We start from the raw sequence: 461,373 nt of genomic DNA, 5'->3' as shown, positions 1-461,373 counted from the left end.
CACCACGTGCAGGGCGGCGTCCAGGAGCGCCGGGTGCACACCGTACGACGCGGCGTTCTTCCGTTCGGACTCCGGGAGCCGGACCTCCGCGAAGAGTTCGTCGCCGCGCCGCCAGGCCGCGGTCAGGCCGCGGAACGCGGGTCCGTAGTCGATGCCAGCAGAGGCGATCCGCTCGTACGCGTCCTCGGCCGGCAGGGACTCGGCGTCGCGAGGCGGCCAGTCGGCGAGGGGTTCCGGGTCGGCGCCCGCGGGGGACAGGACGCCTTCCGCGTGCTGCACCCAGGTGCCCTCCTCGCCCTCGCTCTCGGCGCGTGCGTGGATCCGTACCGCCCGCCGGCCCGTGCCGTCCGGCGCGTCGGCCGTGACCTGTACGACGACACCGCCGGTGGCGGGCACCAGCAGCGGCGCCTGCAACGTGAGGTCCTCGACCGCCGCGCAGCCCACCGCGTCACCCGCGCGCACCGCCAGCTCCACGAAGGCCGCGCCCGGCAGGATCGCCACGCCGGCCACCGCGTGATCGCCCAGCCAGCCCAGCGACCGGTGCGCGAGGCGCCCCGTCAACAGAGCACCGCCGTCGGCGAGTTCGACCCGTATGTCCGTGACGGGATGCCCGGTGCCCAGCACCCCGGCGCCCACCGGCCCGGTGACCGGCTCCAGCCAGTAGCGCTCGCGCTGGAAGGCGTACGTCGGCAGGTCCACGCGGCGCGCGCCGACCCCGTCGAAGACGGCGGCGCTCCAGTCGACGGCGATGCCGTGCACCCAGGCCTCGGCCAGGGCACGCGCGGTGCGCTCGGGGCCGCCGTCGTCGCGGCGCAGGGTGCCCAGGGCGGCCACCTTCGTGTCCTGGCTGTCGGCGATGTCCGCGACGCCGCCGAGCAGCAGCGGGTGCGGGCTCATCTCCAGGAAGACGCGGTGCCCCCGGTCCAGCAGATGCCGTACCGCCGCCTCGAACTGCACGGGTTCACGGGCGTTGCGGTACCAGTAGTCGGCGGACATCCGCCCGGTGTCGAGGAGTTCGCCGGTGACCGTCGAGCACAGGGGGAAGGTGCCGGTATGGGGCATCAACTCCGCGAGTGCGTCCAGTAGTTGGTCGCGCAGTCGTTCCATCTGCGGTGCGTGTCCCGGGGCCACGGCTCCGCGCACCCGGCGCACCTGCGCGCCCTCCGCCTCGGCCACCGCGAGGAACTCCTCCAGCGCCGTGACGTCGCCGGTGACGACGACCGACTCCGGCCCGTTGATCACGCCGACGTTCAGCTCCCGTTCCCACGGCCTGAGCCGTTCGGCCACCCAGGCCTGCGACTTGGACACCCCGGCCATCGCGCCGAGGCCCACGACGTCCACGATCAACCGGCTGCGCAGCGCCACCACCCGGGCCGCGTCCTCCAACGACAGTGCGCCCGCGATGTACGCGGCGGCGATCTCGCCCTGCGAGTGGCCCACCACGGCGCTGGGCCGCACACCGGCGGCCTGCCAGGTCCGGGCCAGCGCCACCATCACGGAGAACAACACCGGCTGCACGACGTCGAGTTGTTCCAGGGATGGGGCTCCGGGAGTGCCGGCCATCGCGTCCGTCACCGACCAGCCGACCAGGTCGGCGAAGACCCGCTCGCAGTCGGCGAACGTGTCCCGGAACACCTCCGACCCACTCAGCAACTCCGAGGCCATGCCGATCCACTGAGAGCCCTGGCCGGGGAACACGAACACGGCATGGTCTCCGGTCGGGGCCCCGGTGATCACCCGCGGCGTGTCCTCGCCCGCGGCCAGGGCGTCCAGTCCGGCGAGGGCGTCGTCATGGGCCTCGGCGAGGATCACGGCACGGTGGGCGAGGACCGCCCGGTGGTTCGCGAGGGACCAGGCGAGGTCGGTCAACTCCGGTGCCGGGGAGTCCGGTTCGCGCAGATGCGCCGCCAGCCGGGCCGCCTGGCCCCGCAGCGCCTCCGGCGTGTGCGCCGACAGCAGCAGGGGCGTCACGGGCAGCGGGACGCGCGGTTCGGTGAACTCCTCCTCCGGCGGGGCCTGTTCGAGGATGACGTGGGCGTTGGTGCCGCTCGCGCCGAACGCCGAGACCCCGGCGCGGCGCGGCCGGTCCGTGTCCGGCCACACCTCGCTCCCGGTCAGCAGCCGTACCGCCCCGAGCGACCAGTCGATTCGCGTCGACGGCCGGTCCACATGCAGCGTCCGGGGCAACACCCCGTGCCGCAGCGCCATCACGGTCTTGATGACACCGGCGACACCCGCTGCGCCCTGCGCGTGACCGATGTTCGACTTGATGGAACCCAGCCACAGCGGCCGGTCCTCGGGCCGGTCCCTGCCGTAGGTCGCCATCACCGCGTGCGCCTCGATGGGATCGCCGAGCCGTGTGCCGGTGCCGTGCGCCTCGACCGCGTCCACATCGGCCGGTGCGAGGCCCGCGTTGTCCAACGCGGCCCGGATGACGCGCTGTTGGGCGGTGCCGTTCGGGGCGGTCAGTCCGTTCGAGGCGCCGTCCTGGTTGACGGCCGTACCCCGGACGACCGCGAGGACGCGGTGCCCGGCGCGCTCGGCGTCGGACAGCCGCTCCACCAGCAGCATGCCCACACCCTCGGACCACATCGTGCCGTCGGCCGCCTCCGCGAAGGACTTGCTGCGCGCGTCCGGCGCCATCAGCCCCTGCCCGGAGAAGCCCACGAACGCACCCGGTGTCGACATCACCGTCGCCGCCCCGGCGAGCGCCAGGTCGCACTCACCGGACCGCAGCGCGTGCACCGCCTGGTGCAGTGCGACCAGCGCCGACGAACACGCCGTGTCCACAGTGACCGCGGGGCCCTCGAAGCCGAAGGTGTACGAGATCCGCCCGGTGGCGATCGACCCGCCGATGCCGGTGGCGAAGTACGGCACCAGATCGTCGGGCATCCGCTCAGGGCCGAGCAGGTAGTCGTGTCCCACCAGCCCCGCGAACACCCCGGTACGGCTGCCCCGCAGAGTGCCCGGGTCGAGCCCGGCCTGCTCCATCGCCTCCCAGCCGGTCTCCAGCAGCAGCCGGTGCTGCGGGTCCATCGCCAGCGCCTCACGAGGCGAGATGCCGAAGAACGCGGGGTCGAACTCACCGGCGTCGTAGAGGAATCCGCTCTCCCTGGCCTCCGTCGAGGTACCGGGATCACCGTCGGGAGTGAACAACTCCTCAAGGTTCCAGCCCCGGTTGTCCGGGAAGCCCCCGAGGACATCGCGCTCCTCCGCCACGAGCCGCCACAGGTCCTCGGGCCCGGTCACCCCGCCCGGGAACCGGCAGCCCATGCCGATGATCGCGATCGGCTCGTCCGGCCGGTGCCGTGCCGGCCCGGCATCGGGCCGTTCCACCGCGCCGCGTCGCTCCTGGTCGAGATGGGCGGCGAGCGCCTGCGGGGAGGGGTGGTCGAAGACGGCCGACGCCGGTACGGACAGGCCGGTCGCCGCGCGCAGTTCGGCACACAGCTCGACCGCGCCGACCGAGGTCACCCCCAGTTCGGAAAAGGGCCGGGTCGCCGGTACGGCGTCCTTCGAGTCGTGCCCGAGCACGGCTGCCGCCGCCGCCCGGACCAGCTCCAGCATCTCCAACCCGCCCTGCACGAGGTCGGGTTCGGGGAGGGCCGGTTCCTCGACCGGCTCGGCGGTGCCGTCGAACGTGCGGCCCGCCGTGATCCAGTACCTGCGATGGTCGAACGCGTACGTCGGCAGCTCCGCGCGCCCGGCCCCCGTACCGTCGAAGACCCGGTCCCAGTCGACGTCCACCCCGGCGGCGTACGCCTGGCCGACACCGGACAGGACGGACCGTGCCTCGGGGCGGTCCTTGCGCAACGTCGACGCGAGCACCGCCGCCGACCGGTCGAGCAGACAGTCCGCCGCCATCGAGGTGAGCACCCCGTCGGGGCCCAACTCCAGGAAGACGCGGGCCCCTTCGGCCTCGGCCGTACGGATCGCGTCCAGGAAACGCACCGGCTCCCGCAGATGACGCACCCAGTACTCGGGGTCCGTCAGCTCGCCGGGCCCGACGAGCGATCCGGTGAGCGCGGAGACCAGCGGGATACGCGGCTCGTGGAACGTGACCCCGGCGGCGATGCGCCGGAACTCCGCCATCGCCGGCTCCATCAGGACCGAGTGGAAGGCGTGGCTGACCTGGAGTTCCTTGGTCTTGTGCCCCCGGTCGGCGAGCGTGCGCGCCACCGCGGTCGTGGCCTCCGCCGGACCGGACAGCACGACCGAGGCGGGTCCGTTGACGGCGGCCACGGCGACCTGGTCGCCCCGTTCCGCGATCAGCGGGAGGACGTCCTCCTCGGCGGCCCGCACGGAGATCATCACCCCGCCCGCCGGGAGCGCCTGCATGACCCGGCCGCGCGCGGCGACCAGCGCGCAGGCGTCGGCGAGCGACAGCACCCCGGCGACATGCGCGGCGGTCAACTCCCCGATGGAGTGCCCGATCAGCCGGTCCGGCACCAGTCCCCACGACTCGACGAGCCGGAAGAGCGCCGTCTCCACGGCGAACAACGCGGGCTGGGTGTAGGCGGTCCGGTCGAGCAGCGCCGACCCGGTCGTGTCGGGCCCAGCGAACACCACGTCCTTGAGAGGCCGTTCGAGCAGCGCGTCCATGTGCACGCACACCGCGTCGAACGCGGCGGCGAACACGGGAAACGTGCCGTGCAATTCCCGTGCCATCGCGGCCCGTTGGGCGCCCTGCCCGGTGAACAGGAAGGTCGGTGAGGGGCGTTCGAGTGCCTCGGCCCGCACCACACCGCTGCCCGGGGCACCCGTCGCGACGGCGTTCAGACCGGCGAGCAGCTCCCCACGGTCGGCCGCGACGACCACCGCGCGGTGCGGCATCCGGGCCCGCGTCGTGGCCGTGGACCAGGCCAGGTCGGCCAGTCGGGCATCCGGCCGCTCGGTGACATGCGCGGCCAACCGCGCCGCCTGACCCCGTAGAGCCGCCGCACTCCGCGCGGACAGCAGCCAGGGCAGCGAAGTAGAGGGAATGGAGAGAGCGGAGGCAGTCGCGGAAGGCGGCGTCGCGGCGGGGCTGACGGGGGTCGGGTCGGCCTCCTCCAGGACGATGTGGGCGTTGGTGCCGCTGATGCCGAAGGACGAGATCGCGGCCCGGCGCGGCCGGTGCGTCTCGGGCCACGGCTGCTCGCCGTGCAGGAGCCGGATGCCCGCGGTGGCCCAGTCGACGTGCGGGGTCGGCGGCTCGGCGTGCAGGGTCCGCGGCAGCACACCGTGCCGCAGGGCGAGCACCGACTTGATGACACCGGCGACCCCGGCGGCGGCCTGCGTGTGTCCGAGGTTGGACTTCACGGACCCCAGCCACAGCGGCCGCTCGGCGGGCCGGCCCTTGCCGTACGTCGTGAGCAGCGCGTCGACCTCGATGGGGTCACCCAGCCGCGTACCGGTCCCGTGCGCCTCCACGGCGTCCACGTCGTCCGGCGTGAGACCGGCGTCGGCGAGGGCCTGCCGGATGACACGCTGCTGGGCCGGTCCGCTCGGCGCGGTCAGGCCGTTCGAGGCGCCGTCCTGGTTGACGGCGGTGCCCCGGACGACGGCGAGGACCCGGTGGCCGTTGCGCCGGGCGTCGGAGAGCCGCTCCAGCAGGAGCATGCCGACGCCCTCGGACACGGCGGTCCCGTCGGCCCGGTCGGAGAACGTCTTGCAGCGTCCGTCCGCCGCCAGACCGCGCTGCCGGGAGAACTCCACCAGCGTCCACGGGCTGGACATGACGGTCGCGCCGCCCGCGAGCGCCAGATCGCACTCGCCGCCGCGCAGCGCCCGCACCGCCTGGTGCAGCGCCACCAGCGACGCCGAGCACGCCGTGTCCACGGTGACCGCCGGCCCCTCCAGGCCCAGCGTGAACGCGAGGCGCCCCGACAGCACGCTCTGCGTGGACCCCGTGCCGAGGTAGCCGCCGAGGTCGCCGACCCCGTCCATCATCGGCGCGATGTAGTCCTGGCCGTTGGTGCCGACGAACACACCGGTGTCGCTGCCGCGCAGCCCGGTCGGGTCGATCGCCGCGTCCTCCAGCGTCTCCCACGCCACTTCGAGGAGCAGCCGCTGCTGCGGATCCATGGCCAGGGCCTCGCGCGGAGAGATCCCGAAGAACCCGGCGTCGAAGTCACCCGCCGAGGCCAGGAACCCGCCCTCCCGCACATACGCCGTCCCGGACGCCGCCGGATCGGGGTCGTACAGCGCGTCCAGGTCCCAGCCCCGGTCGGTGGGCAGCGGGCCGATCGCGTCCGTGCCGGAGGACAGCAGCCGCCACAGATCCTCGGGCGAGGCCACGCCCCCGGGGAAGCGGCACGCCATGCCGACGAGCGCCACCGGCTCCGACCTGCGGGCCCGCAGCTCCGCCAAGTCCCTTTTGGTCTCGTCGAGTTCGCGCGCCATCCACTTGAGGGTCTCGACGACCTTGTCCCCACCGGTCGGCCCACTCTGGCCGCTGTCGCTCGTCACTGCAAACATCTCCTGAGGTGCTGAGGCTTCGGGACGGCGTTCCCCTGGAGCGCCTGGACTGCTCGGGTCTCCGGCCGGTCGGCCCGGTGCCTAGGCGCCGAACCGCTCCTGGATGAAGTCCAGGACCTCCTCCGCCGTCGTCGCGGACTCAAGCCCGGCGGAATCCGAGGCCGGTGGCGGGACGGACTCCTCCGGCCACCCGGCGAGCAGCTTCCGCAGCCGGCCCGCGACCGTCGCCGAGGTGCTCCTGTCGCCCCGGTCGAGGCGAGCCAGCGCGGCTTCGAGGCGGTCGAACTCGGCAGCCAAAGAAGGCACTTGACCGTCGGCCTCCGTGCCATCGGCCGACCCCGACGACGCGGTCGTGTCCGACGCCAGCTCCGCGCCGACGTACGAGGCGAGTGCCTCCGGTGTGGGATGGTCGAAGACCACCCCGACCGGCAGCCGCAGCCCGGTGGCCGTACCGAGCCGGTTGCGGAACTCCACCGCCGTGAGCGAGTCGATGCCCAGATCGCGAAAGAGCCGGGTGGAGGAGAGGACGTCCGGGTCCGAGTGCCCCAGCACGGCGGCAAGCTGACGGAGTACCAGATCCTGCACCAGCGCGGCCCGCTCGGCCGATGTCGCTCCGGCGACCTGCTCACGCCAGTGCGCCACGGAGTCGTCGGTGCCGCCCGTGTCGGCGGCTCCGGCGTCCGTCGCCGCCTCCAACACGCCCCGGTAGCCGTGCTGTCCGAGGAACAGCCGGGTCGGTCGTGCGCCCATCGACCCGGCGTCGAGCCGTTCGAAGTCGATGTCGGCGATCACGATGTGCCCGAGCCCGCCGTCAAGACGCACCGCCCGGTCCAGCGCGCGCACCGCCCGGTCCGAGGCCATCGATTCCATCGCGAACCGGTGCAGCCGGTTCGCGATCACCTCACCGCCCTCCAGGCCGCTGCCGCCCGCCCAGTGCCCCCAGCCGATGGACAGCGCGGGCAGGCCGAGCGCCCGGCGGCGCAGGGCGAGCGCGTCGAGGAACGCGTTGCCCGGCGCGTAGCCGCCCTGTCCGGCGTCGGCGGTGACCCCGGCGAACGAGGAGAACAGGACGAACAGGTCCAGCGGAAGGTCCCGGGTCAGCTCGTCCAGGTTCCTCGCGGCGAGCGCCTTCACCCGTAGCGCACGGTCGAGTTGGGGCACGGTCAGGGAGTCCAGGAGCGCGTCGTCGACCGCAGCCGCCGTGTGCACCACGGCCGTGAGCGGGTACTCCGCCGGGATCTCACCGAGCAGGCGCTCCAAGGCCGCGCGGTCGGCCAGGTCGCAGGCGGCGACGGTGACCTTCGTCCCCGACTCGCCTATTTCGGCGGCCAGTTCGGCGGCACCCGGCGCGTCGGGCCCACGTCGTCCGACGAGGAGGAGGTGGGGCGCGCCCAGGGTGGCCAGATGCCGGGCCACATGTCCGCCGAGCGCGCCGGTTCCGCCGGTCACGAGCACCGTGCCGCTCGGCTTCCAGTCCCCGGCGTCACCGCCGGCCTCGTCCTCGGGCGTCCTGGTGTCGGCGGGCGCCGGCACCAACCGCCTGGTGAGCGTCGCCGACGCGCGCACCGCGACCTCGTCCTCGCCCGTGACGCCGGAGAGGACCGCGACGAGCCGGGTCAACGCCCTCGGATCGAGGCTGAGTTCGCGCCCGCCTGGCAGATCGACGACCCCGCCCCACCGCTCGGGATGCTCCTGCCGGACCGTCGCGCCGAGCCCCCACACCATGGCGTGCTCGGCCGCGTCCACGGCATCGCCCGACTCCGCCGCGACCGCACCCCGGGTCAGCACCCACAGCGGTGCATCGCCCGCGACATCCGTGTCCACGAGGGCCTGCACCACGCCCAGGGTCGCCGCCAGCGCGCGCGGTACGGCCTCGTACCCGGCGTCGGCCCCCTCCATCAGTCCGGTGAGGGACAGCACCCCCACCGGGGCCGGAACCTCGTCCCCGTCACGAAGGGCGAGCAGCGCCTCGGCCACCTCACGCCGGTCGGCACCCGGCGAGAACTCCACCCGGCCGACCTCGGCGCCGTGCGCCCGCAACGCGGCCTCCACAGGGTCGGCCACAGCCTGCGCCGTCGCATCCCCGGGCACGAGCACCAGCCACCGGCCGGAGAGTTCGGGACGCCCGGGGGTCGCTACCCGCTCCCACACCACCCGGTGCCGCCAGCGGTCGAGCGCCGCGTCCTCCCGTGACCGCGTCCGCCAGTCGGCCAGCGCCGGCAGCACGTCACGGAGCGAGGCCAACTGGCCGTTCACCAGCGGTAGTTCGCTCGCCAGAGCGTCGAAGTCGCGGCTCTCGACGGCCTCCCAGAAGCGCCGCTGACCCTCGTCGGCCATGGTGCCCGCACTTTCCGCCGGACGGCTCGCCGGAGTCGCCAAGTACGCCGACTGACGCGGTGAGTCGAGCCAGTACCGCTGATGCTGGAAGGCGTAGGTGGGCAGGTCGACGAAGGCGGCCGGGGTCTCCGCGTACAAGGCGTCCCGCCACGGCAGGTCCACACCGGCGACGTACGCCGCCGCCAGCGAGGCCGCGAAGCGTCGCGCGCCGCCCTCGCCCCGGCGCAGCGTGCCGAGCACGGACGCCGACGTGCCCGCGTCCTCCACGGTCTCCTGGAGCCCGGTCAGCAGCACCGGATGCGGGCTCACCTCGATGAAGACCCGGTGCCCGCGCGTCAGCAACTCCCGTACGGCGGCGTCGAATCGCACCGGCTCCCGCATGTTGCGGTACCAGTAGTCGGCGTCCATCCCGGACCCGTCGCACGCCTCGCCGGTGACCGTCGAGACGATCGGGACCTCACCGGCTCCGGGGGAGACCGGCGCCAGTTCCGCACGAACCCGCTCCTCCACCAGCTCCACCTGCGCCGAGTGGCCGGCGGCGATCGCGCCCTTCACCCGCCGGGCCCGTACACCCGCCTCCTCGGCGTCCGCCAGGAACTCGTCCACGGCGGCGGCCTCGCCCGACACCACCACGGACGTCGGCCCGTTGACCGCGGCGACGCTGAGCCGGCCGCCCCAGCGCCGCAGCCGCTCGGCGACCCACTCCTGCGGCTGCGCGACCGACGCCATGGCGCCGAGCCCGGACAGCTCCTCCTGCATGGTGCGGCTGCGCAGGCAGATGATCCGCGCCGCGTCCGACAGGGACAGCGCGCCCGCGACGCAGGCCGCGGCCACTTCGCCCTGAGAGTGCCCCACCACGGCCGCCGGGGTGATCCCGGCCGCCTGCCAGGTGCGGGCCAACGCCACCATCACCGCGAACAGCAACGGCTGCACCACGTCGAGCCGTTCCATCGACGGCGCACCCGGCCGCTCGTGCAGCACGTCGAGCACGGACCAGTCGACGTACTCACCGAGCGCCGCGTCGCAGTCGGCCAGCGCGTCCCCGAACGCCGTCGAGGAGTCGAGGAGTTCGAGCGCCATTCCGGGCCACTGCGAGCCCTGCCCGGGGAACACCAGCACGGGATCGGCACCCGGCACACCGGCTCCCGTCGTCAGGTCCGGATGCGCTGCCCCTTCGGCCAGGGCGACGAGCGCGGCCAGTGCCTCGTCCCGGTCCTCGGCGACGACGGCCGCCCGATGCTCCAGCTCCGTCACCCGGCTCGCGGCCAATGCCCTCCCGAGAAGAGGGAGTTCGAGGTCCGGGGAGTCAATGAGCAGATCCCGCAGCCGCCCGGCCTGACCCCGCAGACCCGCACCGCTGTGCGCGGACAACGGCAGCACGACCGGTCCCGAATGCTCCGACTCGGCGGATTCCGCCACGGGTTCGGGCTGCTCCAGGATGACGTGCGCGTTCGTGCCGCTGATCCCGAAGGCGGACACGGCCGCACGACGGGGCCGGTCCACGTCCGGCCACGCGCGTGCCCGGTCCAGCAGCGCGACACCACCCGAGGCCCAGTTCACATGCGAGGAAGGGGAGTCGAGATGCAGGGTCCGCGGTAGCACCCCGTGCTCCAGCGCCTGCACCATCTTGATGACCCCGGCGATACCGGCCGCGGCCTGGGTGTGCCCGATGTTCGACTTGATGGATCCGAGCCACAACGGCCGCTCGGCAGGCCGTTCCTGACCGTACGTGGCGAGCAGGGCCTCGGCCTCGATGGGATCGCCGAGCGGCGTCCCGGTCCCGTGGCCCTCCACCGCGTCGACCTCGTCGGGCGCGAGTCCCGCGTCGGCGAGGGCCTGGCGGATCACGCGTTGCTGGGACCGCCCGTTGGGCGCGCTCAGCCCGTTCGAGGCGCCGTCCTGGTTGATCGCGGAGCCGCGGATCACGGCCAGCACCCGGTGCCCGTTGCGCCGCGCGTCGGACAACCGCTCCACCACGAGGGTGCCGATGCCCTCGGAGAACGCCGAACCGTCCGCGTCGTCCGAGTAGGAACGGCACCGCCCCGTCCGCCCGAGCACCTGCTGCCGGCTGAACTCGACGAAGCCGCCCGGCGTCGACATCACCGTCGCGCCACCCGCCAGGGCGAGATCGCACTCGCCCGAACGCAGCGCCCGCACCGCCAGATGCAGCGCCACCAGCCCCGCCGAGCACGCCGTGTCCAGCGTCAGCGTGGGCCCCTCCAGCCCGTACACATAGGCGACCCGGCCGGACAGGACACTCGCCGTGTGCCCGAGCAGCAGATGGTTGGCGACACCCTCGGGCGCCTCGGTCACCCCACCCGCGTAGTCCTGCTCACCCGCGCCGACGAACACGCCCGTACTGCTCCCGCGCAACGACGTCGGCGGGATACCGGCCCGCTCGAACGCCTCCCACGACGTCTCCAGCAGCAGTCGCTGATGCGGGTCCATCGCGAGCGCCTCACGCGGCGAGATCCCGAACAGGCCCGCGTCGAACCCCGCGATGTCGTCGAGGAAACCGCCCTCGCGGGAGTACGACGTCCCGGTCGCGGTCGGGTCCGGGTCGTACAGCGCGGCCAGGTCCCAGCCCCGGTCCTCGGGGAAGTCGGACACGGCGTCCCGCTCATCGGTGACCAGCCGCCACAGGTCCTCCGGGGCGGTCGTGCCGCCGGGATAACGGCAGGCCATCCCGATGATCGCCACCGGATCGTCCGTCGCGGGCCGCACGGCCGCCACCGGAGCGGCAGCGGACGCGGCGCCGACCAGGCGGTCGCGGACGTACCGCGCCAGATCCCGGGGCGTCGGACGGTCGAAGACCACGGTGGTCGGCAGCGCCAGTCCGGTCGCCGCGGTGAGCCGGTTGCGGACCTCGACCGCCGTCATCGAGTCCAGGCCCAGTGTCTTGAACGTCTGCCCGACGTCCAGTGCCTCTGCCGAGGCGTGCCCGAGCGCCGCCGCGACCACGTCGCGCACCAGGCCGAGCACCGTCCGTTCCTGCTCGGCCCGGGGCAACCCGCCGACCCGCCGCGCGTACGCACCGCCGGCCTCGTCCGTCACCGCGTCCGGGGCCGCGCCTCCGACCGACCGTGCCGCCTCCGGCAGCAGCTCGAACAAGGGGCCGGGCCGCACAGCCGCGAACCCCGCCAACAGGCGTTCCCAGTCCGCGTCGACGACGATCCGGCACGTCTCGTCCCGGTCCAGCACGTCCCGCAGCGCGGCGAGAGCGTCCTCCGGCGCCAACGGGACCAGCCCGCCGCGCCGCAGCGCGGCACTCAACTCGCCGTCGGCCGCCATGCCTTCGCCCGCCCACGGCCCCCAGGCGATCGACGTCCCGACCAGCCCGTCCGCACGCCGACGCAGGGCCAGCGCGTCGAGGACGGCGTTCGCGGCGGCGTAGGCACCCTGCCCAGTACCGCCCCACACCCCGGCGATCGACGAGAACAGCACGAACGCGTCGAGGCCGAGCCCCAACTCCCGGGTCAGCTCGTCCAGATGACGCGCGCCGTCGGCCTTGGCGGACAGCACCGTCGCCCAGTCCGCCGCCGACAACCCCGTGACGTGGCCCGCCTCGAACACGCCGGCCGCATGGAACACCGCACGGGGACGGTGACGCAGCAGCACCTCGGCCACAGCGCTCCGGTCGGCCGTGTCGCACGCCTCGACGGACACCCGCGCACCACGCTCACGCAGCCGATCCGCCAACTCGGCCGCTCCTGGCGCATGTTCACCCCGACGGCTCGTCAGTACGACGTGCTCGGCGCCCCCGTCCACGAGCCACCCGGCGACCCGCGCGCCGAGCGCACCGGTCCCGCCGGTGACGAGCACCGTGCCGGTGGGCCGCCACGGGCGTTCGGGCGCCAGGTCGGTGGACAGGGGTATCACGCGCCGCCCGAGCACCCGGCCGGCGCGGACCGCGACCTGGTCCTCGCGGCCGGCGCCCGGCCCGGAACCGTCCGAGGCCAGCACGGCGCACAGGGCGTCCAGATCGCCGTCGTCGTGGACACCGGGGAGATCCACCAACCCGCCCCACCGGTCCGGCAGTTCGAGGGAGATCACCTGCCCGAGACCCCATACGGCCGCCTGTCGCGGATCGAGGACCGGGTCCACCGCACCCTGGGTCACGAACCAGAGCTTCGGCCCCGTCGCAGCCGCCCGCGCCACCTCGACGGCGAACAGCCCAGGGTCCTCCGCGAGCGCGACGGGCGCCGCGATCCCGGCCAACTCAGTGCAGTCTGCGCCGAGTTCGCCTATGGCGACGTCCGCTCCGGCCCGTTCCAACGCGGCGGCCAGCGCGGTCACCCGCGCGTCGGCGCGGTCCGCGTCGGAGGGCACGGCGACGAGCCAGCGCCCGTCGAGCCGGGCCGTGGCGCCACCAACCGCCACGGGCACCCAGCCCACCTGACGATCGGACCGCCCCCGGCGTGCCGTCCGCTCGGGCGCCTGGAGCCAGAAGCGGCTGTGCTGGAAGGGGTAGGTGGGCAGGCCGACCGTGCGGGCACCGGTTCCCGCGAAGGCGGGCGTCCAGCCGACGTGCAGGCCCGACAGGTGGAGAGCCGCCATGGCCTCGGTGAACGTCGCCGCTTCCGGCCGGTCGCGGCGCAAGGCCGAGACGATCACCGGCTGCGCGTCGTCCGGGAGACTGTCGCGGACCGCGGCGGTGAGGGTGCCGGCCGGGCCGAGTTCGAGGTAGGCGGTCGCGGCCTCGGCGTGCAGGGTGGTGACGCCGTCGGCGAACCGGACGGCCTCGCGCACATGGCGCACCCAGTACGCCGGGGAGCACAGGTCCGCCGGGTCGGCCACGGCGCCGGTTACGTTGGAGACCACCGGCAGGGTCGGCGGGTGGAAGGGGACACCCGCCAGGACCTCGGCGAAGGCCTCCAGCATCGTGTCCATGTGCGCGGAGTGGAAGGCGTGGCTGACCCGCAGCCGCCGCACGCGCCGCCCGTCCGCCTCGTACCGCAGCGTCACCTCCTCGACGGCGTCCCGGTCGCCCGAGATCACCACGGAGGACGGTCCGTTGACCGCGGCGACGCCGAGCCGGTCGCCGTACGGGGCGAGCACGGACCGGAGTTCGTCGGGGGTGACCGCGAGAGCGGCCATGGCACCGTCCGCCTCGACGGCCTGCATCAGTGTGCCGCGCGCGGCCACGAGGGCGCAGGCGTCGGGCAGCGTCCACACTCCGGCGACGTGCGCCGCCGCGAACTCGCCGATGGAGTGGCCGATCAGCAGGCCGGGCGTCACGCCCCAGTGCTCCACGAGCCGGTACAGGGCGACCTCGATCGCGAACAGGGCGGCCTGCGCGTACCCGGTCCGGTTGAGCAGTTCGGCCGACTCGCCGAACACGACGTCCTGGAGCGGAAGGTGGAGGTGCGGTGCGAAGCGGTCGCAGATCTCGTCGAAGGCCGCCGCGAACACGGGCTGCGTGGCGTGCAGCGCGCGGCCCATGCCGAGCCGCTGGCTGCCCTGCCCGCTGAAGACGACGGCCAGCCGCCCGCCCGGCTCCGCCCGCCCGGTCAGCACCCCGGCCGCCGCCCGTCCCTCGGCCAACGCCCGCAGCCGGGCGACCGCCTCCGCGCGCCCCTCGGCGACCACGGCCGCCCGCCTGGGCAGTTGGGCCCGGCCGTCGGCCAACGACCGGCCGACATCAACCAACCGCACCTCGGAATCGGCCGAGTCGTCCAGGGTGTCCGCGATCCGAGCCGCCTGGGCACGCAGCGCGTCCTCGCCTGCGGCCGACAACAGCACGGGCACGACCGCCGGTTCGGGCCCGCGCTCGATCGGCTCGTCCCCGCTCGGGGCCTGCTCCAGGATGACGTGGGCGTTGGTCCCGCTGATCCCGAAGGACGACACAGCGGCCCGCCGCACTCGCTCCGGGGACGGCCACTCGCGAGCCCGATCCAGCAGCTCCACCCCGCCGGAGACCCAGTCCACGTGGGACGAGGGCGTCGCGGAGTGAAGGCTGCGCGGCAGCACCCCCGCACGCATCGCCATGATCATCTTGATGAGGCCCGCGACACCGGCGGCAGCCTGCGTGTGCCCGATGTTCGACTTGACGGACCCGAGCCACAACGGCCGCTCCACGGACCGCTGTTGACCGTACGTGGCGAGCAGGGCCTGCGCCTCGATGGGATCCCCCAGCGCGGTCCCGGTCCCGTGCCCTTCCACGGCGTCGACGTCGTCCGGCGTGAGCCCCGCGTCGGCGAGCGCCTGGCGGATCACGCGCTGCTGGGCCTGGCCGCTGGGCGCGGTGAGTCCGTTCGAGGCGCCGTCCTGGTTGACGGCGGTGCCCCGGACCACGGCGAGCACCTGGTGCCCGTTGCGCCGCGCGTCCGACAGCCGCTCCACCAGCAGCATGCCCACACCCTCGGACCAGCCGGTGCCGTCGGCCCCCTCGGCGAACGACTTGCAACGGCCGTCGACCGCCAGCCCGCCCTGCCGCGAGAACTCCACGAACGTGTCCGGCGCCACCATCACCGTCACCCCGCCCGCCAGAGCGAGATCGGACTCGCCCCGGCGCAGCGACTGCGCGGCGAGGTGCAGCGCCACCAGCGAGGACGAGCACGCGGTGTCGACCGTGAGCGCGGGCCCCTCCAGCCCCAGCGCGTAGGCGATCCGCCCCGAGGCCACACTGCCCGCGCCACCCGTCAGCAGATACCCCTCGACGCCCTCCGGTACCTGCGCGAGCCCCGTGCCGTAGTCGTGGTACATCAGCCCGGCGAACACCCCGGTCCGGGAACCGTGCACCGCCTCGGCCGGGATTCCGGCGTTCTCCAGCGCCTCCCACGACACTTCGAGGAGCAGCCGCTGCTGCGGGTCCATGGCGAGTGCCTCGCGCGGCGAGATCCCGAACAGCGTCGGATCGAAGCCGGCCGCGTCCGCCAGGAAGCCGCCGCTGCGGGTGGCGCTGGTTCCGCCCGCGCCGGTGCCGGACGCGAACAACGCGTCCAGATCCCAGCCCCGGTCGGTCGGGAACCCGCCGATCGCCTCACGCTCGTCCAGCACCAACTGCCAAAGATCCAGCGGCCCTTCGACCCCACCGGGATACCGGCAGGCCATGCCGATCACGGCGATGGGCTCGTCCACCGGGGCCCGCTCCACCACGACCGGCTCGGGCGCGGACAGCGCACCCGTCAGCCGCTCGTGCAGCAACCGGGCCAGCGCCTGCGGGGTGGGGTGGTCGAAGACGACGGTGGACGGCAGCGTGAGCCCGGTGACCGAGGCCAGCCGGTTCCGCACCTCCACCGCCATCAGGGAGTCCACGCCCAACTCCCGGAACTCGGCGGCGACATCGAGCCTCGCGCCCTGCGTGTGCCCGAGCACCAGCGCGGTCTCGTCCCGGACCACGCCGACCAGCAACCGCTCCCGCTCGTCCCGGGACAACCCGGCGAGCCGCTCCTCGAACACCGACGGCGAACCACCGCCCGGCTCCACGGCCCGCGCGGCCGACCTGCGTCCGACACGCGGCGCGAGCGGCGACAACAGCGGCGGCACCGGTCGCCCGGCGCGCGTCAGCGCTCCGACGTCGACACGGGCCGGCACCAGCGCCGAGACCTCCGCCGGCGCGGCCAGAGCGGCGTCCAGCAACGCCAGTCCCTCCTGCGCGGACAACGGCAACAACCCGTTGCGCCGCATCCGCGCGAGATCCCGACCGCCCAACTCTCCCGTCATCCCCGTCGGTTGGTCCCACAGCCCCCACGCGAGCGACAGCGCGGGCAGCCCGAGACCGGTGCGGACGGCGGCCAGCGCGTCGAGACAGGCGTTCGCCGCCGCGTAGTTGGCCTGCCCCGGGTTCCCGAGCACCCCGGCGACCGAGGAGAACATCACGAACGCCGACAGGTCGAGCGACGCGGTCAACTCATGCAGATACAGGGCGGCTTCGGCTTTCGGCCGCAACACCGCCGCCACGGCCCGCTCGGTCAGCCCCTCGACCGTGCCGTCCTCCAGCACCCCGGCCGCGTGCACGACGGCACCCAGCGGATGCCCCGAAGCCTGCACATCGGCGATGACTCCGGCCAACGCCTCACGATCACCGACATCACAGGCCCGTACGTCGACGACGGCGCCCTCGGCGGCCAACTCCGCGACGAGGTCGGCCACGTGGGCCGATCCCGGCCCCGACCGGCTGAGCAACAGGACGTGCCGAACTCCGTGCGAGACGACGAGATGACGGGCCACGAGGGTGCCCAGGGCCCCGGTGCCACCGGTGATCAACACCGTACGATCCGGGTCGAAGCCGTCGGACGCGCCGCTCTCCTGGCGGTACCTGTCGAGCCGCGGCACGAACAACACGCCCTCTCGCACGGCGAGTTGCGGCTCACCGGCCGCCAGCAGGAGCCCCGGCGACAGGCCTGCCGCCGCCGACTCCGCGCCGTCCGGCACATCGACCAGGACGAACCTGCCGGGATGCTCGCTCTGCGCCGAACGCACCAACCCCCACACCGCCGCGTCCGCCGGTGCGGTCACCCGGTCCTCCGGCCGCGCCGAGACGGCCCCGGACGTGCGCACCACAAGGACGCAGTTCCGCAGCGCGGGCTCGGCCACGAAGCGCCGCACGACGTCGAGGGCGCGCAGCGTCACGTCCCTTGGCTGATGGAGGTCGGCCGAGGTGGCGTCGAAGAGTACGGCGGACGGCTCGTCGGCGGGCACGGCCGCGAGAACGGCGTCGATCTCCACGGCCTGGGAGATGACGGCCGTCCAGTGGTCCGGGTGGGCGGCGGTGCCCTGCGTTCCGCTCGCGGGCGTCAACTGCTCCCAGCGGAGTGTGAGAAGGGCATCGCGGTGCGCGTCGAGCGAGGCCGCGCGCAGCTGCTCGGGGGCGATGGGCAGCAGGGCGAGCGAGTCGACGGAGACGATCGGTGCGCCGGTGGCGTCCGTCGCCGTCAGCGTCACGGCGTCCGCGCCCGTACGACGCAGCCGGACCCGCAGCGTGCTCGCGCCGGCCGCGTGCATACGCACGCCGGACCAGGCGAACGGCAGGCGTATGCCGGGAGTCGCGGGGAGCAGGCCCGTCGCCGCGACGGCGTGCAGGGCGGCATCGAGCAGTGCCGGGTGCAGGACGAACGCACCGGCCCCCTCGACGAGTTCACCGGGAAGGTCGGCCTCGGCGAGGACCTCATCGCCGTCACGCCAGAGGGCTCGTACGCCCTGGAAGGCGGGCCCGTAGTCGTAGCCCTGGGCTGCCAGTTCGTCGTAGAGACCGGCCATGGGGGTCTGTTGCGCGCCGGTGGGCGGCCACTCGGCCAACTCCGCCTCGTATGAGCCCGGTTGTCCGTCACGGGTGGTGAGGACGCCCTCGGCGTGCAAGGTCCATGCCGTGTCGGGCGTGGCGTGTGAGTGGATGGTGAGCCTGCGGCGGCCCGTGTCGCCCGGTTCCTCCACCGTCACCTGGACGGTCACGGGTCCGGAGAGCGCGAGAGGAGCCCGAAGGGTGAGGTCTTCCACCGTGTCGCACCCGACCTCGTCACCGGCGCGTACCGCCATCTCGACGAAGGCCGTACCCGGCAGCAGGACCGTGCCCGCGACGGCGTGATCCGTCACCCACTCCGGCGTGGAGCGGTCCAGGCCGCCGGTCAGGACGACACCGCCGTCCGCCAGCCCGACGGACGTGCTCAGCAAGGGGTGTTCACGAACCTCGACGCCCGGCCGCGCCGCGGCGTCCGACGCGGAACGGTCCAGCCAGTAGCGCTGGTGCTGGAAGGGATAGGTGGGGAGAGGGATGTGGCTTTGCGGGGCGGGGAGTTGGGTGGTCCAGGTGGGGGTGGTGCCGGTGATGTGGGCCTGGGCCAGGGCGGCGGCGAACCGCGGGGGTGTGTTGCGGCGGAGCGTGTGCAGGGCGTTGACCGCGGAGTCGGTTGCTTCCGCCGTCTCTTCGATGGCCGGAGTGAGGACGGGGTGCGGGCTCGCCTCGATGGTGGTGCGGTGGCCGGTGGTGAGGAGGTGGGTGAGGGCTTGGTGGAAGCGGACCGGTTGGCGGAGGTTGAAGTACCAGTAGTCGGCGTCGAGTTCGGGGCCCTGGACCGGTTCACCGGTGACAGTGGAGACCATCGGGATGACGGCGGGCCGCGGGGTGATCCCGGTGAGCGCGGGGGTGATGTGGTCGCGGTGCGCGTCGACTTGGGGTGAGTGGGAGGCGTAGTCGACGTTGACGCGGCGGACGCGTACACCCAGGGGTTCCCATGCGGCGGTGAGTTCGTCCAGTGCTTCGGGTGTGCCGCTGACGACGGTCGTGGTGGGGGAGTTGTGGGCGGCGAGTGTGATCTGGTCGCCCGCGTGCTCCTCGACCCATTCGGCGCTCCTGCTGACGGTGGCCATGCCGCCGTGGCCGGAGAGGTGGCGCATGGCGGTGGAGCGGACCGTGACGATACGGGCCGCGTCGTCGAGGCTGAGAATGCCGGCGATGTGCGCGGCGGCTACTTCGCCCTGGGAGTGGCCGATGACGGCGGCGGGTTGCACACCGGCCGACATCCAGAGCCGGGCCAGGCTGGTCATCACCGCGAAGAGCGCGGGCTGGACCATGTCGACGCGGTCCATCCAGGAATCGTCGTCACCCGTGAGGACGGCGATGAGGGACCAGCCGGTGAGCGGGTCGAGAGCGGTGGCGCAGGCGTCGAGCGCTTCGCGGAACGCGGGGCTGCTGCCGTAGAGGCCGCCGGCCATGCCTGCCCATTGGGAGCCCTGACCGGGGAACACGAACACCGGACCGCGTCCGCTGTTCGTCACCGGTCCTGAACTGGCCATCACGTGCGGGAGGCCGGTGCCCTCGGCCAAGGCGCGAAGTCCGTCGAGCGCGCCGTCCCGGTCGTCCGCGACGACGACCGCCCGGTGCGGCAGCGACGCGCGGGTGGTCACCAAGGCGTGGGCGACATCGAGGAGCCGAAGGTCGTCCTCGGTCTCCAGCCACTCGGCCAACCGCGCACCGGTCGCCGCCAGTGCCTCCGCGCTTCCGGCCGACACGACCAGCGGGACCGTGCCGGAAGGCGGCACCAGATCCTCGTGCGCGGCGGGCTGCTCGACCTGGGCGGCCTGTTCGGCTTGTTCGGCCTGTTCAAGGATGACGTGGGCGTTCGTGCCGCTGATGCCGAACGCGGAGACGGCGGCACGGCGGACGCGGTCCGTCTCCGGCCACTCCCTTGTCTCGCCCAGGAGTTGGACCGTTCCGGAGGACCAGTCCACGTGGGAGGTCGCCTCGGTGACGTGCAGCGTGCGGGGCAGGACGCCGTGCCGCAGCGCGAGGACCGTCTTCATGACACCGGCGATGCCTGCGGCGGCCTGGGTGTGACCGATGTTGGACTTGATCGAGCCGAGCCACAATGGGTGGTCGGTCGGGCGTTGTTGGCCGTAGGTGGCGAGGAGTGCTTGTGCTTCGATGGGGTCGCCGAGGCGGGTTCCGGTGCCGTGTGCTTCGACGGTGTCGACGTCGGTGGGGGTGAGTCCGGCGTTCTGCAGGGCTTGTTGGATCAGGCGGGTTTGGCTGCGGCCGTTGGGTGCGGTGAGGCCGTTGGAGGCGCCGTCCTGGTTGATGGCGGAGCCTCGGACGACGGCGAGGACGGGGTGGCCGTGGCGGCGGGCGTCGGAGAGTCGCTCGACCAGGAGCGTTCCGACACCCTCGGACCAACCGGTGCCGTCCGCCGACTCGTCGAAGGCCTTGCAGCGGCCGTCCGGTGACAGACCACCCTGCCGGGAGAACTCCAGGAACATGCCCGGCGTCGACATCACCGTCGCGCCACCCGCCACGGCGAGGTCGCACTCGCCGTTTCGCAGCGACTGCATGGCCAGATGCAGGGCGACGAGCGAGGACGAGCAGGCGGTGTCGATCGTCAGCGCCGGTCCCTCCAGGCCGAAGACGTACGCCAGCCGCCCGGACGCCACGCTCGCCGCGTGCCCGGTGAGCAGGAACCCCTCGCTCCCCTGGGCCTGTTGCGGCGCCGTGTAGGTCGCGTAGTCCTGCTCGTTGGTCCCGACGAACACACCCGTACGGCTGCCGCGCAGCGAGCCGGGGTCGATGCCCGCCCGTTCGAAGGCCTCCCACGACGTCTCCAGCAGCAGCCGCTGATGCGGATCCATCGCGAGCGCCTCGCGGGGCGCGATGCCGAACAGCGAGGCGTCGAAACCGGCCACGTCGTCCAGGAACCCGCCCCGGCGCACATACGAGGTACCGGGGTGCGCCGGATCGGGGTCGTACAACTCCTCGACGTTCCAGCCGCGGTCCTCGGGGAAGTCCGCGATGGCGTCCCGTTCCTCGACCAGCAGACGCCACAGGTCGTCCGGCGTCCGGACGCCACCGGGGAAGCGGCACGCCATGCCGACGATCACGATCGGATCGTCGTCCTCGCTCCTCGCCCTGCCGGCGACTGCGGCGGTCTCCTCCGGGACACCGGCCAACTCGTCGCGCAGGAAGACGGCCAGCTCGGCCGGACTCGGGTGGTTGTAGGTCGAGTTGACCGGCACCCGGAGGCCGAGCAGCGCCGAGAGCCGCTTGCACAGCTCGACACCGGCGAACGAGTCGAAGCCCAGTTCCCTGAACGGCAGATGCTCCGGCACATCGGCGGCGGAGGCATGGCCCAGGACTCGGGCGCATTCGCTCCGTACGACGTCCAGGAGTGTCGACAGGTCCGGCGTCGGAGCAGCCGCCGTGTCGTGGTCGTCCTCGGGCTCCGGTGTCGCGACCGCGGGACCCGCCTGGGCGGTCACCTGCGGCCAGTAGCTCTGGCGTTGGAAGGCGTAGGTGGGGAGCGAGACCGTGCGGCCCGCGGTTGCCCAGGTGGGGGCGGTCCCCGTGGTGTACGCGTGGGCGAGGACCGTGGCGAAGTGCGTGGCGGTGTTGCGGCGGAGCGTGTGAAGTGCGTTGACGGGTGCGCCTGTTGCCTCCGCCGTCTCCTCGATGGCCGGGGTGAGGACCGGGTGCGGGCTCGCCTCGATGGTGGTGTCGTGGCCCGCTCCGATGAGGTGGGTGAGGGCTTGGTGGAAGCGGACCGGCTGACGGAGGTTGAAGTACCAGTAGTCGGCGTCGAGTTCGGGGCCCTGGACCGGCTCACCTGTGACGGTGGAGATCATGGGGCGGGTCGCCGGTTGGGGGTGGATGCCGGCGAGTTCCGTGGTGATGCGGTCGTGGTGGGCGTCGACCTGTGGTGAGTGGGAGGCGTAGTCGACGTTGACGCGGCGGACGCGGACGCCCAACGGCTCGCATGTGGCGGCGAGTTGGTCCAGTGCTTCTGGTGTGCCGCTGACGACCGTGGTGGTGGGGGAGTTGTGGGCGGCGACCGTGATCTGGTCTCCCGCGTGTTCCTCTACCCATTCGGCGCTCCTGCTGATGGTGGCCATGCCGCCGTGGCCGGAGAGGTGGCGCATGGCGGTGGAGCGGACGGTGACGATGTGTGCGGCGTCGTCGAGGCTGAGGATGCCTGCGATGTGTGCGGCGGCGATTTCGCCTTGTGAGTGGCCGATGACGGCGGTGGGTTGGATGCCGTGGGACATCCAGAGGCGGGCGAGGCTGGTCATCATGGCGAAGAGGGCGGGTTGGACCATGTCCACCCGTTGCAGCCAGGTCTCGTCGTCTCCGGTGAGGGTGTGGATGAGGGACCAGCCGGTGAGCGGGTCGAGGGCGGTCGCGCAGGCGTCGAGGGCTTCGCGGAAGGCGGGGCTGTCGGCGTAGAGACTGTGGGCCATGTGCGCCCATTGGGAGCCCTGGCCGGGGAACACGAACACCGGACCGCGTCGCGCCGGAGTGACCGGTCCGGCGCTGGTGACGACGTGCGGTGCGGAGTGACCCTCGGCCAGTGAGCGCAGCCCGTTCAGTGCGTCGGCCCGGTCCTCGGAGACCACGACCGCTCGGAACGGCAGCATTGCGCGGGTGGTGGCCAACGTGTGTGCCACGTCGCTGAGTTGGAGGTTCGGGTCCGCTTCCAGGTGGTCGGCGAGGCGTGCGCCGTAGGCGGCCAGTGCTTCGGCGCTGCCCGCCGACACGGTCAGCGGGACCACTCCGGCGGGCTGTGCTGTCGTACCGCCGTCCGCTGTGCGCGGGGCCTCGCCCAGGACGAGGTGGGCGTTCGTTCCGCCGACTCCGAACGAGGAGACGCCGGCCAGCAACGGCCGGTCGTTCCGGGGCCATTGGCCGGTCTCGGTCTGGACCCGGAGGCGCAGGCGGTCGAGCGGGATGGCGGGGTTGGGGGTCTCGAAGTTGAGGCTGGCGGGGAGTTGGCGGTGGTGGAGGGAGAGGGCGGCCTTGACGAGGCCCACGATGCCGGCCGCGCCCTCCAGGTGGCCCACGTTCGTCTTGGCCGAGCCGACCGCCAGGGGGACCGGCCTCGCGGACCCGGTGCCGAAGGCGGCGCCCAGTGCCTGGGCTTCGATCGGATCGCCGACCGGCGTTCCCGTGCCGTGCAGTTCGACGTACTGCACCTCGTCGGGGTGGACGCCCGCCGCGCCGAGCGCCGTGGTGATCACCTCGCGCTGGGCGTCCGCGTTCGGGACCGCCAGGGCCTCGCCCGCGCCGTCGTGGTTGACGGCGGAGCCGCGGATGACGCAATAGACGCGGTCGCCGTCGGCCAGTGCGCGGGAGAGGGGTTTGAGGACGACGAGGGCGCCGCCCTCGCCGCGGACGAAACCGTTCGCGCGGGAGTCGAAGGTGAAGCAGCGGGCGTCGACGGAGAGGCCGCCGAAGCGCTCTACGGCGAGGGTGCTCTCCAGGGCGAGGTTCAGGTGGACGCCGCCCGCGAGCACGAGACGCGACTCGCCCCTGCGCAGGCTGTCGACGGCCAGGTGGACTGCGACCAGGGAAGAGGACTGGCCGCAGTCCACCGTCATGCTCGGCCCCCGCAGCCCCAGCGAGTAGGAGAGCCGGTTGGCGATGACGCCTCGCTGGATGCCGGTGAACATGTGCCGGGTGATGCCTTGTGGGCCGTTCCGGCGCAGCAGGGTGGCGTAGTCGTCGGAGATCGCACCGACATAGACGCCTGCGGGGGTGCCTCCGACGGAGTCGGGGGCGATACCGGCGTCCTCCAGCGCTTCCCAGCCCAGTTCGAGGGCCAGTCGCTGCTGGGGGTCCATGGCCAGTGCCTCGCGAGGAGAGACACCGAAGAAGGCGGCGTCGAAGCCGTCGACACGGTCGAGGTAACCCCCGGGGCGTTCCGTGTCGTGCGGCGCCGGGTGCCGGTCCGCGGGAGGGGCGCCGATCGCGTCCCGGCCCTCGCGCAGCAGGTGCCAGAAGGAGGAGGGGTCCGGTGCGCCCGGCAGCCGGCAGGCCATGCCGACCACCGCGACCGGCTCGTCGCCGTCCCTGTCCGTCGTCGGGTCCGTCACCGTCACCTCTGCCATCGCGGACATCCCTCCCCTTCGCGGATTGCGTACGCCGGCCACCGCACCGCCCTGGCGTGTGCGGGTCTCGGTGCGGTCAGGCGGCGCCGTGCGGCCGTACCGGCAGCCGGTCCAGGCCGTGGGTGACGGTGCTCAGCCGCCACTTGAGCTCGGCGGGGTCGACCGCGAGGGTCAGCTCGGGGAAGCGGTCGAGGAGTTGGCCGAGGGCGATCTCGGCCTCCAGGCGGGCCAGCGGGGCGCCCATGCAGTAGTGGATGCCGTGGCCGAAGGTCATCTGGCCGCCGATCGGCCGGGTGATGTCGAGGAGTTCGGGGTTGTCGAACCGGTCCGGGTCGCGGTTCGCCGCCATCAGCGACACCATCACCACCTCGCCGACCGGGATGGTCACGTCCCCGAGCGTCACCGGCTCCACGGTGAACCGGAACGTGGCGAGGTTGACCGGCCCGTCGAAGCGCAGGAACTCCTCGACGGCCTGCGGCAGCAGGGCACGGTCGGCGCGCAGGGCGGCGAGCTGCTCGGGGTGGGTGAGCAGGGCGAGGACACCGTTGCCGATGAGGTTGACGGCGGTCTCGGTGCCGGCGGAGAACATCAGGTAGATGGTGGCGAGCAGTTCGCCCTCGCTCAGCTTGTCGTCCTCGTCGCGGGCCGCGATGAGCGCGCTCAGCAGGTCGTCGCCCGGGTTGTCACGCTTGACCTGGATCAGTTTCACCAGGTACTCGCGCATCGCCGAAGTGGCCTCCTCGTACCCTTCCGGGGCGAGGTCGGCGAGCACGACGCTGGCGTAGCGGCCGAAGGCGAGCCGTTCGGCCTCCGGTACGCCGAGGAGGGTGCAGAGGAGTTCCATCGGGACGGGGAAGGCGAGCGCCTCCAGGAGGTCGATCTCGTCGTGCTTCTCCATCTCGTCGAGCAGGCTCGACGTCAGCTCCTCCAGCATGGTGCGCATGCCCTCGACGCGGCGCGGGGTGAAGGCCTTGTTCACCAGCCTGCGCATCCGGGTGTGGTCCGGCGGGTCGCTGGCGAGCATGTGGCCGACGAGGGCCTCGTCGTACTGCTTGGGGGCCATGCCCTCCTTGGTGTGACGGGCCATCAGTTCGTTGAGTCCCTTGAAGGACTTGCTCAGCTTGGTCTCGCTCAGCGCCTGCCTGACCTCTTCGTAGCGGGTCACGATCCAGACCAGTGAGCCGTTCGGCAGCATCACCTTCACCGCGGGTCCGGCCTCGCGGAGCCGCTTCAGCACCTCGTGGGGCGTCTGGACGAAGTTGAGGTCCAGTTCCTCGGTCACCTGTGTCTCCTGCACGACTGCGCCCTCCTGGCCACTGGGTTCGCTGCTCCGGGGAGCATGGGCCCAGCCCCTTGCCACGGGCTCGCGCGACGGCTTGCGGTCCACTGGCGGGAGACCTTGCGGTCGACTTGCGTCAGCCGGACGCCTGCCGCGGCGCCGCCGCCCGCAGTCCGGCCAGCCTGCGGCGCAGCGCGCCCGCCTCGGGGTGGCGCAGCGCGTCCAGGAGGGACAGCGCGCGCTCCCAGGACTCGGCCGCCAAGTCGTCGTAGCCCTGGGCGTGTTGGGTCTGGCCGACGTGGACGAGGACGTCGGCCTCCAGACTGCGGTCGCTCAACTCCCGGTACAGGCCGAGCGCCCGCCGGTAGTGGCTCAGGGCCCGGTCGTACTCGCCGAGGTGGTGGTGGGCGTGGCCGAGGCCGTCATGGGCGGCGGCCTGACCGTTCAAGTCGCCCGCTGCGCCGGAGAGTTCGACGGCGCGGGCGCAGTGGTCGAGGGCGGCGTGGTGATCGCCCTTGAGGACCAGTGTCCGGCCGATGCCGTTGAGGGCACTGCTCTCGCCCGGGGTGTCGCCCGCGCCGCGGTACAGGGCGAGCGCCTGGCCGTAGTGGTCCAGGGCCCGGTCGTGTCGTACGGCGGTGTTGGCCTGGAAGGCGAGCACGCGGTGGGTGGCACCCTGGCCGCGGGGGTCGTCGGCCTCCGTGAACAGGCTGAGGGCGCGGAAGAGATGGGTGCGCGCCTCCACCGGCCGCCCGAGCCGGCCCTGCGCGAACCCCAGTGCGCGGTGGGCGTGTGCGGCGGCCCACAGGTCGCCCTGTGCCTCGGCGCTCAGCAGGCAGATCTTCTGCAGGGCCAGCTGTTCGTCCCAGCGGGCGCGCCGGTCCAGCTGGACTTCGAGCGTCAGCCCCAACTGGCAGACGTGGGCGTGCAGTCCACGGGTCGCGGCCTCCCCGGCGACCGGGATCAGCACGGGCAGCAGCAGCCGGTCCAGCCAGTCGGTGGCCCGCTCGGGGTCGGGGATCGGCTCCGGTGTCGTACGCGGCTGGATGCGCGGCAGCGGCCACTGTTCCGTCCGCCGTGGAGCGAGTCGGGTCGCGGCGGCGCGGGCGGTGTGCACGTAGTGGTCGAGCATCCGCCGTATCGACAGACCGCGCTGGCCGTCCCGGTCGGTGTCGCGCAGCAACTCCCGTGCGTAGGCGGCGAGCAGGTCGTGCAGGACGTACAGGTCCGGCGCCTCCTCGGTGAGCAGCTGCGCGCGGGCCAGTTCGGCGAGGAGCTCCCGGGCCAGTTCGAGCGGGGCGCCGGCCAGACTGGCGGCGGTGGTGGCTGCGATGCCGAATCCGGGGTGCAGCGCCAGCAGCCGGAACATCCGGGCCGTGTCCGGCGCCAACTGCTGGTACGACCAGGCGAAGACACTGCGGATGTCGGCGTGGCCGCTCTCGCTGAACGCGTCGAGGGTGACGGTCCGCGCCCTGAACTCGCTGGCGACACAGGGGATGTCACCGTCCGTCCGCAGCGGGCTCGGGGCACCGGCGACGACCGACGCCAGCGGCGGCCGGGCGCACGCGGCGGCGATGTCGTCGATCGAGTCGACCCGGTCGCCCGCGTCCTGTGGCCTCCCTGTCCTACGGCTGTCGAGGCGGCGGACGAGTGCCTCGCGGGCTTCGGCCGGGCTCATATCGGCCAGTTCCACCGGGCGGGCGCCTTCGAGGGTCACGAGTCCGTCGAGCCGGTCGCGACTGGTGACCAGGACCAGGGGACCGGGGGCGCCGGGCAGCAGCGGCCGTATCTGGTCGGCGTCGGCCACGTCGTCCAGCACGATGAGCAGCCGCAGGCCGGCGATCGTGCCGCGGTACAGATCGGTCCGGGCGCCCTGGTCGTCCGGGATCTCCTCGGCCGGTGTCCCGAGCGCGGCCAGGAACGTGCGCTGGGCCTCGCCCGGAGTGACCTGTACGCGGTCGGGGGCGAGGCCGCGCAGGTCGAGGTGGAGCTGCCCGTCGGGGAAGCGGGGGGCGACGCGGTGGGCCCAGTGCACGGCGAGCGCGGTCTTGCCCGCGCCCGGCTTGCCGATGATCGCCACGGGAGGCCGGGGCGAGGCGTGGTGGTGGTCATCGCCGGTGGCGTGGGTGCGGCCGGGCTCCGGCCGGAGGTGACCGGCGTCGTCCGGGACCGGTGCGTCGATCGGTAACAGTCCGTCCAGGCGCGCGAGTTCGGCCTCCCGTCCCGCGAAATCCGGCACATCGGGCGGGAGTTGGGAGGGCCGTAAAAGAGACCGGCGTGGCTCCTGAGGTCGTGTCCGGGCGGGTTCGGCAGGCTCGGCGGGTGACGGCAGGCGGGCCGTGTGCGCGTCGCGGCGCATGATGTCCCGGTGGACGGACCGGAGTTCGGGCCCGGGGGCGATGCCCAGCTGCTCGTCGAGACGGGCGCGGACCGCGTGGTAGGCCTGGAGTGCCTCGGCCTGGCGGCCGGTCGCGGCCAGGGTCCGGACCAGCTGGGCCTGGAGTATCTCGTCCAGCGGATGCTGGGCGGCGGCCGGCTGGAGTATGTCGAGGACGGACCCCGGTTCGCCGACGGCGGTGGCGATGACCGCGGCTTCCTTCACGGCCGTCAGGTACTCGCGGTCGACGGCCACGAAGTACGGGTGCTGTGCGATGTGCGGCAGGATCCCGGACGCGGTCGGCCCCCGGGAGAGGCGTAACGCGCGGGTGAGGAGCCGGACGGTGTCGCGGAGCGCGCCGGTGCCGCCCATGTTCTCGGCGGCGCCGCGGAGTTGGCGGAAACGCAGCAGATCCAGAGTGGCGGGGGAGGCGTCCAGCCGGTACCCGCCCGAGACCCGCACCAGCCGGGTGGCGGGCGTATCGTCCTCGCTCGGGCCGGCCACCGACGGTGTCTCCAGGAGTCTGCGGACGGCGGCCGCGTGACGGTAGACGACGTTGGCGGCGCTGCTCGGCGGGGTCTGCCCCCACAGGACATCGATGATCGTGCTCAGGCTCGTCGGCTGCCCCGATCTCACCAGCAACAGGGCCAGCAGGGCCTGCCGCTTGGCGGGACCCAGCTCGAGTTCCGTGTCGTCCTGCCACGCCCGCACGGGCCCCATTACGGTCAACCACACGATTCCGAGATTAGTCGATTTCGAACGCGAGTATGGTTCGGTTGCCCTTTTCGCTCAGGGCCCGGGGCGGAAGCGGGCGGGGGAAGCGTGAGGGTTGTGACAAGACGCGTGGTGGCTGAATGCACCCGCACTTGGAGCGCGTCACATTTTCGGCACAACATGTGTTCTACGATCGCGCCGCAGGACGGATTCGAGGAGTCGGCCCGTGGTCGGACCCTCGTGCCGGGAATAGGGAAAGAGGTTGCTTAGTTGGGTCCGATGTTTGTAAACCGCCAGGAAAGAACGGGTAGTCGATCGGGCAAGTCGATCCATCGAATGTTGGCCGAAAAGCCATCTTTCAAGATCCGTTCCTGTGTGTCGCCCCAGAACTCCGTTCTGTTTGCGCAGCGTCGCGCCGTGTAGTGGAACCGCTCTCCTCGACCGCATCTCCCTGTGACCAAAGGAAGCGCATGTCGGATTTGTTCAAGGGTGTGACGCTGAAGCGGACGATCGACAGGAAGACAACTCCGGACAGTCGGCCACGAGTCGACGGAACGGTCGAAACGGGCGCCCCCGCATGGGAGTTGCGGGTATTCGGATCGCTCACCGCATTGCACGCCGGGCGCTCCCTGCCGCTCGGACCGCTGCGGCACCGCGCCCTGCTGGGCCTGTTGCTGGTGAGGCTTGGCAACGTTGTCCCCGCCGGACAGCTCGTCGACGAACTGTGGTCCGGACGGCCGCCCCGCCGCCCCATCGCCACCCTCCAGACGTACGTGTCGCATCTGCGCCGCGCGCTGGCGTCCGGCGGCGAACAGGGCGGTGCCCAGGCCCGGGTACGCCACAGCTCGCCCGGCTACGTCCTGGAGATCGACCCCGAACTCGTCGACGTCCACCGGTTCGAGACCCTGGTCGACCGTGGCCGGAAGGAGCTCGCCGAACGGCGATTCCACAGCGCCCGCGACGAACTCTCCCGGGCGCTCTCCCTGTGGCGCGGCGACCCGTATCTCGAACTCACCTCGTACGGCCCCATCGCCGACGAGAACGAACGGCTGGAGCAACTCCGGCTGACCGCCGTGGAGACCAGGGCGGGTGCCTGCCTCGCCATCGGCGAGGCCGACTCCGTGGTGACCGCGCTCTACCCGGAGGTGCAGCGCAATCCGACCCGCGAGCGGTGCGTCGGACACTTGATGAGCGGCCTCTACCTGCTGGGCCGGCAGGCCGAGTCGTTACGGCTCTACGAGCAGACCCGCCGCCATCTCGCCGACGAACTCGGGGTCGACCCGGGGGCCGAACTCCAGGGCGTCCACGCCGACATACTCCACCAACGCGTCCTGCTGACCGAGCCACCGGCTTCGGGGGGCTCCTGCGTCCTGACCGACCCGGGCGCCGACTGCTCCGGTCCGGGACCCGAGGCCGCCCCGCCGTCCGCCGCCACGCCCGGCCCGGACGACGCTCCGACGGATGTTCCCGAACCGCTCTCCCACCCGCCGCGGCCCGCCGAGCGGAGCCGCGGCACGACCCGTGCGCCGGCGCCCCGGCTCCCCACGGGTGCCCGCACCGGGGGCGTCCTCGTCGGCCGGGACCGCGAACTCTCCGTGCTCGGGGACCACGTCCTCGACGCGCTCGACGGCGGCAGCCACCTCACCGCCGTGCTCGGCGAGACGGGCGTCGGCAAGACCGAGCTGGTCGAGGAACTCGCGGGCCGGCTGCACGAGTTGCTTCAGGAAGTCGTCTGGGGGCGGTGCACCTCCGGCGAGGGCGTGCCCGCGTACTGGGTGTGGGCGCAGGTCTTCCGGCAGCTCGCGGTCTCCCGCCCCGAGGTGTTCCGCAGGGCCGAGGCGCGGTTCGGGAACCTGCTCGCGCCGCTGATGCTGGACCCCGAGTCCGGGCGGCGGAGCCTGGGCGGCGAGGACCCTTCGGCACGCGTCCGCTTCCTCACCCAGGACGCCATGTGCGAGACGTTGCTCTCGCTGGCCGCCGAGGACCCCCTCGTCGTCGTACTCGAAGATCTCGACCAGGCCGACGAGTCCTCCCTGGAACTCCTCGCGCTGCTGCGCACCCGGCTGCACTGCGAACCGCTGAGCGTCGTCGTCACCGCCGACGACACCCGGGCCGCCGCCGGCCCCATGGGCGCGGGCGCGGTCGCGGAGGCGCTGGGCGACTCGCGGACCCGCAGCGTGCGGCTCGCCGGGCTGTCCCGGCGCGAGACCAGGGACCTGGTGTCCGCGCAGACCGCGGTCCAGGTGCCCGACGACGTCGTACGGCTGCTGCACGAACGCAGCCGCGGCAACCCCTACGTCCTGCACCAGTTCATCGCCGGAGTCGGCGACCCCGGCCTGCTGGGCGACCGCGCGGTGGTGGAGAACGTCCTCGCCGACATCCCGGTCGGCGTCCGGCAGGCCCTCGGCCGCCGGCTCGCGGCGCTGCCGGGCCCCGTCCTGGACGTCCTGCGCTGTTGCTCCGCACTGGGCGGAGCGTTCGAACTCGCCCTGGTGCGGGAGGTGTTGGGCGGCAGCAGTACGGACGTGGAGGCGGCCGTCGAGACCGCGACCCGCCACGGCCTGCTCCGCCGCGCGGCCCGGCCCCCCTTCCTCCTCTCCTTCCGCGACGAACTCGTCCAGGAGGTCCTCCTCGGCGAACTGAGCGGCTCCGACCGCGCACGGCTGCGCGAGAGCGTGGTCCGGGCACTGGCACGGCGTCCCGCCGCGCCGCACGGCGAGTACGAACCGGTCCGCGAACGGTCCCGGCGCACGCCCCGCCGCCACTCGACGGCCGGCGACCCGCAGGGCGCGTGCGGACCTGCTCCGGTGCCGCCGCATCCGGCCTGACGGGGTGGCGGGGATCCCGGGGAGCTGAGCGCCGCGAGGAAGCCGGCGTCCCCGGCGGCAGCCCCCCGCAAGCATGCGGCAAGGGAACCGACAAGGCCCCGGCAGGGGCGCTGCCGCATGCTCGGCGGCGATGTCCGCACGTCGTGGTCCCACGCGTGCCGCTTCCGTCAGCAGGAGGAGACCTTGGTGACCGCCGCGTCCCGGCAGTTCGACACCGCCGACATATCGTCCATCCAGTTCTGGTCGCAGCCCCCGTCGGTCTGGGACGACACTTTCCGGACCCTGCGTGACGCCCGCCCGGTCTCCTGGCACAAGGCCCCCGAGGGCAGCCTGCTCCCGACCCCGCCCGACGACGGCTTCTGGGCGGTGGTCCGGCACGCCGACATCGTGGCCGTCAGCAGCCGGCCCGATCTGTACATCTCCAGCAAGGGCGTGCAGTTCGAGGAGCTTCCCGACGACATCCTCCAGGCCACCCAGTCCATCGTCGCCCTGGACGCCCCGCGCCATCTGAAACTGCGCAGCCTGGTCTCCTCCGCGTTCAGCCCGGCCCGCATGGAGCAGATGCGCGCGTCGATGGCCGAGGAGGTGCGCCGTATCGTCGAGGACTTCGCCACCGCCGGCGAGTGCGACTTCGTGGCCAAGGTGTCGATGCCGATGGCCCGTTGGACGATGACGTACATGCTCGGTCTGGAAGCGGCCGAGATCGACCGCTTCACCGAGGCGATCAGCATCATGCTCTCCAGTCGCGACGAGGCGGAGAAACTCGGCAAGGACCGCGCCGAGTTGGTCAACGAGGTCGTCGGACTGGTCTCGGGCACGGCCGTCGAGATGGCGCAGGCCCGCCGGGCCGACCCGCAGGACGACGTGATGACCGACCTCGTGCAGGCCAGGGTCGACGGCGAGGGCCTGACCGACGCCGAGATCAGCGCCTTCTTCCTGCTGCTCATCGGCGCCGGCTTCGACACCCCCCGGCAGACCATCAGCCACGCGGGCAAGGCGCTCTCCGACTTCCCCGCCCAACGCGCCCTGCTGGCGGCCGACTTCGACAACCTCTCCGGCAAGGGCGTGGAGGAACTGCTGCGTTGGGCGACCCCCGTCCTCACCCTGCGCCGAACCGCGAGCCGCGACACCGAACTCAACGGGCAGAAGATCAGGGAGGGTGACAAGGTCGCCCTGTTCTACCCGTCGGGCAACCGCGACGAACGCGTCTTCACCAACCCCAACACCCTCGACCTCGCCCGCACCCCCAACCGGCACATCAGCTTCGGCGGCGGCGGCCCCCACCACTGCCTCGGCAACGTCCTGGCCCGCATGGAACTCCGCATGCTCCTCGACGAACTCCTGCGCCGCGTACCGAACTTCGAGATCGGCGAGCCGGTCCGGGTGACCAGCAACTTCGTCAGCGCCATCACCAGCATGCCCGCCGTGGCCGGCCCGCGCCGCTGACCGCCACCACTTCGGAAGAGGGACGCCGGATGCCAGAGCTGGGCCGCAGAAGACTGCTCGAATACGCGATCGCGGGGGTTACCGTGACAGGAACGACGGCGGCGACCGGAGCGGGCGGCACCGCGCAGGCCGCCACGCCCACGGCCGAGGACACGGCGAGTGCCCCCATCGTGGTCACCCCGCAGGACGGCCGCTACGACGACATGACCACCGGCTACAACAAACGCTGGGTCGGCCACCCCGAGAAGATCCGGGTCATCCGCAGCACCGCGGAGGCCGTCGCCGCCGTGCAGGAGGCCGTCACCGGCGGGAAACGCCTCTCGGTGCGCAGCGGCGGCGGCTGCTTCGAGGACTTCGTCTACAACCCCGAGATCGACATCGTCCTCGACCTCTCGACCCTCGACAAGGTCTCCTACGACGCGACGATGCGCGCCTTCTGCATCGAACCCGGCGCGATCCTCCTCAACGTCTACGACACCCTCTACCGCGACTGGGGCGTCACCCTCCCCGGCGGCCTGTGCTACTCCGTCGGCATGGGCGGACACGCCTGCGGCGGCGGATACGGGCTGCTGTCACGGCAGTTCGGCCTCGTCGTCGACCATCTCCTCGCCGTCGAGGTCGTGGTCGTCGACGCGGCAGGCAAGGCCAAGGCCGTCATCGCGACCGCCGACCCGGCCGACCCGCACCACGACCTGTGGTGGGCGCACACCGGCGGAGGCGGCGGCAACTTCGGTGTGGTGACCCGCTACTGGTTCCGCAGCCCGGACGCCACCGGCACCGACCCGGAGACCCTGCTGCCCGCCCCGCCGTCCCACGTGCTGCTCAACATCGTCGCCATTCCCTGGACCGCGGTCGACGAGGCCGACTTCGGCAGACTGCTGCGGAACTTCGTCGCCTGGCAGCAGGCCCACAGCGCACCCGGAGCCCCCGAGAACGCGCTGTCCAGCCTGTTCGGCCTGAACCACGTCGCCACCGGCGTCCTCACCCTCATCACCCAGGTCGACGCCACCGCCCCCAACGCGGCGCAGATCCTCGCCGACCACCTGACCGCGATCGGCGACGGCACCGCCCAGGCCGTACGGGACAGCCTGGTCGTCGCCCCCTCCAAGGTCACCTGGGGCCAGGCCACCCGCTTCATCTCGACGTCCAACTACGCGGCCCCCGCCGTCCGCGTGAAGGCCCGGTCCGCCTACCTCAAGGGCAACTTCACCACCGACCAGGCCTCCGTCATCCACCGCTATCTGACGGCCTCCGACTACAGCAACCCGGGCGCCTCCCTGATCCTCTTCCCCTACGGCGGCGAGATCAGCTCGGTCGCCTCCGACGCCACCGCGATCCCGCAGCGCGACTCGGTCGTCAAGATGCAGTACCAGGCCTGGTGGGTCGACCCGGCCACCGACGACACCCACATCGCGTGGGTGCGCGGCATGTACCGCGAGGTCTACGCCAAGACCGGGGGAGTCCCCGTACCGGACGGAACCTGGGACGGCTGCTACATCAACTACGTCGACGCCGACATGGCCGACCCCACGCAGAACACGTCGGGGGTGCCGTGGTCGACCTTCTACTACAAGGACAACTACCCCCGCCTCCAGCGCGCCAAGGCGGCCTACGACCCGCGGAACGTCTTCCGGCACGCGCTGTCCATCGAACCGCCCGACGGTGAATGAGGAACCCGACATGTCGCTGTCCGATGCCGTGCTGTCCGGGGCCTCGCCCGAAGAACTCGAACGCGCCCCGCTGCCAAGCCACTTCACCGCCGCCCACCTGCGCGTCGAGGACGAGGGACTCTTCGGCGACCGCGCGGACAAGGACGTCCGCCGCACCCTGCACGTCGGCGAGGTCCCGATGCCCGAACTGGCCCCCGACGAGGTGCTGATCGCGGTCATGGCCAGCTCGGTGAACTACAACACCGTCTGGTCCGCGAAGTTCGAACCCCTCTCCACGTTCCGCTTCCTGCGCCACTACGCCCGCCAGGGCGGCTGGGCGGCCCGCCACGACCAGCCCTTCCACGTGCTGGGATCGGACGGTTCCGGCGTCATCGTCCGCGTCGGCAGCGGCGTCCGCCGCTGGCGCGTCGGCGACCACGTGATCGTGAGCCCGGCCTACGTCGACGACCAGGAACCCGCCACCCAGTCCGACGGCATGCTCAGCGAGAACCAGCTCGCCTGGGGCTTCGAGACCAACTACGGCGGCCTCGCCCACTACTCGGTGGCGCGGGCCAGCCAACTCGTCCCCAAACCGGCCCACTTGACGTGGGAGGAGGGCGCCAGCATCCCCGTCTGCGGCGGTACCGCGTACCGGATGCTGGTCAGTGACCGCGGTGCCCGGATGAAGCAGGGCGACATCGTGCTGATCTGGGGCGCCTCCGGCGGACTCGGCGCGTACGCCGCCCAGTTGGTGAAGAACGGCGGCGGCATCGCCGTAGGAGTCGTGGGTTCGGAGTCGAAGACGGCCATCGCCCGCAGGCTCGGCTGCGACGTGGTGATCAACCGCGAGGAGATCGGGATCGGGGACGACACCGGCGACGACCCCGAACGCGCGATCAAGGCCGGCAAACGGCTCGGCGCCATCATCCGCCGCGAGGTCGGGGCCGACCCGCACATCGCGTTCGAGCACGTCGGACGCGCCACCTTCGGCATCTCCGTGTTCGTGGTCCGGCGCGGCGGCGCCGTCGTGACCTGCGGGTCCAGCACCGGGTACCACCACGAGTTCGACAACCGCTACCTGTGGATGAAGCTCAAGCGGATCATCGGCAGCCACATCGCCAACCTCCAGGAAATGGTCGAGTGCGCCCGCCTCTTCGAACGCGGACACATCGCACCCGTCGTCTCCGAGGTGCACCCGCTGTCCGAGGTCGGCGAGGCCACCCGGCGCGTCCAGCTCAACCAGCACATCGGCAAGGTCGGCGTGCTGTGCCTCGCCCCCGAGCCCGGACTCGGCGTCACCGCGCCCGAACTGCGCGCCCGGATCGGCGAGGACACGCTCAACCCGCTGCGCCCGTTCACCCCGGCCGCTGTCCGATGACGTACAGGGCGGCGAGCGGCGCGACACCCGAAGGGAACCGCACATGAATCCGGACACGGCCGGGGCGAGCACCGAGCCCTGCGGCATAGGCATCCTCGCAACCGGCTCCTATCTGCCCGAACGCGTGGTCACCAACGAGGAGATCGCCCGGATCGTCCCCCGCACCGACGCGGAGTGGATCACCCGCAGGACGAAGATCGTCTCGCGTCGCTTCGTCGCACCGGACGAGGCCGCCTCCGATCTCGCCGTCCACGCCTCCCGCGCGGCGCTCGACGCGGCGGGACTGCGCGCCGACGAGATCGACTACCTCATCGTCTCCACCACCACCGGCGACGCCCCCATCCCCGCCACCGCCTCCCTGGTGCAGCACGCCCTCGGCGCCCACCGGGCCGGCTGCTTCGACGTCAACATCGCCTGCTCCGGCTTCGTCACCGCGCTCGCCCTGGCCCGCGCCCTGATCACCCTGCGCCCCACCGCGAAGGCACTGGTCATCGGCACCGACGTGTACTCACGGTTCGTCGACTTCGACGACCGGGCCACCAGCGTCCTGTTCGGCGACGGCGCCGGAGCCGCCGTCGTCGCGGCCGTCGACGAGGCATCCGGATTCCTCGACCTCGACATGGTCGGCGGCGGCGACGCCCACGAACTGATCCGGCTGCCCGGCGGCGGAAGCCGCCGCCCCGCCTCCGCCGAGACCATCGCCGACCGCTCCCACCTGCTGCACATGCAGGGCCGCCAGGTCCGCGACTACGTTCTCGACAACGTGCCCGGCATCATCGCCGACCTGCTGGACCGCTGCGACTGCAAGGCCGCCGACATCGACCACTTCATGCCCCACCAGGCCAACGGCATGATGGTCGCCGAACTCGTCGACGCCTGCGGCCTCACCGCCGCCGCCACCCACCTCCCGCTCGACCACACCGGCAACACCGGCAGCGCCTCCGTCGCCATCGCCCTCGACGAGGCGAACCGCTCCGGCCTGCTGAGCGAGGGCGACCTCGTGCTGCTCGCCGGGTTCGGCGCCGGCATGGCGGTCGCCGCGGGCCTGCTGCGCTGGTCGGCCCCGGCCGCGGGAGCCGCCGCGTGAGCGCCCGGCGGGTCGGTGTCGTCGGCGGCGGCATCATGGGCGCCGGGATCGCCTCCGAGTGCCTGCGCGCCGGACTGGACGTCCACGTCCTGGGCTCCGGGCCGGCCTCCGCCGACCGGGCCCGCACCAGGGTGCTGCGGCTGCTCGACCGGGCCCTCGCCAAGGGGCATCTCGACGAGGAGGCGCGGGCCGACGCCGAGGCACGTGCCCGATTCGGCTGCGACACCGATGAGTTGACGGATCGTCAGTTCGTGATCGAGGCCATCTCCGAGGACCGCGAGGCGAAACTGCGGCTCTTCACCGTCCTCGCCAAGACCGTCGAGGACCCGGTGGCCGTCCTCGCCTCCACCACCTCCAGCCTCTCCATCGCCGACCTCGGCAACGCCACCAGCAGGCCCGGCGACGTCATCGGCCTGCACTTCTTCAACCCGGTGCCCGCCATGCCCCTGGTCGAGGTCATCCGCTCCCGCCACACCAGCGACCGCACCGCACACGAGGCCGAGAGCTTCGTGACGGACGTCCTCGGCAAGCAGACCGTGCGCGCGGAGGACCGCTGCGGCTTCGTCGTCAACGCCCTCCTCATCCCCTACCTCCTCTCCGCCGTCCGCATGTACGAGGCGGGCGTGGCCACCCCCGAGGACATCGACCGCGGCATGGCCCTCGGCTGCGGCCACCCCATGGGCCCCCTCGCCGTCCTCGACCTCATCGGCCTCGACACCATCGCCGACGTGGCCCGCACCATGGAACGCCGCACCGGCGACCCCCACCACGCCGTCCCGCCCCTCCTCGACCGCCTCATCGAGGAGGGCCGACTCGGCCGCAAGTCGGGCCACGGCTTCCACCGCTACGACACCCCGGCCACCCGCTGAGCCCCCACGGAGACACATGACCGAGCCCCGAAACACCCTGTGGATACGGCGGTTCCAGCCCCGGCCCACCGCCCGGGTGCGCCTCGTCTGCCTTCCCCACGCGGGCGGCTCGGCCACCTTCTTCGCGGGTCTGCCGGCGCTGCTCGACCCCGAGGTGGAGGTGCTGGCGGTCCAGTACCCCGGCCGCCAGGACCGTCGCGGCGAACCCTTCGTCGAGAGCCTGGACCATCTCGCGCGGGCCGTGGCGGACGAACTGCTGCCCTGGGCCGACCGGCCCCTCGCCCTGTTCGGCCACAGCCTCGGAGCCGTCCTCGGCTTCGAGGTCGCCCGCTCGCTGACGGCCGCGGGACACGTTCCGGCGGCCCTGTTCGTGTCGGGCCGGCGTGGCCCCTCGCGCCAACGGCGGGAGTACGCCCATGCGTTGGACGACGACGGTCTGCTGCGGGAGATCCGCACCCTCAGCGGCACCGACGACCGGGTCCTCGCCGACGAGGAACTCCTGCGGATGGTGCTGCCCGCCGTCCGCGCCGACTACCGCATCGTGGAGAACTACCGGTACACGCCCGGCCCGCCCCTCGACTGCCCGCTGACCGTGTTCACCGGCGCCGACGACCCGAAGGTCTCCGCGGACGAGGCCGAGGCCTGGCGCGAGCACACCACGGACGCCTTCGACCTGGTCACCCTCTCCGGCGGCCACTTCTTCCTGACCGCGCACCAGGAGAGACTGGCCGAGGTGATCACGAAGGGGCTGACACCGTTCCTGGCGCGCCGCTGAACTCCCGCTCGCAGCCCGTGAGGAAGTCGACGAGGGCCGCGTTCACCTCGGCGGGGCGCTCCTGCTGCGTCCAGTGACCGCAGCCGGCCAGCTCGACCGGCGCGCGCCGCAGGCTCGGCATGAGCCGCGGCAACCGGTCGATGAGGTCGCGCGTGCCGGGGAACGCGGGGACGACGTCACGGTCGCCGAAGAGGTACAGGGCGGGCCGGGTGACCACCGCGTCGGCCCACGGCGCGGTCAGCTCCCAGTTCCGGTCCAGGTTCCGGTACCAGTTCAGGGCGCCGGTGAAGCCCTTGGCGAAACTCTCGGTCAGCACGTCGAGATCGTCCTCGGTGAGCCACTCCGGCAGCACCTCGGGATCCTCCATCGCCGCGAGCCAGCCCTTCTCCGGATCCACCAGCGGCTGCCGGATCTCGCCCGAGGGAAAGGCCGAACCCGACGCGGAACAGAGGAACTTGCGGAGGGCGGTGCGGGTGTCCCTGCCGAACTCGGCGTCGGCGACACCCGGCCGGGCGAAGTAGTTCCAGTAGAACCGGCCCTGGAAGATCTCCTCCATCATGACCAGGGGCCGCTGAGCACCCCGGTGCGGCGGCGGCACGCTCAGACCGGCCACCCCGAGCACCATGTCCGGCCGCAGCAGCGCGGTGTGCCAGGCGACCGGAGCACCCCAGTCGTGCCCGACGACGTACGCCTTCTCCTCGCCCAACTCCTTTATCAGGCCCACGACATCGCCGACGAGATGAAGGATCGTGTACGCGTCCACGTCGTCCGGGTGATCGCTGCTGCCGTACCCCCGCTGGTCCGGTGCGACCACGCGGAAGCCCGCCTCGGCCAGCGGGCCCATCTGCCGGTGCCAGGAGTGCCACGACTCAGGGAAGCCGTGCAGCAGGATCACCAGGGGACCCTCGCCCTGCTCGGCGATGTGCAGCCGGATGCCGTTCACGTCCACATGTCGATGCGCAACCATGCGGACGAGGTTACGTGCCGTCCTCGTGGCGCCGTGTTGCGGGTTTCCACCGCTCAGCGGGGGTGTCGTCACGCATCGTCGTCGTCCTGCTCCTGGTAGGAGTAGCGCTGTTCCCGCCACGGATCGGCGACGGTGTGATAGCCGCGCTCCTCCCAGAAACCGCGCCGGTCCTCGGTGAGGTACTCGATCGCCCGCAGCCACTTCGCGCTCTTGTAGCCGTACAGATGCGGCACCACCAGCCGCAGCGGGAAGCCGTGTTCGGCGGTGAGGGGCTCGCCGTTGTGGTGGGTCGTCAGCAGGGTCTGCGGTGCCGTGAAGTCCGCGAGCCGAAGGTTCGTGGAGTAGCCGTACTCCGCCCAGGCCATGACATGCGTGACCTCGGGCGCGGGCGGGACCAGCTCCAGGACGGTGGTGGCCGGGATGCCGTACCACTCGTGGTCGGTGGAGGTCGGACCGGACGCGCAGTGCAGGTCGGCCACGACCGTCACATGAGGCAGCGGCGCCAGTTCGTCGAACGTCCAGACGCGCTCGGCACCGTCGGCCGTGGCCCCGTGCACGCGGAGGTTCCAGCGTTCGGGGCGGAACCGGGGCACGGGACCGTAGTGCGAGACCGGCCAGCCGTGCACATGACGCTGGCCGGGCGGTACGGGCCGGGACGCGTCGCCGGCCTCGGCCGTATCGTGTCGGTCGCTCGCCACGGGTGACGTCCCTTCTCCGCTGGTCTCCTGGTCACGGCTACCTTCCCCGAGCAGCGTAGGCGCTCACACGGACCGCGGCCGACGCCGGGTCCCGCCGCGCGCCCACGCGCCGCCCCTCACTAGGATTCCGGCTACGGCGACCCCGCCCACCAGGCGGTTTCCGGCGCCGACGCCCGGACGAGGAGGGCCGCGACGATGCGCGAACTGGCGGACACGGCACGGCGGTGGGCCGCCGAGGAGCGTGGCGGCGTCCTCGCCCGCCCCATCACCGAGCAGGGCTTCGGCCCCCGGCACCCCGCCGACGCGCTCCTCTTCGACGCGGACGGCCGCTGTCACGGCACCCTCTACCGCGGGGTGTTCGACGAGCACCTGGCCGCCGAGGCCGCCGTGCTCACCGCCGGGCACACGGCGGCCGTCCGTGAGGTGTCCGTCCACGACGACGAGGTCGAGCGGGCGGGTCTCACCTGCGGCGGACAGGCCGAGATCCTGCTCCAGCCGCTCGACACGGTCCCCGCGCACTGGTGGGACCTGCTGGCCGAGGGAGCCGACGCGGCCCTCGTCACCCGGCTGGACGAGACGCAGACGCAGGCCGTCAGCACCGTCGTGACCCCCGGCGGTCCGGACGGCACCGTCCCGCAGGGCCCGGTCCAGGCCGTGGAGCGGGCCAGGGAACTCCTCGTACGGCGCCGGGCCGGCCGTGACGCCCGCTTCACGGACGCCGGACTCGTCCTCATCGAGTCCTTCCCCGCCGTACCCCATCTGGTCATCGCCGGCGGCGGCGAACTCGCCGAACTCCTCGTCGCGCAGGCCCACGTGCTGGGCTGGCAGGCCACCGTGACGGCCACCGCCGAGGACGCGGTCGGGCTGCTGACCGAACATCCGGCCGCCGCCTGCCTGATCGTCCTGAGCCATGAACGGGAGGTCGACATCCCCGTACTGCGCACCGCGCTCACCACCGGCATCGCCTACGTCGGCGCCCTCGGGTCACGGCGCACCCAGGGGCGGCGCGCCGAGGCCCTGGCCAGGGCCGGCCTCGACGAGGAGCACATCGCGCGCGTGCACGGCCCGATCGGCCTCGACCTGGGTGCCCGTACCCCCGCCGAGACCGCGCTCGCCGTCTGCGCCGAGGTGCTCGCCGCGCTCGACGGGCGGGTGGCCCAGGTCCTGCGCGAGGGCTCCGGGCCGATCAACGCCTGACCGGGACCGCCTCGCGTCAGACGGTGGCCAGGGACACCTCGGTCGACTTGATCAGCGCGACGACCGGCGAACCCGTCCGCAGGTCCAGGTCACCGACCGCGTCCTTGGTGATCGCCGCGGTCAGCTCGCCCCCGTCCACCGTGACCTTGACGACGGCCATCGCCTCGCCGGTGGCGACATCGCTCACCGTGCCGGGCAGCTGGTTGCGGATGGACACGCCCTCGACCCGGCCGGTGGCGAGCGCGACCTCGGTGGACTTCATCATGGCGCGCACGGCCGTGCCCTCGGCGAGGCCCAGGTCCTTCACGGCCTCCAGCGTGATTGCCGCGGTGAGGTCCTGGCCGCCGTCGAGGCGCACCTTGACCGTCGCCATCACCGCGCCGGGCGTGACGGCGGTGACGGTGCCGGGAATCTGGTTGCGGATGCTCAAGCTCATGACGGAACGCCTCACAGAGAAGAGAAAAGGTGTGGATTGCCGGATTTCTGCCTCCGGTGTGTCCACAAGCTAGCCCCTCCGGCCGCGCCCGTCCTCCACCCCGTCGCATCCGCCACCCGGGAGGTCGCTCCCGCCTGGCAGATCGGAGGAGCGAGCTGTTCCGCTGGAGGGTCCGTGGAATCCCGTTGCCGGGAACGATCTAGCTGGTTAGGTTCACTCCATGGCTGATGACGAACCCACGCGGGCCGCCCGCCTGCTCGACGCCCAGGCCAAGGCCGTGCGGCTCTTCGCGGAGATCGAGGAGCGCGGGCTCGTCGCGCCCGGTGAGGGGGAGCGGGCCGTCAGCGACCGGATTCGCGACCTCGCGAACGAACTGTTCGGTACGACCCGGCACTGGCACAAGCGGATCGTGCGCTCGGGACCGAACACGCTCAAGCCGTACAAGGAGAACCCGCCGGACCGGGTGATCGGCACGGACGACATCGTGTTCGCCGACTTCGGGCCGATCTTCGAGGAGTACGAGGCCGACTTCGGCCGGACCTTCGTCCTCGGCGACGACCCCGTCAAGCAGCGGCTGCGCGACGACCTGCCCCAGGTGTTCGCGGCCGGACGGCGCTTCTTCGAGAACACCCCGGACATCACCGGTGCGACCCTGTACACCGAGGTCGCCCGCCTCGCCGAGAAGGCGGGCTGGGAGCTGGGCGGCTGGCACGCGGGACACCTGGTCGGCGAGTTCCCGCACGAGACGATCGAGGGCGCCCACGTCGAGTCGTACGTCACGCCCGACAACGACACCCCGATGCGCCGCACCGACAAGACAGGCCGCACCTGCCACTGGATCCTGGAGATCCATCTCGTCGACCGCGAACGGGAGTTCGGCGGTTTCTACGAGGAACTCCTCACCCTCTGACGGCAGTCGGACCGGCTCGCCCGGGAGCGGCCGGTCCCGCCCCCCCGGGGGGGATCACTTCACGAAGCGGTACTTCAAGTGGGTCGCGAGAGGCGTCTCCTCCACCCTGAGCGGCTCGACGCGACGCGGGTACCGGCCCGGTCCGTCGAAGAGGCGCAGACCCGCGCCGAGCAGGGCCGGAACCACGTGGAGCTGGAGTTCGTCGATGAGGCCCTCGGCGAGGTACTGGCGCACGGTGCTCGCACCGCCCGCGATGTCGACGTTCCGGTCACCGGCGACGGCCCTCGCCCGGTCCAGCGCGGCGTGGATCCCGTCGCTGACGAACGTGAAGGTGGTGCCGCCCTCCTTGACGAGTGTCGGCCTGGGGCGGTGGGTGAGGACGAAGACCGGGGTGCGGAACGGCGGGTTGTCGCCCCAGAACTCCTCGCCGGTGTCGTACATCATCCGGCCCATCACCACCGCACCGGTGGCGTCGAACCACTCGCGCATCAGCTCGGAGTCACGGTTCTCGTCCCCGCCGGCCAGGCCCTGGCGCTCCCGCCAGCTCGCGAGGCCGTGGATCCATTCGAAGAGCGGCTCGGCGCCGTCGCCGCCGGGGTTGTCGACGGTGACATCGGGGCCGGCGATGTAGCCGTCGAGGGAGATGGCCAGGTCTGCGGTCACGGTCACGAGGGTGCTCCTGGGTGAGGGAGGTGCTGCTGCTTCCACCCTCACGTCGATCGGGAGACGGCGCATTCGACACGCACTCCCGCCGTGTGCGGCCGGCACCCTCTCCGGCCGGTGCATCCCGCGACTCACACGTCCTGGTCGAGGTGTCGCCGCAGTTTCGCCGTCACCGCCGGGATCTCGCGCCGGAACGCGGCCTGGTCGAGGCCGTCGTCCGCCACCACGGCGAGCAGGGCCCGGTTCCCGACGGCCGTCACGATCACGTGGCCGGTGCTGCAGCTGGCGCTGATCTCGCGGAGGTGCCCGGTGCCGCCCTGGTCGGCGAGCCGGTTGCCCAGGGCGAGGGTCGCCGCCGCCACCGCGGCCATGGACTCGGGGTGGGTCTTGGTCGTGTCACTGGCCACGACGAGCCCGTCACTGGTGGCGAGGGTGGTCTCGGTCACTCCCATCACGTTGTCCCGCAGGGCGATGAGGAGGTCGGTCACGGGGTCGCTCATGGCGGCTTCTTCCTGTGTGCGTGCATGCGGTGGGACAACGAGGCAGGAGGGGAACGCGGTGGGGACGCGACCGGAGGCGGGCGGTTCGGGTTCAGTCGTGGGGCCGGTGCGCCGGTACGGAGTTCCGGCCGGGGAGTCGACGGGGAAGCGGCACGGGGCCGGGCGTGGCGGGCGTCGCCGCAGGGGACGCGACCCGGGGAGCCGTGCTCGGCCTGCGGTCCGGCGCGGGCGCGTCCGGTTCGACGAGACCGCGGTCCACGAGGTGGCGCAGATCGAGCATGACGGCGAAGAGACCCCGGCCGAGCGTGAAGGCGATGTCCCTCGCCGTCCGGCGTCCGTCCGTGGCGGTCAGCACCGCGCGGTGCCGCGCCGGAAGCGTGCCCGGGGTCTCCGGGAGGTGCGCGGCGGACGTCGGCCGCATCCGGGTGCGGGCGAGGGCGGCGACCGAACCGGGCTCCCCGGCGAGTGCGTTGAGACGCCGGGACACCTCGCTGAGGAGACGCTCGGGGGCGACCCCGGCGTTGCGGTAGAGCGTCGGCACGGGATCGGTCACCTCCCAGCCGTCGGGTACGGCGAAGGAGAGCGCGAAGGCGGCGTCGAAGAGCGCCGCCAGGCTGACGGTCTCCAACTCGCCCGCGCCGACCAGTCCCTGCTCCACCAGTCCGGCGGCGAGGCGTTCGTGTGTGGTGTCGGAGGCCCGGACCGCGGACCATGCCTGCTCGTCGATCCGGCCCGACCTCAGCAGCAGGCCTTCGACGCCCGGTGCCCCCGGGGTCTGCATGGCCACCACCAGACCGTCGCGCAGATGGATCGAGCCACCCGGGGTGCCGGTCACGGTCACCGTGCAGGACCGCCGTTGGGTCCGGAGCGCCGCCAGCAGGGCGGGAACGTTGCGGGAGTCGGGCAGCGGCTCCTCGGTGCTGTCCGTCATGTCAGCAACTCGTCGGCCTGGAGGCGCAGTTCGTGCAGCGCCGAGCCGAGATTGGTGCGGTCGCGGTCGACCGTCGCGCAGAACAGCAGGGGGTCGCCCTGCCGCGGGAGCTGGATGGTCACGAGATGCCGCGTCGAGGTGGTGACGACGATGCTCTCCAACTCACCCTTCGCGCCCGCCTGAATGAGGCGGGTGCGTGCCAACTCCGCTATTTCACAAGCGTCCTGACTGGTACTCACCTCTCCGAGTTCCGCATAGGAAAGGCCGGTGACGGCATCGAGTACCGCGGCTCCGCTGATACCGGGCGTGGACAGGGCGCGGCTCAGTGCAGCGTCGAGCGATGACAAAGGTCCCCCCTTCAGTCACTCTGGCGAGCAGACTACTTTGTTTGCCAACTATCGCAACTCTGACCAAAGATGGTGTTGTCTGTTAGCCGCACGGTTCGCATTGCGACCGTTTTCGTGGCGAGATGCTGAATCTTGCCGGCGCGTGAGGGAAACGAGGCACCACGTGAACATTGAGGCGACACTCAAGGAAGCGATGACTATCGACGGGGCCCTGGGGGCGTCCCTCGTCGACTACGAGAGCGGCATGACGCTGGGCGCGCTCGGCGGCGGGCCGCATCTGGACCTGGAGGTCGCGGGGGCGGGCAACACCGAGGTCGTACGGGCCAAGCAGCGCACGTTGAAGTCCATCGACATGGATGACACCGTCGAGGACATCTTGATCACTCTCGGTAAGCAGTACCACCTGATCCGGCCGCTCGCGAGCACTCGCGGCTCGCTCTTCCTGTATCTGGCACTCGACCGGGAACGCAGCAATCTGGCGTTGGCGAGGCATCACCTCAAGCGGCTTGAGGCAAGCCTGGAGGTGTAACAACGCCAGGGCATATGACAATTGAGTAGTCGTGCCAACGGACGGTCCCGGAACGCCAATTCGGCGCCGGGGCCGCCCGGTTCTCCAGTGTGTGCACACCCGGTTCTCCGGGGTGCCGCATTCGGTGTCGTGCCCCGGCTTCGGGCACATCCCGCGACCGCTCGCGCGGCATTGAAAGGCCGGCCCGTAATTGTCTAGTCCATTATCCGGGCCGTCGGGCGGGTCAGTGGAGAGTTCCGCCGCGATGGACCCACCCCGCGTCGTGCCAGTAGGTCTCCAGGTTCGCCATCGGCTCGGGCCAGGTCTCCACGTACGTGACGCCCTCCGGTCCCGCCGTCATGAGATAGGGAGTTCCGGCCCTGCTGATCCAGAACTCGCCCGGGCCGACGGTCCGGCTGCCCTCTTCCCCGTCCTTGCCCCAGGCGACATGGAACGCGCCGCCGAAGACGATGATCAGCTCGTCGAGGTTGTGGTGGTGCCGGGGGACCGCGAAGTCCGGCGCGCACCGCAGGCCGTTCAGGTTGAACGACGGGTCCACCTTCGTCGACCACCACATGTTCCCTTTGAAGGTCCGCTCCATGTCGACCGGCGCATCGGCCAGGAGACCGCCCTCGTGCCACAGATACGTGGGAGCGGACTGGTCGACCGGCAGCTCGATCCAGCCGTCGTCCGACAGCAGATTGAAGAACTCGATTCCCATGCCCCGATGGTGCGGACGGGACCGGGGCGTGTCATACGCGAATCCCGTTGGCCGGGACCGGGGTCGCGGGCGGGTGGGTCCCGATGAGCGGAACCTCGCCACGACACGGAGTCCGGCCGTGCGTACGGTCGCCGCGTGACTCTTACCTTCGGTGATCTGCTGGAAGACGCGGACTGGGTTCCGATGGGCCTGGAGCAGCAGGGCCATCCCCAGTACTTCTGGAACGACGGCGGCCTGCTGCGGGACGCGCCCGTCGACTTCGCGGCGACGTTCGACGGTGCGATGTGGGTGACCACGAAGCCGATCGACATACCGCGCTTCAACCGCAACCCCCTCCGGGTGCGGCCTGACTTCACGGTGCCCCGGCACCATCACAACGTCGACGAGATGCTTTTCGTCTTCGCCGGTGAGTACCACATCGAGCACTGCGAGTCCGGTGAGCCGCAGACCGTGCGGGTGGGCCCGGGGGACGTCTTCCTCAGCCGGGCCGGCACGCCGTACACGATGACGGCGGGACCCGAGGGTGTCACCTACATCGAGACCTGGCCCAAGCCGGTGCGGGAGCTGGAGACGTACTGGCACGACGTGGGCTGGGTCCGGCGGTAGGTCCTTCGCACGACCGTGGTCCCGGCCCCTGGGGACCGGGACCACGGACCGGACGGGTCAGTCGGTCCAGAGGAACCGGTCGGCGACCCGGTGGTGGTTGAAGATGGTCATCTCCTGCTCCTCGCTCAGCCGGTGGCCGTCGAAGCTGGGGGAGTGCATGCCCACGGTCACCTCCTTGGCGTTCAGCAGGTCCTGCGTGAAGATCTCGCCGAGGTCGGCCTCACGGAAGTCCTCGAAGAACTGGGGCTGGAAGTCCCGCTTCTTGTCGTAGTCGGCGACGGGGACCTGGTCCAGGCTGAAGATCTCGAACAGGCAGCTGTCCGGGTCGAGTCCGTCGGGGCGCGCCCGGTAGCCGAACACCGAACCCTGGTTGGGCAGCAGGATCGTGTTCGGGAACACGTTCCACGCCGTACCGGCCTCCGCCCACTGCCGGGGCGTGATCTCCGGCCAGTCGTAGCCCTCGGCGAGCGACAACTCCTTGTACAGCTGGAGGTAGTACTGACCGGCGGTCATCCCCTCCGGCACGTCCGCCGTCTTCAGCGCCTCGGCGGCCCGCCAGCTCCGCTCGTTCTCCAGGCCCCGCATGTCGTCGGCGATGTACTGCACGCTCAGCGCCACGGACAGGCGCTCGTCGGTCACGCCCCCGGTGCCCCGGTTGGCCGGGTCCTTCGCGGAGTCCTTCTTCTTCGGGCCGACACTGGAGTAGTGGGCGTGCCGCTCGTACACGGTCGTGGGCGCCCACATCCGGTTCTCGAGTTCCTTCATCGAGGCGATGTTCGTGTTCGACTTGTCGAAGCGGTAGAGCTGCGGATGCGTCCCCGCCACGTGATACGCCTCCAGGAACCCGTCCAGCGCGGTCTTCCAGTTGCACGGCAGCAGCACGCTCTTGTGCCACCGGTAGCGCATGTTCTCGAACTGGAACGGCGCGAAGATCCGCGGGATCGGGTCGAGGTAGTCGAGGAGCGGCTGCGCGTCCGGGTCCATGGTGATGAACACGAACCCGCCCCACTGCTCCGCCCGTACCCGCACCAGGCCCAGGTCGTCGTCGGAGCGCGGCACGAACTCCTCACGGTCGAGGACCAGCCTGATCGAACCGTCCAGGTTCCAACGCCAGCCGTGGAACGGGCAGATGAGCGAACCGACCCGGCCCCGGCCGCGCGCCAGCCGCGTACCGCGGTGCCGGCATGCGTTGAAGTAGGCACGGACCGAGTCCCTGGCCTCCCGCACGATCAGGATCGAATGACCCCCGATCTCGTACTCGACGAAACACCCGACACCCGGCAACTCCTCCAGACGGCAGGCCAGGAGCCATGTCCGGGTGAACACCCTGTCCAGTTCCAGCTTGAGGAACTCGGGGTCCAGATAACGGCTCTTGGGGACGAACGCACGGGACAGCCGGTACTTCTCCGGCACCTTCTCGGCGGGCACGTCGCCCTCGAACCAGGGGACTCGACGGTCCGTCCCGGGCTCAACCACTGCAGACACCGATCACCACTCCTCCACTCGACATGTGTGTACGGCTCCAGGCGGCCGGACGCCGGTGTCAGCCGGCGTCCGGACCGGCGACCTCGGTTCCGTCGGCTCTGCGCACCACATGGATGCAGTTGCCCGGGCACTCGTCGGCGGCGTCGATCACGTCCAGCCGCAGCCGCTCGTCGACCTCGGCCTGCGCGCCCTCCGGCGTCAGCAGTTCCCCGTCGGCGGCGTTCTTGACGTAGGCCAGTCCGTCGCCGCCGAACTCGAAGACGTCGGGGGCGTACTGGGTGCACAGACCGTCACCCGTGCACAGTTTCTGGTCGATCCACACCCGCACCTCATCGCTCACGAGCCTCGCCCTCCTCGTCCGCAGAAAGCCGCGCGTCATCGCGGTGGCGGTGAAAACGACTCTCCACGCGGCGACTTGGGCCGTCCACCGGCCGTCCCATCAGCCGGGACCGGAGCGGACGGCCCGGCGCGGAGCCGCCCTACACTCGCCCGGGCCGACGGCCTCGGACCCCGCGTGACATGACGGGCGGCGGCCATGGCCGCCCGCGGCGGCGCGGAAGTCCGCCGCCGGCCGTGCGCCCCCGTCCACTCTCCCCAGGAGGCCGGCCCGTGGCCGAGACCGTGACCACAGACATCCTCATCGTCGGCGCCGGCCCGATCGGGCTCTACGGCGCCTACTGCGCGGGCTTCCGCGGACTGCGGACCGTCCTGGTCGACGCGCTGCCGCAGTGCGGGGGCCAGATCACCGCGCTCTACCCGGAGAAGGAGATCCGTGACATCGCCGCCGTCCCCGGCACGCGCGGCCGTGACGTCGTCGCCGCCCTCAAGGACCAGGCCGACGCGTTCGGTCCGGCCTACCTCCTGGGCCGCCAGGCGGTGGACCTCACGCACGCGGACGACGGACGCCCCCGGGTCACCCTCTCCGACGGCACCGCGGTCGACACCGGAGCGGTCGTACTGACCGCGGGGATCGGCACGTTCACCCCGCGCACCCTCCCGGCCGGGGAGGAGTTCCTCGGCCGCGGACTGACCTACTTCGTCCCGGACCCGGCGGAGCACGCCGACCGCGACGTCCTCGTCGTCGGCGGCGGGGACAGCGCCGTCGACTGGGCCCTCGCCCTGCACCCGGTCGCCCGGTCGGTGACCCTCGTGCACCGGCGCGGCACGTTCCGGGCCCACGCGGCGAGCGTGCGCGAACTGCACGCGTGCGGCGTCGGCATCGTCACCGGCGCCCAGGTGGAGACCCTGACCGGCGACGACCTGCTCCGCCAAGCGCACGTCCGCGTCGACGGGGAGGACGAACCCAGGGTGATCGAGGTGGACGCGGTCGTGGCCGCGCTCGGCTTCGTCAGCGACCTCGGACCACTGGCCGGGTGGGGGGTCGCGCTGGAGCGGCGCACGATCGTCGTCGACACCAGGATGCGCACCACCGTCGACCGGGTCTACGCGGCAGGAGACGTCACCGCCTATCCCGGCAAGGTCCGGCTGATGTCCGTCGGCTTCGGCGAGGTCGCGACCGCCGTCAACAACGCGGCCGTCGCCCTGGACCCGGCACTGTCCCTGTTCCCCGGCCACTCGACCGAGTCCGCCTGAACGGCCGGCCGCCTCCCGAGGAGACCTTCTCCGGGAGGCGGCCGAGAAGCGGCGCAGCTACCATTCCGCGGCGGCCATGTCGACGGCGGCGAGGTAGGAGAACGCCATCGACGAACCCACCGGACCGCCCGCGCCGGGGTAGATCCGGCCGGACATCGGCGCCATCGTGTTCCCCGACGCGTACAGACCGGCGATCACCGAGCCGTCGGGCCGCAGCACGCGCGCGTGCTCGTCCGTCCTGAGACCCCCCTTGGTCCCCAGGTCGGACAGCACGATCGTGGCCGCGTAGAACGGCGGCTTGTCGATCACACCGAGACAGGGGTTGAGCCCGTCGGTGTGCGCCCCCGCCATGTGCGCGATCATCAGGTCCCACGGGTCCTCGCCGCGGCCGAAGTCCTCGTCCTTGCCGCCGCGCGCGAAGCCGTTGTACCGCTCGACGCTCTCCGTCAGCGCACCCGCGGGCAGACCGATCAGGTCCGCGAGCTCCTCAAGGGTGTCGGCCCGCTTCAGGACACCCGCGGCGAGGAACTTCTCGACGTCGAACCAGCCGGGGACCTGCGGCGCCACCGGCAGTCCGGCGAACGCCCTCCGGTTGTCGAGCTGGCGCTGGTCGAACACCCAGTGCGTGGGCAGGTGCGGCACGTCGGAGGACCGGTGCGCCCTGAGCATCTCGTGGCCGGCCCGGTCGTAGGGGAGACGTTCGTTCAGGTAACGCCGTCCGGCCGCGTTGACCCAGATGCCGCTCCAGACCGAGGTGTAGAACACCGGGCGCGTGTCGGGTACGACGAGGCCCGGTGCGAACCACGACTCGTCGAGCAGGTCGGTGGCCGCGCCGATGTCGATGCCCGCGGTGAGGGCGTCCCCGGTGTTGCCCTCGCAGCCCTGGGTCCACTCGTCGGTGACGCCGGGCTGGAAGCGTTCACGCAGCGGGCCGTTGCGTTCGTAGCCACCGGCGGCGAGCAGCACACCCCGCCCGGCACGGAAGGTCACCGGCTCGCCGCCGCTCAGGGCCTCGACCCCGACGACCGCGCCGTCCTCCACGAGCAGCCGCTCCAGCGCGGTGTCCGTGCGCACGGTCCCGTTGCCGGTCTCCATGAACGCGAGCAGCGCACGGCCGATGAGGGCCTGCCCGCCGACCATCTCCGAGGGGACCTCCACCCCCCAGCGCTCCGTCCACAGCGGCCTGCGCACCAGCGGCTCCAGATCGCCGAGCGCGGACCGGTCGAGGTTCTCCGGGAAGACCGTGCGGCCCTGGGGCAGGCTCCCCGGCCGTCCGGCGAAGTAGTCGGGCACCCCCTGCCAGAAGAACCGGCCGAAGCGCGGATTCCGCTCCAGCTCGTCGATCAGGACCGGCCCCGCCTGGAGGAAGGCCTCCCGCAACGCCGCCGGTGAGTCGTCGCCGACGATCGCGTCCAGGTAGGGACGGGCGACGTCGGGGCCGTCCTCGACCCCGGCCCGCCGCTCGGCCGCGTTGCCGGGGAGCCAGATGCCGGCGCCCGAATAGGCCGTGGTCCCGCCGACGTACTCCGTCTTCTCGATGACCAGGGTGCGCAGCCCGCGAGAGGCCGCGGCGTACGCGCCGATCAGACCCGCGCCCGAGCCGACCACGATGACGTCGTAGGAATCAGCTGTGCCTTCGCCGCTCATGAGCGTCCCTCTCGTGAAGTGTCGGACATCCCGCGCATGCTCAGTGCCGGGCCGCGTTCGACGCCGCCTCAAGGTGCGCGAACCCCCGGGCGGCCTCCTCGTCGAGCTCCATGACCTCGACGAAGTGCCCCAGCTCGGCCGTCATGTCGAGGTACCCGAAACGGATCGCACCGCTGTCCCCGTACTGCGCCCACGACCTGCCGCTCGCGGCGACGATCGCGGACGCCTCGTCGAAGTCGTCGACGCGAAAGCCCAGATGATGCAGCGTCGCCGGTTCCCCGGGCCGGACAGCGCCGCGATAGAGATCGACCGCGCCGGCGACCGGGCGGATGATCTCCAGGTTGGTCGGACCGGCGTTGACCAGGGCCACGTCGATGACCCACTCGTCGGCGGTCGCACCGTCCACCACGACGAACGGGGCGCGTGGCCCGCCCGCCCCGGAGGGCGGCGGACCGCCGCCCAGCGAGGACGTGAAGTGCTTGACGCACTCGACCGTCCCCAGGCTCGATTCCAGGAACGCGGCGGCGGTGTCGATGTCGTCCGTCACGTATCCGAGCTGCATGAAGTCGCGGAAGAGGTCACTCAACGTGCGCACTCGGCACCCCTGTTCTGGTCGGCCCGGTTCCCCGTCGGGCTCGACTGTCCCCGCACCCTCCACCGCCGTCCATCACGTGTCCCACCAGACGGAATCGGCGGGCGGACGCGTGGTCGGGGCGTGGCACGATGCGCCGATGACGACATCGAGGGCAGGGGCCGTGCCGGTGGCCGTGGACCGGGCGTCGATCGAGCACCGGCTCCTCACGATGCGCAAGTCGGTCGTCCAACTCGACTCGCTGGGACCGCTGGACAGCGCGCGGCTGGAGAGCGACCCGGGCACCGGACTGGCCCTTGAGCGCGTCCTGGCGCTGCTGCACGACCTGGCCTCCGCCATCAACCGACACGTCTGCGCGGGGGTGTTGGGCGATACGCCGCAGACACCCGCCGCGTCGTTCGGCGCGGCGGCGCGGGCCGGGCTGATCGACGGCGGACTGGCCGCCGCGCTCGCACCGGCGGACGGACCGCACCACGTCCTGGTGCAGCTGCGTCTGGACACGGAGCCCGGGGAGATCGCCGCGATCGTGTCCGCCGCGCGGTCCGGATACCGGGAGTACGTGCGGCAGGTCACCCACTGGATCACCGCGAACGCACCCGGCCGAACGGGGTGACGGTTCGCACGACGGCTGCGGTGCGCCCACGAGGACGACACCGGGAAGCCGTGGCTAGCCGACGAGTTCGCCCACGAGCGAGGCGACTTGCTCCGTCTCGATCAGGAACCCGTCGTGACCGTACGGCGACCCGATCACCCGGGGCCCGTCCGCCGACGGAATCCCGGCCGCCAACTCGGCCTGCTGGTACGGCGGGTAGAGCCGGTCCGAGTCGACCCCGGCGACCAGGGTCCGGGCCGTCACCCGGCGCAGCGCGGCGCGCGTGCCGCCCCGGTCGCGGCCGATGTCATGGCTGTTCATCGCCTCCGACAGCGTGACGTAGCTGCCCGCGTCGAATCGGCGCACCAACTTGGCGGCGTGGTGGTCGAGATAGGACGCGACCTGGTACCGGCCGCCGTCCCACGGATCCTCCGCACCCTGCGCCGCCCGGCCGAAGCGGACCGCCAACTCCGGCTCGCTGCGGTACGTGACGTGAGCCAGGCGCCGGGCCAGGCCGAGTCCCGCGTCGGGTCCCCGGCCGGTGCCGTGGTAGTCGCCTCCGTGCCAGTGCGGGTCCGAACGGACGGCGTGCAGCTGGATGTCGGCCCAGGCGATCTGCTCGGCGCTCGCCGCCGCGCTGGTGGCCAGCAGCAGGAGCGCCGCCGTCCGCTCCGGGTAGGTCACGGCCCACTCCAGCGCCCGCATCCCGCCCATGGACCCGCCGATGACCAACGCCCAGCGCTGGACGCCCAGTTCATCCGCGAGACCGGCCTCCACGGCGACCTGGTCGCGCTGGGTCAGGAACGGGAAGGCCCCGCCCCACCGCCGCCCGTCCGGGCGGAGCGAGGACGGACCGGTGGAGCCCTGGCAGCCGCCGAGCACGTTCGGCGCGACGACGAACCACCGTTCCGTGTCCAGGACCCGACCGGGTCCGACGAGCGCGTCCCACCACCCGGCGGTCGGGTGCCCCGGCCCGGCGGGACCGGCGACATGGCTGTCGCCGGTGAGGGCGTGCGACACCAGCACGGCGTTCGAGCGGTCCGGCGCGAGCCGCCCCCAGGTCTCGAACGCCAGCCGCACACCAGGCAGTTCGCCCCCCGCCTCCAGCGCGAGAGGCTTCTCCCGGGCGTGCCACCGGCGGCGCCCGGGCGGGTCCCCCTCCCGCCACGCCCCGGAGGCGGGCGGAAGGGGAACCCCCGACGGTGTCGGTACGGTGTTCAGGACGCGCCCTTGGCCGCGCGGAACCCGGCCTCCAGATCGGCCTTCAGGTCGGCGAGGTTCTCGATGCCGACCGAGAGCCGCACCAGCCCCGGCGAGGTACCGGTCGCCGCCAACTGCGCCTCGTCCAGCTGACTGTGGGTCGTGGAGGCCGGGTGGATGATGAGGCTGCGGACGTCCCCGATGTTGGCGAGATGGCTGAACAGCTCGACCGCGTCCACGAACCGCTTCCCGGCCTCGACCCCGTCCCGCAGTTCGAAGGCCAGCACCGCACCGGCACCGCGCGGAAGATACCGCCGGCCCGCCTCGTACCAGCGGTTGGACTCCAGTCCCGGGTAGTGGACGGCGGCCACCTCGTCGCGCTGCTCCAGCCACTCGGCCAGGGCCTGCGCGTTGGACGAGTGCCGTTCGATGCGCAGACTCAGCGTCTCCACGCCCTGGAGGAGCAGGAACGCCGAGTGCGGCGAGATCGCCGGGCCGAGGTCGCGCAGCAGCTGCACACGCAGCTTGACCGCGAACGCGCCCGGGCCGAGCGCCGGCCAGTACCGCAGACCGTGGTAACTGGGGTCCGGCTCAGTGAAGTCGGGGAACCGGTCCGCGTGCGCGCCGAAGTCGAAGGTGCCGCCGTCGACCACGACACCGGCGATGGTGGTGCCGTGCCCGCCGAGGAACTTCGTCGCCGAGTGGACGACGATGTCGGCGCCGTGCTCGATCGGCCGCAGCAGGTACGGCGTCGGCACGGTGTTGTCGACGATCAGCGGGACGCCCGCCTCGTGCGCGACGTCCGCGACCGCCCGTACGTCGAGGACGTTGCCGCGCGGATTGCCGAGGGTCTCGGCGAACAGGGCCTTCGTGTTCGGCCGGATCGCCGCCCGCCACGCCTCGGCGTCGTCCGGGTCGTCGACGAACGACACCTCGATGCCGAACTTCGGCAGCGTGTGCCGGAACAGGTTGTACGTCCCGCCGTACAGGGACGTACTGGAGACCAGGTGGTCGCCCGCGGACGCCACCGTCAGGATCGCCAGGGTCTCCGCGGCCTGTCCGGAGGCGAGGGCGACCGCGGCGACCCCGCCCTCGAGAGCGGCGACGCGCTGCTCGAAGACGTCCTGCGTGGGGTTGTGGATGCGGGTGTAGATGTTGCCGGGTTCGGCCAGTGCGAACAGGTCCGCGGCGTGCTGGGTGTCGCGGAAGACGAACGAACTGGTCTGGTAGATCGGCGTCGCCCGCGCGCCCGTCGTGGGGTCCGGTACGGCACCGGCGTGGATCTGCTTGGTCTCGAACGACCAGGCCGAGGTGTCGGGACCCGCGGGCTCGTCCTCGGGGGTGTGACCGGCGGCGACGGAGTCGATGGGCTGGCTCATGGTTCTCCCTTGTGCGGAGCGTGCTGGGGTGCGTGGTACGGCCGTGGAGCCGCCGCCCCGGCCGGAGGAGGGCAGGGCGGAGGACGGCGCGGCGCGGTGGTGATGGGGAAAGGAAAAGAGAGGGGAGAGAAACGGGGTTCGCCGGAGCGGAGCGTCAGCTCGCGGCGGGACACCCCGTGCTGGTGACACGCACGTAGTCGACGTGGCGGCGGGTCACGAGCACGGTCATACCGTGAGAGAACCACAGCCGGTGCCGGAGGACCAGCGTGACGTGGGCAGTTGACACATGACTGCCACAACCACGCCGGTCCCCGGTGCCGTCACCCCGTGGACGCGAGCACCGCCGTACGGCCGCCCAGCGCGTGCGAGAAGTGGTCCGTGACCTGCTCCAGCGCCGCCGCCGTGGCGGACGCCACGGTCAGCGTGCCGTCCTCGCCGACCGTGAGGTCCTTGTCGAGCGTGAACCAGCCCGGCACGATGTGCGACGGCCCCATGGAACTCAGCACCGGGCGCAGCGCGTAGTCGATCGCCAGCACATGGGCCGTACTGCCGCCGGTGGCCAGCGGCAGCACCGTCTTGCCGGTCAGCGCGTACTGCGGGAGCAGATCGAGGAGCGACTTCAAAAGGCCCGAGTACGCGGCCTTGTAGACCGGCGTACCGATCACCACCCCGTCCGCCTGCTCGAACAGGGCCGTGGCGGCGGCGATGGCCGGATGCCCGAAGTCGGCGCCCAGCAACGCCTGCGCGGGCAGGGAACGCACCTCCAGCGGGGTCACGTCATGCCCCTGGAGGCGGAGCCGGTCGTCCAGGTGACGCAGGAGGCGGGTGGTGCGTGAGGTGGGGGAGGGGCTGCCGGAGACGGACAGGATCGAGGCCATGACGGACCTTCCGTGATCGGGGTTCAGGCGGTGCGGCGAGCGGGCGGGCGGACGCTCACCAGGCGCTCGACCGGACCGTGACCAACGGCCGCAGATCGTTGCGCAGGGTCTCCAGGAACGTGACGACCTCGGCGGCCACGGAACGGTGCTGGAGGTCGTTCAGCACATCGTGATGAGCACCGTGCACCACCGAAAGCCGCGCCGCGGCACGGGACTTGGCGGCCCGTTCGAGCGCCTCGTGATCGGCCAGCGGATCGGCGTCACCGACCAGCAGCAGAGTCGGTACGGCGGTCTCGCTGTCGTAGGCGGCGCCCAGCACGGCCTCCGGCACCGCGTCGTCGAGCGAACCGCGCCGCACCTCGGGGTCCTCGGTGAGGACACCCCGGTGGGCGGGGCACGCGGTGCGGACGTCGAGTTCCTCGTCCCAGGTGCCGGCGGTCGCTGGGGCGCCGGGGGAGCGGCCGGGCAGGCCCGCGAGGACGACGGCGTCGGGCCGGACGCCGGGCGCCCGGTCGAGCAGCGCGGCCACGGCGGCAGCACCCGAGTCTGCGCCGACGAGGACGAGCGGTCGTACGACACCGTGGTCCGCGGCCGTGTCCTCGGCGGCCTCGGAGAGCCGGGCGGCGAGCGTGGGCAGGTCCTCGGTGGCGGGGTCGGAGGCGTCGAGCACGCGCACCCGGTAGGCGTCGGCGGCGAGCCGCCTGCCGAAGCGGGTGTAGGTCGAGCGGGTCTCGCCCCGGCCCGGCACGATCAGCACCGTGCCCCGGACGCGCAGGCCCTCGGGGCCGAAGTAGTCGCTGTACTGGGTCATTTCACACTCCTGCGGATACGGTCGCGGCCGTCGGCGCGGGCTGCTGGCCCGGCGCCGGTGCCATCTCGGCCGCGAGGGGGCCAAGGGCACGGACGGCCGCGTCATGGTCGGGGACTGCGGGGCCGAACCGGGTGGTCGGACCCCTGTTCGGCGTCAGGCCGCGGTGGTGACGGGAACGGACGAGGGTTCCGCCGCCGCCCCGGTGTGCCCCAACACCTGGTCGAGCACGGCGGCGGCGCCCGCGTCGGGCAGCCGGACCCCGCGCCAGACGACGTGCTGGTCGGGACGGATCAGGACGTTGGCCGCGCCGTAGACGGCCCGCGCCGCGGGGTCGGTGAGGTGGACGACCGTGAACGGCAGGGAACGCGCGGCGGCTTCGGCGGCGAAGGCCCTCTCGACGGTCCGGTCGCCGGTGAGGACGAGCAGGCCGAACGAGGTGCCGAGACGGTCGTAGAGCGTGCCGCCGCCCGGGTCGACGGGACCGTCCGGCGCGCGGTGCCCCGGCCGCGGGTCGTCCTCGTACACGTCCGCGCGCCAGGGCCGTTCGGCGTCGAGCTGACCGGGTTCGTACCGGACGACCGGCGAGGCGTCGTACCGCTCGTCGAAGGCCACCCCGTCGCTGCCGAACCGGTCCCGGCGCAGCCGCGCGCCGATCTCGGCCCGTCGGCGGACCGCGTCCTCGCCGAGGTCCGCGTCGTCGGGAATGCCGCCGGACCGGATCTCGGCGAGAGTGGCCTGCGTACGCCGCGCGCGCTCCAACGCGTGCTCGGCGACCCGCCAGTTGTGCGGGCGGCGCTCCTGGTCGTAGGAGTCCAGCAGGCTCGGCGGAGCCTGGCCGCCGAGCACCGCCGCGAGCTTCCAGCCCAGGTTGACGACATCGCCGATGCCCTCGCCCAGGTTGCCGCCGGGCGTGCGGACGTGGGCCGCGTCACCGGCGAGGAGGATCCGGCCGCGCCGGAACGTCTCCGCGATCCGGGTGGCGTGGTAGAAGGTCGTCGCGGACAGCAGCTCAAGGTCGATGTCCAGGCCGAACGCAGCTCGCCCGACGTCCAGCAACTCGCCCTCGGTGGGCTCGTGTTCGAGCGGATACGGCCCCGCGTACACCCGCCACTCCCGCGCGCTCACGGCAGCCAGGAAGCCGGAGGCGCGGGCGTTGACGACGATGTTCGTCGCGCTCGGCGCGGGCCCCACCCGATCCGCGATGTCGCCGGTACGGACGATCAGACGCAGCCGCTTCTCCGTGGCGTGCTCGCCCGTGCGGCCGATGCCGGCCAGACGGCGCGTGGTGCTGCTGCCGCCGTCGGTGCCCAGGACGTAGGCGGCACGGACGGTCCGTGAGCGGCCGGAGCCGGCCTCCACCACGTCCGCGTCGACTCCGTCCGCGTCCTCGCGCAGACCGGTCAGCTCCCAGCCGCCGGACACGCCGACACCCTGTTCCGTCAGGTGGTCGAGGAACACCCGCTGGAACACCGTCTGCGGACGGCGCAGCGCCTCGTCCGCCGAGTGCTGTCCGGTACTTCCCCTGTCGGTGAACGACGGGGCGGGCGCCGCCACCAGCTCGTGCCCGGCGAGGGAGGTGACCAGCCGGGTCCCCCGGTGCCACTCGGGCGGGTACGTCCACGCGTCCCGGACGCGCTGGAGCAGTCCCCAGCGCCGCAGATGCTCCACGACACGCGGGGTGTGACCCATCGCGCCGGCCCGCACCAGCGTCGCGGCGGAGGCGCGCTCCACTACGGCGACCTCGACGCCCCGCGAGGTCAGTTCGACGGCCGCGGCCAGGCCGACGGGTCCGGCGCCGACGACGAGGACGTCGACGGTTGCCGGGGGAGGGGTGGTGGGGAAGGGGACGGTGTGGACATCGCGGCCCCCCGTCGCCGACAGTTCGGTCATCGCGGGGCCCTCAGTCGTTCACGAGCTGGCGCTCGCGGGAGTGGCGGTTGGCGGGGATCGGCAGTCCGAGGTTGCCGCGCAGGGTGTCGGACGTGTACTCGGTGCGGAACAGGCCCCGCTTCTGCAGCAGCGGGACGACGCTGTCGACGAAGTAGTTCAGTTCCTCCTCGGTGCGGAAGGCGAGGTTGAAGCCGTCGAGGGCACGCGCCTCGAACCACTGCTGGATGGTGTCGGCCACGGTCCGCGGATCCCCGACGAACGGCGACTGCCGGAACTGGTTGACGGACTCGGCTACTTGACGCAGCGTCAGGTTCTCGGCCCTGGCCCGTGCGATGAGCTGGGCGGCACCCGTGCGCCCGCCCTTCTCGGCCAGGTGGGCCACATCGGGGAAGGGCGCGTCCAGATCGTGCACGCTGAAGTCGTACGCCCCGAAGGACCGGCCGAGCAGCGCCAGGTTGCGGTCGAAGTCGTCGTCCTCCTCGAAGATCTCCCGCTCGCGGCGGCGGGCCGCCTCGTCGGTGGCGGCGACCACGGGACCGCCGTGGATGAGGATCTTGACGTGCTCGGGGTCCCGGCCGTAGGCGGCGGTGCGCTTCTTGACGTCGGCGTAGTAGTCCCGCGCCGACTCCAGGGTGCCGCCGGGCGCGAAGATGCCCTCGGCCACCCGCGCCGCGAGATCACGGCCCTCCTCGGACACCCCGGCCTGGAAGATCACCGGCTGGCCCTGCGGGGAGCGGGAGAGGTTCAGCGGGCCCGCGACCGAGAAGTGCTCGCCCGCGTGGTCGAGTCCGTGCAGCTTAGCCGGGTCGAGGAACACGCCCCGCTCGACGTCCGCCGGGAACGCGTCGTCCTCGTAGGAGTCCCACAGTCCGCGTGCCACCTGCACGAACTCCAGGGCGCGACCGTAGCGGGTGGAGTAGTCGAGGTGCTCGTCGAGGCCGAAGTTCCGCGCGGTGCCGGTGTCGAAGCTCGTCACCACGTTCCAGCCGGCCCGCCCGCCGCTGATGTGGTCGAGCGAGGCGAAGCGGCGGGCCAGGTTGAAGGGCGAGTTGTAGGTCGAACTCGCCGTGCCGACCAGGCCGAGATGCCTGGTGTGGGTCGCCACGGCCGACAACAGGGTCAGCGGTTCGAGGCGGTTGAGGTAGTGCGCCGGGTAGGTGGAGTTGATGAACTGACTGTCGACGATGAACAGGGCGTCGAACAGGGCGTGTTCGGCCGCCTGTGCCAGCCGGATGTAGTAGTTGATGTCGATGCTGGCGTTCTTCGCGACGCGCGGGTCCTTCCACAGGCCGTGCTGGCCGGGGCCGCCCACACCGTAGGGGTGCAGGGCGAGGTGGAGCGTGCGGGACATGGCTGTTCCTGTTCTGTCGGGGGAGTTGACGAGATGTCAGGCGTGGAGGAGGTCGCGCAGGGCCTCGCGTTCGGCCCGGTCCGCCGCCGCGCCGTGCAGGGTGGGCGCCGAGCGGACGAGCAGCCGCGTGTACGGGTGCCGGGGCTGGTTGATGACGTCGGCGGTGGCGCCGGCCTCGACCAACTCGCCCTGGTACAAAACCGCGATCCGGTCGGCGACCCCGGCGACGGACCCGAGGTCGTGGGAGATGAAGACGAGGGCCACCCCGTCGGCGCGGAGTTCCTTGAGGATCTGGAGTACCTGTACGCGGTTCGCGGAGTCGAGCGCGCTGACCGGTTCGTCGAGGATGACGAGACGCGGCTCGGTCACCAACGCCCGTGCCACCGCGACACGTTGACGCTGACCGCCGGACAACTCGCCCGGCAGCCGGTCGAGCAGCTCGGGCGAGAGCCGTACCCGGTCGAGGAACGCCCGCACCCGCGCCGCCGCCTCCGGCCGTGACACGCCCTGGATCAGCAGGGGTTCGACAAGCGACGCCTCGATCGTCACGTCCGGGTCGAGACTGCGCAGCGGGTCCTGGAAGACGTACTGGATGACCCCGCGCCGCCGCAGCGCGCGCCACTGGCGATGGCCGTACGCGCCGACCTCCTCGCCGTCGATCACGATCGAGCCGCCCGAGGCGGACACCAGTCCGAGCGCGGCCCGCGCGAGCGTCGACTTGCCGGAACCGGTCTCCCCGATGATGCCGACGGTCTCGCCCGGGGCGATGCTCAGGGAGACCCGGTTCAGGGCCCGACGGCGGCGGCGACGGGAGCCGTAGTGGACCTCCAGGTCGGTGATGTCCAGGACGGGCGCGGGGAGTTGTGCGGGCCGCCCCGCCGGGTGGTGGTCAGTGGTGCTCATGCGTCCTCCTGCGCTGCGACGAGGAACCTGTCCAGGCCGTACTGCTCGTGTTCGGCGATCAGGAGGCGGGTGTACTCGTGCTTGGGGTGGTGCAACACGTCGTGTGTCGGCCCCTGTTCGACGACCTCGCCCCGCCGCATGACGAGCACCTCGTCGCAGAGCTGGGCGACGACGGCCAGGTCGTGGGAGACCAGGACGAGCGCGAGGCCGGTCTGTTCGCGCAGGTCGGCCAGGAGGTCGAGGATCTCCGCCTGGACGGTGACGTCGAGCGCGGTGGTGGCTTCGTCGGCGATGAGGATGCGCGGGCCGGCGGCTATCGCGGCGGCGATGAGGACGCGCTGGAGCATCCCGCCGGACAGCTCGTAGGTGTACTGGCCGTAGACCAGCTCGGGGTCGCGCAGGTGGACCGTGCGGAGCAGGTCGATCGCCCCCTGGCGGGCCGCGCGCCGCTTCAGCCCCTTCTTGACCCGCAGCACCTCGGCGATCTGCGCTCCCACCCGGATCGAGGGGTTGAGGTAGGACGCCGGGTCCTGGAAGACCGCGCTGATCGTGGCCCCGCGCAGGGCCGTCCACCGAGCGGAGGTGAGCCCGGAGATGTCCTGGCCGTCGATCTCGATCGAGCCGCCGGTGACCTCGAAGTGGGCGGGCAGGATACCCAGCGTGGCCCGGCAGGTGAGGGTCTTGCCGCTGCCGGACTCACCGACGATGCCGACAGTCCTGCCGGGCGTCAGCGCGAAGGAGACACCGTGGACGATCTCCCGGCCGGCGGCCTGGTCGCTGATGCGGACGTCACGGACGGAGAGAACGGGCTGCGAGGGGGCGGTCGTCGAGGGCGGAGCGGTCGAGGGGGTGGGGCGGTGTCCGGCCTCGGTGAGGACTTTCTCGGAGAGGGTTGCCATCACGCACCTCCGGCGTGGACGTTCGCGAGGTCGGAGTCGGAGTCGGGGCCGGACCGGGAGCCGTTGTCCGTCGTGGTCCCGGCGAGTCGATGGGCGCGCGCCCTGCGGTTGTTGACGAGGGCGCGGCCCGCCTCGCCGGAGACGTCGCGGATCGCGTCGGCGAGGAGGTTGCAGGCCCAGACGGTGACCATGATGAGCAGGGCGGGGACCAGCGGCGCCCACGGTTTCTGGGTGAGGTAGCCGAGGTCGGAGGCGAGCAGTCCGCCCCAGGTGGGAGCGGGCGGCTGGACGCCGATGCCCAGGAAGGTCAGCGTCGAGACGATGACGAAGCCGACGCCGATGGTCTGGGCGAGGGCGACCGCGAGCGGCGGCAGTACCTTGACCCACACGTGCCGCCGGACGATCCAGCCGATGGAGGCGCCGGAGACGAGCGCCGCCTCCACGTACGGCGAGCGGGCCACGGCCAGCGTCGCGGCGCGGGCCACCCGGTAGAACAACGGGGACACCAGCACCCCGGTGACCAGCATCGCCTGGGTGATGCCGTTGCCGAGCAACGCGACCACGGCGACGGCGAACAGCAGGAAGGGCAGGGCGACGAGGGTGTCGGTCAGCCGGAGGGTCGCCCATTCGAAGACCCGGCCGAGGTACACCGACAGGATGCCGGGGACCGCCCCGACTCCCAGGGCGGTGAGGGCGACTTCGAGCGAACCGAGCACACTGACCCGGGAACCGTCGAGCAGTCGGCTGAGCACATCGCGGCCGAGGTAGTCGGTGCCGAGCCAGTGCGCGCCCGACGCGTCGGCGAGGGTGTCGGAGCTGGTGGCCAGCGGGTCGTGGGGCGCGATGAACGGCCCGAGAACGGCGAGCAGGGCGATCACGGTCAGGATCACCAGCGCGATCCGGCCGGACGTGAGGGAGAGCACGCGGCGCACCATGGTCACACCCCCCGCTGGGACGCCGGCGTCACACGTGCCAGCACCAGGTTGACGATCAGGTTGAAGACGACGACCAGGACGATCGACACCACCAGGACCCCCTGCACGGCCGGTACGTCACCGGCCTGCGCGGAGTCGTTGGCGAACCGGCCGAACCCCTGGAGTCCGAAGATCCACTCGGTGACGACGGAGGCGCCGACGAGCGTGGGGAACTTCAGACCGAGGGTGGCGAGCGCAGGGCCGAGTCCGTTCCGCAGCACATGGCCGAGGAAGATCCGCCGCGGGCCGAGTCCTCGTACGACCGCGCCCGTCACGTAGTTCTCGCGGTAGGCCGCGACGAGGCTCGTACGGAGCTGCCGGGCCACGTCGGCGATGACGTCGAAGCTCAACGCCACGGCGGGCAGGGTGATGTGGGCCAGCCACGGCCCGACCCCCTGCGCCGGCGGGACGTAGCCGGCGGACGGGAACACGTGCAGTCCCACCGCGAACACCGCGACCAGCACGATGCCGACGACGAAGGCCGGCATCACCGAGATCACCGTGACGAAGCCCGTGATCGCGCGGTCGACCCAGGTCGTACGGCGCAGCGCGGCGAGCGTGCCGAGGCCGAAGCCCGCGACCACGCCGATGATCAGCGCGAAGAACGCCACCGACAGACTCACGCCCAGGCCGAGGCCGATGAGGGTGGAGATGTCGGCGCCGTTGGTCCAACTGGTGCCGAGCTGCCCGTGCAGGACCCCGCCGAGCCAGTCGGCGTACTGGACGAGGAAGGGCCGGTTGAGACCCCACTGCGCCTCGACTCTCGCTACCGCCTCGGGAGTCGCTTCCTCGCCCAGCTGGATCCGCGCCGGGCTGAGCCCGCTCAGTGACCGCAGCGCGAACGTCACGAACGTCGCGACCAGGAACACGGGCACGAAGATCGCGATCGACCGGGCGAGGGTGACCAGGACGCGGCCCATGGTGTGCCGCGCCCCGGTCGTGGCGACCCGGTGACGGACGTCGGGTGGTGTGGCCGGTGCCTCCGTCGTCGTCATGGTGTGCCCCCTCTCTATGGGAGTTGATGAAGCCCTGCAGGAAGGTGATGGAGCGTCAGTTCGCGCCGATGGTCACGCCGGTCCAGTCGATGTGGGCCGGGTTCTTGGGCAGGGCGGAGATGGACTTGCTCTTGGCGATGAGGTTGGGCGAGGAGTAGGTGAAGACCAGCGCCTTGCTCTGCAGACCGGCCCGGGTCGCCGCCTGGAGGACCTTCGCGTAGTCGGGCGAGTCCAGCGGGGTCTGGCGCACCTTGGCGATGGCGGCCTCGAAGCCCGAAGGCTCGTACGGCGAACTGAGGTTGAGGGGGCCGTTCGGGCCGAAGTGCGCGGTGAGGGTCTGTGCGGCGGAGTCACGGCCCGTCGTCCCGTAGAGGGAGAACGTCAGGTCCTTGGCGAAGAACGGCGTCGCCCAGTTCTTGTCGACCTTGATGGCGACGGTGATGCCGACCTTCGCCAACTGCGCCTGGACGATCTCCGCTTGGGGGTCCTCGGCCGGGATGACGAGGTTCAGCTTGATCTGGCCGGACTTGTAACCGGCTTCCGAGAGCAGCTGCTTGGCCTTCGCGGGGTCGTAGGCGTAGTCGTTCGCGGACTGCGGGTCGTAGGCCACATAGCCCTTGGGGAACGGCTGGTTGGTCGCGGACCCGTAGCCGAAGGTCAGCTTGTCCACGAACTCCTGGCGGTTGATGGCGTAGCGGACCGCGTCGACGACCTTGGCGTTGTCGAACGGCGCCTTGTTCACGTTGAGGCTGATGTTGTTGGCGTTGAAGCCGGGCTGGACGAAGACGTCGAGTCCGGCCTTCTTGGCGGCCTCGGCCTGACTGGGCGCGATGTCGGCGAAGTTGTAGACGCCGGTCTGGAGTCCGGAGACGACCGTGGCCGCGTCGGGTGCCGAGGTCAGCTCCACGTTGTCGATGTGGATGTTCTTGGCGTCCCAGTAGTCCGGGTTCTTCTTCAGGAGGACCTTGGTGCCCGGGACGAGCTGCGTGACGGTGAACGGACCCGCGCCGACCGGGCTCTGGTCCAGCTTCGTGGGTGACGCCGCGGCCTTCGGGCTGGCGATCTGGAGGACGCGCTCGCCGAGGAGCTGGGGGATCTGGTAGTCGACCTGGCTGAGGTGGAGCACCGCGTCCAGTCCGTTGGCGTCCACCGACCTGATGGAGGTGAGGTCGCCGAACAGCGCGGAGTTCTTCTGCTTCTGGGCGCGCACGATGGCGGCCTTCACGGCGGCGGCGTCCACCGTCGTACCGTCGCTGAACTTGAGGCCGGGGCGGAGATGGAAGGTGATCTGATCGCCCTTGGCGTTGTACTCCCAGCTCTTGGCCAGGTCGGGCACGGCCTTGCCGGTCGCGTCCGTACGGGTCAACGAGGCGTAGACCAGGGCGAGTTCGCGGAACTGGGCGCCACTGCCGCCGACCACCGGGTCCCAGTGGGTGGGGAAGTAGGAGGAGGCCCACTTCAGCGTGGCACCGCCACCGGCCGTCGAGGCGTCGCCGCCGCAGGCGCTGAGCGCGGGGACGAGCACGGTGGCGAGGGCGGTCCCCAGTGCGGCGGCGCGCAGCCGGCCGGGGCGGAAGGCCGCCCGGCGGCTGCTGGGCGTGAGTCGTCCGGACATCTTCGTTTCTTTCTTCGAGGGCTTCCGGCCGTGCCGGGGCAGCGGAGGGCGGCGCGCGGCGGCGGAAGCGCGGTGAGGTGTGAGGGAGGAGCGCGGGGTGCGGTGGAAGGAGGGTGAAGGCGGCTGACTGCAGGGCCTGCCGCCCCGCTGACCGGGGCGGCAGGGACGCCGATGCGGCTTCGAGGCGCACGGAGGCATGCCGGACCCAGGGCGGGAGGCGTCGGCGGAGCACGGAAGGCAACCGGGATACGGAGGCGGAGAGACGGCGGCGAAGCGCGAAGGGAGCGGCGCGGGAGGACGGGCGCCGGTCGGCGAGGCGGTGGGGCGCCGGTGCCTGCGGGAGCGCGGTCAGGCGCCTGTGGGCCGGGGGCGGCGGGTCAGCGACAGAGAGCGCTGCAGGTGCGCCGCAGGTCCACGTAGCGGCACACCACACCGGGGTGCGTCGTGAGCATGGTGCACATCCTGGGGCCCGCCGTCGGCGGCTGTCAATGGACACCAATTGGTGTCTCATTCGGCGGGACGATCCCGAGCAGGCACGCCTCGCCGGACGGCGGGACGGTCCTGACCGCTGCTCAGAGGGCTAGCGGGATCGGGCGGGTGGTGAGGAGGCGGTCGCGGGGTGCGCGGCGGCCTCGTCCGGATGGAGCCACAGGGGGCCGTTGGCGGTGTCCCTGCGGACGGCGCCGGGTGGCGGCCAGGGCGCGGCGTCCGTGAGGTGGGCGCGTTCGGGGTCGGTGAGGGTGCGGTAGCGCGTGAGGGCTGTCGCCGGGGAGAGCGGCGGGGGCGCGGGAAGCGGTGCTCGGCCCAGCTCGGTGACGGCCGCGACGTACTCCCCGTACGGACGCCAGCCGGGGACGACACGGTGTCCGGAGGCGGTGCGCACGAGCAACGTCGGGAGGGCGTAACGGAGTTGACCGTCCGGAGTCTCCTTGGCGGCACCGGGATGGGGCGAGTCGCCACCGTGCACCGACAGCACCTCGGCCACCGGGCGGCGCGCTTCGGCGTGATCGGCGCGTACCCGCGTCAGCACCTCGGGCGACGCGGCGTCGGCCGCGAGCCGCTCCGCGTCGAGACCCGGTACCCCTGACACCGCGGCCAGCGCCGACTCGGCGGTGTCCGCGGGTTCCCCGAGCACGAACACGCTCTCCCGCAGCCGCCGCAGCACCCGGTCGGCCACCTCCACGCCCTGCGCCTCGGCGGCCTTGGCGACCAGCGAGGCAGGCCACGAACTCGCGGCGACGCGGCTCAGCCGTAGTGCGCGCGGCGCGTGGGTGTGGGCGCTGATGTCCTCGACGTAGCGGGCGTACCAGGCGGTCTCCGCGGCGGGATCGGGGGCGGGGTCGTCGTCGTGGTCGAAGAGGATGCAGTAGGCGCGGCGCCAGCGGACGCGGTCGTCGCCGGAGAGCGCCGCGCGGAGGCGGCGGAAGACGGGTTCGGATCCCCAGGCCCAGGGGCAGAGGGGGTCGGTGTACTCGATGATGTCGAGGCGGCGGGAGGTGCCGGGTCTGTCGAGAGTGCCGGGTCCGTCAAGGCTGTTGGGACCGGTGTGGGCCTCGGTGGCATCGGTGATGTCGGTCGTCGGCCGGTCGGTGTCCCGGGTCATGCGGCTCCCCGGCGGGTCAGGTGCTCGCCCGGTGAACGCTCGGGTCCGGCGGCGTCCTCGGTGCCGTGCGTGTCCGCCGCGGTGGCCGGCAGCAGCGTGGCCAGGGTCGTGCCGCCGAGGACGGCGGCGGCCTCGGCCTCGATGCGACGCCACACATCGGGCAGGCCGGAGGCGGGGCCGGGGTAGTCGAGACCGGTCAGGGGCTCGCCGCGCAGGGTGATCAACTCGCCGTCCACGGCACGGGCGATGTCCAGGAGCGTGATCTCGTCGACGGCCCGGCCGAGCCAGTACCCGCCCTCGCAGCCACGCTGGCTGCGGACCAGACCGGCTCTGCGCAACTCGCCCACCACGGACTTCAGGAACCGGAACGGGATCTGCTGCGAGGAGGCGATGGCCTCGCACGTGAGCGGACGGGCAGGTTCGCGGGCGAGCTCCAGCAGAGCCCGCGTGGCGTAGTCCGCCTTCGCGGAAATATGCATGCGCACATGATGCCCGACGCGACCCCCTCGCGAGGCCTTCCCGGGGTTCCCCGCACGCGTTCCGCACATCCGCCCTTCGTATATTGCGGGAACATTGCCGCAGGTGAAGGACAATGGACACCTCTTGACATCCTTTTCGGGGCGGCTCTAGCGTCGCCCACCATGAGCGAGCCGCTGACAACCCCCGGCGAAGGTTTCCACCCCCATCTCCACGACACGGCAGGCGAGTCGGCGGCTCCCCTGCGCACCCGCCTGCACCACGTCCGCGCCGACGCCCTCGACGGCGACACCGCGCAGAGCGGTGGCATGCGCAGGTTCGCGGCGGTGTCCGGCAAGACCGTCGGTTCCGAGAAGCTCTGGATGGGCCAGACGCACGTCGCCCCTTCCACGGCCTCCTCGGACCATCACCACGGCGAGTCCGAGACCGCCATCTACGTGGTCAGCGGACACCCCGAGTTCGTCTTCCTCGACGACGCCGGCCCGCGGCCGGAGGAGATCCGTCTGCGCACGTCCCCCGGCGACTACATCTTCGTCCCGCCGTTCGTGCCGCACCGCGAGGAGAACCCGGACCCGGCGGAGGAGGCCGTGGTGGTGATCGCGCGCAGCACGCAGGAGGCGATCGTGGTGAACCTTCCGGCCCTGTACGTACTGGGGGCCGGGGAGGCCTGAGGCGTCGCGGCGGCCTTTGACGCGCCGGCGCGGATCGGGTAGGCGGCGCGAGCGGCTGAAGAGGCGCGGGCCTGAGGCGCCGCGCACTCCGCGCGCGCTCCGGTGACGCCGGGTCTCGTCGTCGTATCGCTGTGTCACGGCCTGCGTCGGACGGCAGCCGGATTCCACCTGGCGTGGAGACGCGCAGGTCGCGCCCGTACCTCGTTCGCGTTGAAACGCCCCTGTCTGGAAGGCTGAGGGGCCGCATCGGGAACAGTCGATCCGGTCGGCACGGTTGCAACGGCAGAGGGACCGGCGCCGCGACGGCGGGGAACTACGGAGATCACGAGGTCTTCCGCCCCGCCAGGATCCGGACCCCCGACCGCGGTATGCCCGCCGCGCACGTGAACCACGACGTATGTCCCGCAGGAGGACCTTTCCATGACCGACCGGCCTTTGACGCTGATGGCAGTGCACGCCCACCCCGACGACGAGGCCACCAGCACCGGAGGAGTCCTCGCGCGCTACGCGGCGGAAGGCGTCCGCACGGTTCTCGTCACCTGTACCGACGGCGCCTGCGGTGACGGACCAGGGGGTGTCAAGCCGGGCGATCCCGGCCACGATCCGGTGGCCGTCGCCACGATGCGCCGTCAGGAACTCGAAGCGAGCTGCGAGGTCCTGAAAGTCAGCGATCTGGAGATGCTCGACTACGGCGACTCCGGAATGATGGGCTGGCCGAGCAACGACGTTCCGGGAGCCTTCTGGCAGACCCCCGTGGAGGAAGGCGCGGCCCGGCTCGCGGACCTCATGCGGCACTACCGACCCGACGTGGTCGTCACCTACGACGAGAACGGTTTCTACGGCCACCCCGACCACATCCAGGCCCACCGCATCACGATGGCCGCCGTGGAGATGAGCGGGCTGACGCCGAAGGTGTACTGGACCACGATGCCCCGCTCGACGATGCGTCAGTTCGGTGAGCTGATGCGCGAGTTCAACCCGGACATGCCGGAGCCCGACCCCGCCGAGATGGCCGAGATGGCCAAGATCGGCCTGCCCGACGACGAGATCACCACCTGGGTGGACGCCACCGCGTTCAGCGGCCAGAAGTTCGACTCGCTCGCCGCGCACGCCAGTCAGGGCGACAACATCTTCTTCCTCAAGATGGGCAAGGAGAGGTTCGGTGAGTTCATGGGCACGGAGACCTTCGTACGCGTCCGGGACACCACCGACGCGGCCCTGCCCGAGAACGACCTCTTCGCCGGACTGCGTTGATCCGTACGGCAGTTGGCGCATGACCGCGCGCGCATGACAGCCCCGCGGGCACCTTGCGTGTCCGCCCGGCGCGCGGAGTCATGGATTCCCACGTGAGAGGGTGTCTGCGCCTCGGATTCGGGGGCAGACGGCGATGGGTCGGGTGCGAACGGCACCCGGCCCTTGACCGCCGCGAGGCGCCGAACCGTGGGAGCCCCGATGTCGACCGCCGTGCCGGGAAGAGCAGCAGGAGCGAGCGGGGACGAAGTCGAGGCGGTCCGGTGGGGCCGCTCGCCCGTGCTGCCCCGTGGCACCGGCAGTGCCGTGGCGCGCATCGGCGCACTGACCGTCTGCCAGGCCGCCGTGATGGTGGGCTTCGGGCTCCTGATAACCGGCCCGGCCAGGTCCATATGGCCGTTGACGGTGGAGGACCACGTCGACGAGGGGTTCGAGCGGATCCGTACGGGCACGCTGACCACCCTCTCCTTCATCGGCTCGGAGGCGGGCAACACCCTCACGGTGATCGCCATCACCCTGGTGAGCTGCGCGGCGCTGGTACTCGTGCCCCGGCTGCCCATGTGGCGGCAGGCGGTCTTCCTCGCTGTCGCCGTCTCCCTCCAGGCACTGGTGTTCCTGACCGTCACCCTGTCGGTGGACCGAACCCGCCCGCACGTGCACCGACTCGACGCCTCCCCGCCCACGTCGAGTTACACCTCCGGCCACACAGGCGCGGCCACCGCGCTCTACGCCGGACTCGCGGTGCTCGTGCTGTCCCGGGTCCGCAGGCCGTGGCGTTGGCCGCTGGCCGGACTGCTGTTCCTCGTGCCGCTGGTCGTCGGCGTCTCCCGCCTCTACCGGGGCATGCACCACCCCACGGACGTGATCGGCGGGCTGGCCAACGGCGCCCTGTCCCTGCTGATCGTCGGCCGCACCCTCCTCACCGACGCGTCCGTGGCCGCCGTTCCCGCACAGCGGACCGGGTCCGCCGAGGAGCCCGCGCCCGGCAGCACCGTCGTGATCCTCAACCCCGTGTCGACCGACGCCGGGGAGCGCGAGAAGCTCCGGCGCATCCTGGAGCAACACGGCCACCGCGCACCGGAGTTCATCGAGACCACCGCCGACGACCCCGGCACCGGCCAGGCGTCCGGCGCGGTCCGTGACGGTGCGGAACTGGTCGTCGTCTGCGGTGGCGACGGAACCGTGCGGGCGGTCGCCGACGCCCTGGCCGGCACCGGCGTACCCCTCGTCGTGGTGCCCTGCGGCACCGGCAACCTGCTGGCCCGCAACCTCGGTCTGCCGCTCACCCCCACCACCGCCCTCACCGCCGCCCTGTCCGGCACTCCGCACCGCATCGACCTCGGCCGCATCGAGGGCGACGACCTCGGCCCCACCCACTTCGCCGCGATGTCCGGGGCCGGGCTCGACGCCGCGATGCTGGAACACACCGACGACCGGGCCAAGTCCGCCGTCGGCTGGCTCGCCTACGTGCTCGCCACCGTCGGCACGCTGCGCACACCGCGCATGCGGCTGACGGTCCAGCTCGACGAGGCGCCGACCCTGCACCGTACGGCCCGCATGGTGCTCCTCGCCAACGTCGGCACGGTGCAAGGCGGTCTGACGCTCCTCCCGGCGGCCCGGCCCGACGACGGGCTGCTCGATCTGCTGATCCTGGACCCGCGCGGCCCCGGCGGCTGGATGCGGGCCCTGGGCGTCCTGATGCGCGGTCGCGGCCGGAGCCCGCGGACCGCGAACGTGGGGACGCTCCACCCGGAGGGCGCCGGCACGAAGGGCGTACCGGTGGAGTTTTTCACCTTCCGGAGGGCCGAACTCACCTTCGCCGTACCGCAGTCGCGCGAACTCGACGGGGACCCGGTGTCCCACGGCCGGCGTCTCACCGCCGAGGTCAGCGCCGGCGCGCTGACCGTGCTGCTGCCCACCCGGGAGAAGTGAATGGGTACCGCCACCAAGGTCCCCGAGACCCGCGACATGACCGGCGACGACCTCTCCGCCGACGAGGCCCTGGCATCACTGCGCCGCTACGGCCGCTGGCCGCTGCTGCGCGACGCCTTCGTCCGGTTCCGCTACGCCGACGGCTTCAGCCATTCCCGCGCGCTCGCCCTGCAGACGGTGCTCGCGGTGATCCCGTTGGCCATCGCCTTCGTCGGGCTCTCCACGGTCCTGCACACGGAGAACATCGGGAGACTCGCCGAACTGACCATCCACCGGATCGCGCAGGGGCCCAGCGCCGACGTCGTCGACGACGCACTGGCCCGAAGCCGGCACAGCGCGGGCGACGGCGACCAGATCGCCCTCTGGTTCGGCCTGGCCTTCTCGCTGGTCAACGTCACCACCGCGATGTGCCAGATCGAACGCGGCGCCAACCGCATCTACGGCAACGAACGCGACCGCCCCTTCCACCAGAAGTACCTGCGCGGGCTCGTGATGTCCCTCAGCGCCGGTATCCCGCTCGGAATCGGGTTCGTCGTGATGGTGGCAGGCGGCGACCTGGCCGCCGCCGCGGCGACGGTCTACCACCTCGACGGCGATGCCAGGACCGCCTGCGAGATCCTGCGCTGGCCCTTCGGCCTGGTCCTTGCCCTCTTCTCGGCCAGCGCGATCTTCCGCCGCTCGCCCCGCCGCCGTCAGCCCGGCTACACCTGGCTCGCCTTCGGCGCCGCCGTCTACCTCGTCCTGTGGACGGTCCTGACCTGGGTGTTGAGCCTGTACCTCGACATCAGCGGCTCCTTCGACACGATCTACGGCCCGCTCAGCGCCTTCATGTCCCTGCTGCTCTGGGCCTACCTGACCTCCATCGCCCTCTTCCTGGGCCTGTCCTTCGCCGCGCAGCTGGAAGCCGCGCGGGCGCTGCGGCCCGGCCCGATCTCAGCCGACCCGGGAGTCTGAATGGTGGTCCGTGCCACGGCCCGGCGTCTCGGTGACCTCCGCCGCCGCCGGGCGGCCGACCGGAGATTCGGCGTCCATCTCCTGGGCTCGGTCGCCGTCGCCGCGGCGGCCGCTGTCCCGTTCGGCCTGCTGCTCGTGCTGGTCGAGGGCCGCTGGCAGCCGCTGCGGAGTCTCGACGCGCGCACGGCACGGCGGTTGAACGAGACCGCCCTCGGTCATCCGGCATGGACGGACGCCCTGCGTTTCCTGTCCGACCGGGTGTGGGACCCGGTCACCCTGCGGACGATCGTCGCGCTGCTGACCGTGTGGCTGTTCTACCGCAGGGCCTGGCGACTCGCCGCCTGGTCCGCCGTGACGGCCACGGGAGGTGGCTTGATCGGGCTGCTGGTGAAGACTCTGGTGGAGCGGGCCCGGCCGTCCCTGGAGGACCCGGTCGCGCACGCCCCGGGATTCTCCTTCCCCTCGGGACACGCGATGACCGCGACCACCTCGTTCGCCATCCTGCTGCTGGTGCTGCTGCCCTTGGTGCCGCGCGCTCTGCGGGGCCTGTGCTGGGGCATCGCCGCGGTGTCCGTGCTCGGCGTCGGCTTCACCCGGATCGCCCTCGGCGTCCACTGGTTCAGCGATGTGGTGGGCGGCTGGCTCCTGGGCCTCGCCGTCGTGGCCCTCACCACCTGGGCCTTCGAGGCCTGGCGCACCGACGCGGGCCGTCGACCCGCCGCCTTGAGCGAGGGCCTGGAGCCCGAACTCACCGGCGCCCACCCCGAACCCGGCCCCTCCTCCGGGAGACGTCACGGCGGTTCCGTACGCGACTGACGTCCCGGCGGGTGAGCGGAGCGGGCGGGTCGTCGGGCCCCGGCCGCCGCCCCGCCTCCGCCGAGTGCCGGCAGATGGCCGGTTCTCGACGTGAAGCCGGGAACCGGGCCTTCGACTGTGTGCTTCCGACCCATTGTGGTTGGCCCCGCACCCCCCTACTGTTCGGGTTTGCCTGAGTCTGTTTGATGCTGTTCGCCCAGTCGGTCTGGAGGCCGCAGTGCGGGGTAGTCGGATCGGTTCAGAGGGTGCGAGACCCGGACGTTCGCGATGGTGGAGGGCGGTCCTCGCGACAGCCGCGGCCATCGCCCTGGCGGCGGGCACCATCACGCCCGCCGCGGCGGCACGGGACGTCGGCGAGCCGCAGCAGGCCGCTCCCGCCGCCGCTCCGCAGCCGCACACGGTGACTCTCGACGGCTACTCGTTCCTCGTCGACGGCAGACGCACCTACCTGTGGTCCGGCGAGTTCCACTACTTCCGGCTCCCGAGCCAGGACCTGTGGCGCGACATCTTCCAGAAGATGAAGGCCGCCGGCTTCAACTCGACCTCCCTGTACTTCGACTGGGGCTACCACTCGCCGAAGCCGGGTGTGTACGACTTCACCGGGGTCCGGGACGTCGACACACTCCTCGACATGGCCGAGGAGGCCGGCCTCTACGTCATCGCCCGACCGGCGCCGTACATCAACGCCGAGGTCGACAGCGGCGGCCTGCCGGGCTGGCTGACCACCAAGGCGGAGGACAACCGCAGCGACGACCCCCGGTTCCTGAAGTACGCGGACGAGTGGCTGACCCGGATCGACCGGATCATCGCCCGCCACCAACTGACCAACGGAACAGGGTCGGTCATCGCCTACCAGGTCGAGAACGAGTTTTACGACGGCTCGGCCGCCGCCCGCTCCTACATGCAGCACCTGGAGGACAAGGCCCGCGCCGACGGCATCACGGTCCCGCTGACCGGCAACAACAACGGCACCTTCAACTCCGGCACGGGCGCCCTGGACGTCGACGGCCCGGACTCCTACCCGCAGGGCTTCGACTGCTCGAACCCCTCGAAGTGGAACGGCGTCCCCGACATCAGCTACGACCACCCGGCCGGCAAGCCGCTGTACTCACCGGAGTTCCAGGGCGGCGCCTTCGACCCCTGGGGCGGACCCGGCTACGACAAGTGCGCCCAGCTCATCAACGACCGGTTCGCCAACGTCTTCTACAAGCAGAACATCGCCGTCGGCGCCACCGCGCAGAGCTTCTACATGACCTACGGCGGCACCAACTGGGGCTGGCTCGGCATGCCCGAGAACTACACGTCGTACGACTACGGGGCCGCCATCCGCGAGACCCGCCAGCTCGACCCGAAGTACGACGAGGACAAACTCATCGGCTACTTCACGCAGTCGGTCGCCCCGCTGACCAAAACCGAGGCGATCAGGGCCGTCCCGCCCGACGACTCCGCGGTCGTCGACACGGCCCGGATGAACCCCGACACCAGGACCCAGTTCCACGTCCTGCGGCACGGCAACTCCACGTCCACGGCCGTCGACAGGACGCACATCTCCCTGGACTTCAACGCCCAGCCGTCCGCCGACACCACCTACACCTGGGACGACCCCGACTCCGCGCTGCAGTACGCCGGTTCGTGGTCGCACGTGGCCGACACGAGCTACACCGGCGGCGACTACAAACACACCGAGTCGTTCTCGAACAAGGCCGGAGACTCGCTCACCGTCCCCTTCGACGGCACCGCGATCCGCTGGATCGGCTCGAAGACCGACAACCACGGCTACGCCGACGTCTACCTCGACGGCACCAAGGCCGCCACGGTGGACGACTCCGGCAGCGAGAGCCAGGCCGTGCTCTTCCAGAAGACCGGCCTGACACCGGGCGCCCACACGCTGAAGATCGTCGTCACCGGGAACCACTCCTCGGGATCGACCGACAACTACGTGGCCGTCGACGCCATCGACGTGCCGACGGCCGGGTCCGGCGCCGAGCCGACCTACCCGGTCGTGCCGCAGCAGCCCGGCACCGCGATCACCCTCGACGGCCGCGACTCCCATGTGATCGTGGCCAACTACCGCCTCGGACAAGCCCAGTTGCAGTACTCGACCTCCGAGATCATGACCAGCGCGACCATCGGGAACCGGGACATCGCGGTGCTCTACGGCGACCAGGGCAGCGACGGCGAGACCGTCCTGCGCTACGGCTCCGAGCCCACCGTGACCGCCGACGGCGGTACGGTCAGCACCAGTTGGGACCCGGCCACCGGAGACCTGCGGCTCGACTACGCGCACCAGGGCCTGATCCGGGTCACCGTCAGCGAAGCCGGACAGCGCCCGCTCCTGCTGCTCGTCGGCGACAAGGCCACGGCGAAGACCTTCTGGCGGCAGGACACCGCGAGCGGCCCGGTGCTCGTGCGCGGCACCCACCTGCTGCGGACGGCGACCAGCCTGCACGGCGGCCGCACCGTGGCACTCACCGGCGACAACGCCGACGACAAGAACATCGAGGTGTTCACCTCCGCCGCCCAAGTCACCTGGAACGGCAAGGCGTTGGGCGGCCAAGCCACCGGTGGGGCGAGTCGTACCGGAAAGATCGCGGTGGCCGCCCCCGTGCACCTCCCGGCGCTCACCGACTGGAAGCACGCCGAGGAGTCCTCCGAAGCGGCCCCCGGTTTCGACGACACGACCTGGCAGGTGGCCGACAAGGCGACCACCAACAGCGTCTCCGGCGTCAACTCGCTGCCGGTGCTCTACGCGGACGACTACGGCTTCCACACCGGCAACACGTGGTACCGAGGCCGATTCCGCGCCACCGGCAAGGAGACCGGTGTCCACCTGGTCTCGGACTCCGGCGGAGGCGCGCAGGCGTTCTCCGCCTGGCTGAACGGCACCTTCCTGGGCAGCTCCACCACCGGCAGCGGCGACCTCACCTTCCCGGCGGGCTCCGTGAAGTCCAGCGGCGACAACGTCCTGTCCGTGCTCACCGTCAACATGGGGCACGAGGAGGACTACAACTCCAGCAACGGCAACAAGACCGCGCGCGGCCTGACCAGCGCCTCCCTCACCGGCGCGCCGCTGACGTCCGTCACCTGGCGCCTCCAGGGCGTACGCGGCGGCGAGGACCTCCAGGACCCGGTCCGCGGCCCCCTCTCGACGGGCGGTCTCTACGGCGAACGGGCCGGCTGGTCCCTGCCGGGCTACCCGGACGGCGACTGGAACCGCGTGACGCTCCCGACCACCGACACGACACCCGGGGTCTCCTGGTACCGCACCGACGCCCGACTGGACCTGCCGCACGGCCAGGACACCTCGCTCGGCCTGACGTTCACCGACGACCCGGCCCGCAGGTACCGCGCCACGATCTTCGTGAACGGCTGGCAGGTCGGCAACTACGTCAACTACCTGGGCCCGCAGCACACGTTCCCGGTCCCGAACGGCATCCTGAACCCGAACGGCCACAACAGCATCGCGATAGCCGTATGGAACCTGGACGGCAGCACCGGCGGCCTCGGCAAGGTCTCCCTGACCGACTACGGAAGTTACGCCTCCTCCCTGCGCGTCAGGCAGAACGACAGCCCCCGCTACGACGCCCGGACCTACGCGATGCCGAAGCGCCCGGGAGCGGACGTCACCCTGGACGTGCCGGACACCGCCCAGCCGGGACAGGCCTTCACCGCGCGGGCGACCGTGCTGGTGCCGAAAGACCGGCCGTCCGCTTCGGGACTGACGGCGTCTCTCGCCGCGCCCGAGGGCTGGAGCGTGAGTTCCCCGAGCCCCGCGTCGGTCGACCGCCTGCGCCCCGGCGCCTCGGCCACCTTCACCTGGACGGTCAGGCCGCCGACCGGAACGCTGCCGTCCGCCTCCGCGCTCACCGCCACGGTGCGCTACCGGCAGAGCGGACGCCAGACCGCCGGTGATGACGAGCGCATCGTCGGCGGGATACCGCCCGCCCCACCGGCCGGCAGCAGCGAGGTGAGCGACCTGTCCTTCCTGTCGTCCACCAACGGGTGGGGCCCGGTGGAACGGGACACCAGCGTCGGCGAACAGGCGGCCGGTGACGGCCGCCCGATCACCATCGATGGCGTCGGCCACGCCAAGGGCCTGGGCACCAACTCCGTCAGCGACGTCCAGCTCTACCTCGCCGGACGGTGCTCCCGGCTGACCGCGGACGTCGGCGTCGACGACGAGACGAACGGGGCGGGCTCGGTGACGTTCTCCGTGATCGCCGACGGCAGGACCCTGATCACCACGCCGACCATCCGCGGCCGGCAGGCCGCGGTGCCGATCGACGTCGACGTCAGCGGCGCCCAGGTGATCGACCTCAGGGTCGGCGACGCGGGCGACGGCAACGGCAACGACCACGGCGACTGGGGGACGCCGACACTGACGTGCGCCTGACCGGGCCGCTGCCGGGTCGCCGGAGCGCGGCCTGCCTGGATCACCCCACCTTCCGCTGTGCGTACGGCGTGAGCTGGACCGGTCCGACCAGGCCGTACGACTGGCGCGCGGAGGTCCCGAACACCGCCGGGTTGCTGATCCGCAGCCGGTTGAACAGCGGAGTGGCCACCTCGACCTCGATGGTGTTCGTGCCCGGGCGGAGATGGCCGCCGAGGTCCACCACCGGGTTGAGCCGGTCCACCGGGTCGAGCCGTGTTCCGTTGACGGTGACCCGGCACGTGTCGCTGACGCTGCCCAGGCGGAGCAGGGCCCCCGTGTCCGAGGTCCACGTCTTCGGCAGGGTGACCGTCGACCGGTAGCGGCCGATGCCGCCCACGTCGGCGAGTTCGGGGATCTGCGACCACGGCAGCAGGGCATCGAGGACGAGGCTGTGCGGGACGACCGTGGTGGTGGTCGCGGTGCCGCCCGGCTGCCAGTCGTCGACCGAGAGCGTCCACCGGTCGAGGGGTATCGCCGCCGGCACCTCGGGGATCTTCGTGGTCACCTTCCGGCCCGTCGACAGGGTGGTCGTGCGGACACCGGCCGTGAAGGCTCGTACGGCGAGTGACCCGTCCGCGAAGAGCACGGAGTCCGCGTCGGTGGCCACCGCGTGCGGACGGCTCCCGCAGCGGTCCCCGAACAGCCCCGGGGCGCCCAGCGCGACGACGAGGGTCTCGCCCGGCTGGAGCGTCACCCGGAAGGTGAACGCGTCGCCGTCCTGGGTGTACTGGGCGAGCCGGGTGACCCGCCCGCTCCAGGGGTCCAGCAGGTAGGGGACGGCACGTGACCCCTTGCGGCGGGTCGCGCGCAGCGTGACGTCGTGGTCGATGAGGGCCACGGCGGGCTTGACGGTCTCGGCGTGCTTGCCGTTGCACAGGTAGTAGAAGTCGGCGTCGTCGGTGACCCGGTGGGCGTTCTGCAGGGTCGACGACACCGAGTAGACGGCGTCGGAGGTCACGCCGAGTTCCGCGAACGCGGCGCCGACCAGGGTCTTGTCGGTGATCCGACGCACGTTCGGAAGGGCGAGCAACTGGGCTGTCAGGGAACGGAGTTCGTCCTGCTCGCCGGCATCGGGGAGGCCCGGGGTGAGGGCCTGGTCGAAGTCGCCGAGGAGCACGGTGGGCAGGCCCGCCCGCGCGAACTTCAGCAGTCTGCGGGCGTCGGCGACGGCGAGCGTGGGGTTGGAGCCGTAGAAGAAGTCGCCTTCGAGGAACAGGGCCTTGTAGGCGGGCCCGTCGGGTGCGAGGCGTCTGCCGGAGACCTTGGCGGTGGGCAGGTCGAGCAGTGGGCCGCTCAGGAACTGGTGGGTCCAGCCGAGCGGGACGCCCGTCGAGGTCAGCCAGGACGCCCCGATGCCGGTGGCCGTGTAGCCGGTCTGCCGGAAGACGGCGATGTCCGCGCGGGCGGTGCCCGACTGGAGCACCTCGTGGACACGGCCGAGATAGCCGGTGATGTCGGGCACATGGCGCCAGGTCGGCTGCCTCGGTCCCCACGACTCCCCGTATCCCGGGGCCCCGCCGTACGGGCTGAACGCGGCGAATCCGGGCCAGCTGACCCCCGGCACGGTGGCGTAGGAGAAGCCGTGGATCACGGTCTGGTTGACGCCCGCCGCGTACGCGCCGCCCATGGTGCGCAGGAACTTGTCCCAGGTGGTGTTGTAGGCGCCGCCCGCGTACGCGCCCGCCTCGCAGGACAGGATGCGGTGACCGGCCATGTCACGGCCGCCGGCCAGACAGCGGTAGTCGTCGAGGTTCTTGAAGCCGAGCGACTCGCCCTCGGGGACGTCGAGCACGGCCGCCGACGCGATGGCGTCGGTCTGGAGACCGTAGGGCTGGGAACGCATCTTCATGCCGTGTCCGTGCGCCCAGGACGCAAGCGCCCCGAGGTGGTGCTTGTTGAACAGGCCGGAGACGGTCTCCCAGAAGTCGTGCCTGACCTCCTGGGTGAGCCGTGCCTCGAAGGCGAAGATCTGGTTGCCGTTGTCGAGGACGACGGCCGGCAGATACGGCAGCAGATCGCGTCCGGTGTGCTCGCGGAACGCCGCGGGCAGGCCCGGCGTCCACTGCAGCCCCTTGGTCTCCAGCTCGACGGAGTCCTCGAAGAAGGTGCCGCCCGCCGATCTCAGGAGTTGCCGGAGCGTCGAGTCCAGGATCGTGGAGTCCCAGTAGCGGGTGACGGCGGCGGTGCCCGCCGCACTGAAGTGGTCGACGACATACGCGGCGGGGGAGGAGTGCGGCCCCGCCTCCGGCTGCTGGCCCGAACCCCGTTGCCAGTACGACAGGATCACCCAGGTCGCCGCGTCGGGCGGCGTCCAGCTCAGATTGCCGCCCGACACCCGGTCGGTGAGGTCGGTGACGCTCTCGAAGTCGAGCCCCGTCGCCTTGCCGCTGGAGTAGGCGGTGTTGACGCGGGCGGCCTGCACGGCGAAGAGCTTCTGCCGTGTGACACCCGAGGCGGCCGCGTACACGGAGGGCGGCACCGGACCGTCGTAGGCCGCGCCGCCGGTCAACGTGGCCTTGCCGTAGGCGAGTTCCTTCACCGCGGCGTCGTCGTCGGGAGTCACACCGGGCACCGCGACGGGCCAACTCGGGCCGAGGGTGAGGTCGATGGTCAGTCCGCGACGGGCGGCCTGGCGCAGCGCGGCCGTCACACCGGCGCGCCAGGCCGGGCTGCCCCATCCGTGGCGGGCGGTGTCCAGCACGGAGGTGTCGGTGATGCTGTGGTGCACCGCCGCGATCTCGGCGCCGCCGAATCCCGCGTCGGCCATCTGGTCGACCTCCCGCGCGATCTCCACCGGGTCGACCAGCCCGTCCGGCCACCACCAACGGAACCTGGGCCGGACCGACGTGGTCGGCCGGGCGAACCAACTCGCCGTGGGCGCCGCCGCGGTGGAGCGGGTCGTCCCGGAGGATGCGGCGGCGCTGGCCGTCGGACCGAGCGCCGCGAGGACACCGGTCGTCAGCGCGGCCGCCATGACGGACCGGCGCGTCGCACCGCCATGCTGCGGGTGGGTTTCGTGCATGGTTCAGCCCCAACTTGTCACGGGTGAGCAGGAATTGAATCGTTTCATTCACTGCGAATGCGGGAACCGTAAATCGCCCTCTGGAGTGGGGTCAAGAGGAATGACAACGATTCAGGGTTGGGGAAGGTGGGGTGTGTGTCCGGTCCGGGTCCGTGAGGCGCGGCGCTGGCGAACACACTGCGGCGACTGCGGAACGCGTGTGTCCGTACCGCCACCGCCGATCTCGACGCGGCCCGCCACCCCTTCTGGAATGAGGCGGCGGGCGCTTCCGATCACCGGTGCGGCCGTCCCTCACGGACGAACGCGGATGATCGTCTTGCCCTTGCGCCGCCCGGTCGGATGGAGCGCGGCGACGGCGTCGTCGAGGGGCGAGACCGCGTCGATGTTCGTCCGCAGCCGTCCGTCCCGCACCCGCTGCACGATCTCATTCAAGTCGGCACGGTCGGCCTCGACGACGAAGTCCACCGCCAGGCCGGCGGCGGGCGGAGTCTCGACCGGGCCGACGACGGACACCAGCGTTCCTCCGGCCCTGACCAGGGCGGCGGACCGTTTCTGGATGTCGCCACCGATGACGTCGAAGACCAGGTCGACGCTGCCGACGTCTTCCAGCGTGTCGTTCTCCAGGTCGACGAACTCGTGCGCGCCGAAGCCGAGGGCCTTCTCGCGGTCGGCGGCGCGTCCGGTGCCGACGACATGGGCGCCGGCCTCGCGGGCGAGCTGGGTCACCATCGTCCCGACCGCCCCGGCCGCGCCATGGGCGAGCACGGTCCGGCCGGCCTGGAGGCGGCCGTGCCGGAACAGCCCCTGCCACGCGGTCAGACCCGAGATGGGCAGGGACGCGCCGGTCGTGAAGTCGACGTCACCGGGCAGCGGTGCGAGGTTGCGTGCTTCGATCGCCACGTACTCCGCCAGGGTGCCGTCACGGTGCCAGTCGGCGAGGCCGACCACCCGCTGCCCGACCGACAGTCCCGTCGTCCCGTAGCCGAGAGCGGTGACCACTCCGGCCAGCTCGTGGCCGGGGATCGACGGGTTCCTGTCGCGGCCCGCGCGATCGGTCCAGGTCGACGGCCACTCCATCTCGGTCGGGACGAATCCCGACGCGTGGACGCGCACGACGACATCGTTGATGGCTGCCTGCGGCTCGGGACGCTCGACCAGCGTCATCCCGGCTGTTCCCGCAGTCCGGTCTGTCACCACGATCGCTTTCATGGGAATCGCTTCCTCGATCATCTGTCTCGGGGGTGGACGACGTTCAGGGGCGGAAAAACCTGTTCGGTCAGGTAGCGCCTCGGCGGCGCTCGTTGGCCGCGGCCGACGATTCGGCCGGCGATGCGGACGGCGCCGACAGGACTGGAGCCCGCTCGTCGTGTCTTCGACCCTAGAAGCGAAGCAGCCCAGGAGCGTGGTCCATTTCCAAGGCCAGAACGTGGGCCATTCGGAGATCTCCTCCGGTCACTGGACCGAAGTCGACGTAACCGTCCCGGCCGCAGGTCTCCCGGTCCACAGAGCCGCAGGGCCGAGCGCGTGCTGCGTGGGCGAGTGAACCTCGTCGACCGTTCCGGGGCATCGGAGGAACGAGGCGATGCCCGGATCCACCGGTGGGGTACGTAGTCCGCGTTCCTGTCGGGTCGACGCGAGAACGGGATTGCGGTGGTAGTGCATGAGGACCTGGTTGCCCCTGGACGCCGTGCCACGGCTGGCCATCGCGCTGGCCCTCGGAGGCGTGGTCGGCGCGGCGGTCGGACCGCCGACGGACGCGGCACTGGGTGTGCTGGCCGGAATCGCCGCGATGGAACTGTTCTTCGTGGTGGCGGGCTGGGCGGTGCTGTGGCCGATGAACGCCTCGGCCACCCACCGCAATGCCCGACGCGAGGACTTCCGGCCCGGCACCGAGGAAGTCGCGGTGGTCCTGGTGGCTCTGTGCGGACTGGTCGCCATCGTGCTGCTCCTCCTGCACGGCGGCGAGTCCGACACCGGCCATGCCGCGACCGCCCTGTGCGGGGTCTTCACGGCCTGGGCCGCGCTGCACCTGATGTACGCCACCCGGTACGCCTACGTGTACTACGCGTCCGGTGGCGGCATCGACTTCAATGCGGACGATCCGCCGGCGTACCGGGATTTCTTCTACTTCAGCTACAACCTCGGAATGACGTACCAGGTGTCCGACACGGATGTCTCGAGTTCCACGATCCGTTCGATCGTGCTGCGGCACTCGCTGATGTCCTACGTCTTCGGTACGAGCATTCTCGCCACGGCCATCAACCTCGTGGTGGGAATCGTGAGCGGCTGACGGTACCCGGCGGCACGCGGCCGACAAAAGGCTAATATGGCCTGAAGTGTTTGTTTTGTGCTTCCGTCTTCCTGCGTCCCCGAGGAGCAGGCATGCCAAGCGAACCAGCGCCCATCAGCGATGCTGCCCGACAGGCCCTCCAGCAAGAGCTCGCCGACCTCCACACGGAACGCGGGACGGTCGCGGCGACACTGCGGGACTCCGACTCGGTGGTCGGCGACAGAGCCGACGAAGCCGACGAGTTGCAGCGTGCCGACGAGCTCAGGCGCCTCGACGACCGGATCTCGGAGGTCACCACGCGGCTGCGTGAGGCGGCTGCGGCAGGCCCGCCGTCCACCGGCGTTGTCGGTGTGGGCAGTACCGTCACCGTGCGGTTTTCCGATGGCGCGGTGGAGACGATCGACATCGGTGAGACAGCCGCGGCGAGCGACCGGACGCTGGTCACGGCCGACAGTCCCCTTGGGCGCGCCCTTCTCGGCCACGCTGCCGGGGACACGGTCAGCTACGACGCCCCCGAGGGCCGGGCGGCAGCGGCGGTGGTGTCCGTGGGCGAGCCCACCAGCTGACACCGGCGAGATCGATGAGCGGCCGGTGTCGCGAACGGCAGGCGGCGTGCCGTCGCGACGACCGGTGGTGCTCAGGGTTTCCGTCCTGTCTCAGGCGCGCCAGTGCACCTTGAACACCCACGCATGCCGCCCCGCCTTGCGTGCGGCTTCGGGGACGTCGATCACCAGCGCTCCGTTGCTGACGGTCCAGGTCAGGGGGCGGCCGTGACCGAGCATCGTCACCTTGTCGCCGCCGCGGACGGGGATCGGCGCCTCGACGGTGAGTTTCGATCCCGGCTCGGTCAGGGAGTGGATGTAGAAGGCCTCGTCCGGGCGGACGGTGAAGCGTAGGTCTTCGCCCAGTTCGGCCATCCGGGACCAGTACGTGGTGCAGTAGATCGCCTCTCCGTTGGTGCGCAGCCAGTGGCCCGTCTCGCGGAGCCGTGTCTGCATGATCTCGGGGATCGTGCCGTCGGCGCGGGGGCCGATGTCGAGAAGGAAGTTGCCGTTCTTCGACACGATGTCGACGAGGTTGTGCACGACCTCCTCCGCCGTCATGTAGCCGTCGTCGGGGGTCGCCCGGTTGTAGCCGTAGCTGAACGGGTCGAGGCCGCGGCTGGACTCCCACTTGGCGACGACGGTGTTGTCGTACGTCGTGTACTCGGGCGTGGTGAAGTCGTGGAAGCCGATCCCGGAACGGTCGTTGACGGTCACGTCGACCGGGCGGCGGCGGTTCTTGGCGTGGTTGAAGTACTCCGCCAGCACATGGAGGCTGTCGTTGGCGCCGCCGATGTCGCACCAGATGAGTTCGGGGTCGTAGCCGTGGATCAGTTCCAGCATCTGCGCTGCCTGATACTCCGTCACATAGTCCTTGCCCGCGGTGTATCCGGTGTACGGCACCGGATCGAGGGTGTACGGATTGCGCGGGGCGTGGCCCATCCACGGGTTGTCCGGGTTGAACCACTCGGGCATCGAGAAGTAGAGCCCGCGGTGGAGTTCGGGAGTGTGGCGGCGTGACGCCTCGAAGAGTTCTCTGACGAGGTCCCGCTTGGGGCCCATCTTCACGGCGTTGCGGTCGGAGACCTTGGTGTCCCACAGCGCGAAGCCCTCATGGTGCTTCGAGGTGAGCACGTGGTACTCGGCGCCCGCGTCCCGGAACAGTTCCACCCAGGCCCGCGGATCGAACTTCTCGGCGGTGAAACGCGGGATGAAGTCGTCGTACGCGAAGTCCTCGCCGTAGGTGTCCCGGTGGTAGGCGTACGTCGGGTTGTTCGGGTCCTGCATCTGATCCCAGTACCACTCGGCGTACTGCTTGCCGACCGGTGCCCAGGCGGGCACCGAGTAGACGCCCCAGTGGATGAAGATGCCGAACTTGGCCTCCTGGAACCAGTACGGAGCCTGATGGCCGTCCAAGGAGGCCTCGGTGGGCTGGTAGTCGGCGACGCCGAGGGTCAACCGGCCTGTGCGCGAAGTGACTTGGGTGCCCCGGCCGGTGACGGTCACCGAGCCGTCCTGGGCCGTGCCCGGCACGGTGCCGGCACGGTTGCGGATGCCCACCCGGACACGGGCCTGCTCGCCGGGGTCCAGGCGGCGGATCCGGGAGGCCTCGACGGTGCGTGCCCCCGCAGCTTCCACGCGTACCGTCACGTTGTCCGCGGCCAGGACGGCGACGGTCCCCGCGTTGACGACGGTGGCCTCGATGCTCTGGGCGCCGGACGCCTCCAGCAGCGAGTTCGTCGACCGGGTCTGGCGCAGGGCCAACGCGCGTCCCTGGGCGGCGGGTTGCAGGGACAGCGCGAACACATGGAGCGACGCCTTGCCGGCCTGCGCCGGGTTGGTCACCGGCAGGGTGATCGCCACGGCGTCGCGCTGTGGGTCGATCCACAGTTCGGATGTGCCGATGCCTACGGGGTGTTGGTCCTTGCTGCCGTCCGGACCGTAGCGGTAGGGCGCCGACAGGGATCCGCCCGTGGCGTACCAGTCGGACCCGCCGAGGCCGGCGGTCGTGGTCGAGTCGTCCGCGTAGTGGACGGTGGCCTTGCCGGAGGCGTTGCCGTAGCTGCCAGAGGTGAGGAAGACGGCCGACAGGTAGCGGCCCGTGGGCAGTTCGACGCGTTGGCCGAGTGCGACGACGTTGTTCTTCGCGCCGGCGCCCGAGGCCGGGAAGACGAAGGTCGTGCCGTCGACCTCGACACGGCCGGCGGGAAGTTCCTCGCCCGGAAAGGTGTAGCCCGAGCCGTCGAAGTCACCGCCGCGTGCGGAGGCGGTGTCGATGCCGTCGTTGTCGTAGAGGGAGTCGAGCAGGACGGGCACGGGGTCGGGGACGGCAGCCCACGGCCCGGTGTGCCCGGTGTGCTCGGTGAGGGGTTCGGTGGCGTGCGCGGCGGTGGTCGCGGAGAGGGGGAGGGCTGCTGCTACGGCGACTCCGGCCGCGGTGCCCAGGACCTGACGTCTCGGATACGTACCCATGAGCGGCTCCAATTCATCGGATGTCTGATGATTGAGGGGAGTTGAAGCGCTGTCAATGGTGCGATCGGAGGGGGAAATCGGGGAAATTCATGGGATGATGGAGCGGGTTGCTTGGCGGGATGAGCCCTTACTGATGGGCTGGAAGCCTCTGCTCCCGCGCTGAGGAGGTGCGAGGGGCGGCGGTTGGGCCCGTTGGGCCGCTCGGGACGCGGAGACCGGGACGACACGTGGTCCTCAGTGCTCCTCAAGACCCTCCGGCCACGGAGGAACGAGCCAACAGGAGGCGGGCGGATGTCCACCACGGATCGACCGGCGAAGTTCGCGATCGTCGGCACGGGCTGGCGATCGGAGTTCTTCCTGCGGGTCGCCGCCGAACTGCCCGGACGGTTCACCGTCACCGGTGTCCATTCGCGGTCGGCCGCGCGGCGCGAGGAGTTGGCGCACCGGTTCGGAACCGTGGCGGTGGACTCCGTGGAAGAGGCGGCCAAGCAGGGCGAGCCCGACTTCGTGATCGTCGCGGTGCCCTGGCCGGCCGCGCCGGAGATCACGCAGCAGATCGTCGAACTCGGTGTCGCCGTCCTTGAGGAGACCCCACCCGCTCCGGACCTCCCCGCGATGCGAGCGCTGTGGTCCCGGGTGGGTGCACGGGACCTGGTGCAGGTGGCGGAACACAACATGTTCATGCCCGCGCACCGAACCCGGCTGCGGATGGTCAGGGAAGGACTGGTCGGCGAGCCCACCAGCGTGCAGGTGACCTCGAACCACCTCTACCACGCGGTGTCGATCATGCGCGGACTGCTCGACGCGGGTCGCGGGCCCACGACCGTGATCGCCCACTCCGTCAGCACGTCCCTGGTCGATCCCATCGCCCTCGGGGGCGCCTTCTCCGACGACCCTGATCCTGTCCCGCGTACGGCGACACTCGCGATCCTCGACTTCGGAGGCGGCCGAACGGGCCTGTACGACTTCACCGAGAACCAGTGGTGGAACCCCCTGAGGCACAGGAGGCTCACCGTGCGGGGAACGGCGGGCGAGATCGTCGACGATCGGGTGGTCTTCCTGGAGGACCCGCGCACGGTCGTGGAGTCTGTCGTGACGCGCCGTCAGACCGGTCTGGACATGAACCTGGAGGGGTTCTTCCTGGACAGCATCGCGGTGAACGGCCGTGCCATGTACCGGAATCCGTACCGCCCCGCTCGCCTGTCCGACGAGGACATCGCGGCGGCGACCGTCGTCGAGCGGATGTCCCTGTGGGTTCGGGGCGAGGGTCCGCCTCCGTACCCGTTGGCGGACGGTCTGCAGGACCACTTGCTGGGCCTGGCGATCGAGGAGTCGGCGCGGCTCGGCCGACCGGTGGTCACCGCCACGGAGCCGTGGGCCGACGCCATGGGCCCCGACTTCGAGGCGGGAGTACCGGGGGAGTCGTGACGTCGTCGAGAGTCGTGAAGTTGGCGGACAGGCTGGGCTCATGACGGTGGATCAGCTGCGGTGCAGATGGCTGTGCGGTTGAGGCGGCACCCGCGGGCCGTGACGGTGAGGCGGTCCCGGCATTTCAACCGGCCTGCCGCGTCCTGCCGTTGGCGATACCTGCCGACCTCACGTCCGGGAGGTCTTGCCGGACTGGGGTCCGCGCGGCCTGCGAGGACAGGCAGGTCCGCATGCGAACACTTCGACGTCAAGGACGTGCACCCCGGAGTTGCCTCGGGCGATCCCCGCGGACACCACTCCGGAGCCGTGCAGCAGACTCTTGCCGCACCAGCAGCAGGCCCAGCCGTCGTACTGCGCGCGGCTCAGTTGTTCGACCGGGGGAGGCTCGGGGGCTTGCGTCATGGCTGGTCCGCGACGGGGGCCAGGTCGTGCGCCGCGCGACAGGAGGTGCAGGCGAAGCGCGCCGCACCGGCCGCGTCCCGCACGAGTCGGGCCGTGGCGCTGTACGCATGGTGCCAGGCGCACCAGGCGATGCCGATGACCGGCGGGACGGTCGGCTGTCTGCCCGGTCCCGTGGGGTGCTGCATGTCCATGGCTCCTTCGTCGCGCGTTCTGAACGAACTTCGCGCGGAAGGCCTCTCTCGGATGCAGCCGGACACTGAATTTTTTTCGTCGGCGGAGTCAGCCGGGCGTGACGCCCGTTCCACCCAAGTCCTCTGGGGCGACCTCTGGGCGGCCGTTCGGACGGGCGGTCCAGTTCAGTGCGATGCGGGCGTACTGGAAACGCTGTGACTGACCGTCCGGTGAGGGACGGGACGCGGCGGGATGGGTCGACCCGGCCAGGTGCCGGTCAGGGGGCTGGGTGGTCGACGCGCCACGGTGGTCGACGGCCGCCGTGGCTCCCGCGAAGATCACTCCTTGCGGGACGGCGGCCGTCGGCTCCTCGCTCCCACCGCGGTCTCGGTCGGCGGCCTCGGGTGTGTCCTGGTAGGGGCCGATCGGCTTCCCCACCTGTCCGAACGGGGCACCGGCCGCCAGACCACCTAAGAGGCTTGCGATCCCGAGCCCTCCTACTTCTTCTTGCGGCGGAGCAGTACGTAGACGGCCAGCAGGGCCGCGCCCGCGGCGAACAGGGGGGTGCGGTTGTTCCGCACGGGCTCAGGAGCCTTGTCCTGCCACACCTGCTCGGCCTGCGACGCCTTGGCCTTCAGCTGTCCTGCGGCCACGACTGCCTTCTCCTTGACCGCGTCGGGCACCTTGTCCTGAAGCACCTCCGACGCCTCGGAGACTTTCGCCTTGGCCTGACCCGTCAGTTCCGCGGTCTTCGCCGTCGTCTGTTCCTTGATCGTGGCGGCCTTCTCCTGCGCGCGAGCCTTGACATCCGCCTTGTCGGCCAAGGCCTGAACGGTCTCGCCCAGCTCGTGCCGGGTCTGCTCGACCTGCTCGCGCAGGTCGTCCGTGTCGGCGGCGACGGGTTCGTCGTCGTGCGGTTGCGTCATCGTTTGACACTCTCCTTGATCTCGGCCAGGTCGGCCTTCACGCTGTCGATGGTCTGCTCAGGGGCCGGAGGGGCCGCTTGGGTGACTTCCTTCTTCCCGGTCAGGGCCAGCACGGCGGCGGCCGATCCGAGAACGGCGGCCACGATCAGGGCGGCGGCCCAGACCGGCAACGGCACGGCCAGACCGGCGATCCCGGCGGCGACCAGTGCCTGTAGGGCCAGGAAGCCGACCAGGCCCGCCCCGCCGAACAGGCCGCCTCCCTTGCCGTAGCGTCGGCCCTTCTCCGTCATCTCGGCCTGCGCCAGCCGCATTTCGCCGCGTATCAGTTCCGTCAGCTGCTGCGAGGCGCGCTGCACCAGCTCACCGACCGGTTCTTCAGGGCTGCCGCGGCTCCCGCGGGTACTGCCGGGTGTGTGCCCGTCTGCCTGGTCCATGACTCGCCTTTCCTCGGGGTGAGAACCGAGTACCCCCGAATCGGCGGACATGACGTCGTGGGGCGGGGCGGGCCGTACGCGCTCGCGCAACGGCGTGCCGTATGGCGTCGATTGGGGGTCTCGCGGCATGGAGACAGCCAGTGCCGTGGGTGGCTGCCTGGGGGATCGAGGCGTGGACATGCTGACGGCTCCCGTCCTGTGAACCAGGGGGAGCCGTTCAGTCAGGTGCTGCGGTGTGAGCCGACGGTCGGTCAGGCGTGACGGTGCGAACGTCGGTTGCCGGTGACCATGCGGTAGAGGATGAGCAGGATCAGGGATCCGACGATCGCGGCGATCCAGGTGGAGAGGTCGAAGAAACCGTCGATGGAGTCGACGCCGAAAATCACCTTGCCGAGCCAGCCGCCGAGCAGACCACCGGCGATGCCGATGAGCATGGTGATGATGACGCCGCCCGGGTCCTTGCCCGGCATCAGCAGCTTGGCGATCGCTCCGGCGAGCAGGCCGATGATGATCCACGCGATGATTCCCATGGTGCGTCTCCGCTTCCGCTGTGTCGAAAAAGGCTGTGTCAGCTCTTCGTGTGCGCCGAACGGGCTCGAACAAACGTCTTCGGTCGGAATTGGCCGTTGCCGCACCGCTGAGCTCCGTCCGGAGGCGGACGCGGACGGGTCGGCCGGTGCCGGGTGCGGGGCGGAAACCTGCTGCTGACGCAGGGTGGAGGCGCCGCCGGGGAGAAGCGCCTCCACGGAGGCCGATGTTCGGGCGAGGCCAGTTGCTGACGGACGGCGGGTGCTGCCTGGACGCGGCTGCTCGCGGAGATGCGGGCGCGTCGCGTCGAACGACGCTCGCCTCGCCTGTTTCGCTCCCCACTTGACCTGAGTAGACCTGTCTGTCTACTCTCTACCCAGATCGGCTAGACAGACAGGTCTACTCAAGCAGGGAACGGAATGGTCATGACGAAACTCTCGGTCGTCCCGGCGCCCATACCGGCGCGCGCGTCGGATGCTGCGCCCGCCGACGCCCGACCCGGGTCCGGGCCCGCCGCCGTATCCGCTCGGAGCCGGCGGCTGCCACCGAACGTGGCGCTGTACGTTCTCGCCTCGATCACCATCTCGTTCCTGGCCGCCTCCAGCGCGCCGACCCCGCTCTACGCGTCCTATCAGGCCGAATGGGGCTTCGACCCGATCACCACGACCGTGGTCTTCGGCGTCTACGCGGTGGCCGTGCTGCTCGGGCTGCTCACCATGGGCAAGCTCTCCGACCATGTCGGCAGGCGGCCGGTGCTGCTGGCCGCGCTGGCGGCGCAGGCTGCCTCGATGGTGGTGTTCGCCACCGCCGACGGCGTGTCGGGGCTGATGGTCGCCCGGATCGTCCAGGGACTGTCGACCGGCGCCGCGCTCGGCGCGATCGGGGCGGGGATGATGGACATCGACCGCCCGCGCGGCACCATCACCAACGCGGTCGTCCCGGGCATCGGCACGGCGACCGGCGCGCTGGTCTCCGGCCTGGTCGTCCAGTTCCTGCCCGCCCCCACGCATCTGGTCTACCTGGGGCTGCTCGCGGTCTTCGTCCTCCAGGCCGTCGCCGTCTCGCTGATGGCGGAGACGGTGACCCGCAAGCCGGGGGCGCTGGCCAGCCTCGCGCCCGAGATCAAGCTGCCGCGCGCCGTGCGCCGCCCGATGCTGGTGGCCGCGCCGGTGCTGTTCGCCGTCTGGGCGCTGGCCGGGCTGTACGGGTCGCTCGGTCCGTCCCTCGTACGGCAGTTGACCGGTTCCAGGTCCGAAGTCCTGGGCGGGCTCAGCCTGTTCGTGCTCGCGGGGGTGGCCGCCGTCTCGGTGCTGGCCCTGCGGAGGGCGGCCACCCGGACGGTCATGTTCACCGGCATCCTCGCGCTGCTCGCCGGGGTGGCCCTCACCCTCGTCTCGATTCGAGACTCCTCGCCCACCGGTTTCTTCGTCGGCACCGCCATCGCGGGCGTCGGCTTCGGCAGCGGGTTCCAGGGCGGTATCCGCACGGTGATGCCGCTGGCCCGGCCGCACGAGAGTTCCGGGGTGCTGTCGCTGCTCTTCGTCGTCTCCTACCTGGGCATGGGGGTGCCCGCCGTGATCGCCGGGTTCCTCGTCGTCCACGCGGGCGGACTGACCGTCACCGCACAGGAGTACGGCGTCGCCGTGATCCTCCTCGCGGCGTTCGCGTTGATCGGGCTGCTGCGTGGTGGCCGTGACGGGGCGATGACCGCGCCGGGCAGGCGCGTGGACGGCAACACCTGAGGAGCGTCCCCGGCCGGGGCATAATGTAGACAGATCTGTCTGAAGGAGTGACCGTCATGCCGAGCGTCCAGAGCACCGCGAAGCCGTCGGCACGTGAGCGCCTGCTCGCCGCAGCGAACGAACTGTTCTACGCCGAGGGCGTGCAGACCGTCGGCATCGACCGGGTCATCGAGCACGCGGGCGTGGCCAAGGCGTCGCTGTACAACACCTTCGGCGGCAAGGAACAGCTCGTCCGGGCATACCTCGACACCCGGCACCAGGGCACCGCCGACCGGATCACCCGGGCCGTCGCCGAGCGCGACACGCCTCGCGACCAGATCCTGGCGGTCTTCGAGTCCCAGGGCCGACAGTTCGACCGGACCGACTTCCACGGCTGCGCCTTCATCCGCGCCGGCGCCGAGGCCAGCCCCGGCGGACTGGTCGAGGAAGCGGCGGACGCCTTCCGCACCTGGATGCGCGAACTGTTCACCGGTCTCGCCACCGAGGCCGGCGCCACCGACCCCGGCACCCTGGGCCACCAGCTCCAGATCCTCTACGACGGCGCCGGCATCTCCGCCCTGATGGATCACGACTCCACCGTGGCCGTGGCCGCCGCCACCCGCGCGGCGGCGAGCGCCCTGATCACCGCGGCGACGGGCGCGTCCGCCTGAGCGTGGTCCCCACCCGGCGTGGACCGAGGCGTACCAAAACCATCGGCGACGATGCCGGTGCCTACTCGCCGGTTCCCAGGCGGAGCGCCAGGTCGTGGGCGGTATCGCTGGTCAGGCCACTGACGATGGCGAAATGGCCGTCGGTGAGGGGTGCGGCGATGAGGGCGATCTCCCGGAGTCTGCCGTCGATGACGACGGCCAGCTCGTTGCGCGGGGCGGTGGCGGTGGCGAGGGTACGGGTGAGGTCGGCGAGGCGGGTCCGGTCGGTGGGGCCGAGGGTCAGGGCGACCTCCCAGCCGATGGCGCTGTTCCGGGCCTGCGCGGAGACGGCCCGGACGCCGGTCATGCCGCCTGCGCGGTCCACGTGGACGCAGGATGCCGGGCTGGTCGCGGTCGCGTTCACGGGGTATCCGTCGCTGCCCGGGACGCAGGCGTTGTCCGTCTTCGAGGTGATCGGCAAGAGGGAGAACCGGGTCGGCCCCTCCGCGTTCCCCGTGCCTCCCGCGGCGGGTCGCAGCGGGTGCGCGCCCAAAGTCGCCCCGTCCGCGACGGCGACCCCCACGGTGGCGATGACGGCGGCGGCGATGACACCGGCCCCGGAGCGGGCCAGCCGCTTCCGTCGCCGGGCGAGCCGCAACGCGTCGTCCGCCAGGCCCGCCAGGAAGGGATCGGCAGTGTCGCTCCCGCCCTCGTGGACATGGGCGTGCAGGGCGTCGTGCAGGGGATGTGCGGTCGGATGGTTCATGCGCCGGTGCTCCTTCCGGAGGCAGGGGAGGAGGAGGTCATGGTCGATGACCCCGTCCCGGCGAAAGCGGCACGCAGGGTGGCCAGGGCCTTGTGGGTCTGACTGCGGACGGTGCCCTGGGCGATGCCCAGGAGATCGGCGATCTCGGCGTCCGGCAGGTCCTCGAAGTAGCGCAGCACGATCACCGCGCGCTGGCGTTTGGGGAGTTGTCGCAGCGCGGTCATGATGTCGTGGCGCTGGGCCACGGTGTCGGCCCAGTCGGCGGCCTGCGCGGGCGGGTCCGGGAGCGTGTCGGTGACCTTCTCCTTGCCCCAGCTGAGCAGCCGGAAGCGGTCCATCTGGGCGTGGTAGATCACCCGGCGGACATAGGTCTCCGGTTGCTGCCTGTCGCGCAGCCGCGACCAGCGCCGGGCCGTGGACGCGAGCGCGGTCTGGAGCAGGTCGCGGGCCTGCTCCCAGTCGCCGGTCAGCAGGTAGGCCGCGTGCAGCAGCGATCTCGACCGTGCGGCCACGAACTCACGGAACTCGCGTTCATCGTCGGCGTTCAATGTGCCCTCCCTTGTCCATCCGTAAAGACGGGTGGGGGAGGGGATTCGACTGCCCTGTCTGCCTGACTTTCTCCGGCAGGGCGTCGGCCGTCAGCGGACATCCGGGGTCGCTCCACACTGTCACGTCACGCCCAACACGCCTTCGGGCAGAGCAAGTTGGGGCTGCTCGGACAGGTCTGCCACAGAACAGCTCGGCCAAGGCGAAGGCTCGCGTCCCGGATCTGGAAACCTGTGCTGTGCCTTGGGCGCGGGGACGCAGTGGCTGGTCAGGGCCTGACCGCGAACACCATGCCGATGTCGCCGGCCCGCTGTACCGAGTCCTGCTCCGCGTGGACTGTCAGGCCGTGCGCGACGAGAACCTCGCAGACCGTGTCGCGGTTCTGCTGCCAGCGCTCCACCTCGACGACCGCCTGGCGGACCAGCGGCCAATGCCGTTCCTCGATACCTCGGAGTACCTCGAGTTCGGCGCCCTCCACGTCGATCTTCAGCAGGTCGATGCGGTCGATGCCCAACTCGTCCAGCACCGAGGACAGGGGCCTGACCTTCACACGGTGCGTCTCCAGCCGTCGTAGCACCCGGAGTCTGCGGCTGATGAGGAGGGTGAGGAGAGGGGCGGGTACGCGGCGCAGTACCGGTCCGAGGCCGCCTTGGCGGATCATCTCGACCACGCTCGCGGTGACCCGGCGGCGCTCGTCCTCGATGTTTCCCTGATCCCGCGAGGACGACGAGAAGATCGTGGCGGCCGGAACGTAGCTGAAGTCGAGTTCGTCGTCACGGGATGCCAGGCCGTAGGGGAGCGCGGTCAGACGGCCGTCGAAGAACTCGCGGGCATTGCGGTCGAGTGTCGAGTGGAGTGCCGGCAGCGGCTCGAAGGCGTAGATCCGCACGTCTCCGTCGAGCCGTTCATAGACGGCGGCCGAGAACACGCCGATGTTGGCGCCCACGTCGAGTACCGTCGCGCCCGGCGCGCACTCGATGCCGTGGGCGAAGTAGCCGTCCACCTCTTCGCGGAGGAACGACGCCTCCCAACGGTTGATGGTGTGCAGTTCCATCGCACTCATGGCCATGACAAGGTGATCTATCAGGGTTGGAGCCAACAATCCAGCCCCCGCGCATCCTTCGCTTCGGCGGTGCCGGAGCGCCAGGCGCGTGCTCCTTCCGCGCGGCGGTGATGCCGGCCGCCGACCATGCCCGGTCCGCCGGATACGGAGGCCTCGTACGCTCCCGGTCCGGCGGAGCGGAGCGTCGGAACCGGTGTCCGCCCGGGCCGGCGCGACCCGGCCTGTACCCTTGATCCACTCTGCGATGCACGGTGTCAAGGCTCCGTCGACCACCGATGGGCGTGAGGAGACGGGGTGGCGGACAGGGACAGCGACGTCGGGGAGGACGGGGCCGGACACACCGCGTACGTCCCACGCACACTGACAGGAACCGCCGGAGCGACGGGCAGACGCAGTGCCCGCCGCGTCGGCGGGCGTCCGCCTCAGCCATGACGGGGAAGAGACATTGAACGAGACCGGAACGACGCGCGAGACGAGATCCCAGAGGCCCGACACGGGTCTCGGATGGGCCAGAGCCCTGGCCCGCCTCGCCCTGCTGTGCATCGCGGGAGCGGTGGCCGCGGTAGTGATCGGCACCCACCACTGGTTCATCCTGCTGCTGGGACTGGCGGGCCTCGGACTGGCCGCCGCGGGCCTGTGGTGGGCGTTGGCGCACCGCGGACTCGCCCGGTTCCTCAGTGCCCTGCTGGCGATCACCGCACCCATCGGCGTCCTCGTGCTGTACGCCGTGTCGGGACTGTGGCTGGTCGCGGTCGTCGCCCTCGCGGCGTGGACGGCTGCGCTCGGCTGCGCGAGGAGTGCCCTGCGTCGGCTGCGCAAGCCGCACGGCATGCACACCCGCACGGTGCGCGCGCCCCGCCGGGCCGTGCTCATCATGAATCCTAAGTCGGGGGGCGGGAAGGTCGGGCAGTACGGACTCGTCGAGAAGGCCGAGGCGCTGGGCGCACGGGTGATCCTCCTCGACCTGGACACGGATCCGGATCCCGTCGCGCTGGCCCGGCAGGCGGTCGCCGAGGGAGCGGACCTGCTCGGTGTCGCCGGCGGCGACGGCACCCAGGCCCTGGTGGCAGGAGTGGCCGCCGAACACGGCCTGCCGTTCATGGTCGTGACAGCGGGCACCCGCAACCACTTCGCCATGGACCTCGGCCTGGACCGGGACGATCCGGTGAACAGCCTGGAGGCGCTCTCGGACGGTGTGGAACTCCGCGTGGACCTCGGGGACATCTCCGGCAGGCCGTTCGTCAACACCGCCTCGTTCGGAACCTACGCGCACATCGTGCAGAGCCCCGACTACCGCGACGCCAAAGCGGCCACGGCGCTCGACCAGTTGCCGGACCTGCTGGCGGGTGAGGCGGGCGCCGAACTCAATGCCCGTACCGACGCGGAGCAGTTGGAGACCCCACAGGCCGTGCTGGTCAGCAACAACCCCTACGCACGGGCCGACCCGCTGACCGGCGGCCGCAGGGAACGGCTCGACACGGGCGCGCTCGGCGTGATCGCGGTCCGCGTCGGAGGCGCGGTACAGGCAGCCGAACTGGCGTTGCTGGGGGAGCGGGCCAGCGGCATCACGACCCTGACGTCCCGCAGCGTCACCGTCGAGGCCGATGAGGAGACCATCCCGGTGGCCGTCGATGGCGAGGCGCTCCTCCTGCCGCCGCCCGTGGTGTGCACGATACGGCCGGGCGCACTGCGCGTGCGCGTGCCCCGGGAACGTCCGGGGGCGCCGTACGTCGCACCGGCCGTCGACTGGTACCGCGTCGTACGCCTCGCCTTCGACCGCTCGCCGTACGGCATGGAGAGCCACGACCGAGCAGCCCCCGCACACGACAAGGACCAGGAGCAGAGCGATGATTGACCACCACCCTCGGCAGCAACGAGTACCGCAGGGCCTGTTGCGAGATCTCGCCAGCCTCGACCATGTCCTCTACGAGGCCGTCACGGTCACCAGCACACCCGCACTCGACTCGGCGCTGCGCCGGCTGTCCGCCGCGGCCGATCACTCCAAGATCTCTCTCCTGATCGCCGCCACCCTGGCGCTGCGCCCCGGCCGCTCCCGCCGCGCCGCGGTGCTCGGCGTCGCGGCGATCGGCGTCGCGTCCACCACCGCCAACCTGCTCGGCAAGCGTCTCGTACGACGGCCACGCCCGCACCGCGCCGAGGACTCGCCCTTCCCGGGCCGCCATGTCCCCATGCCCGCGTCCGCGTCCTTCCCCTCCGGCCACACGGCCTCGGCCGTCGCCTTCGCCGCGGCTGTGGGGCCCGTGTTCCCGGCCGTCACGGTCCCGCTCGGCCTGCTGGCCTGCGCCGTGGGCTACTCGCGCGTTCACACCGGGGTGCACTACCCGGGCGACGTCATCGCCGGCGCCGTCCTCGGAACGGGCGCTGCCGCCGCCGTCCTCGCGACGGCAGCCCACTGGGACGGCCCGGGCGGCCGAAGTGCCGGTGTCCGGATGTGTGGAGCCGCCACTCGGTGACGGGCCGTGGTCCGGGCGCGTGACTCTCCCTGTCCCGAGAAGGCGCCCTGGACAGTGCCCATCAATGACCCGGAGATGCGCCGGGACGGTTGTGCCGCCATCCCCGTGCACAACCGTCCCGGCGCATACCGCGATCCCGGCGGTGACGTCCTCTCAGCCGCGCAGCGTGATGGTGAGTTTCGCACCGAGAAGGCTTGTGTTGGAACCGGCCCAGAGCTCGTGCCAGGTCTGGTTGGTCTGCTGTCCGTACATCCTGAAGTACCAGAGAGGGTCGTCCTTGCTCTTGGTGTCCATGCTGTCGGAGTGCTGTTCTCGGGCGTAGTTCTCCATGGTGATGTAGTCGCTTCCGCTGACGGCGACGACACCTCCGAAGTGGTAGTCCATGAAATTGCCGCCCGTTCCCGCGGCTCGGGCCTGCCTCCGGGTGCGGTCCTGCTCCTCGTTCGGTGACGCGGTGACAACCATCGCGTCGTTCACCCTGGGCATGGCGGCATGCTCGTTGGCCTCCAACTCCGCGAGCACCTGTTCCGCCTTTCTGGGGTTCTTCCTGACCCACTCCTGGAACCTGTCACTCATCTTGAAGGTGACCGCGTTGAACTCATCGACGTCACCCGAGTCAACAGCCTTCTGGTACCGGCCGAGCCACTTCTTCTTTCCCTCCATGCGGTGGAGGAATTTCTCGACCGTGGTCCAGTACGGGGCGTCCACCGCATACTTCATGCTGCTTTTGCCCGTGACGAACTCGACCATTTCGTTGCAGCGCTGCGGAGTGCCGACTTCCAGCCCCTTGGGCTTCCGTCCGTCCTTCTCCGTGCGCATCTCCGGCTCGACCTCCCACAGGGTCTTCCCGCCACCGGAGGCTTCGAAGACCAGGGACCGGCCGGTCTTCGACAGCAGGATGTGCCCGCCGAGCCGCCCATTGGACGCGGAGATCTGGGAATCGGATGCGAAGAAACTCTTTGGTTCGACCCCTCCACCGGCGTACGGCGCGGCGAGTTCGAAGGAGTCCGACACGGCAAGGGGGACCGAACCGGCGTACACCAAGTGGGGCTTGGGCGGTGCGTCCTTGGAGCGCTCGTCGAACCAGCTTCCACTCGCGTTGGTGTCCTGGGACACGAAGAACGAGTCCGAGTCCGGCTCCTTCTTCGGGTAGTCCGTTTCTCCGGGACGGACGACTTTGTACCGCTGGACGGCTGCACCGTTCCCGTGATGATCTCCGCCGCATCCGTCCTGAGCGTCGTGCGCCGGCCGGTGCTCTCTCTCCGCTGTCCCGGCGGTGGCTCGTTGTACGGGCGGCGGACCGCTCATCACCTGATCGGCCTTCGCGTCCGCGCGACGTTCACCGTCGTCGTTCGGGTGGGAGATGCGCACCCCGGCGCCGTTGTCCTTACCCGGTACGGACCCCTGCTGCTGTTCCTCCCAATGAGCCAGTTCGTGAGCCCAGGTGTGGGAGTTCATGTCCCCTCCGTCCACGATGTGCGGACCGCTCACGAACGCCTTGGCGTCCAGCACCGCCGCCGCCTCGCGTGCCACCGAGTTGTCGTGAACGACCACCCCGCTGAAGTCGGCTCCCCCGAACCGGCCCTCCATCTCACTGCGCAGACCGCTTTCCATCGGCTTGCCAGGAGACGAGAGTGCCCGTTCGACGGCCGCCCGCTGCACCTGGGCATGGTGGGCGGTGGGATCGCTCTCCTGCCGGGCGGCGGAGCCCGAGGCGTAACGCTGAAGATGCCGTATCCAAGCCCCTGTCAGCGGTGCCGCGTTGGGCCGGACTGCGGATCTGCCCCGTGTTTGTTCCGACGCGTGGGAACGGTCGTGGTCGAAAGATTGCACGGGACCTCCTGCCAACAGCGCTGTCCGTCCACAGTTATCACCGACATGGCGTGTATGGCTTGCCCGTAGGTGCACATCTCGGGGCACGATCGCGCCTCCTCCTGGCCCCCGAGAACCGCCGCCGCTCCACTGAGTGACAGCCCAACCGCGCCGGTTTGCTCTTCCGGCCCGGGACGGCAGACTTGGTTCGCTCCACCTATCGAAAAGGACGTGGTTGATGTCCGACGAGCCGCGGCGCGAGGCGTGCGAGGCAGCGGAGACATTCCGCGGGGAACCAGAGGACGGGAATGCCCAGGCGGTCGTGAGCCGGACGATCGCGCGAACCGCACCGGAAAGCGCCATGCGCGACCAACTCGCGCATCTTCAACGCACGGCAGGGAACGCCGCCGTCGGCCGACTTCTGACGCCGCCGACCCCGAAGTAGCCCTACGGAGACGGCGGAAGCCCCTCGGCCGCGCCGAACTCCGCTTCACCCGCCTACCGCGAACTCCCGTGCGCGGATGGGTATCTGGTCCCTCGGGCGGTCTCCTGCGACCGTCCCGTCGGAGGCCGGCGGGAGGTGCGGGCAGGCGGTTTCGGTGCACGCGCGGTCCGCCTCGCCGACGCCACGTCCGGTGAGATGAGCGGCTGCCGCCGGTGAGACGTGACGTGACCGTGCTGCCAGGCCCCTCTGCCTGGCGGCCGGCACTGCCTCTTGCGCAAGGCGTTGACATGCCCCTGCCCTGTAGCTAGCTTCACGGGCAGTTCTCGCCCCTGCTTCAGGGGCCTGTTCGTGGATCCGCATCGCCAGGCGCCGTGTTCAGACGATGCGACAACGTTGTCAACCCGACTGTCGATCAAGGGAGTTCCGTGCTTCGCGTGAAGACAACGTTGTCAGTTTTCAAGTTCGGTTCCAGCACCCGCTCCACTTCCACTTTCACTTCCAGCTCCAGTTCCCGGTCCAGTTCGAGATCCAACTCCCGCTTCCGAGTAGAGGAGAAACCCCCGTGACACGACTGTCGAGACCTCCCGGAACGGCCGCGATCGGTCTGTTCGCGGCCGCGGCGCTGGCCATGGCCGGGCTGTGCGCACCCGCGTGGGCGGCCGGAAGGGCGGCGCTCGTGGCGTCGCCGGCCAGCGTGGTCAACCCGTTCATCGGTACGTCGAACCAGGCCAACGACTTCCCCGGAGCCGACGTGCCGTTCGGCATGGTGCAGTGGAGCCCCGACACGACGTCGCGGCCTCCCGGCGGCGGTTACGAGTACAACGACTCGTCCATCACTGGCTTCAGCCTCACGCACATCGCCGGGCCGGGCTGCGGAGCGGCGGGAGACATACCCGTGCTGCCGACTACCGGCACGGTCAACACCGGCGCCACGGTGGCGTTCTCGCACGCCAACGAAACGGCGTCCGCGGGCTCGTACAAGGTCGGCCTGAACAACCAGGTGACCACCGAGCTGACCACCACGGCCCGCAGCGGGATGGCGCGCTTCACCTTCCCCTCGACCAGCCAGGCCAACCTGATCTTCAAGTTGACGAGCAGTCAGAACGGCGCTTCGTCAACGCAGTTCACCAAGGTCTCGAACACCGAGGTGAGCGGGCAGGTCACCAGCGGGCGCTTCTGCGGCGCCGGGAACACGTACACCGTGTACTTCGACATGGTCTTCGACCAGCCGTTCGCCTCCCAGGGAAGCTCGGTCGCCAAGGCGTCGGCCGCCACCCCCGCGAAGCCCCGCACGGCGTCGAAGAACGCGGCCGAGCAGCCCAACAAGCCCGTGCTCCACGGAACTACGCCGACCGCCGCGGCCCCGAAGACCACCAAGAGCAGCGCCTCGCCTGAGGCCGCCGCCTCCAACGGCTACGTCACCTTCAACACCACGAGCAACCCGGTGGTGCAGGCCAAGGTCGGCGTCTCCTACGTCTCGGTGGCCAACGCGACCGCCAACCGGGCGGCCGAGAACACCGGTTGGGACTTCAACGCGACCCGCACCGCAGCCCAGGACGCCTGGAACAGCGCACTGGGCAAGATACAGATCGCGGGCGGAACGGCCGCGCAGCAGCAGACCTTCTACACCGCGCTCTACCACTCGCTCCTGCACCCGAACATCATCAGCGACACCAACGGCCAGTACTACGGCTTCGACGGCAGGACCCACACCGTGGACGCCGGCCACAAGGCCGCCTACGCCAACTACTCCGGCTGGGACATCTACCGCTCGCAGGCGCAGCTCGAAGCGCTGGTCGCACCCCAAGTCGCCTCGGACACGGCCCAGTCGATGGTCGACGACTACGCCCAGACCGGGATCTTCCCCAAGTGGTCCGAGAACAACGGCGAGTCGTACGTGATGGTCGGAGATCCGGCGGACGGCATCATCGCCGACTACTACGCCTTCGGCGCCCGGGACTTCGACGCCACGACCGCGCTCGCCGACATGGTCAAGCAGGCCAGCACGACCAACAACGACCGGCCGGGCCTCAACTACCTGAACTCACCGGGGTACATGCCGCACGACGGCAGCTACGGATGCTGCAACTTCTACGGCCCCGTGGCCACCACGCTGGAGTACAACACCGCCGACTTCGCGCTCTCCGCGATGGCCGGGGCGCTCGGCGACACCGGCAACCAGAAGACGTACGCCAATCGCGCCCAGGACTGGCGCAACGTGCTCAACCCGGCCTCCGGCTTCGTCGAGCCGCGCAACGCGAGCGGCTCCTGGACCGGCGGCTTCGACCCCACCAGCGGCACCGACATGGTCGAGGCCGACTCCTGGATCTACACCGGGATGATCCCGTTCAACATCGGCGGCCTCGCACGCGCCAAGGGCGGCAACACGGCGATGAGCCACTACCTGGACACGGTGCTCCGCAGCTACACGGGCGCCAACGGGTACGCGTGGGTCGGCAACGAACCCAGCATCGAACTCCCTTGGGAGTACGACTACATCGGGCAGCCCTACAAGACCCAGAGCACTGTACGGTCGATCCAGCAGCAGATCTGGGCGAACACCCCGGGCGGGCTGGCCGACGGCAACGACGACCTGGGCGCGATGAGCGCCTGGTACGTGTGGTCCGCGCTCGGCATGTTCCCCGAGACCCCTGGGACCGCCGATCTCGCCCTGGGATCCCCGGTGTTCACCCAGGCCGTGATCACCCTGCCGTCCGGCAAGACGCTGACGATCAACGGCAACGGAGCCGCCGACAACGCCCCCTACGTCCAGTCCGCCACATGGAACGGCTCCGCCTGGAACAACGCCTACGCCCCCACGTCCGCGATCACCGCGGGCGGCACCCTGACCTACACGCTCGGCACCAGCGCCAACACCTCGTGGGCGACGGCCGCGTCCGCCGCTCCGCCCTCCTACGCCGGTGACACCACCGCTCCGGCTTCACCCCGCATCGGCCCCATCACCTCGGGGGTGTCGTCCAACCTGTGCGTGGACGACGCGAACTCCTCCACCACGGACGGCAGCCACGTCCAGATCTGGACCTGCAACAGCACCTACGCCCAGGACTGGATCATCGCGGGCGACGGCACGGTCCGGAGCCTGGGCAAATGCCTGGACGCCGACCACAGCGGGACCACCAACGGCACCCTTGTCCAGCTCTGGACGTGCAACGGCAGCGGAGCCCAGCAGTGGACCGCGGGCACCAACGGCTCCTTGGTCAACCCCGAGTCCAAGCTGTGCCTGGACGACCCCAACTCCACGACGACGACCGGTACTCAGCTCCAGCTCTACACCTGCAACGGCTCGGCAGCCCAGAACTGGAAGCTGCCGGCCTGAACCACGGATCCGGGTCGCCCGGCAGCACCGGGCGACCCGGATCCTCGCCAGTGGTCTTTGGAGCGGTGCTGCCGGGCCGGAGCCATACAGGCGTCCGGCCCGGCAGTGTCGTAGAGCCGCTCGCGCGGCGCTGTGACGGGGCGTCTACTGCCCGGCCTTGGTGGCGAGTTCGATGAGCGCGTCGGCGGTCGGGCCGGAGGAGGCGGGGTTCTGCCCGGTGATCAGCAGGCCGTCCCGGAGGACGTACGGTGCCCAGTCGGCGCCCTTGGAGTAGTCGCCGCCGAGCCGGACGAGCTCGTCCTCGACCAGGAAGGGGACCACCTTGGTGAGTTGGACCCCCTCTTCCTCGCTGTTGGTGAATCCGGTGACCTTCTTGCCGCGCACCAGCGGAGTGCCGTCCTCGTTGACCGCGTGGCGCAGGACGCCGGGGGCGTGGCAGACCAGAGCGAGCGGCTTGCCGGTGCGCAGGGTGGTCTCGATCAGCCGGATCGAGGCGGGGTCCTCGGCCAGGTCCCACAGCGGGCCGTGGCCGCCGGGGTAGAAGACGGTGTCGAAGTCGTCGGCGGAGACGGAGTCGAGGCGGACGGTGTGGGCGAGAGCGTCCATGGCCTCGGGGTCGGCCTCGAAGCGCCGGGTCTCGTCGGTCTGGCTGGCCGGCTCGTTGCTCTTGGGGTCCAGCGGAGGCTGACCGCCCTTGGGCGAGGCGAGCACGAGGTCGAAGCCGGCGTCCTTGAACCGGTAGTAGGGGGCGGCCAGTTCCTCCAGCCAGAAGCCGGTCTTCTTGCCGGTGTCGCCGAGTTCGTCGTGCGAGGTGAGGACGATGAGGACCTTCATGAGTGCTGCTCCTTCGCGTGTTCAACCGGTCTACCGGTCAACTCGTGGAATCAGTAGACCGGTCGTCTCTTGGTGTCCGTCAGGATCTCCCCGCGTGGCCGCGGTGTGATCCGATGAGTGGTGTCAGGTGTCAGGTGTCGCGCCTGGCGGTACCTGGTGCCGGGCGTGCTGCGGGTGCGGCCCCGGAGGGCTACACGTGCAGGAGCCGGCGGGTGACGGTCATCGCGGTGTCCAGGGCGCCGATGTCCCGGTGGATCTTGGCCATGACACTGGCGCCGAGCCACATGTCGTAGAGGACCTGTGCCGTGGTGCGGGCCCCGTCGTCGACCGAGAGGGAGCCGTCCTGCACACCGGCGGCGATCGTGCGTTCCAGGCGGTCGACTATGGCGGTGGTGCCGTCCTTCAGGGCGAGCCGCATCGACTCCGACAGGTCGGCGACCTCGGCGCCGAGCTTCACGGCCAGGCACTTGCCCTGGCACTCGTCGAGGCTCTGCGTGTCGCGCCAGCTCTGCCAGTAGTTCAGCAGCCGCTGCGCGGAGGTCGCGCCCGGCTCGGCGAGGATGCGGTCCATGTCGGCCAGGTAGTCCGTGAAGTAGGACTGCATCATCGCCTCGCCGAAGGCGTCCTTGGAGCCGAAGTAGTGATAGAAGGACCCCTTGGGCACCCCGGCGGCGGACAGGACTTCGTTGATCCCTACCGCGGCGAAGCCCTTGCGGGACATGATCCGCTGAGCTGTGTCGAGGATGCTGCGGCGGGTGTCGCCCTGAGTGACTGCCATGCGGTCAGCCTAACGCTGAATAGACCGGTCGTCTAATGGGCGTCGGTGATCAATGGCCGATGGTCAGTAGTCCGTGGTCAGTGTGTCAGCGGCCGAGGAAGTCGAGGAGGATGTCGTTGACCTCGGCGGTGTGGGTGGTGAGGAGGCCGTGGGGGGCGCCTTCGATCTCGACGTACCGCGCGCTGGGCAGCGCCTTGGCGAAGCGTCGTCCGGCCGCGTCGATGGGCAGCGTGCGGTCGGCGGTCCCGTGCACGATCAGCGCCGGTACGTCGATGCGGGGGATGTCGGCGCGGAAGTCGGTGGGCCAGCTCAGGGGCGCGGCAGCCGAGGCGATGGCGCCGGCGCCGGTCGCGATGTTCCAGGCGTTGCGCACGGCTTCCTCGCTCACCCGGGTGCCGAGGTTCTCGTCGAGGTTGAAGAAGTCGTTGTAGAAGCCGGTGAAGAAGGCGTAGCGGTCCTTGGCCACCGCGTCGGAGACGCCCTGGAAGAAGGAGAGCGGGGCGGCGCCGTCCGGGTTGTCGTCCGTGATCGCGAGGAAGGGCTCCAGCGAGGACAGGAAGACGGCCTTGTCGACGCGGGCGGAACCGTAGGCGGACAGGTAGCGGGCCACCTCTCCGGTGCCCATGGAGAACCCGACGAGGACCGCGTCGCGCAGGTCGAGGGTCTCCATGAGGGTGTTCAGGTCGGAGGCGAAGGTGTCGTAGTCGTAACCGGTCGCGGGCTGGCTGGATTTGCCGAAGCCGCGCCGGTCGTAGGTGATGACGCGGTTGCCGGCGGCCAGCAGTGCCGGGATCTGTCCCTCCCAGGAGGTGCCGTCCAGCGGGTAGCCGTGAATCAGCACGACCGGTCGGCCCGTTCCCTTGTCCTCGTAGTACAGCTCGATGTCGGTGCTGTTCTCCGTGCCGACCTTGATGCGTCCCATGATGCTTGCTCCTTGGAGGAGGGGGCGGGGGTGTTGTGTGGCGTCGGTCCGTTGTGCCGTTGTGCCGTCCCGATGTCGAGGACTATACGACCGGTCTACTCGGGGCGTCAATGTGCGCCGATGTGGCCGGAAGGGACGCGGGGCCGCCTTGGGAGAAGGGGGATGGAGGGCCGCAGATCCGTCGGTCGGTGTCGTGCGCGGTTGCCCGGCGCGTGGCGGAATCCCGCGGTGGGTGGTGGCCGGGTGGCGGCAGACAGCGGAGATGCCGCAGGAACGTGACTGATCGTCAGATCGGTCGGTTCCTGCGGCATCCGGAACGAGTCACTCACTCACGGCAGGCTCAGCTGAAGACGAAGGGCCCGGGCGACTGGGCCGCGCTCGACGTACAGGTGACGGAGATGCCGAAGATGACCATCTTCAGCGAGCCCTTGAAGAAGTCCAGCGAGTCGCCGACGGCGACGGTGCCGGGAAGCGGGCCGACGGTGACCGCGCCGCCCGCGGGGATGGCCGGATTCACGGTGCCGCTGAAGACTCGGCTGGCGCCCGTGGAGTTGGCCATGGTGAGCGTCGAGCTGATGGAGTTCGCCGACAGGGCGAGCGGTGTGGTGATGGCCGTGGAGCTGAGGGTGATGGTGGCCGAAGTGCTGCTGGTCTGCGTCGCGGTCAGTGTGGCCGCGCCGCCGCCGAAGATGCCGCAGGAGGCGGTGATGCTGGCGGAGCCTGGGGTGACGGCGGCCGATGCGGTGGGCGCGAGGGCCAGCGTCGTGGCTGCGATGACGCCGGCCGCGAGTGCCGCACCTGTGGTTAATCTCTTCATGGGGATCGTGTTCCCTTCCCATTGGTGGGAGTGCCATGTGTGGGATGGCGACCCCGGGCCGGGTGGGTGCGGGCACACTGCGGGGGATCGAATCTGACGGTCCGTCGGAACTTACGCTCCCCATTGATACGGCAGAGACACGGAACGGCATAGTTGAGATCTGGCCGACTGTGTACGGGGGGTGTGCGGCGGACACGCGTACTGCTGCGGCAGCCCCTCTTGGACGCCGTGCCCTGCTCGACGGCGTGGCGCAAGCGAGCCGCCGCCGAGCGGCTCTGGGGCCGCTTGAGAGGATGGGCGCATGGCGGACTCACCTATGCGGATCAACGCGCTCATCGTCGATGCCGCGGACCCTGAGCGGCTCGCCGCGTTCTGGTCCGAACTGCTGGGAAGGCCGGTCGTGGCGCGGATGGGCCCGTACGTCTGGCTGCGGCGGGAGGACGGTCTGGGGCTGGGTTTTCAGCGGACCGATGAGCCCACGTCGGGCAAGAACCGGATGCACTTCGACATCACCTCTCCCGATCCCGCTGCCGAGCAGCAGCGGGTCGAGATGCTCGGCGGTCGCAGGCTGGAGCAGTACGCCGACGGCGGGTTCCTGGTGATGGCGGACCCGGAGGGCAATGAGTTCTGCGTCATCCCTGAGGGTCCCTTCGAACTCGACGACGAAGGGTGCGCGGACTACCTCGGCTGAGGGCGGCGGTGGCGGTCGCGCCCTTGCGGGCGACACGTCGGCTTCCGGAGCGTCGGCGAGGGTCGGTGAGGGTCCTTCACGGGACTGGTTTTTCGCTGTCCTCGTCCAGGGCCGAGGCCCACGTGTCGGACCAGCGGGCGAGCGGGCGCAATGCCTGGTGGACGCCGTGGCCCAGCTCGGTGAGCGTGTAGGTCGTGTCCGGCTGCTGGGCGACGAGGCGGGCGTCTAGAAGCTCGGTCAGCCGTTGCCGCAGGACGCTGGAGGACATGTTGTCGCAGCGCTGCTGCAACGCGCGGAACCCGACCGGCCCGTGCTGCAACTCCCAGACGATGCGCAGGTTCCAGCGACGGCCGAACAGGTCGAGCGCGGCCATGAGGGGGCGCCCGGTACTCGATCCGCGCACCGGCTTGCCCGGTCTGGGCATCGTCATCGGCTGCGCCACCCCTCTCGCCCTCCCGCTGCTTCGATTTCCGATACAGTACCGTCCCGCGTACTGATTCTCATTTCGAAGCGGCTGGGACTGGGGTGTTCCCGACGCGCTGTGCCCGCCCACTGCTCAACGGAGCTCTGTCATGCACAAGTTGGTGGTCCTGTACCCCGAACCCGCCGATCCCGAGCACTTCCGCCACTACTACGTGACCAACCACCTCCCGCTGGTCACCCGCATGCCCGGCCTGCTCGCGTGCCGCTACAGCTTCGACGTGACGGCGACGCAAGGACCGTCGCCGTACTTCGCGGTCTTCGAGGCCGAGTTCGCCGACGCCACCGCGCTGACCGCGGCACGGGCGTCGGCGCAGGGCCGTCAGGTGGCCGCCGACGCCGCCAACTACGCCACCGGCGGTGCGGTCGTCATCGACTACCCCGTGCGGGACGGACTTGGGTGAGCGCGCTGAGCGGTGGCCGGCGGCGGTCCGAACTGCGCGCTCGTGGGCGGCAGTTCGGAACACCGGGGTGTGTGGGCGTGCTCATAGCGGCGGACAGCCCGCCACGGAAGGAATCCCCCTCCCCCCCCGTAGGGAGGGGGATCGATGTCATGCCAGGGAGAATTTCTGGGCGCCGGAGCTGTTGCAGTCCCAGATCTGGAGGCGGGTGCCGTTGGCGGTGGCACCGGACGGTGAGTCGATGCATCGGCCGGTGGTCGGGTTGGACATCGAGCCGTCGGCGTTGACCACCCAGTTCTGGTAGCCGCCGCCGTTGCACGTGGCGAGCTGGAGTTTGGTGCCGGCCGCGTTCACGCCGCCCGCGATGTCCAGGCACTTGCCCAGCGTGCGCAGGGTCTGGCCGTTCCAGGTCCACTTCTGGTCGAGCGAGGTGGACTGCTGGCAGTCCCACAGCTGTACGGCCGTGCCGTCGCCGCCGGTGTCGTCACCCGCGACGTCCACGCACTTGCCGCCCGGTCCGTAGATCGGGGTGCCGATGGCGAACTTCTGGGCGTCGGCACCGTTGCAGTCCCAGATCTGGAGGCGGGTGCCGTTGGCGGTGGCACCCGACGGGGAGTCGATGCACCGGCCGCTGGTCGGATTGCGGAGCGAGCCGTCGGTCTGCCGCACCCAGTTCTGGTAGCCGCCGCTGTTGCAGGTGGCGAGCTGCAGCTTTGTCCCCGCGGCGCTGTTCCCGCCGGCGATGTCCAGGCATTTGCCGAGGGTCTGCAGGGTCTGGCCGCTCCAGGTCCAGTGCTGGTCCTTGGCCGCCGACTGGCAGTCCCACAGCTGTACGGCGGTGCCGTCACCGCCGGTGTCGTCGCCCGATACGTCGACGCACTTGCCGCCGGGGCCGGTGATCGTCTGGCCGGTCACCGAACCGCCGCCGCCTCCGGAGCCGGGCGCCTTGTTGTAGACGGCCACCGAGTCGACGACCAGTTTTCCGCCGGAGACCGTGGCCGCGTTCGGACCGCCGCCGAACGCGTCCGGGAATCCGCCGCCGATCGCCAGGTCGTAGATGATGAAGAAGGGGTGGTCGACCGCGTCGGCCCAGGTCGTCGCGTCCACCTGGTTCGCGTTGACGGTGAAGAAGTTGTTCCCGTCGAGGTAGAACCTGATCTGCTCCGGCGACACCGAGCGGTCGATCTCCGCCGCGTAGTCGTGGAAACCGGTCTGGCAGCCGGAGCAGGCGCGTTCACCCGAGCCGATGCCCGTCGACTCGTTGCACGGGCCGCCCGGGTTCACGCCGCAGTGCAGGGTGCTGAAGTCGGAGCTGCGGCCGTTGATGTCCTCCATGATGTCGATCTCGCCGGACTTCGGCCAGGTCACGCCGTCACGCAGCGGCGCACCGAGCATCCAGAACGCCGGCCAGTAACCCGCGCCGTTGGCGGTGGTGACGTTGGGCTGCTGGAGGACGGACTCGATACGTACGACGCCGCCGGCCGGCGCACCGAAGCCCGCCGACTGGGTCTCCACGCGGCCGGAGGTCCATCCGCTGCGCGCGTCGGAACCCGAGTGCAGGGCCTGGAGCACCAGGTGGCCCTGGCCGTCGTAGTAGACGTTCGAGGTACTGCTGGTCATGGTCTCGATCTCGCCGGTGCCGAAGTTGCTGCCGGGGCCGGTGTCGTACTTCCACAGGCTCTGGTCGATGCCGGTGCCGGACGCGCCGTTGAAGTCGTCGCTCCAGGTGAGCGTGAAGCCCGACGGTGTCGGGGGTACCGCGGCCTGGGCGGCCGGTGCCGTCGTGGTGAGGCTGGCCGCCACGGTCGCCACGACGACGGGAATCAGAGTCAGGGCTCTCTTCCATCCGCCGCGCCGTGATCTTGCAGAGAGCAGGTGCATCTGTCTTACCTCCGAGGAACAGACAGGATCGCGCTGGTTGGCTGTGCCGTCTCGGACTGGTGGCGTCAACGGCGGGCAGTGCGGGCGCCCTTGCGGATCTGGAGGACGACGAACGGTGCGTGGGACGGCAGTCGGGCAGCCGTCGGCAGGCAGGCCCGCGGTGGGTGACCGGGCTCTCGTCAACTCACCTGTCGATTGGTGGTGTTGAGGCGTGTGGGATTCTGTGCGGGGCAGACGTTATTGGACCAGACCAATACCGTCAAGACTGTGTACCGGGCAACGGTTCGGCGGCACGGCCCGCCGCGAGCGACGAGCGGACCGAGTGTGGCGGCCGGCCTACGACGACGCCTGCGTGGACCGTCCGGCCCGGCGGGTGAACCGTCGGAGTCCGCGGCGGGTGGGCTTGAGGGGCTTGTCCTCAGGAGCGATCGTTTCTGGTCCCGGGGGGAGGGCCGGCAGCGCCTGGCCGCGTTGCTCCAGGCCGGGTTGTTCCAGACGGTTGCGGACCGCGCGGGCCATGGCCTGATGGGCCGGCTCCAGGGGTACGCCCTCCTCGGCGAGGCGCTCCCACATGTGCAGCAACTCGGCTCCCCGGGTGGCCACTTGGCTCTCGTCCAGCAGTCGCTGCCACGCCGCGGTGGCGCGGGCCACCTCCGGCGCCGCCCGCCCGAGGTCCGTACGGCAGCGGATGCGTGCCACGGTCAGCGCGAGGACGGTGGAGAGGGTGTAGTCGCCGCGCCGGAAGGCGAGGTACGCCTCGATCGCCCGTGCTTCCAGGGCGAGTTCGTCCTCCGCGCCCCGGCGCAGGGTGAGGTGTTCGCGCAGCGCGCTGGCGAGGACGAACGCGGCGTGCAGTTCCTCGCGCTGGGCGTGCCGGATGATCCGCTCCACCCGGGCGAGTGGCGGGAAGGCCTCCTCCTCCGCGGCGGTCCGCTCGCGTCCCGGCGGCAGGTCCTCGTCCTCGGCGATCGTGCGGCTCGAACCGTCGGGGTGCACCCGCAGGCGGGCCACCTGCATCACCGTACGGTCGATGACGGTGGCCGCCACCGGGGCACCCAGGGTGCGGGCGAACATGGCGATGGCGTCCAGGATGGCCTCGTTGGGCTGCTGCACACCGCCCATCTCCAGCAGATGGCCGTTGACCACCGTCGAGCCGTCCTCGGCCACGAACGCGTCGAGCCGGACCAGCGGTGGCGCGTTGAGCACCGGCAGGTTCGCGTCGTCGCGGGGGGTCGGTGACTGGTTCATCTGCTCAGGCTCCGGGTCGGACCACGCCGAGAATGGGCATCGAGGCGGCGGGCGCCACCGTGACCGAACGTCCCGGCCTCGGTGCGTGCACGATCCGCCCCTGGCCTATGTACAGGCCCACGTGGGTGGCGTCGTTGAAGTAGATGATCAGGTCTCCGGGCCGCGCGGACGCCAGGCCGACGTGCCGCAGCCCCTGCCATTGCGCCTGCGAGGTACGGGGGATGGGATGCCCGGCCGCCGCCCACGCGGTGGAGGTGAGTCCCGAGCAGTCGTACGACGAAGGGCCGACCGCTCCCCACACGTACGGCTTGCCCATCTGCGCCATCGCGAAGTCCACGGCCCGCTCCGCCGCGCCGGTCGCCTTCGTGTCGCCGCCGGAATCCCCGCCGGTCCAGCGGGACTTGGCCTTCTGGTCCGCGGCCTTGTCCAACTGGGCGAGTCTGCGCGTCTGGTCCTGTCGCAGCCCGTTCTCGATCTGTTCGGCGCGGGCGATCCTCTGCTCGATCCTCTTCTTCGCCGTGGCCTTGGCGGCACGGCTGATGTCCAGCTCGCGCAGCTTCTTCGCGGCCGCATCGGTCTGCCTGCTCACCGTGTCGCGGGCGCTCTTCTGACTCTCGGAGACGGTGGCGAGACTCCGCAGGGCCTGGCGTGCCTGGGACGCCTCGTTCAGAGCCTGGTCCGGGTGGTCGCCCAGCAGCAACTGGATGCCCGTGGAAGCGATATCGCCGCCGCGGTACTGGGTACGAGCGGCTGCGCCGGCGAGGTCGCGCAGGTCGCGCACCCGGTCCTCGGTCCGCGCCAGGTCCGCGCGCAGCGAGGTCAGCCGCTTCTTCTGCCCGGCCGCCTTCACGTCCGCCGTGTTGTACGCCTCGGTGGCTTTCTCCGCCTCGCGGTACAGGCTGTTCAGCTCGGCACGGATGCTCTCGATCGACTTGCCGTCCTGTGGGTCGGGTGCTGCCGGCGCCGCGTAACCGGGGGTGGGCAACAGGGCTGTCGCACAGACGAGGGCGGCTAATCGGGCCCGGCCCCACAGCCGTCTGCCGCCGGTCGACACGTTCATCAAGTCACTTTCAGAGGTCGTGTGCAGGGCGGCTCGGACGGGCGACGCGATTCACATGTCGTCACATGTCGCCCGTACGGAACGTGCGGAGAAGCGTTCGATACTTGAACACACTATCGCGTGCCACTCACGCCCCAGACGCCGGTGTCTCCCCTCGGCGTGTCAACTGGCGCGTCGGCACCACCACTTGTCCCACCCGCGAGGCCTGACGGTGAACGGCCGGTCACCCGGCGCGGTGTGCCGTACCGATCCTCGGGCCGTCCACGGCGGCCGTGGCACCACGCCTCAGGTACGCGTCCGCTGTCCATCCCCGGCCGGAGACGCCGGAGCGGTCGGAGCCGCCGAGGTCTCGCCCTCCGCGACCGCCGGGGTGCCCCTGCCGCCGGGGTGGCGCAGCGAGACGAGGTATCCGATGCCCAGCGCGATGGCCATGCCGTAGAACACCCACTGATTGGCCTGGGCGAAGTCCATCCGCACGCTCGACATCGCGTCGCGCGCGGCACTCGCCGCAGCACCGCTGCCGGTGGGCCGGCGGGCGTCTCCATTGCCTGTCACCGCCTCGGCGATGCCCTTCGCGACGCCGTGCGCGGTGTCCGACGGCACCCCGCGGGAGGCGAGTGTCGACAGGATGTTCTGGGTCGTCTGGTGGGTGAGGATCGTGCCGAGGACGGCCAGGCCCACACTCGCCGCGTAGTTGCGGACGGTCTGTGTGACGCCGGTGACCTCGCCGTAGGAGGCACCGATCGCCCGGTTGACGGCGTCCGTGGAGGCGGGCGCGAGGATGAAGCCGATGCCGGCGCCCGCGAGGGCCACGTAGGGCCACTGGTCGTGCATCGACAGGTCGGTCAGCTTGTTGGCCCACAGGGCGAAACCGACGGCGCCCAGCACGGTGCCGATCCTCATCGGACCCCGGGCTCCCCGTTTGTCCAGCATGCGCCCGCCCCACTGGGAGGCGATCGCGAAGCCCGCGAAGAAGTACAGGAGGTACAACGCGGCCTGGTTGGGGGAGGCGCTCAGCGAGACCTGGGCGTAGACCGAGGCGAAGAAGAACACCGGGACGAAGGCCAGCATGGCGAAGAACAGCACCAGCACGTCCACGGTGAAGGCTCTGTCACGGAACACCGCGAGGTTGACCAGGGGGTGCCGCCTGTCCCGCTCGTAGCGGCAGAACAGGGCGAGCACCGCCAGACCGCCCGCGATGCAGGCCCAGGTCGCCGCGCTGTCCCAGCCCCAGGTCGCCGCCTGCTGGAAACCGAGCACACTCACACCCATGCCGACCGCGATGAGGACGGCGCCGACGACGTCCAGCGACTCGTCGCGTCGCTGGTTCCGGACGTGCGCCATCATCGTCAGCACGAGGGCCACGACGGCCACGGGCACGTTCACCCAGAAGATCGCCCGCCAGGTCCAGGACGTGAGCCAGCCGCCCAGCAGCGGTCCGATGGCCGTCAGTGCCCCGGACAGCCCGAAGAACAGGGCGAGGGCCCTGCCCCGCCGCTCCACCGGGAACACGGCCACGACGACGGCCAGGGCCGCCGGGAACAGTAGTGCCGCTCCCAGGCCCTGCGTCGCCCGGAAGACGATCAGCCAGGTCTGGGCGAAGTCGCCTTTGGGCACGCAGCCGCAGAGCACGGAGGAGACGACGAAGACGAGAGTGCCGATGATGACGACCCGGCGTGGCCCGAAGAGGTCCGCCAGACGACCGCCGAGGGCGAAGAACGCCGCCAGCGACAGCAGATAGGCGTTCACCACCCACTGCATGCCAGAGGCGGTCAGACCCAGTTCGTCGACGATGTCCGGAGCCGCGATGGAGACGATCGTCTGATCGATGAACGTCATCGACACCGCGAAGAGCATGGCCGCGAGGGTCAGCGTCTGGTTCGGGGTCCTGGGCGCCGGTTCAGCGGCTGCGCCCCGCGCCGCATGAGAGCCACTCACCCGTTCATTCTCGGCCGCCTCGCCGGGCATCGCATCCGCAGCACGATCACGGCCCCTGGGACAATCCGCAGGCCGAGGGCTTGGTCCGGCGTTCGCCGGCTCCCGTGGGTCACCGCGAGTCCGTGGCCTTCAGGGCCGCGGTGATGGGCTGGAGCTCGGTGATCAGCTCGTCGAGCTCGGCGGGGGACAGGGCGTCGTAGGGCGGGGTGGCGAGGTCGTCGGTGAGGGCCTCGATGCGCTGTTTCGTGGCGCGGCCGGTGTCCGTGAAGCGGCCCTCGGAGTCGATGAGTCCGCGTGCGCGCAGGCCGTCCATGACTGCCGCCAGGCGTTCCTCGGGCAGGTGATGGATGCGTCCGAACGACTCCGCGGGGTGGATTCCCTGATCCAGAGCGGAGAGTACGTGGGCCTCCGTACCGCCGATCCGCGCGCCGAGGAGCGCGGCGATGTGTCCGTCGCCGCGGTGTTCGCGCAGCATGGTCGCGGAATGCCACAGCCGGGCGACGGGGTCGCCGGGCACGTCGAGGGTGCGCATGCCCGCGTACATCATCCGGCCTTCGGTCGGGGCGCTCGTCGCGGCCTTGGTGGTCAGGTCCGCGGCGCGCGCCAGGCCGGGGGAGCCGACCAGTTCGTCGCCGAGGATGCGCCGCAGGGAGGCCGCGCTGCCCCGCTCGCGCGCGGCGACGGAGGCGGCGGGAGGGATCGTCTCCCAGGCCCTGGGGATGTGCCGTGCGACTTCACCGTCGGCGAAGTTGTAGAAGGCCGCGTGCACGACGTGGGCCGGCACCCGTCCCAGGGGTGCGGCCCGGCTGGCGAAGTAGCCGTCCCAGTAGCCGCGGTGGCCGAGTGCGGCCATCTCCTCGTTGCACTCGTCGGCGAGGAAGGTGACCAGGCAGATCGGCTCCAGGAGCTCGAACATGCGGCGGGCGACGTGGGCCGTCGGTTCCAGGTGTGTCGTGCCCATCGGGTGCTCCCTCTGTTCGGTGCGCCGACCTCTTCGGTGCATCGACTTGGACCGTGCGGCGTGCTGAAACTCATCGGTGGGCGGAGGGAGGAAGCGCGGACGGGGTGGTGCGTGACGGGCGTTCCGGCCGATGGATCGTGTCCGAGGCTTCCGTCAGGGCGATGAAGCCGCAACCACGCCCGACTGTCCGGCCGGACCACCTGCCCGCGCGCCGCGATGACCTGCTGGGTGCAACTCCGTCCCGACCGGGCGGAGATCGCGACGGCGAGCCGGACGGTCACGTTCGGGACGCGGATGGCGCCCGAGTGAACTCCTTCGACGCCTGTGGCGCCGGAGAGTTGTGGCAGGAATGCGCCGACTTCCTTGTGTCGCACGGTGGTTGGGCGGCTCGGCGACGGAGGCCCGTCACCCGGGGCAGCTGCCGGGTTTCTCGGTCGTCGATGTCCTGGCGCGTGGGCTCCGGTGCGTGGACGGCGGTCCGCGGCGTCGCCGCACTGTCCGCATCCGTCGAGGTCACGGCCTCCCGGCGGTGTTCCCGGTGCGCCTCGTCAACTCGGCCGGATCGAGCCGGTGCGGGCCCACAACCCTGCCGGGCGGGCCCGTGTCTGACCTGTCAGGAGTAAACGAGCCCTAAGCTCATAAGGGGGAAATATGAGATTCATCCGTTCCGCTCTCGCCGGTACCGCGTTGGCGGCCCTGGCGGTCGGCGCGACGGCCGTCGCGGCCGGTCCCGCCTCCGCGGCGCCGAACACCACCGCGCAGAAGGTCTGCGGGAGCGCCTACAAGACCGTCAATTCCGCGCCCGTAGGCACGCAGGGCACCGTCTACCTGACCTACAACGCGTCCAACGGCAAGAACTGCGTCGCGACCATCCGCACCAACCCTGGCGCAGCACGGGACATGGGAGCGTGGATCTACGTCTCCGACACCGACGAGTACGCCCAGGACACCGGCGTGTACACGTCGTACGCCGGACCGGCCTACGTCCAGGGCAGGGCCCACTGCGTCGACTGGGGCGGCCACATCGACAACGTGTACGTCTACGTCACGGGCTCCAACTGCGCCGCGCTGAAGGAGCACCGGGTCACCACGGTCCGCTGACCCACTGAGCGCCACCACGGTTCGGCCCGCTCCCGTCGGCCGGGGGCGGGCCGGATCACGGCGCCGCCCGGCTGCGCGGTCCGCTCAGAGCGACGACATCTCCGCCACCTCCTTGCCGTCGCCGCCGTACGCCCGGAAGACGGGGCGGTTCGAGGTGAGGCCGGTCTTCTGTTCCCGCGTGATGTCGCGAGCGGGTCCGACCGCGTAGGTGCTCACGTAGGCTGGCCGGCCGGCCAGCCGCACGATGGGGAGTTCGCTGGTGCGGCCCTTGATGGTCATGGTGATCCTGGCGGCGGGGGTCTCGCCGGTGTAGGCCAGGATGTACACCGTGCCCTCGGCCAGGGGGTGCACGCTCATGGTCATGGGCACCGCACCCGGCTGGTCGACGTCGAGATAGCCCACGCAGACAGGTTTCCCGTGCGTGGTTGTCGCGTCGCAGTACTCCCTGGGCTTGAGCAGGTACCAGACGCCGAGGCCGGCCTGGATCTTCTCGCCGGGGCGGACGATACGCACCTCCGGGCCGGGAGACGGCGACGCGTGCCGGGTGGGGGAGTGCGTGGGGCGCGGGTCCGTACTGGTGACGCTGTGCGACGCCGTCGGTCCGGAGTGCGCCGCGATCTCGATGCCCGCGGGCACCAGGAGGGCCGCGCCGAGGCTGGCCGCCGCCCACCGGCGACGGCGTCTGATGGTCCGGCTGCGGCGCATGATCCGCTCGTACGAGAACGTCGGCGGGGCGCAACTGCGCGCGGCCTCGTCGAGCGCCTGCCACAGTTCGGGCACCGGAGGCTCCGGTGAGATGTCGGTCGTCATCGTGTGGGCCTTTCCCCTTCAGCGCTGTGCCACTGTCGCGGCGTACTCGGACAGGAGCGCGCAGCCGCGCAACTTCTTCAAGGCCCGGCTCGCCTGGCTCTTGACGGTGCCGGCCGAGCAGCCGAGGACGTCCGCGGTCTCCTGCTCGCTCAGGCACTCCCAGTACCGCAGGGCGACGACGGCGCGCTGGCGGGGCGGGAGCGTGGCGAGCGCGGCGAGGAGTTCGGTGCGGGTGTCGTAGCTGTCGAGGTCACTGACGTGGTCGGCGAGTGTGTCCGGCTCGCTCAGCTGCGGGGTGAGGAGCTGCACGACCCGTCGTCTGCGCTGCCGGGTGGTGTTGTTGTTGATGAGGGCGCGGCGGATGTAGCGGTCGGGCGCGGCGAGGGCGCGCACGTGATCCCAGCGCAGGTACACCTTGGCGAGGGTGGTCTGGACGAGGTCCTCCGCCTCGTGGTGGTCGCCGTAGGTCAGCAGATAGGCGAAGCGGAGCATCCACGACCAGCGGGCGGTCGCGTAGGTCTCGAAGTCCCCCACGTCGAGGTCGTGCTCGGGCGGATTCTCCTCCCGGTCCGTCACCGTCCTGTCGGCCGCCCCTCGGTCGACTCTGTCCGCGGCCCCCGCCTCAGCGGCGGCAGGCGTACAAGGGCTGGTCATGCGCGCACCCCGGCTTCCCCGTTTCCTTCATGCCGGCCCGGCGCTCCGGTCGTTGAGCGCGGGCTTCTGTGAGTAACACCGCAGGGTGAGCGCCCGGGTTGCACGCGGTTCTCCGCTCGTGTCCTCGGCGGGACACCGGGCCGACCGACGAGCCGTTCGGCAACTCGACGGGAAACACGGCGAGTTGCCCAAGTCGGTTGCCGCGCAGGCGGGTTCGTTCACGCGACCGGCACACCTTGATCACGCGTCGCTCATAGACTTGTCCTGCCGGAGTTGCCCGGCCGTGACGCACGAGGGGCGTGGAGTTGGTGCGCTTCACCGTATTGGGCGCGGTGCGCGGTTGGCGGGAAGGCGGCGAGCTGTCGCTCGGTCCGCCTCGGCAACAGGCTTTCCTGGCACTGCTGTTGGCGCGCGGAGGGCAACCGGTGACCGTCGCGGAAGCCGCCGAGGTGCTGTGGGGGGACGATCCACCGCCGAGTGCGCCCGCGGTCCTGCGCCGTTACGCGGGTGCCCTGCGCCGGGTGCTGGAGCCCGCCGTGCCCCGGGCCGGGGCGGCGAGCCCGCTGCTGCGCGAGGCCGGTGGCTACCGGTTCCCGGCGGATGCCCGCTCCTCGGACCTGCTGCGGTTCCGTGCGACCCGCGACCGGGCCCGGGACGCCGGGCGCACGGGCGAGCCGGAGCGGGCGGTGGCGCTGTACGCGGAAGCGCTGGCCCTCTGGCAGGCGCCCGCGGCAGCGAACATCCCGTCACGGGTACGGGCCCACCGGGTGTTCGCGGACCTGGACGAGGAACGCCTCGCCGCGGCGACCGAAGCCGCCGACGTGGCACTGGGCTGCGGGTCCGTGGAGACGGTCCTGCCGGAACTGCGGCGGCTGGCACGCCACCACCCGCTGGACGAACCGTTGCACAGCCGCCTGATCCTGGCACTGTCCCTGGCCGGCGACCGGGCCGAGGCCCTGCAGACCTACCAGCGTGTCTGCGCACAGCTGAGGGACCAGCTGGGGGCCGACCCGTCACCGGCCCTGCTGGCCGCACAGCGCCAGGCCCTCGCCGGAGGAGGACCGGCGGCGGAAGCGGTGGACCCCGCCGCTCCCGACGGCCGGGCCGACGCCCTGGCACCCGTGGTCAGGCCCGCCCAACTACCGCCGCGCTACGAGTACTTCACCGGTCGCGAGACAGAGATCGGACGCCTGCTCGGGGACCTCACGGCAGGCGCCGTGGTGATCAACGCGATCGGCGGGATGGCCGGGGTGGGAAAGACGACGCTCGCCGTGCATCTGGCACACCGGGTGGCACCCCGGTTCCCGGACGGCCAGCTCTACGTCAATCTCCGCGGATTCGATCTGCGCGGGTCCGCCATGGACCCGGCCGAAGCGGTACGGGGTTTCCTGGAGGCCCTGGGCGTCGGCCCGCAGCAGATCCCGGACAGGATCGACGCCCAAGTGGCCCTCTACCGAAGGCTGTTGGCCGGCCGACGGGTGCTGGTGCTGCTCGACAACGCACGGGACGCGGAACAGGTACGCCCGCTGCTGCCGGCCGCCGCCGGCTGTCTGGTGCTGATCACCAGCCGCGACCAGCTCACCAGCCTGGTGGTCGCCGACGGCGCACGCCCGCTCACCCTCGACCTGCTGTCCCACGCCGATGCCACGGAATCGCTCGCGCGGCGGCTCGGCGCGGACCGGGTCGCCGCCGAGCCGGAGGCCGTGGAGGAGATCATCACCCTGTGCGGCAGGCTGCCGCTCGCCCTCGCTCTCACCAGCGCGCGAGCCCTCGTCAACCCGGGCTTCCCGCTGGTCGCGATAGCCGCCGAACTGCGCGAGGCGCACGGCAGCCTCGACGCCTTCAGCAACCCCGACGCCACGACCGACGTCCGCTCGGTGTTCGGCTGGTCCTACCGTGCGCTGTCCACCGACACGGGCAGGCTGTTCCGCATGCTGTCCGCGCATCCGGGACCCGACATCGGCGTCCGCGCGGCAGCCGCCCTGGCCGGCCGCCCGGTCCGGCAGACCCGCGCCTCACTGGACGAACTCACCCACGCGCACCTCCTCACCGAGCGTTCGCCCGGCCGCTACGTCTTCCACGACCTGCTGCGCGCCTACGCGAGCGAACTCTCCCTGACGGAGGAGAGCGAAGGAGAACTCGACGACGCCGTGCGACGCATGCTCGACCACTACCTTCGCACCGCGCACGACGCCCTCGACCGCCTCGAACCGACCGGGCTCTTCCCCCGGCCGGGCCCGGCGCCGGACGCGATGGCGACGCCTGCGCTCGGCGACACCGACGCGGCACTGGCCTGGTTCACCGCCGAGCACACGGCGCTGATCGGCGTCGTAGCGCTGGCCGCGGACCTCGGACACGGCACCCTCGCCTGGCGGTTGGCGCGCAGTCTGGACCCCTTCCACGAGCGGCAGGGCCACTGGCACGACTGGGCGGCCCTCCAGCGCACCGCCCTGTCCGCCGCACAGCGGCAGTCGGATCCGGCCGGACTCGGCCACGCCCACGCCGGCCTCGGGCGTGCCCACTCCCTGCTGCGCCGATACGGCTCCGCCGAGGACCATCTGGGCCGCGCCCAGGCGCAGTTCGAGGAACTGGGCGATGCCATGGGGCAGGCGTACGTCCAGAGATCGCTCGGGTGGATCATGACCCGCACCGGGCGGCACGAGGCGGCGATCCACCACACCGCACAGGCACTCGACCTCTACCGCGCCGCGGACCACCTCAAGGGACAGGCCGAGACCCTCAACGCCATCGGCTGGTACCTCGCGGTCCTGGGGGACCTCAGGGGAGCCGCCGAACACGCCGTGGAATCCCTCACGCTGTACCGGCGGATGAGCGGCGCGGATCCCCAGGGCCAGGGCCTGACCTGGGACACGCTCGCCTACGTCCATCACCGGCTCGGTCGGCTTCGACGCGCCCGCACCTGCTACGAGCGGGCGATCAGGCTGTTCCACAGGAGCGGGGACCGGTACAACGAAGCGGGGAGCCTGGACCGGATCGGCGACGTGCACGAAGCCGCCGGGGATCATGGCGCGGCGCGGGAGGCCCGGGAGCGGGCCCTGCACATCCTCACGGTCATCGATCCGCCCTGGGCCGCGGAGACACGGGCGAAGCTGCCCGGCCGGGAGCGGGAGGGCAGCCGGCGGCCGGCGCGACCGGCCCGCGCCACCGTCGCCTCCTCGGGCCGCCCGGCCCGAGCTCCCGGCGGCGGCCGTACGGCGGACGACTACCGCTCCGTCCTGCCCGCCCTGGCCGAGCGGCTCTCGGACGAAACCCACCGCCTCGTGAACGACTCCGGCACCGCGTCGAAGGCCCTCTACGAACGATTCCTCGACGCCAGGCGCCGCGCCAGGAGCCCCATCGCGGCGGTGGACTCCGCGGCCATGTTCGTCAACAGCGCCGCCGCCGCGATCCTGCGCTCCAGCGACCGGATACCGCTGTGGGAATGGGCGCGACAGGAGGCGGCGGCCCCGGCCGGCCGGACCAGCCCGCCGTTCGTCCTCGCGTCGGGGGCCAGGGCCGAGCGGTGCGAGGGAATCCGCGAGGGAGGGGTGCTCATCGGGGCTGTCGTGTGGCTCAAGGCTCCCGAACCTGCGGTGTCCGGAGGCCGGGAGTGGGACACCCTGACCCGTTCGGAGCGCAGTGTCGCCGAGCACGTGGCGCGGGGGCTCACCAACCGCGAGACGGCGGCCCTGCTGTTCGTCTCGCCGCACACCGTGGACTACTACCTGCGGCAGGTCTTCCGGAAACTGCAGATCAGATCGCGTGTCGAACTCGCCGGACTGATGGCGGCGAGCGAGCAGGACCCGAGCACTACGCGTTCACGTGGGGTGCCGGGACGGGAGACGTCCTAGCGTCGTCATCGCATTCGAATCTGCGCTCGAATGCTGCCTGCGGACAGCGAAGGAGAGTGCGCCATGACCGAACCGGGAGCTCCGGCGGAGACGGCCGAGTCCTCCTGGTTCCTCCGTGGCCGCACCCGGATCCACGACGAGGGACACGCGCCGCCACCACACATCCACGGGCACGGCCCGCGCGGGGTGCCGCACGGTTTCCTGCTCCGTTCACCGCGGTCGCGGTTCGAACTCCGCGTGGCGGGTCCCCCGCCGACCGTCCAGTCCCTTTGAGCCCCGCCGAGAGGTCATCACCATGAACACCACCCCGATCCCCGTCGTGCTGATCCACGGCCTGTGGCTGCACGCGACGTCCTGGGCCCCGTGGGCCGACCTGCTCACCGAGGCGGGGTACGCCCCTGTCGCCCCGGGCTGGCCGGGCGAGGCCGCCACCGTCGAGGAGACCCGCGCGAACCCGGACCGGCTGGCCGGCCACGGCATCGACGACGCCGTGGAGCACTACGCGGAGATCATCGCCGGTCTCGACCGCAAGCCCGTCCTCATCGGGCACTCCTTCGGCGGCATGATCGCCCAGAAGCTGCTGGGCCGGGACCTCGCGGCGGCCGCCGTGGCCATCGACGCGGCCCAGATCAAGGGCGTCCTGCCGGTGCCCCTCTCGGCGCTGCGCGCCGCGTTCCCGGCCTTCCACAACCCGGCGAACCGCAACCGGGCGGTGTCGCTGACCGAGGAGCAGTTCCGCTACGCCTTCGGCAACGCCATCCCCGAGGAGGAGTCCGCCGAACTGCACGCGCGGTGGGCCATCCCCGCCCCCGGCAAGCCACTGTTCGAAGCGGCGGCGGCCAACTTCGACCCGCACTCGCCCGCCAAGGTCGACACCCGCAACACCTCCCGCGGCCCCCTTCTGCTGATCACCGGCGGCAAGGACCACACCGTCCCCAGCTCCGTCACGCGATCCACCCTCAAGCAGTACCGGCACTCCGACGCCGTCACCGACCTCCGAGAGTTCCCCGACCGCGCGCACTCCCTGACGATCGACCACGGCTGGCGCGAGGTCGCCGAGGCGAGCCTCGCCTGGCTGGCCGACCAGTCGCTCTGACAAGTCCCGGACCGCTGGACCCACGGAAGAGAGCACGCCTGTCATGTTCAGCAGATCGCGTACCGGTCGCCTCGCTCTCCTGGCCTCGCTGATCGCCCTGGTGGCGACGACGGCCGGGGTCGCCGGAGCCGCACCCGCCGACCGGCCCGCACCGTCCACCCGGTCCGCCGGTGAACCCCGCGTCCCGGCCGGGTTCACCGAGCAGAAGGTGCGGGTCGGCGGCGTCGGGATCAACTACGTCAGAGGTGGACACGGCCCCACCCTGGTGCTGCTGCACGGCTTCCCGCAGACCTGGTACGAATGGCGCGACCTCCTGCCCGAACTGGGCAGGCACTACACGGTGATCGCACCGGACCTGCGGGGAGCCGGCAAGAGCGACGCCCCGGCCGGCGGCTACGACAAGAAGACCCTCGCGGCCGACGTGCAGGGGCTGCTGACCAGGCTCGGGCTCGCCCACGACATCCGCCTGGTCGGCCACGACATCGGGACGATGGTCGCCTATGCCTTCGCCGCGGCCCATCCCGCCGAGGTACGCAAACTGGTCCTCAGCGAGGCGCCGATCCCCGACAAGGGCCTGTACGACTTCACCTCGCTGACGCCCCAGGGGCCGGGCGCCTGGCACTTCGGCTTCTTCGACCTGAAGAACCAGCTGCCCGAGAAGCTCATCGCGGGACGCGAAGAGGTGTGGGTGGACGGTTTCACCGACTCCCTCGAAGTCAAGAAGAACGCCATCGGCCCCGTCCAAGTGCGGGAGTTCGCGAGCTACTTGCGTGACCCGGCCCATCTGAAGGCCGGCTTCGAATGGTTCCGGGCCTTCCCCACCGACATCGCGGACAACGCCGTCAACCGCAAGGTCAAGCTGACGATGCCCGTGCTCGCCATCGGCGCGAGCAACAGCCTCGGCAAGCAGGAAGCCACCCAGGTCCGCTCGTACGCGAAGCACGTCACCGGGGTGGTGATCGCGGACTCCGGCCACTGGATCTACGAAGAGCACACCGCCGAACTGATCCGACTCCTGCTCTCGTTCCTCCGCTAGAGGTCGCGCGGGCCTCGCGCCCGATCATCCCGACCGTCCCGTCTGTCCCGTCTGTCCCGTCTGTCCTTTCCAAGCCGTGAACCGTCCAGGACCTGGTCCCGGACGGTTCACACCAGAAGAGTCGAGTAGCTCATGGATCTGCGCCTCCGGGGGAGGACGGCCGTGGTCACCGGTGCGAGCAAGGGCATCGGACTGGCCGTCGTAAGGGCCCTGGTGGCCGAGGGCGTCAGCGTGACGGCCGGCGCCCGCCACATCGGCGATGAACTCGCGCACCTCGCGGACCGAGGTGAGGTCCACCCGGTCGAGGTGGACCTCTCGGTTCCGGACGGACCGGCCGTGCTGATGGACGCCGCCGCTGCCTTCGGCGGTCTGGACATCCTCGTCAACAACGTCGGTGCCGTCCGCCCCCGCACCGGGGGATTCCAGTCCGTCACCGACGTCGACTGGACGGCCACCTTCGACATCAACTTCCTGTCCGCCGTGCGGGCCACCCGCGAAGCGCTGCCGCTGATGCTCGACCGGGGCTCCGGTGCGATCGTCACCGTGGGGTCGGTGAACTCCGTGCTGTCCGACCCCCTGGTCATCGACTACAGCGCCGCCAAGGCCGCCCTGGCCAGCTTCAGCAAGTCCCTCGCCAAGGAGCTGGGACCGCGGGGCATCCGGGTCAACACCGTCAGCCCCGGCCCGGTCGCCACCGGCCTGTGGCTCGGCACCGACGGGGTCGCGGCGACCCTCGCCCACGTCAACGGAGCCGCACCGGACACCGTCGCCGCCCGGGCCGCCGCCGAGTCGGTGACAGGACGCTTCACCCGGCCGGAGGAGGTCGCCGACCTGGTCCTCCTGCTGGCCAGCGACAGGACGGCGAACGTGACTGGCGCGGACTTCGTCGTCGACGGGGGACTGATACCCACCCTGTAGGGATCGCGGAGGCCTCTGCGAGAGCGAGAGCCAGAGTCAGAGCCAGAACGCGGGCGGGGGCCGTCAGTCCTCGGCGGGCGCGCCCTCGTAGCGTTGGAGGAACTGCTCCACGAACGCCAGGACTTCCGCGTGCCGGGTGGTCAGGCCCATCGTGTTCTCCATCATGATGATCCGGCCGAGGGCGTTGGTGAGCATGAGCAGGACGGCCGGGGAGACCTCGGGCGGCAGTTCCGTGCCTGTGTCGGTGAGACGGCGGGTGAGCGCCGCCAGCTGGGCTTCGCGGTAACGGTCCGCGAAGCCGGCGAGTTCGGCGCGGATCGCCTTGCGGTGATTGGCCAGGGCGGCGAATTCGGTGGTCAGGGCATTGCCGGGGTGGCTGGCGATCCGCCACAGGGCGCGCAGCGGCTCAGGGCCGTCCAACAGGCCGACCACGCGCTCCAGTTCACGGTCGCCGCGCCGCCGCAGCATGGCGAGGAAGAGGTCGTCCAGCGTGCGGAAGTAGTACAGCACCAGCGCCGGAGCCACCTCGGCCTCGCGCGCCACCCGGCGCACGCCCACTGAGGCGTACCCCTCTTCGAGCATCAGCCGCTCGGCCACGTCGAGCAGGACGTGGCGCGTCTTGGAGTTCTCGGTGCCCGTACGGCGCGGCGCAGTCATGCCGGTCATTGTGCTTGACGGCTCCCGCGCAGCGCTGTTAAACAGTTGTTCAGCACTCCTGTTGAACAGTTGTTCAGCGCCGGTGAGGGTCGCCCGACAGGGAATGCCGCGCGCGACCAACACGGCCTGTCCACAGTTAAGTTGACGCCTCGTCCGATGACGCACCGCGAGGCCCGCTCACCCCTCGCCGGGCCGCGTCCCGCGTCCGGCCCGGGCCCTCTCCAGCGCAGCGCAGTGCACCGCCGCGAGCCACCTGTACGCGTCCCGCCGCTCGCCCTGCTCCCGCACGTCGCACCGAGCCGACCCATCCTCCAGCGAAACGAGGTAGCCACATGCCCGGACGAGTCGAAGGCAAGGTCGCCTTCATCACCGGCGCCGCCCGAGGCCAGGGGCGCAGCCACGCCGTACGGCTGGCCGAGGAGGGCGCCGACATCATCGCCGTCGACGTGTGCGGCCAACTCGACGGCGTCACCTTCCCGATGTCGACTCCCGAAGACCTGGAAGAGACGGTCGAGCAGGTCAGGAAACGCGGGCGGCGCATCCACGCCGTACAGGCCGACGTGCGCGACCACGACGCCCTCAGGTCGGCCGTGGACGACGGTGTGGCCGAGTTCGGCCGACTGGACACGGTCGTGGCCAACGCCGGCCTCGGCAGCGACGGTGCCACGCTCGACGCGATGGAGGAGAAGACCTGGCGCGACATGATCGACGTCAACCTCACCGGCGTATGGCTGTCCGCCAAGGTCTCCGTCCCGCACATCGTCGCGGGCGGACGCGGCGGATCGGTCATCCTGACCAGCTCCGTCGGCGGTCTGAAGGGCTACCCGAACATCGGCCACTACATCGCCGCCAAACACGGCGTGGTGGGCCTGATGCGCACCATGGCGGGGGAGTTGGGGGCGCACCGCATCCGCGTCAACACCCTCCACCCCACCCAGGTGAACACACCGATGGTGATGCACGAGGGCACCTACCGGATGTTCCGCCCCGACCTGGAGAACCCCACGGCCGACGACTTCGCGGCGGTCTCCCAGAGCATGCACACGCTCCCCACGCCCTGGGTCGAGGCCGTCGACATCAGCAACGCCGTCCTCTTCCTCGCCTCCGACGAGGCCCGCTTCATCACCGGCGTGACCCTGCCGATCGACGCCGGCGCCCTGCTCAAGTAGCCCGCACAGCAGAGGAGTCGAGCCCGTGACCGGCATCGAGGACATCCACTGGGACCCCTACGACCCCGCACTCGCGCGGGACCCCTACCCCCTCTACGCACGCCTTCGCGAGGAAGCCCCGCTCTACTACAACGACAAGCACGACTTCTACGCCGTCAGCCGCCACGCCGACGTCCAGCGCGGCCTGGCGGACTGGGGGACCTACTCGTCGGCCCACGGGGACATCCTGGAGATCATCCAGGCGGACATCGAACTCCCGCCCGGCACCCTCATCTTCGAGGACCCCCCGGTCCACGACATCCACCGCCGCCTGCTCGCCCGCGTCTTCACACCCCGCCGCATCGCCACCCTGGAACCACAGGTGAGGGCCTTCTGCAGGCGCGCGCTCCGACCCGTCACCGGGGCGGAGCGGTTCGACCTCGTCGAGGCGGTCGGGGCCGAGATGCCGATGCGGGTGATCGGCATGCTGCTGGGCATCCCGGAGGCCGACCAGCCCGCCATCCGCGACTACACCGACGACACCCTGGTCACCGAGGCCGGCGGAAAGATCAACCACGAGGACATCCTCAGCACGGACGCCTTCAAGGACTACATCGACTGGCGCAAGCAGCACCCCTCCGACGACCTCATGACCGAGCTGATGACCGCCGAGTTCGAGGACGAGAACGGCGTCACCCGCACCCTCACCGACGAGGAGGTCCTCACCTACTGCACGGTGGTGGCCGGAGCGGGCAACGAGACGACGGGCCGCCTCGTCGGCTGGTTCGGCGCCCTGATGGCCCGCTACCCCGAAGCACGGCGGGAGTTGGCGGCCGACCCCTCCCTCATCCCGAACGCCATCGAGGAGATCCTGCGCTTCGAGCCCACCGGACCGTTCACCGCCCGGTACGTCACGAGGGACATCGAGCTTTACGACCGCACGGTGCCGGCCGGCAGCGCCGTCCTGTTCGTCCTGGCAGCCGCCAACCGTGACCCCCGCCGGTTCGAGGACCCCGACCGCTTCGACATCCACCGGGTCACCCAGCACATGAGCTTCGGCGCCGGCGCCCACTACTGCCTGGGCGCCGCGCTGGCCCGGCTGGAAGGCACGATCGCGGCACAGGAGATGCTCAGGCTGTTCCCCGGCTGGGACGTGGACTGGGATCACGCGGAGTTGGCCCAGACCTCGACCGTGCGGGGCTGGAAGAGTCTGCCGCTCGTCATCCGAGGAGCCGTGTGATGACGGAGCGGTGGAGGGTCGGCGTCGACAGACGGGTGTGCGTACGGACCGGGTTGTGCGCGGCCTCCGCGCCCGGGGAGTTCGTGCTGGACGAGAACGGCCAGGGCCGCGCCCGCTCCGACACGCTCCCGGCCTGCGAACTCGTCCTGGAGGTCGCCGAGTCCTGCCCCGTCGAGGCGATCCACATCACGGACCTGATGAGCGGCGAGCGGGTCTTCCCACCGCCGACCGCGTAGCCGGGCGACTGCTGCCCGCCGGCCGCCGGCCGTCAGGGGCGCGAGACGCACGGCGTCCGGCACCGGCTCCCTGGACGCTTCGGGAACCGGTACCGGACTCCGCGAGGGGCTGTCCTCGGTGGCGGCCCGGGCTACCTGCCCGCGTGGTTGAACGAGAAGTAGTCGATGTTGCCGAACCCGGGCTGTCCGCCGGGCGCGACGAGGAAGACCTTGTGGTGTCCGCTGGTGGGGGTGATCGACGTGGACTGCACGGAGAGGGTGTCGAAACCGCCGGTGCCCGCGACGTGCAGCACGCCGATGCGCGGGCCGGTGACGGAGTCGAGGTGGATCTCGATGCCCTTGCCCGCGTAGGCGTCGTCCACGCCGACGAAGGCGGTGAACAGGTCCGCGTCCGAGCCGAAGTCGACGTCGTCGTAGCCGATCCAGTCGCCCCCGTCGATGCTGCCGACGACCGTGCCCGAACCGGCGGCGTGGTCGCTGACGCCACTGCTGGACGTGTAGGCCTCGCCCTCCACCTGCCGGCCCACCCGGGTCGCTCCGCCGACCCACTTCGGCGCGCCGTACTGATAGGCGCCGGCGCTCGGGCTCGGGTCCTGGTAGCCGTCCGTCGCGGGCGGGTGGACCACTCCCGCGTTGCGGGCCGGTGAGTCGGCCTGGAGCGTGAAGTCGTTCACGGCCGGGTTGGTGAACCGTGCGGAGCTGACCGGGGTGACGTTGTTCGAGTTCGTGATTCCCGCGTCGCTGCCGGTGACGCCGATGTTGTTCACGATCTCGGTGTCCGAGAAGGTGCCGCCGAAGGTGCTGGCCACGTTGGTGTCCGTGCCGGAGGTGTTGTTGTAGATCCGGTTGCCCGAGGTGCTCTGCCCGTTCGGGTTGATGAGGACGGCCCCGTAAGTGGTGCGGTTCCAGGCGACGTTGTCGTACACCGTCGCGTTGTAGGTGCTGTTGTCGAGATAGACGCCCGGAGCCGGCGCGGTGTGGGCGAACGGGGACGGGTCGTGGAACTGGTTGTGGTGGATCACCGTGGTCGCGAGGTCGACCGAGCAGCAGACGTAGACGGCGCCGCCGTCCACGACCAGGTTGTCGTAGTCCGACAGGTCGTTGTAGGCGATGGTGTGGCCCGCCGACGTGAACCCGGCGACCTTGTTGTCGATGTTGATGGAGCTGCGGCCCGAGCTCTGGACCGTGTTGTGGACGATGGAGTGGTCCGAGCCGAGGACGTTGATGCCGGCCGCGTAGCTGCCCAGTGTGTCGACGTGCAGGATCGTGGTGTTCGCCACGGTGTTGGCGCTGCCGGACACGACCACGCCGTTGCCGGTGCTGCCGTCGATCAGGCTGTCGCGGAGCACGTTCCCGTGGCCCTGGAGCAGGATGCCCGAGGTGGTCTCGCCGGCGGTCAGGACCGCGCAGCCGTCGGGCGCGGTCACCATGGCCGGGTCGGGCTGCAGCTCCGCGTCGGAGGAGATGTCGTGCGCGACGATGCCGTCCAGGACGACACCGGTGGAGGTTTCTGAGGTCCGGGCGGTGGCGCCGCGGATGCCCAGGCCCTCGACGGTGATGTGCGACCGGCCGCTGAGGTCGATGGCGACGGCGCGCTGCTTCGCCGCCACGGAGCCGGCCGAGGGCTTCGCGCCGTCGGGGGAGTACAGGTACAGCGTGTGGCTGGGCGCCTGGTAGAACCACTCGCCGGGTCGGCCGAGGAGCGCGAGTTTGCCCTTGAGTGAGTAGTTGGTGCTCTGGTTCGGGCTCAGGCCGACACAGGTGGGCAGGCCCGCCGCGGTGATGGTGCCGACCTGCGAGTCGGTGACGGTGCCCGTCTCGCTGACGAACCAGTTGTGCGCCGTCAGCTGCGCGCCCTTCCAGAAGCCGGCGGGCTGCGTGAGGGCGGTGTCGGAGAGGCTGTCGGTGGTGCCGGACTGCGCGGAGGCCAGGGTCGGCGAGCTGACGTTGTCGCCGGGGTAGGGCGACTGCGCCTCGATCTGCGCCGCGCCTTTCCAGAACACCTGGTTGCCGGTGAGACGAGGGTTGATCTTGACGTGTGCCCGGTAGACCTGGCCGCTGGCGACCGCGGTCGCGAAGTCGGAGCCGGCCATGAAGGGGTCGTCGTGTTCGAGGGAGTTCAGGTCCTTGCCGGTGACCGCCTTCCATCCGGTCACCGGATCGGCGCCGTCGACGACGACGTGCGCACCGGGGGCCGCCGCGTAGGTGATCGGTGCGCCCGCGGTTCCGCTCCGGGCGGGGGCGACGGTCTCGTGGTAGGTGCCGGATGCGATGACGCACCGGTCACCCGCGGACATCACGGCCGAGCACCGGTTGATCGTCCTGAACGGCGACCGCTCGGTGCCCGCGTGCCGGTCGGAGCCGCTGGGGGAGACGTGGAAGGTGTGCGGACGCGTGGCGGCCTGTGCGCTGGTGGCGAGGGTGCCCGAGCCGAGGGAGAGGAAGACCGCGGCGGCCGCGAGCACGGCACCGCGGGATCTGGATCGATTCGACATTGAACTCCAATCGGTTATCGATAGTCGCGAAAGTAGAGTCCGTCGTCGGATCTCGTCAATCGTTTCGTCCGGCCGACCGTCGCGACGGCTCGCCAGGGGCGCCGTGATGGAGGCGGGGGAGCGCGCCGCACGCGACCGGGCGCCGCGGACACGAAAGCGCCCCGCCGGCGAGGGCCGACGGGGCGCTGACGTGCTCCTATGTGATCAGTGGTGCGGGATCATGCCGTCGTCCCCGCGCGCATGGGCGGCGAACCTGGCCCCCGCGCGGTCCGGGTCCGCGGACTTCAGCGCCGACAGCAGCTCGGCGTGGTCCTCGGCCATGGCGTTCCAGTCACCGGTGAACAGAGGGTCGGAGACGACGCGCAGGGCGCGCAGGTTCGGCTCCATCACTCCCCAGAGCTTGGGGAGGAAGGGGTTTCCGCTGGCCTCGCACACCGTGCGGTGGAAGGTGATGTCGGCGTCACGGAAGAGCCCGACATCTCCTTGGCGTGCCGCCTGCCGCATGGCCTCCACCTGGGCTTCCAGTGCCTCGAAGGCGGTGGCCGAGGGCTGTGCTGTCACGGTGCGGGCGGCAAGTTCCTCGATCACCACACGGACGGCGCGGGCGTGGTGCGCGTCCTCCTGCGACACCACCGCGACGAAGCTGCCCCGGCGTGGGATGTGGTTCGCCAGGCCTTCGTGCACCAGGCGCCGGACCGCCTCGCGCACCGGTGCCTGGCTGACGCTGAACTGGCGGGCGATCTCGGACTCGATCAGCCGGGCTCCGGGTTCGAGGGTGCCCGAGATGATCAGGCCTCGGACCCGCGCGTACACCTGGTCGGACAGCAGGACCCGGGTCAGCGGCTCTCCGATGGCGTCTGGCATGAAGCCTCCTTGGTCGATACCACTTGGCATCTTATCGATACTCGCCTGGATGTCGTGACGAACCCTTGACATCCAGGGAAGGGGCACCGTCATATGTTCTATCGATAGCCGAGAATCGAGTTGAGGTCACCATGAGACACAGTGGATTCATCAGCGACGGAGCGGCGACGCCCTCCGTCCGCCCGGCACGACCGTCCACGCCGCGCGGGGCCAAGGCCGTCGTCGCCGCCGGGCTCGCCACGGCCGTCGTGGCACTGGCCGGTTGCTCGTCCTCCTCGACCGCGGCTTCGGGCAGCGGGGGCATGACAGGCGACATCCGCATCCTCGCCAACATCACCCCGGTGCTGACCAAGTCCTACTACCAAGGGCTGGTCGCTCCGTTCGTCAAGAGCCATCCCGGCGTCAAGGTCGTCATCGAGTCGCCCTCCGGTACGAACGTCCAGTCCACGCTGCAGCAGGAACTCGTCTCGGGATCGGCCCCGGACATCGTCGCCAGCAGCCTCGACCCCGTGGTCGCCCAGCAGATGACGACCTTCCCCGACGAGTCCTGGGTGACCTCGACACCGCTCTCGGACTCCGCCAAGGTGGACGGCAGGATCTGGCAGGTCGCCACCGGTCTGCAGAACCAGTCCCTCGTCTACTACAACGAGACCGCGTTCCAGAAGGCCGGCATCACCACGGCGCCGAGGTCCCTCGCCGAGTTCACGGCGGCCCTCGGCAAGCTGCAGCAGGCCGGATACGTCCCGCTGCAGACGGCGGGCGAGTGGGTCACGGGTGCGCAGTTCTCGATGATGGCCAACCCGGCCCTGCTCGGCGACGACCCGACGTGGTACGCCGAGCGGAACGACAAGAAGGCCACCTTCAAGAAGAGCGCCTACGACACCTACCTCAAGGCCTACGCGGGGTGGATCGCGAGCGGAGCGATCCCCAAGAACTCCCTGGGCGAGAAGTACCAGGCCTCCATCGACAACTTCCTCGCCGGCAAGTCGGGCATGTTCGTCATGGGCAACTGGCTCAACGCCAGCGTCAACTCGGCGAAGAACCTGCCGTTCAAGGTGGGCGCCTTCCCCACGCCGACGCCCGACGGCTCCCCGCCGAAGCAGATGAGCGGCCAGGCCCAGCCCTACTCGATCCTCAAGTCCTCCAAGCACCAGGCCCTCTCCCTCGCCCTGGTCAAGTACCTGGTGACGGACAAGAACGCGGTCACGACGTCGCTCAGGTCCGAGGGCAACTTCCGGGCCGGATACAGCTATCCGGGAACCGCGCTCGACGAGGCCGTGGGAAAGATCGTCGACACCGCGCCCGGCACGGTGGCCGGGACCTCAGGACCGGGAGTGAACGCCGGCTTCGGCAACGAACTGAACACGGTCGTGCAGTCGCTCTACACCGGCAAGTCCGCCGACGAGGCGGCCGCGAAGCTCGACTCCTGGTGGAACGACAATGCGGGCCAGTAGCACCACCGCCCGGCCCGCCGCCCCGACCGCGGCCGTGACCCGGCCGCCGTCGAGGACCGCCCGGTCCCGTGCCCGGCGCCGCGAGTCCGCGACCGACATCGTGATGATGGCTCCACCGGTCCTCCTGGTGGTCGGCCTGATCGTCGTACCGATCGGGATCGCGGTGTACCTCAGCTTCACCGACTGGAACGGCTTCACCACACCGCCGCACCAGGTCGGGTTCCACAACTACGTCCGCCTCACCAAGGACCCGGCCGTCCGCCACGCGGCGTTCGTGACTCTGCTCATCACCCTCGTCGGCACCGTCGTGTGCAACGTACTGGGCCTCGGGGTCGCCCTCCTCCTCAACCGCAACAGCCGGCTCAACGCGGTCCTGCGGGTGCTCGTCTTCTACCCCTACGTGGTGGGCCCGGTCATCCTGGGCTTCCTCTGGTCGTCCGTCCTCGGCACCAACGGCGCGGTCAACGCGGTCGTCGGCGCCCAGCACTCACTGCCCTTCCTGTCCGACCCGACCTGGGCCCTCGCGACGGTCACCTGCGTGATCGTGTGGTCCAGCTTCGGGGTGAACGTGGTCCTTTACCTGGCCGGTCTCCAGACCGTGCCGGACAGCATCATCGAGGCCGCGAGGATCGACGGCGCCTCCCCGTGGCAGACCTTCTGGCGCGTCAAACTCCCGATGCTCGCGCCGACCGTGACCGTGAACGTGGTCCTCGTCGTCATCGGCCTGCTGCGCGTCTACGAGCTGATCCTCGCCCTGACCGCCGGCGGCCCCGCAGGAGAGACCCAGAGCTTCGTGTACACCATCCTCACGTCGTCCTTCGACAACACCCAACTCGGCTACGGCGCCGCCCAGTCGGTCGTGCTGATGATCGTCATCATCCTCGTGACCGTCGGGATCACCGCCGCGCGGCGACGCAGCGAACAGGCGGTGGCCGCATGACCGCCCGCCGCGCGGGGCGTGCCCTGGCCGTCCTCGCTCTGGTCCTCGTCATGGTCGGCCCGCTGTACCTGATGCTGACCAACGCCTTCAAGTCGCAGCACGACATCCTCAACCGGCCCTTCGGCTGGCCCGCGGGCGGATTCTCGCTGACGTACCTGCACCACGCGCTCACGTCACCGGACTTCAACGTGGTCGCCGCGTACGGCACGACCCTGATGTTCGTCGTCGCGATCAACGCGCTCAACCTCCTCGTGGTGGGACCCGCGTCGTACGCCATCGCGCGCGGAACCGGCCGCTACCACCGGGTCGTCCTGCTGGTCCTGCTGGCCGGTCTGTTCATCCCGGGCCAGACCCTCGTCATCCCCGTGATCTACGTGCTCAAGGCGCTCGGCCTGATCGGCACGATCCCGGGCTTCCTGCTGTTCGAAACGACGCTGACCATTCCCACCACCGCCTTCCTGTTCGTCGCGTTCGTGCAGACGGTCCCCCGGGAACTGGACGAGGCCGCGCGGATCGACGGCGCGAGTCGCTACGGCACCTTCTGGCGGGTGATCTTCCCGCTCATGCGTCCCGTCGTCGCGACCGCGATGGTCCTCAACTCGGTCGGTGTGTGGACGGACTTCGTCAATCCGCAGTTCATCCTCGGCCCCCAGTCGGGGGTCTACACGGTGACGACCGGCGTGTACGCGGCCATCAGCCGCCTCTCCACGGACTACACGGTCGTGTATCCCAACATGCTGCTCGCCACCGCGCCGGTGATCGTGTTCTACGTGTTCATGCAACGGCGCATCATCGGCGGCCTGACCGCGGGCGCGCTCAAGGGATAGGGACGATGGACGAAACACAGGGTGACCCGACCCGCGTCGAGGCGACCGTCCCGATCCGGGAGACCCCGCTGTGGGCGGTGCTGGAGCGACGCCTGTTCTCCGTGCTCGACACGGCGTGGCGCGAGTTCGCGGCGACGTACTGCGGTCCCGACGGACGCCTGACCTACGGCGGACGCATGCACCACCGCGACGGCGTCGACGACTTCTACGAACCCTTCTTCAACTGGCCCGTCCTCTACCGGCTCGGCGGAGCGGACGACCTGCTCCCCGCGGTCAAGGAGCACTGGGCCGGAGTGACCGCGCAGATGACGGAGTTCGGCTTCGTCCGCGACGAGTACGAGGTCGGCTACGACTGGTTCCACCAGGGCGAGTCGCTGAACTTCTTCTACGCCATCTGCGCGGCCGACCCGGACGACAGCGACTTCCGCGAGCGGGCCCTGCGCTTCGCCCGCCTGTACACGGACCCGGCCCGCGGCAACTACGACCCCGACGCGCGGATCATCGTCGCCCCGCACACCGGATCGGGCGGGCCACGACCGGGGCTCGGGACCGAGTGGATCGAGTACAGCGCGACCCAGGCCGCGATGAAGCCGTACGGACTGCCGCTCGACGACCTTCCCGGCATCACCCGCTGGGACGACCTGTACGCGCAGGAGAACGCGCGGCGCATGGGTGACGCCATGCAGGACCGCCTCGGCCGGGGCGACACCGCCGTCAACCTCGCCGCCACCTCGCTGGTGACCAACGCCTGGCTCTACGACCACGCCCCGGAGCTCGGGGACTGGGTCGTCGAGTACGTGGGCGCGTGGCGCGAGCGCGCGGCGGCGAACGGCGGCCTGATCCCGGACAACGTCGGCCCTTCCGGCGTCGTCGGCGAACTGCACGGCGGGCACTGGTACGGCGGCCACTACGGCTGGGCCTGGCCCCACGGGCTCCACTCCGTCGAGTCCGCCGCCATGATCGCCGCCGTCAACGAGACCCTCGTGACCGGCGGCACCGCCGGCCTGGACCTCGCCCGCGCGCCGCTCGACACCGTCATCGCCCGGAGTGTCGTACGCGCCGACGCCGCCACCGCCGGAAGCATGGGCTGGGGCTGGGCGCAGAAGATGGACGTCGCCCCCGGCGTACCGGTCCGGCTGGTGCCCTACCGGCACGGCTCCGACGGCTGGTTCGACCTCCACCCGGTCCCGCTGGTCTACCCGGTCTGGCTGTGGTGGCTGACCTCGGAGGCCGGCGACAGGAAGCGACTGGAATCGCTGGAGGAGGACGCCGGCTTCGACTGGCGGGACACCAAGTGGTTCCAGGACAAGGAGGAGCAGGGACACGAGGCACCCTGGGTGTCGTTCCTGCTCGGCCGCAACCCCCGGTATCCCGAGGACGCCCTCGGGCTCGCACTGGGCCAGGTGGCACGACGGCTGGCCCTGATGCGGGAGACGCCGTACGGACCACCCGACGACGACATCCACTGGTGGCAACGGCTCAACCCGGTCGTCACCGAAGTCCTCACCCAGCTCGTCACCGGCGCCCCGCCCGCCCTCTACAACGGAGGACTCGCGCTGGCGAGGGTCACCTTCGGCGACGCGCTGCGCGGGCGCCCCGGCCTGCCGGACGACGTGGCCGCGCTGGTACGCGAGGCCGATGCCGACGGCGTGCGCCTGGAGCTGGTCAACCTCGACCCGGCCGCACGGCGCGAAGTCGTCGTCCAGGCAGGCGCGTTCGGAGAGGACCGCATCGACCGTGCGGTCTTCGACCAGCGGGCCGACGACCGTCCCGGCGACTCCCGCGGCTATCTCGTCCCCGATCCGCGGACACGGCAGGCCGAGGCGCCGGTCGGATCGTCCCGCCTGCTGATCGCGCTTCCCCCGCTGCACCGCATCTCCCTGCGGCTGGAGATCACCCGGCGCGCACAGACACCGGCCCACACCAGCTTCACCCGACCCACACCCCGGAGAGACACCTGATGGACACCGAGAACCTGACGTCGGAAGTGTGGCCGCTGCCCGTTCGCGGCGAGGCCTTCGAGCGCGCCGACGCCGATCACCTCCGCCGCATGGAAGGGATCAGCGCGGCGACGGCATGCGCGAAACTGCACTCCATGGGCGTCACGCGCACGGCCGTCCAGGGGCCCACGGCGCTGGAGACCGGAAGCCGGGTCGTCGGCTCGGCTCTCACCCTCCAGTTCATGCCGCAGCGCGAGGACGTCGCGAGCGGCCTGGGCCAGGAGTACGTCGAGCGGGACACGGCGCTCTGGGCGGTCCTGGAGACGGTTCAGCCCGGTGACGTGCTCGTCGTCCAGGCCTGGGGCAGCTCGTTCACCGGCTGCTTCGGCGACATGCTCGTGCGCTACTTCAAGCGCCGCGGCGGTGCGGGGATCGTCGTCGACGGCCGGATCCGGGACGCCGCCAGAGTCCGGCAGCTCGGCGTACCGATCTGGTGCACCGGCACCACCCCGCACTACGCGTCCCAGACCGACCTCTTCCCCTGGGCCTACGACGTACCCGTCGCGGCGGGCGGCGTGCTCTGCCTGCCCGGTGACGTGGTCGTCGCCGACGACGACGGTGCCGTGATCGTGCCGGCCGGCAAGGCGCTGGAGCTCATCCAGGACGCCGAGGACCACGAGGACTGGGAGTCGTTCAGCCGCATGCGCCTGGAACAGGGCGCCCGGCTCTCCGACTACTACCCGCTCAGCTCCAACAGCCGCGCCGAGTACGAGACATGGCGCGACAACCAGACGCGGTCCCCCGCACGGTGACCGGCCGTCGCATCCGGCCGGCGGGCGGGGGAGCCGCATGAGGTACGGCGAACTCGGCTCCTCCGGAGTGCGGGTGACGGCGCTCGGACTGGGCACCGCCCAGCTCGGCGACCTCTACGAGGCCATGTCGCAGGAGCGTGCGACAGCGATCGTGGACGCCGCCTGGCAAGCCGGCATCCGCTACTTCGACACCGCACCGCACTACGGACTCGGTCTGGCGGAGAAGCGGCTCGGCCACGCGCTGCGCTCACGGCCGCGGGCACAGTACGTGCTCAGCTCCAAAGTCGGCCGGCTGATCAGGACCGGCAACAGGGGTGAACCCGAACGGAGTTGGGACTTCACCGAGGCCGGCGTCCGCAGCAGCGTCGAGGATTCGCTCGGACGGCTGGGCCTGGACCGGCTCGACATCGCGCTCCTGCACGACCCCCAGGAACGGCTCACGGACGCGCTCGGCACCGGGCTTCCGGCGCTCGTACGACTGCGTGAGGAGGGCGTGGTCGGCGCGATCGGCGTCGGCACGGGCGACCTGACGGCACTCACCGCCTTCGCCGACCGCGCCGAGCTGGACACGATCATGATCGCTGGGAGATACACCCTCCTGGAACAGCCGGCGCTCACGAAGGTGATCCCGGCCGCCCGCGCGGCCGGCATCTCCGTGCTCAACGCCGGGGTGTTCAACTCCGGAATGCTCGCGCAGGACCGGCCCGCCCCGGACGCGCGCTACGAGTACCGGGCAGCCCCCGGCGCGCTGCTGGCGCGAGCGCGGCGACTGGCGGAGCTGGCCGCGGCGGCCGGCACGACGCTGCCGCGGGCGGCCCTCGCCTATGCGGCGCGCGACCCGCTGGTGGCGTCGGTCGTCGTCGGCGCGGACAGCGCCGGACAGATCCTCGCCAACGCGCGCATGGCACAGGACCCCCGCCCGCTGGACGGCCTGTGGCACGCACTCGTCGCCGCCGGCCTGATTCCCGCCTGAATCCCGAACCGACCGTAAAGAACAGGAGATCCATGAGACTCACGCGTCCCGGAGGACCGGAAGGCGATGACCGTCGGGCCGGCGCGACCGCCCACCGTCACGGGAGCCGTTCGTGCGACTGACCCTTGATCTCACCGACGCTCCGCACGTGCCGCTGGACCACTTCTGGAGCCGGGTCGTCGGCGCGGGGCGGGCCAACGAGGGACTGCGCGCCGACTGGCAGAGCCAGCTGACCCAGGCGCACCGGCTCGGTGGCTTCGACTACGTCCGCTTCCACGGCCTCTTCCACGGGGACATGTTCGTCTACCAGGAGACCGACGGTGAGGTGGCGCCCTCCTTCCACTACGTCGACCTGCTGTTCGACGCGATCCTCGCTGCCGGGATGCGCCCGTTCGTCGAACTCGGCTTCTGCCCTCCGGAACTCGCCCGCGAGAAGGCGACCGTCTTCTGGTGGGGCGCCAACGGGTCGCCGCCCACGGACCACGAGAAGTGGGCCGCGCTCGTACGCGCCACCGTCGAGCACTGGGTCGGGCGCTACGGGATCGACGAGGTGCGCGCGTGGTACTTCGAGGTGTGGAACGAGCCGAACCTCGGCCCCTTCTTCCGCGGTACCCGCAGCGAGTACTTCGAGCTGTACCGGGTGACGGCCGAGGCGGTGAAGTCGGTCGATCCCAGGCTGCGCGTCGGAGGCCCGGCGACGAGCAACTTCGTTCCGGACGCCCGCTTCGACGGCGAGACCGAGGACACCACGCAGCACGAGACGGTACTCACCGCCGCCGACCTGGACGCCCTCGACTGGCGGCCGGTGTGGCTGGAGGAGTTTCTGCGGTTCTGCGCCGGCCACCGGCTTCCGGTCGACTTCGTCTCGTGCCATCCGTATCCGACGGACTGGGCGCTGGACGGACACGGCAACGGCCGCAAGCTCACCCGAGGCGTCGACGCCACGCCGACCGATCTGCGTCTGGTGCGGGAGATCGTCGACGCCGGCCCCTATCCGCAGGCCGAGATCCACCTCACCGAGTGGAGTTCCAGTTCCAGTTCGCGCGACTTCACCCACGACTACCCGCAGGCCGCCGCGTTCGTGGTCCGCTCGGTGCTCACGTCCATCGGCCTGGTCGACAGCCTCGCCTACTGGACCTTCACCGACGTCTTCGAAGAAGAGGGCGCGGGCCGGGATCCCTTCCACGGCGGGTTCGGCATGCTCAACCAGAACGGCATACCCAAGCCCACCATGCACGCCTATCGCATGCTGAACGCGCTGGGCGACCGGCTCGTCCACCGCGAAGAGGGGCTCGTGGTCACCAGGCGCGGCACCGCGGTGTCCGCCCTTGCCGTCCACTATCCGCAGGAGGTCTCCCTGTCGGTCCCTGCGTCGTTCGGTACCCGGGACATCGCTGAACGCACCCTGGCGACGGGCCGGCCGAAGAGCCTGACCCTGCGCCTCGCCGGACTGACGGCCGGTGCGACCTACACCTTGGAGGTGGTCGACGACCGGCACGGCTGGGCGATGGCCGAGTGGACCAGACGAGGCGGCGACGGCAATCCGTCCAGGGCCGACATCGACGCGATCCGTGCGGAGGCCGGGCAGGGCGCGGTCACCTGGCACACCGTCTCCGACGACGGCGTCCTCGACGTCGAGGCGAGGCTCCGGCCCTGGGCGATCGCGTTGCTGAGCCAGGCAAGCTAGTGGATCGGGCTCCGGCCGGCGGAGCGCTTCATCCCGTACCAGCGCGCCGCCGTCCCGCCGTACACCTCGGACTGCTCGTGCGGGCTGAGCCGGGCCGTCAGTGATGCGGCGACAGCGACCGTCTGCTCGTAGGAGGCGGCGAGCAGGCAGACCGGCCAGTCGGAGCCGAACATCAGCCGGTCCGGGCCCAGTTGCTCCAGGAGTACGTCCGCGTACGGCGCGAGGTGGCGCGTGCGGGGTGCGGGGGAGCGGGTGACCGGGCCGGAGAGCTTGACGGTGACGTTGGCGCAGCGGCCCAGGCGGATCATGGACGCGGCCCAGGGTGCCAGGGCGTCCGGCGCGATGTCGGGATTGCCGGCGTGGTCGAGCACGAAGCGCACCTCGGGCAGCTCCTCCACGGCCCGTACCGCCATGGGCAACTGGTCGGCGCGGACCAGCAGTTCGTAGACCAACCCGGCGGCCCCGATCGCTTGCAGACCCCGGCGCACCTCGTCGCGGTGCAGCCACGTGGTATCCGTCTCCTCCTGGACCGCGTGGCGGACACCCACCAGCAGCGCGCCCCCTGGACCCTCCCGGAGCCGGTCCAGTGCCTCCCCGATTCCCGGATCGGTCACGTCCGTCCAGCCGACGACGGCCCGCACGTGCTCGTCCCGAGCAGCCAGGGCGAGCAGATCGGCGGTCTCGTCGGCCACGGCCGAGGTCTGCACCACCACTGTGGCGTCGATTCCCGCCCCGCGCAGGTGGGGGCGCAGGTCGGCCATGCCGAAACTGCGGTTCAGGGCCGGGAGGTTCCGTGTCCAGGGCTGATCGCGGACTGCCAGGTCCCACACGTGGTGGTGCGCGTCGATGCGCCAGGGCGTGGCCGGCTGCGAGTCCACCGGGTCAGTCCTTCCGGCGCAGCCGCAGTCCGGCCATGCCTCCGTCGACCGCGAGCGCGGTTCCGGTGACGGAACCGGCCGCGGGCGAGGCGAGGTAACAGATGGCCTCGGCCACCTCCTCGGGGTCGACGAGGCGTCCATGGGGCTGCCGTGCCGCCAGGGCTGCTCGTTCCTGCTCGGGGTCGTCGGCGCTCTCCAACAGCCGCTCCACCCATGGGGTGTTGACTGTTCCCGGGTTCACCGCGTTCACGCGGATGCCGTCGGCCAGGAGATCGGCTGCCATGGCCAGGGTCAGCGACAGGACGGCGCCCTTGGCCGCCGAGTACAGGGCGCGGTCGGGAAGGCCCGCGGTCGCCGCGATGGACGCCACGTTCACGATCGCCGCGCACGATGAGGCGCGCAGGCTCGGCAAAACCGAGCGGGTCGCCCGGACATGTCCCACGACGTTGACGTTCAGGACTCGGTGCCACTCCTCGTCGGAGTTGTCCTCCACACGGCCCTGGGCGCCGACTCCGGCGTTGTTGACCAGGATGTCGAGTCCACCGAAAGCCTCTACCGCCGCGCGCGTGGCCGCCGTGACCGAGGGGGTGTCACTCACATCGCCCTGGACGTGGAGGAGTTGGTCCTCGGGGGGCGGCCGCAGGTCCAGGACCGCAACGTGAGCGCCCAGGGCCGTCAGTCTGCGTGCGGTGGCCAGCCCGATGCCGGACGCCCCACCGGTGACCAGGGCTCTCATTCCGTCGAACGCACCCATGTCACACCCGCCCCGACGCGCAGCGGAGCCGGATGACGGGACAGGTTCTCGACTGCAAGGTGTCTCCTGCGCAAGAGAGGACGTCGGGACGGGAGGACGCGAACGGAACAAGGCCGGAGGCCCAGGTTTCGCACGCGGCTCTCCCAATGAAATCGATTAAGTTCTATCGATAGACGATCGAAGCGCCTGTCGTGGTCGCCCGTCAAGAGCCGGTGCCGAGAACGCGGCCATGCCGCGCGGAGTCATCCCGGGGCCGGAACAGCCCCTCCTCCCGGAGGAGGACAGCGGCGCACCGGCTCATGCAGGGACACCAAGCGGGATTGCGAGCACGCGCACGATGTGGCCGCACCCCCCGTCCCGCCAGGCTGGTCGTCCACCCGAGACCTCACCTGGAGAACCGCTTCCCGTGGCTACCTCGCTCTACCGTCTGGGCCGCACGGCCTTCCGGCGCCGCTGGCTCGTCGTGCTGTTGTGGGCGGTGATCCTCGGCGGTGCCGGGGTCGGCGCCGCCCTGGCTCCGGCCCCGTCCGACGACGGCACGTCGTTCATGCCCGGCATCGAGGCGCAGAAGGCGTTCGACCTCATCGGGGAGCGCTTCCCCGGCACGGACGCCGACGGCGCCACCGCACGCATCGTGTTCGTCGCGCCCGCCGGAGAGAAGGTGACCGCCTCCGGCAACCGGGCCGCCATCGACGCGTTCGTGACGGAGGCGTCCGGCGAGCCCGAGGTCCAGAACGCCGTGAGCCCATTCACCGCGGGCGCGGTGAGCAAGGACGGCTCCACCGCCTACGCCACCGTGAACTACGAGGTGAAGGCCGCCGACCTCACCGACACCGACAAGGCCGCCCTGGAGAAGGCCGTCGGCGAGGCGCGCGCGTCCGGCCTCACCGTGGAGGTCGGAGGCACCGCCCTCGCCGAACAGCCCGCCGCGGGCGGCAGCGCCGAGGCCATCGGCATCGGTCTCGCCGCGGTGATCCTGCTGATCACCTTCGGCTCGCTCGCCGCGGCCGGGCTGCCGCTGCTCACCGCCGTGCTCGGCGTCGGGACCAGCATGGCCGCGATCATGGCCTCGGCCGACGTCTTCGGGCTGTCCCTGACCACGGGCACGCTCGCCTCGATGCTCGGACTCGCGGTCGGCATCGACTACGCCCTCTTCGTCGTCTCCCGCTACCGGGAGGAGCGCGCGAACGGCCATGCGTCGGCCGAGGCGGCCGGACTCGCCGTCGGCACGGCAGGCTCCGCCGTGGTCTTCGCCGGGCTGACCGTCGTCATCGCACTGGCGGGCCTGACGGTGGTCGGCGTGCCCATGCTGACGAAGATGGGTCTGTGCGCGGCGGGCGCCGTGGTCGTCGCCGTGCTCGTGGCCCTCACCCTCGTCCCGGCGCTGCTGGGCATGTGGCCGGATGCGGTGCTCTCCCGCCGCACCCGCAAGAAGCCGGCGGCCCCCGCCGCGACCGGAAACGGCGGAACCCGCTGGGCGCGCTTCGTGCTGCGCCGCCCGGTGGCCGTGCTGGTCGTATCCGTCGCGGGCCTTGGCGTGCTGGCCCTGCCCGCCGCGAGCCTGGAGATGGGCATGCCGGGCGCCGAGTCCAAGCCCGTCTCGTCGACGGAACGCCGGGCCTACGACGCCCTCGCGGACGGCTTCGGCGCCGGCTTCAACGGCCCTTTGACCCTCGTCGTCGACGCCCGGGACGCGACCGACGCCAAGGCGGCCGTGACGGAGATCGCCAAGGAGATCGGCGCCACCGACGGGGTCGTGTCCGTCTCCTCCGCGCAGTTCAACAAGGCGGGCGACACCGCGCTCTTCTCGGCGGTCCCGGCCACCGGCCCGAACGACGAGCACACCAAGGACCTCGTCCGTGCCATCCGCTCGGAACGCGCCGCCCTGGAGCGCGGGACGGGGGCGACCTTCGAGGTCACCGGCAGCACCGCGATGAACATCGACGTCGCCGAGGCCCTCCAGGCCGCGCTGGTGCCCTACCTGGCCGTCATCGTCGTCCTGGCGCTGCTGCTGCTCCTGGTGGTCTTCCGGTCGGTGCTCGTACCGGTCAAGGCGGCGTTCGGGTTCCTGCTGTCGGTGCTGGCCGCCCTCGGCTCGGTGGTCGCGGTCTTCCAGTGGGGCTGGGGCGCGCAGGTGCTGGGCGTGGAGCAGGCCGGTCCGATCATGAGTCTGATGCCGATCTTCCTGGTGGGCATCGTGTTCGGCCTGGCGATGGACTACGAGGTGTTCCTGGTCGCACGGATGCGGGAGGCGTACGTCCACGGCGACCGCGCCACCGACGCCGTCGTCTCGGGGTTCCGGCACAGTGCGCGGGTGGTCGTCGCCGCTGCGGTGATCATGATCGCGGTGTTCTCCGGATTCGTCGGGTCCGGGGAGTCCATGATCAAGACGATCGGGTTCGGGCTCGCCGTGGCGGTGCTGTTCGACGCGTTCGTCGTACGGATGGCGCTGGTGCCCGCCGTGCTGGCGCTGCTGGGCGACAGGGCGTGGTGGCTGCCGGGCTGGCTGGACCGGGTGCTGCCCCGCGTCGACGTGGAGGGGGCCGGGCTCACGACACTGCCGCCTGTGACGGGTGGCGAGAGCGTGTGCCAGGAGCCGGCGCGGGTCTGACGGATCGTGGCGGGGGGAGGGTGGCGGCGCCGGGCAGCCCGGCGCCGCCACCCACACGATGTGTGAGCATGGCTGTTCCCTGACGTGTTTCGGAGCGTGATGAGTACCAGTTGGCGGCACCGGGCGGCGGCCCGTCCCAGGGCGCTCGACCTCGCGGTACTGGTCCTCCTGTTCGCCGTCACCGTCTCCGGCGTCCTGGCTACCCGCGCCCTGTCCCCCGGCCCTCTGGTCCTGTGGCCCGGCATCGTCCTGTGCGCGCTCGCCTGTGCCGCCCTGAACCGGCGGCGGCACCATCCGCTGCCCGTCCTCGCCGTCACGGCGTCGTGCACGATCGTCGTGGGCGCCCTGGGTTACCTCCTGACGCCCCTGCTGATGGGCCCGCTGCTGGTCGCGCAGTACGAGACGAGCTTGCGCACGTCCCGGCGCACCGGGTGGAACAGTGCCCTGATCGTCACCGGCTGCGTGGTCGTCGGCGGCCTGGTCTTCCCCTCCTTCCTGGACTCGGTGGCCTTCGCCGTCGTCAACCCCACCGCGTGGATCCTGCTCTGCGCGGCCCTCGGCGGCCACCGGCGGGTGCGCCGGGAGTACGCCGTGGCCCGCGCCGAACACGCCGACCGGCAGCGCGAGGAGGAGGCACGGCACCGGGTCGTCCAGGAGCGCATGCGGATCGCGCGCGAACTGCACGACGTGGTCGCCCACCACCTGACCCTGGCGGACGCCCAGGCCGGAGCCGTGAAGCACCTGGTGCGGACCCGGCCCGAGCAGGCCCAGGAGATCATCGACAAGCTCCCGGAGACGACGGCCGCCGCCCTGCGCGAACTCAAGATCACCGTCGGACTCCTGCGGCAGGACACCGACCCCGCCGACGACCTGGACCCCGCGCCGGGACTGGAGCGGCTGCCCGAACTGGTCGACTCCTGCGCTGCGGCGGGCCTCCAGGTCACCGTCACCGTCGAGGGGGAGCGGGGGTCGCTCACGCCCGTACTCGATCTGACGGCCTACCGCATCCTCCAGGAGGCGCTGACCAACGTCACCAAGCACGGCTCAGGGAGCACCGCCGACGTACGGCTCGCTTACACGCCCCAGCGGCTGAGCCTGACCGTCGCCAACGCCACCGCCGCCGGCCACACCTTCGCCCCGCCCGGTCCGGGAAGCGGGTTCGGCCTGGTCAGCATGCGTGAGCGGGCCACTTCGGTGGGCGGCACCTTCCACGCGGGCCACCGTGCCCAGGGCGGCTTCGAGGTCCTCTGCACCCTGCCGTTCGACACGCCCCTCGACAGCCCCGACGAAAGTCCCGCGCCATGACCATCCGTGTTCTGCTCGCCGACGACCAGGCGCTGCTCCGGGCCACCTTCCGCATCCTCATCGACTCGGCCGAGGACCTGACGGTGATCGCGGAGGCCGCCGACGGGCGGGAGGCCGTCGAACTCACCGAAGAGCACCGTCCCGACGTGGTCGTCATGGACATCCGGATGCCGCATCTCGACGGAGTCGCGGCCACCGCCGCGATCTGCGCCCGGCCCGAACTGACGGACACCCACGTCCTCGTGCTCACCACCTTCGAGAACGACGAGAACGTGGCCAAGGCCCTGCGCGCCGGCGCGAGCGGCTTCCTCGGCAAAGGCGTCAGCCCCGACGTCCTGCTGTCGAGCATCCGCACCGTCGCGGGCGGCGAGGCGCTCCTGTCGCCCGCCGCCACCCGGGCGCTGATCACCCGGTTCCTGGCCACCCCGGACACCGACGCCCTGCTCGCCCTCCCCGCCGCCGTCAAGACCCTGACCGATCGCGAACGCGAGGTCGTGACCCTGGCCGCGCACGGCAGGTCCAACGCCCAGATCGCCGAGTGGCTGGTCCTGAGTCCGCTCACCGTGCGCAGCCACATCCAACGCGCCATGACCAAACTGGACGCTCGCGACCGCGCCCAGCTCGTTGTGGCCGCCTACCAGAGCGGGCTGGTCACCCCCCGGCCACCGGCGCCGGGTTCGGCGGACGCCGGCTGACTCGGCCGCGCGAGGAGGCCGGCGGCTCGGCGGGGACGCGGACATCTCCTGCCGTTCGGCCCATGGCCCGCGCATCGCCGTGCCGGGTCCGTGGGCGGTGGACCACCAGGCCGAGACCGGCGAGTGCTGCGCTGCGCTGTCAGGGCTTTCCGTTCTCTCCCCGCCGGACCAGGAGGCCCGTCAGGACGATGTCGAGCGCACCGCCGAGTCGCTCCTGGAGGTCGAAGGGGGCCGGTTCCTCGCGGATCCAGCGCAGGATCGTGGAGAAGTAGCACATGGCCAGCAGCGCACCGGCCTGGCCGCAGTCGACGTCCGCCCTGATCTCTCCCCGCCGCAGGCCTTCCTCGACGATCCGTGCGAGATCGACCTCCAGCGACGGGTCCTGGAGGAGGCGGCCGTAGCGCGCCGAGGCGTCCATCAGTACGGAAGTCTCCGCGCGGGAGGCGATGTTGAGGTCCGCCATCTCCTCCAGGTAGCGCCGTAGCCGGTCGTCGACGGGAAGATTCTCCGCGTGCTGCGCGCCGAGGATCTCGCCGACGCGGGCCCGGCGCCGGGCGCCCCACTCCTCCAGGAAGCCGACCTTCTGCGCGTAGTGGTTGAAGACGGTGGCGCGGGCCACGTCGGCGGCCTCGGCGATCTGCTCCATGGTGGTCGTCTCGAACCCGTGGGCCACGAAGAGACCGACGGCCGTGTCGTAGAGGTGGTCGTGCAGTTTGCGGCGCCTGCGCTCCTGGCGTCCGACCGTCGCGCCGCCCTCGGTCGCGGCCGTCGTGTCAGGGATCTTCATGGCGCCCAGTACAGCACAACGCCTCCCGCCTCTTGACCTCCACCCGGCAGGTCTCTAGATTCCTGGCCATTGGTGGACTCTAGTCCATCAATGGATTCAAGTCTCACTGTCATAGCCGTGGGACGCGTCAAGGAGGCACGATGGCTTCCGCCACCTCTCCCACAGGCTGGACCCCGCTGCGCGACGGCTGCCACGCCTGGATCGCGGGCGCCGACGGCTGGGGCATGAGCAACGCCGGGCTGATCACCGGCCGAGGCACCTCACTGCTCGTCGACACGCTCTACGACCTGCGGCTGACCGGAGCCATGCTGGACGCGCTGACACCGCTCACCGCGACAGCGCCGATCGCCACCGTGGTCAACACCCACGGAAACGGCGACCACTGGTTCGGCAACCAGTTCGTCGCCCACGCCGAGATCATCGCGGCCCGCGGATCGCTCGCGGACATGCGGCAGGTGGGGCCGGCCGAGATGCGCGCGCTGACCGGCATGGACAACCGGACCGGCCGCTTCGCCCGCCGGATCTTCGGGCGCTTCGACTTCACAGACCTCGAACCGGTCCTGCCCACCCGGACCTTCGACGGCGAGACGGCCCTCGACATCGGCGGCACGGAGGTCCACCTCATCGATGTGGGCCCCGCGCACAGCGCCGGGGACACGCTCGTGCACGTCCCGCGGGCCGGGGTCGTCTACACCGGCGACATCGTCTTCGCCGGCGCCACCCCGGTCGTCTGGCACGGCCCCTTCGCCCGCTGGCTCGACGCCTGCGACCTGCTGCTCGACCTCGACGCCGACATCATCGTGCCCGGCCACGGACCGGTCACCACCAAACGAGCCGTCCGCGAGATCCGCGACTACCTCGCGCACGTCCATGAACAGGCCGGCCTCCGGTTCAGCGCCGGCATGCCGGTGATGGACGCCGCGCACGACATCCGACTCGGCCGCTTCGCCGACCTGGGCGAGAGCGAGCGCCTCGCCGTCAACGTCCACACCGTCTACCGGGAGCTCGACCCCTCACTGCCCCCGCTCGACGGCCCCGGCCTCTTCGGCTGCATGGCCGAACTGTCGGCCGACGCCTGACAGTTCCGCCCCCCCGACCGCCAGTCCCCGACATGCGCATGCGCCGGCCTTCAAAGGAGAAGCCATGGCCGCCACCCCTGCCTGCACCCCACCGACCGCACCGTCCCTCACCGCACCCGAAGCCCGCACCCGGCACACCGGCACGATCGTCGCCGGCTGCCTGGCCGTCTGCCTCGCCCAGATCGGGCTGGTCCTGCCCGCCGCGATCAACGGCGTCATCCAGCGCAGCCTCCAGGCGTCCGGCTCCCAACTGACCTGGATCAGCGACGCGTTCCTGGTCCCCGCAGCCGTGCTCGCCCTGACGTTCGGCGTCCTGGGCGACCTCTACGGCCGCAAGAAACTGCTGGTGGGCGCCTCACTGCTGGCCGCCGTCGGGTACCTGGTCTCCGCCACCTCCGGTTCCCCGGCCCAACTGATCACCGGTCAGGCCATCTCCGGCATCGGAGCCGCCGCGCTCTTCCCGGCCTCGCTCACGATGATCACCGCCGTCACCACCACACCGGCCACGCGTGCCAAGGGACTCGCCTCCTGGACCACGGCCCTGTCCCTGGGCGCCCTCATCGCCCCGCTCCTGTCCGGCGCCATCGTCGAACACGCCTCGTTCCAGTGGGCGTTCGGGGCGACCGGAGTGATCGCCGTGATCACCGCCGCGGCCGCCTGGCTGCTGGCGTCCGAGTCCAGCGCACCTGAGGGACGCTCACTGGACTGGCCCGGTCAGATCTGCATCGCCGTGGCCATGCTCGCTCTGCTCCACGGCATCATCCAGGGCCCCTCGGACGGCTGGGGCTCGGCACCGGTCGTGCTCTCCTTCGTCGCCTTCGTGGTGTTCATCGCTGCATTCGTGGCCGTGGAGAACCGCAGTGCCGCCCCGATGCTGCGCCTCGAACTCTTCCGCATACGGGCCTTCGCCGCGTCCGCCGCGATGGCGGTGATCGGCATGTTCGGCTTCCTCGGCGGCGCCTACGACTTGAGCATCCGGCTGGGAGTCATCCAGCACCAGAGCCCGCTGCGCGCGGCGATACCCTTCGTGATCATCCAGGGCATCACGCCGTTCATCTGGCCCCTGCTGGCCCGGCTGCTGCACCACGTCGGCCCCGGACCCATGCTCGTCACCGGCTTCGTCTCCCTGGCCACCGCCCAGTTGTGGCTGCGCGCGGTGCCGGTCCAGGAGACCGGGCTGCTTCCCCTGCTCGGGCCGCTGGTCCTCAACGGCGTCGGCTTCGGCCTGGTCGTCGCCGCGCTCACCGCCGCCGCCGTCAACGTCGTACCGCCAGGCCTGACCGGCATGGCAGGCGCCACCACCAGCCTGGTCCGCGACCTCGGCCAGACCCTCGGCCCGGCCGTCGTCGGTGCCGTCGCCCTCGGCATGGCCGCCGACCGCCTCACCGGCGACCTCGCCGGCGCCGCGCTCACCCCCAAGGAACACGGCATCGTCGGCGCGGTCCTGGACGCGGGCGGACCGCTGGCCCTGCACACCGCCGACCTGGGCCCGCTCAGTGCCAGACTCGCGCCCTACACCTCGGACGCGCTGGCCCACGGCTACGACAACGCCCTGCTGCTCACAGCCGCGGCCTGCGCGACCGCCGCCGTGATCGCGGCGGTCTTCGTCGGACTCCGACCCGGAGCCACCCACCCGGTCCGATCACAGGAGAGCGCGGAATGAAGCTCGCCACCTTCGTCCACGACGGAAAGCGACGGTCCGGCATCGTCGCCGGCGACCGGATCCACCCTTTCCCCCACCCGGTGGAACTGCACGAACTCATCGCGGAGGGAGCGGAGCCGCTGCGCGAGGCGGGAGAGCGGGCCCGCACCGGCTCGCAGCCCGTGGCACTGACCGAAGTACGGCTGCTGCCGCCTCTCCAGCCGCCGACGGTCCGGGACTTCATGACGTTCGAGAGCCATGTCGCGGGCGTGGCGCAGGGATACGGCGACACGGTGCCCGACGAGTGGTACGCCGCGCCCGCGTTCTACTTCACCAACCCGTACGCGATGATCGGCGCGCACGACGACGTACCCGTCCCACCCGGCTGCGGTCGCTTCGACTTCGAACTCGAAGTGGCCGCCGTCATCGGCAAGGAGGGCCGGGACCTCACCCCCGAGCAGGCACGCGAGCACATCGTCGGCTACACGATCCTCAACGACTGGTCCGCGCGCGACCTCCAGGGCCGGGAGATGAGGGTGAAACTCGGCCCGGCCAAAGCCAAGGACACCGCCACCACCCTCGGCCCCTGGCTGGTCACCACCGACGAACTCGAACCCCACCGCGACCAGGAAGGCTTCCTCGACCTCGCTCTGACCGTCCACGTCAACGGCGAGACGATCGGACAGGACCGACTGACCTCCATGGCCTGGACGTTCGAGGAGATGGTGGCCTACGCCTCCCGCGGCACGTGGGTCCGCCCCGGTGACGTCCTGGGCTCGGGCACCTGCGGCAACGGCGGCTGCCTGGCCGAACTCTGGGGCCGCACCGGCGTTCTGGAGCTCACGCCCCTCATCCCCGGTGACACCGTCACCATGAGCGTCGAGGGGATCGGCACCATCAGCAACACCGTCGTCGAGGGCGTCGCACCGACCCCTGTACGGAAGGCACGCCGCAGGGAAGGGAGTTCGGGCCGTGAGCGCGTGGGCACGATCGGGTCGCGACCGGGTACCGGACCGGCCCAGGCGTAGGCCGGGCCGGTGCGGCGCGGTGATTCGAGCGCGCGGACCATCTGTCGACGAGGCCTGTGGGACCGCATGAGGCGCCAGCCGCAGCGGGCACGCAGAAGGCGGCGCGTGATCCTCAACTCCGCTTCCAGCGGCGGCGGCCCGACAGATGGAAGCCGAAGTGCCGTGAGACGACTGGCCGTTGCGGGATTACACAACGCGTGTGTAAGGTCAACGTGTTGGGTTTGGATGACGCCATAGGGGTGTGGCATGCGTATGAACATCTCGGTTCCCGACAGCCTGGCGGAGCAGGTCCGGGCTCGTGACCTGCCCATTTCGGCGATCTGTCAGAAGGCCCTGCTGGACGCGGTCGAGCGGGAGCGGGCGAAGGAAGGCCTCATGGGCGACATCGCCGCCGTGGTCGAACGCCTTCGTGGCACGGTCGACGACAAGGATCGCGAGAGCCGGAAGAGCGATCGTGACATGCGCGGGGAAGGCCATGCCGACGGCATCGCCTGGGCCAAGGACTACGCCACGGCGGCCGAACTGCAGCACATGGCCTTCTACGACCCCGCACGACGAGACGGTCCTCCGCTTCGGAGCCTGTTCCCGTTCATGTCCGACAAGAAGAACGAGAAGGTCACCCACATTCCGCCCATCAGGCTGAAAGAACCGTACTGGGCGGGCTTCGTCGCCGGAGCGGGGGAGGTCTGGGCCGTGGTGGCGGATCAGCTGCGCTGAAAGGCCCGACGACCGGCAGCACAGCCGCTCCCGCGCACTTGTCCGCGTCACATGGACGCGGATGCGGAGACGACACCCGGCCGCCGGGCGACGGTGACGCTCGCGCGGTGTCGGGCCGGGACGCTTGCGGCGTCCCGGCCCACCCGGTCCTACGGTCCTGCAGCCCTACGGGTTCTACGGGTCCCGCTGGTCCTGCGTCAGGACGCGGGCAGTTCACCCCGGACGGTGCGGGTCGCCGCGACCAGGTTCTCCAGGGACGCTCGGGTCTCGGGCCAGCCGCGGGTCTTCAGGCCGCAGTCCGGGTTGACCCACAGCCGCTCCGCCGGAATGGCCTCAAGTCCCTTGCGCAGCAGGGCCGCTGCCTCGTCCGCGCTCGGCACGCGCGGGGAGTGGATGTCGTAGACACCCGGTCCCGCCTCGCGCGGATAACCGTGCTCGGCCAGCTCGCGCGCGACCTGCATGTGCGAGCGGGCCGCCTCCAGGCTGATGACGTCCGCGTCGAGGTCGTCGATGGCCTGCACGATGTCGCCGAACTCGGCGTAGCACATGTGCGTGTGGATCTGGGTGTCCGGACGGACCCCGGAGGTGGTGAGCCGGAAGGCCTCCGTGGCCCAGGCGAGGTAGGCGGGCCGGTCGGTGGCGCGTAGCGGAAGGGTTTCGCGCAGCGCGGGCTCGTCGACCTGGATGACCGAAGTGCCCGCAGCCTCAAGGTCGTTGACCTCGTCGCGCAGGGCGAGCGCGACCTGCCGCGCGGTGTCGCCGAGCGGCTGGTCGTCGCGGACGAAGGACCAGGCAAGCATGGTGACCGGCCCGGTCAGCATGCCCTTGACCGGGCGCGAGGTGAGGGACTGCGCGTACGTCGTCCAGCGCACGGTCATCGGCTCGGGCCGGGAGATGTCGCCGGCCAGGACCGGCGGTCGCACGTAACGGGTGCCGTAGGACTGGACCCAGCCGTGCTGTGTGGCCAGGTATCCGTTGAGCTGTTCGGCGAAGTACTGCACCATGTCGTTGCGTTCGGGCTCGCCGTGCACGAGGACGTCGATGCCGGTCTTCTCCTGGAAGGAGATGACCTCCCGGATCTCGGTCCTGATGCGCTCCTCGTAACCGGCGGTGTCGATGCGTCCGGTGCGCAGATCGGCGCGGGCGACGCGGAGTTCGGCCGTCTGCGGGAAGGAGCCGATGGTGGTCGTCGGCAGCAGCGGCAGTCCGAGGTGCGCGCGCTGGGCGGCGGCCCGTTCGGTGTAGGGCTGGGAGCGGTGGGCGTCGGCGTCGGTGACGGCGGCGGCCCGGGCGCGGACGACCGGGTCGTTCGTGATGGGCGAGCTGGCGCGGGAGGCGAGGTCGGCGCGGTTCGCCGAGAGTTCGCCGGTGACAGCGTCCGTGCCCTGCGCGAGCCCCTTGGCCAGAGTGACGATCTCGGCCGTCTTCTGCCGTGCGAACGCCAGCCAGCGCAGGATCTGCGGGTCGATGTCCCGTTCGGCGGCCGCGTCGAGCGGCACGTGGAGCAGCGAGCAGGACGCGGCCACGTCGACGCGGTCGGCGAGACCCAGCAGGGTGCCGAGTGTGGACAGTGACTTCTGGAGGTCGTTGATCCAGATGTTGCGGCCGTTGACGACGCCGGCGACGAGCCGCTTGCCCGGGAGTCCGCCCGCCGCGGCCAGGTCGTCCAGGTTGGCGGCAGCGGCCTCGGTGAAGTCGAGGGCGAGCCCCTCCACCGGCGCCTTGGCGAGGACGTGCAGGGCGTCACCGAGCCGGTCGAAGTAGGAGGCGACCAGGATCTGCGGCCGGTCGGTGAGGCCCCCGAGATCGCGGTAGGCGCGCATGGTGGCGTTCAGTTCGGCGGGGGAGCGGTCCTGTACGAGGGCGGGCTCGTCCAGTTGCACCCACTCCGCGCCCGCCGCGCGCAGATCGGCGAGGATCTCGGCGTACACCGGCAGCAGCCGGTCCAGGAGGGTCAGCGGCTCGAAGTCGGCCGCGACACCCGGGGCGGGCTTGGCGAGCAGGAGGTAGGTGATCGGACCGACGAGGACCGGGCGGGCGGTGAGGCCCAGGGCGAGGGCCTCCTTCAACTCCGAGACCTGCTTGGCGGAGTCGGCGGTGAAGACGGTGTCGGGGCCCAACTCGGGTACCAGGTAGTGGTAGTTCGAATCGAACCACTTCGTCATCTCCAGCGGCGCCACGTCCTGCGTGCCGCGCGCCATCGCGAAGTACCCGTCCAGCGCGTCGAGTTCGACGGCGGCGCGGTGGCGGGCGGGGATCGCGCCGACCATGACGCTGGTGTCCAGGACATGGTCGTAGTAGGAGAAGTCGCCGGTCGGCACTTCGTCGATGCCGGCGTCCGTCAGATGCAGCCAGTTGGCGCGGCGCAGTTTTGCGGCGGTGGTCCGGAGGGCGTCGGCGTCGACGCGGCCCTTCCAGTAGCCCTCGATGGCCTTCTTCAGTTCCCGGCCCTGGCCCTGGCGGGGGTAGCCGTACACGGTCGACCGTGCTGCCGCGGCTGCGGACTTCGCTGTCACGGAAATCTCCTTCGCGAGATATCTCCCTGGATCCCGGTGGCGGGACGTGAGCGCGAAGGAACGTCAGATCGGAGCGGTGTCGTGTCCGCCGCCGATGTGCACGCCGACCCGCCCACGAGGTCACCGGAATTCCGTACGCGAATGCTTCGCGTGCGGGCAGGTGGCAGGTCTTCGGACTCGCGGGCACGTCCTCCGTACGGAGGACACCTACTGGCCGTCGCTTCCCAGGCCCTGTGTGGGCCCAGTGCGTATGACGGCGGTCGTTCCCGCTCACCGCTGCGGGGCAGTCCCGGAATCTCACCGGGTTCCCTCTTGCGACGCGTCCGTCTGGATGACGGGGCGAACCAGCTGCGTGGTCAGCCTACGCGGTGGCGCGGCGAAGGGAAGAGCGGAGTCCAGCATTCGGGAGCGGAGAGCGGTCTTGCCCGGTCCGGCGCCTGACGGGACCTGATGGGAGCAGGCACACGCAGGGGTCACCTTCCCTGGCAGTGGTCCCAAGTCTCCGCGCGGTGAGCCCAGTTGACGCCCGCGTCAGACGGTCCTCGCGACCATGCCCGTCCCCTCCAGGGCGCTGATCTCGTCGGCAGGGCCGCGCTGCCGTGCCCACGCCGCGCGGGAGGTGGGACGAGGCGGCGTGGGCGTACGCGGTATGCCGAGTGTCCTGCTGTCAATGGCGGCAAGAGGATCCGGCGGGCGACGGTGATGAACGCCTGCTGCACGGCAGCGTCGTAGCGGTCGTAGCCCGTCAGTCTCTTCCCGTCGCACCGTCCCACCGTGCCCTAGCGACAGCGCTTCCGCCTCCGTGGGCAGTGGGAGCTGAAGCTCGTCGCTCGTCGCTCGTTCAGATACGGAGCGACATCGCGAACGCAGAAGGAACACTCTGACTCCACGCAAGCCTTTCGTCGATTCCTCAGCCGGTGGTGCCGTCCTCCAACTGCGCGGCGACCCTGCGGGGTTCGCGGCCGAGCAGGGTGGCCAGCAGCGGGTCGACGCCGGCGAAGCGGCCTTCGCGGGCGGCCTGGTACCTGGTGAGCATCCGCCGTGCCATCGCCTCCGGCATGCCGTCCGCGACCTTGTCCGCGATCCATTCCTCGTCGTCCAGTACGACTCGCCTGACCTCGCGGCCGCTGATCTCGGAGGCCATCGCGGCGACGTCGGCGAGGGTCACGGCCTGGCTCGCGGTGAGGGTGATCGGCCCGTCGAAACTCCGGTCACCGGCCAGGACGACCGCTGCCGCTTCGGCGGAGTCGGCACGGTCGGTCCAGGAGATCGGGCCGTCGGCCGGAGCCGCGATCTCGCCGGTCTGTCGCCAGGGGCTGAGCAGCCATAGCACGCTGTGGGCGTAGTAGCCGTTGCGCAGCGAGGTCCAGGCGACACCGGATTCGGCGAGGAGCACCTCGGTCGCGGCGTGATCGCGGGCCGGGGGGAAGGGGCTGTCGACGTCGGCACCCTGATGGCTGGTGTACAGGATGCGCCGGGCTCCCGCCGCGACGGCAGCCTCGATGCCGGCGCGGTGCAGGCCGACGTGGTCGGCGTGCGGGTCGTTGGAGGACACGAGCAGGACCTGCTCGGCGCCCTCGAAGGAGTGGCGTAGAGCGGCGGGATCCGCGTAAGACCCCTGACGCACCCGCACTCCGCGTTCGGCGAAGTGCCGTGCCTTGCCGACGTCGCGCACGCTGACGCCGATCCGCTCCGCAGGGACACGCTTGAGAAGGTGTTCGACAGTGGCGCCGTTCAGCGCGCCCGTAGCCCCAGTGACGATGATCATGATGAATTCCCTTTCACCTGTCGCACCCGTCGTACTCGGTGCGCGCGGAGTGGGCTTGCCTGCCTCAGCGGTCCTCAAGCAACAACGGCAGGAGGATGTCGTCGACGAGGTGCTCGACAAAGCGTTCGTCGCACGGCTCGCCCGCGACGACCACGCGGTGCACGATGACCGCCGGAGCGATCTCGGCGAAGAGCTCGGCGGCCCGTGGGGTCAGCCGCTCTCCGTCCCCGATCGCCTTGCGGAACGGTTCATCCGTCATCGCCGCCTCGTCCCGGCGCAGGATGCGACGCATCTCCTCGGCCAGCCGCGGGTCCCCGCGCATCCCCGCGAACAGCGCCCCGAGCAGACCGATCTCCTGCTCGGCGATCTGCCGGGCCAGCCATCCGGCAAGCGCGAGCAGGTTCTCCCGCAGGCCGACGGCGACAGGCGAGGGAGGTGTGGCGTGCGAGCGGTAGTCCACCGCCGCGGCGACCAGCTCGGCCTTGTCCCGGTAACGACGGTAGATCGTCGTCTTGGCAGCCCCCGACCGCCCCGCAACCGCCTCGATCGACAACTGCTCGTACCCGAGCTCCGTCAGCAGGGACAACGTCGCCTCCAGGATCGCCACATCCCGACGGGCATCCCGCGGCCGGCCCATACCGACCGACATGTCCGCCCCGCCGCCGCGCGGCCCGTTCGGTGTCCCGATCAAGAGCGACCGCCTCACTTTCGATACGCTACCGTTGCGTATCGAAAGTAGGTGCTGATCGCTGCCCGGGTCAACACGAAACGACGGGAGGTCAGTGCGCTTCCGCTACGAGTGCGACGGATTCCGCCGGGGCACGGCTCCTCCACCGCGTCGGATTCGGCCGTCGTAGGGAGCCTCCACTCGGCGCCCGCAGCCCGCCGCTACGGCGCGTCCACGCGTCGGGTGAAGTCGAGGACGGCCTTGGCCAGTTCGGCGGGGGCCTCCATGGCGACGTAGTGGCCGACGCCGTCGAGAGTGACCGACTCGACCTGGGTAGCCGCTGCCCTGGTCATGGTGGAGAAGGTGAAGGGGCCGCCGCCCGCACCGACCGCGAGCACGGGCACGGTCAGACCCGGCGTGTCGGCCAGGCCCTTGATCTCGGGGCCGTCGCGCAGCATCGACCGGTAGAGCCCGGTCGCTCCGCGCCATCCGTCGGCTCGCGCGTAGGAGCGGGCGAACTCGTCGACGTCGGCGGGGGTGATCGCATCCGGGACCGCTGTCAAGGACGGGAAGACGAACTGCCCGAAGAACTCGTGCTCGCGGCCGGTCAGCAGCAACTCGGGAATGCCGGGCGCGCAGAGCACGCCGATGTACCAGGTGCCGCCGTGGGTGACGTCGGCCAGCGCCTCCACACCGAATCCGGGCAGCCCCGTTTCGATCGCGGTGAGACTGAGTACGTCCTGCGGGTAGGTGGTCGCGAGCCGGAAGACGGTCGCCCCGCTGACGTCCTGTCCGGTGACGTGGACCGGTCCGACACCGAGGTGCTCGATCAGAAGGTGCAGGTCTTCGGCCGACGTGGTGCTGTCGTACTCGCCCTTTCCGTTGCCCGAGTCGCCGAAGCCGCGCAGATCGACGGCGAAGACGCGGTGGTGCTCCGCGAGCAGTGGGATGAGCTTGTGGAAGGCCCACCAGGTCTCGGGAAATCCGTGCACCAGGAGGATCGGCGATCCGGTGCTGCCCGCCGTCACGTAGTGCAGCGTCGTCGCGTTGATCTCGATCCGGTGGTGGGTGACTCCCTCAAGCGTGGCACCGGTCGGTGTGGTGCTCATCGCGCACTCCTCGAATCGACAACCTGATTGTCGAACGATAGCCAACCAGGTTGTCGATGTCCATGCTGCCGTACCCTTCTGCCATGTCCCGTTCCGGCGCCGATCTCGCGCTGCTCCTCCTGGGCGGCTTCCGTTCCCTGGCGGACGCCGCGCTCGCCGAGTTGGCCCTGCGTGGCTACGACGACGTCCGTCCCGTCCATGACTTCGCCATGCGTGCCATCGCGGCGGGTGCGGACAACGCGTCCGAGCTCGGCCGCCGCATGTCGGTCTCCAAACAGGCCGCGGCGAAGACGATCGCGGTACTCCAGGAGCGTGGATACGTCACGCGCGACACGGACCCCCTCGACGCCCGTCGGAAACGCCTCCAGGTCACCGACCTCGGAGAGGAGGTGCTGCGCCAAGGCGAAGCGATCTTCGACGAGTTGCGCGACCGCTGGGCACGGCAGATCGGCACCGCTCAGCTCGAAGGCATGGAGGCGCATCTGTCTGCGCTGGTCGGTACGGCCGGCATCCGACTGGACACGCCTGGCTGGATGGCACGCGACCTCGGTGAGCCGGCCTAGGGAGCGCCGAGGGGGGCGTCCCGGACATCGGGCTCACGGTCGGGACATCGGCCACTTTGCTTGCTGCACGCGGGCGCGAGCGCGGGATCGCCGACGTGATCGTCGCGGCGGTGGATGGGCGCGGACGCGGCGTTTCTCTCGCCCCGGGGCGTGCGTGCCTCGCCGCGCTGCTCAGAGGCGGCAGCTGATCTCCATGCCGTCCTCGACGGGGAACGTCACGCTCTGGTACCCGTTCGCGGGATCGCGCACGTAGTCGAGGTACGGCAGCAGGCTGCTCAGGTCGACGTCGTCGGCCACGACGAGCGTGCCGGGCCGCAGGTGTGGTTCGAGAAGTCGCAGTACGGGCAGACACAGCTCCTTCCAGCCGTCCAACAGGACGAAGTCCGCGGGGTCGTGGAGGTCGCGGAGGGTGTCGCGGGCGTCTCCCTCCAGGATGGTGACCAGGTCGTCCAGGCCGGTCTCGGCGAAGGTCCGCTGGGCCGCGGCGATCTTGTCCTTGCTGAGTTCCGTGGTGATGACGCGTCCGGTGCCGTTGTCCCGTACCGCCGCGGCGAGGTACAGCGTGGAGATCCCGAAGGACGTGCCGAACTCCACGACCGTGGCCGGACGGACCGCCCGGACCAGGTTGTACAGCAGTTTCCCGCCGTCGGCGGAGATCGGCATGTAGACCTCCGCCACGGCGTCGGCCCGCTCCTGGGGCGTCAGTGGCGCGAGACCGTCGGGCAGCGCCGCGCCGACGCGCGCGGCGGTCGCTTCGTCCTGCTCGGCTCGCTCGAACATCCGGCTGAGGGCCGCTTCGACGCGAGGGTCGGCAAGCGTGTGAGTGTGTGTCATGACAGCTAGGCTAGACGCAACGTTGCGTCACGTCTAGAGGGGATACCCTGACCGGACCGACGGGGAGGCGACATGGCACCTGCGACAGACTCCGCCGAGGCGAGCAGCACCTATGGATCGGGGCGGCGTCACCACGGCAACCGGCACGGACGCAGTGAAGCGGCCCGGCTGGCGATCCTGGAGGTGGCCGACGGCCTGCTCGTCGAGAAGGGTTTCGCGGGCGTCACGATGGAGGGCATCGCCGCACGGGCCGGTGTGGCCAAGCAGACCATCTACCGCTGGTGGAAGAGCAAGACCGACGTCCTGATGGACGCCTTCCTCCAGGATGCGACCGAGGACCTCACCCCTCCCGATTCCGGTGACCTCGCTCTCGACCTGCGCGACCACCTGCGCCGGCTGGCATGGTTCCTCAGCGAGTCGGAATCCGGTGCCGTCTTCAAGGCACTGATCGCCCAGGCACAGCACGATCCGGTGTTCGCCCAGGACTTCAGGTCCCGGTATCTCGACGAGCAACGCCGCCGCGACCGCCTGCCGTTGGAACGGGCCGTGGACAGGGGCCAGTTGCCCGCGGACCTCGACATGGCGGCCGAGACGGACCAGCTCGTAGGCCCTCTCTACTACCGCGTACTGGTGACGGACGAACCGGTCACCCGCGCATTCACCGACGGACTCGTCGACGCGTTCCTCCGACGACATGAGGTGACGACGCGGACGAAGCCCTGACCGGTCGGCCCGACCGGGGACTGCCGGAGTGGCGTGGCACCGTGTCATCTTCGAGCAGGCTCTGCTCCGATCGGCCACCACGACGACACCCGTCCCCGCCAGACATACGACTGACAGCGCCCGCGCGAACGGACGCTGTCAGAAAGTGATGTGACGTACCGTCAGTACACCTGACCGGCCGCCGACCTGGAGCGATCGAGGTGGTCCGCGGACGGGTCGTCGGGGCCCGTGTCCCGCACCCACAGAGGCTTGAGCCGATACGTCAGCAGGTACAGGACCGCGCCCGCGCCCGCCGCGACGAACATACTCAGGTCACCCGCTCCCGGGTACGCCTTCGAGAAGGGGCCGGTGTAGAAGCTGGACTGCCAGAACGGTACGGATGCGGCGACCCCGCCGGCCCAGGCGACCAGGCCCCAGTCCAACACCCGCCGCCGGTCGTAGAGTTCGGCGATCCGGGCGGGGTCGGACCGTCCGCCGAGGTAGAAGTCGAGCAGGAGTACGGCCGCGAACGGCGCGATGAAGTACGCGGTGAGGTTGAGGAAGACCTTGAACTTGTCCTCCGTGCCGGACTCGCCCCACAGGCTGATGCCGTAGGCCAGCAGGCAGATGACGGTGACCGCCTGGGAGCGGGTGACCGGGATCTTCAGGGTCTGGACGGAGATCGCGCCGCCATAGACGTTGAGGAAGTTCTGTGCCAGGGCGGACAGTCCTACGGCGAGCAGGGCCGGGACGGCGAACGGGCCCGCCAGTTGGTGCAGGGCGGTGATCGAGTCGGAGCTGGTCGCGCTGCCGCCGACGACCACGCCGAGGATGCCCAGCCAGGCGATGGTGACGAAGTTCCCGAGGCCGGTGTACCAGGCGGTGCGGGTGACGACGTCGGGGGTGTCGGGGAGATAGCGGGAGTAGTCGGAGGCGAAGGGCGCCCAGGCGACGAGGAAGGAGAGGAACCAGCCGCAGAAGGTGACCCAGCCGCCGGTGGAGCCGATGTATCCGGCGGCGGACGAGTCGGCGTGGAAGAAGCTGCCGCCGCGCACCACGGCGACCACGGTGATCATCAGGAACAGGGGAGTGAGGACGTACGTCAGGATCCGCTGGAGGAAGTTGATCATGTTGTAGCCGTAGATCGACACGACCAGCTCGATCGCGGTGAGCGCCAACGCGCAGAGCCAGTACGGCAGATGGGTCAGCTCCGCGAACGCCTTGCCGCCCAGGATGACGGTGACGGAGGCCCAGCCCACACCGGCGAAGACGTTGATGTAGGCGACGGGGACGAAGTTGCCGAAGAAGCCGAGCGGGCCGCGCGCCTGGATCTGCTGGGGCACCCCGAGCCGTACTCCCATGCGGGACATCACCGCCATCAGCAGCGAGCCCAGTGCCGCGCCGACGACGATCGCGGTGACGGCGGCGCCGAAGCTCATCCCGAACCAGGCCGCGCTGAAGCCGAGCAGGATGATCGGGAAGTTGAGTCCGGCGGCGAACCAGACGAAGAACTGTGAACTGGGCCTGCCGTGCCGCTCGTTGTCGGGGATGTGGTCCACGCCGAACGGCTCGACCTTGGTGACCGCGCTGCCGTAGAGGGGCGTCGGTGTTCCTTCTGTCATGTGGTGCTCCCGGGGAGGAGAAGGTTCACCACGGCAGTGGCGCCGTGTGCGAGATGTCGAAGAAGCCGCCGCCGCTGTAGACCAGCGGCGCGAGGTCGTCGTGGCGGGCGGAGACGACCCGGCCGGTGAAGACGGTGTGACTGCCCGCTTCGAGACGCTCCCCGATCTCCACCTCCAGCTGGGCGCAGGAGCCGTCGATCAGCGGGGAGCCGAAGGCGCCCGGTGTCCAGCCGACCTGGGCGAACTTGTCGTCGCCCTTCGAGGCGAAGACCTTCGCCACGTCGAGCTGGCCGGCGGACAGGATGCTGATGCCCAGGTGGCTCGCCCGGTGGAGCACGGGGTGGGTGGAGGAGCTGCGCTGGACGCAGACCAGCACCATGGGCGGGTCGAGCGAGATGCTGGAGAAGGCGTTGACCGCCAGCCCGCGGGGCGTGCCGTCGTCGTCCGTGGTCACCACCGTGACGCCGGTGATGAACTTGCGGTGCACTCCGCGCACCAGGTCGGCGTCGACCGCGGCCTGGTGGCCGGTGGTGATGATGCCGAGCGCCTCCAGCAGCTGCCGGGAGTCGAAGGTCACCCACTCCTCGGTGACCGAGGCGCCGTCGAAGCGGGCGAAGGTCGCGCCGGACACCTCGACGGGCTTTCCGGTGGGCGGCACACCGAGGAACGCGCCGGTGTGCCGTCCGGTGGTGCGCCAGCGGATCGCCACCCGGTCGCCGTCCTCGACGATGTCCTCTATCTCGGTGTGCAGATCGGGGAACGCGTCGCGCATCGCGCGGATGGACTCCTTGAACTGGTCGCGGCCCTGCGCGGCGGACGCGGGTCCGCGGCGGCGGACGTAGGCGGGGCTGAGCAGGTCGTCCAGTGCGTCCACGTGCCCCTGGTCCCAGGCGGCCCGCCATACGGAACGGAGTCGCGAGATGCGATCTGCGGGGGTGGCGGTGAGGTCAAGAGTGCGACTCATAGCGGTCCCATCAGTGGAGCTCTTGTATGGCAGAGGACGGTAGGTAGGGGGAATTGGCGTGTCAATACTTCGCGCAGAGAATCCTTGAACGTGCAGGCGGGAGCCGTATATGTAAAGGTCAATGCCTTTCCTGGGCGGTCACCTCTTGACGGGCTTCGCCGGGCGACCCTAGCCTCGCTTGTATGGCACAGCAGCAGAAGCAGGAAGGCTTGCGATGAGGTTCTTGATCTGCCGTGGCCCGGGAGCAGCGGACCGTCCCGGTGCGCGCACCCAAGTCATGGACCCTGCGCGGGAGTTCGCGATCGGAGCGGGACGGGCCGTACGGAGGTTCCCCGTATGAGCCGCCTCGTGCGGAAGGTGGTGACCGTCGTCGACGAGGTCTTCCTGGAACTCGGACGGCCGGTCGCCACTCCGGTGCGGCGGGTCGCCGCCGCCGCGGTCGTCCGCAACCCCTGGGCCGGTCGCGGTCTCGTCGGGGACCTGGGGACCGAGGTCGAGGCTGTGGCGCCGGAACTGGGCCTGCTGCTGACCGGCAGGCTGATCGAGACGCTGGGCGGCGCCGACCGGATCGAGGCCTTCGGCAAGGCTGCCGTGGTCGGCCTCGACGGGGAGATCGAGCACGGCGGGGCGCTGATCCACACCCCGTACTTCGGCAACGTCCTCAGGGAGCTGACCGAGGGCACCTCGATCATCGTCTTCAACGACGACCGCCTGTCGGCCGGTGACCCGCTGACCGTGCCCCTCTGGCACAAGACGGCCGCCGCCACCCGCTCGCACTACCAGACCGTCCAGATCCGGATCCCCGACGCGCCCCGCCCCGACGAGATCCTCGTGATCGCCGCCGCCTCGTCCGGCCCCCGCCCCAACGCCCGGATCGGGGACCGCCGTACCGACCCCGTCGTCCGTCTCGCCGACCTGGAGAACGCCCGATGAACGTCCGCAAGATCATCACCTACGTCGAGGACATCCACACCGAGGGCGGCCGTCCGGTCGACCCGCCCGCCCGCACGGCGGTCGTCCTGGCCGTGATCGAGAACCCATGGTCCGGTCAGGGCTTCGTGGACGATCTGCTGCCCGGGATCGACGAGGTCGCACCCCAGCTCGGCGAACTCCTCGCCCCGCGTGTGGTCGAAGCGCTCGGCGCCCCCGTCGAGGCGTACGGCAAGGCCGCGATCGTCGGCCTCGACGGGGAGATCGAGCACGGGTCCGCGCTCATCCACACGCTCAAGTTCGGCGACCACTTCCGCAAGGCCGCCCAGGCGAGCACCCTGCTGCCGGCCGTGGAGAAGCGGGCCGTCGCCGGAGCCGGCTTCGACATCCCGCTCAAGCACATCACCGACGCCACGATCCGCTCGCACCACCAGTCGATCGAGGCCCGGGTACCGGACGGACCGCGCGCGGACGAGATCGTGATCGGTCTCGCCGCGGCCTCGCAGGGACGCCCGCAGGCCCGCCTCGCGGCGCTGGCGACCGAGCAGTAGGCAGCGATGAACAAGCCCACCATGGTGCTCCTGCACGGCGTCGGGCTCGACCACACCATGTGGGAGCCGGTCGCCCCGCTCCTCGCCGACCGCTTCACCCTGCTCACCCCCGACCTGCCAGGACACGGCACCCGCCCCCCGGCCCCCGACGGAGTGACCCTCGCCGACCTGGCCGACGGCGTCGTCGGCGGGATTCCGGCCGGCTCGCACCTCGTCGGCTTCTCGCTGGGGGCACTCGTCGCCCAGCACCTGGCGCTGCGACGCCCGGACCTGGTGGCCACGCTGACCTCGGCCAGCTCCGTGTGCCGGCGGACGCCGACGGAACAGGCGTCCGTCCTCGCCCGGCTCCGTACGGCGGAGACCGACTTCGCGGCCAGCGCCACCGCGTCCCTGGAGCGGTGGTACGGCGGAACGGACGTCGACCCCGGCCAGGTCGCCCGCACCGAGGCCACCCTGAGGTCCAACGACGTCAGGTCCTTCCTCAACTGCTATCGCGTCTTCGCCACGGCGGACGCCTGGCTCGGCCCGCACCTCGGCGCCATCACCCGGCCCGCGCTCGCCGTCACCGGGGAACACGATCCCGGTTCCACCCCCGAGATGACCCACCGGCTCGCGTCGGCACTCCCGGACTGCCGCGCGGTGATCGTTCCCGAGGCGCGGCACATGCTGCCGGTCGAACGTCCCGAGGCGTTCGCGGACTCACTCCTCACCTTCATCGGAGAGCGCGCACATGTCTGACCTCACCCAGTTGAAGCACTTCATCGGCGGGACGTGGTCCGAACCCGCGTCGGGCGAGTACTTCGAGAGCACCAACCCGGCCACCCGCCAAGCCCTCTACCAGGCCGCGCGCGGCACCGCCGAGGACATCGAGCGGGCCGTGGCCGCCGCGCGCACGGCCTTCGAGGACCCCCGCTGGCGCGACCTCAGCCAGACCCGGCGCGGTCATCTCCTGCGCCGGCTCGGCGACCTGATCGCCGAGAACGCCGAGGACCTCGCCCGCAAGGAGACCCTGGACAACGGCAAGCTGCTGCGCGAGATGCGCGGCCAACTGGCCACACTGCCGGAGTACTACCACTACTACGCGGGGCTGGCCGACAAGATCCACGGCGACTTCATCCCCACCTCCGACCGCCAGGTACTGAACTACACCACCCGGGAACCGCTGGGCGTCGTAGGGGCGATCACCCCCTGGAACTCCCCGCTGACCCTGACCAGCAGCAAGCTGGCACCCGCCCTCTGCGCGGGCAACACGGTCGTGATCAAGCCCTCGGAACACACCTCGGCGACGGTGCTCCGGCTCGCCGAACTGGCGCTTGAGGCGGGCTTCCCGCCGGGCGCGGTGAACGTCGTCACCGGATTCGGCTCCGAGGCCGGACAGGCGCTGGTCGACCACCCCGGCCTCGCGAAGATCTCCTTCACCGGCAGCACCGCCACGGGCGCGCGCATCGCCGCGGCCACCGCGAGCCGCTTCATCGGGTCGACGCTCGAACTCGGCGGTAAATCACCCAACATCGTGTTCGAGGACGCGAACATCCCGAACGCCGCGATGGGCGTCGTCGCCGGCATCTTCGCCGCCGCGGGACAGACCTGCATCGCCGGCAGCCGGGTGTTCGCCCACCGGTCCGTATACGACGAACTCCTCGACCGGGTCGCCGAGCGCGCCCGCAGCATCCGTATCGGCGACCCGCTGGCGGAGGAGACGGAACTGGGCCCCCTCGCCTTCGCCGAACAGCGGGACAAGGTGGCGGGATACGTGGACCTCGGCCGCGGCGAGGGCGCCCGGGTGCTGACCGGCGGCCAGCCGACCGACGGCGGCCTCGGCGGCTACTTCTACGAGCCCACCATCCTCGTGGACGTCGACAACAGCATGCGCGTCGTCCGCGAGGAGATCTTCGGCCCGGTCCTCGCGATCATGCCCTTCGACAGCGAGGAGGAGGTCGTCCGGCTGGCCAACGACACCGACTACGGTCTCGCGGCCGGCGTGTGGACGACGAACCTCGCCCGCGCCCACCGGACGGCGGCGCGCCTGGAAGCCGGCACCGTCTGGGTCAACACCTACCGGGCGATGTCCCCCATGTCGCCGCGCCAGGGCTTCAAGACGAGCGGCGTCGGCGTCGAGCACGGCACTGAGGCGATCCGGGAGTACACCCGGCTCAAGAGCGTCTGGATCAACACGAGCGAGGAGCCCGTGGCCGACCCGTTCACGATGCGGAGCTGACATGCCACAGGTCTCCATCACCCTCGCCCAGGGCCGCACTCCGGAGCAGATCCGCGCCGTGCTGCGCGAGGTGCACGCCGCGGTCCTGCGGACCACCGACACCCGGCCCGAACACATCCGTGTCGTCGTCCACGAGGTGCCCCGGACCCACTGGGCCACCGGCGACATCACCCTCACCGAGATGGACGCCGCCGGAGCGCCCCGCCCCGGCACGATCCCCGACGAGCACACCGGCCGGGACGGCAGCCGTCCGCAGGCCACCGCAGCACAGGAGGAGCAGTCATGAGGTTCTCGTTGTTCGTGCACATGGAGCGCTGGGACGAGGAGGTCAGCCACCGCCAACTCTTCGAGAACCTCACCGAGTTGACCCTCATGGCCGAGGCCGGCGGGTTCTCCACGGTGTGGATCGGAGAGCACCACGGGATGGAGTACACGATCTCCCCGAGCCCGATGCCGCTGCTCGCCCACCTCGCCGCGAAGACCTCGACCATCCGGCTGGGCGCCGGAACCATCATCGCCCCGTTCTGGAACCCGATCCGCGTCGCAGGCGAGTGCGCACTGCTCGACGTCATCAGCGACGGACGCATGGAGGTCGGACTCGCCCGAGGCGCCTACCAGTTCGAGTTCGACCGGCTGGCGGACGGACTCCCGGCCGCCGACGGAGGAAAGCACCTGCGGGAACTCGTGCCCGCCGTCAGGGCGTTGTGGCAGGGCGACTACGCCCACGACGGCGAGATCTGGCGGTTCCCCACCACGACCAGCGTGCCCAAGCCGGTGCAGCGGCCCACCCCGCCCATGTGGATCGCCGCCCGGGACCCCGCCTCGCACGACTTCGCCGTGGCCCAGGGCTGCAACGTCATGGTCACCCCTCTGATGAAGGGGGACGAGGAAGTCGCCGACCTCAAGCGGAAGTTCGACACGGCGGTGGCCGCCCACCCCGAGGTGCCGCGCCCCGACCTGATGGTGCTGCGGCACACCCACGTCCACTCCCCGGACGACCCCGACGGCTGGCGCCCGGCCGCCGAGGCGATCAACCGGTTCTACCGGACCTTCGACGCCTGGTTCGGCAACAAGACCGTCCCGCGCAACGGGTTCCTGCCGCCCAGTCCCGAGGCGAAGTTCGCCGACCGGCCCGAGTTCCGGCCGGAGGCGCTACACAGCACGGCGATGATCGGCACCCCGGCCGAAGTGGTCGAGCGACTGCGCGCCTACGAGGAACTCGGCGTCGACGAGTACAGCTTCTGGATCGACAACAGCCTGTCGCACGAGGAGAAGCGCGCCTCGCTGGAGCTGTTCATCAAGGAAGTCCTCCCGGCCTTCCAGTAGCCGGGCCGGTGGACGGCCGATCCTGGGCCGGGATCGTGAGGTGGTCGCGTTCTTGCATGGCAGTGTCGGGGCGCAGGAGAGGTTGACGTGTTCTCCCGACTGCAACTAGCGTCACGTACCATGCAAGAACCCACGGGGTCGACCAAGCGCCTGCAGCAGAAGAGCATGCAGGCCCGGGTCGCCGAAGAACTCCGCCAGATGATCATCAGCGGCGAGCTGCAGCCGGGCTCCAGCCTCTCCGAGATGACGCTGTCGGAGACCTTCGGCGTCAGCCGCACACCGATCCGCGAGGCGCTCAAGCAGTTGCAGAGCGAAGGACTCGTGGAGGTGCGACCCCGGGTCGGCACCTTCGTCGCCGTGCCGTCCCGGCGCGAGATCACCGAGCTGTTCCAGATGAAGGAACTGCTGGAGGGCGCGGCGGCCCGCCTCCTGGCCCTTCGCGGTCGCGTCCCCGAGGTCGAGCGCCTGGCGGACATCCAGCGCGAGGCCGACGAGGCCGTCGAGGCGGGCGACGCGGAGCGGTACGCGCAGCTGGTCCACGACTTCCACGAACTCGTCGTCAGCGGCGCCGACAACACCAAACTCGAAGCGCACTACCGCATGCTCATGAACCAGCTGGCCTACTCCCGACTGGTCCGCAGATCCCTGGCGCAGCCCGGCCGCCTGAGCGAGTCCGACCACGAACACCACCGTGTCCTCGACCTGATCCTGGCGAAGGACGGCGACGGCGCGGAGCGCGTGATGCGCGAGCACGTACGCCGCAGCCACCAGGCGCTGATGGCGGGCCTGGACGACCCGAAGCGCCAGTAGCGGACCGTCGCGGCAGTGAGACGACGTCCTCGTTGTCTCACCGGCTTGCCTCCGTGCCCTGACGGTGCGGCCGCCGCGAAACCGGCCGGGCGAGAGTCCACCGACCCGGTCGCCGGGGCGGCCGTATTGCGGTTGCCGCAGGTCGGCGGGCTCGGATAGGAATCTCGCATGCTGAAGGGCGACAAGGTCGGGCTCAGGGCCCGGCACGAGGACGACATTCCGATCCTGCACGCCGAGCTGTACGACGACGTGACCGTTCACTCGCGGGCCAACGGCCGTCCGTGGCGGCCGGTCGCGGCCGGCTCCACGGGGTCGCACTTCGCGGTGGACGACGAGGACCAGGGCTACGCGGCCTTCTCCGTGGTGGAGCGGGACACGGGCGCGCTGATCGGCAGCGCGATGCTGTGGGGTATCGACACCCACAACCGGATCGCGCACATCGGCCTCGGACTCCTGCCCGCCTTCCGGGGCAAGGGCCACGGCACCGACGTGGTCGCGGTGCTGTGCCGCTACGGTTTCGTCGTGCGCGGTCTGCACCGCTTGCAGATCGAGACGCTGGCCGACAACGGCGCGATGCTGCGTTCGGCCGAGCGCAACGGCTTCGTCCGCGAGGGGGTGCTGCGGTCGGCGGCGTGGGTGCTGGGGGAGTTCGTCGATGAGGTGCTCCTCGGGCTCCTGGCCGAGGACTGGCAGCCGGACCGTCCGCCCGTCCGGGAATCAACGGCGGGGCCGGACGGTTGGAAGAACCGTGGGAGTGGAGGGGACAGTGTCCCCGGGCCTCACCTATAGCCTGCGGGGACGATCGTCCGGCTGAAGCCCCGCAGAGCACATCGCCGCGTAGGCGACCGCCCTCCATTCCCGCACCGCGCAGAGCGGCCCCGAGTGCTGAGAACGCCTCGGGGCCGCGGCGTGTCCGCGCTCTTCAGGTCAGCATGTCCGCCTTTCCGTGACCGGCCGACTTCCTCAACTGGCCGTCGGGACAAGGGCGTAGCGACGGCTCTTTGTCGCCGGAGGGGTTGACGGCGGTATTGGTCTAGGCCTTAATGGCTGCAGTTCGTTCACGTGGACAGAAGTGGTTCGCGAATATGAACGGGCGTGACTTCCTCTACCCCCCGCCGGCGCACCGAGTGCGCCGCGTCCTGGAGGACTCATGCGTCGAAACAGCAGCTACGCACTGGCCGTCGCCGTTGCCGCCGGAGCGGCGGTGGCAGCCGTCCTCGCACCCACGGCGTCCGCAGCGCCGACGGCGGCGAACCCCGGGCCCGGCTTCCCCGCCCGGTACTCGGCGCCGTACGCCGAGACCTGGAACTCCCCGTCCGCCCTCGCCAACGCGCGCAACGCCACCGGCCAGAAGTACTTCACCCTCGCCTTCGTCATCGCCGGCAACGGCTGCAACGCGACCTTCAACGGCGACACGTCCATCACCGACTCCGCCTGGACCGCGGCCATCAACTCCACGCGGGCGGCGGGCGGCGACGTCATCGCCTCGTTCGGCGGTGCCTCCGGCAAGGAACTGGGTCTGGCCTGCACCTCGGTGTCGTCCCTCAAGGCCCAGTACAAGAAGGTCATCGACAGCCTCAACCTCACCCGCGTCGACCTCGACATCGAGGGCTCCACCCTCGACAACACGGCGGCCAACGACCGGCGCAACAAGGCGCTGGCGCAGTTGCAGAGCGAATACGCGACCGCGGGACGCCGGCTCGACGTCCAGTACACCCTTCCGGTCAACCCGACGGGCCTGGAGCAGAACTCGATCAACCTGCTGAACAACGCCAAGAGCAACGCCCTGACGGTCAACCTGGTCAACATCATGACCATGGACTACGGCCCGGCCATGAACATGGGCAAAGCCGCGACCGACGCGGCGACCGCCCTGCACGACCAACTGGGCCGGATCTGGACGGGCAAGAGCTCCGCGCAGCTGTGGGCCATGGAGGGCAACACGCCCATGATCGGCGTGAACGACACCACGGCCGAGGTGTTCACGACCGCCAACGCCACGACGCTCGCCACCTTCGCGGCCGACAAGGGCATTCAGGAGCTGTCCTTCTGGTCGCTGGGCCGCGACAAGGCCTGCGCCACCAACGGCCAGCTCTCCGACACCTGCAGCGGCACATCGCAGAGCGCGTACCAGTTCACCCGCACGCTGCGCTGACCCACGGCGGCACCACACGCGCGGACGGCGTCCAGGACATCCGATGTCCTGGACGCCGTCCGCGTCTGCGTGCTGCCTGCGCGCGGCGGGGCGGCATGGATCCCGAAAGGGTGTGGCCCGCCCCGCTGTTCGACCCGTCGTACGACGTGCAGAAGCTCGGTGAAATATTCCGGCCATGTATTGACATGCGGACGTAACGATTCTTAGCTTGGGCGATCATTTAGATTCGTGAAGCAGGTTCACGAATATGAACGGAGGTGCTCATGGGCGTTCGCCGACGAAGTCGCCGCCTGGCTGCCGTGCTTGCCGCGGCGGGGCTGGCTTTCGGGACGGCCGCCTGTGGTTCCGGCGCGGACACGGCCGGTTCCGATGACCCGAACACCCTGGAGGTGTGGACCCGGAGCAACCCCGATCCCGCCGCCACCTACGACCGGGTCTTCGCCGCCTTCACCAAGAAGACCGGAATCAGGATCGACTATCAGCCGGTCATCAACTTCGACCAGCAGCTCCAGAGCCGGGCCTCCACCAAGGACCTCCCCGATGTGATGATCAACGACACGGCCCTGATGGGGAGTTACCAGAGCCAGGGCCTGCTCAAGGCGGTGGACCCGGACACCATCGCGGGTCACGACGAGATCAGCGCCAAGACCTGGTCCTCCACGGTCGGCCTGGACGGCAGGCACTACGGCATCCCGTACTCCCGCCAGGCCCAGACCCTCATGATCCGCAAGGACTGGCTGCGCAAGCTCGGGCTGAAGGCGCCCACCACCTGGCAGGAGATGCTGACCGTCGCCAAGGCCTTCGCCACCCGGGACCCGGACGGCGACGGCAAGAAGGACACCTACGGCATGGTCGTCCCCGGCAGCGCCACGAACGGCTACGCCGCCTGGTGGGGCGCCAGCTTCCTCTGGCAGGGCGGCGCGAAGATCATCGAGCCGGACGGCGACGGCGGCTACCGCCCCGCCATGGACTCGGCCGCCGCCGTACGCACCGTCACCTGGCTGAAGGACAACCTCTTCTGCGGCGACAACGGTGTCATCCAGCCCGGCGCGGTCAGCGCCGTCACCGGCACCGCCACCAACTTCCAGGACGGCAACGCCGGCATGTACCTCACCGGCCCGTACAACATCGCCACCTACGACGTGACGCCGGGCAAGGACACGTACGAGGTCGTACCCGCGCCCGCCGGGCCCGCCGGCTCCGACGTGCTGGCCGACGGCGAGAACATCTACTTCGGCGCCAAGACCGGCAAGACCGCGCAAGAACAGGCACTCGCCGCCTTCCTCGTCTCACCCGAAGGACAGCGCCTGGCCATGACCGGCAAGAACCAGCCGGTCGTCCGCATCCCCGTCAACACCACGCTGGACGCGGCGGAGGTCCGCGGCGACGCCCGCTGGAGCGTCGTGCAGAAGGCCTACGAGGACAGCTCCGAGCAGTTCCCCAACGCGCCCGACTTCGCCCCCATCAAACAGGACACCGCGGACGCCCTCAACGCCGTGTTCACGTACTGCGGAAGTGACGTCCGCTCCGGTCTCAAGGAGCTCAACGACACCCTCGCCGGTGACCTCAAGGACCAGGACCTGCTGAAATGACCGCCACCGTCACCACACGCCCGCGCGCCGGAGGCCTCTCCAAGAAGGCCGTGCTGCCCTGGCTGTTCCTCGCTCCCGGCCTGCTGCTGGCCCTCGTCTTCAAGTTCCTGCCCATGGGCAAGGGCATCTGGCTCAGCTTCTTCAAGGTGCGGCCCTTCCTCGGCGACAAGTGGGTCGGCCTCGACAACTACACCCGGGTCCTCACCGACCACCGCTTCCAGGACGCGGTCGGCCACACACTCCTCCTCGGCATCGGGCAGTCCCTGGGCTCCATCGTCGTCGGCTTCGCCCTCGCCCTGCTCCTCGAAGGCCAGGCCCGCTCCCTGAAGATCATGCGGACCGCCGTCTTCCTGCCCGTCGTCACCGCGACCGCCGTCGTCGGCGAACTGTGGCGGCTCATGTACTACCCGACCTCCGACGGCCTCATCAACCACGCCCTCGGATTCCTCGGCATCGGACCCGTGCAGTTCCTCGACGACCCCGGCACCGCCCTGTGGGCGACGATGGCCATGGGCATCTGGATCGCTGCCCCCTACAACATGGTCATCATCCTCGCCGGACTCGCCGGCGTGGACCGCTCCCTCTACGAGGCCGCCGCGATGGACGGAGTCTCCCTCCTCCAGCGCCTGCGCCACATCACCCTGCCCGCGATCCGCCCCGCCCTCGGCATCGTCCTCACCCTCGCCGCCATCCGCGGCCTGCGGGTCTTCACCGAGGTCTACGTCCTCACCGGCGGCGGTCCGGCCGGCTCCACCGAGGTCTGGATGACCCGCGCCTACACCCTCGGCTTCACCCGCAACGACATCGGCGGCGCCTCCGCCGCCTCCGTCGTACTGCTCTGCGTGACGTTGCTGCTCACCGTCACCGTCAACTACTTCCGCAAGAGGGGGGACGTGCGATGAGCGCACCCGCCATCGACCCCGTACGGACACCGGCGACGGCCGTCGGATCGCGCCGCACCACCGACAGACGGCGCACGACACCGGCCCGCTTCGACACCGCGCTCGGCTGGAGCGACCGGCCAGGACCCGGTCTCGCCCTGCGGATCCTGCTCTGTGTCATCGCCCTGGCCGTGTTCGCCGCGCCGTTCCTGACGATCGTCTCCGGCGCCCTCAGCACCAACCCGAGCGGCTCCTCGCTCTCCTTCCTCCCGCACCACACGACGTTGCTGAACGTCCGGGTCGCCGGAGAGCGCGGCATCTGGGACTACTTCACCAACTCCCTGGTCATCGCGGGCGGCGGACTCCTGCTCCAACTCGCCGTCTCCGTCCTCGCCGCCTACGCGCTGGCCCGCCACCGCTTCCGCGGCCAGGCCCTGATCCTGACCCTGTTCATGCTGACGATGATGCTCCCCGAGGAGGTCATCGCCATCCCGCTGTCCCTCGTCCTGGGCCATGTCCCGGTCGTCGGGCTGGACCTGAAGGGCACGGTCTGGGCCGTCATCCTCCCGCTCGGAGCCTGGGGCTTCTCGGTGATGCTGCTGACCGAGTTCATGAAGGACATCCCCACCGAGATAGAGGAGGCCGCCCGCATCGACGGGGTCGGCGAGCTGCGCATGCTGTGGCAGGTGATCCTCCCGCTGTGCAAGCCCGCCCTCGGCGTGGCCGGCGTCCTCGGCTTCATCATGATCTGGGACCAGTACCTGCTGCCCCTGATCGCCGCGAAGGACCCCACCGACTACACGGTCACCGTCGCCCTCTCCATCCTGCGCACCGACCCCGAGGTCGGTTCCGGAGTCGTCCTCGCCGGAGCGGTCGTCGCACTCCTCCCCAGCCTGATCGTCTATCTGCTGCTCCAGCGCTCACTGGTCTCCGGCATCGCCGCCGGGGCCACCAAGGGCTGACCGAACCACCCCGGACACGAGGGAGACATGAAGTTCCAAGGAGTCCTCTTCTTCCCGGTCACACCGTTCGCACCGGACGGCTCACTGGACGAGGAACTGCTCGCACGGCACATCGAGTCCGGCGTCGCGGCCGGGGCGGGCGGTGTCTTCGTCGCCTGCGGCACCGGTGAGTTCCACGCGCTGACACCCGAGGAGACCGAGCGGGCCACCCGCGTGGCCGTCACGGTCACCGCGGGCCGCGTGCCCGTCCTGGCGGCGGCCGGCGGTCCCGTCCCGGTCGCCCGCGACCAGGCCGCCCGCATCGCACGCGCCGGCGCGGACGGAATCCTCCTGCTGCCGCCCTACCTCGTCACCGCGCCCCAACAGGGCCTGCTGCGCTACGTCGAGGAGGTCGGCGCCGCCGGCCACCTCCCGCTCGTCTTCTACCAGCGCGGCACCGCCCGCCTCACCGAGGCCACCGCCGCACGCCTGGCCGCCCTGCCCCGAGTCGTCGGCCTGAAGGACGGCATCGGCGACATCGAGCTGATGCACCGCATCGTGCGCGCGGTCCGCGCCGTACCGGGCACGCACGACTTCCAGTTCTTCAACGGCCTGCCCACCGCCGAGACGACCGCCCCCGCCTACCGGGGCATCGGCGTCGGCCTCTACTCCTCCGCGGTCTTCGCCTTCGCCCCGGAGATCGCCCTCGCCTTCCACCACGCCCTGACAACCGACGACGAGCCCCTGGTCACCACCCTCCTCGACGAGTTCTACGGCCCCTTCGTCGCCCTCCGCGACGAGGTACCCGGATACGCCGTCTCGCTCGTCAAGGCCGGAGTGGCCCTCCGGGGCCTGGACGTGGGCGGGGTCCGGGCGCCGCTGTGCGACCCCACCCCCGAGCACACCGCCCGACTCGCCGAACTGATCGACCACGGAATGGAGGTACTGGGCGCATGAGCGGCAGTACGACAGGAACCCGGATCCGCGAACTCATCGTCACCCCGATCGCCTTCCGCGACCCGCCCCTCCTCAACTCCAACGGCGTCCACGAGCCGCTGGCTCTGCGCTGCGTCCTCCAACTCGTCCTGGAGGACGGCACGGTGGGGCTGGGCGAGTCCACGGGCGGGGCGGTACGGCTGGAGCGACTCGAAGTGGCGGCGAAGACCGTCGTCGGCATGGACGCCTTCGACACCACGGCCCTCACCGCCGCGATCGACGCCGCCCTGCGCCCGACCGTCGCCAGTTCCCACGAACGCGGCTGGACCACCTCGGCCGTCGAGGTGGCCTGCCTCGACGCCCAGGGCAGACTCCTCGACCGCCCGGTCAGCGACCTGCTCGGCGGGAAGGTCCGCGACACGGTGCCCTTCGCCGCGTACCTCTTCTACAAGTGGGCCGAGCATCCCGCGCTCGACGGCCGCGACGCGATTGCCGACGACTGGGGCGAGGCCCTGGACCCCGCCGGGATCGTCCGGCAGGCCCGGCTGATGCAACAGCGGTACGGCTTCCGGTCGTTCAAGCTCAAGGGCGGCGTCTTCCCGCCCGACGAGGAGATCGCCGCCATCAAGGCGCTGGCCGAGGCCTTCCCGGGACAGCCGCTGCGCCTGGACCCCAACACGGCCTGGACACCGGAGACGTCGGCCTACGTGGCCCGTCAACTCGACGGCGTCCTGGAGTACTTGGAGGACCCGACCGCCACGATCCCCGGCATGGCCGAGGTAGCGAGGACGTCACCGATGCCGCTGGCCACCAACATGTGCGTGATCGCCTGGGAACACCTCAGGCCGGCCATCCAGCAGAACGCGATCCAGGTCCTGCTCACCGACCACCACTACTGGGGCGGACTGCGCCGGACCCGTGAACTGGCCGCCGTCTGCGAGGCGTTCGGCATCCCGCTGTCCATGCACTCCAACTCCCACCTGGGCATCAGCCTCGCCGCCATGACCCATGTCGCGGCGGCCATCCCCAACCTCGACCACTCGTGCGACACGCACTATCCCTGGAACTCGGCCGACGACATCGTCGTACCGGGCGTGCTGGAGCTGAAGGACGGCGCGGTGCGGGTACCCACCGGACCGGGCCTGGGTGTGGAACTCGACCACGACGCCCTCGACCGGCTCCACCGGCTGTACGTGGACTCGGGCATGACGGGCCGTAACGACACCGCCTACATGCGACGCGTCCAGCCCGACTACGAACTCAGGCTCCCGCGCTGGTGACTTGAGGACGGCCGGGCCCGTCAGGTCCCCGGCGGAGGAGCGAGGAGGACCGGCCACTCGTCCTCGGACGTGAGCAGGTCGTCGAGGGGGACGTCGGCGGCCGCCGTGAAGACGGCGGTCGCCTCGGCCGGCCGGGGCGAGAGGTCCGGGCCGGCCGTGGTCCTGGCCGTCAGCACGATCACCGCCTCCGGGTCGACGGCCGATCGCTCGGGGAAGCCCTCCGGATCCACGCCCACCTGCCGCAGCGCGACGGGATGGACGGCGACCCGCACCACCAGGTCGCCGGCGTCGAAGGACTGCTCGGCCCAGCCGTCGGTCCGGACGAGGTACAGGGCGCCGTCGCCCTCGTAGCAGTACGCGCCGAGTTCGGCCATGGCCCGTTCGCCGGGAGTGCCGTCGGGAGCGACGACGAGGACGGCGAAGGCGGCGTCCGGGGCGTCGGGACTCAGGCCGGAGCGGATGTACAGGCGGGCGGTCATGGGGTGAACCTTCGTAAGGGGAGCGGGACTTCGGCAGCAGTACAGCATGCCGCGCGGCCGTCCGCCGCGAGGCGCCCCTGCTCCCGGCTTCGCCCCGGCTCCGCTGATGCCGACCCGGTCGCCGGCCCCGGACAGGTTTCAGCCCCCTGCCGCTGCCCGAAAGTATGAAACTCCTGATGGAACGGCGTGTCCCAGACGTCGGACCCGGCACGCTTCGATTCCCGGAGGCGGGTCGAGACCAGGGGGTCCATGTGGAACGGCGGCAGGAGCGGAGCCCGTTACGCCACCGCACGCGGTATCTGTTCGACAGGACACTGGCACGCAGCACGGGGACCCTGCTCGGCTGGCTCGCCCTGTGCTGTCTTGCGGTCGTCGTGCCCGTGAGCACGCTGCTGGTGTGGACGGACCCGGACGCACCGCATTCGCTGTCCGGCCGGCTCACCCAGGTCTGGCGCACCAGCGCGGAGACCCTGCGGCTGGGAGTGGCCACCGGCGCGCCGCTGCGGATGCTGCTGTCCGTCCTGCTCGGCCTGATCGCCCTGCTGTGCGTGTCCACGGTCGTCGGAGTCGTCACCACGGGCCTCGGCGACCGGCTCGCGGAACTGCGGCACGGTCGCTCCCGGGTCGTGGAACGCGGCCACACCGTCGTGCTCGGCTGGTCGGACCAGGTGTTCACCGTGGTCGAGGAGCTGATCGCCGCCCGCGCCGCAGGCGACCGTCAGGTGATCACCGTCCTCGCGGACCGCGACCCGGCCGCCATGGAGCGGGCGCTGACAGCCGCCCTGGGTGTCACCGACGGCGTCCGGCTGGAGTGCCGCACCGGAGTGCCGTCCGACCCCGACACACTGCGGCTGGTCAGCCTGGGCGCGGCCCGGGCGGTGGTCGTGCTGCCCGCCGAGGGTCCCGACGGCGACCTGAGGGTCGTACGCATCCTGCTGGCGCTGCGGACCGTGCTCGGCGCGGAGGGCGGCCCGCGCGTGGTGGCCGCCGTGCACGACGGCCGCCGTGTCCCGGCCGCGCGGCTCGCCGTGGGACCGCGTGGCACGGTTCTCGGGACCGACGAGTCCACCGCGCGGCTGCTCGTGCAGTGTGCCCGGCAGCCAGGGATGTCGGCGGTGCTGCGGGACCTCCTGGACTTCTCCGGAGCCGAGTTCCACATCGTCGACGTCCCGCAGGCGACCGGACTGTCCTTCGGCGAGGTGGCGCTGCGCCTGGAGACGTCCAGTGCCGTGGGGCTGCTGCGGGCAGACGGCCGACCACTGCTCACCCCGCCGCCCGGGACCCTGCTGGAGACGGGGGACCGGCTGGTGACCGTCGCCCACGACGACGGCCCGCCGCCCCTCAGCACCCACCGCGCTCCGGTCGACCCCACGGCGGTGGCCCGCACCCGACCGCTGCCCGAACACCCCTACCGGCTCCTGCTGTTGGGCTGGAACCGGCGCGCCCCGCTGATCGTCGCCACCCTGCGCCGCACCGCCCGACCGGGCTCCACGCTCGACCTCGTCACCGGCCTTGCGACACCCTGCGTCCCCCCGCGCACGGACTCCCCGCCCCTGCGGCTCACCCACCACCCCGGCGACCCCTCCGCCCCCGAGACCCTCACCGGCCTCGACCTCTCCGCGTACGACTGTGTCCTCGCCCTGGGCGCCGACCAGCAGACGGGCACGCCTCCCGAACAGGCCGACGACCGGACGCTGTTGGCCATGCTGACCCTGCGCTCCTGGCAGGAGGGGACATCCCGGGCACTCCCCGTGGTGGCCGAGCTGCACGACCACCGCAGCCGGACACTCGCCCCGCTCGGCCCTGCCGGTGACGCCGTCGTCGCCGGAGAACTCACCGCACTGCTGATGGCCCAGATCGTCCACACCCCCGAACTGGCCGCCGTGTTCGAGGAGATCTTCGCCGTACGCGGCGGAGCGCTCGCCCTGCGCCCGGCCGTCCACTACGTCCGACCCGGCCGCGAGGCGTCCTTCGCCACGGTCGTCTCCGCGGCGATGCGCGACGACGAGTACGCCATCGGCTACCGCCCGCACATCCCGCGCCCCGCCCGCTCGCACGGCACCGTCCACCTGTGCCCCGGCAAGTCCGAACGGCGCGTGTGGAACGCCGAGGACGAGATCCTGGTCCTGACACCGGGCCGCACCGAGCCCGCCCCCACCAGCCTCGCCCGACGCACGCTGCCCGCGATGCGCCCCGGACCTGGGGAGCCCGCCGAAGAGCCTGCCGAACCCCAGCGGCCGGACGCACCGCCGACCACGCCCGGAGCCGACCTCCTTCCCTGAGCCACCCGCTATTCCAGCAGCCGCAGTTCGGCGGCCTTGGAGACGGCCGCCGCGCGCGTCCGGACGTCCAGGCTGTGGAAGATCCGGCGCAGATGAGACTTCACCGTGGTCTCGCTCAGAAACAGCGCACGGGCCATCTCGCGGTTGGTGCGCCCCTCGGCGAGCTGCCTCAGGATGTGCCGCTCGCGCTCCGAGAAGGCGGGCGGGGGAGTGCGCATCTGCCGCACGACGCGGTCCGTGACGCGCTCGGACAGGGCGGTGCGTCCCTCGGCCGCGGCCGTGATCGCGTCGTACAGCACCTCTGGCCTGTCGGCCTTCAGCAGATAGCCGGTGGCGCCGGCCTTGAGGGCGCGCGCGATGTCGGCATCGGTGTCGAACATCGTGAGCACCAGCACGCGGGGCGTGTGCATGGACGGATCGGCCGCCGCCTGGTTCAGGAGCTTCCGGGTGACGGCCGTGCCGTCGGGTCCCGTGTCCAGCTGGAGGTCCATGAGGATCACATCGGGGTGGACGCGCGCGGCGACGGCGAGGGCTTCCTCCCCGCCGGCCGCTTCCCCGACGACGGTCATGTCGTCCCTGCCGGACAGCAGCGCGCGCAGCCCCGCGCGGACCACGGCGTGGTCGTCGCACAGCATGATCCGTACCTGTCGCGCGGCGGGTGTGGAGGTCATCGAGAGCCTTTCGCGCGGTGGCAGGAAGAAGAGGAAGACAACGAAGGCAACGAAGACAACGAAGACGAGGAAGACGAGGAAGACGAGGAAGACGACGAAGGCAAGGGGAAGGTCGCCGTGAGGACGGTGCCTTCCCCGGGAGTGGACTCAAGGCGCAGGGTGCCGCCCGCGCGGCGGGCGCGACCGCGCATCGCGGGCAGCCCGAAGCCGCGATCGGCGGCGGAGGTGCGTGCGCCGCGCGGCGGTGGTGTCTCCGCCGTGCCGGGATCGCAGCCCGTCCCGTCGTCGGCGATGTCCAGACACACCTCGTGGTCGAGCCGGGTGAGCGTGATGACCGCCCGGCCCGCGTTCGCGTGCTCCCGCACATTCGCCAGCGCGCCCTGGGCGATACGCAGCGCGGCGCGGGAGACGGGAGGCGGCACGGAAGCGACGGGCCCCTCTTCGTGGAACGTCACGGTGAGGCGGGGCGTCGACTCGCGCAGTGCCAGTGCGGCCAACGCCGTCGACAGGGTGTGATCGGTGAGGTCCGCGGGCGCGAGATCCCGCACGAAGCGCCGGGCCTCCACCAGCCCGCGCTCCACGATCGCGGTGGCATCCGCGATGTGCCGGCGGGCGGCGGCCGGGTCGGTCGACCAGAGCTGCTCGGCGGCCCGCAGCAACATCTGCTGACTGGCCAGGCCCTGCGCCAGCACATCATGGATCTCCGCCGACAGGCGCTGGCGTTCGGCCAGGGTCCCGGCCGCGCGCTCGCTGGCGGCGAGGGACTCACGCGTGGCCACGAGACCGGCGATCAGGACACCCTGGCGTGCGGACTGCCGCTTGAGCCGGACCAGCACAGCGGTCGCGACCGCGGCCACCGCGGGCGGGGCCAGCAGCATGTTCGGGTTCGTCGCACCGCTCCCTCCCCGCAGCTGGGACGCCACGACGAGGGCGGTCAACAGCGCTCCCACGGGGGCGGCGATCCACGTGGGCAGCCGGTGCAGACCGGCGAACAGGATCGGCATCAGGCACCAGGTGGCACTGGGCGCCCACATCAGGAGGACCACCCAGCACATGGACACCCCGGCCAGCCAGCCGAGGTGCCGACCCGTCGGGCGAGCCCCCGGCCGTGGCGCCGGCGCCCACCGGACACCGGCGACATAGACCAGACCGAGGACGGCGTACAGGGAACCGATCGTCAGCACATGTCCCTGGGACCGGTCATGGGTGAGGTAGCGGACGAAGGAGGAGGCGAGCAGCACCAGGAACGCCCCGTGCATGACGGCCGACAGCCATCTCTCGTCCTGCCGCTCGGCCACCTCGGACATCGCTGTCGCCTCACCCATGTTCGCCCCCTCGACGCCGTCGCCTACCGCAGCGGTGCGGCGAGATCAAGACCCGTACGGGTCCGACCTCGCCGTCCGTGCCGTCCGGCCGGAGCGCCCGCACCGCACCCGGCGGCGGACACCTCCCGGCCCATGCTGTCACCAGGCCCAACGGGGCCGTACGCAAGTCCCCCGAGCACCCGTGGAAGACATGCACATCACCTTCCTTCTCCACAACGCGTTCGCCGTCGGTGGAACCACCCGCACCACGTTCAACCTGGCTGCCGCTCTCGCGGAACGCCACCAGGTCCACGTGACATCCGTCTTCAGGGACCGGGCGCGCCCGCGTCTGGACCCGCCACCTGGCGTCCGGATCACCGCGCTGGTGGACCGCAGAGCCACGTCACCCGACAGCACGGACGCCCGCGGCCGCCGGGCCGGCCGCCACTTCCCGCACGGCGACAGCCGGCACCACCAGTACCACCGACTCGCCGAGGACAGACTGCGCGAGTGGTTCGCCACCTGCTCCACCGACGTCGTCATCTCCACCCGCGCCGGTCTCAACGTGATGCTGGCCCGCTTCGGCCCCACCTCCGCCCTGCGCATCGCGCAGGAGCATCTGGTCCACGACGCGCTACGGCACTCCCTGCGGCGTGCGATGAGGCGCTGGTACCCCGCCCTGGACGCCGTGGTGACGATGACACGGGCGGACGCGGCGGCCTACCGCACAGGACTCGGCCTGCGCCGCCCCGAGATCAGGGCACTGCCCAACAGCGTTCCCGTACCCGGGCACCCGGTCCCGCGGCGCACCGGCAAAGTCGTCATGGCCGCGGGACGGCTCACCCGGGTCAAGCGCTACGACCTGCTCATCGACGCCTTCACCCGCATCGGTCCCGAACGCGAGGGCTGGCAACTGCACATCTACGGCTCCGGCCCGGTACGGCTGTACCTGGAGACGGAGATCGAGCGCCGCGCCATGGGCGGGCACATCCACCTCATGGGCCAGGCGACGCCGTTGGCCCCGAAATGGGACACGGCCTCCGTCGCGGCCGTGACCTCGGCGCAGGAGTCGTTCGGCATGACGCTCGTCGAGGCGATGGCGCACGGCGTGCCGGTCGTGAGCACCGACTGCCCGCACGGCCCGCGGGAGATCATCCGGGACGGAACCGACGGCCGTCTCGTACCCCGTGACGACGTTCCGGCCCTGAGTACGGCACTGGCCCAGCTGATGGCGGACGGGGCGCTCCGCGAGGCCATGGGAAGAAACGCCCGTGAGCGAGCCGAGTCCTGTTTCACCCCCGACCCCGTCGCCAGACGCTACGAGACCCTCTTCGACGAACTGCGGCACGCCCGACCACCAGGAACTCCCCGACCCGTCACCCACCACCCTCCCCGAGTGACCCCACCCCTTCCCGTCCTGCGGGCCACCGCGGGCATCACCGTCCGGGGCCTGCGCAGGCGGCTGCGCAGGTGACAGCGCTCCGGCCGACCCGCATCACGCCCCTGTCCTGGAACGGCCGCGCGTCCCCGGCGTGTCAGGTGACCGGACGGCCGACCGCCAGCGTCAGTTCGAGGACCCGCTGCGGCGACCCGAGATCCGGGAACAGCTCCCGCAGCTGCGTCATCCGGTACCGGACCGTCTGGGGATGGACGAACAGCGCCGCCGCCACTTCGTCCCGTCGTCCCTGGTGCAGCAGCCACGCCCGCAGCGTCTCCTCCAGCCGTCGCGCGGTCGCGACGGGCAGGGTCCGCAGGGGTGCGAGGGCGCGGGCGCGCAGGTCCGCGAACGCGTCCGCGTCGGCGCTCAGCACCAGCTCGGGCAGATGGTCCTCGGTGTCGCGGATGTCAGGGGACAGGAACCGCGCGCGGACGGCCCGTGCGTATGAGGCGGACGCACGGGTCCACGGCCGGGCCGGGCCGACCACGGCGGCGCGGTCGGTCAACTGCCTCAGGAGACGCGGTCGGTCGGCATCGGGGACGAGCAACACACCGGTGGCGTCCGGCAGTTCGTCGAGGACGAGGGTGGTCGGGTCGAGCATGCGGTAGGCGGGCCGGGCCTGAGCGGCGGGCAGCAGGACCGCGGTCAGCGACACCGGGGCCTGCCACCCGGCCCGTTGGACGGAGGCCAGCAGCACGTCCGGGCTCGCGCCGGCGAGGAGATCGCGGGCCAGCTGTTCCAGGTGGCGTTCGTGAGCCCTGCCCTGGGCGGCCAGTTCGTCGGCGTGGCCCGCGGCGCTCGCGGCGGAGAGCTCGTCGATGTAGGCGAAGGTCAGCTCGGCGAACTTGGCGACCTCGGCGGCGGGCAGACCCGCAGGCACGGCACCGGCTGCCAGGCCTCGCCAGGCCACACGGGCGCCGACGCGGTACGCGCTGAGGAGGGCGTCCATCGAGCGGCCGTCGCGCACCTCGCCGCGCCCCAGTTCGTACGCCGCGTCGCCGCCGTCGCCGCCTGTGGCGTTGCCGCTCGCGAGGTCGAGGTAGTGCCCCAGGGCGGTGCGCACGGCCCGGCGGATGGTGCCGCCCATGCGGCCCGAGAGCGCGCCCGCGTACGGAGGGACCTCGTCGATGACCGCCTGGACGACCTCGTCGGCGGTGGTCTTCAGCGCGGCCCGCAGCGCGGTGACCGTCTTCTCGTCCAGGGCCAGTTCGCCGGCCCGCTGGATTGCATGACTCACGTTTTTGTTCCCTGCGAACAATTCGGTCGATCAGATTCACGTCCTGCGGTCAGGACTTTACGCCTTGAGGCGCAGCAAGCTGGAGCCATGACGAGTACAACCCTCCGAGGCAGGGCGTGGAAACTGCTGGAGATGGTCACGACGCCGCTTCTGCCGTCGGACTACCTCGACCTGGTCAGCCCGCTGCGCGCGGGCGCCGACCTGCGGGGGCGCATCGAGGCCGTGCAGCCCGAGACGGGCGACGCCGCGACCATCGTGATCAGGCCGGGGCGGGGCTGGCGCGGTCACAGAGCCGGTCAGTACGTGCGGATCGGGGTCGACGTCGACGGGGTCCGCCTGTGGCGCGCCTACTCCCTCACCTCGCCGACGGACCGCCGGGACGGCCGCGTCACCATCACCGTGAAGGCGATCCCGGACGGCAAGGTCAGCAACCACCTGGTCCGGCGGGCGAGACCCGGCACGCTGATCCATCTCGACCATCCGGCCGGTGACTTCGTGCTGCCGCGGGCCAAGCCCGCCAAGGTGCTCTACCTGACGGCCGGCAGCGGCATCACGCCCGTGATGGGCATGCTGCGCGACACGGCGTTCGACGACGTCGTCATGGTCCACTGCGCGCCACGGCCGCAGGACGTGATCTTCCGCGGCGAACTGCACGACCTCGTCACGGCCGGGAAGCTGACGCTGACCGAGGTGCACACCACCACGGACGGCCTGCTCGACATCGCCCGTCTCGGCGACCTCGTGCCCGACTGGGAAGAGCGCGAGACCTGGGCGTGCGGGCCCGCGGGCCTGCTCGACGCCGCCGAGAAGCACTGGGCCGGGCACGGCGTCCCCGAGCGCCTGCACACCGAACGCTTCCGCCCGAGCGTCGTCGTCGCCGGCGACGGCGGCGAGGTCACGTTCAGCGCGACCGGCAGGACCGTCGACGCGGACGGCGCCACGCCCTTGCTGGACGTCGGCGAGGAGGCGGGCGTGCTCATGCCCTCCGGGTGCCGTATGGGCATCTGCTTCGGCTGCGTCACGCCTCTCAAGGCGGGCGCCGTCCGCGACCTGCGTACCGGCGAGATCACCGAGGCCGAGCCGGGCGTCCTCATCCAGACCTGTGTGTCCGCCGCGGCGGGCCCCTGTGACATCGAACGGTAGGAGCACCTTGACCGCCATCGACCCCACCGCCCACCTGACCGCGGAGCAGATCGAGGAGCTCGGCCGCGAGCTGGACGCGATCCGCGACGAGGTGATCGCCAGCCGAGGTGAGAAGGACGCGGCCTACATCCGCAAGGTCATCTCGGCCCAGCGCACGCTCGAAATGGTGAGCAGGGGAGTGCTGCTGTTCTCGATCTTCCCGCCCGCGTGGCTGATCGGCACCGCCGGTCTGTCCGTGGCGAAGATCATGGACAACATGGAGATCGGCCACAACATCCTGCACGGCCAGTGGGACTGGATGCGGGACCCGAAGATCCACTCCACCACCTGGGAATGGGATCACGTCTCGCCGGCCGACCAGTGGAAGCACTCGCACAACGAGCTGCACCACACGTACACCAACGTGATCGGCAAGGACAACGACCTCGGCTACGGCATCATGCGCGTCGACGAGGACCAGAAGTGGCAGCCCTTCCACCTCGGCCAGCCGCTGTGGAACTTCCTCAACGCCTGCTTCTTCGAGTACGGCATCGCCGCCTACGACCTGGAGCTCGGCAAGAACCTGCACAAGCGCCGCCGCAAGAACCCGGAGTTCCGCGCGCGGGCCAGGGCCGTGGGCCGCAAGATCCGCAAGCAGGTGCTCAAGGACTACGTGATCCACCCGCTGCTGTCCGGCCCGTCGTTCCTCACCACGCTCGGCGCCACGTTCACCGCGAACCTGGTCCGCAACCTCTGGTCCCACTCGGTGATCATGTGCGGGCACTTCCCCGAGGGCGTGCAGGTCTTCGAGCGCCGGTCGATCAAGGGCGAGACGCGCGGCCAGTGGTACCTGCGCCAGATGATGGGCTCGGCGAACATCAGCGGCAGCAAGGCCATGCACTTCATGACCGGCAACCTGTCGCACCAGATCGAGCACCACCTGTTCCCGGACCTGCCGAGCAACCGGTACGCCGAGGTCGCGGTGAAGGTGCGGGCGCTCTTCGAGAAGTACGAGCTGGACTACGTCACCGGACCGCTCCCCAAGCAGGTGTTCTCCGCCTGGCACAAGGTCGTCCGGCTCTCCCTGCCGAACAAGAAGCCCACCGTCAGGACACCGGACCGCGAGCAGGAACTCGTAGCGGCCTGACCCCGACTCCTGTCCTACGGCGGCTCCGCGACGGCGTCCCGCTACCAGCCGCGCGCCGTCTCCCGCAGGCGGTCCCGGACGCGGACCACGTCCGGGTTGGTGTCGGCTCCGGGGCGCTGGGCCAGGAAGAGGGTGTTGAGCGGAGGTTCCGCCGGATCGTGCAGGAGTGCCAGGCGGCCGGAGTCCAGGTGCTCCTGGCACAAGGAGCGGGGCAGGACGCTGTAGCCGGCTCCCGCGGTCACCGCCGACAGCACCGCGTACAGGTTCGGCACGGTGACCGCGGGCCGGGCGGTGAGCTGCCTGCCGAGAACCGTGCGCCAGTAGCGCCGCACGATGGGCAGGTCCTCGGCGTACGTGACCAGCGGGACGTCCCGGAGTGAGCCGCACACGTCGTCCGTGCCGTGCCGGGCCCACGCCGGGGCCGCGACCAGGACGTACTCCTCGTCGGCCAGCGGCACCGACGCGAGCGCCCGGCCGCGCGGGCGCCGGGTGGCGATGACCAGGTCGTGCCGACCGGAGCGCAGCTCCTCCAGCAGCGGTTCGGTCAGTCCCTGGGTGACCCGCAGCTGGACGCCGTCGGCGACGAGCGACGCGAGCGCGGGCAGGACCCGCACGCACAGCAGCTCGGAGGGGCCGGCGAGACGGACCGGGGCGGTGTGTCCCGACAGCGGTCCACCGCCGGCCTCGACAGCCGCGAGGGCGTCCAGCGGCCCCGACACCTGCCCGGCCAGCTCGTGCGCGAGCGGCATCGGCTCGACCCCTCGGGGCAGCCGGGTGAACAGTTCACGACCGGTCTGCTGCTCCAGAGCACGGATCTGGGCGGTCACGGTCGGCTGGGAGAGCCCGAGCAGGGGGGCCGCCGCGGTGAACGAGCCGGAGCGGTAGACGGCCAGGAAAGTACGCAGCAGGTTCAGATCGGCGTGCGAGGAGAGCTGCCCGACCTCTCCCTCGGTCCCGTCCTCGACCGCCGTTCGCTTCTTCATGCACGTCAGCGTAGCCCGAGCGGGAATAGGAGATCCGATACCGGACATCGGCTCTCCTATTGGTAGTCCGATCGATGGCGTGCCTACTGTCGAGCCCACACCACCCTGTACTCGGCTCGCCCGAAAGGCACCCGCATGACCACGCAGAACGCCGTCAACTGGCCCGAGAAGTACCTGCCCGGCACCGGCGACAACTTCGTCTCGAACGAGGTGATCGTCCGGAACCTCACCGCCACCCGGATCTGGCACTACCTGACCGACACCTCGACCTGGGAGGGCTACTACGACAACGTCGCCGACATCTCCTTCCCGCAGGGCGGCGGCCCCGAGCTGAAGGACGACCTCGTCTTCAGCTTCGGGACCTTCGGCTTCCCGCCCCTGGCCGCCCGCGTCATCGAGTTCCAGGCCCCGTCCGACGACGTCCCGGGCCGGCTGTCCTGGACGGCGAAGCAGGACGGCGGACCCGCCGAGCGGCTCGACGTGCTGCACGCCTGGCTGGTCGAGGACCTCCCGGGCGACCGGGTCCGCGTCCTGACGCAGGAGACACAGATCGGGGAGCCCGCCGCCGCGCTGGCGGACGAGCGCCCCAACCCCATGCTCAACGGACACCAGGCCTGGCTGGACGGACTGGTCCGCGCCGCCGGAGGCCGCGCCGACGCCTGAGCGGGCCACCGTCAGCCGGACGGCGTGGCCCGCAGCCGCAAGGTGAGGATCTGGAACGGGCGCAGGGCCAACTCCACGTCGTCGTCGACGTGTCGATGACTCGTCGGATCGTCCAGCGGGCGTTCCAGGAGATCGGTCGCGAACACCGACGCCAGCGGGAACCCGGTGGTGAGGGTGGCGTGCGCCCGGGTACCACGCGACTCGTAGAGGCGTACGACGAGATCGCCGGAGCGGTCGTCGGTGAGCTTCACGGCCTCCACGACCACACCCTCGTGGTCGACCGTCACCAACGGGGCGACCGGCGAGGCGCCCGGGACCGTGCGCTCCGGGAGGTTGAAGTGGTAGCCCTCGCGGGTGGCGTCGGTGACGTCCGCGCCGATCACCAGGGCGTAGCCGAGTCGGTGGGTGCCCTGGTCCTGGTCCGGGTCGGGGAAGCGGGCCGCCCTGAGCAGGGAGACGCGGACCGTGGTGGTCGTGCCGCCGTCGGGACGGACATCGCGGGTGACGTCATGGCCGTAGGAGGAGTCGTTGACCACGGCCGCGCCCCAGTCCGGTTCGCCGACGTGCAGGAAGCGGTGGGCGCAGACCTCGAACTTGGCCGCGTCCCAACTGGTGTTGGTGTGTGTGGGTCGCTCGACATGGCCGAACGGGATCTCCGCCGTGGAGTGCGCGGCGCGGACGTCCAGCGGGAACGCCGCCTTGAGAAGCTTCTCCCGCTCGTGCCAGTCGACGACCGTGTCGATCACCAGACGCCGGGAGCCGGCCGGCAGGGAGAGGGTCTGCTCCACGCGCGAGTCGCCGAAGCGGCGCACCACCCGTACGGCGTTCCCGGTCGACGCCACCGACTCGGCCTCCGTGAGGTCGCGGACGGTGTTGCGGTAGAACACGTCGATGTCCCAGGCGTCCCACTGGTTGGGGAAGTCCTGGTGCAGCTGGAGCAGGTTGCCGACCGTGCCGGGCGCCAGGGCCTCCCGGCCCGCCACCAGGTCGTACGCCGACGTGACCAGCCCGCGTGCGTCCACCGTGACGCGCACGACTCCGTTGTCGAGGACGAAGCCGTCGCCGTCCGCGACCGGTGCCACCGGGGCCTCCGGTGAATCGGATCGCGGAGCGGCGCCCAACGCGGGGACTCCGCCCCGGACATGGGGTGCCGCGTTGAACACCACGTGTCCGTCACCGGGCCCGGCCAGGGTCCGTTGCGCCGAGCCGATCAGCTCCTCCAGCTCCCGGGCGACGGCCGCGTACGTCTCCTCCGCCTCGCGGTGCACCCACGCGATCGACGTCCCGGGCAGGATGTCGTGGAACTGGTGCAGCAGCACCGTCTTCCACAGCCGGTCCAACTCCTCGTAGGGGTATGGCACTCCGTGGCGCACGGTCGCCGTCGCCGCCCACAACTCGGCCTCGCGGAGCAGGTGTTCGCTGCGGCGGTTGCCCTGCTTGGTGGCGAGCTGGCTGGTGAGGGTGCCGCGGTGGAACTCCAGGTACAGCTCACCGGACCAGACGGGGGCGCCGCCGTTGCGCTCGTACTCGGCGTGGGCCTGCTCGAAGAACGCGGTGGGGGTGTCGATCTCGATGCGGGCCGAGCCCTCCAGGTCCTTGAGGCGTGCGGCGCGGGAGAGCATCTCGCGGGTGGGGCCGCCGCCTCCGTCGCCGTAGCCGAACGGGATGAGGGAGTGGTTGGCGGGGCCCTTGTCCTGGAAGTTCCGTACGGTGTGGGCGACTTCGGTGCCGGACAGCTCGCCGTTGTAGCTGTCGACGGGCGGGAAGTGGCTGAAGATACGGGTGCCGTCGATGCCCTCCCACCAGAAGGTGTGGTGGGGGAACTTGTTGGTGGTGTTCCAGGAGATCTTCTGGGTGAGGAACCAGCGGACCCCGGCCAGCTTCATCAGCTGGGGCAGGGCCGCGTTGTAGCCGAAGGTGTCCGGCAGCCACATCTCCTCGGTCTCGACCCCGAACTCCTCCAGATAGAACCGCTTGCCGTGGACGAACTGGCGCACCAGCGCCTCGCCGCCGGTGATGTTGGTGTCGGGTTCCACCCAGAGGCTGCCGGTGGGCAGGAACTGCCCGGTCTTCGCCTTCTCCTGGGCGCGCGCGTAGACCTCGGGGCGGTGCTCCTTCAGCCAGGCGAGCTGCTGGGCCTGGGACATCACGAACTTGAACTCGGGGTGGTCGTCCATGAGTTGGGTGACGTTGGAGACCGTCCGGGCGACCTTGCGGACGGTTTCGCGCAGCGGCCACAGCCACGCGGTGTCGATGTGGGCGTGCCCGACGGCCGTGACGCGGTGGGCGCTCGCGTGCGCGGGCGCGGCCAGCGCGGGGGCGAGCCGGGTGCGGGCCGCCGCCGCGCTGCCGGCGACGTCCTGGAGGTCGATCGCGTCCAGGGCGTAGCCCACCGCCTGGAGGATCTGCCAGCGGCGCGGGGCGTCCGGCGACAGCTCGTGCATCAGCTGGCCCAACACGTCGAGATCCTGGACCAGTTCGTGGACCTCGCGGTCGACGACGGCGAGGTCGAGGCGGCGCAGCCGGTACAGGGGCTCGCCGGTGCGGTAGCCGTTCCCGCCCAGCCAGTGCGCCCGCCCGCCCACCGGGGTGGGGCCGAAGGTCAGCTCGTCGGGGGCGGTGTGCATGACGACCGGATTGGCCGCCGCCTCGATGAAGGCCGTGAACTCCTCGCCCCCGGCGGCCTGTTGAGTGACGGGCAGCCAGGTGTTGCGCGGGTTGAGGGCCTTCACCGCGGTGCCGTCGGCGCGGTAGACGAGCCCCTCGGCGGAGAAGCCGGGGGAGTGGGTGGAGAACCCGAGGTCGAGCACGGCCTCGACCCTTTCGCCGGCCCACTGCGCGGGGATCGTCCCGCTGACCCTGAACCAGCTCGTGGACCACGCCGGTCCCCAGTGGTCGCCGACACGTGCCGGGCCGTAGGGGGCGGACAGGCCCTCGCTCACCGGGACCGGTTCGCCGGGCACGTTCCAGATCCGCACGTCGAGGGGGACGGACCGGGCGTGGACGGCCGGCCGGATGCGTTCGTCCAGGACGCGGGCCAGCCGCTGTTCCATGACGTCACGGTCGTTGTGCATGTGATGTCTTCTCCGTACGGGTGGGGAGTCAGCCCTTGAGCGCGCCGCCGAGGGCGAAACCGCCGCCCAGCTTGCGGGCCAGCAGCAGATAGAGCAGGACGACGGGCATCGAGTAGAGGAGGGAGAACGCGGACAACTGCCCGTACTGGGTCTGGTCGTGGGCGCTGAGGAAGGTGAACACGCTGACGGACGCGGGGAGTTTCTCCGGGGAGAGCAGCAGGATGAAGGGGACGAAGAAGTTCCCCCACATGCCGATGAACGTGAAGATGGTGACCACGACGACACCAGGCCGCATCAGCGGCAGCACCACCCGCCACAGCACCTGCATGGTGTTGGCGCCGTCGATCCGGGCCGCCTCCTCCAGGACGATGGGCACACCGTCCATGAAGTTCTTCATCAGCCAGATACCGAAGGGCAGTGCCGACGCGGCCAGGAACAGTGCGGTCGCGGGCATCGAGTCGATCAGGTTCACCTGTACGAACATGCTGTACACCGGGATCATCACGGCGGTGATGGGCAGGCCGGTGGAGAACAGGATCGTGTAGAGGAACGGCCGCCGCAGCCGGGAGCGGTAGCGCGAGAGCGGGTAGGCGGCGAGCACCGACACCACGACGGTCACGGCCGTGCCGAAGCCGCACAGCAGAAGGCTGTTGAGCATGGGCCGGTAGGTGGTGTCCACGTTGAGGACCGCGTCGAAGTTGTCGAGCGTCAGGGCCGACGGCATGCGCAGCTGGAAGGAGTTGGTGTCGCTCACCGAGGCGAGCGCCATCCACACCAGCGGCAGCAGGTACAGCACCGACACCACGAGGAGCACGGCGTTGATCGCGACCCGGCCGGGCCTGATCCGGCGCGGCCCGCGCGGGGACCGTACGGTCGGCGCGGTGTGTGCCGGTGACGTGGCGGGGGGCGTGGCGACGGCGGCCATCAGTCGTCCTCCAGTTTCAGCAGCCGGATGTATACGACGGAGAACAGGGCGCCGACCACCAGGAGCACGAGGGCGATGGCGGTGCCGTAGCCGATCAGGCTGTTCTGGAAGGCCTGTTGGTACATGAAGATGGGCAGCGTCTCGCTCTTGTTGCCCGGTCCGCCGCGGGTCATGGTGTAGATCAGCCCGAAGACGGAGAGCGTCTGGAGGGTGATCAGCATCAGGTTGGTGAGGATCGACGGCCTGATGACCGGCAGGACGACCCGCCACAGCCGCTGCCAGGGGTTCGCCCCGTCCATCTCCGCGGCCTCCATGAGTTCCTGGGGCACGTCGTTGATCGCGGCGGTGAAGACCATCATCGAGAAGGCGGTGCCACGCCACACGTTGGCCAGGCAGACCGCCAGGATCGGCATCGTGTACAGCCAGTTCTGCTGCGGCAGGTGCAGGGTGTCGAGCAGGGAGTTGAGGGAGCCCTGGTTGTAGAAGAAGGCGTACATCAGATAGCCGGCCACCACTTCGGGCAGCACCCAGGCGGCGATGACCACCCCGTTGACGAGGGCCCGTACCGGCCCCGTGGCCTTCTGCATCAGGATGGCCAGCGCCAGCCCGAACGTGTTCTGGCCGATCACCGCGGACCCGACCACGAACACCAGGGTGAGCTTGACGGAGTTGAGGAAGTCGCCGTCCCCGAAGGCCCGGGTGAAGTTGTCCAGGCCGATGAAGTTCGTGCCGGAGGCCCCGGTGAGCTGCATGTCGGTGAACGCGTAGTACACGCAGTACCCGATCGGCCCGGCGAGGAAGACGGCGAGCAGGATCACGGCCGGAACCGTCGGCAGACCGCGCAGCAGGGACCGGACGGCGGGGGCGGACGCCCCGCGGGACCGGCGGGCGCCGGTCCCGTGAGGCGCCGGGGCGAGGGCGGTCACGAGCTGCCCTCGACGGTCTTGTCGGCGCCGACCGCGGCCTTGACATCGTTATCGAACGTCGACGCGGCCTTGTCGACGGACGCCTGACCGGTCGTCACCGACTCCATCGCCTTCTGGATCGCGGTGGAGACCTGGTTGTAGGCGGGCAGGCCGGGCCGGTAGTGGGTGTCGGCGACCAGTTCGGTGAAGAACTTGTTGGTCGGCACCGAGTTCAGGTACTTCGGGTCCGCCGCCACGTCCGTGCGGACCGCGATGTTGGCGTTGGTGACGTTCCACTGCGCGGCGTTGGTCTTGGTCTGGAGCGTGGTCGACAGGAACTTCCAGGCGAGGTCCGGGTTGCCCGCCTTCGCGGGGATCGACCAGGCCCAGCCGCCCGACATGCTGGTCCGGCCGGGTGCCTGGCCGTTCTGCGTGGGCATGGCCGCGGTGCCCATCACCGACTGCCACTCGGTCCACGGCTTGGCCGCCGCGGAGCTCCAGTTGTTGGGCATCCAGGAGCCGTCGATGTCGATCGCGAGCTTGCCCTCGGGGATCAGCTCGGTGCCCACCGCGGTCCCGAAGTTGGCGCCCAGAGCCTGTTCCTTGGACGGCCCGAGACCCTGGCTGTACACGGTGTGGACGAAGTCCAGCGCGTCCTTGAAGCCCTGGCTGCCCACGACCCACTTCTTCTGCGAGGCGTCGTAGAGCGACTTGTCGGCGGCCGGTGTGCCGTACAGCAGCATCTCGAAGCCCTGCATGGAGGACGCCTCGCCGCCCGCCTGGCCCGTGTAGAGGTTGAGCGGGGTGACTCCGGGCAGCTTCGCCTTGACCTTCTTGGCGGTGGCGATCACGTCGGCCCAGGTCTTCGGCTGCCAGGGCACGGCGACCCCGGCCTTCTTGAGAAGGTCCTTGTTGTACCAGATGCCCCGGGTGTCGGTGTCGTCCGGCACCGCGTAGGTCTTGCCGTCGGACGCGCCGGTCACCGCCCCCTTGGCGGCCTTGGCGTACTGCGACCAGTCGCTCCACTTCGCGGTGTAGGCGTCGAGGGGCTTGAGGTAGCCGCCCGCGATGTCGGAGTTGATCAGCGCGGTGTCCTCGTAGACCAGGTCGGGCGCGGTCGCGGGGGAGCGCATCATGAGCTGGATCTTGGTGTAGTAGTCGTTCTCGGAGGCGGTCACCGGCACCAGGTTCACCTTGGTACCGGGGTTGGCCTTGGTGAACTCCTTCACCATCGACGCGAGGAACGTGGCCTGGAGCTTGTTGGTGCTGTCGAGGTTCTGCCAGTAGACGACCTTGATCGACTTGGCCGAGCTGCCTGAGGAGCCCGAGCCGCAGCCGGTGGCGACCAGGGCGATGGCGGCACTGAAGGCCGCGGCGGTGACGATTCTCGATGAGCGCACAGTGGTTCCTCCGGAACGCGAAACCTGAGGGAAGACCGGGACTTTTACCGGACGGGAAGCCAGACGAACGGCGTCCCACACTCGGCGCCGCCCTGCGCTGTCTGGCCTGGTTGGCCGGATTTGGTGGGCGTTAGCTAAATCCATTTGATGGATGAAGTCAATGCTTCGAGTATGTAAACTTCCGCCACCGGCGCACCCGCCGGAATGCCTCCCGACGGCCGCACGACAAGGCCTCGGGGGCCGGTCTCATACTGGGGGCACAGGTGAGTGACAGGTGACGACACTCAGCGGTACGAACCTGCCGCGGGTCGGCGGCTACAACCAGGCCGTCGTCCTGGACGCCATCCGCACCACCGGCCAGGTGAGCCGGGTCGAACTGGCCGCCCTCACCGGCCTCACCAACCAGACCGTCTCGAACGTCGTCCGCAAACTGCTCGACGCCGGCCTCGTCGCCGAAGCCGGCCAGGCCCCCTCCAGCGGCGGCAAGCGCCGCACCCTGCTGTCCATCCGGGCCGACGGCGCCTGCGCGGTCGGCGTCCACCTCGACCCCGAGGCCGCGGTGATCGTCGTGGTCGACCTGGCGGGCGAGGTGATCGGCGGCCGACGGCTGCGGCTCGCCGACCCCGGCGATCCCGCCGACGTCGTCGACCGGGTCGCGCGCGCCGCGGGCAGGCTCGTCGACCGCACCGGAGTGGACCGCGCCCGCCTGCTCGGCCTCGGGATCGCCGCACCCGGACCGCTCGACGGCACCACCGGCGCCGTCGTCTCCCCGCCCAACTTCCCGGGCTGGGGGAGAGTGCCCCTGGTCGACATGTTCGGCGAGGCCACCGGACTGCCCGTCGCGCTCGACAACGACGCCACCGCCGCCGCCATAGGCGAACGCTGGATCGGCGGTGCCGACCGCGCGGGCAGCTTCCTGTTCCTCTACTTCGGTACGGGCATCGGCGCCGGAATCGTCCTCAACGGCACCGTCCTGCACGGGGATTCGGGCAACGCCGGAGAATTCGGCCACATGGCGGTGGAGCCCGGCGACCGGGTCTGCCAGTGCGGCGCCCTCGACTGCCTCGGGCCGTACGTCACCCCGCCCGCGATCATCGACGACCTGCTGCGCCTGCACGGCCCGGACGCCGGCGCACGCATCGGTCTCACCGGAGCGCCGGACTCCGTCCACGACGACTGGAAGGCGCTGCGCCGCGCCGTTCGCGAGGGCGATCCGGCCGCCCGCGACGTCCTGCAGCGTGCCGCGCGCCGGATCGGCGAGGCCGCGCGCGGTGCCGCGAGCCTGCTCGACGTCAGCAGGGTCGTCCTGGGCGGTGAGGCGCTGCGGGGCATCGAACCGATGATGCGCGAGGAGATCGAGACCGCCGTCAACCGCACCTCCGTCGCCCGCGTGATCCGTCCGATCGCTGTCGAACAGAGCCTCATCGGGGACACGGTCGGCGCGGTCGGGGCCGCGTCACTCGTGCTGCACGGCAACTACGCGCCGGGCTGGCGGATGCTGACCGAGGTGCCCGGCTGACCGAGTGCGGTGACGAGGGGAGACCGGCGGTCCGGTGGGTGCGACCCGGGGCGGGAACCACGGAGGCAGGCCCCTGGCGGCCGACGTCCGCAGGCCCTTCATACACTCACCCGATGAACAACATACGGTGCACCCAATGCGGCGCGGTGGGACTGGAACCGGGCTTCGTCGAGGAGTCCGGCCAAGGTGCCCGCGGGTTCGCGCGGTGGATCGCAGGGCCGCTTCAGCGGGGCCCGCTCGGCAACGCCAAGAAGATGGGCCGACCGCACTGGCAGATCGATGCCTTCCGCTGCCCCGTCTGCGCGCACCTGGAACTGTTCGCCGCCCAGCCTGGCTAGGGGGTGTCCGGACAGCACAGCGGCGAGGTGGCGGTGCGCAGACAGCTCTCGGTGCCGCCGAAGTTCTTGCGGATGGCCGGGCGCTTCAGCGGCGAAGATCACGAGTCGGCGTGCGGGTCCGCGGTCTCACTCCAGAGGTGGCCGGGCGGTTCGACCACGGCAGTGGGAAGTCGCTTCCTGCACATGCTGGTACCAGCATGCGTCGACCTCACGGCCGTCGCCCAAGGCGAACCGTGGCGGTCCTGACGCAGGGCTGAAGCCCGCCGAGGCAAGCGCTCTTCGAGACGCGTCGTTCGTCGGCTCGGCGCCTGCCCGCACGACCTTGAGTCCGAGATGCCGGTGCCCCAGCTCGACGGCCGCGCGAAACAGCTCTGCCCCGAGTCCCTGCCCGCGGTAGGCCGGGGCCAGCCAGCCTCCGATCTCGCCGGATTCGAGGCTCACGTTCGTCGCGCCCGCGTATCTGCCGTCGGCCATATGCACCGCCGTGAGCCGGACGAGACCGCCGGAGTGCTTCTCCAGCTTCCTCATCATCACCAAGCGGTCGCGCGTCTCGAACCCTGACAGGTCGTCATCCGCGCGGAGGGACAACAACACGTCTCGCGTGCCCTCGTCCTCGACGATCTCGTCGTTCGGGGACCCCAGCCAGCGCTGTGCCTCGGCATCGGAACCGGCCGCCGCGGGCGCGAGGACATCAAGAGCTATGAGCGGCGTGTACAACAGCAGCCGCTCGCCGCGCACCACATGCCGGCCCGCGCCGCACCTACCGCGCAGAGGCGGATGCAGCGGTAGCGGTCCCGCGGACCGGCGAAACAGTGCTTGCCACATCGTGCCCCGCCCCTGGTGAGAAGACCGCTGAAGTGCTGTTCCAGCACTGTGCGACCGCCGAATACAGCGCGACTCCGCAGGCTCCCCGTGAGCCTGGGGCCGATGCCGCATCACTCACATGCCGCGGGGTGCTGGGCGGGGGCGGTCCGTGCTCTCTCCGTCTGCTCGACCGGTGCCATGGCTTTCGCGCCCGGTCCCGGCATGGTCGGTGTCCCGGGCCAGGGAACTGGGCCACCAGGCTCGGGGGCCGATGTCGAGCACAAGGGCCGGTACCAACAGTGAGCGGACGACGAACGTGTCGAGGAGGACGCCGAAGGCGACGATGAACGCGATCTGCACCAGGAACGCGAGCGGGATCACGGTCAGGGCCGCGAACGTCGCAGCCAGCACGACTCCGGCCGAGGTGATCACCCCGCCGGTGGTGGTCAGCCCGCGCAGCACGCCGGCCCGCGTGCCGTGGGTCAGCGACTCCTCCCGTACGCGCGACATCAGGAAGATGTTGTAGTCGACGCCGAGGGCCACCAGGAACACGAATCCGTACAGCGGCACCGAGGCGTCCGTGCCGCTGAAGCCGAGAAGGTGCTGGAAGACGAGTGCCGAAACGCCGAGCGTGGCAAGGAAGTTGAGGGCGACGGTGGCCACCAGCAGGACGGGCACCAGAAGCGAGCGCAACAGCATCATCAGGATGACGAGGATGATGCCGAGCACGATGGGCACGATGACCGTGCGGTCGCGGGCGGCGGTCCGCTGGGTGTCGTACTGCTGCGCCGTGTACCCGCCGACCAGCGCGTCGGCTCCGGGCACGGCGTGCACATCGGCCCGCAGCCGGGCGATGGTCTCCTTGGCCGCGTCGCTGTCCGCCGCCGCCTTGAGAACGGCGTCGATCCGTACGCGGCCGTCGACGACGAGGGGCTTGCCGGCACCTGGCCGTCCCGAGGCGGACACCGTGCCGGCCGATGCCACGCCTTCGGTGCGCAAGGCGGCGGCCGCCACCTGAGCGGCGCGGTCGGCGTCGGTGATGATCACCGCGGGATTGCCGGAGCCGCCGGGGAAGTGCTTGCCGAGTGTCTGCTGCGCGGTGACGGAGTCGGCGTGGCCCACGAAGATCTCGTCGAGGGGAACTCCCTTGGCGGACAAGGTCGGTGAGAAGGCCGCGAAGGCGGCCAGGACGAGGGCGGTCACCACCCAGGTCCGCCGCGGACGCCGGTTCACGACGCCGGCGACCCGTGTCCACACACCGCGTCCCTCGGCTGCGGAAGCTGCCGAGCCGGCTGCTGCGGCGGGTGTGCCAGGTGTGCCGGGTGCGTCGGAGGCCTTCGGCCGAGAGGGCCAGTACGCGGTACGGCCCAGCAGCGCCAGTACGGCCGGCAGGAAGGTGAGCGCGGAGAGCGCGGCGCATGCGATGCCGATGGCGCCGACGGGACCGAGGGCGCGGTTGTTGGTGAGGTCGCTGGCGAGCAGGGCGAGGAGTCCGAGCGCCACGGTGGCGGCGCTTGCCGTGATCGCACCGAACGACCTGCGCAGCGCGGTCACGGCAGCGGCGGCCGGGTTGTCGTGCCGGGTGATCTCCTCACGGAAGCGGGCGACCAGCAGGAGGGCGTAGTCGGTCGCGGCGCCGATCACGAGGATCGACAGGATGCCCTGTACCTGCCCGTCCACCCGGACGATGTCCCGGTCCGCGAGCGCGTAGACGACGGCACACGCCAGCCCGAGAGCGAACACGGACCCGATGATGATCAGGAACGGCAGCAGGACGCTCCGGTAGACGAGCAGCAGGATGAGCAGGACGGCGCCGAGTGCCACCCCCAGCAGCAGTCCGTCGATCCCGGCGAACGCGTTCGACAGATCGGCCTGACTCGCCGCCGGTCCCGCGATCTGCGCCATGGCGCCCGGCACATCCCGGATCGCCTCGCGCACCCTGTCGAGGACGTCGGGAAGGTCCTTGCCGAGGTCGGGCCTCAGTTGTACGACGGCCTGCATGGCCTGTCCGTCGTCGGAGAGGAGGGCGGGGGAGGGGCGGCCCACGATCCCGGACTGTCCGGCGAGCGTGCCCACGGCGCGGGTGGCGGCGGCCTGTTGGACCTTGCCGACCTGGTTTCCGTGGGCCGTCCAGATCACGATGGCCGGCAGGGTCTCGGACTGGTCGAACGCCTTCTGTGCCTTGAGTGCCCGGGTCGACTCGGCGCTCTGCGGGAGGAAGGCGGCCTGGTCGTTGGTCGCGACCTCGCCCAGTTTCCCGGCGTAGGGACCGAGGGTCCCGCCCACGCCCAGCCAGACGAGGAGCAGGACGACGGGCACGAGCCACCGGGCCCGGCGCGATGTGGTTCGCATGAACATCCTCAAGCGGCAGAGAAGGTGAACGGTGAAACAGTAAGTCAGTCATCAAGAATCTCAATGATTGAGAGAACATATACTGGTGTCATGCCCGTCAACAACACCTCGTCGATCTCTCCCGGAGACGACCCGACGGGACTGCAGAACTTCGCCGTACTCCTGCGCGCCATGAACGCCGAGTTCAACCGCATCGCCCACGACTTCGCGCAGGCGCAGGGGTTGCACCTCACGGACGTACTGGCACTCATCGCGATCCTGGACGCCGACGCCGAGGACGGACCCATGACACCGGGCCGGCTGCGCGAGCGTCTGAGCCTCACGTCCGGTGCCGTGACCGCCTGCATCGACCGCCTGGAGAAGGCGGGCCACATCCAGCGCGTCCGGGCGGTCGACGACCGTCGTGTCGTCCACCTGCACTATGCGACGGCGGGTCGGCGCGTCGCAGCCGACTACTTCCGGCCGTTGGCCCGGAGCACCGCTGCCGCGTGCGAGCGCTTCAGCGCCGACGAACTGGCCGTCGTCCTCCGCTTCCTCACCGAGATGAACCGGGAACTCGGACTGTTGAGCCGTTGAGCCGTTGAGCCGTTGAGCCGTTGAGCCGTTGAGCCGTTGAACGGCTGGGCTGGGCTGGTGCCGCGCTGCCTGCCTGCGTCTGACGCCTGTTCAACTGTGGGGTAGGCAGCGCGCCCCACCCCACAGCCCCTCCACGGGATCGAACACGCGCGGGTGCGGGCCGGACGGCCACGAGGACGCGCGCGCGTCGCTCCGGCGAAGGGCGCCCGCTCCCGTACGTTGTCCCGGGTGCACCTCGGCGTCGTATCCGGGAGCTCTCTGTGCGTGCGGGGCACCCCAGCCTTCCCGGGCCGCCTTCTCACCTCACGGAGCGATCATGAACGACTGGCACTGGCTGTTCGGCGACCAGTTGGGCCCGCACTTCCTCGCACCGGAAGAAGGCGGCCCGGCCCGGGACAGCAAGGTCGTGATGATCGAGGCCCGCTCGGTGTTCCGCCGCCGCAGATTCCACCGGGCCAAGGCCCACCTGGTGCTCTCCGCGATGCGCCACCGTGCCGCCGAACTCGGTGACCGCGTCCACTACGTCCGCGCCGACACCTACCGTGAGGGGCTGCGCGAGGCGGTCGGTGACGACCCGGTGACCGTTCACCACCCCACCTCACGTGCCGCCCTGGGCCTGGTGCGCTCCCTGGAAAACGTACGGGTGCTTCCCGCGCGCGGCTTCCTCGTTCCCCAGCACGCCTTCCGCGCCTGGGCCGACGAGCACGGCGGAGCCGGGCGGCTGCGGCAGGAGGACTTCTACCACTGGGCACGCCGGGCGCTCGGCCTGCTGATGGACGGCGACAGCCCGGCCGGCGGGCGATGGAACCACGATCACGACAACCGGGAACGCCCCCCTCGTGGCGCGCGCACCCTCGGTGCCCCCGAGCCCTACCGGCCCCGCGAGGACGACATCGACGCCGAGGTGCGCGCCGATCTCGACCGCTGGGAGCGCGAGGACGGCATTCGTTTCGTCGGCCGCGACGGACCCCGCCTCTTTCCCGCCACCCGGCGGGAGGCGCGCGCGGGGCTCCGCCGGTTCGTCGAACACCGGCTCGCCGGGTTCGGACCGCACGAGGACGCCATGCTCGCCGCCGACCCGGTCATGAGCCACAGCCTGCTCTCCGCGTCGCTCAACCTCGGCCTGCTCGACCCGTGGGAGACGGTCACCGCCGCGGAGGAGGCCTGGCGCGCCGGCCGTGCCCCGGTCAACAGCGTCGAGGGATTCGTCCGGCAGGTCGCCGGGTGGCGTGAGTACGTGTGGCAGCTCTACTGGTACTTCGGTGAGGACTACCGGCACGAGAACGGACTCGGGCATCACACCGCGCTGCCCGACTGGTTCCTCGAACTCGACGCAGACGCGGTCGAGGCCCGCTGCCTCGCCACCGTCCTCGCCCAGGTACGGGACACGGGATGGACGCACCACATCCCGCGCCTGATGATCCTCGGCAGCCACGCCCTCCAGCGGGGCTGGGAGCCCGGCCGGGTCACCGACTGGTTCCACCGCTGCTTCGTCGACGGCTACGACTGGGTGATGCTGCCCAACGTCACCGGCATGTCCCAGTACGCCGACGGCGGCCGTATGACGACCAAGCCGTACACGTCGGGCGGCGCCTACATCCACCGCATGAGCGACCTCTGCGACGGCTGCGCCTACCGTCCCGGCGACCGCGCGGGTGAACGGGCCTGCCCGTTCACCACCGGCTACTGGTCCTTCGCCCACCGCCATCGCGACCTGCTCGCCGCCAACCAGCGCACCGCCCGGGCCGTGCAGGGCCTGGACCGGCTGGGCAACCTCGACGCGGTGCTCGACGCCGACCGGCGCTGGGACAGCCGTACGCCGTGAACCCGGCGCAGGGCCGGCCGGTTCAGCCCAGGTCGGCGGCCACCTCCCGGGCGGCGCGGGCACCCGAGGCGAGCGCGCCCTGCACCGAGCCGGTGGCCCGGTGGTCGCCGCAGACGTACCGCCCGGCGGCCACCCGGGCACGGCGGCTGAGGGGGAGACCCGGTTCCATGGCCGGCAGCGCGCCGGGCACCGTCCGGACGGTGAGCAGGTCCCAGTCCGCCGTCTCGGCGCCGTAGCACTCGGCGAGCGCGGTCCGCGTCGCCCCTTCGCGTCCCTCGCTGTCGTCGCCGAGTACGGAGGTGGCGATCAGCGCGTACCCGCGTGGCGCGTACCCGGCGTGGGCCTCGCTCAGCACGACGCTGTTGGTGAAGCGCCGCCGCGTGTCCGTGAGGAGGGTCGGCTCGCGCAGCGGTGAGCGGGCCGCGAGGTGGTAGTAGGTGGTGACCGTGCGGTGCGGCGGCACGGTCAGCCCTGGCTCCAGCCGGGCCGCCGCTGCCGCGTCCGTGGCGACGACCACCGCTCGCGCGGGCACCGTCCGCCCCTCGCCGTCGAGCACGCCCTCGTCGGTCAGCGCCACCACCGGTGACTCCAGGGCGACCGTCCCCGGCGGCAGCGCGGAAGCCAGCGACTCGGGTACGGCACCCACGCCCGACTCGGGCAGACAGATCGTGCCGCGCGCCATGCTCCGCCACACCAGGTGGAAGAACCGGCTCGACGTCGCCAGGTCCTCCTCCAGGAACACGCCGGACAGGAACGGACGGAAGAACCGTTCCACGAACCCCGTACTGAAGCCCGCTGCCGTCAGCGCCCGTCGCGTGGACGTGTCGTGCGGCCGCCGGACCAGAGCGGCCGGCGCCAGTGCGTCGAAGCCGGTCAGCGCGGCCAGGGCCGCCAGATCGCGTGGCCCGGCCAGCCCGCCGGCGACACCGCGCCATGCCTGCCGGGGCGCGCGCGTCGGGTCGGCGAACCGCAGCCGCCGCCCGCCGTCGTGCACGAGGAACCCCGGTGTGAACGCCCGCAGCCGCAGCTCCCGGAGCGGAAGATGGGCGCGCACCTGCGGATAGGCCGTGTTGAACACCTGGAATCCCCGGTCCACCACACACCCCTCCACCCGGTCGGTCCGCATCCGGCCGCCGACCCGGTCCCCGGCCTCCAGCAGCCGTACCCGCAGCCCTCGCGCACACAGATCCCGCGCACAGGCCAGACCGGCCAGCCCGCCACCCACCACGACCACGTCCCACCGCCGAGACGCTCGCTCACCGGTCACCTGAGGCCTCCCACGTCTCTACGTGTCTGTGTCTCTACGTCTCTACGTTCGCCGTACGTCTCCACTTCCGCGCGGCACGGCGGTGCGGATGCACCTGTCGACGGCCAGGGCCTCGGGGTTCTCGGCGTGGAACGCTGAAGTCCCGCTCGATGTGGCGGGTGACGTGGTGCGTGACGTGGTGATCGCTAGCGGGGCCGGCGCTTCACTCGGTGCTGCGCAGGGCGAGCCAGGTCTTGTGATTCATGATGCCGTTGACGGCCAGCTGCTTGTCGCTCTGGAAGCTCCGCACCGCCGACTCGGTTCCGGCACCGTAGTCGCCGTCCACGCCCGTGCTCCCGATGTCGTATCCGCGTTTGGCCAGCATGCACTGCACCTGGAGCACACGCTTGCCAGTGTCCCCGGGAACGGTGCGCTTGCTGCCGGCGTAGTACGTGCAGTCCGAGATCCAGGCGGGAGTCGCGGGTTCGGTGGAGGCCACCGTGCTCGGGGACGCGGAGGGAGCCGTGCCGTCCGAGGCGGTGGAGACGGGGCCGGGTCCGGGGCCAGGGCCGTCACCGGGAGCGGCGGATGTGCCCCCGGCCGCCGTCGTGACGGACCCCGGGTTCTCTACGGTTGTGCCGACACCGTTCGGGTTCGTGGCGCCGCCGTCCGTGCTCTTGCCGGAGGCCGCTTTCGCCTCCGACGCGCCGGGCTTCGGGGAAACGGTCGAGCTGCCGGGCACTGTGTGGCCGGTGGTCCGGCCGGAGGCGGAGCCTGAGCCGGAGTCCGTGCCGGGCGCGGAAGCGGCGGGCGGGGCGTCGAGATGGTGGGACCACAGGACTCCTGCGGTCACCGCGCAGACGGCGATGCCCGTGGCGATGGCCCAGATCAGTCTCTTCGGGAGACGGGCGCCGACCTTGGTCTGCCGCGGGCCTGCCGTGGGTGCACTGGAGACTGCGTCGGCAGCCACGTCCGGCGGAGCCGGAGCGGGCGGAACAGGCCGGCCTACCTGCGCCGCGGCCGACGGAGTCGCCCTCGGCGGGACGTCCCTGGACCGGAAGCCTGCTCGTGATGCGGCGGGAAGCCGGTGCAAGATCTCGTACGCTCGCTGCCGGACCAGTAACTGGTCGGCCAGCGGCTCGGGCCACACCGTGGGCGCGATGCGCGTCCTGGCGGTGTCGATCAAGTCCTGCCCTGTGGGCCGCCGTTCGGGTTCCTTGGCCAGGCAGGAGGTCAGCAGCGAGCCCAACTCGGCGTCCGCCGCCGAGATCACGGCGATCAGCTCAGGGTCCGGCTCCTCGAACGCCACCCGATGCATGACGTCGACTCCGGTGCCGTCACCGAACGGGGCACGTCCCGCCGCCGCGTACACGAGCGTTCCGGCGAGGGAGAACACGTCCGACGCGGTGTCGGACTGCCCGGTCCTCAGGTGTTCCGGCGACATGTAGGCCGGAGTTCCCACCCGGATACCCGTGCCGGTGATGTTGCTGGCGTCCACGGCCTTCGAGATGCCGAAGTCGATCAGATGCGCGCCTCCGACGGTCATCAGCACGTTCGACGGCTTCAGATCCCGGTGCACGATCCGCGCGGCGGCGAGGTCGGCCAGGGCCTGTCCCAGCTCCGCCACCAGACGCCAGACCGCGGCCGTGTCCAGGGCGCCGAGTTCACGTACGGCGTGGGCCAGATCCAGCCCCGGCAGATACTCGGTCGCCATCCACAGCAACTCGTCCTGGAAGCCGGTGCCGCACAGTTTCGGCGTGTGCGCCGTGCTGACCCGTTCGTACAACGAGGCTTCACGCTCGAACCGACGCCGGAAGGCGGGATCGTCCGCGTACTCGGGTCTGATCACCTTCACCGCGACCAGACCGGGGCTGTCGTCCGCCGGGCAGGCGAGATAGACCCGCCCCATCCCGCCGCTGCCGAGCAGGGCGATCGGCACGTAGGGGCCGATGCGGTGCGGGTCGGCGGGGCGTAGAGGTGACGCTCCGGTCCGGCGGAGCGCGGCGGCCTCGCTCATTGCCAAGTCCGCCGGCAACGGCCGCTGTTCTGACACGGAACCCCCGAAGTGATCTGCGCCGTACGTCAGTTCGGCCCCATGGAAGGACGAGGCTAGTCGAGTGCCGGCGTGCGTTCAGCGTTTCCTGCACTTCTGTCCGCCGGAAGGTTGTTATCGGGTGGATGAGTGGGGTGGGCCGGTGGGCGTGCGTCGGCGGTGCAGGGCGGTACGGGTGGGCGTCGCCGCTGTGCGCGGGCCCGGTGGTCGGAAGCCGAAGGTCCGTTCTGCCCGGTCCGTCCACCCGGTCGACGGCCTCACCTGGGCTGCGCACACGTCACGGCAGGGGCGTATGGGCCGGGCAAGGTTTTCGCCAGGTCGGCGCAAGGTGGGCGTCCCACGATCGGTGCACCCATCGCCGAGGGGGCCGGCCCGGGACGTGTTCGTGGCCGGAAGGATCACTTGTGGGAAAGGACCTTGAATGAACGTCACCACACGCACCGTCCGCAGGACCATGAGCGCGGCCGTCGTCGCCGCCACGGTGGCGGCTCTGGGCTTGTTGGCACCGGGTTCGGCCGAAGCCGCCGCGAGCTGTCCTTCCGGCAGCCTGTGTGTCTGGGATCAGATCAACTACACGGGAAACCGGTGCAGTTGGAGCAACGCCGACAGCGACTGGACCAGCGGGACCGTGTCGTGCTCGTGGGCGGACGACCGTAACGTCAAGTCCGTCTTCAACAACGGGACTTCTTCCTCGTACGCGGGTGTCGGCCTCTACTCCGGTACGGGCTATTCGGGGTACCTCGGCTGCATAGGGCAGGGCGTGAAGGGCCCTGGCGTCAGCGGCGGCCCCGGCCTGAAGGTGCTGTCCCACAAGTGGCTCACCAGCTGCTGAGTCCGACAGCCCAGTGGGTCTGTGCCCAGTGGGTCGGCACGGCAAGGACCGAGCGCCTGGTGGGGCCTTCACGAAGGAGCGGGCCTGCGATCCTGGCAGAGTCGCTCAGCGCGTGGCCCGCTGTGAGATTGCATGCGCTCGCAGCCTCGGCAAGCCGATCCACTGGACCCACCCGACTCCCGGCCATCCCTGACGGCGACGAGACCAACGCTCCCCCTCCGGCTCACTCGCGGCGCGCGCAGATCGCGGGTGGGTTAACCTGCGCGCATGCGCGGACAGTTCACCGGCTGGCCCCAGCAGGCCATGGACGTGTTGTGGGAGCTCCAGGGCGAACCGAGCCACGCGACGCGCGAGCGCTGCCGCCTGGACCGCGAGCGCCTGATCCGGCAGCCGATGATCGCCCTGCTCGGCGAGGTCGCGGACACCGATCCCCGGTACGAGGACTTCTCCGTCTGGCACTACCGCACCGACTCCTGGTGGTGGCAGCACCAGGGCGCGGTGATCCGACTCGGCCGCAAGATCGAGATCGGTCTCCGGTTCGACCTGGACGGTCTGCGGATCCAGGGCGCCTGGTGGTACCCCGATCGCGGTCAGGTGGACACGTTCCGGAAAGCCGTTGCCTCCGAGGGGAGTGGCCGCGAACTGTCCGCCATCGTCGGGGACTTGCGGAAGAAGGGCTACGACATCTCCGGGGACGTGATGAAACGCGTCCCGCGTGGCTATCCGACGGACCACTCACGTGTGGACTTGCTCCGCCACCGTTCGCTCATCGCCGCCCGTCCTCTCGGTTGCGAGGAGTGGCTGCACACGCCCAAGGCGGTCGACCGGGTCCTCTCGGCCGCCGCCGACCTGGACGCCCTGCTGATGTGGCTGGTCCGCAACGTGCGGCACGCCACCTGACATCACGGGGATGCCGTGAAGTTCGGGGCGGCGATTCTGACTCCGCTTCGCCGAGCCGCAGGGCGGATTGCCCCGCGGCTCGGGGCCGGTACCGGACACCCGGCGTTCCTCTGATCAGCGCGAGCGGCGCCGGCCCGTGAAGCGCAGCCGTCCCGGCAGGATGAGGAGCAGAAGGCTGTAGTACTGCAGCAACGGCACGGCGAGGGCGATGGCGAACGCGACGACCGTGACGATCACGGTGACGCAACTCTCGGTGTACAGGCGCCCGATCCTCGGGCCTGTCTCTTCGCCATCGCCCTCGACCATCCCCGGGTTGCCCTTGAGGACCTTCAACATGGCCAGTCGGCACACCATGCCGATCAGGAGCGTCGCGTAGTAGAACGCCGCCACGAACCTGTCGCGGCCGAAGGCGCCGATCATTTCCGTCGGGAGCGGGAGCACCACGACCGACAGCAGCCACCCCATGTTCCACGCCAGGAAGGGACGGGTGGCCGTGCTGACCGTCGAGAAGCTCCGGTGGTGCTCCTGCCAGATGTTCGCGATGACCGCGAAACTGAGGAGGAAGCTCCAGATCTGGTCGAGGTGACCGGTGATCACCTCGCTCGCGCCTTCATGGGCGGACGCAGCCTCGGGGACGAGGTCCACCAGGGGCAGGATGAGCAGCGTGATGGAGATCGCGGTCACTGCATCGGTGAACAGCACCAGCCGCTCCCCTGAGACACCTCCCTCCACCTCGTTCGGCGCGGGAATCGACGAGTCTCCTTGCCCGAGCGGTCCCGTTCCGGCCTCGTCGATGACGCCATTGCGCCCCATGTGTCTGCACCTCTCCCTAGTCGTTGCCCGCCGCGGCAGCGGCGAACAAGGTCAGCTGCTCTTCGAGCGCCGAGTCGTCGTGCACGGCCCCGCCCGGTCCGGCAGGCCGATGTGCCTCGGTCCTACAGGCCGATATGTCGATGTATCAATGTGCCGATGTACTGGTCGATCGTGGTGTCCGTCATGTTTTGGTGGCTCCTTCGGTGGTGGCTCCTTCGGTGGCGGCCCCTTCGGTGGCGGCCGCCGCTTTCTCCAGAAGCTCCGGGTCGAACAGCGTGCTGGGGTGACGCAGCATGTAGGAGACGTTGTTGAAGGCTCGTGACACATCCGCGTCGATGAGAGCGGCGCCGACGATGTGTTCTATCAGCCGCCGCTGCCGCCGCACCTCCTCCGGCACCTCGGTGCCGTTCTCGGCGTCGATGCGGGCGGCGTCACCTCCCGCGGACACCGCCCACGCCGCGTCGACGACCACCTGCTGGAGTCGGAAGAAGTCCGTGGCCGCCGCGTCGAGGTCGGGACCGCTGCCGAGGTAGGAGGCCAGGCAGGAGGCGTGCAGGGCGGCAGAGCTCATGCCTTGGCCGTAGACCGGGTTGAAGGAGGCCACGGCGTCCCCAACGCTGACAAGGCGCGCCGGCAGACGGCCTGCTTCGGTGAAGTGCCGCCGTCTGCTGTCCGCCTGACGGTATGTCACCACCTCGCGGGTGACGTCGCCGCGGGTGACATCGCGCAAAACCGTCGTCAGCGAGGAACAGCGCGCACGGAACTCGTCGGTCGTCCTGCCGGGCCGGTTGTCGCCGTAGCCCATCAGCATGACGAGCCACTGCTGTGCCTCGACCGCGGTCGCCGCCGCGACGGAGACTCCGCCCGACGGATACCGAGGCGTGAACAGCTGCAGTACGGTCGCCACGTCCAGCTCGGAGAACGTCGCCCGGCGTTCGAACAGGGCGGTCGCGTAGTTGACCGGGGATTCCAGCCGTTCGAGCCGGGGCTGGTCGTAACCGTCCAGCCCGAGCCAGTTCGACAGCCTGCTGGAGCGGCCCATCGCGTCCACGACGAAGTCCGCCGCGAGGACCCCCTCCGCCCGCTCTCCGGTCCCGGGCCCGGCGAAGCGCACGCCGATGACGGAGCCGTCGCCGTACCGCAACCCGGTCGCCCGCGCCCGCAGGACCGAGACATTGGGCAGGGCGGTGACCCGGCCCCGGACGAGGCGTTCCAGCAGAGGACGCCCGACCGCGAGGAACTGGTGATCCGCGCCGTCCGGGATCTGCCGGATGTCGTCGTGGCCGACGAACTGCTTGTCGGGTCCGACGAGCGACGCGCCCCGGGCCTGAGCCTCCCGCGAAACGCCTGGGAGCCACCGCTCGATCCACAGTCGGCCGGCCGGCAGCAGCGTGTGCACCTGGTGGCCCTGGGGCACCCCGGAGCGCGGCTCGGCCTCCGCCGACAGGTCGTCGGGCTCGACGATGACGACCCTGCGCGCACGGTCGGAGAGCACCCGTGCGGCGAGGAGCCCCGCGATGCTCCCACCCATCACGCACGCCGTGTCGAACAGGACGGGAACGTCGTGCGGTGGCTCGGCGCCGACCAGACTCTCGAAGAGAGCCACCACTGAATCGGACACCGAATGCTCCCGTTGGTGAGTGAACTGGACCTGGACAGGCAGTGCGACCGCGGCGGCCGGACCCGGCCCCGAAGGCCCGGCGGAGCCTGCTCGTCCCAGAGACGACGCGACAACCCACTTGTGCCGGGCGGCGAGGGTCGCCCGACCATGATGACGAGGCCCGTACGCCGACGGCTTGTACCAGTCGGCCCCGTGGGTGGTACTTCCGTGCCACCCAGAACCGAAAGGTGGGCCTGGCCGGGGCGGTGATCATGGGGAGGGGTAGCTTGATCCGGATGAGCACCGCAGCCACCGTGTCCCCGTGGCGGATCGGAAGTCCTTCCGCACCCGTGGTCGACGTCACCGTGCCGTACGCGAACGAGAACCGGAACCGCGTGCTTCTCGATGAGTGGCGGCGCCAGGCGGGGGAGTCGGTACCGGCTCCGCCGATGCGGCTGCCACGTCACAGCGAAGGCACGTACCGCGCCCGTATCTGGAAGCAGAACCTGCTCGACATCTTCCTGGAGGACCAGTACAGCGACGCGGTCGCAGGGGGCACCGGAGGCCCGGGCGGGCACCTGGAGGACCGGATCGTGACAAGCGTGACGCTCAGCGGGGAGTGGCGCTTCGCCACGGGAGGCCGGCGAGCGACGGCGGCGGCCGGAACCCTGTGCGTGCGGAGGAACGAGGATCTCTGGGACTTCGAGGTCGCACCCGGCACCCGCGCGATCACCCTGGTCCTTCCCGCGAGCGAGATCCGCTTCCCGAAGAACAGGCGAGCGGTCACCGCGGATCAGGCGTCGCCCGCCGCGGCCCTTCTGCTGGCCCACCTCCGTCTCTGGACGGAACTGGCGGACGGGCTCGGCGCCGCCGCTTCGGGCGCTGCCCGCAACGCGACTCTGGAACTGTTCAGAGGACTGCTGAACGACCAGACCATCGACGACGCCGAGTTCGCGCCCGCGCTGCTCAGAGCGGCCATGGACCACATAGAGGCCAGGCTGCTAGCCGACCCCGACCTCGACCCCGGGGGGATCGCGACCGCTCTGAACGTGTCCGTCCGCACCCTCTACCGCGCCTTCGGTCAAGGGGGAACGTCATCGGTCATGGCCTATGTACGCGAACGCCGGCTCGAACGCGCCAGGGCAGAGCTGCTCTCGACACGCCTCACGGTCTCCGAGATCGCCGCCCGCTGGCACTTCGCCGACAGCAGCCATTTCGTCAAGGCGTACAAGAAGCGCTTCGCCGAGACCCCTGCCGCGGGCCGGTAGCCCCCGGCGGCTGCACCGCGAGGTGGGATTGGCGGGCGTTGGCCCGGGTGAACTGCCCCTGCAGGCCTTGGACTTCTTCGCCCCGTGACGGATGTCCGCGCCCACGTGGCGCCCGCGATGCCGCGCGGGCGCCACAAGGACGTCGGCCGTCCCGATGTCCTCCGCTCCAGCGGATCTCCGTACTGCCCGGTCGGCCGCTACGCCGCCTGTGGATACAGCAGGCGGGCCAGCAGGTCGTCCAGCGTGACCATGCCCGTGAGCCGGCCGGTCGCGTCGCGGACGACGGCCAGGGAGGCACGGCGCTGTCGCAGCTGCTCGATGGCGTGGCTGATGGTGTCCTGGTCGGTCAACTCCGGTACGGGACGGGCCAGATCGCGGGCGGTGACCGTCCGTCCCCGGGTCCGGGCGATCAGCGCGTCGCGGGCGTGGACGGAGCCGATGACACGGTCTCCGTCGCGGACCAGGAGGCGGTTGCGGTCGTGTGCGGCGGCGGTCGCCAGGACGGCGTCCACTTCCGCTCCCGCGTCGACCGAGGTGATCCGGGCGGCGGGCACTTGCAGGTCACCGACCGGGTTCTGCGGCTCGGTCAGCGAGCTGGTGATCAGCTCGGAGTCCTTCTTGCTGATGAGGCCGAGCCGTTGCGACTCCTCGACGAGGTGGGTGAGCTGTTCCCGGTTGTGGACCGAGGCGAGCTCGTCGCGCGGGGTGACCCGGCACAGCCGTACCAGGGCGTTGCTGATCCTGTTGAGGACCGAGAGCAGGGGGCGTACGACCTTCACCACCGCCCGGAAGGGTGGCGAGAGCAGCATCGCCGAGCGCTCCGGGTGGGCGATGGCCCAGGACTTGGGAGCCATCTCGCCCATCACCATGTGCAGGAAGACCACCACGATCATCGCCACGGCGAACGCGATGCCGTAGCTGATGGCGCTCGGCAGGCCCAACTTGTGCAGCAGCGGGTCGAGTTCGTGGGAGATGGCCGGCTTGGAGACCGAGCCCAGGCCCAGGGTGCAGATGGTGATGCCGAGTTGGGCGCCGGCCAGTATCAGCGACAGCTCGCGCATGCCGGACAGGGCCGCCTTCGCGCCGCGCTGTCCCTCGGCCACCGCCTTTTCCATCCGGTGCCGCTTGGCCGCGACGAGCGCGAACTCGGCGGCGACGAAGAATCCGCTGCCGATCAGCAGCAGCACGGTGACGAAGAGCGCCATCGGGAAACTCATGCCTGGTCCTCCGTCCGCCCGGCCGAGTGCTCGACCCGCACGCGCTCGGGCACGTGTCGGTCCAGGGTGAGGACGTCGATCACGGCCCGGCCGCCGTCGGGTGTCTCGACGGCGAGGCGGTCGCCGACGGCCGGGAAGCGGCCCAGCCGGTCCACGATCAGGCCCGCCACCGTGTCGAAGTCGTCCTCCTCGGGCAGTTCGATGCCGGTGGCCTCGGCCACCTCGTCCAGCCGGCGGCCGGCGTCCACCAGCCAGCCCGCGCCGTCCGCCGCAGCGAGTTCGGTGATGGTGTCGCTCTCGTCGGCGATGTCGCCGACCAGTTCCTCGGCGATGTCCTCGTAGGTGACGATGCCCGCCACACCTCCGTGTTCGTCCAGGACGACCGCGAACTCGTCGTCCTGTTCCCGCATGTGCTGTACGGCTTCCGGCAGCGGGAGCGTGTCGGGGAGCAGCAGAGGCTGTCGGGCGAGGGCGCCCGCGGTCGTGCCGGCCAGCCGGTCGGCGGGCAGCCCCATCAGTTCCCGCACTCCGAGAACCCCGGTGACGTCGTCGGGGTGGTCGCCCAGTACGGGGTAGTTGGAGTGGCCGTGCTTGGCGATCAGGTCGACCGCCTCGGCGGCTGACGCGTCCTTGCGGACGAAGACCGCGTCCGCCCTCGGCACCATCACCTCGTCCAGGTTCCGGTCGGAGAACTCCAGCGCGTGGTCGAGGAGTTCGGCGGTGTCCTTGGGCAGTTCGCCCTGTTCGTGGGACTCACCGATCAGCTGGCTGAGTTCCTCCAGGGTGGCGCCGTGGTGCAGCTCCTCGACCGGCTCGATGCCGACCCGGCGCAGCAACCTGTTCGCCGCCCCGTCGAAGACGTGCACCAGCGGGCCGACGACCTTCAGATAGGCGAGCGTGGAACCGGCCAGCGACTTGGCCAGCCGCTCAGGGACGGCGATGGCGAGGTTCTTCGGGGCGAGTTCGCCCAGCACCATCTGCACGACCGTGGCACCGACGAAGGCGAGAACCACGGAGACACCGCTCACGGCCGCGTCCGGAAGGCCGAGTCCCGAGAGGGCCGGCTTGAGCAGTGCCGAGACCGACGGCTCGGCGATGAAGCCGACCACCAGACCCGTGACCGTGATACCGAGCTGGGCGCCGGACAGCATGAACGACAGCCGCTCCAGCACCTTCAGCGCCCGGGCGGCCTTCTTGTCGCCCTTCTCGGCCTCGCGAGCGAGGGCGAGGCGGTCGGCGGAGACGTACGCGAACTCCTGGGCGACGAAGTACCCGGTGGCGGCGGTCAGCACGAACACGGCAAGCACGCCCAGGAGGGCGCTCGCGACACTCACAGGACACCACCCCGCCGTGTGCCGCGATCAAGCTTCCGAGGGCGGGATGGTCGGGGACTGTGCCCCGAGGGGTCCGTCGATCTGGCGGACAAGGCCGGAACTCCTCTTTCGGTAATGGACTCGTAAAACGATTGTGGCCGCATCGGAGTTCCCCGCACCTCGGACGGCGGGCGTAGGACCCCATGAACTCCGTGAACCCGATGCCGGCCGTCATCGCGCGAGTGCCCGCGACTTCGCCATCGGGCCCACCGGCACAGGCGGCGAGGCGTTCATGGCGCCGGGAACCCGCGCCGGGACGCGGTGCCATGCCTGCTCGCCGGCGGCTGCGTCGGCCGTCCGCGGTCGGGGCACCGCCCGCTGACCGCGGACCCGGCAGACGCCTCGCCCTGCGGGGGACTCAGGCGGCGGGCGAGCTCTCGGAGGCCGTGCGGGCCTTGTCGGTCTCGCCGGGAGCCGCCTGGATGACTCGCTGGGCGGGCTCGCCGACGGGGCCCTCGGCCGTGTGCCCGGCGGGGCGCGGGGAATCGTCGTCCTTCATCGCCTTGGCCTCGCTCTTGAGGATGCGCATCGACTTGCCCAGTCCTCTGGCGGCCTCCGGCAGCTTCTTCGAGCCGAACAGCACGATGACCACGATCGCCACGACCAGCAGGTGCCACGGTTCCAGTCCGTTGCGGAGCATCCGGCCCGTCCCTTCACTCTGTTCCAATGACCGTTCTAATGGTTGCTACATTGCGCAACTGTACAACCGTGGGAGGGCGGTAGTCCTCCCTCGCGCATGAGCCCTACGGGCAAAGGCGAATCCTGACCCGCCCTTTGCCGAACGATCCTCGGAGAGCCCCCACATGACCTGGCTTCATGCCACCGTGCTCGGCCTGCTGCAAGGGCTGACCGAGTTCCTGCCCGTCTCGTCCAGCGCCCATCTGCGGGTCTTCTCCGCCCTGGCCGGCTGGGGCGACCCGGGCTCGGCGTTCACGGCGGTGACCCAACTCGGCACGGAGAGCGCCGTACTCATCTACTTCCGGCGCGACATCGCGGCGATCGTGAAGGCATGGAGCGTCTCGCTGGTCGTCCGCGAACGGCGCAAGGATCCCGACGCGCGCCTGGGCTGGTTCGTGATCGTGGGCACCGTGCCGATCTCCGTGCTGGGCCTCGCGTTCCAGGACGCCATCGGGACCGGACTGCGGGACCTTCGGATCACCGCGAGTGCGCTGATCGTCTTCGGCGTCGTCCTGGCGTTCGCGGACCGCACCCGCGCGATCCGCTCCGCCAAACCGATCAGCGAGCTGAACCTGCCCCAGGCCCTCGGCTTCGGCTTCGCCCAGTCCCTGGCCCTGATCCCGGGCGTCTCCCGATCCGGCGGAACGATCAGCGCCGGACTGATGATGGGCTACAGCCGGGAAGCCGCCGCACGCTACTCCTTCCTGCTCGCCGTGCCGGCCGTGCTGGCCTCCGGCGGCCTGGAACTCCTGAAGATCGGTGAGGGGACGGCACCGGCCTGGGGACCGACACTGTGGGCCACCTTCATCGCCTTCGCCTCCGGTTACGCCGTGATCGCCTGGTTCATGAAGTTCATCTCCCGGCACAGCTTCACCCCGTTCGTCGTCTACCGGATCCTGCTCGGCATCGCGCTGCTCGCACTGGTCACCTTCGGCGCGCTCGCACCGGGCGCCGGGCCGCAGGGCTGACAGGGGTGACAGGCCCAGGATCACGTCGTCCAGCAGGCGAGCGGCGATGCGTGGAGACGCCTCCACCGCCGCGCGCCGTGCGGCTCCTTGGCGGCGCTCCGGCCCGGGTCATCGGGCGGAGTCGGGCTTGTCGCTCGCCGCCGCGTACGCCTGGGACGGTGTCATGGCGACCCCGTTGACGGACACCGTCTTGTAAGTGCTCACCTTGGCGCAGGCCTTGGCCTCGTCCGCGGTGGAGGCATGGGCGTTGGACACCGCGGCCTGTGCATCACCGGATGCGGACGACGACGAGGACGGGGACGTGGGCGAGGACGTGCCGCCGGGGTAGCTGGTGCCGCTGGTCCAGTCGCTGCCGATCACCAGGGTCAGCCCCGTGCCGGTGCCCTGTTTCAAGCGGGAGGAGGGCAGGCCCAGCGCCTCGGCGACCGTCTGGGCCTCGGCCTTCTGGCCGGTGCCGTAGGTCAGTGTGGTCGTGGCGGCGGCGCTGGGCGCATTGACCGTGGTGGTACCGGAGTTGAAGCCCTGTCCGGTCAGCGCGGTGGCGATGGCGGAGGCGCGACCGGTGACGGTGGTGCCGTTCTCGACGGTCACGGCGATCTCGGAGGCGGGCACGGGCGAGGAGGTGGCTGTCGCCGATGCCGCCGCGGACTTCTTGCCGGAGTCGGTGGTCAGCGACTGGTCGCCCGCGATGGTGGCGAACAGGCTCCTGGCTCCGGCGCCGACCACCACGCGGTTGCTGTCGGACGGGTCGGGGGCGGTCTGCATGGTGGTGAAGGTCATCCGCTTGGCGGGGACCTTGTTCAGGTCGGCCGCGAGTCCGATCAGCTTCTTGACGCTGCCCAGGCCGTCGTCGACGGTCAGCGCCTTGGTGGCCGCGTCCGCGAGGCTGTAGACCGCCGCGGGATCGGTGAGTGTGCCCGCGCTCTTGAACTTGCGGATCATCGCGGAGAGGAAGATGTGCTGGGAGACGGTACGGCCCAGGTCGCTGCCGTCACCGAAGCCGTGCCGGGAGCGGACGAACTGGAGCGCCGCCTCGCCCTTGAGGGTGTGCGTGCCCTTGGACAGCTTCAGGTGCGAGTAGGTGTCGTAGACGTTGTCGCTGACGCAGACGGAGACCCCGCCGACCGCGTCGGACATCTTCACCACACCGGAGAAGTCGAGCTTGACGAAGTGGTCGATGGGGATGCCGGTCAGCCGGTGGACGGTGTCCACCTGGCACGCCGGCCCGTACCGCAACGCGCTGTTGATCTGCCCGTAGTACCCGGCCGTCGAGGCGCTGCCGTCCGGGTCCTTGCAGGCCGGGATGTTCGTCATGGTGTCGCGGGGGATGCTCATGACGGTGGCGTTGGAGCGGTCCGCCGCTATGTGCACCACCATCTCCACGTCGGCGTTCCCGTTGCCGCTCTGCACGCCGGTCTTCGAACAGCCGCCGCCCAGCTTGCAGTCCGCCGCGCTGGTACGGCCGTCCGATCCCATCACCAGGATGTTGATCGGCGTGCGGCCGAAGGCGTCCGCCGTCTCCGAACCGCCCTTGCCGTCCAGCGCGAGGCTGTTGATGTTGCCGTTCAGATGCTGGTAGAACCACCAGCCCGCACCCGCCGTCGCCAGCACCAGGACCGACAGGCACATCCCGACGATCCGCAGCACCCGCCGTCCCCGCCGCACGGGACGAGCCCGCCGCGACGACCCGCCGCCACGTGAACGGCCCGCGCCCCTGTTCGCGGCCCGGCCGCCCGGTACCCGCGCGCCGCCGGAACGGGATGGACGCGGCTCGGACGCGCCGGTGGTACGGCCGCGCGTCGGCTGGCCGCCTCGGCCGTCCCGCAGGTCGCTCATTTCCCACTCCCACGAACGGTCGGGCCCGTCGGGCCGGGCCGAGGTACTCCGGCCGCGTGCCCGCGGCCGTACACGGACAGGAGGGGCAGGAACTCGATCCCCAATTGCATAGTTGCGCAATCTAGCAAATAAATGGGCCGCGAAAACACGTCCGGCCGGAGCGTCGCCTTCTCAGCCGCCTTCTCATACGGCTTGTACGGGTCGGCTCACCGGAGCAAGGGGAGGGTCTCGGCTGCAGGACGGACACCACTGCGGGGAGGGCGAGGCAGGCCGAGAGGAGGAGGAAGGGCAGGCATCGCCCGCGTGCCCGCCGGCCGCCATCGGCGGTGAGCGAGGCGGGGAGCCGGGTGGGATCGGCGTCGGCGAGGGCGAGTGCGGCTCACCGGGGCACGGACCGCCGGGTGAGGCTCGCGCGCAGGGCCGCCACGCGGTTGAGCAAGTCCCCGCACGCAGGCGTGCGGGGACGTGGACAGGGGGTTTCTTCGCGCGGTCGGGGGACGGCGGTCGGCGTTCGCGACGGCGCGCCGCGGACCGGCGCTGCTCTCGCTGAACGCAGGGGTGTCAGGGGCGGGGCGGGCGGGTGATGGTGTCCAGGTAGAAGGCGTCGATGCTCCGGACGGCGTGTTCGAACTCGTCCAGGTTGACGGGCTTGCTCACGTAGGCGTTGGCGTGGCTGCTGTACGCGCCCGCGACGTCGTCGGGTGCGGTGGAGGTGGTGAGCACGACGACGGGGATCGTCTGGAGGTTCACGTCCGTCTTGAGGATCCGGAGCAGGTCCCGACCGTTCATGCGGGGCATGTTGAGGTCCAGGACGATGAGGTCGGGGCGCGCGCTGGTGGCGTCGCGGAGGTGTTCCAGCGCGGCGACCCCGTCGGTGACCTGAACCAGGTTGCGGGCGCCGCGTTCGCTGAGGGCTTCCTCGATGAGCAGGGCATCGGCCATGTCGTCCTCGACGAGGAGAACGTCGAAGGGCCGTGCGGGGGTGGTCATCATCGGATGCTCCAGGGGTGCTTCGGAAGAGTGGTGGAAGAGTCCCGGCCAGCGGCGTCGCGCGCCTTGGCGGGTCAGGCCGCAGGCGGCGCCGATCTGTGGGTAGCCGGCTCCCGCGCGGGCGGCGGAGACGGCGGCGTCCCGTTGGAGGCGTTCGGCGGCCTGTTGGAGCTGGTCCAGCAGGTACAGCATGGTCAGTGCCGGAGCCGCGGGATCCGTCTCCTCCTGCGCTGGGAGCGTGATGTCGTCCCGCAGTTGGAGGGCGAGGCGGCGCGCGAGCCGGCCGAGCGCGGCGTCCGCGACGGCCGCCGTCTCCTCGGGGGTGGTCTGCGGAGCGAAGTCCTTGCCGGGCATGGTCCGAACCTTAGGCCCCGGCCTGACAGTACGACAACTATGGTTGTCACACATCCTCTACAGTGGCCGCTGCCTGCTCATGGTGCAGGCGGCAGGCGCAGTGGAGGGGTACTCGGGATGAGCGGGAGCACGAGAGCGCGCGCGGGCGCGTTCGCCACCTGGACGACCCGGCGCTGGCTGCGTGCCGGGGCCGTCGTCTCGCTGACCGCTCTGACTCTCCTGGGAGTGACCGGAGCATGGATGCTGCAACGGACGGCATCGATCACCGAGAACCTCGTGGACGTGAGATCTCCGGCCCTGAGCGCGTCACTGCAACTGGAAGCGGCGCTGCTGAACCAGGAGACCGGCATTCGCGGCTACGGCCTCTCCGGCACCGCCGACTTCCTCACGCCCTACCGGCAGGGGCTCACCGACCAGGCCACCATCACCGCACGACTGACCCGGCTGCTCCACGGTGACAAGGCCGGACTGAAGGATCTGCAGGCCGTACGGGACGCGGCGGAGACCTGGCAGGCACGGGTGGCCCGTCCGGTCGCCGCCACACCGGCCGGCAGCCCCTCACCGCTGGCCGCCCAACGCGCCACGGAGGGAAAGAAGGACTTCGACGCTCTCCGTGCCGCCCTGACCGGCCAGCAGAACCGGCTGCGGGCGGAGCGGATACAGGCCGCGGCGGACCTCTCGTCCACGATGCGGCTGCGCAACTGGGTCTTCGCCGCGATCGCGCTCGTCATCGCCGCGCTGAGCGTGCTGGTCTTCGAAGGTCTGCGCCGGGGCATCACCACGCCCCTGGGCCAGCTCGGCACGGATGCCCGCGCTGTCGCCGACGGTGACTTCGACCATCCCATCACCCCCACCGGGCCGGCTGACCTGCGCCGGCTCAGCGGCGAGATCGACTTCATGCGCCGACGCCTGGTGCGCGAGCTGGCCTTCACCGAAGAGGCCCGCCTGAGCCTCCACGCACAGGCGGCTGACCTGCAGCGGTCCAACGCCGAACTGGAGCAGTTCGCGTACGTCGCCTCCCATGATCTGCAGGAACCGCTGCGCAAGGTCTCCAGCTTCACCCAGCTCCTCCAGCGCCGCTACGGCAGCCAGTTGGACGCCCGGGCCGACCAGTACATCGACTACGCGGTCGACGGCGCGAACCGTATGCAGGTCCTCATCAACGACCTCCTGGACTTCTCCCGCGTCGGCCGGGTCCACCACGAGCTCCAGAGCGTCGACCTCGATGCGGTGCTGCGGCAGACGCTGTCCTCCCTGAGCATGAGCATCGAGGAGACCGGGGCGACCATCACGCACGATCCGCTGCCTTCGCTGGTCGCCGACTCCACCCAGATGGGCATGCTCTGGCAGAACCTGATCGGCAACGCCGTGAAATTCCGCCGCCCCGACCAGCCGCCTGTCATCCATGTCTCCGCCGCCCAGGACGGTGCACTGTGGCGGTTCTCGGTGAGCGACAACGGCATCGGCATCGGCCCGGAGTACGTGGACAAGGTGTTCGTGATCTTCCAGCGGCTGCACACCAAGGACGCCTACGACGGCAGTGGCATCGGCCTGGCCATGTGCAAGAAGATCGTCGAATTCCACGGCGGCACCATCGCCGTCGATTCCGCGTACCAGGACGGCGCCCGCATCACCTTCACCCTCGCCGCAGAGCCCCCCAAGGTCATGGTCCCGCCGACGATGCCCGAGGTGATCCGAGCCGACACGGAACCGGGGCGGTGACCACCCCGGCTCTCACCCGGCTCCCGTGACTGCCCGGACCGCGAGGCCGAGGCCGACCGCGATGACCAGGAGGGCTGTCGCGGTGGGTCCGAGACGGGGCAGCAGGCCGTAGGCGAAGACCAGAAGGACACCGAAGGCTGCGCGGCCCAGGGCTACGGAGCCGAGCAGGACGGCGAGGGTGGCCGGGGCTCGATCCGAGTCGTGGGGTGGCGTGGACGTACGGGGAGAACGTCACCGCTGCGGGGTGGTCGGCAGCCCGGGGTTTCTTCGCAAGGGCATGAACGGACCGGTGGGGTAACCGAGTTCGCCTCTTGCCGGTCCTTGCGGTTGAGGTGGAGCACTGTCTGCCGGGTGGGCAGGGTCGTGGTGCCCACCGCGTCGGGATCCCCTGCCGCCTTCCGACGGCGCTCGCTGGCGCGCGGATCCTGACCCGACAGGCACGACGCGAGCCGTCCGGCGGAGCCCGTGTTCACCTCCCCACGCTGGTGTGGCTGTGGGGCATGGCTGTTCTCCTTCGGCTCGTCCTGTGCGCTGATGCGTCCGAGGCCTGGCGGGTGCCTGATTCGGCCGACTCCTGATCCGAAATATACCCCGGGGGGTATTACTGCTACGGTGGAACCAGATACCCCCCGGGGTAATTTTCGGCGTGAGGAGTACCGGCGTGTTCTTCGTTGACACCATCGAGCTGGAAGGTCTCGGCAATCGCAGCTACCTGGCCGGCGGTGAGAGCGCCGCCGTGGCCGTGGACCCGCCCCGCGACATCGACCAGGTCCTGGCGGCTGCCGCCCGGCGGGGTGTGCGGATCTCCCATGTGGTGGAGACCCACATCCACAACGACTACGTCACCGGCGGGCTGGAACTCGCCCGGATCACCGGCGCCCGCTACCTCGTACCGGCCGGCGCGAACGTCACCTTCGACCGCGTGCCCGTGACGGACGGCGACACCGTCGACATCGACCCCGGCAGCGAGGTGGTGCTGAGGGCGATAGCGACCCCGGGGCACACCCCGCACCACACTTCCTACGCCTTGCACGAGGCGGGGTGTGCCAGGGCCGTCTTCACCGGTGGGTCGCTGCTGATCGGCACGGTGGGCCGGCCGGACCTGGTCGAGCCGCGGCTGACCGAGGAACTGGCCCGCGCACAGCACGCCTCCGCCCACCGCCTGGTCTCCGATCTTCCCGACGAGACGCAGGTGCTCCCCACGCACGGCTTCGGCAGCTTCTGCGCCGCAGCCCAGTCGGAGGGGGAGGAGACCACGATCGGCAAGGAGAAGAGCGCGAACACCGCACTGACCGTCGATGTGAACACCTTCGTCGCGGACCTGCTGGCCGGTCTCGGGGATGTGCCCGGCTACTACGCCCACATGGGTCCGGCCAACGCCGAAGGCCCCGCACCGCTCGACCTGACCCCGCCCGCCGTGGCGGACGCCGATGAGATCGCCGCCCGCCTCGCGGCCGGCGAGTGGGTGGTGGACCTGCGCAACCGTGTCGCGTTCGCCGAAGGGCACGTGGCCGGGTCGTTCAACTTCGAGGCCGACGGCAAGCTCGCCACCTACCTCGCCTGGATGATCCCCTGGGGCAAACCGGTCACTCTGCTCGCCGAATCCGCCGAGCAACTCGCCGAAGCCCAGCGCGAAGTGGTCCGGGTGGGTATCGACCGCCCGGCCGCGGCCACCACCGGCATCCCCGCCGACTGGGTGCCAGCAGGTCAGTCCCCGGCATCCTTCCCGCGGTCGACCTTCGCGGGACTCGCCGCACACGGTGGGGACGGGGTGGTGGTTCTGGACGTGCGCCGCGATGCCGAGCGCGCGGGCGGCTGGATCGAAGGCTCGGTGCACATCCCGATCCACGAGCTCCACGGCCGCCTCGCGGAGGTCCCGCCCGGGACGGTGTGGGTGCACTGCGCCGGCGGTATGCGGGCCGCGATCGCCGCATCCCTGATGGACGCCTCCGGCCGCGACGTCGTCGCCGTCGACGACGGTTTCGGCGCCGCCGCCGACGCCGGCCTGCCCCTGACGACCTGCTGACCCGCACCTCGCGACAAGGCCCACCCTTCACAGAAAGGACAGGGGAGAAAACCGATGTTCCTCTTCCGCCGCAGCCGGCCCCGCGTCAGCGTGGACCAGGCCTACAGCCGCACCACCGGTGACACCCCGGACGCGATCCTGCTGGACGTCCGCGAAAGCTCCGAGTGGACGGCAGGCCATGTCCCGGGCGCCGTTCCCGTCCCTTTGTCGAGACTTGTCGCCGGAGACGGCCTGCCAGTCGAAGCCTCCGACCGACAGCTGGTGGTGATCTGCCGCAGCGGACACCGCTCGCAGCAGGCCGCGAAACTCCTCACCCAACGAGGCCGGCAGGTCGTCGACGTCGAGGGCGGCATGAACGCGTGGGCCGCAGCCGGATACCCCGTCCTCGACCAACGCGGGAACAGCGGCCGGATAGCGTGACCGCGTTCGTTCTCGCCCTCATCGCCGGGGCCGTCGTCGGCCTCGCCCTGGGAGCCCTGGGTGGCGGTGGCAGCGTCCTGGCCGTGCCCGCGCTCATCTACCTGCTCGGCTTCAGCCCGGCCGCGGCCACCACCGCCAGCCTGATCATCGTGACCGCCACCTCCGCCACCGCCCTGTACACCCACGCGCGCGAGGGTCACGTCGTGTGGAAAGCCGGATCGTCGTTCGCCGCGGCGGGCATCATTCCCGCCTACCTCGCGGGAGCCGCCGCGGGACGGGTGCCGGAAGCCGTGCTGACCTTCGCCTTCGCGGTGATCGCGGCACTGGCGGCCTTGCGGATGTTCCGCCCGTCCTCGTCCCGGCCGCCGGAGCGGGTACGGCCCGGCAGGGCGGCCGGGGCGGGCGCCGGGCTGGGCTCGGTGACCGGGTTCCTCGGCGTCGGGGGCGGGTTCCTCGCCGTCCCGGCCCTGGTGGGCGTGGTCGGTCTGACCATGCGGCGGGCGGTGGGCACCAGCCTGCTCGTCATCACCGTCAACTCGCTCGCCGCCCTGCTCGCCCGCACCGGGACCGGCCCAGGTCTCGACTGGACGCTGATCGGACCGTTCACCGGAGCGGCCATCCTCGGCGCCTGGGACGGCAAGCGCCTCAGCGCCAAGGTCTCCGGCGGCACCTTGCAGAGAGTCTTCGCCGGGGTGCTCCTGGCGGTGGCCGTGTTCATGCTGATCGACGTGATCGCATGAGCGCCCCGGCTGCCCCGGCCGCCGCGTCCGTCAGGCCAGGGACAGAAACAGCTTCTCCAGCCGGGCCCGCATCTCGTCGCGGTCACCGGCTGCCTGGCCGCCCTCGGCCATGCAATGCTGCAAGCCGGTCGCGATGATCGCGAACCCGGCCCGGTCCAACGCGCGGGAGACCGCGGCGAGTTGCGTGATCACGGACTCGCAGTCCCGGCCGTCCTCGATCATCTTGATGATCCCCGCGATCTGGCCCTGAGCCCGCCGCAGCCGATTGAGGACCGACTTCAGCTCGTCGGCGGCCATCTCAAGCTCCACCATCCACCTCCATGAATACCCCTAGGGGTATCATACGGGATCGAGCAACCGGGTCCCGGACGCAACGGAAGGACCCACCGGCGCATGAACACCCCCACCGCCCTCATCCCCGCCCAGGCAGCCACCCGCCTCGACGACTACACCGTCATCGACGTGCGCACGCCCGGCGAATACGCCTCCGGCCACCTTCCCGGTGCCCACAACATCCCCCTCGACCACCTCCGCACCGCACTGCCCGCCCTCAGGACGGCAGCCGCCCGCGGCACCCTCCTCCTGGTCTGCGCCTCCGGCAACCGCTCCACCACGGCCCGCGCCGAACTCGCCGCAGCCGACATTCCCGCCACCGCTCTCACCGGCGGCACCACCGCCTGGGCCGGCGAAGGCCGCCCCCTCCACCGCCCTGACAACGCCTCGCCCGGCTGGCCCATGGAACGCCAGGTCCGCCTCGCCGCCGGATCCCTCGTCGTCCTCGGCCTCGCCGCCGGCACCCGCTGGTGGCCCGCCCGTTGGTTCTCCGCGGCCATCGGAGGCGGCCTGGTCCTCTCCGCCGCCACCGACACCTGCGGCATGGCCGCCGCCCTCGCCAAGTTCCCCCACAACCAGCACGGACCGTACCGCTCTCTCCGGGCGACGAGGCGGCAGGCGCAATAGGAGCGGCCCCACACGGCGCACCATGGCGTCCGGCGGCGGGTGCGGGTCAGTCCGCCAGGGCGCGGGCCGCGCGGACCAGGGCGCTGTTGTCCGGGGCCAGCCCGCCGTCAGGAAGATGGACGCCGTCCTCGAAGCCGATGCGCGTCTGGTGGCCGTCCGCCAGGGCGGCGCGCAGCACGGGCCAGGTCGTGGCGCCTTCACCGTGGTAGAGCAGCGGGCAGGTCACGCCCGCCGCGCGGATACGGGCGGCCATCTCGCGGGCGTGGGCCACGGCCGTGTACGGGTCGCTGTCCTGCGGCTCGATCAGGACCCGCACGTTCGCGCCCAGCGTCGGCGACGCCAGCAGCGCCGGAACGTCGTCCAGGGTCCACACAGCGCTCTCCAGCTCCATCCCGCGGGCGACCACGAGGGACGCCGTCTCGGCGGCGCCCTCCTCGCTGAAGGCGACGGACGCGAAGTCGGGCAGTACCTCCCACGCCTTGACCAGCGCGTACCGTTCCTCGGGACCTCGGCAGGTCCACAGACCCGTCGTGGTGCCGACGATCGCGCCGGGCGCCGCGGAACGGACCTCGCGCAACACCTCGGCCAGGGCGCCGGGTTCGATGGTCTGGCCCCCGTCCGGGGTACGGACGTGGAGGTGGACGACGTCCGCGCCGGCGGCGATCACCGCGGCGGTGTCCGCGGCGAGTTCCCGAGGGGTGAGGGGAACCGAGGGGTGGTCGGTCCGGGTGAGTCCGCCGTTCACGGCTGCCTTGAGAAACACGGGAGGAACTTCCTTGTCGAGTGGGTGAGTTGGTGGGCTGCCGTCGGCTAGGGCGTCGCGGGGGAGGCGAGCAGTCTCGCCACCGTCGCGGAGGCCCCGGTCAGCTCACCGAGCGGTTGGCCCGCGTAGAGCTCGGCCACGAGCGAGGGTTCCTCCTCGTCGTCGAGGAGCGCCTCGTCGAGTACGGCGGCCAGCCGCGCCGCGGGCGCGATCAGCAGTCCGTTGGCGTCGCCCAGGACGATGTCGCCCGGTCTGACCGGCACACCGCCGCAACCGACCGGCGCGTTCACGCTGCCGTCGGGGATGCCGTGCAGCTTGGTGGTCAGCAGCGAGGTGCCGTACGCGTGGACGGGCAGGCCGAGTTCGCGCAGCGCGTCGATGTCCGTGCAGACGCCGTCCACCACCGCGCCGGCCGCTCCGCGCGCGAGAAGGGCGTTGACGACGACCTCGCCCAGCGGGGCGTGCCTGCGATCGCCGCCGCAGTCGATCACCACCACGTCACCGGGGCCGACCAGGCTCGCCGTGTGGTGCAGCAGCGTGGAGTCGGTGGGTGTGATGCGCACGGTCACCGCGCGGCCGACGAGTCTGCCGGAACCGGCGATGCGCCGGAGCGCCGGATCGCAGAAGCCCTCCTCCAGGTAGTGGCCGAGGGTGGGGAAGTCGACCTGGGCGAGCCGGGCGGCCAACGACTCGTCGAGCGGCGGGAGTTCGCCCAGCGGGCGGAAGTCGATCGGCATGCTGGTGGTCACCTCGGTCCGATGATGATGCGGCGGTTGCGGAGCACCGGCAGCACGGTGCGGGCGCGGTCGATGCGGTGCTTGTCGGCGTCGATGACGAACAGGGCGCGCTCCTCCTCGCCGAGCGCGCCGCGGACCACGCCCAGCGGATCGACGGCCATGCTCATCCCGATGCAGTCGGGCGTGGTGAGCGAGGACGCCACCAGCCAGCACGTGTTCTCGATGGCCCGGCTGCGCAGCAGCGTGGTCCAGTGGTCCTCCTTGAGCGGACCGCGTACCCAGGCGGCCGACACCGACAGGAGGTCGGCGCCCATCTCCACCAGGGTGCGGGTGAACTCGGGGAAGCGGATGTCGTAGCAGTTGACCAGCCCGACGTTGAACTCGCCGATGCGCACCACGCAGGGCCCGTCCTCGCCACGCTGGATCTCGCGGGACTCCCGGTAGTCGAAGGCGTCGTAGAGATGCATCTTGCGGTAGCGGCCGAGGAGTTCGCCCTCGTGGGAGACGGCCGCGATCGTGTTGTAGGGGAGAGCCGCGCCGCTGCCCTCGTAGCCGCCGGCGATGACCGCGGTGCCGTGTGCGGTCGCGATGCGGGACAGCTCATCGAGGAAGACGGGCCAGTGCTTCTCGGCGACCTCGCGCAGAGGCTGCGCCGCGGCCTCTGCCGGAATCATCGACTCCTCGGGGAAGACCACGAGTTCGGCGCCCTTGGTCACGGCCTCGCGGACCATTTCCTCGATGGTGTCGACGTTGCCGCCTATGTCGGCGGTCGGGGCGAACTGGGCTACGGCGACCTTCAAGGCCGTGTCTCCTTGCTGTGGACGTGGTGGGGGTGCGGGTGCGCGAGGACGGCGTGAGGTCACTCGGCCAGGAGCCGGGACGCCTGCGGATCCCAGTGGGCCACCACCGGCCGGCCGGCCGTCAGTCCGGCGGGCGCGGCGCCGTGGCTCTCCGCGACGAACGTTCCGCCGTCGGCGAGGGCGAGGTGGTAGCGCGTGGCGCTGCCGAGGTAGACGACCTGCTGGAGCGTGGCGGGCAGTCCCGCCCACCCGGCCGGCGGCGCGGATTCCCCGGTGTGGAGGCGTACGTGCTCGGGGCGTACGGCGAGATGCGCCTCACCGGTGAACGCGCCGGCCGGCAGGGGCACGGCACCGAGGCCGGCCACCGTCAGGACGGAGCCGTCCGCCTTGCCCGTCAGGAAGTTGGACGTGCCGATGAACTCGGCGACGAAGCGCGTGGCCGGTCGTTCGTAGATGTCCTCGGGCGTGCCGACCTGGACGACGCGGCCGTCGTGCATGACCGCGATGCGGTCGGACATCGTCAGGGCCTCCTCCTGGTCATGGGTGACCGTGACGAAGGTGACCCCCACCTCGCGCTGGATCTTCTTCAGCTCCAGTTGCATCTCGGCCCGCAGCTGTTTGTCGAGCGCGCCGAGCGGCTCGTCGAGCAGCAGCAGGGACGGCCTGCCGATGAGGGCGCGGGCGATGGCGACGCGCTGGCGCTGGCCACCGGAGAGCTGGGAGATGGCCCGGTCGCCGTATCCGTCCAGCCGGACCAGGGCGAGGGCTTCGCGGACGGCTTCGGCGATCGCCCGCTTGGCGTGGGTCTTGCGCACCTTCAGTTCGAAGGCGACGTTGTCGTGGACGTTCAGGTGCGGGAAGAGGGCGTAGCTCTGGAAGAGCATGTTCAGGTCGCGTTTGTGCGGCGGGACGCCGTCGGCCGTGACACCGCCGAGTTCGATGGTGCCCTGGGTGGGCTCCTCGAAGCCGGTGATCATGCGCATCAGGGTGGTCTTGCCGCAGCCGGACGGGCCGAGAATGGAGAAGAACTCGTTCGCCCGGATGTCGAGGGTGACGTCCCGGACGGCGTGGGTGGCGCCGAACGACTTGCCGATCCCGGCCAGTTGCACGGCCGGCACGGTCTGGGGTGGGGAGACGGTCATGGTCAGGACGCCTTCACCTTGGTCCAGCCCTGCTGGAAGTACTGCATGGCGGTGCCCGGGTCGAGGAGGAAGTCGGCCTTGGTGATGGCCGAGTCGGGCGCGTAGATCGCCGGGTTGTTCAGTGCCGCCTTGTCCTTGATGTAGCTGCGGGCCGCCTGGTTGGCGCTCGCCGAGGAGCCGTCGTCGGTGGCCTTCGCGGCGATCTCGGGACGCAGCAGGTAGTTGATGAACTTGTACGCCGACGTGGTGTTCTTCGCGCCCTTCGGAATGGCCATCCCGTCGGTCCACACCGAGCCGCCCTCCTCCGGGATCACGTAGTGGACGTGGGAATCGGACTGCACGACCTTCGCCATCGCGGTACCGCTCCACGCCTCGGCCGCGCACGCCTGGCCGCTGGCCAGCAGCTGCGCGTAGTTCGTCGAGTTGTAGCCCGCGAGGATCTTCTTCTGCTTCTGCAGAGCCGACGTGGCCTCGGCGATCTGGTCCTTGTCGGTGCTGGTGGCCCGGTGGCCGGTGACCTGGAGCCCGGCGATGTAGGCGGCCAGCATGTTGTCCAGCATGTACAGCTTGCCCTTGTACCGGGCGTCGAAGAGGGTCTTCCAACTGGTCGCCGACTTCACGCACTTGTCGTTGTAGGCGAAGCCCGTCGTGCCCCAGATCCACGGCACGCTGTACTTGTTGCCCTTGTCGTACGACGGGTTCCGGAACTTCGTCGCCAGGTTCCCGAGACCCTTGATCTGCGTGTGGTCCAGGGGCTGGATCAGCTTCTGGCCGATGAGCTGCTGCACGGTGTACTGGCTCGGCTCGACCAGGTCGTAGCCGGACGAGCCCGAGCTGAGTTTGGCGGTCATCGTCTCGTTGCTGTCGAAGGTGTCGATGGTGACCTTGATGCCGGTCTCCTTCTCGAAGCCCTTCACCACGCTGTCGGGGATCTCACCGGCCCAGGCGTAGATGTTCAGGTTCTTGCCGCCGCCGGAGGAGGAGACGGCCTCGGAGCCGGAGCCCCCGCACGCGGCGGCGAGGAGGGCGGTGCTGGTGACGACGGACGTGGCCAGCAGAGTTCTGGCGAAGGTACGACGGAGCATGACAGGGCCTTTCGGGAACGTACGGGAGCAGGCGGAGCGGAGATCGGACGTACGTACGGCGGTGCGGGTCCTGGGGCGGGGTCGGGGTCAGCCGAGGGTGCGGTCGCCGCCGACCAGCACGCGGCGCATCTGACGCAGACCGGCGCCGAGGATGATCAGGAACGTGAACAGGACGAGGAGCGTGCCGAGCGCGTTGATCTCGGGAGTGAGCCCGCCCTTGAGCAGGGAGTAGACGCGCAGCGGGAGCGTGGTGGTGCCGACACCGCTGGTGAAGGTCGACATCACGATGTTGCCGAAGGAGATGGTGAAGCAGAGCAGCCAGGCCGCCACCATCGCCTGCCGGAGCAGGGGCAGGGTCACCCGGCGGAAACGCTGCCAGGCATTGCACCCGAGGTCGGCCGCGGCCTCGTCGAGCGCGGGGTCGAGGGCACCGTGGGCACCCAGGACGATCAGGGTCGCGTACGGCAGGGTCACCACGAGATGACCGAGGACGAGCGTGGTCAGCCCCAGGTCGGCGCGGAGCTTGCCGAACACGGACAGCAGGGCCACGCCCAGGACGATCTCCGGGATGATCAGCGGCAGGAACAGCCCGCCGGAGAACACCACCCGGAACCGCCGGCCGAGCCGGGCCATGCCCATCGCCGCCAGCAGTCCGCCCGCGGTGGCCAGGGTCGCGGACGCCACCCCCACCTCGGCGCTGACCCGCAGCGAGGACAGCAGATCGGTGTCGTGGGCGAGGACGCCGTACCAGCGGGTGCTGAACCCGGCCCACTTGTAGGTGACGTCGGAGTCGTTGAAGGACAGCACGACGACGACCACGATCGGTACGTACAGGAAGACGATGACGCCGCGGGCCAGCCAGCCGGTGACGCGATCGGGCAGTGACTTCACGACGCCTTCCTCCTCAACCGCCCGGCCGCGGTACCGAACACCGCCAGCGAGACGATCATCAGCGCCAGCAGGACGACGGAGGCCGCAGCGCCCATGGGCTGGTTACGGAACTCGGTGTAGAGCGTGACGATGAGATTGCCGACGAGCTGGTGCTTGCCGCCACCGAGCAGGACCGGGATCACGAAGACACCGAGCGTGGGCACGAACGTGAGCAGCGCGGCGGCCAGCAGTCCGGGACGGGCGAGCGGCAGCAGCACCTTGCTGTGCACCCGCCACCAGCCGCAGCCCAGATCCCGCGCGGCCTCGCCGAGCGAGGGGTCGACGCCCCGCAGGGAGGCGTACACCGGGAAGATCGCGGTCGGCAGGAAGGCGTAGACGAGACCGACGAAGGAGGCCCCCTGGCTGGGGATCCACGCCGTCGGCCCGTCGGTCAGCCCCAGGGCGTCGGTCAGCGCGTTCACCGGACCGCCGGGACTGAGCAGGTTGATCCACGCGAAGGTGCGCACCAGGAAGTCGGTCCAGAACGGCACGATGATCAGCAGGAGCAGCAGCCCCTGACGCTGCGGTGGCCGCCCGGCGAGGTAGTAGGCGACCACGTAGCCCAGGATCAGGCACACCAGTGTGTTCAGCGCCGCCATGCCCAGGCTGTAGCCGAAGACCTTCAGATAGACCGGGTCCAGCAGCTCGTGGTAGTTCGCCAGGGTGAAGCCCCCCTGGATGCCGCCGTACGGATCGGAGGTCGCGAAGCTGTTCCGCACCACCAGAGCCAGCGGCACCAGCACCAGCGCACCGACGGTGAGCCCGGCGGGCGCCAGCAGCGCCACCGTCACCGCCTTGTGCCGCAGGCCCGCCCGCGGAGCGGGGGCCGCCGACCGGGGCGTGGTGGAGGGCGGCACGGTCGCGGTGTCCGTCACCGCTGCCTCCACGGCGGCGGGGGAGGGGGTGTCTGCATGTGCTCTGCCTCCTTGGAATCCGGCCGGACGCCCGGAGCGGATGCCCCGGTCGTCCTGTTTGCGCAACAGCTTCCGTCAGGAGGACAGGAGGTGAACAGGCGCCACGGCATCGAATCCAGTGGAATCGCGTGCCTTGTTCCACTCATCTCGCAGCGGACCGCCGGTAGCGGCCGGACACGGCCCCGACCACCGGCATCGGCCGGGCCGGGTGATGATGTGGGGAGACGCGGAAGCGACGACAGACGGAGGAAAGGGGAGGTGCGCGCATGATCGACGACCTCGACCGGCAGATCATCGACCAGCTACGGGTCGACGGCCGGCGCTCCTTCGGCGAGATCGGCCGATCCGTGGGCCTCTCGGAGGCATCCGTACGCGCCCGCTTCCAGCGCCTGCAGCGCCGGGGAATCATCCAGGTGGTCGGGATGACCGACGCGGTGAAGCTGGGCGAGATGGAGATCCACCTCGCCGTGCGCGTCCACCACCTCCCGGTGGCCTTGGTCGCACGCGAGCTCTCCCGGATGCCGGAGGTGCGCTACGTCGCCTCCTGCGTGGGGCCCTACGACCTCATCACCGACGTGCGCTGCCGCGACATCGCGCACCTCTCCGAACTGCTCACCGAACGGGTCCGCCGGGTCAACGGCGTGGCGCACGCGGAGGCGCTGACCGTCCTGGACGTCGTCAAGGACACCTATCTGTGGGCCGGCTTCAGGGACCTGCCCGCGGCACCGGGCGACCGCATCCTCCCCCTGTGATCACTCCCCGCCCTCGCTCTGCCCCACCGCACTGGTCAGGCCGTCCCACGAGTAGTCCTTGAACAGCTCCAGCAACAGCAGGACCTGCACCTTCGACACCCCGGGCATCATCCGGATGCTGTCGAGCAGCTGCACCAGCTGCGCCTGGTCCCGGCAGGTCCCCTCCAGGAAGATGTCCTGACTTCCGGCGCACAGCGCCACATGATTGATCATCGGCATGTCCGCGAGGCTCTTCGCCACGGCCCGCGGCGTCAGATCCCGCACCCGGATCATCAGCCGCACCGACTGATGGCCCAGCGTGAGCGGATTGCACAGGGCGACGATGCGCAACGCCCCGCTCTCCTGGAGCCGCGACACCCGCTGGCGCACGGTCGCCTCGGACACCCCCAGATCCCTGGCCAGCGCCGTGTAGGGCGTCCGGCCGTCCCGGGTGAGTGCCTGCATGATCTTCTGGTCCAGCTCGTCGATCACGGTGCGCCTCCTGGCCCGATCGTACGTGCGTCGGGCCGCGCGGCGCCTTCGCGGTCGAGCGCGGGGGCCCCAGGGGGCGGCCACCGGACGGGCCCGGATGGTCGAAGGGGAACCCTGCCGGGCTCGTGGTCACAGCGTGAGCGTCTGTCCAGTGGGCAGGATGCGCACGTCGGTGTCGGGAGCCAGATCCCCGGCGGCGTCCTTGTAGTGCTCGGGATGACCGCGGTCGAGCTTCACGAGGATCCGGTCGCCGATCGCGCCGGAGGTGTAGGCGTAGTGGATCGGAACCGCCAGCCGGGGGCGCAGCAGGGCGGTGAGTTCCGCCGCCTGGGCCGCGTCCATGACCTCCTGGCGGTTGCCCTGCGGACGGGAGGAGAGCCCGTTGATCGGCATCAGGGCCAGGTCGATGTCGGGGAAGCGCTGGGCGATCTCGTTCAGTTCGGGTATGCGGCGGGTGTCGGCGCCGAAGAAGACCGTCGTACCGTCGGCCTCCAGCAGGTAGGTGACCTCCGGCACGCCGTGGCTGGCCGGCGCGGCCGTGACGCGGACCGGGCCGAGGCGGGTGGACTGCCAGGGGTCCAGCTCGGTGACGTTGCGCCACCCCTTCGCGCGGACCTTCTTCCCGGTGCCCCGGTTGACGACGATGGGCACGTTCTTGTCGGGGTAATGGGCCAGTGCTCCCAGGTCGCAGTGGTCGTAGTGGGCGTGGCTGATGAGGATGCCGTCCAGTCGCGGCAGGTCCGCCGCGGTGGCGATGCTGCGCGGCTCGCCCTGGCGGTACAGCACTCTTTCGGAGAACCAGGGGTCGGTGAGGATCTTCGCGCCGTCGAAGTCGAGCAGGACGCAGGCGTGTACGACACGTTCGAGAGTGGTGGGCATACGTGTGTCTCCCTTGGTGGACCAATTCCCTTGGCGGGCTGATACGGATCCGACCGGACCCGACCCCTTGGGATCGTCAGCCGCGATGTGATGGACGACTGGACGGTGGACGGCCGCGCTCGATCGCCGAGTTCGATCGCCTAGTCCGCGTTCCGTCCGGGTGAGGGCCGGCCTGATGTCGGCCGGAGCGCAGACGGGAGATCCGGCGAGGAAGTCCATGACGCCTACGGGGAAGGGGCGTCCGCTTTTCGCGCGCCGACGTGATCGTCCGCTCTGCTCCCAGACCGACAGCGGCCGCGCTCACGCGGTGGCGACCGCCGTGGCGACGTGGACGGCCGTCAGGAACGAGGCACCCGCGATCATCGTCCCTTTGCGGGCGGCGAGTCCGATGAGGGCGTCGCCCACCTGTGCCGCGGCGGCCGCGCACAGGATGAGCGCGCTGGCCGCACCCGACCACGCGAGGGGTGCGACGAGCGCCGCCACCCCCAGAGGTACTCCTCTGGTCGCGTACATCCAGCCGTAGAACCGTTCACCGGCGGTTGGTGTGCCGCTCTCGCTCAGGGCCGCCGGGCGGATGCCTCCCACCAGGGCGAAGGCGATGCTCGCGACCGCGCCGACGGCGTTGACGCCCAGGAGGATGTTCACGAGGCGTACTCGGTCGACGGTTCGGTGCCGTAGCGCGTCCAGACCTCGGCGACGGCGTCGCGCGACAGCGGCTGGCCGGACTCGACCATGGCCTTGAGGTCACGGAAGTACTGCACGTACAGGTCCGGAGTGAAGGTGTTGAGCATGACCGCCGGGTCGTCGCTCACGTTGGCGAAGGTGTGCGGTGCGCCCGGCGGGACCATGACCCAGGTACCGGCTCCGGCGTCGTAGTCGTCCTCCCCGACGGTGAACCGCACGCTGCCCGAGAGTATGTAGAAGCCCTCGTCGTGCTGTGCGTGGCGGTGCTGCGGAGGGCCGGCGGTGTGCGGGGGGATGGTGATTTCGCCCATTCCCAGGCGGTGTTCGGTGTTGCTGCCGTCCTCAAGGATCCGGATCGTCGACGGGCCGTTGACGATGAGCTCGCCTTCGCCGGGACCGGTGATCGAGACCTTGTTCATGAAGCCTCCCTGACTGGTGACTGGTGGTTGCCGACGCCAGGACCCTAGGGGCGATGCGAGCACGAATGCAAGTGGACTCTTAAAAAAATAGTTGACTCCAATTCAGGGAGTGGACCCGCTATGCTGGCAGCTGGAACGAGAGGATGATCATGGTCGAGCGGGGTCGCCCGAACGGGCTCAGCAACACGATGGAACGCACCAGGTCGGCGATCGTCACGGCCGCCCGCGACCTCGCCGACACCGGAGCCGAGATCACGATGCCTGCGGTCGCGGCCCACGCGCGGGTCTCCGAAGCGACCGCGTACCGCTACTTCCCCGACCTGCTCAGCCTTCTGCGCGCCTCCGTGATGGCGGAGGACCTGGTCGAGGTCCTGCGGTCGGCGACCCGGGGAGACGACCCGGTGGAACGGATCGGGCAGGCCGCGGAGGTCCTCGGCCGGGCGGTACTGCGCAGGCAGGGCGCCGTCCGCGCGGTCGTCGCCTCGACCATCGCGAAGCCCTCGGCCTCCAAGAACCGTCCCGCCCACCGCTTCGGACTCATTGAGCACGCGCTCGCCCCGTGGAGCGAGCGCTGCGATCCCGCGCACCGCGCGGAGGTGGAGCAACTGGTCCGGGGCCTCGCTCTCGTGATCAGCGCCGAGTCGCTGTTCGCCCTGACCGACCTCTGTGGTCTGACCCCTGACGACGCGATCGTCAGCCTCGCGACCACCGCGCGGCAGATGACCGCGGCGGCCGTCGCGGCGATCCCCACGGCACCCGCGGCCGACTGAGCCACCGCATGTGACGCGTCGCCTCCGGTCGTCGACCACGCCACCGCCACCTGCGACGAAATGCTGACGTCCGCTCCGGCGGCGGCTCCACGGGGCCTTCGCGATTCAGTCATCTATCGCCTCAGAAAACAGTGAATCACTCATTATGCGACAACACTGAATATTGTTCGCTTTTATGCCCTGCTTTCATGGCATGTTGGCCTCCCTGTTTCCCGAGGGAGTAACGCATGTCCAACGCCCCCGTGCCCCCGGACCCGGCCCCGCGATATCCCCGCTGGTCCGACCGGCTCATCCGTCAGCTCGACACCTTCGCTGCCACCCGGTCCCGCGCGGAGAAGGTGCCTGCCCTGCTCCTTTCCAGGGCTGACGGCGGCGATGTCCGGGCACCGGCCTTCATGGTCCGGGAATACGAGCACCGAATGTCGCGGCGGCGGGGCACTCCTCATTTCCAGGTACCGCATGCCGTCGTCGATGACGCGGAGCTGGGCGGCGGGGGCTTCCTCGCCGCAGTGGACCGGGTGGCGCTGCGGTTCCAGCTGACCATGCCCTCGGGAAGGCTGCGGCTGCCGGCCTTCCACACCTGCCGGGCCGTCCTGGACGCCGAGCGCGGAGCGGGCGACTCCCAGGCCCAGCAACAGCCGATCGTGGACGCCTTGTACGCGGTGCTGCTCAAACGGCGGAAAACGTTGAGCGCCTGCGCCGGCCTCGCGGACTTCCTGGGCCGGAATTTCCTGACCGGCTGGTTGCAGGGACTCGTGGCCGCCCTGATCGTCGGCTTTCCCAAACTGTGTTACCGGTTCTATCTGCGGCACTGGGGCCTGCGCTGGGTCGCGGACGAAGCGAACGCGACCTGTTTCCTGGACGCCGCGCTCGCCTTCTGCCAGGACGGCGAACTGGAGCGGAGCGACCCGCGCGTCGCGCGTATTCTCCTGCGCGCGCTGCTCACCGATCTGCGGAAAGCGACCCGGGGAAGGTCATGGCTCAGTCATCTGTGGGCACGGCGCCGGTGGTCCTTCGTCATCCTCATTCCTGAGACCGACGACCCGGACGGCCCCGGCCGCGCATTCCTCGGCACGTTCGAGGAACTCGCCGGTGACCACCCGTCCCGGCCGCTGCTCGTCCTGGCCGCCTGCGAGGGCCAGCCCCCGGACTACGCCGCGCCCCTGGGCGCCGACCCGGACCGGCCCAACGGCATCGCCGACAAGGTCTTCACCTTCCTCGATGAGGGCAGCGACGAGCCGGTACGCCTCATCACGCTGCCGGCCGAGGACGACGCCGAGGGCACGGCCAAGACGAAGATCCACACCCATTGGGGTGTCATGGCCCGCCGGGACCACCCCCTGGACTGGCTGCGCCCCTCCACCCTGCCCCTCATGGCCGCGGTGGCCGCGGGCATCCTCCTCGCTCCGCCCTACCTTTGGCCCACCGAACCTCCCGCGTCCGCCTCATGCGTCACGGTCAGCACCGGTGAGCGCGTCGGCATCACCGACGGCAGCCAATGCGACCTGGCCGTACCGGGAAGCCGAGGAAAGGAACTCAGGACCCTGGAACAACAGGTCGCGAAGGAGAACGCCCAGCTCCCGGGCGACCGTTACCGCACCCTCGTCTTCCTCGCTCCGCTGAGTCTGCAGAACGGTGTGTACGACGACCCGCCGATCGGCCTGCAGATCCTGCGCGGCGCCATCGCCCAACAGCACAAGCTCAACACCGGCGTGCGCCAGAACAAGATGCCCATCCGCCTGCTCATAGCCAACACCGGCCAGTACTTCCAGTACGGCGCACACAGCACCGCGGCGCCCAAGCAGGCGGACGTCGCGCAGATGATCATCAACCGTCGGGAGCGGGACCGCATCGCCGCCGTCATCGGCATCACCCAGAGCCGTCCTGAGTCGCTGAAAGCGGTCGGCGAACTCAACCAGGCCAAGATCCCGGTCATCGCCAACGGTGTGTCCGGCAGCATCATGGTCGGACCCCACTCGCCGGAGCGGTACTTCCAGATCTCGGCACCCAACGGGCGCATCGCGCAGGTCCTCGCCGACTTCGTCCACCAGGCTCCTGCCGTCCGCCGACTCACCAGCCGCAAACCGCACGCCGTGGTGGTGTACGACCCGACCGACACGGCCTTCAGCACGGACCTGATGAAACTGTTCGTCAGCGCCTACCGACGGTACGGCGGCACCGACGACGAGATCGAGTACAAGGAGAAGCCCGGCGCGACCAGGCCGGAGGACATCGCACGGTCGGTCTGCAGCAGGGTCGCCGCCACTCACGGGATCGTGGTCTACCTCGCCCGCTCCGGAGTGCTTCCCGGCTTCCTCGACGCGATGCAGAGGGCCGGCGGGCAGTGCCAGCCGCCGCAGGGCACGACGATCCCGATGATCGCCGAGAGCTCTCCGATCGACTTCCAGCTCCACCCCCAGCAGACGGCGCGCGCGTACCCGTACATGACCCTCTTCTACGAGACGCCGAACGCCCCCACCACCGACTCGCGGGACCCCTACGCCCAGTTCGCCCAGGACTTCGCCTCCGTCTTCGGCGCACGCAGCGCCGACGCGGACGCCGCAGGCGGCTTCGACACCGTGGGAGTCGTCAGCAAGGTCATCGAGAACCTGCTGCCGGCCGACGACGACACCCAGCCCAACAACATCTATCTGTGGCTCACCGCCCACGGCGTGTCCCAGTACCCCGGCGCGTCCGGTGTGCTGCAGCTGGACGGCACGAACAAATACCCGCCCAACAAGGCGGTGTTCATCCGGGAGATCACCCAGCCACGCGGAATCACCACCACCCTGCTCAGCTGCGGAGTCCTGCCCGACCAGCGAGACCCCGCGACGTGGGGCAGTCCGCCCGACAGCTTCCCCTGTCCCAGGGACGACACAGCGGCGACTTCTTCGTGAAGGATTCCGGGTCTCCGTCTCCGGCGTGACCGGAGACGGAGAACGCGATCACCTTGGCCGGGATGCGTCAGCTCCTCAAGGTCGTGAACCCGTACTCGGCGAGCCCGTACAAGAACGGTGTCTCTGACGTCCGTTCCTCGGAGCCCACATCTCGCATGCCCGTCTGTCCGGGAACTTTGTCATGGGCCGGACGGGATTGCCGGATCGCCTGAGAACCAGTCAGATCGCGAGCGAGGATGATGTCATGACGTGGATGACGCTGGGTGATGACTTCTCCTTTGTCGGCCGTGAGGAGGAGCTCGAACTGATCCGAGCGGCCATGAGCGGGAGCCGGATGGTCACGATCACCGGTGCGGGAGGCGTGGGCAAGACCCGCCTCGCCCGGCAGACCGTCGCTCCCAAGATGGCGGCGGACGGTCACGACGTCGCCTGGGTGGATCTTTCCCCGCTGCGCAACGCGGACCTCCTCGCCGCCACCGTCGCGGACGCCTGCGGCCTTTCCGACCACACCCCGCGGATGCCCACCGAGTCGATCTCGGCATGGATCGGCGACCGTGAGGTGCTGGTGGTCCTCGACTCCTGCGAGCACCTGTCCACCGAGTGCCGCAACGTGGCCGGCAACCTTCTGACCGCCTGTGAGCGCCTGCGGATCCTGGCCACCAGCCGTGAACCGCTGCGGGTGCGGGGCGAGACGCTCGTCCCGATCGGTCCCCTGGCCACGTCGGAGGAGGCGGTGACACTGTTCGCCGACCGTGCCGCCCAGGCGGGAAGCCCGCTTGAGGACGAAGGGGACCGGCAGCTGGCAGCACGCCTGTGCGACGAACTCGACCGGCTGCCGCTGGCTCTCGAACTGGCCGCCGCGCAGTTACGCACGATGTCGCTCACGGAACTCTGTGCGGCACCGCGCTCGGCCGTGGACCTGCCTCAGAGCACCGGGTACCGTCCGACGCCGCGTCACGCGGGGCTGCGCACCAGCATCGGCTGGAGCCACGAGCTGTGCAGTCCGCTCGAAAGACTCCTGTGGGCGCGCCTGTCGTTCCTGCCGGGCTCCTTCGACGAGAACACCGCCTGGAAGGTCGCGAGCGGGGGACCGCTGTCGCCGAGCCAGGTCTCCCGCACCCTCGCGGCCCTGGCCGACAAGTCGGTGATCACGCGGCAGGACGGTGTGTACCGGATGCTGGACACGATCCGTGAGTACGGCCGTATGTGGCTCCACGAACTGGGCGGTGAACAGGAGATGGCCCGCCGGCATGCCGAGCACCTGCTCAGCGAGACCCGGCAGGCGCATCAGGAATGGTTCGGTCCGGCCCAGCGCGACTGGTACCGCCGGATCGACCTCCTCCACGACGACATCAGGCTGGCGGCCGACTATTTCCTTGCCACCGATCCGACCGCCGCCCTGGAGCTGATCGGTCACGTCAGCTTCTTCTGGGTCTGCTCGGGATACCTGTACGAGGGGCGCCGGTACCTGGAGCAGGCAGCCGCGCTGGGGGCCGGCGCGGAGCAGGACGAGACGCGCGTCCAGGGGCTGTGGAGCCTGGGGCTGGCCCTCACCCTTCAGGGCGAGCACGACGCCGCGCACAAGGTGGCGGTGGACTGCCGACGTACGGCCGAGGCCACCTTCGACGCCGAAGGGCTCGGCAGAGCCGTCTACCTGGAAGGCCTCCTGCACCTCCTGGAAGGCCGGCCGATGACCGCGAGCAGCCTGGTGGAGTCCGTGGAGTTCGGCGTGGCAGTCTCCCGGCCAGGGCAACTCACCGCCGCGACAGCGCTGTGCAGCCTGGTCCACGTCTTCGGCCTCACCGGATCCGGCAGGCTCGCCCAGGCCCGGCAGGAGGCGGCCGAACTCCGCGACATCTGCGTGGAGTCGGACGAGTACTGGACGCGTTCCTACCTTGAGCATCAGCTGTCCCTCATCGCCGTGCTGGAGGGACGCACGAAGGACGCCGTCGCTCACGCGCGGGCGGCACTGCACGCCAAGCGGCACATCGGCGACGCCTTCGGTATCGCCATGGTCCTGGACGTCCTCGCCATCGCCCTGACCGACGCGGGGGAGGAAGACAGCGCGGTCTACGCCTTCGGCGCGGCGGCACGCTTCTGGGAGACCGTCGGTCACCCGCAGCGTGGAACGCCGGAACTGGCCCCCCTGCGAGAGCAGTGCGAGGAGCGGCTCGTGGCATGTCTCGGCACGGAACGGTTCGAGAAGCTCTTCAGGCGTGCGGCGGCAGCCGACAACCGGACGCTCACGGCCTGGGCCGCTCACGGAGGTCCCGTTCCGGAGACGTGACCGGGCCGTACCTCGGACCGTGCCGTACTTGGGACCGCGGCGGCCGGGGCGCCGGGCGCGCCGTTCAGCCGGCGAGGCGGGAGCGTCCGGACGCGTCGTGGGGCGGTACGCCGAGGTGTTCCAGCAGCAGGCCCTCGCGGGTGGACCAAGGGCAGATCTCGACGGTCTTCACCCCGCAGACCTCCATGAGGGTCTGCGCGATCAGGGCTCCGGCCAGGGACTGCGCGGCCCGGTGGTGCGAGATGCCCGGCAGTTTGCCGCGGCGGGACGGCTTCGCCTCGGCCAGCAGGGTCACCGAGGTGCGCAGGTGCGGCAGGGCCAGCTTCCGCCCCGCCCGGGGCGCCTTGCCGCGCGCGGCGGCGAGCCGGGCGAGCTGTTCGAAAGTCTTGGAGCAGGCCAGCACCCGTGTGCCCGGCTCGGCGTGCGGCAGACCTGGAACGGCCTCCAGCGACCGGCGCAGGTGCTCGCGGATCTCGGTCAGCCGCTGCGGGGACGGTCTGGAGTTGCCGGGCAGCCAGTCCCGGGTGACCCTGCGTGCGCCCAGCGGCAGCGAGTGCACCGTGCGCGGTCGGTCTCCGGTGCCGGAGGCGATCTCCAGGGTGCCGCCGCCGATGTCCAGCACGAGCAGCGGGCCGGACTCCTCCGCCCACTGACGGGCGGCCACGTAGGCGAGGCGCGCCTCCTCCTGGCCGGTCAGCACGCGCAGGCGGGTGCCCGTGGTGCGCTTCACGCTCGCGATGATCGCGTCACGGTTGGGGGCGTCCCGGATGACGGACGTGGCGAACGCGAAGACCTCCGGTCCACGCGGATGGGGGTTCGCGGCGACTGCCTCGGCCACCGCCTGCTCGACGCTCTCCACGCCGGCCGGGTCCAGCCGTCCCTTGTGGTCGAGGGTCTCATGCAGTCTCAACCGCACCTTGCGGGAGAAAACGGGCTCAAGGAGCGAGTCCGGGCGCCGCCGCACGATCGTCAGCAGAGCACTGTGACATCCGACATCGAGCACACTCGCCTGCCGCACTCCGTGCCCCCTTTGCTCTCGCGTCCGACCCGACCGGCTGCTACTCCCTGTCCTCCGACAGCCCGCACAACGGTGCGCGGGTTTCCGGCCCAAAAGGTCATTCTATCTTCACCGCTTGTGCACCCTCCGAGTTGCCCGTGGAACAGCGGGGTGACGGTGTGGCTCCGCGTCGGCGGTGAGGTGTGCGCCGGAGTCGGGCCGCGTTCCCGTGCCGCGTCCATGAGCGGCGGGCGGGCCATATCTGGCGAAGTGTCAACTTCCACACCAGGAGCGCCAGTTCCAGTGACCCAACAGGTCTCGTCGCGTCCTTGTCCGATCGTCCCGGGTCAGTCTCGAAGACACTCTCCGCGGCGGAGCGACGCGTGCCTACCGTCCGGTCGTCGAGGTGGGCCGGCAGCGCGGGCCCGCCGCAGTCATCGGAACGCAAGGGGAGGCATCGTGGCGAGTGTCGAAGTGTCGCTGAAGGAGATGATGGCCGGCATCGAGGGGGCTCTGGGGGCGGCGGTCGTCGATTACACCAGCGGCATGGCGCTGGGGACGTTAGGCGGCGACAAGAGTCTCGACCTGACGGTCGCGGCGGCCGGCAACACCGATGTGATCCGGGCCAAGGTGCGCACCATGGACCAGCTCGGCCTCAAGGGCCAGATCGAGGACATCCTGATCACGCTGGACAGCCAGTACCACCTCATCCGGCTGGTCACGGGTCGTGACGGCAACGGTCTGTTCCTGTACCTCGTGCTCGACAAGGCCCGCTCGAACCTGGCCATGGCCCGGCACCAACTCAAACGCGTCGAGGGGGCGATCGAGATCTAGCCCGTCATCGCGTGCGGGAACCACGTACGCCCTTGATGTGAAGACTTCTTCAACTAGCGATATCTGCATGGTCACAAGGTGCGGTCGTGCAGGCACCGAGACGTGAAGGATCGGCTTCCGAGGGCGGCATGTGATGTGGCGGCACTCTCGGGTGCCGCCGCATTCCGGCGGCCCCGGTCCGAACAACCCGGCAAGGAGCGAGCATCCATGCAGGTACCCCTCTATCAGGTCAAGGCGGAGTTCTTCCGCATGCTCGGCCACCCCGTGCGCATCAGGGTCCTGGAACTCCTCCAGCACGGTCCGGTGTCCGTACGGGACCTGCTCGCCGACATCGAGATCGAGCCCTCCAGCCTGTCGCAGCAACTGGCCGTCCTGCGACGCTCCGGGATCGTCGTGTCCACCCGGGAGGGCTCCACCGTCCGCTACGAACTCGCCGGCGGAGACGTCGCCGACCTCCTGCGCGCCGCCCGCCGCATCCTCACCGAACTCCTCACCGGCCAGAACCAGATCCTCGCCGAACTCCAGCAGGCGGACGCACTTCCGCAGCCGCTCCCTGCCCCTCGGTGACGTCCGGGCCGCGCGCGAGGTGGCTCAGCCCGGGCCGATGCCGACTGACGCGACCCGCCTACGATCCGTCCGCCAACTCCGCCCGACGGCAGCTCACTTGAGGCGCCCATCCGCCGAATCCTGTGCGCGGGGCGGCGCCGTCGAGGCCCGGATCACGAGATCCGTGGCGAGTTCGATGTGGTGGGACTCGACCTTCTCGCCGTTGGCCAGCCGGAGGGCGATGCGGAGGGCCGCACCGCCCATCTCCCGCAGCGGCTGGCGCACCGTGGTCAGCGGCGGTGACGCCATCTGGGCGAGGCTCGTGTCGTCGAAGCCGACCACGCTCAGGTCTTCGGGGATGCGCAGGCCTCGGAGACGGGCGGTCTCGAGGACGCCGAGGGCGATCTCGTCGTTGCCCGCGAAGACCGCGGTCGGTGACTCCTCCAGGTCCAGGAGCAGTTCGGCGCCGAGCAACCCGGTCTCGTACGTGAACTCTCCCGGCCGTACGTAGGTGGTGGGCACCTGCACGCCTTCCGCCTCCATGGCGGCGCGGTAGCCGTGCATGCGTGCCTGGTTGCAGATGGCCATGGCCGGTCCGCCGAGATAGGCGACGCGGCGGTGGCCCAGGGACAGCAGGTGCCGGGTCGCGGCCAGGCCGCCGGCGAAGTTGGTCGCCCCGACGCTGTTCACCCGGCTGTCCGGCAGGTGCAGAGGGTCCAGCACGACCAACGGCAGCCCGGCCCGGGCCAGTTCGTTCAGGTGCCCCGCGGTGTACACGCTGGTGACCGCGATGACGGCGCGGCGCCCGGCCGAGACGAGGTCCCGGGCCCAGTGCGGGGCACGGGACGCCTTGCTGACCACCACCGAGGCGCCCAGTTCGGCGGCCGAGTCGATGATGCCTTCCAGGGTCTCGGCCACGTACGACTTGAGTCCGCCGTGGAACTGGACCTCGATGGTGGGGATTTCGACGGCCTCGGTGTGACGGAACACCGGCGCGAGGTAGTCGTGCTGATGCAGCAGTTCCTGCACCCGGGTGCGGGTGTCCGGTGCCACGTCACCGCGGCCGTTGACGACCTTGGAGACGGTCGCGACGGAAACCCCGGCCGCTTGGGCGATGTCCGCCAGGGTGGTGCGCCTGGAGTTCGGTCGCATCGGTTCCTCCCAGGTGTTCGTACCAGTGTGGTGAGCCGCCGGTCGGACCGGCAACGCGGGTGGAACCGGTCAACCGTACGGCAGTTCGGCACCGAGATCGTCCGGGAGAGCGCCCGGTGTGAACTCCCGCCCGAGGCGCACCACTTGAACGCCGCTCCGCCGAGCCCTGTCGGCCTCGCGTGACCTGCGCCGACGAGCAGGTCCGCCGCGGCCGTCGCATCGTCCCGTCCTCAGGTGGAGGATTTCGAAACAGTTTCGGACTTCGCGAAAGGCGTGCAGGACGCCTTCTCGCGATGTCACGCCACTGACGACAGCCCGAATTCGCTTGCCTGCACGTGTCTTGACAGGGCATCAGATCGAAATCTAGCTTGCACGAACAGAGCTCTAAGAAGGTTGTTTCGAAAACCTTTCACCATGACTCACGAGAAGCCTGTGGCTCTCGAGTGCGGAGTAAAGACATGGCGCTCTCCCGACGTACCCTCCTCGGCCTGGCCGTCGGCGTGCCGGCCTCCGCGGCGCTGGCCGCCTGCGGCTCGTCCGGTCCCGGCAAGAGCGGCGGGGCCACGTACTGGTACCTGAACGGTCAGCCGCAGGAAGGCGTCAGGGCCGGAGCGGTGGACGCGTTCAACAAGGCCCACCCCAAGGAGCAGATCAAGGACACCACCTACCAGAACGACGCGTACAAGACGAAGATCAAGACCTCCATCGGTGCCGGAAAGGCGCCCACCATCATCTGGGGCTGGGGCGGCGGGACGCTGCGCACCTATGTGGAGGCGGGCCAGGTCGAGGACCTCACCTCGTGGTTCGGGGAGCACTCCGAACTCAAGAAGAGCCTTTTCCCGTCGTCCTTCGCCGCGGCCACGGTGAACGGCAAGATCTACGCGATGCCGGTCGAGACCGTCCAGCCGATCATCCTCTACTACAACAGGAAGGTCTTCGACCAGGTCGGAGTGGAACCACCGAAGTCCTGGGACGACATCATGGCGCTGGTGCCCAGGTTCAACGCGAAGGGCATAGCGCCCTTCTCCCTCGGTGGCCAGTCCCGGTGGACGAACATGATGTGGCTGGAGTTCCTGTTCGACCGCATCGGCGGCTCCGAGGTGTTCCAGGCCATCACCGAAGGGGAGAAGAACGCCTGGTCGAACCCGGACGCCATCACCGCGCTGACCAAGGTGCAGGACCTCGTCAAGGCCCACGGATTCGTCAAGGGCTTCTCCTCGATCACCGCGGACTCCAACGCCGACCAGGCGCTCCTGTACACCGGCCGGGCCGCGATGATGCTGCACGGGGCCTGGTCGTACGGCATCCAGCAGGCGGACGGCGGGGACTTCGTCTCCGGCGGCGGCCTGGGCTACATGACCTTCCCGCCCGTGGAAGGCGGCAAGGGCGATCCGAGCGACACCGTCGGCAACCCCGCCCAGTACCTGTCCATCTCCTCGAAGGCGAGTGCCGAACAGAAGAAGGTCGCCAAGGACTTCTTCGCCACCGGCGTCCTCCGGGACGAAGAGGTGAAGCAGTGGATCGACAACGGATCGGTCCCGATCCGGCTCGGCACGGAGAAGCTGCTCGCCGCCTCGAAGAACGCCGACTTCCTGCAGTTCACCTACGACATCGCCAGCAAGGCCAAGGTGTTCGGCCAGTCCTGGGACCAAGCGCTCAGCCCGACGGCCGCCGAGACCCTGCTCGACAACATCGTCAAGTTGTTCCAACTGTCCGTCTCGCCCCAGCAGTTCGCCGACAACCTCAACGCGGTCACCAGCACATGAGTTCACCCATCGGCCATCGGCCGCATCGCGAACCGCGCAGCGTCCTGCCGTGGCTGGCGGCTCCGGCGCTGGTGGTCTTCGTCGGCTTCGCCGTGGTTCCGCTCGTCGGGGTCTTCGCGCTGAGCTTCACCACGTGGGACGGGATCGGCGCCATCCACCCCTCGGGGCTGACCAGTTGGCGCGCGGTGCTCACCGACCCCGGGCTGCCGCACGCCCTGTGGGTGACGTTTCTGGTGATGGCCGTGTCCTGGGCCGTCCAGACACCGCTGAGCATTCTGCTCGGCACGTTCATGGCCGGCCGCCAGCGCTACCGCGCGGTGCTGGGCGTGGTGTACTTCGTCCCGCTGATGCTCAGCTCGGCGGCCATCGCGCTCGCGTACAAGGCCCTGCTGGACCCCAACTTCGGGCTCGGCGCCGGGCTGAGGATACAGGCGCTGAGCAAGGACTGGCTGGGGCGACCCGGACTCGCCTTCGGCGTCGTCATCTTCGTCGTCTCCTGGCAGTTCGTCCCGTTCCACTCCCTGATCTACCAGGGTGGTGTCCAGCAGATCCCGAAGTCCCTCTACGAAGCGGCGCAGTTGGACGGAGCCGGACGGATCCGGCAGTTCTTCAGCATCACGCTGCCCCAGCTGAAGTACACGGTCATCACCTCGTCCACGCTGATGGTGGTCGGGTCGCTCACCTTCTTCGACCTCATCTTCGTCCTCACCGAGGGCGGCCCCGCCGACGCCACCAGGGTCCTCGCACTGGACATGTACAAGCGCGGGTTCCAGGCCAGCCTGATGGGGCCGGCCAGCGTCATCGCGGTCATCCTCGTCCTGGTGGGACTGGCTCTCGCCCTGCTGCTGCGCCGGCTCGGTGGCCGGGACGCCGGCGCGAGCCAACTCGAGGGGGCCTGACATGACCACCCTGACCGAGCCGCGATCACCGCAGAAGGCCACCCACCGCGAGCGTCGACGCCACCCGCGTCGGACCGCCCACCGCCCCAACTGGGCCGGCGGCCTGGCGGGTTGGCTCTGGCTGGTCGTCGTCGCCGTACCCCTCTACTGGACCCTCATCACCAGCTTCAAGGCCAAGAGCGGCTACTACGCCAGCAATCCGCTGGTGCCGTCGAGCGACCCGACGCTGGAGAACTACCGGTTCGTCATCGAGTCCGACTTCCTCCGCTACTTCCTCAACAGCGTCGTCGTCACCGCCGGCGCCGTGGTGCCGGCGGTCGCGGTCTCCTTCATGGCCGCCTACGCGATCGTCCGCGGGTGGCGCATGCGTGTCCTCCGCGCGATCAACGGACTGTTCCTCATGGGCCTGGCCATCCCGCTGCAGGCCACGGTGATCCCGGTCTACCTGATCATCATCAAGCTGCACCTCTACGACAACCTGCTGGCACTGATCCTCCCGTCGATCGCCTTCGCGATCCCGCTGTCCGTCCTGGTGCTCACCAACTTCATCCGCGACGTCCCGAACGAGCTGTTCGACTCGATGAAGGTCGACGGCGCCACCGAGTGGACGACACTGTGGCGGCTGGCCGCACCGCTGACCCGGCCGGCCATCCTCACCGTGACCATCTTCAACTCGCTGACCATCTGGAACGGGTTCCTGCTGCCGCTGATCCTCACCCAGAGCCCCGACCGCCGGACCCTGCCGCTCGCGCTGTGGACCTTCCAGGGCCAGTACGGGGTCAACGTCCCGGCCGTCCTCGCCGCCGTCGTCCTCACCACCCTGCCCGTCCTGGTGCTCTACGCGTTCGGCCGCCGCCAGCTGCTGAGCGGACTGACCGCCGGATTCAGCCGTTGACCGGCGCCGACACCGTGTCCGGTGCCCGGCCCGCGGTCCGGGACGTCCGGTGAACTCCGGTACCGCATCCACCGGCTCGCGCGGGACCCGCACCACCCCCGGAACAACGGCAGCCCCGCCCCGCTCCGAGTCCCGTCTACCCGTTCGCCCGTCGCGCCCCGCCCAAGGGCCCGACGTACGTGGGAGGAAAGTGAACGCCAACGTGGCCGTAGAGAACATCCCCGGAATCGCCCTCTGGAACGACCCCACCAGGCCCGTCGCCGCACGCGTCGACGCCCTGATCGCCGCGATGACCCTCCAGGAGAAGACCGCCCAGCTGTACGGAGTGTGGGTGGGTGCCTCGGACCAGGGTGGCGAAGTCGCCCCCCACCAGTACGACATGGAGGAGGCCGTCGACCTCGACGCGCTCCTGCCCGCCGGACTGGGCCAGCTGACCCGGCCCTTCGGCACCGGCCCGGTCGACCCCGCCCTGGGCGCACTCTCCCTGGCCCGCACCCAGGCCCGTATCGCCGCCACCAACCGGTTCGGCATCCCCGCGCTCGCCCATGACGAATGTCTGGCCGGATTCGCGGCCTGGGGAGCGACGGCCTACCCCGTGCCACTGTCCTGGGGGGCCACCTTCGATCCGGACACGGTACGGCGCATGGCCGCCGTCATCGGCCGCGACATGCGTGCCGTCGGCGTCCACCAGGGACTCGCGCCCGTCCTGGACGTCGTGCGCGACACCCGCTGGGGCCGTGTCGAGGAGACCATCGGCGAGGACCCGTACCTCGTCGGCACCATCGCCACGGCCTACGTGCAGGGCCTGGAGTCGGCCGGGATCATCGCCACCCTCAAACACTTCGTCGGATACTCGGCCTCCCGCGCCGGCCGCAACCTCGCCCCCTCCTCCATGGGGCCGCGTGAGCGCGCCGACGTGCTGCTGCCTCCCTTCGAGATGGCGGTCCGTGAGAGCGGCGTCCGGTCGGTGATGAGCGCCTACACCGACACCGACGGCATGCCCTCCGCCGCGGACGAGGATCTGCTCACCGGGCTGCTGCGCGACACATGGGGCTTCGACGGCACCGTGGTCGCCGACTACTTCGCCGTCGCCTTCCTCAAGACGCTGCACGGCATCGCGGCCGACTGGCCCGACGCCGCCGGAACCGCGCTCGGCGCGGGCGTCGACGTAGAACTGCCCAACGTCAAGGCGTACGGTGCGCCCCTGGCCGCGGCTGTCGCCGACGGCCGCGTCCCGGAGGCGCTGGTCGACCGCGCCCTGCGGCGGACACTCACCCAGAAGGTGGTGCTCGGCCTGCTCGACCCGGACTGGGACCCCATGCCGGCCGCGCTCGACGGGGCGGACCTGACCGATCCGGCCGCCCTGCGCGGCCGGATCGACCTGGACGGCCCGGAGAACCGGGCGCTGGCCCGCGCGGTCGCCGAGAAGGCGGTCGTGCTGCTGAGCAATGACGGCACTCTGCCGCTGGGCAGGCCCCGGCGGATCGCACTGCTCGGCCCCAACGCCGACGAGCCCGTCGCCGTCCTGGGCTGCTACTCCTTCCCCCAGCACATCGGCGTCCGCCACCCCGCCACCCCACTCGGCATCGAACTGCCCACCCTGCGCGACACACTCGCCGCCGAGTTCCCCGACGCCGAGATCACCGTCGCTCGCGGTACCGGAATCGACGACGGAGATCTCTCCGGCATCGACACCGCCGTCCGCGCGGCACGTGAGGCCGACATCGCCCTCGTGGTGCTCGGTGACCGGGCGGGGCTCTTCGGGCGGGGCACCAGCGGCGAGGGATGCGACGTGGAGACGCTGGCGCTGCCCGGCGCCCAGCAGCAACTGCTCGACAGCCTCCTCGACCTGGAGACGCCTCTGGTCACCGTGCTGCTCGCGGGACGGCCCTACGCCCTGGGCCGCGCCGTGGAGAAGTCCGCCGCGATCGTGCAGTCCTTCTTCCCGGGCGAGGAGGGGACGCACGCGATCGCGGGGGTGCTCAGCGGCCGTGTCCATCCCTCCGGACGCCTCCCGGTCAGTGTGCCGCGCGGGACGGGCTCCCAGCCGGCCACGTACCTCGGAGCGCGGCTCGCCCACGCCAACGAGGTCTCCAGCATCGACCCGACGCCCGCGTTCGCCTTCGGGCACGGCCTGACCTACACACGGTTCGACTGGACGGACCTGACCGTGGACTCCCAAGAGGCCCCGACGGACGGCGAGTTCGGTCTCGCCTTCACCGTCCGCAACACGGGGGAGCAGCGGGGGACCGAGGTCGTCCAGCTCTATCTGCACGACCCGGTGGCCTCTGTCGTCCAGCCCGTGCAGCGTCTCGTCGGCTACACCCGGGTCGATCTGGAGCCGGGCGAGGCCCGGCGCGTCCACGTCACGGTCCCGGCCGATCTGGCCTCCTTCACCGGACGCGACGGGCGGCGGATCGTCGAACCGGGCGAACTGGACCTGAGGCTGGCCGCCTCCAGCGCGGACCCCCGCCTGACGGCCAGGGTCACGCTGACCGGAGCCGGGCGCCACGTGGATCACACACGGCGCCTGCACGCCACGGTCGGACAGGAGCCTCTCGCCCAGGCGTGAACGGGCGTGCGCAGCGCGTGCCGTGAGAACGGCGGCGCTGCGCACAAGGCTCCGGACGCCCTCACGACCGTAGAAGCTCTCGCCCACTCAGAGCACGCCGCGCCGGGCGAGGTTGCGCATCAGCGCTCCTACGCCGGATGTCCACGGCGCGGCCCGCTCGCTCGGGACGACCGTGTTGACCAGAGTGCCGAGGCGTGGGCTGGAGATGCGCACGATGTCGCCGTACTCGTGGGTGAAGCCCGCGCCGGGGGCCTGCCGGTCCTCGGTGGCGGCGAACAGCGTTCCGGTGAACAGCACGAAGCCGTCCGGGTACTGGTGATGCGGGCCGTGCGTGGCGGCCACCAGGTCCAGTACGTCGCGGCTGATCTCCCGCAGGGAACTGCTGCCGTGCAGGACGTAGCCGTCCGTGCCGTCGATCCGCAGGTCGATGTCGAGCCCGCGTACGGTGTCGAGGTCGAAACCCTCGTCGAGCAGGCGCAGGAACGGGCCGATCGCGCAGGAGGCGTTGTTGTCCTTCGCGCGCGACAGCAGCAGGGCGCTGCGGCCCTCGATGTCGCGGAGGTTGACGTCGTTGCCGAGCGTCGCGCCGCGCACCCGGCCGCGCGAGTCCACGACGAGGACGAGCTCGGGTTCGGGGTTGTTCCACACCGAGGCGCCCAGCACTCCGACCTCGGAGCCGGTACCGACCGCGGACAGGACGGGCGCCTTGGTGAACACCTCCGGGTCCGGCCCGATCCCGACCTCCAGATACTGCGACCACAGTCCCTCGGAGACGAGCAACTCCTTGGCCCTGCCGGCCTCGGGAGACCCCGGGCGGATGCCGGCGAGCGTGCCGCCCACCACCTGCTCCACGCGGGCGCGCACCCGTGCGGCCTGTGCCGGGTCGCCGCCCGCGCGCTCTTCGATGACGCGTTCCAGCAGACTCCGGGCGAAGGTGACCCCCGCTGCCTTGATCACTTGCAGGTCGATGGGGGCGAGGAGACGTGGAACGTCACGGCGGCCGGGCTCGGCCTGGAGCAGGTGGTCCAGGCTCCATGTCTGTCCGCCGGACGCCTCGCGGACGACTGCCGCCGCGTCGTCGCGCTCCATGAGGTCGGAGACGGTGGGCGTCACGGCCGTCAGGTCGACGACCTGCTCGCCGCGGACCGCGGCCACGCACGGTCCGTCGCACGCCGGGTCGTGGACGCGTGCGACGAGCAGGGCCCGGTCGGCGTCCTCCGGCAGGACGGAGCCAGGCGTGAGGACCGGACGAGGGTGTACGGCTGACGGTTCCACGAGCGATGCTCTCCTGGATCAGAGGGGGTACGGTCGCGCGGGCGGGCTCAGTGGGAGTCGCGAGGGACCTCATGGCCTCGGCTCCCGCGCAGAAAGCCGAAGTCGGCGCCCCGGTCGGCCTGTTCCACGTTCTGGGTGTAGAGCCAGGAGTAGCCGCTGGTGTGCCGCTCGGCCGGTGCCCTCCAGGCGTGCCGACGGCGCGTGAGCTCGGCGTCGTCCACGTCCAGGCTCAGGGTGCGGTTCGGGACGTCGAGGACGACCGTGTCACCGTCCCGCACCAGGGCGAGAGGCCCACCGACGGCGGCCTCGGGCGCCACGTGCAGGACCACCGTCCCATATCCGGTGCCGCTCATCCGGCCGTCACAGATGCGCACCATGTCCGTGACGCCGGCCTTCAGCAGCTTGCCGGGCAGCGGGACGTTGGCGACCTCGGGCATGCCGGGGTAGCCCTTGGGCCCGGCGTTGCGGATGACGATGACGGTGTTCTCGTCGACGTCGAGTTCCGGGTCGTCGGCCACCTCGTGGTAGGCCTCGGGGGAGTCGAAGACGCGCGCGGGGCCGCGGTGGGTGAGCAGGTGCGGTGAGGCGGCGGACTGCTTGACGACAGCGCCGTCGGGGCAGAGGTTGCCGCGCAGTACGGCGATTCCGGTGCCGGCCGGCTGGAAGGGGGCGTCGAGGCGGGTGATGACGTCGGAGTCGACGCGTTCGGTGTTCTCGGTGTTCTCGGCGACGGTGCGACCGGTGACCGTGATCTGGCCGCCGTGCAGCAGGCCGCCGCCGAGCAGTTCGGCCAGGACGGCGGGCAGGCCGCCCGCGTAGCAGAAGTCCTCCATGAGGTAGCTGCCGCTCGGCATCAGGTTGACCAGGGTCGGCACCGCGCGAGCCAGGTCGTCGAAGTCCCGCAGGCTCAGCTCGACACCGACGCGTCCGGCGATGGCGATGAGATGGATGACGGCGTTCGTGGAGCCGCCGATCGCCGCGTTGACCCGGACGGCGTTCTCGAACGCCTCCCGGGTCAGGATCCGCGAGGGGCGCAGCTCCTCCTCCACCATCCGGACGACGCGCTGCCCCGCCGCCTGCGCGACCTCCATCCGCCGGGAGTCGACCGCGGGCCAGGCCGCCGACCCCGGCAGTTGCATACCGAGCGCCTCGGCCAGGCAGGCCATCGTCGAGGCGGTCCCCATCGTCATGCAGTGCCCGTTGGAACGGGCCATGCACCCCTCCGCGAAGAAGCACTCCTCCTCGGTCATCCGGCCGGTCTTCAGATCCTCCTCGAACTTCCACACCTGGGTGCCCGACCCCACGTCCTGGCCCCGGTACTTGCCGTTGAGCATCGGCCCACCGGTGACCATGACGGCGGGCAGGTCGACGCTGGCGGCACCCATCAGCATGGCGGGGGTCGTCTTGTCGCAGCCGGACAGCAGCACGACACCGTCCAGCGGATTGGCCCGGATCAGCTCCTCGACCTCCATGGCCATGAGGTTGCGGTACAGCATCGCGGTGGGCCGCATCAGGGTCTCGCCGGTGGCCATGGTGGGGAACTGGAGCGGCAGGCCGCCCGCCTGCCACACACCCCGCTTGACGGCCTCCGCGACACGCGTCAAATGGGCGTTGCACGGGGCGAGTTCGGATGCGCTCGTCGCGATGCCGATGACGGGACGCCCGTCGAACACCTCGTGCCCGAATCCCTGGCTGCGCATCCAGGAGCGGTACACCATCCCGCTGCGGCCCTGTGCGCCGAACCATGCCTGGCTGCGGCGGCTCGTCTTCTGACCGTCCGTCATGTGCGCACTCCCGTGGCTGTCGCGTCGGCCGCTTCGCTGCGGGGCGGCGGCAAGGCGATGGGGCAGTGGTGGGCGAGGACCCGCGGGCCGTACCCTGGAACTCAATCATTAGATGATTCGATGAATGGCGTCCAGGGGGCGAGCAGGGATCGTGGCGCACTTCCCGACCACGCATCAGCGCGTGGTCGACGAGTTGGGGCGGCGCATCGTGGGCGGGGCGTGGCAGCCGGGGGAGACGCTGCCGGTCGAGGACACCCTCGCGGCCGGGATCGGCGTCAGCCGCGGCCTGTTGCGAGAGGCGGTCAAGGTACTGGTCGCCAAAGGAGTGCTCCAGGTACGCCCCCGCACCGGCACACGCGTACTGCCCCCGGAGCACTGGAACCACCTGGACCCGGACGTCCTGCGCTGGAAACAGGCCGAGGACGCCACGGCCCTGCTGCGCGACACGGGTGAACTGCGCCGGATCGTCGAGCCCGAAGCGGCCCGGCTCGCCGCCGACCGGGCCGGCCCCGACGAGGTACGTGTCCTGTACGAGGCACTCGCGGCCATGGAGGCAGCGGCGGCGGATCCTGCCCGCACCGGATACATCGAGGCCGACATCGCCTTCCACCGTGCCCTGCTCGACGCCGGCGGCAACCGTCTCCTCGGATCACTGGGCCGTGCCGTCGGGATCGCGCTGGAACACAGTTTCCTCCTCAGCACACAGACCCCTGGCGCGGTGGAAGCCTCCCTGCCAGGTCACCGAGCCGTCGTGGAAGCCGTCGAGGCCCACGATCCCGCGGCGGCGGCAGCCGCCGTACTGGCGATCATCGAAGCCGCCGAACGAGAGATCGCCCAGTCACCGGGACTGCCGGGCGACGCGGTGTGAGCGGTGACGGCCGCGCCTTCGCGGGCCCGCGGGCGGGAGCGGGCTCAGGCAACGCTCCAGGCGCGCAACTGACGACCGATCAGGCCAACCCCTGACGCACCGGAAGCCGCGTCCCGCACGAGAGCGACCGCCTCCTTCGGCGGGTACTCCAGCCGGCGCCCGTTCAGCACGAGGTAGGCCTCCGTGCAGTGCCACGCCAACGCCTCGTCGGAGTGTTCCAGGCACGGCAGCCGTACCAGCGTCTGGAGCAGTGACGACGCCTTGAGGAACAAGGACCCGCTCCTGCTGCTCGTCAAGCTCATGCCGCGCGGCGAGTTCCGCCGCGCGGCGCTCCTCGGTGGGATCGGTCGCGCCGGCCGCTTCGGCGAAGGCGTCGCCGCTACGGGCCATCGACTTGCTGAAGGCGTCCAGGAAGTGCGTCTCCACCGCGGTGGCGCGGGCGCAGGCGGCGGACAGGACGTGGGCCGCTGTCGGCACGGACCGCGAGGCCGGGCAGTAGAAGGCCGGGCGATGAGTTCGCGGACCCGGAGCGGTCTGCCCCTGTAGTGAACGGATCAGACGGATCAGAAGGATCGGACGGCTCACCGCGAGGGCGACGGAAGGTCGCCACGAGGAGGACGACACAGTGACCGGACATCGGGGCAAGGTGACCTGCGACCTCTCGGTCTCGGTCGACGGGTATGCGGCCGGGCTCCACCAGGCCGAGCACCGCCCGTTCGGCGACGACGGCGGCGACGGCTGGGGCGGCAGACTGCACGCCTGGATGTTCGCAACCCCGGAACAGCGGCAGGCCGAGCTGGACCGGCTGACGGCAGTCGGCGCCTTCATCATGGGGCGCAACATGTTCGGCCCCGTACGCGGCGCGTGGGATCGGCACTGGACGGGATGGTGGGGTGACGATCCGCCGTATCACGCACCGGTCTTCGTGCTCACCCACCATCCGCGCGACCCGCAGCCGATGGCCGGCGGCACCACGTTCCACTTCGTCACCGACGGCATTGAATCCGCGCTGCGGCAGGCTCGCGAGGCGGCAGGGGAGCGCGATGTGTCGGTCCACGGGGGCGCGACCACCGTCAACCAGTACCTCGCCGCAGGCTTGATCGACGAACTGCGGCTGCACATCGTGCCGTTCACGCTCGGCGCCGGCACGCGGCTGTTCGACGGCGTGCCGGCACTGAATCTCGAACAGGTGGAGTCACGAGCGGCCGATGCGGTCACACACGTGACCTATCGCGTGACGGCCTGAGCGAGGTTACGTTCGGCCGCATGGCTGACGACTGCTTCGGGCATCCACGACTCGCCGCGATCTACGACCCGCTCGACCCCGACCGCGGCGACCTCGATGCCTACCTCCGGATGGCCGAAGAGTTCGAGGCGTGGCAGGTCCTGGACATCGGCTGCGGCACCGGGGTGTTCGCACTCCTCCTGGCCGACCGCGGGGTCGACGTCGTCGGCATCGATCCCGCGCGGGCATCCGTCGACGTCGCCCGGGCCAAACCAGGCAGTGAGCGGGTGCGCTGGATCTGCGGTGACGCCACGGTCCTCCCGCCACTGCGGGTCGACCTCGCGACGATGACAGCGAACGTCGCCCAGGCCATCGTTGATCCCGGCACCTGGCGGAAGACGCTGCGGGGAGCCTACGAGGCACTGCGGCCGGGCGGGCACCTGGTCTTCGAGACCCGCGATCCGGCCGGACACGCCTGGGAGCAATGGACCCGCGAGCACTCCCACCGCGTGACACGCATCCCGGGCGTCGGCGCCGTCGAGAGCTGGGTCGAGCTGATCGAGGTGAGCCCGCCGCTCGTGACCTTCCGCCGGACCTACGTCTTCGCTGCGGACGGACAGGTTCTGACGTCGGACTCGACCCTGCGCTTCCGGGAGCGCGACGAGGTCGAGGCGGACCTGGTCGTCCATGGCTACGTGGTGCAGGATGTCCGCGATGCGCCTGACCGGCCGGGCAAGGAGTTCGTCTTCGTCGCACGACGTCCCGACGGAACTCCCTGACCGCGGTTCCCCTCACGTCACCGAGGGCAACACCGACGGCACCGCCTCCGTCGTCCTGCACCCGTCTCCGCGGTGGCCGATTCCGGCCCGTCCACAGCTTCCCCGGCCGATTGTCAGTGATCGCCGCTAACGTTCCGCTTGTCGTCGCACAGATGTCGGGACGTCCCGGCTGAACTGTGCTTTCTTCGGGCTGGGTTGAAGTGGGAGGCGGGGGCATAGTGGGTTGGCTGTCGGCGGGGGACGGGTATGAAGTCGCCCTGGTGGAAGGCCGGGTGGCGGCGCGTGCCACCGGGGGCCGGTCGGCGGGGCGGCAGTTGAAGTCCCTGCCGCGCGCACTCAAGGACCACCCGGAGGTGGACCGGCTGCGGCGGTTCGCCGAATGGCTGGATCGGCACGCGGCGGGCTGCGTCGCGCAGGTCGACTCCTGGATGGTGTCGTCACTGCCCGTGCCCACCGGCCTGCTGGTCCGGGTATGGCCGGACGAGGCCTGGCAGTCGGCCCTGCGCGACCTGGCCGTGGTCGGCGACGACCCGGACGAGGTGGGTTTCCTGCGCGGCACCACCGAGGACGGCGAGTTGCGGGTGGTGAACCTCGACGGCGAGACGGTCAGGCTGTCCTCGCGCACGGTGACCCTGCCGCACCCGGTGCTGCTGCCGGACCTCGACGACATCCGCGAGTTCGCGGCCGAGCTGGGCATCGTGCAGCGGGTCGAGCAGATCCACCGGGCGACCTGGCTGCGCCCCGACGAGATCGCCCCGAAGGCCACCGAGACCCGGGAGTTCGCGGGCGGCTCGTTCCGCTCCCGGTTCGCCCTCGCCGCGCGCGCCAGCTCGTTGGGCTACCGCGTCTCCGGCGGCTACGCCACGGCCCGGGTGCGTGACGGCGGGCGCACGGTCGAGGCGTCCGTGTGGATCGGGGAGCCGTACTGGGAGGACACGGTGGAGACCGGAGGTCTCAGCTGGCAGGACCAGGACGGCCGCGCCCTGCCGTTGCGGGAGGTGGGACCGGTGGCCTGGTCCGAGGGGATGCGGATGGCGGCGGCCCTGTACGCAGGACGTGACATCGAGGAAGGCAAGAGCGCATGAGCGGGGGGACGCAGGTGTCGTACGAGGAGATGCTCGCGGCGGGGGCGGTGCTGCCGCCGGACACGGAGGGCGCCGGTGAGCGGGCGGTGCCGCTGACGGCCCGCACCTACCGGCACCCGGGCCTCGACGACCGGGTGGTGGTACGGCTCGTCGCCGGTGAACTCGGTGCGGCGGAAGACCTCGCCGCCGGGTTCCTCGGACTGGAGAAGGACGCCGAACCGGCCGTCGTGGGGCTCGGGTCCCACCAGTCGCTGGGCTTCCCGGAGTGGGTGCTGGTGCACCACCCCGGCGACGGGCACCACGCGCTCGGCGTCGTACCGGACCTGGAGCGCGCCGCCCGGCAGGCGAAGTCCCGGCCCAAGGCCGCCCTGGACGCCTACACGGAGATAGGCGCGCGGCTGGCGGCCTCCGTCCCGCACTTCCTGCCCACCTTCTACGAGCAGGCGGGCCGGGTGTTCCTCGCCGAGGAGAACGCCACCTACGCGGCCCAGTTGTTCACCCGGGCCCGCAAGGCCGAGGCCGAGCACGGGCTCGTCATCGAGGAGGACCGGCTCGACGCGGTGTTCCTGGAGTTCGCGCTCGCGGGCGCGCTGCCGGTGAAGGTGCTGTCCTCCTACGGCAAGGAACTGGCCGCGCGGGTGCCGGCCGAGGAGGCGCTGCGCCGCTTCACCCGGCTGTGCCTGCGGCGCACCGCCGGTGGCCTGCCGCCGTCCGCGCAGATGGCGGGCGATCTGCGCAAGCTGGCCCGCGCCGCCGGACAGGACGCCGACCTCGCCGAGCAGCGGTACCTCTCCGAACTGCTCGGTCTGCCCGCCACGCTGCGTGCCGCGGCCGGCTGGTGGAAGGGCCACCGTGCCGCGCTGGTGGCGCTGGCCGCGCGGGAGCGGCACGTGCGCGGCACCCTGCTGGACATGCTGCCCGCCGGCGCCGACGACGAGATGCCCGCGCTGTGGCTCCAGGTCCTGTCGGACTCCGGTGCCACGGAGGGGCTGTGGGAGGCCGGCCTGCCCGAGGAGGAGCGTCCCCGGGACGGCACGGCGGGCTGGCTTGAGCGGTTCCTGACGTTCCGGGAGCGGGCCCGGTCCTGGCGCGGCTCGACCCGCATGCCTGAGGTGTACCCGCTCGTGGAGCGGACGGTGGACCGACTGCGGGCCGAACTCGCCGCGTCCGGGCGCGCGTTGAGGGTCACGCACGACATCGACCTGATCGACCTGCTGCTCTCCCTGGACGTACCGGTGGCGGCTCCGGACCGGGACCACGCCCTGCCGCTCGGGCAGTGGGCGGCGGGCGACGGGCAGCGGGACATGCTGTTCCTGGGCGCCGACACCCGCTTCCACGGCGCCTTCCTGAAGGGCGCGGACCGCTTCGGCAACGACGACTCAGGGCTGCGTGCCATCCGGCTGCTCGCGCAGTCGCCCGGGTGCCGTCCGCTGATGGCCCAGTGGGTGCGCACGGTCGTCGAGCGGTTCACCGCCGTCGGTCTGCCCCAGCTGCCGGACGCGCTGGCCCGTCTGCGCTGGCTGCCGGCCGAGGCGCTGGCGCTGGCCGAGGCGGAGGTGCGCGCGGCGGTCGCCACCGACCTCGCGCCCGTGCTGGCGCGCACCCTGCGGGCCGGCCTCTTCGACGAACTCGGCTGGCCCGCCTGGGAGGAGGCGGCGGCCGAACTCGTCCCGAAGGACCGGGTGGAGGACCTGGTCGTCGCCGACGCCTGGCCCCACCTCGTGGTGGCGGGCGAGGCCCAGGCCCGGGTGATCGGGCCCGACGGGACCCTGCTCACCCATGACCTGCGCGTCCCCAAGGACGACCGCTACGGCGACCCCGGCTTCCACCACGTCGACGGCGAACTCCTCGTCTACTGGAACAGCCGCAACGACGGCCTGCGGGGCTACTGGCACACGCGGGCCGACCGGGTCGAGAAGCTGGAGGGCCCGCGCGGTACCCGGGGTACCGAAATGGACTGGTACAAGGCCAACTTCCCCATCACCCTGCCGCTGCCCGGCGGCGGCAGGACCACCGGCCGCGGTGTCCTGCATGCCGGGGACACGACGGTCCCCGAGGAGCGTCCGCTGCTCTTCGACGGCTCCACCCACTGGGTGTGGCACGCGGAGTCCGAGGACCAGGAGGAGCACGGCTGGTACGAGTACGATTCGGCCACCGACACGCGCGGCCGTATGAGTCGGCCCGCGTTCTTCGCCGACGCGCTGCGCGACGCCCCCGCGGGCAGCAGCTTCGCCGGGGGGCGGCTGCGGCCCTCTCCCACGACCGGTGCGGCTCCGGCCTCGGCGCCTGTCGACGGCCTCGTCGGCCTGCGCAGGCTCGAACTCCCTGACGGCTCCACGCGTGTCGAGGACCTCGCCGGGCACACCCTCACGCTGCCCGCCCACGCGGGTCGGCCGTACACGCTGGTGATGTTCCCGGGGGCGGAGCGGCCCACCGCGGTCGTGCACAGCGGCTGGCAGCTCGATCTGGTCGACGCGGACGGCGTCGTCACCGCGTGGGGGAAGACCGACCGTACGGCGGGCGTCTTCGGTGAGGGCTCCCTGCTGCTGCCGCCCGTGCAGTACTGGGAGTGCCTGACCCCGCGCGACCCGGCGGGCTCCACGGGACTGCGGCGGATCGAACGGGACACCGCCGCCGCGCTGCTGTCGGCGGCCGGCGACCAGGAACCGGAGACACTGCCCGGCGCGATCCGCGCGCTGCTGCCCGTCACCCACCCCGCTCTGCTCGCGGGCATCGCCGGGGTCGTGCGGTACGCGGCGGCCCAGCAGGCCGTCCTGGACGCGGCGGCCACCCGGCTCACCCTGGCTCTGGAAGGCGGCCTGGAGGACGAGGGTCCGGCCGGTCCCGCGGACAGCCTGCTGCGGGACGCGATGAGCGGTCTCGGCGCGTCCAACGGCTACTGGTGGAATCGCGACGACCATGCCGACACCGTCTTCCGTGTCCTGCGGACGCTGACCCGGGCCGCCGACGCCACCGACGCGGTGGCCGTACCGGAACAGGCCGCTGCCCGGCTCCACCTCGACGGACCCGAACTGCCCGTCGGGACGCCCGAGTTGCACACCCTGCTCGGCCGGGTGACCGCCCTCGCCCACCGCGCGGCGGCGCGCACCACCAGCGCCGAGCACCGCGAGGCACTGCGGCAACTGCTCGCCGGATTCGAGCGGTTGGGGCTGGGCCCGTCCGGGGCGGCGGGCCGCTGGCGCAGGGTGACCCTGCACCTGGACGCGCACCGGCTCCGCTCGGCCCCTGACCACTGGCGGGAAGGCTCCTGGCACGGGCTGCTGCCGCTCGCGGACGGGGCTTTCATCGCCGTGACCGGACACGGGTCCGCGGACGACGACGGCTGCGACTTCACCGGCCTGTTCCACGATCCGGCCGGACGGTTCACGGCCCCGGAGCCGTACAAGGTCCTGGCCTGCGACCCGATCGGCGAGGACCAACACCCGGGCAGGCTCGGCGCGTTCCTCGCCGCGCTCGCCGAGCGCGGTCCGGCACCCTGGTTCCCGGACGCCGCCGGGGAGTTCGCCCGGCTGACCGGCGTCACCGAGACGCTGGCCCGGCTCGTCGTCGCCGGGCTGCCGGGCGTCGACGCCTACGAGCGGACCTTCCTCACCACCGAGGCCCGCAACGTCATCGGCGTGAAGGTCGCCCCCGCCGCCGTCGCCAAGGACGAACTCCGCGGCATCGACAGCGCCGTCCGCGCCGAGGTCGTGGGCGCGCTGCTGCCCGCCGACCCGGTGCGCCTGTGGACCGAGGGCCCGGACGTGGTGGCGGCTGCCGCCGTCTGGAACAGCAGGCTCGGCAAGCGTCCCGCCGTCCCCGAGGATCTGCTCAGCGACGCGATCCGCGCCTTCCGGCACGCCCCGTGGCCGGTGCGGGAAGCGCTGCCCGCACTGCTGGACCCGGCCCGTGCCCCGCAGCTCAGCCGGGACCTGCGGTGGGAGGTCAACGGCGACCGGGTGCGGCCGGTCGGCAACGACACGACCGGGTTCACCGTGCAGACCCTGGTCGGCTCCGTCGGTCTCGTCGCGTGGCTCGCCCACCGGCTGCCCGCCGGCGACCCGATCCGCGCCGCGCTGCCACCCGCGCTCACCGCCGTGCGCGCGCGCCTCGCCGCCCCCGGCCTCATGCTCGACCTCGGCCAGTACATCGGCCTCCCCGCCTTCCGGAAGACGGCGGGCACCCCCACCGAGACCGGTCCGGGTTTCGAGCGCTACGGCGCCGTCGTCCTCGCCACCCATGACGACCAGCCGGCCCCGGGCATCCGGGTCGACCTCCTCGACGAGGCGGGCCAGGACCCCTACCTGCCCGCGACCCGCGTCAACGACCAGCCCTACCCGGCCGAGGTCGCCCTGCGCATGGTCCGCGATCCCCGTTTCGCCGCCCTCCTCGCCGACCCCGGTGAGCCGATGGCGGGGGACCGGGACAAGGACGGCACCTGGTGGCCGCAGCACCCGGGCTGCTCGGTGCCCGACCTGGTCGTCGAGGTGGCCAAGGAGCACGGTCTCGGCGAGGACGCGGCCACGCTGTATCTGATGCTGCTCGCCATGCCCGACCCGACCGACCGCGCGACGGCCCGGTGGACGGGCTGGAAGCCGGCCCGGCTCAAGGCCGCCCGCGCCGAACTGGCCGCCACCGACCTCGTGGTGCAGGCCACCCGGACCAGGGCCGGGCGCTCGCTGTTCCTGCCCGGCGGCTGGGCCGAACAGCCGTCGCCGCGAGTCCCCCTGGAGCGCTGGAAGCTGCCGCTCTTCGACCTCGTCGTCAACGACCAGACACCCCTGGGCGTGATCGTGCCGACCGAACCGGCCGCCGACCTCTACCGCAGAGCCTGGCAGCGGGTCCGCGAGGGCGACGCTCCCCGGTTCGAGGAGCTGAAGGTGCGCCGGGGCCGCCGCCGCTGACGTACGCCGTACCGGGGGCGCCGGAACCACCGGCGCCCCCTCCACCAACGACCGATTGACCTACCCGGCAAGGACATCCATGACCCCGACCGACACGGCGACGGCCCTGCCCGACCGGCAGACCCTGCCCGCCGAAGAGCGCCACGCCACCGAACTCGCCTTCCTCGCCGCCCACGACGAGGGCCCGCGTCCGCCCGGCTGGCGACTGACACCCCGCTCCGTCATCACCTTCGTGTGCGGCAGCGCGGGCGCAACCCTCAAGCTCGCCAAGCCCCACGAGACACTGCCCCGCGAACTCGTCATAGCCCCCAAGTTCGTCGGTGAACGCGCCCTGGTGGAGCGGTGCGTCGTCACGCTCGCCGGAGAACGCGGGCTGCTGCTGGTCGGTGAGCCCGGCACCGCCAAGTCGATGCTCTCCGAGCTGCTCGCGGCGGCCGTCTGCGGCACCAGCGCACTGACCGTGCAGGGCACCGCGGGCACCACCGAGGACGCACTGCGCTACGGCTGGAACTACGCCCTGCTCCTCGCGCAGGGCCCCACCCCCCAGGCGCTGGTGGACTCGCCCGTGCTCGGCGCGATGCGCTCGGGCACGGTGGCACGGGTCGAGGAGATCACCCGCTGCCTGCCCGAGGTGCAGGACGCCCTGGTGTCGATCCTCTCCGACCGGCGGATGAGCGTTCCCGAACTGTCCGGCACGGACGACGCGCAGGTCGCCGCCGCCCCCGGCTTCACCGTCATCGCCACCGCCAACCTGCGCGACCGGGGTGTGTCGGAGATGTCCGCCGCACTCAAGCGCCGCTTCAACTTCGAGACGGTGCACCCGATCGCGGACGTCGACGCCGAGAGCGCGCTCGTGAAACGACAGGCCGTCGCGGCCGTCGAGCGGGCGGGCGCCGCCTTCGACGTCGACGACGCGGTGCTCGACGTCCTGGTCACCGTCTTCCGCGACCTGCGGGCGGGACGTTCGGCCGAGGGCTGGGACGTGGAGCGCCCCGGCACGGTCATGTCCACCGCGGAGGCGGTCCAGGTCGCCGTCTCCCTCGGAGTGGCCACCGCCTACCTGCCCTCCGGCGACCCCCTCGACCTGGTGCCCGGCCATCTCCTGGGTGTGGTCCGCAAGGACGACCCCAGCGACCACGCACGCCTGTTGGGCTACTGGGACGGACCCGTGCGCCGCCGCGCCGAGGACGGTTCGGCGACCTGGCGCCGCCTCTGGGACCTTCGGGAGAACCTTCGGTGACGATCGCTCAGGACCCCAGGGCCGCGCTCGACGCCCTGGCCGACTCGGTGGTGCCGTACCTGCTGGGCGTACGGCACCACAGCCCGGCCCTCGCTGCCGCCGTGCCCGCGCTGCTGGACGCGGCCGGTGCCGAAGTGGTCTGCGTGGAACTGCCGGTCGACTTCCAGCCATGGCTGACCCATCTCGGCGCGCCCGGCACGCTCGCGCCGGTGGCGCTCGCGGGTGCCGGTGCGGACGGACGGCTCGGCTTCTACCCGTTCGCCGACTTCTCGCCCGAACTCGCCGCGGTCCGCTGGGCCCGGGAGCGCGGAGCGGAGGTCGTGTGCTGCGACCTGCCGATGACCGACCCGCGCTGGCACGCGGCGGCTCCCGAGCACACCGAGGCGGCCGACCGGCCGGCGCCCACCTCCTTCGCGAAGGCGCTCACCGCGGCCGGGACCGGTCGCGACGGGGACGACCTGTGGGACCGCAGCGTGGAGGTCCTCGCCCCCGGCTGCTCCTCCGAGTCGCTGCGCAGGGCCGCCCTCGGCGTCGGCTGGGCGCTGCGCCAGGACGCCGAGTCGTCGGGCGGGATACCCGCGGTGGACCTGGCGCGCGAGGCACACATGCGGGAGACGATCGCCCTCGCGGCGGCCGGCGGACGCCGGGTCGCGGCGGTGATCGGCGCCTTCCACGCGTCGGCGCTGACCGAAGGCGCGGGGCCGGAGGGGACCGCACCGGTGTTCCCCGCCGAGCCGTCGTCCGTGGTCACCTCCCTGGTCCCGTACGCGTTCGACCTGCTGGACTCACGGTCCGGGTATCCGGCCGGGATCCGCGACCCGCGCTGGCAGCAGGCGGTGTTCGGCGCGGCGGGCGATCCCGAGCTGCTGCACGACGCCGCCGCGCGGGCCATCACGGGAGTGTGCCGAGAGCTGCGCGCGGCCGGACACACGGCGGGGACCGGCGAGGCCCGCGAGACACTGCGGGTGGCCTGCGACCTCGCCCGGGTGCGCGGACTCCCCGCACCGGGCCGGGGCGAGGTGCTGGAGGCCCTGACGTCCGTGATGGGACAGGGCGAACCGCTCGGCCGGGGCCGTGCCCTCGCGCGTGCCCTGGAAGTGGTCCTGGTGGGCACCGAGCGCGGCCGGGTCGCACCGGGCACCCCGCGCTCCGGGCTCGCCCCGTCCGTCGAGGCCGAACTCGCCGCCCTGCGACTGCCCGGCCCCGACGACCCCGCTCCGCGCGAACTGCGCCTGGACCCGCTCCGTTCACCCCTCGACAACCGGCGCGAGATCCTCCTCGGACGGCTCGACGTGTGCGGAGTCGGCTACGGCGAGCGCGTGGAGGTCGCCGGTACGGGCGACGCCGCCGCGCTCACCACGCGGTGGCGGCTGGCGTGGGTGCCGTCCGTGCCCGTCCGGCTCGACCTGGCCGGCGTGCGGGGCGTGACGGCGGCGCTGGCGGCCGAGGGCACGCTGCGCGAGACCTTCCGCCGGGAGTCGGCGGAAGGCGGGCCCACCTGCGCCCTCGTCCTGACGGGGCTCCGGGACGCCGCCCGCTGCGATCTGCCCGCCCTGGTCGCCGAGCGGCTGGCCGAGGCCGCCGAGGTGCTGCCCGCCTCCGCGACACTCCCCGAACTCCTCGCCGGACTCGACCTGTTGGAGGCGCTGCGCCGGGACCACCTGCCCGGCACCACACCCGGCACCCGCCAGGCGGCGGGCGCGCTCGCCGCCGACCTGCTGGAGTCGGCCGTACGGTCCCTGCCGGGTCTGGCGGGCAGCGACGACCCGGAGGAGGCCGCCGCGCTCGTCGCCCTCGCCACCCGCGCCGCCGACCACCGGCTCGGACTGCGCATGGACGAAGCCCTGGACGGCCTCGCGCACACCGGTTCACCGCTCGTCCAGGGAGCCGCGCTCGCCTGCCGGGTGCTCCTCGACCTGGCCGACGCGGACGCCCTCGGCGCACGGGCCGCCGGCTGGATCGACGCCGCCACCGGCCCCGACGCACGGCACGCGCTCGCCCGCAGGCTCGCCGGACTGCTGACCGGGGCCGCACCCCTGCTCCAGTCGGCGCCGAGCGCACTCGACCCGCTCCTCGACCGGATCGACTCGCTCGGCGACCAGGCGTTCCTGGACAGGCTGCCGGCCCTGCGCGGCGGCTTCGACGCGCTCAGCCCGGCGGGCCGCGACCGTCTCCTGCACACGGTCACCGAGCGGCTCGGCGACCGCGTCGACCTGACCCTGTCCGCCTCCCCGCGCCTGCTGGCCCTGTGGGCGGCGGCGGACGAGGCCGGCCGTGCGGCGGTGGAGGCGCTGCGGTCGGCGGCCCCGACGCCCCGGCCCGCCGACGCCGCGGAGCCAGGGACCGTCAGCCCACGTCCCACGCCGGTGCCGGACCGGCCGGTCGGTGACGGACTCCGTCTCACGCCGACCGACCGGTGGCGGCTGCTCCTCGGCAGGGAGAGCGACAAGCTGCCGCCGGGCGCACGCCGTTACGCGCACGCCCTCGACGAGCTGTACGGCCGGGGCCGCGGCGAGGGCTCCTCGGATCTCGGCCGGGACGGCGGTTCCGGCGGCGGACAGGACGCCTCCTTCCCGACCGCGCGTGAATGGGCGGAGGAGCTCCAGGCGCTGTTCGGCGCGGAGGTGCGGGAGGAGGTCCTCGCCCGCGCCGCCGATCAGGGCCGTAGCGATGTACTGGCCGAACTCGACCCCGACGCGGTACGTCCCTCGGTCGATCTGCTGTCGTCCGTGCTGTCGCTGGCGGGCGGGATGCCCGAACAGCAACTGGCCCGACTGCGACCGCTGGTGCGCCGACTGGTCGACGAACTCGCCAAGGAGCTGGCCACCCGGCTGCGGCCCGCGCTGTCCGGACTGGCCACACCCCGTCCGACCCGCCGTCCGGGCGGCCGGATCGACCTGTCCCGCACCCTGCGGGCGAACCTGGCCCACGCCCGAAAGAGGCCCGACGGCAGCACCCTTGTCGTGCCGGAACGACCGGTGTTCAGCACCCGTTCGCGCAAGGAGGCGGACTGGCGGCTGATCCTGGTCGTCGACGTGTCGGGGTCGATGGAGGCCTCCGTCATCTGGTCGGCGCTGACCGCCGCCGTACTCGGCGGGGTACCCACGCTCAGCACCCATTTCCTGGCGTTCTCGACGAACGTGATCGACCTGACGGACAAGGTCGAGGACCCGCTGTCCCTGCTGCTGGAGGTGCGGGTGGGTGGCGGCACCCACATCGCGGCCGGACTGGCCCACGCCCGCTCCCTGGTGACCGTGCCCAGCCGGACCCTCGTGGTCGTGGTGAGCGACTTCGAGGAGGGCTACCCGCTGGGCGGACTCCTGGGCGAGGTAAGGGCGTTGGCGAGTTCCGGAGTGCACCTGATGGGCTGCGCCGCCCTGGACGACTCCGGCACCCCGCGCTACTCCGTGCCGGTGGCGCAGCAGCTCGTCGCGGCCGGGATGCCCGTCGCCGCCCTCAGTCCTCTCGCCCTCGCCCGCTGGGTGGGCGAACGCCTCCGCGGAGAGTCCCGATGAACCCCGAACTGCCCCCGGTCGCACCCGAGGTGGCCGCTGCCGCCGTCGAAGCCCTGACCTCCCGGCTCCTCAAGAAGCTGGACGCCGCGATCGAGACGTACGCGTCCGCACCTGTCACCGTCGAGGGTGCCGTACGACGGGTGCGGTGCGGCGAGGACGCGGAGGTCGTCCTCACTCCGGGCCCGGCCGGGACGGTCACGGACCCCGGGCAGGCCGTGTGCAGCTGCCTGCTGGCCCCGAGGTGTCTGCACCGCGCCGCCGTGCTCGGTGCGTGCCCGGTGGCCGACGCGGAGACGACCGTGGCACAGGAGGCCGAGCCGCCGGAAGTCGTCGACGCTGCCCAGGTACCCGGGCCGGACCGGACCGAGCCCAAGCCTCAACCGGGACCCACGGACGCCCAGTTGACCGCCGCGCGCTCACTGTGGGCCGCCGCGGCGGCCGTTCTGGCCGTCGGGATACCCGCGGCGGGTGCGGTCGCGCAGGCCGAGGTGCTGCGCGCCTCGCACACCGCGCGCCTCGCCGGACTGCACCGCGCCGAGGCGGCGGCGCTGCGGGTGGTCCGCGGCCTGCGGGGCGCCCGATCCCGCCATGACGGCCACCGGCTGGCCGACCTGGTCGCAAACCTGCGCGAACTCCTCTTGACCACCGCCTTGTTGGCGGCGGCCGACCCGGCCCCGGCACTGGTCGGCACCGCCCGCCGCGCCTACCGGCCCGAGGGCGCGTTGCGCGTGCACGGGGTGTGCCGGGAACCGGTGATCTCCGCGACCGGTTACGGCGGAGTGGTCACCCATGTGATCGCCGACGACGGGCGCTGGTTCACCGTCTCGGACGTGAAACCGGGCGGACCCGCCCGTGCGCGCGGAGCCGCCACGGCCACGGTCGCACTCGGTTCGGGCAGCCTCGACCACGCCGGGCTCTCCCGCGGCGGACTGCTGATCTCGGGGGCGATGCTGTCCTCGGACGGCCGTCTCGGGGCCGGCAAGGGTGTCCAGGCCACTCCGGTCGCGGGCCTGTCCTGGAACGCGGGCCCCTTGGCGGCCCTGTTCGCCCGGCCCCTCGCCGAAGCCGTCACGGCCCGGCTCGGGAACGCTCCGGTGAGCGACCCGGAGGGCGCCGAGCGGACGGCCGGCGAGCTGATCGGCTGTGACCTGGTCATCGTCGGAGTCGTCGAACAGCACCTGCTGGCGCGGGAGTTGACCTCCGGCCGGGCGGACCCGGACGGCCCGCTGATCCGCCTGCTGCCGGCCAACGGTCACCCCGACCTCGCCCACACCGCGAACCTGCGCCGCCTGGCCTCCCGCCCCGGACTGCGGCTGCGCGTCGTCGGCCGCCTGGACCCCGATCGCGCGGCGACGCTACGGCCGCTCGCCGTCGGCCCCGTACCGGAGGCGGACGAGGGTACGGCGACGCTGCGGCTGCCCGCGGAGTGGCAGGGTCACGCGGACCTGGGCTACGACCGCATCGAGGGCAGCCATCTGCCGCCCGCCGACGCGTTCCCCGAGACCGCCGGACTAGCCGCAGTCCCGTCCGACCCGGTGACCGAGGCGCCGTTGTGGCGGCTGCGGCGGCTGGTCGAGGTCGCGGTGTCCGGCGGACGCAGGGCAGCGGCCGAGCCGGCACGCGACGGCGACCGGGCCGGGGCCGTCGTAGCGCTGCGGCGGGCCGGATTCCGGACGGCCGCGGACCTGTCCCACGCCCTCGCGGCGGAGGCGGACCGACGCGGGCGCGATGTGTTCGGCCGCACCGAGGAAGCCGACCCGGACGGATACGCGCGTGCCTGGCTCGCCGCGGCCGTCTATCTGGCCGGCACCGAACGCGCGTTGGTCCGGGGCACTTGGGAGCCGCCGGACGCGGCCTGACCGCCGGGCCGATGCTCGGCGCGCCGCCGCTTGTGTCACCTGTGCGTGGCGGACCGTCGTACGCCCCGGAACCTGTCCGGGGCGACGGCGTGGGCGTAGTGGTGGCGGCCATGGTGGCCACCGCGTTCGCGGTGTTGATTCGGAGCCTGGTCGCGGGCCTGGCGCGCGCGATGTCCCGTCGTCAGTCGCGTGTCGTGAGCAGTGCCGTCGTGCCGTCCGCCCTGGGGTCGCTCGCCGCGTCGACCGTGCCCGCGCGCAGGCGTGCCGTCTGGACGTGCCCCGCCTCGTCGTGCGGTCCCGGGGTCCTGTCGACGGTGAGCCCGAGCGCGTGGGCGGTCTCGGTCAGGCCTTCCGCGTCCGGGGTCTCCGGCTCCAGTACGAGCGTGGGCCGGGGCCGGTTCAGGTCGCGGGAGCCGATCACCCAGCGCGGACGGGCCAGGAGCGCGCCGGCGTCGGCGGTGTCGAGGAGTTCCTCGGCCACCTGGGACAGAATCCACGCCTGGGCCCGGCCGCCCTGGCAGCCGAGGGCGAGGACGCGGTCCGGCGCGGTGGCCAGCGCAGGGCACAGGGTGTGGGCGGGGCGCGCGCCGGGGCGGAGTGCGCCGGGGTGTGCCGGGTCGAGGCTGAAGGCGGAGCCGCGGTTGTGCAGGACGATGCCCGTGGCGGGGTCGGCGATGCCGGATCCGAAGGTCTGGAAGACGCTCTGGATGAGGGAGACGGCGTTGCCCCGGTCGTCGACGGCGGTGATCGCGACCGTGTCCCCGGCGGGCCGGGGTCCGGAGGGCAGCGCGATGGTGTCGCGGGGTGCCCGCAGCAGCAGTCCGTCGAGGTCGACGGGGCCACAGCGGGGATCGCCGAGCAGCGCATCGCGGTTCACTTCGGCCTGCCGGGCCGCGGTGAGCCGGTCGCCGTCCTGGCCGAGCACGGCGAGCAGGCTGACGCCTTGGCTGGGGGGCGGGGCCGCCCACCAGGTGACGCCGTCGCGGGTCAGGGCGAGCGGTTCGGTGAGCTGTGCCCGGTGGGCGGCGAAGTCCTCCTGCGTGAGCCGGCTGCCGCGGGCGCGCAGGGCCGCCACCAGCCGCCGGGATGTGGGTCCGGTGTAGAAGTGGCCCCAGTTGTCGGCGAGTTCGCCGAGTGTCGCGGCGAGCGCGGGCTGCCGGAGGGTGTCCCCACGGTCCAAGGGCTGTCCGGCCTTGTCGAGCAGAAGTGCCGACAGTCCGGGGTCGGCCCGTACGACGTCCAGGCGGCTGCGGACGGCGCGGGCCAGTCCCGCGCTGACCGGGACCCCGGCGTCGGCCATGTCCTGCGCGGGGGCCAGCGCCCGGGCGAGCGGCAACCGGGCCCCGAGGCGGGCGAGTTCCGCCCACCCGGCGACCGCACCGGGCACGGTCACCGTCTGCGCGCCGCCGCCGGGCATCCGTGCCCCCGCCGCGCGCTGTGCCACCGGGTCGGTGGCCGCGGCAGCGGCTCCGGCCGACAGTACGGCGTGCACGGTGCCGCGTGTTCCGTCGCGGACCAGGGCGACGAGGTCGCCGCCGAGGGAGCACTGGTGGGGGTACGCCACCGTGAGCGCGGCCGCGGCGGCGAGAGCGGCGTCGATGACGCCGCCCCCTTCGGCGGTGACCCGGCGGGCCGCCTCGATGCCGGCGGGGTGGGGGGCGGCGATCGCGATCGTGGTCATGACCGGTCCCGGGTGGTGAGGATCGCGCGGGCGAACGAACCGTCGGCGCCGACCAGTTTGGCGGGCAGGCAGGTCAGGTCGTAGACCCCGCCCGGTACCTGGTCCAGGTCGGCGTTCTCCAGGATGAGGACGCCGGCGCCGAGGAGGGCGTGGTGGACGTCCCAGGTGTCGGTGCGGTGGTGGCTCTCGATGGTGAGGTAGTCGATGCCGACGAGTTCGACGTGGTGCTCGATGAGCCAGTCCGCTGCCTTGGGCGACAGGCCCACCCAGCTCGGGGCTCGTTCGGTCTCCTTGAGCGGTCCGGCTGAGTTGGAGGTCTTGAGCAGGATGCGGGTGTGCCCGGCGGCGCCGGCATCCTCCAGGTGGTGCGGTTCCACGTCACCCTCGACGTGGGTGAGGTCGATGACGAGGGCCGGGCCGACGAGCGAGTGCAGGGACACCTCGTCGATGGGGGTGGCCCCGTCGCGGAAGTGGGCGGGAGCGTCGACATGGGTTCCGGTGTGCGCGCCCAGCCGCCAGCGGGTGACGTTGGAGGCGTCACCGCCGGCGAGGGACTCGACGATCTCCACCTCGGGCCTGCGTCCCCAGTGCAGCATCTCCGGGTGGATGGGGAGGGTGATGTCGTAGATCTTCACGAGGTCGCTCCGGGACGGTGGGTGGGGTCGGGCCAGGGTTCGCGGACGGCGGCGGAGACCGCGCGGGCGGTGGTGAGCAGACAGCGGTCGAACTCCTCGCCGCCGTGCTCGGCGTCGGCGTCGGCGACGTCGCGTCCCCAGACGCCGGTCTCGCTGACCTGGTCCATCCGGTAGTCCCAGAAGGAGTCCACGTCGACGTGGGAGGTGGCCTTGTCCATCCGGACCAGTTCGGGGTGGAGGTGGAGCATGACCGAGGTCTCGAAGAAGTTGGCGTGCATGAGCGCCCGGCCGTAGCGGACGTGCCCGTCGACCTCCGGGCCGGGGTACATCGTCACGTAGCCGAGGGCACGGACGCGGGCGTCGCGGTGGCGCACGCGGAGCTTCTCGGCGGACACGTCGAGCGCGCCGTTGTTCCAGATGTGGCCGTTGAGCAGGATGAACTGGCGGACTCCGGAGGAGTACAGGGAGTCGATGACGTCCTCGACGAGGGCGATCATCGTCTCGGGGCGCACGGCCACCGTGCCGCCGAAGTCGCCGTGGGAGGCGGAGACCCCATAGCTGAGCGGGGGCACCACCGGGACGCCGGTGAGCGCGGAGACGCCGTCCGCGACGGCGGCGCAGATGAGGGTGTCGACGGCCAACGGCAGGTGCGGGCCGTGCTGTTCGGTCGCGCCGACGGGGATGATCACCGCGTCGCGGGCGGCGACGGTCGACTCGGCCTGCTGCCAGGTCAGTTCCTCCCAGCGCACCGGCGTGCCGGTGCCGCCGAGTTCGGCGGCGAGCGAGGCGACGTCGAGTCCGGTGGGGACGGTCACTGGTGCTGTCATGGGGTGTCCTCCTTCTGCGCGCGCGGTGCTCACCACGCGCGTCGGCTCTTGTCCGGCAGCAGGTCCAGGGCGCGGACGGGGACCACCACGTCGTCCTCGACCGTGGTGATCCAGACGACGGCCTCGGGGCTGTAGTCGCTGATCAGTTCACGGCACACCCCGCACGGGGCGATCACCCGGAACCGTCCGGCGGGCTTGATCTGGACGGAGACGACCGAGGTCACGGACAGCGGCAGGTGCCCTGGGTACGCCGCGCGGGCCGCGCCCAGGGCGGCGCCCTCGGCGCAGATCGAACTGCGCCGGCAGGAGCCCTCCAGATGGACCCCGGTGTGCACGGCCCCGTCGGCGGTGCGGACCGCCGAGGCCACCTCGTGACGGCCGTCGCGCCACACCCGGGTGAGCAACTCCTGTGCGACGGTGAGGAGTTCGGCGTCCTCTCCGCTCATGGCGGCCGGCACCTCGACCGACCGGACGGCACTCACGCGGTGAGCCCGAGGAGACGTGCCATGGTGCCGCCCTCGACGAGCGCGCGGTCCTTGTCGTCCGGTATCGCCTTGGCGATCTTCATGCGTTCCAGGTCGAAGTCGGAACCGGGCCATTCGCTGCCCATGAGGATCTTCTCCGGGCCGAGACGCGCGTAGGCCCGCTTGACGTCGCTCATCAGCGTGGCCGAGGTCTCCAGGTACACGTGGGGTTGCCGTTCGGCGACGATGATCGCCTCGGGGACGTTCCAGACCGCGCCCATGTGGGCGATGATCGTCGGGACTCGGGGATGGTCTCGGGCGATCTCCTCGATGGCGAGCGGAGCGCAGAAGGAGTCGTCCAGGGCGTTGATCAGGACCATGAGACCGCGCCGGGCGCACGCTTCGAACACCGGGTCCAGCAGGCCGTGGTCGGCGACGTGGTAGCCGTGCAGGCTCGGGTGGAGCTTGAGGCCGACGAGTCCGGCGTCGGCCATGCGGTCGATCTCCTCGACCGCGTCGTCGGTCTGCGGCAGGACCTGCCCGAAGCCGAAGAACCGGTCGGGGTGGGCGGCGACGAGTCCGCTGATGAAGTCGTTCTCGATGCGCTGGGCGAGGGAGCACACCATGGCCATGTCGACGCCGGCGGCGTCCATGCGGTCCAGGATGCGCCGGGGTTCGAAGGGCGTGTACGGGGGCGGCGCCTCTCCTTTGCGTACACCTGTGAGGTAGTCGGAGCGTCCGCGGACGTCCTGGGTGGTGTTGTACGCGTCGATGATCAAGCGGGTTCAGCCTTTCTCGGGGTGCGCCGACGGCAGGAGGGATGCCGGCGGCGACGGGGGCACCAGCGGCAGATGGCAGCGCACGGTGCGGCCGGGCCCGATCTCGCGCAGCTCGGGCATGCGCGTGCGGCACTCGGCCTCGGCGAAGGGGCAGCGGGTCTGGAACAGGCAGCCCTCGGGCGGGTCTGCCGGGTCGGGCAACTCGCCCTCCAGCAGGGGCCGTTCGGGGCGGTCGTCGGACGTGAAAGAGGGCACCGACGCCAGCAGGGCGTCGGAGTAGGGGTGGGCCGGGCCGGCGAAGAAGTCGTCCCGGGACGCGGTCTCGATGATCTGGCCGAGGTACATCACGGCGACCCGGTCGGCGATATGGCGGACGACGCCGAGGTCGTGGGAGATGAACAGCATGGTCAGACCGCGTTCGTCGACCATGTCCGCGAGCAGGTTGAGCACCTGCGCCTGGATGGAGACGTCGAGCGCGGAGACGGCCTCGTCCGCGACGACGAAGCGGGGTGAGGAGGCCAGGGCACGGGCGATGCCGATGCGCTGGCGCTGTCCGCCGGAGAACTCATGAGGCTTGCGGTGGCCCGCGTCCGCGCTCAGACCGACCCGTTCCAGCAGCTCGTCGACGACCGGCGCGGCCTCGGCGCGGCTCGTCCCGCGTGAGCGCAGCAGGGGTTCGGCGACGATGTCGGCGACCCTGCGCCGGGGGTTGAGGGAGCCGAACGGGTCCTGGAAGACCATCTGGAGGTCGGCCCTGGTGCGCCGCAGGCGGGTGCCTCGGAGCCGGGTGATGTCCAGACCGAGGAAGTCGATGGTGCCGGAAGCGGGTTCGACGACCCGCAGCAGGGCCCGGCCCAGGGTGGACTTGCCGCAGCCCGACTCGCCGACCAGGCCGAGCGTCTCGCCCTCGTAGATCTCCAGGTCGATGTCGCGCAGGGCCCGCACCTTGCCACCGGACCTGCCCCGGTACTCGACCCGCAGCTTCTCCGCCCTGATCAGCGGGGTTCCGGGCCGTGCGGCGGCGAACGCCGCGGCGGGGGCGGGTGTCGTGGGCGGGGAGGTCATGGGCGCCTTCCTTCCTGGGCCGCCAGGTGTCGTCCCGCGGGCGCTGGACGCGGTGTCGTCGGGCGTGCCGCACCGGGCAGGACGCACGCGTCCAGGTGCCGGGGGCCGCCGTGCCGTGCGCGCAGCGCGGGCTGGTCGGCGCAGTCGGGCCCGGCGTGGGCGCAGCGGGCGGCGAACGCGCATCCCGCCGGGCGCTCGACACCGGTGACCGGCTGGCCGGGGATGGCGGGCAGCCGGTCGAGGACGGGCCCGTCGATGGGTGGCACCGAGCCCAGCAGGCCGACGGTGTAGGGGTGTTGGGGGTTGCGGAGCACCTCGCCCCGGGTGCCCTGCTCGACGATGCGTCCCGCGTACATCACGGCGACGCGGTCGGCGACCTCGGCGACCACACCGAGGTCGTGGGTGATCAGTAGGACGGACGTGCCGTGTTCGGCGCGGGCGCGGCGGAGCACGGAGAGGACCTGCGCCTGGATCGTGACGTCCAGGGCTGTGGTGGGTTCGTCGGCGATGAGGACGGCGGGGTCGTTGGCGAGCCCCATGGCGATCATCACGCGCTGGCGCATACCGCCCGACATCTGGTGGGGGAGTGCGCGGGCGTTGCTCCGGGGGCTGGCGATGCCGACCTCGTCGAGGAGTTCGACGGCCCGTTCCCTGCCCTGGCGGCGCGAGACGGGGCGGTGGGCCCGCATCATCTCCACCACCTGGTCCCCGACCCGGTGCAGCGGGTTGAGGGCGGCGAGGGCGTCCTGGAAGACGACGGCGATGTCCTTGCCGCGGACGGCGCGCAGTTCCCGCTCGGTCGCCGCGGCCAGGTCGCGGCCGGCGAACTTCACCTCGCCGCTGATGTGGGTGCGCGGTCCCCGGTTGAGGCCGACCATGCTCATGGCCAGCGCGGACTTGCCGGAACCGGACTCGCCGACGAGCGCGAGGATCTCGCCGCGGCGCAGGGTCAGGTCCACGCCCGCGACGGCGGGCAGGCGGCCCGCGGGCACGTCGAAGCCGACGCGCAGGTCGCGGACCGTCAAGACCGCCTCCTCGCCGGGCTCGTGCGCGTCGGCGGGGTCGGGCCCGTTCACGACGTTCCGCTGACAGCCGTGGCGGCGGCGTGGACGAGGTCGGCCACCCGTCGCGGGTGCACGAGGGTCGTGTAGTGGCTGCCCGGCACGTGCTCGGTGCGGGCGCCGCAGCGGGCCGCCATGTCGCGCTGTGCCTGGGGGCGCAGGGTGCGGTCGTCGTCGGCGACGAGGTACCAGCTGGGCAGGGTGCGCCAGGCCGGTTCGCCGGTCGGCTGGCGGAAGATGGCGTCCTCGGCCTTGCGGCCCTCCGCCTCGACGACGGCCCGGTGCTCCGGCGACAGGTCGGGGCCGATCTCGGCCCAGAACCGGTCGCCGGGTTCCGACTTCCACTCGCCGTTCGGGCCGCGGCGCATGAAGGCGGAGATCTCGGCGGGCTCGTAGCGTTCCACGATGCCGTTGACGGTCTCGCCCTTCTCGGGGGCGAAGGCCGCGATGTACACCAGGCCGCGGACGGCGGAGTGCCGGCCGGCGTTGGTGATGACGGCGCCGCCGTAGGAGTGCCCGGCCAGCAGGACCGGCCCGCCCATCTCCTCGATCACCGAGGTCGTGTGGGCGACGTCTTCCTCCAGGGAGGTCAGCGGGTTGGTGACGGCGACGGTCCGGTGTCCCCGGGCGGCGAGCAGCGGTTCGACCTCCGTCCAGGTGGTGGGGCGTCCGCCCGCTCCGTGGACCAGCACGATGTCCATGCGGCTCAGCCTTTCCGTATGCGGGGGTCGAGGATCATGTAGAGGAGGTCCACGGCGTAGTTGACGAGAACGAACAGCAGGGCGATGGCGAGCGCGGCACCCTGCACCACGGGGTAGTCGCGTTGGAGGACTCCCTGGACCAGCAACCGGCCGACCCCGCCGTAGGAGAAGACGGTCTCGGTGATCACCGAGCCGCCGAGCAGGGAGCCGAACTGGAGGCCGAGGACCGTCACGATCGGCAGCCAGGAGTTGCGCAGGACGTGGCGGCGGACGACGGCGCTCTCCGTGAGCCCCTTCATCCGGGCGGTCCGGACGAAGTCGTCGCCGAGGACGTCGAGGACGGAGGCGCGCACGATCCGGGTGATGTACCCGGCCATCGAGAGCGCGAGGGTGGTGGCGGGCAGGATCAGGTGCTGGATCCAGGGGCCGATGAGTTCGGGGCGGTTCTGCAGGATCGCGTCGAGCAGCACGAAGTTGGTCGTCGGCCGGTAGTCCAGCGAGCTGGGCAGCCGTCCCAGGACGGGCAGCCAGCGCAGCCAGACGCCGAAGACGACGATGCCGATGACGCCGAGGGCGAACCAGGGCAGGGAGAAGCCGACGGTGGCGACCGCACGGATGGTGGTGTCGATCCAGGTGTTCCGGCGCAGGGCGGCCAGCACGCCGGTGCTCACGCCGAGCAGTACGGCGATGGTCATGGCCGCCAGCGTGAGTTCTACGGTGCTCGGCAGGGCGTCGCCGAGCAGGCTCAGGACGCTGTTGGAGCCGAAGAAAGACTCACCGAAGCGGAGGTGCGCCAGGTTGTCGAGGTAGGTCGTGTACTGGGTGAGCAGGGGCTGGTCGAGGCCGAGCGCCTGGCTGGCGCGGGCCTCGTTCTGGGCGATCTGCTCGGCACTGAGGTTCGAGCCGCCTCCGGAGAGCGAGGCGGTGGGGGAGCCCGGCAGCAGGCGCATCGCGATGAAGACGAGCGTGACCAGCGCGAACATGACGACGGGGATGCCGAGGAGTCTGCGGGCCATGGTCCGCAGGGTGTCGGCGCGTTCCGAGCGGGGGCGCCTGGGGCGTCTCGGGAGCGGCAGCGGGAGGGCGGTCATGCGGTGCCCTTCGGGTCGAGCGCGTCCCGCAGGTCGTCGCCGACGAAGTTGCAGGCGACGACGAACAGCAGGGTGAGGGCGGCCGGCAGCACCACCAGCCGGGGTGCGGAGTACAGGAACTCCTGGCCCGCCTGGACCATGTAGCCCCAGTCGGGCGTGGGCGGCTGGATACCCAGGCCCAGGTAGGACAGTCCGGCGGCGAACCCGGCGGCGACCGACAGGGTCATCACGACCTGGGCGACCATCGGTCCGGCGATGTTGGGCAGGATCTCCTGGAAGAGGACGCGCGGGCCGCGGGTGCCGCCGAGCCGGGCCGCGACGACGTAGTCCCGGGCGGACTCACGGGCCGTCAGTGCCCGGGCCAGGCGGGCCAGGCCGGGTGCGAGGGACACGCCGACACCGACGACGAGGCTGGTGGTGCCCGGTCCCGCGGCGGCGACCAGCAGGATGACCAGGAGGATCGACGGGAAGGCCAGGGCCAGGTCGACCACCCGCATCAGCACCTGCTCCACCAGGCCGCCCGCGTACCCCGCGAGCAGTCCGACGACGGTGCCGAGCACCGCCGCCAGGGCGGTGGCGGCGAACGCGACGAGCAGCAGCGGGCGTGCTCCGTGGACCAGCCGGGCCAGTTCGTCCCGGCCCAGGTCGTCGGTACCGAGCGGGTGACCGGGCGAGCCGAAGGGCAGCATCGCGGAAGAGGTCTGGCGGACCGGATCGGCGGTGACGAACCACGGGCCGGCCAGGGCGACCAGGACGATGAGCACCAGGCAGGCCCAGGACACCAGGGCGGGCCACGAGGTGCCCAGGCGGCGGGTCCGTTCTCCGGCGACACGGGCGGGGGCACCGGCGGGGGCGGTCGTCGTCCCCTCGGTGCTGCCGGTCGCGGCACCGGCCAGGTCAGACACTGGCCTTCTCCATGAAACAGCGGTGGTTGCCGAGTGCCGGAGCGTTGATGTTCTTCACCTTCGCGCCGCTGACCACGAGGTTGGTGGAGCAGGCCAGCATGGCGATCACCATGTACTCCTCCGCCCAGCGGCGCTGGATCTTGGAGTAGGCGGCGGTGCGCTTCGCGCCGTCGGGGAGGTTCTTGGCCGTCACCAGGTCCTCGGCCAGGGAGTCGACGCCGTCCAGGGTGTTCAGGCCGGTGATGGTGGAGCCGTACAGGCCCGCGGGGTTGGCCATGGAGCCGACCATGTTGTTGGGGTCGGGGACGTAGGAGTTGCGTTCCCAGATCATCAGGTCGTGGTAGTCGTCGTCGCCGTCGCTGAGGCGGCTGAAGTAGGAGGCGGGGTCGACGGAGGTGGCCTTCACCTTGAAGCCGGCGTCCTCCAGGTTCTGCTTGACGATCTGCGCGGCCTTGGGATGCCAGGAGTCGCTGGCCGCCATCAGCCCCAGTTCGCGGCCTTCGGCGCCGGCCTCCTTGAGGAGCTTCTTGGCCTGTGCGAGGTTGCGTGTGCTCAGGTCGGCGAGCGCGGTGTCGTAGCCGTTCTGGGCGGGCGGGATCGCGTAGCCCTCGGGTTCGCTGCCGACGCCGAAGAAGGCCTGCTGGACGATGGCCTTGCGGTCGATGGCGAGGTTGATGGCCTTGCGGACCTTCAGCTCGGGGATCCGCCGGGCGTCGATCATCAGGATCGCGTCGAAGCCCTCTTTGGTGTCGTAGACGGTGACCGAGGCGTCGGACTTGAGCTGTGCGACGGCGGAGTAGGGGGTGAACTGGGTGGCGGAGGTGTCGCCGCTGAGCAGGGAGCTGACGATCGCGGAAGGGTCCTGCACCTGGCGCAGGACGAGGCGGTCGACGGGCGGCTTGCCGAGGCGGAAGCCGTCGAACGCGGTGAGGGTGATGGCCTGGCCGGAGGTGGCCGAGGCGAACTTGAACGGGCCGGTGCCGACGAGGTGTTTGCCGATGTCGGCGCCGTACTTGTCGAGGGCCGCCTTGGAGATGACCCGGCCGCCGATGTCGGAGAGCTGGGCGAGGACCGTGCGGTCGGGCGACTTGAGGACCAGCTTGACGGTCAGGTCGTCGTCCGCCGTGAGGGAGGCGACGTTGTTGCCGAGGGATGCCAGTGGTCTGGTCGCGCCCGTGGGCAGGGTCTTGTCCTCGGGGTCGAACTGCCTGCCCAGGCTGGCGAGGACGTCGGCGGAGGTGAGTGTCGTGCCGTCGTGGAACGTGACGCCTTCGCGGAGGGCGAAGGTGTAGGTGAGCTGGTCGTCGGAGACGGTCCAGCTCTTGGCGAGGTCGGGTGCGGGTTCGTTGGACTCGAAGGAGATGAAGGTGAGGCCGCGGCAGATGCAGTCGACGGCCATCCAGTCGCCGAGCGTGGTGTAGAAGGCGGGGTCGTTGACGGCGCTGGTCGAGTCGATCGCCAGGGTGAGGGTGCCGCCCTTGCCGGATCCGCCGTCGGAGTCCCCCGACCCGTCGTCGGCGACACCGCAGGCGGTGAGCAGCGGGGTCAGGCCGAAGCCGACTCCGACGCCCAGGAGCCCGGCGCCGCGCAGCAGGGAGCGGCGCGAGACCGGCGGTCGGGCCGGGGTGAGTGCGGGTGATCCCTGCGGCTGATCCGGCATGAGGGCCTCCTTGGGCACCGTTCCTGGGAAATTTGGATCACATCTTGAACTGATTGGATCCAATAAGATGCTGTCGGTCTCGCGATTCCGAGCCGTGTCCCGAGTGTTACGGGATGATGAAACGCTGATATTTAATGTTTTGTCAGGAAGTGCAGCAGTGCTGGACGTCGGCCGACGGGTCGGGGATGTCCATCGCCGGGTTCCGGTCGAAGAAGCCGTCGGGCTCCAGGACCAGGCGCACCCGGTCCACCGGCATGACCGGCCACTGCTCGGGCCGCGGGAAGTGATGAGTGCCCACCACCGGCCACAGCACCAGCTCCGCACCGTCCAGCGAGCGGTCCTGCCGCTGCCAGACCTGCACCCCGTCCTCGCCGGGCTCCGCCTGGTTCGGGTACTGCCCGCCGACGAACCGCTCGGTGGGATCGGAGACCGTGGCCCACAGATGCTGGTGGACGAATGGCGCCCGGCGGGCCATCACCGAATCCGGTCGGGCGAACGGCCGGGTGGTGTTCGGCAGCAGCAGCCGGTACGCCGTCGGCTCGCCGTAGCGGTTCTCCTGATCGGCGCTCTCCACCCGCCAGTGCCGCGAGGTCGCCGGGTTGGTCAAGCGTGCTGCCCGTGCCTCGGACAGCAGCGGGGTGCGCACCATCCGCACCGCATTGCCGTAGGGGTCGTGGCGCGGATCGTCCTCGGCCTCCACGTTCTCCTCGACCAGCCGGTTGAGCGGACCGTCGACCGCGGTGTCCAGCCGCAGGCCGAAGTAGTGCTGGTGGGTGGGGGCCTGGACATTGCGGGAGACCACCCGGCCGTGCCGCACCTCCTCCCCCTCCTCGATCCCCGACGCCGACAGCATGCCGGTCAGCTTGATCTCCAGCTCGATCCTGCCGTCCTGGTACAGCGACCAGTAGAAGCCGTAGTCGTAGTTGGCGACCGTCTGGAAGGTGGAGACGATCAGGCGCCGTGAGCGGCGCACCTCATTCACCCCGCGCCGCAGGTCGTTGTGCTTCCACAGGACGCCGTCGTCCTCCTCGTGCATGCAGACCGCCTGGGCGACCTCCTGGGCGGTGCCGTCGCCCGCGAGGTAGGCGGCGTCGAAGTAGTGGATGACGCCCAGGCAGTCGCAGCCCAGGGCGAGGGAGTTGGTGAGCGGGCCGGCGCCGTACTCGCCCCAGTCGAAGAAGTTCTTGCGGAACTGCGTCGAGCTGGGGTCGAGGTAGGGCACGTACATCTCGTTGCACGCGGCGCGCTTGAGCACCGAACGGCCGAGGAAGGACAGGTCGTACAGCACCAGCCCCTCGCGGTGGGTGAAGCCGACCCGGAACTCCCAGCCCTGCCAGCTCACCCGGTGCCCGTCGACGGTGAAGCTCGGTCCCTCGGGCTGCACCACCTCCAGGGGCTTCAGCCCCTCGCGGTCCCTGCCGAAACCGCCCGCCGACAGCGGCCCCGCCTCCTCGGAGACCGGCACGACCCCGTGGTCCTCGACCTCCAGCACCTCCATCGTGGCCATGTCGATGAGCGGTATGACGCCCTGTACCGGCCGCACGTAGGCGTTGTCGTCCTCGCTGACGCGGTGCCAGACCGAACCCCAGGTGAGCCTGCGGTCCTTGTACTTCTCCGGCACGAAACCGCCGATGGACTCCGCGTCGATCACCGTCAGCGACACGTCGTGGATACCCCGGCGGGCCAGCGCCTCACGGAAGAGCGGGCTCGCGCGGCAGGACTGGGCGGCGGCGCGCGCCTCCGCGGACGTGATGCCGGGGCGCCGCACGTCCACCGGGCGCCAGGCCAGGCAGCGCGGGTCGGTGCCGAGCCGCACGTCGATCTCCCATGCGCCGGGCAGGTCGTGGTCCATGGCGACCAGGCCCACCCGGACCTCGCCCGCGGGCTGACGGCCCGCCATGACCTCACGGGCGAACGCCTCGTCCAGCACCGCGCCCCAGAACCTGGTCCGCTCGCCGAGCCGCCCGTCGGCCCGCGCCACGGCCACGGCGGCGTCGATCTCCGCCGGGGACAGCGGGTCGAGCGGATGGGTCCGCTCGCGCCGCGCGTGGATCCGGGTGCTGACGCTTCCGCGCTCCTCGCTCATGATGTCGCTCCGCTCGCTCGCGGGGTCCGGCCCAGGGGCCGACCCTTCTTTTGGATCCTGATAGAGATAGAATGGATACACAGCGTCGTACGGGGGCCGTCACCGGCGCACACTCCGCGCGGGCGGCCCCGGACCTCGCCGCACCGGCCGTGAACGGCCCCGATCACCCTCGTTCCGACGGAGACCCCATGGACACCGAACCGGCCGCCCCGACAGGCAAGGGCAAGGCGCTCGTCGACGACACCGCCGCCGCGATCCGCGCGCGGATCCTGTCCGGCGAGATCCCCATCGGAGCCCAGCTCCGCCAGGCGGAACTCGCCGACTCGCTCGGCGTCAGCCGCACCCCGGTGCGGGAGGCGCTGCGCCAGCTCCAGGCGGGCGGACTGATCGAGGTCCTCCCCAACCGCGGGGCCGTGGTCCGGGTCCCCGCGCCCTGGGAGGTCCGCGAGGCCTACGAGGTGCGTGCCGAGCTCGAAGGACTCGCGTGCGTTCGCGCGGTCCGCGCGGTCACCCCCGACGTGCTCCGGGAACTGCGCGAGGTCAACGAGACGGTGCGCACTGTCAGCGGCACCCCGGCCCCGGCCGAGGGCTCCTCTCCCTCCACCGCCGCCAACGACTGCTTCCACACGCTCATCCACACCGCCGCCGGCAACGAGCGTCTGGCCCGCGCCATCAAGGAGATCAACGAGGCCTTCCCGCGCAACGTCTCCGCGCTCGTCCTCCAGGACAACCCGCGCCACCGCGAGGACAACATCCGTGAGCACGAGCGGATCGTGGAGGCGCTCGCCGCCGAGGACGCCGAGCAGGCCCGTGCCGAGATGAAGGCCCATGTCATCAGCGCCGGAGAGCAGTTGGCCCGCTGGTACGAGCAGCGCTCGGCCACCGTGTTCCGCGGCTGACGTCCCGCGCGGGCGGGCTCCGCGCCTCATCGTCCGGCCTCCTCGGTGAGCCCCATGGCGGCCGGCGACAGGAAGTCCAGGTCGGGCCGCCGCCCGCCCTCGGCCAGATCGGCGAGGGCCGCGCCGAGCGCGGGCCCGAACTTGAAGCCGTGGCCCGAGCAGGCCGCCGCGACCAGCACCCGGTCCTCCCCGGGGAGCGCCCCGACGGCGAACCGGTTGGCCGGCGCCATCGTGTACCGGCAGGTGATGCTCTCCTCCACGGTTCCGTCGACTGCCGGGAGGAACCGGGCGGCCAGACCGAGCAGCCTCTCGCGTTCGGCCTCCGTGACCGGCCCGGCGCTGACCGAGGGGTCCTCCGCCGGGCCGTGATCCAGACCGATCTTGACGCCCGCTCCGCCGTGGGCCGGGATGCCGTAGAGCAGTCCGATGTCGGGGACCTCCACGGAGAAGGCGCCCAGCAGCGGCGGCTCCAGCAGATGGCGCCGGGAGGAGCCGAGGTGCAGGTTGACGATCCGCACCACCTTCAGCCGGGTGGCGAACGCTGACAGCAACTCGCCCGTCCAGGCCCCCGCGCACACCACCAGCCGGCCGGCGCGCAGCACGCCCCGCTCGGTGTCGACCCGCACGCCCGCGCCCTCGCGGCGCCAGCCGAGCACCGCGCAGCCGTCCCGGCGGTCCACTCCCTGGGCCTTGCCCAGCGCGGCCAGCGCGCCCAGCGAGGCGGCGGCGTCGATGACACCGGCGTCGGGATCGTGGACGGCGGAGAAGCCCTCGCACAGCCGCAGCCCTGGGAACAGTTCGGCGGCGCGTGCGTGGTCCACCGTCTCGCAGCCGGGGCCGCGCAGCCCGCCCCGGGCCGTCGTCGGCCGGGCGAACAGACCTCCGGTGACCGTCACCAGCCGTCGTCCGGCGGCCAGTTCGAGTTCCTCCCAGGCGCCGTAGGCGGTGTCGACCAGCCCGTCCCAGACCTCGGACGGGTAGGCACGGCGGATCATCCGGGTCCGGCCATGCGAGGAGCCCTCGGTATGGCCTTGCGGGTACCGGTCGAGGTGGATGACGCGGGCGCCGCGGGCCGCGAAGTGCCAGGCGGCCGAGGAGCCGTGGACACCCGCTCCGACCACGATCACGTCCGCGTGGTCCGCGTCGGTGGTGGCCGCTCCCCAGGGGACCCCGTCGGGCGCCGGAGCGGGCGTGGACACCGTCCCGGGCAGCGGTTCGGAAGCCGCTTCCCCACGCCGTGGGGCGGACCCGGCCGGGCGGCGCCGCCGTTCCCTTCCGTTCAGGGCTGCCACGAGCGCGTCCACGTCGTCGGCACTGTTGTAGACGTGCAGGGAGGCACGGACGACCCGTTCCAGACCCCGGCTGCCCAGATCCCACTGCCCGTGCGAGGCGGGCACGGTCGTCAGCCGGAACCCCAGAGCCCGCAGATCGCGTACGGTCTCGCGCGGATCCTCGTCCTGCCGCAGGAAGGTGACGATCCCCGAGGCAGCCGCGGGCGGGTCGGTGAGCCGTACGCCGGACACGTCCGGCAGGGCGCCCCGCAGCCGCGCGGCCAGCGCCGTCACATGGTCGCGGATCCGCTCGACGCCGAGACCGAGGGTCTCCTCCAGGGCGGTTCCGAGCCCCAGCCGCAGGGCGTGGGACGACTCCCAGGTCTCGTAGCGCCGCGCTCCCGGCATCACCTCGTAGCGGTACGCGGACGACCACTGGGCGCCCCGGACGTCGGGCGCCGTCGGTCTCGCCCGCTCGCGCACCCCGGGCCCCACGTACATCAGTCCGGTGCCGCGCGGTCCGCGCAGGAACTTCCGGCCGGTGGCGACGACGATGTCGCTGCGCGTCTCGCGGACGTCCACCGGCAGCTGGCCCAGCGACTGGGTCGCGTCGAGGAGCAGGGGTACGCCCGCGGCGGCGGCCAGCGCCCCGGCCGCCGCGACGGGTTCCACCAGCCCCGAGGACGTGGGCACATGGGCGAGCGTGACCAGCGAGGCCGGGGTGCGCAGGGCGCGCTCCAGCGCGTCGAGGTCGATGCGGCCGTCGGCGCCGGCGGGCACCACCTCCAGCTCGATGCCGTGCGACCGGCGCAGCTCCAGCAGGTGCAGGGCGGAGCTGACGTAGGTCGAGGAGGACGCCACGACCCGGTCGCCGGGCCCGAGGCGCAGGGCGTCCATGGCACGCTGCCAGGCCGTGGAGGCGCTCTCCACCAGGGCGATGTCCTCCGGCGCCGCGCCGAGGAGGCGGGCCGCTGACCGATAGACCTCCTCGGTCCGCGGGGCGAGCGCCTCAGCGGCCTCGTAGCCGCCGAGCAGCGACTCCATCCGCAGGTGCTCGGTGATGGTGGCGAGCGTCGCGCGGCTGGGCAGCGCGGCGCCGGCGGCGTTCATGTGGTGGGCGTGGCGCATCCCCGGGGTGGCGGCACGCAGGGCGGCGACGTCGAGGTGTGCCGTGCCGGGGGCGGGCGCGGGCGCCCGGAGCGGGACGAGGTCGGTGCTCATAGTGCGACGACCACCGCCTTGCGCTCGCAGTAGGAGTACAGGGCGTCGTCGCCGAGGTCCCGGCCCAGGCCGGAGTCGCCGAACCCGCCGAAGGGCAGTGCCGGGTCGAAGACGTTGTAGGTGTTGATCCACACCGTTCCGGCGCGCAGTCGCGCGGCCATGCGGTGAGCGCGGGAGAGGTCCTTGGTCCACACGCCCGCGGCCAGCCCGTAGGAGGTGTCGTTGCCGATGGCCACCGCCTCCTCCTCGTCCTCGAAGGGGATCACGCCGAGCACCGGGCCGAAGATCTCCTCACGGGCGATCCGCATGGCGTTGGTGACGCCGGTGAACAGCGCGGGCTCGACGAAGTAGCCCGGCCGGTCCGGGACCTGGCCGCCGGTGACGAGCCGCGCGCCCTCGGCGATGCCGGACTCGACGTACGACAGGACCTGTTCGCGCTGCTCCTCGGAGACGAGCGGGCCGACGGTCACACCGCCGTCCAGGCCGTTGCCGACGGGGACCTTGCGGACCGCCTCGGCGAGACGCTCCTCCATCTCGGCGAGGACCGGGCGCTGGACCAGGAGCCTGCTGCCGGCCGTGCACATCTGCCCGGAGTGGCCGAAGCTCGCGCGGATCGCGGTGGTGACGGCGGCGTCCAGGTCGGCGTCCGCGAAGACGATGTTGGGGCTCTTGCCGCCGAGTTCGAGGGTGAGCCGCTTGACTCCGGGGGCGGCGGCGCTCATGACGAGACGGCCGACCTCGGTGGAGCCGGTGAAGGACACCTTGGCGACATCGGGGTGCGCGGTGAGCGCGGCACCCACCTCGCCGTCGCCGGTGAGGACGTTCAGCACGCCCGGTGGCAGTCCCGCCTCCTCGCACAGCGCGGCGACACGCAGCATGGTGAGCGGGGTCTGCTCAGCGGGCTTGACGACGACCGTGCAGCCCGCGGCGAGCGCGGGGGCCAACTTGAAGCAGCCGGTCATGATGGGGAAGTTCCACGGCAGGATCAGCGCGGCGACCCCGGCGGGTTCGGGCACGGTGTAGACGTGGTGCGCCGCGTCCAGCGGGACCACGGTCCCGGTGAGCCGGGTGGGTGCGCCCGCGAAGTGCCGGAAGGTCCTGGCGCTCATCGCCGTGTCGGCGCGTGAGCGTTCGACGGGTTTGCCGTTGTCGCGGGTTTCGAGGACGGCGAGTTCCTCGGCGTGCTCCTCGATCAGTTCGGCGATCCGGTGGAGGATCCGGCCGCGCTCCGCGGGCGGCAGACCTCGCCAGCGCCCGTCCTGGTGGGCGGCGGTGGCCGCGGCGACGGCGCTGTCCACGTCCTCGGGCGTGGCCTGGGCGACATGGGTCAGGACGGTGGCGGAGGCGGGGTCGTGGACCGGGAACGTGACACGGTCACCGGGGACGATCCACCGGCCCGCGACGAGAAAGGGCTCCAGCGGCAGCGGTTGGGCGTTGAACCGGGTCATGGCGTCTTCCAAGGAGGGTGGGCCGGTCCCAGGACCGGGAGGGGGCGGTCAGACGAGGTCGAAGTACTCGCGCTGCTCCCAGTCGGAGACATGGGCCAGGTAGCGGGCGAACTCCGCGCGTTTGATCGTGGTGAGCCAGGTGATGACGTCCCGTCCCAGGGCCTCGGCGAAGACCGGGTCCGCGTCCAGGGCGTCCAGCGCGCTTCCGAGCGAGGTGGGCAGGGCGGGCGCCTCGGCGTCGTAGGGGTCGGTGACCGGGAGGCCCGGGTCGAGGCCGCGGGCCATGCCGTCCATGCCGCTGACGATCTGTGAGGCGATGTAGAGGTACGGGTTGGCCGCCGGTTCGCCGGAGCGGTTCTCCAGCCGCGTGGCACCACCGCCCTGTGCGCCGGCGACACGCACCATGGCGCCTTTGTTGTCGATGCCCCACACGACCCGGTCGGGTGCCAGGGACATCGACCGGTACCGCTTGTAGCCGTTGACGGTGGGGGTGGTGAACACGGCTGCCGCATGGGCGTGTTCCAGGAGCCCCGCGAGGTAGTGCAGGCCCGTCGGGGACAGCGTCTGCCCCGGCGCGGGGTCGAAGACGGCGTCTCCGGTGACACGGGAGCGCAGCGACTGGTGCAGGTGCCAGCCCGTCGAGGCGCTCTCCGCTCCGGCGGGCCGGGCCATGAACGTGGCGTGGTAGCCGTTCCTGCGGCAGATCTGCCGCACGGCGGCCCGCACGAGGAGGGCGTCGTCCGCGGCCCGGAGCGCATCGCGCGCGTCCAGGGTCAGCTCCAGCTGACTGGGACCGAACTCCAACTCCACGGTGCGCAGCGGCAGATCGAGGCCGGTCAGGCCGTCGTGCAGGAGGCCGACGAGGTCGTCCACGCGGTCGAGGCCCTCCTCGTGGAGGAGCTGCGCGCCGCTGGTCAGCGGTTCGACCTGGAGCGCCGGGCCGGGTGCGCCGCCCGTGGTGCGGTAGACGTGGAACTCCAGTTCGACGCCGATCGTGAGGTCGTAGCCCTGGTCGGCGAGCGCGGTCAGCCTGTTCCGCAGCAGGCCGCGTGAACAGAACGCGGCGGGGGTGCCGTCCGGGTGGTGGACGTCGCACAGCAGCCAGCCCGTGCGCCGGGCCCAGGGAAGGACGCGAAACGTCGTCGGGTCGGGCACGAGGACGAGGTCACCGGCCCCGGCGAAGCGTCCGGAGACCAGCGGGTCGCCCTCGGTGAAGACGGGGAAGACCGTTCGGCCGGAGGTGTCCTTGAGGAGCAGCGAGGACGGCGCCGTGATCCCGGAGCGCAGCGCGCCGGCGACCGCCTCCCGGGTCAGTGTCTTGCCCCGGAGCACACCGTGCTGGTCGGCGAAGGAGAACCGGACCATGTCCAGGCCGAGTTCGTCCATCACCCGGCGCATCTGGCCGGCGGCGGCGTGGTGGCGTTCGTCCCACAGGCCGTGCCGTTCGACGAAACCGCCGGACCGGGTGGGGGGCAGCGGGCGGGCGCCGGGGCCCTGCCCGCCCTCGGCGCGCGGGCGGGCGTCAGCGCTGCGCATGCCGTACCTCCCGTCCGGCCCAGGGCGAACGCGCGCGCCGTTCGGACTCCCGGGTGCGCCAGGCGGTCTCCCAGCCGTCGACGGGTGTGACGGTGTCGATGGCGAGAGGGCCGGTCAGTTCCTCGGCCGCCCGTTCGTCGAGGGGGAGACCGGGGACGGTGGTGCCGTTCTCGAAGGCGGTGACGGCCTTCAGGAGCAGCCTGCGGTTGGCGGTGACGGCACGGTCGGAGACGCCGAGTCGTTCGACGGTACGGTCCTGGACGGGGCCCATGCTCTCCACCGCCCACTGGTCGTGCACGTTGATGTCCAGGCCCATGCCGGTGTACGTCAGTTCGCGCTGTTCCCGGGGGTCGAAGCCCCAGTCGTTGCCGCGGTTGCGCAGCGGACGGTAGTCCGGCAGCGACACCTCCGCGAGACGCTGGGCGAGCAGGGCGGCCTGGTCGGTGACCTCCTCGAAGTCGTAGAGGATCATGAACCAGTAGTGGTTCTCGTCGTCGATGGGGACGTGCCACTGGCAGAACGCCTTGCCGTTGCCGAAGGGCACCACGAAGGCGTTGGGGAAGACCAGGTTGGTGATCCGCACGTGCCGGACGTCCTCGGCCAGGTCGCGCAGCGCGAACACCCGCAGTCCGTGCTCGGCGCTCTCCACCTCGATGTCCGGGCGGAAGGCGGCGCCGACCAGCTCGGAGAGCTTTCTGCCCGTACCCTCCACCACCTCGCTGAACTGCTGCCCGTACACCTCGCGCGGGTCCTCGCCGACGAAGCGGTGCAGGAAGGAGACATGGCTCGGATCGATGCCGCCCTCCACGCCCTGGAGCCAGTTGCACTCCCACCAGCCCTTGAAGGCGAAGGTGTACTCCTCGGGCGCGCGGAAACAGTCGTACGCCGGGAAGGGCGGCGGATCGCCGGTGCCGAGGTAGGCGAAGACGATGCCGTTGCGCTCGGCGCAGGCGTAGCTGGGGATGCGGACCTTGGCGGCGAAGGTGCTGTGCTCGGGTTCGGCGGGCTGTTCGACGCACTGGCCGTCGGGTCCGTACAGCCACCCGTGGTAGAGGCAGCGCAGTCCGCCGTTCTCGCGGCGCCCGAAGGAGAGGTCGACGCCCCGGTGGGCGCAGTACCGGCCGACCAGCGCCCACGTGTCGCCGGCTGACGCCCCGGCATCACCGGGGACGTCCGGGCCGTCCTCGCGCCGGAACAGGACCAGGTCCTCGCCCATGATGCGGACGGCCTTGACGGGCCGGTCCCCGGACAACTCCGAGACGAGCGCGACGGGTTGCCAGTAGGCGCGCATGAGCTGTCCGAGGGGCGTGCCCGGGCCGGTGCGCGTGACGCGCTCGTTGTCCTCGCGACTGAGCATCGCTCTCCTCGTGCATGCGATCGATCTAAGATTGGATCCAATACTTGCACATCAGAATCCACTGCAACAGGGGTACTTTTCGTCGGGCGGCCGTCAGGCCCGGGCTTCGGCCTCCGCGGGAAGAGGCAAGTCCTCTGATCCGTATACGAGTTGGCCGAACACGTGCGTCATGGCCAGGCGAGCATGACGGCCATGGTGCCGATCATGAGGGCGCCACCCGACTCCGCGGCGAGCAGGGCCTGTCGTGCGGGACGGGGGCCGGTCGGCCGGGCCGGCCACGCCCGGGACACGAGGACCGCACCGATGCGGGCCAATCCCCAGCAGCCGACGAGGACCAGCACGGCCCACGCGGTGGCCGCACCTTCCGCGACGGAAACGGAGGCGGAGACCGATCCGGAACCGTCGTGGTGAGTGTTCTCGGAACCCACGGCGACGGCGCTCAGCATCGCCATCGCCGCCAGGTTCACCGACTCGGCGGATCTGCGGTACGAGCAGCCGACACGCCACTGCCACACGCAGACGGCACCGAGCACCACGGCACCCGCCGACAGGCCGTCAGGACCCGTGGCACCGGGCAGCATGGCGAGCATGACCACCGTCACGACCGCGTGCGGCAACCACTGCCGCGGGGGAGAGGGCAGATGGCCGGCGAGGCAGAGCACGGCCCCGGCCAGTCCGGCGACCCGCAGCACGTCATGCACGAGGCCGGCCCGGGACGCGGTACCGGGCACAGGACGACGAAGTGGCGCGCACGATCCTCCTGGTGTCTCACACCGCCGGCGGGACTACCCGGCGGACACGACAAACGTGCGCGCTACATGTTTCAACATTGAACTGCCACGCGTTTCTCCTGAGTAACGGATTGCGGGCCCCGTCGGTACGGTGAGCATCCGGCCCGGCAGGCCGTGCGGTCGGTCGTCCCGGGAGGACGCTCGACTCGTGGGCGCCGGGCGGGTGGTGGAACCGTGGGCGGTGGACGCGTGGGCGTCGACGCCGACACCGAGGACACGGCCGTCATGCCTGTCCCCGCGATACCACCAGCCGTCAAGCCTGTCCCTGCGAGTACCAGTAACAACAGGATCTGGAACCCGGCGGTCGTGCACGGTGATCCTGTCGTCATGGCACACGTACTCGTTACCGGTGGGACCGGCTTCCTGGGCTCCCACACGATCGCGCGGCTCCTGGCGTCGGAGCACAAGGTCACGGCCACGCTCCGCTCGCTGAAGCGGCAGCCCGACGTCGAAAGGATGCTCGCCGTGGCTGAGGCACCGGGGTGGGAGGACGTCTCCTACGTCGAGGCGGACCTGACCTCCGACGCCGGCTGGGACCGGGCCGTAGCGGGGGCCGACTATGTCCTGCACATCGCCTCGCCCTTCCCCGCCTCCCGTCCGAAGGACGAGAACGAACTGATCGTCCCGGCCCGAGACGGTGCCCTACGGGTGCTGCGGGCCGCGCGGGCCGCAGACGTCAGGCGGGTGGTCCTGACGTCCTCGTTCGCGGCGGTCGGCTACGGCCACGGCCCGACGGACCAGGTCTTCACGGAAGCCGACTGGACGAATCCTGACGGGCCCGGTGTGAGCCCGTACGTCAAGTCGAAGGCTGTCGCCGAGCGCGCGGCATGGGATTTCGTCGCCGCCGAGGGCCACGGTCTGGAACTCACCACGATCAACCCGGTCGGGATCTTCGGCCCGGTACTCGGTTCCGACTACTCCAGCTCGATCCGCATCATCCACGCGATGCTCACCGGTGCCATGCGCGCCGCACCGCCGATCTGGACCAACACCGTCGACGTCCGGGACGTCGCCGACCTGCACATCAAGGCGATGACCTCGCCGGCTGCCGGCGGGCAGCGGTACCTCGCACTGGCGGGGGAGCCGATCTCCTTCCAGCAGATCGCGCTCGCCCTCCGCGCCCAGCTGGGCGAAGCCGCCGCGAACGCACCCACCCGGTCCGCCCCCGCCTGGCTGCTGCGGCTGCTGTCCACGGTCAGCCCGCAGCTGCGCGAGACGGTGCCTCAGCTGGACGTGGTCCGCCGGGCCAGCAACGCCAAGGCCCGAGAACAGCTGGGCTGGGCACCGCGCTCGAACGAGGAGAGCGTCGTCGAGAGTGCACGCAGTCTGGTGCGGCTGGGCCTGCTCGCCGATTAACGTCGAAGGATGAACGAGATGGCGGACACCCTCGGCGACTTCCTGCGGGCCCGGCGCGAACGGCTCAGCCCCCAGGAGGCCGGCCTGCCCGCCGGAGAGCGCCGCCGGGTACCGGGGCTGCGCCGGGAGGAGGTCGCCCACCTCGCCGGTATCAGCCCCGAGTACTACCTGCGCCTGGAGCAGGGCCGCAACCAGCACCCCTCCGACCAGATCCTCGACAGCCTGGCCGCGGCGCTGCACCTCGACGACGACGCCGTCGCCTACCTGCACCGCCTCGCCCACCCCACACCGCCCGCCCGGCGACGCCGTCACCGGTCCCAGGCGGGCCAGGCGGACCTCCAGCCCCTGCTCGACAGCTGGCCTGTCACACCCGCCTATGCTCAGGGAACAGCCGGCCGCGTCGTCGCCGCCAACCGCCTGGCTGTGGCCCTGTGTCCGTTCTTCGCCGTGGGGAGCAACCCCCTGCGCGCCGTGTTCCTCGATCCCGAGATGCGCAGCCTCTACCCGCAGTGGGACGACGTGACCGCCAAAGCCGTCTCCGGACTGCGCGCGACCCTCAGCATCGACGACGCCGATCCCGAACTCCTGGAGACCATCGGCGAGTTGACGGTCGCCAGCGAACGCTTCCGTACTCTCTGGGCCAGACGGGAAGTGCGCCGCCGCGCCATCGGCTACACGCGGTTCAACCATCCTCTGGTCGGGCAACTGGAGCTGCACTACGAGAAGTTCCTCAGGCCGGAGGCGGACCAGCTCCTCGTCGTCTACCACGCCGAGCAGGGATCACCGAGCGCCGAACGCCTGCAACTGCTCACCAGCCTCTGACACTTAGGCACTGACAGCACGCCCCACCCGTACCTGGACCCGGGGCGGCCGGCTGTTGCTCAGGCGCCGGCCTGGAGGCGCAGGCCGGTCAGGGTGAGTTCCAGGGCGGAGCGGAACTGGTCGATGTCGTCGTGGCCGTCGAACTCGTCCACGATCTCGTGGACGAACGGGAATTCCTCGGGGTCGAGTTCGCGCCAGGTCTTGGCGAAGCGGCTGAGGAATTCCTCGCGGGTCGTGGCGCCGTCGAGGATCTCCTGGGGCGGCTCCTGGCCGAGGTCGACGGCGGAGCCGACGACGACGCCGACGATGGCGGACACCGCGTAGAACCGCTGGAGTGCGGTGAGGTCGAGGCGGAGCGTCTGCTGGCCGAGCCTCTCGTACAGGCGCAGGGCGTTGCCCTGGACGTCGGTGTTGCGCATGAAGTAGTCGCCGAGCCAGGGGCGTTCGACGATCCCGTCGAAGAGTGTCAGGGCCATCTCGCGCAGGGCGTCGATCGGGTCGTCGCGGTGCGGGAGGCTCTCGATGTCGACCAGGACCGTGCCCATCACGTGGTCGGTCGCGCGGTCGAGGAGTTCGTCCTTGCTGTCGACGTACCAGTAGATGCTGGCCACGCCGCCGCCGAGGCGCTGGGCGAGCGCCCGGAACGTGAGGGCCGACGCGCCGGCCTCGTCCAGCAGGGCCACCGCCTCCGTGAGTACGGACTCCATCGAGTGCGAGGCCCGTCGGCGTCCCGTACCCGAGCGGCTCTGAAGGCGTGCCATGGCTGTCGTCTCCTCGCTTTTTCACGTCTCTCACGTCGCGTCTTGCATCGTATCGAACGTTGTTCTATCGTACCGCATCGTACGGTGTTCGATACCCGTACAGCGTTCGATGACCGTGCGCCGTTCGATGACCGAACGGTGTTCGACCGGAAGGCCTGTGATGACCACGACCACGCTGCACACACCAGCACGCTTCTACCCGTCCCTACGCGCGGCGTGGATCCCTCTGGCAGCCCTCTGCCTGGCCTTCTTCGTCGAAATGGTCGACAACACACTGCTCTCGATCGCCCTCCCCACGATCGGCCGCGACCTCGGCAGCGGGACGACCGCGCTGCAGTGGGTGACCGGCGCCTACTCGCTGACCTTCGGCGGACTGCTGCTCACCGCCGGGTCGATAGCGGACCGGTTCGGCCGTCGCCGAGTGCTCCTGATCGGGCTCGGCGTGTTCGGCTCGCTGAGCCTGCTCGTCGTCTTCGTCACCACCGCGGGCGAACTCATCGCCCTCCGGGCCGCGCTAGGCATAGCCGCCGCCGCGATGGCCCCGATCACGAACTCCCTCGTCTTCCGCCTCTTCGACGACAAGGCGCTGCGCATGCGCGCCATGACGGTGATGATCGTCGTGGGCATGTCCGGCTTCGTCCTCGGCCCCCTGCTCGGCGGCACCGCGCTGGCCCATGTGCGGTGGGAGTGGCTGCTGGTCGTCAACGCCCCGATCGCCCTCATCGCCTGCGTCGGCGTACGGCTCGGTGTGGCCGCCGACCGGGCCGAGGACCTGACCAAGGACTCGCTCGACGTACCCGGCGCCGCCCTGAGCGTCACGGCCATCGGCCTCGCCTGCTACTCGCTCACCAGTGGCGTCGAGCACGGCTGGCTCTCCACGATCACCCTGGTCTCCATCGCCGGTGCCCTCGCGGCCGCGATCGCGTTCGTCCGGCACGAGCGCCGCAGCGCCGCCCCCATGCTGGATCTGGGCCTGTTCACCAGCGGCACCGTCCGGGGCGCGGCCATCGCCCAGGTCGGTACGTCCATCGCGATGGCCGGCATCATGTTCGGCCTGATCCTGCACTTCCAGTACGCGTACGGGTGGAGCCCGGTGCGCGCCGGGCTGGCCAACCTGCCGATCATCGTGACCATGCTCGTCGCGACCCCGCTGTCCGAATGGCTCGGCCGCCGCTTCGGCCACCGCGTCGCCTGCCTGGTGGGCGCGGCCTGCCTGGCCGGTTCGCTGGCCGGTCTGTCCTGGGGCGTCGATCACGGATACGTCGCCATCGCGGTCTGCATGGTGATCATGACCGTAGGACTGCGCACCGTGATGACGATCTGCGCGGTCGCACTCGTCGACGCGATGCCCGCCAACCGCACGTCCATCGGCGCCGCCCTCAACGACACCGCCCAGGAGGTCGGCTCCAGCATCGGCACCGCGGTGGTCGGCACCCTCATCGCCGCCCTGGTCACCACCCAACTGCCCGCCGGTACCTGGAGCCACGGCCTCGTGGCGTCTTTCTTCCACGGCGAACGGATCACCTACGGCGTCCTCGCCGTCGTCGTCGGCCTGATCGCCGCGGGCGGCGCGCTCAGCCTCACCGACTCCCACAGCGTGGAGGAGCACGCCGACGAGGACGCCGCCTGAGGAACACCCCGACGATGCATCCAGCACGTCACCCGACCGTGGGCAGTTCCGCCCTCGAACCGTTCACCCTCGCCGCCGGTCAACCCGGCGGCGAGGGTGTGCCGGGCTCGGGGTTACCGCCCCCGCAATCCGCACCGGATCGCTCGGCTCATCAGGGCCCACCGCCGTCAGGGGCGTCCAGGGTGATGTCGTCGGCGAAGTAGGTGCCCTGCGCGTACCAGCCGTGCACGTAGATCGTGGCGCTGGTCTGGGACGTGCCTGTCGTGAAAGAGACAGTCAGGTGGCTGTAGCGAGAGGGAGATTTGACCCACGTCGAGGGGCCGCCGTCCACGCCCAGGTAGACGTACGAGCCGCGGACCCAACCACCGAGCGAATAGCTCGTGTTGGGCTGGACCGCGACGGTCTGACTGCCCTGTGCGACATCGCTCGCAGTCACAGCTCCCCGGAGAGCCTTGGCCCCTCCATGAACAGGGGACGAGACGACCGAAACCAGGTCGCTGGTGGTGTTCCACGGCGAGAGGCCGTCCGACTCGAAGCCGGGGTTGGCCAAGAGGTTGGCTCCATCGGGCGCACGCGTGGTGGTCGGGTTGGGGTCGGCGGACGCGTTCTCCGCCGGCGCCGCTGTGGGGGTGTCGGTGCGGTCGAGGAGCAGGCGGCCGCAGCCGAAGCCTGCGACGGCTGCCGCGCCCAGTGCGATCACCACTGCCAGGCGGCGACGTCGTACCGGTCCGGAGGCTGGGCTGCGACCGCCCGTATACGACGGGTGGGTGTCGCGGTCGGCGGCGGGCGGCAGTTCCTGAATCCCGGCGTCGATCTGAGGGGATCGTGCGGGTGCGGGTGCGGGTGCGGGTGCGGGTGCGGGTGCGGTGTCGTGTCGGCGGTAGTCCTTGTCTTGGCGTAGTTCGGTGAGGAGTTGGCCTATCGCGTCGGTGCGGTACCGGTGCGGCTCCCGGACGGGCTCCAACGCGGGGCGATCGTCCGGCGACCCGGACCCGGGCGGTGTGGACACAGTGCGCTCCTTCCGTCCCCCGGCAAGGATCTGAGTCGGCCCTCAGCCAGGGATACGCTCCAGCCGCCACGGGTGTTCAGCCGTGACCCGCGCCCCAGGGCATGCCCGCCGGACGTGCACTTCGGCGAACCTGCCATCCGTCGCGGACGTCGTCGACGAGCGTGCATTCCCAGGAAACGGAGGCGTTGCCGGAGCAAGGGGCTCGCAGTGTCGTTGGCATCTGGTGACCAGCCGACGACCGGCTGCTCGACGTCGATCGGGGTGAGCGAGCCGGAAGGCGGTTCAGCTGCCGGAGGCCAAGGCCCGGAGTCGGTCCAGCGTCTCGCGGATGACGTCCTGCAAGGCTTCGTCCTGGGAAGCGCTGACCCATCGTGAGAAGGCGACGCGGAACACGGTGACGCTGGTCTCGGCGGCCAGAGTGGCCTCGATGTCGTCGATGCCCCGCTGCCGCAACCTGTCGGCCAGCGCGGCGGACAGGAACGTGAGCTTGATCAACTCGCGTTCGCGGAGATCGGCGTTGGCCGTGATCACCTCCTGGCGCAGTCCGGCGAGCTGGCGGTCGCCGCCCACCATCTGGGCCACGGCTTCCAGTACGGCCGCGACGGCATCCAGTGCCGACGCCGTGGCCGGTACCTCGTCGAGAGCGGCGAGAGACTTCTCCTCCAGGGCCGAGGAGTCGTCGAAGAGGACCTCGCGTTTGTCGGCGAAGTACCGGAAGAACGTGCGGGCGGTCACGCCTGCCCGCTCGGCGATGTCCGCCACCGTCGTCTGCTCGAAACCGCGCTCCAGATAGAGCGACAGCGCGGCCTCACGCATCCGCTCACCTGCCCCAGGCTTCCACCGTCCCATGCCGGGAGTGTAGGTGATGTCACCTCGTGACACCGTGCTCCGTCCGAGGTGATGTCACTCCATGACATCGCCATGCTAGGGTCATGTCATTCAATGACATCACTCCTCGGAGGCACCGATGCGGCGCATCCAGTACCACCAGTACGGCGGACCCGACGTCATGCGGCTGGAGGACTTCGAACCGGCCGGTCCCGGGCCCGGCGAAGTCCTGGTCCGCGTTCGCGCGGCCGCGGCCAATCCGATGGACTGGGGCATTCGCGGCGGCGCCATGAAGATGGTGACCGGGCGGAAGTTCCCGCGCGCACTGGGCCACGACTTCGCGGGCGTCGTCGAGGCGGTGGGCGCGGGCGTCACCCGGCTCGCCGCCGGCGACGAAGTGCTCGGCGGGGCGTCGATCAAGGCCTCGGGAGCCTTCGCCGAGATGGTCCTGGCCGCGGAGAAGGGCGTCGTGAGGAAGCCCGCGGAACTCTCCTTCGAGGAGGCCGCCGCCATCCCGACCGTCGGGCTCTCGGCCTTCCAGGCCCTTACCAAGAAGGGCGAACTGCGGCCTGAACACGCCGTGTTCATCAACGGCTGCCTCGGCGGAGTCGGCCGAGCCGCAGCTCAGCTGGCCCTGGCGCGCGGCGCCTCGGTGGGCGGCAGTTGCCGCGCCACCGCGATGCAGGCCGCCCGCGACCTCGGCATCGACCCGACCGTCGCGTTCGGCTTCGACCCGGAGCCACTAGGCGGCCGGTTCGACATCGTCCTCGACACCGCCCACACGCTGTCCGACCGAGCGGCGAAGCGGCTGCTCAAACCGGGCGGGCGCATCGTCGGCCTCCACCCCACGCCTGCGACGCTGGCCAAGGCCGCTTTTCCAGGCCCCTACCGCGTCCTGGTCGCCCAGGTCTCGACAGAAGATCTTGAGGAGGTCGCGCGCGCCGCCGGACGGGGTGTCCTGCGGGTGCCGATCGCCCGCACGGTACCGCTCACGGACGCCATCGAGGCGCTCACCGAACTCGAGCGCGACGGCACACCCAAGGGCGGCAAACTCGTCGTCACCACCGGCTGACACCCACCTCCGGCCGACCGTCGGCCTCCTCCCGTACAGGAGCTCTTCGAATGAGCGCACAGATCTGGGTACTCGGCGGCACCGGACGCAGCGGCCGTGCCATCGCGGAGCAGCTCGCCCAGCGCGGCCTTCCGGCCGTCCTCGTCGGACGGGACGCGAACCGTCTGCACACCGCGGCGGAACAGTCCGCCGCCGAAACGCTGCTGGCTCCGTCCCTCGCGGCCGCCGCATCGGAAATCCGGCGGCAACGACCCGGCGTGGTCATCAACACGGTCGGGCCGTTCACCGAGACGGCCCCTGCGGTCGTCGACGCCTGCCGTGACGTTCGCTGCCACTACATCGACCTGGCGAACGATGTCGCGGCGCTCTCCGCCGTGTTCGACATGCACGACGCGGCCACCCGGGTGGGTCACACGCTGGTCACCGGCGCCGGGTTCGGCGTGACCGCCACCGAGAGTGTCGTGGTGAAGCTGTGCGAGGGCCGTCCCGCACCCCTTCGGGTCCGGGTCGACATGGTGCCCTCGTTGGCGATGGAGGAAGGCACCGTAGGTGAAGCCCTGATTGGCACCTTGTTGGGCGGACTCGAAGGCCATCGGATCACTGAGGGTCGTCTGACGCGCGCCCAGATGTTCGGTGACGCCGTGCGTCTCACGCTGCCGGACGGATCCCAAGTGACCACGGCGAGCATGCCGTTGGGTGAACTCCTCGCCGCTCAGCGGGCGAGCGGTGCCCGCCATGTCCTCTCGGCGTCGAGTGAGGCGCCGTCCTCGTTCGTGATCCGGGCGATGATGCCTGCCGTGAGCACGCTCATGCGGTCGGAGCGGCTGCGGTCGTTCACCGTACGTCGCCTCGCGCGGGTACGTGTCAAGGCGAGGGAACGGTCGCGTGATCACTCCTGGGGGCACGCCACGATCATCTGGGCGGACGGCGAGACCCGAGAGGGCTGGCTGCGCCTGGGCGACGCGCAGGAATACACCGGAGCGGTGCCCGCAGAGATCGCCAAGCGGCTGCTGGCCGGTGAGGGCTCGCCCGGCGCCTACACGCCGGCCGCCCTCTTCGGGTCCGCCCTGGCCGAATCGTGCGGCGGCGAATACCTGCTGCCCAGGCCCGTCCGGCGATGACGTGCGTACGGTCCTGTCCGGTCCCATCCGCGCCGCACCCGGTCAGCCGCCCAGTCCGCCTGCGGGGGATCGGCGTAGCGGCCAACTGCGTTCGCCATGACGGGCGTCGAGACGTGAAGCGGATCGCCGAGACGCCGGCTGACCTGCCTCGTCACTCGGGAAGAGTCACGCAACAACGAGCCCCGGCCAGGCGGGGGAGACGGTGAGCCCTCCGGCTCGGAGGTCTGCGCGCAGTGGGGCGATCACTGGACCGGTCACCGGGGCGGGGAGCCGGCCGAATGGTGAACTGGCCGCCCGGGCAACGGGGTTGGGGAAGTGCTCGAGGGCGGCACCAGTAGGCGACCTGGAAACCGTCAGTGGAACCCTTGGCTGAAGTGGCCGAAGTGGCCGAAGTGGCCGAAGTGGCCGAAGTGGCTGACGTGGTGGACGTAGAAGGGTCGCACGGTGGGTGCGCCCGGCGCCTCGGCCGCGGTGAACAGCGGGACGAACCGGGCGTGTTCGGCGTACGGGGGAGGAGGCGCGCCGTCGCGGAAGTCTCGGGAACGACGAACGCCGGTTGCGCTCCGCGTCATCGTCCTGGGGCGCAACCACTACGGCGGCGACAACGATCGAAAATCCACCTGTTCTGCGACCGCAACGGACTGCCCCTGTCTCTGGGGATCTCCGGTGCCAACATGCACGACAGCCTCGGCCTCGAACCCCTCGTGCGCGGGATTCTGTCCATCCGATCCCGCCGCGGCCCACGGCGACGAAGGCTGGCGAAACTACACGCGTACAAGGGTTACGACTACGACCACCTGTGCCGATGGCTCCTCAGGCGCGGAATCCGCCCCCGCATCGCCCGCAAGGGCATCGAGTCCTCACAGCGTCTCGGCCGCTACCGATGGGTCGTCGGGAGAACCGTGTCCTGGCTCGCCGGCTGCCGCCGACTCCACCGCCGCTACGAGCGCAAAGCCGAACACTTCCTCGCCTTCGTCGGCATAGCCGCGGCCCTGATCGCCTATCGCAGACTGGTCAGGGAGAAGGCCTGACGATGCTGCCTGTCACACCCGTCCGTCATGCTCTGCGACATGAACGAGGACGTCTTCTGGCAGCTCATCCATGAGTGCAGCCCTTCAACCCCTGACCCTGACGGCCATCAGCTCGCCGCTTCTCTGGCAGCCCGCCTGGCGAAGGGACCCGTGTTTGACGTGGTCGGCTTCGCCGAGCAGCTTTCCTGGGCGCTGTACAGACTGGACCGTAGGGAATACGGCGATGACCTGTCGAGCGATCAGTTCCTCTACACCCGGGCTGGGGTCGTCGCAGCTGGCCGGGAGGAGTACGAGAGCGTACTTCGGGACCCACAGCGGTTCATGCCCTACGCCAACGGCCTCGTCTGGGCCGAGGCACTGCTCTACGTACCCGACAAAACCTACGAGCACCTCACCGGAGACGAGTGGGACCGCAGTACCCGGTACAGCTACGAGTCCTACTCCAATCGTGCCGGGTGGACGGACGCATAGACGCCGACGATCCGTTCCTCACCATCGGAAACGACGTCTAAGCGCCCCCCTCGCGATCCCGGTGGCGTGCCAGACATGTCCCGCACCCCCCGATCACCCTCGCACCCCGTCACGCCGGAAGGCGCTCACACCACGGATCGAACGCAGAGAGCGCACGGTTCCTCTGCGCGCGGGTGACCGCGGCAGGCACGACTCCGCCGACGCCTCGCGGCAATTGAACGTTTCAAAACAGCGAAACCTGGCGCACGCTCCATGGCTCTCCCGCACGTCAGCACCCTCATCGGCGCGCCACGCAACTGGCCCTGGGATCCGCCGCATTGATGCACGACAGGCCGAACAAGGTGCCAGGTGATCGGTTCTTGTGAGAAGCCTTGACGCTCCATGTGTCCGCATCTACCGTCTCCCGGCAGCGACTTTAACGATTCAAAATGCTCGGCGATCCCAGGTACTGACCCCCACCCGAAGGGAGCCCCGCGCGTGCCCGCACAGCGCGTCCCCGCCACTCCTTCCCGCCGTCAGATCGTGTTCGCGGCATCGACGGCCGCCGCCGTCACCGCACTGCCCTCCCCCCTGAACCCGTCCGCCCGGGCGGACGCTTCCGAGACGACCTCCAAGCCCACGTCCGCGGTCGCCTCCGCGGCGGACCCCGTGAGTGCGGGGAGACCGGAGGCGGAGCCGCTCCTCGCCGCCTTCCCGCTCTCCGAGGTGCGTCTGCTGGAGAGTCCCTTCCTGGACAACATGCGGCGTACGTGCGCCTATCTCCGGTTCGTCGACATCGACCGGCTCCTGCACACCTTCCGCGGCACCGTCGGCCTGCCCTCCACCGCGGAACCCTGCGGCGGCTGGGAGGCGCCCGACGTGCAGTTGCGCGGGCACACCACCGGCCATCTGCTCAGCGCACTGGCCCAGGCGCATGCCAACACCGGTGACACCGTGTACGCCGACAAGGGCCGCGCCCTGGTCTCCGCGCTGGAGCAGTGTCAGCGGGCCGCGCCCTCGGCGGGATTCCACCGCGGATACCTGTCCGCATTCCCGGAGTCGGTCTTCGACCAGTTGGAGGCGGGCGGCAAGCCGTGGGCCCCGTACTACACCCTGCACAAGATCATGGCCGGACTGCTCGACCAGTACCAACTGAGCGGCAACGCGCAGGCGTTCCAGGTCCTGCTGGAGAAGGCGGCCTGGGTGGACACGCGGACGGCGCCGCTGTCCCGCGAGCGGATGCAGACCGTGCTGAAGGTCGAGTTCGGCGGCATGAACGACGTACTCACCCGGCTCTACCAGGTCACCGGCGACAGCGCCCATCTGCGCACCGCCCAGCGCTTCGACCACGAGGACCTGTACGCGCCGCTGGCCGCCGGCCGTGACGAACTCGCCGGCCGGCACGCCAACACCGAGATCGCCAAGGTCGTCGGCGCCGTCCCCGGCTACCAGGCGACCGGGGACTCCCGCTACCTGGACATCGCGGACACCTTCTGGACGACGGTCGTCCGGCATCACTCCTACGCCATCGGCGGCAACTCCAACCAGGAACTCTTCGGTCCGCCGGACGAGATCGTCAGCCGGCTCTCCGAGGTGACCTGCGAGAACTGCAACAGCTACAACATGCTGAAGCTCGGGCGGCAGCTCTTCCTGCACCGCCCGCATCGCGCGGAGTACATGGACCACTACGAGTGGACCCTCTACAACCAGATGCTCGGCGAGCAGGACCCTGACTCCGAGCACGGCTTCGTCACGTACTACACGGGTCTGTGGGCGGGTTCCCAACGGCAGCCCAAGGGCGGCCTCGGCGCGGCCCCCGGAAGCTACAGCGGCGACTACGACAACTTCTCCTGCGACCACGGCACAGGGCTGGAGACGCACACGAAGTTCGCCGACAGCATCTACTTCCGCGCCAAGTCGCCCCGGGCGACGCCCACTTTGTACGTGAACCTCTTCATCCCCTCCGAAGTGCGCTGGTCCGAGGCCGGAGTGACGCTCCGTCAGCAGACGGAGTATCCGAAGGGCGACCGGACGCGCCTGACCGTCGTCCGCGGCACCGCGCGGTTCACGATGCGGATCCGGATCCCGTCCTGGGTGGCCCAGAGCGGTCGTACGCCCACCCTCAAGGTCAACGGCCACCGGAGCGCCGCGCCCCTGCGACCCGGCAACTACGCCACGGTGGAACGCCTTTGGCGAGCCGGCGACACGGTCGAACTCGTACTGCCCCGCGAACCCGTGTGGCGTCCCGCGCCCGACAACCCTCAGGTGTCCGCGCTGTCCTTCGGCCCTCTGGTCCTGGCGGGGGAGTACGGCGACACCGCCCTGGCCACCCTCCCCACCGTCCTGGCCGACACCCTGCGGGCCGTTCCCCGGAGGCCCGCCGAGTTCACCGCCGTCGCCGACGGACGCACCGTCACACTCCGTCCTTTCCACGAGGTCCACCACCAGCACTACAACGTGTACTGGGCCCACACCCCACGGCGGAGCCGGGAGCGGGACATCGCCCGGTACCCCCTGCTGGAGGGCAGCGGTACGACGGCAGCCGACACCACCGGTTCCTTCGGCGACGCCTCGCTCGCGGGCGGTGCCGACTGGACGACCGACGACGGCGTCACCGCCGTGCGGTTCGACGGGGTCAGCGGTCATCTGGCGCTGCCGCCCGGCCTGTTGAGCGGCCTGGACGAACTGACCGTCAGTGTCCGCGTGCGGATCGACAGCCTCGCCGCGTCCGCCCGTGTCTTCGACCTCGGCTACCACAAGGAGACCTACCTCTTCCTCGCCGCGACCACGGGCGCGGGGCGCGCCCGCGCCGCGCTGAAGATCGCCGGTATGGAGGCGGAGGACGTGGTGGACGCCGCCGAGCCGCTGCCCGTCGGCCGGTGGACGCATGTGGCCCTGACGCTCGGTGGCGGCACCGGAGTGCTGTACGTCGACGGCGCGGAGGCCGGCCGCAACACCGCGATGGTCAGCGGTCCGCTGCTGCTGGGCGCGACGAGCCGCAACTATCTGGGGCGGTCGCAGAACACCACCCACCCGTATCTGCACGCCGCCGTACGCGACTTCCGCCTGCACAACCGGGCGTTGAGCGCCGCGGAGGTGGCACGGCTGGCCTCCGGCTGAGCCGCAGGCACCGCTCCGCTCCTCCGACGGTCCGCCCAGGGACCCGCCCGGCCGGCTCACGGGACCGGCCGGTCCCCGCCACGCCGTCCGCCGACCGCCGCCCGACGCCGACGCCGGCGCCGATGGAGAACCACATCGCGCTCCCGTACCGCGGCACATGCGCCCATCGCGGCGCACGCGTTCACGGCCGTACCAGCACTCGCCCGCACCGCATCGGAAAGGTCATCCATGCCCGCACCACAGTCCGACCACCCGCTGCCCAGACGCACCTTCGTCGTCGCCGCCGGACTCGCCGGCGGCGCGCTCGCGGCGGGGCTGCCCGCGACTGCCTGGGCGGCGGATCAGGCCGTCGCGGCGGCACCCGCCGAGCTCGCCCGCCGCGGTTACTCCGCAGCCGGTTTCGCCGACCCCGCCAAGGACAGCCGGCCCACCGTCTACTGGTACTGGAACGGCCCGGTCACTCCCGACCTGGTGGACCGTCAAATGGCCGACCTGCGCGCCAAGGGCATGTACGAGGTCGTCCTGTTCTCCTTCGACAACGCCGAGATGCAGCCCGCCTTCTTCACCGAGGAGTGGTTCGACATCGTGGGCCACGTCCTGCGCACCGCCGAGCGCACGGGCATGCGGGTGTGGCTGTTCAACGACGACCACTTCCCGAGCGGCCGGGCCGGAGAGTACATCGTCAAGGGAGGCACGGTCGGCTCCCGCACCTACCCGCCCCGGCCGGACCTGCGGCTGAAGGCCCTGTGGCGGTCGACCACCGTCGTGGAGGGACCGGTCACCTTCGACCTGCGCCGTAGTACGGGAGTCGGCGTGGAGGCCGGCCACTTGGTCGCGGACGCGGGGGTGCTCAACGGCTCCGCCGTGCTGCGGGGCGGGGAGAGCTGGACCGACTGCACGGTCAGCGGCAGCGCGAAGGCCGACCGCACCGCCGCCGAACTCGTCGTCCGCGCCACCGCCGACGGTCTCGGCGGATACGCGGTCGGTTTCGACCAGACCGGTGTCGTCACCGTGCTCCGTCTGGAGCAGGACACCGAGCCCGCGCTTCTGCTGCGCAGCACCCGCACCGACGGATTCAACAAGACGAAGTTCCACACGCTGGCCGTCTCCGTGCGCGGCGACGGCCTGTCCGTCACGCTGGACGGCCGGGACAAGGGCACCGTCACCGACGACCGGTACGCCTCCGGAAGCGTCGGCGTGCGCGCGGTCGGGGACGAGCGCGGTCTGTGGGACAGCCTGTCCGTCACATCGGCCGACGGCGGCACCCTGTACACGTCGTCGTTCGACACCGCGGACGCAGCCGAGGACTTCCCCGAGCGTGCCGCCCTGACCCCGAAGGCCGTCGCCGCCGCGGCCCGGCCCGTGGCCTCCGCCGACGCCTCCGACGTCGTCGACCTGACGAGCCGACTCGACAGGGACGCCAAGTGGCAGGTACCGGCCGGTCGTTGGCAGGTCGATCTGTTCGGCGGCATCCCGCTCGTCGACGACAGCCAGGGCTACAGCCGCAGTTACGTCGACCTGCTGGACGACGAGCCCGTCAAGCTGTTCCTCGACATCGTGCCCGGCGAGTACCACCGCCGTTTCGGCCGGTACTTCGGCACCGTCGTGCCGGGGTTCTGGGACGACGAGCCGTTCTTCGCCTCCGCCGAGGCGCACTTCAAGCGGCTGCCGTGGTCACCCACGCTGGACCGGGCGCTGCGCGACGTGGGAGTCGCACCGGGCGTGGCGTACGCCAGTGCCTTCGACGACCTCGGGCGGCCTGGCCGGATCGCCCGCGGCCGGTACTGGCAGGCCGTGTCCAACCGGTTCGCACGGTACTTCGAGCGGCAGTCCCGCTGGTACGACGAGCGCGGGGTCGCGTTGATCACCAATCCCCTGTACGACGAGACGGCACCGGCCAAGCGGATCCCCTCGACCGGGGACCTGCACAAGGTCAACCAGTGGGCACAGGTGCCCGGCGGCGACATCATCACCGCCGAGTACGTGGCGGGGGAGCAGACCATGCTGCCCCGCAACCCGGTGTCCGTCGCCCATCAGATGGGCCGCGACCGGACCCTGATGGAGATGTTCGGGAACATGGGCTGGCAGGTCACGCCCTCGTTCGTGCACGTGACGGTCGGCGCCCAGGCGGCCCGTGGAGTCAACCTGACGGTGCTGCACGCACTGTGGACCGACGAGACGCTGGTCTACTTCCCGCCGCCGTTCGGCCCCCGGGCCCCTTGGTGGTGGGCGATGAAGCCGCTCGCCGAGTGGATCGGCCGGCTGATGGAGGTGGCCCGCGGCACCTCCGCCGCACGCACCGCACTGCTCCAGCCGCAGCGCGCCGCCGAGCAGTGGACCGGCACCGACCGGCAGGGCGAGGTGGACGGCGCGCTCTCCGACGCCGCCTACGCGCTGGAGCGGGCCCAGGTCGACTTCGACCTCGTCCACGAAGGCGCGCTCGCCGGTGACGAGCAACTGCTGTGCCGGGCCAGGGTGTTGGACGGCACCCTCGCCGTGGGCGCCGCCCGCTACGACCTCGTGGTGCTGCCGGCCACGGACACGCTGGACGCCGCCTGTGTCCGTACGCTGGCCGCTTTCGTCCGCGCGGGCGGCACCGTCGTAGCGGTCGGTGACCTGCCAGCCGACGACGCCGACGGCAACGACCGCTCGCTGGCCTGCGGACTGTCCGACCTGTTCGGCGACGCGGTGCCCGGCAGCCGTCGGCACGGTGGAGGACAGGCCGTACGGGTGGCGGACGTCTCGGGTCTGCGGGCGGCGACGCACGAGGCGGGGGTGGCCGCCGCGGTCCTCGAACCGGCCGGTGACGCGGTGCGGGTGCTCCGTGTCGCCCGGGGTACGGACACGGCCTTCCTGTTCAACAACGAGAGCGGCAGCGCCGTGGAGACCACCGCGACCCTGCCCGTCGACGGCGCGCCCGAGCTGTGGAACCCGCTCACCGGCGACACCGGCCCCGCCCCGCTGTACCGCACGTCCAAGCGGGGCATCCATCTGCCCGTCCCGCTCGCCCCGTACGAGACCCGGATCGTCGTGGTCCGGCACCGGTCACCGGCCGCACCCCATCTGACCTCCTCACCGCTGCCCGTCCTCGCCGTGAGAGCGGCCGGTCGTTTCCTGCGCGTCAGCGTCGAGGCGTCGGCGCCCGGCACGTACCGGCTCACCGGCACCGCCGACGGCCGCGTCTACGAAGGCACGGTGCGCGTGACGGATCCACTCGCTCCGCTCGCCGTGACAGGCGACTGGACCCTCACCCTGGAACGCGCCGGCGCCACACCCGTCACGGGCCCCCTGGGCAGCTGGACCGCCCATGACCCGCTGTTCTCCGGCAGCGGCACCTACACGATCACGGTCCCCCTGGAGCGCGCCTCGCTCGACGGGCGGCGCGTCCTCCTCGACCTCGGCGATGTGCGCGACGTCGCGGGCGTGACCGTCAACGGCACCGCGCTGGAGCCCCTGTTGTGGGCCCCCTTCGCCGTCGACGTCACCGATCACCTGGTCGCGGGCGACAACCTGCTGGAGGTCCGGGTCGCCAACACCCTGTCCAACGAGCGCAACAAGCCGCTGCCCTCCGGGCTGCTCGGCCCGGTGACGTTCCGCTTCCGCCGCCGTGTCACCACCGACCTCCCCCGCGTGTGAACCGCCGCAAGGATTCCGATCGGTCCCCACACCCCCGAAGGATCACCATGCCCCGACCCAGCGGACGCGGCCGCCCTCGCCGAGCCCTCGTCCTGCCCGCCGCCCTGACCGCGTTCGTCACCGTGCTGGCCGCCGCGGTCGGCGCCGACGCCGCGGCGGAGACCACCATCACCCCGACCGGCCTGAGAACCCAGCACCTGGACCAGGCGCTCGGCATCGACGACACCACCCCCGACCTCAGCTGGCGGACCACCGCGCACGCCGCGAACGCCCTGCAGGGCGCCTACCGCGTACAGGCGGCCAGCTCGCCGCAGCGGCTGCGGTCCGGGCGTCCCGACCTGTGGGACTCCGGCAAGGTGGCGTCGGCCGTGCCGGAGACGACGTACGACGGCCATGCGCTCGGCTCCCGGACCCGGGTGTACTGGCGCGTCATGCTCTGGTCGCAGGGCGGCAGGCAGGCCTCCCGGTGGAGCGACCCGGCGGTCTTCGAGACCGGCCTGACCCGGTCCTCGGACTGGGGCGCGGACTGGATCACCCACCCCGACTGGCAACTGAGCCGGCGCGGTATCGAGCCGGTCGTCGTCAAGGTGCCCCGCACCACGGCCCGTTACGTCCGCCTGGACGTCACCCGCCTCGGCCTGCCCCTGGAGGAGGACTTCCCCGACCGCACCTGGCGGCTGCAACTCGGCGAGATCGACGTCCGTGACTCCGTCACCCAGGCCGCCGGTCTGGCCAAGGGCGCCGCCGTCACCGCGTCGGAGAGCAACACGGTGCGCAAGACCTGGGAGCCCGCCCTGGCCGTCGACGGTCTGCCCAACAGCGCGCTGCAGACCGCGGCCGGCTACTCCAGCGCCGCCCACGGCTCCGCGGACGTCGCCGGGAGTCCCGTGACCCTGATCCTCGATCTCAGGACGGCCAGGACGTTCGACGAGGTCGCCCTCTACCCGCGGGCGGACGTCCTCACCGACGACGGCCGCGTCCCGGACTTCCCCACCGACTACGCACTGTCCTCGGGTGACGCGGCGGACGGGCCGTTCACCGGCCTGGCGCGGGTGACCGGCGGGAAACCGCCCACGCCGTACCTGCCGGCCGGACTGCCCCTGCTCGCACAGGACTTCGCCCTTCCGCGTGCCGTGCGCAGCGCCCGCCTCTACATCGCCGGGCTCGGCGTCTACGACGCCACCCTCAACGGGAAGCCGGTGGGTGACGCGGTCCTGGAGCCCGCCAACACCACCTACACACGACGCGTCCAGTACGCCACCTACGACGTCACCGACCGGCTGCGCGCAGGCGCCAACACCATCGGAGTCGCCCTCGGCAACGGCATGGCCAACGTTGTCAGCACCGCCGACCGGTACCGCAAGCTCTACGGGAACATCAGCGATCCCAAGCTCATCGCCCGGCTGGAGGTGACGCTCGCCGACGGCAGCGTCCGCACGGTGACGAGCGGCGGCGACTGGCGTGCCACGCTCGGTCCGACGACCTCCTCCAACTGGTACGGCGGTGAGGACTACGACGCGGGCCGCGAGATCGCGCACTGGGACGAGCCGGCCGGCGACCGCTCCTCGTGGGACCGGGCCGTCACGGTGGCCGCCCCGGGCACGGAGCAGGCCCCGGCCGTGCTGAGCGCACGCGAGACGGAACCCGTCCGGAACGTGGAGACCCTCACCGGCACGGAGGTCGACGGCGCCGCGGGCAGCCGCGTCTTCGACCTGGGCCGCAACATCGCCGGCTGGCCGGAGATCACGATCGGCGGCGCCCCTGCCGGGACCGCGATCCGCATCTACCCGGCCGAGAGCCTGAAGGACGGTCACGCCTTCCAGTCCATCAGCAACGTCGGAGCCCCGCTCTGGGACGGCTACACCACCGGCTCCACCCGCACCGCCACCTGGCACCCCACCTTCAACTACCACGGCTTCCGGTACCTGGAGCTGAAGGGCGTGCCCGCGGGCGCGACCGTCACGGTACGAGGACGGGTCCTGCGCACCGACAACGCCTCCGCCGGTGACCTCACCACCTCCGACCCGCTCATCAACGGTATCCACGCGCTGATCCGCCGCGCCGTCGAGGGCAACATGATGAGCGTCCTCACCGACTGCCCCAGCCGGGAGAAGCTGGGCTGGCTGGAGCAGGACCAGCTGGTGTTCCCCGCGCTCGCCGCCAACTTCGACATGGAGTCCCAACTCCGCAAGATCGTGCGGGACATGGCCGACGCGCAGACCGAGGACGGGCTGATCCCGAGCACCGTGCCGGAGTACACCAGCCTGCCGGGCGCCTACCGCAACGACTCCAACTGGGGCGGCGCCTTCGTCCTGGTGCCCTGGCAGCTGTACACGACGTACGGCGACCTCGACACCCTGCGCACGTACTACCCGCGCATGCGGCAGTACGCGGCCTTCCTGGCCGAGCAGGTCTCCGGCGGAATCCTGGACTACGGTCTGGGCGACTGGTTCACTCCCGACCGCACCTTCCCGCGGGCCGTGGCGGGCACCTACGGCTACTGGCGTGTCGTGGACACCATGGCGCGGATCGCCGCACTCGTCGGCGACCGGACGGCGGCCGACGACTACCGGGCGAAGGCCGACGCCAGTGTCCGGGCGCTGTCGGACACGTACTACTCCACCGCGACGGGCACGTTCGGCGGTGGCGGCCAGGGCGCCGAAGCCCTCGCCCTCGACATGGGCGCCTACCCGGCGGGCGAACGGGACCGTCTCCTCGGCCACTTCATCTCCTCCGTCGAGACGGCCGGTGATCATCTGCTGCTGGGAGAGATCTCCCTTCCGGCCGCCTTCCGGGTCCTGTCCACCGCCGGACGCGACGACGTCATCGAGAAGACCGCCACGCGGACGACCAGCCCCAGCTACGGCTACCAGGTCCTGGCAGGCAACACGACGCTGGGGGAGTCCTGGGACGGTGGACCCGGGCAGTCGCAGAACCACTTCATGCTCGGCGCGATCGACTCCTGGTTCACCACGCGTGTCGCGGGCATCGACCAGACGCCCGACTCCGTGGGCTACCGCGAGCTCCTGATCGACCCGGCGGTGGCGGGCGAGCTGACCTCGGCCGCCGGTTCCCACCGGACTCCGTACGGCGTGGCGCGTACCTCGTGGCGGCGGACCGGCGACCGGTTCCGCCTGGGTGTCGACGTCCCGGCGGGCAGCACGGCCGAGATCCACGTCCCGGCGGCCGACGGCCGGGCACAGGCGCCGCTGGGCGCACGCCTGCTGCGGACCGGTGACGGAGAGGCCGTGTACCAAGTCGGCTCCGGCCACTGGGAGTTCACGTCGCTCATGCCGTCGTCCTGATGCCCGGGCCGCCTCCCTTACGGCCGTGTGACCGATGAACCGATCGCCATCCGCTATCCCGAACGGCGATGACCGTAGTGCCGGTACGCGGAACGCCGGCAGATCCCACGAGAGAAGGAGCACCGCACATGGCACAGCACCAGATGCCGAGACGACACTTCCTCGGAACCATCGGCGGCATCGGCGCTGCCGGTCTCGGCGGCGCGACGGTCGGCCCCGTGCCCGGCAGGCCCGCCGGGCACGGGGCCGGTCTGCCGTACCCGACGCTCCGGCGGCCGTTCGCCATGCCGGGCGTCAAGGAACAGGACTGGACCGGCGCGCTGTTCGTCGGCACCGGCGAGTCCCGGTTCGCCCTGCGGGTAGGACTGCTCACCGCACAGGGCAAGCTGCTCCGCGAGAAGATGACCAACTACCTCTGGCGGATCGGTCCGATGACACCGGACGGCGCTTACAAGGAGGTGCAGGTCACCACCGACGACCGGACGGTCATGCCGGCACACCTGGACGCGCTGCGCGAGGTGATCGCGCATCCCGACCAGTGGTCGCAGAGCGAAGTCACCGACGCCACGGCGAAACTTCCTCAACTGCAGGCGAAGTACGACCAGTTGCAGAGCGAGAAGCGCGCGATACGGGTGCGGTACGCCCGCACCGGCGACGGAAGCGGCCTGGTCGGCTCCGTCACCGCACTCGACGACGACACGACCGTCGTCCTCGAACTCTCCTCCCCCTGGGGCGAAGAGGCGTCCTTCGCCCTGGACGACGAGGCGATGACGGGCAGCGCCCCGGCCCTGCTGGACACCCCGCACACCGGCCACCTCCGGCTGTCGCCCACCGAACCCGCCGACCACAGCGGCACCTACGCCTCGGTCGCCGACATGACGGCGGCCGTGACCGGTGGCAGCGGCGCGCCGGGCACCGCCGTCTCCGCACTCGTCTACCGGCTCGGCAAGGGGCGGACCATCTCGTTCGCCGCCCGTGTCGACGACCGCCCGGTCGAAGCCCGGAGACCGGAGGCACACGAGGTGGAGCACGCCCTCGACACCGCCGGCGCACACGTCCGCGGCGGCAACCTCACCGGCTCCGGGCCGGTGGGGCGGGCGGCCGACGCCGTACGCGACGCGCTGTCCCTCAACACCAACTACGACCGTGACCGCCTGCGTACCTTCGTGATGTGGGGATGGGGCGGCGGAGGCGGCCTGTTCACCGGGTGGGACTCGGCCTTCGACGCGGTGGACGCGGCTCTCGTCAGCCGCCCGCTGGCCGTCCAGCACGAGACGGACGTCTTCGAGGCTCCCGCACCGCCCAACCAGGTCCCGCTCCAGGGGCCGCGCTACGACCAGCAGAACTCCGGGCCCATGCACGCGTACGCCGTGTGGCGGCTGTACACCAAGTTCGGCGACCGCTCGGTCCTGGAGAAGGCCTACCCCGCGCTCGTCACCTTCCACGACCTGCTGCCGGAGTGGGACGCCGACGGCGACGGCCTCCTGGAGACGCCCTACTTCGGCGACCGGATCGGCGGCCGCGGCAACCACCTCGGCCTGGACGACAGCCCTGTCTACGCCTCCTACCACCGCATCACCAAGCAGGGCGGCAGCGGTGACAAGCGCGACAACACCGACCTCACCGACGTGGCGCTCAACTCCTACTACGCGCTGCTCGCCGAGACCCTGGCGAAGATGGCGCACGTGCTCGGCAAGCCGCAGGACGCCACCCGCTTCGCTGCCCAGCACACCACGATCCGGCGCCTGCTCAACGACCGCCTGTGGCACTCCGAGAAGGGCCTCTACCTGAGCCGCTACCTCGACGGCACCTGGAACGAGGTGGTCACACCGACCGTCTTCTACCCTATGTTCGCGGGCCTCGCGACGGCCGAGCGGGCGCGGACCCTGGTCGGGCGCCACCTCCTGAACCCCGAGGAGTTCTGGGGTGACCACGTCGTCCCGAGCGTCGCCTGCAACGACCCCGCCTACTGTTCCGGCGGCCCCGTGCACCCGGCCTCCGAGCACTTCCGCTTCTTCGACCGCTACGGAGAGGGCAGCGCCCCGGAGCAGTGGAAGGGCGCCGTGTGGCCCCCGATGAACGCCACGGTCTACGACGGCGTCAAGCGGTACGGCTTCGACGACGTGGCCGCCCGGTTCGCCGCCCGGAGCACCGCGATGTACCTCGACGCCTGGGACAAGGAGAACTGGTTCCCGGAGTCCTTCGACCCGGAGCCCGGCCAGTCCGTCATGGACTCCGCCGTCGACACCGCATGGCGCACCTACTCCTGGTCCAACGCGATGCCCGTGCAGGGCCTGCACGAACTCCTCTCCGACAACCCCTGGGACGGCGACCCCTCGGCCCTCATGTTCGGCACGCTCGCCCTGCCGGGCACCAACACCCTCGCCAACGTGGAACTGCGCGGCCACACCTACGCCGTCTCCGCCGGACCCGACAGGACCACCCTCGTCCGGGACGGCCGCACGGTCTTCCGCGCCACCGGCGCCCGCGTCGCGGTCCGCAACTTCGTGCTCCACGGCTCCGGGGCCTCCTTCGACATCACCGCCGACGGTCCGGCCCGCGTGGAGGTGTTCGCCGAGGACGGCGGTGTCCGAGGGCGGAAGGTGCCCGCCGGCCGTACCCATGTCTCGCTCTGAGCGACGTCCCCTGCCCGACGAATCGACGACCTACGGAGAACCATGCCCGCCCTGGCAAGACGAACCGGAACGGCACGACGAACCGGCCCGGCGCGCCGGCTCCCCGCACGAGGCACACGTGCAGCACGGGCCATACGCGCCGTGTGCGCCCTGCTCATGTCCTGTCTGGCGCTCGTCGCCCCCTCCACGGCACACGCCGGCACCACCGGCGACGCGCCTTCGGCGCAGCAGATCACCGTGGACGCCGACGGGACCGGCCGGGTCTTCGACGGCATCGGCGCCATCAGCGGGGGAGGCGGCACCTCACGGCTGCTCGTCGACTACCCGGAACCGCAGCGCAGCCGCATCCTGGACTACCTCTTCAAGCCCGGGTACGGCGCCTCGCTCCAGATCCTCAAGGTCGAGATCGGCGCGGACACCAACTCCAGCAACGGCGCCGAGCCCAGCCACATGCGCACCCCCACGCAGGTCGACTGCGACCGCGGCTACGAGTGGTGGCTCATGGAGCAGGCCCACAGGCGCAACCCGAACATCCGCTTCTACGGCCTGGAATGGGGCGCGCCCGGATGGTTCGACGGTGGCTTCTGGTCCCAGGACAACATCGACTACCTGATGCGGTGGCTCGGCTGCGCGCAGCAGCACGACCTGCGCATCGACTACCTCGGCGGCTGGAACGAGAAGGGCTGGGACGCGGCCTGGTACGGGAAGCTCAAGGACGCCCTGGTGCGCGACGGCCACGGTGACGTCAAGGTGGTGGCGGCCGACAACGCCGGCTGGCAGGTCGCCACCGACATGAAGAACGACCCCGCCTTCGACGCCGCCACGGACGTCGTCGGCATCCACTACCCGTGCTCCGCCGTCCACTGCTCCAGTTCACCGGACGCCCTCAGCCTCGACAAGCCGCTGTTCGCCAGCGAGTCGGGCTGGAACAACTACCTCACCGGGGCGACCAGACTCGCCGCGGAGATGAACCACGAGTACGTCGACTCCCGCATCACGGCGTTCATCAACTGGCCGGCCGCGTACGCCTGGTACCCGACCGTCCAGATGCAGGGCAGTGGTCTTCTCCGTGCCAACGAACCGTGGAGCGCCCACTACGAACTCGGCCCGACACTGTGGACCATCGCCCAGACCGCGCAGTTCACGCGCCCCGGCTGGAGCTACGTCGACTCCGCCAGCGGCTACCTCGACGGCGGCGGCACCTACGTGACCCTCCGGTCACCGGGCCCGCGGCCGGCGTACACCACGGTGTTCGAGACGACCGGCGCCACTGCCCCGCAGAAGGTCGCCGTCACACCGACCGGCACGCTGCCGCGCGGCGCCCTGCACCGCTGGACGACCACCCTCGAATCCACCGACCCCGCCGACTGGTTCGTCCGGGGCGCCGACGTCGCTCCCGACGCGACGGATGGCCACGGCGTCACTCTCCCACCGGGCACCGTCACGACGCTGACCACCATGCCCGGCGGGAAGGGCGACGCCGTGGCGAACGCACCCCGTACGCGGGAAATGGCGCTGCCCTACCGCGACCACTTCGACGCCTACCGGACCGCGGCCACCCCGCGCTACCTCTCCGACATGGAGGGCGCCTTCCAGGTCGCTCCCTGTGCCCCCGCTCCGCAGGCCGCGGCCGGCAGCCGGGGGACTGGCAGGTGTCTTCGTCAGACCATCACGGCCCAGCCCACGAAATGGTCCAGGGTGGCCGCCCCGCTCACGTTGTCCGGGGACAGCCGGTGGACCGACTACACCGTCTCCGCCAAGGTGCTGATCGACCGCACGGGCACGGCCTCACTGCTCGGCCGCGTGGTGAACCAGCTCAACAACGTGGGCACCGGCCGCGTCAACGCCTGGGAGGGCTACTACCTCAAGCTGTCGGACTCCGGCGACTGGTCGCTCGAAGTCCTCGCACCTGACAAGACCACCCGAGTCCTGGCGAACGGCAGCCTCCCCTCCGCCGGAGCGGACACCTGGCACCGCCTCTCGCTCGGCTTCTCCGGAGAGACGATCACGGCCCGCGCCGACGGAACGGATCTCGCCCAGGTGTCCGACCCGACATACGACCACGGCCAGGTCGGCTTGGGACTGGACTCCTACACCGCCTCGCAGTTCGACGACCTGGAGGTGCTGACGCCTCATCACGCCTAGCCCGGACGCTCCACCGGCACCCGCCGACCTGCCGCGGTCGGGCATCGCGGCAGGAGGTGGGCCCCGCTTCGCCGCTCCGTCCTCATCGCACGGACGGACTCGGCGACGCCGTGCCGGTCGTCGGCGGGGTGAGGACGACCTGCGGCTGGCCGGCGACCGGAGGCGGCGGGGTCACCGATCGGGCCGGGAGTTTGGACGTGCTGGTCTCCTGTGCGATGACCTGACTGAAGTCGACCCGGCCGGTCTGCTCCAGCACCGTCACGTTGTCCAGGACGGTGTCGTTGGCGGCGTCCGCCAGAGAACGGACCAGGGAGTTCCTGGTGGTGGTGCGGATGCTCGCGATCGTGGAGAGGAAACGGCCGTCCGTCGCGCGCAGGATCGTGGCCATGTCGGTGGCGAACTGCTGGCCGCTGTCCCCGTTCAACGTGGTCACGAAGCCCTGCTGTTGGGGCGATGCCTGGTTCGGCAGCGTGATGGCCAGCTGCGCGGCGACTCGGCGGGACGCGGCGTCCAGCGAGGCATGTCCTTCGATCAGGTGCTGGGCGGCCGTCCTGACCGCCTTCGTCGTACCTTTCCGCAGGGCCATCTGACCGACGGGGTACTCCCACAGTCCGGCGGAGCGCACCTCGACCACGAAGTCCCGGTCGGCTTCGGTCAGGGGTCCGGTCGCCGGGGTGGCGATGACTCGCTCGGGCGCGCTGGTGACCTTCTGGAATCCGAGCATGGCCGGGTACAGAAGGGACCCGAGCGTGGCGACGAGCGCACCACCCACCATGAGGGTTCCCGCCGCTTTCCGTGAAACGAGCACTGTGTCTCCTGTCCTGAGGTCTTTCGAGTGGCGAGGGGCGCGAGTGCTGACGTCGCACCCAGGCGGACCGGGCCGGTGGAGGCGCCGACCGGGAACAGGCTGGTGAAGCCGGAGTTCCGGGCGCGGAGGGAGTCGCTCGGTGAACGCTGTGCAGCGCCGCCGGGCCCGGCCGCGATGACGGCGCCGCCGTTGCGGCCGCACGTTCGTGGCGTGGGCCCTCCCGCCCGGGCCGGGGCCGTCACCGCCGCGACATGCGCACGCCCATGGATCATGTGGTCTACCTCCGCGGAGCCTGTCGCCCTGACCCGCCACGGTCAGGGCGTCCCGCGCCACGATCTCGTCGCCGCAGGCGCAAAGGGAGGGCCGTTCGGCCCTAAGCCACCGACGAACGGCCCCTTTCGCATCCGTCGCCACGGACAAGCGGAATCGAGGTGCGCCGGCCGGGTGAGCCGTTCAGCCAGGGAGCGTGAGGCGGAAAGTGGTGTGTCCGGGACGGCTGGTGACGATGGCCGTTCCGCCGTGGGCGGTGATGACGGCATGGACGATGGAGAGGCCCAGGCCGGTGCTTCCCGTACTGCGGGAGCGGGCGTGGTCGGCGCGGACGAAACGGCCGAAGACTTCGGGTCGGAGCTCGTCGGGGATGCCGGGGCCGTTGTCCGTCACGTCCACGCGGACGGTGGTCTGTTCCGTCGTGAGGGAGACGGCCACGTCGGTGCCCGGTGGGGTGTGGGTTCGGGCGTTGGCGAGGAGGTTGCCGATCGCCTGCTGGAGGCGGTGGGCGTCGCCGGTGACGGTGACGGGCTCTTCGGGGAGGTCGAGGAGCCAGTGGTGGCCGGGGCCGGCGGCGCGGGCATCGTCCAGCGCGTTCAGGATCAGCAGGGTCAGGTCCACCGGTTCGTGTTCGAGGGGCCGCCCGGCATCCAGGCGCGCGAGGAGGAGCAGGTCGTCGACGAGGCGGGTCATACGCTGTGACTCACTGTCGATGCGTTCCAGCGCGTGGTGCACTTCCGCGGGAACAGAGGCGTGCCGGCGCAGGGCGAGTTCGGCGTGGCCGCGGATGTTGGCGACGGGTGTGCGCAGTTCGTGGCTGGCGTCGGCGGCGAACTGACGCAGTCGTTCCTCGCTCGCGTGGCGTCGGGTCAGGGCGTCTTCGACGTGGCCGAGCATGTGGTTGAGGGCGCTGCCGACCTGGCCCACCTCGGTACGGGGGTCGGTGTCGGGGAGGGGGCCGGGCATGGCGACTTCGCCGCTGGCCAGCGGTAGTCCGGCGACCTCCGCCGCACGGGCGGTGACCTTCTGGAGGGGGCGCAGGGACACCCGTACCCAGACGGCGCCCGCGATGCCGGTCCCCAGGAGGGCGGCACCGAACAGCACTGCTTCGACCGCTTCGAGGCGGTGGACGGTCTCTTCCACCGGGTGCAGGGGCAGGCCGGTGATCATGACGTCCTCGTCGTCGCCGTTGACGGCCGTGACGCGGTAGGTGCCCAGGTCGGAGAGGCGGATGCTGTGTCCGTTTCCGTCGACGGGGACTGACGCAAGGGTGTGCCGGTCACCAGGGGTGAGCCGGAGGGGGCGGGCGGTGGCGTCGTCGACGACGGCGGCCTGGGTGACGGTGCCGTTGAGGAGACGGGCTCCGAAGGTCGACTCGGCCTGGCCCCGGGTGTCGGGGCGGTTGTCGGCGTCGGGCTTGGCCTCGTGTTCCAGACTGGCTGCGAACCGGCCGCCGGACGCGGCCAGTTGCTCGTCCAGACGCCCCATCAGGAAGCCTCGCAGAGCAAGGGCGGTGAAGATCCCGACGGCGAGACAGGCGAGGGCGAGCAGGGCGACGAGCCCGACGGTGAGCTGGCCGCGCAGGGTGCGGGGCAGCGGGCGCCTCACGAGGCCTCCGGCTTGAGGACGTACCCGACACCGCGCACTGTGTGGATCATCGGAGTGTGTCCCGCGTCGATCTTCTTGCGCAGGTAGCTGATGTACAGCTCGACGATGTGGGCACGTCCGCCGAAGTCGTAGGCCCAGACGTGGTCCAGGATCTGGTCCTTGGACAGGACCCGGCGCGGGTTGCGCATGAGGAAGCGCAGGAGTTCGAACTCGGTCCTGGACAGCTCGACGGTGACCCCGCCGCGTCTGACCTCCCGGGCCTCCTCGTCCATCGTCAGGTCCCCGACGGTGAGCCGGTTGGTGACCGGCCCGGCAGTCATGCCGGCCCGCCGGAGCAGCCCGCGCAGCCGGGCAAGGACCTCCTCCAGGCTGTAGGGCTTGGTCACGTAGTCGTCGCCGCCCGCGGTGATCCCGGCGATGCGGTCCTCGACCGCGTCGCGGGCGGTCAGGAACAGGACGCACACCGTGGGCATCTCACGTCTGAGGGCCCGCAGGACCTGGAGCCCGTCCAGGTCGGGCAGCATCCAGTCCAGAATCACCGCGTCGGGCCGGAAGTCACGGGCCGTCGCCAGCGCGGTCGCGCCGTCGCCGGCGGTGCGCGCCTGCCAGCCCTCGCCCGTGATGACCCCGGCCAGGACGTCGGTGATGTCGGGTTCGTCGTCGACGACGAGGATCCGTACGGGGTCTCCGTCCGGGCGGTGCAGAAGCGAGGGTGTGCGCGGTTCGTCCATGATTCCTTCAGCATCCCCCGGCGCAGGCCACGGGCAGGGCGAGGCGTGTCTCTGAGTTTCCTCTGAATCGGAGCCGAGAGCGGTCGGGGCGGCTGTTTCAGAAGGTTCTCAGAAGTTGTGCTGTGAGGCTGGCCGCCCATCGCCGGAGCGTGCGCCCTGTCCGGAGGCCCCGCATGACCACCACGTTCACGACCACGACCTACGCGAGCCGAGGCATGCCCCACCGGCGTCCGCGCCGCACCCTCGTGCCGCTCCTGGTGCCGCTGGTGATCTGGGGCGGCGCAGCCGGAGTGCTGACGCTGTGGTGGAGCGACACGAACTCGGTGGTCGGCCTCGCGGGCTGGCTCACTGGCGCCGGACGCATCACCGGCCTCCTCGCCGGTTACGCCTGTGCGGTGCTGCTGGCCCTCATGGCCCGGATGCCGCTCCTGGACCACACCATCGGCACCGACCGTCTCGCCCGCTGGCACGCCTGGGGCGGCCGGTGCACCGTCTCCCTGGCCCTGGCACACACGCTCCTGATCATCTGGGGCTACTCGCTGACCTCCCACACGAACGTGGTCAGCCAGACCTCGACGCTCGTCCTGCACTACCCCGACCTGCTCAAGGGCACGGCAGGCTTCCTGCTGTTCGTCGCCACAGGAATACTGTCCGCCCGCGCCGCCCGCCGCAGGATGAGCTACGAGGCGTGGCACTACCTGCACTTCGCCACCTACCTGGCCGTCTTCCTCGCCTTCGGCCACCAGCTCTCCAACGGAGCCGACTTCGTCGGCAACCGCCTCGCGCAGACGGCCTGGTACGCGCTGTTCCTCGGCGTCGCGGTCCTGGTCGCCTGGTACCGCTTCACCCTCCCCGTCCGACGCGGGCTGCGCCACCGCCTGCGCGTGGCCGCGGTCCACCCCGAGGCACCGGGCGTGGTCTCCGTCCACCTCCGCGGCCGGCACCTCGACGAACTCGGGGGCCAGCCGGGGCAGTTCCTGCGCTGGCGGTTTCTGACCCGCGGATTGTGGTGGACCGCGAACCCCTACTCCCTCTCCGCTCCCGCCCGCCCCGGCCACCTGCGCATCACGGTGAAGACAGCCGGCGGGCACAGCGCGGCCCTCGCCCGCTTGAAGCCCGGCACCCGGGTGTGGGCCGAGGGACCGTACGGCGGTTTCACCGCGAACCGCCGTACCGCTCCCAAGGTCCTGCTGCTGGCCGGAGGGGTCGGCATCACCCCTCTGCGCGCACTCTTCGAGACGCTGCCGGGCCAGGTGACCCTCGTCTACCGGGCCCGCCGCGCCGTCGATCTCGCCCTGCGCGGCGAACTCGACGAGATCGCTGCCCGCCGGGGAGCCACCGTGCACTACATCGTCGACGAACCGGCCGGACACTCCGCTCCGCTCACCGCCCAGGCCCTGAGCACCCTGGTCCCGGATCTCGCCGCGCACGACGTCTACCTCTGCGGTCCGCCCGGCATGGCCCGCGCCGCCGTCGAAGCCCTGCGCGGTGCCGGGGTCCCGGCCCGGCGCATCCACCACGAGTCGTTCGCGTTCTGAGGGGAACCGCCATGCGCCGAGCCGTCCTCACCACCACCGGGATCAGCGCCCTGACCGTGGCTCTGCTCGCCCTCAAACCCCATCACCTGCCCGCGCTCGCCGGGGTGGCTCCTCCTTCCGCCACGGCCTCGCGCACCCCGTCGGCCACTTCGCCGAGCACGTCCACCGGGACCGGCACGTTCACCGGCGATCCCATCGACACCCAGTACGGAACCGTGCAGGTCGCCGCCACCCTCAGCAAGGGAAGGATCACAGCGGTCAAGGTGCTCCAGGCGCCGGACCAGAACGGCCGCGACCAGCAGATCGCCTCCTACGCGCTGCCCCGGCTCACCGCCGAGGCGCTCGGCGCCCAGAGCGCGCACATCGATGCCGTCTCCGGCGCCAGTTACACCAGCCAGGGCTACATGCAGTCCCTCCAGAGCGCCCTGGACCAAGCCCATGCCTGACACCGCGATCGCGCTGCGCCATGTCGAGCACGTCATGGGCACCGTCTTCTCCTTCGACGTCCGGGACCGGCCGACCCCCGCCATCCGCGACGCACTCGCCGCGGCCGTCCACCACCTGCACCGGGTTGATGCCGTGTTCTCCACCTACCGGGCCGACAGCCACATCAGCCGGCTCGACCGCGGCGAGATCCGGCTGAAGGACTGTCCGCCCGAAGTGCACGAAGTCCTCTCCCTGTGCGCACACGCCACCTACGCCAGCGACGGCTGGTTCAGCATCGTCCCCCGGGGAACGCTCGACCCCTCAGGACTCGTCAAAGGCTGGGCCACCGAAGCGGCGTCACGGATCCTCCACGACGCGGGCGCGCGCCACACCTGCGTCAACGGCGGAGGAGACGTGCAGCTCCGCGGCCAGGCGGGCCCGGGCACCGCGTGGCGCGTCGGCGTCGCCCACCCGCTACGCCCCGGTGAACTGGTCACCGTCGTCACCGCCGGCCACGACCTGGCCGTCGCCACCTCCGGCACCGCCGAACGCGGCGCTCACATCGTCGACCCGCACAGCGGCAGACCTGCCGACGCATTGGCCTCCCTCACCCTCGTCGGGCCCGGTCTGACACTGACCGACACCTACGCCACCGCCGCGTTCGCCCGAGGCGAGGGAGCACAGGCCTGGCTGGAAACACTGGACGGCTACGAGGCACTCGCGGTCCTGCCCGACGGCCGGGAATGGCGAACTCCAGGATTCAGCCGCTATGGAACATGAGGTGCGACGCGGAACCACGCCTCCGCCCCGAGGACGGGCGCCTCCCTGTCGCGGCCCCGGCTGTGCCGACGAGCCGCCTCATGATCCCGATCCGCCCTTGCCCTGTTCCGAACACCCTCGAAGGAGCTTCCCGTGGGACTCAGCCTGATCAACGGCCTCCCCGCGCACGTCCTGCTCGTGCACGCCGTCGTGGTTCTGGTACCTCTCACTGCCCTCGCCCTGATCCTGTGCGCCGCGCTCCCCTCGGTGATGCGCCGGTTCGGCCTCGCCCTGCCGGTCCTCTCACTGGTGTCGCTGGCCAGTGTGCCGCTGACTACCAGCGCCGGCGAGTGGCTGGAACGGCATGTGGACAGCGATCCCCTGGTACGCAGGCACGCTGAACTCGGGGACGAGCTGCTCCCCTGGGCCGTAGGCCTCTTCCTGGTGTCCACGGCGGTCTGGTGGTTCTACCGACGCGCGGCCGGCCCCGGAGCGACCAGCACGGTGGGCACGTCGCTCCGTGTCACCGCCGCGGTGCTGTCCCTCGCCGTCGGCGTGGGCGCCGGCGTACAGGTCTACCGAATCGGTGACTCAGGCGCCAAGGCGGCCTGGCACGACGGCTATTCCGCCACCGCGCACCCTGGACGCGGCTGACGGAACCGGCCGCGACGCCTCCCGCAGCCAAGGGAGCGCGGTCATCCCGTCCCTGGCCACCCTCCCTCCGGCCCGCGAAAAGCCATTAAAAGGGCTTATTTCCGACCTGGTCGTGCATCTGTCCGTGCGGATCGGTGCGAAGACCCAGTGAGGTGCGGCCGAGAGGGCCCGCCTGCGGAGCGAGGAGAGTTCATGCCCCACAGCGCGGTGTACGAGGCGCCGGTCCTCGGAGCGGCCTCCCCCGAGGCGCCCGGTGCCGGCTGGGCGACGGTGCCGGAAGGGGAGCTGACCTGGCGCGCCCTGGGCCTGGAGACGGTGGCTTCCATGCTGGTCGTCTCACTGCGCCGACAGGGGGACCGGGCCTTCGAGGCGTGGTGCCAGTGGCCGCGGCTGCATCCGCTGAACGAGCGCGTCAACGTCGTGGAACATCATCCGCTGATCGTCGTCGAGTCCACCCGGCAGATCGCCGTCGCCATCCAGCGCGGGCATCTCCGGACCGCCGGGGAGCGGCAGTTCGAGCCGGTGTCCGTGAGCCTGGGGCTGCATCCGGGCCTGCAGCCGTCGGAGAGCGGCAGCGTCACCGATGTGCGGGTCCGGGTCACGTTGAGCGATCTCGTGCCACGCGCCGGTGCGCCGGCCTCGTTCCGCGTCACGGCCGAGTTCCTGCACGCGCGGCAGGTGTTCGCGACGTGCACCATGACCTGCGCGCCGCCCGAACCGGACGAGCGTGGACCTCGCGTCGCGGCGCCGGAGTTCGGGCTGCTTCACCCCAGTGCGGCGGCGGTGGGCGCGGTGGCCGACGCCGATGTGCTGCTCGCCCGTGGACCGCAGGGCCGCCTGGTGGTCTTCCCGCGCGACCCGGCCCATCCCGTCCTTCTGCCGGGGCGGCCGAGCCTGCTGACCGCGCTGGCCGTACTGGAGGCCGGACGGCAGGCGGTCCTGCTCTCCTCCGGTATGACGCCTCGTGCCGTGGCGGGTCTGCGGGTGGACATCCGATCGGCGGTACCGGCGAGGGGAGCGACCGTCGCCGTCGTCTCGGATCACCTGGGAGCGCATTTCGCCATGACCGCCGCCGACCGGACCGTGGCGACGGGCTCGGTGAGTCTGCGGCGGCCGTGACGTGCGGAGTCCGGCTCGTGGCGGCGGCCCGCCGGCCGGCTCGTCAGGTGCCGATCCGCTGCGCGACGCGGCCGTTACGCCGACCGGTCGAAAATTCCGGAGGAACGCAACCGTATGACCGTTATGCCACGAACAACCCTTTGAGCGGTCGGCTCGGAGGCTGCTCCGCGGAAGCCCGCGACGCGTTCGCGCACCGGAAAGGATTCGCCATGAAACTGAGCGACGAGCTGCCTGTGGACCACCAGCTGACCACGGTCTACCGGTACGGCGCCGCACTCTGCGGACTCACCCTGCTTGTCTTCGGCGTCCTCGGATTCGCCGACGAACTCAGCCCGTTCAACACCCACGGGCATCACATCGCGGGGATGTCGACCAACGGCCTGCTGAGCCTGATCTCCGTCATCGTGGGCCTCGCGCTCATCGCCGGAGGCGTCGTCGGCGGGAACTTCGCCTCGACACTCAACATGGTGGTCGGAACGCTCTTCCTCCTGAGCGGGTTCGTCCACATCTTCATCCTGGACCGGTCGGCCAACATCCTGGACTTCGGGATGACCAACGTCCTGTTCAGCTTCGTGATGGGGCTGATCATTCTGACGTTCGGCATGTACGGGCGCGTGTCGAGCAAGCTGCCGCACGACAACCCGTACTGGCGTCGTCGGCACGCCCGGGAGGCCGCCCGCGAATCCCTCGCGGTCCGCCGCCGGAGCCAGGAGGAGAACCCGGCGCTGTCCACGGGCGGCACACATGCGAGTCGGGTGCTTCCCGCGGCGCCTGCGAAGCGCGAGAGCTGAGGGCGTGAACCAGCCGACCGGTTCGTCGTCCCTGCCACACCGGACGGGGACGACGAACCGGCCGGTTCGTGCTGCGTACGGCACCGCGCCCGGAGAACGCGAAGTCCGCAAGCACGTCAGCGGACGGACGACACCGGGAGGTGGTCGCCGTCGAGCATGAGCAGGGCTTCGTGCAGCCCCTGCGGACGCAGCAGCCCGGAGTGCTGCGTCCGCCGCCAGCCGGGCCCCGTGAGCAGGACCCGGCTCTGCGTGCGCGCCCCGCGGACGCCCCACCGGGTGGCGGCCACAAGGCGGGCCAACGGCAGACTCGCCGTCGACGCGGACTGCGACCACAGGACCACGGCACTCGGGCCGACCCGCTGTACCGCGGCCACCAGGGCTTCCGCCGGGACGGCTCCACCGAGCATCAGGGTGGGTACACCTCGCTCCGCGAGAACGGCCGTCAGTGCCTCAAGCGGCAGCGTGTGCTGCTCGCCGGGCAGGCAGGCCAGAATCACCGGCGCCGAGCGCGGTGCTTTCTGCGCGGCCACCGCACTCACGTAGACGTGGCGGAGGGTCGCGGAGATGTGCCAGGACAGCAGGTGCTCCACCTCCACGTAGCGCTCGCCCGCGGACTGCCACTTGCGTCCCACCGCCTGGAGCGCCGGAGCCAGGATCTCCTCCCATGTCACGACCAGCCCGTGGCTGCGGACCGCCGAGGCGAGTTGTTCCTGTACGGCGGCGCCGTCCAGCCGTACGGCCGCGCGGGCGAGTCCCTTGCATTCCTGGCGCACGTTCCCCAGCGGCAGACCGCTGCCTGACCGTGACGCGTACGGGGACGGGGAGCCGGTCGTCGTCGGAACGAGAACATCGTCCGCGAGCCCGGCGGTGTCGGATGCGGCCGTTCCGTTTCCGGTGTCGCGCCCGTCCTTGTGGCCCTTGGCCGCCTTCGCCGCCTCTCCCGGCGGGATGCCGGCTGCCGTCAGGCGGCACATCTCCAGGACCATGGCGACATCGTCGGAGGACCATCTGCGATGGCGTCCCTCCGCCCTGGTCGCGGGTCCGAGGCCGTAGCGGCGGTCCCAGGAACGCAGTGTGGTGGGCGAGACGCCCACCCGTCTCGCGAGGGAACCGGTACTCACCCCGGCCTCCGGCGGCAGCGCCGCGTCCGTGTCGGCAACGTCCGTGCCGCCGGTCACTGGAGATGTCCTCCGTCCGAGGGCGGAACCTGCAAGGCCCGGTCCACTGCCTGAGGCAGTTGCGCGGACAGCTCGTCCCCGAGCCGGTCGAACTCCCGCTTCAGCAGGGGAGTGGCCAGCCGGGCCAGCCCGTGGAACTCGACGCGGGCCCGGTAGGTCAGCCGTGTCCGGCCGCCGCGTTCCTCGAAACGAAGGTCGTCGGTCGAGGTGGCGGTCTTGTTGTGTCCTACGAAGGTCAGGTGATCGGTGTCGAAGCGGTCCAGCCGGTACCGCAGTTCGGTACGACGGCCCCGGAAGTCGGAGACGTTGTCCCACTCGGCTCCCACCGCCGGACCGCCGGTCCCGATCCGCCGGCAGGAGACGGTTCCCGGGTCCCACAGCTCGGCGTTCGAGAAGTCCGCGAGGAAACCCACCACGTCGGGCAACGGGTGGTCCAGTGTCATGACACGCTCGACTTCGATCACAACTGCCTCCGCCATCGACATCCGGCCGCCGGAACGCACGCTGCTCTCGGCATCTTTCCTTCCGTGCCAACGCCGCGAACGGATGCATCAGTACGTGATCGTTCAGAATCCGCCATTCCGAGTCCCACCGGTCGGCGCATCCGAACAGCAGATCCTCCGGGCACCGCGCCGACCTGACCCTTCGCATCCCGCGCGTTGCATCCGCCGGACGGCCTGGCGGCGAACCAGACACGTACCACCAAACCGGCGGTGCATTCGGGGAGCGACGCATGGACCTACGACGCGCACGGACCCACACCTCTACGGACCAGGCCTCCGAGGGCGACGTCCTCGGGGGCGGTAACGGTTCGCCCCGGTGCCGGCACCGTGCTGGCGCTTGTGCGGCGCTCGAAGTGGTGGGGTAGGGCGGGGCATGGAGACAAGACGTACCGGCTCCAGCCCCTCGGCCCACCGGCCCCGGCCCGTGGAAGCGCTGACGCCACTGGCTCCCCGCCCGGTGCGCCGCGTGCTCTTCCGGCAGAGCTGGCGGGACCTGGTCTTCCTGCACTGGGCGGCCGACCCCTTCGAGGTGGCCCGGCTGCTGCCCGCCGGCACCGTGCCCGACCTTCACCAGGGACGGGCCTACGTCGGCCTGGTCTTCTTCCGCATGGACGGCCTCGCGTTCGGCCGGACGCCTGCGCTGCCCTACCTGGGGAGCTTCGACGAGGTCAACGTCCGCCTCTACAGCCGTGATGACGCGGGCCGGCGGGGTGTGGTGTTCCGCTCCCTGGACTGCGACCGTCTGTTGCCGGTGCTGACGGCACGATGGGCATGCGGCCTGCCCTATCGATGGTCGCGTATCAGCGGCAGGTGGTTCGACAGCCGGCTGCTCTACAGCACGACGCGGCGTGGCGGCGGAGGCGCGGGGGCGCGGGTGTGGCTCGACGTGGGAGACAGACCGGTGGCGGCCGGGCCGCTTGAGGAGTTCCTCACCCAGCGGTGGGGACTGCACGAGCAGTTCCTCGGCCGTACGTACTACCTGCCCAACGCGCACCCCGCATGGTCCTTCCGTGAGTGCGACCTGCTGGGTTGGGCGGACGACCTGATCCCGGCCGCGGGTCTGTCGAAGCCGCGGGGGGAGCCCGTCAGCGTTCTGTACGCTCCTGGCGTCCCGGTGCGGTTCGGGCCACCTGTGCCCCTTCTCCGCTCCGGCCCTGCGCGGACCTGACCTGCCCCGAAGCCCGCGGCGGCACGGCGACAGGGAATCAGGTCCGTGCGGACAGGGCGCCCATGGACGCCAGCAGTTCACCGGCGGCCCATCGGGGGCCGCGTCGGCCCACCGACTCGGCCAGAGCAGCCACGCGTGGCTCCAGGGAGGTCCACGCCGCTGCGAGCGCGGCCGGGACGTCGTCCGGCGCCATGGTGTTCGGATCGAGCACCACACCGGCGCCCGAGCGCTCGGCGTCCCGCGCGACGGAGAACTGGTCGCTGGAGAACGGCAGTACCACCGCGGGTACGCCCGCCCGCAGGCACTCCGTGAAGGAATTGCCGCCGCCGTGATGCACCATGGCGTCCACGTGGTCGAGCAGCGCACGTTGCGGTACCGAGCGGGCCACCTCGACCCGGTCACCCGCGAGATCGGCCAGTGCCGCGGTCCGCTCGCCGGCCGCGACCACGACAGACACGTCCTGAGTTCCCTCCACCAGTCCGGTCACGACTGTGCGCAGGACATCGTCCCGCGCGGACAGGAACGTGCCCAGCGCGACGAGGACGAGCCGCTCGCTGTTGCCGCGCAGGCGGCGGAGCCGCGCGTCCCAGTCTGTGTCGAGAGGGTCCGGGTCGGCGGCCATGTGCCCGGCGAACAGGCGCGCCGGCCCGTGCGGAGGCTTCGGCAGCCATGGGAAGGGCGGGTACGCGTAGACGACCGCGTGCGGTGAGCTGAGCGCGAAGGCCCTGCCCGGGGCCGGCCGGGACGGCGCATGCTGCCGGGCGAACGCTTCGAAGAGGGAGGTGAAGAGCTTGTCGTTCCGCCGGGCGGCGGTACGCAACTCCCGCAGACGCCGAGGGGCGGGTCGCAGCCCGCTGGGCCAGTCGTAAGGCACGCCGAACCAGGCGTCGGGGCCTGCGAGCACGTAGCTGGGGTGGCCCGGGCAGAAACTCGCGTAGGGCAGACCCAGGCAGTGCAGTGCAAGGGTGACCGGGTAGCTGAGCTGGTCCACCACGTACCAGTCGGGACGCACCTCCCGGTCCATCGAGCGCAGCGCGTCGAGCACGCCGTCCGGGTCCGCGAGCATGTCCGCGCGCCGGTGACGCGCCTGCGTCAGGAGCGTCGACACGGCACCCTCCCTGGTGGCATCGAGGAACTCCCGCAGGCGGGCCGCCTCCTGATCGTCCTGCTCTGTCGCCTCGGCCACCCCGGTGTTGGCGTTGCGTGTCACGGACAGCGGCACGAAACGCGCACCTGCCTGCCGGGCCAGGTGCTCGAACGCCGGCGCACAGGCGAAATGGACGTCCGCCCCTTGCCGGCCCAGCGCGCCCGCCAGGACCGACAGCGGGCGGGCGTGGGACATGAACGGCGGGCTGACGACAACGACGCGCGGCATGGGCACCCTTCGGCCAGACGTCTTCCGTCCTCGACCGGTCAGAGCGAGGCGAGCGCATCGTAGGCGACGTCCGGCCAGGTCGCAGCCTGTGCCGACGATCACCGGGGAGGCGCATCCGTAGGGCCGGCACTCCTGGAACCACATGGGTCGGATCCGTCCCCGAGACAGGAGAGCCCATGGTCGGCACCGCCTTCGCACCTGCCTCGGCGCCCCGAGGCCCCGGACGTCCGGCACAAGCGGGCCAGGAGGACCACGACGTCCTGGTGGCCGCCCGCGTCGCGTTCTTCGACGGCTCCGGACGGACCGGTCACACGCCGTCCTCGGGAGGGCGGAGCGCCGTCCCCGTCCCGGACGAGCTGGCCCGGCTGTTGGACGCCGAATACGGAAGAGGGCCACGGGCGTTGCCGCCCGGGAACGGTCACGGCACGGCCCGCGACGACACGGCCGTGGCGGCGCTGCGTCGCGCGGCCCGACTCGGCGGGCCGCCGACCCCGGAGACACTCCTCGCCCACCACGACGGCGGACCGAGGCTCGTCGCCGCGCTCACCGAGGTGTGGCCGGACACCGTCCGCCGACATGGCCGTCAGCACGCGGAGAAGGCACTGCGCTCCCTTCTCGCCGACTCGGCCGACACACCGGCCGCGGGCAGCCTTCTGGACCTCGCGGTGGCCGCCGGACTGCACCCTCTCACTCCGGCCGAGGGCGCCGCGCTGGGGCAGCGCAGCGCCCATCGAACGGTGCGCCATTCCACCTGGAGGTATCTGCACCAGACGCCAGGAGGCCCGGCCCACCTCCCAGACCCCGACCGGGCCGCGGACGCCTACGAGAGGCTTCTGCTGACGCCGCCAGCGCCCGTGCTCGGCCCGGACAAGGACGGACCGTCGGGCCTGCTGGTCGCCCAGACCATGCTGCTGGGCCGGCTGGACTCACCCGGACAGGGCATGAGCGGAGGACTGGCGGTACTCCTCGGAGACCTCGGCGACCGGCTCGCCGAGACCGACGGGATCGCCGGCGTGATCACGATCGTCACGGCCGGACACGACGACTTGACGGAGACCTCCGGGCTCGTCCGTCAACGCGGTCCGGGCCACTGGGTGCTGCGGCTCCCCGTGGACGCGCCCACGTCACCGGTCCAGCCGGACATGCACCGCCACCGGGCAGCGCTCAGCTGGTGGGCGACCCGCCTGCTCGGCGGGATGGCGCGGCCCCTGGACGTCCTGCACGTCAGGTATGCCGACGACGGCAGCCTGGCACTCGCGGAGGCCGCCCGGCGACTGGGCGCCGCGCTGGTCTTCACGGCCACACCCGATCCGCATCGCGACCTCGCCGCGCGTCACGCCGCGCGCGACCCGGCCGACCCGGTGGCAGGGGAGGAGCTGCGGCAGGATCTGCATCGGGTGTTCGTGGCCGATCGCCTCGTGGCACGTGCCGACACGGTCGTCGGCATCCCCGGACGTGGCGGTACGGAGGAACTCGTCCGCCATTTTCCCCGCCTCGCCGGGCTCAACGCGGGTGCCGGACCGAGCGCACCGCCCGAGGGCATAGCCGCGTACCGGCCGGACCCCGACGAGGACGACCGGAGACGCCAGGCGCTCGCCATGCTCTACCGGGACGGAGCGCGCCCCGACTCCCTGGCCCCCCGTGACCGTGGCGTGCCCCTGCTGCTGTGCGTGGGCCGACTTCACCCGGTGAAGCAGCAGGACCTCCTGGTCCGGGCCTGGCTGGCGACAGGCGGATACCGCACCTGCACCCTGGTCCTGGTCGGCGGCAGCCCCGGTGCAGGCACGGCCGAAGAGGACGACATCCGCCACCGCATCGACACGCTGCTGGCCGCGTACCCCCAGGCAGGCGGCCGTCTGGCGTTGCTGCCCGCTCTTCCGAACACCGAGGTACGCCGTCTCCAGCGTGCTCTCGCCCGCCGGACCCCGGACGCCTGCTCGTGGTACGTGTGCCCCAGCGCCAAGGAGGAGTTCGGGCTCGCCGTACTGGAGGCGATGGACGCGGGTCTTCCCGTGGCCGGGCCCCGGCGCGGCGGCGTCACGCACTACCTCCGCGATCGGGTCAACGGACTCCTGATCGACACGTACGACCAGGCGGGACTCATGCGGGGGCTGCGGCGCGTCGCCACCACAACCGTGGACGACCGGCGCCGTTACGCGGAGGCGGGCAGGAAGACGGTCGCCGAACGATTCTCCGTCGCGCGCATGGCGGACCAGCTGGCAGACGAATACATCGCTCTGCGCGGCCACTGAGCCGCATCGATCCCGACCTCCTTCAGCGGCCACCGTGGCTTCTACCAGCCGCGTTGCCGCCTCGGCCATTTCGATGCAAAGACGATGCGAGTTGTCCATCTTGCATCGAATGCGCACCGTAGAGGGGACGCAGTCACTCTCGGCGACCAGCTGGTCCAGCGAGGAGCAAGCCATGACGACCGCAGTGCACATCGACGCGGAGATCGACGACGGTGCCCTCGTGGACGGGTTCCTGGACGGCGACGAGGCCTGCCTCGAAGCCCTGCACCGCCGATGGGGGCCTCTCGTGTACGCCCATGCCAGACGCTCGACGGGGGATGCGCGGGAAGCCGAGGACATCACCCAACTGGTGTTCTTCGCCGCATGGCGCGGCCGAGCCGGATTCGCGCCCGAACGCGGCACCCTTCCCGGGTGGCTCCTGGGCATCACCCGCCGGAAGATCGCCGACGCCCTCGCTGCTCGCACCCGCCGTACCGAACTGGTCGACGCGGCAGCCGCCGAACTGGTGCTCAAGGCGAACAACGAGGCCGTGCAACCGGAGGCCGCGCTCGACCGCGTCCTCCTGGCCGACGAACTGTCCCGCCTTCCCAAGCCTCAACGCCACGTGCTCAACCTGGCCTTCTACGACGATCTCACCCAGACCCAGATCGCCGAACTGACCGGCTGGCCCCTGGGCACCGTCAAGAGCCACGCGCGCCGCGGGATGCACCGCCTGGCATCACGCCTCCAGCCGGACACCGGCCGTGAACGCGCCGCATGACGGCACTGCGTTCCCGGCCTGGTCGTCGAGGGGCCGTGGTGCCGGAGGAATCGGCGCAGGTGCGGCCGGTGGTCCTGGTCGAGCAGTCCGTCGTGCCGTGTCGTAGGCGTATGCCGTGGTGAAGGGCACCGAGCCCCCTCGCCTGCGACGGCCGCCACCGGTTCAGCCTCTGCCGGGAGGTCGTCATCCTCGTCGTGATGTGGGGTATGCGGTGTTGCACCCGACGGAAGGATTCTCATGACCACCTACGTGATCACCGTGCCCGGCACCTTCACGTCCGGCGTCGACGACGCGGCGAGGCAGCGGCTGGGACGGGCGCTGCGGCCTGCGGATCCGCATGGCACCAGGATGGGCAGCGCCGAGGACCTGGACGCGCTCACCGTCAACGACGACAACACCTTCGCCCTCCGGCTCACCGTGGACGCGGACACCAACGCCGACGCGGAGCGCGAGGCGCGGAGGCTTGCGGACGCCGCGCTGCGAGAGGCCGGACTCGACGCGGACGATGTGCCGCTCGGCCCCGCGGTGATCACCGGCATCGACTCCGAGATCGCCTGACCGGCAGGAGGCTGTCCAACCCGCCGCGCACCCCCGCACCGACGACGGGGGCGCGCCCACGGTTGCCGCCCGTTCGATCGTGGGTGCTGCCGTCGGTGATTTCGGTCGGGTCGACGGTGCCCATCTCCCGGATGACGATGTCGCGGCCGGCGACGACGTGGCGCAGCTGCCGGGTCGCATCCTGGCGGAACCGTGGCTCCTGGCCCGTGGCCGTCACCAGATGGAGATGCCGTTCTCGTACTCGAAGCAGCTGATCGTTTTGGGTCCGGCTATCCCGTCGACGCCTCCCGCGCACCAGGAGTACGTGCTGGTGTCCTGGATCAGCCGGGTCCATGCCCTGGTGTTCTGGCCGAAGACGCTGTCGACGGTGAGTACGTCGCCGAAGTGGTGGTTGATCTGGCGCTGCCAGCCGGAGACGCAGTAGTCCGTGCTGCCGTACGACAGGTCGGCATCGGGCACCAGGAGTTTCTCGGTGCCCGGGATGAGGGGGTTGTCGTAGTACTTCAGGTGGCACACGGTGGAGGACGCTTCAGCCGGGCTCGCCACGAGGAGCGAGGCTGCGGCCAATGCGATCACCGTGCACGACGCGGCGATGTGCTGGGCTCTGATCATGGATGTGTCCTCTGATACTCGACTGCGGCTCGCGCGGCACGGATAAGGAGCGTTTCGCCAGGGTTGGAGAACGCCAACGCCTATATAGAAAAGGGGTGTTGATGTTCAGGCGAGGGAGACTACTACGGCCCATCGGCGCCGTCAGCGCATGGGAAGGCCCGGTGCCGTAGGCGTCCGCGGGCGGCAGCGTGGACATGCCGCTGCCGCCGCCGCTGCCGCTGGGAGCAGGACACGGCCGTTTCCTCTGTAAGTTAGGTTAGGCTAACCTTCTCGACATGGCGAAGATCCGCAGACTGACACCGACGCACCCCAGGATGTTCCGTGCCGAAGTGGTGCGCACCGAGCGCGTCTCCCCGTCCATGCACCGCGTCACCGTCACGGGCCCTGACCTCTCCGGATTCCCCTGGCTCGGCTACGACCACTGGTTCCGGCTCTTCCTGCAACTCCCGCACCAACAGCGCCTGCGGCTGCCGGAGTTCACCGGGGCGCGCTGGTGGCAGCCCTACCTCGCGATGCCGGACGCGGAGCGACCGCACTGCGCCAACTACACGGTCGCCGACTTCCGGCCCGAGGCCGCCGAGATGGACATCGACTTCGTCGTGCACCACGGTCCCGACGGCGAGTTGGCGGGTGGCGCGGCGATCTGGGCCTGCGCCGCTAGGGCCGGCGACGCGCTCGCCGTGCTGGACCAGGGCATCTTGTTCGATCGCCCGTCCGACGCGACGGAGGTACTGATCGTCGCCGACGAGACCGGCCTCCCGGCCACTTCGGGCATCCTCCGCTCCCTTCCCCGGAACACGGTCGGCCGCCTCATCCAGGAAGTCCCCACCGAGGCCGACCGCCGTACCATCGACGCACCGCCCGGAGTCGCCGTCACCTGGGTCGTCCGCGAGCACCCCATGGCCGTCCCCGGCGCCGCGGCCCTCGACGAACTGCTCCGGCACACCTCCGCCGACGCGGCCGGATACGCCTTCATCGTCGGCGAGTCCACACTCGCCACGGAGGGCCGCCGCCACCTGCGGGCCCTGGGCCTGCCCAAGGAGCGCATCACCTTCTCCGGGTTCTGGCGTCACGAGATCCATCAGGCCGCCTGACGACACCGGCCGGGCGCGACGCGGGCCGGCCGGCCGGGCAGGGGAAAGCCCTTTCACCGTGCGGCAGTTGTAGGGGAGGTGCACGTGGTGGGGCACCCGTTGGGTCGCTGCGAAGGGCTCGCGGCGTTCGAGCAGCCCTCCTGAATGGGGCAACGGGCGTGACTCACCTTTGGCGGGGCCGCACTTCGCAGCGTTCAGCGTCTCCGGTACCGGCCGTGCCGGCGGGGCTCATGTCAGGACGGGGCCGACGGCGGTTGCCCTCACCCCGCCCGCCACCGCTGCTCCGCGCCCCCGCTCAACGGCACCAGCGACACCCCCTCGGCCCCCTCGGGTGTCACACCCGTCCCGATCGCGATCGCCGGCCGGATCACGCCATCGGAGTCCACCGTGAATCTCAGGTTGTCGCCGTGGCTCCCGTCCACCGAGTCGCACTCCCAGACACCGACCCCCTTCTCCACCGATCCTCGGCTGTCCAGGCACAGGTCCGAGTCGGCGGACGACTGCACGACCCCGCGTGCGACATCGACCCGCCACAGCTGGGTGGCCGACGAGGTGCAGGGGGCCGTGACCACATCCGTGCCCTCCGTCAGATCGCCGTCCCGGATGTCCAGGCACCGGCCCGTGGAGACGTTCACCACCTGCGCGTACGTGCTGTCCGGCGCGTGAGCGGTGGGGGAGGGGGACGGAGTCGGCGTGGTGCCCGCGGGCCTGGTCGGCTTTGAACTCTGCTTCGGGGGATGCGACTTGGGAGGCGTCGGCGACCGCGTCACCGGGACTGTCGCCGTCACCGTCACCTCCGTCGGGGCCGACGGCACCGACACCGTCCCCGCCGCTGCCCCGGGGTGCGGCGCGTCCCCCGGCCGCAGCAGCAGAAACAGCAGCGGCACCAGCGCCACACCCAGCGCCGCCGAGGCCAGCACCAGGCGGCGGGAGGGTGACCAAGTCGGTCCCGTGGCACGGGGGTTGACCTCCGGCTCCGTGCGGTTCCGCAGTAGGTACGACGATCCCACCCAGGGCAGCAGGCCTTCCGCCAGCGTCGCCCGCGGCGCGTCCCGCAGCGCAGTGAGTTCCTCGTACGCGCCCGTGCAGTGGACGCAGTGGGCCATGTGGGCGTGCAGGTCGGCGCTGTCCCGGGGGCTGTCGGGGCGCACCGACTCCTCGATCAGGCGCCGGAAGTCTCCGCAGCGCGGGTCGTCGGACGCGGCCAGGCGGGCCTTCAGACAGGCCTGGGCCATCGCCTGGAGGGCGAGTTCGGTGCCGTGGACGACGTCCTCGTGGGTGAGGCCCAGGAAGGTGGCGGTCACGGCCGGCGGTTCCTGCTCGACGACGCCGTACCAGACCAGGCCCTGTGTGCGGGAGGGGAGGGACTGGAAGGCCGGGAGCATGGTGGGTCTCGGGGCCGTCGTGCTGAGCAGCAGGAGGAGGCCGGCGTCGAGGCCGGCCGAGCGGTCGTCCAGGGACCAGGACTGGGCCACCCGCCCTGTCAGGAGCAGGAGTTGGTGGCGCCAGGGGCCCGTCGGCTCCACGCCGCGTGCCGTCTCGCGGGCCGCGAGCGTGAACGCCTGCGCCGCCAGCTGCCGTGCCGCGGGTTCACTCGTGGTGCACAGGCGGGCGTAGGACAGGACGGACGGCTGGTGTCGGGCGCGGAGTTCCTGGAGGGCCGGGTACAGCGTGGACGTGTCGGCGCGCAGCAGTTCCGTGAGGCGTGCGTCGGACGCGTGGGCCTGTGTGCCGCCGTACTCCTGGGAGTGAACCATTCACCGCTTCCTCGCACCCGTGCTGACCTACCAGCCAGTTTGTCGGGTGACCATAGTGGTGGAAGGGGACCGGTGGGGAAAGAGGTTCCTGCGGGTAACCCGACAAGGCCCGGGCCAGGGAACGCCTGACCCCGGCCGAGGACCTCATCGGGGTGTTCCGCTACAGAGGTGCCGACGCCCTCAACCTGAATGACGCGCAGGTCCGCGCTCGCTGCTTGGAGCGAGCCAAGTTCTTCGTTGGCCAGGCGGACGCGCCCCCGGGCGGTGTCGTCAAAGTGGGGGCATCTCGCAGGGCCGTGTCACGGAGGTCTCCCTGCAGCCCGTTGAGAGACTTCTCCACCGCCCGGTACTGCTGGACTCCCAGAATCCCCACCCCTCCCGCCCGCGATAGCCTCTCTCGCCGCGCCTGGTTCGCTGTCACCAGCCGGTCAGCAGCAGGTGGTTGAGGAGCAGGGCCAGGACGGCCTGTGCGGTGAGCCAGGCGCGGGGCCGGGGGAGGAACGCGTACGCAGGGAGCAGCCACATCGCGAACGGCAGCCAGATGCGTTCCGTCTCCGCCTTGCTCATGCCGGAGAGGTCGGCAAGGAGAAGGGCCAACGCGGAGGAGGGACCCCCGGCGGTCACGTACACACTCTGGTTGTCCAAGACCAGCAGGGTCAGGTCCTCTGCAGGTCCTCTCATGGCCGGCCTGGCCGACCATGTCGCCGAGAGGCGGCCGGATCCTTCCCCCCTCGGCGACCGGGCGGACCTGCTCAAGGAGCCCGGCGCGGAAAGCGCCCTGGAGGCACTGTGCGAGGACCTGGTCCGGCACGCGGTCGGGCCGCTCCACGACGATGCCGCGATGCTGCTGCTTCGGTACCACGGTCATGGGGAAGGAAAATCTGTTCCCATCGGGTGAGGGGGCGGCGACTTCGGCACGGTAGAAAGGACACATGCCGGAGCACGAGAACCCTGCGGGGACCATGGACGACGTCGACGCCGTCACCCGGGCGGTACTGACCGCCTCCCGCCTGCTGGTGGCGGTCTCCGCCCGATCCCTCGCCGAGGTCGAGGAACGGGTCACCCTCCCGCAGTTCCGGATGCTGGTGGTGCTGTCCACCCGGGGCGCCACCAAGCTCGTCGCCCTCGCGGACCTGCTCCAGGTGGCGCCGTCGACCGCGATGCGGATGGTCGACCGACTGATCGCGGCCGGGCTGGCCGACCGGCAGACCAACCCCGGCAACCGCCGCGAGACCTTGCTGCAGCTCACCGAGGAAGGCCGGCGTACCGTCGAGGACGTCACCGCGCGGCGCCGCGCGGAGATCGCGACGATCGTCGCACGGTTGGGCCCGACACAGAGACTGGCGCTCATCGAGGCGCTCAACGCCTTCAACAGAGCGGGCGGAGAGCCTCCGGCCCCCGCCTTGGACGACCCGGAGCCGCACCCCCTCGGCTGGATCGTGGACAGTGCGATGGCGCACGACGTGTGACTGCCGTCCCGACCGGGCGGAACCGGTCTCCGGACGACTCTTCTCCTGACCCCGCAGATCTTGCATAATGCAATGGATCGGTGGGTGGGACTTGGTTGCCGGACTTCGGCAGCTCACGTCGCACAACTGGGGCTGATCAAAGACGCGATTGGTCGTGCCGCCGTTCTCGGCGGTCACCGACTCACGGGCAGGGACGCCGGGGGGACACGGATGCGCCGAAGGCGTGGACCCTCGGCCGTTGTCGAACCGCACCTCATGCAGCATTTGCGCGGCACGGTATGGGGGCCCGCGGAGTTCGTCGGGCTGCCGCCCCGATGGTTGGTCGCAGAGGGGATCCTCGTAGCGATCCTCGGTGTCGTGGCGATCATCGGCACGAGCCTCTTCGGTGCCTGGACAGGGAGGCCGTCGCTCGCCGACGGTGAGGGCGGCCTGGTGTGTGCGGCCGCCGTCGGCCTGTACCTGTCATTCGTAGGGGCCGGACGTGCGCTCGTCGGTGTCGCAGCACTGCTCGGCGCATGCCTCGCCCTACAGGCTCCGCAGGCCGCCGCCGGTCTGGTGCTGGCGGAACGGGGACAGACGCGGTCCGTCGTGGTGACGTCGGTCGAGGAAGGCCGGACGACGGACGGCGGGCACCTCCTGCACCTCTGCTCGGTGAGGGACCCCGGCGGGGTGCCGCTGAAAGCCCGCATCTGGCGCGGTTGCGGGCGAGCCACCCGGCCCGGAGACACGCTCACCGTCGTGTACGACCCACGGGGCGCTGTGCCCCCGCGCGGCGCGGAGCCGGATGCCGGAATCCTGGGAGCGGCACGCGATCTGGCGCCGTGGGCCGCGGTACTCGGGGGCGTGACTCTGGTCGCCGTCGTCCGCTCCTACCGGCTGACCCGTCTCACCCTTGCGGTGCCCGGGCCGACGGACGGAGCCGCCACCCGCTGATCACTCGGCTGCGGCTGCGGGGGTGGGTGACGCGGTGTTGATGCCGAGGTCGGGGCGCGCGGTCAGGGCGACGATGGGGGCGCCCGGCTGCGGCGGGGGAGGGGTGACCTGGTCCTTGGGGAGCTTGGGCGGGGTGGTCTGCTGGAAGTTGACCTGGTCGAAGTTGACCACTCCGGTCTTCTCCAGCACGGTGATGTGGTCCAGGACGGTGTCGTTGGCGAGGTCGGCGAGCTGGCGCACCAGGGTGTTGGTGGTACTGGCGCGGATCTTGGCGATGGCCGGGAAGATCTGGCCGTGGGTGACGCGCATGATGTTGGCGGCGGTGCTGTCGAACTGGCGGCCGGACTGTGCGGCGGAGGTCGCGACGAACTGCTGCTGTTGCGGGGTGGCCTGGTTGGGGAGTGCGATGTTGAGCATGGGCGCGATCTTGCGGCACAGGTCGTCCAGTCCGACGTGTCCCACGATCAGGTGCTTGCCTGCTTCCTTCATCTCCGGCGTTGAGCCCTTCTCCAGGGTGAGCTCGCCCAGCGGGTACTCCCAGAGCCCGGCGGAGCGGACTTTCACGACGAAGTCGCGGTCGCCTTCGGTCAGCGGCCCCCACTGGGTGTTGGCGATGATCCGGGACGGGTTGGAGGCCGTGGTCTGGACCCCGAGGATGCTCGGGTACACGAGGGCTGCCAGCGTGGCGGTGAACGCCCCGCCGACGACAAGGGTTCCGACCGTGCTGCGGCGGATGGGCATGGCGCCTCCTGACGCGAGGGGGACTGTTCGTCAGGAGGTACGGGCACGTCATGCCGACTGATCATTGCGCAAGGTAAAATTTGCATGCTGCTCTTCCGTGGTCGGCGTTGCGGCCCTCACCCGGTGGTCGGTGAAGGCGTCGGAGGCGTCGCGGAAGAACCGTTCGACGCGTCCTCGGGGGCGGTGGTCGGGCCCGTCGGCACTCCTGCGGTGGCCAGGCCGGGAGGCACGGTGAGCGCGACGATGGGCGAGCCCGGTTGGGGTACGGGTGGCGTCACCTGGGCGGCGGGGAGCTTGGGCGGGGTGGTCTCCTGGAAGTTCACCTGGTTGAAGTTGATCAGTCCGGTCCTCTCCATCTGCGTGATGTGGTCCAGGACCACGTCGTTGGCCTGGTCGGCCAGCTGGCGCACGAGGGTGTTCTCGGTGGTCGAGCGGATCTTGGCGATGGTGTTGAAGATCGAGCCGTGGGTGATGCGCAGGGTGTTGGCGAAGTCGGTGTCGAACTGCTTTCCCGTGTCCGACTGGAAGCCGGCAAGGAAGCCCTGCTGCTGTGGCGTGGGCTGGTTGGGGATGGTGATGTTCAGCTCGGGGGCGATCTTGCGGCAGCTGGCGTCGAGCGCCGCGTGGCCGATGACCAGGTGCCTTCCGGCCTCGCGTACGGCCGCGGTCGTGCCCTTCTTCATGGCGAGGTCTCCGGAGGGACCCTCCCAGAGACCGGCGGAGCGCACGAAGACGACGAAGTTGCGGTCGGCCTCGGTCAGCGGTCCCCACTGGGTGTTGGCGATGATCCTGGACGGATTGGAAGCCGTGGTCTGGACACCGAGGATGCTCGGGTAGACGAGGGCGGCGAGGGTCAGGCTCAATGCCCCCGCCACGAAGAAGGTTCCTGTCGTGCTCCGCGACATGCGCATGGTGTCTCCCGACGTGAACGGCGTAATTGTCGATGAGTACGGGAGTGACAGGACACAGCAACCTTTGCTCCAGGTAAAGCTTGCATCATGCTATGTATGTCGTGCCCACCCGCCTCGACTGACGAGGCCGTCCTGCCGCGTGCTGAAAGGGAATCCGCCGCGCGTCCTGAAGCGCGGGTTCAGCTCAAGCGGGTGCCCGTCGAACCAGCCGGATCCGCTCACTGCGTGCTGCGGATGTGGAGCCACACAGCTCTGGACGGGTTGCCGTTCCTGGTAGTGGCGAAGGCTGCGCACGAGCCGGACGACACGCGCGAGGTGTCCTCAGGCAGCTCGTACGGTGAGTGGACTGCCTGCGTGGTGGGGGACGTCAAGGGGAGATGCAGCGTTGCGCGGAATCGGTGACGTGGGCGGCCGATCATGGGTGCATGGGCCGGACGCGGGCGATGTGGACAGTGTCCGGGGGAGGGGCGTGACCTCGGCGTCGCGTTCGGCCTCTGTGCCGTCAACTCGCCGCAGGTCCGGCCGTTCGCGGTGGAAGAGGCAGGTCGTTGAGAAGGCCTCGACGTGCCGCTCGAAGCATGAGCTGCTGGATGCCGTGCAGGGCTTTCGTCACCGCGATCACCACGGCACTCGTCACCGTCACGGGGAGAGAGGCTTGACCCGGTATTTCCAGTCACAGGAGGGTGGTGAGGGGGCTCCGCCGCCGTCGCCTTCCGAGCAGGCGGGCCGACCTGACCCGTCCCGGCCGGACGGCGCGTACCTTGCGGCTCTCGCCGGAGGAGCAGCGGGGCAACTGCACTGGTGACGGTACGTGTTTGCCGTCGAGTCGGTGGACGGCCGTGATCCGTCCGTGTTCGTCCATGGTCACGTCGATGTCATACGTGTCCTCCCAGCCGTACCAGCAGTCGAGACATGCGAACGAGTACGAGCGGTGGACATGCTCTGTGTGCATGGCTGGCCTCTCGGGAGTGGTCCGTCCGTCGAAGTTCCGCCTCTCAAGGCTTGCGTAGCGCAAAATATTGTCGGCAGTCTCCTCGGGGCGCGGTCAGGCGGTCCCGTGCACGGCCCGTAGGGCGCTTTGGTGGCTGAGCCAGCCGATCGGCTTGCCGTGGGTCGAGTCGATGACCGGCACGCCGGTACCCGCAGCCGACAGCAGTATGTGCAGCGCTTGGGCGAGAGGCTGGTCGGCCAGGACGGGCACGGGCACCTCGGCGAGCTGGCCGATCCGGGTCGGTGCGTCCTCCGGCTGTTCCGCCAGGGCCTCCGCCACTGCCTGCGCCGTGACCACGCCCACATAGTGCCCGCTGTCGTCGACCACCGGGAGTGCGCCGTGGCCGGACAGGCTCAACAGGCCGGCGGAGTCGGCCAGCGTCGTCGACGCGGGCAGGGCAGAAGGCAGTGGTTCCATGACGGCGCCGACGTGTTGGGTGCCGATCCGTGCGCCGGTGGCGGGCCCTTCCAGGTCGACGCCGCGGCGGCGCAGTTTGAGCGTGTAGATCGTGTCGCCCGACAGCAGGCGGCTGGTGGCGGTGGCCAGCACGATGGCGAGCATGAGGGGCAGGATGATCGAGTACTCGCCGGTGAGTTCGAAGAGGATCACCACGGCGGTGATGGGTGCGCGTGCGGCGCCGGCGAACACTGCTCCCATGCCGACCAGTGCGTATGCGCCCACCGCACCGGCGGAGCGGGGCAGCAGGTGGTGCACGCCGATGCCATAGGCCGAGCCCAGCATGGCACCGATGAACAGGCTGGGGGCGAACACCCCGCCAGAGCCGCCGATGCCGATCGTCAGGCTGGTCGCCAGCATCTTGCCGACCAGCAACAGCAACAGGAAACCGACCGCGTAGCCGCCCTCCGTCGCCTTCTGCAGTACCGGGTAGCCGACGCCGTACATTTCCGGCAAGGCCAGCAGTACCAGGCCGAGAAGCAGGCCGCCGGCCGCCGGACGCAGCCACTCCGGGCCGCGCCACAGCCAGTCGCAGGCGTCCTCGATCAGGTACAGGAACCGGGCGAATCCCATCCCCACCACTGCGGCACCGATGCCGAGCACCGCGAACAGCGAGTACTGGGTGAGGTGGTCGACGTGGAAGCCCGGGAGGTTCAGAAAGGCCGTGTCGCCGAAAGCGGCGCGGCCGATGACACTCGCGGTGACGCTGGCGAGCACGGTGGCGCCGAAGGCTTCCGCGCTGAAGGTGTCGAGGATCAGTTCCATGGCGAAGAACACGCCTGCCAGCGGTGCGTTGAAGGTGGCGGCGATGCCGCCCGCCGCGCCGCAGGCGACCAGGAGTTTCATCCGTCCTTCGGCCACCTTCGTCACACGGCCCAGCGTTGAGCCGAGTGCTGAGCCGATCTGGACGATCGGGCCCTCGCGGCCCACCGAGCCGCCGGAGCCTATGGTCAAGGCAGATGCGAGGGTCTTGACCAGGGCCACCTTGGGACTGATCCGCCCACCACGTTGGGCTACCGCGAGCATCACCTCCGGCACCCCGTGACCGCGCGCCTCCTTGGCGAACCGGTTCACCAGAGGGCCGTACAGCAGTCCGCCGACCATCGGGGCCAGGACGACGAAGTACGGCCCGAGCCAGGGCACGTGCGGATTACTCGCGCCGGGCGAGGCCGCGTAGTCCGTGTGGCCGGAGAAGAGGTGCGTGAAGGTCGTGATGCACCAGCGGAAGACGACCGAGCCCGCGCCGGCTCCGCCCCCGATCACCACGGCCAGCACCATCAGCCCCCAGGGAGCGGAGCGCAGACCCACGAAGGCCGGTGGAGAAGTCGAGCTGCTCGTCGCGGTGCTGGTCATGCGATTCCTGTCCGTGGATGCCTGGGAGCCTGGATGGCACTCATCAATTCTCGTGCCTTACCTTTGCATTATGCAAAACTGGTCAGGAGGCCATCCCTCGGGGTGCTGTCGCCGGCCGGAGGTGTCGCGGTCGATGTCGACGCCGACTTCCACCACGAACTGGGGTTCCACCAGCGTGACGACCAGCTTTCGTCGGTTGTCCCACTCGGCGGAGACGGTCGGCCCGTCCACGGATGACGCCGCGCCGCCCGGGAGCGGCAAGTCGGCGATGGCGGCACCTGCCGTCCGGGCGAGGATGTTGGTGCGGCCGGCGTACTGAAGGCGGGCCGGCTCGTCGTGCCTGCCGGGCAGCAGCGTGCGGGGAGCCGTCGGGGAAGGGAACCCGTGACTGTGCCGACAGGCGGGTTTCCGGCCGTGGCGCAGTGGAGGTGGGCGACCGGTTCGGGGTGCGGGACTCGCAGGTGTGCGGCGGCGGAGGCGCGCAGCTGAAATACGCGCGCGAAACCGAAAGCCCGCGCGCCCCTTTCCCGTGCGCGCCCCTCGCCTGCTCCAACAGTCCCTTACCGGGCACACAAGGCGCTGATATTACGGACTCCTGCACGACAGGGGGACAAAAGTGACACGCACCGACACGGGCTCCGACGACGACACCACGAGCAACGACCCGCAGGGCGGGGACGGCAAGCACGACAACACGACCAGGATCCTCATCGCGGTCATCGGCGCCCTGGCGGCCATCGGCGCGGCAGCGGCCGGGGCGTATTTCGCTCAGGACACCGACTCGAAGGGGACGACGGATTCCCGGACCGGCTCTTCGGCTTCCGTATCGGCATCGGCATCGGCCTCCCTCTCGGCCGAGGACGAAGACTCCTGCGATCTGCGACGACTCGCGGACTCCTGGGACCAGCCGCCGTCACAGCGCTACAACGAGACCCTCTTCGGGAACCGCCGACCGCCGCACGTCTACACACAGGTGGGCGGTCCGGCAAGGAGTCCCGAGATCAGCGTCAAGGGCCAGTTGAGCCTGGACATCCCGGCGGGCCAAGTCCTTTATCTCGTCACCCGACCCGACCCCGATTCGAAGGACGAGTTCGGGCACCCGGGCAACGGCCGCTTCTACCCTGGCACGCCCATCAGCCCCACATCCGGGGGCTGTTGGGAGGACGACAACCACTCGGTCGGCTATCCGGGCGTCGAGGGAATCAGCGAGACCTACCTCCTTGTCCTCGTCGGCTCCGACCAGGCCGCGAAGTTTCCGGCCGACCGCAAGGCGAAGGGCTGGGACGGGTACAGCGAGGAGGACTGGCGGTCGATCACCAAGATCGACGTCATGAATTTCCATGTCTCGACGGCGTAGCACGGCCGCCATGAGAGCCGAAGGCGCGTGCCAACGGCGGCTCATCCGGTCTTCGTTGGTCCCTCCTTCCAGATTTTGGGGTCGACCTCTACGAAGCGCGATTGCCGGCGGTCGCCGCCAGTCCCTCGCTCATAGGTGCTTGGTATCCGGGTACGTAGGCAACTGAGCAAGCACCCAGGGTCGGCTTTTCGGCGTGTTGCCGATAAGTCCTGCTGTGATCTCGAACGGGTGGCCTTTGCGATTGTCGGGAAGGTGCAAGGTCCGGTCGTCGACGTGGACGGTCATGTCGATGTGGGAGCGGGAGTAGTGCCGCCTGGTACTGCGATCTGCCTCCGGTCAGATGGACCTGTTGAGCGAGGACGGTCGTGCCACCACCACTGATGGGCGTTCTCCGCGGCGCGAGTGAGAGTCGGAACTGGGTGTCGAGTGGTCGGTCGATGGAAGCTACGGACGGCAGAGCCTTGAAAGGCACACTCGACGCCCTTGGATGCTCACCCTACGAAGGGCACCGCCTCCCGCTGACCAGCGTAGGGAGCTTTGAGTGAGGCGAGTCCGGGTCACCGAGGTTTGCTCACGCCTGATCAGACGCTTGTGATGTCAGGCCGATCGGTCGGCGGAGCAGTCCCTCGCACGCCCGCTTGCTCGGCGTGCTGAAGCTTGCCGGCGCGCAGCTCCCGGCCGTCAGAATTCTCCTATGGACTCAGGGGTGGCGGCAGTGTTGGGCGCAGCTGTGGGAGTGGTGGGTACCACCCTCGCGGCCGCTGTTGCAGGCATGTCGGCTCAGCGACAGGTCAGGGCGGAGCATCGGCACTGGCGTCGGCAGCTCCGCCGTGACGCGTACTCGGCGTTCACGGCCAAGGCGGATGAGCTGCACAAGGCGTTGAAGGAGATCGATGCCGGGCTGATCGCGCCGGGAGCGGATCTCGAGGTTCTCCGTGAGGGACTCGCCCATGCCCGGGGATTGCTGCGTGGCGGGCTGGCCGATGCTCAGGCGACGGTGGAGATCGAAGGGCCGGAGAAGCTGGCCCGTATGGCGGAAGAGCTGTCCCGATCGCTCTCGGCCTGCGTCGCCGTCATCAGCGCGGCCACTGTCGGGCAGGGCTCTGGTGCTTCCTCGGACATGACGGAGTCCCGAGGGGCCAGACGGTTTCTCGATCACGCGGCTGCGAAGCGAAGCCAGTTCGTGGAGCATGCTCGACGGACCATCGACGTGTGAAGCGCCCTCGTCAACTGCGAATGCGCCCGAACGCTGCTCACTGCTGCTGAGGATGTCCGAAGGGCGGGACGGCACCTTCGCGTCAACCCGCTTTCACCAAGCGACCCGGCGTCGGTCCCGCCCAAAGGACCGTTTGGCGGTCACAGCGCCATCCGTCCGAGCAGCGCTGAGAAGTACCCGAGGCGACGACATCATCGTCGAAGGACTGACAGTGATCATCGTCATGGGCGTGCGGTGTCTGTTGTCAGAGGCGGAGGGCAGGATGACGGTCATGACGGAGGGAATGAGTTGGCTCGCTGGTCGACAGTCCATCGCTTTCGGGGGTTATCACGTGGTCCTGGCCCGCGGGCTATCCCCGAAGGGACTCGCTGAGCGGCTTGCCGCGGCGTTGCGGTACGACGCGGAGCACGTCGTCGTGTCGGTCGGGGAGCAGACGGGAACGTCGCTCTTGGAGCTCATGGATGACTACGACGACGTCGGGTTGCGTCTCGGGTCTGTGGGGGACTGGGTGTACGCGATTGCGTACGGTGGCTGGCAGGCCGAGTTCGGACCGTTGGCGCCGGTCTCGCGTGATGGCGTGCATGTCTGCCTTCTGGAGTACGAGGAGGAGAACGGCAAGCCGGTGCCGCCCCAGTTCGCCTATTTCCAAGATGGCGAGCTGCTGGCCGCCTTCAATCTGCACCTGGACGGGTCCTGGGGGTACGAAAAGGTCGAAGGCGACCCCGATACAGCCGCGCGACTGCAGGAGCGGCTCACGGCTGCCGGCCTTCCGGATCCGGAGCGTAACCGAAGGGAGGTTCACCGCGCCGCGCTGGGCGTCGTGGAGGAGTTCTTCGGACTTGCGCTGCCGAGGGAACCGATCGTGAGGGGGATGCTGCCGGCGGTTCTGCTGGAGCCGGCGTCACCCGTGACGGGTGTCATCCGACGACACGCCCTCGTACGGGCGGCCTGAATCGTCCCCGGGAGGGTCGGGGAGGGCCGGCGAGCGCGGGAGGGAGTAGACCGCCGGGGTGAGCGCTGACAGCCTGACCCCGGAACGGTCTCCGGCTGATGCCGAATGCGCTGCCGACGGCCCCGATCCCGCCTCCCAGTCCGATCAGCTCACCCACCAGACCGCGACGAAGAAGAGCCGGTGTTGCTGCTTCTGGCAGCAGCGACAAGAGAAGATATCGACGGGCCTTTCCGGAGGCGCGCCGTCCGGCCGGTGAACGCTCGCGGCCCACGGTCGGCACTCGAAGTTCCGGAAGTCCAGTCATTCGGCGACCACAGACACGTCCACCTGCTGCGATCGCGGCAGACGGGGTGGGCGCCTGCGCCATCCGTCGGACGGGGCTGTTCTTACGAGACGATGACGTGGCGTCGGATCACCGATGTCCTCCCGTCACACAGGCCACTCTGGCGCTGTCGGTCACCCGCCGTGGGTGCCGGGCAAGGACGGGAGGATCACGTATGAGCAGCCACATCAGGCGCAGGTCGCCTCGCAAGGTCCGGCTGACCATCGCCGGAGGTGCGCTTCTGGCGGTGGCTGCGACGGCCGGCATCGTGACCATCGCGTCGGCGGACGAGCCCGCCGACGCTTCGTCGAACGGGCCGGTCCGCCCGCTGAGCGCGCGGGCGCACCTGGGCGCCGACCACGCCGTGTTCGTGCAGGGCAACGAGCTGGTGGGCAACACCATTCATGCCTTCAAGCGCGGCGACGACGGTCAACTGTCCGCCGCCGGCACGTTCGCGACCGGCGGGAAGGGCGGCGATCAGGTCGACGCGCCCACCGACTCGCTCGCCTCGCAGAGTTCGCTCGTCTACGACAACCGGTCGAAGCGGCTGATCGCGGTCAACGCCGGCAGTGCCACGGTGACCTCGTTCAGGGTCGAGGGACAGAAGCTGACCGACCGTCAGACGGTCCCTTCGGGAGGTGACTTCCCTTCATCGATCGCGGTGTCCGGCAACCTCGCCTACGTCATGAACGCGGGCGGCAAGGGAAGCGTCCAAGGCTTCCGGATCACCGGGAAAGGGCTGGTCCCGCTGAGCGGCTCCTACCGCTCTCTGGGCCTGCACAACAAGAAGGTTCCGCTGTTCAGCAGCTCGCCCGGTCAGGTCGCGTTCACGCCGGACGGACATGCCCTGGTGGTCACCACCAAGTCCGCCAACACCGTCGAGGTGTTCCCGATGCGGTACGGCGGGCGTCCCGCGGCTCGAGCCGTGGTCAACCCCTCGGCAGGCGGTGTTCCGTTCGCGATCACCTTCGACCGCTCCGGCCGCATGCTGGTGGCCGAGGCCGAGAAGTCGACTGTCACCACGTACCAGGTGCGCCGGGACGGCGTCCTCAGGGTCGTCCAGAATCCGCTCCCCAACGGCCAGGAAACCCTGTGCTGGCTGGAACGCGCGGGCGACTTCTTCTTCGGCGGCAACACCGGCAACTCCACCGTCACCGGCTACCGAACCGATCAGCACGGCAAGTTGGCCCTGACCAATCGCGTCGGCGTCGCCACGCCTCCGTCAGCGCGATCGCAGGGTGTCATCGACCTCACCGTGACGAAGGACGAGAAGTTCCTCTACGTCCAGAACGCGACCTCCGGCACGGTCGACGGCTTCCGGATCGGCAGGAACGGCTCTCTCAGCAAGGTCACCACCCTCACAGGACTGCCCCCCTTCGCCGGATCCGGCATGGAGGGCATCACCGCGGTGTAAAGAAAGCGGCCATCGCGGTACGGCGCTCCGGAGAGGTCCCTCACCGGAGCGCCTACGCGTGTACGGACCCTGATCGGTCGCCGGTCGGGCGGCCTTCGCCAGCTGCCGCCTCACATGGACGAGGGCGGTGATCCGGGCGAGGATGCCTTGCGGACTTCGTTGTGCCTCGGGTCTATGATCACTCCGCCCCAGCGTCCGCCGTGGCCGCACCCGTCTCCGAGACAGGCCGAAGTCGATGACGAGCACCACCCGCAAAGCTCCCTGGATCATCGCCCGCTTCGCGCAAGTGGCGACAGCGGCGGTGGCCGTGGCGGACGTGCTCCGCGCGGTGGCGGTCCGGGATCACTACCTGCGCCGTACGGATACGTCTCTGCACAGGTCGGGCCTCATCTCCATGATCTTTCTGTATCTGATGAATCTCGCGGTCGTGCTGTTCCTCGTGTGGCTCGTCCGGTCCCGGCGCAACGCCCAGGAGCTGTCCCCTCAGGCCTCGCTCCCCAGGCGGGGCTGGACCATCGGCGCGTGGTTCATTCCGGTGGTCAACTTCTTTGTCCCGCGCCGGTTCGTCCTGGACATCGGGCGGGCCAGCTCCGCCTCATGGGAGGAGAAGCGGGACGCAATGCTGGTCAACCTCTGGTGGGTCGCCTGGATCACGCACGCGCTGGTACTCGTGGCAGGGAACCGGCTGGCCCCAGGATCGATGGCGTTCCTGGTGGTGGCTGAAGCGCTCATGACGGCGGCAGCCGTGCTGCTGGGGCTCGTCATCCAGCGCATCACGGCGTTGCAGAGCGCCGCGCTCGGTGCCACGGTCCCGGTCGTATCGCTCGCCCAGGCGTGAGCCAGCTCCCGTGATGCGATCCCTCGCGCTGCGGTAGGGGAGTTGGCTGTGTAAGGGGAGTTGATGGACGTTTTGTCGTCGGTCAGGGAGCACCGGGAGTACTGCTGGAGAGCTGGTGGCGGCACAGCCGCTTTTATCTGACCCGTGCTCGGAAGGCTGGCCCTGTCGGGCAGTGCTGCGCCGACTGCTGGGCATCAGTTGGTCTTGCGACCCCAACTCGGCCCTACAAGTTGCCACTCCGTGCCCCAGGAGTCGATGCGGCGCCGGTCCAGCCGGTATCGGGCGGCCGCCCCCGTGCCGAACGCCATGCCCGCGAAGGCGAGCGTGGCGGTCAGGCCCAGGGCGGTGGATTCCAGAGTCGCTTCCGCCGAACTGGCCGGCTTGCTGGTGAAGTTGTCTGCGGAGTCCAGCCAGACCACGACCTTGGAACCGGCCTTGCGCCCCATGTCCACCAGGGTGCTTCCCGTACGGCTGGTGCCGTCGGCGGTCGTCCAGCGGACCTTAGCCTTGATCAGGTCGCGCACCCCGCCGGATGTCGAGCTCGCGGGCGGGGTGTCCGTGAGGAGTACGGCCTGCACCGAGTGCCGTTCGGTGCGCTGCGCGGCGAACATCGTGGCGGCGGCGTCGCACGTCACCAGGCCGGCGAGTGCGCCGCCCACCACGATGACCGCCCACATGACCAGGACGATCCAGGCCTCGACGAGGTCGTCGCGCCGGCGCAACGGGTTGCTCCGCCACCGCCACAGCCGCGCCTTCAGACGCCTGTTCCTGCCCATGAGTCCGCACCTCCTCGTCGTGCTCGTCACTTCGAAGGTGTCAGCCGCGGGCATGGCGTCGCTTGGGCCGAACAGGGGCTGCGAGGTGCCCCATCGGCACGGCATCCCGCGCGAGGACGGGCCGTTCAGCCCGCTGCGGCGGAGGAGTCGCCGGACGTCGGCTCTGCGGCCAGGGACTTCGGCAGCCGTGCGTGGATCTCGAAGACGCCTCCGAGCTGGGCGTGGCGAAGGATCCGCAGGAAGCCCGCATCCCCGGTGACGAGTCGGAGCCGTCCTCCTCTGGCACCGGTCCGGTGGTGTGCCCGGCACAGGACGCCCAGCCCGGCGCAGTCGATGAACGACACGGAGCGCAGGTCCAGTACGAGATCGGGGTGGGGAATCGCCGTGAGCGTGTCCAGGCGTGTCGACAGCGGGGGCCCCGTGAGGACGTCGACCTCCCCGTGCAGCTCCAAGACGGTTGTCCCGGCGATGAGATGTTCCGACGTGCGCAGGACGGCGTCGGTGTGGATCTCGGTCATGGTGCGAGCCAATCGGACAGGTGGTCCCGCCCGGAAGAGCCGACCGGACCTGTCCACCTGTTCGGCCTGGGCCGTTCGGCCCAGGCCGGGGCCGAACGGTCGCGACGGTCCCGTTCGTCCGGACGATGAGGGCCGACCGGCCCAAGCGAGGAGCGACGGCCCCGGACACGCTGGACACACCGGGGGAGTCGACCGAGTGGGGAAGGTACGTCATGAAGGGCTTCGTGTTGCAGGGCCCGGGACAGTTCTCCTGGGAGACCGTCCCGGATCCCGGTATCAAGGACGCGACCGACGTGATCGTGCGCGTCCCGCACGCCGACCTCTCCGTCCACCTGCTGCTCAGCACACTGGAGGCCAAGGACGCCGTCCTGCTGGCGGACAACTTCCCCACCGGCTACTACGAGGTGGGCGTGCTCAACGGACAGATACGCCCAGGAGACACCGTTGCCGTCATCGGCGTCGGCCCTGTCGGACCGGCGGCGATGGCCACCGCCCGGCTGGACGCGGCGAATTGGTTCGGAGCCGACGTCGTCGTGGACACGCGCGACACCGAGGAGGCGTACGACGTCTTCGCCAAGGCGGCCGACACCGGCGTCCTCAAGGTGGTGCTCGGTGGGACCCGGCACGAGGAGGTCGCCCTACCGGCGGCCGGACGAGAGGACGTGACCCGTCATGCCTGACCCATTCCCGATGAGCGTGCCAGAGGGGACACCGTCGGGTGACCTCGGACGCCGGATCGCCGTACGGCGCACTGCACTTGGTCTTTCTCGTCAGGAGGCGGCCGGTCTGGCGGGCGTGGCGGACAGCTACCTCCAGTACCTGGAGGAGGTTCCCGGTGCCGCACCCGGTCGGAGCGTTCTGCTCAGACTCGCCGCGGCTTTGGACACCACGGTGACGGACCTCGCCGGAGGCCACAGCGACCGGACGCCCGGCTCGGGGCGGGCCGGCTCCGACCCGACGTTCACCGAACTGACCGTCCAGGAGTGCCGCGAGCTGTTGTCGACGCACGGGGTGGGCAGGATCGCGGTGCAGACCGCCTCGGGACCCGTCATCGTTCCCGTCAATTACACCGTGGTCGACGGCACGATCGTGTACCGGACCGCTCCCGGTGCGATGCCGTCCCGGGCGGCGGGCTGCCAGGTGACCTTCGAGATCGACCGGATCGACGACGCGTTCGGTGAAGGCTGGAGCGTGCTGGCGCTCGGCCGGGCCCGGACCGTGACCGAGGAGGACGAGGTACGGCGGTTGACGGAACACGTGTTGAGCGAGCCGTGGGCAGGCGGCCCGCGCGAGGAGTGGATCCGTATCGACGCGCTGAGCCTCACCGGACGTCGTATCACCACGCGACCGGGGACGTTCTCCGCAGCGGACGGGACCGATGGCCCCTCACCCGCAGACTCCGCGGCACGAAACATGGAGTGACACCCGCATACGGACACGCAGACCCCGCGTACAGGGCGAGAGACGGACTGGCTGATGTATTCCAACGACGGATTCCGCGAACTGGAACGAACCGATTGCCTGCGCCGGTTGGGCCAGGCACTCGTCGGCCGCATCGTGCACACCCGCCAGGCCCTGCCCGCGGTTCTGCCCGTGAACTTCTCTCTGGACCATGACGGGGCGGTGCTGCTGCGTACCTCCGCGGCCTCGGAGCTGGTGCGCGCGATCGACGGCTCGGTGGTCGCTTTCGAGGCCGACGAGGTCGACACCGTCGCACACTCCGGCTGGAGCGTCGTCGTCACCGGGTCGGCCACCGTGGTGACCGACCGGGCCGAACACGAACGCCTGACCCGGACCGGCCCGTCCTCCTGGGTGCCCTCGCCCCAGGAGGTCTTCGTACGGGTCGAGCCCGAGTTGGTGACGGGACGTGAACTCGTCGGCGGTCGCTCGATGTACGGGGTGGATCTCACCGGTTCGGCCTGATGAGGATGTCGCCGCGGGCTCGTCAACTGGGCGTGGAGAGCGCTCCTGTACGGCGCGAGGGATGGCCGCCGACTCGTCCCGCGACGGCACGACACCTGGACCGTACGGCCCCTCAAGAAGGGGCCGTACGGCGTGTCAGGAAGTTCCTGCGACCCCTGACCCGGTCCGTCCGCGCAGGACCAGCATCGCCAGCGGAGCCGCCGTTGTGGGTATGGGCGGCCCCTTCCCGCTGAACACCGTGAGCATGCAACAGCCAGAAGGGGAAAGGGACATGACGTTCCATCATGTCGTCGTCGGAGTGGACGGTTCACTGATCTCGGTCCGGGCACTGGACTGGGCCGCGGACGAAGCCGCGCGCCGAGGCGTCGAACTGCGCGTCGTGTACGCCGTGCCCGACAGCGACGAGTCGGGCCCGATCCTGGACTCGGCGGTCACGCGCCTCACCGCACGTCATCCGGAACTGCCCGTGGTGGCCTGGGGCGCGGTAGGTGGCGCGGTGCGCACGCTCGTGCGGGAGAGCGAAGGCGCGGACCTCACCGTCGTGGGGACCCGGGGCATGGGCGGCGTCGCCGGTCTGCTGTTCGGTTCGGTGAGCCTGCGTCTGGCCGCTCAGGTGCACAGCCCGTTGCTCGTCGTCCGCGGCGACCATCGGTGCGACGACGGCCGACCCGTTCTGCTGGGCCTGGAGGGAGACGGCGACGAGAACGCGGCACTCTACGCCTTCCAGGAAGCCGAGCGCCGAGGAGTTCCGCTGCACGTCCTGCACAGCTGGACCCACCGGCACGTCACCCTCGAACTGCCCTCATTCCTCCCGGCGATGAGCCCGGGCCAGGAGCAACTCGCCCAGCGGGGAGGGGCAGAGGATTCCGTTCCGCGGTTCAGCCTGGCTCGGCTGAGTGAGCGGCATCCCGATGTCCGGGTCGAGAGCCGCACGATACGCTGCGCGCCGGCGGACGCCCTGTTGGAGGCCACGCGCGACTGCGCCGTCGTGGTCGTCGGTGCCCATCACCGCACCCACTGGTTCGGCCCGCGGCCGGGTCCTGTGGCACACGCTCTGCTGCACCGTTCCCATTGCCCTGTCGCGGTGGTGCCCACTGCCAAGTGACCCGGCGGACAGGGCCGTTCGGGCCCTCGCCCGGGGACCTGCAGCCCCTCCGCCGCCGCCGTCCGCCGCGAGACATTGAGGACGCAACGAGAGTCGTTCGATCCCAAGCATCGTTCCCTCGAAAGGGATGAGCATCATGGCAGTCCAGAACCACCCCCAACACCACCCGCGATTCCGCTTCCCGTCCTTCCACCGGACCGGAACGGCGCAGGTCGCCGCCTCTGACGCGACGGCGACGGTGTCCGTGGCGCGTGCTTACGCTTTCGCGTCGTTGCGTCTGGCCACGGGGTTCGTGTTCTTGTGGGCGTTCCTCGACAAGACGTTCGGGTTCGGTTACGCGACTCCGTCCGGCAAGGGCTGGATCGACGGTGGTTCGCCGACGAAGGGCTTTCTGAGCTCGGTGGCTGCCGGGCCGATGGAGTCGACGTTCCATGACTGGGCTGGTGCGGGCTGGGCGGACTGGCTGTTCATGCTCGGTCTGCTGGGCGTGGGTGTCGCGCTGGTTGCGGGTGTCGCGCTGCGGCCGGCCGCCGTGGCGGGTACGGCGATGATGGCGTTGATGTGGTTGGCCGAGTGGCCGCCGGCGAAGCACCTGTCCGACGGGACGCCGAGCATGTCGTCGAACCCGTTCGCCGACTACCACCTCGTCTACGCGATCGTGCTGATCGCCCTCGCGGCTGCGGGCGCCGGTGTCACATGGGGGCTGGGCAGGCTCTGGGCCGCGCTGCCCGTCGTCCGCGACCACACCTGGCTGAAGTAGACAGCCGGTTGCCCACCGAGACCGGGGTGCTACCGCCAACTGGCCGTGGCACCCCGGTTGTTGGCGGTCCGTCGCGTTCCAGCACCGTCGACCTGGGCGGCTCGCCCGGACGCCCTGACATTTGGGCGGGTGCCGCATGGCCAGATGTCAGGCTTCGGCCGGCTGGTCGACGGGGACGAGGAGGAGCCCGGTGACCAGGTCCGGGCGGATGCGGACCGCGTAGTCCATCGGCTGCCGTACCCAGGGACGCAACAGCGCCTGGTATCGGGCCAGTTCGCGATCGTCGTTGACGAGGTGCGCGTATCCCGTGACCACAACGCTCCAGCCGAGGTGCGTGTCCGGGTCGATGTCGTCGGCCTCGTAGGCCACCACGACTCCGGGGCCGTCGGCGTGGTGGGTGCGCAAGGTCAGGGCCGCGCCCTCGTGTGTGCGGATGACGATGTTCCCGTTGTCCACGATGTGGTTCACCGGGCGGATGGTCGGCAGCGCCTGCCGGGTGAAGGCGATCCTGCCCATCGGCACGCTGCCCAGCAGCCGCAGTGCTTCCACGCCGTCGACCTCGACCATGCGGCGCAGCGGATCCACGGCGACCGACTCCTCTCGGTCCGGGGCCCCGGGAGGCCGCGCGACAAGGCTTTCGCTCACTGCTCGTTGTCTCCGGCCTCTGGCCCACCGAAGGGACCAGGTGGCGGCCGGTGGGTGGAGCGTCTGGGGTTGATCAGGCCATTCCAGGCGTTCCGGTACCGGTCGGGCTAGGGCCGTTCGGCCCTGGAGCGTGTCCGATCGGCCCCCTGCCCAGGAGCGGGGCCTGCGGGCGGCGCGTCGTCGAGGTCTCGGGCCACCGAAACCTCCTCAAGGTGCTTGATCCACCTACCCGCATCGGCGGGGGCGGCTACCGTGGCACGTGACTGGAGCGGTAGGCCCGCGCGGTGCGGGTAGGGGATCTGGAGGATCACCGGTGGGAAGCCCTGAGGAGTCCCGGGTGGCCAGGGTCCGGCTGCCGCAGCTGAAGATGGACGAGCTGCTGGAGGAGCTGCAGGCACGTCTGGACACCGCTCGGGGTACACGCGACCGCGTGCACAGCCTGCTGGCGGCCGTCCTCTCGGTCGGCCGGGAGCTGGACCTGGAACAGGCGCTGCACAGCATCGTGGAGGCGGCGGCCGTCCTGGTCGACGCCGAGTACGCGGCGCTCGGTGTGATCACCCCTGACGGCAAGGCCCTTTCGGCCTTCCACACGGTCGGTGTCAGCGAGGAGCAGATCGCCCAGATCGGTTCCTATCCGCAGGGCCACGGCATCCTGGGTGAGCTGATCCGTCACCCGGAGCCGCTGCGGCTGACGAAGATCTCCCAGCACCCCGCTTCCTACGGCTTTCCGGCCAACCACCCGCCGATGAACAGCTTCCTCGGCGTCCCGATCCGGGTGCGCGACCAGGTCTTCGGCAACCTGTACCTGACGGAGAAGCGCGGCGGTGCACAGTTCGACGAGGACGACGAGTCGGTGCTGTCCACGCTTGCCGTCGCGGCCGGCGTCGCGATCGACAACGCCCGTCTCTATGAGGAGTCGCGGCTGCGTGAACGCTGGTTGCAGGCCAATGCCGAGGTCACCCACGAGCTGCTGTCCGGCGGAGCGCGTACCGATGTCCTCGCCCTGATCGCCGAGCGGGCGGGAGAGATCACGGGCTCGGCCCTCGCGGCGGTGGCGCTGCCGATGGAGGACACCAGGTCCCTGGCTGTGGAGATCGCCGTCGGACTGGACTCCGAGATGCACCAGGGGCTTGTGCTGTCCGTGGACCGCAGCCTGATGGGACTGGCCTTCGCCAGTGCCGCTCCCGTCACGAGCGTGGATGTCGGCAGCGACGACCGCATCTCGCCGGATCCACCGCGCTTCGAAGGACTCGGTCCTGGCGTGGCCGTGCCCATCGGTACGGCGGAGGCGGGTGTGCGCGGCGTCGTCCTGCTGGCCCGTGAGATCGGGAGGCAGCCCTTTTCGGCGACGGAGACGGAGACCCTCCAGGACTTCGCCGCCCAGGCCTCCGTAGCCATGGAACTGGCCGACCACCGTCGGGACGCACAGGAGATCGCGGTTCTTCAGGACCGCGACCGCATTGCCCGCGACCTCCACGACCTGGCCATCCAGCGGCTGTTCGCCACGGGCATGACCCTGCAGAGCGCCGGCCGCTTCATCGAACACGAGGAGGCCGCCGAACGCGTCGTGCGCGCGGTGGACGACCTGGACGAGACGATCAAGATCATCAGGTCTACGATCTTCGGCCTGCGGGCACGGGACGGGGGTGCGGGGACGGGGCTGCGGGCCCGTGTGGTGCGTGCCGTCGGCGAGGCGACACCGGTGCTCGGCTTCGCGCCCAGCGTCCGGATGGAGGGCTTGGTCGACACCGATGTGCCCCGGGAGACCGCCGACCACGTGATCGCCGTGCTGTCCGAGGCGCTGACCAACATCGCCCGGCACGCCCATGCCGATCGGGCCGACGTCGCCCTGCTCACCGACGGCCGCGAGGTACGCCTGTCCGTCACCGACAACGGCGTCGGCATCCCGGCGGAGGGCCGACGCAGCGGGCTGCGGAACATGGAGGAGCGGGCCCAGCAGCTGGGTGGAGCACTGCAGTGGACCACTCCGCCGGAGGGCGGCACCGTGCTCGTGTGGAAGGTACCGGTGACCGGGGAGTAGGCACCGCTCCGCCACCGTAGGTGCCCCCAGAGACCTGGCCGCGTCACGCGCGCCGGGCACCATGCGGTTGCTGCATTCCCGTGCCCGACCCGTCGCCGAGCGCCCAGCGCGTTCTGCGCCGGTCAGCTCTCGTACGAGGCCGAGGGGCCGATCCGCCGGGCCGTTCGAGCAGCGCGATCAGGGTCTGCCCGGCTCACCGAACCACTGCGGTCCTGGGTGCGGTGGCGACGACGGGTCCGGGACGTGGGCCGAACGGTGCGGTGGTGGGGCCCGTCCGGCCCCTGTGAGACGTCGGCCGCTCGCACGAGTCTGGGAGTCAGTGGAGCGCTTCCTCCGTCCGGGGAGGGTGCCTGGAGAGGGGGACTGTGATGGGTGGCCCGGTGGTCGTGGGAGTGGACGGTTCGCCGGCGAATCTGGCGGCGGTGGAAGTCGCCGCGCTCGAGGCGGAGCGGCTCGGCGTCGGTCTGGAGCTGACCCAGGCGGTCGGTTGGCCGTCCGGAGCCGGTCGGTTCGGCATTCCCGCATGGGAGGTGGACGGGACCGGTGCGCACGCGTCGACGAATGGCGTGCTGGCCGAGGCCGAGAGGCGCGCCCGCAGTGCCGCACCGCGCGTGCGGATCTCACGCGGAGTCCTCGTCGGCGAGCCCGGGACCGTGCTGGAGCGCGAGTCGCGCGCCGCCTCGCTGACCGTCGTCGGAAGCGATGGCGCACGCGGCGGCCTGCATGACGGCTTCCTCGCCGGACATTTGTCCGGATGCGTGTCGGGACCGCTGCTGGTGGTGCGTGGCCGCCCGAACCCGGCGGGCCCGGTGCTGCTTGTGGTCCACGGCGCGTCGACGCTGCGAGGAGCCGCCGAATTCGCCTTCGCCGAGGCGTCGGCACGCGGGGCGGAACTGGTGTCGGTGCACCTGCGCAGCGTCTCCGCCACGCGTCCCCACGTCAGGCCCGCCCTGGCTGGCGCCGAAGACAGGGAAGATGCCGCGCTCGCCGAGGCGCTGTCCGATCTGCGCACGCGGTACCCGGACGTCACCCTGCGCTGCCGTCGGCCGCGTGGCCGGTCCCGCCAGGCCCTTGTCGCAGCCAGCGAGGACGGCCAGCTCATGGTGGTAGGGGTGCGCGACAGGTTCCGGTTCGCGCGCCTGCCCCTGGACCCGGTCTGCCGGACCGCCCTGCACGAGGCGGACTGCCCTGTCGCCCTTGTCCGCTGCTAGCCCTCGCGGACAGCCCCGGGGACGGAGGAGGAACGGCTGCTCCCGTCCAGCGTCGTGGCGCGCTGCGGGCCGGGGAGGGGCCGTACGGCCCGGCGTGCGGCTCAGGCGCCGGAACGGTCGCCGGAGTCCGACTGTTCCAGGTGAGAGGCGAGGACCGCGGCCTGCACCCGGCGCTGGACGCCCAGTTTGGCGAGCAGCCGGGAGATGTGGTTCTTGACGGTCTTCTCCGACAGGTAGAGCCGCTTGCCGATCTCGCGGTTGGTCAGGCCGTCCCCGATCAGCGCCAGGATCTCCCGCTCGCGCGGCGACAGGCTTGCCAACTCCGGTGCCATCTCGGGGGCTTGGACCGGTTCGGCCCGCAGTGAGCGCATCAGGCGGGCGGTCGTCGCGGGGTCGAGCATCGACTGGCCGGAGGCGACGGTGCGGACCGCCGAGACCAGGTCCGAGCCCTTGATCTGCTTGAGGACGTAGCCGGACGCTCCGGCCATGATGGCGTCGAGCAGAGCGTCCTCGTCGTCGAACGAGGTGAGCATGAGAACGCCCAACTCCGGCATCTGGTCACGGAGTTCGCGGCAGACGGTGATGCCGTCCCCGTCGGGCAGGCGTACGTCCAGGACGGCCACGTGCGGGCGCACCGCAGGGGCTCGGACGAGGGCGTGCTCCACGTTTTCCGCGTCGCCGACCACCGAGATGTCCTCCTCGGCGTCCAGCAGGTCGGACAGGCCGCGACGGACGACCTCGTGATCGTCCAGCAGAAAGACGCGGATCGGATCCTGTGCGGTGAAGGTGCGTGCCTCGGCCATCTCGACGCCTCGTTCCCCTGAGTGCGAACGGACTGCGCGCCGTCCGTGACCTCGATCATCACGCGCCCGCATCCGAAGCACCAGGGCCGACCGGCCCAACCGGAGCGCGTGAGGGGTGCCGACCGGCCCCGGCGCGACGGTCCGGTGGCCCCTCCCGGGGGCGATCCGCCGGTGAGACCTTCCCCTTGTTCTCGTCTGCTTCTCGTGTGCGCAAGGCCGGTGAGGGGTGCGCCTGATGCGGAAGAGCAAGTGCGTGAAGGGCCTGAGGTCCTGGGGTCCGCGCGGGCGAGGAGCGGAGCGGAACATCGGCCGGCCACCGGGCGGTGGGGGAGGAGCTGGAGCGGACCGGGGAGCGCTGGGGGCGCCGGACCGGCTGAGACGCCGTTGCCTCGCCGGCCGTCGGTGGTCGGCGGGGCAACGGCTTTCCGCGCTCAGTGCGCTTCGCTTTCCGCCGAGGCCGGTTCGGTGGACCGCGGGCGACCTGATGACCGCGGTTCACCGCATGCCGCCGCTGCCGTAGGGGCCGTAGAGGTCCAGCAGTCGGGTGCGGGCCGCGCGGAGTCGGTGGGCCACGATGTCGCCCACCCACTGGAAGACGATCACGCCGAGCGCGGGATCGTCCTTGCACAGGGTGCGTACGGCCGTCGCGTCGAACTCCCAGGCCCGCACGGGTGTCGTCGCCTCGGCGCCCAGGTGCCAGGTGTGCGGGCCGAACAGCCAGGACCAGCCGACGAGTTCGTTGTGACCCAGCGACTCGATGACGGCGGGCTGACGGCCGGGCACGTGCATGTCGAGGGCGATCGTTCCGGTGCGGATGATCCAGAACCGGTCGGCGCGGGCGCCCTCTTGGAGAAGCCGGGTGCCCTGAGGGATCGACACCTCGCGGGCAAGCCGCATCAGCTGCTCGCGGTGTTCCGGGGGCAGGGCCCGCGGCATGCTCAGGGTCGGGGAGACGTTCATGGCGTACCTCCGGAAAGCAGGCGTGGCTACCACTTCCAGCGTTCGCCTGTGCGTCCCGGCGGACCATGGGCCGTCCGGCCTGCCTACCGGGCCGATCGGCGCCCCGGGAGAGGCCTGCGGCACCCTGTGCCACCGGGCTGCCCGTGGTGTGGTGGAACCGCGAGAGGCACTCGTCCGACAGGAGGGGGTGGACACCGTGGGTACGACGTTGACACCGGAGTTCTGGAGGCAGTTCGCCGTCCTGCTCGTGATCGCGACCGTGGCCACCGCCGTGCTCAGCGGCCTGTTCGACGCGCTGGTACTGCGGACGCGCACCCGCGCGCAGCAGGGGCCGCCGGCCACACGCGTGGTCCGTACGCATCGAGCGACCCGAAGGACTCCCGTACACCACTGACACACCGCGCGGGGAGAGCCGATCCCCAGGCCGCAGGTCCGCCGACGCGACACGGCGTCCTGCGGGTCCTTCGTACTCCGGAAGCGAGGGTGCCGCACGCGCCCCACAGACGGGTTCGTACGATCGGAGCGTGATCAAGCGGAGGCCGGTGGGCACGGGACGGAAGCGGGTCTTCGGGACCCTCGTCTGCGGAGTGATCGCTCTTCTCCTCCTCGGGCTCGCCGGCCGCATGGCCGTGTCGGCCGTCGGGCGTCTGGGACTGGCCGGGCAGGAGCTGACCATGCGGGTCACGGACTGCGAGGCGTCCGCGCCGGTCACGACATCCCGGGGCGGCGGCCATCCCGACCTCGATTGCAAGGGATTCGTGGATCCGGCGCAGCACTCCGGCGACGGGACGCGCAGGATCGTGGCGACCGGCTTCTCCTCCGAGCCCGCCTTCGGCGCACCGGTGAAGGTGGCCAAGGAGCCGTGGGGATCCTGGGTGCCGGTGGACCACGGCGACTGGAACCGGCTGGGCCGCGCGCTCTCCCCACTGATTCCGTTCGCCTTCGCGGGCCTGTTCGCCACGGCGCCCCTCACTGTCTGTCGCCGGTGGTGGAACGCCAGGCGGTCGCCCGACGGGGCCCCGGCGTAGGAGGTTCCGCGCTCCCCGGGCGCATCGGGCAGCGGGTCGTATCCACTCGGCGTCACCGCCGAGTTCCTCAGGGACCGACGAAACGCCCGCCGGCCGTTCCGCCGGCCTTTCGGCAGCGGGACCGATCGGCCCTGAAGAAGGGGTCGTTCAGCCCGCCGACGACGGCTCAACGGCATCAGGTCACCGACGGAGCAGCACGCGAGAGTCGGAGGTGCGACGAACGACCTGACACCTCGAAAGGACCACGACCATGGCCGTGCACGAGCACCCGCACCGCACCTCCGGCTTCCACCTGCCCGCATTCCGCAGGAACGGCTCGGCGTCGGACGGCGCCACCACGGCCACCGCGGCGCGTGCCCACGCCTTCGCGTCCCTGCGTCTGGTCATGGGCTTCGTCTTCCTGTGGGCGTTCCTCGACAAGACCTTCGGGTTCGGTTACGCGACTCCGTCGGGTAAGGGCTGGATCGACGGTGGTTCGCCGACGAAGGGCTTCCTGAGTTCGGTGGCTGCGGGTCCGATGGAGTCGACGTTCCATGACTGGGCCGGTGCGGGCTGGGCGGACTGGCTGTTCATGCTCGGTCTGCTGGGTGTCGGTGTGGCGCTGGTCTTCGGTGTCGCGCTGCGGCCGGCCGCTGTGGCGGGCTCCGTGATGATGGCGTTCATGTGGATCGCCGAGTGGCCGCCGGCGAAGCACCTGTCCGACGGGACGCCGAGCATGTCGTCGAACCCGTTCGCCGACTACCACCTCGTCTACGCGATCGTGCTGATCGCCCTCGCGGTTGCGGGCGCCGGCGCCACCTGGGGCCTCGGCAAGATCTGGGCCGCGCTGCCCGTCGTCCGCGACCACACCTGGCTGCGCTGACCGTAGAAGGAGCGGCGGGCTCTCGCGAGGGGGCCCGCGCTTCGGCAGCCCGTTGGGCCGATCGGTCCCTGTCGGGGACCTGCGGCCCCTGCTGCGGGAATCCCTACGCCACGAAGCTGGAACCACATCCCGTTGAGGAGGACGAACCATGGTCCGCAGTGTTGTCGTAGGTCTCGACGGTTCACCCGAGAGCCGCGCCGCCGCCGAATGGGCGGCCCGCGAGGCGGAACTGCGCGGTCTGCCGTTGAAGATCGTCCACGTCTGGGTGGCCGCCCCGGACCCGTTGGCCCAGGCCCCGCTGATGGGCGGCGAGACACAGCAGCAGTGGAGCGAGCGGATTCCGCGTGAGGCGGGCGAGTCCCTGCGCCGGAGTCACCCCGGCGTGGACGTGACCGTGGAGCAGGTGTCCGGAGCGCCCTCGGACGCGCTGGTGAAGGCAGCGAAGGACGCCGACCTGCTGGTCCTGGGCTCCCGTGGACTGAGCGGTGTCGGCGGCTTCCTCGTCGGTTCCGTCGGTCTCTCCGTCGTGGCGCGCGCCGAACTGCCCGTGGTCCTGGTCCGGGCCGACGAACAGGCTCCCGACGAGGAAGAGGCGCCCTCCGCGTCCGCCGCCTCGAACCGCCCCGTCGTCCTCGGCCTCGACGCCGAGGGGCCCGCCGACGCGGTGATCGAGTTCGCCTTCGCCGAGGCCGCCCTGCGCGGCACCACCCTGCGCGTCGTCTACGGCTGGAACCTCCCGCCCTACTACGCGTACGGCTTCGCTCTGGACGCGGGCCTGCACGACGAACTCTCCCGCGAGGAGACCGACTCCCTCACCGAGGCCCTGCGCCCCTGGCGGCAGAAGCACCCCGGAACCGAGGTCTTCCTGGAGCCGCGTGTCGGCAGCGCCGCCGACCATCTGGTGGACGCCTCCCGCGAGGCCTCCCTCGTCGTCATCGGCCGCCGGATCCGCCGCGGTGCGCTCGGCGCCCACATCGGCCCCGTCGCGCACGGTGTCCTGCACCACTCCACCGCTCCCGTGGCCGTCGTCGCACACGACTGACCCACCCCCGTCCCCCTGAGGAGCAGTAGTCATGAAAGCAGCCGTCGTCCGAGCGTTCGGCGAGCCCCTCTTCCTGGAGGAGCGTCCCGATCCCGAGCCCGGCCCGGGGCAGGTGTGCGTCCGGGTGGAGGCGTCCGGGCTGTGCCACACCGACATCCACGCCGCGCACGGCGACTGGCCGGTCAAGCCGAACCCGCCGTTCGTGCCCGGCCACGAGGGCGTCGGCCTCGTCGAGCAGCTCGGCGACGGCGTCACCCACCTGAGCATCGGCCAGCGCGTCGCCGTGCCGTGGCTCGGCAAGGCATGCGGCCGGTGCGAGCACTGCCTGTCGGGCTGGGAGACGCTGTGCGAGCAGCAGATCAACACCGGCTACGGCTGCGACGGCGGATACGCCGAGAAGATGCTGGCCTGGGCCGACTTCGCCCAGCCGGTGCCCGACGGCGTCAGCGCGATCGACGCCGCGCCGCTGACCTGCGCGGGTGTCACGACGTACAAGGCACTCAAGGTCGCCGGCGTGCGGCCTTCCCAGCTCGTCGCGGTCTCCGGGGTCGGCGGGCTCGGACACCTGGCGGTGCAGTACGCGAAGATCGCGGGGGCGACGGTCGCGGCGATCGACGTCAGCGACGAGAAGCTCGAACTCGCCACGGCTCTCGGGGCCGACCTCGTCATCGACGCCCGCAAGGACGACGTGGGAGAGGTCCTCAAGCGGCACGGCGGCGCGCACGCGGCGGTCGCCCTGGCCGTGAACGAGGCCGCGTTCGCCGCGGTCAACTCCGGTCTGCGGCGCGGCGGAAAGCTCGTCATGGTCGCCCTGCCCGCGCACGGCACGATCCAGGTCCCGATCTTCGACACCGTGCTGAACGGCACCTCGGTGATCGGCTCGATCGTCGGCACCCGGCAGGACCTCACCGAGGTCTTCCAACTGCACGCGGCGGGACAGACCAAGGTCATCTGCGAGACCCGCACGCTGGACTCCGTCAACGAGTCCATCGGGGACGTGCTGCGCGGCGACGTCAAGGCCCGGATCGTGTTCGACCTTCTCGGTACCGGGCGGTGACCACGATGACACTCCCGATCGTCGTCGGCGTGGACGGCTCCGAGCCCAGCCTGCGCGCCGTCGACTGGGCCTCCGACGAGGCCACGCTGCGCGGGGTGCCGCTGCGGCTGGTGTACGCCTCGCTGTGGGAGCGCTACGAGGGGACCTCGATCGCCGAGGACCTCGCCAGGCCCGACGACCAGGTGATGGCCGAGGACATCGCCGACGACGCCGCACGCCGGGCCCGTCGCCGCCACCCCGAACTCGACGTGCGAGCCGAGGTGTTGGCGGAGGAACCCGAGTACGCGCTGGTGCGGGAGAGCCGCAGCGCCTCGATGCTGGTGACGGGGACCCGGGGGCGCAGCGGCCTCGCCGAGGCGCTGCTCGGTTCCGTGAGCCTGATCGTGGCCGGGCACGCGCAGTGCCCGATGGTCGTCGTGCGCGGTACCCACGACAACCAGGCCAGGACCGGCACGACCGGCCGTGTCGTCGTGGGCGTCGGGGAGAAGGCGGCGGGCTCGGCCGCGGTGCGCTTCGCCTTCGACGAGGCGCGACGGCGAGGGGTGCGGCTGGAGGCCGTACGGGCCTGGCGTTGGCCCGCACGCGAGTCCACCGACCATCCGCGGATGGCCGGCGAACCGGCGCGGCTGCACGAGCGACAGGCGGTGGAGGCGCTGGACGCGGCGCTACGGGACGCTCCCGGCGAGGTGGAAGCGAGCCGCCGCACCGTCGAGGGCCACACCCGGCCCGTTCTCGTGGACGCCTCTCGGGATGCCGGCCTCCTGGTCGTCGGAGCGAGGCGCCGTCCCGGGCACTTCGGGCTCCAACTGGGCCGGGTGGCACACGGAGTGCTGCACCACTCCGCCTGCCCGGTGGCCATCGTGCCCGAGAAGGGATGAGCGCGATCGTCCCCGACTCCAGCCGTTGACGCAGTAGTTCCGCCTCCCTCGCCCGTCGACCCGTAGACGACTTCAGGAGCCCATGATGCCCACGGCAGAACACCACGACGCGACCGTGCTTTCCGGCCTCTCCGACGCAGAGCTGCGCACCCTGGACGCGCACTGGCGGGCCGCCAACTACCTTGCCGCAGGCCAGATCTACCTCATGTCCAACCCGCTCCTCACGGAGCCCCTCCGCCCCGAGCACATCAAGCCGCGACTCCTCGGCCACTGGGGCACCTCGCCCGGCCTCAACCTCGTGTACACCCACCTCAACCGGGTGATCAAGGCGCGTGACCTGGACGCGTTGTGCGTGTGGGGCCCCGGCCACGGCGGGCCGTCCGTGCTCGCCAATTCCTGGCTGGAGGGCAGCTACAGCGAGACCTACCCGGATGTGCCGCGCGACGGGGCGGGGATGGAGCGGCTGTTCCGACAGTTCTCCTTCCCCGGCGGGGTGCCCAGCCATGTGGCGCCGGAGACACCGGGGTCGATCCACGAGGGCGGCGAACTTGGCTACTCGCTGGCGCACGCCTACGGCGCGGCCTTCGACCATCCGGACCTGCTGGTCGCCTGCGTCATCGGCGACGGCGAGGCCGAGACCGGCCCGCTCGCCGCGGCCTGGCACTCCAACAAGTTCCTCGACCCGGTCCACGACGGCGCCGTCCTGCCGATCCTGCACCTCAACGGCTACAAGATCGCCAACCCGACCGTGCTGTCCCGCCTTCCGGAGGCCGAACTCGACGAACTGCTGCGCGGCTACGGCCATGAGCCGATCCACGTCACCGGCGACGACCCGCTCACGGTGCACCGCGCCATGGCCGCCGCGTTCGACGACGCGCTGGACCGTATCGCCGTGATGCAGCGCACCGCCCGCGAGGACGGCGCCACCGAGCGCGTGCACTGGCCGGTGATCGTGCTGCGTACGCCCAAGGGCTGGACGGGTCCGGCCGAGGTCGACGGTGTCCCGGTCGAGGGCACCTGGCGCGCACACCAGGTCCCGCTGGCCGAGGTACGCGAAAACCCTGAGCACCTGCGGCAGTTGGAGGCGTGGCTGCGCTCCTACCACCCGGAGAAGCTGTTCGGCCCCGAGGGCCGGCCCGCCGCTGACGTCCTGGCCTGCGTACCCGAGGGCGTCAAACGCCTGGGCTCCAGCCCGTACGCCAACGGCGGTCTGCTCGTGCGGGATCTGCCGGTCCCGTCTCTCGACCGGTTCGCGGTCCCCGTCGACAAGCCGGGCACGACCCTGCACGAGCCGACCCGCATCCTGGGCGACCTGCTGGAGAAGGTCATGCACGACACCTCGGCCGGCCGCGACTTCCGGCTCGTCGGTCCGGACGAGACCGCCTCGAACCGGCTGCAGGCCGTGTTCAACGCCAGCGGCAAGGCCTGGCAGGCCGGACTCCTGCCGGTGGACGAGCACTTGGAGCGGCACGGCCGCGTGATGGAGATCCTCTCCGAACACACCTGCCAGGGCTGGCTGGAGGGCTATCTGCTCACCGGCCGGCACGGACTGTTCTCCTGCTACGAGGCGTTCGTGCACATCGTCGACTCGATGGTCAACCAGCACATCAAGTGGCTCAAGACATCGCGGGAGTTGGCGTGGCGGGCACCGATCGCCTCGCTCAACTACCTTCTGACGTCGCACGTGTGGCGCCAGGACCACAACGGCTTCTCGCACCAGGACCCCGGCTTCGTCGACCACGTCCTCAACAAGAGCCCCGAGGTCGTACGCGTCTACCTCCCGCCGGACGCCAACACCCTTCTCTCCGTGGCCGATCACGTCCTGCGCAGCCGTGACTACGTCAACGTGGTCGTGGCCGGCAAGCAGCCCTGCTTCGACTGGCTCTCCATGGACCAGGCCCGCGCCCACTGCGCACGCGGCGCCGGGATCTGGGAGTGGGCCGGCACGGAGAACGGCGGCGAACCCGACGTCGTCCTCGCCTGCGCCGGCGACGTCCCCACCCAAGAGGTCCTGGCCGCGGCCCAGTTGCTACGCCGCCACCTTCCCGACCTCGCCGTCCGCGTCGTCAACGTCGTCGACATGACGAGGCTCCTGCCCCGCGACGAACACCCGCACGGCATGCCGGACTTCGAGTACGACGGCCTGTTCACCGCCGACAAGCCGGTCATCTTCGCCTACCACGGCTACCCCTGGCTCATCCACCGTCTCGCCTACCGCCGGACCGGCCACGCCAACCTGCACGTGCGCGGCTACAAGGAGTCCGGCACCACGACCACACCGTTCGACATGGTCGTCCGCAACGACCTCGACCGGTACCGCCTCGTCATGGACGTCATCGACCGCGTCCCCGGCCTCGCCGTACGCGCCGCCGCCGTACGCCAGACCATGGCCGACGCCCGCACCCGCCACCAGTCCTGGATCCGCGAACACGGCACCGACCTGCCCGAGGTCGCCGACTGGACCTGGGACGCCTGACCCGCCCTCCCCCGTAAATCCCTTGCAGCGCACAGGAGTTCGTCGTCATGGCCGTACGCGTCGGCACCAGCGGCTTCGGCCGGAGAAGCCGCACCCGGCCTGCGCGCTGCACTCGACCGTGCCGAGGCGGGCACTCAGGACGTCGAGGTGGCCCTGGCTGTGGTGAGCAGGCCAGGGTCGTGGGCGTTGACGATCAGGAGGTCCGGGCCGGCGGTTTCCCGGAGTTCGGAGAGCCGTTCGTGGTTGGCCCGTACCGTGCGCCAGTCGTGGGCGACGGCGCGTTCCATGGCCAGCAGCGACCTGGGCACGTCGGCGGATCCGTCGATCTGGCCCCGGTGGTAGAAGGCGTCGCCTGCGTGGAGGATCCAGTGATCGCCGGCGTCGACAGCGACCGCGGCGTGTCCTCGGGTGTGTCCGGGCAGGCCGATCAGCACGATGCCGGATGAGACCGCGGTGAGTTCCGTCGCCGCCGTGAAGCCGCGCCATGTCTCGCTGTCCCGGGCCGTGTGGTGGATCAGCGTCGGGCGGTGGCTGCGCTGGGCAGGCCGGTAGCGCGCCTTCTCGGTGCGGGTGGCCGGGTGCAGGGCCGCGGTGGCTTCGTCGGCGGTCAGGTGGATGCGCGCCCAGGGGAAGTCGGCGGCTCCTCCCACGTGGTCGGCGTCGAAGTGGGTCAGAACGATGTCCCGTACGTCCCTGGGGTCGAAGCCGAGTGCCGGGAGCTGTCGGACGGCGGTCTCGGCCGCGTCGAAGGCGGGGCGTACGAAGTGCCGGGCCGCTCCGAACCGGGTGCCGGGGGCGGCCCGATCGTCGAGGCCGAGCCCGCTGTCGACGAGGACGAGTCCGGTGGCGGTCTCGACGAGCAGGACGTGGCAGACGAGCCCCTCGGGGGCGCCCCAAGGACGCATCGTGCCGCAGTTCAGATGGTGGACCCTCACCCGAAGGCCTCCATCAGCTCGGTCAGGGCCGTGGAGTCGCCGCCGACGAGACGGGCGTCGATCCGCTGCACGGGCTGGGTGCCGTCCCAGTTGGCGGCGGCCAGCCTGATCAGGTCGAAGACGAGCTTCTTGCCGCCTCCGACGTCGGAGATCTCGATGACGGTGCCAGGGTGGTGCTCGGTCTCCAGATAGGCGAACCTGCCGTCGGCGCCGCCGATGCGGCCTTCCTGGGCGACGGTGAATCCGGCGGCGCGGGCGCGGTCGTAGAGCGCCTGGTAGTCGTCGGTCCAGTAGGCGATGTGCTGAACGCCCTCGTGTCCGGCCGCGAGGAAGTCGCGGTACATCGAGGGTGCGTCGTTGACGGGCGTGATGAGTTCGATCTGGGTGTCGCCGCTGTTGGCGACGGCCACATCCATGACCATGTCGGAGGGGTGGCCCCGGTAGGTGAAGTTCTCGGGCCTGACTCCCTCCAGGTGGAACCAGGGGCCGATGCCGACGCGGGCGAAGTGCTCCATCGACGTCGTGATGTCGCGGACGACGTAGCCGATCTGCGCGATGCCGCCGAACATGCCGGCGACCGGGTCGGCCGCGGGCGGCGGCCCGGTGTGGGCGTCGGCGAAGGAGAGGACGACCTTGCCGGTGGCGGCGTTGTCCCGGAGCCGCCGGGCGGCTTGCGCGGCCCGGGACACCGGGTGCACGGAGTCGAGGCGGGGGCCGATCCGTCCATCGGCGACCGCGGGCAGCACCTGTTCTCCCAACGCGGCGACCACGTCACCGAGTTCGGCGCGGGTGCGGATGCTGAAGGTGGTCCCGATCAGCCTCTGGCGGCGGAAGGCGACCGTGTCCAGGTCGAGGGTGGTCGCGGCTCCGGCGAGGCGTCCGATGCTGACGACGGTGCCGCCGATCGCGGTGGCCTGCGGGAGTTCGGCGAACGACGCGCCGCCGACGTGGTCGAGGGTGACGTCGGCGCCTCGCCCGTCGGTGGCGGCGAGGACGGCTGCGGCGAGGTCCTCGGTCGCGGTGTTCACCGCGACGTCCGCGCCGGCGTCCAGCAGCGCGGCGCGTTTGGTCTCACTCGTGGTGGTGGCGATGACGGTGCCGGCCCCGAGCGCTTTGGCCATCTGGACGCCGATCAGTCCGATCGCGCTCGTACCGCCGACGATCAGCACGGACTGGCCGGCGGTGAAACCGGCCTGGGTGACGAGCGCGTCGTGTTCGGTGACCAGGCCGACCGGAAGGGTCGCCGCTTCCTCGAAACCGAGCCGGTCCGGGATCGGGACGAGCAGACGCGGGTGGCACAGGACGTAGTCGGCGAACGCGCCGACGGTGATCCCCATGACCCGGGTTCCCGCGGGCAGATGGGGTGCCAGCGGGCTGCCCGTCTCGACGACTCCCGCCACCTCCATGCCGGCGGTGAACGGTCCCTGGCCCTGCGCGTTGGCGGTGTAGGTGCCCTGGAGGGCGTAGAGGTCGGCCCGGTTGAGGCCCGCGGCATGGACCTCGACGCGTACGGCCCCGAGTTGTGCGGGCAGTACGGTCTCCTCCAGGCTCCAGTCGGGGCCCTTGCCGCCGACGAGGGCCCGCATCGTGGCCGAAGTCGCCGCGTGGGTCGTCGAGTTCACGGGATGCCTCCGATGGTCGTGGGCTGTCAGCGGACGAAGTCGGGCGGGGTGGTGGCCAGGAGCCGGGGATCCGGCGCTCCGCCGGACATCGCGAGGAGTCCTCTGACGAGGCGGGCGAGCTTGAGCAGGCCGCGCGGGCTGCGCTTGTCGATCCCGGCGACGAGCTGCTTCAGGATGGTCAGCTGGTCGAAGTAGATCCGCTCGGTGACGAGTCGTTCGTTCTCGTCGAAGACGAAGTAGGCCGTCATCCTGGTCCGGTGGACCGCCCCGGTCGCGGGTATCCGGCCGAGCGGTCCCTTATGGGTGCCCAGCAGCCAGAACTCGACGATCACGGCGTCGACACTGTGCCGGAACGCGATGATCTCGTGGTCCTGGTCGGGGAAGGCCACCCGGGTGTCGTGGTAGTAGCCGCGCACCTCGTCGTCGCCGTCGTGGACGGTCATCTGCGCGATCAGTTCGTAGTGCGGGTGCGGGAAGGTGGACAGGGTGGCGTCCCAGTCCTGGGCGACCTCGTCGTGGAAGTGGTCGAGCACGAGCTTCTCGCGGGCCCGCAGGACGTCCTCCGGCGGCAGGGTGAAGCGCGACATGGTGGTGCCTCCTCAGACCGGCTGGGCGCCGTGCGTGATGTGACCGTGGCTGAAGGTGGGAGCGGTGCCGGGGTTCGTCCAGGCTCCGGTGAGTTCGCTGGACGGGAAGAACTGGAGGAACCGCTGGTCCGCCTGGCTGCGGTCGGCGAGGGTCTTCTCCAGGACGACCGAGTTGTACTGGTCGGCGGTCGTCTCGATCGTGTTGGCGTTGAGCACGGCTTCCTGCTGCCACTGCCGCGCCCACTTGGCGAGGCCGGGCAGACGGGAGTGCTCGGGTGTGAGGGCCTCGGTGGCGATGACGTTCTCGCTGCTGACCCAGATGCCGGAAGAGGTGTTCACGACGAGGCTCTGGTTGCCGAAGACATGGCCGGGTGTCTTGACGACGGCCACGCCCGGTCCGAGGAGGACCGAGCCGTGGATCGGCACGAACGCCTCCGGTGGTACGTCGCGATAGGCGGCGGGCTGGTACCAGGGTTTCTGCAGCGGGTGCAGTTCGGCCATGCCCGCGAGTTCGTCCCGCTGGACGATGACCTTGGCGTTGGGGAACGCGGCGCGCGGACGGGAACCGAGATCGTCCTGGTCGGAGGTCGTTCCCACCCAGCGGCGCAGGTCCTGGGTGTGCAGATGGTCGAACAGCAGGTAGTCGACCTCGTCGGGCCGGATGCGCAGCCGTGCGAGATGGCTCAGGACCGTGCCGTGTTCGCGGACCATCCTTCGTGCGAGGACATCCGGTGTCTTGTGGGCGAGCTGGTCGAAGTACGGCGTGTAGCGGCCGAGTTCGACATCGCTGGGTTCGAAGAGCAGCACCCGTGGGCGGCCGTCGCTGTCGTGCCAGCGGATGACCAGCATGCGGTTGGTGATCGACAGGAACGGGGCGATGGCGCGCGACGCCCGGAAGAGGCCGAACCGGGTGGGGTAGGGCAGGGTGACCAGGTCGCGGGTGAGGATGCTGTCCGGCGTGCCGGTGAGCGCGAACTCGGCGCGGAACGCCTCGGCCTGGGCGCGGGCGGTCCGCAGCCGAACACCTGGTGGCTGGTCCGATCTCGACAGGTCGGACAACGTGTCGACGGCGGTGCCGACCGTCGGGAGGTCGGCCACTTCTTGTGAGCCCCACGGAAAACGCATCGTCGCTCCTCCCGCTTTACCCACGGCGTGGGTATTGAGGGGCGCCACTATACCCACGTTGTGGATTAATGCAATGGAGGGCATCATGAGGCCATGACCGCGACACCAGAGTCCCGGCGGGGCCGCCCGCCCAAGGGCTCCTCCCGGCTGAACCGCCCGGCCGTCGTCGAGGCCACTCTGAAGGTCATCGACAGCGACGGCGTCGACGCGGTCTCCATGCGCACGGTCGCCCGGGTCCTGGGCGTCGACGCGAAGAGCCTCTACAACCACGTCGACGGCAAGGACGATCTCCTCGACGCCGTGGCCGAACACATCCTCGGGTCCGTGCCCCTGCCCGAGCGCACCGGAGACCCACGCGCCGACCTGCGAGCCATCGCCCACGCGTTCCGCCACTGCACCCTGGCCCACCCCCAGGCGGCCTCGCTCGTCCTCACCCGGCAACTCGCCTCGTTCCCAGCGCTGGCCCCGGTCGAAGCGGTCCTCGCCGTACTGCGCTCCGCCGGCTGCCCACCGCGAGAAGCGGTCCCGCTGCTCCGCGCCCTGGTCGCCTTGGTGATCGGCACCCTGTTGCGCGAAGCGCAGGCGGGACCCACCTACGGCACCACCGACCCGGCCGCCATCGCGCGACGCCGGACCGAACTGGAGCGATCGGGCCTGCCCCACGTGGCCGAGGCCGCCGCCGATCTCGCGCGCTTCGACAGCGACGCCGAGTTCGCCCACACCGTCGACCTCGCCCTGGACGCCCTCGCCACGCGACTCGGCGTGGGCGGACCTCGTACCGGGGTGGACACGACCTGACGTCCCATCTCCCGCCGCCGTCAGGGAGATCCGGCCTGCCGTCCGCCGTCGGTGCCCGGTCGCTCAGGCGCAGGATGCCGCTGCTTCGCGAGGCCGGTCATCCTGTCGGCCCCCGACCTTCAGCCCGAAGCGCAGCCGCCTTTGCCGCCTCTGCCGTTCCCTGCGCCCGGGCGCCGTGCTGTCCTGAACACTGCCGGACAGCTTGATTGAGGGCGGGTGTCGTCCCTGACCACACGAACACCAAGAAGATGGCCGACCGCTTCGGCAGCGTCCTGTCCAGGCCCACCGTGACGAGCTACTTCAACGTCCAGGTCGGCCGGGACCTCACCATCGGGGAACTGTTCCAGCACCACCACGCCGTCCTCCGGGCCGGCGGCGCCCCCGACGACCGCAAGCTGGGCGTCGACGGCGAGCACCTCGACGGCGTGCACGCCGCCTGGTCCTTCCACCATGTCCCCTCGATCAACCGACCGCGTGCGCGGAGGCTGTGAGCTCGCTCCGCAGCGAACTCGAGGGCGAGGCGAGGCCATGGCGATGGCATGGACATCAAGTAGCCGACGCTGTCGTGGAGTTGAAGACCGTGGGGCTTGTCGAGCGGCCCCAGCCCGGGGCACCTTCCCGTTGTGCGCCAGGGGGTTCACGCACAACGAGATCGTCGTCGGGTCGCTGGATGTGATACCGCTTCCCTCACGTTGCTGACCTGCGGACTCACGGAACTTCGGGCAGAGCCGGATTCACGAATCGCCATCACCATGTCGCCCGCCTTTTGGCGCCGCCGCTTGCCGCAGGCTCTCGTGGTTCAGGGCCTGCTCGCGGCGTAGAACGGCATGGAGTCGAGTGGGGCGATCTCGATGTTCTTTCCGGTGCGCGGGGCGTGGATGGCTTTGCCGTCGCCGATGTAGAGGCCGTTGTGCTGGGTGTCGTTGTACCAGTAGATGATGTCGCCGGGCTGCAGGTCCGCCTTGGTCACCTTGCGGCCGGCGTCGTACATCTGCTTGACGGTGCGTGGCAGCGAGACGCCCGCGGAACGCCACGACGCGCCGACCAGGCCGGAGCAGTCGAAGGAGTTGGGGCCGGTCGAGCCCCATTCGTAGGGCTTGCCGAGTTGGGCGTAGGCGAATTCGATTGCGGTCTTCGCGCGGCCGCTGGCCGGGCCGTTGTAACTCGCTGTCGCGTCGCTGGTGCCGGTGGCCGTGTCCTCGCGATCCTGGGCGGCTGCCAGGCCGGCGCGTTGCTCCGCGGTGAGGCTGTTGAGGAGTTTCCGGGCTTTGGTGAGTTTGGTCTGGACTTCGTTCTTCTTCTGCGCGGCCTTGGCGCGCGCCTCTTTCAGCACCGTCAGCCGTTCCGCCGCGTCCGCGCGTTCCTGGGCGAGTTCGCGTTGCTTGCCCTGCAGTGCCCGCAGGGCGGCTGACTGCCGGTCTCCTGTGCGGCCCAGTATCTCGGCCTGTTCGAGGTAGTCGTCCGGGTCGCTGGACAGGAAGAGCTGCACGGTGGGGTCGATGCCGCCGGTGCGGTACTGCGCTGCAGCCAACGGGCCAGCCTTCTCCCGCAGTTCGTTGATCTCTTGTTGCTTGCGGGCCAGGCGTTCCTGCGCGCTGTCGACGTCGTCCTGCAGCTTCTGCTGTTGCTCGCGGATGCCGTTGTACGCCTCGGTGGGCGCCTCGGCCTCCTCGTAGAGCTTCGCCACCTGCTTGCGTACCTCGTCCACCGAGGGTGCCGGGGCCGCCTGGCTCTGCGTGGGCAGGAGGGTCACCGCTCCGGCGGCGATGCCGAGGGTGGTGATCCGGGCACGGCTGGGCGGCTTCGGCCGGCGGTGGGTTCCCATCGTGGGGTGACTCCTCTGGGTGTGGTGTGCCGCGGCAGGGGCGCGGTGTCGGCCGGAACAGGCAAGCTCGTGAAAACTTAGTAGATTAGTAGTTGTGGGAGCAAGTGAGTCCGGAACCCAAGGGGGTTGGCTGTCTGGGCCGTCAGCCGAGGCCGGGCGGCGGGCAGGCGATCAGCAACGGCAGCAGCGGCAGTGCCGCGGCCAGGACCGCCACGGAGGCCCGGAGCACGGGATGGGCGGCGGCGCGGGGGCCGAGTACTCGCCTGAGGCGGATCAGGACCGTCTGCCCGCCGGCCGCGAACGCGTCCTTGGGCGTGCGGGCCGCCGCCATCTCGTACATCGCCGTGGCCAGCGCCTCTCCGGAGTGCCGGCGCAGTGCGCGGTCGTCGGCGGCCATCTCCAGCAGGAGCGCGGTCTGTTCCCGGGCGTGACGGGCCAGCGGCAGCCCCCTGAACACGGACCGGTACGACTGCGTGAGGGCCAGGGCCAGGTGATGGCGGCCCGCGATGTGGCCCCGTTCGTGTTCCAGTACGGCGCCGAGCTGGTCGGCCGTCAGCTCGCGCACTGCGGCGTCACTGATCACGACGCGTGGCCGGCGGCCCGGCAGACAGTACGCGGCGGGGGTGTCGTAGGGCAGGACGGTGGCACGCAGCCGGGCCGAGTGGCGGCCGACCAGGTCCACGGCCGCACGGTGGCGTGATCGTGCGCGGCGGGCTCGTGCGACGTGGAAGGCGAAGGCCGCCGCCAGAGCGAGTCCGATGGCGGAGGGAAGGGCGGCGGCGAGCCGGTCCGCCGCGTGGCTGTCGGGCCCGCCCTGCCCGCGTGCCAGTCCGCAGGAGTGGAGCAGCCCGACCATGCCCGCCTCCAGGTGCTCGGCGGGCATGACCAGGTTGTAGGCCGTGAGCGCGGCGCCGATCGAGAACGAGACCAGCAGGATGTGCCACACCGCTGCCGCCAGGGCGGGGGCCCGGTGTGTCCAGCCCGCGCGCAGGAGCAGTGGAGGGGCGGCGAATCCGACGGCTGCCGTGTAGGCGGCGAGAACGGGGACCGCGTTCACGGCTTCGCCTGTCGTCCCATGCTCCGCAGGGCGGTGCGCAGGGCGTCCACTTCGTCCTCGGACATGTTCTCGACGAAGTGGACCAGTGCGGCGGAGCGGTCCTGGCTCTCCTGCAGGCCGTCCTCCATCAGCGCGGCGGCGTAGGCCTCGCGGCTGCGGACGGGGGAGTAGAGCCAGGCCCTTCCCTGTTTGCCGCGCAGGAGCCAGCCCTTGCCGTAGAGGATGTTGGTCACCGTCATGACGGTGGTGTAGGCGACGGGCCGGGTCTTGTTGATGTCGTCGACGACCTCGCGCACCGTCGCCGGGCGGTTCCACGTCCAGAGACGATCCATGATCTCCGCTTCGAGATCTCCCAGCCGCCGCATGCGCCCGACTCCCTTTGACCGTCACGTACGTAGGGTCATAGTAGACGGCCGGTTTCCCCGGATTCGCGGACCGGGACCTCGTGAGTGCTTCCGGATGAACCCCGGCTCGTACGACCAAGCGATGGTCAAGTCCGGGTCATGCTTTGGATGGGGCGGCAGCGTCGGAATGTCACCGCCGATTCACCGGCGGCTGATGGTCTGGCGCACGTCGGCACCCCGCTGACGGACGAGATCCAAGGAGCCACCTCGATGCGCAGACCCTCCCGCCGCCACCTCACGATCGCAACCGCCCTGGTCACCACCGCCGTTGCCGCCGTCTCCGTGACCTCCGTCGCCGGAGCGTCCGACACCAGGCAGCAGGCCGAGCACGCGATCAAGGGCGGGAAGGCCAAGAACGTCATCCTGCTGATCGGCGACGGCATGGGCGACTCGGAGATCACCCTCGCCCGTGACTACACCGTGGGCGCCAACGGCCGCCTGAACATGGACAAGTTCCCGCTGACCGGCGCGTACACGACGTACGCGGTGCACGCCGACGGCACCCCGGACTACGTGACCGACTCGGCGGCGAGCGGCACCGGCTGGGCGACCGGCGTCAAGACGGTCAACGGCCGGATCTCCAAGACGCCCGGCACCGACAAGGCCGTGAAGACGATCCTGGAGCTGGCGCAGAAGAGCGGCTACGCCACCGGCAGCGTCACCACCGCCGAGCTGACCGACGCCACCCCGGCGGTGCTCGCCTCGCACGTCACCGACCGCTCCTGCCAGGGTCCCGCCGACATGGCCAAGTGCGGCGGCGACACGATCGCGGCCGGCGGGCCGGGCTCGATCGCCGAGCAGTCCGTCAACCACAAGGTGGACGTGCTCTTCGGCGGCGGCAAGCAGCGGTTCGACCAGAAGGTGACCGACGGCAAGTACAAGGGCCTGACCGTCACCGAGCAGGCGCGGAAGCTCGGCTACCAGGTCGTCACGGACAACGCCTCGATGAAGGCGGCCAAGGCGGGCAAGCCGGTCCTCGGCCTGTTCGCGGCGGGCAACGTGCCGGTGGAGTGGACGGGCAAGGCGGCGGCGGTCGGCGGCACCGACCCGCAGCGGTGCGTGACCTCCAACGCGAGCCGGCCGTCGACCACGCCGAGCCTGGCCGACTCGGCCGCCAAGGCGATCCAGCTGCTGGAGGCCAAGCAGAAGGCGAATCGCTCCAAGCAGGGCTTCTTCCTCCAGATCGAGGGCGCCTCGATCGACAAGCAGGACCACGCGGCCGACCCGTGCGGGCAGATCGGCGAGACCGCCGCCTTCGACCGCGCGGTGAAGCTGGCACGTGACTACGCGGCCAAGCACCCCGACACCCTCGTGGTGACCACCGCCGACCACGGCCACACCAGCCAGATCGTGCCGCTGGAGGCCACCCCGCCCGGGCTGTCCTCCACGCTCGTCACGAACGAGGGCCAGCAGCTGAAGGTCAACTACTCGACCAACACGCCGGGCCTGTCCCAGGAGCACACCGGCACCGAGGTGCGGATCGCGGCGCAGGGCCCGCAGGCGTACCGGGTGCTGGGCGTGACGAACCAGACCGACCTCTTCACCACCGTCCGTGAGGCCCTGCGCCTGCGCTGATCGGGGATCAGGGAGCGGGAGAGGCCGGCCGCCACCGGTCTCCCGCGCGGTGACGGCGGCCGAGCGTCGGGAGTCGTGGCGGTGACGCGCCGTACGGACCATGATCCGGACGGCGCGTCACCGCACCCAAGGTCGCCGTGCGACGGTCCTAGGCGGGGACGAGGTGCGCTGGCGTGTGCGGGGTCAGCCGCCCGGTGCGTGCCAGCGCCGCGACGGCCGCGGAGCACGCGAGCCCCGTGGCGGCCAGAGCCCACCAGGTCAGCCAGAGCGCGCCGTGGCGTACGGCGAAGTCCCAGAGGGCTCCCGTGGCGAGGTTGCCCAGAGTGATGCCGAGACCGGAGACAGTGTTGTAGAGGCCGTAGTGGGTGGCGACGAGACGGTTGTCCGAGAGGGTGACGACGGTGTCCATCTCGAACGGATAGACCACCGCGCTGCCAACCGCCAGCAGCGTCACCGCCAGGACCAGAGCGACGAGTACGGCGCCCGTGGTGCCCGACGAGGTGAGGGCCAGGGGCAGAAAGGCCAGGCCCATCGCGGCCAGCCCCCGCACCAGCGCCTGCGCGGGAGTCCATCGGCGCTTCGCCCAGCCGGTGAGCCTGAGTTGCCCGGCCACGGCGACCGCCGCCGAGACGACGAACAGCCCGCTGGTCGCCCACGTCCCCCGCGAGCCGAAGGCGTTGGTCGCGGCGAGAGGAAACGCCAGGTAGACCTGGAAGGTCAGGACGTAGGAGCCGATCATGGCGAGAGCGAAGAGCAGGAAGGGCCGGTTGGCTACGACGGTGCGCCACTGGGCCAGCACACCGTCGGGCGCGGACGGTCCGCTGTCGCCTCGGCGGGCGGGCAGCGCGCGCCACTGCATGACGTTCAGTACGGCGAAGATCGCGGCGGCGACGGTGCAGACGAGGCGGAAGTCGGCGGCCAGCAGGGCGAGTCCGACGAGCGGGCCCAGCAGCATTCCGGCCTGGTAGTAGACGTTGAAGGTGGCGAAGGCGTCGACGCGGCGCCCGCCCGCCTCGGCGGCCAGGTAGGCACGCACGGCCGGGTTGAACAGGGCGCCCGCGAAGCCGGTGGCCGCCGAGGCCGCGATGAGCGCGGGCAGGCTGTCGACCCAGCCCAGCAGGCAGAAGCCGACGGTGCGCAGCAGACAGCCCGCCATGATCGGGCTCTTGTAGCCGAAGCGGTCGGCGATCGTGCCGCCGATGAGGAACATGCCCTGCTGGGTGAAGTTGCGGACGCCCAGGACGAGTCCGACCGCCCAGGCCGCCAGGCCGAGCCCTCCGGCCAGGTGAGAGGCGAGGTACGGCATGAGCATGTAGAAGGCGAGGTTGATGGCGAACTGGTTGGCCATCAGCATCCGGACCGAAGGTGGGAAGGAACGGGTCTGGAGCCACAGCGTCCTCATCGGGCGGCTCCCGCGAGGGCGGGGGCGGCGTCACCCGGTCCGGCGGTGGCGGCGAGGGGGTCGCAGATGTGGGTGCAGCGGGTCCAGCGGGTGACGGTCCGGTCGGCGGGGTGGGCGATCTCGTCGGGGCGATCGGCGGGCAGATGGCCCAGAAGTCGGTGCTCGCGGCAGTAGGTGTCGTCGAAGACCGTGCCGACGTAGCGTTGCGGGCCGTCGGGGAAGACGGCGACGATCCGGTCCTCGGCGGGCAGCGTGCCTGCCAGCCAGCGGGCGACGAGGGCGACTGCCCCGACGCTCCAGCCGCCGGTGGCGTAGTGGTGGCGGGCCAGCCGACGCGCGGCCCAGACGGCTTCGGGGGCCGCGACCCAGTGGACCTCGTCGAAGAGGTCGTAGGCGACGTTGCCGGGGTAGATGCTGCTGCCCAGCCCGCGCATCACCCGGTGTGCCGCGGGCTGGCCGAAGATGGTCGATCCGGTGGTGTCCACGCCCACGACCCGCAGGCGCGGGAAGTAGCCGCGCAGGACGGAGGCGATACCGGCGGAGTGGCCGCCGGTGCCGACGGAGACGACAAGGGTGTCGATCCGGCCGAGCTGGGCGACCAGTTCACGGGCGAGCGGGGCGTAGGCGGCCACGTTGTCGGGGTTGTTGTACTGGTCGGGGCACCAAGCGTCCGGATGCGTCGCGAGGAGCTCCGCGACGCGCCGTCGGCGGGACTCCTGCCAGCCGCCGGTGGCATGCGGGGTGGCGACCAGGTCCACCTCGGCCCCGTAGGCGGTGAGCAGACCGGTCATCAGGGGTTCCATGCCGGGATTGGTGACGACGGTGACCGGGTGGCCGTAGACGGCCCCGGCGAGCGCGAGACCGAGCGTGCCGGAGGTGGACTCGATGATCCGCGCGCCGGGCAGCAGCCGACCGCGTTCACGGGCGGCGCGGACCATGTGCAGGGCGGTGCGGTCCTTGATCCCGCCGGGGTTGTGGCCTTCGAGCTTGGCCCAGAAACCGCGTCCGCCGGCGGTGAAGGGCTCGCCGATCCACGGCACCGGCGTGTCACCGACCAGGCCGGCTGGAGTGTGCAGCGGGTGTTTGGTGTCGGCCAGCAACTGGGCGGGGGAGGCGGTGGTCGGGGTGGGGTGGTTCATGGCGTGCTTCTCCTGCGGCCGGCGCCGAGAGCGGGCGGCCGTGTGTCGGGGGAGGGGCGGAGGTGATCGGCTGCCGCGCCGGGGCCGTGGCGAAGGCGCGGCGGGAACGATCAGGTCCGCCACACGCCCAGACGGGCCCGCGCCTGGTCGGATGACGGCGTGCCGGGCACAGGAGCCGAACGCCGCAGGGCCGCCGCTGCGGTGGGCTGTGGCCGGGTGCCGGGGTGCGCGGCGAGCGGAAGGCCATGGACCGCCGGCTCGGCCACCGTCACATCGCGCGAGGGCTGAAGCGTCGGCCCGTCCAGCCCCCAGCAGTGCGTACCGTCGCCGTCCTCGGGAGCCGTCTGACCGGTGGCCGGGCGGTGCGGCAGCTCGGGCGCCGGTCCGCAGCGGAGGGAGGAGGCCGAGAACAGGGTGTCGGCTCGCCCCGTCGGAGCGGCCGTCGGCCCGTGTGCGCAGTCCAGGACGTGGATGAGCGCGGCGAGCAGCACCAGGAGCACCGCTCCGGTCCGCGCCACGGAGCGGCTGCTTCGAGAGTCCGAGCCAGCCGACATGTGCACAGAGTAATCAAACATGTGCATAAGGTTTTTGTTCGCGAGAGCGTCGTCACGAGCCGTCAAGCGCGAGGCGAGCGAGATCCTCCCCGGGCGGGCCGGTCCGGCGTGTGCTGGTGGCGGACGCCTGTGTGGGCATTTCCTGGTGCCGCTGATCATCACAAAGGGTGAATCGGGGCCCCGATCGGCTGAAGCGAGGTCTCACGGCCCGCTGTCCGGGGGCGTCTGGAAGGCAGGGACACCAGAACGTTCGTATGAGGCGCACGCTCAGCACGGCCAGGCCCGCGGCAGACCGCGGGCCTGGGTGCTGTCGTGCTCCTGGCACCCCGGCGCCGGCCGGTCCGGCAGTCTCCGGACCGGTCGGCGGCATTGTCGCGCGAGTGGTCAGTCCTGGGGTGCCGCCTTGCGCCGCTGCACCAGCCAGAACACCGCGCCGCCGAGCACCGCGAGCACTGCGAGACAGACCCCGATGATCACGCCGGTGGAGCTGCCGTCGTCGTTGGCCGCCTTGGTGCCGGTGTCGGAGGCCGCTGCCGCGGCGTCGGACGGAGTGGCCGAGGGAGTGGGACTGGGTGCCGCGCTCTCGGTCTCACTGGGGCTGGGGCTCGCCGGCCGGGCGCCCGGGGCTGCCGCCTTCAGCTTCAGAACAGGCGCGGGCTGCTCGGGTTCCTCACCTCCGGTGGGCAGTTCGATCCAGCGGGAGACCTTGCCGTCGCTGTAGGTCTCGATGGTCTTGAACGCGAGTTCCTTCACGTCCGGCAGCTGCCGGACCTTGATCTGGTGCTCGGCGTCGGTCCCGGTCTTGAGGGCCGGTCCCGCGAGGTTGTAGCCGTCGGCGGTGGGCGTCAGCTTCCAGCCGGTGGGGGCCTCGCCGAGTGTCACGTCAGCGGGGGCGATGCCCTGGGGCAGCACGATGCGCAGCCCGGTGAAGCCCGCCGTGCTGGACTCGGCTTCGGAGACGAAGCTGAGGGTGACGTTCTCGGCCAGGGCCTGCGGGGTGTCGGCCTCGACCTCCGCGTGTGCGGAGGCGGGGGCGGCCAGGGCGAGGGTGGCCGTCAGGGCGACGGCGCAGGCCACCGCGAAACGACGGCCGGCGCGGGCCGGAGAGAGCGTGGGCGTGGGTGTGGACACAGGGGACACAGCGGACACAGGGGAACTCCTTGCTGGTACGGGAAGATCCGGTCCCGTAGTCGCGGGGCCGGGTGACGGACTGGAGGAACCTGCGTCGCGGTGGTCCCCTGCGCACCACCGCGTGTTCCAGAACGTCGTCCCGTGCCGGTGCCGCCGCACCGACGGATGCGCCCGGCCTGTGCTCGGGCGGCGCGCCCATGCCCTCGCCGGCGGCGCGGGCCGGGTGTCGAAGTGCGTGCGCCAGGGCTGTCACCGCTGATCTGGCCAGGGTGGCCAGCGCACCGAGTCCGGCCGCGATCCGGGCGTCCGCCCGTTGCAGCAGCCACGCCACCACCAGCGCGGCCACCACATGCACCAGCGTCATCGCCGTCCCGGCGTGATGCCAGGCGTGACCGTCTCCGGCCACCTCCGCACCGTGCCCGGCATGCAGGGCGTGGCCCGGCATGTCCGAGGGCTCGTCTGCGTCGGTGAAGGACAGCCCGAGATGGAGCAGACCCTGGGCGGCCAGTGTGCAGACGATGGTCGCGGTCGGCGTGTAGCGGCGGCGCGCCAGTGGCCACACGGCCACGAACTGGGCGGCAGCCATCACACCGATCGGCCGCCACGGCAGAGTGCCCTCGGCGATCGTGTGATGACCGATGGCGGCGAGGACGGTGCCGAGCACGGCGAACAGACCGGCCCGCGCGCACGTTCCCGCGTGGCTGGCCCGGCCGTGTGCGGCCCGCCGCTCGTGCCCTGTCCCGCGATCAGGCCGCATGGACGTCCGTCATCCCCTGCGGGTGGTCAGGCTCGCCCGGCGAGTGCTGTGGCCGGCAACTCGGGTGTGCGGGTGGAGATGTCGAGGTTGGACGTGAGGCGCTGGTCGTAGACGAGACGGGCGGTGGAGGTCACGGGCGTTCACCTTGTCGTATACGTCGGGGCGGGTGGGACGGTTCATCAGGGTCACCAGGGCCACCAGGGCCACCAGGGTTTCCGAGGAAGGAAGGAACTGACGCGCAGGTGGTACTGGAGCATCGCGCCGGTCCCGATCTCGTGGAACGAGGCGTGCAGCCGCAGCGACCGGTCGGCCACGCGGGCCGTGACACGGGGGAGCTGAGGTGGGCGAGGACGTGCCATTGCCCGGCGGCGGTTGGGTCGGGTCTCCGCTCAGCAGGGCCGCGTCCTCGTCCGTTTCCCTGGTGCGATGCCGGACGCGGCGAGGCTGTCGCTCATCGACGCGGTGACGCCGTCGCAGCAGGAGTGGTTGCAGATGACGATCTCCGAGCAGCGTACCGACCACCCCGCCCGCGCGTTCACCACAGGGTGGCATGCGCGACGACACCCCTGCCCCTTTCCCGTGCTCGGCATGTCATCGCAGGTCAGGACCCTGTTATCGGAGATGACAACGGACACCGGTGCAGCCTTTGGTGATTCGCGTGCGCATGCGGTTCACTGCCGCCAGCACACCCGTCGCAAGGGGGAACCACCGGCATGAGTGATCACGGCCACGACCACGGCCCGCAGCAGGCCCACGGTTCGGGGCACGGCCACGGAGCAGGCGGGCACGCCCACGGCGTCTCCGCGGACGCCGACCGCCGCTGGCTGGCCATCGCGCTCGGCCTCATCATCGCCTTCATGGCGGTCGAGGTCGTCATCGGCATCATGGCCAGCTCACTGGCCCTGATCTCGGACGCGGCGCACATGCTCACCGATGCCGCCTCCATCGTCCTCGCGCTGGTCGCCATGCGGCTGGCCGCCCGCCCGGCCCGCGGCGGCTTCACCTACGGCCTCAAGCGGGCGGAGATCCTCTCGGCCCAGGCGAACGGGCTGACGCTGCTGCTCCTCGGAGCCTGGCTTGCCTACGAAGCAGTCCGGCGCCTGATCGATCCGCCGAAGGTCGAGGGCGGACTGATGCTCGCCACCGCGCTCGCCGGCATCGTCGTCAACGTGGCCGCGACCTGGTGCCTGTCCAGGGCCAACCGCTCCTCCCTCAACGTCCAGGGCGCCTACCAGCACATCCTCAACGACCTGTTCGCCTTCATCGGTACCGCGATCGCCGCCCTGATCGTCGTACTGACCGGCTTCGCGCGGGCCGACGCGATCGCCACCTTGGTCGTCGTCGCGCTGATGGTGAAGGCCGGGTACGGGCTGCTGCGGGAGTCCGGCCGGATCTTCCTGGAAGCAGCTCCCGCCGACGTCGACCCGGACGAACTCGGCGACATGCTGGTCGGTGAACCAGCCGTCGTCGAAGTCCACGACCTGCACGTCTGGCAGATCACCTCCGGACAGTCCGCCCTCTCCGCGCACATCCTCGTCGAGCCCGGCGGCGACTGCCACGCAGTCCGCCGCGACCTCGAAGAGCTCCTGCGGCACAACTACTCCATCACCCACACCACCCTCCAGGTCGACCACGCCCCCGTCCCCGTGCTGCAGGCGGCCCAGCCGGGCGACCGCCACCTGCTGCCCACCGAGGACGCCGAGCACTGCGAGGAGCCGCACGGCCCCGTCCACCGCGACGAACCCCACGAACACTGACCGCTGAGTACACGCTTTCCTGAATTCAGGGAAGCGTGTACTTTTCGTGGTGTGCTGACCATCGCCTCCGACATCGACGCCCTGGCCCGGTTCGGCCGCGCGCTCGCCGACCCGATCCGCTGCCGCATCCTCCTCGCGCTCCGCGAGTCGCCCGCGCACCCGGCCGACCTCGCCGAACAACTGGACATCTCCCGCACCCGGCTCTCCAACCACCTCGCCTGCCTGCGTGACTGCGGCATCGTCGTCACCGTCCCCGTCGGCCGCCGCGTCCGCTACGAACTCGCCGACGAACGCCTCGGCCACGCCCTGGACAACCTGCGCGGCGTGGTCCTGGCCGTCGAAGCCGACCGGACGTGCGCGGACACCGAAGAAAAGGGCTGCTGCTGATGGCGGCGATCTCTCTCGGCCCGAGCCCGGACCGCCGCACCCAACTGGCCCGGCGCATACGCCTGCTGGTCGCCGCTACCATTACCTACAACGTCGTCGAGGCGATCGTCGCCATCACCGTCGGCACCGTCGCCTCCTCCACCGCCCTTGTCGGCTTCGGCCTGGACTCCGTCGTGGAAGTGTCCTCGGCGGCGGCCGTCGCCTGGCAGTTCTCCGCCGCCGACCACACCGTGCGCGAGGCTCGCGAGAAGACCGCGCTGCGCGTGATCGCACTGTCCTTCTTCGCTCTGGCCATCTACGTGACGATCGGCTCGGCCCGCGCCCTGACCGGCACCGGCGGAGCCGAACACTCCACGCCCGGCATCGTGCTGGCCGCCCTCTCCCTGGCGATCATGCCCTTCCTGTCCGCCGCCCAGCGCCACGTCGGCCGCGAACTGGGCTCCGCCTCCGCCGTCGCCGACTCCAAGCAGACCTTGCTGTGCACCTACCTGTCGGCCATCCTCCTCGTCGGTCTCCTCGCCAACTCCCTGTTCGGCTGGACCTGGGCCGACCCGCTCGCGGCCCTGGTCATCGCCGCCGTCGCGGTCAAGGAGGGCCGGGAGGCGTGGCGCGGGGACGACTGCTGCGCTCCGGCAGGGCTTACGGCACTGAAGGAAGCCGGCGGCGACCAGGGTTCGCGCAGTCGTGCACACGGCTGCTCGTGCTGCGGATGAGCTGACCGTGTCACGTGCACGAAGCCAAGCGCGCCGTGGTGGACCAGGGCGACCGTCTGGACGATCCGGGCGATCAAGCGCCGCTGAGACGCGCTTGAAGGGTGCAAGACCAAGGCCGATAAGACAGAAAGGATGACAAGTCATGCGCTAGGGCTCATGATGGCTGATTGTTGGAGGGGGGAAGTTTGCGCGTATTCGCTGTGCGCCGCCATGGCCACGTGCCACCTGCGGCGACGATGGCAGTCGTTCGCGCAGGATTGTTCTCCCTGCTCGGAACCATGGTCACAGTGATCGTGCATGACCTGGCCTTCGACTCGAACCCGTCTCGACTCGTGCAGTCGCTGGCGGCCTGCTTCCTGTTCGTTGTGGCACTGCCTGGCGCCGGAAGCGACAAGTCTCTCCGTACTCAGGTGCTGTTGGCGTTCGGCTGCCAGACCGTCATCGGGTACGGGTACGTCCTCCCCGGCAAGTCGGTCGCGTTCCGCGAGCACGGGCTGCTGGCGCCTTGTGTTCTGGCGGGGTGGCCCGTGGCGATCGGCCACATCCTGCTGACCCTGCTCTGCGCGGTCCTGCTGCACGGACTCGACGACAGAGTGCGCCGCGTGCTGTACGCAGCGAGAAAAGAGTGGTGCGCGTTGCGCGCACTGCTGCGCCGCCTCCTCGTTCCTGCGCGTCTCGCATACGAAGCAGCAGAGTTCGGGTTCGCCTGGCGCGTGAACTCCGGGCCGACGCGTGCTCGTTCGTTAGCCGTGCCGCTGGCTGGAGCAGTGATCCGCCGCGGCCCGCCGTTCCTTCCCCTGCCGTACGTCGTCGTCGCCTGATCCGTCGTAGCGGCACCCGTACGGCTTCCGGTCAACTCACCCATTCTCATTCCCGTTCCCCTTCCCGTTCGGGAGAGAACGGCCCTGTTTGCCATTCCGGCACGTGGGCTCCGTGCGAGTCCCGTGGCAGGAGGAAGTCCTTTGAACCACACGTCACTTGCGACGAGAGCGATTCCGCCCGTCGTCGCTGCGGGCCGCATCGGCCCCTCCGTATCAGCGCACCTCAGGGTCCGAGGCCGTGTTGCGGCTCCGGGGCCTGGCTGAGCGCGCTGGCGCTCGTTCCAGACGTACGTACGAGTTGTGCACCGCGCAAGGCCGGGCGGCAGGGGTGGCCCGGGAAGGAGTGGACCGATGACGGCAGCAGGCAGGGCGAAGACCGGGGCGAAGCGGCTCCTGGAGCGTGCGGGGTTCCAGCTCGTGCGCAGCACCACCCCTCAAGGTGGTGTCGATGATTTCATCCCGTTCGAGCCGACCATGCGGGCAGCCCGAGCGGCCGGTCTGTCGGTGGGCGACTACATCGACGAGGTCATGAACGCCACCCCGGGGGCCACCCAGTACACCGTCGACGAACTACGGACCCTCGGCGTGTTCGCCGCGGTACCGGACACGGTGCTGGAGATCGGCCCCGGGTCCGGGCGGTACCTGGAGAAGACGTTGAAGGAGTGTTCGCCGAGCCGCTACGAGATCTACGAGACGGCCGAGCCCTGGGCCAACTACCTGGTGGATACCTTCGGAGTGGTCGCTCAACCGGTGACAGGATTCAGTCTCGACGCGACACCGGACGACAGTGTCGACCTCGTCCAGGCCCACAAGGTCTTCAACACTCTGACCTTCCTCGGCGCCTGCCGCTACTTCTTCGAAATGGCCCGCGTCACGCGACCGGGCGGACGGATCGTTTTCGACGTCATGACGGAGACCTGTCTCGCCCCGGAGGCGATGCAGATCTGGGCGACAAAGGGAGGTTCGGGTCACGATTCGTTCCCGGCGGCCATGCCCCGCCGCACGTGCGTGGACCTCTTCGCGAAGCTCGGCTGCACCCTTGAAGCCCACTTCCTGGCTCCCCTGGGCGTGGCATCCACGGAAGTGCTCGTCTTCAGGAAGACGACCTGACCTGGGGCACACCTCCTGGTGGCCAACCGGCGGTGACGTGTCACGTGAAGCACCAGCGGCCCGGCCTGACACGTCCCCACCGGTTAGTTGGCAGCGCGGCTGACGCACCGCCAACCGAACTCGACGCACGTGCGCTGAGATCCGTCACGGAGCATGCGTTCAACGTCCCTCCGCTTTTGCCCAGTTGACTCCGACGTGCTCGGAAGGTCGCGCAGGGCAAGGAAGCCTCCGGGCGACGCGGCCCGGAGGCTGGGTGTCGGCCGGGTCAGTTGCGTCCGGCCATGACGCCGCCGTCGACGTCCCAGACCGCGCCGGTGACCCAGTCGGTCTGGTTGGACAGGAGGAAAGCGACGGTGGCGGCTACGTCGTCGGCGGCACCGGTGCGGCCGATCGGGTGGAAGGAGTCGAAGCCGTCCAGCGCGGAGTCCATCTCCGACTTGGGGATGAACTCTTCGTAGATCGGAGTGCGCACGACCGCGGGGGCGACGGCGTTGGCGCGGATGCCGTGCGGGGCGAGTTCCATCGCCAGGTGCTGGGTCAGGGAATGGAGGGCGGCCTTGGCCATGGAATAGGCCGAGGAGGGAGTGGCGGCGATGGCCTGGTGGGCCCACATCGAGCCGATGTTGACGATTGCGCCCTTCGCGCCGCGCTCGATCATGGTGGCGGCGACGGTCTGGGTGAGGAAGAAGAAGGCGCGGTTGAGGTCCTGGTAGCGGTCGTAGTCCGCAGCCGTGTGCTCCAGGAAGGGCTTGGGGGCGAAGACGCCAGCCGCGTTGACCAAGAGGGTGGCGTCGGCGTGCTCCTCGGTGAGGGTGGTGCGCAGGCGGTCAACGGCCGCAGGGTCGGCGAGGTCGGCGGCCAGGCCGAAAGCCTTGCCGTGGCTGGACAGGGCGGTGGCCGCCTCGTCGGCGCTGGACTGGGTGCGGCCGGTGACGACGGCGATGCCGCCGGCCTGAAGGACGCGGCGGGCGACGGCCTGGCCCATGCCGCTGGTGCCGCCGACGACGATGACCTTCTGGCCGGTGAAGTCGAGGGTGGTGCTGGACATGTGGTGCTCCTGTTTCAGGGGTGTCGTGAAGGGCGGGGTGAGGGTGGTCAGGGGTTGGGCAGACGGGCTGCTCTTCTTCGTCCCGCAGAGGCCGCTGTCTGTGGCGTTTGCCTTGAGGGCCTCGCGCTTTTCTTCCGTGCCGCCTGCCCGCAGGTATGCCGGGTAGTGGACGCCCCATTCGACGTCGGCGCGCTTGAGTAGGGCACGCGCAGCATGATCGGTTCGCGGTGTTCCAGCGGCGGGTCGGCGGGTCGAACTCGGCGGGCGAAGGTGCGGGCGGTCAGGCGTAGGGATTGCAGACCAGGTAGCCGTCGACGCGGCTGAGCCAGTCCGAGGCAGGGTCCGACGGGAGGGAGTGGCCGAGGTTGTCGGCACGGACCTCGCTGATCCATTGGTCGTGCTGGTACTCGTGGTTGATGAGCGCGACCAGCAGATGGTTCGCGACGATGGTCAGCTGGGTCGGGGCGCCGACCCGGCCGGCGGCGATGTCGCCGATACGGGCGTGGACGCGTTCCGCGACGGTGCCGCGGAACGCACTGAGCCGTTCGACGGTGGGCAGCGCGCCGCGGAACTTCTCCGGATTGGCCGAGTCCATGAGCCCGTCGAGTTCCGGGTCGGGGCTGGGCTCGGCCGCGGTGAGATTGCGGGTCATGAAGTGGGCGACGTGGGCCTGGTGACCGAGGTGCCAGCCGATGGCGCTGGACTCCTCGTGCGGACGCCAGGTCACCTCGTCGGGGCTGAGGTCTTTCCACAACTCGTCGGTGTAGGCGAGAGCGCGGTCGTATTCGCGCAGCAGCGCGGTGATCTCGTGCACGACCGCGGCCTCAGACGGTGTCGTAGACGCGAACGTCAGGGGCGGCCTTCAGCAGTGGGGCCAGTCCGCTGGAGACATCGCGGGTGAACAGCTCGCTCGCCAAGTACGCCTCGGCGTCAGCGACGGTCCGAAAGCCGTGGAGAACCTGGACGTCCTCGTCGCGGACGAGGAGTTCCTTGCTGGTGGCGCCGGGGACGGTGTCGAGGAACGGCTGCTTGTACTTCTCGTACACGCCCGCAGCCGCGACGCGGTGGGCCGGATCTACCTGCAGTGTGACCTGAAGATACGCCATGGTTATGCCTCACTCGATTGGCAGGGAGGGGGCGGAGCGGTGATGCCCGCAAGGTGCCTGCCACGTTAGGCATACCCGGTCAGGTCCGGTAGAGGATCTCGCTGAATCAGGATATAAGCGCTACGTATGGCTCTGCAGACGGGTGGCCGCGAGGCTGTCGGCGAGACGGAGCAGGTCGGGGCCGAGCGGGGAGTCGGCGTTCCAGACCGCTTCGAAGGAGATCTGCACCTCACGGCCCTGATCGTGCAGGGGCCGGTGGCAGACGTCGGGCGATGTCAGCTTGGAGCGGGGGACCAGCGCTGAGCCCAGGCCGAGCTTCGTCCAGTCCTCCAGGACCCGGTAGCCGGCGGCCTCGCCCGGATAGGTGTTCAGAGGCATCTCGTGCGCTTGGAAGAGCTGCGTGGTGAAGGTGGTCAGGCCGCAGGTGTCAGGGACGAGGATGAACTGCTCCTTGCCGGCCTCCGTTAGTTCGACGGGGGTCGCCTCCGCCGTGTCGGGACTGACGACGACGATCGGCTCGACGTCGATGACCCGGTGCTCGAAGCGCGGCATCGCGGCCACGGCCGGGATCAGGATGATGTCGAGCTGTCCGGCCAGGAGGCATGCGCGCAGCTCCTGCATGTTCGCCTCGCGCAGCACGAGGTCCCGGGGCGCGGGAAGGCCCTGGACCATGCTGAAGGCGCGGGCGACCAGGTGGGAGCCGATCAGCGGTGAGACGCCCATGCGGATCTTCTGCTCACCGGGTTCGGTCAGCCGCCTGGCTTCCGCCCCGACGGCATCGAGCGCGGCCAGAGCCCGCTCGATCAGCGGCAGGATCCGGACGCCGAACGCCGTCTGCGTCACACCGCGCGGCGACCTTTCGAACAGCTTGTCGCCCAGGCGTTCCTCCAGCTTCGCGATCCCGTTCGACAGCGCGGGCTGCGTGACCCCGTAGGCCCTCGCGGCAGCGCTGAAGGATCCGGTCTCCGCGACCGCCTGCGCGTACCGGAGCCCCTCAAGGTTCAGACGGTCCGTTGCCATAGCCATGGCTTATCGCTCCATTCACTGCCGTCCCCTACCGGGCCTGCTTGCCCCTGTCTACGGTGGGGATCCTGCTCATTCAGCATAAGCAGCACCTATAGACGTCATCGTTTCGGAAGAAGAAGGCACCATGCCGGACAGCGCCATGACCATGGCCGTGACCGAGCCCCGCGGCACTCTGCGTCCCGTGGTGGCGGAGACCATCCCGCCGCCCGCCGGGTGGGTCCGCGTGTCGGTGATGGCCAGCGGCGTGTGCAACGCCGACCTCGCGACGGCCGCCGCCACCGGCGAAGCCACCGCCTTCCCCGTCACCCCCGGACACGAGGTCGCCGGTGTCATCGCCGAGACCGGCAGCCGGGTCCAGGGCTGGGCGGTCGGCGACCGGGTGGCCGTCGGCTGGTTCGGCGGCAGCTGCGGACACTGCGCGCACTGCCGTGCAGGGGATGTCGTCCACTGCGCCGAGCGGAAGATCCCCGGCCTGTCGTATCCGGGCGGCTGGGCGCAGAGCATCACCGTGCCCGCCGACGCACTCGCCCGTGTTCCCGAAGGCCTCGACTTCTTCGACGCCGCCCCCTTCGGCTGCGCCGGAGTGACGACTTTCCACGCGATCCGCAAGGCCGGCATCCGCGCCGGAGGACGGGTTGCCGTCTTCGGGATCGGCGGCCTCGGCCACCTCGCCGCCCAGTTCGCGGCCAGACTCGGGTACGAGACCATCGCCATCGCCCGTGGCCGTGACCGCGAGCAACTCGCACACGACCTCGGCGCCCACCACTACATCGACAGCACCATCCAAACGCCCGGAGCAGCCCTGAGGAATCTCGGCGGCGCCGACCTCATCGTCTCCACCGCCTCCTCCACCGTCCCCGTCGAGGAGCTGCTCGCCGGCCTGCGCTTGCACGGGCAGCTCACCCTTGTCGGCGTCGACGCAGGATCCGTGACCGTCCCGGCGGCCCGGCTCGTCATGCACGGCCACACCCTCACCGGACACCTGACCGGCAGCCCGCGCGAGACGGAGGAAGCCATGGCTTTCGCCGTCACCACGGGTGTGCGCCCGATGATCGAGCGAATGCCGCTGGAAAAAGCCGACGAAGCCGTCACCCGACTCCGCTCCGGCGCTCCCCGCTTCCGCATCGTCCTGGACACCGCCGTCAGCGGCGGATAGTCAGCCCGCTCGCCCCGCCGCGCGCCCGAGCCACGCGGCCGTCGGCACCCGCCTACTCCTCAGTCCAATGCCGCGCCACCGACGACAGCGGGAGTTCTGCCTGCCCAGAAGGGAGCCACACATGTCCCACCCGGAGAGCCACGACGTCATCGTCATCGGCGCCGGCGCATCCGGACTGGCTGCGGCCACCGCGCTGCACGCCGCCGGCCGCGATGTCATCGTTCTGGAGGCCCGTGACCGCGTCGGCGGCCGCTTGCTCTCCGTCCCCACCGAGCATCCTGAGCGGGCCCTCGACCTGGGAGCCACCTGGTTCTGGGACGGTGAGGAGCGGGTACGGGCCCTGGCCGCGGGCAGCGGCATCGCCACCTTCGACCAGCACCTCGCCGGCGACACCATGCTCCAGGAGGTCACCGGAACCCGCCGTCTCACCGGCAACCTGGTCGACGCCCCGTCACGCCGTTTCGCCACCGGCGCGCAGAGCCTCGCCACCGCCCTTGCCGCCGGGCTGCCCACCGGGGCTCTGCGGCTGGGCACACCCGTCACCGCCGTCCGTCCCGGCGGCCAAGGCGGCGGCCTCGACGTGCTCACCCGCGCCGGCACACTCCACACCGAACGCGTCGTCCTGGCCGTCCCCCCGGCCCTCGCGCTGGAGCGTATCGACTTCCACGACGCGTTCCCCGCCGACCTCGTACGCCTCGGCCGGTCCACCCCGGTCTGGATGGGCGCGGCCGTCAAGGTCGTCGCCCACTACCCGACCCCGTTCTGGCGCCAGGACGGGCTGGCCGGTGCGGCGTTCAGCAGGGCCGGCCCGCTCCAGGAGATCCATGACATGTCCGGGCCCGGCGGCGAGCCCGCCGCGCTCTTCGGCTTTGCCCACGCCCGCACCGTACGCCCCGGCTTCGAGCACGCCGTCACCGCACAGCTCGCCCGGCTCTTCGGTCCGGCGGCCGGCTCTCCCGCGGCCCTGCACGTGCAGGACTGGAGCGGCGAACGGTGGACCGCCCCGTCCACCGTGCAGCACCTCGCCGACCACTCGCTCTTCGGCCACCCGCTCTACCAGCGGCCGGCCCTCAAAGGCAGCCTGCACTGGGCGTCGACCGAGACGGCCACCGACCACGCCGGACACATCGAAGGCGCCCTCGCCTCCGGAGAACGCGCGGCACGCGCCGTCCTCCAAGCGCCCGCCGACGTGAACGACACCGCCCAGGACGTCATTGCCCCCAACAGGTAGGCCACCGGCCTGACACCGTTCGTCCTTGGTCCATTTCTCCAGCTGGGCTGTTGACGGAGCGTCGTCCATCCCGCCTTCTCGTCCCAGGGCGGGTGACGCGGTGGGGGGCGCGCCAGCGATCGTGGCGCGCCCCCACAGCCCTTCACTGCGACCGGGCCCGCGGGTGGTGGCCTGGTGGGACTCGCAGCAGAGGGGCCCAGGAGCCGGAAGAGCACGGGATCCGCCATGGGTGCGGCCCCGGCCCGTCCCGGCGATCACTACCCGCTGCTGCTGCGTTCGGCGTCGCGGCAGGTGGCGCACAGGATGCGCCGGGCGGCACGCGGCAGGGTGGCCACGCCCATGCCGCTGGGCCGGTGCAGGAGGTACGAGGAAGCGTGCGCGTGCGTGAGGCAGATCCCGGCACCGCAGGTGGTACAGGAAGCGACGGCGGCAGCAGGGGTGTCGGCGACAGCGCAGTCGTAGCAGTTCACCGTCGTCCTCCGTTCTGCGGGAGAACAGGGGCGACAGCGCAGAGCACGGGGGCGCTGGAGAGGATCTCGTGTGGAGCGGGACGACCTCGCCCCGCAGGAAGGTCAACGACCCGGCGTACGAGGACCGAGAGAGTCGGGAGCGGCGATTCCACTGCACCTCCTGGGCATGCGTTCCTGACGTAGTCAGGAACCATCAGCCCGGGCGGGGCGGTTCGGACCGAAGTCCCGGCGGGATCCATCGCCACAGTCGAGTGAACAGCTGCTCGGCGCAATGGTCAAGTGCACATGGCCACAGCGCAGGTATGGACCGTCACCACGCCCCTACGAATCGCCTGTTCACGCCGGTTCACGTCTACGACCAGGCAGCACTGCCGGCGCGCGGGCCCCGATGCGGTCGCAGAGCCAGCCGGTGGCCGGGGCAGCGCACGTCGGCGGCCATGGTGGCGCAGTAGAGCACGGGCACGGCCAGGGTAGGCAGCAGGTGTCGGGCGACCAGGAGGCAGGAGAGCACAGGCTCGTCCACGGTCGGCATGACCAGCACGGTCGTCCCCGGCGACGCGGCCTCCCGGACCTTCCGTGCAACCCCGCCGCGAGCCCAGTCCGCTCAGTGGAACCGGGCGTGACAGACCCGCTGGAGGGCGATGACGCTGGGGCGCTCCAGGTACCGACTGTGGTGGGAGACGTCGTGGAGATGGGCTTGGAGCCGGTGGAGGAAGTCGTCGGCGTCGATGGTCGGTTCCAGTGGGTGTTCCCGCCGCCGGGCGGTACCGGCCCCGACCCCGGTTCGGGCGCTCGCTCCGGCTCGCCCGCCCTGTCCGTCTGGTACTTCGCCCTGCCGCTCACCTCCGCCCACCGCGGCGGCCACTCCGGTGGCGGTGCGCTCGTGGACGGCGTCGACGGCCAGGAGCGGTACCGGAACGAGGGGACCGTCTACCCCCACTCCGGCCTCGTCGAGATGATCACCTACCAGGAGCGGTACCTCCCCGAACTCCCCTGGAAATACGTCGACTTGAGCCACGTGCCGTGGGACGACGTACGCGCCGCCATCGCCGCGGACCCTCCGGACGTGGCCGCGTTCACCGTCTACACCGCCACCGCGCTGTGGGCCTTCATCGTCGCCGCGGAGATCAAACGCGTGAACCCGGCCGCGACCGTCGTGTTCGGCAACGACCACGCGGGAATCCTCCATCGCGAAATACTCACCGGCCACTACGGCCACCGGCTCGTCGATTTCGTCAGTACGGGCAACAACGGCCCGTTCACCATGCTCGGCCTCCTGTACGCGTTACGCGGCCAACTCGATCTGAGACGCGTCCCTTCTCTCGCCTATCGAGAACAGCAGGGGATCGTCAACCAGCCGGCTCCCACCTATCCGCTCGACCGCCGGATGCTCCCCGACTACACGCTCATCGAAGACCAACTGGAGCGGTACTACGACAAGGCGTTCGACGTCTGGTACGCGCACCACTACGACCTGAAGCGCATGGTCACGCTGCCTCTGGACGCCGGCTGCACCTGGGGAACACGTCCGGGACGCCGGTGCAAACACTGCTCGATCCAGGGGCTCACCCCGAAATTCGCCCGGATGGACACGATCGTTCCCGCGCTCGAAAAGGTGGTCGGCGGTCTCGGCGCCAATGTCTACGCCGCCGGAGACTCCACCCTCGGATTCTCCCGCGCGCAGTGGTCCGGCGAGATCGGCTACCTCGACGAACTCGCCGAGCGCTGCGCCGCCTCACCGGTACTCCGCGACCACCGGTTCCTCCTCGCCTACGGCCTGGTCTTCGAGTTCCTCCAGTCCGCCAAGCTGTGCCAGGGCTTCGTCCGCACATGGAACGTCGGCCTGGAGGCCTTCGACCCGAAACTCCTCAAGGGCGACTCCAAGGGCATCAACAAGGGACCCGACCGGGTTCACGAGGCACTCGAACTGGCCCAGGAACTGGACTACAAGATCTACGCCTCGGGAATCCTCGGCCTGCCCGGCACCACCCGGAAGCAGCTCCGCGAAGAGGTCGACTCCTGGCTCTCCCTCGCGGAGACCTATCGGGACACCATCACCACGGTCTCGGTCGCCGCACCCGGCGTGATCCCGGGCTCGCGCATGTACTGGGAGAGCTTCCGCACCCACCCCGACGTGCGTGCCGCGCACGGCGAGATCATTCCGGCCCGGCGCCTCACCGAGCTGTACGTCCACGAGAACACCGAGGTCGAACTCGCGGACGTGGAAGCCGCCATCGCCGACGTCGGCCGGGGCGTGATCGCCCTCGGCCGGGAGCGCGGACACATGAAGTTCGGCGGCTACATGCTCGGCGGAGTCGACGACGACGAGGCGGCCGAGCGCCGACTGCTCGACGAGATCTGCGCCCAGCTCTGACACGCGCGACGGGCTCAACAGGGCGACGACACCGGTGAAGGCAGGGAACATGACCGCGAACACGACCGTGAACACGGCGCGGACGACGTCCGTACCCGCAGCGTGGGCCCCGAGGGTTGTCGTCGTCGGCGCCGGAGGCGCGGGCCTGGCCGCCGCCGTCGAGGCCGCCGCCGAGGGCGCACACGTCGTCCTCGTCACGAAGGCCCTCTACGAGCACGCCCGGCACCGCTGGGCCTCGGCCGGCGGCTGCACCTGGAAGACCCACGCCTTCAACGCGGCCGTAGCACCGGACGACAGCGTCGCGGCCCACATCGAGGACACCCTCGCGGGCGGTGCCCACGCGGGTGACGAGGGCATCGTACGGACGCTGTGCGAGGGCGCGTTGGGCCTGGTGGAATGGCTGGAAGGCCTCGGGCTGCGATTCGAGAAGAGTGGCGACGGCCGGTTCGCCACCCGCCCGTTCGGCGGCAACGGCGCACCCCGCGCCGTCCACCTGGAGGACCGGCTCGGCTTCCACATCCAGCGTGTCCTCCGCGGACGACTGGCACGACTCGTCGAGGAAGGCCACGTCGAGGTCCACTCCGGGCTGCGGGCCACGGACATCCTGCTCGACGCCGACGGAGCCGTACGCGGACTGCGGGCGCTGTCCGTCGAGAGTCTCGAAGTCCTGGAGATCGCCGCGGACGCCGTGATCCTCGCGGACGGCGGCGGCACCTCGATGTACGCACCGTCGGCCGCCTCCACGGACAAGACCTGCGACGGTCTCGCCCTCGGACTGCGGGCCGGCGCCGAGGCCATCGACATGGAATACGTCCAGTTCCATCCCACCGGGCTCGCGTCGGACGTACCGACGTACGACGGAATGCCGGTCGAGGAAGCCGTACGGTTCGACGGCGCGACCCTGCTCAACCGTGCCGGTGAGCGGTTCATGCTGCGGTACGACCCGCTGGGCGAACAGGCCACCCGGGACAAGGTGTCGCGCGGTGCGTACCGCGAGATCGTGGAGGGGCGCGGCTTCCCGGACGGCACGGTCCAGCTCGACCTCGGTGCCTGCGCGCATCTGATACCGGAGCGCTATCCGGCCCTCTACGAACGACTCCGCCTGATCAGGCCGGGATTCGGATCGGCGGACGCATCGGTACTCGCCGTCCGCCCCACCGCCCATTTCCTGATGGGCGGACTCCGGACCGACAGCACGGCCCGCACCACGATCCCCGGCCTGTACGCGGCGGGCGAGGCCGCGGGCGGCGTCCACGGCGCCAACCGCCTCGGCGGGAACGGCCTCTCGGAGGCCCTTGTCTTCGGCCGGATCGCCGGTCGGCACGCGGCCGCCGACAGCGTCGGTACGGGACCGACGGAAGAACACATACGGCTCACCGGGCCCTACCGCATGGACGTCTCGCCGGACGGCGCCAGCCCGGAGGCCCTGCTCCAACTCCTGCGGCGGGAGATGTACTTGAAGGCCGGCCCGATCCGTACGGCCCGCGACCTCCTCGCGATGACCGAGACGATCGAGGCACTGGACGAGCGCCGGGAGAAGCTGGACATCGCCTCCGGGCCTCGGGCCGCCGGCCAGGTACAGACGTGTCTGGACCTGGAGAACCTCCTTCTTGCCTCTCGGCTGATCGTCGAGTCCGCGCTGCTCCGCGAGGAGTCGCGCGGGGCGCACCACCGCGACGACTTCCCCTCCACGGCCGCTCGCGTCACCGGCAACGCGGTCGTGCGGGACTCCGGGAAACTCGTCTGGAAGCCGGTTCGCCGCGGTGGAACACGGCCTTCCGACGTCGGCGCGGAGCACCGACGGTGAACCTGGACAACGGGATCAGCGTGGCCGCGATCTCCCTCGGCGTCGTGATCACTCCCGGGCCGAACATGATGTACATGGTCTCGCGGAGCATCGCCCAGGGCCGTCGCGCCGGTGTGGTGTCGTTGGGCGGGGTCGCGGTCGGTGCCCTGGTCTTCGTGGTGGTGACGAACCTCAGCCTGATGGCCGTGCTGCGCACCGTCCCCGTGCTGTACACGTCCTTCAAGATCGTGGGCGCCGCCTATCTGGGCTGGCTGGCCTGGCAGGCCTTCAGGTCGGACGGCGCGTCCGTCTTCGCTCCCCGAGAGATGGCGGACACCTCCACCCGCCGCCTCTTCGCCATGGGGCTGGTCACGAACCTCCTCAACCCCAAGATCGCCCTGCTGTACCTCTCACTGATCCCGCAGTTCGTGGACACCCGCGCGGGCCACGTCCTGCTCCAGGGCTTCGCCTTCGGCGGCATCCAGGTCGCCGTGAGCGTGTGCGCGAACCTGGTCATCATCATGGCCGCGGGCACCCTGTCGGAGTTCCTCGTCGCACGACCAGCCTGGCTGCGGGTCCAGCGGTACGTCACGGGATCCGCCCTCACCGCTCTCGCCCTGCTGCTCGCGACGGACCAGTCCCAGGCCTGACGAACCGTGAACACCGCCCGCACGGCACGGGCGTAAGGACGTCACGGGCTACTGGCGGCCCATCCGCCGTCCCGACGTCACGTACTCCTACAACGCCCGGCACTACGGAGCCGCGTACTTCCGCTACAGCCGTGGCTACACCAGCTGCGTCGAACCGGGACGCCGGGCCAACCTGACCATCCGGCAGCGGACACCCATCCGATCGCGAGGAAGTGCTTGACGGCTCAGCTGGGACCCCGCGACCGTGGGCCCTGCCGGTCGCGCCCCCCTCGGTCGCGACCGGCAAAACGGTCACCTCAGTCGCACGCCACCTCGTACTTGACCCACTCCCCGTTGACCTGTACCTCGATGAAGCACTTCTTGGCGTTGGCGGGGGCCGCCGACGCCGTCACGGCGCCGCCTGCGGTCATCCCGATCACCGCGACGAGTACGCCGATCGCGGCTGCCGTTCGCTGTCTGCGGGTGCGTGCACTGTGGGGCATGGTGCTCGTCCTTTCGACGGGGCACCGCCGGGCCGGCCGGCAGCGCGGTGTGTGCCCCCAGTGGCAGGGGGCGCGTTACGAGGATGCGACGACCGGGAGGCCCGAGGGAGGTCACACCATGCCCTGGCGGGATCGTGCGGCGGAGCTCGCATCTACTGGCGGGCGTGGAGATCAGCCACAAAGATGCCTGACATGGACACCTTCGACGCCCTCCGCGACTTCCTCGTCTCCCGCCGGGCCCGACTGCGCCCCCAGGACGTAGGGTTACCCGACCACGGAGTCAGACGAGTGAGAGGACTGCGCCGCGAGGAGGTCGCCACGCTCGCGGCCGTCAGCGTCGAGCACTACATACGGCTCGAACGCGGACAGGCGTTCCGGGTGTCGGACGCCGTGCTGGACGCCGTGGCCGAGGCGCTCCGGCTGAGCACGGGCGAGCGTCGCTACCTGCTCAGTCTGGCGAGGCCGAGCACGGGCACCGACCGCGAGGGCTCCCGCGGCGTACGGCCGAGTGTGCAGCACATCCTCGACTCGATGGCCGGCACTCCCGCCTACCTCGTGGGCAGGGGAGGCGCGATACTCGCCTGGAACCGCCTGGCGGCGGCCGTCTTCGCCGACTTCGACAGCATCCCCTCCGCACAGCGCACCGTCGGACGGCTCGTCTTCACGGATCCGCGCGCCCGGTGGCTGTACGTCGACTGGGAGGCGAAGGCCCGCGAGGCGGTGTCGTACCTGCGGACCGAAACCGGCAAGAGGCCCCGGGACCCGGAGCTCATCCGCGAGATCGATGAACTCGCCCGGCGCAGCGAGGACTTCCGGCGGCTCTGGTCGGAACAGCACGTCCTGGAGACCACGCACTCGACCGTCGTTCTGCGCTGCCAACCTCCCCATCACCAGCTGGAGTTCTCATGGGAGGGGCTCCAACTGACCAGCGACCCGGAAGAGATAGTGCTCGTGTACACGACCATCCCCGGGTCGCCTTCCGCCGCCGCCCTGCTGGAGATGTCCCGCGCAAGCCGAGGCGGTCGGTGACTCTGTCGGCGGCGCCGACCGGACCCCGACCGGATCGCGCCACGGCGGAGTCCGGAAGCGCGGTCATGTACGGCGATGCATTTTGCCAATTGCTTCGGAATCCAACGAACGCCACTGGCCCAGTAGTTCGGGGTTCCGCACTTCTGAGGCAGATAACCACGGTGCTGCTCCGGTGACGCTCCCGGCCCGCACATGGCTGAATGTCGCCTGTCGTTGCGTGATGCGTGCTCTTGATGTGAGCCCATCTGCACGCGTGCTTCACGGAATATCCCGTTCCACACCCTCAAGATCATCCATTAACGGGCGAAGTCGCCTATCACGCTCACGCGCTGCGAGGTTGGTTTCCCGACTTACTGAACTCGTGTGAGCGATGGGGTCCTTGGTGAGATCCCTCTGCCGGAAAGGGTGGCTAGCATGAGCAGCGCGTGTCATCCGGAAGGCCACCGTCCCTGCGGTCGAGCTTCGGGAAGGCGACGACGTGTGGTCGCCCACGCAATCTCTGCTCGTACGGACCGAGGGACCGCGGAATGCCAGTGCCTGCTCGCCCCCGTCAGCGTCGACGAGGGAACGAGGTGCGCTCATTGCCGGCCGTGTTCCCGGTGGCCCTGGTCCTCGCGGCCGCAGGGGCTGTCGCTGCCGTCCTCCTCGCCCCCGGCCGCGCACGGCCCTGGGTGCTGGGCACGGCGGTCGTCGCCTGGTTCTGCGTAGCGGCTGTCGTCACCACCGCTTCCTACCTCCTGCGCCGTTCCGTGCGGCAGGCGGACGCCAGCCGCAGCGAGCTGGAGATGGCCAAGGACAACTGGCGGCGCCAGGAGGGGCAGGCGGCCCAGCTCGTCGGCGTCGCGTTGCCGGGCGTGACGCGGCACCTGAAGAGCGGCGCGAGCGCCGACGAGGCACTCTCCCAAGTGGTCGTCCCGTCCGACGCCCAACTGCGCCGGATACTCCAGACCTTCGTCGGTCAGCTCGCTGAGTCGGTGCAACAGGCCGCGGCGGCCGAGGCGGAACGGAGCACCGCACGCAGCCAGTTGGCCCGGCGGAACGCGGAACTCGAACGCCTCACCGCCGAGACCCTCCCCGCCGCGGTGGCTCTGCTGCGGGAGGGGAGTTCGGGAAACACCGTCCTCACCAAGCTCGACTTCCCTCAGGACGCCGTGCTGTCCGGCGTGGCCGAATGGTTCGTCAGGGAACTGGCGTACAGCGAGCGCCGGTCCGCCGCCGCCCAGGCCGCGTCTGCCAAGGCGCTGAGCCGGGTTCAGGCGAAGACGGTCTCCATGCTCGCCGATCTGCGGGACATGCAGGACCGTCACGGCGGGGAGGTCTTCGGCGATCTGCTCCGACTGGACCACAGCACCTCCCAGCTCGGCCTGATGACCGACCGGCTCGCCCTGCTGATGGGCGGTCGCTCCAGCCGCGTCTGGAACAAGCCGATCGGGATGGAGAGCATCCTGCGCGGTGCCGTCGGCCGGATCGCCGCCTACCGGCGCGTGCGCCTGCACTCTTCCAGCAAGGCTGCGATCGCGGGCTTCGCCTCCGAAGGCGTGATGCACCTGCTGGCCGAACTCATGGACAACGCGGCCAACTTCTCGCCGCCCATCGACGAGGTGCACGTCTACGTCGAGGAGCGGAGCGCGGGTCTCGTCGTCACCATCGAGGACAGCGGCCTGAAGATGTCCGACGCCGCCATGCGCCGGGCGGAGGAGTCGGTGTCGGGCCGTGTCACCGACCTGGCCTCGCTGCAGGGCACCCGCCTCGGCCTGGCCGTGGTGGGACGCATCGCCGAGCGGTACGGCATCAGCGTCAACTACCGGCCCTCCTCGCGCGGCGGGACCGGCGTCGTCGTACTGCTTCCGCCACAACTGGTGGCCCAACAGCGCGAACCCGTGATCGAGTCGCCCCGCAACGCCCCGGCGGCCGTGCCCGCAGCCGCCCCGGTACCGGTGTCGGAGGAGATGCCGGTGCCGCGCGTGGACCCGGTCGTACCCAAGCCTCAGGCTCCGGAGAGCGATTCCAAGCCCGCGCCCGTGCCGGACTCCCTCACCGACAACGGACTGCCCGTACGCGCGCCGGGCCGCACCATGGCGGAGGCTGAGCGCGCCCGGCAGAAGCCGGCGCCGCCGGCAGCCTCCGGCGGGGCCCGCGAGCCGCGTCCGCCGCGCGACATAGGTGCCCAGTTCGGCGCCTTCCACCGCGCGCGGTATGGCGGCGCGGGCGACAGCTCCACCACGCCGCCCGCTGACGAGCCCGGGACAGCGGCGGACTAGAACACGGACCTTCCGCGCCCACAGCCGTCCGCAGATCCCTGCTTCCCCGCTCCTCACGAGCATCAGCCCACCAGTACCGCAACTCGCAGCCGTAACCGATGGATTGGAGGAACGGGCCGGGTGACCTGACCGGTCATAACCCGTCCCACCCACCATGGAGACCACTGACAACAGCCTCACCTGGCTCCTGATGAACCTCTTGGAGCGCACCCCGGGCTCACGCCACGCGCTCGTCCTGTCCCGGGACGGTCTGAAGCTGTGCTGGACGGAGCACATGACGCTCGACCAGGCCGATCAGCTCGCGGCCATCTGCTCCGGTATCCAGGCCCTCGCGCAGGGCGCCTCCGTAGAGTTCGGGGACGGGTCGGGTGGCGTACGGCATTCCATGACGGACTTCCATGGTGGCCTGCTGTTCATCGTCGAGGCCGGCGAGGGCGCGCACCTGGCGCTGATCGCTCAGCAGGACGCCGACCCGGGCGTCATCGGTCACCAGATGACGGAACTCGTCGAGCAGATCGGCGACCACCTGCGGGCCGAACCCCGCACGCCCGTCGGCCGAGGTGCCTCCGCGTGATGCACAAACCCGTGGACGTGGGTGATCCCGACCGGCTCTACATGGTCACGGGCGGGCGCAGCACTGCCGACGACACCTTCGATCTGGTGACGTTGATCGTCAGCGAGAGCGAACCCAGCGCCGGCATGCAGTCCGAGTACGTGCGCATCCTCGAGCTGTGCCGTCACCCCGCGGCGCTGGTCGAGATCTCCGCCGAGCTGAAACTGCCCGTCACCGTCACCCGCATTCTCGTCGGCGACCTCCATGACATGGGCAAGGTCAGCGCCCGGCACCCGCACGCGGCCCCGTCGGTCGCCTCGCTCTCCCAAACCGCCCTGCTCCAGGAGGTCCTCAATGGGCTCCGCAACCTCTGAGTTGCCCTCTCAGCGGACGCCGCTGGGCGATACCGTCGAAACCGGCCTGAAGATCGTCGTCGTCGGCGGCTTCGGGGTGGGAAAGACCACCATGGTCCGTTCGGTGAGCGAGATCCGGCCGCTGAGCACCGAAGAGGTGATGACGCAGGCGGGGCAGGACATCGACGAGACGGCCGGTGTCGAGCGCAAGACCACCACGACGGTCGCGTTCGACTTCGGCCGCATCAGTCTCAACCAGCGGATGGTCCTGTACCTGTTCGGTGCCCCGGGCCAGGAGCGTTTCTGGTTCCTGTGGGACCGTCTGTTCTCCGGCACGCTGGGCGCGGTCGTCCTCGTCGACACGCGTCGCATGCAGGACTCCTGGTACGCGATAGACAGGCTGGAACACCACAAGACCCCGTTCGTGGTGGCCGTGAACCGCTTTGACGACGACGAGAACCGCTTCTCGCTCCAGGAGATCCGCAAGGCCCTCGCGCTCGGCGAGCACGTCCCGATGGTCGACTGCGACGCCCGGGTCCGGTCCTCCGGCAAGGAGGTCCTCATCACCCTCGTGGACCACCTCTACTCAATGGCCCTGTCCCAGGAGAGCACACCGTGAGCGACCCCACCGGCTCCCCGTCCGCGCCGCCACCCGGCTGCCCCGCGCACGGTTCCGCCGTGCACCTGGGCGGACTTGAGTACCAGCAGACGCCGTCGCAGCTGTACCGCACCCTGCGCCGGGAGCACGGTCCGGTCGCGCCGGTGCTCCTGGACAACGACATCCCGGCTTGGCTTGTTCTCGGCTATCCCGAGGTCTGCTACGTCACCGGTCACGACGATCTGTTCGCGCGGGACTCGCGGCGGTGGAACCAGTGGGGCAACATCCCGCCCGACTGGCCGCTGCTGCCGTTCGTCGGCTACCAGCCCTCGGTGCTGTTCACCGAGGGGACGGAGCATCAGCGGCGGGCAGGTGTGATCACACAGGCGCTGGAGGGCGTGGACCAGTTCGAGCTCGCCCGCGAGTGCGAGCTGATCGCCCGACAACTGATCTCCACGTTCGCGGGGGGCGGCGAGGCCGAGCTGATGAGCGCGTTCGCGCACGCGCTGCCGGCCCGCGGGGTGCTCTGGATGTGCGGCATGCCGCAGGGCAGCGCGGACACCGAGCAGCTCGTCGACGACCTGCGGATCTCGCTCGACGCCGGCGAGGGCGACGACCCGGTGGCCGCGTACATGCGGGTCGGCAGCCGGATCATGCAGCTGGTGAAGGAGAAGCGGGAGCGGCCGGGAGCGGACGTCACCTCGCGCATGCTGCTGGATCCGGCCGGGCTCAGCGACGAGGAGATCGTGCAGGATCTGATCTCGGTGATCGCCGCCGCGCAGCAGCCCACGGCGAACTGGATCTGCAACACGTTGCGCCTGCTGCTCACCGATGAGCGTTTCGCGCTCAACGTCTCCGGTGGCCGGGTGAGTGTGGGTGACGCGCTGAACGAGGTGCTGTGGCTGGACACCCCGACGCAGAACTTCATCGGCCGCTGGGCGGTGCGGGACACCCAGCTCGGCGGGCGTCTGATCCGGGAGGGAGACTGCCTGGTCCTGGGTCTGGCGGCGGCCAACACCGACCCTCAGATCTGGCCCGAGTCGCACGTGGGTGCGGAGAACTCCGCGCACCTGTCGTTCAGCAGCGGTGAGCACCGCTGTCCCTATCCGGCTCCACTCCTCGCGGACGTGATGGCGCGCACGGCGGTGGAGACACTGCTGGACCGCCTGCCCGACCTGGTTCTGGCCGTCGAGACGGACGACCTGAACTGGCGTCCGTCGGTGTGGATGCGTGGCCTGACGTCGCTGCCGGTGCGGTTCACTCCCAGCCTGCAGTAGGAGCGCCCCCACTGCCCGGCCAGCGGGATGTCTGCTGTTCGGGCGGTGGGGGAGAGGGGCTTGGCGTGGCTGCTGCCCGGATGGACAGGCCCCTGCTGACGGTGCGTTTCAGCCGCCGTTCGGGGTGAAGCGGACCGGCAGTGACTGCGGTCCGCGCGTGAACACGCCCCGCTCGACCGGGTCGAAGCCGTCTGCGAGGCGAAGGTCCGGCATCGCGTCGAGCAGGTGGTTCACCCCGGTCTCGACCTCCGCCTTGGCGAGCAGCGCACCGACGCAGAAGTGACGGCCGAGCGCGAAGGCCAGGTGGTCGGCGGCGGCGGAGAACGCCGACGTCGTGGTGAGGTCGTCACGGAAGATGTCGAACCGGTCGGGTTCGTGGAAGCGCCGCGCGTCTCGGTTGGCGGCACCGATGAGGCAGGTCACGGTGGCCCCGGCCGGTATGGTGCCGTCGCTGACCTCCACGTCCGTGGCCGACTGACGCATGATCATGTGCACCGGCGGGGTGTAGCGCAGTGTCTCCGCGAAGGCCGCGGGTATCAGGCTCCGGTCCTCGCGGACGGCGGCCAGCTGCTCCGGGTGCATCAGCAGGTTCGCCATGATGCTGGCGATCGCCTTGTCGGTGGTCTCGCCTCCGGCCGCGAGCAGCAGGCTGCAGAAGGCCTTGATGTCCTCGTCGCTCATCCGGACACCGTCGACCTCGGCGATGCACAGCGCCGACAGCAGGTCGTCCCCCGGGTTCTCGCGCCGGTCGCGGATGATCGGGATCATGTACTCGGCGAACTCGGTCCGGGTGCGCTCCCCGGCGGCGGTGACGTCGGGGTCGCCGGAGAGGTTGCCGAGGAAGGCGATCACGGCGGTGTACCAGTTGTGGAACCGGGCGTGGTCGGCCTTGTCCAGGCCGAGCATGTCCGCGATGACGTTGACCGGGAAGCGGGTCGCGTAGTCGCTGACGATGTCGGCGGAGCCGGAGTGCCGGAACGCGTCGATGAGTTGACGCGAGTTGCTCTCGATGACCGGCATGAACTTCTCCCGCAGGTCGCTGCCGCGGAAGGCGGGGGCGACGAGCGCCCGGCGCACCGCGTGCTCGCGGCCGCTGAGCTGCAGGATCGTCTTGCCGTGGACCGGCTCCAGCTGCCAGTCGTAGTTCTCGGTCGTGAACTCCGCGTTCTTGTCCCTGAAGACGCGCTCGACGTCCTCGTATCGGGAGATGACGTAGCTCTGGGTCGCCTCGTGCCAAATGAGCGGTTCCCTCTCCCGCATCACCGCATAAGCGGGGTAGGGGTCCGCGGCGAACTCGGACGAAAGGATGTCGGGAACCGGCGGGGCAGCGGACACGGAACTCCTCGGTTTGGATGTCTGCGTTCACGGGTCAGGTTAATGATCTTCCGGTGACTCAAACAGACCAGTCCTGGCCGAAGTTGAGCGTGCAAGCGATCTGTCCTGCGGGAGGGAGCGGACGGTTACGCGGAGGGTGCCGTATCGTTCACCGGCCCAGGGGCGGGTGACCTTCCGGTGACGGGAGTCGTCCTGGAGGAGCCTTCGTCTTGGGCGGGGGCGGCCGAGACCGCCAGGATGCCGGCATCGTCGGAGAAGATGCTGTCGTCGGCGCGGGCACATTCGCTTGCCGTCCGCGAGTGAACTCCGGCTTCCGTGCGTGACGTTGGACAGGTGCGAGTCCGCGGCCCACCCGCTCGCATGGGCCGCTTCGTCATGGGATCTAGGGGATCTGGGGGAGCTGAGGGAGCTGAGGGAGCTAGGGGATTTCCCTCAGCTCGATCTGGCCGGAGCCGCTGAGTCCGCGACCCCCGCAGAGTCCGGGACCCCCGCGTAGTCGGGCAGCTCGACGCCGTTGATCGCGCGCCCGACCAGTTCGGTGAACCACTCGCTGGTGAAGTCAGGGCGCGGCTCGGCGTCCGGCCCGGGGACCTCGCGGCTGCGGGCGTTCAACCGGCCGATCTCCTGGTTGGCCTCGACGAACGAGCGCATGCGTGCCTCGTAGCGGGCGAACCCGGTGCTGGGGTCCCATCCGGCGGCGGCCAGCTCTCCGGCCAGCAAGTAGGCGCCGACCAGGGCCAGGCCGGTGCCCTGCCCGGACATCGGCGACGAACTGAACGCCGCGTCGCCGAGCAGCACCACCCGTCCGTTCGACCAGCGGTCCATCACTACCTGGGCGACCTGGTCGAGGTAGAAGTCCGGGGTGTCGTCCAGATGCGCGAGGATGTCCGGGGTCAGCCAGGCCAGGTCCGCCACCCGTTCCCGCAGCAGGCGCTTCTGGGCCGCGACGTCACGGTAGTCGACGTCGAAGTCGGTTGAGGGAAGGTAGAACATGGCCATCGCCCGGGTGGCGTCCTGGATGGGCCGCAGGAGAGCGGAGCGCCCGGACTCCTGGTCCTGGTACTCCAGAAGCCAGCGGTCCAGCCCGAACTCGTTGGGCACACTGTAGAAGGCCAGCACGTGCCCGAGGTGGCGGAGGAACCGCTCGTGCGGACCGAAGACCATCGCGCGCAGCTCCGAGTGCAGCCCGTCCGCCCCGATCACCAGGTCGAAGCGTCGCCGGTCACCGCTCGCGAAGACCACGTCGACCCCGTCCGCGTCCTGGGCGAGTTCGGCGATTCGGTCGCCGAAGACGTACTCGGTGTGGTCGCGGGTGTCGTCGTAGAGCACCTGGGACAGGTCTCCGCGCAGGATCTCGATGTCCGCGATGAACCCGTCGCCACCGTCGTCGTCGGCACGGAAGGTTTCCAGCACCTGCCCGTTCGCGTCCACGGTGTGCGCGCCGGCGGTGTCGGTGCATGCCGCGCGCACCGCCGCGTCCAGGCCCATGCGTCCGATGACCTCCTTGGCGACTCCGCGCGCATCCACCGCCTGACCGCCGGGACGCAGCTCGGGAGCCCGCTCCACCACGGTCACCTCGGCCCCCCGCCTGCGCAGCCAGTGGGCCAGCGCGGGTCCCGCGATGCTCGCTCCCGCCACCAACACCCTGGGACTGCTCACCCGCGCCCCCGACTCAAGAGTCCGTGTGGTGTGCTCCTGCTCGGAGTCGTCGACGCTCATTACAGCCTCCATCTGCTTCGTCCCGCGCTGGAATGTCTCCAGCACGGCCCCACCGCCGTCGGTGTATCCAGCCGTATCGACCATGGAGACGCACAGAACTCATCGGTCACGGCCGACATTGATGAGAAACGCCAACACACGTTGCCCTGGTGGCACCGGATGAGGTGATCCGGCACCGGAGGCTCCCCGTGTGCCTGAGCAGGCCTGCGAGGGCTGCACAGGCCAGGGACGTGCCGCTGAGGCAGGGCGTACGGATGTCCCGCGGCTCTCCTGCATGACGCTACGAAGCATTGGGTTCAGGCATGGGCACACGCTGAGGCTGAGGTGGGAGCGCGCGCTATCCTCGCCGGGCCGATCGAACTGTCACCAATAATTGCTGACAATATCTTCGCTGATAAGATCAGCAATCTCATCCGATGCCCGTGACGCCCGTGAAGACGAGACGGCGTATGTCCGCGTGCGAGAAGGGGGCGAAGCCGGTGACCACCGCGCCCATCAAGGGGGCAGCCGCCCGGAGCTGTGTGAGCACGCATATCCGGCACGCCCTGCGGGTCGGTGACCTTGTGCCCGGGCAGCGGCTGGTGGTGCAGGATCTGGCCGAGCTGCTCGGAGTGACCCGCAGCTCCGTGCGGGAGGCACTGGCAGATCTCGCTTCCGACGATCTCGTCGAGATTGTGCGCAACCGCGGGGCGCGGGTCCGGGTGATCTCGATCGAGGAAGCCGTCCAGATCACCGAGTGCCGCTCGGCGCTGGAGCGGGTGTGTGCGCGCCGGGCGGCGGTGCACGCGACCGAGGCGCAGCGTGCCGAACTGACCGAGGTCGGCACTCAGTTGCGCGCGGCCGTCGCGGAGAACGCCGTCGAGACCTACTCGGCGCTCAACCGAAGGCTGCACGACCTCATCATCGATTTCAGCGGCCAGGTGGTCGCCAAACGCCAACTGGAGCGGCTCAACACGCAGATGGTGCGCTTCCAGTTCCGCCTCGCGATGCGGCCCGGGCGCCCGCAGCAGTCGTTGCCGCAACTCCTGTCCATCATCGACGCCGTCGTCTCCGGTGACGCCGATGCCGCCGACGCTGCCGCCGGGGCGCAACTGGCCAGTGTGATCGACGAACTGCGTGCGAGCAGGACCTCCCTGTCCGTCGAGTCCGTGGGCTGACACCTGCGGCCCGGCCGGGTCCGGCCGCGTGGCAGGGTGCTGACGCCGGTCGGCGGACACGTGTCGAGTTGTGCTCTGCCGGGATGTGGCGCCGGAACCGTCCTCGGGGCGGATGAGGCGCGGCGACCGTCGCTTCCGCGGCCTCTGATCGCGAGCCGTCTTGCTCCCCGGTCCGAGAACAGTCCGGTTTCAAGGCGGTTGTGACACAGGTTTCTTCGGTCGGTCTTGCCTGGTGCGGGCCGTGGCCGTGAAGCCTCCCGTGGCCACCTGACCCTCGGTGATCCGATCCGATCCGGACCGGACCGGGCGAGGCAGGCCGGGCCTGGGCCTGGCCGGGTCCGGCTCGGTCCCGGCCTCCTGCCCTGCTGCGCGCGAGCGGATCCGTCCGCGCGGCGGCGACCCGCGTTCCGTGGGGTGCATGTCGGGATCCGTCTCCTGATGGCCGGTGCGTGGCGCGGTGGAGCGGGCCCTGTTGGCTTCCCGGTTGCGGTCGACGGCGCGGAGCGTTGCTTTCGACGTGTCCGCGCGACTGTGTCTGGGCGCGTCTGTGCGACGGCCTCTCGATTGGGCCTCCGTCGGACGTCGTCCCACGTCAGCGCCAGTCCCGGCGCCGTCCCAGACTCCTGCCGGCTGCCTCCTTCCCGTGTGATCGGAAGCCTGGGCCGCAGGATAGCTGTAAAAATGATCGGATAAAATTGTTGACAATCCTGTCGCCCTGGACTTCAGTCTGAGTACGGCTTTCGGCCATGCCGAGAGGCCGGCACCGATTCGAGGACCTTGGGAGGCCTGATGGAGATCGTGGACACGCACACCCACGTGATCTCACCGGACAGCACGCGCTATCCACACGCCCCAGTAGGGGGACGGCAGTCCGCGTGGTCGCAGGCGCACCCCGTGGACATCGACGGACTGGTGCGCGCACTCGACGAGGCGGGTGTCTCGCGGGCCGTCGTCGTGCAGGCGTCCACGGTCTACGGCCACGACAACCGCTACGTCGCCGAAGCGGTCCGGACCCATCCGGACCGATTCGCCGGGGTCTACTCCGTCGACGCCCTGGCGGACGACGCGGTGGCGGAGATCAAGAAGTGGCAGGACGAAGGGCTGTCCGGCTTCCGTCTGTTCACCACCGGGACGACGATGCCAGGCCAGGCGGACTGGCTCGGCCATGAGCGCTCGTACCCCGCCTGGGCCTACGCGGAGGAGAACGACATCCCCGTGTGTCTGCAGATGACCATCCAGGGTCTGCCCGCCCTGCGGAACCTGCTGGAACGCTTTCCCCGGGTGCGGGTACTGCTCGACCACTGCGCCCGCCCCGACCTGTCCGACGGTCGCCCCTACCAACTGTCCAGGGAACTCTTCGAGTTGGCGATCCACCCCGGTGTCCACCTGAAACTCACCCACCGCGCCCTGGACGCCGCCAGGGCAGGCAGGTCCACGGCCGACGAGTTCCTGGCCGACCTGGTGACCGCGTACGGCGCCGAACGGATCGCGTGGGGCTCCAACTTCCCCGCGGCCGAGGGCGGTCTCCTCGGTCTCCTCGACGAGGCCCGGAGCGCACTGTCCGGCCTCTCCGGCGACGACCAGAGCGCGATCCTCGGCGGAACAGCCCGCGCGTTCTACCCCTCCCTCGCGACGACGGGCGGAACCCGTGCCTGAGCCCTCCGTCCTGCGCACTGTCCTCGCCGACCACCCCCACACCGTGCAGCTGAAGAGCGGCGACATCCGCGACGAGCGGGTCACCCTGTCGTTCACCGACATCGCACCGGTCCACCGCGCCTTCGCACCCATGGTGCGCGAGGAGGCCTACGACCTCAGCGAACTGGCCGTCGTGACCGCCCTGCAGGCCATCGCCTACGGCCGCCCCGTGGTCCTGCTGCCGGCCGTGGTGGCCGCACGCTTCCAGCGGGGCTGCCTCATCGCCCATGCCACCCGGCCCCTCGCGCCGGCACACCTGGCCGGCGCACAGGTCGGCGTGCGCTCGTACACCCAGACCACGGGAATGTGGGTACGCGCACACCTCGCCGAGGACTTCGGCCTCACGGCGCGGGACCTGCACTGGCTCACCCACGACGAACCCCACGTCGCCCAGTACACGGACCCCGGCTTCGTCCGGCGCGGGAGCGGCGGAGCATCCCTGCCCGACATGCTGCGCGAGGGCGGGATCGACGCCGCGATACTCGGCAACGACCTCCCCGGGGGCGAGGAGTTCGTCCGCGTGGTGCCGGACGCCGACGCCCGCGACCAGCAGTGGTGGCGTCGGCACGGATACGTGCCCGTCAACCACATGGTTGTCGCCGGCGCGACGGTCTGCCGTCAGGACCCGCACGCGGTCCGCGCGGCCTACCGCCTTCTGCGCAGGGCCGACGCGGCCGTCGAACGCCGGGCCGACGATCCCTCCCCGACCCTCTTCGGCATCGACCGCCTCCGTGAGCCGATCGAGTTCATCGTGACGGCCTGCCTGGAACAGGGGCTGCTGCCCAGAGAACTCACAGCCGAGGAGATCTTCGAACCGGCACGGAGCATTCTCGGCAGCGACGCCGCCTGACCCCCGCGCTGGCCGCTCCCGCCCATGCCAAGCCAGCCCACGAAAGCGCGGCAGAGCGCCCGCTTCCCCGACCCTCGCCTCTCGGCCGGTCTTCTCCCGCACCAGTATTTCAACGAAGAAACTGGAAACGACGATGAGTGAAGCAACATCCACGGCCGTCCCCGCACAACCGGTCAAGCCGCCCGGCCGCTTCTACAACGACCTCGCCTTCCAGGTGCTCGCCGGAGTCGCGCTGGGCGTCGTCGTGGGCAACTTCGCCCCGTCCGTCGGACACCACGTCCAGTTCCTCGGCGACATCTTCATCCACCTCATCCAGATGGTGGTCGGCCTCATCATCTTCTGCACCGTCACACACGGCATCGCCAGCGTCCGTGACCTCGGCAAGGTCGGCCGCATCGCCGTACGCGCCCTCGTGTACTTCGAGGTGATCACGACGATCGCCCTCGTCATCGGGCTCGTCGTGGTCAACGTGCTGCGCCCGGGCGCCGGTATGCACATAGACCCGTCGTCGCTGCACCAGGCGGCGAACACCGCGCCCGCCAAGTCGGAAGGCTTCGACGACTTCCTCGTCAGCCTCGTGCCCACCTCCGCGGTACAGGCCTTCGCCGAGGGGGACATCCTCCAAGTCCTGGTGTTCTCCGTCCTGTTCGCCTGCGGACTGGCCTCCCTCGGCGATCGGGCGCAACCCGTGCTGGACATCGTCGGCAACATCCAGCAGACGCTGTTCTGGATCATCCGCAAGGTCATGCGCATCGCACCCCTCGCGGCCTTCGGCGCCATCGCCTTCACCGTGTCCAAGTACGGTCTGGGCACGCTGACTTCGCTCGGGAAACTGATCGGGGTCTTCTACCTGATCGTCCTGCTCTTCTTCGTCCTGGTGCTGTGGCCGGTGTCGCGGTACGCGGGCATCAGCCTGTTCAAGCTGTTGCGGTATTTCCGCGCGGAACTCTTCCTCGTGCTCGGCACCAGCTCTTCGGAGAGCGTCTTTCCGCAGCTCACCGCGAAGCTCGAACGACTCGGAGTCGACGAGCCCGTGGTCGGCCTGGTGCTTCCCACCGCGTACAGCTTCAACCACGACGGGACGTGTCTGTACTTCGCCTCGGTCAGCGTCTTCCTCGCCCAGGCCACGGGCAGCGATCTGGGATGGCAGGCGCAAGTGGGTCTCCTGCTGGTGCTGCTGCTCACGTCCAAGGGCGGCGCAGGAGTATCGGGATCAGCCATCGCGGTACTGGCACTGACCCTGAGCACGACGCACAAGATCCCGGTGGACAGCATCGCCCTGGTGCTGGGTATCCACAGCATCCTGTCGGCCGCCTTCGTCTTCACCAACATCGCCGGAAACTGCGTGGCCACACTCGTCGTCGGCAAATGGGAGAACGCGATCGACCGGGACCGCCTGCACGCGGAACTCGACGCCGGCTACCAGGCAGTCGCCTGAAGCACGGCCGCGCGCGAAGCGAGTCCGGCGTGACCGGTCTGGCTGCCAGGGCAGGACGCAGGACGCCCGGGGAGACACCGGTGACCCACACCTGGCCGGGGCGGGTCGCGGTGTCTGCCGTGTCACCCGTGCCCGGCGACCGGTGCCGACCGGCCGTCCACACACCCGGCCGAAGACCTCTGACGCCATCACCTCCACCACTGTGTCGGACGCCCACGGCGACGGAACCTCCGCGAGAAGGAAGACTCAATGATCATCGACTGCCACGGGCACTACACGACCGCGCCGCCCGCCCTGGAACGGTGGCGCAACCGGCAGATCGCCTCCCTCACCGACCCAACGAACGCCCCCACCCGCTCCGACCTGCGCATCTCCGACGACGAACTCCGCGAGAGCATCGACGGCAACCAGCTGCGGCTGATGGACGAACGCGGCATCGACATGACGGTCTTCTCACCGCGCGCCTCGTTCATGGCCCATCACGTGGGGGGCTTCGAGACCTCAGCCGCCTGGGCAGCGATCTGCAACGAACTCTGCTTCCGGGTCAGCCAGTTGTATCCGGAACGCTTCGCGCCCGCCGCGATGCTCCCGCAGTCGCCCGGTGTCGATCCGGCCACCTGCATCCCGGAACTGACCCGCTGCGTGGAGGAGTACGGCGCCGTCGCTCTCAATCTCAACCCCGACCCCTCCGGCGGCCACTGGAGCGCGCCGCCCCTCACCGACCGCTCCTGGTACCCGCTCTACGAGAAGATGACCGAGTACGACATCCCCGCGATGATCCACGTCAGCACGAGCGTCAACCCGGCCTTCCACACCACCGGCGCCCACTACCTCAACGCCGACACCACGGCGTTCATGCAACTCGTCCAGGGCGACCTGTTCACAGACTTCCCCACCCTCCGCCTGGTCATCCCGCACGGCGGCGGAGCCATCCCCTACCACTGGGGCCGATTCCGGGGACTGGCCATGGCCCTCGGCAAGCCCCCGCTCGAACAACACGTCCTCGACAACGTCTACTTCGACACCTGCGTCTACCACCAACCCGGCATCGACCTGCTCCTCGACGTCATCCCCACGAAGAACATCCTCTTCGCCTCGGAGATGATCGGCGCGGTCCGGGACATCGACCCGTGCACCGGCCACCACTTCGACGACACCCGGCGGTACACCGAGGCGGCCGGTCTCCCTGCCGACCGCCTGGCCGCGATACACGAACACAACGCACGCACCGTCTACCCGCGCCTCGACACGCTCCTCACAGCACAGGGCCGCTGAGCATTCCACGCGGCGACTGCGGACCCACGCATCGCGACCTGGGCGCTGATCACCGATGGACACGAGGTCGAAACGGGGCCGAGTGTCGTCTGTGGAGTTGCGGATGCTCGCCGATCGAAAGTGCGGGTTGTCCGGCCCTTGAGTCGACCGCTCGGCACCCAGCAGAAGCATCAGCGGACGGGACAGCGTCTATGCGCGGTCCACGAGAAGGTCTCCAGCCCCTGGTCGATGATGACGCCGGCGCTGAGCCGTGAGGCGGAACGCCCAACAGCACAGCGAAGGGCTCCCGCGCGGGGGTCGGTTCGGTCCGCCGGGCGGCGTCCTGGTTCGGATGTCGTGGGGTGGGTGCTGGCCGCAAGTCGCCGGTTATCGCCGAGCAAGGTGTCACGCGTCCGTTCGGGCGGGACAGGAGTGGACGCCGTGCCACCACTTCAGGAAGTCGGGCGGTGGGGATGGTTGCGGGCCGTCCGTGTTTCGGCGAGGCCTGGATTCCGGGGCCCGGTGATGTTTCCGGGTGCTCATCCGAGTTCCTGTCCGCACACGAGCCGGTCACTCGACCGGTCGTGCATGGATGGGCCCGGGAGCCTGCCGCTGGTCGACTGGGGGAGACGTGCACCCTACCGAGAGGCCTCGACGTGCGCTCCTCCATACGCCTCACGTGTGCTCTGGCGGCCACGGCGGTACTGCTGTCCCCGTGCGTCGCCGCGCGAGCCGCTACCGCTCCGTCGGCCGACACGGCGTGCACGGCTCCGACCGGGCCCTACCAGCGCGACCTGGAGAAGTACCTCGGCCGCCCCGTCGACGGACGGCAGTCCGAGGCCGACTGCCGGGCCGTCCGCGCCTTCCAGGCCGGGCATGGGACGTCCCGGCAGGATGGTTACGCCGATCTCGGGACCTACCGCGCCACCGTGGTCGCAGCGGCGGGAACGAACCCGAACGCCGCCGGGCGATGTCCGGTGCGGTCCTACCGGGTGACCTGTGTCGACATGGACCGGCAGATCCTGTGGGTGCAGACCGGAAGCAAGGTCCGCTTCGGGCCGGTGGCCATCCGCACCGGCCGCAACGCGCAGGAGACCCGGCCGGGCTGGCACGCCATCTATCTGCGCAACCGCGACCAGGTCTCCACGCTCTACGACGACGCGCCCATGCCGTACTCGCAGTTCTTCGACGGCGGCCAGGCTCTGCACGGCCATCCCGGAGACCTCTACGACGGAGGGGGCTCGGCGGGCTGCGTCAACCTCACCGTCGCCGATGCCGCCGTCCTGTGGGATCTCCTCGACATCGACGACGCCGTCTACGTGTGGGGCGTCAAACCCGGCACCGGCGCCTGACGCCACGGCCCGGCAGGATCAGCCCTTGCCGCCCTTGGGGGGCTCGCCCCGTGTGTTGGACAGTTCGACCGTGACGTCGTGGCTGCCTCCGTCGACGGTGTAGGGGCCGCTCACCGGGTTCCTCGGCAGGACATAGCCTTCCGGGACGGCGCTCTCCTGGAGGTAGTACTGGCCGTACTCCAGGTCGTCGAAGGCGCAGGTGCCGCGGGTGTCGGTGGCGCAGGCCGGTCCGACCTTCGTGTCCGCGGTCCGGCCGCGGGTCTGCAGGCCCCGGACGCCGTTGGTCTCCTTCCACACCTGGAAGACCGCGCCGGGCAGCCGGCGCCCATTCTTCGCGTCCGTCTTGTGGATCACGATCCTCCCGTGGACGGACGGCGCCGGGGTCTTGGTGTCGTTCGCGGTGACCGTGACGCCCTGGGACGCGTTGGCCGTGGTCAGCACCAGCGGCCCGAACACGGCGGGGGAGGGGAGGTCGTAGCCGATCGGGGCCTTCGTCTCCTGCCAGTAGTAGGTGCCGGTCTCGACCTCGCGGGAGCAGATGCCGTCGGCGCCGGTGGTGCAGGTGTCACCGACCTGCGTGTCGGGGTCGGTTCCGGTCGTCTGGAGGCCGGTGGTGCCGTTCGTCTCCTTCCAGAGGGCGAACTGCGCTCCGGGCAGCACCGCACCGCTCTGCGCGTCCTTCTTCACCACCCGTACGGTTCCGGTGGCGTTCGGCGTGGGCGTCGAGTCGCACTGGAGCTGGGCGTCGAACGGGAAGTAGTGGATCTCGCCGGCGTTCACGGCGCCGCCGCCCGAGCCGCCCGAGAGCGGTCCTGCGACGAGTTCGCGGGTGATGATGTCGCCCTCGATGTTGGAGGGGTCCAGGTCGGTGAGCTTGGCGCGCGGGGCGTAGATGGTGCCCTCCAGCGAGTCGCCGTCCGCGATGGTGATGTCGGTCGCGTCGGCGAAGTTCCACAGGATGTACGGCGCCTGGGTGCCCGAGACGCCGGCCATCGTCGGCGTGTGCCAGGTGAACGAGCTGTTCGTCCCCGTCGTATCGACACTGATCAGCAAGGGGGTGTCAGCCGTCGGCGGGTTCAGGAACGTCAGGACGTCGATGTTGTTGAGCTGCTCGCCCGTCAGCCGCAGGACGTTCGTGCGGCCGGACGTCAGTGCGATCTTGATGTTCGATCCGGGAGGAACGACGTCCTGGTCGGGCAGCGGATCGCCGTTCCCGTCGAGCAGGGTCACGTTCGCCGAGCACCCGGCCATGGTGTCGGAACGGTCGCGGTAGGTGGAGAACAGCGACGCGAAGTCCATCAGCCCGGACTGGGCGACGGAGGCCGTGGGCTGCTGGGTGTTCAGCTCGATGCGGGGCGTGGAGTCGTAGGCCGCGCCGGAGGCCACCACGTGCGTGTTGACACTGGCACCGTTGGCGTCCTGGTCGAGGGCCGTGCTGCCCGTCATGCCGCCGATCTTGACGTAGCCGCTCTGGAGCACCTTGAGCACCCCCGACGGACTGCTGCCCGCGTAGTCGACGGCCCCGCCGACCAGCAGTGCGGTGGGGCGGGCGTCGCCCGGCGCGGTGAACGTACCCGCATTGTTCAGAGCGACGTTGTAGCCCGCTCCGTAGGTCAGGTTCCCGCCGACCGCCACCGGGCCCTCGGCCTCCGTACTGCCGAGCGTCGCGTCGGCCTCGGTGACCACGCCGAAGCCGTTGCTGCCCGCCACCGGATTGCCGATGTTCACGGGCGCGCGGCTCGCGGCCGCGGCCGGACCGGCGGCCAGCGTCGTGACGGTCAGAGTGCAGGTGCAGGCGACACCGACGACCGTGAGCGCGGCCGAAGCCCGGAAGTGATGAGACGAAAAGCCCGACTTAAGTGTTTTTGTCACACGGGGCAAGCTAGCAACGGGCTGCCCGGTTCCCCCGCAGCCACGCCCCGGCGACGGGGTCGTGTCACGACAGGCCCCTCCGCAAATGTGGCCGACTCCCTTTGGGACCAACGAGGTCCCGCGGCCGGGGTCCTCTTGCTCGGCCTAGCCGGAGAACGTGATGATGCGGGCGACAGCGCCCTGCCACCATGGGGTGATGAACACGCCAGACCTGCGAATCAGCCTGGATGAATCCACATGGTCCGGGTTGCTCGCGCTCGCCGAGCTCTACCACGCACCCCCCGAACGGATGGTGAAGAGCTGGGTGGAAAACGAGGTGGCGCGTCGGCTCGGTGAGATGTTCGCCGATATGCCCGCGGAACTCGTCGTCCCCAGGGTCGGCACGTTTGCCGAAGTCCCGGCTCCCGACAACTTTCGTTGTTGGACGATCAGCGGCTATCGGCCGACGGAGACCGATGAAACGGTGACCGTCAATTTGATGGCGGCTTCCAGTGAGTTGCCGCCCGACGTCTACTTTGTCGCCCGGACGCTGCGGCGCTGGGCCGGGTTGGGCGCACTGGCACGCAGCACTGTCGTGGACCGGCTTGCCTTGCCTTCCGGCACGGTGCTGGGCGGCGCGGAGCTCACCTTCGGCAGTGGTCAGGGCTGGACGGTGCGCTTCGCCGAGTGCGATGCCGCCGGCTTGAGCGAACTCGGCGTGCTGGTGGAGTTCAACGATACGAAGCTCACCAACATCGACGATCTTACGGACGCCACGGAGATGTGACCGGACTCGTCGGCTCGCGAGTACGACAGGGATGAGATCGGGCTGCGTCCAACAAAAGCGGAATGATCATGTGACTGTCGGCTTGATCGCTCGTTGATGTGGTCGTGGTGCAGCGTCAGTCGCGGCCGTGGATCGCGTCGGACGAGTCGTGGTCCCTCATCGAGGCACTGCCGCCCGAGCCGCCGCCCCAGCAGGCGGAAGGGCGCCTGCGGGTGCCCGACCGCCAGGCCTTGCCCGGGATCTTGTTCGTGCCGCATACCGGGATCCAGGGGACGACCTTCCCCAAGAACCCGGCTCCGGCTCGGGCATGACGTGCTGGCGGCGGCTGGCGGTGGAGAGAGTTCGCGGCCGCGCCGATGTCCTTGATCACGTGCCGTTCCACGGCGATACCGCAAGCCTTCAACGGGCACCGATCAGCGGATCGACTCATCAAGGAGGCGCGCTCTGGTCCGTTGTCCGGTCCCCGCCTGCGAGGGTCACCAGCCGGTCAGCAGCAGGTGGTTGAGGAGCAGAGCCAGGACGGCCTGCGCGGTGAGCCAGGCGCGGGGCCGGGGGAGGAGCGCGCACGCAGGGAGCAGCCACATCGCGAACGGCAGCCAGATGCGTTCCGTCTCCGCCTTGCTCATGCCGGAGAGGTCGGCGACGAGGAGGGCCAGCAGCGCGGCGAACGCGAGCAGGGCGAGCCGGTGTTCGGGCGGGGCCGTACGGAAACCGGCCCGGAGGTCCCGGAGTTGGGGACGTGCGGATGCGGCGCCCGCCCGCCGCAGCCCCACGACTGTCGCCGGTCCCACGATCAGCGCGGTGCAGGCCAGGTTCGCCCACACCCAGTAGCTGTACGGCCGCGTCCCGCCGACCCCTTCGTAATAGCGAGTGATCAACAGGTGGTACGCCTCCCACCAGTTGAAGCCGAACAGCGTGAACACGGCGGGTACGACGGCGAGTCCGGCGACGAGATAAGGGAGGGAGCGAAGCCGTCGGTGGCCGAGCAGCAGGACGGCGCCCGCGATCACGGCGAACAGTGTCAGGCCGTACGAGAGATACGCGGTGAGGCCGAAGAGGAGGCCGGAGGCCAGGCCGGTCGTTCGCGGACGGTGTCCGGTGACCGCGAGGGCGAGGAAGGCGACGGACCAGGCGGCGACCGCCGCGAAGTAGCCGTCGGCCGAGGTGCCGATCCAGACGGCGGCCGGTGCGAGGACGAGGAAGGGCGCGGCACGGCGGGCGAGCGGCTCGCCGGCGAGGACGCGCACGGTGACGAGGACCGCGGCGGCGGCCGTCGCTCCGACGGTGATGCACCAGACGCCCGCCCAGGCTCCGCCGCCCAGGCCGATCCGGTCCAGGAGGACGAAGGTGACGGTGGCAGCCGGGGGATGCCCGGCGATGTGCGCGGGCCAGGGCGCGGGGGAGTGGCTGAGGATGTGGTGGGTGAAGTCGCGCAGGGTGCTCGGGATGTCGTGGAAGCGGCCGATGACCGTGAGGTATTCGTTCCTGGTCGTCAGCCGTCCGGCGATGCCGCGCTGCCAGCCGTCGACGAGGGCCAGCGAGAACGTCCACGCCATGGCGGTGCCCCAGGCGGTGAACAGCAGGGCCCGCCAGGGCAGTCGGGCGGCGAGTGCGGGACCGTAGGCGACGACGGCGACCGCGACGGCGAGCGCCGACGGGGTGCCGGGGCCGATGTGCGGTTCCCACTGGGCGAAAACGGGTGGCCAGCCGACGAAGAGCGAATGGTCACGGCGTTGGATGGCCGTGCCGACCAGGGCGGCCACCAGGACGAGCAGGGAGGCGGCGAGGGCGGCGGCCAGGTCGCGGACGAGGTCCCGCCGGCGGTCGCCCGGAACGTCATGGGGACGGTCGTCGGGACGGGTACGGGGACGGTCGCGGAGAAGATCGCGGTTCACACCGACACGCTAGGCCGCGATGTGCCCGCTGGAGCCGCCGCCGGAGTGGACGTCAGTGTTTCGTCATGGTTTGCGAACCCGTTTGGAGGGGGTCCCCGGCCTACGGTCGGGTCATGCCACGCTCCCCCTCCTCACCCGCGTTCTGGCGCAGCCCGTTGCGCGGCCCCTGGTTCACGTCCGTGCTGGGCGTCGTGCTGCTCGTCGGGATCACCGTGCTGTTCGTGACGGGTCTGCTGTCGTACGCGGCCTACAACCCGGACCTGTCGCCGGTGAACGACAAGACCCCGGACAAGGGCCTGCTCGGCTTCTATCTCTTCTCCTGGCCGACCGATCCGTCCTGGCTGTACCGCCTCACGCAGGGCACGCACGTCACCCTCGGCATCACGCTGATCCCCGTACTGCTGGCGAAGCTGTGGTCGGTCGTGCCGAAGCTGTTCGCCCTGCCGCCGGCCCGCTCCGTCGCCCACGCGCTGGAACGTCTCTCGCTGCTGCTCCTGGTGGGCGGCGGCCTGTTCGAGTTCACCACCGGCGTCCTCAACGTCCAGCTGGACTACATCTTCCCCGGCTCCTTCTACCCCCTGCACTTCTACGGCGCCTGGGTCTTCTTCGCCGCCTTCCTGGCGCACGCCGTACTGAAGACTCCTGTGGCCCTGCACAATCTGCGTCACCTTCGGGACGAACACGCCGCCGAGGACGGGGAGTTGGTGTCCCCGGATCCCGCCGAGCCCACCGTCTCGCGGCGTGGCGCCCTCGGCGTGGTGGGCGGTGGATCGCTGCTTCTGCTCGGCACGACGGCGGGCCGCAGCTTCGACGGACCGCTGCGGGAGACCGCGGTCCTCGCACCGCACGGCGGCCCCGAACCGGGTGGCGGTCCGGGCGGGTTCCAGATCAACAAGACGGCCGCCTACGCGGGCATCAGCCTGATGGAGACCGGAGAGGAGGCGTGGCGGCTGGTCGTGACCGGGCGCGACGGCCGCAGCGTACGGCTCGCCCGCCCCCAGCTCCTCCGACTCGCCCTCCACAGCTCGGCGTTGCCCATCGCCTGCGTGGAGGGCTGGTCGACCTCGGACCAGTGGTGGCGGGGTGTACGACTGCGGGATCTGGCCGCGCTGGTCGGACACGACGACCCCGTCGACGTACTCGTGGAGTCGCTCCAGCGCCACGGTGCGTTCCGGCGTGCGGCCCTGCGCGCCAACCAGGTCGGCGACCCGCGGTCCCTGCTCGCCCTGTTCGTCAACGGCGAGGACCTGACCCCCGACCACGGTTACCCGGCCCGCGTCATCGTCCCCGCGGCGCCCGGCGTGCTCAACACCAAATGGGTGGCCCGTATGACGTTCGGAGACCTGTGATGCGCATTCCGTTCACGCGCCCGGCACTCGGCAGTCCGCTCCAACTCCTGCTGCTCGCCTGCTCGTTCGCGCTCGCCGGGTACGCGGGGGTTCGACTGCTCGCGGACGACTGGTTCGGGGTGGCGCTGTGGTTCGTGGGCGCGGCGCTGGTGCACGACCTGGTGCTGGTGCCGTTGTACGCGGGGGCCGACCGGGCCCTGGCAGGAGCGCTGGGCGCGGTCGGCCGCAGGAGGTGGACGATCTACGTCCGTGTCCCGGCGATGCTCTCCGGCCTCCTGCTGTTGGTGTGGTTCCCGCTGATCAGCGGGCAGGTCGCGAACCACTACAGGTCCGCCACCGGCCTCTCCGGTGACGGGTTCCTGTCCCGCTGGCTGCTGGTCACGGCGGTGCTCTTCGGGGGCTCGGCCGCGCTGCTCGTCCTGCGGTTGCGCAGGGCGAGGAAGGAGCGACCGCCCGCCGCCCACTGACCTTCCGGGCGCCACCCCGCCCGGCGGGCGTGGCGCAGCAGGGCAGGGGTGCCCAGACGGGCCCACGGGAAGTCCGTGCCGGAGGCGCCGCGCCCGTCGGCGACGTGCACCTGTACGCGTTCGTCGACATCGACCGGTGCCGTCTCGGCGATCAACAGTCCGCCGGAGACGAGGAGTTGGGACATCCGTCGCAACAGGGCGCCCGGGTTGCCGCCGATGCCGACGTTGCCGTCGATGAGGAGGGCTGTGTCCCAGCGGCCCTCGCCGGGGAGGGGATCGAAGACGGACCGGCGCAGTGCCTGTCCGCCGAGGCGGACGGTGTGCGCGACGGCGGCCTCGCTGACGTCGACACCCAACGCGCGCCACCCTTGCTGGGCGAGCGCCGTCACGAGCCGCCCGGGACCGCAGCCGACATCGAGCACGGCACCTTCGCACCGCCCCAGCACCTCCCGGTCGGCGGCATCGGCCTCGGCGCACCAGCGCTCGACCTCCAGGGGCAGCAGCCAGCCGTCGCTTCGGCGGAGGTAGAGAGGGCCGCGACCGGTGCGCAGAGCGTCCGTGTACGGGTCGGCGGACCAGGAGCGGGCCGTGACATCGGGCGACGCGGAGGGAAGCCGCCCGACGACGTGCGCGGACACAGCGCTGCGATCCGCCTTCGGTGAGGGGTGGTTCATAAGGGCGAGCGCAGGACTTCCCTCCGCCGCAGGCTGACGCGTCTCGTGTCCGGCGCTCACCGGGCAACTGCCGTTCGCAGCCTCGCCAGTTCCCTGGCGAACCGCCCCTCCGGTGCTGCGGCGGCGACCAGTCCGGCGTCGTACGCCGTGTCCACGTCGCGCAGGCTCGGGAGGTCGCGGACGCGGAGCCCCGCGGCGGTCAGCCGGGCGCGCTGTACGGCGCCGGTGGTGGGCGTCGACATCGGTACGCCACGCAGGAGTTCCGGGTCGGGTTCGGCGAGGCCCAGCGCCCAGAAGCCGCCGTCCTCGGCCGGCCCGAAGCAGGCGTCGCAGTCCGCGAAGTCGACGGTGAGCAGGTCGGGCGTCACCTGCGGGGTGTCCATGCCGATGAGCAGGGCGGGCCCGTCGCAGGCGGCGAACGCGGCGGCGAGCCGCTCGTCGAGCCCGCCGCCGCACTGCGGTACGACGTCGAAGCCCGGCGGCAGCCAGGGGCCGGGCTCTCCGGCGAGCACCAGGACCCGGCGCCGCGCGGGTGTCGCCAGCACCGCGTGCAGGGTGTCGACGAGCGACGCCTCGGCGAGCGCGGCGGCCTCCCCGGGTGTGAACGACGGGGTCAGCCGGGTCTTCACCCGGCCCGGCAGCGGTTCCTTGGCGATGACGAGCAGGGTGGTCACAGGGAGTTCGCTCCTTGAGGTGCGGAGAACGAGCCGGTGCCCGACAGGCTCGTGGCTGCCGGGGGTTCGGCCAGGACGCGACGCATGTCCCGCACGGCCTGCCAGGTTCCGCGCCAGGTCCCGGTGACCTTGGAGGCGCCGGTGCGCGGCCGATACGGCACGTCGTGCTCGGTGACGCGCAGTCCGGCGTCGGCGGCACGGACCACCATCTGGAGCGGGTAGCCACTGCGGCGGTCCGTCAGGCCGAGGGCGAGCAGATCCGCGCGGCGGCCGGCACGGAGCGGGCCGAGGTCGTGCAGGCGAAGTCCGGTACGGCGGCGCAGCATTCCGGCGAGGGCGAGGTTGCCGGCCCGGGCGTGCGCGGGCCAGGCCCCTCGTCCCTGCGGGCGGCGTCGCCCGAGCACGAGGTCGGCCTCGCCGTCCCGCACTTCGCGAACGAAGGGCGCCAGCAGGGACGGGTCGAGCGAGGCGTCGCAGTCGCAGAAGCACACGATGTCCGAGGTGGCGGCCGTCAGCCCGGCGTGGCAGGCGGCACCGAAGCCGCGTCGCTCTTCACGCACGACGGTGGCACCGAGGCCACGGGCGAGTTCCGCCGAACCGTCCGTGGATCCGTTGTCCACGACGAGCGCGCGCCAGCCGGCCGGGATGCGGGCGAGGACCCAGGGCAGGGCCTCGGCCTCGTTCAGACAGGGGAGGACCACGTCGACAGGCGCCGGGTCCGGTTCCATTGCAGGGGAGGTCGTCACGGCTTTCACCCTACGGGCGAGAATCCGGCATATCGGGCTTCCGGTCCTTACGAAACGCGGACGTCGAGGCAGGAAAACGGGTGGCGGGCGCGGCTGGTGGAACGCTGGACGACATGCAGCAGCCGAACGAATCCCCAACCGCCGTACCCGTCCTGAGCAGGCCCCGGGACACGATGCGCATCCTCGTCGTGGACGACGATCCGACCGTCGCCGAGGTCGTCTCCGGGTATCTCGACCGTGCCGGGTAGGCGGTGGACCGCGCAGAGGACGGGCCGGAGGCGCTCGCCCGGGCCGCCACGCACTGGCCCGACCTGGTGGTGGTCGACCTGATGCTGCCCGGTATCGACGGACCTGAAGTATGCCGCCGGAAGCGCGGGCCCGGTCCTGTGCCGGTCATCTTGCTGACTGCGCGCGGCGACGAGGACGACCGGATCCTGGGTCTGGAGGCCGGGGCCGACGACTACGTCACCAAGCCGTTCAGCCCCCGGTAACTGGTCCTGCGCGTCGAGTCGGTGCTACGGCGCACCAGGCCCGCGACCGCCGCACGCACCCTGCGTTCGGCCGACCTCACCGTCGACCCGGCCGGCCGCCGCGCCACCAAGAAGGGTTCTGAACTAGCCCTGACTGTAAGGGAGTTCGACCTTCTCGCGTTCTTTCTGCGGCATCCGACCCGCTGGCGCGGGAACACGGTGTACGGCTGGTCGGCCACTGGATCGAACCGGTGCCGGTCGAGGCCGACGGCAAGGAGATGAGCCGGGTGCTGGGGAACCTGCTGGTCAACGCCATCCGCAGGACACCGGCCGACGGCACCGTCGCCGTAGCCGCCGAACGGTGTGCCGAGGGTGTCGTCCTGTCTGCGACGGACGGCCGCGGCGGTATCCCGGAAGACGATCTGCCGCGCGTCTTCGACACCGGCTGGCGCGGCACGCACGCGCGGACCCCGCCGGCCGGGGCCGGGCTGGGGCTCGCGATCGTGCGCGGCATCGTCGAGGCCCACCAGGGCCGGGCCGCCGTACGGAATGTGTCGGGCGGCTGCCGCTTCGAGGTGACGCTTCCCATGGCCGAGGCGTGACACCGGCGGCCTCCTTGAGCGGCTGGTGCCCGCCGACCCACCGCTGACCTGTCCCTGGCCGAATTCTGCTCGCCGACCGGCTGCCGACCGGCGTCCGGCCCACCACTGATCCCCGGCCGGCTGGTGAGTGATCCCCGGCCGGCTACTCCTGCCCGCGCAGCTTCGACGTCGCGAACTCGCGCATCCCCTCCGCGAATTCGACCTCGGCCTTCCAGCCCAGCTCGGCCCGGAGCCGTGACGAGTCCGCCGTGATGTGGCGGACATCCCCCAACCGGTACTGCCCGGTCACCACAGGAGCAGGTCCGCCGTACGCGGCGGCCAGCGCCCGCGCCATCTCCCCGACCGTGTGGGGGTCGCCGCTGCCGGTGTTGTAGGCGGTCAGCGTCCCCTCCTCGGGCTCGGACTCCAGAGCCGCCACGTTGGCCGCCGCCACATCCCTGACGTGCACGAAGTCCCGCCGCTGGCCGCCGTCTTCGAAGACGCGGGGCGACTCACCACGCGCAAGCGCGGACCGGAAGAAGGAGGCGACCCCGGCGTACGGGGTGTCGCGCGGCATCCTCGGGCCGTACACGTTGTGGTAGCGCAGCGACACGGCCGAACCATCCGTGGACCGCGCCCATGCCGCCGCCAGATGCTCCTGGGTCAGCTTGGTCGTCGCGTACACGTTCCTGGGGTCGACCGGTGCGTCCTCGTCGACCAGCCCCGGCGTCAACTCCTCACCGCAGCGCGGACACCGGGGTTCGAACTGCCCCGCGTCCAGATCGGCCACGGACCGGGGCCCCGGCCGCACCGGTCCGTGCCACTCGCAGGCATAGGAGCCCTCGCCGTAGACGACCATCGACCCGGCGAGCACCAGCCGGCGCACCCCTGTGTCACCCATGGCGGCCAGCAGCACCGCCGTACCGAGATCGTTGTGCGAGACGTAGTCGGGCGCGTCGCCGAATCCCGTGCCCAGTCCCACCATCGCCGCCTGGTGGCATACGGCGTCCACGCCCAGCAACGCGGACGCGACCGCCTTGCCGTCGCGCACGTCCGGACCGTCACGCAGGTCGAACACGACCGCCTCGTGCCCGCGCGCGGTCAGCGCCTCGACGACATGGGACCCGATGAACCCGGCACCGCCGGTGACCAGTACTCGCATTCCCCCGACGCTAGGGTCGCGCGCCCGCCGATCGACAGCGCCACGCCCGTCACGTCACTGGTCCGTAAGACTTCATCAGCACCTCGGCAGTGCCGTCCGAGACACCATGGTTTTTCGGCCGGGCACGGGTGTGGGCCGGTTCCGCTCCCATGGGCTCCGGCCTGGCGGGAAGGGAGCATCCGCATCCGCCGCCGCTTCTGTCATGTCAGAACGACCGCAGTGGGGACCCCTCTGCCACGCACTGTGCGCGGATGCGTTCGCCGGCGTCGACGAAGGCGTGGAGGTCCTGTCTCTGCGCGGCGCGGACGAAGTCCTGGAGCGCTGTGGCGAGAGCGGTGTTGTGGCCGTCCTCGGCCAGCCCCACGGCCTCGAAGAGCCCTGCGCTCTTGTCCGCTCCGGTCATGTGGTCCGCGTTGCTCATGACCTCGTCGAGCTTCTGACAGGCACGCGCGGCGGCCCCGCGGGAGGCCACTTCGGGCCGGCCGGCACTCGTCTGGATCGTGAGCCCGGTGAGTACCACCGACAGGGCCAATACGCCGGCTGCGGAGAGGACGGCTCGCTGTCCGCGGGAGACGGGCGCGAGACCGGTGGGGACACGAGCGCGTGCATCTCGCCGACGTGTCCACGAGGAGCGGACCGAGGCGGCCGTTCCGGCTCCGACCACCGCCACCACGGCGCCCACTACGACCGTGCGTAGGAGGCTGTCGCGCGCGGCGGACGGAGCGAGGTTGAACCCACAGGGTCCGGAAGCCAGCGCGAGTGGGTCCCAGCATCCGCCCGCGACGGCCGACCCGAGGAACACCACCGTCGTGAGGCACCCCGTCATGAACGCCGCCATCAGCCCGAAGAGCACCGCGGGACGGCCATGTGCGTGGTACAGCCGTGCGGTGACGAAAGCGGCGACCACCCCTTGCAGCAGTACGGCCACGATGACCAGCCAGTGCTCGAACACTCCGGCGTAGCCAGGGCTGCCGCGGAGCTCTGCGGCTACGCCGAAGTGGGCCGCCAGGCGGGCGCCGAACATCACGAGCGTGAAAACGGCCGTTCCTCCGAGGACGGACATCATGACCCGACGGGCCCAGCCGGACGACGGTGCGCTCGCACCCCGGCGCCACAGCACCGCGAGAGGAAGAGCCCAGAGAGTGGCTGCCGCCACCACGGCGGGTGTCCAGCGGTAGAAGAGCAGGGCCATGGGATGGTTCAGCGCCGCCCACGCCCAGAGCGGCCCGGCGGGAGCGAACCCCATGGCTGCGCGGTGGTCGGCCACCAGCCCTTCGTTGACCACGTGGAGACCGTCCGCCATGTCGTAGAGCAGCAGCCACCAGGCGAGCAGGACCGCAAGCGGCACCACCGCGGCCACCCAGGCAAGCGGCCAGGCTCGGCTGAGGGGACGGCCCAAGGGATCGAGCCAGACTGTGGCACCCTGCGCCATCCAGCGGAAGAAGAGCACCAACAGCACGCCGAGAACGAGAGACCACACTCCGGCCGCCCACGACGGAAACAGGGATCCGCCACCGCCGATGCCGTTGTCCGCCGCGATGTAACGGCCCACCACGAGACCGACCGTCAGACCGAAGGCGGGGAGCACCGTCGGGGGGCGGATCCCGTCCGCCGCCTCCGGGTCTTGTCCCCTCGCCCACGCCGTGGCCCGCCACATTCCGGCCCCGGTCACTGCCACCACCAAGGGGGCGAGTACCAGGGCGATGGCCCAGGGAATTGTCCGAGCGTCGGGACCGATGAAAGCGGTCAACAGCAGGGTGCTCAGACTTGACACGGCGACCGTGGCGGACAGCCCGACAGCCAGGCACTCGGTGAAGCCGAGACGGAACAGTCCCGCCGGGCACCGGACCTGGGCGGCACGCTGCGGGCCGGAGGGATGCAGCGCCAACGGCCCCCGGAGCCAGAACCAGCGGCCTTGTCCCGGTGTCGGTGGGGTGGTCAACAGCCGCAGCAGCCCCGCCCGAGCACCGCTCCAGGAGGCGGCACGGACATCGGCTGCGGTCTCCCGGACACGCAGCACGGCAGCTGCCGTCAGACAGACCAGGCCGACGAGGACCACCGCGCGCCAGCCCACGTCCAGTGCGTTCCCGGAGTCGGTCCCGGCCAGGGCGACGGCGAGTGGAATGAGCCCGAGCGGGACGAACGACAAGGTCAGCGCCACGGTGAGGTAGGTGATGTCGATGTCCCGGTTACGAATGTGCGCCAGTTCGTGCAGTACTACGGTGCGCAGGTGTTCCGGGTCCTCGGCGCCCTTGTCGATGAGTCCGTAGTTGAGCCTCACCCGGTAGTCGCCGAGTCTGCCGAAGGCGAGGGCGCCGGCCTGCTTGCAGTTCGGGGCCACGTAGAAGCGCGGCTTCACGCGCAGGCCCGCCTGTGCGACCAGTGACTCAAGGACCTTCGACAGCGCGGCTTCCCCGGGATCGATGTCGGGTCGCAGGGGTGCGAGTCGCTGCCACGCCGTCCGCAGCCACGGGAGGGACACGTGGAGGGCGGCAGTCGTGAGTGCCAGCAGCGCCAGGCCTGAGAGAACCCACAGCGTCTCCTCGTGCCTACCGGGTGCGGTGCACGCGAGGAATTCCTTTGTGTAGCTGCCTGGCGTGGCTCCCGGTGCGACGTGAGCCTTCACCACGCAGGCCGTGTAGATGTCCGCGGCCCGGGGATGGACTGCGTAGTAGAGCAGGTTCCAGATGAACGCGGAGGTCCCGAAAAGAGCGGTGACGAGCAGGACGAAGCGGAACTTCACGCCGTCGGGAAGACCGAACGGGTCGGGGTGGCCCACGGTGGCGTGGTCGCAGTGGGCCTCTGGCTGCCGCGTACCCGTGGCCGGTGGGAACGTCCACACTGTCAGCGCCTCAGTTCCTCGATCAGGGCGTCGGCGAGCCGTAGGGCACTGTCCTCATCCAGACCTTGGGCCATGGCAAGTTCGCGGGCACGGGCGTGCATCGTGCTCAACTGTTCGGCGGTGAGGGGTTCTTCGTCCTCGGAGACAGCGCCGGGTGCGTTCGGCGTCGCCTCGTCGGCAGCCGGGCGTCGCAGTGTCCGCCGGAGCAGCCGTGCGACGCTTTCCCGGCTGCGGTCGATGGCTGATGAGGCCACTGACTCGATCAGGGAAGTGAGTACGCCCTGTACGACGGCGAGGGCGAACGGCGTCAGCGCTACGACTGTTTCGGCGGTGCCCCACGCGAGCAACTCCTCCTTCGGCCTTGCCCGCAAGCTTTTTCGTGCCGCGCTCAGTTCCGCCTCGGGGTCCTTGAAGAAGGCGTCGCTGCGGCGCCTGAACAGCGTCATCTCCCGCGGTGTTACCCGGCTGATTATGCCCTGCGCGATATCCCTGACGAGTTCCCCGTCCACTGCAGCACCGGATTCCGGGGCCCGCCCGCCCTTACGCCTGCTCATCAATATTTCCCCCGTATCAGCACTGATGGGCGTCACGTACCGCTCGTCTGGCGGACATAACTGACCCCGTCCAGCATCAGATTCTCGAATGTGTACCCGTAACCTGCTTCGAATGCCTGGATGGACCAGCGGCGATAGTGAATCGGCCCGCCTGGCACGTAAAGCGTCAAGGAGGTGTCCTCGGCGACGGCGGTTCCTTCGAATGTCCCACCGTTGTTGAACAGCAGAGCAACGCTGCCGTCGGCACCGAACCTGATCTTGTCGAAGCGAACGGCCGTGCCGTCGCCGTCCCATTCGCCCACGAGCTCCGCAGGAACGGATCCCGTCGGGACCGTGGCCGCCGGAGGATCGGGCTCGGCATCCACGGGAACCGATGCGGAGGCGGAAGACCCGGAAGGAGCAGAGGCAGAGGAGACCGATGAGGACCAACTGGGAGAGGGAGGTGGGGACGATGACGAGGACAGTGAGGGTGAGTCAGACCTGCCGCATCCCGCCAGGAGAACGACCGAGAACATGGCGCCCCCGGCGCACCACATCGCCACCTGACGCATGAATTCACCCCTTGTTCCGGCGGGTCCACTTGGCTTGAAGCTTGCTGGATCTGTCAACTCTCAGGAACCGTAACGGCGTCGGCCCTTCCTTTGTGGCCTCCGATGCAAGTGGTCGAATTTGGCGTACAGCTGCCAAAACGCTTCACCGAATCATTCACAAACGGCCTTTTCGTGAACCGGAATCTATAGAAGTCAACCCAAGAGCTCGTAGCGGGATCTTGTTGGGGCGTGCTGGCGGCGCGGGGCCGAGGTGATGATCGCCCGAAAGGGCGCGTGGTTGTACCAGTCACCGACGAACTCGCCACCGGCACTCATGTCGTGATCCTCGGCGAGGGCGAGCAAACACGCGTGCGTTCGGGATTGCCCCAGCCCTGCTCCCGTTGACGTTCCGGCCGACTGTCCGTCCAGGACACCGACGTCCGAACCGGTCCTGGTGCCGGTCCGTCAACTGGCCCTAGGATGCGGTGGTTTCAGCACGTGCAAGGCAACACCCGCACCATCCGTGTGCGACCGGGGGAAGCCGGTGTGAATCCGGCGCTGACCTGCAACCGTGTGCGGCCCGTCCGGGCCGTGAGTCGGGGAACCCGGCGTGCACTGTGTACCGCTTCCCACTGTCATGGTCCGCAGCGCGAAGCCGAGAGCCCTGGTCCGCCGACACCGGCCGGTCTTCACCGGCCTGTTCCGTGCGCGGCCCGCTCGGTGCCGGGTCGCGGGCCGCCCACGCCAGGAAGGCACCGACCTTGCGCCGTACATCCGCACGCCGCGTCCTGATCGCCACCACGACCCTCGGCCTCGCCCTCGTCTCCGCCCCGGCCGTCGCCCAGCCGGAGGCGGTCGGCGGCGCCAACGCCCCGGTCCGGGTGAGCGTGACCGTGCAGGGGCCGGACGGGCTCCTCTACAAGGGGAGGATCAGAACCAAGGGGCACGACGTGACGACCGCGACCGGCGGCACTCACCACTGCGACGGGACGAACGGCGGCGCGAACCCCAGCGCCGTCCCGACCCCGACGGCCGCGCTCGACGACGCCGCCCGCAAGCATCACTTCACGTGGGACGGCACCTGGTACGCCTCGTTCGACGACTACTCGGTCGACACCATCAAGAACGTCAGCGGCGGCGCCAGTGCCTACTGGAACATCTCCGTCAACGGCACGCCCACACCGGTCGGCGGCTGCCAGTTCAAGCTGAACGCCGGCGACAAGGTGGCCTTCACCTGGACCGCCTTCTGAGCAGAGGGGTTGCGAGGGTCACAGGGCGCGGGCCTCGGAGGCCGTGACCGGCTTTCCGGTCCGCACCCCGTGCAGGACGTGGGCCAGCACCTCCGCGCCGCGCACCACGCGCGGCCCCGGGCGGTTGAAATAGGACGGTCCGTCCAGCACCCAGACCCGGCTGTCGCGCACGGCGGGCAGTTCCGCCCAGCCCGGCAGCGCGGTCAGCAACTCCGCCTCTCGCAGGGTCCGTTCGGGCGGGAAGCCGCACGGCAGGACGAGCACCACGTCCGGTCGTGCGGCCCGCACCGCCTCCCACGTCATGGACTTGGTGTGTTCGCCCGGCGCGGCGAGCAGCGCCTCGCCCCCGGCCGCCGCGATCTGCTCGGGCACCCAGTGTCCGGCGGGCCACAGCGGGTCGAGCCACTCGATCGCCACGACCCGGGGACGGGACCGTCCGGCGACCGAGGCGCGGACGTGGTCCAGCCGCGTCCGCAGCTCGGCCCGCCGCTGCTCCGCGTGCGCCCGCACGCCGAGCAGCTCACCGACCGTGACCAGACAGTCCAGCACGTCGTCCAGGGTGCGTGGCTCCAGGCTCAGTACGCGGGTGTCCGCGTCCAGCAGCCGCACCGTTCGGCTGACCTTCTCGTACGACACCGCGCAGACATCGCACAGGTCCTGCGTGAGCACCACGTCGGGGCGCAGGGTCGCCAGTGCCTCGGTGTCCAGCGTGTAGAGCGAGGAGCCGGAGTGCGCCGAACCGCCCACCGCGTCGGAGATCTCCCGGCTGGTGAGCCGGTCCTGATCGAGGTCCGCGCCGGTCACCACGGGGACACCGGCCACCTCGCGCGGCGGCCAGTCGCACTCGTGGGTGCGGCCGACCAGCCGCGCGGACAGCCCCAGTTCGGCGACGATGTCGGTCGCGGCAGGCAGCAGGGAGACGATACGCATGCCGCGACCCTACGACTCCGACGTCCGCGGAGGACGTCGGCGTCAGGCGCCCCAGCGGACGGCGATCGTGTCGCCCACGTTGATCACCTGCTGCCGGGTAGCGCCGGCGAAGGCGCCGCCGTCGACGCTGACCTTCCAGGTGCTGGTGCCGCTGTTGGCCTTGCCGTTGAGGGCGGTGATCGTGCCCGTGCCGGACGACGGGGCCACGCCGGTCACACAGCCCGCGGGAGTGGCGGCGCCGGTGGCCGCGTCGAGGACCGCGCCGAGCGTGGTCGTGGTCCCGGTCGGGGTGAGGGTCACCGAGCACACCTGGAGATTGCCCGCGCCGTCGTCCACGGTGAGCGCCAGCTTCGTCGCCGTGCCCGAGGTGAGGGTGGTCTGGCCGACCCACTGGGGTGCGCCGGATGTCACCGGTGTGGGCGGGGTGGCGGTGAAGCCGCCGCCGGCCACCGCGCGCAGCCCGTCGATCGACGCGTAGGCCGACGGACTCGTGTCGCTGGGCAGGTACTTGAACCCGCCGCCCGGGTTGAACTGCTGGGCGATCAGGAAGTCGACCGGTGTCTTGCCCTGGGCGGTCAGGAAGTCGCCGGTCTGCGGATTGATGCCGCAGGCGTTGAGGCCGGAGACGGCCCAGCCGTTGGAGTCGGTGTTGACGCCGAACAGGGCGTTGAACGCACCGCTCGCGGCCACCAGTTTGCTCTTGAGGAACGCTTTGGCCTGCACGATGTCGGTGTCCGTGCTGGGTACGCCGGACACGCACAGGGCCGCCATCGCGGCCCCGGTCATGTCGATGTCGCTCGCCGCCGCGAGCTGGGTCGCGTTGCCCTCGGCCTTGCTGTAGTTCCAGCCGCCGTCGTTGTGCTGGTTGGCCCGGAGGCGGGTGACGATCGCGTCGCGCAGCGCCTGCGGGACGCGGATCTGTCCTGCCGTGGTCTTCGCTCCGTTGAGCGCCAGGGCGGCGAAGACGGTGCCGTTGAAATTCGCGGACGGGCCGAAGTAACCGGTCTCCGCGGTCTGCCAGTAGCTGTAGATGTCGGCGACGAGGTTGCGGGAGGCGGACACGCGGGCGGGATCGATGCCCGCCGCGTAGGCGTTCAGCGTGGCCCGCTCGTAGTCGGTGACCACCGGGGAGGTCGAGGGCCAGGCGCTCGTCGACAAGAGGGTGCGGTAGACGGTTCTGGCGTTCTTGGTGGTGTCGCCGCCCGGCGTGACGTCCACGGCGGCGGTTCCGGCGGCGGCGAACGCGCTGAACGCCCACTCGTTGGACAGACCCGAGCCGGCGTACGAACCGTCCGCCGCCTGAAGGGACTTGAGGTAGGCGACACCGTTCGTCTTCGAGGTGGCGATCTGGGCCGGGGTGGCGGTCGCCGCCGCCGGCAAGGTGGTGAGTGCGAACGCGCCGAGTGCCGCCGTCGCGGTGAGGGCGCAACGGCGGGCAACGGTACGGGACATGGCCTGCTCCTGGGATGAGGGACACCGACCGGACCCGTGCCGGAGACCCTGACGGCCTGCGCGGCGGCGAGCGTGACCGGTGTCCGAAACGCGTGGACCGGCTACCAAAAATGCTTCACCGCTTGGGCATTCGGGCTCGGGACGACCCCCTGCCGTCCCACACCGCTGCGCGTCAGCCCCGGACTCCCACCGGGTTCCCCCACTCGGCAGTGCGGGACGGTACTCGACCGGCCCGGCCCTCGCCAGGGGTGCTCCGGACAACCCGCGAGGCGGCCTGTGACCCACCTTGACGCTCCCTGTGAACCATGTTCAAATCCGCCTGATACGCAAGAAGTTCCAGGGGAAGCCGGTCGAAACCCGGCGCTGACCCGCAACCGTAGGCCCGGCACCGCCGGGCGAGCCGGAATGCCTGGGGCGTGTTCATCAGCAACAGACGCCGTCGCGGACTACGGCGTGGTGCGACCGCCTTCCAGGCACGGGGACCTTCCCCCGCCGTGGGGGCCCTCACCCACGTTCCCGCCCGCGCCGGGCAGGCTACGAGGGGGCCACCATGGGGACCGAAGCGCGCAGAGACAGCCGTACGGGCACAAGACCCGGACCGGTGGCGGCACTTGCGTCGGCACTCCTCGTACTGCTCGCCGCCTGCGTGACGTTCCTCACGACGACGTCCGCCGCCGCCGACCCGATCGGCGACTGCACCGCCACGAAGGGCGCCGTCGTCGCCGTCGACTTCGCTCCCTTCGGCGGCACGCTCCAGCGCGGCTGCGACACGACCCCGACCACCGGCTACGACCTCCTGCACGACGGCGGCTTCACCACCACCGGCACCCAGCACGACGGCCCCGCCTTCATCTGCCGCATCGGCTACGGCAGTTCGGGCACCCAGTACCCGACGCCCGACAAGGAGTCCTGCGTCCTGACCCCGCCGGCCACCGCCTACTGGTCGTACTGGACCGCCGCGCCCGGCCAGGACGACTGGTCCTACAGCCAGTACGGGGCGATGGACCGCAAGCTCAAGGACGGTGACGTCGACGCCTGGGTCTACGGCGGCACCGACGTCGGCGGCAGCACGGGCAGGCCCGCCTTCACCCCGGACGACGTACGTGCCGGCGCCACCGGCACCCCCGACCCGAGCGGCTCGCCCACCGGCGCCCCCGGAAGCGTGGACGTGACCGCCGCCGCGAAGTGGCTGACGTCCCAACTCGCCGACGGCGAAAGGATCGTGGACGACGGCGCCGACACGCCCAACTACCTCCTGACGACCGAGACCGCCTACGCGCTGGCCGCGGCGGACGCCAAGAGCGCGGCCCTCGGCAGGATCAGCTCCTTCCTGGCCGCGCACACCGACGCCTACGCCTACCCGGCCGGCGCCGACCAGGCCCCCGACGCAACCGCCGCCGCCCGTCTGGCACTTCTCGCCGAGATCACCCAGAACGATCCCGCCCACGTCGGCGGTCACGACCTGATCGGCGACCTGAAGGGCAACGTCTGCACCGCGGGCCCGGAATCCGGCGAGGCCACTCCCGGCTGCACCGCGAAGGGCGACTTCCGCAACGCGACCTACACGGACGGCCAAGCGCTGTCCGTGCTGGCCCTGTTGCGGGCCGGGACCACGCCCCCGGCGGACACGCTCGCCCGCCTGACGCAGCTCCAGTGCGCGGACGGCGGCATCACCGACATCCTGATCCGCCCCGGCGAGTTCTGCGACGGCGACCCGGCCACCACCGGGCTGGTGGCTCTCGTCTTGCGGAAGGCCGGTGGCCACGACGACGCCGTGGCGAAGGCACGCGCCTACCTCGGCACGGCGCAGCGCGCGGACGGCGCCTTCCCCGGCTACACCGGCTCCACGACCGGCAGCGTCGCCGCGACCGCGTACGCCGCAGAGGCCCTGCGCGCACTGGGCGACACCGACCGCGCCGACGCGGCCGTGGGCTGGCTGTCGCGGCAGCAACTCGACGGCGGCGGCTTCGGGTTCGAGGAGGGCGCCGCCGACCCGGCCCTGTATCCGACGCCTCCGGCCGTGCTGGCCGGAGCACTCACCGACCTGACCGTCCTGACGACGAAGCCGACCGAGCCGACCCAACCGCCGACCAGCGCACCACCCACCAGCCAACCGCCCACGACGGGCCCGGGTGACGGCCCCGACCTCAAGAAGGGCGTGGCCTATCTGACCAGCGCCGCCAACCTCCAGCAGGGCCGGTACTACACCTCCGGGCCCGGCACATCCCGCGCCGACTTCGGCCTGACCATCGACGGCGCCTACGCACTCGCCGCCACCGGCCTGAACAACGCCAAGCTGCGCGGCATCGTCGACTTCCTCGACCACGGCGGCAAGGACGACGAAGGCCGCACGGTCAACGACTGGACCGGCCTCGGCACCGCGTACGCGGCCGGCGGATCCATCGGCAAGACCGCCCTGCTCGCCGAGGCGGTGGGCCGCGACCCGCGCGACTTCGCCGGCAAGGACCTCATCGCCGCCCTGGAAAAGACGGTCTGCGCGAAGCCGAGCACCGCACCCGACCGCTCCTGCGCGGCCGAGGGCGCCTACACCTACGCACCGTCCGTCTTCGCCCAAGCCCTCGCCGTCATGGCCCAGTTGAGGGCCGACGACAAGGCGGCGGCCGAGCAGCCGATCGCCTACCTGGAAAGCCTCCAGCACAGCAGCGGAGCCTGGCCCAGCCTGATTCCGTCCACGAACGACTCCGACGTCGACTCCACCGCCATCGCCGCCATGGCCCTTGACCTGGCGGGCGGCGACAAGGCGGAGCGGGCCGTCGGCAAGGCCCTCGCCTGGATCGCCTCCAAGCAGCTGGCCGACGGCGGCTTCCCGGGCGCGGCGGGCGACTCCGTCAACTCGGCCGCCCTCGCCGTGCAGGGGCTGTCCCTCGACGCGTCCAAGTACCCCGAACAGATCGCGCACGCACGCAAGTTCCTCGCCGGACAGCAGAACTCCGACGGCGGCTTCAACGTGGCCAAGGAGGGCCAGCGCGGCTCCGACCTGCGAGCCTCCACCCAGGCCGTGGGCGGCACGACCGGCATCTCCTTCGGTGAGCTGACGCGCGACCTCAGCGGTACGTCACCGCAGCCCACCCCGAGCCCGAGCGCGAGCACGCCCGACATCGTGACGCCCGGAGACACCGGCGGCGCGAGTGGTACCGGCGGCACGGGGGAAGCCAGCGGGGGAGGTCTCGCCGCCACCGGCGTGCAGGTGGGCGCCCTCGCCGGGATCGCCGCACTGCTGGTCCTCGTCGGCTGGCGCACCGTTGCGGTCGCCCGCCGCCGGACCGGTGCCGGAGGTTCCCGGTGATCCCAACACGTCTCGTGCGGGCGGTTGTTCGCGGTGTCGCGGCGCTCGGTCTGACGGCCGCCGCCTTCGCCGCGACCACCGCTCCGGCAGCAGCAGACCCCCAGCCGATGGGCCGCTGCACCACCACCTCCGGTGCGGTCCTCGCCGTCGACTTCAGCCACTGGGGCGGCCCGATCCTCCGCTCCTGCGGTACGACGCCCACGACCGGATACACGCTGCTCAACCAGGGCGGCTGGAGTACGACCGGCACCGGCCACGACGGGCCCGCCTTCATCTGCCGTATCGGCTACAGCGGTTACAAGGGCGGCAAGCAGTACCCGACGCCGACGCAGGACGACTGCGTGCTCACCCCGCCCGCGTCCGCGTACTGGTCGTACTGGCACGCCGACCCGGGTGCGACAACCTGGCAGTACAGCCAACTAGGCGCCATGCTCTACAAACCCGAACCCGGCAGCGTCGACCTGTGGATCTTCGGCGGCACGAACATCAAGGGCACCGAGGGACGCCCCACGGTCACCCCCGACCAGCTCCGCGCCCACAACACCAAGCCGCAGGGCGACGCCGGCAAGCCCGCCTCCACCGCCAAGGCACCCACCCTCACCCCCGGCGTCGACACCGGCCCCGCGCCCGAGCGGCCGAAGAAGCACCCGACGACCTCGGCCCCCGCCAGGCCCGAACCGAAGCCCACGCCGACCAGGACCGAGTCACCGACTCCATCGGCCGGCCCCACGGACACCCCGGAGGCCACCGCCGCACCGAGCCCCAGCACCCACGTCGTGGATGCCGCGCCCGCCGCCGACACCCGGCACGACGCCGGCTCGATCGTCCCCGTGGCCACCGGCCTCGGACTCGTCGCCCTCATCGCGGGGGCTGCGGTGTTCGCCGCGCGCCGCCGACGCCGTAACGAGTGAACGGCCATGGCCCGTACGACAGTTGACGCGGCAACAGCCCCGCCCGGGTCCGGCAGCGCGCCGGACGCGGGCGGCCGCCGGCTGCCCCGCACCCTGCACCCCATGGCCTGGTGGATCTGGGCCCTCGCCCTGGCGACCGCCGTCAGCCGCACCGACAACCCGCTCCTGCTCCTCCTCGTCCTCGCCGTTCTCGGCTACGTCGTCACGGCCCGCCGCACGGAGGCACCCTGGGCGCGCGGCTTCAAGTACTACCTCTACCTGGCCCTCACGGTCGTCGCCCTCCGCGTCGTCTTCCGGGCCGTGTTCGCCACCGGCATCACGCCCCGAGACCACTTCCTCTTCTCCCTGCCGCACATCCCCACCCCCGACTGGTACGCGGGCATCCAGATCGGCGGCCCGGTCTCCCTGGAGGCCGTGCTCTCCGCCGCCACCGACGGGCTGCGCCTGGCGTGCATGCTGTGCTGCGTCGGCGCCGCCAACACCCTCGCGAACCCGAAGCGGGCGCTGCGCGTGCTGCCCGGCGCCCTGTACGAACTGGGCGTCGCCGTCACCGTCGCCATCAGCGTGGCACCGCAACTCGTCCAGAGCGTGCAACGGGTCTCCCGCGCAAGGAAGTTGAGAGCAGGACCGACGAAGGGGCGCAGGGCGTTCCGCAGCATCGTCGTCCCCGTTCTGGAGGACGCCCTCGAACGCTCCCTGCGCCTGGCCGCCGCCATGGACTCCCGCGGGTACGGCCGTGCGGGCACCGCGACCACCCGTTCCCGCCGCGTCACGGGCGTGCTGATGCTGCTCGGCATGTGCGGCCTGTGCGCCGGGGCGTACGGCCTGCTCGACGCGACCGCCCCGGCTCTCCTCGGCCTGCCCGCGATGCTCGCCGGAGCCCTCCTCTGCGTGGCGGGCCTGCGCCTCGGCGGACGCCGGGTCACCCGCACCACCTACCGCCCCGACCCCTGGCGCCTGCCCGAATGGGCCGTCGCGGGCGTGGGCGTCCTGTCCGCCGTACTCCTGTACAGCAACCTCGGCTACGACGCGGCCGAGCTGAACCCCTCCTTCTATCCGCTCAGTTGGCCGACCCTGCCGCTGACACCCACCCTCGCGATCCTGCTCGCCGGCACGGCCGGAGTCCTCGCACCCCCGCCCAGCCCCGACCGGAGAGGCCAGGCCACGTGATCACCTTCGACCAGGTCACCGTCCGCTACGACGACGCACCCGAACCCGCCCTGCGGGACGTCGACCTGACGGTGGAGGAAGGCGAACTGTGCCTTGTCGTCGGCCACACGGGGGTGGGCAAGTCCACGCTCCTCGGAGCGGTCAACGGACTCGTACCGCACTTCACGGGAGGCACCCTCTACGGCCGGGTCGTCGTCGACGGCCGCGACACCGCCCACCATCCGCCACGCGAACTCGCCGACGTCGTGGGAGTGGTGGGCCAGGACCCCGTGGACGGTTTCGTCACCGACACCGTCGAGGAGGAACTCGCCTACGCCATGGAACAGTTGGCCATCCCGCCGGCCACCATGCGCAAACGCGTGGAGGAGACCCTCGACCTCCTCGGCCTCGCCGACCTGCGCCACCGGGCCCTGCACGAACTCTCCGGCGGCCAGCAGCAACGCGTGGCCATCGGCTCCGTCCTCACCGCCCACCCCCGCGTCCTCGTCCTGGACGAACCGACCTCCGCCCTCGACCCCACGGCCGCCGAAGAGATCCTCGCCGCCGTCACCCGCCTCGTCCACGACCTCGGCGTCACCGTCCTCATGGCCGAACACCGCCTGGAACGGGTCGTGCAGTACGCCGACCGCGTCGTCCACCTCTCTGGCGACGGCCGCGCGGTGATCGGCGCACCCGCCGACATCCTGCGCACGGCCACCATCGCGCCGCCGATCGTGGAACTCGGCCGGGTCGCGGGCTGGTCCCCGCTGCCGTTGTCCGTCCGCGACGCCCGCCGCGCCGCCGCACCCCTGCGCACCCGCCTGGCCGGACGCCCGCCCGGCCCCGTGCGCCCCGCCCAACCCACTGACACACACGCCCTGTTGACCGCTCGCGGTGTCACGGTGACCTACCGCGGTGTACCGGCCGTCCGTGAAGTCGACCTGGACGTGCACGCCGGAGAAGTCACCGCGCTCATGGGCCGCAACGGCTCCGGCAAGTCCTCCCTGCTGTGGGCCCTTCAGGGCTCCGGCCCTCGTCGCGCCGGAACGGTCAAGGTCGCCGACGCACCGGGAGATCCACACACGTTGTCCGCCGCCGAGGCGCGCAGGGCCGTAGGATTGGTTCCGCAGACACCCGCCGATCTGCTCTACCTCGAAAGCGTCAAACAGGAACTCGGCCAGGCCGACGCCGAGTCGGCCGCATCGGCGGCGGTGGGGGAGTCGGCCCGTGCCATCCTCGACCGGCTCGCGCCCGGCATCCCCGACGACACCCACCCGCGCGACCTCTCCGAAGGGCAGAAACTCGCCCTGGTCCTGGCCATTCAACTCGCAGCCGCACCCAGGGTGTTGCTGCTCGACGAGCCGACCCGCGGCCTCGACTACCGGGCCAAGGCGGCACTCGTCCGGATCGTCGACGCGCTCGCCGCCGAGGGGCGGGCCGTCGTCATCGCCACCCACGACGTGGAGTTCGTCGCCCGAGCCGCCGACCGGGTCGTCGTCATGGCCGAAGGGGACATCGTGGCCGACGGCCCGACCACCGAAGTCATCGTCGCCTCACCGGTGTTCGCTCCGCAGACAGCCAAGATCCTCGCCCCATCTGCATTCCTGACGGTTGATCAGGTGCGACCGTTCCTGGAGGGGGACTCCCGCCGATGACTGCCCCGGCCATCCGGCTCACCCCGCGCGTCGGCATCGTGATGACACTCGCCGCGTTCCTCGGACTGGTCGCGTTCTTCTGGCCGTTCGTCGTCGCACCGGGCACCTTCGGCTCGAACTACGCGCCCCCGCTCGTTTTCGGCGTCCTCCTGGTGCTCGTCCTGTGCGTGGTCCTCTCCGAGATCGCCGAGGGCGGCATCGACTCCAAGGCGCTCGCCATGCTCGGTGTCCTGTCCGCCGTCAACGCGGCCCTGCGTCCGCTGGGCGCCGGGACGGCCGGCATCGAGACGGTCTTCTTCGTGCTTGTCCTCGCCGGACGGGTCTACGGCCCCGGCTTCGGCTTCGTCCTGGGCTGCACCTCGCTGTTCGCGTCCGCGCTGATCACCGGCGGGGTGGGGCCGTGGATGCCGTACCAGATGTTCGGCTGCGCCTTCGTCGGCATGCTGGCCGGCTTCCTGCCCCGTGCGAGCGGCCGGCGCGAGGTGATGATGCTGGCGGTCTACGGATCGCTCTCCGGTTACCTCTTCGGCTTCCTGCTCAACCTCTCCTTCTGGCCGTTCTCCCTCGACCCCAACAGCTCGATCGCCTACCTGCCCGGCCTGCCGTTCACCGAGCAGTGGCACCGCTACGTCGCCTTCGACCTCGCCACGTCCCTCGGCTGGGACACCGGACGCGCCGTCACGAACTTCGTGTGCGTGCTGCTGGCAGGCCCCGCCGTGCTGACCACCTTCCGGCGAGCCGCCCGGCGGGCCCGATTCCGAGCGCCGGTGCGCTTCTCCGCGCCCCCGGCTTCCGATGCCCCATGACGGGCAAGCCGCTGAGAGTCGGGAGGAGTGCGTGACCCGGCATCGGAGCGGGGAGAAAATCCCGGCCGCCGAGCCTCCGCGCGACTACTGTCCTGCGGGTAAATCGTCCGAGCTGACGAGGGGACGAGTCGTGCTGACCACTACGCACCCGCCGTAGGTACCTCTGGAAAGTCCGGAGGGCCCCACGGAGGCTCTCGATGTCCCGAACCGTCCGCACAACTCCCAGCCGACTTCGCGTCCAGGACGCCGATTCGGAGTCCATGTCCCTGTACGACCTGCGCTACGCGCACGCCGAACTGGCCCGGGCCGCACGCGAGGGCCGTCGCCCTGCCCCCACGAAACTGCTGCACCGGATCACCTCCTGGCAGTGGATGACGCTCTCCTGCAGAAAGGGCTCGTTCTCCGCCGAGATCGGCATGGCTGAAAGCCGGGCCCGACTTCAGTGCCGACTCGAAGTCCAACGGATCCGCGGACTGCACCACGCCGGCCACGACCTCGACGACGCGGACATCCCTCCGGTCCGCCACCGCCACGACGGGCTCTGGAACGCCTGGTAGAGCTGCCTGTCCCGAAGGAGGCCGGATACGCCTCCGGGAATGCGTCGGCGCGTTCAAGCAGCCCTCTTGGACCTCGTCACGGTGTGCGGGTCTCCACCGGATAGGGCACGTACGTACGCCGGTCGGGGTCGATGGCGAGGCGTCCGCCGGCGGGCGGGCGGGCCCGCTGCGCGCAGTCACGGCGTTCGCAGATGCGGCAGCCCAGGCCGATCGGAGTGGCGGCGCGAGGGTCGTCCAGGGCGATGCCCTCGGCGTAGACGAGCCGGTGCGCGTGGCGCAGTTCGCAGCCGAGGGCTACGGCGTACTCGGCCCGCGGGGCGTGGTGGCCGAAGCCGCCGCGGGTGACGGTCCGCGCGATCCAGAAGTACCTTTTCCCGTCCGGCATTTCGGCGACCTGGGTCAGTATCCGCGCCGGCGCGGAGAACGCCTCGTACACCGTCCACAGCGGGCAGGTTCCGCCGAGCCGGGAGAAGTGGAAGTCGGTCGACGACTGCCGCTTGGAGATGTTGCCCGCCCGGTCGACCCGCAGGAACGAGAACGGCACCCCGCGCCGCCCGGTGCGCTGGAGGGTGCTCAGACGGTGGCAGACCGTCTCGAACCCCACGCCGAAGCGGGCGGACAGCAACTCGATGTCGTAGTGCACCTCTTCGGCGGCGGTGTGGAAAGCGGTGTACGGCATGAGGAGCGCGCCCGCGAAGTAGTCGGCCAGGCCGATGCGGGCCAGCGCGACCGACTCGGGCGACGTCAACTCTGTGGCGCTGTCCGCGAGTTGGTCGAGAAGCGGCCCGTGTTCCAGCAGGGCGAGCTGGGTGGCGAGCTGGAAGGCGCGCTGGCCGTCGCTGAGCCAGGGCGAGAGGAACAGCAGCCCGGCGTCCGGGTCGAAGCGCCGGGCGTCACCGGAGCGGCCCGATGCTGCCTGGACCACCTTCACGCCGTGCCGCTCGGCCAGCCGTACGGAGAGCGGATCGGCGACGCGGCCCGGCCGCAACTCCAGCTCCGCAGCCGTCCGTTCGGACTCGGTGTCCAGGGGTTCGAAGTGATTGTGGTGGGCGTAGAAGAAGTCCCGCACCTCGTCGTGCGGTTCCCCCGGAATAAGCCGCGTGCCTGCCGACGAACTCGGATCGGCGAGCGCGGCCGTCTGCTCCGCCGCGTCGCGGTACCGCCGGTGCAGGGCGACGAGGGCGCGGGCCACCTCCGGATGGTCGCGGGCGGCCTCGGCGATCTCCTCGGCGGCCGGCGGTTCCACCCCGCACGCCTCGTCCGCGAGCGCGGCCCGCAGATCGGCGGCGAGCCGGTCCTCCTCGGCCTCGGAGAAGAACTCCGCGTCGACCCCGAAGACCTCCGCGATCCGCAACAGCACGGACGCCGTGAGCGGACGCTGACTCTGCTCGATCTGGTTGGCGTAGCTGGTGGAGATGCCGAGCGCGCGGGCCATCTCGACCTGGTTCATGCCGTGCTCGCGGCGCAGTCGCCGCAGCTTGGCATGGGCGTAGACCTTGCGGTCGGCCACGCGCCGGGACATGGCCCACCTCCTTGTCGGGAGCCGCCGGGCGCCGGTGCCACGGCTGCCGTTCCTGCGAACCTAGCATCCGCAGAATTCGCACCATCCGCAGATTCGCAGCACCGGGATGTACGGATTCCGCACAGTGGAGCGGTGGCCCGGCCGTCGTCCGCCGGGCAGGCTCGATCTCGCAAGCACCGTCAGGACCGGCCTCGCGAGGAGTCCCGTGATCGAGCACCACGTCCGTGTCCACCCCAGCGCCGACCGGCTGTCCCGGGAGGAGCAGCTCGCCTGGAAGCTCGCCTCCGTCGCCACCGGGACCGAGGAGCTGGACGCCGGCAGCGCCGCCATGGCCGTCAACCGGGTCATCGACAACGCCTCCGTCGCGGTCGCCTCCCTGCTGCGCCGCCCGGTCGCCGTCGCCCGCGCCCAGGCCACCGCCCACCGAGCGAGCACTCCGGGCGCCTCGGTCTTCGGCACCGGCACCCGCGTCCCCCCGGAGTGGGCGGCATGGGCCAACGGCACCGCCGTACGGGAACTGGACTTCCACGACACCTACCTGGCCGCCGACTACTCCCACCCCGGCGACAACATCCCGCCCCTGCTCGCGGTCGCCCAGCACACCGGCCGTACCGGTGCCGACCTGCTGCGCGGGATCGTCGCCGCGTACGAGATCCACGTCGCCCTGGTCAAGGGCATCTGCCTGCACCAGCACCGCATCGACCACGTCGCCCACCTGAGCGCGGCCACCGCCTGCGGCCTCGGCGCCCTGCTGAGGCTGCCCACCGAGACGGTGTACCAGGCCGTCCAGCAGGCGGTGCACACCACGACCGCGACCCGGCAGTCCCGCAAGGGCGAGATCTCCAGCTGGAAGGCGTACGCCCCCGCCTTCGCCGGCAAGGCCGCCATCGAGGCGGTGGACCGGGCGATGCGCGGCGAGACCTCACCGTCGCCGGTCTACGAGGGCGAGGACGGCTTCCTGGCCTGGATGCTCGACGGGCCGCAGTCCGACTACACCGTCCTGCTCCCCGCTCCCGGCGAGCCGCGTCGCGCGATTCTCGACACGTACACCAAGGAGCACTCGGCCGAGTACCAGGCCCAGGCGATCATCGACCTGGCCCGACGGCTGCGGGAGAAGACCGGCCCACTGGAGCGGGTGCGGTCCGTGGTCCTGCACACCAGCCACCACACCCACCACGTCATCGGCTCGGGTGCGAACGATCCGCAGAAGTACGACCCGACGGCCAGCCGCGAGACCCTCGACCACTCGGTGCCGTACATCTTCGCCGTCGCGCTGGAGGACGGGACCTGGCACCACGAACGCTCCTACGCCCCCGAGCGCGCCCGCCGCCCGGAGACGGTCCAACTGTGGCGGAGGATCAGCACGGTTGAGGACCCCGAGTGGACCCACCGCTACCACGACCCCGACCCGGACCGCCGGGCCTTCGGCGGACGGGCGGTCATCACCCTGGACGACGGCTCGGTCGTGGAGGACCAGCTCGCGGTCGCCGACGCGCACCCGGCCGGCGCCCGCCCCTTCGAACGGCCCGCCTACACGGCCAAGTTCCGCACCCTGTCCGAAGACATCGTCGCCCCGGCCGACCAGGACCGCTTCCTCACCGCTGCCGAGCACCTCGCGGAACTGGGGGCCGCCGACCTGGACGGCCTGTTCCCGGCCGTCGACACCCACGCCGTCGCCGCATACGACGCACGCCTGCCGAAGGGCCTGTTCTGATGCTGCTCCACACCCGCACCACGCCCGCCGAACGCCGTCGCGCCTTCCGCCAACAGCTCGCCTCCGGACGGTTGTTGAAGATGCCCGGCGCGATCAACCCGCTCTCCGCCCGACTCATCCAGGACACCGGCTTCGACGCCGTCTACCTCTCCGGCGCCGTCCTCGCCGCCGACCTCGGCCTGCCCGACATCGGCCTCACCACCGCCACCGAGATCGCCGCCCGCGCCCAGCAGACGACACGCGTGACCGACCTCCCCGTCCTGATCGACGCGGACACCGGCTTCGGCGAACCGATGAACGCCGCCCGGACCGTACAACTGCTGGAGGACGCGGGGCTGGCCGGACTGCACCTGGAGGACCAGGTCAACCCCAAGCGCTGCGGACACCTCGACGGCAAGACCGTCGTCCCGCGCGAGGAGATGGTCCGCCGGCTGCGGGCCGCCGTCGATGCCCGCCGCGACCCCGACTTCGTCCTGATGGCCCGCACCGACGCCCGCTCGGTCGAAGGGCTCGACGCGGCGATCCGGCGGGCCAAGGCGTACGTCGACGCCGGTGCCGACGCGATCTTCCCCGAGGCCCTGGCCGACGAGTCCGAGTACGAGGCGTTCCGCAAGGCCGTCGACGTCCCCCTGCTCGCCAACCTCACCGAGTTCGGCAAGACCCCGCTGCTGGACACGCGCACGCTGGAGAACCTCGGCTACAACATCGCGCTGTACCCGGTCACTCTGCTGCGGATCGCCATGGGCGCGGTCGAGGACGGCCTGCGCGCGATCGCCGCCGAAGGCACCCAGAAGTCCCTGCTGCCGCGCATGCAGACCCGGTCCCGCCTCTACGAACTCCTCGGCTACGAGGAGTACTCGGCCTTCGACTCGGCCGTCTTCGACTTCACGCTCCCGCCCGGCAACTGACTCACCGGAGGCCCCACATGACCAGCACCGCGCCCGAGATCCACCGCGGCCTCGCCGGTGTCGTCGTCGACACCACCGAGATCTCCACCGTGATCCAGGAGACCAACTCCCTCACCTACCGCGGCTATCCGGTCCAGGACCTGGCCGCCCGACGCTCCTTCGAGGAGGTCGCCCACCTCCTCTGGTACGGCGAACTCCCCGACGCCGCCCAGCTACGGGACTTCGAGGCACGGGAACGAGCCCTGCGCCCCCTGGACCGCACCACCCTGGAACTCCTGACCCGGCTGCCGGAGACCTGCCACCCCATGGACGTCCTGCGGACCGCCGTCAGCTTCTTCGGCGCCGAGGACCCCACCGAGGACGACGGCAGCCTCGCCGCCAACCGCGCCAAGTCCCTCACCCTGCTGGCGAAACTGCCCACGGTGGTCGCCGCCGACCAGCGCCGCCGTCGCGGCCTTGCCCCGATCCTCCCGGACCAGGATCTCGGATACGCCGAGAACTTCTTCCACATGTGCTTCGGCAGCGTCCCGGCCCCCGAAGTGGTCCGCTGCTTCGAGATCTCCCTCGTCCTGTACGCCGAACACAGCTTCAACGCCTCGACGTTCACCGCACGGGTCGTCACCTCGACCCTCTCCGACCTCTACAGCGCCGTCACCGCCGCGATCGGCGCGCTGAAAGGCCCGCTGCACGGCGGCGCCAACGAAGCCGTGATGCACATGCTGATCGAGATCGCCGACCCGCGGCGGGCCGAGGCGTGGCTCGACGAAGCGCTGGCCACCCAGCGGAAGATCATGGGCTTCGGACACCGCGTCTACAAGCACGGCGACTCCCGCGTCCCGATCATGCAGGACGCCCTGGACCGCCTGGTCGCCCGCGCCGCCGACCCCGAGGTGACCCGCCTCGCCACCCTGCACGCGGCCCTGCGGCACACCATGCTGACCCGCAAGAACATCCACCCCAACCTGGACTACCCGGCCGGCCTCGCCTACCACCTGATGGGCTTCGACATCCCGGCCTTCACACCGATCTTCGTCATGAGCCGCATCACCGGCTGGACCGCCCACATCACCGAGCAACTCGCCCACAACTCCCTCATTCGTCCACTGGCTTCCTACGCGGGACAGGATCAGCGGGCGGTTCCGGCAGCTCTGTGATGTGGCACCGGCTTGATTGACGTGGTCTTGATTGACATGGGTTCTGATTGACGTGGTGAAGAGACGGGCCATACGGTCGAGTTGTAGTGATGGCACAAGGAAGCTGGTGAGATTCCAGCACGGTCGCGCCACTGTGAGCCCGCCGCCGCAAGGCGACAGGCGAGTCAGATACTGCGCCCTCACTCAGCCCGTACACGCAAGGGACGCACGATCCCAACAGGAGGGCTCACTGTGAGCAGCGTTTCCGCACGCCCGGCGTCCACACCGGTCGTTCTGCCCGTGTCCAAGTCCGTCGTCCGGCTGGTCGGCACGGCACTGATCGCGCTGGCGGTCTACTACTTCATCGGTGTCGACCAGGGCGCCGTGTCGGTGTTCGGCAACGACATGCACGTCCACGAGTTCGTCCACGACGCCCGGCACTTCCTCGGTTTCCCCTGCCACTGACCCCCGTCGGCACCCGGACGTACGGACAACTCGACATGGAAAAGAAGCTCCTCCCGCGCGGCGTCCTCGCCGGCGCGGTGGCGGGCCCCGACCTCTTCAGCCGGACCATCCAGGCCAACGTCGGCACCGGCGTCGGCATCGTCTTCTTCGGCATGGCCATGGGCGCCCTGCTCGCCGTCGCGATCGGCATCGTCATGCTGCTGCTTCCGCAGATGGGCCATCTCTCGTACAACGAGGCCAACTTCGGCAAGCACGCCACCGAGACACCCCTGCCGCTGACCGACTCCCAGGGCAACGTCGTCTATCCGGGCTTCCCGGCCGACGTGCTCTTCGACTTCCGCTTCTACTCGGTCGCGGCCCAGCTCGTCCTCTGGGCGGCCATCGGCCTGGTCTTCGGCCCGCTGGCGGAGCGCCTGCTCCGGCCCACGCGCCCGGACACGGTCGCTCCGTCCCAGGAGCCGGACCCCGTCCCGGCATGACCAGCCCTTCCACGGTGAGCGCGGTGATCGAGGAGATCACCGCGCTCGGTCCGGTTCTCGCCGTACGGACACACTCGTCCGGAACGGAACTCCGAGCCCTGGCAGCCGATGCCCGGCCGGCTGCCGGCGACCCGGGCAGCGGCCTCCGTCGCCCACCTGGAGCTGACCGCCCGATCGGTCTCGCCACCCGCACCCGCACCGCCCTCCTCCGCTGACCAGGCCCTGCCCGGCCGTTCGCACCCGAAGAGGAATCGACGTGAGCCGACGTCCCGAGCCCCGCAGAATCGTCCTGGACGGCGCACCCGCCGTCGCCCTCACGCCGGACGACTACGACCGCCTCGCACTGGCCCGCCGCCAACTCGGCAGCCAGAGCTCCCGCATGAGCGGCCTGAACCGCGACTTAGCCCTGGCCGCCCGCCTCTTGGAGGACGCCCGAACCGCACTCTGTCCCGCCGCCGAACACCACGGCGAATGCCCCGCCGACCACGCGGACGAGGAGCCCGATCGCCTCTGCTGCCGGATCCAGGCGCTGCTCGGCTCGCCGCGGTTCGCCGCCGTCGCGGGTTCCGTCCAGGCCGACACCGGCCCGAAGTCCCGGTGACGGGCAGGCCGCGGTCCGGCTGACCGGCGCGAAGGAAGTGCGACGTGAGAGCGGCACGGCCGGACGCGGCGAGGGCGGGAGACGCCGGCTTAGCGTCTCCCGCCCTTCCCCTGACACCGGTCGGTGGATCTCTCAGGCCGACGGTGAGGTCCGGGGCCCGTACGTGTGGAAACCCCGTCCGGTCTTACGGCCCAACAGCCCGGCCTGCACCATCCGTTGGAGCAGTGGCGGCGGAGCGTAGAGCGGCTCCTTGAACTCGTCGTAGAGCGACTCCGCGATCGCGACGACCGTGTCCAGGCCGATCAGGTCGGCCAGTTTGAGCGGGCCCATGGGGTGGGCACAGCCCAGTTCCATCCCGGTGTCGATGTCGGCGGCGGTCGCGAAGCCGGACTCCGCCATCCGGATCGCCGACAGCAGGTACGGGATGAGGAGGGCGTTGACGACGAAGCCGGCCCGGTCCTGGGAACGGATGACGGTCTTGCCGAGGGTGCGGGTGGCGAAGTCCTCGACGGCGGCGACGGTCGCCGGAGACGTGTGGAGGGACGTCACGATCTCCACGAGGGGCAGTACGGGCACCGGGTTGAAGAAGTGCAGGCCCACGACCCGGTCTGCGCGAGCGGTCGCCATTCCGAGGCGCATGACCGGGAGGGACGACGTGTTGGTGGCCAGCACCGCCGCCGGATCCTCGACGATCTTGTCGAGAGCGGTGAAGATCTCCGTCTTCGCCTCCACGTTCTCCACGACCGCCTCGACGACGAGCTGCCGGTCCGCCAGGTCGTCGAGGCTGCCGGTGAAGACCATGCGCGCCAGTGCGTCCCGGGCCGCCTCCCGCTCCAACCTCCCCCGGAGTACCGCGCGTTCGAGCGAAGCCGAGACCCGGTCGCGGGCGGCGTGCGCGGCGACGGCGTCCACTTCGCAGACGACGGTGTCCAGTCCGGCTCTGGCGCACACCTCAGCGATCCCGGCCCCCATCTGGCCACCGCCGATCACACCCACCCGCTCCATGCCCGTGCTCATGACGTGCCCTTCGGATGCCGGACGAGGTGACGCGAGTAGGCGTCGGGGGTGAAGAACAGCGGCAACTCCTGCGCCAGGGCGGTGCGTTCGAAGAGCGCCCGCACGTCGTCCAGGGCCGACCAGGGGAACTCCGCTCCCAGCGCGGCCAGTTCGTCGTCGAGCAGTCGTAGCACCGTGTCCCGGTCGACGACCCGGTGCCGTAGCCACTGCCAGATCTGCACGCGGGCGATCTCGGCGGTCGCCGCGTCCTCCATCAGGCCTTCCAGGGCGACGGCGCCCTGTCCGCGCAGCCAGGCGTCGAAGTAGCGGAGCGAGACCGCGATGTTGGTGCGGAGGCCCTCCGGTGTGGGCGGTCCGCTGACGCGGCGCACCGACAGCAGGTCGCCCGCCGTCACGTCCACGTCGTCGCGGGTGCGGTCGAGCTGGTGGGGCCGGTCGCCGAGGACGCCGTCGAACACGGCGCGGCACACGGGAACCAGCGCGGGGTGGGCGACCCAGGAGCCGTCGAAGCCGTCCTCGGCCTCGCGTTCCTTGTCCAAGCGGACGGTGGCGAGCGCGGCTTCGTGGGCGGCCCGGTCCTTGGCGGGGACCTGGGCGGCCATGCCGCCGATGGCGTGGGCGCCGCGCTTGTGGCAGGTGCGGACGAGGAGTTCGGTGTAGGCGCGCATGAAGGGTGCGGTCATCGTCACCTTCGCCCGGTCGGGCAGGAGGAAGTCCGTTCGGTGGCCGAAGGTCTTGATCAGGCTGAACAGGTAGTCCCAGCGGCCCGCGTTGAGGCCCGAACTGTGCTCGCGCAGCTCGTAGAGGATCTCCTCCATCTCGAAGACCGCGGTGATCGTCTCGATGAGGACCGTGGCCCGGATCGTGCCCCGGGGGATGCCCAGCAGCTCCTGGGCGGTGATGAAGATGTCGTTCCACAGCCGGGCCTCGTACCGGTTCTCCAGCTTGGGCAGGTAGAAGTACGGGCCGTGGCCCGCGTCGATCTGCCGTTGCGCGCAGTGGAAGAAGTAGAGGCCGAAATCGACGAGCGCGGCGGGCACAGGTCGGCCGTCGAACTCCAGGTGCTCTTCGTCGAGATGCCAGCCGCGCGGCCGGACCACGATGGTGGCGAGCCGTTCGCCGAGCCGGTACTCCTTGCCCGCCGGGGTGGTGAAGTCGATGCGCCGCTCGATGGCGTCGAGCAGGTTGAGCTGTCCGCCGACGATGTTGTCCCAGGTCGGTGAGGTCGCGTCCTCGAAGTCCGCCAGCCACACGCGCGCACCGGAGTTGAGGGCGTTGAGGGTCATCCGGCGCTCGGGCGGGCCGGTGATCTCCACCCTGCGGTCGTCCAGGCCGGGAGCGGGCGGAGCCACGCGCCAGGTCGGGTCCGCGCGGACCGCGGCGGTGACCATCGGGAAGTCGAGGGGGGATCCGGCCGCGAGCCGGATCGCCTGCCGCTTGCGCTCCTTGAGGAGTTCCTGACGGCGCTTGCCGAAGGCGGCGGCGAGATGGCCGACGAAGTCCATGGCGGCGGGGGAGAGGATCTCGTCGTGTCGGTCGTCCGGTCCCGCGAGGACGCGGACGTGGTGGGTCAGTGCGCTGGTGGACATCGGGAACTCCTGATCGGGGAGCGGGGCGGGAGCCGGGTGGGACGGTGGCCCGGCTCCCGCCCGGTCAGGGGAGGGAGCGCTCGGGCGACCGGGCGGGGCCTAGTGGAACTGCTCCTCCTCGGTGGAGTCGGCCAGGGCGGTCGTCGAGGAGGCGGGGTTGACGGCGGTCGAGACGAGGTCGAAGTAGCCGGTGCCGACCTCGCGTTGGTGCTTGACGGCGGTGAAGCCGTGCTGCTGGGCGGCGAACTCCCGTTCCTGGAGGTCGACATAGGCGGTCATGCCGTGCTCGGCGTAGCCGCGGGCGAGGTCGAACATGCCGTGGTTGAGGGAGTGGAACCCGGCCAGGGTGATGAACTGGAAGCGGTAGCCCATCGCGCCCAACTCCCGCTGGAACTTGGCGATCTGGTCGTCGTCGAGGGCCGCCTTCCAGTTGAAGGAGGGCGAGCAGTTGTAGGCCAGCATCTGGTCCGGGTACTGGGCGTGGATCGCCTCGGCGAACTCGCGGGCCTGCGCCAGGTCGGGCGTGCCGGTCTCGACCCAGATCAGGTCGGCGTAGGGGGCGTAGGCCAGGCCGCGGGCGATCACCGGGGCCATGCCGTTGCGCACACGGTAGAAGCCCTCCGCCGTCCGCTCGCCGGTGGTGAACTCGGCGTCGCGCTCGTCGACGTCGGTGGTCAGCAGGTTCGCGGCGAGGGCGTCGGTGCGGGCGATGATGACGGTCGGTACGTCGGCGATGTCGGCTGCGAGGCGGGCCGCGTTGAGAGTACGGATGTGCTGCGCGGTGGGCACCAGGACCTTGCCGCCGAGGTGGCCGCACTTCTTCTCGGAGGCGAGCTGGTCCTCGTAGTGGATGCCCGCCGCGCCCGCCGCGATCATCGCCTTCGTCAGCTCGAAGGCGTTCAGCGGACCGCCGAAGCCGGCCTCCGCGTCGGCGACGATCGGCGCCAGCCAGTCCGTCGTGTCGGAGCCGCCCTCGGCGGTGGCGATCTGGTCGGCGCGCAGCAGCGCGTTGTTGATCCGACGCACCACCTGGGGCACGGAGTTGGCCGGGTAGAGGCTCTGGTCGGGGTAGGTGTGCCCGGCCTGGTTGGCGTCGGCGGCGACCTGCCAGCCGGAGAGGTAGATGGCCTGGAGGCCGGCCTTGACCTGCTGCACGGCCTGCCCGCCGGTGAGTGCGCCGAGGGCGTGGATGTAGTCCTGCTCGTGCAGGTGCCGCCACAGCCGCTCGGCGCCGCGCCGGGCCAGTGTGGCCTCCTCGCGGACGCTCCCCGACAGCCGGATCACGTCCTCGGCGGTGTAGGTGCGCTCGATGCCCTGCCACCGCCGGTCGGTGGCCCAGCGTTGAGCCAGCTTCTCCGCGGCCTGCGTCCTCGTCTCAGCCATGACTGTCACCGTCTCCTCGGTCTGTGCCGTCTGCCAAGCCCGCCGTCTGTGCGGACGGGCATGGCACTCTGTGTCACTCACTGGGATGCGGCCCGCCATCACACCGTGGTGCGGAGGTGAATAACGCTGCCGGAGCGCGCCACCGTCGTTGCCGGGATCTCCGACATCAGGGCGCGAATCGTGCCCCGGTTCCGACCGGTGGTCGCCGGTGTCCGGCGGGCCGCACTCAGACTCTGACACTGGCACTCAGTGCCATCAAGTAGGGATGCGTGCCAAGGTCTGCGAATCTTCTACCGGCGTCTTGTTAAGTCTGCGAAGGGTCTGCCGGACGGCTGATCGCGTACGCTTGCCGCCACCCGGACACGGAGGAACGCGCGGTGAGCAAGATCTACGCGGGAGCACGGCTGCGGCGACTGCGCGAGGACCGGCGGATGAGCCAGGCCGAACTGGCGCGCGTCCTGGGTATCTCGGCCAGCTATTTCAACCAGATGGAGCACGACTCCCGCCCGCTGACCGTCCCCGTCCTGCTGAGCCTCACCGAAGCCTTCGGCGTCGACCCCACGTTCTTCTCGGAACGGGACACGACCCGGCTGGTGGCCGACCTGCGCGAGGCCCTGGCGGGCGAACTCGCCGACTCCCGAGTGGCCCCGTCCGAACTGGCCGAACTCGCCTCACGCCTGCCCGCGGTGGCCCACGTCCTGCTCGACCTGGGCCGCCGCAACCAACTCCTGGCCGAACGCCTCGCCGGCACCACCGACGGACGCGACGGCGAAGCGACGGCACCGCGCTCACCGCACGAGGAGATCCGCGACTTCTTCTACCGTCGCCAGAACTACCTGCACGACACCGACCTCGCGGCCGAACAACTCGCCTCCGACATCGGCATCCGGCCCGGCGAGGTCGTCACCGCCCTCACGACGCGACTGGCCGACGCCCACGGTGTGCGCCCGGCCGCAGAGACCGACGACCGCCTCCACCACTACGACGAAGCGACCCGCACGCTGCACCTGTCGGGCCGACTGCGCCCCGGGCAGCGCGCGTTCCGCATGGCCACCCAACTGGCGCTGCTCGAATACACCGACGAACTCGACCGCCAGGCCGCCGAGGACTTCCCCGCGGACTCACCCGCTCACGCCCTGGCCCGCATCGGCATCGCCAACTACTTCGCCGCCGCGCTGATCCTGCCGTACACCGCCTTCCACGCGGCGGCCGAGGAAGTGCGTTACGACATCGAGCGCCTCACCGACCGCTACAGCCTCGGCTACGAGACCGTCTGCCACCGGCTCAGCACGCTCCAACGCCCACGCCTGCGTGGCGTGCCCTTCTCCTTCGTACGGGTCGACCGGGCCGGCAACATGTCCAAGCGCCAGTCCGCGACCGGCTTCCACTTCTCCCGCGCGGGTGGCACCTGCCCCCTCTGGAACGTCTACGAGGCGTTCGCCGCCCCCGGCCGCATTCACGTCCAGATCGCCGAAATGCCGGACGGACAGCGCTACTTGTGGACGGCTCGCGCGCTCACCCGCCATCGCGGCGGCTGGGGCGAACCCGGGAAGACCTTCGCCATCGGCCTCGGCTGCGAGATCCGCCACGCCTCCCGGCTCGTCTACTCCGACGGACTCGACCTCACCAGCAGCTCCGTCGCCACACCGATCGGCATGGGCTGCCGCGTCTGCGAGCGCCTCGCATGTCCCCAGCGGGCGGCGCCGCCGCTCGGACGGCCGCTGCGGATCGATCCCCACAGCAGCGCGTTCGTGCCGTATCCGGTCGCGGATCTCGCCACGTAACCCGCTTTCCCGTCACCGCTGTTCAGCCCTTGATGACGACGCCTTGGCCGCCTGCGCACACGTGCTCGCGAGCCGGGCGGTGCTCCTCGCGAAGTTCCCGGAACTCCTTGCGTCGAAGGAGGCCGAGGAGCCCGCGAGGACGGCGATGAAGGGGCCCGCCGTGACGGCGCCGGGCGTGATGATGAAGCCGGGGCGCTCGTACCGGCCCGCGTCGCGCTCCGCCGGGACGGTGTGGATCACGGGGTCCGCGACCTCGTCACGGATCAGACGACGGAAGTCGGGACGCCGGCCTCTCCGGTCGCCTTCAGGTGTCCGCTCCGCACCGGTCATGAATGTCTTTCACGGGTTCCCGAAGTCCCTTGGGACGGTGCGCAGTTGCGTGCGTCGATCGCACCCGGAACAGTCGCGGCCGTACGTCGGTCGCGATCGTCTCCGAGTGGTCCGTGGGGACGCGGGCCTCGGGGTTGTCTAGCATCGCGCGGTCGTGCTCCTGGGACTCCCACTGGGCGTAGGGGATGACCCGTTCGCCGTCCCGCACGTCCGCCTGGCTGCCGACGGGCCCCTCGCGGTGTCGGCGAGCGCGATCAAGTCGCTGACGTCGGATGATGTCACCGGCCTACGCACGTCCAACCGGCACTGCTGCTCGTGGTTGGTCAAGTCGGGTCTTGTGTTCGCTGACCGGTCCTCAGGTCGGCGAGGATTTCGGCCTGGCCGGTCAGGACGGTGGTGAGGATGGTCCGTGCGACCGCGAGAAGCTCGGCCACCTCGGGACTCACGATGGAGTAGTAGACGGTGGAGCCCACTTTGCGGGTGGCAACCAGGTTCATACGCCTCAGGACGGCCAACTGCTGTGACAGGTGCGCGGGTTCGATGCCGACTTCCGGGAGCATCTCGGCCACGGAGTGCTCACGCTGACTCAAGAGCTCCAGGACACGGATGCGTGCGGGATGTCCCAGAGTCTTGAAGAACTCTGCTTTGAGTTGGTACAGGGGCCGGGTCAACAGTCTTCCCCCCAGGGCGTCGCGCACAGCAGAGGCCGCCCGCCGTGTGCTGCACCCGCCGCTTCGTCCATGACTCCATCTTCCCGCCACGAGGTCCAGGCGGATGCGTCCGCGGTCGCTCCTGTCATCACCCGACGGAGTGAAGTGTTGAATCCGCCTTTGACCACGACTTGTTGATGGCTCCCCTTCTCCTTGTTCCAGGTCCCGCAGGAGGACGCCTGCCAGCTGCGTGGCGGCACCGCGGGAAGGCATGAGGACCACCCTGCACCGCCGATACCGAACACGCAAACTAAGGACTTGCGAACATTTGCAATTCGTTGAGGCCGTGCCCATCCTGATTTCGGCCCGCCCCCGAAGGCGGTGCCTCCGCAAGATCACATCTACGGGGTGTATGCAGGTGTACGGGTTCAGTGAGGACGGCGTGCTGTCGGCCTCACTTCAACACAGGTCAGTGGGCGGGCTCATCGGGCGCGACGCGGAGCGAGAGCAGTTACGGCTGCTGCTGGGTTCTCACCGGCTGGTCACCGTGACGGGTGCGGCCGGCATGGGCAAGAGCGCGCTGGCAGCGGAGGCGGCAGGTCAGTTGCCGGGGCGGGTCGTGGGGCTGCGGCCGAGCAGGAAGCCTGTCGGCGCGACGGCTGCGGACCGCGACGCACTGCACGAGGCGTGTGCCGACGCGTCCACCAGCGGCACCCTGGTGTTCCTCGACGGTGCGGACACTGCCCGACGCGAGTGCGTGCGGCGTGTCCAGGCCGCACTGTCGCAGGTACCTCATCTGCGGTTCCTGGTCACCTCCCGGCGCCCGTTGGGGCTGGGGGAGGAGTACGTGGTGCGGCTCGGGCCGCTGGCGGACGCCACGGAACAGGGCTCAGGACGGACCGCGTCGGTGGAGCTGTTCCACGCGCTGGCCCAGGCTGTCACCGGCCGCCCCGTCCCAGAGGACGAGCACCCCACTGTTTCCCTGGTCTGCCGAGAGCTGGAAGGCCGTCCGCTGGCCCTCGAACTGGCCGCCGCGCAGCTGCGGGAGATCTCCCTGTACGAGCTCGGCGAGCGTCTCGCACAAGGCCAGTGCTGGCTCAGCGGCCCCACCTCCGGCCACCCAGGCCATCGCTCCCTGCGCGCGGCCTTCACGCAGGACTTCGTGGCGAGCCCAGCCGCAGCACGGGCCGTGTGGGCCCGAGCCAGCATCCTCTCCGGGTTCTTCACCGCGGACGACGCCGTCCTCGTCTGCACCGGCGGAGGCATCACCGCCCAAGCCGTACCCGCCCTTCTCGCCGACCTCGCACTCCAACACGTCCTGGAAACACAGAGCGACCCCCTGCTCCTGCACCCGCCTCGCTACCGGATGACACGCGCCGTCCGCGAGTACGGCCTCCAACAGCTGCGCGAAACAGGAGAGTTGGACATCGCGACCGAGCGCCGCTGGAGCCAGGCCCGGCACCTGGTCACCACCTCGGCACGGCTGTGGGACTACGGGGATCAGCACGAGGCCGTCCGTATCGTCCTTGAGCACGGAGAGAGTCTGACGGAGGCCCTCGAACACGCCATGAGTCACCCCGACACCGCCCAGGACGCGCTGGCCGGCGTCGTCGCGCTCTGGTTCTGGTGGACCGAGCACGAGAAGCTTGAAACCGGGCTCGCCTACCTCAACCACCTCCTGGCGGGTCGTGCTCCCGACAGGACAACCGCGCGTGCCCTCTGGCTGGCAGCGTGGCTCAGCGCGGCTGCCGACCCCGAACAGGCACAACGATTCCTCACCATGGCCTGGCCCGAAGCGGTCCGCGCGGGAGACGACGCGCTCATCGGCAGGATCGCCCACGTCCAGGGCGTCATCGCCCTGCACTGCAACGCCCCCCAGACGGCCGCCCGGCACTTCCAGGACGCCGCCGACCTCATCCCGCCTCACGCTCCCGGCGGCCCGTCCCACCTGGTCAGCGCCGCCGAAATGGCTCTCGCGCAGACCCGCTACAGCCTGCAGACGGCGCACCGCACCACCCGTCGCCTGCTGGCTCAGCCCGACATCTGCGGCGACGCCCACGCCCTCAGCCTCGCCCGACTGGCCCGCGCCCTGGTCGACCGCCACAGCGGACGCCCGCAGCGAGCGCGCCGCCGCGCACACCGTGCGCTCACCGACATCAGCAGAAACCTTCCGACACCGCGTGTGGAAGGGGAACTGCACCGGCTGATCGAGGACATCGACAACGGCCACCCCCAACCCCCGGGACGGCAGTCACCCCAAGCACGACTGCTGCAGCTGATGACGTCCACCGTCACCAGAGGGCCGAGATGACCGACGACGCGATCGCCGACGGAGAATCCCACCGCCTGTCTCGGCAGGACCGGACCCTGCCGAGCGCCGCGCAGTGGGACCACTGGCACAGCACGTGCTACCCCCGCGTGGTCACCCACAAAGAGGCGGATCTCTTCTACCGCCACCTCAGCCCCCGCCCGGGCACGGCGGCCGTCGACCTCGGCTGCGGCAACGGACAGTGGACCCGCCAACTGGCCCGCTGGGGACTGAGAGTGCGCGGCTACGACTTCTCCCAGGAGGCACTGCGCCAGGCACGTGCGGCGACCACAGGGCACAACCCCGCCTACGCGTCGTGGGACATCGCCGGCAGCCCCGCCCCCGCAGACATGCCCACCGGCACACTCGACCTGGCCACCTGCCGAGACGCCCTTCCCTACTTCCACCACCCCGAACTGCTCACCCAGATCGCCCGATGGCTACGCCCCACCGGAGCCTTCTACGCGCTCACAAACCTCACCCCCCAACACGCCAGACGGCGCCCGCGCGAGTTCCACCGAGGCCTCACCCTCCGGGAACTCCACACCGTGGGCTCCAACTGGCCTCACCGCCTTGTCTACAGACTCAGCCCCCAGAGGTACGCCGTCATCCTGCGTCCGCAGTAGCGGTACATGAACCTTTGCGGCGCCGCATAGTCCGGTCCGGGCGCGTGGGTGCCTGGCGCGTACCCATAAGCCTTCGGGCCACAGCACGGTGTGCAGAAAGCCGTCCCGGTGGGGGCTCGGCAGCAGATTCTGCTGTACGGAGAGGACGTGGCGGCAAGCAGGCGGGGATCGCTCTCAAGCGCAGGCGTCTTGAACCGCCCGAGGTGTGCGGACTGGACGTCTGCGGCTTTGTAGGCGTACTTCACCTCGATCAGCAGTTCCCGTGAGGGGATTCCGAACTCTGCTTGGTAGGTGCTGTGGCCGATCCGGCGGATGCGATGCCGACGAATTGCCGAGCGTGTTCGTGGAACAGGCCGAGCCGCGGGAGCGGCATTTCTGCGGATGAGGACGCTGATGGCTGTCCGACGGGCTGCTCTGGCTGAGGCGGGTGAAGCCCGTCGGAACGCCGGTCTCTCATGAGTCGGTCACCGTTTTGCAGGCCAACGGTCGCGGCTACGACGCACCTTGGGCGGCCTCGGCCGCATCCGGGTCGAATCGCATCGGCGTGATCTGCCTGACGTCGTAACGGCTGCGCATGCTCTCCACCGCCTCGGCGTCCACCGCGCGGCCGGTGGACCAGATCTCCGCGATCTCTTCGAAGTAGAGCTCGTGATCGGGTGACGGGAAGCACTGGAACAACATGCGCACCGGTTTGTCGGTGGCGTTCCTGAACGCGTGTGGAGTGTCGGGCGGGACGAACATGCTGCTGCCCGCGCTCGCGCGGATGAGACGTTCACCGTCGGCGGACTCCCAGTCGAGCCAGTCGTCGTCGGTGCGTTCGGTGGGCTCGAATGCCATGAGCTCCAACTCGCCCTCCAGGATGTAGAAGAACTCCTGAGAGTGCTCGTGGAAGTGTGCGCCGGTGTCGAATCCCGGAGGAACGACCACCTCGAAGATCGACACGGAGGAGCCCAGCTCTCCGGTGGCCTTGAACGTCACTTCCTGCGCTCTGGTGACCAGTTTCCGCCCCTCGCCCGGCAGAACGATGAGGTCGCGCACGTGACCATCTCCTCGTGTGTAAGGGGTGAAATATGATTGCGACAATTACGACGCTAAAGTCTGGAGCTCAAGGACTGCTGGACCGCTGCTTTAACACCGGTTGTCTGGACGGGTTGGTGCCGTGGATGGTGGGCGGCCGCGGGTGGCCGGACGGCGGTGCGGCCCGCGACCGTGCCCGCTCGGTCGACGCGGATCATGTCCGCCGCGACCGGCGCCCCGCGCGGCACGGCCGGTGCCGCATCGCGGGCAGCCGTCGCGACCAGGTCGTCGAGCCGTACCCCGGTGGCCGGGCACAACTGGATGGCGGCGAGCCCGGTGTTGGCCTCCGCGACCTTGGAGGCGAAGGCCGGGGAACGTGTCATCGCGCCGGCCGACTCGACAGTCGAACCGCGGTGCCGTCGACATCCATGACAGGCCTGACACCGGCGGCCAAGGCGGCCCTGGGGGAAGCGGACCGCGCCTGGGGCGGTGTCCCGGTCGGTCCGCGCGAGCGTCTTCATCCTGTGCTTGGCGGCGCGCTGCACGAGAGCCCGGGGGAGGGGCGCGCAGCAGCAGGTTATTGCGGACGTGCGGGCCGTCCAGGTACAGGATGGCGCAGGTCTCGTCGCCGCCCCTGAGGGCCGTGCTGCAACTGCCCCTCCCTGAGCAGGTCGAACGCTCCGTTGCTGCCGCGACGACCTCGGAGGCGCGGCTCGTTCTCGCCCTCGCGGCGGTCCACGCGGCCCGGGTGGCCCAGCACCGCGCACCTCCACCTGCTGATCGACAACCTGACCGCCAACACGAACAGCCGGGCCAGCAACCACGGGATCAATGCCCCGATGCGGGGACAGGACGCGACCCTGGAACGGCTCCGTGTTGACCGGCAGCTCGAAGAGGCCCTGACCCACGGGCCTGACCCACTGCATCTCGCTGAAGTCTTCGGACCGACGAGAAGACCGCGATGCGCTACCTGGACTCCGCAAGGGCCCTGCTGGAACAGGTCACTGAACAGCACCTTCGATGAAATCTGCTCGACCTGGACACACGGTGAAGGGAATCATGGACGAGTGACGTCGACCGAAGCAGCAGCAATCGCTCTCCAGGACCACGCCGCTCTTTGGAGCATGGGGGAAATCAGCGCGAGCGATGTGGTGAATGCCGCCTGTGATGCGCTCGTCGCCGGACTCGACACTCCCGGCCTTCGCATCCTCGCCGCCTGCACGCGTGCCGAGGCGGACTACGACGTCCACGACCTGCTTCCCGCCGCGCTCGACGAACTCAGCCTCGCCTTCCATCCGGTCGGCAGCGAGGCCAGTCAGGAAGCCGCCGCCCGAGCCCTCGCACGCCGCATGCTCGCTGGAGAGCTCACGCCTCGGGAGTTCACCTTCCGAATTCACCAGCGCCACGGACATGAGCTGCCCCTGACCGGGCGCCTCGCCGAGCTCGACGACGAGTACGACATCCTTGAATACGGCGAAAGAACTGTGGACCAGGTGGATGGCGAGGTCACCGCCGAAGCCCGCCGCCTCGTGGCTCACCCCACGGTTCCCGCCGAACCCGCGGATTCGCCCCGCTGATGCACACGAAGTGACCCGCAAGTTCCCGCTGAGATTGATCATGGTCAGGGCGTGAATGCGCTGCCCCCGGTTTCGTACTCGCGGCGGGCCTTGCGCTGCGCAGGGGCTGCGAGAGGGCCCTGGCCGCGTCGTACGTCCGTCCCCTGGTCGAGCGCGGCGCGCTCGGCGGCCTGCAACTCGGTACTGCGGAGGTAGTCGGCGATCTTGCCCAGCATGTCCAGGGTGACCGGCAGCTCCCGGACGTCATGGAGCCCATCCCCGGTCAGTTCCTCCAGCGGACTCGTACTGCGGCCCAATGAAGGATGCTGACTGCTCTGGCCAGAGGACGTCTTCTCCAATTCACTGCCCTGGCCGTCACGTTGGCGACACACGGAGCCTGCGAAGCCTGATTGTGCGGAGAGTAGAAGCCGGCCCCTTGGCCGGGCCGAGGGTGTCACGGTGTGCGCGCAGGTGAAGTCACGGACTCTGTACCTGGTATTTCGTCGTGGACCTACGGCATCCCTGCCTCACGAAGGATCAGGACGAGGCTGCCGACTCCGACGGGAGAGAGGTGGTCGTCCTGCGTGTGCCGAACGCGGGAGCGAGGAAGACCGCTACCGCGGTGAAGGCGAGGACGACGGTCATGGCGGTGCGCAGACTGTAGTGGTCGCCGAGAAAGCCGAGTCCGGGGGGACCGACCAGGAACGCGACGTAGCCGATCATCGCCACCAGACTGACCCGGGCGGCCGAGTCCGGGCCGGAATCACCGGCGGCGGAGAGCGCGACGGGGAATCCGAGCGCGGCTCCCATGCCCCACAGGAGGACCGCGGCTCCGGCGAGCGCGGCCGAGTCGGAGAAGACGACCACGGCGATGCCGAGGGTGGCGGACACAGCGCTGGCCCTGACGACGGCGGCACGGCCGAGGCGGTCGATGAGGAGGCTGCCACCGAACCGGCCGATCGTCATCGCGGCGGCGAAGACTGCGTAGACGGCGGAGCCCAGGGCCGGATCCATGCCGTGCCCGTCGACCATGAGCAGCGGAAGCCAGTCGTTGGCGGAACCTTCGGCGAGGGCCATGGCCAGGATGACACCGCCCATCAGCAGGAGGCTGCGGTCCTTCCACACCTTCGCCCGGGCCGGTGCCGCACCGGTTTCGTCGGACTCCGGTGCCTGGCCGGCGTCCTTGCCCACGCCGCTGGGAATGAAGCGGTAGGCGTAGGCGAACATGCCGGCGGTGACCAGGACGACGATGGCCAGGTGCCAGTGCACCGGGAACGACACGGCAGTGCACAGGATGCCGAGCGAGGCGCCGACGACGGTGCCCAGGCTGAAGAAGCCGTGCAGAGTGGGCAGTACGGTCTTCCCCGTGATTCGCTCGACGTCGGCACCGTCGACGTTGATGGCGACTTCGCCCGCTCCCGTCCCGGCACCGAAAAGGAACAGGCCGAGGGTGACGAGGGGCGCGGATGACACCGTCGAACCGGTACCGACGACCGCCATGCTCAGGATGATCAGCACGGTCCCCCCGCCCGCGACCGGGCGGGTCCCGAACCGGTTGACGAGCCTTCCGGAGCTGAGGATGCCGATCATGGAGCCGACGGACAGTCCGAACAGGACAAGTCCCATCTGGGCGGTCGACGCTCCCAGCCGGTCTCTGATATCAGGTGTCCGAGTCACCCATGAGGAGATCGACAGACCCGGTATGAGGAAGAAGACGAAGAGCGCCGCCCTGCGGCGACGGACGGCCAGGTTCATGAACGACGTACTCTCCCGAGCGAACGCGGTGGGGTGTCCGGCACCCCGGACTGTATATGTACAAACGTACGCGTCCGTGTCGGGCCAAGGAAGAGGATCACTGTGACGGGCAGCTCACGCGGTCCGAACGACCCGGGGCGCCGGGACCGCATCATCGACGCCGCGCTGGACGTGATCGCCGAGCACGGGGTCGCGGGCGCCACGCACCGGCGTATCGCCGAGGCGGCGTCCGTCTCTCTCGGCTCGATGACGTACTACTTCGACGGCATGCAGGAGTTGCTCATCGAGGCCTTCACCCGCCTCGCCGAATCCATGTCGGTCCGCTACCGCGCCCAGTTGGAGGCCGCCGAGACGACGGAACAAGCACGCCAGGCCGTCGTGGAGATCATCTGCGGAACCGATCGGGGCAGTCCTCGGGAACTCATTCTTTGTTACGAGTTGTACGCCTTCGCCTCGCGCGAACCGGCCGTCCTGAGCGTCACCCGATCCTGGATGAGGGCGAGCCGGACCTCGCTGAGCAAGCATTTCGCCCCCCGAACGGCCCGCGCCCTGGACGCACTTGTGGAAGGCCTGTCGATCCACAACTCAATGGACGACCACCCGATGACGCGGGAGGACGTGGCCGCGGTCGTCGAGGCGGTCAGCGCGGGTCTAGGACAACGCTCCTGAAGCGGTGGAGCCCAGAGACGAAACACGACGGGCAGCCGGGGCGGTTCACGTGGCAGCAGCTCGCCGGGCCTCGGCTCCGCGTCCAGGCAGCGATCGGTGCGATCGTCGTGGTGATGCGCACACAGCTCATCCAGTCGTTTGGATGGGCGAGTTGCGCAGCGACTGCCGCACAGCGTCGGCTGTCGCCCGGGTCATCAGGAGGACCGGCAGATCGCCGTATCCGTCAGCCAGGCCGGTAGCCGAGGAGGACGCGGCCTTGATGCGAGGGACATTCCGTACGACTCGTTCACGGCCTCTGGCGGAGTCGGTGTCCACACGATCATCCCCGTGAGCGCGGTGTGCCGGGAGCATACGGACCGACCTCGCCATTTGCTATGTGCTGGTACCAGCACATAGCTACAGTGGGGATATGGGAAAGCAGACGAACATCCGACTGGACGAAGAGGTCAAAGCAGCCGCCGAGGACCGGGCCAAGCGCCGAGGCCTGAGCTTGCAGGGGTACGTGGCCGATCTGATCGAGGCCGACCTGAACCAGTCCCGCGCAGCCTTCATGGCCGGCGCCTCGTCGTTCCTCGCCGCCTACGCGGACGTGTTCGATGCGGAAGTGGGTGAGGATCGGTACCCCAGCCTTCCCGACGCCCCGGCGGGGATGGCACCGAGGAACGCCGCGTGACCCTCCGCGTCGATCTCGCGTGGATCCTGGCAGTGGCGCAGCAGATTCCAGGAGATCCCCAGGTCATCGACTACGGCGTCCCGGTCGCGGCGGAAGCGCGTCACCGGGCGGAGATCCTTGACCAGGAGGTCTACCCCGAGCCTCATCACAAGGCTGCGGCGCTGCTGTGCGAGCTGGCGAGAAACCCGAGCCTGGAGATGCGGAATCTGCTGTACGCGGCCACCGTGACCGCGGCCTACCTGTCGGCCTGCGGGATGCCGATACGCCCTGGCCTGGACACCGTTCTCCCGCTGGCCCGTGCCGCAAGGGACGGGCTCCCGGTGCGGGATGTCGCCGTCCAGATCAAGACCTGGACGAGCTGATCTTCTCGTCGGGTGAAATAGTCAGGAGAATAGACCGATATGGTGGCATTCGCCCAACTGGTGAATCGCAACGAGTTCGCAGCTGTGATCATCAGGACCGACTTCAGCGATGAGGCGGCGTGGCGGCAGGTGGCGGAGGAGCTGGAAGAGTCTGCCCCCGACGACGATCCGGCAGAGTCCTACGACGTAGTTGATGCTCCTGAGCTGGCCGACGCCGATACGGACACGATCCTGGCAGCGGTCGCGGCTCACGAAGAGCTGTGGGAGCAGCTGAGCGTCGTGTTCGTCGCCGACAGCAAGACGATGCGCTTCGAGACCCGAACCCTGCTCACCGTGACGACCATGACCCGCGAAATCATGGGTGAGCAGGGCTACGAGGCGATGACGGAGTTCGGGCGTGAATTCCGTACCGTGCCGAGTGGTTTGCACTCGATTCATGCCAATCTGGAACTGGCCAACATGGACTTCGAGGATTTCTCGGCGAAAGCACACAAAGATCCCGAAGGAATATTCCGCTCTTTCTAGCCTGGCGGTTTCGTGACGGTCCGCCGACGGAGTCGGCGGACCGTTTTCGAGCCGTGGGCGGAGACTGTGCAGAT

The 461,373-nt window shown here is 70.7% G+C and carries 380 protein-coding genes, 6 pseudogenes and 6 riboswitches (1 of these 392 running past the window's edge); of the genes and pseudogenes, 203 read left to right on the top strand and 183 right to left on the bottom strand.

Features of this window, described 5'->3' with window-relative positions:
- The 4 genes from ACIPTO_RS21870 to ACIPTO_RS21855 all read right to left on the bottom strand — a co-directional run.
- Positions 1-6,450, bottom strand: partial view of a type I polyketide synthase gene (locus ACIPTO_RS21870; protein ID WP_401194690.1) — the 5' portion only. Its footprint begins 2,133 nt before the window's first position; only the first 6,450 of its 8,583 coding nucleotides appear in the window; its start codon is at positions 6,448-6,450; the stop codon falls past the left edge of the window.
- A gap of 90 nt (positions 6,451-6,540) precedes the next feature.
- A complete protein-coding gene (locus tag ACIPTO_RS21865) occupies positions 6,541-24,105 on the bottom strand; it encodes a type I polyketide synthase (RefSeq protein ID WP_401194688.1) in 17,565 nt (5,854 codons plus the stop codon).
- Between the two features lie 76 nt (positions 24,106-24,181).
- Positions 24,182-25,402: a cytochrome P450 gene (locus ACIPTO_RS21860; protein ID WP_401194685.1), complete on the bottom strand. Its 1,221-nt coding sequence runs from the start codon at positions 25,400-25,402 to the stop codon at positions 24,182-24,184.
- Between the two features lie 118 nt (positions 25,403-25,520).
- Positions 25,521-28,496, bottom strand: a complete 2,976-nt coding sequence (locus ACIPTO_RS21855) for an AfsR/SARP family transcriptional regulator (RefSeq protein WP_401194682.1) — start codon at positions 28,494-28,496, stop codon at positions 25,521-25,523.
- Between the two features lie 449 nt (positions 28,497-28,945).
- Here ACIPTO_RS21855 and ACIPTO_RS21850 point away from each other — a divergent pair, with 449 nt between their 5' ends.
- From ACIPTO_RS21850 to ACIPTO_RS21820, 7 genes are all read left to right on the top strand, one after another.
- A complete protein-coding gene (locus ACIPTO_RS21850; RefSeq protein ID WP_401194679.1) occupies positions 28,946-31,303 on the top strand; it encodes a BTAD domain-containing putative transcriptional regulator in 2,358 nt (785 codons plus the stop codon).
- Positions 31,304-31,489: 186 nt separating this feature from the next.
- Positions 31,490-32,749 carry a cytochrome P450 gene (locus ACIPTO_RS21845; protein ID WP_401194676.1) on the top strand — a complete coding sequence of 420 codons (1,260 nt, stop codon included), beginning with the start codon at positions 31,490-31,492 and terminating at the stop codon, positions 32,747-32,749.
- An 83-nt stretch (positions 32,750-32,832) separates the two neighbouring features.
- Entirely contained in the window at positions 32,833-34,419 is a 1,587-nt protein-coding gene (locus ACIPTO_RS21840) for a BBE domain-containing protein (protein ID WP_401194674.1), read from the top strand.
- 10 nt (positions 34,420-34,429) lie between these two features.
- Positions 34,430-35,776, top strand: a complete 1,347-nt coding sequence (gene ccrA, locus ACIPTO_RS21835) for a crotonyl-CoA carboxylase/reductase (protein WP_401194672.1) — start codon at positions 34,430-34,432, stop codon at positions 35,774-35,776.
- 43 nt (positions 35,777-35,819) lie between these two features.
- The gene (locus ACIPTO_RS21830; RefSeq protein ID WP_401194669.1) at positions 35,820-36,863 is read left to right on the top strand and encodes a 3-oxoacyl-ACP synthase III family protein; all 1,044 of its coding nucleotides are present in this window, start codon (positions 35,820-35,822) and stop codon (positions 36,861-36,863) included.
- Positions 36,860-37,732 (top strand): 3-hydroxybutyryl-CoA dehydrogenase, encoded by an 873-nt coding sequence (locus ACIPTO_RS21825; protein WP_401194667.1) that lies wholly within the window; start codon positions 36,860-36,862, stop codon positions 37,730-37,732. The genes ACIPTO_RS21830 and ACIPTO_RS21825 overlap by 4 nt, the downstream gene beginning before the upstream one ends.
- A gap of 16 nt (positions 37,733-37,748) precedes the next feature.
- Complete coding sequence (locus tag ACIPTO_RS21820; RefSeq protein ID WP_401194664.1) at positions 37,749-38,507, top strand: thioesterase II family protein; 759 nt, start codon at positions 37,749-37,751, stop codon at positions 38,505-38,507.
- Here ACIPTO_RS21820 and ACIPTO_RS21815 read toward each other — a convergent pair.
- Entirely contained in the window at positions 38,470-39,474 is a 1,005-nt protein-coding gene (locus ACIPTO_RS21815; RefSeq protein WP_401194661.1) for an alpha/beta fold hydrolase, read from the bottom strand. The two genes, ACIPTO_RS21820 and ACIPTO_RS21815, sit on opposite strands and share 38 nt — an antisense overlap.
- Before the next feature lie 68 nt (positions 39,475-39,542).
- Complete coding sequence (locus ACIPTO_RS21810) at positions 39,543-40,172, bottom strand: molybdopterin-dependent oxidoreductase (protein ID WP_401194659.1); 630 nt, start codon at positions 40,170-40,172, stop codon at positions 39,543-39,545.
- Between the two features lie 195 nt (positions 40,173-40,367).
- On the opposite strand from ACIPTO_RS21810, the gene ACIPTO_RS21805 reads away from it, so the two are divergent.
- Positions 40,368-41,369: an XdhC family protein gene (locus tag ACIPTO_RS21805; protein ID WP_401194657.1), complete on the top strand. Its 1,002-nt coding sequence runs from the start codon at positions 40,368-40,370 to the stop codon at positions 41,367-41,369.
- A gap of 16 nt (positions 41,370-41,385) precedes the next feature.
- On the opposite strand, the gene ACIPTO_RS21800 is transcribed toward ACIPTO_RS21805, so the two are convergent.
- Entirely contained in the window at positions 41,386-41,805 is a 420-nt protein-coding gene (locus ACIPTO_RS21800; RefSeq protein WP_401194655.1) for a molybdopterin-binding protein, read from the bottom strand.
- Between the two features lie 220 nt (positions 41,806-42,025).
- Here ACIPTO_RS21800 and ACIPTO_RS21795 point away from each other — a divergent pair, with 220 nt between their 5' ends.
- Complete coding sequence (locus ACIPTO_RS21795) at positions 42,026-42,715, top strand: M24 family metallopeptidase (protein WP_401194653.1); 690 nt, start codon at positions 42,026-42,028, stop codon at positions 42,713-42,715.
- Positions 42,716-42,769: 54 nt separating this feature from the next.
- Here ACIPTO_RS21795 and ACIPTO_RS21790 read toward each other — a convergent pair whose 3' ends face one another.
- The 4 genes from ACIPTO_RS21790 to ACIPTO_RS21775 form a co-directional block, all read right to left on the bottom strand.
- Positions 42,770-43,384, bottom strand: a complete 615-nt coding sequence (locus tag ACIPTO_RS21790) for a dihydrofolate reductase family protein (protein WP_401194650.1) — start codon at positions 43,382-43,384, stop codon at positions 42,770-42,772.
- Positions 43,385-43,509: 125 nt separating this feature from the next.
- Positions 43,510-43,878, bottom strand: a complete 369-nt coding sequence (locus tag ACIPTO_RS21785; RefSeq protein ID WP_366315271.1) for a roadblock/LC7 domain-containing protein — start codon at positions 43,876-43,878, stop codon at positions 43,510-43,512.
- 91 nt (positions 43,879-43,969) lie between these two features.
- Positions 43,970-44,809, bottom strand: a complete 840-nt coding sequence (locus ACIPTO_RS21780; RefSeq protein WP_366315269.1) for a DUF4388 domain-containing protein — start codon at positions 44,807-44,809, stop codon at positions 43,970-43,972.
- Positions 44,806-45,156, bottom strand: a complete 351-nt coding sequence (locus ACIPTO_RS21775; protein WP_401194646.1) for a hypothetical protein — start codon at positions 45,154-45,156, stop codon at positions 44,806-44,808. The genes ACIPTO_RS21780 and ACIPTO_RS21775 overlap by 4 nt, the downstream gene beginning before the upstream one ends.
- Positions 45,157-45,319: 163 nt before the next feature.
- On the opposite strand from ACIPTO_RS21775, the gene ACIPTO_RS21770 reads away from it, so the two are divergent.
- The gene (locus ACIPTO_RS21770) at positions 45,320-45,685 is read left to right on the top strand and encodes a hypothetical protein (RefSeq protein ID WP_366315265.1); all 366 of its coding nucleotides are present in this window, start codon (positions 45,320-45,322) and stop codon (positions 45,683-45,685) included.
- 223 nt (positions 45,686-45,908) lie between these two features.
- Here ACIPTO_RS21770 and ACIPTO_RS21765 read toward each other — a convergent pair whose 3' ends face one another.
- Positions 45,909-46,385 (bottom strand): hypothetical protein, encoded by a 477-nt coding sequence (locus ACIPTO_RS21765; protein ID WP_401194643.1) that lies wholly within the window; start codon positions 46,383-46,385, stop codon positions 45,909-45,911.
- A gap of 135 nt (positions 46,386-46,520) precedes the next feature.
- On the opposite strand from ACIPTO_RS21765, the gene ACIPTO_RS21760 reads away from it, so the two are divergent.
- Positions 46,521-46,991 (top strand): cupin domain-containing protein, encoded by a 471-nt coding sequence (locus ACIPTO_RS21760; protein ID WP_366315261.1) that lies wholly within the window; start codon positions 46,521-46,523, stop codon positions 46,989-46,991.
- A gap of 57 nt (positions 46,992-47,048) precedes the next feature.
- Here ACIPTO_RS21760 and ACIPTO_RS21755 read toward each other — a convergent pair whose 3' ends face one another.
- A complete protein-coding gene (locus ACIPTO_RS21755; RefSeq protein ID WP_366315259.1) occupies positions 47,049-48,476 on the bottom strand; it encodes an aromatic ring-hydroxylating dioxygenase subunit alpha in 1,428 nt (475 codons plus the stop codon).
- A gap of 58 nt (positions 48,477-48,534) precedes the next feature.
- Positions 48,535-48,855 carry a ferredoxin gene (locus ACIPTO_RS21750; RefSeq protein ID WP_401194640.1) on the bottom strand — a complete coding sequence of 107 codons (321 nt, stop codon included), beginning with the start codon at positions 48,853-48,855 and terminating at the stop codon, positions 48,535-48,537.
- A gap of 230 nt (positions 48,856-49,085) precedes the next feature.
- On the opposite strand from ACIPTO_RS21750, the gene ACIPTO_RS21745 reads away from it, so the two are divergent.
- Positions 49,086-50,069: an NAD(P)/FAD-dependent oxidoreductase gene (locus tag ACIPTO_RS21745; RefSeq protein WP_366315255.1), complete on the top strand. Its 984-nt coding sequence runs from the start codon at positions 49,086-49,088 to the stop codon at positions 50,067-50,069.
- Between the two features lie 57 nt (positions 50,070-50,126).
- Here ACIPTO_RS21745 and ACIPTO_RS21740 read toward each other — a convergent pair whose 3' ends face one another.
- On the bottom strand, positions 50,127-51,716 hold the full coding sequence (locus ACIPTO_RS21740; RefSeq protein WP_401194637.1) for an FAD-dependent oxidoreductase: 1,590 nt from the start codon (positions 51,714-51,716) through the stop codon (positions 50,127-50,129).
- 40 nt (positions 51,717-51,756) lie between these two features.
- Complete coding sequence (locus ACIPTO_RS21735) at positions 51,757-52,311, bottom strand: VOC family protein (RefSeq protein ID WP_401194634.1); 555 nt, start codon at positions 52,309-52,311, stop codon at positions 51,757-51,759.
- Positions 52,312-52,447: 136 nt separating this feature from the next.
- Here ACIPTO_RS21735 and ACIPTO_RS21730 point away from each other — a divergent pair, with 136 nt between their 5' ends.
- The gene (locus ACIPTO_RS21730; protein WP_401194632.1) at positions 52,448-52,921 is read left to right on the top strand and encodes a hypothetical protein; all 474 of its coding nucleotides are present in this window, start codon (positions 52,448-52,450) and stop codon (positions 52,919-52,921) included.
- A 54-nt stretch (positions 52,922-52,975) separates the two neighbouring features.
- Here the strand turns inward: ACIPTO_RS21730 and ACIPTO_RS21725 are convergent, their stop codons facing one another.
- The 13 genes from ACIPTO_RS21725 to ACIPTO_RS21665 all read right to left on the bottom strand — a co-directional run bounded on the left by ACIPTO_RS21725 (position 52,976) and on the right by ACIPTO_RS21665 (position 67,877).
- On the bottom strand, positions 52,976-54,121 hold the full coding sequence (locus ACIPTO_RS21725) for a homoserine O-acetyltransferase (RefSeq protein WP_401194747.1): 1,146 nt from the start codon (positions 54,119-54,121) through the stop codon (positions 52,976-52,978).
- On the bottom strand, positions 54,118-55,479 hold the full coding sequence (locus ACIPTO_RS21720; protein WP_366315247.1) for a bifunctional o-acetylhomoserine/o-acetylserine sulfhydrylase: 1,362 nt from the start codon (positions 55,477-55,479) through the stop codon (positions 54,118-54,120). Before ACIPTO_RS21720 ends, ACIPTO_RS21725 begins: the two co-directional genes overlap by 4 nt.
- Before the next feature lie 320 nt (positions 55,480-55,799).
- Positions 55,800-56,357 carry an NADPH-dependent FMN reductase gene (gene ssuE, locus ACIPTO_RS21715; RefSeq protein ID WP_401194629.1) on the bottom strand — a complete coding sequence of 186 codons (558 nt, stop codon included), beginning with the start codon at positions 56,355-56,357 and terminating at the stop codon, positions 55,800-55,802.
- A 55-nt stretch (positions 56,358-56,412) separates the two neighbouring features.
- Positions 56,413-57,168: an alpha/beta hydrolase gene (locus ACIPTO_RS21710; RefSeq protein ID WP_401194627.1), complete on the bottom strand. Its 756-nt coding sequence runs from the start codon at positions 57,166-57,168 to the stop codon at positions 56,413-56,415.
- Positions 57,169-57,321: 153 nt separating this feature from the next.
- The gene (locus ACIPTO_RS21705) at positions 57,322-59,058 is read right to left on the bottom strand and encodes an FAD-dependent oxidoreductase (RefSeq protein ID WP_401194625.1); all 1,737 of its coding nucleotides are present in this window, start codon (positions 59,056-59,058) and stop codon (positions 57,322-57,324) included.
- 10 nt (positions 59,059-59,068) lie between these two features.
- Complete coding sequence (locus tag ACIPTO_RS21700) at positions 59,069-60,409, bottom strand: LLM class flavin-dependent oxidoreductase (RefSeq protein WP_401194623.1); 1,341 nt, start codon at positions 60,407-60,409, stop codon at positions 59,069-59,071.
- Positions 60,410-60,445: 36 nt separating this feature from the next.
- Positions 60,446-61,312: an ABC transporter ATP-binding protein gene (locus ACIPTO_RS21695; protein ID WP_401194621.1), complete on the bottom strand. Its 867-nt coding sequence runs from the start codon at positions 61,310-61,312 to the stop codon at positions 60,446-60,448.
- Positions 61,309-62,211, bottom strand: a complete 903-nt coding sequence (locus tag ACIPTO_RS21690; protein ID WP_401194619.1) for an ABC transporter ATP-binding protein — start codon at positions 62,209-62,211, stop codon at positions 61,309-61,311. The genes ACIPTO_RS21695 and ACIPTO_RS21690 overlap by 4 nt, the downstream gene beginning before the upstream one ends.
- Complete coding sequence (locus ACIPTO_RS21685; protein WP_401194616.1) at positions 62,211-63,146, bottom strand: ABC transporter permease; 936 nt, start codon at positions 63,144-63,146, stop codon at positions 62,211-62,213. Before ACIPTO_RS21685 ends, ACIPTO_RS21690 begins: the two co-directional genes overlap by 1 nt.
- 2 nt (positions 63,147-63,148) lie before the next feature.
- Positions 63,149-64,180, bottom strand: a complete 1,032-nt coding sequence (locus tag ACIPTO_RS21680) for an ABC transporter permease (protein ID WP_401194613.1) — start codon at positions 64,178-64,180, stop codon at positions 63,149-63,151.
- A 55-nt stretch (positions 64,181-64,235) separates the two neighbouring features.
- Positions 64,236-65,795, bottom strand: a complete 1,560-nt coding sequence (locus ACIPTO_RS21675) for an ABC transporter substrate-binding protein (protein WP_401194611.1) — start codon at positions 65,793-65,795, stop codon at positions 64,236-64,238.
- A 580-nt stretch (positions 65,796-66,375) separates the two neighbouring features.
- Positions 66,376-67,398, bottom strand: coding sequence for a DsbA family protein (locus ACIPTO_RS21670; RefSeq protein ID WP_401194608.1), 1,023 nt, complete (start codon positions 67,396-67,398; stop codon positions 66,376-66,378).
- Positions 67,395-67,877 carry an Rrf2 family transcriptional regulator gene (locus ACIPTO_RS21665; protein ID WP_366315225.1) on the bottom strand — a complete coding sequence of 161 codons (483 nt, stop codon included), beginning with the start codon at positions 67,875-67,877 and terminating at the stop codon, positions 67,395-67,397. Before ACIPTO_RS21665 ends, ACIPTO_RS21670 begins: the two co-directional genes overlap by 4 nt.
- Positions 67,878-68,039: 162 nt before the next feature.
- Between ACIPTO_RS21665 and ACIPTO_RS21660 the strand changes: the two genes are divergently transcribed.
- The 6 genes from ACIPTO_RS21660 to ACIPTO_RS21635 all read left to right on the top strand — a co-directional run bounded on the left by ACIPTO_RS21660 (position 68,040) and on the right by ACIPTO_RS21635 (position 77,892).
- Positions 68,040-68,546, top strand: a complete 507-nt coding sequence (locus ACIPTO_RS21660) for a cupin domain-containing protein (RefSeq protein ID WP_401194605.1) — start codon at positions 68,040-68,042, stop codon at positions 68,544-68,546.
- A gap of 420 nt (positions 68,547-68,966) precedes the next feature.
- Positions 68,967-69,800 (top strand): PIG-L family deacetylase, encoded by an 834-nt coding sequence (locus ACIPTO_RS21655; protein WP_401194603.1) that lies wholly within the window; start codon positions 68,967-68,969, stop codon positions 69,798-69,800.
- Positions 69,801-69,998: 198 nt separating this feature from the next.
- Entirely contained in the window at positions 69,999-71,729 is a 1,731-nt protein-coding gene (locus ACIPTO_RS21650; RefSeq protein WP_401194600.1) for a diacylglycerol kinase family protein, read from the top strand.
- On the top strand, positions 71,730-72,683 hold the full coding sequence (locus tag ACIPTO_RS21645) for a YihY/virulence factor BrkB family protein (protein WP_401194597.1): 954 nt from the start codon (positions 71,730-71,732) through the stop codon (positions 72,681-72,683).
- Positions 72,684-73,499, top strand: coding sequence for a phosphatase PAP2 family protein (locus tag ACIPTO_RS21640; RefSeq protein ID WP_401194594.1), 816 nt, complete (start codon positions 72,684-72,686; stop codon positions 73,497-73,499). It begins immediately after the preceding gene.
- A gap of 217 nt (positions 73,500-73,716) precedes the next feature.
- Complete coding sequence (locus ACIPTO_RS21635) at positions 73,717-77,892, top strand: beta-galactosidase (RefSeq protein ID WP_401194592.1); 4,176 nt, start codon at positions 73,717-73,719, stop codon at positions 77,890-77,892.
- Positions 77,893-77,932: 40 nt separating this feature from the next.
- On the opposite strand, the gene ACIPTO_RS21630 is transcribed toward ACIPTO_RS21635, so the two are convergent.
- A complete protein-coding gene (locus ACIPTO_RS21630) occupies positions 77,933-80,953 on the bottom strand; it encodes a glycosyl hydrolase (protein ID WP_401194590.1) in 3,021 nt (1,006 codons plus the stop codon).
- Between the two features lie 291 nt (positions 80,954-81,244).
- Positions 81,245-82,162 (bottom strand): NADP-dependent oxidoreductase, encoded by a 918-nt coding sequence (locus ACIPTO_RS21625; RefSeq protein ID WP_401194588.1) that lies wholly within the window; start codon positions 82,160-82,162, stop codon positions 81,245-81,247.
- A 451-nt stretch (positions 82,163-82,613) separates the two neighbouring features.
- On the opposite strand from ACIPTO_RS21625, the gene ACIPTO_RS21620 reads away from it, so the two are divergent.
- Both ACIPTO_RS21620 and ACIPTO_RS21615 read left to right on the top strand, forming a co-directional pair.
- Entirely contained in the window at positions 82,614-83,243 is a 630-nt protein-coding gene (locus ACIPTO_RS21620; protein WP_401194586.1) for a DUF1345 domain-containing protein, read from the top strand.
- 92 nt (positions 83,244-83,335) lie between these two features.
- Entirely contained in the window at positions 83,336-83,809 is a 474-nt protein-coding gene (locus ACIPTO_RS21615) for a GreA/GreB family elongation factor (protein ID WP_366315205.1), read from the top strand.
- A gap of 90 nt (positions 83,810-83,899) precedes the next feature.
- Here the strand turns inward: ACIPTO_RS21615 and ACIPTO_RS21610 are convergent, their stop codons facing one another.
- On the bottom strand, positions 83,900-86,257 hold the full coding sequence (locus ACIPTO_RS21610) for an alpha-L-fucosidase (RefSeq protein WP_401194583.1): 2,358 nt from the start codon (positions 86,255-86,257) through the stop codon (positions 83,900-83,902).
- A gap of 291 nt (positions 86,258-86,548) precedes the next feature.
- On the opposite strand from ACIPTO_RS21610, the gene ACIPTO_RS21605 reads away from it, so the two are divergent.
- On the top strand, positions 86,549-87,685 hold the full coding sequence (locus ACIPTO_RS21605; protein ID WP_401194581.1) for a Gfo/Idh/MocA family protein: 1,137 nt from the start codon (positions 86,549-86,551) through the stop codon (positions 87,683-87,685).
- 398 nt (positions 87,686-88,083) lie between these two features.
- Here the strand turns inward: ACIPTO_RS21605 and ACIPTO_RS21600 are convergent, their stop codons facing one another.
- The 4 genes from ACIPTO_RS21600 to ACIPTO_RS21585 all read right to left on the bottom strand — a co-directional run bounded on the left by ACIPTO_RS21600 (position 88,084) and on the right by ACIPTO_RS21585 (position 90,148).
- A complete protein-coding gene (locus ACIPTO_RS21600; protein WP_366315199.1) occupies positions 88,084-88,272 on the bottom strand; it encodes a hypothetical protein in 189 nt (62 codons plus the stop codon).
- Positions 88,273-88,755: 483 nt separating this feature from the next.
- Positions 88,756-89,184: a DUF3618 domain-containing protein gene (locus tag ACIPTO_RS21595; RefSeq protein ID WP_366315197.1), complete on the bottom strand. Its 429-nt coding sequence runs from the start codon at positions 89,182-89,184 to the stop codon at positions 88,756-88,758.
- Positions 89,181-89,618 carry a phage holin family protein gene (locus ACIPTO_RS21590; protein WP_401194579.1) on the bottom strand — a complete coding sequence of 146 codons (438 nt, stop codon included), beginning with the start codon at positions 89,616-89,618 and terminating at the stop codon, positions 89,181-89,183. Before ACIPTO_RS21590 ends, ACIPTO_RS21595 begins: the two co-directional genes overlap by 4 nt.
- 251 nt (positions 89,619-89,869) lie before the next feature.
- Positions 89,870-90,148 (bottom strand): GlsB/YeaQ/YmgE family stress response membrane protein, encoded by a 279-nt coding sequence (locus tag ACIPTO_RS21585; RefSeq protein WP_366315193.1) that lies wholly within the window; start codon positions 90,146-90,148, stop codon positions 89,870-89,872.
- Positions 90,149-90,697: 549 nt separating this feature from the next.
- Between ACIPTO_RS21585 and ACIPTO_RS21580 the strand changes: the two genes are divergently transcribed.
- Positions 90,698-91,888, top strand: coding sequence for an MFS transporter (locus tag ACIPTO_RS21580; RefSeq protein WP_401194576.1), 1,191 nt, complete (start codon positions 90,698-90,700; stop codon positions 91,886-91,888).
- 56 nt (positions 91,889-91,944) lie between these two features.
- Complete coding sequence (locus tag ACIPTO_RS21575; RefSeq protein WP_401194574.1) at positions 91,945-92,538, top strand: TetR/AcrR family transcriptional regulator; 594 nt, start codon at positions 91,945-91,947, stop codon at positions 92,536-92,538.
- A 61-nt stretch (positions 92,539-92,599) separates the two neighbouring features.
- On the opposite strand, the gene ACIPTO_RS21570 is transcribed toward ACIPTO_RS21575, so the two are convergent.
- From ACIPTO_RS21570 to ACIPTO_RS21560, 3 genes are all read right to left on the bottom strand, one after another.
- Positions 92,600-93,283 (bottom strand): SecDF P1 head subdomain-containing protein, encoded by a 684-nt coding sequence (locus ACIPTO_RS21570; RefSeq protein WP_401194571.1) that lies wholly within the window; start codon positions 93,281-93,283, stop codon positions 92,600-92,602.
- Positions 93,280-93,831: a SigE family RNA polymerase sigma factor gene (locus ACIPTO_RS21565; protein WP_401194569.1), complete on the bottom strand. Its 552-nt coding sequence runs from the start codon at positions 93,829-93,831 to the stop codon at positions 93,280-93,282. The genes ACIPTO_RS21570 and ACIPTO_RS21565 overlap by 4 nt, the downstream gene beginning before the upstream one ends.
- A 266-nt stretch (positions 93,832-94,097) precedes the next feature.
- Positions 94,098-94,892, bottom strand: a complete 795-nt coding sequence (locus ACIPTO_RS21560; RefSeq protein WP_401194567.1) for an FkbM family methyltransferase — start codon at positions 94,890-94,892, stop codon at positions 94,098-94,100.
- A 445-nt stretch (positions 94,893-95,337) separates the two neighbouring features.
- On the opposite strand from ACIPTO_RS21560, the gene ACIPTO_RS21555 reads away from it, so the two are divergent.
- Together ACIPTO_RS21555 and ACIPTO_RS21550 are read left to right on the top strand one after the other, a co-directional pair.
- A complete protein-coding gene (locus tag ACIPTO_RS21555; RefSeq protein ID WP_401194565.1) occupies positions 95,338-96,747 on the top strand; it encodes a diacylglycerol/lipid kinase family protein in 1,410 nt (469 codons plus the stop codon).
- A complete protein-coding gene (locus ACIPTO_RS21550) occupies positions 96,740-97,366 on the top strand; it encodes a phosphatase PAP2 family protein (RefSeq protein WP_366315179.1) in 627 nt (208 codons plus the stop codon). Before ACIPTO_RS21555 ends, ACIPTO_RS21550 begins: the two co-directional genes overlap by 8 nt.
- 153 nt (positions 97,367-97,519) lie before the next feature.
- On the opposite strand, the gene ACIPTO_RS21545 is transcribed toward ACIPTO_RS21550, so the two are convergent.
- Positions 97,520-99,286 carry a DUF4157 domain-containing protein gene (locus ACIPTO_RS21545; RefSeq protein ID WP_401194562.1) on the bottom strand — a complete coding sequence of 589 codons (1,767 nt, stop codon included), beginning with the start codon at positions 99,284-99,286 and terminating at the stop codon, positions 97,520-97,522.
- Between the two features lie 899 nt (positions 99,287-100,185).
- Here ACIPTO_RS21545 and ACIPTO_RS21540 point away from each other — a divergent pair.
- Complete coding sequence (locus ACIPTO_RS21540; protein WP_401194559.1) at positions 100,186-102,960, top strand: lectin; 2,775 nt, start codon at positions 100,186-100,188, stop codon at positions 102,958-102,960.
- 144 nt (positions 102,961-103,104) lie between these two features.
- Here the strand turns inward: ACIPTO_RS21540 and ACIPTO_RS21535 are convergent, their stop codons facing one another.
- The 4 genes from ACIPTO_RS21535 to ACIPTO_RS21520 all read right to left on the bottom strand — a co-directional run bounded on the left by ACIPTO_RS21535 (position 103,105) and on the right by ACIPTO_RS21520 (position 106,311).
- A complete protein-coding gene (locus ACIPTO_RS21535) occupies positions 103,105-103,794 on the bottom strand; it encodes a type 1 glutamine amidotransferase domain-containing protein (RefSeq protein ID WP_401194557.1) in 690 nt (229 codons plus the stop codon).
- A gap of 190 nt (positions 103,795-103,984) precedes the next feature.
- Entirely contained in the window at positions 103,985-104,572 is a 588-nt protein-coding gene (locus ACIPTO_RS21530; protein WP_401194555.1) for a TetR/AcrR family transcriptional regulator, read from the bottom strand.
- A gap of 85 nt (positions 104,573-104,657) precedes the next feature.
- The gene (locus ACIPTO_RS21525; RefSeq protein ID WP_366315171.1) at positions 104,658-105,494 is read right to left on the bottom strand and encodes an alpha/beta hydrolase; all 837 of its coding nucleotides are present in this window, start codon (positions 105,492-105,494) and stop codon (positions 104,658-104,660) included.
- A gap of 340 nt (positions 105,495-105,834) precedes the next feature.
- Positions 105,835-106,311, bottom strand: coding sequence for a hypothetical protein (locus tag ACIPTO_RS21520; RefSeq protein ID WP_401194552.1), 477 nt, complete (start codon positions 106,309-106,311; stop codon positions 105,835-105,837).
- Positions 106,312-106,612: 301 nt separating this feature from the next.
- On the opposite strand from ACIPTO_RS21520, the gene ACIPTO_RS21515 reads away from it, so the two are divergent.
- Positions 106,613-107,002: a VOC family protein gene (locus tag ACIPTO_RS21515; RefSeq protein ID WP_401194549.1), complete on the top strand. Its 390-nt coding sequence runs from the start codon at positions 106,613-106,615 to the stop codon at positions 107,000-107,002.
- Positions 107,003-107,078: 76 nt separating this feature from the next.
- Here the strand turns inward: ACIPTO_RS21515 and ACIPTO_RS21510 are convergent, their stop codons facing one another.
- The gene (locus tag ACIPTO_RS21510) at positions 107,079-107,432 is read right to left on the bottom strand and encodes a winged helix-turn-helix transcriptional regulator (protein ID WP_401194547.1); all 354 of its coding nucleotides are present in this window, start codon (positions 107,430-107,432) and stop codon (positions 107,079-107,081) included.
- 142 nt (positions 107,433-107,574) lie between these two features.
- Here ACIPTO_RS21510 and ACIPTO_RS21505 point away from each other — a divergent pair, with 142 nt between their 5' ends.
- A complete protein-coding gene (locus tag ACIPTO_RS21505; protein ID WP_401194545.1) occupies positions 107,575-107,886 on the top strand; it encodes an EthD family reductase in 312 nt (103 codons plus the stop codon).
- 147 nt (positions 107,887-108,033) lie between these two features.
- Here ACIPTO_RS21505 and ACIPTO_RS21500 read toward each other — a convergent pair whose 3' ends face one another.
- From ACIPTO_RS21500 to ACIPTO_RS21480, 5 genes are all read right to left on the bottom strand, one after another.
- Positions 108,034-109,695 carry a ricin-type beta-trefoil lectin domain protein gene (locus ACIPTO_RS21500; RefSeq protein ID WP_401194543.1) on the bottom strand — a complete coding sequence of 554 codons (1,662 nt, stop codon included), beginning with the start codon at positions 109,693-109,695 and terminating at the stop codon, positions 108,034-108,036.
- A 405-nt stretch (positions 109,696-110,100) separates the two neighbouring features.
- Positions 110,101-111,012: a hypothetical protein gene (locus tag ACIPTO_RS21495; protein ID WP_401194541.1), complete on the bottom strand. Its 912-nt coding sequence runs from the start codon at positions 111,010-111,012 to the stop codon at positions 110,101-110,103.
- A gap of 4 nt (positions 111,013-111,016) precedes the next feature.
- Complete coding sequence (locus ACIPTO_RS21490; RefSeq protein WP_401194538.1) at positions 111,017-112,072, bottom strand: NlpC/P60 family protein; 1,056 nt, start codon at positions 112,070-112,072, stop codon at positions 111,017-111,019.
- Positions 112,073-112,357: 285 nt separating this feature from the next.
- Positions 112,358-113,929 carry an MFS transporter gene (locus ACIPTO_RS21485; protein ID WP_401194744.1) on the bottom strand — a complete coding sequence of 524 codons (1,572 nt, stop codon included), beginning with the start codon at positions 113,927-113,929 and terminating at the stop codon, positions 112,358-112,360.
- Positions 113,930-114,119: 190 nt separating this feature from the next.
- Positions 114,120-114,971 carry a MarR family transcriptional regulator gene (locus ACIPTO_RS21480; protein ID WP_401194536.1) on the bottom strand — a complete coding sequence of 284 codons (852 nt, stop codon included), beginning with the start codon at positions 114,969-114,971 and terminating at the stop codon, positions 114,120-114,122.
- A gap of 651 nt (positions 114,972-115,622) precedes the next feature.
- On the opposite strand from ACIPTO_RS21480, the gene ACIPTO_RS21475 reads away from it, so the two are divergent.
- A complete protein-coding gene (locus ACIPTO_RS21475; RefSeq protein ID WP_401194534.1) occupies positions 115,623-116,072 on the top strand; it encodes a spore-associated protein in 450 nt (149 codons plus the stop codon).
- Between the two features lie 84 nt (positions 116,073-116,156).
- On the opposite strand, the gene ACIPTO_RS21470 is transcribed toward ACIPTO_RS21475, so the two are convergent.
- Together ACIPTO_RS21470 and ACIPTO_RS21465 are read right to left on the bottom strand one after the other, a co-directional pair.
- Positions 116,157-116,882 carry a hypothetical protein gene (locus ACIPTO_RS21470; RefSeq protein WP_401194532.1) on the bottom strand — a complete coding sequence of 242 codons (726 nt, stop codon included), beginning with the start codon at positions 116,880-116,882 and terminating at the stop codon, positions 116,157-116,159.
- A gap of 18 nt (positions 116,883-116,900) precedes the next feature.
- On the bottom strand, positions 116,901-117,536 hold the full coding sequence (locus ACIPTO_RS21465) for a SigE family RNA polymerase sigma factor (RefSeq protein WP_401194529.1): 636 nt from the start codon (positions 117,534-117,536) through the stop codon (positions 116,901-116,903).
- Positions 117,537-117,961: 425 nt separating this feature from the next.
- Here ACIPTO_RS21465 and ACIPTO_RS21460 point away from each other — a divergent pair, with 425 nt between their 5' ends.
- The 5 genes from ACIPTO_RS21460 (at position 117,962) to ACIPTO_RS21440 (ending at position 124,437) form a co-directional block, all read left to right on the top strand.
- Positions 117,962-121,387: a BTAD domain-containing putative transcriptional regulator gene (locus ACIPTO_RS21460; protein WP_401194526.1), complete on the top strand. Its 3,426-nt coding sequence runs from the start codon at positions 117,962-117,964 to the stop codon at positions 121,385-121,387.
- Between the two features lie 63 nt (positions 121,388-121,450).
- The gene (locus tag ACIPTO_RS21455; protein WP_401194524.1) at positions 121,451-121,660 is read left to right on the top strand and encodes a hypothetical protein; all 210 of its coding nucleotides are present in this window, start codon (positions 121,451-121,453) and stop codon (positions 121,658-121,660) included.
- A 22-nt stretch (positions 121,661-121,682) separates the two neighbouring features.
- A complete protein-coding gene (locus tag ACIPTO_RS21450) occupies positions 121,683-122,483 on the top strand; it encodes an alpha/beta hydrolase (RefSeq protein ID WP_401194522.1) in 801 nt (266 codons plus the stop codon).
- A 43-nt stretch (positions 122,484-122,526) separates the two neighbouring features.
- Positions 122,527-123,519, top strand: coding sequence for an alpha/beta fold hydrolase (locus ACIPTO_RS21445; protein WP_401194520.1), 993 nt, complete (start codon positions 122,527-122,529; stop codon positions 123,517-123,519).
- Positions 123,520-123,651: 132 nt separating this feature from the next.
- On the top strand, positions 123,652-124,437 hold the full coding sequence (locus ACIPTO_RS21440) for an SDR family NAD(P)-dependent oxidoreductase (protein ID WP_401194517.1): 786 nt from the start codon (positions 123,652-123,654) through the stop codon (positions 124,435-124,437).
- 63 nt (positions 124,438-124,500) lie between these two features.
- Here the strand turns inward: ACIPTO_RS21440 and ACIPTO_RS21435 are convergent, their stop codons facing one another.
- Positions 124,501-125,094: a helix-turn-helix domain-containing protein gene (locus tag ACIPTO_RS21435; RefSeq protein ID WP_366315137.1), complete on the bottom strand. Its 594-nt coding sequence runs from the start codon at positions 125,092-125,094 to the stop codon at positions 124,501-124,503.
- Positions 125,095-125,426: 332 nt separating this feature from the next.
- Between ACIPTO_RS21435 and ACIPTO_RS21430 the strand changes: the two genes are divergently transcribed.
- The 3 genes from ACIPTO_RS21430 to ACIPTO_RS21420 are packed head-to-tail and all read left to right on the top strand — an operon-like array spanning position 125,427 to position 127,718.
- Positions 125,427-126,263 carry a mycofactocin-coupled SDR family oxidoreductase gene (locus ACIPTO_RS21430; RefSeq protein ID WP_366315135.1) on the top strand — a complete coding sequence of 279 codons (837 nt, stop codon included), beginning with the start codon at positions 125,427-125,429 and terminating at the stop codon, positions 126,261-126,263.
- A gap of 25 nt (positions 126,264-126,288) precedes the next feature.
- A complete protein-coding gene (locus ACIPTO_RS21425) occupies positions 126,289-127,482 on the top strand; it encodes a cytochrome P450 (RefSeq protein WP_401194513.1) in 1,194 nt (397 codons plus the stop codon).
- Positions 127,482-127,718: a ferredoxin gene (locus ACIPTO_RS21420; protein WP_366315131.1), complete on the top strand. Its 237-nt coding sequence runs from the start codon at positions 127,482-127,484 to the stop codon at positions 127,716-127,718. Before ACIPTO_RS21425 ends, ACIPTO_RS21420 begins: the two co-directional genes overlap by 1 nt.
- A 131-nt stretch (positions 127,719-127,849) precedes the next feature.
- On the opposite strand, the gene ACIPTO_RS21415 is transcribed toward ACIPTO_RS21420, so the two are convergent.
- Together ACIPTO_RS21415 and ACIPTO_RS21410 are read right to left on the bottom strand one after the other, a co-directional pair.
- Complete coding sequence (locus ACIPTO_RS21415) at positions 127,850-130,213, bottom strand: carbohydrate-binding protein (protein WP_401194510.1); 2,364 nt, start codon at positions 130,211-130,213, stop codon at positions 127,850-127,852.
- Positions 130,214-130,417: 204 nt separating this feature from the next.
- Positions 130,418-131,077: a GntR family transcriptional regulator gene (locus ACIPTO_RS21410; RefSeq protein WP_366315127.1), complete on the bottom strand. Its 660-nt coding sequence runs from the start codon at positions 131,075-131,077 to the stop codon at positions 130,418-130,420.
- A gap of 131 nt (positions 131,078-131,208) precedes the next feature.
- Here ACIPTO_RS21410 and ACIPTO_RS21405 point away from each other — a divergent pair, with 131 nt between their 5' ends.
- The 7 genes from ACIPTO_RS21405 to ACIPTO_RS21375 all read left to right on the top strand — a co-directional run bounded on the left by ACIPTO_RS21405 (position 131,209) and on the right by ACIPTO_RS21375 (position 139,710).
- Positions 131,209-132,531, top strand: coding sequence for an ABC transporter substrate-binding protein (locus ACIPTO_RS21405; RefSeq protein WP_401194507.1), 1,323 nt, complete (start codon positions 131,209-131,211; stop codon positions 132,529-132,531).
- A complete protein-coding gene (locus tag ACIPTO_RS21400) occupies positions 132,518-133,471 on the top strand; it encodes a sugar ABC transporter permease (protein WP_366315123.1) in 954 nt (317 codons plus the stop codon). Before ACIPTO_RS21405 ends, ACIPTO_RS21400 begins: the two co-directional genes overlap by 14 nt.
- Complete coding sequence (locus ACIPTO_RS21395) at positions 133,468-134,298, top strand: carbohydrate ABC transporter permease (protein ID WP_366315121.1); 831 nt, start codon at positions 133,468-133,470, stop codon at positions 134,296-134,298. Before ACIPTO_RS21400 ends, ACIPTO_RS21395 begins: the two co-directional genes overlap by 4 nt.
- Positions 134,299-134,303: 5 nt before the next feature.
- Positions 134,304-136,259 (top strand): hypothetical protein, encoded by a 1,956-nt coding sequence (locus tag ACIPTO_RS21390; RefSeq protein ID WP_401194503.1) that lies wholly within the window; start codon positions 134,304-134,306, stop codon positions 136,257-136,259.
- Complete coding sequence (locus tag ACIPTO_RS21385) at positions 136,259-137,050, top strand: ribonuclease activity regulator RraA (protein ID WP_366315117.1); 792 nt, start codon at positions 136,259-136,261, stop codon at positions 137,048-137,050. The genes ACIPTO_RS21390 and ACIPTO_RS21385 overlap by 1 nt, the downstream gene beginning before the upstream one ends.
- Before the next feature lie 37 nt (positions 137,051-137,087).
- Entirely contained in the window at positions 137,088-138,023 is a 936-nt protein-coding gene (locus tag ACIPTO_RS21380; RefSeq protein ID WP_401194501.1) for an aldo/keto reductase, read from the top strand.
- Positions 138,024-138,135: 112 nt separating this feature from the next.
- On the top strand, positions 138,136-139,710 hold the full coding sequence (locus ACIPTO_RS21375; protein WP_401194499.1) for a beta-xylosidase: 1,575 nt from the start codon (positions 138,136-138,138) through the stop codon (positions 139,708-139,710).
- On the opposite strand, the gene ACIPTO_RS21370 is transcribed toward ACIPTO_RS21375, so the two are convergent.
- Positions 139,707-140,588 (bottom strand): amidohydrolase family protein, encoded by an 882-nt coding sequence (locus ACIPTO_RS21370; RefSeq protein WP_401194496.1) that lies wholly within the window; start codon positions 140,586-140,588, stop codon positions 139,707-139,709. The genes ACIPTO_RS21375 and ACIPTO_RS21370 overlap by 4 nt on opposite strands.
- 4 nt (positions 140,589-140,592) lie before the next feature.
- Entirely contained in the window at positions 140,593-141,324 is a 732-nt protein-coding gene (locus tag ACIPTO_RS21365; protein WP_401194493.1) for an SDR family NAD(P)-dependent oxidoreductase, read from the bottom strand.
- 424 nt (positions 141,325-141,748) lie between these two features.
- On the opposite strand from ACIPTO_RS21365, the gene ACIPTO_RS21360 reads away from it, so the two are divergent.
- The 3 genes from ACIPTO_RS21360 (at position 141,749) to ACIPTO_RS21350 (ending at position 145,953) form a co-directional block, all read left to right on the top strand.
- Positions 141,749-143,953, top strand: a complete 2,205-nt coding sequence (locus ACIPTO_RS21360) for an MMPL family transporter (RefSeq protein WP_401194490.1) — start codon at positions 141,749-141,751, stop codon at positions 143,951-143,953.
- Positions 143,954-144,052: 99 nt separating this feature from the next.
- On the top strand, positions 144,053-145,258 hold the full coding sequence (locus ACIPTO_RS21355) for a sensor histidine kinase (RefSeq protein ID WP_401194488.1): 1,206 nt from the start codon (positions 144,053-144,055) through the stop codon (positions 145,256-145,258).
- Positions 145,255-145,953 (top strand): response regulator, encoded by a 699-nt coding sequence (locus tag ACIPTO_RS21350; RefSeq protein WP_401194486.1) that lies wholly within the window; start codon positions 145,255-145,257, stop codon positions 145,951-145,953. The genes ACIPTO_RS21355 and ACIPTO_RS21350 overlap by 4 nt, the downstream gene beginning before the upstream one ends.
- Positions 145,954-146,092: 139 nt before the next feature.
- On the opposite strand, the gene ACIPTO_RS21345 is transcribed toward ACIPTO_RS21350, so the two are convergent.
- Complete coding sequence (locus ACIPTO_RS21345) at positions 146,093-146,740, bottom strand: TetR/AcrR family transcriptional regulator (RefSeq protein ID WP_401194483.1); 648 nt, start codon at positions 146,738-146,740, stop codon at positions 146,093-146,095.
- A gap of 140 nt (positions 146,741-146,880) precedes the next feature.
- Here ACIPTO_RS21345 and ACIPTO_RS21340 point away from each other — a divergent pair, with 140 nt between their 5' ends.
- The 4 genes from ACIPTO_RS21340 (at position 146,881) to ACIPTO_RS21325 (ending at position 151,206) form a co-directional block, all read left to right on the top strand.
- On the top strand, positions 146,881-147,819 hold the full coding sequence (locus ACIPTO_RS21340) for an MBL fold metallo-hydrolase (protein ID WP_401194480.1): 939 nt from the start codon (positions 146,881-146,883) through the stop codon (positions 147,817-147,819).
- Positions 147,820-147,883: 64 nt separating this feature from the next.
- Positions 147,884-149,482 carry an MFS transporter gene (locus ACIPTO_RS21335; protein ID WP_401194478.1) on the top strand — a complete coding sequence of 533 codons (1,599 nt, stop codon included), beginning with the start codon at positions 147,884-147,886 and terminating at the stop codon, positions 149,480-149,482.
- Positions 149,479-150,489, top strand: coding sequence for a fumarylacetoacetate hydrolase family protein (locus tag ACIPTO_RS21330; protein ID WP_401194475.1), 1,011 nt, complete (start codon positions 149,479-149,481; stop codon positions 150,487-150,489). Before ACIPTO_RS21335 ends, ACIPTO_RS21330 begins: the two co-directional genes overlap by 4 nt.
- 246 nt (positions 150,490-150,735) lie before the next feature.
- Entirely contained in the window at positions 150,736-151,206 is a 471-nt protein-coding gene (locus ACIPTO_RS21325) for a type II toxin-antitoxin system CcdA family antitoxin (protein WP_401194473.1), read from the top strand.
- A 197-nt stretch (positions 151,207-151,403) separates the two neighbouring features.
- Here ACIPTO_RS21325 and metE read toward each other — a convergent pair whose 3' ends face one another.
- From metE to ACIPTO_RS21305, 4 genes are all read right to left on the bottom strand, one after another.
- The gene (gene metE / locus ACIPTO_RS21320) at positions 151,404-153,722 is read right to left on the bottom strand and encodes a 5-methyltetrahydropteroyltriglutamate--homocysteine S-methyltransferase (RefSeq protein ID WP_401194470.1); all 2,319 of its coding nucleotides are present in this window, start codon (positions 153,720-153,722) and stop codon (positions 151,404-151,406) included.
- Between the two features lie 144 nt (positions 153,723-153,866).
- Positions 153,867-154,086, bottom strand: a riboswitch (cobalamin riboswitch).
- A gap of 546 nt (positions 154,087-154,632) precedes the next feature.
- Entirely contained in the window at positions 154,633-155,490 is an 858-nt protein-coding gene (locus tag ACIPTO_RS21315; protein ID WP_401194468.1) for an SDR family oxidoreductase, read from the bottom strand.
- A gap of 64 nt (positions 155,491-155,554) precedes the next feature.
- The gene (locus ACIPTO_RS21310) at positions 155,555-156,097 is read right to left on the bottom strand and encodes a TetR/AcrR family transcriptional regulator (RefSeq protein ID WP_401194465.1); all 543 of its coding nucleotides are present in this window, start codon (positions 156,095-156,097) and stop codon (positions 155,555-155,557) included.
- 281 nt (positions 156,098-156,378) lie between these two features.
- Complete coding sequence (locus ACIPTO_RS21305) at positions 156,379-157,266, bottom strand: alpha/beta fold hydrolase (RefSeq protein WP_401194463.1); 888 nt, start codon at positions 157,264-157,266, stop codon at positions 156,379-156,381.
- Between the two features lie 83 nt (positions 157,267-157,349).
- On the opposite strand from ACIPTO_RS21305, the gene ACIPTO_RS21300 reads away from it, so the two are divergent.
- Entirely contained in the window at positions 157,350-157,829 is a 480-nt protein-coding gene (locus tag ACIPTO_RS21300; RefSeq protein WP_401194461.1) for a MarR family winged helix-turn-helix transcriptional regulator, read from the top strand.
- 171 nt (positions 157,830-158,000) lie between these two features.
- Here the strand turns inward: ACIPTO_RS21300 and ACIPTO_RS21295 are convergent, their stop codons facing one another.
- The gene (locus tag ACIPTO_RS21295) at positions 158,001-158,663 is read right to left on the bottom strand and encodes an O-methyltransferase (protein ID WP_401194459.1); all 663 of its coding nucleotides are present in this window, start codon (positions 158,661-158,663) and stop codon (positions 158,001-158,003) included.
- Between the two features lie 72 nt (positions 158,664-158,735).
- Between ACIPTO_RS21295 and ACIPTO_RS21290 the strand changes: the two genes are divergently transcribed.
- Positions 158,736-159,386 carry a TetR/AcrR family transcriptional regulator gene (locus ACIPTO_RS21290; RefSeq protein WP_401194456.1) on the top strand — a complete coding sequence of 217 codons (651 nt, stop codon included), beginning with the start codon at positions 158,736-158,738 and terminating at the stop codon, positions 159,384-159,386.
- A 161-nt stretch (positions 159,387-159,547) separates the two neighbouring features.
- On the opposite strand, the gene ACIPTO_RS21285 is transcribed toward ACIPTO_RS21290, so the two are convergent.
- Together ACIPTO_RS21285 and ACIPTO_RS21280 are read right to left on the bottom strand one after the other, a co-directional pair.
- A complete protein-coding gene (locus ACIPTO_RS21285) occupies positions 159,548-160,987 on the bottom strand; it encodes a purine-cytosine permease family protein (RefSeq protein WP_401194454.1) in 1,440 nt (479 codons plus the stop codon).
- Positions 160,988-161,012: 25 nt separating this feature from the next.
- Positions 161,013-161,951 (bottom strand): flavin reductase, encoded by a 939-nt coding sequence (locus tag ACIPTO_RS21280; protein WP_401194452.1) that lies wholly within the window; start codon positions 161,949-161,951, stop codon positions 161,013-161,015.
- 336 nt (positions 161,952-162,287) lie between these two features.
- Here ACIPTO_RS21280 and ACIPTO_RS21275 point away from each other — a divergent pair, with 336 nt between their 5' ends.
- The 14 genes from ACIPTO_RS21275 (at position 162,288) to ACIPTO_RS21210 (ending at position 175,571) form a co-directional block, all read left to right on the top strand.
- Positions 162,288-162,884 carry an amino acid synthesis family protein gene (locus ACIPTO_RS21275; RefSeq protein ID WP_366315071.1) on the top strand — a complete coding sequence of 199 codons (597 nt, stop codon included), beginning with the start codon at positions 162,288-162,290 and terminating at the stop codon, positions 162,882-162,884.
- Entirely contained in the window at positions 162,881-163,432 is a 552-nt protein-coding gene (locus ACIPTO_RS21270; RefSeq protein ID WP_401194449.1) for an amino acid synthesis family protein, read from the top strand. The genes ACIPTO_RS21275 and ACIPTO_RS21270 overlap by 4 nt, the downstream gene beginning before the upstream one ends.
- Before the next feature lie 6 nt (positions 163,433-163,438).
- The gene (locus ACIPTO_RS21265) at positions 163,439-164,170 is read left to right on the top strand and encodes an alpha/beta fold hydrolase (RefSeq protein ID WP_401194447.1); all 732 of its coding nucleotides are present in this window, start codon (positions 163,439-163,441) and stop codon (positions 164,168-164,170) included.
- Complete coding sequence (locus ACIPTO_RS21260; protein ID WP_401194445.1) at positions 164,163-165,650, top strand: aldehyde dehydrogenase; 1,488 nt, start codon at positions 164,163-164,165, stop codon at positions 165,648-165,650. Before ACIPTO_RS21265 ends, ACIPTO_RS21260 begins: the two co-directional genes overlap by 8 nt.
- 1 nt (position 165,651) lies before the next feature.
- Positions 165,652-165,936: a 4-oxalocrotonate tautomerase family protein gene (locus ACIPTO_RS21255; protein WP_401194442.1), complete on the top strand. Its 285-nt coding sequence runs from the start codon at positions 165,652-165,654 to the stop codon at positions 165,934-165,936.
- The gene (locus ACIPTO_RS21250) at positions 165,933-166,976 is read left to right on the top strand and encodes an LLM class flavin-dependent oxidoreductase (RefSeq protein WP_401194439.1); all 1,044 of its coding nucleotides are present in this window, start codon (positions 165,933-165,935) and stop codon (positions 166,974-166,976) included. The genes ACIPTO_RS21255 and ACIPTO_RS21250 overlap by 4 nt, the downstream gene beginning before the upstream one ends.
- A gap of 120 nt (positions 166,977-167,096) precedes the next feature.
- Positions 167,097-167,786: a GntR family transcriptional regulator gene (locus ACIPTO_RS21245; protein ID WP_366315059.1), complete on the top strand. Its 690-nt coding sequence runs from the start codon at positions 167,097-167,099 to the stop codon at positions 167,784-167,786.
- 168 nt (positions 167,787-167,954) lie between these two features.
- A complete protein-coding gene (locus ACIPTO_RS21240; protein WP_401194435.1) occupies positions 167,955-168,575 on the top strand; it encodes a GNAT family N-acetyltransferase in 621 nt (206 codons plus the stop codon).
- Positions 168,576-168,936: 361 nt separating this feature from the next.
- Positions 168,937-169,941 (top strand): chitinase, encoded by a 1,005-nt coding sequence (locus ACIPTO_RS21235; RefSeq protein ID WP_366315055.1) that lies wholly within the window; start codon positions 168,937-168,939, stop codon positions 169,939-169,941.
- Positions 169,942-170,204: 263 nt separating this feature from the next.
- Positions 170,205-171,533: an extracellular solute-binding protein gene (locus tag ACIPTO_RS21230; RefSeq protein ID WP_401194433.1), complete on the top strand. Its 1,329-nt coding sequence runs from the start codon at positions 170,205-170,207 to the stop codon at positions 171,531-171,533.
- Positions 171,530-172,435 carry a carbohydrate ABC transporter permease gene (locus tag ACIPTO_RS21225; RefSeq protein WP_401194431.1) on the top strand — a complete coding sequence of 302 codons (906 nt, stop codon included), beginning with the start codon at positions 171,530-171,532 and terminating at the stop codon, positions 172,433-172,435. Before ACIPTO_RS21230 ends, ACIPTO_RS21225 begins: the two co-directional genes overlap by 4 nt.
- On the top strand, positions 172,432-173,376 hold the full coding sequence (locus ACIPTO_RS21220) for a carbohydrate ABC transporter permease (RefSeq protein ID WP_366315049.1): 945 nt from the start codon (positions 172,432-172,434) through the stop codon (positions 173,374-173,376). Before ACIPTO_RS21225 ends, ACIPTO_RS21220 begins: the two co-directional genes overlap by 4 nt.
- Positions 173,377-173,403: 27 nt before the next feature.
- On the top strand, positions 173,404-174,312 hold the full coding sequence (locus tag ACIPTO_RS21215) for a 5-dehydro-4-deoxyglucarate dehydratase (protein WP_401194428.1): 909 nt from the start codon (positions 173,404-173,406) through the stop codon (positions 174,310-174,312).
- The gene (locus ACIPTO_RS21210) at positions 174,309-175,571 is read left to right on the top strand and encodes a glucarate dehydratase family protein (RefSeq protein WP_401194426.1); all 1,263 of its coding nucleotides are present in this window, start codon (positions 174,309-174,311) and stop codon (positions 175,569-175,571) included. Before ACIPTO_RS21215 ends, ACIPTO_RS21210 begins: the two co-directional genes overlap by 4 nt.
- A gap of 20 nt (positions 175,572-175,591) precedes the next feature.
- On the opposite strand, the gene ACIPTO_RS21205 is transcribed toward ACIPTO_RS21210, so the two are convergent.
- Positions 175,592-176,050 carry a hypothetical protein gene (locus tag ACIPTO_RS21205; RefSeq protein WP_401194424.1) on the bottom strand — a complete coding sequence of 153 codons (459 nt, stop codon included), beginning with the start codon at positions 176,048-176,050 and terminating at the stop codon, positions 175,592-175,594.
- A gap of 251 nt (positions 176,051-176,301) precedes the next feature.
- Between ACIPTO_RS21205 and ACIPTO_RS21200 the strand changes: the two genes are divergently transcribed.
- Positions 176,302-178,332, top strand: coding sequence for an NAD-binding lipoprotein (locus ACIPTO_RS21200; RefSeq protein ID WP_401194422.1), 2,031 nt, complete (start codon positions 176,302-176,304; stop codon positions 178,330-178,332).
- An 8-nt stretch (positions 178,333-178,340) separates the two neighbouring features.
- Here the strand turns inward: ACIPTO_RS21200 and ACIPTO_RS21195 are convergent, their stop codons facing one another.
- Positions 178,341-179,003: a response regulator gene (locus ACIPTO_RS21195; protein WP_401194420.1), complete on the bottom strand. Its 663-nt coding sequence runs from the start codon at positions 179,001-179,003 to the stop codon at positions 178,341-178,343.
- Positions 179,000-180,328 carry a sensor histidine kinase gene (locus ACIPTO_RS21190; protein ID WP_401194417.1) on the bottom strand — a complete coding sequence of 443 codons (1,329 nt, stop codon included), beginning with the start codon at positions 180,326-180,328 and terminating at the stop codon, positions 179,000-179,002. The genes ACIPTO_RS21195 and ACIPTO_RS21190 overlap by 4 nt, the downstream gene beginning before the upstream one ends.
- A 190-nt stretch (positions 180,329-180,518) precedes the next feature.
- Between ACIPTO_RS21190 and ACIPTO_RS21185 the strand changes: the two genes are divergently transcribed.
- Complete coding sequence (locus ACIPTO_RS21185; protein WP_401194415.1) at positions 180,519-181,781, top strand: glycosyltransferase family 4 protein; 1,263 nt, start codon at positions 180,519-180,521, stop codon at positions 181,779-181,781.
- Between the two features lie 61 nt (positions 181,782-181,842).
- On the opposite strand, the gene ACIPTO_RS21180 is transcribed toward ACIPTO_RS21185, so the two are convergent.
- Positions 181,843-182,982: a PucR family transcriptional regulator gene (locus tag ACIPTO_RS21180; RefSeq protein ID WP_401194413.1), complete on the bottom strand. Its 1,140-nt coding sequence runs from the start codon at positions 182,980-182,982 to the stop codon at positions 181,843-181,845.
- Between the two features lie 132 nt (positions 182,983-183,114).
- Between ACIPTO_RS21180 and ACIPTO_RS21175 the strand changes: the two genes are divergently transcribed.
- Positions 183,115-184,125 (top strand): ferredoxin reductase, encoded by a 1,011-nt coding sequence (locus tag ACIPTO_RS21175; RefSeq protein WP_401194741.1) that lies wholly within the window; start codon positions 183,115-183,117, stop codon positions 184,123-184,125.
- A 7-nt stretch (positions 184,126-184,132) separates the two neighbouring features.
- Entirely contained in the window at positions 184,133-185,251 is a 1,119-nt protein-coding gene (locus ACIPTO_RS21170; protein WP_366315032.1) for an acyl-CoA desaturase, read from the top strand.
- Between the two features lie 41 nt (positions 185,252-185,292).
- On the opposite strand, the gene ACIPTO_RS21165 is transcribed toward ACIPTO_RS21170, so the two are convergent.
- Complete coding sequence (locus ACIPTO_RS21165) at positions 185,293-186,234, bottom strand: LysR family transcriptional regulator (protein WP_401194410.1); 942 nt, start codon at positions 186,232-186,234, stop codon at positions 185,293-185,295.
- A gap of 135 nt (positions 186,235-186,369) precedes the next feature.
- On the opposite strand from ACIPTO_RS21165, the gene ACIPTO_RS21160 reads away from it, so the two are divergent.
- Positions 186,370-186,897: an SRPBCC domain-containing protein gene (locus ACIPTO_RS21160; RefSeq protein WP_401194408.1), complete on the top strand. Its 528-nt coding sequence runs from the start codon at positions 186,370-186,372 to the stop codon at positions 186,895-186,897.
- 11 nt (positions 186,898-186,908) lie between these two features.
- On the opposite strand, the gene ACIPTO_RS21155 is transcribed toward ACIPTO_RS21160, so the two are convergent.
- From ACIPTO_RS21155 to ACIPTO_RS21140, 4 genes are read right to left on the bottom strand one after another with little or no spacing between them, the layout of a single operon-like run.
- A complete protein-coding gene (locus ACIPTO_RS21155) occupies positions 186,909-189,971 on the bottom strand; it encodes an alpha-mannosidase (RefSeq protein WP_401194405.1) in 3,063 nt (1,020 codons plus the stop codon).
- Positions 189,972-189,999: 28 nt separating this feature from the next.
- Positions 190,000-190,896, bottom strand: a complete 897-nt coding sequence (locus tag ACIPTO_RS21150) for a carbohydrate ABC transporter permease (RefSeq protein WP_366315024.1) — start codon at positions 190,894-190,896, stop codon at positions 190,000-190,002.
- The gene (locus ACIPTO_RS21145; RefSeq protein WP_366315022.1) at positions 190,896-191,822 is read right to left on the bottom strand and encodes a sugar ABC transporter permease; all 927 of its coding nucleotides are present in this window, start codon (positions 191,820-191,822) and stop codon (positions 190,896-190,898) included. Before ACIPTO_RS21145 ends, ACIPTO_RS21150 begins: the two co-directional genes overlap by 1 nt.
- Positions 191,819-193,201, bottom strand: a complete 1,383-nt coding sequence (locus tag ACIPTO_RS21140; RefSeq protein ID WP_366315020.1) for an extracellular solute-binding protein — start codon at positions 193,199-193,201, stop codon at positions 191,819-191,821. The genes ACIPTO_RS21145 and ACIPTO_RS21140 overlap by 4 nt, the downstream gene beginning before the upstream one ends.
- A gap of 274 nt (positions 193,202-193,475) precedes the next feature.
- On the opposite strand from ACIPTO_RS21140, the gene ACIPTO_RS21135 reads away from it, so the two are divergent.
- Both ACIPTO_RS21135 and ACIPTO_RS21130 read left to right on the top strand, forming a co-directional pair.
- Positions 193,476-194,720, top strand: coding sequence for an ROK family protein (locus ACIPTO_RS21135; protein WP_401194400.1), 1,245 nt, complete (start codon positions 193,476-193,478; stop codon positions 194,718-194,720).
- A 146-nt stretch (positions 194,721-194,866) separates the two neighbouring features.
- Positions 194,867-195,058: a hypothetical protein gene (locus ACIPTO_RS21130; protein WP_401194738.1), complete on the top strand. Its 192-nt coding sequence runs from the start codon at positions 194,867-194,869 to the stop codon at positions 195,056-195,058.
- A gap of 126 nt (positions 195,059-195,184) precedes the next feature.
- Here ACIPTO_RS21130 and ACIPTO_RS21125 read toward each other — a convergent pair whose 3' ends face one another.
- Both ACIPTO_RS21125 and ACIPTO_RS21120 read right to left on the bottom strand, forming a co-directional pair.
- A complete protein-coding gene (locus ACIPTO_RS21125; RefSeq protein ID WP_401194397.1) occupies positions 195,185-195,799 on the bottom strand; it encodes a GNAT family N-acetyltransferase in 615 nt (204 codons plus the stop codon).
- A gap of 198 nt (positions 195,800-195,997) precedes the next feature.
- Positions 195,998-198,214: an MMPL family transporter gene (locus tag ACIPTO_RS21120; RefSeq protein WP_401194395.1), complete on the bottom strand. Its 2,217-nt coding sequence runs from the start codon at positions 198,212-198,214 to the stop codon at positions 195,998-196,000.
- 90 nt (positions 198,215-198,304) lie between these two features.
- On the opposite strand from ACIPTO_RS21120, the gene ACIPTO_RS21115 reads away from it, so the two are divergent.
- Positions 198,305-198,790, top strand: a complete 486-nt coding sequence (locus ACIPTO_RS21115; protein WP_401194392.1) for a MarR family winged helix-turn-helix transcriptional regulator — start codon at positions 198,305-198,307, stop codon at positions 198,788-198,790.
- Between the two features lie 316 nt (positions 198,791-199,106).
- Positions 199,107-200,615 (top strand): cryptochrome/photolyase family protein, encoded by a 1,509-nt coding sequence (locus tag ACIPTO_RS21110; protein ID WP_401194389.1) that lies wholly within the window; start codon positions 199,107-199,109, stop codon positions 200,613-200,615.
- A gap of 22 nt (positions 200,616-200,637) precedes the next feature.
- On the opposite strand, the gene ACIPTO_RS21105 is transcribed toward ACIPTO_RS21110, so the two are convergent.
- Both ACIPTO_RS21105 and ACIPTO_RS21100 read right to left on the bottom strand, forming a co-directional pair.
- On the bottom strand, positions 200,638-201,882 hold the full coding sequence (locus tag ACIPTO_RS21105; protein ID WP_401194387.1) for an FAD-dependent oxidoreductase: 1,245 nt from the start codon (positions 201,880-201,882) through the stop codon (positions 200,638-200,640).
- Between the two features lie 202 nt (positions 201,883-202,084).
- Positions 202,085-203,878: a protein kinase gene (locus tag ACIPTO_RS21100; protein ID WP_401194384.1), complete on the bottom strand. Its 1,794-nt coding sequence runs from the start codon at positions 203,876-203,878 to the stop codon at positions 202,085-202,087.
- Between the two features lie 457 nt (positions 203,879-204,335).
- Between ACIPTO_RS21100 and ACIPTO_RS21095 the strand changes: the two genes are divergently transcribed.
- Positions 204,336-204,746: a peptidase inhibitor family I36 protein gene (locus tag ACIPTO_RS21095; protein WP_366315002.1), complete on the top strand. Its 411-nt coding sequence runs from the start codon at positions 204,336-204,338 to the stop codon at positions 204,744-204,746.
- Positions 204,747-205,013: 267 nt separating this feature from the next.
- Positions 205,014-205,646, top strand: a complete 633-nt coding sequence (locus tag ACIPTO_RS21090) for a DUF2461 family protein (RefSeq protein ID WP_401194382.1) — start codon at positions 205,014-205,016, stop codon at positions 205,644-205,646.
- 114 nt (positions 205,647-205,760) lie between these two features.
- On the opposite strand, the gene ACIPTO_RS21085 is transcribed toward ACIPTO_RS21090, so the two are convergent.
- Together ACIPTO_RS21085 and ACIPTO_RS21080 are read right to left on the bottom strand one after the other, a co-directional pair.
- Positions 205,761-206,459, bottom strand: coding sequence for a TMEM175 family protein (locus ACIPTO_RS21085; RefSeq protein WP_401194379.1), 699 nt, complete (start codon positions 206,457-206,459; stop codon positions 205,761-205,763).
- Positions 206,460-206,640: 181 nt separating this feature from the next.
- Positions 206,641-208,080 carry an NAD(P)/FAD-dependent oxidoreductase gene (locus tag ACIPTO_RS21080; RefSeq protein WP_401194377.1) on the bottom strand — a complete coding sequence of 480 codons (1,440 nt, stop codon included), beginning with the start codon at positions 208,078-208,080 and terminating at the stop codon, positions 206,641-206,643.
- A 275-nt stretch (positions 208,081-208,355) separates the two neighbouring features.
- Here ACIPTO_RS21080 and ACIPTO_RS21075 point away from each other — a divergent pair, with 275 nt between their 5' ends.
- Positions 208,356-209,327, top strand: coding sequence for a helix-turn-helix domain-containing protein (locus ACIPTO_RS21075; protein ID WP_401194374.1), 972 nt, complete (start codon positions 208,356-208,358; stop codon positions 209,325-209,327).
- A 197-nt stretch (positions 209,328-209,524) separates the two neighbouring features.
- On the opposite strand, the gene ACIPTO_RS21070 is transcribed toward ACIPTO_RS21075, so the two are convergent.
- The 3 genes from ACIPTO_RS21070 to tatA all read right to left on the bottom strand — a co-directional run bounded on the left by ACIPTO_RS21070 (position 209,525) and on the right by tatA (position 212,557).
- Positions 209,525-210,544 carry a hemolysin family protein gene (locus tag ACIPTO_RS21070; RefSeq protein WP_401194371.1) on the bottom strand — a complete coding sequence of 340 codons (1,020 nt, stop codon included), beginning with the start codon at positions 210,542-210,544 and terminating at the stop codon, positions 209,525-209,527.
- Complete coding sequence (locus ACIPTO_RS21065) at positions 210,541-211,878, bottom strand: hemolysin family protein (protein WP_401194368.1); 1,338 nt, start codon at positions 211,876-211,878, stop codon at positions 210,541-210,543. Before ACIPTO_RS21065 ends, ACIPTO_RS21070 begins: the two co-directional genes overlap by 4 nt.
- A gap of 397 nt (positions 211,879-212,275) precedes the next feature.
- A complete protein-coding gene (tatA, locus tag ACIPTO_RS21060) occupies positions 212,276-212,557 on the bottom strand; it encodes a Sec-independent protein translocase subunit TatA (RefSeq protein ID WP_401194365.1) in 282 nt (93 codons plus the stop codon).
- A 163-nt stretch (positions 212,558-212,720) separates the two neighbouring features.
- Here tatA and ACIPTO_RS21055 point away from each other — a divergent pair, with 163 nt between their 5' ends.
- Complete coding sequence (locus ACIPTO_RS21055) at positions 212,721-213,563, top strand: undecaprenyl-diphosphate phosphatase (RefSeq protein ID WP_366314986.1); 843 nt, start codon at positions 212,721-212,723, stop codon at positions 213,561-213,563.
- 108 nt (positions 213,564-213,671) lie between these two features.
- Here ACIPTO_RS21055 and ACIPTO_RS21050 read toward each other — a convergent pair whose 3' ends face one another.
- Both ACIPTO_RS21050 and ACIPTO_RS21045 read right to left on the bottom strand, forming a co-directional pair.
- Positions 213,672-215,210, bottom strand: a complete 1,539-nt coding sequence (locus ACIPTO_RS21050) for an LCP family protein (RefSeq protein ID WP_401194362.1) — start codon at positions 215,208-215,210, stop codon at positions 213,672-213,674.
- Positions 215,211-215,960: 750 nt separating this feature from the next.
- Positions 215,961-216,743, bottom strand: a complete 783-nt coding sequence (locus ACIPTO_RS21045) for a response regulator (RefSeq protein ID WP_401194359.1) — start codon at positions 216,741-216,743, stop codon at positions 215,961-215,963.
- A gap of 117 nt (positions 216,744-216,860) precedes the next feature.
- Between ACIPTO_RS21045 and ACIPTO_RS21040 the strand changes: the two genes are divergently transcribed.
- The 4 genes from ACIPTO_RS21040 to ACIPTO_RS21025 all read left to right on the top strand — a co-directional run bounded on the left by ACIPTO_RS21040 (position 216,861) and on the right by ACIPTO_RS21025 (position 221,651).
- The gene (locus tag ACIPTO_RS21040; protein ID WP_401194356.1) at positions 216,861-218,465 is read left to right on the top strand and encodes an ATP-binding protein; all 1,605 of its coding nucleotides are present in this window, start codon (positions 216,861-216,863) and stop codon (positions 218,463-218,465) included.
- A gap of 661 nt (positions 218,466-219,126) precedes the next feature.
- Positions 219,127-220,491 (top strand): rhodanese-like domain-containing protein, encoded by a 1,365-nt coding sequence (locus ACIPTO_RS21035; protein ID WP_401194353.1) that lies wholly within the window; start codon positions 219,127-219,129, stop codon positions 220,489-220,491.
- A gap of 54 nt (positions 220,492-220,545) precedes the next feature.
- On the top strand, positions 220,546-220,911 hold the full coding sequence (locus ACIPTO_RS21030) for a rhodanese-like domain-containing protein (RefSeq protein WP_401194350.1): 366 nt from the start codon (positions 220,546-220,548) through the stop codon (positions 220,909-220,911).
- Positions 220,908-221,651: a sulfite exporter TauE/SafE family protein gene (locus ACIPTO_RS21025; RefSeq protein WP_401194347.1), complete on the top strand. Its 744-nt coding sequence runs from the start codon at positions 220,908-220,910 to the stop codon at positions 221,649-221,651. The genes ACIPTO_RS21030 and ACIPTO_RS21025 overlap by 4 nt, the downstream gene beginning before the upstream one ends.
- 30 nt (positions 221,652-221,681) lie before the next feature.
- On the opposite strand, the gene ACIPTO_RS21020 is transcribed toward ACIPTO_RS21025, so the two are convergent.
- A complete protein-coding gene (locus ACIPTO_RS21020; RefSeq protein WP_366315823.1) occupies positions 221,682-221,960 on the bottom strand; it encodes a metal-sensitive transcriptional regulator in 279 nt (92 codons plus the stop codon).
- 84 nt (positions 221,961-222,044) lie between these two features.
- On the opposite strand from ACIPTO_RS21020, the gene ACIPTO_RS21015 reads away from it, so the two are divergent.
- Positions 222,045-222,611: a rhodanese-like domain-containing protein gene (locus ACIPTO_RS21015; RefSeq protein WP_401194344.1), complete on the top strand. Its 567-nt coding sequence runs from the start codon at positions 222,045-222,047 to the stop codon at positions 222,609-222,611.
- 46 nt (positions 222,612-222,657) lie between these two features.
- Here ACIPTO_RS21015 and ACIPTO_RS21010 read toward each other — a convergent pair whose 3' ends face one another.
- The 7 genes from ACIPTO_RS21010 to ACIPTO_RS20980 form a co-directional block, all read right to left on the bottom strand.
- Complete coding sequence (locus ACIPTO_RS21010; protein WP_401194341.1) at positions 222,658-223,374, bottom strand: 3-keto-5-aminohexanoate cleavage protein; 717 nt, start codon at positions 223,372-223,374, stop codon at positions 222,658-222,660.
- A gap of 47 nt (positions 223,375-223,421) precedes the next feature.
- Positions 223,422-224,111, bottom strand: a complete 690-nt coding sequence (locus ACIPTO_RS21005) for an RraA family protein (RefSeq protein ID WP_401194338.1) — start codon at positions 224,109-224,111, stop codon at positions 223,422-223,424.
- Positions 224,112-224,119: 8 nt separating this feature from the next.
- The gene (locus ACIPTO_RS21000; protein WP_366314966.1) at positions 224,120-224,911 is read right to left on the bottom strand and encodes a carbon-nitrogen hydrolase family protein; all 792 of its coding nucleotides are present in this window, start codon (positions 224,909-224,911) and stop codon (positions 224,120-224,122) included.
- Positions 224,912-224,970: 59 nt separating this feature from the next.
- Complete coding sequence (locus ACIPTO_RS20995) at positions 224,971-226,053, bottom strand: ABC transporter ATP-binding protein (RefSeq protein ID WP_401194335.1); 1,083 nt, start codon at positions 226,051-226,053, stop codon at positions 224,971-224,973.
- 2 nt (positions 226,054-226,055) lie between these two features.
- A complete protein-coding gene (locus ACIPTO_RS20990; RefSeq protein WP_401194333.1) occupies positions 226,056-227,138 on the bottom strand; it encodes a PotD/PotF family extracellular solute-binding protein in 1,083 nt (360 codons plus the stop codon).
- A gap of 87 nt (positions 227,139-227,225) precedes the next feature.
- Entirely contained in the window at positions 227,226-228,029 is an 804-nt protein-coding gene (locus ACIPTO_RS20985; RefSeq protein WP_401194331.1) for an ABC transporter permease, read from the bottom strand.
- Entirely contained in the window at positions 228,026-228,943 is a 918-nt protein-coding gene (locus tag ACIPTO_RS20980) for an ABC transporter permease (RefSeq protein ID WP_401194329.1), read from the bottom strand. Before ACIPTO_RS20980 ends, ACIPTO_RS20985 begins: the two co-directional genes overlap by 4 nt.
- A 305-nt stretch (positions 228,944-229,248) precedes the next feature.
- Here ACIPTO_RS20980 and ACIPTO_RS20975 point away from each other — a divergent pair, with 305 nt between their 5' ends.
- Positions 229,249-229,734, top strand: coding sequence for an Lrp/AsnC family transcriptional regulator (locus ACIPTO_RS20975; RefSeq protein ID WP_366314957.1), 486 nt, complete (start codon positions 229,249-229,251; stop codon positions 229,732-229,734).
- Here the strand turns inward: ACIPTO_RS20975 and ACIPTO_RS20970 are convergent, their stop codons facing one another.
- The 4 genes from ACIPTO_RS20970 to ACIPTO_RS20955 form a co-directional block, all read right to left on the bottom strand.
- Positions 229,735-230,205 carry an Lrp/AsnC family transcriptional regulator gene (locus tag ACIPTO_RS20970; RefSeq protein WP_366314955.1) on the bottom strand — a complete coding sequence of 157 codons (471 nt, stop codon included), beginning with the start codon at positions 230,203-230,205 and terminating at the stop codon, positions 229,735-229,737.
- Positions 230,206-230,334: 129 nt separating this feature from the next.
- On the bottom strand, positions 230,335-231,084 hold the full coding sequence (locus ACIPTO_RS20965) for an MBL fold metallo-hydrolase (RefSeq protein WP_401194325.1): 750 nt from the start codon (positions 231,082-231,084) through the stop codon (positions 230,335-230,337).
- Between the two features lie 300 nt (positions 231,085-231,384).
- Positions 231,385-231,729, bottom strand: a complete 345-nt coding sequence (locus tag ACIPTO_RS20960; protein WP_401194323.1) for a hypothetical protein — start codon at positions 231,727-231,729, stop codon at positions 231,385-231,387.
- On the bottom strand, positions 231,726-232,187 hold the full coding sequence (locus tag ACIPTO_RS20955; RefSeq protein WP_401194321.1) for a cupin domain-containing protein: 462 nt from the start codon (positions 232,185-232,187) through the stop codon (positions 231,726-231,728). Before ACIPTO_RS20955 ends, ACIPTO_RS20960 begins: the two co-directional genes overlap by 4 nt.
- Positions 232,188-232,336: 149 nt before the next feature.
- Here ACIPTO_RS20955 and ACIPTO_RS20950 point away from each other — a divergent pair, with 149 nt between their 5' ends.
- The 3 genes from ACIPTO_RS20950 to ACIPTO_RS20940 all read left to right on the top strand — a co-directional run bounded on the left by ACIPTO_RS20950 (position 232,337) and on the right by ACIPTO_RS20940 (position 238,141).
- Positions 232,337-232,957: a TetR/AcrR family transcriptional regulator gene (locus ACIPTO_RS20950; protein WP_401194319.1), complete on the top strand. Its 621-nt coding sequence runs from the start codon at positions 232,337-232,339 to the stop codon at positions 232,955-232,957.
- 227 nt (positions 232,958-233,184) lie between these two features.
- Positions 233,185-235,854, top strand: coding sequence for an ABC transporter substrate-binding protein (locus ACIPTO_RS20945; RefSeq protein ID WP_401194317.1), 2,670 nt, complete (start codon positions 233,185-233,187; stop codon positions 235,852-235,854).
- 244 nt (positions 235,855-236,098) lie between these two features.
- Positions 236,099-238,141, top strand: coding sequence for an ATP-binding protein (locus ACIPTO_RS20940; RefSeq protein WP_401194315.1), 2,043 nt, complete (start codon positions 236,099-236,101; stop codon positions 238,139-238,141).
- A gap of 64 nt (positions 238,142-238,205) precedes the next feature.
- Here ACIPTO_RS20940 and ACIPTO_RS20935 read toward each other — a convergent pair whose 3' ends face one another.
- The gene (locus ACIPTO_RS20935; RefSeq protein ID WP_401194313.1) at positions 238,206-239,105 is read right to left on the bottom strand and encodes a Ppx/GppA phosphatase family protein; all 900 of its coding nucleotides are present in this window, start codon (positions 239,103-239,105) and stop codon (positions 238,206-238,208) included.
- Positions 239,106-239,597: 492 nt separating this feature from the next.
- On the opposite strand from ACIPTO_RS20935, the gene ACIPTO_RS20930 reads away from it, so the two are divergent.
- Both ACIPTO_RS20930 and ACIPTO_RS20925 read left to right on the top strand, forming a co-directional pair.
- Positions 239,598-239,972 carry a hypothetical protein gene (locus ACIPTO_RS20930; protein ID WP_366314940.1) on the top strand — a complete coding sequence of 125 codons (375 nt, stop codon included), beginning with the start codon at positions 239,598-239,600 and terminating at the stop codon, positions 239,970-239,972.
- A 207-nt stretch (positions 239,973-240,179) separates the two neighbouring features.
- Positions 240,180-240,539: an ArsR/SmtB family transcription factor gene (locus tag ACIPTO_RS20925; protein ID WP_401194311.1), complete on the top strand. Its 360-nt coding sequence runs from the start codon at positions 240,180-240,182 to the stop codon at positions 240,537-240,539.
- A 93-nt stretch (positions 240,540-240,632) separates the two neighbouring features.
- Here the strand turns inward: ACIPTO_RS20925 and ACIPTO_RS20920 are convergent, their stop codons facing one another.
- The gene (locus ACIPTO_RS20920; protein WP_401194309.1) at positions 240,633-241,670 is read right to left on the bottom strand and encodes a LacI family DNA-binding transcriptional regulator; all 1,038 of its coding nucleotides are present in this window, start codon (positions 241,668-241,670) and stop codon (positions 240,633-240,635) included.
- Positions 241,671-242,128: 458 nt separating this feature from the next.
- On the opposite strand from ACIPTO_RS20920, the gene ACIPTO_RS20915 reads away from it, so the two are divergent.
- The 4 genes from ACIPTO_RS20915 (at position 242,129) to ACIPTO_RS20900 (ending at position 247,802) form a co-directional block, all read left to right on the top strand.
- On the top strand, positions 242,129-243,436 hold the full coding sequence (locus tag ACIPTO_RS20915) for an extracellular solute-binding protein (RefSeq protein ID WP_401194306.1): 1,308 nt from the start codon (positions 242,129-242,131) through the stop codon (positions 243,434-243,436).
- Positions 243,433-244,335, top strand: coding sequence for a sugar ABC transporter permease (locus tag ACIPTO_RS20910; RefSeq protein WP_366314932.1), 903 nt, complete (start codon positions 243,433-243,435; stop codon positions 244,333-244,335). Before ACIPTO_RS20915 ends, ACIPTO_RS20910 begins: the two co-directional genes overlap by 4 nt.
- A gap of 1 nt (position 244,336) precedes the next feature.
- Positions 244,337-245,230 (top strand): carbohydrate ABC transporter permease, encoded by an 894-nt coding sequence (locus ACIPTO_RS20905; protein ID WP_401194303.1) that lies wholly within the window; start codon positions 244,337-244,339, stop codon positions 245,228-245,230.
- 190 nt (positions 245,231-245,420) lie between these two features.
- Entirely contained in the window at positions 245,421-247,802 is a 2,382-nt protein-coding gene (locus tag ACIPTO_RS20900; RefSeq protein ID WP_401194300.1) for a glycoside hydrolase family 3 N-terminal domain-containing protein, read from the top strand.
- Positions 247,803-247,889: 87 nt separating this feature from the next.
- Here ACIPTO_RS20900 and ACIPTO_RS20895 read toward each other — a convergent pair whose 3' ends face one another.
- Positions 247,890-249,077, bottom strand: a complete 1,188-nt coding sequence (locus ACIPTO_RS20895; RefSeq protein ID WP_401194297.1) for a fumarylacetoacetate hydrolase family protein — start codon at positions 249,075-249,077, stop codon at positions 247,890-247,892.
- Positions 249,078-249,124: 47 nt separating this feature from the next.
- A complete protein-coding gene (locus ACIPTO_RS20890; RefSeq protein WP_401194295.1) occupies positions 249,125-250,861 on the bottom strand; it encodes an IlvD/Edd family dehydratase in 1,737 nt (578 codons plus the stop codon).
- 124 nt (positions 250,862-250,985) lie between these two features.
- On the opposite strand from ACIPTO_RS20890, the gene ACIPTO_RS20885 reads away from it, so the two are divergent.
- Positions 250,986-251,729, top strand: a complete 744-nt coding sequence (locus tag ACIPTO_RS20885) for a FadR/GntR family transcriptional regulator (protein WP_401194293.1) — start codon at positions 250,986-250,988, stop codon at positions 251,727-251,729.
- Between the two features lie 44 nt (positions 251,730-251,773).
- Here ACIPTO_RS20885 and ACIPTO_RS20880 read toward each other — a convergent pair.
- Positions 251,774-252,007, bottom strand: a pseudogene (locus ACIPTO_RS20880) (fic family toxin-antitoxin system, toxin component); the annotation flags it as partial.
- Positions 252,008-252,354: 347 nt separating this feature from the next.
- Between ACIPTO_RS20880 and ACIPTO_RS20875 the strand changes: the two are divergent.
- The 7 genes from ACIPTO_RS20875 to ACIPTO_RS20845 all read left to right on the top strand — a co-directional run bounded on the left by ACIPTO_RS20875 (position 252,355) and on the right by ACIPTO_RS20845 (position 266,336).
- Positions 252,355-252,975 carry a dihydrofolate reductase family protein gene (locus ACIPTO_RS20875; RefSeq protein WP_366314920.1) on the top strand — a complete coding sequence of 207 codons (621 nt, stop codon included), beginning with the start codon at positions 252,355-252,357 and terminating at the stop codon, positions 252,973-252,975.
- Between the two features lie 20 nt (positions 252,976-252,995).
- Positions 252,996-253,733: a class I SAM-dependent methyltransferase gene (locus tag ACIPTO_RS20870; RefSeq protein WP_401194291.1), complete on the top strand. Its 738-nt coding sequence runs from the start codon at positions 252,996-252,998 to the stop codon at positions 253,731-253,733.
- 218 nt (positions 253,734-253,951) lie between these two features.
- A complete protein-coding gene (locus ACIPTO_RS20865) occupies positions 253,952-254,818 on the top strand; it encodes a DUF4132 domain-containing protein (RefSeq protein ID WP_401194288.1) in 867 nt (288 codons plus the stop codon).
- Positions 254,815-259,722, top strand: a complete 4,908-nt coding sequence (locus tag ACIPTO_RS20860; protein ID WP_401194286.1) for a DNA-binding protein — start codon at positions 254,815-254,817, stop codon at positions 259,720-259,722. Before ACIPTO_RS20865 ends, ACIPTO_RS20860 begins: the two co-directional genes overlap by 4 nt.
- Before the next feature lie 79 nt (positions 259,723-259,801).
- Complete coding sequence (locus ACIPTO_RS20855) at positions 259,802-260,962, top strand: AAA family ATPase (protein WP_401194283.1); 1,161 nt, start codon at positions 259,802-259,804, stop codon at positions 260,960-260,962.
- Positions 260,959-264,477, top strand: a complete 3,519-nt coding sequence (locus ACIPTO_RS20850; protein WP_401194280.1) for a DUF5682 family protein — start codon at positions 260,959-260,961, stop codon at positions 264,475-264,477. The genes ACIPTO_RS20855 and ACIPTO_RS20850 overlap by 4 nt, the downstream gene beginning before the upstream one ends.
- On the top strand, positions 264,474-266,336 hold the full coding sequence (locus ACIPTO_RS20845) for a hypothetical protein (protein ID WP_401194278.1): 1,863 nt from the start codon (positions 264,474-264,476) through the stop codon (positions 266,334-266,336). The genes ACIPTO_RS20850 and ACIPTO_RS20845 overlap by 4 nt, the downstream gene beginning before the upstream one ends.
- Positions 266,337-266,517: 181 nt before the next feature.
- Here the strand turns inward: ACIPTO_RS20845 and ACIPTO_RS20840 are convergent, their stop codons facing one another.
- The 12 genes from ACIPTO_RS20840 to ACIPTO_RS20785 form a co-directional block, all read right to left on the bottom strand.
- Positions 266,518-268,017 carry a gamma-glutamyltransferase gene (locus ACIPTO_RS20840; RefSeq protein ID WP_401194275.1) on the bottom strand — a complete coding sequence of 500 codons (1,500 nt, stop codon included), beginning with the start codon at positions 268,015-268,017 and terminating at the stop codon, positions 266,518-266,520.
- Complete coding sequence (locus ACIPTO_RS20835) at positions 268,014-268,652, bottom strand: cyclase family protein (protein WP_401194272.1); 639 nt, start codon at positions 268,650-268,652, stop codon at positions 268,014-268,016. Before ACIPTO_RS20835 ends, ACIPTO_RS20840 begins: the two co-directional genes overlap by 4 nt.
- Complete coding sequence (locus ACIPTO_RS20830) at positions 268,649-269,479, bottom strand: creatininase family protein (RefSeq protein WP_401194269.1); 831 nt, start codon at positions 269,477-269,479, stop codon at positions 268,649-268,651. Before ACIPTO_RS20830 ends, ACIPTO_RS20835 begins: the two co-directional genes overlap by 4 nt.
- 29 nt (positions 269,480-269,508) lie before the next feature.
- Complete coding sequence (locus ACIPTO_RS20825) at positions 269,509-269,925, bottom strand: cytidine deaminase (RefSeq protein ID WP_401194266.1); 417 nt, start codon at positions 269,923-269,925, stop codon at positions 269,509-269,511.
- Positions 269,926-269,957: 32 nt separating this feature from the next.
- Positions 269,958-270,722 carry an amidohydrolase family protein gene (locus ACIPTO_RS20820; RefSeq protein WP_401194263.1) on the bottom strand — a complete coding sequence of 255 codons (765 nt, stop codon included), beginning with the start codon at positions 270,720-270,722 and terminating at the stop codon, positions 269,958-269,960.
- Positions 270,723-270,728: 6 nt separating this feature from the next.
- The gene (locus ACIPTO_RS20815) at positions 270,729-271,787 is read right to left on the bottom strand and encodes an oligopeptide/dipeptide ABC transporter ATP-binding protein (protein WP_366314896.1); all 1,059 of its coding nucleotides are present in this window, start codon (positions 271,785-271,787) and stop codon (positions 270,729-270,731) included.
- Positions 271,784-272,863, bottom strand: a complete 1,080-nt coding sequence (locus ACIPTO_RS20810; RefSeq protein WP_401194260.1) for an ABC transporter ATP-binding protein — start codon at positions 272,861-272,863, stop codon at positions 271,784-271,786. The genes ACIPTO_RS20815 and ACIPTO_RS20810 overlap by 4 nt, the downstream gene beginning before the upstream one ends.
- Positions 272,860-273,549 (bottom strand): alpha/beta hydrolase, encoded by a 690-nt coding sequence (locus ACIPTO_RS20805; protein ID WP_401194258.1) that lies wholly within the window; start codon positions 273,547-273,549, stop codon positions 272,860-272,862. The genes ACIPTO_RS20810 and ACIPTO_RS20805 overlap by 4 nt, the downstream gene beginning before the upstream one ends.
- Positions 273,550-273,554: 5 nt before the next feature.
- Complete coding sequence (locus ACIPTO_RS20800) at positions 273,555-274,640, bottom strand: ABC transporter permease (RefSeq protein WP_401194255.1); 1,086 nt, start codon at positions 274,638-274,640, stop codon at positions 273,555-273,557.
- Entirely contained in the window at positions 274,637-275,545 is a 909-nt protein-coding gene (locus ACIPTO_RS20795; RefSeq protein ID WP_401194252.1) for an ABC transporter permease, read from the bottom strand. Before ACIPTO_RS20795 ends, ACIPTO_RS20800 begins: the two co-directional genes overlap by 4 nt.
- The gene (locus ACIPTO_RS20790) at positions 275,538-277,205 is read right to left on the bottom strand and encodes an ABC transporter substrate-binding protein (RefSeq protein WP_401194249.1); all 1,668 of its coding nucleotides are present in this window, start codon (positions 277,203-277,205) and stop codon (positions 275,538-275,540) included. The genes ACIPTO_RS20795 and ACIPTO_RS20790 overlap by 8 nt, the downstream gene beginning before the upstream one ends.
- Before the next feature lie 142 nt (positions 277,206-277,347).
- Positions 277,348-279,291, bottom strand: a complete 1,944-nt coding sequence (locus ACIPTO_RS20785) for a primary-amine oxidase (protein ID WP_401194247.1) — start codon at positions 279,289-279,291, stop codon at positions 277,348-277,350.
- A gap of 188 nt (positions 279,292-279,479) precedes the next feature.
- On the opposite strand from ACIPTO_RS20785, the gene ACIPTO_RS20780 reads away from it, so the two are divergent.
- Positions 279,480-280,190, top strand: a complete 711-nt coding sequence (locus ACIPTO_RS20780; protein WP_366314883.1) for a GntR family transcriptional regulator — start codon at positions 279,480-279,482, stop codon at positions 280,188-280,190.
- A 26-nt stretch (positions 280,191-280,216) separates the two neighbouring features.
- Here ACIPTO_RS20780 and ACIPTO_RS20775 read toward each other — a convergent pair whose 3' ends face one another.
- The 5 genes from ACIPTO_RS20775 to ACIPTO_RS20755 form a co-directional block, all read right to left on the bottom strand.
- Positions 280,217-282,682 carry an FAD-dependent oxidoreductase gene (locus ACIPTO_RS20775; protein WP_401194244.1) on the bottom strand — a complete coding sequence of 822 codons (2,466 nt, stop codon included), beginning with the start codon at positions 282,680-282,682 and terminating at the stop codon, positions 280,217-280,219.
- Positions 282,679-284,130, bottom strand: a complete 1,452-nt coding sequence (locus ACIPTO_RS20770) for an aldehyde dehydrogenase family protein (RefSeq protein WP_366314881.1) — start codon at positions 284,128-284,130, stop codon at positions 282,679-282,681. The genes ACIPTO_RS20775 and ACIPTO_RS20770 overlap by 4 nt, the downstream gene beginning before the upstream one ends.
- Before the next feature lie 48 nt (positions 284,131-284,178).
- The gene (locus ACIPTO_RS20765; protein ID WP_401194242.1) at positions 284,179-285,666 is read right to left on the bottom strand and encodes a glutamine synthetase family protein; all 1,488 of its coding nucleotides are present in this window, start codon (positions 285,664-285,666) and stop codon (positions 284,179-284,181) included.
- Positions 285,653-287,023, bottom strand: coding sequence for a Rieske 2Fe-2S domain-containing protein (locus tag ACIPTO_RS20760; RefSeq protein ID WP_401194239.1), 1,371 nt, complete (start codon positions 287,021-287,023; stop codon positions 285,653-285,655). The genes ACIPTO_RS20765 and ACIPTO_RS20760 overlap by 14 nt, the downstream gene beginning before the upstream one ends.
- Before the next feature lie 167 nt (positions 287,024-287,190).
- Positions 287,191-287,754 carry a hypothetical protein gene (locus ACIPTO_RS20755; protein ID WP_401194237.1) on the bottom strand — a complete coding sequence of 188 codons (564 nt, stop codon included), beginning with the start codon at positions 287,752-287,754 and terminating at the stop codon, positions 287,191-287,193.
- A 387-nt stretch (positions 287,755-288,141) separates the two neighbouring features.
- Between ACIPTO_RS20755 and ACIPTO_RS20750 the strand changes: the two genes are divergently transcribed.
- Together ACIPTO_RS20750 and ACIPTO_RS20745 are read left to right on the top strand one after the other, a co-directional pair.
- Positions 288,142-289,170 (top strand): NAD-dependent epimerase/dehydratase family protein, encoded by a 1,029-nt coding sequence (locus tag ACIPTO_RS20750; protein ID WP_401194234.1) that lies wholly within the window; start codon positions 288,142-288,144, stop codon positions 289,168-289,170.
- Positions 289,171-289,179: 9 nt separating this feature from the next.
- Positions 289,180-289,992 carry a helix-turn-helix domain-containing protein gene (locus tag ACIPTO_RS20745; RefSeq protein WP_401194231.1) on the top strand — a complete coding sequence of 271 codons (813 nt, stop codon included), beginning with the start codon at positions 289,180-289,182 and terminating at the stop codon, positions 289,990-289,992.
- 59 nt (positions 289,993-290,051) lie between these two features.
- On the opposite strand, the gene ACIPTO_RS20740 is transcribed toward ACIPTO_RS20745, so the two are convergent.
- Complete coding sequence (locus ACIPTO_RS20740; RefSeq protein ID WP_366315821.1) at positions 290,052-290,699, bottom strand: TetR/AcrR family transcriptional regulator; 648 nt, start codon at positions 290,697-290,699, stop codon at positions 290,052-290,054.
- Between the two features lie 214 nt (positions 290,700-290,913).
- On the opposite strand from ACIPTO_RS20740, the gene ACIPTO_RS20735 reads away from it, so the two are divergent.
- Positions 290,914-292,383, top strand: coding sequence for an MFS transporter (locus ACIPTO_RS20735; protein WP_401194229.1), 1,470 nt, complete (start codon positions 290,914-290,916; stop codon positions 292,381-292,383).
- A 157-nt stretch (positions 292,384-292,540) separates the two neighbouring features.
- Here the strand turns inward: ACIPTO_RS20735 and ACIPTO_RS20730 are convergent.
- A pseudogene (locus ACIPTO_RS20730) lies at positions 292,541-293,092 on the bottom strand (carbohydrate binding domain-containing protein); the annotation flags it as partial.
- A 582-nt stretch (positions 293,093-293,674) separates the two neighbouring features.
- Positions 293,675-294,241, bottom strand: coding sequence for a TetR/AcrR family transcriptional regulator (locus tag ACIPTO_RS20725; protein WP_401194226.1), 567 nt, complete (start codon positions 294,239-294,241; stop codon positions 293,675-293,677).
- A 118-nt stretch (positions 294,242-294,359) separates the two neighbouring features.
- Here ACIPTO_RS20725 and ACIPTO_RS20720 point away from each other — a divergent pair, with 118 nt between their 5' ends.
- Together ACIPTO_RS20720 and ACIPTO_RS20715 are read left to right on the top strand one after the other, a co-directional pair.
- On the top strand, positions 294,360-295,292 hold the full coding sequence (locus tag ACIPTO_RS20720; RefSeq protein WP_401194224.1) for an NADP-dependent oxidoreductase: 933 nt from the start codon (positions 294,360-294,362) through the stop codon (positions 295,290-295,292).
- 50 nt (positions 295,293-295,342) lie between these two features.
- On the top strand, positions 295,343-296,413 hold the full coding sequence (locus tag ACIPTO_RS20715) for a saccharopine dehydrogenase NADP-binding domain-containing protein (RefSeq protein ID WP_401194221.1): 1,071 nt from the start codon (positions 295,343-295,345) through the stop codon (positions 296,411-296,413).
- 353 nt (positions 296,414-296,766) lie between these two features.
- Here the strand turns inward: ACIPTO_RS20715 and ACIPTO_RS20710 are convergent, their stop codons facing one another.
- Positions 296,767-296,985, bottom strand: coding sequence for a hypothetical protein (locus ACIPTO_RS20710; protein WP_401194754.1), 219 nt, complete (start codon positions 296,983-296,985; stop codon positions 296,767-296,769).
- Here ACIPTO_RS20710 and ACIPTO_RS20705 point away from each other — a divergent pair.
- From ACIPTO_RS20705 to ACIPTO_RS20675, 7 genes are all read left to right on the top strand, one after another.
- Positions 296,908-297,444 carry an IS5 family transposase gene (locus ACIPTO_RS20705; RefSeq protein WP_401194735.1) on the top strand — a complete coding sequence of 179 codons (537 nt, stop codon included), beginning with the start codon at positions 296,908-296,910 and terminating at the stop codon, positions 297,442-297,444. The two genes, ACIPTO_RS20710 and ACIPTO_RS20705, sit on opposite strands and share 78 nt — an antisense overlap.
- Positions 297,445-297,483: 39 nt before the next feature.
- Complete coding sequence (locus ACIPTO_RS20700; protein ID WP_401194219.1) at positions 297,484-297,915, top strand: DUF4240 domain-containing protein; 432 nt, start codon at positions 297,484-297,486, stop codon at positions 297,913-297,915.
- Between the two features lie 477 nt (positions 297,916-298,392).
- Positions 298,393-301,014, top strand: coding sequence for a beta-L-arabinofuranosidase domain-containing protein (locus ACIPTO_RS20695; protein WP_401194216.1), 2,622 nt, complete (start codon positions 298,393-298,395; stop codon positions 301,012-301,014).
- A 228-nt stretch (positions 301,015-301,242) separates the two neighbouring features.
- The gene (locus tag ACIPTO_RS20690; protein ID WP_401194214.1) at positions 301,243-304,650 is read left to right on the top strand and encodes a glycosyl hydrolase; all 3,408 of its coding nucleotides are present in this window, start codon (positions 301,243-301,245) and stop codon (positions 304,648-304,650) included.
- Positions 304,651-304,697: 47 nt separating this feature from the next.
- Entirely contained in the window at positions 304,698-307,955 is a 3,258-nt protein-coding gene (locus ACIPTO_RS20685) for a family 78 glycoside hydrolase catalytic domain (protein ID WP_401194212.1), read from the top strand.
- Positions 307,956-308,083: 128 nt separating this feature from the next.
- On the top strand, positions 308,084-310,591 hold the full coding sequence (locus ACIPTO_RS20680; RefSeq protein WP_401194210.1) for an MGH1-like glycoside hydrolase domain-containing protein: 2,508 nt from the start codon (positions 308,084-308,086) through the stop codon (positions 310,589-310,591).
- 156 nt (positions 310,592-310,747) lie between these two features.
- Positions 310,748-312,736 carry a galactosylceramidase gene (locus tag ACIPTO_RS20675; RefSeq protein WP_401194208.1) on the top strand — a complete coding sequence of 663 codons (1,989 nt, stop codon included), beginning with the start codon at positions 310,748-310,750 and terminating at the stop codon, positions 312,734-312,736.
- 82 nt (positions 312,737-312,818) lie between these two features.
- On the opposite strand, the gene ACIPTO_RS20670 is transcribed toward ACIPTO_RS20675, so the two are convergent.
- From ACIPTO_RS20670 to ACIPTO_RS20660, 3 genes are all read right to left on the bottom strand, one after another.
- Positions 312,819-313,511 carry a DUF4142 domain-containing protein gene (locus ACIPTO_RS20670; RefSeq protein ID WP_401194206.1) on the bottom strand — a complete coding sequence of 231 codons (693 nt, stop codon included), beginning with the start codon at positions 313,509-313,511 and terminating at the stop codon, positions 312,819-312,821.
- A 486-nt stretch (positions 313,512-313,997) separates the two neighbouring features.
- Positions 313,998-315,422 (bottom strand): sensor histidine kinase, encoded by a 1,425-nt coding sequence (locus ACIPTO_RS20665; RefSeq protein ID WP_401194204.1) that lies wholly within the window; start codon positions 315,420-315,422, stop codon positions 313,998-314,000.
- Positions 315,419-316,153, bottom strand: a complete 735-nt coding sequence (locus ACIPTO_RS20660; RefSeq protein ID WP_366314849.1) for a response regulator transcription factor — start codon at positions 316,151-316,153, stop codon at positions 315,419-315,421. Before ACIPTO_RS20660 ends, ACIPTO_RS20665 begins: the two co-directional genes overlap by 4 nt.
- Before the next feature lie 173 nt (positions 316,154-316,326).
- On the opposite strand from ACIPTO_RS20660, the gene ACIPTO_RS20655 reads away from it, so the two are divergent.
- The 6 genes from ACIPTO_RS20655 (at position 316,327) to ACIPTO_RS20630 (ending at position 321,440) form a co-directional block, all read left to right on the top strand.
- A complete protein-coding gene (locus ACIPTO_RS20655) occupies positions 316,327-317,691 on the top strand; it encodes a ferric reductase-like transmembrane domain-containing protein (RefSeq protein WP_401194201.1) in 1,365 nt (454 codons plus the stop codon).
- Positions 317,692-317,702: 11 nt separating this feature from the next.
- The gene (locus ACIPTO_RS20650) at positions 317,703-318,137 is read left to right on the top strand and encodes an FMN-binding protein (RefSeq protein WP_401194199.1); all 435 of its coding nucleotides are present in this window, start codon (positions 317,703-317,705) and stop codon (positions 318,135-318,137) included.
- The gene (locus tag ACIPTO_RS20645) at positions 318,130-318,897 is read left to right on the top strand and encodes an FAD:protein FMN transferase (RefSeq protein ID WP_401194196.1); all 768 of its coding nucleotides are present in this window, start codon (positions 318,130-318,132) and stop codon (positions 318,895-318,897) included. The genes ACIPTO_RS20650 and ACIPTO_RS20645 overlap by 8 nt, the downstream gene beginning before the upstream one ends.
- Positions 318,898-319,029: 132 nt before the next feature.
- A complete protein-coding gene (locus ACIPTO_RS20640) occupies positions 319,030-319,530 on the top strand; it encodes a DUF2231 domain-containing protein (protein ID WP_401194194.1) in 501 nt (166 codons plus the stop codon).
- A gap of 192 nt (positions 319,531-319,722) precedes the next feature.
- Positions 319,723-320,649 (top strand): AfsA-related hotdog domain-containing protein, encoded by a 927-nt coding sequence (locus ACIPTO_RS20635; RefSeq protein ID WP_401194191.1) that lies wholly within the window; start codon positions 319,723-319,725, stop codon positions 320,647-320,649.
- Positions 320,650-320,858: 209 nt separating this feature from the next.
- Entirely contained in the window at positions 320,859-321,440 is a 582-nt protein-coding gene (locus ACIPTO_RS20630; RefSeq protein ID WP_401194188.1) for a DUF4383 domain-containing protein, read from the top strand.
- Between the two features lie 116 nt (positions 321,441-321,556).
- Here ACIPTO_RS20630 and ACIPTO_RS20625 read toward each other — a convergent pair whose 3' ends face one another.
- Together ACIPTO_RS20625 and ACIPTO_RS20620 are read right to left on the bottom strand one after the other, a co-directional pair.
- Positions 321,557-322,618, bottom strand: coding sequence for a MerR family transcriptional regulator (locus ACIPTO_RS20625; RefSeq protein ID WP_401194186.1), 1,062 nt, complete (start codon positions 322,616-322,618; stop codon positions 321,557-321,559).
- A complete protein-coding gene (locus ACIPTO_RS20620) occupies positions 322,615-323,082 on the bottom strand; it encodes an SRPBCC family protein (RefSeq protein ID WP_401194183.1) in 468 nt (155 codons plus the stop codon). Before ACIPTO_RS20620 ends, ACIPTO_RS20625 begins: the two co-directional genes overlap by 4 nt.
- A gap of 412 nt (positions 323,083-323,494) precedes the next feature.
- Here ACIPTO_RS20620 and ACIPTO_RS20615 point away from each other — a divergent pair, with 412 nt between their 5' ends.
- Positions 323,495-324,289: a YqjF family protein gene (locus ACIPTO_RS20615; protein ID WP_401194181.1), complete on the top strand. Its 795-nt coding sequence runs from the start codon at positions 323,495-323,497 to the stop codon at positions 324,287-324,289.
- 37 nt (positions 324,290-324,326) lie between these two features.
- Here ACIPTO_RS20615 and ACIPTO_RS20610 read toward each other — a convergent pair whose 3' ends face one another.
- Entirely contained in the window at positions 324,327-325,664 is a 1,338-nt protein-coding gene (locus tag ACIPTO_RS20610) for a glycosyltransferase (protein ID WP_401194179.1), read from the bottom strand.
- 176 nt (positions 325,665-325,840) lie between these two features.
- On the opposite strand from ACIPTO_RS20610, the gene ACIPTO_RS20605 reads away from it, so the two are divergent.
- The 3 genes from ACIPTO_RS20605 (at position 325,841) to ACIPTO_RS20595 (ending at position 329,234) form a co-directional block, all read left to right on the top strand.
- Complete coding sequence (locus ACIPTO_RS20605; protein WP_401194177.1) at positions 325,841-327,916, top strand: glycosyltransferase family 4 protein; 2,076 nt, start codon at positions 325,841-325,843, stop codon at positions 327,914-327,916.
- A gap of 172 nt (positions 327,917-328,088) precedes the next feature.
- Positions 328,089-328,676 carry an RNA polymerase sigma factor gene (locus ACIPTO_RS20600; protein ID WP_401194175.1) on the top strand — a complete coding sequence of 196 codons (588 nt, stop codon included), beginning with the start codon at positions 328,089-328,091 and terminating at the stop codon, positions 328,674-328,676.
- A gap of 237 nt (positions 328,677-328,913) precedes the next feature.
- The gene (locus ACIPTO_RS20595; protein WP_401194172.1) at positions 328,914-329,234 is read left to right on the top strand and encodes a hypothetical protein; all 321 of its coding nucleotides are present in this window, start codon (positions 328,914-328,916) and stop codon (positions 329,232-329,234) included.
- Between the two features lie 213 nt (positions 329,235-329,447).
- Here ACIPTO_RS20595 and ACIPTO_RS20590 read toward each other — a convergent pair whose 3' ends face one another.
- Positions 329,448-329,846 carry a hypothetical protein gene (locus tag ACIPTO_RS20590; RefSeq protein WP_366314825.1) on the bottom strand — a complete coding sequence of 133 codons (399 nt, stop codon included), beginning with the start codon at positions 329,844-329,846 and terminating at the stop codon, positions 329,448-329,450.
- A 275-nt stretch (positions 329,847-330,121) separates the two neighbouring features.
- Between ACIPTO_RS20590 and ACIPTO_RS20585 the strand changes: the two genes are divergently transcribed.
- The gene (locus ACIPTO_RS20585) at positions 330,122-330,940 is read left to right on the top strand and encodes a siderophore-interacting protein (RefSeq protein WP_401194170.1); all 819 of its coding nucleotides are present in this window, start codon (positions 330,122-330,124) and stop codon (positions 330,938-330,940) included.
- A 260-nt stretch (positions 330,941-331,200) separates the two neighbouring features.
- Here ACIPTO_RS20585 and ACIPTO_RS20580 read toward each other — a convergent pair whose 3' ends face one another.
- Both ACIPTO_RS20580 and ACIPTO_RS20575 read right to left on the bottom strand, forming a co-directional pair.
- Positions 331,201-332,697, bottom strand: coding sequence for an RICIN domain-containing protein (locus ACIPTO_RS20580; protein WP_401194168.1), 1,497 nt, complete (start codon positions 332,695-332,697; stop codon positions 331,201-331,203).
- 417 nt (positions 332,698-333,114) lie between these two features.
- Positions 333,115-333,378 (bottom strand): annotated as a pseudogene (locus tag ACIPTO_RS20575) (hypothetical protein); the annotation flags it as partial.
- On the opposite strand from ACIPTO_RS20575, the gene ACIPTO_RS20570 reads away from it, so the two are divergent.
- From ACIPTO_RS20570 to ACIPTO_RS20560, 3 genes are all read left to right on the top strand, one after another.
- Entirely contained in the window at positions 333,377-333,595 is a 219-nt protein-coding gene (locus ACIPTO_RS20570) for a hypothetical protein (protein ID WP_401194752.1), read from the top strand. The pseudogene ACIPTO_RS20575 and the gene ACIPTO_RS20570 sit on opposite strands and share 2 nt — an antisense overlap.
- 34 nt (positions 333,596-333,629) lie before the next feature.
- Complete coding sequence (locus ACIPTO_RS20565; RefSeq protein ID WP_366314819.1) at positions 333,630-334,166, top strand: MarR family transcriptional regulator; 537 nt, start codon at positions 333,630-333,632, stop codon at positions 334,164-334,166.
- A gap of 357 nt (positions 334,167-334,523) precedes the next feature.
- Positions 334,524-335,099 (top strand): hypothetical protein, encoded by a 576-nt coding sequence (locus ACIPTO_RS20560; protein WP_401194166.1) that lies wholly within the window; start codon positions 334,524-334,526, stop codon positions 335,097-335,099.
- Here the strand turns inward: ACIPTO_RS20560 and ACIPTO_RS20555 are convergent, their stop codons facing one another.
- The 4 genes from ACIPTO_RS20555 to ACIPTO_RS20540 form a co-directional block, all read right to left on the bottom strand.
- Complete coding sequence (locus tag ACIPTO_RS20555; protein ID WP_401194164.1) at positions 335,100-335,840, bottom strand: DUF4142 domain-containing protein; 741 nt, start codon at positions 335,838-335,840, stop codon at positions 335,100-335,102.
- A gap of 116 nt (positions 335,841-335,956) precedes the next feature.
- Entirely contained in the window at positions 335,957-336,751 is a 795-nt protein-coding gene (locus ACIPTO_RS20550; RefSeq protein WP_401194162.1) for a DUF4142 domain-containing protein, read from the bottom strand.
- Positions 336,752-337,424: 673 nt separating this feature from the next.
- Positions 337,425-337,703, bottom strand: coding sequence for a hypothetical protein (locus ACIPTO_RS20545; protein WP_401194159.1), 279 nt, complete (start codon positions 337,701-337,703; stop codon positions 337,425-337,427).
- Between the two features lie 93 nt (positions 337,704-337,796).
- Positions 337,797-339,476 (bottom strand): chloride channel protein, encoded by a 1,680-nt coding sequence (locus tag ACIPTO_RS20540; RefSeq protein WP_401194733.1) that lies wholly within the window; start codon positions 339,474-339,476, stop codon positions 337,797-337,799.
- A 691-nt stretch (positions 339,477-340,167) separates the two neighbouring features.
- Here ACIPTO_RS20540 and ACIPTO_RS20535 point away from each other — a divergent pair.
- From ACIPTO_RS20535 to ACIPTO_RS20515, 5 genes are all read left to right on the top strand, one after another.
- Complete coding sequence (locus ACIPTO_RS20535; RefSeq protein ID WP_401194157.1) at positions 340,168-340,908, top strand: hypothetical protein; 741 nt, start codon at positions 340,168-340,170, stop codon at positions 340,906-340,908.
- Positions 340,909-341,647: 739 nt separating this feature from the next.
- Complete coding sequence (locus ACIPTO_RS20530; RefSeq protein WP_401194154.1) at positions 341,648-342,124, top strand: hypothetical protein; 477 nt, start codon at positions 341,648-341,650, stop codon at positions 342,122-342,124.
- 211 nt (positions 342,125-342,335) lie between these two features.
- Positions 342,336-343,076 carry a DUF6461 domain-containing protein gene (locus ACIPTO_RS20525; RefSeq protein ID WP_401194153.1) on the top strand — a complete coding sequence of 247 codons (741 nt, stop codon included), beginning with the start codon at positions 342,336-342,338 and terminating at the stop codon, positions 343,074-343,076.
- 497 nt (positions 343,077-343,573) lie between these two features.
- Complete coding sequence (locus ACIPTO_RS20520; RefSeq protein WP_401194150.1) at positions 343,574-344,812, top strand: lactonase family protein; 1,239 nt, start codon at positions 343,574-343,576, stop codon at positions 344,810-344,812.
- Between the two features lie 235 nt (positions 344,813-345,047).
- Positions 345,048-345,650 (top strand): DUF4328 domain-containing protein, encoded by a 603-nt coding sequence (locus ACIPTO_RS20515; RefSeq protein ID WP_401194148.1) that lies wholly within the window; start codon positions 345,048-345,050, stop codon positions 345,648-345,650.
- A gap of 194 nt (positions 345,651-345,844) precedes the next feature.
- Here the strand turns inward: ACIPTO_RS20515 and ACIPTO_RS20510 are convergent, their stop codons facing one another.
- Both ACIPTO_RS20510 and ACIPTO_RS20505 read right to left on the bottom strand, forming a co-directional pair.
- Entirely contained in the window at positions 345,845-346,426 is a 582-nt protein-coding gene (locus ACIPTO_RS20510) for a hypothetical protein (RefSeq protein WP_401194146.1), read from the bottom strand.
- A gap of 125 nt (positions 346,427-346,551) precedes the next feature.
- On the bottom strand, positions 346,552-346,944 hold the full coding sequence (locus tag ACIPTO_RS20505; RefSeq protein WP_401194143.1) for an STAS domain-containing protein: 393 nt from the start codon (positions 346,942-346,944) through the stop codon (positions 346,552-346,554).
- Positions 346,945-347,156: 212 nt separating this feature from the next.
- Between ACIPTO_RS20505 and ACIPTO_RS20500 the strand changes: the two genes are divergently transcribed.
- The 5 genes from ACIPTO_RS20500 to ACIPTO_RS20480 all read left to right on the top strand — a co-directional run bounded on the left by ACIPTO_RS20500 (position 347,157) and on the right by ACIPTO_RS20480 (position 350,732).
- Positions 347,157-347,624 (top strand): hypothetical protein, encoded by a 468-nt coding sequence (locus ACIPTO_RS20500; protein WP_401194141.1) that lies wholly within the window; start codon positions 347,157-347,159, stop codon positions 347,622-347,624.
- Complete coding sequence (locus tag ACIPTO_RS20495; RefSeq protein ID WP_401194139.1) at positions 347,617-348,366, top strand: helix-turn-helix domain-containing protein; 750 nt, start codon at positions 347,617-347,619, stop codon at positions 348,364-348,366. Before ACIPTO_RS20500 ends, ACIPTO_RS20495 begins: the two co-directional genes overlap by 8 nt.
- A gap of 54 nt (positions 348,367-348,420) precedes the next feature.
- Entirely contained in the window at positions 348,421-348,867 is a 447-nt protein-coding gene (locus ACIPTO_RS20490) for a pyridoxamine 5'-phosphate oxidase family protein (protein WP_366314796.1), read from the top strand.
- 271 nt (positions 348,868-349,138) lie between these two features.
- The gene (locus tag ACIPTO_RS20485) at positions 349,139-349,972 is read left to right on the top strand and encodes a universal stress protein (protein ID WP_401194136.1); all 834 of its coding nucleotides are present in this window, start codon (positions 349,139-349,141) and stop codon (positions 349,970-349,972) included.
- Positions 349,973-350,108: 136 nt separating this feature from the next.
- Positions 350,109-350,732, top strand: a complete 624-nt coding sequence (locus tag ACIPTO_RS20480; protein WP_401194133.1) for a hypothetical protein — start codon at positions 350,109-350,111, stop codon at positions 350,730-350,732.
- 147 nt (positions 350,733-350,879) lie between these two features.
- Here the strand turns inward: ACIPTO_RS20480 and ACIPTO_RS20475 are convergent, their stop codons facing one another.
- Positions 350,880-351,299, bottom strand: coding sequence for a pyridoxamine 5'-phosphate oxidase family protein (locus ACIPTO_RS20475; protein ID WP_366315815.1), 420 nt, complete (start codon positions 351,297-351,299; stop codon positions 350,880-350,882).
- A gap of 391 nt (positions 351,300-351,690) precedes the next feature.
- On the opposite strand from ACIPTO_RS20475, the gene ACIPTO_RS20470 reads away from it, so the two are divergent.
- On the top strand, positions 351,691-353,418 hold the full coding sequence (locus tag ACIPTO_RS20470) for a GAF domain-containing protein (RefSeq protein WP_401194130.1): 1,728 nt from the start codon (positions 351,691-351,693) through the stop codon (positions 353,416-353,418).
- Positions 353,419-353,786: 368 nt separating this feature from the next.
- On the top strand, positions 353,787-354,629 hold the full coding sequence (locus tag ACIPTO_RS20465) for a universal stress protein (RefSeq protein ID WP_401194128.1): 843 nt from the start codon (positions 353,787-353,789) through the stop codon (positions 354,627-354,629).
- A gap of 101 nt (positions 354,630-354,730) precedes the next feature.
- On the opposite strand, the gene ACIPTO_RS20460 is transcribed toward ACIPTO_RS20465, so the two are convergent.
- Together ACIPTO_RS20460 and ACIPTO_RS20455 are read right to left on the bottom strand one after the other, a co-directional pair.
- Positions 354,731-355,432 (bottom strand): response regulator, encoded by a 702-nt coding sequence (locus ACIPTO_RS20460; protein WP_401194126.1) that lies wholly within the window; start codon positions 355,430-355,432, stop codon positions 354,731-354,733.
- A 495-nt stretch (positions 355,433-355,927) separates the two neighbouring features.
- Complete coding sequence (locus tag ACIPTO_RS20455; protein WP_401194123.1) at positions 355,928-356,392, bottom strand: cyclic nucleotide-binding domain-containing protein; 465 nt, start codon at positions 356,390-356,392, stop codon at positions 355,928-355,930.
- A gap of 196 nt (positions 356,393-356,588) precedes the next feature.
- Here ACIPTO_RS20455 and ACIPTO_RS20450 point away from each other — a divergent pair, with 196 nt between their 5' ends.
- From ACIPTO_RS20450 to ACIPTO_RS20420, 7 genes are all read left to right on the top strand, one after another.
- The gene (locus ACIPTO_RS20450) at positions 356,589-356,786 is read left to right on the top strand and encodes a hypothetical protein (RefSeq protein WP_401194121.1); all 198 of its coding nucleotides are present in this window, start codon (positions 356,589-356,591) and stop codon (positions 356,784-356,786) included.
- A 130-nt stretch (positions 356,787-356,916) separates the two neighbouring features.
- Complete coding sequence (locus ACIPTO_RS20445) at positions 356,917-357,420, top strand: hypothetical protein (RefSeq protein WP_401194118.1); 504 nt, start codon at positions 356,917-356,919, stop codon at positions 357,418-357,420.
- A gap of 250 nt (positions 357,421-357,670) precedes the next feature.
- Entirely contained in the window at positions 357,671-358,282 is a 612-nt protein-coding gene (locus ACIPTO_RS20440; RefSeq protein WP_401194116.1) for a DoxX family protein, read from the top strand.
- A 148-nt stretch (positions 358,283-358,430) separates the two neighbouring features.
- Positions 358,431-359,324: a universal stress protein gene (locus ACIPTO_RS20435; protein ID WP_401194113.1), complete on the top strand. Its 894-nt coding sequence runs from the start codon at positions 358,431-358,433 to the stop codon at positions 359,322-359,324.
- Positions 359,325-359,355: 31 nt separating this feature from the next.
- Entirely contained in the window at positions 359,356-360,381 is a 1,026-nt protein-coding gene (locus ACIPTO_RS20430; RefSeq protein ID WP_401194111.1) for a zinc-dependent alcohol dehydrogenase, read from the top strand.
- Positions 360,382-360,386: 5 nt separating this feature from the next.
- A complete protein-coding gene (locus ACIPTO_RS20425; protein WP_401194108.1) occupies positions 360,387-361,259 on the top strand; it encodes a universal stress protein in 873 nt (290 codons plus the stop codon).
- An 85-nt stretch (positions 361,260-361,344) separates the two neighbouring features.
- Positions 361,345-363,735: a phosphoketolase gene (locus ACIPTO_RS20420; protein ID WP_401194729.1), complete on the top strand. Its 2,391-nt coding sequence runs from the start codon at positions 361,345-361,347 to the stop codon at positions 363,733-363,735.
- A 134-nt stretch (positions 363,736-363,869) separates the two neighbouring features.
- On the opposite strand, the gene ACIPTO_RS20415 is transcribed toward ACIPTO_RS20420, so the two are convergent.
- The 4 genes from ACIPTO_RS20415 to ACIPTO_RS20400 are packed head-to-tail and all read right to left on the bottom strand — an operon-like array spanning position 363,870 to position 368,004.
- A complete protein-coding gene (locus tag ACIPTO_RS20415; protein ID WP_401194106.1) occupies positions 363,870-364,670 on the bottom strand; it encodes an MBL fold metallo-hydrolase in 801 nt (266 codons plus the stop codon).
- Entirely contained in the window at positions 364,667-366,292 is a 1,626-nt protein-coding gene (locus ACIPTO_RS20410; RefSeq protein WP_401194103.1) for a zinc-binding dehydrogenase, read from the bottom strand. The genes ACIPTO_RS20415 and ACIPTO_RS20410 overlap by 4 nt, the downstream gene beginning before the upstream one ends.
- A gap of 26 nt (positions 366,293-366,318) precedes the next feature.
- Positions 366,319-366,879: an ester cyclase gene (locus ACIPTO_RS20405; protein WP_401194101.1), complete on the bottom strand. Its 561-nt coding sequence runs from the start codon at positions 366,877-366,879 to the stop codon at positions 366,319-366,321.
- 12 nt (positions 366,880-366,891) lie between these two features.
- A complete protein-coding gene (locus ACIPTO_RS20400; RefSeq protein ID WP_401194098.1) occupies positions 366,892-368,004 on the bottom strand; it encodes a hypothetical protein in 1,113 nt (370 codons plus the stop codon).
- 93 nt (positions 368,005-368,097) lie between these two features.
- Between ACIPTO_RS20400 and ACIPTO_RS20395 the strand changes: the two genes are divergently transcribed.
- The gene (locus tag ACIPTO_RS20395; protein WP_401194095.1) at positions 368,098-368,802 is read left to right on the top strand and encodes a TetR/AcrR family transcriptional regulator C-terminal domain-containing protein; all 705 of its coding nucleotides are present in this window, start codon (positions 368,098-368,100) and stop codon (positions 368,800-368,802) included.
- 248 nt (positions 368,803-369,050) lie between these two features.
- The gene (locus ACIPTO_RS20390; protein ID WP_401194093.1) at positions 369,051-369,293 is read left to right on the top strand and encodes a hypothetical protein; all 243 of its coding nucleotides are present in this window, start codon (positions 369,051-369,053) and stop codon (positions 369,291-369,293) included.
- Positions 369,294-369,601: 308 nt separating this feature from the next.
- On the opposite strand, the gene ACIPTO_RS20385 is transcribed toward ACIPTO_RS20390, so the two are convergent.
- The 3 genes from ACIPTO_RS20385 to ACIPTO_RS20375 form a co-directional block, all read right to left on the bottom strand.
- On the bottom strand, positions 369,602-370,627 hold the full coding sequence (locus tag ACIPTO_RS20385) for an NlpC/P60 family protein (RefSeq protein WP_401194091.1): 1,026 nt from the start codon (positions 370,625-370,627) through the stop codon (positions 369,602-369,604).
- A gap of 142 nt (positions 370,628-370,769) precedes the next feature.
- Positions 370,770-371,684 (bottom strand): M56 family metallopeptidase, encoded by a 915-nt coding sequence (locus tag ACIPTO_RS20380; RefSeq protein ID WP_401194088.1) that lies wholly within the window; start codon positions 371,682-371,684, stop codon positions 370,770-370,772.
- Complete coding sequence (locus ACIPTO_RS20375; protein WP_366314752.1) at positions 371,681-372,049, bottom strand: BlaI/MecI/CopY family transcriptional regulator; 369 nt, start codon at positions 372,047-372,049, stop codon at positions 371,681-371,683. Before ACIPTO_RS20375 ends, ACIPTO_RS20380 begins: the two co-directional genes overlap by 4 nt.
- A gap of 249 nt (positions 372,050-372,298) precedes the next feature.
- Between ACIPTO_RS20375 and ACIPTO_RS20370 the strand changes: the two genes are divergently transcribed.
- Entirely contained in the window at positions 372,299-373,663 is a 1,365-nt protein-coding gene (locus tag ACIPTO_RS20370) for an alkaline phosphatase (protein ID WP_401194086.1), read from the top strand.
- Between the two features lie 148 nt (positions 373,664-373,811).
- Here the strand turns inward: ACIPTO_RS20370 and ACIPTO_RS20365 are convergent, their stop codons facing one another.
- The 4 genes from ACIPTO_RS20365 to ACIPTO_RS20350 all read right to left on the bottom strand — a co-directional run bounded on the left by ACIPTO_RS20365 (position 373,812) and on the right by ACIPTO_RS20350 (position 377,907).
- Positions 373,812-375,065 carry an MFS transporter gene (locus tag ACIPTO_RS20365; protein ID WP_401194083.1) on the bottom strand — a complete coding sequence of 418 codons (1,254 nt, stop codon included), beginning with the start codon at positions 375,063-375,065 and terminating at the stop codon, positions 373,812-373,814.
- Positions 375,062-376,204, bottom strand: a complete 1,143-nt coding sequence (locus ACIPTO_RS20360; protein ID WP_401194081.1) for a PLP-dependent cysteine synthase family protein — start codon at positions 376,202-376,204, stop codon at positions 375,062-375,064. Before ACIPTO_RS20360 ends, ACIPTO_RS20365 begins: the two co-directional genes overlap by 4 nt.
- A gap of 110 nt (positions 376,205-376,314) precedes the next feature.
- On the bottom strand, positions 376,315-376,758 hold the full coding sequence (locus ACIPTO_RS20355; RefSeq protein ID WP_401194078.1) for a hypothetical protein: 444 nt from the start codon (positions 376,756-376,758) through the stop codon (positions 376,315-376,317).
- A gap of 384 nt (positions 376,759-377,142) precedes the next feature.
- On the bottom strand, positions 377,143-377,907 hold the full coding sequence (locus tag ACIPTO_RS20350) for a DUF1775 domain-containing protein (RefSeq protein WP_401194076.1): 765 nt from the start codon (positions 377,905-377,907) through the stop codon (positions 377,143-377,145).
- Between the two features lie 1,165 nt (positions 377,908-379,072).
- Between ACIPTO_RS20350 and ACIPTO_RS20345 the strand changes: the two genes are divergently transcribed.
- The 6 genes from ACIPTO_RS20345 to ACIPTO_RS20320 all read left to right on the top strand — a co-directional run bounded on the left by ACIPTO_RS20345 (position 379,073) and on the right by ACIPTO_RS20320 (position 383,434).
- Entirely contained in the window at positions 379,073-379,363 is a 291-nt protein-coding gene (locus ACIPTO_RS20345) for a hypothetical protein (RefSeq protein WP_401194073.1), read from the top strand.
- On the top strand, positions 379,360-380,403 hold the full coding sequence (locus ACIPTO_RS20340; protein WP_401194070.1) for a cation diffusion facilitator family transporter: 1,044 nt from the start codon (positions 379,360-379,362) through the stop codon (positions 380,401-380,403). The genes ACIPTO_RS20345 and ACIPTO_RS20340 overlap by 4 nt, the downstream gene beginning before the upstream one ends.
- Before the next feature lie 51 nt (positions 380,404-380,454).
- Positions 380,455-380,790, top strand: a complete 336-nt coding sequence (locus tag ACIPTO_RS20335) for a metalloregulator ArsR/SmtB family transcription factor (protein WP_366314744.1) — start codon at positions 380,455-380,457, stop codon at positions 380,788-380,790.
- The gene (locus tag ACIPTO_RS20330) at positions 380,790-381,503 is read left to right on the top strand and encodes a cation transporter (RefSeq protein ID WP_401194068.1); all 714 of its coding nucleotides are present in this window, start codon (positions 380,790-380,792) and stop codon (positions 381,501-381,503) included. The genes ACIPTO_RS20335 and ACIPTO_RS20330 overlap by 1 nt, the downstream gene beginning before the upstream one ends.
- 287 nt (positions 381,504-381,790) lie before the next feature.
- Positions 381,791-382,324, top strand: coding sequence for a hypothetical protein (locus ACIPTO_RS20325; RefSeq protein ID WP_401194066.1), 534 nt, complete (start codon positions 381,791-381,793; stop codon positions 382,322-382,324).
- A 351-nt stretch (positions 382,325-382,675) separates the two neighbouring features.
- Entirely contained in the window at positions 382,676-383,434 is a 759-nt protein-coding gene (locus ACIPTO_RS20320; RefSeq protein ID WP_401194063.1) for a methyltransferase domain-containing protein, read from the top strand.
- Between the two features lie 265 nt (positions 383,435-383,699).
- On the opposite strand, the gene ACIPTO_RS20315 is transcribed toward ACIPTO_RS20320, so the two are convergent.
- From ACIPTO_RS20315 to ACIPTO_RS20300, 4 genes are all read right to left on the bottom strand, one after another.
- On the bottom strand, positions 383,700-384,482 hold the full coding sequence (locus ACIPTO_RS20315; RefSeq protein ID WP_401194061.1) for an SDR family NAD(P)-dependent oxidoreductase: 783 nt from the start codon (positions 384,480-384,482) through the stop codon (positions 383,700-383,702).
- A gap of 280 nt (positions 384,483-384,762) precedes the next feature.
- Positions 384,763-385,296, bottom strand: coding sequence for a DinB family protein (locus ACIPTO_RS20310; protein WP_401194059.1), 534 nt, complete (start codon positions 385,294-385,296; stop codon positions 384,763-384,765).
- 10 nt (positions 385,297-385,306) lie between these two features.
- Positions 385,307-385,588 (bottom strand): hypothetical protein, encoded by a 282-nt coding sequence (locus ACIPTO_RS20305; RefSeq protein ID WP_366314732.1) that lies wholly within the window; start codon positions 385,586-385,588, stop codon positions 385,307-385,309.
- Positions 385,589-385,708: 120 nt separating this feature from the next.
- Positions 385,709-386,614 carry a LysR family transcriptional regulator gene (locus ACIPTO_RS20300; protein ID WP_401194056.1) on the bottom strand — a complete coding sequence of 302 codons (906 nt, stop codon included), beginning with the start codon at positions 386,612-386,614 and terminating at the stop codon, positions 385,709-385,711.
- Positions 386,615-386,738: 124 nt separating this feature from the next.
- On the opposite strand from ACIPTO_RS20300, the gene ACIPTO_RS20295 reads away from it, so the two are divergent.
- Both ACIPTO_RS20295 and ACIPTO_RS20290 read left to right on the top strand, forming a co-directional pair.
- Positions 386,739-387,770: an alcohol dehydrogenase catalytic domain-containing protein gene (locus ACIPTO_RS20295; protein WP_401194053.1), complete on the top strand. Its 1,032-nt coding sequence runs from the start codon at positions 386,739-386,741 to the stop codon at positions 387,768-387,770.
- Between the two features lie 121 nt (positions 387,771-387,891).
- On the top strand, positions 387,892-389,001 hold the full coding sequence (locus tag ACIPTO_RS20290) for a flavin monoamine oxidase family protein (protein WP_401194050.1): 1,110 nt from the start codon (positions 387,892-387,894) through the stop codon (positions 388,999-389,001).
- 257 nt (positions 389,002-389,258) lie between these two features.
- On the opposite strand, the gene ACIPTO_RS20285 is transcribed toward ACIPTO_RS20290, so the two are convergent.
- Together ACIPTO_RS20285 and ACIPTO_RS20280 are read right to left on the bottom strand one after the other, a co-directional pair.
- Positions 389,259-389,471, bottom strand: a complete 213-nt coding sequence (locus tag ACIPTO_RS20285) for a DUF2180 family protein (RefSeq protein ID WP_401194048.1) — start codon at positions 389,469-389,471, stop codon at positions 389,259-389,261.
- A 177-nt stretch (positions 389,472-389,648) separates the two neighbouring features.
- Positions 389,649-389,723, bottom strand: a riboswitch (Fluoride riboswitch).
- 100 nt (positions 389,724-389,823) lie between these two features.
- Positions 389,824-389,994 carry a hypothetical protein gene (locus ACIPTO_RS20280; RefSeq protein WP_401194046.1) on the bottom strand — a complete coding sequence of 57 codons (171 nt, stop codon included), beginning with the start codon at positions 389,992-389,994 and terminating at the stop codon, positions 389,824-389,826.
- Positions 389,995-390,090: 96 nt separating this feature from the next.
- Between ACIPTO_RS20280 and ACIPTO_RS20275 the strand changes: the two genes are divergently transcribed.
- The 3 genes from ACIPTO_RS20275 to ACIPTO_RS20265 are packed head-to-tail and all read left to right on the top strand — an operon-like array spanning position 390,091 to position 394,281.
- On the top strand, positions 390,091-391,845 hold the full coding sequence (locus tag ACIPTO_RS20275; RefSeq protein ID WP_401194044.1) for a B12-binding domain-containing radical SAM protein: 1,755 nt from the start codon (positions 390,091-390,093) through the stop codon (positions 391,843-391,845).
- Between the two features lie 49 nt (positions 391,846-391,894).
- A complete protein-coding gene (locus tag ACIPTO_RS20270; RefSeq protein WP_401194042.1) occupies positions 391,895-393,652 on the top strand; it encodes an L-aspartate oxidase in 1,758 nt (585 codons plus the stop codon).
- Positions 393,649-394,281, top strand: a complete 633-nt coding sequence (locus tag ACIPTO_RS20265) for a LysE family translocator (RefSeq protein WP_401194039.1) — start codon at positions 393,649-393,651, stop codon at positions 394,279-394,281. Before ACIPTO_RS20270 ends, ACIPTO_RS20265 begins: the two co-directional genes overlap by 4 nt.
- A 296-nt stretch (positions 394,282-394,577) precedes the next feature.
- Here the strand turns inward: ACIPTO_RS20265 and ACIPTO_RS20260 are convergent, their stop codons facing one another.
- On the bottom strand, positions 394,578-394,763 hold the full coding sequence (locus ACIPTO_RS20260) for a hypothetical protein (RefSeq protein WP_366314716.1): 186 nt from the start codon (positions 394,761-394,763) through the stop codon (positions 394,578-394,580).
- Between the two features lie 192 nt (positions 394,764-394,955).
- Here ACIPTO_RS20260 and ACIPTO_RS20255 point away from each other — a divergent pair, with 192 nt between their 5' ends.
- The 6 genes from ACIPTO_RS20255 (at position 394,956) to ACIPTO_RS20230 (ending at position 400,834) form a co-directional block, all read left to right on the top strand.
- Positions 394,956-395,792: a transcriptional regulator gene (locus ACIPTO_RS20255; protein ID WP_401194037.1), complete on the top strand. Its 837-nt coding sequence runs from the start codon at positions 394,956-394,958 to the stop codon at positions 395,790-395,792.
- 527 nt (positions 395,793-396,319) lie between these two features.
- A complete protein-coding gene (locus tag ACIPTO_RS20250) occupies positions 396,320-398,053 on the top strand; it encodes a sensor histidine kinase (protein WP_401194034.1) in 1,734 nt (577 codons plus the stop codon).
- Positions 398,054-398,207: 154 nt separating this feature from the next.
- Entirely contained in the window at positions 398,208-398,627 is a 420-nt protein-coding gene (locus tag ACIPTO_RS20245; protein ID WP_366314710.1) for a roadblock/LC7 domain-containing protein, read from the top strand.
- Positions 398,624-398,980, top strand: coding sequence for a DUF742 domain-containing protein (locus ACIPTO_RS20240; RefSeq protein WP_366314708.1), 357 nt, complete (start codon positions 398,624-398,626; stop codon positions 398,978-398,980). The genes ACIPTO_RS20245 and ACIPTO_RS20240 overlap by 4 nt, the downstream gene beginning before the upstream one ends.
- Positions 398,961-399,578: an ATP/GTP-binding protein gene (locus ACIPTO_RS20235; protein WP_366314706.1), complete on the top strand. Its 618-nt coding sequence runs from the start codon at positions 398,961-398,963 to the stop codon at positions 399,576-399,578. Before ACIPTO_RS20240 ends, ACIPTO_RS20235 begins: the two co-directional genes overlap by 20 nt.
- Positions 399,575-400,834 carry a cytochrome P450 gene (locus ACIPTO_RS20230; RefSeq protein ID WP_366314704.1) on the top strand — a complete coding sequence of 420 codons (1,260 nt, stop codon included), beginning with the start codon at positions 399,575-399,577 and terminating at the stop codon, positions 400,832-400,834. The genes ACIPTO_RS20235 and ACIPTO_RS20230 overlap by 4 nt, the downstream gene beginning before the upstream one ends.
- A gap of 108 nt (positions 400,835-400,942) precedes the next feature.
- Here the strand turns inward: ACIPTO_RS20230 and ACIPTO_RS20225 are convergent, their stop codons facing one another.
- Together ACIPTO_RS20225 and ACIPTO_RS20220 are read right to left on the bottom strand one after the other, a co-directional pair.
- Complete coding sequence (locus ACIPTO_RS20225; protein WP_401194030.1) at positions 400,943-402,169, bottom strand: cytochrome P450; 1,227 nt, start codon at positions 402,167-402,169, stop codon at positions 400,943-400,945.
- Positions 402,170-402,601: 432 nt separating this feature from the next.
- Positions 402,602-403,888 (bottom strand): FAD-dependent monooxygenase, encoded by a 1,287-nt coding sequence (locus ACIPTO_RS20220; RefSeq protein WP_401194027.1) that lies wholly within the window; start codon positions 403,886-403,888, stop codon positions 402,602-402,604.
- Positions 403,889-404,337: 449 nt separating this feature from the next.
- On the opposite strand from ACIPTO_RS20220, the gene ACIPTO_RS20215 reads away from it, so the two are divergent.
- The 6 genes from ACIPTO_RS20215 to ACIPTO_RS20190 all read left to right on the top strand — a co-directional run bounded on the left by ACIPTO_RS20215 (position 404,338) and on the right by ACIPTO_RS20190 (position 411,634).
- A complete protein-coding gene (locus tag ACIPTO_RS20215) occupies positions 404,338-405,045 on the top strand; it encodes a GntR family transcriptional regulator (protein ID WP_401194726.1) in 708 nt (235 codons plus the stop codon).
- Between the two features lie 789 nt (positions 405,046-405,834).
- Positions 405,835-406,701: an amidohydrolase family protein gene (locus ACIPTO_RS20210; RefSeq protein ID WP_401194025.1), complete on the top strand. Its 867-nt coding sequence runs from the start codon at positions 405,835-405,837 to the stop codon at positions 406,699-406,701.
- Positions 406,694-407,590: a hypothetical protein gene (locus ACIPTO_RS20205; protein ID WP_401194023.1), complete on the top strand. Its 897-nt coding sequence runs from the start codon at positions 406,694-406,696 to the stop codon at positions 407,588-407,590. Before ACIPTO_RS20210 ends, ACIPTO_RS20205 begins: the two co-directional genes overlap by 8 nt.
- A gap of 133 nt (positions 407,591-407,723) precedes the next feature.
- A complete protein-coding gene (dctA, locus tag ACIPTO_RS20200) occupies positions 407,724-409,028 on the top strand; it encodes a C4-dicarboxylate transporter DctA (RefSeq protein ID WP_401194020.1) in 1,305 nt (434 codons plus the stop codon).
- A 249-nt stretch (positions 409,029-409,277) separates the two neighbouring features.
- Positions 409,278-410,303 carry an amidohydrolase family protein gene (locus tag ACIPTO_RS20195; protein WP_401194018.1) on the top strand — a complete coding sequence of 342 codons (1,026 nt, stop codon included), beginning with the start codon at positions 409,278-409,280 and terminating at the stop codon, positions 410,301-410,303.
- Between the two features lie 635 nt (positions 410,304-410,938).
- Positions 410,939-411,634, top strand: coding sequence for a L,D-transpeptidase (locus tag ACIPTO_RS20190; protein ID WP_366314670.1), 696 nt, complete (start codon positions 410,939-410,941; stop codon positions 411,632-411,634).
- An 18-nt stretch (positions 411,635-411,652) separates the two neighbouring features.
- On the opposite strand, the gene ACIPTO_RS20185 is transcribed toward ACIPTO_RS20190, so the two are convergent.
- Positions 411,653-413,506 (bottom strand): collagen-binding domain-containing protein, encoded by a 1,854-nt coding sequence (locus ACIPTO_RS20185; protein WP_401194015.1) that lies wholly within the window; start codon positions 413,504-413,506, stop codon positions 411,653-411,655.
- A 196-nt stretch (positions 413,507-413,702) separates the two neighbouring features.
- Here ACIPTO_RS20185 and ACIPTO_RS20180 point away from each other — a divergent pair, with 196 nt between their 5' ends.
- On the top strand, positions 413,703-414,272 hold the full coding sequence (locus tag ACIPTO_RS20180) for a hypothetical protein (RefSeq protein ID WP_401194013.1): 570 nt from the start codon (positions 413,703-413,705) through the stop codon (positions 414,270-414,272).
- 115 nt (positions 414,273-414,387) lie between these two features.
- Here the strand turns inward: ACIPTO_RS20180 and ACIPTO_RS20175 are convergent, their stop codons facing one another.
- Together ACIPTO_RS20175 and ACIPTO_RS20170 are read right to left on the bottom strand one after the other, a co-directional pair.
- Entirely contained in the window at positions 414,388-414,558 is a 171-nt protein-coding gene (locus tag ACIPTO_RS20175; RefSeq protein ID WP_401194010.1) for a hypothetical protein, read from the bottom strand.
- 190 nt (positions 414,559-414,748) lie between these two features.
- Complete coding sequence (locus tag ACIPTO_RS20170; RefSeq protein WP_401194007.1) at positions 414,749-416,167, bottom strand: hypothetical protein; 1,419 nt, start codon at positions 416,165-416,167, stop codon at positions 414,749-414,751.
- A gap of 113 nt (positions 416,168-416,280) precedes the next feature.
- Between ACIPTO_RS20170 and ACIPTO_RS20165 the strand changes: the two genes are divergently transcribed.
- Both ACIPTO_RS20165 and ACIPTO_RS20160 read left to right on the top strand, forming a co-directional pair.
- The gene (locus ACIPTO_RS20165) at positions 416,281-417,516 is read left to right on the top strand and encodes a molybdopterin-dependent oxidoreductase (protein ID WP_401194005.1); all 1,236 of its coding nucleotides are present in this window, start codon (positions 416,281-416,283) and stop codon (positions 417,514-417,516) included.
- Positions 417,483-417,983 carry a hypothetical protein gene (locus ACIPTO_RS20160; protein ID WP_401194002.1) on the top strand — a complete coding sequence of 167 codons (501 nt, stop codon included), beginning with the start codon at positions 417,483-417,485 and terminating at the stop codon, positions 417,981-417,983. Before ACIPTO_RS20165 ends, ACIPTO_RS20160 begins: the two co-directional genes overlap by 34 nt.
- Positions 417,984-418,114: 131 nt before the next feature.
- On the opposite strand, the pseudogene ACIPTO_RS20155 reads toward ACIPTO_RS20160, so the two are convergent.
- The 3 genes and pseudogenes from ACIPTO_RS20155 to ACIPTO_RS20145 all read right to left on the bottom strand — a co-directional run.
- Positions 418,115-418,657, bottom strand: a pseudogene (locus ACIPTO_RS20155) (class I SAM-dependent methyltransferase); the annotation flags it as partial.
- A 56-nt stretch (positions 418,658-418,713) separates the two neighbouring features.
- Entirely contained in the window at positions 418,714-419,331 is a 618-nt protein-coding gene (locus ACIPTO_RS20150) for a DUF2064 domain-containing protein (RefSeq protein WP_401193999.1), read from the bottom strand.
- A complete protein-coding gene (locus ACIPTO_RS20145) occupies positions 419,328-420,059 on the bottom strand; it encodes a glycosyltransferase family 2 protein (RefSeq protein WP_401194723.1) in 732 nt (243 codons plus the stop codon). Before ACIPTO_RS20145 ends, ACIPTO_RS20150 begins: the two co-directional genes overlap by 4 nt.
- Before the next feature lie 131 nt (positions 420,060-420,190).
- Between ACIPTO_RS20145 and ACIPTO_RS20140 the strand changes: the two are divergent.
- Positions 420,191-420,751: pseudogene (locus ACIPTO_RS20140) on the top strand (response regulator transcription factor); the annotation flags it as partial.
- Positions 420,736-421,149 (top strand): annotated as a pseudogene (locus ACIPTO_RS20135) (sensor histidine kinase); the annotation flags it as partial. The pseudogenes ACIPTO_RS20140 and ACIPTO_RS20135, both read left to right, overlap by 16 nt.
- A gap of 142 nt (positions 421,150-421,291) precedes the next feature.
- Here ACIPTO_RS20135 and ACIPTO_RS20130 read toward each other — a convergent pair.
- The 4 genes from ACIPTO_RS20130 to ACIPTO_RS20115 form a co-directional block, all read right to left on the bottom strand.
- Positions 421,292-422,290, bottom strand: coding sequence for an NAD-dependent epimerase/dehydratase family protein (locus tag ACIPTO_RS20130; RefSeq protein ID WP_401193997.1), 999 nt, complete (start codon positions 422,288-422,290; stop codon positions 421,292-421,294).
- A 205-nt stretch (positions 422,291-422,495) separates the two neighbouring features.
- Positions 422,496-425,069, bottom strand: coding sequence for a M48 family metalloprotease (locus ACIPTO_RS20125; RefSeq protein ID WP_401193994.1), 2,574 nt, complete (start codon positions 425,067-425,069; stop codon positions 422,496-422,498).
- 65 nt (positions 425,070-425,134) lie between these two features.
- Positions 425,135-425,686, bottom strand: a complete 552-nt coding sequence (locus ACIPTO_RS20120) for a hypothetical protein (RefSeq protein ID WP_401193992.1) — start codon at positions 425,684-425,686, stop codon at positions 425,135-425,137.
- 32 nt (positions 425,687-425,718) lie between these two features.
- Positions 425,719-426,051, bottom strand: a complete 333-nt coding sequence (locus ACIPTO_RS20115) for a hypothetical protein (RefSeq protein WP_401193989.1) — start codon at positions 426,049-426,051, stop codon at positions 425,719-425,721.
- A gap of 657 nt (positions 426,052-426,708) precedes the next feature.
- Positions 426,709-426,844: riboswitch (cobalamin riboswitch) on the top strand.
- A 133-nt stretch (positions 426,845-426,977) separates the two neighbouring features.
- On the opposite strand from ACIPTO_RS20115, the gene ACIPTO_RS20110 reads away from it, so the two are divergent.
- Positions 426,978-427,466, top strand: a complete 489-nt coding sequence (locus ACIPTO_RS20110; protein ID WP_401193987.1) for a DUF4430 domain-containing protein — start codon at positions 426,978-426,980, stop codon at positions 427,464-427,466.
- Between the two features lie 18 nt (positions 427,467-427,484).
- Here the strand turns inward: ACIPTO_RS20110 and ACIPTO_RS20105 are convergent, their stop codons facing one another.
- Both ACIPTO_RS20105 and ACIPTO_RS20100 read right to left on the bottom strand, forming a co-directional pair.
- Positions 427,485-428,396, bottom strand: a complete 912-nt coding sequence (locus tag ACIPTO_RS20105) for a cobalamin-binding protein (protein WP_401193985.1) — start codon at positions 428,394-428,396, stop codon at positions 427,485-427,487.
- A gap of 42 nt (positions 428,397-428,438) precedes the next feature.
- Positions 428,439-429,848 carry a hypothetical protein gene (locus tag ACIPTO_RS20100; protein WP_401193982.1) on the bottom strand — a complete coding sequence of 470 codons (1,410 nt, stop codon included), beginning with the start codon at positions 429,846-429,848 and terminating at the stop codon, positions 428,439-428,441.
- A 103-nt stretch (positions 429,849-429,951) separates the two neighbouring features.
- Positions 429,952-430,078, bottom strand: a riboswitch (cobalamin riboswitch).
- Between the two features lie 70 nt (positions 430,079-430,148).
- Positions 430,149-430,280: riboswitch (cobalamin riboswitch) on the top strand.
- Between the two features lie 118 nt (positions 430,281-430,398).
- On the opposite strand from ACIPTO_RS20100, the gene ACIPTO_RS20095 reads away from it, so the two are divergent.
- The 6 genes from ACIPTO_RS20095 to ACIPTO_RS20070 all read left to right on the top strand — a co-directional run bounded on the left by ACIPTO_RS20095 (position 430,399) and on the right by ACIPTO_RS20070 (position 438,233).
- Entirely contained in the window at positions 430,399-433,155 is a 2,757-nt protein-coding gene (locus tag ACIPTO_RS20095; RefSeq protein ID WP_401193979.1) for a prenyltransferase/squalene oxidase repeat-containing protein, read from the top strand.
- Positions 433,152-434,066, top strand: a complete 915-nt coding sequence (locus ACIPTO_RS20090; protein WP_401193976.1) for a hypothetical protein — start codon at positions 433,152-433,154, stop codon at positions 434,064-434,066. The genes ACIPTO_RS20095 and ACIPTO_RS20090 overlap by 4 nt, the downstream gene beginning before the upstream one ends.
- A 6-nt stretch (positions 434,067-434,072) precedes the next feature.
- Complete coding sequence (locus ACIPTO_RS20085) at positions 434,073-435,236, top strand: energy-coupling factor transporter transmembrane component T (protein WP_401193974.1); 1,164 nt, start codon at positions 434,073-434,075, stop codon at positions 435,234-435,236.
- Positions 435,233-436,870: an ABC transporter ATP-binding protein gene (locus ACIPTO_RS20080; protein WP_401193972.1), complete on the top strand. Its 1,638-nt coding sequence runs from the start codon at positions 435,233-435,235 to the stop codon at positions 436,868-436,870. Before ACIPTO_RS20085 ends, ACIPTO_RS20080 begins: the two co-directional genes overlap by 4 nt.
- Positions 436,867-437,676 carry an ECF transporter S component gene (locus ACIPTO_RS20075; RefSeq protein WP_401193970.1) on the top strand — a complete coding sequence of 270 codons (810 nt, stop codon included), beginning with the start codon at positions 436,867-436,869 and terminating at the stop codon, positions 437,674-437,676. The genes ACIPTO_RS20080 and ACIPTO_RS20075 overlap by 4 nt, the downstream gene beginning before the upstream one ends.
- A gap of 197 nt (positions 437,677-437,873) precedes the next feature.
- A complete protein-coding gene (locus ACIPTO_RS20070) occupies positions 437,874-438,233 on the top strand; it encodes a hypothetical protein (protein ID WP_401193967.1) in 360 nt (119 codons plus the stop codon).
- 76 nt (positions 438,234-438,309) lie between these two features.
- Here ACIPTO_RS20070 and ACIPTO_RS20065 read toward each other — a convergent pair whose 3' ends face one another.
- The gene (locus tag ACIPTO_RS20065; RefSeq protein ID WP_401193964.1) at positions 438,310-439,755 is read right to left on the bottom strand and encodes a short-chain fatty acyl-CoA regulator family protein; all 1,446 of its coding nucleotides are present in this window, start codon (positions 439,753-439,755) and stop codon (positions 438,310-438,312) included.
- Positions 439,756-439,960: 205 nt separating this feature from the next.
- Between ACIPTO_RS20065 and ACIPTO_RS20060 the strand changes: the two genes are divergently transcribed.
- The 7 genes from ACIPTO_RS20060 (at position 439,961) to ACIPTO_RS20030 (ending at position 445,055) form a co-directional block, all read left to right on the top strand.
- Positions 439,961-441,469 (top strand): MmgE/PrpD family protein, encoded by a 1,509-nt coding sequence (locus tag ACIPTO_RS20060; RefSeq protein WP_401193962.1) that lies wholly within the window; start codon positions 439,961-439,963, stop codon positions 441,467-441,469.
- A gap of 2 nt (positions 441,470-441,471) precedes the next feature.
- Positions 441,472-442,377 (top strand): methylisocitrate lyase, encoded by a 906-nt coding sequence (gene prpB, locus ACIPTO_RS20055; protein WP_401194720.1) that lies wholly within the window; start codon positions 441,472-441,474, stop codon positions 442,375-442,377.
- Between the two features lie 17 nt (positions 442,378-442,394).
- Complete coding sequence (locus tag ACIPTO_RS20050) at positions 442,395-443,531, top strand: bifunctional 2-methylcitrate synthase/citrate synthase (protein ID WP_401193960.1); 1,137 nt, start codon at positions 442,395-442,397, stop codon at positions 443,529-443,531.
- A 59-nt stretch (positions 443,532-443,590) separates the two neighbouring features.
- Positions 443,591-443,725, top strand: a riboswitch (cobalamin riboswitch).
- Between the two features lie 37 nt (positions 443,726-443,762).
- Positions 443,763-443,975: a CbtB-domain containing protein gene (locus ACIPTO_RS20045; protein WP_401193958.1), complete on the top strand. Its 213-nt coding sequence runs from the start codon at positions 443,763-443,765 to the stop codon at positions 443,973-443,975.
- Between the two features lie 35 nt (positions 443,976-444,010).
- Positions 444,011-444,454, top strand: a complete 444-nt coding sequence (locus ACIPTO_RS20040; RefSeq protein WP_401193955.1) for a CbtA family protein — start codon at positions 444,011-444,013, stop codon at positions 444,452-444,454.
- Positions 444,451-444,669: a hypothetical protein gene (locus ACIPTO_RS20035; RefSeq protein WP_401193953.1), complete on the top strand. Its 219-nt coding sequence runs from the start codon at positions 444,451-444,453 to the stop codon at positions 444,667-444,669. Before ACIPTO_RS20040 ends, ACIPTO_RS20035 begins: the two co-directional genes overlap by 4 nt.
- A gap of 41 nt (positions 444,670-444,710) precedes the next feature.
- Positions 444,711-445,055: a hypothetical protein gene (locus tag ACIPTO_RS20030; RefSeq protein WP_401193950.1), complete on the top strand. Its 345-nt coding sequence runs from the start codon at positions 444,711-444,713 to the stop codon at positions 445,053-445,055.
- Between the two features lie 132 nt (positions 445,056-445,187).
- Here ACIPTO_RS20030 and ACIPTO_RS20025 read toward each other — a convergent pair whose 3' ends face one another.
- From ACIPTO_RS20025 to aceA, 3 genes are all read right to left on the bottom strand, one after another.
- On the bottom strand, positions 445,188-446,072 hold the full coding sequence (locus ACIPTO_RS20025) for a 3-hydroxybutyryl-CoA dehydrogenase (RefSeq protein WP_401193947.1): 885 nt from the start codon (positions 446,070-446,072) through the stop codon (positions 445,188-445,190).
- Positions 446,069-447,661, bottom strand: a complete 1,593-nt coding sequence (aceB, locus tag ACIPTO_RS20020; protein WP_401193944.1) for a malate synthase A — start codon at positions 447,659-447,661, stop codon at positions 446,069-446,071. The genes ACIPTO_RS20025 and aceB overlap by 4 nt, the downstream gene beginning before the upstream one ends.
- A gap of 99 nt (positions 447,662-447,760) precedes the next feature.
- Positions 447,761-449,044, bottom strand: coding sequence for an isocitrate lyase (aceA, locus tag ACIPTO_RS20015; RefSeq protein ID WP_401193941.1), 1,284 nt, complete (start codon positions 449,042-449,044; stop codon positions 447,761-447,763).
- Positions 449,045-449,421: 377 nt separating this feature from the next.
- On the opposite strand from aceA, the gene ACIPTO_RS20010 reads away from it, so the two are divergent.
- Entirely contained in the window at positions 449,422-450,828 is a 1,407-nt protein-coding gene (locus ACIPTO_RS20010; protein ID WP_401193939.1) for a short-chain fatty acyl-CoA regulator family protein, read from the top strand.
- Positions 450,829-450,840: 12 nt separating this feature from the next.
- Here the strand turns inward: ACIPTO_RS20010 and ACIPTO_RS20005 are convergent, their stop codons facing one another.
- Both ACIPTO_RS20005 and ACIPTO_RS20000 read right to left on the bottom strand, forming a co-directional pair.
- Positions 450,841-451,068 (bottom strand): hypothetical protein, encoded by a 228-nt coding sequence (locus ACIPTO_RS20005; RefSeq protein WP_401193936.1) that lies wholly within the window; start codon positions 451,066-451,068, stop codon positions 450,841-450,843.
- Between the two features lie 413 nt (positions 451,069-451,481).
- Positions 451,482-451,829 carry a metalloregulator ArsR/SmtB family transcription factor gene (locus ACIPTO_RS20000; RefSeq protein WP_366315805.1) on the bottom strand — a complete coding sequence of 116 codons (348 nt, stop codon included), beginning with the start codon at positions 451,827-451,829 and terminating at the stop codon, positions 451,482-451,484.
- Between the two features lie 451 nt (positions 451,830-452,280).
- Between ACIPTO_RS20000 and ACIPTO_RS19995 the strand changes: the two genes are divergently transcribed.
- Positions 452,281-454,119, top strand: a complete 1,839-nt coding sequence (locus ACIPTO_RS19995) for a hypothetical protein (protein WP_401193934.1) — start codon at positions 452,281-452,283, stop codon at positions 454,117-454,119.
- Positions 454,116-454,742 (top strand): class I SAM-dependent methyltransferase, encoded by a 627-nt coding sequence (locus ACIPTO_RS19990; protein WP_401193932.1) that lies wholly within the window; start codon positions 454,116-454,118, stop codon positions 454,740-454,742. Before ACIPTO_RS19995 ends, ACIPTO_RS19990 begins: the two co-directional genes overlap by 4 nt.
- Positions 454,743-455,234: 492 nt before the next feature.
- Here ACIPTO_RS19990 and ACIPTO_RS19985 read toward each other — a convergent pair whose 3' ends face one another.
- Complete coding sequence (locus ACIPTO_RS19985; protein ID WP_401193930.1) at positions 455,235-455,780, bottom strand: cupin domain-containing protein; 546 nt, start codon at positions 455,778-455,780, stop codon at positions 455,235-455,237.
- A gap of 53 nt (positions 455,781-455,833) precedes the next feature.
- Positions 455,834-456,142, bottom strand: coding sequence for a hypothetical protein (locus ACIPTO_RS19980; RefSeq protein WP_401193928.1), 309 nt, complete (start codon positions 456,140-456,142; stop codon positions 455,834-455,836).
- A 684-nt stretch (positions 456,143-456,826) separates the two neighbouring features.
- Between ACIPTO_RS19980 and ACIPTO_RS19975 the strand changes: the two genes are divergently transcribed.
- Positions 456,827-457,336, top strand: a complete 510-nt coding sequence (locus ACIPTO_RS19975) for a hypothetical protein (RefSeq protein ID WP_401193925.1) — start codon at positions 456,827-456,829, stop codon at positions 457,334-457,336.
- A 44-nt stretch (positions 457,337-457,380) separates the two neighbouring features.
- Here ACIPTO_RS19975 and ACIPTO_RS19970 read toward each other — a convergent pair whose 3' ends face one another.
- The gene (locus ACIPTO_RS19970) at positions 457,381-457,632 is read right to left on the bottom strand and encodes a hypothetical protein (protein WP_401193923.1); all 252 of its coding nucleotides are present in this window, start codon (positions 457,630-457,632) and stop codon (positions 457,381-457,383) included.
- 220 nt (positions 457,633-457,852) lie between these two features.
- Positions 457,853-459,070, bottom strand: a complete 1,218-nt coding sequence (locus ACIPTO_RS19965) for an MFS transporter (protein ID WP_401193921.1) — start codon at positions 459,068-459,070, stop codon at positions 457,853-457,855.
- A 102-nt stretch (positions 459,071-459,172) separates the two neighbouring features.
- Here ACIPTO_RS19965 and ACIPTO_RS19960 point away from each other — a divergent pair, with 102 nt between their 5' ends.
- From ACIPTO_RS19960 to ACIPTO_RS19945, 4 genes are all read left to right on the top strand, one after another.
- The gene (locus tag ACIPTO_RS19960) at positions 459,173-459,739 is read left to right on the top strand and encodes a TetR/AcrR family transcriptional regulator (protein ID WP_401193918.1); all 567 of its coding nucleotides are present in this window, start codon (positions 459,173-459,175) and stop codon (positions 459,737-459,739) included.
- A gap of 409 nt (positions 459,740-460,148) precedes the next feature.
- Positions 460,149-460,412 (top strand): hypothetical protein, encoded by a 264-nt coding sequence (locus ACIPTO_RS19955; protein WP_401193916.1) that lies wholly within the window; start codon positions 460,149-460,151, stop codon positions 460,410-460,412.
- Positions 460,409-460,774 carry a hypothetical protein gene (locus ACIPTO_RS19950; protein WP_401193913.1) on the top strand — a complete coding sequence of 122 codons (366 nt, stop codon included), beginning with the start codon at positions 460,409-460,411 and terminating at the stop codon, positions 460,772-460,774. The genes ACIPTO_RS19955 and ACIPTO_RS19950 overlap by 4 nt, the downstream gene beginning before the upstream one ends.
- A gap of 39 nt (positions 460,775-460,813) precedes the next feature.
- On the top strand, positions 460,814-461,299 hold the full coding sequence (locus tag ACIPTO_RS19945; protein WP_401193910.1) for a DUF6924 domain-containing protein: 486 nt from the start codon (positions 460,814-460,816) through the stop codon (positions 461,297-461,299).
- Positions 461,300-461,373: the final 74 nt, after the last annotated feature.

Origin of the sequence: Streptomyces sp. NPDC090083, assembly GCF_044747445.1 — a bacterium.
In the GTDB taxonomy this organism is placed as follows: domain Bacteria; phylum Actinomycetota; class Actinomycetes; order Streptomycetales; family Streptomycetaceae; genus Streptomyces.
This window is presented reverse-complemented; position numbering and strand designations above follow the sequence as displayed.

Bases quoted from the DNA above. Each gene is read 5' to 3' on its own strand.
- ACIPTO_RS21865 (WP_401194688.1), bottom strand. From the start codon at position 24,105: ATGGCAGAGGTGACGGTGACGGACCCGACGACGGACAGGGACGGCGAC.
- ACIPTO_RS21850 (WP_401194679.1), top strand. From the start codon at position 28,946: ATGTCGGATTTGTTCAAGGGTGTGACGCTGAAGCGGACGATCGACAGG.
- ccrA (WP_401194672.1), top strand. From the start codon at position 34,430: ATGTCGCTGTCCGATGCCGTGCTGTCCGGGGCCTCGCCCGAAGAACTC.
- ACIPTO_RS21830 (WP_401194669.1), top strand. From the start codon at position 35,820: ATGAATCCGGACACGGCCGGGGCGAGCACCGAGCCCTGCGGCATAGGC.
- ACIPTO_RS21820 (WP_401194664.1), top strand. From the start codon at position 37,749: ATGACCGAGCCCCGAAACACCCTGTGGATACGGCGGTTCCAGCCCCGG.
- ACIPTO_RS21815 (WP_401194661.1), bottom strand. From the start codon at position 39,474: ATGGTTGCGCATCGACATGTGGACGTGAACGGCATCCGGCTGCACATC.
- ACIPTO_RS21805 (WP_401194657.1), top strand. From the start codon at position 40,368: ATGCGCGAACTGGCGGACACGGCACGGCGGTGGGCCGCCGAGGAGCGT.
- ACIPTO_RS21800 (WP_401194655.1), bottom strand. From the start codon at position 41,805: ATGAGCTTGAGCATCCGCAACCAGATTCCCGGCACCGTCACCGCCGTC.
- ACIPTO_RS21795 (WP_401194653.1), top strand. From the start codon at position 42,026: ATGGCTGATGACGAACCCACGCGGGCCGCCCGCCTGCTCGACGCCCAG.
- ACIPTO_RS21785 (WP_366315271.1), bottom strand. From the start codon at position 43,878: ATGAGCGACCCCGTGACCGACCTCCTCATCGCCCTGCGGGACAACGTG.
- ACIPTO_RS21780 (WP_366315269.1), bottom strand. From the start codon at position 44,809: ATGACGGACAGCACCGAGGAGCCGCTGCCCGACTCCCGCAACGTTCCC.
- ACIPTO_RS21765 (WP_401194643.1), bottom strand. From the start codon at position 46,385: ATGGGAATCGAGTTCTTCAATCTGCTGTCGGACGACGGCTGGATCGAG.
- ACIPTO_RS21750 (WP_401194640.1), bottom strand. From the start codon at position 48,855: ATGACGCGCGGCTTTCTGCGGACGAGGAGGGCGAGGCTCGTGAGCGAT.
- ACIPTO_RS21740 (WP_401194637.1), bottom strand. From the start codon at position 51,716: ATGAGCGGCGAAGGCACAGCTGATTCCTACGACGTCATCGTGGTCGGC.
- ACIPTO_RS21730 (WP_401194632.1), top strand. From the start codon at position 52,448: ATGACGACATCGAGGGCAGGGGCCGTGCCGGTGGCCGTGGACCGGGCG.
- ACIPTO_RS21720 (WP_366315247.1), bottom strand. From the start codon at position 55,479: ATGAGCCAGCCCATCGACTCCGTCGCCGCCGGTCACACCCCCGAGGAC.
- ssuE (WP_401194629.1), bottom strand. From the start codon at position 56,357: ATGGCCTCGATCCTGTCCGTCTCCGGCAGCCCCTCCCCCACCTCACGC.
- ACIPTO_RS21710 (WP_401194627.1), bottom strand. From the start codon at position 57,168: ATGACCCAGTACAGCGACTACTTCGGCCCCGAGGGCCTGCGCGTCCGG.
- ACIPTO_RS21705 (WP_401194625.1), bottom strand. From the start codon at position 59,058: ATGACCGAACTGTCGGCGACGGGGGGCCGCGATGTCCACACCGTCCCC.
- ACIPTO_RS21700 (WP_401194623.1), bottom strand. From the start codon at position 60,409: ATGTCCCGCACGCTCCACCTCGCCCTGCACCCCTACGGTGTGGGCGGC.
- ACIPTO_RS21695 (WP_401194621.1), bottom strand. From the start codon at position 61,312: ATGAGCACCACTGACCACCACCCGGCGGGGCGGCCCGCACAACTCCCC.
- ACIPTO_RS21690 (WP_401194619.1), bottom strand. From the start codon at position 62,211: ATGGCAACCCTCTCCGAGAAAGTCCTCACCGAGGCCGGACACCGCCCC.
- ACIPTO_RS21685 (WP_401194616.1), bottom strand. From the start codon at position 63,146: ATGGTGCGCCGCGTGCTCTCCCTCACGTCCGGCCGGATCGCGCTGGTG.
- ACIPTO_RS21680 (WP_401194613.1), bottom strand. From the start codon at position 64,180: ATGACGACGACGGAGGCACCGGCCACACCACCCGACGTCCGTCACCGG.
- ACIPTO_RS21675 (WP_401194611.1), bottom strand. From the start codon at position 65,795: ATGTCCGGACGACTCACGCCCAGCAGCCGCCGGGCGGCCTTCCGCCCC.
- ACIPTO_RS21670 (WP_401194608.1), bottom strand. From the start codon at position 67,398: ATGACCCGGGACACCGACCGGCCGACGACCGACATCACCGATGCCACC.
- ACIPTO_RS21665 (WP_366315225.1), bottom strand. From the start codon at position 67,877: ATGCATATTTCCGCGAAGGCGGACTACGCCACGCGGGCTCTGCTGGAG.
- ACIPTO_RS21660 (WP_401194605.1), top strand. From the start codon at position 68,040: ATGAGCGAGCCGCTGACAACCCCCGGCGAAGGTTTCCACCCCCATCTC.
- ACIPTO_RS21655 (WP_401194603.1), top strand. From the start codon at position 68,967: ATGACCGACCGGCCTTTGACGCTGATGGCAGTGCACGCCCACCCCGAC.
- ACIPTO_RS21650 (WP_401194600.1), top strand. From the start codon at position 69,999: ATGTCGACCGCCGTGCCGGGAAGAGCAGCAGGAGCGAGCGGGGACGAA.
- ACIPTO_RS21645 (WP_401194597.1), top strand. From the start codon at position 71,730: ATGGGTACCGCCACCAAGGTCCCCGAGACCCGCGACATGACCGGCGAC.
- ACIPTO_RS21640 (WP_401194594.1), top strand. From the start codon at position 72,684: ATGGTGGTCCGTGCCACGGCCCGGCGTCTCGGTGACCTCCGCCGCCGC.
- ACIPTO_RS21630 (WP_401194590.1), bottom strand. From the start codon at position 80,953: ATGCACGAAACCCACCCGCAGCATGGCGGTGCGACGCGCCGGTCCGTC.
- ACIPTO_RS21625 (WP_401194588.1), bottom strand. From the start codon at position 82,162: ATGAAAGCGATCGTGGTGACAGACCGGACTGCGGGAACAGCCGGGATG.
- ACIPTO_RS21620 (WP_401194586.1), top strand. From the start codon at position 82,614: ATGAGGACCTGGTTGCCCCTGGACGCCGTGCCACGGCTGGCCATCGCG.
- ACIPTO_RS21615 (WP_366315205.1), top strand. From the start codon at position 83,336: ATGCCAAGCGAACCAGCGCCCATCAGCGATGCTGCCCGACAGGCCCTC.
- ACIPTO_RS21610 (WP_401194583.1), bottom strand. From the start codon at position 86,257: ATGGGTACGTATCCGAGACGTCAGGTCCTGGGCACCGCGGCCGGAGTC.
- ACIPTO_RS21605 (WP_401194581.1), top strand. From the start codon at position 86,549: ATGTCCACCACGGATCGACCGGCGAAGTTCGCGATCGTCGGCACGGGC.
- ACIPTO_RS21600 (WP_366315199.1), bottom strand. From the start codon at position 88,272: ATGCAGCACCCCACGGGACCGGGCAGACAGCCGACCGTCCCGCCGGTC.
- ACIPTO_RS21595 (WP_366315197.1), bottom strand. From the start codon at position 89,184: ATGACGCAACCGCACGACGACGAACCCGTCGCCGCCGACACGGACGAC.
- ACIPTO_RS21590 (WP_401194579.1), bottom strand. From the start codon at position 89,618: ATGGACCAGGCAGACGGGCACACACCCGGCAGTACCCGCGGGAGCCGC.
- ACIPTO_RS21585 (WP_366315193.1), bottom strand. From the start codon at position 90,148: ATGGGAATCATCGCGTGGATCATCATCGGCCTGCTCGCCGGAGCGATC.
- ACIPTO_RS21575 (WP_401194574.1), top strand. From the start codon at position 91,945: ATGCCGAGCGTCCAGAGCACCGCGAAGCCGTCGGCACGTGAGCGCCTG.
- ACIPTO_RS21570 (WP_401194571.1), bottom strand. From the start codon at position 93,283: ATGAACCATCCGACCGCACATCCCCTGCACGACGCCCTGCACGCCCAT.
- ACIPTO_RS21560 (WP_401194567.1), bottom strand. From the start codon at position 94,892: ATGAGTGCGATGGAACTGCACACCATCAACCGTTGGGAGGCGTCGTTC.
- ACIPTO_RS21550 (WP_366315179.1), top strand. From the start codon at position 96,740: ATGATTGACCACCACCCTCGGCAGCAACGAGTACCGCAGGGCCTGTTG.
- ACIPTO_RS21535 (WP_401194557.1), bottom strand. From the start codon at position 103,794: ATGAAGGTCCTCATCGTCCTCACCTCGCACGACGAACTCGGCGACACC.
- ACIPTO_RS21530 (WP_401194555.1), bottom strand. From the start codon at position 104,572: ATGGCAGTCACTCAGGGCGACACCCGCCGCAGCATCCTCGACACAGCT.
- ACIPTO_RS21525 (WP_366315171.1), bottom strand. From the start codon at position 105,494: ATGGGACGCATCAAGGTCGGCACGGAGAACAGCACCGACATCGAGCTG.
- ACIPTO_RS21520 (WP_401194552.1), bottom strand. From the start codon at position 106,311: ATGAAGAGATTAACCACAGGTGCGGCACTCGCGGCCGGCGTCATCGCA.
- ACIPTO_RS21515 (WP_401194549.1), top strand. From the start codon at position 106,613: ATGGCGGACTCACCTATGCGGATCAACGCGCTCATCGTCGATGCCGCG.
- ACIPTO_RS21510 (WP_401194547.1), bottom strand. From the start codon at position 107,432: ATGACGATGCCCAGACCGGGCAAGCCGGTGCGCGGATCGAGTACCGGG.
- ACIPTO_RS21505 (WP_401194545.1), top strand. From the start codon at position 107,575: ATGCACAAGTTGGTGGTCCTGTACCCCGAACCCGCCGATCCCGAGCAC.
- ACIPTO_RS21495 (WP_401194541.1), bottom strand. From the start codon at position 111,012: ATGAACCAGTCACCGACCCCCCGCGACGACGCGAACCTGCCGGTGCTC.
- ACIPTO_RS21490 (WP_401194538.1), bottom strand. From the start codon at position 112,072: ATGAACGTGTCGACCGGCGGCAGACGGCTGTGGGGCCGGGCCCGATTA.
- ACIPTO_RS21485 (WP_401194744.1), bottom strand. From the start codon at position 113,929: ATGCTCTTCGCGGTGTCGATGACGTTCATCGATCAGACGATCGTCTCC.
- ACIPTO_RS21480 (WP_401194536.1), bottom strand. From the start codon at position 114,971: ATGGGCACGACACACCTGGAACCGACGGCCCACGTCGCCCGCCGCATG.
- ACIPTO_RS21475 (WP_401194534.1), top strand. From the start codon at position 115,623: ATGAGATTCATCCGTTCCGCTCTCGCCGGTACCGCGTTGGCGGCCCTG.
- ACIPTO_RS21470 (WP_401194532.1), bottom strand. From the start codon at position 116,882: ATGACGACCGACATCTCACCGGAGCCTCCGGTGCCCGAACTGTGGCAG.
- ACIPTO_RS21465 (WP_401194529.1), bottom strand. From the start codon at position 117,536: ATGACCAGCCCTTGTACGCCTGCCGCCGCTGAGGCGGGGGCCGCGGAC.
- ACIPTO_RS21455 (WP_401194524.1), top strand. From the start codon at position 121,451: ATGACCGAACCGGGAGCTCCGGCGGAGACGGCCGAGTCCTCCTGGTTC.
- ACIPTO_RS21450 (WP_401194522.1), top strand. From the start codon at position 121,683: ATGAACACCACCCCGATCCCCGTCGTGCTGATCCACGGCCTGTGGCTG.
- ACIPTO_RS21445 (WP_401194520.1), top strand. From the start codon at position 122,527: ATGTTCAGCAGATCGCGTACCGGTCGCCTCGCTCTCCTGGCCTCGCTG.
- ACIPTO_RS21440 (WP_401194517.1), top strand. From the start codon at position 123,652: ATGGATCTGCGCCTCCGGGGGAGGACGGCCGTGGTCACCGGTGCGAGC.
- ACIPTO_RS21435 (WP_366315137.1), bottom strand. From the start codon at position 125,094: ATGACTGCGCCGCGCCGTACGGGCACCGAGAACTCCAAGACGCGCCAC.
- ACIPTO_RS21430 (WP_366315135.1), top strand. From the start codon at position 125,427: ATGCCCGGACGAGTCGAAGGCAAGGTCGCCTTCATCACCGGCGCCGCC.
- ACIPTO_RS21420 (WP_366315131.1), top strand. From the start codon at position 127,482: ATGACGGAGCGGTGGAGGGTCGGCGTCGACAGACGGGTGTGCGTACGG.
- ACIPTO_RS21415 (WP_401194510.1), bottom strand. From the start codon at position 130,213: ATGTCGAATCGATCCAGATCCCGCGGTGCCGTGCTCGCGGCCGCCGCG.
- ACIPTO_RS21410 (WP_366315127.1), bottom strand. From the start codon at position 131,077: ATGCCAGACGCCATCGGAGAGCCGCTGACCCGGGTCCTGCTGTCCGAC.
- ACIPTO_RS21405 (WP_401194507.1), top strand. From the start codon at position 131,209: ATGAGACACAGTGGATTCATCAGCGACGGAGCGGCGACGCCCTCCGTC.
- ACIPTO_RS21400 (WP_366315123.1), top strand. From the start codon at position 132,518: ATGCGGGCCAGTAGCACCACCGCCCGGCCCGCCGCCCCGACCGCGGCC.
- ACIPTO_RS21395 (WP_366315121.1), top strand. From the start codon at position 133,468: ATGACCGCCCGCCGCGCGGGGCGTGCCCTGGCCGTCCTCGCTCTGGTC.
- ACIPTO_RS21390 (WP_401194503.1), top strand. From the start codon at position 134,304: ATGGACGAAACACAGGGTGACCCGACCCGCGTCGAGGCGACCGTCCCG.
- ACIPTO_RS21385 (WP_366315117.1), top strand. From the start codon at position 136,259: ATGGACACCGAGAACCTGACGTCGGAAGTGTGGCCGCTGCCCGTTCGC.
- ACIPTO_RS21380 (WP_401194501.1), top strand. From the start codon at position 137,088: ATGAGGTACGGCGAACTCGGCTCCTCCGGAGTGCGGGTGACGGCGCTC.
- ACIPTO_RS21365 (WP_401194493.1), bottom strand. From the start codon at position 141,324: ATGAGAGCCCTGGTCACCGGTGGGGCGTCCGGCATCGGGCTGGCCACC.
- ACIPTO_RS21355 (WP_401194488.1), top strand. From the start codon at position 144,053: ATGAGTACCAGTTGGCGGCACCGGGCGGCGGCCCGTCCCAGGGCGCTC.
- ACIPTO_RS21350 (WP_401194486.1), top strand. From the start codon at position 145,255: ATGACCATCCGTGTTCTGCTCGCCGACGACCAGGCGCTGCTCCGGGCC.
- ACIPTO_RS21345 (WP_401194483.1), bottom strand. From the start codon at position 146,740: ATGAAGATCCCTGACACGACGGCCGCGACCGAGGGCGGCGCGACGGTC.
- ACIPTO_RS21340 (WP_401194480.1), top strand. From the start codon at position 146,881: ATGGCTTCCGCCACCTCTCCCACAGGCTGGACCCCGCTGCGCGACGGC.
- ACIPTO_RS21335 (WP_401194478.1), top strand. From the start codon at position 147,884: ATGGCCGCCACCCCTGCCTGCACCCCACCGACCGCACCGTCCCTCACC.
- ACIPTO_RS21330 (WP_401194475.1), top strand. From the start codon at position 149,479: ATGAAGCTCGCCACCTTCGTCCACGACGGAAAGCGACGGTCCGGCATC.
- ACIPTO_RS21325 (WP_401194473.1), top strand. From the start codon at position 150,736: ATGCGTATGAACATCTCGGTTCCCGACAGCCTGGCGGAGCAGGTCCGG.
- ACIPTO_RS21315 (WP_401194468.1), bottom strand. From the start codon at position 155,490: ATGATCATCGTCACTGGGGCTACGGGCGCGCTGAACGGCGCCACTGTC.
- ACIPTO_RS21305 (WP_401194463.1), bottom strand. From the start codon at position 157,266: ATGAGCACCACACCGACCGGTGCCACGCTTGAGGGAGTCACCCACCAC.
- ACIPTO_RS21300 (WP_401194461.1), top strand. From the start codon at position 157,350: ATGTCCCGTTCCGGCGCCGATCTCGCGCTGCTCCTCCTGGGCGGCTTC.
- ACIPTO_RS21295 (WP_401194459.1), bottom strand. From the start codon at position 158,663: ATGACACACACTCACACGCTTGCCGACCCTCGCGTCGAAGCGGCCCTC.
- ACIPTO_RS21290 (WP_401194456.1), top strand. From the start codon at position 158,736: ATGGCACCTGCGACAGACTCCGCCGAGGCGAGCAGCACCTATGGATCG.
- ACIPTO_RS21285 (WP_401194454.1), bottom strand. From the start codon at position 160,987: ATGACAGAAGGAACACCGACGCCCCTCTACGGCAGCGCGGTCACCAAG.
- ACIPTO_RS21280 (WP_401194452.1), bottom strand. From the start codon at position 161,951: ATGAGTCGCACTCTTGACCTCACCGCCACCCCCGCAGATCGCATCTCG.
- ACIPTO_RS21275 (WP_366315071.1), top strand. From the start codon at position 162,288: ATGAGCCGCCTCGTGCGGAAGGTGGTGACCGTCGTCGACGAGGTCTTC.
- ACIPTO_RS21270 (WP_401194449.1), top strand. From the start codon at position 162,881: ATGAACGTCCGCAAGATCATCACCTACGTCGAGGACATCCACACCGAG.
- ACIPTO_RS21265 (WP_401194447.1), top strand. From the start codon at position 163,439: ATGAACAAGCCCACCATGGTGCTCCTGCACGGCGTCGGGCTCGACCAC.
- ACIPTO_RS21260 (WP_401194445.1), top strand. From the start codon at position 164,163: ATGTCTGACCTCACCCAGTTGAAGCACTTCATCGGCGGGACGTGGTCC.
- ACIPTO_RS21255 (WP_401194442.1), top strand. From the start codon at position 165,652: ATGCCACAGGTCTCCATCACCCTCGCCCAGGGCCGCACTCCGGAGCAG.
- ACIPTO_RS21250 (WP_401194439.1), top strand. From the start codon at position 165,933: ATGAGGTTCTCGTTGTTCGTGCACATGGAGCGCTGGGACGAGGAGGTC.
- ACIPTO_RS21245 (WP_366315059.1), top strand. From the start codon at position 167,097: ATGCAAGAACCCACGGGGTCGACCAAGCGCCTGCAGCAGAAGAGCATG.
- ACIPTO_RS21240 (WP_401194435.1), top strand. From the start codon at position 167,955: ATGCTGAAGGGCGACAAGGTCGGGCTCAGGGCCCGGCACGAGGACGAC.
- ACIPTO_RS21235 (WP_366315055.1), top strand. From the start codon at position 168,937: ATGCGTCGAAACAGCAGCTACGCACTGGCCGTCGCCGTTGCCGCCGGA.
- ACIPTO_RS21230 (WP_401194433.1), top strand. From the start codon at position 170,205: ATGGGCGTTCGCCGACGAAGTCGCCGCCTGGCTGCCGTGCTTGCCGCG.
- ACIPTO_RS21225 (WP_401194431.1), top strand. From the start codon at position 171,530: ATGACCGCCACCGTCACCACACGCCCGCGCGCCGGAGGCCTCTCCAAG.
- ACIPTO_RS21220 (WP_366315049.1), top strand. From the start codon at position 172,432: ATGAGCGCACCCGCCATCGACCCCGTACGGACACCGGCGACGGCCGTC.
- ACIPTO_RS21215 (WP_401194428.1), top strand. From the start codon at position 173,404: ATGAAGTTCCAAGGAGTCCTCTTCTTCCCGGTCACACCGTTCGCACCG.
- ACIPTO_RS21210 (WP_401194426.1), top strand. From the start codon at position 174,309: ATGAGCGGCAGTACGACAGGAACCCGGATCCGCGAACTCATCGTCACC.
- ACIPTO_RS21205 (WP_401194424.1), bottom strand. From the start codon at position 176,050: ATGACCGCCCGCCTGTACATCCGCTCCGGCCTGAGTCCCGACGCCCCG.
- ACIPTO_RS21195 (WP_401194420.1), bottom strand. From the start codon at position 179,003: ATGACCTCCACACCCGCCGCGCGACAGGTACGGATCATGCTGTGCGAC.
- ACIPTO_RS21190 (WP_401194417.1), bottom strand. From the start codon at position 180,328: ATGGGTGAGGCGACAGCGATGTCCGAGGTGGCCGAGCGGCAGGACGAG.
- ACIPTO_RS21185 (WP_401194415.1), top strand. From the start codon at position 180,519: ATGCACATCACCTTCCTTCTCCACAACGCGTTCGCCGTCGGTGGAACC.
- ACIPTO_RS21175 (WP_401194741.1), top strand. From the start codon at position 183,115: ATGGTCACGACGCCGCTTCTGCCGTCGGACTACCTCGACCTGGTCAGC.
- ACIPTO_RS21165 (WP_401194410.1), bottom strand. From the start codon at position 186,234: ATGAAGAAGCGAACGGCGGTCGAGGACGGGACCGAGGGAGAGGTCGGG.
- ACIPTO_RS21160 (WP_401194408.1), top strand. From the start codon at position 186,370: ATGACCACGCAGAACGCCGTCAACTGGCCCGAGAAGTACCTGCCCGGC.
- ACIPTO_RS21155 (WP_401194405.1), bottom strand. From the start codon at position 189,971: ATGCACAACGACCGTGACGTCATGGAACAGCGGCTGGCCCGCGTCCTG.
- ACIPTO_RS21150 (WP_366315024.1), bottom strand. From the start codon at position 190,896: ATGGCCGCCGTCGCCACGCCCCCCGCCACGTCACCGGCACACACCGCG.
- ACIPTO_RS21120 (WP_401194395.1), bottom strand. From the start codon at position 198,214: ATGCGAACCACATCGCGCCGGGCCCGGTGGCTCGTGCCCGTCGTCCTG.
- ACIPTO_RS21115 (WP_401194392.1), top strand. From the start codon at position 198,305: ATGCCCGTCAACAACACCTCGTCGATCTCTCCCGGAGACGACCCGACG.
- ACIPTO_RS21110 (WP_401194389.1), top strand. From the start codon at position 199,107: ATGAACGACTGGCACTGGCTGTTCGGCGACCAGTTGGGCCCGCACTTC.
- ACIPTO_RS21100 (WP_401194384.1), bottom strand. From the start codon at position 203,878: ATGAGCGAGGCCGCCGCGCTCCGCCGGACCGGAGCGTCACCTCTACGC.
- ACIPTO_RS21095 (WP_366315002.1), top strand. From the start codon at position 204,336: ATGAACGTCACCACACGCACCGTCCGCAGGACCATGAGCGCGGCCGTC.
- ACIPTO_RS21090 (WP_401194382.1), top strand. From the start codon at position 205,014: ATGCGCGGACAGTTCACCGGCTGGCCCCAGCAGGCCATGGACGTGTTG.
- ACIPTO_RS21085 (WP_401194379.1), bottom strand. From the start codon at position 206,459: ATGGGGCGCAATGGCGTCATCGACGAGGCCGGAACGGGACCGCTCGGG.
- ACIPTO_RS21075 (WP_401194374.1), top strand. From the start codon at position 208,356: ATGAGCACCGCAGCCACCGTGTCCCCGTGGCGGATCGGAAGTCCTTCC.
- ACIPTO_RS21070 (WP_401194371.1), bottom strand. From the start codon at position 210,544: ATGAGTTTCCCGATGGCGCTCTTCGTCACCGTGCTGCTGCTGATCGGC.
- tatA (WP_401194365.1), bottom strand. From the start codon at position 212,557: ATGCTCCGCAACGGACTGGAACCGTGGCACCTGCTGGTCGTGGCGATC.
- ACIPTO_RS21055 (WP_366314986.1), top strand. From the start codon at position 212,721: ATGACCTGGCTTCATGCCACCGTGCTCGGCCTGCTGCAAGGGCTGACC.
- ACIPTO_RS21045 (WP_401194359.1), bottom strand. From the start codon at position 216,743: ATGCCCGGCAAGGACTTCGCTCCGCAGACCACCCCCGAGGAGACGGCG.
- ACIPTO_RS21040 (WP_401194356.1), top strand. From the start codon at position 216,861: ATGAGCGGGAGCACGAGAGCGCGCGCGGGCGCGTTCGCCACCTGGACG.
- ACIPTO_RS21030 (WP_401194350.1), top strand. From the start codon at position 220,546: ATGTTCCTCTTCCGCCGCAGCCGGCCCCGCGTCAGCGTGGACCAGGCC.
- ACIPTO_RS21015 (WP_401194344.1), top strand. From the start codon at position 222,045: ATGAACACCCCCACCGCCCTCATCCCCGCCCAGGCAGCCACCCGCCTC.
- ACIPTO_RS21005 (WP_401194338.1), bottom strand. From the start codon at position 224,111: ATGCCGATCGACTTCCGCCCGCTGGGCGAACTCCCGCCGCTCGACGAG.
- ACIPTO_RS20995 (WP_401194335.1), bottom strand. From the start codon at position 226,053: ATGACCGTCTCCCCACCCCAGACCGTGCCGGCCGTGCAACTGGCCGGG.
- ACIPTO_RS20990 (WP_401194333.1), bottom strand. From the start codon at position 227,138: ATGCTCCGTCGTACCTTCGCCAGAACTCTGCTGGCCACGTCCGTCGTC.
- ACIPTO_RS20975 (WP_366314957.1), top strand. From the start codon at position 229,249: ATGATCGACGACCTCGACCGGCAGATCATCGACCAGCTACGGGTCGAC.
- ACIPTO_RS20965 (WP_401194325.1), bottom strand. From the start codon at position 231,084: ATGCCCACCACTCTCGAACGTGTCGTACACGCCTGCGTCCTGCTCGAC.
- ACIPTO_RS20955 (WP_401194321.1), bottom strand. From the start codon at position 232,187: ATGAACAAGGTCTCGATCACCGGTCCCGGCGAAGGCGAGCTCATCGTC.
- ACIPTO_RS20950 (WP_401194319.1), top strand. From the start codon at position 232,337: ATGGTCGAGCGGGGTCGCCCGAACGGGCTCAGCAACACGATGGAACGC.
- ACIPTO_RS20945 (WP_401194317.1), top strand. From the start codon at position 233,185: ATGTCCAACGCCCCCGTGCCCCCGGACCCGGCCCCGCGATATCCCCGC.
- ACIPTO_RS20940 (WP_401194315.1), top strand. From the start codon at position 236,099: ATGACGTGGATGACGCTGGGTGATGACTTCTCCTTTGTCGGCCGTGAG.
- ACIPTO_RS20925 (WP_401194311.1), top strand. From the start codon at position 240,180: ATGCAGGTACCCCTCTATCAGGTCAAGGCGGAGTTCTTCCGCATGCTC.
- ACIPTO_RS20920 (WP_401194309.1), bottom strand. From the start codon at position 241,670: ATGCGACCGAACTCCAGGCGCACCACCCTGGCGGACATCGCCCAAGCG.
- ACIPTO_RS20915 (WP_401194306.1), top strand. From the start codon at position 242,129: ATGGCGCTCTCCCGACGTACCCTCCTCGGCCTGGCCGTCGGCGTGCCG.
- ACIPTO_RS20910 (WP_366314932.1), top strand. From the start codon at position 243,433: ATGAGTTCACCCATCGGCCATCGGCCGCATCGCGAACCGCGCAGCGTC.
- ACIPTO_RS20905 (WP_401194303.1), top strand. From the start codon at position 244,337: ATGACCACCCTGACCGAGCCGCGATCACCGCAGAAGGCCACCCACCGC.
- ACIPTO_RS20890 (WP_401194295.1), bottom strand. From the start codon at position 250,861: ATGACGGACGGTCAGAAGACGAGCCGCCGCAGCCAGGCATGGTTCGGC.
- ACIPTO_RS20885 (WP_401194293.1), top strand. From the start codon at position 250,986: ATGGCGTCCAGGGGGCGAGCAGGGATCGTGGCGCACTTCCCGACCACG.
- ACIPTO_RS20870 (WP_401194291.1), top strand. From the start codon at position 252,996: ATGGCTGACGACTGCTTCGGGCATCCACGACTCGCCGCGATCTACGAC.
- ACIPTO_RS20860 (WP_401194286.1), top strand. From the start codon at position 254,815: ATGAGCGGGGGGACGCAGGTGTCGTACGAGGAGATGCTCGCGGCGGGG.
- ACIPTO_RS20855 (WP_401194283.1), top strand. From the start codon at position 259,802: ATGACCCCGACCGACACGGCGACGGCCCTGCCCGACCGGCAGACCCTG.
- ACIPTO_RS20845 (WP_401194278.1), top strand. From the start codon at position 264,474: ATGAACCCCGAACTGCCCCCGGTCGCACCCGAGGTGGCCGCTGCCGCC.
- ACIPTO_RS20840 (WP_401194275.1), bottom strand. From the start codon at position 268,017: ATGACCACGATCGCGATCGCCGCCCCCCACCCCGCCGGCATCGAGGCG.
- ACIPTO_RS20830 (WP_401194269.1), bottom strand. From the start codon at position 269,479: ATGACAGCACCAGTGACCGTCCCCACCGGACTCGACGTCGCCTCGCTC.
- ACIPTO_RS20825 (WP_401194266.1), bottom strand. From the start codon at position 269,925: ATGAGCGGAGAGGACGCCGAACTCCTCACCGTCGCACAGGAGTTGCTC.
- ACIPTO_RS20815 (WP_366314896.1), bottom strand. From the start codon at position 271,787: ATGACCTCCCCGCCCACGACACCCGCCCCCGCCGCGGCGTTCGCCGCC.
- ACIPTO_RS20805 (WP_401194258.1), bottom strand. From the start codon at position 273,549: ATGGACATCGTGCTGGTCCACGGAGCGGGCGGACGCCCCACCACCTGG.
- ACIPTO_RS20800 (WP_401194255.1), bottom strand. From the start codon at position 274,640: ATGACCGCCCTCCCGCTGCCGCTCCCGAGACGCCCCAGGCGCCCCCGC.
- ACIPTO_RS20790 (WP_401194249.1), bottom strand. From the start codon at position 277,205: ATGCCGGATCAGCCGCAGGGATCACCCGCACTCACCCCGGCCCGACCG.
- ACIPTO_RS20785 (WP_401194247.1), bottom strand. From the start codon at position 279,291: ATGAGCGAGGAGCGCGGAAGCGTCAGCACCCGGATCCACGCGCGGCGC.
- ACIPTO_RS20780 (WP_366314883.1), top strand. From the start codon at position 279,480: ATGGACACCGAACCGGCCGCCCCGACAGGCAAGGGCAAGGCGCTCGTC.
- ACIPTO_RS20775 (WP_401194244.1), bottom strand. From the start codon at position 282,682: ATGAGCACCGACCTCGTCCCGCTCCGGGCGCCCGCGCCCGCCCCCGGC.
- ACIPTO_RS20770 (WP_366314881.1), bottom strand. From the start codon at position 284,130: ATGACCCGGTTCAACGCCCAACCGCTGCCGCTGGAGCCCTTTCTCGTC.
- ACIPTO_RS20765 (WP_401194242.1), bottom strand. From the start codon at position 285,666: ATGCGCAGCGCTGACGCCCGCCCGCGCGCCGAGGGCGGGCAGGGCCCC.
- ACIPTO_RS20760 (WP_401194239.1), bottom strand. From the start codon at position 287,023: ATGCTCAGTCGCGAGGACAACGAGCGCGTCACGCGCACCGGCCCGGGC.
- ACIPTO_RS20750 (WP_401194234.1), top strand. From the start codon at position 288,142: ATGGCACACGTACTCGTTACCGGTGGGACCGGCTTCCTGGGCTCCCAC.
- ACIPTO_RS20745 (WP_401194231.1), top strand. From the start codon at position 289,180: ATGAACGAGATGGCGGACACCCTCGGCGACTTCCTGCGGGCCCGGCGC.
- ACIPTO_RS20740 (WP_366315821.1), bottom strand. From the start codon at position 290,699: ATGGAGTCCGTACTCACGGAGGCGGTGGCCCTGCTGGACGAGGCCGGC.
- ACIPTO_RS20735 (WP_401194229.1), top strand. From the start codon at position 290,914: ATGACCACGACCACGCTGCACACACCAGCACGCTTCTACCCGTCCCTA.
- ACIPTO_RS20725 (WP_401194226.1), bottom strand. From the start codon at position 294,241: ATGGGACGGTGGAAGCCTGGGGCAGGTGAGCGGATGCGTGAGGCCGCG.
- ACIPTO_RS20720 (WP_401194224.1), top strand. From the start codon at position 294,360: ATGCGGCGCATCCAGTACCACCAGTACGGCGGACCCGACGTCATGCGG.
- ACIPTO_RS20715 (WP_401194221.1), top strand. From the start codon at position 295,343: ATGAGCGCACAGATCTGGGTACTCGGCGGCACCGGACGCAGCGGCCGT.
- ACIPTO_RS20710 (WP_401194754.1), bottom strand. From the start codon at position 296,985: ATGACGCGGAGCGCAACCGGCGTTCGTCGTTCCCGAGACTTCCGCGAC.
- ACIPTO_RS20700 (WP_401194219.1), top strand. From the start codon at position 297,484: ATGAACGAGGACGTCTTCTGGCAGCTCATCCATGAGTGCAGCCCTTCA.
- ACIPTO_RS20690 (WP_401194214.1), top strand. From the start codon at position 301,243: ATGCCCGCACCACAGTCCGACCACCCGCTGCCCAGACGCACCTTCGTC.
- ACIPTO_RS20685 (WP_401194212.1), top strand. From the start codon at position 304,698: ATGCCCCGACCCAGCGGACGCGGCCGCCCTCGCCGAGCCCTCGTCCTG.
- ACIPTO_RS20680 (WP_401194210.1), top strand. From the start codon at position 308,084: ATGGCACAGCACCAGATGCCGAGACGACACTTCCTCGGAACCATCGGC.
- ACIPTO_RS20675 (WP_401194208.1), top strand. From the start codon at position 310,748: ATGTCCTGTCTGGCGCTCGTCGCCCCCTCCACGGCACACGCCGGCACC.
- ACIPTO_RS20670 (WP_401194206.1), bottom strand. From the start codon at position 313,511: ATGGTGGGTGGTGCGCTCGTCGCCACGCTCGGGTCCCTTCTGTACCCG.
- ACIPTO_RS20660 (WP_366314849.1), bottom strand. From the start codon at position 316,153: ATGGACGAACCGCGCACACCCTCGCTTCTGCACCGCCCGGACGGAGAC.
- ACIPTO_RS20655 (WP_401194201.1), top strand. From the start codon at position 316,327: ATGACCACCACGTTCACGACCACGACCTACGCGAGCCGAGGCATGCCC.
- ACIPTO_RS20650 (WP_401194199.1), top strand. From the start codon at position 317,703: ATGCGCCGAGCCGTCCTCACCACCACCGGGATCAGCGCCCTGACCGTG.
- ACIPTO_RS20645 (WP_401194196.1), top strand. From the start codon at position 318,130: ATGCCTGACACCGCGATCGCGCTGCGCCATGTCGAGCACGTCATGGGC.
- ACIPTO_RS20635 (WP_401194191.1), top strand. From the start codon at position 319,723: ATGCCCCACAGCGCGGTGTACGAGGCGCCGGTCCTCGGAGCGGCCTCC.
- ACIPTO_RS20630 (WP_401194188.1), top strand. From the start codon at position 320,859: ATGAAACTGAGCGACGAGCTGCCTGTGGACCACCAGCTGACCACGGTC.
- ACIPTO_RS20615 (WP_401194181.1), top strand. From the start codon at position 323,495: ATGGAGACAAGACGTACCGGCTCCAGCCCCTCGGCCCACCGGCCCCGG.
- ACIPTO_RS20610 (WP_401194179.1), bottom strand. From the start codon at position 325,664: ATGCCGCGCGTCGTTGTCGTCAGCCCGCCGTTCATGTCCCACGCCCGC.
- ACIPTO_RS20605 (WP_401194177.1), top strand. From the start codon at position 325,841: ATGGTCGGCACCGCCTTCGCACCTGCCTCGGCGCCCCGAGGCCCCGGA.
- ACIPTO_RS20600 (WP_401194175.1), top strand. From the start codon at position 328,089: ATGACGACCGCAGTGCACATCGACGCGGAGATCGACGACGGTGCCCTC.
- ACIPTO_RS20595 (WP_401194172.1), top strand. From the start codon at position 328,914: ATGACCACCTACGTGATCACCGTGCCCGGCACCTTCACGTCCGGCGTC.
- ACIPTO_RS20590 (WP_366314825.1), bottom strand. From the start codon at position 329,846: ATGATCAGAGCCCAGCACATCGCCGCGTCGTGCACGGTGATCGCATTG.
- ACIPTO_RS20585 (WP_401194170.1), top strand. From the start codon at position 330,122: ATGGCGAAGATCCGCAGACTGACACCGACGCACCCCAGGATGTTCCGT.
- ACIPTO_RS20580 (WP_401194168.1), bottom strand. From the start codon at position 332,697: ATGGTTCACTCCCAGGAGTACGGCGGCACACAGGCCCACGCGTCCGAC.
- ACIPTO_RS20570 (WP_401194752.1), top strand. From the start codon at position 333,377: ATGGCCGGCCTGGCCGACCATGTCGCCGAGAGGCGGCCGGATCCTTCC.
- ACIPTO_RS20565 (WP_366314819.1), top strand. From the start codon at position 333,630: ATGCCGGAGCACGAGAACCCTGCGGGGACCATGGACGACGTCGACGCC.
- ACIPTO_RS20555 (WP_401194164.1), bottom strand. From the start codon at position 335,840: ATGCCCATCCGCCGCAGCACGGTCGGAACCCTTGTCGTCGGCGGGGCG.
- ACIPTO_RS20550 (WP_401194162.1), bottom strand. From the start codon at position 336,751: ATGCGCATGTCGCGGAGCACGACAGGAACCTTCTTCGTGGCGGGGGCA.
- ACIPTO_RS20545 (WP_401194159.1), bottom strand. From the start codon at position 337,703: ATGCACACAGAGCATGTCCACCGCTCGTACTCGTTCGCATGTCTCGAC.
- ACIPTO_RS20540 (WP_401194733.1), bottom strand. From the start codon at position 339,476: ATGGTGCTGGCCGTGGTGATCGGGGGCGGAGCCGGCGCGGGCTCGGTC.
- ACIPTO_RS20520 (WP_401194150.1), top strand. From the start codon at position 343,574: ATGAGCAGCCACATCAGGCGCAGGTCGCCTCGCAAGGTCCGGCTGACC.
- ACIPTO_RS20515 (WP_401194148.1), top strand. From the start codon at position 345,048: ATGACGAGCACCACCCGCAAAGCTCCCTGGATCATCGCCCGCTTCGCG.
- ACIPTO_RS20510 (WP_401194146.1), bottom strand. From the start codon at position 346,426: ATGGGCAGGAACAGGCGTCTGAAGGCGCGGCTGTGGCGGTGGCGGAGC.
- ACIPTO_RS20505 (WP_401194143.1), bottom strand. From the start codon at position 346,944: ATGACCGAGATCCACACCGACGCCGTCCTGCGCACGTCGGAACATCTC.
- ACIPTO_RS20500 (WP_401194141.1), top strand. From the start codon at position 347,157: ATGAAGGGCTTCGTGTTGCAGGGCCCGGGACAGTTCTCCTGGGAGACC.
- ACIPTO_RS20495 (WP_401194139.1), top strand. From the start codon at position 347,617: ATGCCTGACCCATTCCCGATGAGCGTGCCAGAGGGGACACCGTCGGGT.
- ACIPTO_RS20490 (WP_366314796.1), top strand. From the start codon at position 348,421: ATGTATTCCAACGACGGATTCCGCGAACTGGAACGAACCGATTGCCTG.
- ACIPTO_RS20485 (WP_401194136.1), top strand. From the start codon at position 349,139: ATGACGTTCCATCATGTCGTCGTCGGAGTGGACGGTTCACTGATCTCG.
- ACIPTO_RS20480 (WP_401194133.1), top strand. From the start codon at position 350,109: ATGGCAGTCCAGAACCACCCCCAACACCACCCGCGATTCCGCTTCCCG.
- ACIPTO_RS20475 (WP_366315815.1), bottom strand. From the start codon at position 351,299: ATGGTCGAGGTCGACGGCGTGGAAGCACTGCGGCTGCTGGGCAGCGTG.
- ACIPTO_RS20465 (WP_401194128.1), top strand. From the start codon at position 353,787: ATGGGTGGCCCGGTGGTCGTGGGAGTGGACGGTTCGCCGGCGAATCTG.
- ACIPTO_RS20460 (WP_401194126.1), bottom strand. From the start codon at position 355,432: ATGGCCGAGGCACGCACCTTCACCGCACAGGATCCGATCCGCGTCTTT.
- ACIPTO_RS20455 (WP_401194123.1), bottom strand. From the start codon at position 356,392: ATGAACGTCTCCCCGACCCTGAGCATGCCGCGGGCCCTGCCCCCGGAA.
- ACIPTO_RS20440 (WP_401194116.1), top strand. From the start codon at position 357,671: ATGGCCGTGCACGAGCACCCGCACCGCACCTCCGGCTTCCACCTGCCC.
- ACIPTO_RS20435 (WP_401194113.1), top strand. From the start codon at position 358,431: ATGGTCCGCAGTGTTGTCGTAGGTCTCGACGGTTCACCCGAGAGCCGC.
- ACIPTO_RS20430 (WP_401194111.1), top strand. From the start codon at position 359,356: ATGAAAGCAGCCGTCGTCCGAGCGTTCGGCGAGCCCCTCTTCCTGGAG.
- ACIPTO_RS20425 (WP_401194108.1), top strand. From the start codon at position 360,387: ATGACACTCCCGATCGTCGTCGGCGTGGACGGCTCCGAGCCCAGCCTG.
- ACIPTO_RS20420 (WP_401194729.1), top strand. From the start codon at position 361,345: ATGCCCACGGCAGAACACCACGACGCGACCGTGCTTTCCGGCCTCTCC.
- ACIPTO_RS20405 (WP_401194101.1), bottom strand. From the start codon at position 366,879: ATGTCGCGCTTCACCCTGCCGCCGGAGGACGTCCTGCGGGCCCGCGAG.
- ACIPTO_RS20400 (WP_401194098.1), bottom strand. From the start codon at position 368,004: ATGCGTTTTCCGTGGGGCTCACAAGAAGTGGCCGACCTCCCGACGGTC.
- ACIPTO_RS20395 (WP_401194095.1), top strand. From the start codon at position 368,098: ATGACCGCGACACCAGAGTCCCGGCGGGGCCGCCCGCCCAAGGGCTCC.
- ACIPTO_RS20390 (WP_401194093.1), top strand. From the start codon at position 369,051: ATGGCCGACCGCTTCGGCAGCGTCCTGTCCAGGCCCACCGTGACGAGC.
- ACIPTO_RS20385 (WP_401194091.1), bottom strand. From the start codon at position 370,627: ATGGGAACCCACCGCCGGCCGAAGCCGCCCAGCCGTGCCCGGATCACC.
- ACIPTO_RS20375 (WP_366314752.1), bottom strand. From the start codon at position 372,049: ATGCGGCGGCTGGGAGATCTCGAAGCGGAGATCATGGATCGTCTCTGG.
- ACIPTO_RS20370 (WP_401194086.1), top strand. From the start codon at position 372,299: ATGCGCAGACCCTCCCGCCGCCACCTCACGATCGCAACCGCCCTGGTC.
- ACIPTO_RS20365 (WP_401194083.1), bottom strand. From the start codon at position 375,065: ATGAGGACGCTGTGGCTCCAGACCCGTTCCTTCCCACCTTCGGTCCGG.
- ACIPTO_RS20360 (WP_401194081.1), bottom strand. From the start codon at position 376,204: ATGAACCACCCCACCCCGACCACCGCCTCCCCCGCCCAGTTGCTGGCC.
- ACIPTO_RS20355 (WP_401194078.1), bottom strand. From the start codon at position 376,758: ATGTCGGCTGGCTCGGACTCTCGAAGCAGCCGCTCCGTGGCGCGGACC.
- ACIPTO_RS20345 (WP_401194073.1), top strand. From the start codon at position 379,073: ATGCCGGACGCGGCGAGGCTGTCGCTCATCGACGCGGTGACGCCGTCG.
- ACIPTO_RS20340 (WP_401194070.1), top strand. From the start codon at position 379,360: ATGAGTGATCACGGCCACGACCACGGCCCGCAGCAGGCCCACGGTTCG.
- ACIPTO_RS20330 (WP_401194068.1), top strand. From the start codon at position 380,790: ATGGCGGCGATCTCTCTCGGCCCGAGCCCGGACCGCCGCACCCAACTG.
- ACIPTO_RS20320 (WP_401194063.1), top strand. From the start codon at position 382,676: ATGACGGCAGCAGGCAGGGCGAAGACCGGGGCGAAGCGGCTCCTGGAG.
- ACIPTO_RS20315 (WP_401194061.1), bottom strand. From the start codon at position 384,482: ATGTCCAGCACCACCCTCGACTTCACCGGCCAGAAGGTCATCGTCGTC.
- ACIPTO_RS20305 (WP_366314732.1), bottom strand. From the start codon at position 385,588: ATGGCGTATCTTCAGGTCACACTGCAGGTAGATCCGGCCCACCGCGTC.
- ACIPTO_RS20300 (WP_401194056.1), bottom strand. From the start codon at position 386,614: ATGGCTATGGCAACGGACCGTCTGAACCTTGAGGGGCTCCGGTACGCG.
- ACIPTO_RS20295 (WP_401194053.1), top strand. From the start codon at position 386,739: ATGCCGGACAGCGCCATGACCATGGCCGTGACCGAGCCCCGCGGCACT.
- ACIPTO_RS20290 (WP_401194050.1), top strand. From the start codon at position 387,892: ATGTCCCACCCGGAGAGCCACGACGTCATCGTCATCGGCGCCGGCGCA.
- ACIPTO_RS20270 (WP_401194042.1), top strand. From the start codon at position 391,895: ATGACCGCGAACACGACCGTGAACACGGCGCGGACGACGTCCGTACCC.
- ACIPTO_RS20260 (WP_366314716.1), bottom strand. From the start codon at position 394,763: ATGCCCCACAGTGCACGCACCCGCAGACAGCGAACGGCAGCCGCGATC.
- ACIPTO_RS20255 (WP_401194037.1), top strand. From the start codon at position 394,956: ATGGACACCTTCGACGCCCTCCGCGACTTCCTCGTCTCCCGCCGGGCC.
- ACIPTO_RS20250 (WP_401194034.1), top strand. From the start codon at position 396,320: ATGCCAGTGCCTGCTCGCCCCCGTCAGCGTCGACGAGGGAACGAGGTG.
- ACIPTO_RS20245 (WP_366314710.1), top strand. From the start codon at position 398,208: ATGGAGACCACTGACAACAGCCTCACCTGGCTCCTGATGAACCTCTTG.
- ACIPTO_RS20235 (WP_366314706.1), top strand. From the start codon at position 398,961: ATGGGCTCCGCAACCTCTGAGTTGCCCTCTCAGCGGACGCCGCTGGGC.
- ACIPTO_RS20220 (WP_401194027.1), bottom strand. From the start codon at position 403,888: ATGAGCGTCGACGACTCCGAGCAGGAGCACACCACACGGACTCTTGAG.
- ACIPTO_RS20215 (WP_401194726.1), top strand. From the start codon at position 404,338: ATGTCCGCGTGCGAGAAGGGGGCGAAGCCGGTGACCACCGCGCCCATC.
- ACIPTO_RS20210 (WP_401194025.1), top strand. From the start codon at position 405,835: ATGGAGATCGTGGACACGCACACCCACGTGATCTCACCGGACAGCACG.
- dctA (WP_401194020.1), top strand. From the start codon at position 407,724: ATGAGTGAAGCAACATCCACGGCCGTCCCCGCACAACCGGTCAAGCCG.
- ACIPTO_RS20195 (WP_401194018.1), top strand. From the start codon at position 409,278: ATGATCATCGACTGCCACGGGCACTACACGACCGCGCCGCCCGCCCTG.
- ACIPTO_RS20180 (WP_401194013.1), top strand. From the start codon at position 413,703: ATGAACACGCCAGACCTGCGAATCAGCCTGGATGAATCCACATGGTCC.
- ACIPTO_RS20165 (WP_401194005.1), top strand. From the start codon at position 416,281: ATGCCACGCTCCCCCTCCTCACCCGCGTTCTGGCGCAGCCCGTTGCGC.
- ACIPTO_RS20160 (WP_401194002.1), top strand. From the start codon at position 417,483: ATGGGTGGCCCGTATGACGTTCGGAGACCTGTGATGCGCATTCCGTTC.
- ACIPTO_RS20145 (WP_401194723.1), bottom strand. From the start codon at position 420,059: ATGGAACCGGACCCGGCGCCTGTCGACGTGGTCCTCCCCTGTCTGAAC.
- ACIPTO_RS20130 (WP_401193997.1), bottom strand. From the start codon at position 422,290: ATGCGAGTACTGGTCACCGGCGGTGCCGGGTTCATCGGGTCCCATGTC.
- ACIPTO_RS20120 (WP_401193992.1), bottom strand. From the start codon at position 425,686: ATGAGCAGGCGTAAGGGCGGGCGGGCCCCGGAATCCGGTGCTGCAGTG.
- ACIPTO_RS20105 (WP_401193985.1), bottom strand. From the start codon at position 428,396: ATGCGTATCGTCTCCCTGCTGCCTGCCGCGACCGACATCGTCGCCGAA.
- ACIPTO_RS20100 (WP_401193982.1), bottom strand. From the start codon at position 429,848: ATGTCCCGTACCGTTGCCCGCCGTTGCGCCCTCACCGCGACGGCGGCA.
- ACIPTO_RS20095 (WP_401193979.1), top strand. From the start codon at position 430,399: ATGGGGACCGAAGCGCGCAGAGACAGCCGTACGGGCACAAGACCCGGA.
- ACIPTO_RS20085 (WP_401193974.1), top strand. From the start codon at position 434,073: ATGGCCCGTACGACAGTTGACGCGGCAACAGCCCCGCCCGGGTCCGGC.
- ACIPTO_RS20075 (WP_401193970.1), top strand. From the start codon at position 436,867: ATGACTGCCCCGGCCATCCGGCTCACCCCGCGCGTCGGCATCGTGATG.
- ACIPTO_RS20070 (WP_401193967.1), top strand. From the start codon at position 437,874: ATGTCCCGAACCGTCCGCACAACTCCCAGCCGACTTCGCGTCCAGGAC.
- ACIPTO_RS20065 (WP_401193964.1), bottom strand. From the start codon at position 439,755: ATGTCCCGGCGCGTGGCCGACCGCAAGGTCTACGCCCATGCCAAGCTG.
- ACIPTO_RS20050 (WP_401193960.1), top strand. From the start codon at position 442,395: ATGACCAGCACCGCGCCCGAGATCCACCGCGGCCTCGCCGGTGTCGTC.
- ACIPTO_RS20040 (WP_401193955.1), top strand. From the start codon at position 444,011: ATGGAAAAGAAGCTCCTCCCGCGCGGCGTCCTCGCCGGCGCGGTGGCG.
- ACIPTO_RS20035 (WP_401193953.1), top strand. From the start codon at position 444,451: ATGACCAGCCCTTCCACGGTGAGCGCGGTGATCGAGGAGATCACCGCG.
- ACIPTO_RS20025 (WP_401193947.1), bottom strand. From the start codon at position 446,072: ATGAGCACGGGCATGGAGCGGGTGGGTGTGATCGGCGGTGGCCAGATG.
- aceB (WP_401193944.1), bottom strand. From the start codon at position 447,661: ATGTCCACCAGCGCACTGACCCACCACGTCCGCGTCCTCGCGGGACCG.
- aceA (WP_401193941.1), bottom strand. From the start codon at position 449,044: ATGGCTGAGACGAGGACGCAGGCCGCGGAGAAGCTGGCTCAACGCTGG.
- ACIPTO_RS19990 (WP_401193932.1), top strand. From the start codon at position 454,116: ATGACCGACGACGCGATCGCCGACGGAGAATCCCACCGCCTGTCTCGG.
- ACIPTO_RS19980 (WP_401193928.1), bottom strand. From the start codon at position 456,142: ATGACACGTTCCCCGGCCTTCGCCTCCAAGGTCGCGGAGGCCAACACC.
- ACIPTO_RS19965 (WP_401193921.1), bottom strand. From the start codon at position 459,070: ATGAACCTGGCCGTCCGTCGCCGCAGGGCGGCGCTCTTCGTCTTCTTC.
- ACIPTO_RS19955 (WP_401193916.1), top strand. From the start codon at position 460,149: ATGGGAAAGCAGACGAACATCCGACTGGACGAAGAGGTCAAAGCAGCC.
- ACIPTO_RS19945 (WP_401193910.1), top strand. From the start codon at position 460,814: ATGGTGGCATTCGCCCAACTGGTGAATCGCAACGAGTTCGCAGCTGTG.